This window comes from Microbacter margulisiae (assembly GCF_014192515.1).
Classification (GTDB): domain Bacteria; phylum Bacteroidota; class Bacteroidia; order Bacteroidales; family Paludibacteraceae; genus Microbacter; species Microbacter margulisiae.
The window spans coordinates 1-461,373 of the sequence record NZ_JACHYB010000002.1 but is presented as its reverse complement, the minus strand read 5'-3'; the positions used below and the strand labels follow the sequence as shown (position 1 = coordinate 461,373).

The 461,373-nt window shown below is 40.2% G+C and carries 355 protein-coding genes, 9 tRNA genes, 3 rRNA genes, 2 other RNA genes and 4 pseudogenes (1 of these 373 only partly in view); 233 read left to right on the top strand and 140 right to left on the bottom strand.

Translation table 11 applies throughout. The features are described from left to right. The 70 genes and pseudogenes from FHX64_RS11070 to dnaE all read left to right on the top strand — a co-directional run. On the top strand, positions 1–1,728 hold the 3' portion of the coding sequence (locus FHX64_RS11070; protein WP_183413909.1) for a RagB/SusD family nutrient uptake outer membrane protein. Its footprint begins 147 nt before the window's first position; the window shows 1,728 of its 1,875 coding nt (coding positions 148–1,875); its start codon lies off the left edge, out of view; the stop codon is at positions 1,726–1,728. Positions 1,729–1,761: 33 nt separating this feature from the next. Then, positions 1,762–4,551, top strand: a complete 2,790-nt coding sequence (locus tag FHX64_RS11065) for a SusC/RagA family TonB-linked outer membrane protein (RefSeq protein ID WP_221202202.1) — start codon at positions 1,762–1,764, stop codon at positions 4,549–4,551. 28 nt (positions 4,552–4,579) lie between these two features. Further along, on the top strand, positions 4,580–6,337 hold the full coding sequence (locus FHX64_RS11060) for a RagB/SusD family nutrient uptake outer membrane protein (RefSeq protein WP_183413908.1): 1,758 nt from the start codon (positions 4,580–4,582) through the stop codon (positions 6,335–6,337). A 30-nt stretch (positions 6,338–6,367) separates the two neighbouring features. After that, positions 6,368–7,402 carry a DUF5627 domain-containing protein gene (locus tag FHX64_RS11055; protein WP_183413907.1) on the top strand — a complete coding sequence of 345 codons (1,035 nt, stop codon included), beginning with the start codon at positions 6,368–6,370 and terminating at the stop codon, positions 7,400–7,402. 468 nt (positions 7,403–7,870) lie between these two features. Beyond that, entirely contained in the window at positions 7,871–8,938 is a 1,068-nt protein-coding gene (locus FHX64_RS11050) for an endo-1,4-beta-xylanase (protein ID WP_183413906.1), read from the top strand. A gap of 138 nt (positions 8,939–9,076) precedes the next feature. Continuing rightward, a complete protein-coding gene (locus tag FHX64_RS11045; RefSeq protein ID WP_183413905.1) occupies positions 9,077–13,198 on the top strand; it encodes a hybrid sensor histidine kinase/response regulator transcription factor in 4,122 nt (1,373 codons plus the stop codon). Positions 13,199–13,247: 49 nt separating this feature from the next. Continuing rightward, a complete protein-coding gene (locus tag FHX64_RS11040; RefSeq protein WP_183413904.1) occupies positions 13,248–15,188 on the top strand; it encodes a sialate O-acetylesterase in 1,941 nt (646 codons plus the stop codon). 45 nt (positions 15,189–15,233) lie between these two features. Then, the gene (locus FHX64_RS11035; protein WP_221202201.1) at positions 15,234–17,867 is read left to right on the top strand and encodes a glycoside hydrolase family 3 C-terminal domain-containing protein; all 2,634 of its coding nucleotides are present in this window, start codon (positions 15,234–15,236) and stop codon (positions 17,865–17,867) included. Positions 17,868–18,006: 139 nt separating this feature from the next. Beyond that, positions 18,007–19,575, top strand: a complete 1,569-nt coding sequence (locus FHX64_RS11030) for a GH39 family glycosyl hydrolase (RefSeq protein WP_183413902.1) — start codon at positions 18,007–18,009, stop codon at positions 19,573–19,575. 108 nt (positions 19,576–19,683) lie between these two features. Further along, the gene (locus tag FHX64_RS11025) at positions 19,684–21,600 is read left to right on the top strand and encodes an alpha/beta hydrolase-fold protein (protein ID WP_183413901.1); all 1,917 of its coding nucleotides are present in this window, start codon (positions 19,684–19,686) and stop codon (positions 21,598–21,600) included. Positions 21,601–21,622: 22 nt separating this feature from the next. Continuing rightward, positions 21,623–25,207, top strand: a complete 3,585-nt coding sequence (locus FHX64_RS11020; RefSeq protein ID WP_183413900.1) for a family 43 glycosylhydrolase — start codon at positions 21,623–21,625, stop codon at positions 25,205–25,207. A 192-nt stretch (positions 25,208–25,399) separates the two neighbouring features. Beyond that, positions 25,400–27,808, top strand: coding sequence for a glycoside hydrolase family 127 protein (locus FHX64_RS11015; protein WP_183413899.1), 2,409 nt, complete (start codon positions 25,400–25,402; stop codon positions 27,806–27,808). A gap of 44 nt (positions 27,809–27,852) precedes the next feature. Further along, positions 27,853–28,698, top strand: a complete 846-nt coding sequence (locus FHX64_RS11010) for a sialate O-acetylesterase (protein ID WP_221202200.1) — start codon at positions 27,853–27,855, stop codon at positions 28,696–28,698. A 199-nt stretch (positions 28,699–28,897) separates the two neighbouring features. Then, entirely contained in the window at positions 28,898–29,236 is a 339-nt protein-coding gene (locus tag FHX64_RS11005) for a hypothetical protein (protein WP_183413898.1), read from the top strand. Positions 29,237–29,450: 214 nt separating this feature from the next. Then, positions 29,451–31,115, top strand: a complete 1,665-nt coding sequence (locus FHX64_RS11000) for a peptidylprolyl isomerase (protein ID WP_183413897.1) — start codon at positions 29,451–29,453, stop codon at positions 31,113–31,115. Between the two features lie 99 nt (positions 31,116–31,214). After that, positions 31,215–32,780, top strand: a complete 1,566-nt coding sequence (locus FHX64_RS10995) for a carboxylesterase/lipase family protein (protein ID WP_183413896.1) — start codon at positions 31,215–31,217, stop codon at positions 32,778–32,780. Positions 32,781–32,918: 138 nt separating this feature from the next. Continuing rightward, the gene (locus tag FHX64_RS10990; protein ID WP_183413895.1) at positions 32,919–34,142 is read left to right on the top strand and encodes a glycoside hydrolase family 27 protein; all 1,224 of its coding nucleotides are present in this window, start codon (positions 32,919–32,921) and stop codon (positions 34,140–34,142) included. A gap of 382 nt (positions 34,143–34,524) precedes the next feature. Continuing rightward, positions 34,525–35,076, top strand: a pseudogene (locus FHX64_RS14340) (family 43 glycosylhydrolase); the annotation flags it as partial. 330 nt (positions 35,077–35,406) lie between these two features. Beyond that, positions 35,407–36,255, top strand: a complete 849-nt coding sequence (locus FHX64_RS10985; RefSeq protein WP_425487973.1) for a carbohydrate-binding protein — start codon at positions 35,407–35,409, stop codon at positions 36,253–36,255. A gap of 17 nt (positions 36,256–36,272) precedes the next feature. After that, complete coding sequence (locus FHX64_RS10980; protein WP_183413894.1) at positions 36,273–37,643, top strand: glycoside hydrolase family 43 protein; 1,371 nt, start codon at positions 36,273–36,275, stop codon at positions 37,641–37,643. A gap of 158 nt (positions 37,644–37,801) precedes the next feature. Beyond that, positions 37,802–39,577 carry an alpha-L-fucosidase gene (locus FHX64_RS10975; protein ID WP_183413893.1) on the top strand — a complete coding sequence of 592 codons (1,776 nt, stop codon included), beginning with the start codon at positions 37,802–37,804 and terminating at the stop codon, positions 39,575–39,577. Positions 39,578–39,584: 7 nt separating this feature from the next. After that, a complete protein-coding gene (locus tag FHX64_RS10970) occupies positions 39,585–39,740 on the top strand; it encodes a hypothetical protein (protein WP_183413892.1) in 156 nt (51 codons plus the stop codon). 43 nt (positions 39,741–39,783) lie between these two features. Further along, positions 39,784–42,207 carry a glycoside hydrolase family 31 protein gene (locus FHX64_RS10965; protein WP_183413891.1) on the top strand — a complete coding sequence of 808 codons (2,424 nt, stop codon included), beginning with the start codon at positions 39,784–39,786 and terminating at the stop codon, positions 42,205–42,207. A 4-nt stretch (positions 42,208–42,211) separates the two neighbouring features. Then, positions 42,212–44,920 (top strand): glycoside hydrolase family 31 protein, encoded by a 2,709-nt coding sequence (locus FHX64_RS10960; RefSeq protein ID WP_183413890.1) that lies wholly within the window; start codon positions 42,212–42,214, stop codon positions 44,918–44,920. A 14-nt stretch (positions 44,921–44,934) separates the two neighbouring features. Further along, positions 44,935–46,551: an alpha-L-fucosidase gene (locus tag FHX64_RS10955; RefSeq protein WP_246392451.1), complete on the top strand. Its 1,617-nt coding sequence runs from the start codon at positions 44,935–44,937 to the stop codon at positions 46,549–46,551. 101 nt (positions 46,552–46,652) lie between these two features. Then, entirely contained in the window at positions 46,653–49,436 is a 2,784-nt protein-coding gene (locus FHX64_RS10950) for a glycoside hydrolase family 3 C-terminal domain-containing protein (RefSeq protein WP_183413889.1), read from the top strand. A gap of 163 nt (positions 49,437–49,599) precedes the next feature. Next, positions 49,600–52,032 carry an alpha-L-arabinofuranosidase C-terminal domain-containing protein gene (locus FHX64_RS10945; protein WP_183413888.1) on the top strand — a complete coding sequence of 811 codons (2,433 nt, stop codon included), beginning with the start codon at positions 49,600–49,602 and terminating at the stop codon, positions 52,030–52,032. Positions 52,033–52,076: 44 nt separating this feature from the next. Next, complete coding sequence (locus FHX64_RS10940) at positions 52,077–53,657, top strand: glycoside hydrolase family 43 protein (RefSeq protein WP_183413887.1); 1,581 nt, start codon at positions 52,077–52,079, stop codon at positions 53,655–53,657. A gap of 57 nt (positions 53,658–53,714) precedes the next feature. Further along, positions 53,715–55,295, top strand: a complete 1,581-nt coding sequence (locus tag FHX64_RS10935; protein ID WP_183413886.1) for a glycoside hydrolase family 43 protein — start codon at positions 53,715–53,717, stop codon at positions 55,293–55,295. Between the two features lie 61 nt (positions 55,296–55,356). Continuing rightward, positions 55,357–56,703 (top strand): family 43 glycosylhydrolase, encoded by a 1,347-nt coding sequence (locus tag FHX64_RS10930; protein WP_183413885.1) that lies wholly within the window; start codon positions 55,357–55,359, stop codon positions 56,701–56,703. 39 nt (positions 56,704–56,742) lie between these two features. Further along, positions 56,743–58,815, top strand: coding sequence for an alpha-glucuronidase (locus FHX64_RS10925; RefSeq protein WP_183413884.1), 2,073 nt, complete (start codon positions 56,743–56,745; stop codon positions 58,813–58,815). A gap of 189 nt (positions 58,816–59,004) precedes the next feature. Beyond that, complete coding sequence (locus FHX64_RS10920) at positions 59,005–60,531, top strand: alpha-L-arabinofuranosidase C-terminal domain-containing protein (RefSeq protein WP_183413883.1); 1,527 nt, start codon at positions 59,005–59,007, stop codon at positions 60,529–60,531. A 233-nt stretch (positions 60,532–60,764) separates the two neighbouring features. After that, positions 60,765–61,298 (top strand): DUF4372 domain-containing protein, encoded by a 534-nt coding sequence (locus FHX64_RS14470; RefSeq protein WP_425487968.1) that lies wholly within the window; start codon positions 60,765–60,767, stop codon positions 61,296–61,298. Continuing rightward, a pseudogene (locus FHX64_RS10910) lies at positions 61,298–61,927 on the top strand (IS4 family transposase); the annotation flags it as partial. The gene FHX64_RS14470 and the pseudogene FHX64_RS10910, both read left to right, overlap by 1 nt. 495 nt (positions 61,928–62,422) lie before the next feature. Further along, positions 62,423–64,585 (top strand): hypothetical protein, encoded by a 2,163-nt coding sequence (locus FHX64_RS10905; RefSeq protein WP_183413882.1) that lies wholly within the window; start codon positions 62,423–62,425, stop codon positions 64,583–64,585. 363 nt (positions 64,586–64,948) lie between these two features. Beyond that, positions 64,949–66,142 carry a pyridoxal phosphate-dependent aminotransferase gene (locus FHX64_RS10900; RefSeq protein WP_183413881.1) on the top strand — a complete coding sequence of 398 codons (1,194 nt, stop codon included), beginning with the start codon at positions 64,949–64,951 and terminating at the stop codon, positions 66,140–66,142. Between the two features lie 285 nt (positions 66,143–66,427). Then, a complete protein-coding gene (gene rpsL, locus FHX64_RS10895; protein ID WP_183413880.1) occupies positions 66,428–66,844 on the top strand; it encodes a 30S ribosomal protein S12 in 417 nt (138 codons plus the stop codon). A gap of 138 nt (positions 66,845–66,982) precedes the next feature. Then, positions 66,983–67,459, top strand: coding sequence for a 30S ribosomal protein S7 (gene rpsG, locus FHX64_RS10890; RefSeq protein WP_183413879.1), 477 nt, complete (start codon positions 66,983–66,985; stop codon positions 67,457–67,459). Positions 67,460–67,523: 64 nt separating this feature from the next. Continuing rightward, positions 67,524–69,641 carry an elongation factor G gene (gene fusA / locus FHX64_RS10885; protein WP_183413878.1) on the top strand — a complete coding sequence of 706 codons (2,118 nt, stop codon included), beginning with the start codon at positions 67,524–67,526 and terminating at the stop codon, positions 69,639–69,641. Positions 69,642–69,722: 81 nt separating this feature from the next. After that, positions 69,723–70,028 carry a 30S ribosomal protein S10 gene (gene rpsJ / locus FHX64_RS10880; RefSeq protein WP_183413877.1) on the top strand — a complete coding sequence of 102 codons (306 nt, stop codon included), beginning with the start codon at positions 69,723–69,725 and terminating at the stop codon, positions 70,026–70,028. An 18-nt stretch (positions 70,029–70,046) separates the two neighbouring features. Next, positions 70,047–70,664, top strand: a complete 618-nt coding sequence (gene rplC, locus FHX64_RS10875) for a 50S ribosomal protein L3 (protein ID WP_183413876.1) — start codon at positions 70,047–70,049, stop codon at positions 70,662–70,664. Next, entirely contained in the window at positions 70,664–71,293 is a 630-nt protein-coding gene (rplD, locus tag FHX64_RS10870; RefSeq protein WP_183413875.1) for a 50S ribosomal protein L4, read from the top strand. Before rplC ends, rplD begins: the two co-directional genes overlap by 1 nt. A 12-nt stretch (positions 71,294–71,305) precedes the next feature. Beyond that, positions 71,306–71,596, top strand: coding sequence for a 50S ribosomal protein L23 (rplW, locus tag FHX64_RS10865; RefSeq protein ID WP_183413874.1), 291 nt, complete (start codon positions 71,306–71,308; stop codon positions 71,594–71,596). A gap of 8 nt (positions 71,597–71,604) precedes the next feature. Beyond that, positions 71,605–72,429: a 50S ribosomal protein L2 gene (rplB, locus tag FHX64_RS10860; protein ID WP_183413873.1), complete on the top strand. Its 825-nt coding sequence runs from the start codon at positions 71,605–71,607 to the stop codon at positions 72,427–72,429. Positions 72,430–72,449: 20 nt separating this feature from the next. Next, positions 72,450–72,716: a 30S ribosomal protein S19 gene (gene rpsS, locus FHX64_RS10855; protein ID WP_183413872.1), complete on the top strand. Its 267-nt coding sequence runs from the start codon at positions 72,450–72,452 to the stop codon at positions 72,714–72,716. Positions 72,717–72,760: 44 nt separating this feature from the next. Further along, positions 72,761–73,195: a 50S ribosomal protein L22 gene (gene rplV, locus FHX64_RS10850; protein ID WP_183413871.1), complete on the top strand. Its 435-nt coding sequence runs from the start codon at positions 72,761–72,763 to the stop codon at positions 73,193–73,195. Continuing rightward, positions 73,179–73,928 carry a 30S ribosomal protein S3 gene (gene rpsC, locus FHX64_RS10845; protein ID WP_183413870.1) on the top strand — a complete coding sequence of 250 codons (750 nt, stop codon included), beginning with the start codon at positions 73,179–73,181 and terminating at the stop codon, positions 73,926–73,928. The genes rplV and rpsC overlap by 17 nt, the downstream gene beginning before the upstream one ends. 20 nt (positions 73,929–73,948) lie before the next feature. Beyond that, positions 73,949–74,380, top strand: coding sequence for a 50S ribosomal protein L16 (gene rplP / locus FHX64_RS10840; RefSeq protein ID WP_183413869.1), 432 nt, complete (start codon positions 73,949–73,951; stop codon positions 74,378–74,380). A 6-nt stretch (positions 74,381–74,386) separates the two neighbouring features. Next, the gene (gene rpmC / locus FHX64_RS10835; RefSeq protein ID WP_183413868.1) at positions 74,387–74,584 is read left to right on the top strand and encodes a 50S ribosomal protein L29; all 198 of its coding nucleotides are present in this window, start codon (positions 74,387–74,389) and stop codon (positions 74,582–74,584) included. A gap of 10 nt (positions 74,585–74,594) precedes the next feature. Next, entirely contained in the window at positions 74,595–74,852 is a 258-nt protein-coding gene (gene rpsQ / locus FHX64_RS10830) for a 30S ribosomal protein S17 (RefSeq protein WP_183413867.1), read from the top strand. Between the two features lie 2 nt (positions 74,853–74,854). Then, the gene (rplN, locus tag FHX64_RS10825; protein ID WP_183413866.1) at positions 74,855–75,220 is read left to right on the top strand and encodes a 50S ribosomal protein L14; all 366 of its coding nucleotides are present in this window, start codon (positions 74,855–74,857) and stop codon (positions 75,218–75,220) included. 23 nt (positions 75,221–75,243) lie between these two features. Continuing rightward, the gene (gene rplX, locus FHX64_RS10820) at positions 75,244–75,567 is read left to right on the top strand and encodes a 50S ribosomal protein L24 (protein ID WP_183413865.1); all 324 of its coding nucleotides are present in this window, start codon (positions 75,244–75,246) and stop codon (positions 75,565–75,567) included. Beyond that, on the top strand, positions 75,564–76,112 hold the full coding sequence (rplE, locus tag FHX64_RS10815; RefSeq protein WP_183413864.1) for a 50S ribosomal protein L5: 549 nt from the start codon (positions 75,564–75,566) through the stop codon (positions 76,110–76,112). Before rplX ends, rplE begins: the two co-directional genes overlap by 4 nt. Positions 76,113–76,123: 11 nt before the next feature. Further along, the gene (gene rpsN, locus FHX64_RS10810) at positions 76,124–76,393 is read left to right on the top strand and encodes a 30S ribosomal protein S14 (protein WP_183413863.1); all 270 of its coding nucleotides are present in this window, start codon (positions 76,124–76,126) and stop codon (positions 76,391–76,393) included. A 184-nt stretch (positions 76,394–76,577) separates the two neighbouring features. Beyond that, positions 76,578–76,973, top strand: coding sequence for a 30S ribosomal protein S8 (rpsH, locus tag FHX64_RS10805; protein WP_183413862.1), 396 nt, complete (start codon positions 76,578–76,580; stop codon positions 76,971–76,973). Between the two features lie 19 nt (positions 76,974–76,992). After that, the gene (gene rplF / locus FHX64_RS10800) at positions 76,993–77,547 is read left to right on the top strand and encodes a 50S ribosomal protein L6 (protein WP_183413861.1); all 555 of its coding nucleotides are present in this window, start codon (positions 76,993–76,995) and stop codon (positions 77,545–77,547) included. A 20-nt stretch (positions 77,548–77,567) separates the two neighbouring features. Continuing rightward, complete coding sequence (rplR, locus tag FHX64_RS10795) at positions 77,568–77,912, top strand: 50S ribosomal protein L18 (protein ID WP_183413860.1); 345 nt, start codon at positions 77,568–77,570, stop codon at positions 77,910–77,912. A gap of 5 nt (positions 77,913–77,917) precedes the next feature. After that, complete coding sequence (gene rpsE, locus FHX64_RS10790) at positions 77,918–78,436, top strand: 30S ribosomal protein S5 (RefSeq protein WP_183413859.1); 519 nt, start codon at positions 77,918–77,920, stop codon at positions 78,434–78,436. A gap of 12 nt (positions 78,437–78,448) precedes the next feature. Continuing rightward, a complete protein-coding gene (gene rpmD / locus FHX64_RS10785; RefSeq protein ID WP_183413858.1) occupies positions 78,449–78,625 on the top strand; it encodes a 50S ribosomal protein L30 in 177 nt (58 codons plus the stop codon). 33 nt (positions 78,626–78,658) lie between these two features. Continuing rightward, positions 78,659–79,105, top strand: coding sequence for a 50S ribosomal protein L15 (gene rplO / locus FHX64_RS10780; RefSeq protein WP_183413857.1), 447 nt, complete (start codon positions 78,659–78,661; stop codon positions 79,103–79,105). A gap of 5 nt (positions 79,106–79,110) precedes the next feature. Beyond that, on the top strand, positions 79,111–80,454 hold the full coding sequence (secY, locus tag FHX64_RS10775; protein ID WP_183413856.1) for a preprotein translocase subunit SecY: 1,344 nt from the start codon (positions 79,111–79,113) through the stop codon (positions 80,452–80,454). Positions 80,455–80,470: 16 nt separating this feature from the next. Beyond that, positions 80,471–81,250, top strand: coding sequence for a type I methionyl aminopeptidase (gene map / locus FHX64_RS10770; protein ID WP_183413855.1), 780 nt, complete (start codon positions 80,471–80,473; stop codon positions 81,248–81,250). 43 nt (positions 81,251–81,293) lie between these two features. Then, on the top strand, positions 81,294–81,512 hold the full coding sequence (infA, locus tag FHX64_RS10765; protein WP_183413854.1) for a translation initiation factor IF-1: 219 nt from the start codon (positions 81,294–81,296) through the stop codon (positions 81,510–81,512). A gap of 72 nt (positions 81,513–81,584) precedes the next feature. Continuing rightward, complete coding sequence (gene ykgO, locus FHX64_RS10760) at positions 81,585–81,701, top strand: type B 50S ribosomal protein L36 (RefSeq protein ID WP_183413853.1); 117 nt, start codon at positions 81,585–81,587, stop codon at positions 81,699–81,701. An 18-nt stretch (positions 81,702–81,719) separates the two neighbouring features. After that, positions 81,720–82,100: a 30S ribosomal protein S13 gene (rpsM, locus tag FHX64_RS10755; RefSeq protein ID WP_183413852.1), complete on the top strand. Its 381-nt coding sequence runs from the start codon at positions 81,720–81,722 to the stop codon at positions 82,098–82,100. Between the two features lie 28 nt (positions 82,101–82,128). Further along, a complete protein-coding gene (rpsK, locus tag FHX64_RS10750) occupies positions 82,129–82,518 on the top strand; it encodes a 30S ribosomal protein S11 (RefSeq protein WP_183413851.1) in 390 nt (129 codons plus the stop codon). A gap of 88 nt (positions 82,519–82,606) precedes the next feature. Then, a complete protein-coding gene (rpsD, locus tag FHX64_RS10745; protein WP_183413850.1) occupies positions 82,607–83,212 on the top strand; it encodes a 30S ribosomal protein S4 in 606 nt (201 codons plus the stop codon). 10 nt (positions 83,213–83,222) lie between these two features. After that, on the top strand, positions 83,223–84,215 hold the full coding sequence (locus FHX64_RS10740) for a DNA-directed RNA polymerase subunit alpha (protein ID WP_183413849.1): 993 nt from the start codon (positions 83,223–83,225) through the stop codon (positions 84,213–84,215). 5 nt (positions 84,216–84,220) lie between these two features. Continuing rightward, positions 84,221–84,721, top strand: coding sequence for a 50S ribosomal protein L17 (rplQ, locus tag FHX64_RS10735; RefSeq protein ID WP_183413848.1), 501 nt, complete (start codon positions 84,221–84,223; stop codon positions 84,719–84,721). Positions 84,722–85,058: 337 nt separating this feature from the next. Next, positions 85,059–88,880 (top strand): DNA polymerase III subunit alpha, encoded by a 3,822-nt coding sequence (gene dnaE, locus FHX64_RS10730; RefSeq protein WP_183413847.1) that lies wholly within the window; start codon positions 85,059–85,061, stop codon positions 88,878–88,880. Here dnaE and FHX64_RS10725 read toward each other — a convergent pair. The 6 genes from FHX64_RS10725 to FHX64_RS10700 all read right to left on the bottom strand — a co-directional run bounded on the left by FHX64_RS10725 (position 88,870) and on the right by FHX64_RS10700 (position 94,005). Continuing rightward, entirely contained in the window at positions 88,870–89,646 is a 777-nt protein-coding gene (locus tag FHX64_RS10725) for a Rossmann-like and DUF2520 domain-containing protein (RefSeq protein ID WP_183413846.1), read from the bottom strand. The genes dnaE and FHX64_RS10725 overlap by 11 nt on opposite strands. 8 nt (positions 89,647–89,654) lie before the next feature. Beyond that, positions 89,655–89,978 (bottom strand): LiaF transmembrane domain-containing protein, encoded by a 324-nt coding sequence (locus FHX64_RS10720; RefSeq protein ID WP_183413845.1) that lies wholly within the window; start codon positions 89,976–89,978, stop codon positions 89,655–89,657. 81 nt (positions 89,979–90,059) lie between these two features. Beyond that, positions 90,060–91,022 carry an ROK family protein gene (locus tag FHX64_RS10715; protein ID WP_183413844.1) on the bottom strand — a complete coding sequence of 321 codons (963 nt, stop codon included), beginning with the start codon at positions 91,020–91,022 and terminating at the stop codon, positions 90,060–90,062. A gap of 19 nt (positions 91,023–91,041) precedes the next feature. After that, the gene (locus FHX64_RS10710; RefSeq protein ID WP_183413843.1) at positions 91,042–92,322 is read right to left on the bottom strand and encodes an MFS transporter; all 1,281 of its coding nucleotides are present in this window, start codon (positions 92,320–92,322) and stop codon (positions 91,042–91,044) included. Between the two features lie 114 nt (positions 92,323–92,436). Continuing rightward, complete coding sequence (gene pssA / locus FHX64_RS10705; RefSeq protein ID WP_246392448.1) at positions 92,437–93,150, bottom strand: CDP-diacylglycerol--serine O-phosphatidyltransferase; 714 nt, start codon at positions 93,148–93,150, stop codon at positions 92,437–92,439. 60 nt (positions 93,151–93,210) lie between these two features. Next, the gene (locus FHX64_RS10700) at positions 93,211–94,005 is read right to left on the bottom strand and encodes a thymidylate synthase (protein ID WP_183414505.1); all 795 of its coding nucleotides are present in this window, start codon (positions 94,003–94,005) and stop codon (positions 93,211–93,213) included. Positions 94,006–94,166: 161 nt separating this feature from the next. Between FHX64_RS10700 and FHX64_RS10695 the strand changes: the two genes are divergently transcribed. Together FHX64_RS10695 and FHX64_RS10690 are read left to right on the top strand one after the other, a co-directional pair. Next, positions 94,167–95,357: an ABC transporter substrate-binding protein gene (locus FHX64_RS10695; protein ID WP_183413842.1), complete on the top strand. Its 1,191-nt coding sequence runs from the start codon at positions 94,167–94,169 to the stop codon at positions 95,355–95,357. Continuing rightward, positions 95,358–95,855, top strand: coding sequence for a C-GCAxxG-C-C family protein (locus tag FHX64_RS10690; RefSeq protein ID WP_183413841.1), 498 nt, complete (start codon positions 95,358–95,360; stop codon positions 95,853–95,855). It abuts the gene before it with no gap. Here FHX64_RS10690 and FHX64_RS10685 read toward each other — a convergent pair. The 4 genes from FHX64_RS10685 to kbl all read right to left on the bottom strand — a co-directional run bounded on the left by FHX64_RS10685 (position 95,823) and on the right by kbl (position 101,720). Continuing rightward, positions 95,823–96,602, bottom strand: coding sequence for a DUF4249 domain-containing protein (locus tag FHX64_RS10685; RefSeq protein WP_183413840.1), 780 nt, complete (start codon positions 96,600–96,602; stop codon positions 95,823–95,825). The genes FHX64_RS10690 and FHX64_RS10685 overlap by 33 nt on opposite strands. Positions 96,603–96,606: 4 nt before the next feature. After that, complete coding sequence (locus FHX64_RS10680) at positions 96,607–98,925, bottom strand: TonB-dependent receptor (RefSeq protein WP_183413839.1); 2,319 nt, start codon at positions 98,923–98,925, stop codon at positions 96,607–96,609. A gap of 317 nt (positions 98,926–99,242) precedes the next feature. Then, on the bottom strand, positions 99,243–100,271 hold the full coding sequence (gene tdh / locus FHX64_RS10675; protein WP_183413838.1) for an L-threonine 3-dehydrogenase: 1,029 nt from the start codon (positions 100,269–100,271) through the stop codon (positions 99,243–99,245). A gap of 258 nt (positions 100,272–100,529) precedes the next feature. Further along, on the bottom strand, positions 100,530–101,720 hold the full coding sequence (gene kbl / locus FHX64_RS10670) for a glycine C-acetyltransferase (protein WP_183413837.1): 1,191 nt from the start codon (positions 101,718–101,720) through the stop codon (positions 100,530–100,532). Positions 101,721–102,098: 378 nt separating this feature from the next. Between kbl and FHX64_RS10665 the strand changes: the two genes are divergently transcribed. Genes FHX64_RS10665 through FHX64_RS10650 form a run of 4 tightly spaced genes read left to right on the top strand, consistent with a single transcriptional unit; the run spans position 102,099 to position 106,072 of the window. Then, positions 102,099–102,941 (top strand): prephenate dehydratase, encoded by an 843-nt coding sequence (locus FHX64_RS10665; protein WP_183413836.1) that lies wholly within the window; start codon positions 102,099–102,101, stop codon positions 102,939–102,941. Positions 102,942–102,994: 53 nt separating this feature from the next. Next, positions 102,995–104,182, top strand: coding sequence for a pyridoxal phosphate-dependent aminotransferase (locus FHX64_RS10660; RefSeq protein WP_183413835.1), 1,188 nt, complete (start codon positions 102,995–102,997; stop codon positions 104,180–104,182). 27 nt (positions 104,183–104,209) lie between these two features. Beyond that, positions 104,210–105,277 carry a bifunctional 3-deoxy-7-phosphoheptulonate synthase/chorismate mutase type II gene (locus FHX64_RS10655; RefSeq protein WP_183413834.1) on the top strand — a complete coding sequence of 356 codons (1,068 nt, stop codon included), beginning with the start codon at positions 104,210–104,212 and terminating at the stop codon, positions 105,275–105,277. Positions 105,278–105,298: 21 nt separating this feature from the next. Further along, a complete protein-coding gene (locus FHX64_RS10650) occupies positions 105,299–106,072 on the top strand; it encodes a prephenate dehydrogenase/arogenate dehydrogenase family protein (RefSeq protein WP_183413833.1) in 774 nt (257 codons plus the stop codon). Here FHX64_RS10650 and FHX64_RS10645 read toward each other — a convergent pair. The 6 genes from FHX64_RS10645 to FHX64_RS10620 all read right to left on the bottom strand — a co-directional run bounded on the left by FHX64_RS10645 (position 106,069) and on the right by FHX64_RS10620 (position 111,544). Further along, positions 106,069–107,952: a peptidase U32 family protein gene (locus FHX64_RS10645; protein ID WP_183413832.1), complete on the bottom strand. Its 1,884-nt coding sequence runs from the start codon at positions 107,950–107,952 to the stop codon at positions 106,069–106,071. The genes FHX64_RS10650 and FHX64_RS10645 overlap by 4 nt on opposite strands. Before the next feature lie 64 nt (positions 107,953–108,016). After that, positions 108,017–108,089, bottom strand: a tRNA-Phe gene (locus tag FHX64_RS10640). A 144-nt stretch (positions 108,090–108,233) separates the two neighbouring features. Continuing rightward, positions 108,234–109,295: a glycoside hydrolase family 53 protein gene (locus tag FHX64_RS10635; protein ID WP_183413831.1), complete on the bottom strand. Its 1,062-nt coding sequence runs from the start codon at positions 109,293–109,295 to the stop codon at positions 108,234–108,236. A 195-nt stretch (positions 109,296–109,490) separates the two neighbouring features. After that, positions 109,491–109,564 (bottom strand) — tRNA-Arg (locus FHX64_RS10630). A 99-nt stretch (positions 109,565–109,663) separates the two neighbouring features. Continuing rightward, positions 109,664–110,383 (bottom strand): 4-hydroxy-tetrahydrodipicolinate reductase, encoded by a 720-nt coding sequence (gene dapB / locus FHX64_RS10625; RefSeq protein WP_183413830.1) that lies wholly within the window; start codon positions 110,381–110,383, stop codon positions 109,664–109,666. A gap of 12 nt (positions 110,384–110,395) precedes the next feature. Next, on the bottom strand, positions 110,396–111,544 hold the full coding sequence (locus FHX64_RS10620) for a sensor histidine kinase (protein ID WP_183413829.1): 1,149 nt from the start codon (positions 111,542–111,544) through the stop codon (positions 110,396–110,398). 423 nt (positions 111,545–111,967) lie between these two features. On the opposite strand from FHX64_RS10620, the gene FHX64_RS10615 reads away from it, so the two are divergent. The 6 genes from FHX64_RS10615 to FHX64_RS10590 are packed head-to-tail and all read left to right on the top strand — an operon-like array spanning position 111,968 to position 118,589. Continuing rightward, positions 111,968–113,515, top strand: coding sequence for a sugar transferase (locus FHX64_RS10615; protein ID WP_183413828.1), 1,548 nt, complete (start codon positions 111,968–111,970; stop codon positions 113,513–113,515). A gap of 48 nt (positions 113,516–113,563) precedes the next feature. Next, positions 113,564–115,327, top strand: a complete 1,764-nt coding sequence (locus tag FHX64_RS10610; RefSeq protein WP_183413827.1) for a hypothetical protein — start codon at positions 113,564–113,566, stop codon at positions 115,325–115,327. A 22-nt stretch (positions 115,328–115,349) separates the two neighbouring features. Further along, positions 115,350–116,477, top strand: coding sequence for a DegT/DnrJ/EryC1/StrS family aminotransferase (locus tag FHX64_RS10605; RefSeq protein ID WP_183413826.1), 1,128 nt, complete (start codon positions 115,350–115,352; stop codon positions 116,475–116,477). 11 nt (positions 116,478–116,488) lie between these two features. Then, positions 116,489–117,070, top strand: a complete 582-nt coding sequence (locus FHX64_RS10600; protein WP_183413825.1) for an acyltransferase — start codon at positions 116,489–116,491, stop codon at positions 117,068–117,070. Continuing rightward, entirely contained in the window at positions 117,067–118,104 is a 1,038-nt protein-coding gene (locus FHX64_RS10595) for a Gfo/Idh/MocA family protein (protein ID WP_183413824.1), read from the top strand. The genes FHX64_RS10600 and FHX64_RS10595 overlap by 4 nt, the downstream gene beginning before the upstream one ends. A 20-nt stretch (positions 118,105–118,124) precedes the next feature. Next, a complete protein-coding gene (locus FHX64_RS10590) occupies positions 118,125–118,589 on the top strand; it encodes a DUF4293 domain-containing protein (protein WP_183413823.1) in 465 nt (154 codons plus the stop codon). 85 nt (positions 118,590–118,674) lie between these two features. Here FHX64_RS10590 and FHX64_RS10585 read toward each other — a convergent pair whose 3' ends face one another. The 6 genes from FHX64_RS10585 to FHX64_RS10560 all read right to left on the bottom strand — a co-directional run bounded on the left by FHX64_RS10585 (position 118,675) and on the right by FHX64_RS10560 (position 124,062). Beyond that, positions 118,675–119,928 carry a glutamate-5-semialdehyde dehydrogenase gene (locus FHX64_RS10585; protein WP_183413822.1) on the bottom strand — a complete coding sequence of 418 codons (1,254 nt, stop codon included), beginning with the start codon at positions 119,926–119,928 and terminating at the stop codon, positions 118,675–118,677. Beyond that, positions 119,925–120,140, bottom strand: coding sequence for a YgjV family protein (locus FHX64_RS10580; RefSeq protein WP_183413821.1), 216 nt, complete (start codon positions 120,138–120,140; stop codon positions 119,925–119,927). Before FHX64_RS10580 ends, FHX64_RS10585 begins: the two co-directional genes overlap by 4 nt. Before the next feature lie 94 nt (positions 120,141–120,234). Then, the gene (locus tag FHX64_RS10575) at positions 120,235–120,987 is read right to left on the bottom strand and encodes a hypothetical protein (RefSeq protein WP_183413820.1); all 753 of its coding nucleotides are present in this window, start codon (positions 120,985–120,987) and stop codon (positions 120,235–120,237) included. A gap of 15 nt (positions 120,988–121,002) precedes the next feature. Further along, positions 121,003–122,097 carry a DUF354 domain-containing protein gene (locus tag FHX64_RS10570; protein WP_183413819.1) on the bottom strand — a complete coding sequence of 365 codons (1,095 nt, stop codon included), beginning with the start codon at positions 122,095–122,097 and terminating at the stop codon, positions 121,003–121,005. Positions 122,098–122,113: 16 nt separating this feature from the next. Continuing rightward, entirely contained in the window at positions 122,114–123,142 is a 1,029-nt protein-coding gene (locus FHX64_RS10565) for a lipid II:glycine glycyltransferase FemX (RefSeq protein ID WP_183413818.1), read from the bottom strand. Continuing rightward, positions 123,139–124,062, bottom strand: a complete 924-nt coding sequence (locus FHX64_RS10560) for a glycosyltransferase (protein ID WP_183413817.1) — start codon at positions 124,060–124,062, stop codon at positions 123,139–123,141. Before FHX64_RS10560 ends, FHX64_RS10565 begins: the two co-directional genes overlap by 4 nt. Positions 124,063–125,072: 1,010 nt before the next feature. Between FHX64_RS10560 and gltB the strand changes: the two genes are divergently transcribed. The 8 genes from gltB (at position 125,073) to FHX64_RS10520 (ending at position 140,333) form a co-directional block, all read left to right on the top strand. Beyond that, a complete protein-coding gene (gene gltB / locus FHX64_RS10555) occupies positions 125,073–129,599 on the top strand; it encodes a glutamate synthase large subunit (protein ID WP_183413816.1) in 4,527 nt (1,508 codons plus the stop codon). Positions 129,600–129,672: 73 nt separating this feature from the next. Further along, the gene (locus FHX64_RS10550) at positions 129,673–131,091 is read left to right on the top strand and encodes a glutamate synthase subunit beta (protein ID WP_183413815.1); all 1,419 of its coding nucleotides are present in this window, start codon (positions 129,673–129,675) and stop codon (positions 131,089–131,091) included. A gap of 53 nt (positions 131,092–131,144) precedes the next feature. After that, a complete protein-coding gene (locus FHX64_RS10545; protein WP_183413814.1) occupies positions 131,145–133,409 on the top strand; it encodes an aconitate hydratase in 2,265 nt (754 codons plus the stop codon). A gap of 35 nt (positions 133,410–133,444) precedes the next feature. Continuing rightward, positions 133,445–134,713: an NADP-dependent isocitrate dehydrogenase gene (gene icd, locus FHX64_RS10540; protein WP_183413813.1), complete on the top strand. Its 1,269-nt coding sequence runs from the start codon at positions 133,445–133,447 to the stop codon at positions 134,711–134,713. A gap of 143 nt (positions 134,714–134,856) precedes the next feature. Continuing rightward, positions 134,857–136,212: a citrate synthase gene (locus tag FHX64_RS10535; RefSeq protein WP_183413812.1), complete on the top strand. Its 1,356-nt coding sequence runs from the start codon at positions 134,857–134,859 to the stop codon at positions 136,210–136,212. Between the two features lie 185 nt (positions 136,213–136,397). Beyond that, positions 136,398–138,239, top strand: coding sequence for a 2-oxoacid:acceptor oxidoreductase subunit alpha (locus FHX64_RS10530; protein WP_183413811.1), 1,842 nt, complete (start codon positions 136,398–136,400; stop codon positions 138,237–138,239). A gap of 78 nt (positions 138,240–138,317) precedes the next feature. Beyond that, on the top strand, positions 138,318–139,328 hold the full coding sequence (locus FHX64_RS10525) for a 2-oxoacid:ferredoxin oxidoreductase subunit beta (RefSeq protein WP_183413810.1): 1,011 nt from the start codon (positions 138,318–138,320) through the stop codon (positions 139,326–139,328). A gap of 39 nt (positions 139,329–139,367) precedes the next feature. Further along, positions 139,368–140,333 carry a phosphoribosylaminoimidazolesuccinocarboxamide synthase gene (locus FHX64_RS10520; RefSeq protein WP_183413809.1) on the top strand — a complete coding sequence of 322 codons (966 nt, stop codon included), beginning with the start codon at positions 139,368–139,370 and terminating at the stop codon, positions 140,331–140,333. Here FHX64_RS10520 and FHX64_RS10515 read toward each other — a convergent pair. Both FHX64_RS10515 and FHX64_RS10510 read right to left on the bottom strand, forming a co-directional pair. Next, positions 140,330–141,058, bottom strand: a complete 729-nt coding sequence (locus tag FHX64_RS10515) for a DUF6089 family protein (protein ID WP_183413808.1) — start codon at positions 141,056–141,058, stop codon at positions 140,330–140,332. The two genes, FHX64_RS10520 and FHX64_RS10515, sit on opposite strands and share 4 nt — an antisense overlap. 453 nt (positions 141,059–141,511) lie before the next feature. Further along, a complete protein-coding gene (locus FHX64_RS10510) occupies positions 141,512–141,982 on the bottom strand; it encodes an AsnC family transcriptional regulator (RefSeq protein WP_183413807.1) in 471 nt (156 codons plus the stop codon). A gap of 251 nt (positions 141,983–142,233) precedes the next feature. On the opposite strand from FHX64_RS10510, the gene nfo reads away from it, so the two are divergent. The 6 genes from nfo to ssrA all read left to right on the top strand — a co-directional run bounded on the left by nfo (position 142,234) and on the right by ssrA (position 147,422). Next, the gene (gene nfo / locus FHX64_RS10505; RefSeq protein WP_183413806.1) at positions 142,234–143,079 is read left to right on the top strand and encodes a deoxyribonuclease IV; all 846 of its coding nucleotides are present in this window, start codon (positions 142,234–142,236) and stop codon (positions 143,077–143,079) included. Positions 143,080–143,239: 160 nt separating this feature from the next. Beyond that, positions 143,240–144,553 carry an acetyl-CoA hydrolase/transferase family protein gene (locus FHX64_RS10500; RefSeq protein ID WP_183413805.1) on the top strand — a complete coding sequence of 438 codons (1,314 nt, stop codon included), beginning with the start codon at positions 143,240–143,242 and terminating at the stop codon, positions 144,551–144,553. A 179-nt stretch (positions 144,554–144,732) separates the two neighbouring features. Continuing rightward, the gene (locus FHX64_RS10495; RefSeq protein WP_183413804.1) at positions 144,733–145,026 is read left to right on the top strand and encodes a hypothetical protein; all 294 of its coding nucleotides are present in this window, start codon (positions 144,733–144,735) and stop codon (positions 145,024–145,026) included. Between the two features lie 3 nt (positions 145,027–145,029). Then, positions 145,030–145,320 (top strand): cell division protein ZapA, encoded by a 291-nt coding sequence (locus FHX64_RS10490; protein WP_183413803.1) that lies wholly within the window; start codon positions 145,030–145,032, stop codon positions 145,318–145,320. 103 nt (positions 145,321–145,423) lie between these two features. Beyond that, entirely contained in the window at positions 145,424–146,956 is a 1,533-nt protein-coding gene (gene rny / locus FHX64_RS10485; RefSeq protein ID WP_183413802.1) for a ribonuclease Y, read from the top strand. Between the two features lie 69 nt (positions 146,957–147,025). Continuing rightward, positions 147,026–147,422, top strand: a transfer-messenger RNA (tmRNA) gene (gene ssrA, locus FHX64_RS10480). 56 nt (positions 147,423–147,478) lie between these two features. Here ssrA and era read toward each other — a convergent pair. The 8 genes from era to folP form a co-directional block, all read right to left on the bottom strand. After that, a complete protein-coding gene (era, locus tag FHX64_RS10475) occupies positions 147,479–148,375 on the bottom strand; it encodes a GTPase Era (protein ID WP_183413801.1) in 897 nt (298 codons plus the stop codon). 170 nt (positions 148,376–148,545) lie between these two features. After that, on the bottom strand, positions 148,546–150,174 hold the full coding sequence (locus FHX64_RS10470) for a glycoside hydrolase family 28 protein (RefSeq protein WP_183413800.1): 1,629 nt from the start codon (positions 150,172–150,174) through the stop codon (positions 148,546–148,548). A gap of 270 nt (positions 150,175–150,444) precedes the next feature. Beyond that, on the bottom strand, positions 150,445–151,368 hold the full coding sequence (locus FHX64_RS10465; RefSeq protein WP_183413799.1) for a helix-hairpin-helix domain-containing protein: 924 nt from the start codon (positions 151,366–151,368) through the stop codon (positions 150,445–150,447). A gap of 71 nt (positions 151,369–151,439) precedes the next feature. After that, positions 151,440–152,480 (bottom strand): asparaginase, encoded by a 1,041-nt coding sequence (locus FHX64_RS10460; protein WP_425487971.1) that lies wholly within the window; start codon positions 152,478–152,480, stop codon positions 151,440–151,442. Positions 152,481–152,513: 33 nt separating this feature from the next. Next, entirely contained in the window at positions 152,514–153,371 is an 858-nt protein-coding gene (lipA, locus tag FHX64_RS10455; RefSeq protein ID WP_183413797.1) for a lipoyl synthase, read from the bottom strand. Between the two features lie 15 nt (positions 153,372–153,386). After that, positions 153,387–154,445 carry a Smr/MutS family protein gene (locus FHX64_RS10450; protein ID WP_183413796.1) on the bottom strand — a complete coding sequence of 353 codons (1,059 nt, stop codon included), beginning with the start codon at positions 154,443–154,445 and terminating at the stop codon, positions 153,387–153,389. Positions 154,446–154,490: 45 nt separating this feature from the next. Next, positions 154,491–155,267, bottom strand: coding sequence for a diadenylate cyclase CdaA (gene cdaA / locus FHX64_RS10445; protein ID WP_183413795.1), 777 nt, complete (start codon positions 155,265–155,267; stop codon positions 154,491–154,493). 2 nt (positions 155,268–155,269) lie between these two features. Beyond that, the gene (gene folP, locus FHX64_RS10440) at positions 155,270–156,133 is read right to left on the bottom strand and encodes a dihydropteroate synthase (protein ID WP_183413794.1); all 864 of its coding nucleotides are present in this window, start codon (positions 156,131–156,133) and stop codon (positions 155,270–155,272) included. Between the two features lie 344 nt (positions 156,134–156,477). On the opposite strand from folP, the gene FHX64_RS10435 reads away from it, so the two are divergent. Both FHX64_RS10435 and asnS read left to right on the top strand, forming a co-directional pair. Beyond that, positions 156,478–157,977 carry an SUMF1/EgtB/PvdO family nonheme iron enzyme gene (locus FHX64_RS10435; RefSeq protein WP_183413793.1) on the top strand — a complete coding sequence of 500 codons (1,500 nt, stop codon included), beginning with the start codon at positions 156,478–156,480 and terminating at the stop codon, positions 157,975–157,977. 53 nt (positions 157,978–158,030) lie between these two features. Further along, on the top strand, positions 158,031–159,431 hold the full coding sequence (asnS, locus tag FHX64_RS10430; protein WP_221202198.1) for an asparagine--tRNA ligase: 1,401 nt from the start codon (positions 158,031–158,033) through the stop codon (positions 159,429–159,431). Positions 159,432–159,511: 80 nt separating this feature from the next. On the opposite strand, the gene glgP is transcribed toward asnS, so the two are convergent. From glgP to rpsO, 6 genes are all read right to left on the bottom strand, one after another. Beyond that, complete coding sequence (gene glgP / locus FHX64_RS10425; protein WP_183413792.1) at positions 159,512–162,079, bottom strand: alpha-glucan family phosphorylase; 2,568 nt, start codon at positions 162,077–162,079, stop codon at positions 159,512–159,514. Between the two features lie 58 nt (positions 162,080–162,137). Further along, complete coding sequence (locus FHX64_RS10420; RefSeq protein WP_183413791.1) at positions 162,138–163,775, bottom strand: glycogen/starch synthase; 1,638 nt, start codon at positions 163,773–163,775, stop codon at positions 162,138–162,140. 125 nt (positions 163,776–163,900) lie between these two features. Beyond that, positions 163,901–164,617: a tRNA1(Val) (adenine(37)-N6)-methyltransferase gene (locus tag FHX64_RS10415; protein WP_183413790.1), complete on the bottom strand. Its 717-nt coding sequence runs from the start codon at positions 164,615–164,617 to the stop codon at positions 163,901–163,903. 64 nt (positions 164,618–164,681) lie between these two features. Next, a complete protein-coding gene (locus tag FHX64_RS10410) occupies positions 164,682–166,358 on the bottom strand; it encodes a TonB-dependent receptor (RefSeq protein ID WP_183413789.1) in 1,677 nt (558 codons plus the stop codon). A gap of 57 nt (positions 166,359–166,415) precedes the next feature. Further along, positions 166,416–169,442 (bottom strand): tetratricopeptide repeat protein, encoded by a 3,027-nt coding sequence (locus FHX64_RS10405; protein ID WP_183413788.1) that lies wholly within the window; start codon positions 169,440–169,442, stop codon positions 166,416–166,418. Between the two features lie 177 nt (positions 169,443–169,619). Then, positions 169,620–169,889 carry a 30S ribosomal protein S15 gene (gene rpsO / locus FHX64_RS10400; RefSeq protein ID WP_183413787.1) on the bottom strand — a complete coding sequence of 90 codons (270 nt, stop codon included), beginning with the start codon at positions 169,887–169,889 and terminating at the stop codon, positions 169,620–169,622. Between the two features lie 224 nt (positions 169,890–170,113). Between rpsO and FHX64_RS10395 the strand changes: the two genes are divergently transcribed. Beyond that, entirely contained in the window at positions 170,114–170,656 is a 543-nt protein-coding gene (locus FHX64_RS10395; RefSeq protein WP_183413786.1) for a ferredoxin domain-containing protein, read from the top strand. A gap of 12 nt (positions 170,657–170,668) precedes the next feature. Here FHX64_RS10395 and rpe read toward each other — a convergent pair whose 3' ends face one another. From rpe to FHX64_RS10345, 10 genes are all read right to left on the bottom strand, one after another. Continuing rightward, the gene (gene rpe, locus FHX64_RS10390; RefSeq protein WP_183413785.1) at positions 170,669–171,319 is read right to left on the bottom strand and encodes a ribulose-phosphate 3-epimerase; all 651 of its coding nucleotides are present in this window, start codon (positions 171,317–171,319) and stop codon (positions 170,669–170,671) included. A gap of 465 nt (positions 171,320–171,784) precedes the next feature. Then, complete coding sequence (locus FHX64_RS10385) at positions 171,785–173,026, bottom strand: NRAMP family divalent metal transporter (protein WP_183413784.1); 1,242 nt, start codon at positions 173,024–173,026, stop codon at positions 171,785–171,787. A gap of 16 nt (positions 173,027–173,042) precedes the next feature. Beyond that, entirely contained in the window at positions 173,043–174,317 is a 1,275-nt protein-coding gene (locus FHX64_RS10380; protein WP_183413783.1) for a magnesium transporter MgtE N-terminal domain-containing protein, read from the bottom strand. Between the two features lie 331 nt (positions 174,318–174,648). After that, the gene (locus FHX64_RS10375; RefSeq protein ID WP_183413782.1) at positions 174,649–175,416 is read right to left on the bottom strand and encodes a nitroreductase family protein; all 768 of its coding nucleotides are present in this window, start codon (positions 175,414–175,416) and stop codon (positions 174,649–174,651) included. Positions 175,417–175,517: 101 nt separating this feature from the next. Then, complete coding sequence (locus FHX64_RS10370) at positions 175,518–176,285, bottom strand: zinc ribbon domain-containing protein (protein ID WP_183413781.1); 768 nt, start codon at positions 176,283–176,285, stop codon at positions 175,518–175,520. Positions 176,286–176,379: 94 nt separating this feature from the next. Beyond that, positions 176,380–177,474 (bottom strand): Nif3-like dinuclear metal center hexameric protein, encoded by a 1,095-nt coding sequence (locus tag FHX64_RS10365; RefSeq protein WP_183413780.1) that lies wholly within the window; start codon positions 177,472–177,474, stop codon positions 176,380–176,382. Between the two features lie 62 nt (positions 177,475–177,536). Further along, on the bottom strand, positions 177,537–178,721 hold the full coding sequence (locus FHX64_RS10360; protein WP_183413779.1) for a THUMP domain-containing class I SAM-dependent RNA methyltransferase: 1,185 nt from the start codon (positions 178,719–178,721) through the stop codon (positions 177,537–177,539). Positions 178,722–178,773: 52 nt separating this feature from the next. Further along, on the bottom strand, positions 178,774–180,975 hold the full coding sequence (gene rnr, locus FHX64_RS10355) for a ribonuclease R (protein ID WP_183413778.1): 2,202 nt from the start codon (positions 180,973–180,975) through the stop codon (positions 178,774–178,776). Between the two features lie 184 nt (positions 180,976–181,159). Beyond that, positions 181,160–181,423, bottom strand: coding sequence for a type B 50S ribosomal protein L31 (locus FHX64_RS10350; protein WP_183413777.1), 264 nt, complete (start codon positions 181,421–181,423; stop codon positions 181,160–181,162). 135 nt (positions 181,424–181,558) lie between these two features. Next, positions 181,559–182,674 carry a metallophosphoesterase gene (locus FHX64_RS10345; RefSeq protein ID WP_183413776.1) on the bottom strand — a complete coding sequence of 372 codons (1,116 nt, stop codon included), beginning with the start codon at positions 182,672–182,674 and terminating at the stop codon, positions 181,559–181,561. 367 nt (positions 182,675–183,041) lie between these two features. Between FHX64_RS10345 and FHX64_RS14335 the strand changes: the two genes are divergently transcribed. The 21 genes from FHX64_RS14335 to FHX64_RS10245 all read left to right on the top strand — a co-directional run bounded on the left by FHX64_RS14335 (position 183,042) and on the right by FHX64_RS10245 (position 218,009). Then, positions 183,042–183,467 (top strand): hypothetical protein, encoded by a 426-nt coding sequence (locus tag FHX64_RS14335; RefSeq protein ID WP_246392446.1) that lies wholly within the window; start codon positions 183,042–183,044, stop codon positions 183,465–183,467. Then, on the top strand, positions 183,464–184,336 hold the full coding sequence (locus FHX64_RS10340; RefSeq protein ID WP_183413736.1) for an IS3 family transposase: 873 nt from the start codon (positions 183,464–183,466) through the stop codon (positions 184,334–184,336). The genes FHX64_RS14335 and FHX64_RS10340 overlap by 4 nt, the downstream gene beginning before the upstream one ends. Positions 184,337–184,929: 593 nt before the next feature. Beyond that, positions 184,930–186,454: ribosomal RNA gene (locus FHX64_RS10335) — 16S ribosomal RNA — on the top strand. Positions 186,455–186,607: 153 nt separating this feature from the next. Next, positions 186,608–186,681 (top strand) — tRNA-Ile (locus FHX64_RS10330). 114 nt (positions 186,682–186,795) lie between these two features. Next, a tRNA-Ala gene (locus FHX64_RS10325) sits at positions 186,796–186,869 on the top strand. Between the two features lie 434 nt (positions 186,870–187,303). Then, a 23S ribosomal RNA gene (locus FHX64_RS10320) occupies positions 187,304–190,202 on the top strand. 155 nt (positions 190,203–190,357) lie between these two features. Beyond that, a 5S ribosomal RNA gene (gene rrf, locus FHX64_RS10315) occupies positions 190,358–190,469 on the top strand. The 16S, 23S and 5S rRNA genes sit together here with 2 tRNA genes alongside, the layout of an rRNA operon. Before the next feature lie 333 nt (positions 190,470–190,802). Beyond that, a complete protein-coding gene (locus tag FHX64_RS10310) occupies positions 190,803–191,753 on the top strand; it encodes a pectinesterase family protein (RefSeq protein ID WP_183413775.1) in 951 nt (316 codons plus the stop codon). A 59-nt stretch (positions 191,754–191,812) separates the two neighbouring features. Further along, complete coding sequence (locus tag FHX64_RS10305) at positions 191,813–193,003, top strand: glycoside hydrolase family 88/105 protein (protein ID WP_183413774.1); 1,191 nt, start codon at positions 191,813–191,815, stop codon at positions 193,001–193,003. A gap of 33 nt (positions 193,004–193,036) precedes the next feature. Further along, positions 193,037–194,698 (top strand): rhamnogalacturonan acetylesterase, encoded by a 1,662-nt coding sequence (locus FHX64_RS10300; protein WP_183413773.1) that lies wholly within the window; start codon positions 193,037–193,039, stop codon positions 194,696–194,698. A gap of 241 nt (positions 194,699–194,939) precedes the next feature. After that, positions 194,940–195,923, top strand: coding sequence for an alpha/beta hydrolase (locus FHX64_RS10295; protein ID WP_183413772.1), 984 nt, complete (start codon positions 194,940–194,942; stop codon positions 195,921–195,923). Between the two features lie 631 nt (positions 195,924–196,554). Continuing rightward, positions 196,555–197,049 (top strand): hypothetical protein, encoded by a 495-nt coding sequence (locus FHX64_RS10290; protein WP_183413771.1) that lies wholly within the window; start codon positions 196,555–196,557, stop codon positions 197,047–197,049. A 204-nt stretch (positions 197,050–197,253) separates the two neighbouring features. Continuing rightward, the gene (locus tag FHX64_RS10285; RefSeq protein WP_183413770.1) at positions 197,254–197,478 is read left to right on the top strand and encodes a hypothetical protein; all 225 of its coding nucleotides are present in this window, start codon (positions 197,254–197,256) and stop codon (positions 197,476–197,478) included. Positions 197,479–198,704: 1,226 nt separating this feature from the next. After that, on the top strand, positions 198,705–202,004 hold the full coding sequence (locus FHX64_RS10280; protein WP_183413769.1) for a SusC/RagA family TonB-linked outer membrane protein: 3,300 nt from the start codon (positions 198,705–198,707) through the stop codon (positions 202,002–202,004). A gap of 19 nt (positions 202,005–202,023) precedes the next feature. Next, positions 202,024–204,072 (top strand): RagB/SusD family nutrient uptake outer membrane protein, encoded by a 2,049-nt coding sequence (locus tag FHX64_RS10275; RefSeq protein WP_183413768.1) that lies wholly within the window; start codon positions 202,024–202,026, stop codon positions 204,070–204,072. Between the two features lie 199 nt (positions 204,073–204,271). Then, on the top strand, positions 204,272–205,705 hold the full coding sequence (locus tag FHX64_RS10270) for a glycoside hydrolase family 28 protein (RefSeq protein WP_183413767.1): 1,434 nt from the start codon (positions 204,272–204,274) through the stop codon (positions 205,703–205,705). A 227-nt stretch (positions 205,706–205,932) separates the two neighbouring features. After that, on the top strand, positions 205,933–206,856 hold the full coding sequence (locus FHX64_RS10265) for an alpha/beta hydrolase (RefSeq protein WP_183413766.1): 924 nt from the start codon (positions 205,933–205,935) through the stop codon (positions 206,854–206,856). A gap of 217 nt (positions 206,857–207,073) precedes the next feature. Then, a complete protein-coding gene (locus FHX64_RS10260; RefSeq protein ID WP_183413765.1) occupies positions 207,074–209,740 on the top strand; it encodes a TonB-dependent receptor plug domain-containing protein in 2,667 nt (888 codons plus the stop codon). A 1,433-nt stretch (positions 209,741–211,173) separates the two neighbouring features. Beyond that, positions 211,174–214,407: a SusC/RagA family TonB-linked outer membrane protein gene (locus FHX64_RS10255; RefSeq protein ID WP_183413764.1), complete on the top strand. Its 3,234-nt coding sequence runs from the start codon at positions 211,174–211,176 to the stop codon at positions 214,405–214,407. 12 nt (positions 214,408–214,419) lie between these two features. Further along, positions 214,420–216,276 carry a RagB/SusD family nutrient uptake outer membrane protein gene (locus FHX64_RS10250; RefSeq protein ID WP_183413763.1) on the top strand — a complete coding sequence of 619 codons (1,857 nt, stop codon included), beginning with the start codon at positions 214,420–214,422 and terminating at the stop codon, positions 216,274–216,276. An 86-nt stretch (positions 216,277–216,362) separates the two neighbouring features. Continuing rightward, complete coding sequence (locus FHX64_RS10245) at positions 216,363–218,009, top strand: DUF5123 domain-containing protein (protein ID WP_183413762.1); 1,647 nt, start codon at positions 216,363–216,365, stop codon at positions 218,007–218,009. 143 nt (positions 218,010–218,152) lie between these two features. Here FHX64_RS10245 and FHX64_RS10240 read toward each other — a convergent pair whose 3' ends face one another. Further along, a complete protein-coding gene (locus tag FHX64_RS10240) occupies positions 218,153–218,983 on the bottom strand; it encodes an IS5 family transposase (RefSeq protein ID WP_183411862.1) in 831 nt (276 codons plus the stop codon). A gap of 112 nt (positions 218,984–219,095) precedes the next feature. Here FHX64_RS10240 and FHX64_RS10235 point away from each other — a divergent pair, with 112 nt between their 5' ends. From FHX64_RS10235 to FHX64_RS10215, 5 genes are all read left to right on the top strand, one after another. Next, complete coding sequence (locus FHX64_RS10235; RefSeq protein ID WP_183413761.1) at positions 219,096–220,691, top strand: glycosyl hydrolase family 28 protein; 1,596 nt, start codon at positions 219,096–219,098, stop codon at positions 220,689–220,691. A gap of 72 nt (positions 220,692–220,763) precedes the next feature. Then, positions 220,764–222,404, top strand: a complete 1,641-nt coding sequence (locus FHX64_RS10230; protein ID WP_183413760.1) for a glycoside hydrolase family 28 protein — start codon at positions 220,764–220,766, stop codon at positions 222,402–222,404. Between the two features lie 22 nt (positions 222,405–222,426). Then, a complete protein-coding gene (locus FHX64_RS10225) occupies positions 222,427–223,215 on the top strand; it encodes a rhamnogalacturonan acetylesterase (protein ID WP_183413759.1) in 789 nt (262 codons plus the stop codon). Positions 223,216–223,251: 36 nt separating this feature from the next. Then, positions 223,252–224,901, top strand: a complete 1,650-nt coding sequence (locus FHX64_RS10220; protein ID WP_183414503.1) for a glycoside hydrolase family 43 protein — start codon at positions 223,252–223,254, stop codon at positions 224,899–224,901. Between the two features lie 164 nt (positions 224,902–225,065). After that, on the top strand, positions 225,066–225,614 hold the full coding sequence (locus FHX64_RS10215) for a 3'-5' exonuclease (protein ID WP_183413758.1): 549 nt from the start codon (positions 225,066–225,068) through the stop codon (positions 225,612–225,614). An 18-nt stretch (positions 225,615–225,632) separates the two neighbouring features. Here FHX64_RS10215 and FHX64_RS10210 read toward each other — a convergent pair whose 3' ends face one another. Further along, positions 225,633–227,663 (bottom strand): protein-disulfide reductase DsbD family protein, encoded by a 2,031-nt coding sequence (locus tag FHX64_RS10210; protein WP_183414502.1) that lies wholly within the window; start codon positions 227,661–227,663, stop codon positions 225,633–225,635. Positions 227,664–227,978: 315 nt separating this feature from the next. Here FHX64_RS10210 and FHX64_RS10205 point away from each other — a divergent pair, with 315 nt between their 5' ends. The 7 genes from FHX64_RS10205 (at position 227,979) to FHX64_RS10175 (ending at position 236,454) form a co-directional block, all read left to right on the top strand. Further along, positions 227,979–230,405: a DNA translocase FtsK gene (locus FHX64_RS10205; protein ID WP_183413757.1), complete on the top strand. Its 2,427-nt coding sequence runs from the start codon at positions 227,979–227,981 to the stop codon at positions 230,403–230,405. A 49-nt stretch (positions 230,406–230,454) separates the two neighbouring features. Beyond that, entirely contained in the window at positions 230,455–231,762 is a 1,308-nt protein-coding gene (gene rimO / locus FHX64_RS10200) for a 30S ribosomal protein S12 methylthiotransferase RimO (RefSeq protein ID WP_183413756.1), read from the top strand. A 64-nt stretch (positions 231,763–231,826) separates the two neighbouring features. Further along, positions 231,827–232,117, top strand: a complete 291-nt coding sequence (locus FHX64_RS10195) for an HU family DNA-binding protein (RefSeq protein WP_183413755.1) — start codon at positions 231,827–231,829, stop codon at positions 232,115–232,117. Next, positions 232,110–233,390 (top strand): HU family DNA-binding protein, encoded by a 1,281-nt coding sequence (locus FHX64_RS10190; RefSeq protein WP_183413754.1) that lies wholly within the window; start codon positions 232,110–232,112, stop codon positions 233,388–233,390. The genes FHX64_RS10195 and FHX64_RS10190 overlap by 8 nt, the downstream gene beginning before the upstream one ends. A gap of 246 nt (positions 233,391–233,636) precedes the next feature. Then, positions 233,637–235,541 carry a 1-deoxy-D-xylulose-5-phosphate synthase gene (dxs, locus tag FHX64_RS10185; protein WP_183413753.1) on the top strand — a complete coding sequence of 635 codons (1,905 nt, stop codon included), beginning with the start codon at positions 233,637–233,639 and terminating at the stop codon, positions 235,539–235,541. Next, positions 235,538–236,233 (top strand): DUF554 domain-containing protein, encoded by a 696-nt coding sequence (locus FHX64_RS10180; RefSeq protein WP_183413752.1) that lies wholly within the window; start codon positions 235,538–235,540, stop codon positions 236,231–236,233. The genes dxs and FHX64_RS10180 overlap by 4 nt, the downstream gene beginning before the upstream one ends. 147 nt (positions 236,234–236,380) lie before the next feature. Beyond that, positions 236,381–236,454: transfer RNA gene (locus tag FHX64_RS10175), tRNA-Asp, on the top strand. A 104-nt stretch (positions 236,455–236,558) separates the two neighbouring features. Here the strand turns inward: FHX64_RS10175 and FHX64_RS10170 are convergent. Both FHX64_RS10170 and FHX64_RS10165 read right to left on the bottom strand, forming a co-directional pair. Beyond that, positions 236,559–237,506 (bottom strand): ISAon1 family transposase, encoded by a 948-nt coding sequence (locus FHX64_RS10170; protein ID WP_425487967.1) that lies wholly within the window; start codon positions 237,504–237,506, stop codon positions 236,559–236,561. A 10-nt stretch (positions 237,507–237,516) separates the two neighbouring features. Then, positions 237,517–237,906: an ISAon1 family transposase N-terminal region protein gene (locus FHX64_RS10165; RefSeq protein WP_183411864.1), complete on the bottom strand. Its 390-nt coding sequence runs from the start codon at positions 237,904–237,906 to the stop codon at positions 237,517–237,519. A gap of 549 nt (positions 237,907–238,455) precedes the next feature. Here FHX64_RS10165 and FHX64_RS10160 point away from each other — a divergent pair. Together FHX64_RS10160 and FHX64_RS10155 are read left to right on the top strand one after the other, a co-directional pair. Continuing rightward, the gene (locus FHX64_RS10160) at positions 238,456–239,343 is read left to right on the top strand and encodes a Cbp1 family collagen-binding glycoprotein adhesin (RefSeq protein WP_183413751.1); all 888 of its coding nucleotides are present in this window, start codon (positions 238,456–238,458) and stop codon (positions 239,341–239,343) included. Between the two features lie 96 nt (positions 239,344–239,439). Further along, positions 239,440–240,753, top strand: a complete 1,314-nt coding sequence (locus FHX64_RS10155) for a sigma-54-dependent transcriptional regulator (RefSeq protein ID WP_183413750.1) — start codon at positions 239,440–239,442, stop codon at positions 240,751–240,753. Here the strand turns inward: FHX64_RS10155 and FHX64_RS10150 are convergent. The 5 genes from FHX64_RS10150 to FHX64_RS10130 all read right to left on the bottom strand — a co-directional run bounded on the left by FHX64_RS10150 (position 240,743) and on the right by FHX64_RS10130 (position 246,507). Next, on the bottom strand, positions 240,743–242,926 hold the full coding sequence (locus FHX64_RS10150; protein ID WP_183413749.1) for an ATP-binding response regulator: 2,184 nt from the start codon (positions 242,924–242,926) through the stop codon (positions 240,743–240,745). The two genes, FHX64_RS10155 and FHX64_RS10150, sit on opposite strands and share 11 nt — an antisense overlap. Before the next feature lie 125 nt (positions 242,927–243,051). Continuing rightward, positions 243,052–243,846, bottom strand: coding sequence for a DUF4382 domain-containing protein (locus FHX64_RS10145; RefSeq protein ID WP_183413748.1), 795 nt, complete (start codon positions 243,844–243,846; stop codon positions 243,052–243,054). A 234-nt stretch (positions 243,847–244,080) separates the two neighbouring features. Further along, on the bottom strand, positions 244,081–244,698 hold the full coding sequence (locus FHX64_RS10140; protein ID WP_221202196.1) for a transporter: 618 nt from the start codon (positions 244,696–244,698) through the stop codon (positions 244,081–244,083). Continuing rightward, positions 244,625–245,122, bottom strand: coding sequence for a hypothetical protein (locus FHX64_RS10135; protein ID WP_183413746.1), 498 nt, complete (start codon positions 245,120–245,122; stop codon positions 244,625–244,627). The genes FHX64_RS10140 and FHX64_RS10135 overlap by 74 nt, the downstream gene beginning before the upstream one ends. Before the next feature lie 746 nt (positions 245,123–245,868). After that, positions 245,869–246,507: a cytidylate kinase-like family protein gene (locus FHX64_RS10130; RefSeq protein ID WP_183413745.1), complete on the bottom strand. Its 639-nt coding sequence runs from the start codon at positions 246,505–246,507 to the stop codon at positions 245,869–245,871. A gap of 952 nt (positions 246,508–247,459) precedes the next feature. Here FHX64_RS10130 and FHX64_RS10125 point away from each other — a divergent pair. The 3 genes from FHX64_RS10125 (at position 247,460) to araA (ending at position 250,471) form a co-directional block, all read left to right on the top strand. Then, positions 247,460–248,167, top strand: coding sequence for an NUDIX hydrolase (locus FHX64_RS10125; protein ID WP_183413744.1), 708 nt, complete (start codon positions 247,460–247,462; stop codon positions 248,165–248,167). Positions 248,168–248,190: 23 nt separating this feature from the next. Beyond that, positions 248,191–248,880, top strand: coding sequence for an L-ribulose-5-phosphate 4-epimerase (locus tag FHX64_RS10120; protein WP_183413743.1), 690 nt, complete (start codon positions 248,191–248,193; stop codon positions 248,878–248,880). An 82-nt stretch (positions 248,881–248,962) separates the two neighbouring features. Further along, a complete protein-coding gene (gene araA, locus FHX64_RS10115) occupies positions 248,963–250,471 on the top strand; it encodes an L-arabinose isomerase (protein WP_183413742.1) in 1,509 nt (502 codons plus the stop codon). Positions 250,472–250,688: 217 nt separating this feature from the next. Here araA and FHX64_RS10110 read toward each other — a convergent pair whose 3' ends face one another. The 3 genes from FHX64_RS10110 to rnpB all read right to left on the bottom strand — a co-directional run bounded on the left by FHX64_RS10110 (position 250,689) and on the right by rnpB (position 253,615). Continuing rightward, on the bottom strand, positions 250,689–251,561 hold the full coding sequence (locus FHX64_RS10110) for a serine O-acetyltransferase (protein ID WP_183413741.1): 873 nt from the start codon (positions 251,559–251,561) through the stop codon (positions 250,689–250,691). 49 nt (positions 251,562–251,610) lie between these two features. Then, on the bottom strand, positions 251,611–253,218 hold the full coding sequence (locus tag FHX64_RS10105; protein WP_183413740.1) for a S41 family peptidase: 1,608 nt from the start codon (positions 253,216–253,218) through the stop codon (positions 251,611–251,613). A 46-nt stretch (positions 253,219–253,264) separates the two neighbouring features. Continuing rightward, an RNA gene (rnpB, locus tag FHX64_RS10100) (RNase P RNA component class A) lies at positions 253,265–253,615 on the bottom strand. A gap of 425 nt (positions 253,616–254,040) precedes the next feature. On the opposite strand from rnpB, the gene FHX64_RS10095 reads away from it, so the two are divergent. From FHX64_RS10095 to FHX64_RS10085, 3 genes are all read left to right on the top strand, one after another. Further along, on the top strand, positions 254,041–255,522 hold the full coding sequence (locus tag FHX64_RS10095; protein WP_183413739.1) for a Do family serine endopeptidase: 1,482 nt from the start codon (positions 254,041–254,043) through the stop codon (positions 255,520–255,522). A gap of 263 nt (positions 255,523–255,785) precedes the next feature. After that, a complete protein-coding gene (locus FHX64_RS10090) occupies positions 255,786–258,404 on the top strand; it encodes a valine--tRNA ligase (protein ID WP_183413738.1) in 2,619 nt (872 codons plus the stop codon). 4 nt (positions 258,405–258,408) lie between these two features. Continuing rightward, positions 258,409–259,200: an inositol monophosphatase family protein gene (locus FHX64_RS10085; RefSeq protein WP_183413737.1), complete on the top strand. Its 792-nt coding sequence runs from the start codon at positions 258,409–258,411 to the stop codon at positions 259,198–259,200. 61 nt (positions 259,201–259,261) lie between these two features. On the opposite strand, the gene FHX64_RS10080 is transcribed toward FHX64_RS10085, so the two are convergent. The 5 genes from FHX64_RS10080 to radC all read right to left on the bottom strand — a co-directional run bounded on the left by FHX64_RS10080 (position 259,262) and on the right by radC (position 263,026). After that, on the bottom strand, positions 259,262–260,134 hold the full coding sequence (locus FHX64_RS10080) for an IS3 family transposase (protein WP_183413736.1): 873 nt from the start codon (positions 260,132–260,134) through the stop codon (positions 259,262–259,264). Between the two features lie 7 nt (positions 260,135–260,141). Beyond that, the gene (locus FHX64_RS10075; RefSeq protein WP_183411862.1) at positions 260,142–260,972 is read right to left on the bottom strand and encodes an IS5 family transposase; all 831 of its coding nucleotides are present in this window, start codon (positions 260,970–260,972) and stop codon (positions 260,142–260,144) included. 78 nt (positions 260,973–261,050) lie between these two features. Then, the gene (locus tag FHX64_RS10070; RefSeq protein ID WP_221202195.1) at positions 261,051–261,485 is read right to left on the bottom strand and encodes a hypothetical protein; all 435 of its coding nucleotides are present in this window, start codon (positions 261,483–261,485) and stop codon (positions 261,051–261,053) included. A gap of 122 nt (positions 261,486–261,607) precedes the next feature. Continuing rightward, positions 261,608–262,171, bottom strand: coding sequence for an elongation factor P (gene efp, locus FHX64_RS10065; RefSeq protein ID WP_183413735.1), 564 nt, complete (start codon positions 262,169–262,171; stop codon positions 261,608–261,610). Positions 262,172–262,324: 153 nt separating this feature from the next. Beyond that, on the bottom strand, positions 262,325–263,026 hold the full coding sequence (radC, locus tag FHX64_RS10060) for a RadC family protein (RefSeq protein ID WP_183413734.1): 702 nt from the start codon (positions 263,024–263,026) through the stop codon (positions 262,325–262,327). Positions 263,027–263,259: 233 nt separating this feature from the next. Between radC and FHX64_RS10055 the strand changes: the two genes are divergently transcribed. The 9 genes from FHX64_RS10055 (at position 263,260) to FHX64_RS10015 (ending at position 271,038) form a co-directional block, all read left to right on the top strand. Then, complete coding sequence (locus FHX64_RS10055; protein WP_183413733.1) at positions 263,260–263,844, top strand: RNA polymerase sigma factor; 585 nt, start codon at positions 263,260–263,262, stop codon at positions 263,842–263,844. A gap of 368 nt (positions 263,845–264,212) precedes the next feature. After that, positions 264,213–265,448, top strand: a complete 1,236-nt coding sequence (gene pepT / locus FHX64_RS10050; protein WP_183413732.1) for a peptidase T — start codon at positions 264,213–264,215, stop codon at positions 265,446–265,448. A 45-nt stretch (positions 265,449–265,493) separates the two neighbouring features. After that, positions 265,494–266,591, top strand: coding sequence for a glycine cleavage system aminomethyltransferase GcvT (gene gcvT, locus FHX64_RS10045; protein WP_183413731.1), 1,098 nt, complete (start codon positions 265,494–265,496; stop codon positions 266,589–266,591). 114 nt (positions 266,592–266,705) lie between these two features. Then, positions 266,706–266,873: a DUF362 domain-containing protein gene (locus tag FHX64_RS10040; protein ID WP_183413730.1), complete on the top strand. Its 168-nt coding sequence runs from the start codon at positions 266,706–266,708 to the stop codon at positions 266,871–266,873. Between the two features lie 77 nt (positions 266,874–266,950). Then, the gene (locus FHX64_RS10035) at positions 266,951–267,322 is read left to right on the top strand and encodes a GtrA family protein (protein WP_183413729.1); all 372 of its coding nucleotides are present in this window, start codon (positions 266,951–266,953) and stop codon (positions 267,320–267,322) included. Then, entirely contained in the window at positions 267,323–267,742 is a 420-nt protein-coding gene (locus FHX64_RS10030; protein ID WP_183413728.1) for an RNA-binding S4 domain-containing protein, read from the top strand. It abuts the gene before it with no gap. Between the two features lie 28 nt (positions 267,743–267,770). After that, positions 267,771–268,331, top strand: a complete 561-nt coding sequence (locus tag FHX64_RS10025; RefSeq protein WP_183413727.1) for a DUF4924 family protein — start codon at positions 267,771–267,773, stop codon at positions 268,329–268,331. A 360-nt stretch (positions 268,332–268,691) separates the two neighbouring features. Further along, positions 268,692–269,675, top strand: coding sequence for a hypothetical protein (locus FHX64_RS10020; protein ID WP_183413726.1), 984 nt, complete (start codon positions 268,692–268,694; stop codon positions 269,673–269,675). A 133-nt stretch (positions 269,676–269,808) separates the two neighbouring features. Next, complete coding sequence (locus FHX64_RS10015) at positions 269,809–271,038, top strand: 3-deoxy-D-manno-octulosonic acid transferase (RefSeq protein ID WP_183413725.1); 1,230 nt, start codon at positions 269,809–269,811, stop codon at positions 271,036–271,038. Between the two features lie 83 nt (positions 271,039–271,121). Here FHX64_RS10015 and leuD read toward each other — a convergent pair whose 3' ends face one another. The 8 genes from leuD to FHX64_RS09975 form a co-directional block, all read right to left on the bottom strand. Next, positions 271,122–271,712, bottom strand: a complete 591-nt coding sequence (leuD, locus tag FHX64_RS10010; RefSeq protein ID WP_221202194.1) for a 3-isopropylmalate dehydratase small subunit — start codon at positions 271,710–271,712, stop codon at positions 271,122–271,124. Positions 271,713–271,801: 89 nt separating this feature from the next. Further along, a complete protein-coding gene (gene leuC / locus FHX64_RS10005) occupies positions 271,802–273,196 on the bottom strand; it encodes a 3-isopropylmalate dehydratase large subunit (protein WP_183413724.1) in 1,395 nt (464 codons plus the stop codon). Positions 273,197–273,263: 67 nt separating this feature from the next. Beyond that, on the bottom strand, positions 273,264–274,763 hold the full coding sequence (locus tag FHX64_RS10000; RefSeq protein ID WP_183414498.1) for a 2-isopropylmalate synthase: 1,500 nt from the start codon (positions 274,761–274,763) through the stop codon (positions 273,264–273,266). A gap of 368 nt (positions 274,764–275,131) precedes the next feature. Then, a complete protein-coding gene (locus tag FHX64_RS09995; RefSeq protein WP_183413723.1) occupies positions 275,132–275,515 on the bottom strand; it encodes an SRPBCC domain-containing protein in 384 nt (127 codons plus the stop codon). Between the two features lie 319 nt (positions 275,516–275,834). Continuing rightward, positions 275,835–276,602, bottom strand: coding sequence for a 3'-5' exonuclease (locus tag FHX64_RS09990; protein ID WP_183413722.1), 768 nt, complete (start codon positions 276,600–276,602; stop codon positions 275,835–275,837). 37 nt (positions 276,603–276,639) lie between these two features. Beyond that, positions 276,640–278,235, bottom strand: coding sequence for an OmpA family protein (locus tag FHX64_RS09985; RefSeq protein WP_183413721.1), 1,596 nt, complete (start codon positions 278,233–278,235; stop codon positions 276,640–276,642). Positions 278,236–278,405: 170 nt separating this feature from the next. After that, the gene (locus tag FHX64_RS09980) at positions 278,406–279,134 is read right to left on the bottom strand and encodes a lysophospholipid acyltransferase family protein (RefSeq protein WP_183413720.1); all 729 of its coding nucleotides are present in this window, start codon (positions 279,132–279,134) and stop codon (positions 278,406–278,408) included. 69 nt (positions 279,135–279,203) lie between these two features. Then, complete coding sequence (locus tag FHX64_RS09975; protein WP_183413719.1) at positions 279,204–280,241, bottom strand: alpha/beta hydrolase; 1,038 nt, start codon at positions 280,239–280,241, stop codon at positions 279,204–279,206. A 615-nt stretch (positions 280,242–280,856) separates the two neighbouring features. On the opposite strand from FHX64_RS09975, the gene FHX64_RS09970 reads away from it, so the two are divergent. The 18 genes from FHX64_RS09970 to FHX64_RS09885 all read left to right on the top strand — a co-directional run bounded on the left by FHX64_RS09970 (position 280,857) and on the right by FHX64_RS09885 (position 296,934). Beyond that, the gene (locus FHX64_RS09970; protein WP_183413718.1) at positions 280,857–282,287 is read left to right on the top strand and encodes an ATP-dependent DNA helicase; all 1,431 of its coding nucleotides are present in this window, start codon (positions 280,857–280,859) and stop codon (positions 282,285–282,287) included. A 590-nt stretch (positions 282,288–282,877) separates the two neighbouring features. Next, entirely contained in the window at positions 282,878–283,528 is a 651-nt protein-coding gene (locus FHX64_RS09965; RefSeq protein WP_183413717.1) for a TatD family hydrolase, read from the top strand. A gap of 175 nt (positions 283,529–283,703) precedes the next feature. Beyond that, entirely contained in the window at positions 283,704–284,522 is an 819-nt protein-coding gene (locus FHX64_RS09960; RefSeq protein WP_183413716.1) for a class I SAM-dependent methyltransferase, read from the top strand. A gap of 87 nt (positions 284,523–284,609) precedes the next feature. Continuing rightward, on the top strand, positions 284,610–285,503 hold the full coding sequence (locus FHX64_RS09955; protein WP_183413715.1) for a nitroreductase family protein: 894 nt from the start codon (positions 284,610–284,612) through the stop codon (positions 285,501–285,503). Positions 285,504–285,586: 83 nt separating this feature from the next. Beyond that, positions 285,587–286,462 carry a patatin-like phospholipase family protein gene (locus tag FHX64_RS09950; RefSeq protein WP_183413714.1) on the top strand — a complete coding sequence of 292 codons (876 nt, stop codon included), beginning with the start codon at positions 285,587–285,589 and terminating at the stop codon, positions 286,460–286,462. Between the two features lie 72 nt (positions 286,463–286,534). Further along, positions 286,535–287,110: a Crp/Fnr family transcriptional regulator gene (locus FHX64_RS09945; RefSeq protein ID WP_183413713.1), complete on the top strand. Its 576-nt coding sequence runs from the start codon at positions 286,535–286,537 to the stop codon at positions 287,108–287,110. A 74-nt stretch (positions 287,111–287,184) separates the two neighbouring features. Beyond that, on the top strand, positions 287,185–287,796 hold the full coding sequence (locus tag FHX64_RS09940; protein ID WP_183413712.1) for a hypothetical protein: 612 nt from the start codon (positions 287,185–287,187) through the stop codon (positions 287,794–287,796). 200 nt (positions 287,797–287,996) lie between these two features. Next, a complete protein-coding gene (locus FHX64_RS09935; RefSeq protein WP_183413711.1) occupies positions 287,997–288,407 on the top strand; it encodes an Rrf2 family transcriptional regulator in 411 nt (136 codons plus the stop codon). 58 nt (positions 288,408–288,465) lie between these two features. Further along, positions 288,466–289,116, top strand: coding sequence for an NAD(P)-dependent oxidoreductase (locus tag FHX64_RS09930; protein WP_183413710.1), 651 nt, complete (start codon positions 288,466–288,468; stop codon positions 289,114–289,116). Positions 289,117–289,143: 27 nt separating this feature from the next. Beyond that, positions 289,144–289,773 carry a nitroreductase family protein gene (locus FHX64_RS09925; protein ID WP_183413709.1) on the top strand — a complete coding sequence of 210 codons (630 nt, stop codon included), beginning with the start codon at positions 289,144–289,146 and terminating at the stop codon, positions 289,771–289,773. 335 nt (positions 289,774–290,108) lie between these two features. Continuing rightward, positions 290,109–290,447 (top strand): ArsR/SmtB family transcription factor, encoded by a 339-nt coding sequence (locus tag FHX64_RS09920; protein ID WP_183413708.1) that lies wholly within the window; start codon positions 290,109–290,111, stop codon positions 290,445–290,447. A gap of 69 nt (positions 290,448–290,516) precedes the next feature. Next, positions 290,517–290,939, top strand: coding sequence for an arsenate reductase ArsC (locus tag FHX64_RS09915; RefSeq protein WP_183413707.1), 423 nt, complete (start codon positions 290,517–290,519; stop codon positions 290,937–290,939). A 1-nt stretch (position 290,940) separates the two neighbouring features. Beyond that, positions 290,941–291,990 carry an ACR3 family arsenite efflux transporter gene (gene arsB, locus FHX64_RS09910; protein WP_183413706.1) on the top strand — a complete coding sequence of 350 codons (1,050 nt, stop codon included), beginning with the start codon at positions 290,941–290,943 and terminating at the stop codon, positions 291,988–291,990. 416 nt (positions 291,991–292,406) lie between these two features. Then, the gene (locus FHX64_RS09905; RefSeq protein ID WP_183413705.1) at positions 292,407–292,586 is read left to right on the top strand and encodes a hypothetical protein; all 180 of its coding nucleotides are present in this window, start codon (positions 292,407–292,409) and stop codon (positions 292,584–292,586) included. 125 nt (positions 292,587–292,711) lie between these two features. Beyond that, positions 292,712–293,404, top strand: coding sequence for a DUF2975 domain-containing protein (locus FHX64_RS09900; protein ID WP_183413704.1), 693 nt, complete (start codon positions 292,712–292,714; stop codon positions 293,402–293,404). Positions 293,405–293,410: 6 nt separating this feature from the next. Beyond that, positions 293,411–293,635 carry a helix-turn-helix domain-containing protein gene (locus FHX64_RS09895; protein WP_183413703.1) on the top strand — a complete coding sequence of 75 codons (225 nt, stop codon included), beginning with the start codon at positions 293,411–293,413 and terminating at the stop codon, positions 293,633–293,635. Positions 293,636–293,872: 237 nt separating this feature from the next. After that, the gene (locus FHX64_RS09890; protein WP_183411908.1) at positions 293,873–295,147 is read left to right on the top strand and encodes an IS4 family transposase; all 1,275 of its coding nucleotides are present in this window, start codon (positions 293,873–293,875) and stop codon (positions 295,145–295,147) included. Between the two features lie 164 nt (positions 295,148–295,311). Further along, positions 295,312–296,934: a MutS-related protein gene (locus FHX64_RS09885; protein ID WP_183413702.1), complete on the top strand. Its 1,623-nt coding sequence runs from the start codon at positions 295,312–295,314 to the stop codon at positions 296,932–296,934. Between the two features lie 182 nt (positions 296,935–297,116). Here FHX64_RS09885 and purL read toward each other — a convergent pair whose 3' ends face one another. Beyond that, positions 297,117–300,827, bottom strand: coding sequence for a phosphoribosylformylglycinamidine synthase (gene purL / locus FHX64_RS09880; protein WP_183413701.1), 3,711 nt, complete (start codon positions 300,825–300,827; stop codon positions 297,117–297,119). A 355-nt stretch (positions 300,828–301,182) separates the two neighbouring features. Here purL and surE point away from each other — a divergent pair, with 355 nt between their 5' ends. Then, a complete protein-coding gene (surE, locus tag FHX64_RS09875; protein WP_183413700.1) occupies positions 301,183–301,941 on the top strand; it encodes a 5'/3'-nucleotidase SurE in 759 nt (252 codons plus the stop codon). A gap of 17 nt (positions 301,942–301,958) precedes the next feature. Beyond that, positions 301,959–302,270, top strand: a complete 312-nt coding sequence (locus FHX64_RS09870) for a hypothetical protein (protein WP_183413699.1) — start codon at positions 301,959–301,961, stop codon at positions 302,268–302,270. 3 nt (positions 302,271–302,273) lie between these two features. Here FHX64_RS09870 and FHX64_RS09865 read toward each other — a convergent pair whose 3' ends face one another. The 3 genes from FHX64_RS09865 to FHX64_RS09855 all read right to left on the bottom strand — a co-directional run bounded on the left by FHX64_RS09865 (position 302,274) and on the right by FHX64_RS09855 (position 304,467). After that, complete coding sequence (locus FHX64_RS09865) at positions 302,274–302,585, bottom strand: DUF3467 domain-containing protein (RefSeq protein ID WP_183413698.1); 312 nt, start codon at positions 302,583–302,585, stop codon at positions 302,274–302,276. Positions 302,586–302,662: 77 nt separating this feature from the next. Further along, positions 302,663–304,057: a H(+)/Cl(-) exchange transporter ClcA gene (gene clcA, locus FHX64_RS09860; protein ID WP_183413697.1), complete on the bottom strand. Its 1,395-nt coding sequence runs from the start codon at positions 304,055–304,057 to the stop codon at positions 302,663–302,665. A gap of 338 nt (positions 304,058–304,395) precedes the next feature. Further along, positions 304,396–304,467: transfer RNA gene (locus FHX64_RS09855), tRNA-Arg, on the bottom strand. 295 nt (positions 304,468–304,762) lie between these two features. Here FHX64_RS09855 and FHX64_RS09850 point away from each other — a divergent pair. Continuing rightward, positions 304,763–306,319 carry a cytochrome ubiquinol oxidase subunit I gene (locus tag FHX64_RS09850; protein ID WP_183413696.1) on the top strand — a complete coding sequence of 519 codons (1,557 nt, stop codon included), beginning with the start codon at positions 304,763–304,765 and terminating at the stop codon, positions 306,317–306,319. Between the two features lie 56 nt (positions 306,320–306,375). Then, positions 306,376–307,515 (top strand): cytochrome d ubiquinol oxidase subunit II, encoded by a 1,140-nt coding sequence (cydB, locus tag FHX64_RS09845; RefSeq protein WP_183413695.1) that lies wholly within the window; start codon positions 306,376–306,378, stop codon positions 307,513–307,515. A 203-nt stretch (positions 307,516–307,718) separates the two neighbouring features. Here the strand turns inward: cydB and FHX64_RS09840 are convergent, their stop codons facing one another. Genes FHX64_RS09840 through FHX64_RS09815 form a run of 6 tightly spaced genes read right to left on the bottom strand, consistent with a single transcriptional unit; the run spans position 307,719 to position 314,043 of the window. After that, positions 307,719–308,435: a LytR/AlgR family response regulator transcription factor gene (locus FHX64_RS09840; protein ID WP_183413694.1), complete on the bottom strand. Its 717-nt coding sequence runs from the start codon at positions 308,433–308,435 to the stop codon at positions 307,719–307,721. Between the two features lie 19 nt (positions 308,436–308,454). Beyond that, positions 308,455–309,489 carry a sensor histidine kinase gene (locus tag FHX64_RS09835; protein WP_183413693.1) on the bottom strand — a complete coding sequence of 345 codons (1,035 nt, stop codon included), beginning with the start codon at positions 309,487–309,489 and terminating at the stop codon, positions 308,455–308,457. A 41-nt stretch (positions 309,490–309,530) separates the two neighbouring features. Continuing rightward, entirely contained in the window at positions 309,531–310,766 is a 1,236-nt protein-coding gene (locus FHX64_RS09830; protein WP_183413692.1) for an ABC transporter permease, read from the bottom strand. Further along, on the bottom strand, positions 310,759–311,502 hold the full coding sequence (locus FHX64_RS09825) for an ABC transporter ATP-binding protein (protein ID WP_183413691.1): 744 nt from the start codon (positions 311,500–311,502) through the stop codon (positions 310,759–310,761). Before FHX64_RS09825 ends, FHX64_RS09830 begins: the two co-directional genes overlap by 8 nt. A 2-nt stretch (positions 311,503–311,504) precedes the next feature. Further along, entirely contained in the window at positions 311,505–312,668 is a 1,164-nt protein-coding gene (locus FHX64_RS09820; protein WP_183413690.1) for an efflux RND transporter periplasmic adaptor subunit, read from the bottom strand. Positions 312,669–312,708: 40 nt separating this feature from the next. Further along, on the bottom strand, positions 312,709–314,043 hold the full coding sequence (locus FHX64_RS09815; RefSeq protein ID WP_183413689.1) for a TolC family protein: 1,335 nt from the start codon (positions 314,041–314,043) through the stop codon (positions 312,709–312,711). Between the two features lie 169 nt (positions 314,044–314,212). Between FHX64_RS09815 and mfd the strand changes: the two genes are divergently transcribed. After that, complete coding sequence (gene mfd, locus FHX64_RS09810) at positions 314,213–317,545, top strand: transcription-repair coupling factor (protein ID WP_183413688.1); 3,333 nt, start codon at positions 314,213–314,215, stop codon at positions 317,543–317,545. 214 nt (positions 317,546–317,759) lie between these two features. Here the strand turns inward: mfd and FHX64_RS09805 are convergent, their stop codons facing one another. The 19 genes from FHX64_RS09805 to FHX64_RS09715 all read right to left on the bottom strand — a co-directional run bounded on the left by FHX64_RS09805 (position 317,760) and on the right by FHX64_RS09715 (position 340,458). Beyond that, complete coding sequence (locus FHX64_RS09805; protein WP_183413687.1) at positions 317,760–317,936, bottom strand: hypothetical protein; 177 nt, start codon at positions 317,934–317,936, stop codon at positions 317,760–317,762. A gap of 37 nt (positions 317,937–317,973) precedes the next feature. Further along, on the bottom strand, positions 317,974–318,804 hold the full coding sequence (locus tag FHX64_RS09800; RefSeq protein WP_183411862.1) for an IS5 family transposase: 831 nt from the start codon (positions 318,802–318,804) through the stop codon (positions 317,974–317,976). A 55-nt stretch (positions 318,805–318,859) separates the two neighbouring features. Beyond that, on the bottom strand, positions 318,860–319,087 hold the full coding sequence (locus FHX64_RS09795; protein ID WP_183413686.1) for a hypothetical protein: 228 nt from the start codon (positions 319,085–319,087) through the stop codon (positions 318,860–318,862). 4 nt (positions 319,088–319,091) lie between these two features. Continuing rightward, entirely contained in the window at positions 319,092–320,198 is a 1,107-nt protein-coding gene (locus tag FHX64_RS09790; protein ID WP_183413685.1) for an RHS repeat-associated core domain-containing protein, read from the bottom strand. Between the two features lie 183 nt (positions 320,199–320,381). Next, on the bottom strand, positions 320,382–320,618 hold the full coding sequence (locus FHX64_RS09785) for a hypothetical protein (RefSeq protein ID WP_183413684.1): 237 nt from the start codon (positions 320,616–320,618) through the stop codon (positions 320,382–320,384). Continuing rightward, on the bottom strand, positions 320,608–322,500 hold the full coding sequence (locus tag FHX64_RS09780; RefSeq protein ID WP_183413683.1) for an RHS repeat domain-containing protein: 1,893 nt from the start codon (positions 322,498–322,500) through the stop codon (positions 320,608–320,610). Before FHX64_RS09780 ends, FHX64_RS09785 begins: the two co-directional genes overlap by 11 nt. A 148-nt stretch (positions 322,501–322,648) precedes the next feature. Beyond that, the gene (locus FHX64_RS09775) at positions 322,649–323,323 is read right to left on the bottom strand and encodes an imm11 family protein (RefSeq protein ID WP_183413682.1); all 675 of its coding nucleotides are present in this window, start codon (positions 323,321–323,323) and stop codon (positions 322,649–322,651) included. A gap of 10 nt (positions 323,324–323,333) precedes the next feature. Continuing rightward, positions 323,334–324,227 carry an RHS repeat-associated core domain-containing protein gene (locus FHX64_RS09770; protein WP_183413681.1) on the bottom strand — a complete coding sequence of 298 codons (894 nt, stop codon included), beginning with the start codon at positions 324,225–324,227 and terminating at the stop codon, positions 323,334–323,336. A 23-nt stretch (positions 324,228–324,250) separates the two neighbouring features. Then, positions 324,251–324,850 carry a hypothetical protein gene (locus tag FHX64_RS09765; RefSeq protein ID WP_183413680.1) on the bottom strand — a complete coding sequence of 200 codons (600 nt, stop codon included), beginning with the start codon at positions 324,848–324,850 and terminating at the stop codon, positions 324,251–324,253. After that, the gene (locus tag FHX64_RS09760; protein WP_183413679.1) at positions 324,834–326,063 is read right to left on the bottom strand and encodes an RHS repeat domain-containing protein; all 1,230 of its coding nucleotides are present in this window, start codon (positions 326,061–326,063) and stop codon (positions 324,834–324,836) included. The genes FHX64_RS09765 and FHX64_RS09760 overlap by 17 nt, the downstream gene beginning before the upstream one ends. A gap of 3 nt (positions 326,064–326,066) precedes the next feature. Continuing rightward, positions 326,067–326,507, bottom strand: coding sequence for a hypothetical protein (locus FHX64_RS09755; RefSeq protein WP_183413678.1), 441 nt, complete (start codon positions 326,505–326,507; stop codon positions 326,067–326,069). Then, a complete protein-coding gene (locus FHX64_RS09750) occupies positions 326,504–327,601 on the bottom strand; it encodes an RHS repeat-associated core domain-containing protein (protein ID WP_183413677.1) in 1,098 nt (365 codons plus the stop codon). Before FHX64_RS09750 ends, FHX64_RS09755 begins: the two co-directional genes overlap by 4 nt. A 21-nt stretch (positions 327,602–327,622) precedes the next feature. Then, positions 327,623–327,832, bottom strand: a complete 210-nt coding sequence (locus tag FHX64_RS09745; RefSeq protein WP_183413676.1) for a hypothetical protein — start codon at positions 327,830–327,832, stop codon at positions 327,623–327,625. A 13-nt stretch (positions 327,833–327,845) separates the two neighbouring features. Further along, positions 327,846–331,214: a DUF6443 domain-containing protein gene (locus FHX64_RS09740; protein ID WP_183413675.1), complete on the bottom strand. Its 3,369-nt coding sequence runs from the start codon at positions 331,212–331,214 to the stop codon at positions 327,846–327,848. Between the two features lie 192 nt (positions 331,215–331,406). Further along, complete coding sequence (locus FHX64_RS09735) at positions 331,407–335,243, bottom strand: DUF5977 domain-containing protein (RefSeq protein WP_183413674.1); 3,837 nt, start codon at positions 335,241–335,243, stop codon at positions 331,407–331,409. 209 nt (positions 335,244–335,452) lie between these two features. Then, a complete protein-coding gene (locus tag FHX64_RS09730; RefSeq protein WP_183413673.1) occupies positions 335,453–336,526 on the bottom strand; it encodes a hypothetical protein in 1,074 nt (357 codons plus the stop codon). A 540-nt stretch (positions 336,527–337,066) separates the two neighbouring features. Further along, positions 337,067–337,774 (bottom strand): zinc ribbon domain-containing protein, encoded by a 708-nt coding sequence (locus FHX64_RS09725; protein ID WP_183413672.1) that lies wholly within the window; start codon positions 337,772–337,774, stop codon positions 337,067–337,069. Between the two features lie 237 nt (positions 337,775–338,011). Next, positions 338,012–338,317 (bottom strand): hypothetical protein, encoded by a 306-nt coding sequence (locus tag FHX64_RS09720; protein WP_183413671.1) that lies wholly within the window; start codon positions 338,315–338,317, stop codon positions 338,012–338,014. Positions 338,318–339,204: 887 nt separating this feature from the next. Further along, on the bottom strand, positions 339,205–340,458 hold the full coding sequence (locus FHX64_RS09715; RefSeq protein WP_183413670.1) for a porin family protein: 1,254 nt from the start codon (positions 340,456–340,458) through the stop codon (positions 339,205–339,207). Between the two features lie 307 nt (positions 340,459–340,765). Between FHX64_RS09715 and FHX64_RS09710 the strand changes: the two genes are divergently transcribed. The 9 genes from FHX64_RS09710 (at position 340,766) to FHX64_RS09670 (ending at position 355,336) form a co-directional block, all read left to right on the top strand. Then, positions 340,766–341,980: an IS256 family transposase gene (locus tag FHX64_RS09710; protein WP_183413669.1), complete on the top strand. Its 1,215-nt coding sequence runs from the start codon at positions 340,766–340,768 to the stop codon at positions 341,978–341,980. Between the two features lie 1,148 nt (positions 341,981–343,128). After that, positions 343,129–344,601, top strand: coding sequence for a serine hydrolase domain-containing protein (locus FHX64_RS09705; RefSeq protein WP_183413668.1), 1,473 nt, complete (start codon positions 343,129–343,131; stop codon positions 344,599–344,601). 111 nt (positions 344,602–344,712) lie between these two features. Then, positions 344,713–345,537 (top strand): polysaccharide deacetylase family protein, encoded by an 825-nt coding sequence (locus FHX64_RS09700; protein WP_183413667.1) that lies wholly within the window; start codon positions 344,713–344,715, stop codon positions 345,535–345,537. 21 nt (positions 345,538–345,558) lie between these two features. Further along, positions 345,559–346,572, top strand: coding sequence for a hypothetical protein (locus tag FHX64_RS09695; protein ID WP_183413666.1), 1,014 nt, complete (start codon positions 345,559–345,561; stop codon positions 346,570–346,572). Between the two features lie 572 nt (positions 346,573–347,144). Further along, the gene (locus FHX64_RS09690) at positions 347,145–348,659 is read left to right on the top strand and encodes an NAD(P)H-hydrate dehydratase (protein ID WP_183413665.1); all 1,515 of its coding nucleotides are present in this window, start codon (positions 347,145–347,147) and stop codon (positions 348,657–348,659) included. Positions 348,660–348,873: 214 nt separating this feature from the next. Beyond that, the gene (locus tag FHX64_RS09685) at positions 348,874–349,920 is read left to right on the top strand and encodes a DUF4831 family protein (protein ID WP_183413664.1); all 1,047 of its coding nucleotides are present in this window, start codon (positions 348,874–348,876) and stop codon (positions 349,918–349,920) included. Positions 349,921–350,729: 809 nt separating this feature from the next. Then, positions 350,730–352,739, top strand: coding sequence for a tetratricopeptide repeat-containing sensor histidine kinase (locus FHX64_RS09680; protein WP_183413663.1), 2,010 nt, complete (start codon positions 350,730–350,732; stop codon positions 352,737–352,739). 232 nt (positions 352,740–352,971) lie between these two features. Then, on the top strand, positions 352,972–353,748 hold the full coding sequence (locus tag FHX64_RS09675) for a LytR/AlgR family response regulator transcription factor (RefSeq protein WP_246392443.1): 777 nt from the start codon (positions 352,972–352,974) through the stop codon (positions 353,746–353,748). A gap of 535 nt (positions 353,749–354,283) precedes the next feature. Further along, positions 354,284–355,336 carry a glycosyltransferase family 4 protein gene (locus FHX64_RS09670; protein ID WP_183413662.1) on the top strand — a complete coding sequence of 351 codons (1,053 nt, stop codon included), beginning with the start codon at positions 354,284–354,286 and terminating at the stop codon, positions 355,334–355,336. A 704-nt stretch (positions 355,337–356,040) separates the two neighbouring features. Here the strand turns inward: FHX64_RS09670 and FHX64_RS09665 are convergent. Beyond that, positions 356,041–356,235 (bottom strand): hypothetical protein, encoded by a 195-nt coding sequence (locus FHX64_RS09665; RefSeq protein ID WP_183413661.1) that lies wholly within the window; start codon positions 356,233–356,235, stop codon positions 356,041–356,043. Between the two features lie 616 nt (positions 356,236–356,851). Here FHX64_RS09665 and FHX64_RS09660 point away from each other — a divergent pair. From FHX64_RS09660 to FHX64_RS14395, 6 genes and pseudogenes are all read left to right on the top strand, one after another. After that, the gene (locus FHX64_RS09660) at positions 356,852–357,526 is read left to right on the top strand and encodes a hypothetical protein (RefSeq protein WP_183413660.1); all 675 of its coding nucleotides are present in this window, start codon (positions 356,852–356,854) and stop codon (positions 357,524–357,526) included. A 114-nt stretch (positions 357,527–357,640) separates the two neighbouring features. Then, the gene (locus FHX64_RS09655) at positions 357,641–358,168 is read left to right on the top strand and encodes a glycoside hydrolase family 108 protein (RefSeq protein WP_183413659.1); all 528 of its coding nucleotides are present in this window, start codon (positions 357,641–357,643) and stop codon (positions 358,166–358,168) included. Positions 358,169–358,202: 34 nt separating this feature from the next. Then, positions 358,203–358,685, top strand: a complete 483-nt coding sequence (locus FHX64_RS09650; protein ID WP_183413658.1) for a hypothetical protein — start codon at positions 358,203–358,205, stop codon at positions 358,683–358,685. A gap of 173 nt (positions 358,686–358,858) precedes the next feature. Continuing rightward, entirely contained in the window at positions 358,859–361,663 is a 2,805-nt protein-coding gene (gene uvrA, locus FHX64_RS09645) for an excinuclease ABC subunit UvrA (protein ID WP_183413657.1), read from the top strand. A gap of 705 nt (positions 361,664–362,368) precedes the next feature. Beyond that, the gene (locus tag FHX64_RS09640) at positions 362,369–363,592 is read left to right on the top strand and encodes a glycosyltransferase (RefSeq protein WP_183413656.1); all 1,224 of its coding nucleotides are present in this window, start codon (positions 362,369–362,371) and stop codon (positions 363,590–363,592) included. A 656-nt stretch (positions 363,593–364,248) separates the two neighbouring features. Beyond that, a pseudogene (locus tag FHX64_RS14395) lies at positions 364,249–364,593 on the top strand (transposase); the annotation flags it as partial. An 80-nt stretch (positions 364,594–364,673) separates the two neighbouring features. Here FHX64_RS14395 and FHX64_RS09635 read toward each other — a convergent pair. The 10 genes from FHX64_RS09635 to FHX64_RS09590 all read right to left on the bottom strand — a co-directional run bounded on the left by FHX64_RS09635 (position 364,674) and on the right by FHX64_RS09590 (position 376,583). Further along, positions 364,674–365,504 (bottom strand): IS5 family transposase, encoded by an 831-nt coding sequence (locus FHX64_RS09635; RefSeq protein ID WP_183411862.1) that lies wholly within the window; start codon positions 365,502–365,504, stop codon positions 364,674–364,676. A gap of 530 nt (positions 365,505–366,034) precedes the next feature. Continuing rightward, positions 366,035–367,021: a glycosyltransferase family 2 protein gene (locus tag FHX64_RS09630; protein WP_183413655.1), complete on the bottom strand. Its 987-nt coding sequence runs from the start codon at positions 367,019–367,021 to the stop codon at positions 366,035–366,037. Positions 367,022–367,031: 10 nt separating this feature from the next. After that, the gene (locus FHX64_RS09625) at positions 367,032–368,138 is read right to left on the bottom strand and encodes a glycosyltransferase family protein (RefSeq protein WP_183413654.1); all 1,107 of its coding nucleotides are present in this window, start codon (positions 368,136–368,138) and stop codon (positions 367,032–367,034) included. Between the two features lie 22 nt (positions 368,139–368,160). Next, positions 368,161–369,072, bottom strand: a complete 912-nt coding sequence (locus FHX64_RS09620; protein ID WP_183413653.1) for a glycosyltransferase family 2 protein — start codon at positions 369,070–369,072, stop codon at positions 368,161–368,163. A gap of 8 nt (positions 369,073–369,080) precedes the next feature. Further along, on the bottom strand, positions 369,081–369,932 hold the full coding sequence (locus FHX64_RS09615) for a glycosyltransferase (RefSeq protein WP_183413652.1): 852 nt from the start codon (positions 369,930–369,932) through the stop codon (positions 369,081–369,083). A gap of 39 nt (positions 369,933–369,971) precedes the next feature. Further along, positions 369,972–371,378, bottom strand: coding sequence for an O-unit flippase-like protein (gene wzx, locus FHX64_RS09610; RefSeq protein WP_183413651.1), 1,407 nt, complete (start codon positions 371,376–371,378; stop codon positions 369,972–369,974). A gap of 18 nt (positions 371,379–371,396) precedes the next feature. Then, positions 371,397–372,467 carry a non-hydrolyzing UDP-N-acetylglucosamine 2-epimerase gene (gene wecB, locus FHX64_RS09605; RefSeq protein WP_183413650.1) on the bottom strand — a complete coding sequence of 357 codons (1,071 nt, stop codon included), beginning with the start codon at positions 372,465–372,467 and terminating at the stop codon, positions 371,397–371,399. A 12-nt stretch (positions 372,468–372,479) separates the two neighbouring features. After that, positions 372,480–373,598: a non-hydrolyzing UDP-N-acetylglucosamine 2-epimerase gene (gene wecB / locus FHX64_RS09600; RefSeq protein ID WP_183413649.1), complete on the bottom strand. Its 1,119-nt coding sequence runs from the start codon at positions 373,596–373,598 to the stop codon at positions 372,480–372,482. Between the two features lie 3 nt (positions 373,599–373,601). Next, positions 373,602–374,897 carry a glycosyltransferase family 4 protein gene (locus FHX64_RS09595; RefSeq protein ID WP_183413648.1) on the bottom strand — a complete coding sequence of 432 codons (1,296 nt, stop codon included), beginning with the start codon at positions 374,895–374,897 and terminating at the stop codon, positions 373,602–373,604. A gap of 27 nt (positions 374,898–374,924) precedes the next feature. Further along, the gene (locus FHX64_RS09590; RefSeq protein WP_183413647.1) at positions 374,925–376,583 is read right to left on the bottom strand and encodes a S41 family peptidase; all 1,659 of its coding nucleotides are present in this window, start codon (positions 376,581–376,583) and stop codon (positions 374,925–374,927) included. 234 nt (positions 376,584–376,817) lie between these two features. Here FHX64_RS09590 and FHX64_RS09585 point away from each other — a divergent pair, with 234 nt between their 5' ends. The 7 genes from FHX64_RS09585 (at position 376,818) to FHX64_RS09555 (ending at position 383,822) form a co-directional block, all read left to right on the top strand. Beyond that, positions 376,818–378,383 carry an NAD(P)/FAD-dependent oxidoreductase gene (locus FHX64_RS09585; RefSeq protein WP_183413646.1) on the top strand — a complete coding sequence of 522 codons (1,566 nt, stop codon included), beginning with the start codon at positions 376,818–376,820 and terminating at the stop codon, positions 378,381–378,383. A gap of 69 nt (positions 378,384–378,452) precedes the next feature. Beyond that, positions 378,453–378,644 carry a 4-oxalocrotonate tautomerase DmpI gene (gene dmpI, locus FHX64_RS09580; protein ID WP_183413645.1) on the top strand — a complete coding sequence of 64 codons (192 nt, stop codon included), beginning with the start codon at positions 378,453–378,455 and terminating at the stop codon, positions 378,642–378,644. Between the two features lie 124 nt (positions 378,645–378,768). Further along, positions 378,769–379,347, top strand: a complete 579-nt coding sequence (locus FHX64_RS09575) for a cysteine hydrolase family protein (protein WP_183413644.1) — start codon at positions 378,769–378,771, stop codon at positions 379,345–379,347. Between the two features lie 298 nt (positions 379,348–379,645). Next, the gene (locus FHX64_RS09570; RefSeq protein WP_183413643.1) at positions 379,646–380,155 is read left to right on the top strand and encodes a hypothetical protein; all 510 of its coding nucleotides are present in this window, start codon (positions 379,646–379,648) and stop codon (positions 380,153–380,155) included. A gap of 192 nt (positions 380,156–380,347) precedes the next feature. Beyond that, positions 380,348–380,839 (top strand): NADH-quinone oxidoreductase subunit NuoE, encoded by a 492-nt coding sequence (nuoE, locus tag FHX64_RS09565; protein ID WP_183413642.1) that lies wholly within the window; start codon positions 380,348–380,350, stop codon positions 380,837–380,839. Further along, positions 380,829–382,013 carry an NADH-ubiquinone oxidoreductase-F iron-sulfur binding region domain-containing protein gene (locus FHX64_RS09560; RefSeq protein ID WP_183413641.1) on the top strand — a complete coding sequence of 395 codons (1,185 nt, stop codon included), beginning with the start codon at positions 380,829–380,831 and terminating at the stop codon, positions 382,011–382,013. Before nuoE ends, FHX64_RS09560 begins: the two co-directional genes overlap by 11 nt. A gap of 18 nt (positions 382,014–382,031) precedes the next feature. Next, entirely contained in the window at positions 382,032–383,822 is a 1,791-nt protein-coding gene (locus tag FHX64_RS09555; RefSeq protein ID WP_183413640.1) for an NADH-dependent [FeFe] hydrogenase, group A6, read from the top strand. A gap of 79 nt (positions 383,823–383,901) precedes the next feature. On the opposite strand, the gene FHX64_RS09550 is transcribed toward FHX64_RS09555, so the two are convergent. From FHX64_RS09550 to FHX64_RS09530, 5 genes are all read right to left on the bottom strand, one after another. Then, entirely contained in the window at positions 383,902–384,756 is an 855-nt protein-coding gene (locus tag FHX64_RS09550; RefSeq protein WP_183413639.1) for an SGNH/GDSL hydrolase family protein, read from the bottom strand. A 131-nt stretch (positions 384,757–384,887) separates the two neighbouring features. Further along, entirely contained in the window at positions 384,888–385,994 is a 1,107-nt protein-coding gene (hydE, locus tag FHX64_RS09545; protein ID WP_246392442.1) for a [FeFe] hydrogenase H-cluster radical SAM maturase HydE, read from the bottom strand. Then, the gene (hydF, locus tag FHX64_RS09540; RefSeq protein ID WP_183413638.1) at positions 385,991–387,196 is read right to left on the bottom strand and encodes a [FeFe] hydrogenase H-cluster maturation GTPase HydF; all 1,206 of its coding nucleotides are present in this window, start codon (positions 387,194–387,196) and stop codon (positions 385,991–385,993) included. Before hydF ends, hydE begins: the two co-directional genes overlap by 4 nt. Before the next feature lie 19 nt (positions 387,197–387,215). Beyond that, a complete protein-coding gene (gene hydG, locus FHX64_RS09535; protein WP_183413637.1) occupies positions 387,216–388,643 on the bottom strand; it encodes a [FeFe] hydrogenase H-cluster radical SAM maturase HydG in 1,428 nt (475 codons plus the stop codon). Between the two features lie 154 nt (positions 388,644–388,797). After that, entirely contained in the window at positions 388,798–390,417 is a 1,620-nt protein-coding gene (locus FHX64_RS09530) for an ABC-F family ATP-binding cassette domain-containing protein (protein WP_183413636.1), read from the bottom strand. 777 nt (positions 390,418–391,194) lie between these two features. On the opposite strand from FHX64_RS09530, the gene FHX64_RS09525 reads away from it, so the two are divergent. Next, entirely contained in the window at positions 391,195–392,994 is a 1,800-nt protein-coding gene (locus FHX64_RS09525) for a hypothetical protein (RefSeq protein ID WP_221202192.1), read from the top strand. Between the two features lie 194 nt (positions 392,995–393,188). Here FHX64_RS09525 and cdd read toward each other — a convergent pair whose 3' ends face one another. The 4 genes from cdd to FHX64_RS09505 all read right to left on the bottom strand — a co-directional run bounded on the left by cdd (position 393,189) and on the right by FHX64_RS09505 (position 396,144). Then, positions 393,189–393,671 (bottom strand): cytidine deaminase, encoded by a 483-nt coding sequence (cdd, locus tag FHX64_RS09520; protein WP_183413635.1) that lies wholly within the window; start codon positions 393,669–393,671, stop codon positions 393,189–393,191. Positions 393,672–393,687: 16 nt separating this feature from the next. Beyond that, positions 393,688–394,884: a bifunctional phosphopantothenoylcysteine decarboxylase/phosphopantothenate--cysteine ligase CoaBC gene (coaBC, locus tag FHX64_RS09515; protein WP_183413634.1), complete on the bottom strand. Its 1,197-nt coding sequence runs from the start codon at positions 394,882–394,884 to the stop codon at positions 393,688–393,690. A gap of 119 nt (positions 394,885–395,003) precedes the next feature. Beyond that, the gene (locus FHX64_RS09510; RefSeq protein ID WP_183413633.1) at positions 395,004–395,336 is read right to left on the bottom strand and encodes a DNA-directed RNA polymerase subunit omega; all 333 of its coding nucleotides are present in this window, start codon (positions 395,334–395,336) and stop codon (positions 395,004–395,006) included. A 1-nt stretch (position 395,337) separates the two neighbouring features. After that, positions 395,338–396,144, bottom strand: coding sequence for an outer membrane protein assembly factor BamD (locus FHX64_RS09505; protein ID WP_183413632.1), 807 nt, complete (start codon positions 396,142–396,144; stop codon positions 395,338–395,340). A 1,251-nt stretch (positions 396,145–397,395) separates the two neighbouring features. Here FHX64_RS09505 and FHX64_RS09500 point away from each other — a divergent pair. After that, entirely contained in the window at positions 397,396–397,692 is a 297-nt protein-coding gene (locus FHX64_RS09500) for a helix-turn-helix domain-containing protein (protein WP_183413631.1), read from the top strand. 145 nt (positions 397,693–397,837) lie between these two features. Here FHX64_RS09500 and FHX64_RS09495 read toward each other — a convergent pair. The 5 genes from FHX64_RS09495 to FHX64_RS09475 all read right to left on the bottom strand — a co-directional run bounded on the left by FHX64_RS09495 (position 397,838) and on the right by FHX64_RS09475 (position 400,574). Next, positions 397,838–397,921, bottom strand: a tRNA-Leu gene (locus FHX64_RS09495). Positions 397,922–397,940: 19 nt separating this feature from the next. Further along, positions 397,941–398,024: transfer RNA gene (locus FHX64_RS09490), tRNA-Leu, on the bottom strand. 28 nt (positions 398,025–398,052) lie between these two features. Beyond that, positions 398,053–398,125, bottom strand: a tRNA-Gly gene (locus tag FHX64_RS09485). A 200-nt stretch (positions 398,126–398,325) separates the two neighbouring features. After that, positions 398,326–399,465: a carboxynorspermidine decarboxylase gene (gene nspC, locus FHX64_RS09480; RefSeq protein WP_183414494.1), complete on the bottom strand. Its 1,140-nt coding sequence runs from the start codon at positions 399,463–399,465 to the stop codon at positions 398,326–398,328. Positions 399,466–399,791: 326 nt separating this feature from the next. After that, positions 399,792–400,574, bottom strand: a complete 783-nt coding sequence (locus tag FHX64_RS09475; protein ID WP_183413630.1) for a DUF6261 family protein — start codon at positions 400,572–400,574, stop codon at positions 399,792–399,794. Between the two features lie 1,086 nt (positions 400,575–401,660). Here FHX64_RS09475 and FHX64_RS09470 point away from each other — a divergent pair. From FHX64_RS09470 to FHX64_RS09440, 7 genes and pseudogenes are all read left to right on the top strand, one after another. After that, a pseudogene (locus tag FHX64_RS09470) lies at positions 401,661–403,348 on the top strand (class I SAM-dependent DNA methyltransferase). 1 nt (position 403,349) lies between these two features. Next, positions 403,350–404,552, top strand: coding sequence for a restriction endonuclease subunit S (locus FHX64_RS09465; RefSeq protein ID WP_183413629.1), 1,203 nt, complete (start codon positions 403,350–403,352; stop codon positions 404,550–404,552). Then, on the top strand, positions 404,552–405,262 hold the full coding sequence (locus FHX64_RS09460; protein WP_183413628.1) for a transposase: 711 nt from the start codon (positions 404,552–404,554) through the stop codon (positions 405,260–405,262). The genes FHX64_RS09465 and FHX64_RS09460 overlap by 1 nt, the downstream gene beginning before the upstream one ends. Beyond that, a complete protein-coding gene (locus tag FHX64_RS09455) occupies positions 405,262–408,420 on the top strand; it encodes a type I restriction endonuclease subunit R (protein ID WP_183413627.1) in 3,159 nt (1,052 codons plus the stop codon). The genes FHX64_RS09460 and FHX64_RS09455 overlap by 1 nt, the downstream gene beginning before the upstream one ends. Before the next feature lie 200 nt (positions 408,421–408,620). After that, positions 408,621–409,922, top strand: coding sequence for an AAA family ATPase (locus FHX64_RS09450; protein WP_183413626.1), 1,302 nt, complete (start codon positions 408,621–408,623; stop codon positions 409,920–409,922). Beyond that, the gene (locus FHX64_RS09445; RefSeq protein WP_183413625.1) at positions 409,922–410,722 is read left to right on the top strand and encodes an RloB family protein; all 801 of its coding nucleotides are present in this window, start codon (positions 409,922–409,924) and stop codon (positions 410,720–410,722) included. The genes FHX64_RS09450 and FHX64_RS09445 overlap by 1 nt, the downstream gene beginning before the upstream one ends. Before the next feature lie 359 nt (positions 410,723–411,081). Continuing rightward, the gene (locus FHX64_RS09440; RefSeq protein ID WP_183413624.1) at positions 411,082–411,729 is read left to right on the top strand and encodes a GIY-YIG nuclease family protein; all 648 of its coding nucleotides are present in this window, start codon (positions 411,082–411,084) and stop codon (positions 411,727–411,729) included. A gap of 224 nt (positions 411,730–411,953) precedes the next feature. On the opposite strand, the gene FHX64_RS09435 is transcribed toward FHX64_RS09440, so the two are convergent. Beyond that, positions 411,954–413,156 (bottom strand): saccharopine dehydrogenase family protein, encoded by a 1,203-nt coding sequence (locus FHX64_RS09435; RefSeq protein WP_183413623.1) that lies wholly within the window; start codon positions 413,154–413,156, stop codon positions 411,954–411,956. Positions 413,157–413,189: 33 nt separating this feature from the next. Further along, on the bottom strand, positions 413,190–414,212 hold the full coding sequence (recA, locus tag FHX64_RS09430) for a recombinase RecA (RefSeq protein WP_183414493.1): 1,023 nt from the start codon (positions 414,210–414,212) through the stop codon (positions 413,190–413,192). Positions 414,213–414,429: 217 nt separating this feature from the next. Here recA and FHX64_RS09425 point away from each other — a divergent pair, with 217 nt between their 5' ends. Continuing rightward, positions 414,430–415,179 carry a rhomboid family intramembrane serine protease gene (locus FHX64_RS09425; RefSeq protein WP_183413622.1) on the top strand — a complete coding sequence of 250 codons (750 nt, stop codon included), beginning with the start codon at positions 414,430–414,432 and terminating at the stop codon, positions 415,177–415,179. Then, the gene (locus FHX64_RS09420) at positions 415,176–417,206 is read left to right on the top strand and encodes a ComEC/Rec2 family competence protein (RefSeq protein ID WP_183413621.1); all 2,031 of its coding nucleotides are present in this window, start codon (positions 415,176–415,178) and stop codon (positions 417,204–417,206) included. The genes FHX64_RS09425 and FHX64_RS09420 overlap by 4 nt, the downstream gene beginning before the upstream one ends. A 9-nt stretch (positions 417,207–417,215) precedes the next feature. Here the strand turns inward: FHX64_RS09420 and argH are convergent, their stop codons facing one another. The 3 genes from argH to pyrE are packed head-to-tail and all read right to left on the bottom strand — an operon-like array spanning position 417,216 to position 419,653. Next, positions 417,216–418,562, bottom strand: coding sequence for an argininosuccinate lyase (argH, locus tag FHX64_RS09415; RefSeq protein ID WP_183413620.1), 1,347 nt, complete (start codon positions 418,560–418,562; stop codon positions 417,216–417,218). Positions 418,563–418,579: 17 nt separating this feature from the next. Further along, on the bottom strand, positions 418,580–418,996 hold the full coding sequence (locus FHX64_RS09410) for a hypothetical protein (protein ID WP_183413619.1): 417 nt from the start codon (positions 418,994–418,996) through the stop codon (positions 418,580–418,582). Positions 418,997–419,011: 15 nt separating this feature from the next. Next, positions 419,012–419,653, bottom strand: coding sequence for an orotate phosphoribosyltransferase (gene pyrE, locus FHX64_RS09405; protein WP_183413618.1), 642 nt, complete (start codon positions 419,651–419,653; stop codon positions 419,012–419,014). A gap of 406 nt (positions 419,654–420,059) precedes the next feature. On the opposite strand from pyrE, the gene mnmC2 reads away from it, so the two are divergent. The 11 genes from mnmC2 (at position 420,060) to FHX64_RS09350 (ending at position 432,005) form a co-directional block, all read left to right on the top strand. After that, positions 420,060–420,734: a tRNA (5-methylaminomethyl-2-thiouridine)(34)-methyltransferase MnmC2 gene (gene mnmC2, locus FHX64_RS09400; protein WP_183413617.1), complete on the top strand. Its 675-nt coding sequence runs from the start codon at positions 420,060–420,062 to the stop codon at positions 420,732–420,734. Positions 420,735–420,796: 62 nt separating this feature from the next. Beyond that, positions 420,797–423,628, top strand: coding sequence for an excinuclease ABC subunit UvrA (uvrA, locus tag FHX64_RS09395; protein WP_183413616.1), 2,832 nt, complete (start codon positions 420,797–420,799; stop codon positions 423,626–423,628). Between the two features lie 269 nt (positions 423,629–423,897). Next, entirely contained in the window at positions 423,898–425,403 is a 1,506-nt protein-coding gene (locus FHX64_RS09390; protein WP_183413615.1) for a sensor histidine kinase, read from the top strand. 2 nt (positions 425,404–425,405) lie between these two features. Then, positions 425,406–426,107, top strand: a complete 702-nt coding sequence (rprY, locus tag FHX64_RS09385; RefSeq protein ID WP_183413614.1) for a response regulator transcription factor RprY — start codon at positions 425,406–425,408, stop codon at positions 426,105–426,107. 127 nt (positions 426,108–426,234) lie between these two features. Then, complete coding sequence (locus FHX64_RS09380; protein WP_183413613.1) at positions 426,235–427,437, top strand: metallophosphoesterase; 1,203 nt, start codon at positions 426,235–426,237, stop codon at positions 427,435–427,437. 113 nt (positions 427,438–427,550) lie between these two features. Beyond that, positions 427,551–428,480 (top strand): transcription antitermination factor NusB, encoded by a 930-nt coding sequence (gene nusB, locus FHX64_RS09375; RefSeq protein WP_183413612.1) that lies wholly within the window; start codon positions 427,551–427,553, stop codon positions 428,478–428,480. A gap of 62 nt (positions 428,481–428,542) precedes the next feature. Next, complete coding sequence (gene yajC / locus FHX64_RS09370; RefSeq protein WP_183413611.1) at positions 428,543–428,872, top strand: preprotein translocase subunit YajC; 330 nt, start codon at positions 428,543–428,545, stop codon at positions 428,870–428,872. An 11-nt stretch (positions 428,873–428,883) separates the two neighbouring features. Continuing rightward, entirely contained in the window at positions 428,884–429,879 is a 996-nt protein-coding gene (locus tag FHX64_RS09365; protein WP_183413610.1) for a YbbR-like domain-containing protein, read from the top strand. A gap of 5 nt (positions 429,880–429,884) precedes the next feature. Then, positions 429,885–430,466 carry a dephospho-CoA kinase gene (gene coaE / locus FHX64_RS09360; protein WP_183413609.1) on the top strand — a complete coding sequence of 194 codons (582 nt, stop codon included), beginning with the start codon at positions 429,885–429,887 and terminating at the stop codon, positions 430,464–430,466. Positions 430,467–430,499: 33 nt separating this feature from the next. Beyond that, positions 430,500–431,210, top strand: coding sequence for a YjjG family noncanonical pyrimidine nucleotidase (locus FHX64_RS09355; protein ID WP_183413608.1), 711 nt, complete (start codon positions 430,500–430,502; stop codon positions 431,208–431,210). Between the two features lie 21 nt (positions 431,211–431,231). Further along, a complete protein-coding gene (locus FHX64_RS09350) occupies positions 431,232–432,005 on the top strand; it encodes a C40 family peptidase (RefSeq protein ID WP_183413607.1) in 774 nt (257 codons plus the stop codon). Positions 432,006–432,042: 37 nt separating this feature from the next. Here FHX64_RS09350 and truA read toward each other — a convergent pair whose 3' ends face one another. The 3 genes from truA to FHX64_RS09335 form a co-directional block, all read right to left on the bottom strand. Then, positions 432,043–432,801 (bottom strand): tRNA pseudouridine(38-40) synthase TruA, encoded by a 759-nt coding sequence (gene truA / locus FHX64_RS09345; protein WP_183413606.1) that lies wholly within the window; start codon positions 432,799–432,801, stop codon positions 432,043–432,045. Next, positions 432,801–435,020: a LysM peptidoglycan-binding domain-containing protein gene (locus tag FHX64_RS09340; RefSeq protein ID WP_183413605.1), complete on the bottom strand. Its 2,220-nt coding sequence runs from the start codon at positions 435,018–435,020 to the stop codon at positions 432,801–432,803. The genes truA and FHX64_RS09340 overlap by 1 nt, the downstream gene beginning before the upstream one ends. A gap of 535 nt (positions 435,021–435,555) precedes the next feature. After that, a complete protein-coding gene (locus tag FHX64_RS09335; protein ID WP_183413604.1) occupies positions 435,556–436,158 on the bottom strand; it encodes a thymidine kinase in 603 nt (200 codons plus the stop codon). 82 nt (positions 436,159–436,240) lie between these two features. Here FHX64_RS09335 and FHX64_RS09330 point away from each other — a divergent pair, with 82 nt between their 5' ends. The 9 genes from FHX64_RS09330 (at position 436,241) to argS (ending at position 445,862) form a co-directional block, all read left to right on the top strand. After that, positions 436,241–436,960 carry a hypothetical protein gene (locus FHX64_RS09330; RefSeq protein ID WP_183413603.1) on the top strand — a complete coding sequence of 240 codons (720 nt, stop codon included), beginning with the start codon at positions 436,241–436,243 and terminating at the stop codon, positions 436,958–436,960. Between the two features lie 19 nt (positions 436,961–436,979). Continuing rightward, a complete protein-coding gene (gene rsmI / locus FHX64_RS09325; RefSeq protein ID WP_183413602.1) occupies positions 436,980–437,654 on the top strand; it encodes a 16S rRNA (cytidine(1402)-2'-O)-methyltransferase in 675 nt (224 codons plus the stop codon). 85 nt (positions 437,655–437,739) lie between these two features. Then, a complete protein-coding gene (locus FHX64_RS09320) occupies positions 437,740–438,600 on the top strand; it encodes a Cbp1 family collagen-binding glycoprotein adhesin (protein ID WP_183413601.1) in 861 nt (286 codons plus the stop codon). A 68-nt stretch (positions 438,601–438,668) separates the two neighbouring features. Next, on the top strand, positions 438,669–439,430 hold the full coding sequence (locus FHX64_RS09315) for a DUF6515 family protein (RefSeq protein WP_183413600.1): 762 nt from the start codon (positions 438,669–438,671) through the stop codon (positions 439,428–439,430). Positions 439,431–439,619: 189 nt separating this feature from the next. After that, positions 439,620–440,570, top strand: coding sequence for a DMT family transporter (locus FHX64_RS09310; RefSeq protein ID WP_183413599.1), 951 nt, complete (start codon positions 439,620–439,622; stop codon positions 440,568–440,570). A gap of 49 nt (positions 440,571–440,619) precedes the next feature. After that, on the top strand, positions 440,620–441,888 hold the full coding sequence (gene purD / locus FHX64_RS09305; RefSeq protein ID WP_183413598.1) for a phosphoribosylamine--glycine ligase: 1,269 nt from the start codon (positions 440,620–440,622) through the stop codon (positions 441,886–441,888). 163 nt (positions 441,889–442,051) lie between these two features. Continuing rightward, positions 442,052–443,038: an adenosine kinase gene (locus FHX64_RS09300; protein ID WP_183413597.1), complete on the top strand. Its 987-nt coding sequence runs from the start codon at positions 442,052–442,054 to the stop codon at positions 443,036–443,038. Continuing rightward, positions 443,031–444,014 carry a DMT family transporter gene (locus FHX64_RS09295; protein ID WP_183413596.1) on the top strand — a complete coding sequence of 328 codons (984 nt, stop codon included), beginning with the start codon at positions 443,031–443,033 and terminating at the stop codon, positions 444,012–444,014. The genes FHX64_RS09300 and FHX64_RS09295 overlap by 8 nt, the downstream gene beginning before the upstream one ends. Before the next feature lie 54 nt (positions 444,015–444,068). After that, on the top strand, positions 444,069–445,862 hold the full coding sequence (gene argS, locus FHX64_RS09290; RefSeq protein WP_183413595.1) for an arginine--tRNA ligase: 1,794 nt from the start codon (positions 444,069–444,071) through the stop codon (positions 445,860–445,862). Positions 445,863–446,296: 434 nt separating this feature from the next. Here the strand turns inward: argS and FHX64_RS09285 are convergent, their stop codons facing one another. The 3 genes from FHX64_RS09285 to FHX64_RS09270 all read right to left on the bottom strand — a co-directional run bounded on the left by FHX64_RS09285 (position 446,297) and on the right by FHX64_RS09270 (position 449,504). Further along, a complete protein-coding gene (locus FHX64_RS09285) occupies positions 446,297–447,475 on the bottom strand; it encodes an RCC1 domain-containing protein (protein WP_183413594.1) in 1,179 nt (392 codons plus the stop codon). A gap of 3 nt (positions 447,476–447,478) precedes the next feature. Beyond that, entirely contained in the window at positions 447,479–448,639 is a 1,161-nt protein-coding gene (locus tag FHX64_RS09280) for an RCC1 domain-containing protein (protein ID WP_484502636.1), read from the bottom strand. Between the two features lie 124 nt (positions 448,640–448,763). After that, positions 448,764–449,504, bottom strand: coding sequence for a DUF6261 family protein (locus tag FHX64_RS09270; RefSeq protein ID WP_183413591.1), 741 nt, complete (start codon positions 449,502–449,504; stop codon positions 448,764–448,766). 1,000 nt (positions 449,505–450,504) lie between these two features. On the opposite strand from FHX64_RS09270, the gene FHX64_RS09265 reads away from it, so the two are divergent. Further along, complete coding sequence (locus FHX64_RS09265; protein WP_183413590.1) at positions 450,505–452,955, top strand: sodium-translocating pyrophosphatase; 2,451 nt, start codon at positions 450,505–450,507, stop codon at positions 452,953–452,955. An 82-nt stretch (positions 452,956–453,037) separates the two neighbouring features. Here the strand turns inward: FHX64_RS09265 and FHX64_RS09260 are convergent, their stop codons facing one another. Continuing rightward, a complete protein-coding gene (locus FHX64_RS09260) occupies positions 453,038–453,427 on the bottom strand; it encodes a thioesterase family protein (protein ID WP_343053510.1) in 390 nt (129 codons plus the stop codon). A gap of 13 nt (positions 453,428–453,440) precedes the next feature. Then, positions 453,441–455,015 (bottom strand): peptide chain release factor 3, encoded by a 1,575-nt coding sequence (locus FHX64_RS09255; RefSeq protein WP_183413589.1) that lies wholly within the window; start codon positions 455,013–455,015, stop codon positions 453,441–453,443. Between the two features lie 454 nt (positions 455,016–455,469). Between FHX64_RS09255 and trpB the strand changes: the two genes are divergently transcribed. The 7 genes from trpB to FHX64_RS09220 form a co-directional block, all read left to right on the top strand. Beyond that, positions 455,470–456,660 carry a tryptophan synthase subunit beta gene (gene trpB / locus FHX64_RS09250; protein ID WP_183413588.1) on the top strand — a complete coding sequence of 397 codons (1,191 nt, stop codon included), beginning with the start codon at positions 455,470–455,472 and terminating at the stop codon, positions 456,658–456,660. Between the two features lie 49 nt (positions 456,661–456,709). After that, positions 456,710–458,116 carry an anthranilate synthase component I family protein gene (locus FHX64_RS09245; protein WP_183413587.1) on the top strand — a complete coding sequence of 469 codons (1,407 nt, stop codon included), beginning with the start codon at positions 456,710–456,712 and terminating at the stop codon, positions 458,114–458,116. Between the two features lie 24 nt (positions 458,117–458,140). Next, entirely contained in the window at positions 458,141–458,713 is a 573-nt protein-coding gene (locus FHX64_RS09240) for an anthranilate synthase component II (protein WP_183413586.1), read from the top strand. A 38-nt stretch (positions 458,714–458,751) separates the two neighbouring features. Then, positions 458,752–459,747, top strand: a complete 996-nt coding sequence (trpD, locus tag FHX64_RS09235) for an anthranilate phosphoribosyltransferase (RefSeq protein WP_183413585.1) — start codon at positions 458,752–458,754, stop codon at positions 459,745–459,747. Positions 459,748–459,767: 20 nt separating this feature from the next. Then, entirely contained in the window at positions 459,768–460,538 is a 771-nt protein-coding gene (gene trpC / locus FHX64_RS09230) for an indole-3-glycerol phosphate synthase TrpC (RefSeq protein ID WP_183411794.1), read from the top strand. Positions 460,539–460,548: 10 nt separating this feature from the next. Then, positions 460,549–461,181, top strand: coding sequence for a phosphoribosylanthranilate isomerase (locus FHX64_RS09225; RefSeq protein WP_183411795.1), 633 nt, complete (start codon positions 460,549–460,551; stop codon positions 461,179–461,181). 13 nt (positions 461,182–461,194) lie between these two features. Then, the coding region (locus FHX64_RS09220) for a tryptophan synthase subunit alpha (protein ID WP_183413584.1) at positions 461,195–461,373 on the top strand (179 nt) is incomplete at its 3' end.

The window sequence follows — 461,373 nt, the reverse complement described above, 5'->3', positions numbered from 1 at the left end:
TATGTAGAGCAGATCTATGCTTTAGTCCCCGACTATACCGCTGTCACTTGGGCGGACAACTGGATGATGGGAGATGAAGCTATTAATAGTGTTGGTGGAGCATGGGTAGATGATAAATTTGATGAAGGAGATTATTGGGGCTGGCAGGAAGGATGGATTCCTTCATGGCTGAATGGTGATGGGAATGTTCATACTGCGTCAGCTGGAGGTGCGGAAGGCTTATGGCCAAATGCATGGGCTGGTATTCGTGATGTTAATCTTGGATTGGAAAATCTGGATAAACTGACGGATGCTACGCAAGAACAGAAGGATTTCATTAAAGGTCAGTTACTGTTTTTCCGGGGTTGGTTTTATTTTGAATTGTCCTCTTATTTTGGTGGCTTACCTTATATTACGCATGTACTATCACCTACTGACAATCTGGCTATTCCTCGGTTATCCTATCAGCAAACTGCCGATTCCATAGCGAAAGATCTTAGAGCAGCAGCCGATCTATTGCCTGTTGATTGGGATAGTACGGCTACCGGCGCTGCAACCAAAGGAAATAATACGTTGCGAATTAACAAAATGATGTGTTTAGGCTATTTAGGGAAAGATTATCTGTATGCCGGCAGTCCTTTAATGAATAAGGAATCGACAGGTAGTGCTACCTATAATAAAGGCTATTGCCAGAAAGCGGCGGCTGCCTTTGCAGAGATGTTACAGTATGTGGACAATGGGAAGAGTTGGCTTCATTTGGTTCCCTTCAGCCAATACTCCAACCTTTTCTGGAGTGGGGGTTCTAGTCAAATGCCAGGTTACCAGGAGGATGTGTTTACGTATTCTGCATTTGGTACTTGGTTGGATGGTTGCCCCTGGGGACCTGCATCTATCTTTAGCGCTTCATCAATAGGTGGAGGTTATGTATCACCCAATGCCAATTATGTAGATAACTACGGCATGGCCAATGGATTGCCTATTACAGATCCGAATTCAGGTTATGATCCCAATAATCCATGGGCAAACCGAGACCCGCGTTTCTATCACGACATTGTAATTGACGGCGATCAGCAAATTTATGGTGCTGCCCCGGCTGACAAAGAACATTATCGCGATATAGCGCTTTATACCAGCGGTGAAGATCGAACGTATAATGGAGGCGCTAGTAGTGGCCGTACAGGTTATTTAATAAGAAAGTTTACCCCAATGACCTGTAATAATATTGACAATTATTCCGGTGGAGGCTATATGCATTTGGCTTATATGCGCTTGTCGGATGTCTATCTGATGTATGCCGAAGCGGTATTGCAAGGGTATGGTTCGGCCACCAGCACTGCGCCGGGATATAATTTAACGGCTGAACAGGCAGTGGATAAAATACGTACCCGTGCAGGAGTTGGTCCGGTGGGTTCGGCTTACGTTAGTGACCCTCAGAAATTTATGAGCGAGATTATTCGTGAACGAGCCGTGGAACTTTCGTTTGAAGCGGATATTCGCTTTAACGACCTGCGTCGTTGGATGTTGTGGGATAATAAGCAATACTTGGAAAAGACAGCGATTGATTTTGATCGTGGAACTGTATCTGTACCTGCCTCTGAAATACCGAGTCCCGGAATTCATTATGAGCCGGTAAATATGACGAAAAGGGTAATTCTGACCCGTGTTTTCCATGACTTCAATTATTGGTTACCAATACCAACAAAAGATGTGTACTTGTATGTAACATTCCCACAAAACCCCGGGTATTAAAGGAAATATTTTCTAACCTTAAAAAGACGTAAAATGAAACTTATAAGAATAGGAACGATTTTATGCGGTATGTTCTTTGGCTTGCTTTTTAAAGTTGCAGGACAGACTGCTGATACGAATCAAACAATGATTTCCGGCAACGATTCCTTGGTGCATGTGGCCTACGGGACGGTTGAGAAGAAAGATCTGACCGGCGCTATTTCGGTAGTGAATCCGTCGGATTATCTGGAAAAAGATTATGGCACCTATCCGCTGGAAGGTGTTAATGCCTTTATCGGCGGGAGCAATCTCTGGGGGTTGGGTACGCCGTTGGTGTTGATTGACGGTGTGCCCGGTAATATTACAGATGTTACCACTACGGCAATTTCTCAGATCACCTTTTTGAAAGGAGCGAATGCCGTTGTCCTCTATGGTAGCCGTGCCGCGAACGGTGTGATCTTGATTACAACCAAACAGGGGAAAGTAGGTAAAATCAAGAAAAACATCCGGGTTAACGGAGGCGTTAATGTGCCGATAGAGTATCCAACTTATTTAGGGTCGGCTGACTATATGACCTATTATAATCAGGCCTGTACGAATGACGGATTATCTCCGCTTTATGATGCTGCTACCATCAGTAAGTATGCTTCGCATTCCAATATATATCAGTATCCTGATGTGAATTATTATTCATCGGATTATTTGCGTAAGATGTACACTTCTTATTCTGCTAATGCCGAATTTTCGGGCGGTACGGAGCGTGCGCGGTTTTATGCTTTGGTTGACTATCAGGGGCAAAATTCATTGTTGAAATTTGGAGAAGGCAACAATGAGAACACTTCTCGTTTAAGTATACGCGGAAACATCGAATTGAAGTTAAATGATTTTATAAACGCTTTCGTTCATACCTCGACTGTATTTAATGATAGTCGGTCATCGATGGGTAATTATTGGTCAAATGCGGCAACGTTACGACCGAACTACTTTTCCCCGTTTGTCCCCATCAGTTTGATTTCGAATAGCGCTACCAATGGTCAAACCTATATTAAGAACGCTCATAACATCATCGATGGACTTTATTTGCTGGGCGGGACTCAGCAATATATGACCAATCCGATTTCCGATGTGTATGCCGGCGGATATAAAACCAATACTTCCCGTCTGTTTCAGTATGTAACGGGCGTTAATGCTGATCTCAGCCAAGCGTTGAAAGGGCTATCGTTTCATGGACAGATTAGCATTGATTATTTGGATACGTATACAGATTCTCTTTCTACTAAGTATGCTGTTTATTCACCAACATGGACTGGCGATTCAATTACCGGATTAACAAAATATAATACAGATAATAATAGTCGCGTTCAGAGTATAGGAAATGTATTTGAAGATCAAACCATTGATTTTAACGTGCATATGGATTATGTAAACAGCTTCAACCTAAATAATGTATCGGCAATGTTGGTTGGGTCAGGTACGCTTCAGCGTCAAACCGGAGATTTTCAATACCAAACGAACAGTAACTTAGGGTTGCAATTGGCATATAATTATGATCATCGGTATTATGCTGACTTTAGTGGAGCGGTTGTGAATTCTACCTTGTTGCCCTCCAACGCCCGTGTGGCCTTTTCTCCTACCTTTAGCCTTGGTTGGCTGCTAACCGGGGAGAATTTCTTGAAGCATTCTAAAGTGGTAGATCGTTTGAAGCTGTCGGCATCTGCCGGTATTGTCAATACGGATCTGGATTTGAGTAATAACTTTTATTTGTATGACCCCGTTTATTATTCTTCTTATGGGTATTCATGGCATGATGGTTCTTATTCCAATTCAGCAACTACCGCATTGCATGGTGATAATCAGCATTTATCCTATGCTAAACGAAAAGAGGTTAATCTGGATATAGACGGGTCCTTCTTCAATAACCAATTAGGTGTTCAGGCAACCGCTTTTTTGATTGATAAGACGGGTATCCCTGAACAGCGTTTCACACAATACCCCAGCTATTTTAATACCTATTATCCTACATCATCTTTTGTGCCATATACAAATTATGGGGAAGATCAATATAAAGGATTTGATGTGCAGGTAAACTTCCGTCAAAAAATCGGGGATGTTAACCTTATGGTTGGCGCAGCCGGAACGTATGCTACGTCGAAAGTATTAAAAGTAGATGAGATTTATGCCAATTCATATCAGAATCGTGCCGGGAAACCGATTGATGCCATCTTTGGTTTGGTAAGTCAAGGCTTTTTTGCTGACCAGAACGATATTACCAATCATGCAGTACAGGAATTCGGAACCGTAGCTCCCGGTGATATCAAGTATAAAGATGAAAACGGGGATGGCGTGATCGATCAAAGGGATCAGGTCATGATAGGACGTTGGGGAAGTCCGTTTACATGTGGTGTAAATCTTACGCTACAATGGAAGAATTTTACCTTCTTTGCGTTAGGAACCGGCCAATATGGGGGTACAGGGATAAAGAGCGGCAGTTACTACTGGGTGTATGGGAGTGAAAAATATTCCAACGTTGTCCTGAACAGTTGGACGGATGCCACGAAGAATACGGCAACCTATCCCCGGCTGACCACGCTGAGTAGCAATAATAATTTCCAATACTCCACTTTTTGGGCCTATAGTACCGATCGTTTTGATCTCTCAAAAGTTCAGTTCACATATACCTTACCTAAAAAGTTGTTGATTAACTCTCCTCTGAAGAACATCAACATATATGTTAACGGTAATAACTTGCTCACATTTGCTAAAAACAGAAAGATTATGGAATTGAATGTAGGTACTACGCCACAGACACGTTTATATAATGTCGGTATCAAAGCTGAGTTTTAAGATGTGTAATTAAAACAGAATAAGAACTATGAAAAATAAATTATTGATATTTGTAGCGTTGGCAATGATTTTGTCCGGCTGTTCAGACCTGTTCTCGCCTGCCGATCAAAATAATCGTACGCTGGATGGCGTGTACAGTGATCCTGCGTTTGCGGAAGGGCTTTTACTGAACGCTTATGTTAAATTGCCGTCAGGCTATTCGTATAACGATGTTGCTACTGATAATGCGGTATCCAATGACCCGACGAACAGTTATCGTCTGATGGCTACGGGAAGCTGGTCGTCTTTAAATAATCCGATGGATCAATGGACAAGCGCTTATTCAGCCATCCAATATTTGAATCTGTTTTTGGCTAATACAGATAAGGTAACGTGGGCTACTACCGGAGAATATGTATCCCAGATGTTTAATGACAGGTTTAAAGGGGAAGCCTATGGGATGCGCGCCCTTTTTATGTATTATCTGTTACAGGCGCATGGTGGCTGGTCGGCTGATGGGAAACTTTTGGGGGTGCCTATCCTGTTAACTCCGCAGGATGTTACTTCTAATTTCAAAGTACCACGTAATACATTCGACGAATGTTTAACCCAGATTTATACCGATTTGGATTCGGCGGAGTATTACTTACCGCTTGACTATTCCGATATTAGTTCGACAAGCCAAATACCGGCCAAATATACGGGAAAGACTACTGTGTCAGACTATAATCGCGTATTTGGTGCGTATAATACCCAGCGGATGTCTGCCCGTATCGCTAAAGTCATTAGCGCACAAGTTACTCTATTGGCAGCCAGTCCTGCTTTTAATCAGGGAACCAATGTGTCATGGGCTGCCGCTGCCGACTCTGCCGCTGCCGTGCTTGATCTGAATGGGGGCTTATCGGGATTAGCATCTAATGGCGATTATTGGTATGCGGAACGGAATGCAAATGAAATTAATAATATACAGAATGGACTTAATCCTAAGGAGATTCTTTGGAGAACCAACGTGGGTAGTTCCAATAGTCTGGAATCAGATAATTATCCACCAAGTCTTTATGGTAAGGGCCGTGTTGATCCAACCCAGAATTTGGTAGATGCTTTTCCGATGGCTAACGGTTACCCAATTACAGATCCGAACAGCGGTTATGATCCAACTCATCCGTATGCAAACCGTGATCCTCGTTTAGCCCTCTATATTGTGACCAACGGGAGTACCGAAGGACCGAGTAATACTCCTATTTATACACAGGTAGGAACCGGAAGTACCAATGATGGATTGAATCAAATTTCTACTTCAACACGTACAGGTTATTATATGCGTAAACTATTGCGGGAAGATGTCAATCTGAATCCGACCAACACCAATTCACAGATCCATTACTATGCCCGTATGCGTTATACCGAAATATATCTGGATTATGCTGAAGCAGCCAATGAAGCCTGGGGTCCTGATGGTACAGGCCCATCGGGCTATTCTGCCCGGGATGTGATAGCCGCCATACGTAAGAGGGCAGGCATTACCCAGCCTGATGCCTATCTGGCTTCTATTACTACAAAAGATGCTATGCGGACATTGATTCATAACGAAAGACGATTGGAATTGTGTTTTGAAGGATTTCGTTTTTGGGATTTACGGCGCTGGAAAGCGAATTTGACAGAAGAAGCGAATGGTGTATCCATTTCAAACGGAACTTATACGTTTGTTCCGGTTGAAAAGAGAGCATATCAAGATTATATGGATTACGGACCGATACCTTATAGTGAAGTGTTGAAATTTGGATTGGTGCAAAATCAAGGGTGGTAATATTTTAAATGCAATTAAAATAGTATGAAAATGAAAAATATATTTTTTGTGTTTGTGATAGGAATCTTCGTGTTGGTGTCATGTCAGAACCAACCGATAAGTTTTCCTAACTATAAATATAGTACCGTATATTTTGCATATCAATCTCCGGTAAGGACATTGATACTTGGGACGGATAACCAGTATGATAATTCTCTTGATACGGCCCATCAATGTGAGATATACGCTACTATGGGAGGGGTTTATAGTAATTCGACCGATCGTATATTGGATGTAGTGGTCGATAATACCCTTTGCAATCACCTAACATTTGATGATGCCAATGGTAATCCGGTGCTTCCTATGCCGTCCAGTTATTACAAATTTCTGTCCAACAATATGCAGATTGTTATTCCTAAAGGATCTATCATGGGAGGAATCAAGGTGCAGTTGACTGATGCGTTTTTTGCTGATTCCCTTTCCATACAGAATACGTATGTCATTCCTTTACGGATTACCAAAGTGGCCAATGCAGACTCAATTTTGAGCGGGGAAGCGCTTGAAGGTGTTACTAATCCTAATCCGTTTGTAGCCGGAGATTGGCAAACCTTGCCTAAAAATTATGTTCTCTATTGCATTAAGTACAGAAATCCATGGGATGCTTCTTATTTGCGTAGAGGAATTGAGCAGGGATCAGATACTACGGTTGTATATCATGAACCGTATGTTGAATATGATCAGGTTGTGTCAGAGGGTACTAACGTTGCTACTGTATCTATGCATAAGCTTTTAATCTCCCTTAATGCCATAAAAAAAGGAAATGTGGATGTTCCTTTCCAACTGCTACTGACATTTGATAATAATAACAATTGTACCATAACGAATCCGGCAAATGCTTCCTATACCGTTACAGGTACGGGTCAGTATGTAAAGAATGGAGACGAATGGGGAAATGAGAAGCGTGATGTACTGCACCTTAAATATAGCGTTACATTTGGGGCATTGACTCATACAATGACAGATACACTTGTGATGAGGGACAGGAACGAATCGGCTGAGACCTTTGTTCCATATTACAATCAATAGATTATAGAAAATATTGCTGGACTGGTGAATTGTTTCACTGCTCCAGCAATAGCTATACATCACACTAAGTGAGAGAAAAGTGTTCATATTATTGCGATCATATGTGTGAAGACATAGTGTCGAGTCTATGCTAATTCAAAACGGGCATTTATTCGGAGCCATCAAGATCAAAGAGAATAATTAAGATAATGAATGAAGGGTAAATGTTGCATATCACAGTTGGTAATGACATCAAACGATTTCCGTATCATATGATTGTTATAGGGTCAGAATCGATAAAGCGAATTGTCATAATGATCCATAATTAATAGTTAGAGTTTTGTAGTTTATAGTTTAGAGCAAAGAAAAGGAATGAACGGTATTCCTTGATTAGATTTATGTAAGTTGCCAAATAGGTATTGTTAGACGGAGGCTCTTTCTCCTCAAAAAGAAAGAGCCTCTTTTGATAACTTGTAAAATATAAATGAAATGAAAAGATATATTAGTATATGGGTTTTTGTTTTTTTTACAGTTTTTGCTTTGAACGCTCAGAGTCTTTGCGGTGTTTTTGCAAAGAAATATGCGATCGGAGCTGCTGTAAGTTCCTGGATGCTTAAAAATCCTGCTATTGATTCGTTGTTGCGATTACATTTTTCAAGTTTAACTCCAGATAATGAAATGAAACCTGAGGTAACCGAACCACAGGAAGGAGTATTTCATTGGAAAGGCGCAGATGAAATTGTTGCATTTGCACAACAAAATCATATGAAAGTCCGTGGACATTGTTTGGTATGGCATCAACAGACTCCTGCCTGGTTTTTTGAAGATCATGGGAAAACAGCTTCTAAAAAAGTGCTTTATGAACACATGAAAGAGCATATTTTTGCTGAAGTAGGAAGATATAAAGGCAAAGTATATGCATGGGATGTTGTAAATGAAGCTGTTGCCGATGAGGGTGCTAATATCTATCGGGAATCTCCATGGTACAAGATTGCTGGTAAGGATTATATTGCCCAGGCTTTTCGTTATGCACATGAGGCTGATCCTCATGCCATTCTGTTTTATAATGATTACAATGTATTTATGCCGGCAAAGCGGACAAAAATATATGCCATGTTGAAAGAACTATTAAAGGAAGGTGTCCCTGTTCAGGGCATTGGTATTCAAGGGCATTGGTCTTTTTATCAACCTACTGAAAAAGAATTGAAAGAAACACTCCAGTTGTTTGCTTCGCTGGGTTTGCAAATTCAAATTACGGAAATGGATGTATCTGCATATCACTGGGAAAATAATGAACGTAACATGAAGTCTGGAGAACAGATTGAATGGAATGACTCGATAGCGAATGTGCAGGCAGCACGATATGCTATGTTTTTTCATGTTTTTAATGAATTTTCAAAAGTGATTACAGGAGTTACGTTTTGGGGTGTTACAGACAACACTTCCTGGTTGAATAATTTTCCGGTAAGAGGACGTAAAAACTATCCACTTTTATTTGATGCCCAGTATCGTGAAAAACCGGCTTTTCATGCTGTAATTAACAGTCAACGACAATAGAAATCTGAATTGAATAATTCAAGAAAGACAAAGTGTTGAAATGTGTGCTCTGTGTGGAATGAAAATTGCTTTCTTTTTAGGGTTTGATAAAGCAATAATTGTGTAATTTTACCTTATCATTTAATACTAAATTACACCATGAAAACTTTTTTGCCTCACAATTTATTTCTCGTTGCAGTTTTTCTGATTATGTTCGGATTTAAGCTGCATGGACAGGTTTCACGTTTTTACACATCATCTAATTCGGGTTTAGAAAATAGTCAAATTAATCAGATTTATCAAGATCGTGTGGGCTTTATTTGGGTTGCAACCGAAGACGGACTAAGTAGTTTTGACGGGATGAAATTTACAACGTATACTCATCATGCCGATGATTCTACTTCATTATTGACAAATTATGTGCAATCCATGTATGAGGATACTTCGCATAATTTTTGGATAGGAACTGCAAGTGGACTTCAACGTTACGATCGAATAAAAAATTGTTTTTCTAATTTTATTTTGAGGGATGATATGGGTTATATACTGGATCCATATATCAGTACAATTATTCCTTATGATTCGAATCATGTTTTAGTTGGTACATCTGGCCATGGGTTTTATATCATCAATTTAAAAACGTTTCACTATACAATTAGTAATACGAATCATCTTGTTCCAGCAAGTACCTTTATTCATTCTTTATTGCGGGAATCAAATGGTGACGTGTGGGTGGGTACAGAAAATGATGGTGCTTTTTTATTCCATAGAAATCTTAATGTTCCCATCGAAAACAAGAATGCTTTCTCTTTATTGGGGCATTATTGTCAAGGTCAGCAGATTAATTCATTTGTAGAAGATACACCTCATCATAAAGTGTTTATTGGCAGTTTAAATCAAGGAATTTTTGTGTACGATCAAGCTAGTAAAACACTAAGAGCCGCCCTGTCTGCTGATGCGCAGCATTGTTCCGTTAAATCCATGTTTCGTGATTCACAGGGCCGAGTATGGATTGGTACGAATGACAGAGGATTGATGCTGCTTAATCCTGATAATGAGCAATTGATGATTTCGGATACTGTACGAGAGAATCCATCCAACGGTTATTGGCATGTTAGTTCTATCATGGAAGATTCGCAGGGAAATATTTGGGCAGCTTTGTATGAAAAAGGCATTTATGTAATTCCAAATTTTATAAATAAGTTTCATTATGAAGCTTTTAGTCCAATAAAACTAAGTCAGAATGTCAGTTGTGTCTTAGCGATTTTGGTTGATCGAAATAATGGTTTATGGATAGGTACCGATGGCAGTGGATTATTTTATAAAGCAGCAGGATCATCTAAAATTAAGAATTTTACAAAAGAAAATTCCAGATTACTCTCCAATGCCATTACTGCGCTTTGGCAAGACAAAAATGGAACTATATGGATAGGTACCGCACTTGATGGACTCTTTACAATGAATCAATCTCAGCAGTTAATGCCTTTTCCAAAACAAAATGAACTTTCTGGTCGTAAGATTACAGTAATTAAAGGAGATTCGATGGGCAATATATGGATTGGTACCTATGGAGAAGGTTTAGATTGTATTAATTACCAGACTGGAAAGATCGATATTTACCAGAATCAGCAAGGGACGACAAAGTTTATTAGCAATAACTGGATAAATACTTTATTGCCTGATAGAGAAGGAAATATGATAATGGGGACATTTCAAGGATTAAATGCTATTAATATAAAAACAAGAAAAGCAACTTATTACAACTATATTCCTGAATTACCGTACAATACCAAAGTTTATTCCCTTTGTGAAGACTACCGGGGTATATTGTGGGTTGGAACAAACAGTGGGTTAATTGCTTTTGACCGGAAGATTCAGAAAGCCAGGCTTTATACAACACATGATGGATTACCCAATAATGTAATCAATGCGATAGAAGAAGACAATCAAAAGAACTTGTGGATTAGTACAAACCATGGGTTGGCCAAATTTTCTTTGGTGAATGGTTCTGTTGCCTCTTTTCATGCTTATGATGGATTACAAAGTGATGAATTTCGCAGAGGCGCTGTTTGGAAAACACCTGACGGGCAGCTTTATTTTGGAGGCATAAATGGTATTAATTCATTTTATCCCCAAGATATTAATCATTCACGTAAGGTCCCCAATGTTTATGTAACTGATTTTATGGTTTTTAACAAATCGGTTAATTATGGAGATGGTAAAAACCATAATGTGTTTTTATCGTGCGCAATTCCTTATGCTGATAAAATCATATTGAAGCATAGTGATAATGTTTTTTCCATTCAATTTGATGCCCTGGAATTTACACATCCTCAGAGTATTACTTACCAATACAAAATGGAAGGCTTCGACAAAGGATGGAAAACGACAGATGCCAATAATCGTATTGTTACTTATACAAATTTATCTCCGGGAACTTATACTTTTAAAGTCAAGGCCACCAATACAGATATGGAAGGCTCTGAAAGTATAAAAACTTTGAAGATTATTATTTTGCCCCCCTGGTGGTTGACCTGGTGGGCCAAATTGTTATATGTCCTGATTGTACTTGCGTCCGGCTATGCATTTTATCTTCATCTGCAAAAGAAAATAAAAGACAAGCAAGAACATCTGCAACAATTGCATGAAGAAGAGATTAAAGAATCAAAATTACGGTTCTTTACGAATATATCGCATGAGATACGGACTCCTATAACATTAATAATAAGTCCATTGGAACGAATGCTTGCTTCGGAGCCCGATTCTCAGCGCAAAGAGTTGTATAATTTGATGTATCGGAATGCCTTGCGTATCTTGCGCCTGATCAATCAGTTGATGGATATGCGGAAAATTGATAACAATCAGATGAAACTTCATTTCCAGGAAACGGATCTTGTCTTTTTAATCAAAGACATTATGATGTCGTTTGACTTTCTGGCTAACAACAAAAAGATTGATTTCCAGTTTGAAAGTAAGATGCAATCGTTGAATGCATGGGTTGACCCGAGTAATTTCGATAAGATTTTGTTTAATGTATTGTCCAATGCGTTTAAGTTTACCCCCGAGAATGGACATATCAAGGTAGCTCTTACTGTAGGACACGATGATAATGCTGTTTCTCCTTTAGCTAACTATGTGGAGATAGCTGTGTCAGATAGCGGGATAGGTATCGATCCGGCAACTATTGATAAAATCTACGATCGTTTTGTTCAGGGATCAAGCCAACAAGAGCAATTAGGATCAGGCGTTGGCCTTCATCTTACAAAGCAACTGGTCGAATTGCATCACGGGACTATTTTTGCTGTCAATAATGAAGTCGGATGTACCTTTTATATCCGTATTCCACTTTCCTCTGCTCATCTCACCTCAGATGAATTGCAACCGGGCACAAAGCGTCATGAAATCACTACTCCCGAATCGAAAACCGAAGTCGCTGTTCAATCCGGAGATGATGCTTCTGTCACTGTCCGCAATTCAGTCCGCAATATTCCTACGGTTGTGGTGGTGGATGACGATAAAGATTTGCTCGCTTATTTACGTTTGGAATTAGGCGGAAGCTATCACGTTGAGGCGTTTGATAGTAGTAAAAAAGCGTGGAATGTTATAGCAGGTGGGTTACCCGATGTGGTTATCAGTGATGTAATGATGACAGAGATGAATGGGAATGAACTGTGTGCCAAAATCAAAACGAATTCGAACACCAATCACATTCCGGTCATCTTACTTTCTTCCATGACGAAAGATGACGACGTGATTACCGGATTAGATTGTGGGGCTGATGTGTATCTGACGAAACCATTCAATATAGATATTTTGAAACGGCACATCAACCAGGTGATTCTGAATCGGGATACCTTGAAGAAGAAATTTACGCTGCCTGTGGAAATTGATTACAATGCCCTGAAAGTCAATTCTGCAGATAAGCGTTTGTTGGAAAAAACTATACAGGTGATTAAAGATAATATGGAAGATGCTGAATTTGGTGTCGAGAAATTGAGTACTGGAGTAGGATTAAGCCGTGTTCATCTCAATCGTAAAATGAAAGAACTGATTAATGTATCTCCGAGTGATATGATTCGGTCCATTCGATTGAAACAGGCAGCCTATTTGTTGATTAATAATGAAATAAATATTTCAGAAGTAGCTTATAAAGTCGGCTTTTCCAGTCATTCCTATTTTACAAACAGTTTTCATGATTTTTTTGGAATGAAACCTTCTGAATTTGTTGAAAAATATAAAGATAATCCTGATAATCCGGTATTGAAAGAAATTCTAGGATAGAATCTGCTGATTGTTCCGGTTTCGAAAATGCTTCTTGATATAATTTATTATGTACACTAAGAATCTTTGTGGTTTACTTATTGGAGTTATTTTATGTTGTCTGGCCAATCCGATGTATGCATTGGTAAAATTGCCACGACTGGTTAGTAACGGTATGGTATTGCAGCGTAATACCCCTCTGAAAATATGGGGTTGGGCTGATCCGCAAGAAAAAGTAACGATTCGATTCCATGGATTCAATCGTTCAACTGTCAGCGATGCTAACGGCGATTGGCAGGTTACTCTGCCATCTATGAAAGCAGGTGGACCGTTTACAATGTTGATAAAAGGGCAGAATACGATTGAGTTGTCAAATATTCTTGTGGGTGATGTTTGGCTTTGTGCGGGACAGTCGAATATGGAACATACATTGGGATCATTTTATTGGGTTTATCCGACTGTTATTGCCAATGCTGCCAATCCTAATATCCGGGAGTTTAATGTGCCCGAAACCTATAATTTTATAGGGCCGCAAAAGGATTTTCCATCGGGAAACTGGGAAGAGGCAAATCCAAAGAATGTGTATAATTGGTCTGCAGTAGCTTATTTCTTCGGCAAATATCTTTATGCAAAATACAAAGTACCTGTCGGCTTGATTAATTCGAGTCTCGGAGGGTCTCCTGCCGAAGCGTGGGTCAGTGCAGATGCACTTAAGACCCCATTTCCCAGATATTATGCAGAAGCGCAGGAATTTAAGAATACGGCTCTCATCCGTGAAATTGAACAAAAAGATTTTCAGCGAACAAAAGCTTGGTACACATTATTGCAACAAAAGGATGAAGGATATAAAGGAATTTCATGGTATTCGCCTTCATTAAATACGGCCAACTGGGACACAATGGCTATTCCTGGTTATTGGGCACACACCTCTCTTGGTATGGTTAATGGATCAGTTTGGTTTAGAAGAACAGTTGATATTCCGGCTTCTATGACAGGAAAGCCGGCAAAAATTATTTTAGGCCGGATGGTGGATGCCGATTCCGTATTTATCAACGGGGAATTTGTGGGCACTACCGGTTACCAATATCCCCGGAGACGATATGATATCCCGGCTCATCTTTTGAAAGCAGGCGCAAATGTGATTGTGATTCGGATCATTAGCAATGCCGGCGAAGGTGGTTTTGTACCAGATAAACAATATGCAATTGTTGCAGGTAATACTACTGTTAATCTGGTGGGAGAGTGGCAATATCATCTTGGTGCTGCAATGCCTCCACTGATGGGACAGACATTCATCCGCTGGAAGCCGGTAGGTTTGTTTAATGCGATGATTGCTCCGCTATTGTCCTATCGAATCAAAGGTGCAGTCTGGTATCAGGGAGAATCCAATACCGACAGGCCGGTTGAATATAAAAAACTATTATCTACGCTTATTTCCGATTGGAGAGCAAAATGGGATGAGGGGAACTTTCCTTTTCTACTCGTACAGCTTCCAAATTTTATGCCACCCAAAAAAGAACCGTCAAATAGTGATTGGGCTTTACTGCGAGAATCACAACTTGATGCATTGTCTCTTCCAAATACGGCGATGGCTGTAACCATCGATATTGGCGAATGGAATGATATTCATCCGGTAGATAAAAAAGATGTAGGCAAAAGGCTGGCTCTTGCAGCAGAAAAAATTGCCTATGGCGATCCTGTCATATATTCGGGCCCACTTTATAAATCAATGAAAATTGAAGGGAACAAGGTGGTTATATCATTTAGCCATACAGGGGAAGGTTTGATGGTAAAAGGAAGCAATGAACCCGGATGTTTTGCAGTTGCCGGACAGGATCAACATTTTGTGTGGGCAAAAGCAAAAATTGAAAATGATCATGTAATTGTATGGAATGATACGATTCAGCATCCTGTTGCAGTGCGTTATGCATGGGCGGATGATCCGGTTGGGGCAAAACTATATAACAAAGAAGGGTTACCGGCTTCTCCTTTTCGAACTGATCATTGGTGAAATTCTTGATATTCAATATGATGTACAAGATTTAATAGAATGATTATGACTGTATTAAGCAAATATATAAACAAGAAGAGAATCTTGTTCATAGGGTTTATGCTATTGTCGTTAATGAATATTGCCCAAACGACACCGAATTATAAGAATCCGAATTTACCTTTTGCTGAACGGGCAAAGGATTTGGTATCACGTATGACATTACAGGAGAAAGTATCGCAAATGACATATAACGCGGAAGCTATTCCCCGTTTAAGTATTCCGGCATATAACTGGTGGAATGAATGTTTGCATGGAGTCGCCCGTAGTGGTGTTGCAACTGTTTTTCCTCAAGCAATTGGTATGGCTTCCATGTGGAATGCTTCTTTGATGTATCAGATTGCTACAGCGATTTCCGACGAAGCCAGGGCTAAGCACCAGCGCTATGTTTCGGAAGGGAAACGGGGTATTTACGAAGGATTGACCTTCTGGACTCCGAATATTAATATTTTTCGTGATCCGAGGTGGGGGAGAGGGCAGGAAACCTATGGAGAAGATCCTTTCCTGACCGGGACGTTGGCTGTAAACTTTATTAAAGGCTTGCAGGGAAACGATCCGAAATACTTGAAACTGGTAGCTACGGCAAAACATTTTTCCATGTACAGCGGCCCGGAATCGGCCCGGCACCGGTTTGATGCCATTCCAACCGACCGAGATTTTGTGGAAACCTATACGCCTCAATTTGAAATGGCAGTGAAAGATGCGCATGTTTATTCGGTGATGTGTGCCTATAATAGCTTTGAACATTTCCCTTGTTGCGGCAATCGCAAGTTGAGTGATTTAGTAAGAAACGAATGGGGATTCAAGGGGTATATTGTGTCTGATTGCTGGGCAGTGGCAGATTTTTATAAAAAAGATGCCCATGCTATAGTGCCGAACGTAGAACAAGCTGCTGCAATGTCATTAAAGGCTGGCACCGATTTGAATTGCGGAAATTCTTATCCTTCATTGGTGACAGCCGTTAAATTGGGTCTTGTGTCGGAACAACAAATTGATACATCGGTTACCCGTTTGATGGAGGCTCGTTTGCGTTTGGGAATGTTTGCCCCTCAAGGTGCGGATAAATATAAGGAGATTCCTTACAGTGTGGTTAATTCAAAAGAACATCAGGCTTTGGCATTAAAGGCTGCACGTGAGTCTATGGTTTTATTGAAGAATGAGAATCATACACTGCCTTTCAGTAAAGATGTGAAAGTCGTAGCGGTTATCGGTCCCAATGCTAATGATGCAGAGGTCTTATTGGGAAATTATCATGGCTACCCAAGCGCACCTGTGACTTTGCTCGCAGGCATTAAAGCCATGCTTCCGAATGCTAAAGTGCTTTACACTCCCGGCTGTCACGTAGCCGATGGGTTACCTTTACTACAACTTATGCCGACTTCTGTATTATACACCGACAAGTCGATGAAGGTACATGGGTTAAAGGTTGAATACTTTGATAATAGCGATTTTAAAGGTAGACCTTTAGATAAACATATTGATGCACATGTCGATTTTGTGTGGTGGGCAAAAGCTCCGTATCCTGATTTGAATGCCAGTCATTTTTCAGCAAGATGGACAGGCGTGTTTGTACCCCCGGTTACAGGAAAGTATGCGTTGGGCGGAGAAGCATTTTCTGGCATGAAATTGTATTTGAATGATTCGTTAATCCTTTCACGTCGTGATATTCATGAATCGTTGAGAATATATCATTATTTAACATTGCAGGGAGGTAAGCCATATCGTATTAAATTGGAGTACGTACAGGACAACACGGAGTATGCCAATATGCAGTTACTTTGGGAACAACCTGCCCCGGATATGGAACAGAAAGCGTATGATATAGCCAAGAAAGCTGATATTGTAATTTATGCCATGGGGCTGAGTCCATTGATTGAGGGTGAGGAGATGGATGTCTCCATTCCCGGCTTTTTAGGTGGCGACCGGACTAAACTGTCCTTGCCTGAGGAACAGACAGCCTTGATGCAAAAGATAGAGCAATTACATAAACCGTCTGTGATGGTAATGATGAATGGCGGTGCGGTAGCCTGTAATTGGGAGCAAGAGCATTTACCCGCCATTCTGGAGGCCTGGTATCCTGGTCAAGCCGGTGGAACAGCCATTGCGGATATCCTTTTTGGAGACTATAATCCATCGGGACGTTTACCTGTCACATTCTACAGAAGCGTTAAAGATATTCCTCCTTTTACCGATTATAGCATGGAAGGGCGTACGTATAAATATTTCAAAGGGAATCCACTGTATGAATTTGGTTATGGATTGAGTTATTCCAGTTTTACCTATTCCAATATGCAGGCGCCTCAGACTATATCTGTTAGCGATTCACTGCCGGTATCGGTCGATATAACTAACACTGGAAAAATGGATGGGCATGAAGTAGTGGAAGTATATATCACCCATCTTGGCAATCCGCTAATGCCAATTAGGGCATTGGTAGGATTCACAAGAGTATCGCTGAAAGCCGGAGAAACCAAGCGCGTTACGGTGATGATTCCCAACAGTCAGTTGTATCAACTTACTCCGTCATGCCAGAAAGCAGTTTTGCCGGGTGGGATGATTGTTAGTATCGGAGGGAGACAGCCAGATTCGTTAGCTATTCAAAACCATCAGGCCATATCTCAAAAAGTAGTGATTCAATAAGATGTAAATTATTTATATTCAGTGGTATGGTAATGGGACGTGCAAGCTCCCTATGCCTTATTGCAACAAAATTATTATCGTATCTATCATACTATCATCGCATTCTTGGATTTCTATTTTTACGTAAAGAATAATAAAGATGAATCATAAATTGCCGTATATTATCTGGATACTGGTAGGATTTTTTGCAACAGTATCCGCCCAGCAGGAAAGGCTTATCCGGATAGATTACAACCAGGTAACAGGGGCTTTCAATACCATGTACAAGGAATGCGTGGGCGCAGGCCGTGCCAACGAAGGATTACGGGCTGACTGGCAGGAACAACTGGCAACGGCAAGAAAAGCATGCGGGTTCAAATACATCCGCATGCACGGGCTGTTGGATGACGACATGGGCGTTTACAAAACAGGTAGGAACGGGGAGCCTGAATACAACTATCAATACATCGATGTGTTGTATGACTACCTGTTGAGCATTGGGATGAAACCCTTTGTGGAACTTGGGTTTATGCCTTCAGCCCTGGCCAGTGGCGATAAAACCATATTCTGGTACAGGGGTAATGTGACTCCCCCAAAAGATTATGCAAGATGGGCAGAGCTGATCCGCCACCTGGTACTCCATTTCACCCAGCGCTACGGAGCCGATGAAGTCAAAACATGGTACTTTGAAGTATGGAATGAGCCCAACCTGTACAATGGGTTCTGGACAGGCAGCCAGGCCGACTATTTCAAATTGTATAAATACACGGCAGAAGCCATCAAAAGCGTCAATAAGGATTACCGGGTCGGAGGCCCCGCCACCGCCGGAGCAGCATGGGTACCTGACATGATAGACTATTGCTACAGGGACCAGGTACCGTTGGATTTTATCAGTACCCACAGCTATGGCGTAAACCAGGGCTATTTAGACCAATACGGCAATACAGGCACCGTATTGAGCAAAGACCCCAAGAGCGTGAGCGGAGACATCATCAAGACCCGGCAACAAATAAGCGAGTCACCCATGCCCCATTTACAACTCCACTATACGGAATGGAGTTCCTCCTATACACCCTCCGATCCCATCCATGACAGCTACCATGAGGCTGCTTATATTCTGGAAAAGATTAAACAGACAGGAGATGCAGCTAATAGCATGTCTTATTGGACCTTCACCGATATCTTTGAAGAAGCAGGGCCAAGATTCAGGCCTTTCCATGGGGGATTTGGGCTGATGAATTATGAAGGCATCAAGAAACCGGCATTTTACGCCTATGACTATCTGAACAAGCTTGGAAAGACAGAACTGGCAGATAAGGACAGCTCCTCCTGGGCATGCAGGGATGACAAGGGTGGTATTCAGGTGCTCTTCTGGAATTACACCTACACCTTACCCGATTCCACCAATGACCAGCAGTATTATATCCGCAACCTGCCCTCCAAGCCGGCCGGAAAGGTCAAAGTGGAACTGACAGATGTTCCCGAAGGCACTTATTGCCTTGAACTCTACCAGATCGGTTATCATGTGAACGATGCCTACACCACCTATCTGGAAATGGGGAAACCGAACCAGTTGACAAGGCAGGAAGTGGCGGCGATAAAACAGATTGATAACGGTTCGCCGGTTCGCAAGGAGATTGTCCAGGTTTCAGCAGGCGGAACATTCTTCCGGGAGCTGAACATGCGGCAAAATGATGTCTATCTGGTAACCCTGAAGAAAGTGAATTAAATTCATTACAATGAATTGTACCACAATACGATAAATCATAAAATATAAAATAGTAATTTATTGCGATGTAGTATGTATTGAAATTATTAATAACAAATTAGTATAGCCATGAAACAACGAATCTTTTTTTTAATAGTCATATTCGTAATTAGCTTAAATGCTAATTCACAGACTGTAACGTCAGCGCCATTTGGCTTTGATGTAGTACGTGCTAGTATACCGCACGGAAAAATAGATACTGTTTATTACAAATCGAAAACGGTCGGAACAACACGCCGGGCTCTTGTTTATACTCCACCGGGATATTCAAAGAATAAAAAGTATCCCGTACTTTATCTGTTACATGGTATAGGTGGAGATGAATTTGAGTGGCTAAACAATGGCCATCCGCAGGTGATTCTTGACAATTTGTATGCGGAAAAGAAAATCGTACCTATGATTGTAGTACTTCCTAATGGCAGAGCTATGAAAGATGACCGCCCGGTTGGAAATATTTATAGTGCTGATAAAGTACAGGCATTTGCCGCGTTTGAAAAAGATTTGCTTCACGATTTGATCCCTTTTATTGAAAAAAACTATCCGGTACTGAAGGATCGTGAACATCGTGCCATTGCAGGCTTATCGATGGGCGGTGGACAAGCATTGAATTTTGGATTAGGGAACTTGGATAAGTTTGCATGGGTAGGCGCTTTTTCCCCTGCGCCTAATACAGAACAACCGGAAGAATTAGTCCCTAATCCGGAAAAAGCAAAAGAGCAATTGAAATTGTTATGGATATCGTGTGGAGATAAAGATGGTTTGATTACGTTCAGCAGACGTACACACGATTACCTGAGAGCCAATAATGTTCCCCATATTTATTACATTGATCATGGTTATCATGATTGGAACGTATGGAAGCATAGTTTGTACATGTTCTCGCAATTGTTATTTAAGCCGGTTGATCCTTCCGCTTTTCCAGAGATAAGTGATGCCGGCAGACCAGTTGAAACAGATGTGCGAGGCGCAAGATACCCTCAAATATTACCCGATGGTAGGGCTATATTTCGTATTAAAGCGCCAGAAGCACATAATGTTCAGCTCGATTTAGGGAAAAGATACAACATGACGAAAGACAGCGAAGGCGTTTGGGAAGTCACCACCGATTCGCTAAGCGAAGGGTTCCATTATTACTCGTTGATTATTGATGGCGTAGCTGTGGCGGATCCTGCCAGTGAAACCTTTTATGGGATGGGCCGTATGGCAAGTGGATTTGAAGTTCCTTTTAAAGGTGATGGGTTTTATGAAGTGAGAAATGTTCCGCATGGCGATATTCGTATCAAGCGTTATTATTCGACCGTCACAAATACCTGGCGTGAGATCTATTTGTACACTCCTCCGGGCTATGATGAAAATGTCAGTGAAAAATATCCGGTATTATATATCCTTCATGGAGGAGGTGAAGATGAGCGTGGTTGGGCTATGCAAGGGAAAGCAGATTTAATCCTCGACAACCTGATTGCTGAGAAAAAGGCCGTTCCAATGATTTTAGTCATGGTGGACGGCAATATGCCTTTACCTCCATTCGGAGAAGATATCTTAAAATCTTTTGATGCTGAGTTGAAACAATGTGTCATTCCATTTGTTCAAAAGAATTATCGTGTTAAAACGGATGCTCAGGACCGGGCTCTTGCCGGATTGTCGATGGGAGGCATACAAACTCTTTATGCCGGCATCAACAATACACAGTTGTTTTCTTATTTGGGCGTATTTAGTTCCGGATGGATACTTCCGATGCAAAGCAATATTGCAAATGAACAATACCGGTTCATGGCAAAAAATGCTGGCATGATCAATAATAACCTGAAATTGCTATGGATTGCCGTAGGTGGCAAGGAAGATATTGCGTACAACAATTGCCAGACGATGCTTTCGAAATTTAATAAAATGAATATCCGGTATCAATATTATGAATATCCGGGAGGACATACATGGCCAGTTTGGAGGAATGACCTTTTTCATTTTGCTCAACTCATATTCAAATAAAAGCACACAGTAAAAGCTATTTATGAATAGTTTGAGAATAAATAAGAATATACTAAGAATCATTATCACTTTGTGTGTTCTGCCTCTTGCTTTAAAAGCAAGTGCATGGGTAGGAGAACCTCTTCCAAGGTTGCATGTTGATGGGAGATACCTGAAAGACCCTCATGGCAATATTGTGAACTTACACGGTTTTGCCCAGACATACTCACCGTGGTTCAATGAAGAGGGAAAATATTGGACCAATTATGATGTTACCGGATGCCTGAACTATAACAAAGGTTTAATTGATAAGATTTTAGCTGCCGGTTGGAAGATGAATTTCATACGATTGCACATGGATCCGTATTGGTCGAATACACCAGGCGTATCTGTGAGCGGCGAAAGTGATATATCTGCGTTTGATTTCAATAGATTTAAAACTTATCTGGATGAAGTATTTATCCCTATGGCAGAATATGCCATATCAAAAGGATTGTATGTCATCATGCGCCCACCGGGTGTTTGTCCGGATACAATAGCTGTAGGTGATGCTTATTACAAATACCTTATCAAGGTTTGGGGATATGTAGCGCAACAATCGGCACTGAAGAACAATCCGGATGTTATGTTTGAGCTGGCAAACGAGCCCATAACCATACTTGGAACAGATGGTAATTACAGTTCAACTTCGCAAGCAAGCTTCGATAATTTGAAGAAATATTTTCAGGCTATTGTCGATACTATACGGGCCAGTGCAGATAATATCCTTTGGGTTCCAGGACTGGGATATCAATCACAATATCAGGGATACGCAGTAAATCCTATCGAGGGTGACAATATCGGTTATGCCGTACATATGTATCCGGGTTGGTTCAACAGCGGTAGTGGTTATGCTGCTTTTCAAGCCGGATGGGATGCCCAGGTCAAACCGGTAGCTAATTTTGCACCCATAGTCGTTACCGAAATGGATTGGGCTCCCGCAAAGTACAATTCATCATGGGGAAAAGATATTACCGGCATTGCTGGTGGAGCTGGCTTTGGAGCCAATTTTAAGAAAATCACTGATGCTTCCGGTAATGTGAGTTGGCTTCTTTTTACAACTCCTGATCTGCTTGCTAAATTTGATTCTACCAATGTGGCTAAACCCGGAGACACGACCTTCCTCAACGATCCGGAAGCCTGTCCATGGCCATGTTTCCATTGGTTTGAGGATTATGCAAAGGTAAATTATCCGAGACCTGATTTTCAATATCAATCGCACAGTGATAATGGGGATGGTACCTATACCAATCCGTTGATATTCGGTGATTTTCCTGATCCTGATGTCATCCGGGTCGGCGATACGTATTATATGGTGACGACTACTATGTTCATATTTCCGGGAGCGACTATCCTGAAATCCCATGATTTGGTCAATTGGGAATATTGTTGTAATCCGTTGGAAAAAATAGAAAATACACCCTGTTATAATCTGGATGGGTGCAACCGCTACGGGCATGGGCAATGGGCTAGTAGTCTGAAATATCACAATGGAACTTTCTATGTATTGTTTACAACCCTGGACGAAGGAAGTTACCTGTTAACGGCTACCAATCCGGCAGGGCCATGGGTAAAGAAGAAACTGACGGGTTCTTTTTATGATCCTGGACTCTTTTTTGACGACGATAACAAAGCGTATGTGGTGTATGGTATCGATAAATTACATATAGCTCAACTTGACACTGCGTTCAATGTAGTGAAAGATCAGGCCATAACTTATGGTACCATCGAATCTGGAATAGATAACTCAGGAACAGAAGGGAGCCATCTGTATAAAATTAACGGTTATTACTATATTTATTCTACAACAGGAGGCTATTATGCTACTCAAGTGGCTTACCGGTCAGCTTCTATTTTCGGACCTTACGACGAAAAAGTGGTCTTTAACAGTGATCGCATCCATCAGGGCGCTTTAATTCAGACGCAGACCGGAGAGTGGTGGACGATCCTGTTTGCCGATAAAGGAGCATATGGGCGATTCCCAACTTTACAACCTGTAACCTGGATAGATAACTGGCCGATCGTTGGGGTCAACGGAAGCGCTGTTACTACTTATACGAAACCCAATGTGGGCAATAAAGAATATCTGGTTACCAATCTCCCGACAAATGATAATTTCAGAAATTACCAGTTGGGTATGCAATGGGGATGGAATCATAATCCTGACAACTCGAAATGGTCTCTGACCGAGCGATCAGGATATCTTCGATTGAGAACCGTTAGTGTTGTTGACAGTTTTATGCAGGCAAGAAATACCCTTACACAACGGATTTTCGGATATCCTTCCGATTTATCGCATTCCTACGGAACAATTAAAATGAGTATTGCTAAAATGATGGAAGGGGATGTGGCAGGTTTAGGTGTATTTCAGTCTCCCTATGCTTATATCGGAGTCAAAGTGATTAACGGGGAAAAAACGTTGATTGAGGAAAATAACCATGTTCAAACACTTGGTCCTGTCATTGCCGATTCGGTGATATATCTACGGGCAATAGCGAACTATAATACCAGTCAGGCCAGCTTCTACTATAGCCTTGATAATACAACCTATACCCCATTTGGAACCGATTTGAATATGCAATACAACCTATCCATATTTACCGGTAATAAGTTTTGTATTTTCAATTTTGCTACTGTTCAAACTGGGGGATATGTGGATGTAGACTGGTTTTCTACTGAGAAAAATTTTTCTGAGGATGAATTTTATGATAATTCATTTACAGGATACAGTAAAGACGCACTTACCATGGATTCGCTGGAGATCGAAGGAAGTAATGCTTTGGAATTGCTAACCGGGAGTACGTCAAGCTTAACTGTTAATGCTCTTTATGCGGATGGTCATAAAGAAGATATAAGTGATGGAGCAACCTATTCTAATCCTCATCCTGAGATTGCCAAAATTATTAATGGACAAGTCATTTCCGAAGCCGATGGCGTTGATACGATAACAATAGGTTATCAAGATGCATTGGGAGATCAAAAATATGCTGATTTATACGTCACTTCATCAACTTTTCCCTTAAAAAATGGATTGTTTAATCCTTCTATTTATGCGCAGGGAACCTTTAATGCAGGTACACATACGTTAGTTACCGGACAATACGGTTTTGGAGGATGGAGCTATAGTGCCGGAGTGAATTTGTCAGGATATAAATATTTGATTGCAAAACTGGGAGCTGACAATAATAGCGGTGTGTCATTCCGCTTGTTTGATGAAGATAATTACTGGTCAGATGCAGCGGAATATAATTTCGGAAATAATCGACAGGTAGTCGTCGATATAGCCAATGCACATAAAAGCAATTCTGGTGCAGCACTGGATCCCAGTCATATCTATATTGCCGGATTCTGGTCGTATGGGAATAGTCCCATTGTAATTGATACCGTATTTCTGTCTAACTCAGATTCAGCGGCGCCGATCAGTGTCGTTCCGGATAATAAACCTAACGGCAATGATATTGTGGATGTATATACCATCATGGGAATCAGGATTCGGTCGCAGGTCAAAAGATCACAAGCAACAACAGGTCTTCCTGATGGCTTATATATCGTTGGAAGAAAAAAGGTTTTTGTTATCAATAGAAATTAGATATGTATGGAGGTAGTTTTCATGATTTGGGTATTTTGATCAAATAATATTGATATAATGTGAATTATGATTTTAGAATTAAGCTTTTCAATTTAACATAACATGAAATGAGCCATAAAAACTCATGATAAAGTAAATGCGTGCTTTGGGTGAATTTTATATATTTTTAGTGTGAAAAACGAAAGTAAACATATGAAAATAAAACTATTACTGCTGACTATTGTTCTTACGTTCTTTGTTGGGATATCAGACTTGTTTTCGCAAAATAAACTGTATCCTAATGAATTCCCTTTGAAAGATGTGAAACTATTGGACGGACCGTTTAAACATGCCCGTGACCTCAATATTCAGACGCTATTGCAATATAATGTCGATCGATTGTTGGCTCCTTACCGAAAGGCGGCCGGATTAAAACCCAAAGCTCCAAGCTATCCGAACTGGATTGGGCTTGACGGGCATATTGGTGGGCATTATTTATCAGCGATATCAATGAATTATGCTGCCACCGGCAATATTGAATGTAAAAAACGACTGGAGTATATGATTTCGGAGCTCAAAATCTGCCAGGATTCAAATGCCGTAAAATATCCCGATTGGGGAGTTGGGTATGTAGGAGGTGTTCCGGATGGCAACAAAATTTGGCCGCAAATTAAAGCGGGTCATGTAGAAATGATATGGAAGGGATGGGTTCCCTGGTATAATGTGCATAAGATGTTTGCGGGCTTACGGGATGCATGGCTATATGCTGGTAATAAAGAAGCAAAAACTATGTTTTTGAAATTCTGCGATTGGGCTGTCAATCTTACTGCCGGATTATCTGATGCCCAGATGGAAGATATGTTGCGGGACGAATACGGAGGAATGAATGAGGTTTTGGCCGATGCTTATCAAATGACAGGCAATAAAAAATATTTATATACAGCTAAGAGGTTCTCTCAAAAATTCCTGTTGAACCCATTGGCCGCAGGTCATGATATCCTTGACAACCTGCATGCGAATACCCAGAGCGCTAAAAGTGTTGGTTTTGAGAGAGTAGCTGAGGTAAGCGGTGATTCAACTTACGTAAAAGCAGCCGCTTTCTATTGGTCGACAGTTATTAATCACCGTACGTTAGCTCTGGGAGGAAGTGGGTTGCAGGAATTTTTTCCTTCTGCTCAAAAATGCATTGGCTATATCCACAGTGTTGAAGGTCCCGAGACTTGTAATACATATAATATGCTGAAAATAACGGAGGATCTATTTAGGGATCATCCTTTGGCAAAGTATGCCGATTATTATGAGCGAGCGCTGTATAACAATATCCTGTCTGCGCAAAATCCTGATAATGGAGGGTATGTGTATTTCACTCCTACACGTCCCCGCAGTTATCGGGTTTATTCTGCCCCCAACGAAGCCATGTGGTGTTGTGTTGGTACCGGAATGGAAGACCATAGTAAATACAATGAGTTTATTTATACACATCAGAATGATTCTTTATATCTAAACCTTTTTATTGCATCAGAGCTCAACTGGGAGAAAAAAGGAATTGAAATCAAACAGGAAACTTCTTTCCCCGATGAAGGTAAGACGATGTTAGTAGTTATTAAAGGGACAGCTCATTTTACTCTGATGGTGCGGTATCCGTCGTGGGTGGCTCCCAATTTATTGAGGATTACAGTTAATGGCCGAGATATTCCCTATGTTAACAAGCCATCTTCGTATATTGCAATTGCTCGTAATTGGTCGGCAGGTGATCGCGTGATTGTTACGCTTCCTATGCGTAATACAATTGAACAATTGCCAAATGTGCCTGATTATTTTGCCTTTATGCATGGCCCTATTTTACTTGGGGCAAAAACAGGAACGGAAGATTTAGCGGGATTAATTGCCGGTGATGGTCGCTGGGGACATATTCCGAGTGGAAAAATGTTGCCTTTGAATAAAGCTCCTATAATTGTTACCGACCATCGTTCTGAGATTGCCGATAAATTGATCCCCGTAAAAAATAAACCCTGTTTCTTTACTTTCCGTGGTCTTAAGATTATGAATCCGGTAAAGAATATGGAACTTGAGCCTTTTTATAAGATTCATGATGCCAGGTATATGATGTATTGGATGGTCTTGTCTAAAGCGCAGTATCATCATGTGGTTGACTCCATTTCGTCTGCAGAGGCTAAAATGTTAGCTTTAGCAAAACGTACAGTTGATTTTGTACAGCCAGGTCAGCAACAACCTGAAGTCGACCATGCAATGAAATTCTCAAACTCATCGTCGGGTACATTCCAGAACAGATTTTGGCGTGCTGCAAAAGACGGAGGTTACTTTAGTTATCTTTTGTCAACAAATGGCGATCGTAATTTAGCATTGATAGTAACTTACAGGGGAAACGAATTTGAGAATCAAAATATTGATATTTATATTGATGGCCAGAAATTGGTGTCGAAGGCCGGCACTAAAACGGCATATCAAGAGAAGTTTGTGAAAGTGGTATACCCCATTCCTTATTTGATGATAAAAGGCAAAAGTCACATTCGGGTGAAATTTCAGGCGCCTCCGCAAAGTGCCAGTAATGCTGTTTATGACATCCGTCTGGTTCGGGAGAAAAAGGGAGCAGGCATATAAAGAAAATTAACCAAAGAACAAAATCACCATTTAATTAAAATGATATGAAAATCAAATTATTTGCACTCGTAGGATTATTATTGTTCAGTATGAACGCTTTTTCGCAAGATCCGAATTTTTATATTTTTCTATGTTTTGGACAATCAAACATGGAAGGTCATGCACGGTTTGAACCGCAAGATACTACTGTAAATAGTCGCTTCCAGGTTATGGAAGCTGTCAATTGTCCAGATCTTGGGAGGAAAATGGGGCATTGGTACCCGGCTGTTCCTCCGTTGTGCAGATGCCATACAGGCCTGACGCCTGCAGATTATTTTGGTAGAACAATGGTTGCCAACCTCCCCAAGAATATTAAAGTGGGAGTGATCGATGTCGCTGTTGGGGGGTGTAAAATCGAATTGTTCGACAAAAATAATTACCAGGCTTACGTTAAAACAGCTCCTGACTGGATGGTGTATATGATAAAAAGATATGATGGAGATCCTTATGCCCGCCTTGTTGAAATGGCTAAGATAGCAGAGAAAGACGGAGTGATTAAAGGAATCCTTTTACATCAGGGTGAATCAAATACCGGAGATCAGGAATGGCCATTAAAAGTTAAAGGCGTATATGATAACCTCATAAAAGATCTGAATCTGAATCCCGGTTCTGTTCCCCTGTTAGCCGGAGAGGTTGTTAGTAAAGGTGAGGGTGGTGCCTGCGCCAGCATGAATGCTATTATAGACAAGCTTCCGGAAACGATTCCCAATTCCTATGTCATCTCATCCGATGGTTGTCCTGGTATATCCGACCATCTCCATTTTACAGCAGAAGGGTATCGGATATTTGGAAGACGATATGCTGTGAAGATGCTTTCGCTGTTGGGGTATAAAATCAATAATCGCAAGTAGCGATGTTAATTGAAATATTCTTTATGCATTGAGATATCGATTATAATTATCTCTTTTTCTAAAATAGAGATTTTCTTATTTATGAATTTTTTTTTCGTACATTTTGTTCGATCAGTATTCATGTAGTGAACATGCGAATATAATGAAAAACAAAAGCCAGGCCAATTCCTTATTTATTAACATTTAAATTTGTAAATATATGAAAAAGATAATTCTAACTTGTGCTATTTTGTTTGCTGCTATATCAAGCAGCTTTGCTTATAATAATGCGGCTGGTCTTCCTATGGTTTATGGGCCAGGTAGTAATTCTACGGTGGTAGTTATTAATGCGACAACCACTATACATTTAATCTGTGGCATGACTGGAGATAATGGTAGTATTGGTGAAGGTATTTTTCAAGGTCCTAATGTGTATTGGGATGTACCTCTTTTTGGAAATGATACTGAATATCAAGATTTTACAGGTTCATTTTCTAGTTTAACGATTTCTTTTCAATGTTCTGCAGATTCCTATGGTACTGCTTTGGTGGAATGGTAATTTTGGTATATAGTATTTAATTAGTGACCTGGCTTTTTGTTGTTATTTAAATTCAAAATCATTGTTTATAAAGTTTTGTGGATCAATAAAATAACCAGTTTTAGGGAATTGAACTATAAGTTGTCGAAGTAATACAACAACATGATTCATAGAGTAATTTTTGATAACAAACATGAGGAAGTATTCATTCTATAATATTGATATTTGAATCACTATGAGAAATAAAGCAGTAACAGCATTATTCTTATCAACATTACTGATAATTAGCTGCACCGGAAATAAAACCAACGACATATTACTTCAAGCAGGGAAGTATGCATTTACTGTTGCTGATTACAATATGTTGAAAACAAGGATGAACAGCCGGTTTCTCAGTCCGAAACAGGAAAGTAATTTAATAGATAATGCTTATATAATGGCTTTTGCGTTAGATAACCGATATGATACCATAACACTTCTGTCGAAAAAACTGATGTATGGTATGCGACTCTACTCTTCTGAGGTAAATGGTTATGTTTGGAACAAAAAGGTAAAGCCTAACCTGAAGGTAAGTAATAATGATATAAACGAAGCTTATGCGAAAAGGGCTGTTGAATATACTATCGAATTTATAAACTTCCCGGATAGCGTAGAGATGAATAAGTATTGCAAACGAGGTAGCGATTTTGATACGGAAAAAGGTTTTTATGCGCTAAAGCGGCATGTTTCAGCAATTCCGGATATAACAAGTTCCGTGTTGCAAAGTGTTTATCCTTTTTATCCGTTTGGCGTTTATGCCGATAAAATCTATAATGCACAAAAAGGAGATGTTTTGGGGCCTATTGAGATGTCTAGCGGTTATTTCTTGCTGCATGTTGCTGATATTAGAACAATTCGGCAACCTTCCTATAATAATGAGAAATCTATTATTAAGCAGGAACTCCTGAATGTCATTGCTGAAAAATATATCATGCAAAGCCAAAATGCTATTTTGGGTATGGCCAAGCCGCAAATGCACGACAAAGCTATTCTCTATATGGCATCAAAATTTGACAATAAAACCCGGCAATGGCAAGGGGTAGATGAAAATCGGATATTGATGAATTATCAATTTAAGGGTAAAATGAGATTTTTTACTGCCGGGGATTTAGAGGAATTTATCAATTGTGAGCCGATAAGCATAGGTTCACCTTCCAAAGCAAACGATATAAAGGAGATGATGCAGAACTTTCTTATGGATATTTATTTGTATGAAGAAGCAAAGAATATGAAAGCCGGTGCTGATCCGGAATTTATGGCATTTAAAAGGTATTATCGAAACAAACTTTTTATACAGCACTACTACGATCAGTATATCTATCCTAAAATGAAAATTACTCCGGCAGAAGCTCAACAGTATTACAACCAAAATAAAAACAACCAAAAAGGGTTTGAATCGGCTATGGTTGCGATTTATAAATTTAGAGACCGGAAATCCGCTTTTAATGGCTTAGGAGTAATATACAATTATTGTCGGCAGAATAATCGGAATCCGGCTAGTCCCGGATTGCAGTTGTCCATGCTGCCGGGAATTCTATCGGTAAATAAACAAGTTGTTATTCATGTATCCGATACGACCAACAATGTTGGTTTGATCAATGCTATTTCTGAAGCAAATGCAGGTCAGATGCTTATGCCACTGAAAATAAACAGGGAGTTTTGGGTCGTTTGTGTTTTAAAAAAGATAGGGAATGCAATTCTCCCTTACAAGTATGCAGAGCTTGGGCTCGAACGTATGTTACTTGAAAGGAAAACTCAGGAAGCTTTAGATAAGCAGATATCCATACTTAAGGTAAAGTATCCGTTGGTGATAAACCGTTTAAAGAAGTATATGCAAGATACAGAAAAAAGAGAGAACTAAATAAATGCAATACAGATGTTTGAGAGACGATATGCTGTGAAGATGCTATTTATAATTTATAAGATGAGTGACAATACCATTAATTAATAGACCATTACTATGAAACGTATTATTTTTTTAGTTGCAACCTTTATGTTGCTTATTGTTATACCCAGTAATGCCCAACAACCAGCTCCGGTGAAAGTGGAGGATGGGTTATTGCAAGGGAAGTTCGAAAACGGGTTGACGGTTTATCTGGGTATTCCCTTTGCCGCGCCTCCTGTGGGCAACTTAAGATGGCGGGCACCTCAGCCTGCAGCAAAATGGGCAGGCGTGCGAGAGGCAACCAAGTTCGCTCCTGCTCCTATGCAGGGAGGAAATCCTCAGTCGGGAAAAAGTGAAGATTGTTTGTACCTGAATGTATGGACTCCGGTAAAATCAACCAATGCTAAAATTCCTGTACTCGTTTGGATTTACGGTGGAGGTTTTAGCTTTGGCTCTACCTGCGATCCAATGTACGACGGTGCAAAACTGGCCAAAAAGGGTGTTGTGCTGGTGAGTATTGCTTATCGTGTTGGTCAACTTGGATTTCTGGCTCACCCTGAATTGAGTGCAGAAAGCCCAAATCATGTTTCAGGAAATTATGGTTTACTCGACCAGATTGCCGGGCTAAAATGGGTCAAGAAAAATATTGCTGCATTTGGTGGCGACCCTAACAAAGTGACCATTTTTGGCGAATCTGCCGGTGGAATATCTGTCAGTATGTTATGCGCCTCACCGTTAGCCAAAGGGTTGTTTAAAGGAGCAATTTCTGAAAGCGGGGGCTCATTTGGCCCAACACGACCAACAACTTACCCCGGTGAAAATATGAAAACCCTCAAACAGGCAGAAGCAGATGGGGAAGCTTATATGCATAAGCTTGGAGCCTCGTCCATTGCAGAACTTCGTAAAATAGATGCTGAAAAATTCATTTCTTCAGGCTGGGCAATGGCTGGAGGCTGGCCAATTGTAGATGGATATGTTATTCCAGGCGATCAACACAACTTATACGAAGAAGGGAAGTATAACGATGTTCCTGTACTTATTGGATACAACTCCGACGAAGGCGCCAGTTTTACACATTATAAAACACCGGAAGATTATATTGCCGACGTGAAAAACCGCTATGGCAAATTCGCCGATGAGCTGATCAAAGCTTATCCGTCCGGAACGAGTACTGTTTCCAAAACCGCACGTGACCTGATGCGTGATGCCGCATTCGGATGGCAAACATGGAGTTGGGCAAGACTTCAATCAGAAACAGGAAAATCGAAAGTTTTCTATTACTATTTCGATCAACATCCCACTTTTCCCAAGGACTCGCCTTTCTATGGATACGGTTCTCCCCATGGACAGGAGGTGGCGTATGTATTTGAACATCTTAATACTTCGGATCCCCATGTTACAAAGTCGGATTTGAATATTTCGGAAGACATGGCTACCTATTGGACGAACTTTGCCAAGTATGGTAATCCTAATGGCAAAGGAGTTCCCCATTGGGAAGCATTTAGCAATAAACATCCTGAAGTGATGTATTTCAGTCAGACGCCGCATATGGGATCCGTTCCCAGTGCCAAATCACTTAAGGTACTTGACGCTTATTTTAAATGGAGACGAACTCCAGCCGGGAAAGCTTGGGCTAAGTAATTGTTACGATAATGAAATATTAAAACTGTCATTAAAAAATACCTATCTGCGATTGTTTCTAATTTTAGATGATTCCCTTTTATTGGTCATTTGTAAAACAAGCATTCAACAGAGATTCAGAAAAATCACTTATCAATTATGAAAAAACTCACATTTACATTTTTATTTTTTGCAGTAGTTGCCTCAGCAGCTTTGGCACAGAAATATCCCGGGCTCGCCCTGACGCCGCCCATGGGTTGGAACAGTTGGAATACATTTGCTTGTAACATCAACGAAAAGATGATCAAGGAAATGGCCGATGCCATGGTCTCTTCCGGTATGCGCGATGCAGGATACAAGTATCTGGTACTTGATGATTGCTGGCTCTCTCCAACACGTGATTCACTCCAGAATTTACAGGCAGATCCTAAAAAGTTTCCCGATGGGATGAAAGCCCTCGGCGATTACATCCATTCCAAAGGATTAAAGTTTGGCATTTACAACTGTGCCGGTACAAAAACCTGTGCCGGATATCCGGGAACCCGGGGGCATGAATACCAGGATGCACTTACGTATGCTTCATGGGGAGTAGATTATTTAAAATACGACTGGTGCAACACGGAAGGAATCAATGCCAGGGAAGCCTACACCACGATGAGCAAAGCATTGGCTGCCACACACCGTCCGATTGTATTCAGCATGTGTGAATGGGGAACCAACCAGCCTTGGCTATGGGGAGCTCCCATTGCCGAATTATGGCGCACTACCACCGATATCGGACGTGGCTGGTACATTAAACCCAATCCACATGGATGGGCTCCGCTGGGATTTACACAAATCATCGACAAAGAAGTCAACTTGCGCCAATATGCAGGGCCGGGACATTGGAATGACCCGGACATGCTCGAAGTGGGCAATGGTATGCCGGTTAATGAAGACCGTGCCCATTTTTCCATGTGGGCTATGCTTGCCGCTCCCCTTATCGCAGGAAATGACCTGCGCCACATGAGCGAAGAGACCCGTGATATCTTAACCAACCGGGGTGTCATTGCCGTCGACCAGGATTCATTGGGGATACAGGCATTGCGCTATGAAGTTAAAGACAGCGTGGAAACATGGATGAAACCGTTGGAAGGTGGAGACTGGGCTATCTGTTTCCTGAACCGGGCGGCTGAACCTAAAGCTATCGATTTTGACTGGAAAGCAAATGTAGTAAAAGACACGTTATCCAACCGGGAACTAAATGCCAATACACAACGGTATGCTATTGTGGATTTATGGACCAACAAAGCGATGGGAACAACCCAGAAAGCATTAAAAGGCACGGTTCCTTCCCATGATGTTCTAATGGTATATCTTTCAAAACAAATAAAAAAGAAATGATGGTTCCTTATTTATGTCCAAATATGATGAGTCTTTAGGAAGTTCATGATGACAGAGAGAAACAATTGCCAAGATTGTGGGCCTCTTATGCATAAGAAACAAAGAGAGTTTAGGTTGTGAGTGTGAGCTTTAACAGGTTTCTGTGTGTTGAAAATAGCGGATGTAGAAATAGTATCCAAAGAAAGAAGAAAGGTTTTTGCTTGGCTTTGTTATACATAATGGTGTTTGTGAATTTTGAAAAGAAGAGTAAGCATTGTACGGAAAATACTTCCAATCATTAGGGTATTCCTTCGTAATTGATAGATTTTTAGTAAAATAGAATGATATGATCCTAAATAAATCAATAACAAAGTCTGCAGCTTTTAAATTTATCTTGGGTGTGATGATGATTGCTTCAGTAACTGTAGCGAGTAAGTCGTATGCTGATAATCCGATTATTCAAACAAGATTTACAGCAGACCCGGCTCCGATGGTTTATCATGACACGGTATATTTATATGCGGATCATGATGAGGATAGTTCTACCTGGTTTACAATGATAGATTGGCGCCTATATACGTCAACTGATATGGTTAACTGGACAGATCATGGCAGAGTAGCCTCACTTAAAAGTTTTAGCTGGGCGCCAACAAATGGAGCTTGGGCTCCCCAGTGTATTGAGCGTAATGGAAAGTTCTTTATGTATTGTCCAATACATATGCACGGAATTGGTGTGCTGGTTTCTAATAGTCCCTATGGCCCATTTGTTGATCCTCTTGGAAAACCTCTGATTTTTAGTGGTTTTGGAGATATTGATCCAACCGTATTTATTGACAACGATGGGCAGGCCTACCTATACTGGGGTAATCCAAATCTTTGTTATGTTAAATTGAATAAAGATATGATTTCATATGACCGGAAGGTTGGCATTGTAAAAGTCCCGTTGACCGATAAAAGCTTTAAACTCCGTATTATCAATGCTAAAAAGACTTTCGCCTGGGCAAAATCCATTAATGGACTGGCATCGCAAACTATTAAAAATGATGCTGATAACAAATATTACTGGTATGTCAGCGCGATAGATAAAAATACCAATAATAAAGTTATTGGAGTTGCGGTTGGGAACGACGCCATAGGTCCATTCACTGATTTGGTGGGCAAGCCATTGATCACGCAACACTGTGGTGAAGGCAATATTAATCCTACGGTTGTTACTGATAATACAAAACAGGCCTATCTTACGTGGGGGAATTCTGATCTTTGGTATGTGAAACTTAATAAAGACATGATGTCTTATGATGCAAGTTTTGGCATTCAGCCGATTCCTGCGGATAAAAAAGATGGGTTTGTCTCCGAAATTAAAAAGGCGATTAATAGCACAGGTAAAAGATATACAACGTATGAAGAAGGCCCATGGTTTTATAAACGTAACGGCCTATACTATATGGTATATTCAGCTGGTGGCGTACCCGAACATATCGCCTATTCGACCAGTACTGGTCCGACAGGCCCCTGGATTTATAGAGATACCATTATGTCTGTAATTAAGGCAGGTGGAGCCTTCACCAACCATTCGGGTATCATTAACTTTAAGGGTCACTCTTATTTCTTTTATCACAACGGGGCTCTTTCGGGAGGAGGAGGCTTTGACCGATCGATTTGTGTTGAACCTTTTAACTATAATCCTGATGGAACAATTCCTCGAATTATCCCAACGAAAGCAGGAGTCATCAAGAGTGTAGCCCATTTAAATCCTTATATCCGTCAGGCTGCTTCGACGATTGCGTGGGAGGTAGGCGTTAAAACCTCATCGAACAAAAATACTGGTGTATATGTTACGAATATTCATAATGGAGATTATATCAAAGTTCGTAGTGTTGATTTTGCCAAAGGAGCCAAATCGTTTGATGCTAGCGTCGCATCAGCCTCCGATGGTGGAAACATAGAAATTTATTTAGATAGTCTTTCTGGTACTTTCTTGGGAGTTTGCCCTGTTAAAAATAACAATGGCTGGCAAAATTGGACTATTCAATCCTGTAAAGTCAAAAAAGAAAAAGGAATACATGATCTGTACTTTGTTTTCAAAGGTGGTCAAGGCAGTTTATTCAATTTTAATTGGTGGAAATTCAAATAAATCAAAATAATATGGATATGAAAACATTAACCACACAATTGACTATTAGACTTGTTTTAAATGTCATTATTGTTGCCGTAACAGCGTTAGTGACGAAATGTTATGCTGACAATCCAATCATCCAAACGAGATTCACAGCAGATCCTGCACCGATGGTATATCACGACACTGTCTTTCTTTACACCAGTCATGACGAAGACGATGCCAATGGTTTTAAAATGTTGAATTGGCTGCTTTATACTTCTACAGATATGGTAAATTGGACCGACCATGGAGCTGTCGCATCATTGAGGGATTTCAGGTGGGTAAACCATGATAATGGAGCTTGGGCACCGCAGTGTATTGAGCGAAATGGTAAATTTTATCTTTATTGTCCGATGCATGGGAATGGAATTGGAGTATTGGTTGCAGATAGCCCTTACGGCCCCTTTAGAGATCCTTTAGGCAGGAGGTTGATTGAAACAAATCATCTATGGAATGATATTGATCCAACGGTTTTTATCGATCATGATGGTCAGGCCTATTTATATTGGGGAAACCCGGACTTATATTATGTGAAACTAAACAAGGATATGGTTTCCTATTCAGGCCAGGTTGTCCAGGTGGCTTCCATACCAAAGAATTATCAGGAGGGTCCCTGGTTTTACGGGAGAGATGGGCATTACTATTTGGCATATGCTTCTACATGCTGCCCTGAAGGCATTGGTTATGCTATGAGTAACACTCCTACCGGGCCATGGGAGTACAAAGGTTATATCATGAAACCGACTCCGAAATCGTCTGGCAATCATCCAGGTATTATTGAGTATAAGGGGCATTCCTATGTGTTTGGATTTAATTATTATTTGAATTATCAATTGACTGACAAACATCGAGAACGACGTTCGGTCTGTGTCGAAGAATTCAAATATAAGCCTGATGGCACTATTCCTGAGTTGCCCTGGTGGTCAGCAAAAGGGGTGCAACAACTTGGGTCTCTAAATCCTTTTATTCGTACAGAAGCGGCAACAATTGCGTGGGAATCCGGTATTAAAACCAAAAAGGAAAGCAGAGGAAATATGTATGTAACTGATATTAATAACGGTGACTATATAAAAGTGAAAGGTGTGAATTTTGAGACAAAAAGAGCCAAATGGTTTGAAGCCAATGTTGCGTCGGCTTCCAGAGGTGGAAAAATTGAAATTCATGAGGATAGTATTACCGGTATGTTGTTAGGAGTTTGTCCTGTTAAAAACAGTGGTGGCTGGCAGGATTGGAGAGTCAAGTCTTGTAAGGTGAAAAACGCAAAGGGTATACACGATCTATACTTTGTTTTCAGAGGCGGTCAAGGCAATTTATTCAACTTTAGATGGTGGCAGTTTAATAGCCTGCAAAATCATGAAAGGTGAATATTTCTGCGGATTAAAGATGGTATTGGAATTCTCAACGGTACCTTCAACCCAATAATATTAGCGCATGAAGGAATTGGCTTGCCACTAAATGATAAGCTTGGTAGTGTTGAAATTAAGATATAATTTAAAAAACAAAACTAAATATTGAATCAACGATGAAACGAATATTAATGGCATTGTTTTTGGCAGTAATAATCTCTTTTGAATTAAGCGCCCAAAAAAAGATAGCGCAGACAAAATCGACGGTTGAACCGTATTTGCTTCCCCCGTTTCCTGCGATTCCAGCAAAGAAGCCACTCAACAGCGTCCCGATGGGTGACTGGAAAACGTTTCCTGAAATGAAGCTGAATATTCCTATCACTCCCGGGCCGTTCAAACCGACCTGGGAATCCATAGAGAAGAATTATCCCGGCGTGCCGTCATGGCTTCGCGAAGCGAAGTTCGGTATTTGGGTTCACTTTGGTCCGCAATCGGCGGGTGAAAGCGGCGACTGGTATGCACGGAATATGTATAAACAAGGCACATTGGCATATCAAAATCATCTCAAAATGTACGGACATCCATCTGTGGCGGGCTATATGGAAGTTCTGCATGATTGGAACCCTACCAAGCTTGATCCTGCCAAACTTACGAAGATATATCAGGATGCCGGCGCCCGCTTCCTAATTATCCAGGGTGTGCATCACGATAATTTTGATTTGTGGAACTCTCGTTATCAGCCTTGGAATTCTGTTAATATCGGACCGAAGCTCGATTTGATCGGTGAATGGGCAAAAGCCTGTCGTGTCGATGGTATGCATTTCGGTGTTTCTTTCCATCATGAATACACCTGGTGGTGGTGGCAAACCGCTTTCGGTTCTGATACGGTAGGCCCTAAGAAAGGGATTCCTTACGACGGCAACCTTACACTTGCCGACGGCAAGGGCAAATGGTGGGAAGGATATGATCCCCGTTTACTTTACGGTATAGACCTGCGTGAATACAAGGGGGTGATCAAGGCTGCTTATTCAGGATGGTCACCTCCGCCGGCAGGCATATTTACGAATCACCTGAATTACGCCAGATGGTATGCTACAAGGTGGGCGTTGCGGATTATGGATGTTGTTGAACATTATGATCCCGACTTCATTTATACAGACGGTACGGTTCAAGGACCCTTCACAGGCAATGGTACTGGCACTGGACTTAAAGCTAATGCTATGCAGCTGGTTATGGCCGATTATTATAACCGTACGCTCCAGCGCCGTGGTAAAGTAAATACTTTCAGTATTGTGAAGTTCCGTAAAAAGACCAACGGTACAGTGAATACCGAAGAGTTTGGCATTCCTGCCGACATCAAAACAGATCAGCCGTGGATTGCGGAAGCGCCAGTTGGTGATTGGTTTTATGAACCTGGAATCACTTATGATTCGGGAATGATGATCCGTTATATCATTGAAGCCATAGCTCGAGATGGGAATGCAGCAATATCTATCCCTATACGCCCGGATGGATCATTGGATGAAGACTGTCTAAAGATGTTGAAGAAAGTTGGCGTTTGGATGCGCCGGAATGGAGAGGCGGTTTACGGAAGCCATGCCTGGGTCATTCCTGGCGAAGGGGAGCAGGTCAATGGCAAGTTAAAGATGCTTCCGGGAGGGGCGTTAGGACGTAAGCAAGCAAATTTCAAGTTTGATTCCCGGGATTTTCGTTTTACAGTAGGTGAAAACGGGGCTCTATACGCGTTTTGCATGATTGTACCAACTCCTGGTACACAGTTGAAAATCAAATCACTCGGTACAGATGCCAAATACCTGAGTAAACCGGTCAAAACAGTGAATCTGCTAGGATACAGTGGCAAACTGCAATGGAAACAGGACGCCGACGGTCTTATGATCGTCTGTCCGGCGGAAATGCCTTTCGCGACATCAGTTGTGTTTAAAATCGAATGAGGATTTTATGGAAAAACATGTAGTTATTAAAGTAGTGAATAATTTTAATCCCTATCAACGAACCCAAGCAGAATTCCTAGCATGGAAAAAAGACATTGGGACTGCAATTTATTCAATTATTGCTGGTGGAAATCCAATGCTAAACAATCAAAACCAGCAATAAGAATAAACTATGATATTAGAAATCAATTAAATAATTTAGCAAAATGAACATACACCGTATTTATGCATTGTTGTCCCTTTTTTTTGCGCTTAGCATGATTTGCAAGGGACAACCCTATCAACGGATAAAAAATGGGATCAAGACAGAAGTAAATACTATTGAAGTCGAGATACAATATTATACTCCATCAACAGTAAGGATATTAAAATGGCCATCAGGGAGCACTTTTACAAAGAAAAGCCTTTCAGTCATCGAATCTCCCCAAGAGACTGTATTTACCATACATCAATCAGGAAATGAGCTCGTTTTAAGAAGCAAAGAAGTACAAGTAGCGTTAAACCTAAAAAGTGGGAGTATCTCTTTTTTAACCGCAACAGGAAAATCATTATTAAGGGAAAAAGAGGCAGGCATTTCATTTGCCAGGTTCAACGATGCCGGTGTAAAAACCTATACCGTAGGGCAATCATTTGTGTTAGATAAAGGTGAAGCTATTTACGGGTTGGGGCAACAGCAACAAGGCAAAATGAATCAACGTAATGATATATTACACATGATTCAGGGCAATACCGATGACTATATCCCCTATTTTCTATCGGAAAAAGGCTATGGGTTGTACTGGGATAATTATTCACCAACGCTATTTGTCGATAACCCGGACAGTACAACATTCAAATCGGATGTAGGCAAGTGTATTGATTATTATTTTATGTACGGAGGAAACGCCCACGGCGTGGTGGCACAAATGAGGGATTTAACCGGACAAGTACCCATGTTACCCTTATGGACTTACGGATATTGGCAAAGCAGGGAACGCTATAAGAGCCAGGCTGAAATAGTAGGAGTCGTAAAACGATACCGGGAGCTTGGCGTTCCGTTGGATGGGATCATTCAGGACTGGCAATACTGGGGAGACAATTCACATTGGAATGCAATGGAATTCCTTAATCCCAACTTTCCCCATCCCCAAGAAATGGTAAATGAAATTCATGCCATGCATGCCCATATGATTATTTCCGTGTGGGCATCGTTTGGACCCAAGACAAAACAATATGAGGTTTTAAATAAAAAGGGTATGCTGCTGGATTTTAAAACCTGGCCGTTATCTGCAACTGATGCTTGGCCTCCGGATATGAGCCACCCTTCGGGAGTCAGAGTCTATGATGCATACAATCCGGAAGCACGTAAGATATTTTGGAACTTTCTGAATAAAGACCTCTTCTCATTAGGGATAGACGGATGGTGGTTGGATTCATCAGAGCCCGATCATTTAGACGTTAAACCTTCCGACTTTGATGATCAAACATATCTCGGTTCATTTCGCAAAGTACGCAATGCTTTCCCTTTAATGCATGTAGGAGGTATATTCAAAGGGCAACGTTCGACCTCCTCAGAAAAGAGAGTATTCATTCTAACCCGATCAATGTTTGCAGGACAGCAACGCTATGGCGCCAACACATGGTCAGGAGATGTAACAGCATCATGGAATGCATTGCGGCATCAAATTTCAGCAGGTTTAAATTTGTCATTGTGTGGTATTCCCTACTGGAACAGTGATATCGGAGGATTCTTCCTTACAAGGTTTCCCCGGAAATTGCAAGATGCCAATTATCGTGAACTATACACCCGGTGGATTCAGTTCGGTGCATTTTGTCCCATGATGCGTTCACATGGCACCGATGCACCGCGGGAGATATATCAGTTTGGGAAAAAAGGAGATGTGATATATGATGCCATAGATAAATACATAAACCTGCGTTATAGTCTGTTGCCCTATATTTATTCTACTTCATGGAACGTAACAGCTCATCAGGGGAGTATGATGCGGGCATTGGTCATGGATTTTGCGAAAGACAAAAACGCACTGGATATCAACAATGAATACATGTTTGGAAAAGCATTTCTGGTTTGTCCGGTCACTCAACCGATGTATTCAAAGGAAGAAGTTCAAGGAAACGATACAATAAAAGTTGGTGATTTCAGTCAGATCAAGAGTGCTGAAGTTTACCTGCCCAAGAGCACTAATTGGATAGACTTTTGGACAGGAGAGAACTATAAAGGAGGACAAACGATCCGTAAAGAAACCCCGATTGATATCATGCCATTGTATGTGAGGGGAGGCTCGATAGTTCCGATAGGGCCCAAAGTACAATATGCAACACAAAAGAAATGGGATAATCTCGAAATAAGGGTTTACCCTGGCGCCGATGGCCGGTTTACCCTGTACGAAGATGAAAACGACAATTATGATTATCAGAAAGGCAAGTATTCCACCATAACGTTTACTTGGAACGATGCAAAAAAAGATTTAACCATCGGAAGCAGGCAAGGTGAATTTCCGGGAATGCTTAAAGCGCGCAAGTTCCTTATTGTATTGGTTTCACACAATAAGGGAACGGGCATGAATCCCATTGAAAAGTATGATAAAGTTGTCATGTATACAGGAGGAAGAGTATCAGTAAAACTATAAGTATATGCTTAATTTATCAGATACCAGGAAAAGATTTTTTCTTTTCATAATGTGTATTATTCCGGTCATTGCGTCTGGAGAAGTATATAAAAGCTATACTTTGCAGCATAACCACCTTTCTATCCAACTCAATGACGGTGTATTGGATCTAATACCATTATCCGATAATGCAGTGAGAGTAAGATACTATAAAGGAGCAGAAGCACAGGTCCCAGAACTCATTTTTACACAAAAACAAGAAAAGCCGGCATTTCATATAACCGACTCACCTTTAAGACTTGAATTAAAAGAGGCAAAGATGACTGTTGTATTGGAAAAGCAAGATGGTCAATTATCCTTTGTTAATGCCATGGGGAAAGTATTCCTGCGGGAAATTCCGGGAAGCCGTAAATTAACAGCAGATTCCGTTATGAAGGAACCCTGTTTTGTTGCAGGGCAAAGCTTTGATTCACCCCCGAACGAATACCTTTACGGATTGGGACAATTTCAGGATGGCTATCTGAATTTACGCAATGTCAGCCGGAAGTTGATACAAGTCAATACACAAATTTCCCTCCCCTTTATTTATTCGAGCAGGGGATATGGCCTTCTATGGCATCAATATGGCCTTACCTATTTTAATCCAGCCGATCATTCTATTCCCCTGGTCAAGAAAGAAGCTATTGTTGGAGGAAGCCAGGAAGAAGATGTAACCACCACTTCAGGAACACAAAAAATCTCTAGGCAAGAGTCACTCTATACAGGAACATTTATGATTAAAAAAGGAGGGGAATATTCCCTCATGTTGGATCTTGGAGCCATGGATAGCCGTCAATTTCTGGTGATAGATGATACCATACGCATAGATCAGTCAAATTTATGGTTGCCACCGGCAGTGAGTACCCTTGTCAGGCTTAAAGCAGGAGAGCATAAGGTACAAGTGATATGCAAGTCGACCAATACACCAAAATTAAGATGGAGGCTCACAGATAACGAAACCACCTTTCGTTCCCCAGATGCAAATATGTTGGATTATGTAGTTTTTTACGGTCCATCAGCAGATAAAGTAATATCCACATACCGGAATTTATCAGGCAACGTCCCCCTTCTTCCAGAATGGGCTTATGGTTTCTGGCAATGCAGGGAGCGTTATACCTCCAGTTCTGAACTCGTAAACACAGTAAAGGAATTCCGGGAAAGGAAAATTCCCATGGATGTTATTGTGCAGGATTGGCAATATTGGGGTAATAATGGGTGGGGAGTCCCAAAGTTTGACACAACCCACTATCCCCACCCATCGGTTTTTCTTAAAGCCATACATGACCTGCATGCACATTTCTGTATCTCTATTTGGTCAAATCCGGATAAAAATTCCGCCATAGGAAAAGAGTTCGAGTCAAAAAATCTCTATATCCCCGATAGTAAATGGTTGGATTATTTTAATCCCGAAACAAGGAAAGAGTACTGGAATACTTTAAACAAGAATCTATTTAGCCACGGAGTTGATTCATGGTGGATGGATGCAACAGAACCTGAAAACGACGCGCTACATGGAGCAAAGACCTATCTGGGGTCAGGTGATTTTTACCGGCTTACCTATCCACTGTTTGTCAGCAGGGCAGTATATGAAGGCCAGCGGGCAACGACCAACCAAAAGAGAGTTTGTATTTTAACACGTTCAGCATTCCTGGGACAACAACGATATGGAACGATCAACTGGTCAGGAGATATAGGCGGTACCTGGGACTCCTACCGGAGACAGATTGTAGCAGGCTTAAACTATACCATTACCGGAATGCCCTATTGGACAACAGACATTGGCGGGTTTTTCCGTCCGGGCAATGCACAATACACTGACAAAAAATACCAGGAATTACTCATCCGGTGGTATCAGTGGGGAGCATTTAACCCTATTTTCCGTATTCATGGTTACCAATCTAAAACCGAGCCGTGGAATTACAGTGAGCAGGTTCAGGAAGGCATGCTGAAAATGCTAAAGCTGCGTTACCGGTTACTTCCCTACCTGTATTCTGAAGCATGGCAGGTAACCAGGAACGGTTATACCATCATGCGGCCACTGGTAATGGATTTTTCCAGGGATAGTATCGCTCTACATCAACAATATGAATACATGTTTGGTTCTTCCTTTCTTGTTGCTCCGGTTACCAGGCCCAACGTATCAGCATGGAAAGTCTATTTACCCCAGGCGGTTTTATGGTACAATTTCTGGACAGGCCAACCATTCAAAGGAGGGCAAACCATACACACAGCAGCACCCTTGGATCAGATACCCTTGTTTGTCAGGGCAGGTTCCATTGTCCCCATGGGAAAATATATCCAGTATGCAGGAGAAAAACCGGCAGACACCCTTGAGATACGAATCTATACAGGTGTCAATGGCAGCTTTAAGTTATATGAAGACCAAGGGAATAATTACAATTATGAAAATGGGAGCTATACCATTATACCATTTAGTTGGAATGAAAGGCATAAGATCTTGATAATTGGGAAGAGACATGGAAATTATCCCGGTTGCCTGAAGCGACGCATTTTTAATGTTGTTCTTGTAAATGACTCAGAGGGAACAGGTATAGCCGAGAGTAAAACAAAAAAACAGGTGCTATATACGGGAAAAGAAATTAAAATAAACATGGATAACATACATAATGAATCTGCAACATCTGTCAATGGAAAAAGGATTAGATTTTTGTTACAGAATCATGCACAATCCTAACACTAAAGATTATTATGAATCCGATATCAAATGACAAACATTATCCAAACGCCACCATTAAAACAAGCCACATGAAGATCAATGAAATTTTTCGCATCAGCATTATATGTAGTGCTCTACTGTTATGTTCGTCGCAGATGAGGGCACAAATGGATTATTATCCTCCGGGATTTGATAGCATACCGTACCCCCAGGGGAAATTCAAGCCCACCGACCAGTCGCTCAAGCAGTATCACTATCCGAAATGGTTCCGTGACGCCAAGTTTGGGATATGGGCACATTGGGGGCCACAATCCGTACCAAGACATGGCGACTGGTATGCACGGAACATGTACATTCAAAATGGGACTAGTTGGGAAACTGCTGATTATAAGGATCACCTAAAAAGATACGGCCATCCCTCGAAGTTTGGCTACAAAGATATCATCCCCCTGTGGAAAGCACAGAAATGGGATCCGGCCAAACTGATGGCCCTTTACAAGAAGGTAGGCGCCAAATACTTTGTCAGCATGGGAGTCCACCATGACGATTTCTTTCTGTGGAACTCCAAACTCCACAAGTGGAACGCAGTCAACTACGGGCCACACAAAGACGTAGTAGGCATCTGGGAAAAAGAAGCCAGGAAAGAAGGCCTCCATTTCGGTGTATCGGAACACCTGGGGGCAAGTTACACCTGGTTCCAGAAAGCCCACAGCATGGATACCACAGGCCCGATGAAAGGCGTACCCTATGATGCGAATAACCCGAAATATTTTGATTTATACCATCGCAAGGCAGCCCCGGGAGATAACGGGTGGCTGACGAATAATCCGGAATGGCAGCATGAATGGTATTATAGCATACGGGAGTTAATCGATAAATACCACCCCGATCTCCTGTACTCTGACAGCGCCCTTCCTTTTGGCAATATCGGGCGGAGCCTCATTGCCCATTTTTATAATGACAATATGGCACAACACGATGGGCAACTGGAAGCCGTGTATACCTGCAAGGAACCCTCGCAGGGGCGCTTTGTCCAGGACATGGAACGCGGGGTGATGGACACCATCAGCCAATATCCGTGGCAAACGGACACCTCCATAGGGGATTGGTTTTACCGGACCGGCCAACAATATAAAAGCGCAACAGAGATTATCCAGATGCTGGTGGATATCGTCAGTAAAAACGGGAACCTGTTGATAAATGTTGTCCAGACACCCGAAGGGAACCTGGAACCGGATATGCTGCACATTTTGCATGGCATTGCCCAATGGACGGCGGCCAACGGAGAAGGTATCTATGGATCACGTCCCTGGAAAATATATGGGGAAAACCCGGCCAACGCCAAAGAAGTGAAAAGTGCGATGTTTAACGAAAGCAAGCTGCAATACAGTGCACAGGACATACGCTTTACCACAAAGGGGAAGACTCTCTATGCCTTTTGTCTTGGCCAGCCAACGGGGGCTATCCGTATTGTGTCATTGCGTAAAAACAATCCATACGAAAAAAAGGCCATTGCTTCCATCACAATGCTAGGCAGCAAGGAACATTTGGGATGGCATCAGCAAGACGATGCCTTGGTGATCGACAAACCGGCAGTACTCCCTGCATGGAAAGTGCTTGGATTTAGAATCACGTTCAGAAACAAATAATTTAATTCTTTTGATCATCCTTGATTAACAGTATGAACAAGGATGTTTGATCTAATCAATATTCAAATCATCTTAATTAGTATATTCAAAAAACCACAATCATGAAAAAGCATTTTTTTATTTATGTTAGCATTATTGGGCTGATGATAATAACTTTTTATCCATCCGTTTATGCCCAAAAGACAAAAACAAATTCGACATCGCAGGTAAGCAAAAGCACTCTTCCGCTTTATCTGAATACTTCCTATTCGTTCCGGGAGAGAGCTGCAGATCTGGTTTCCCGCATGACGTTGGGCGAAGAAGTACTGCAACTTCATACCAATTATGCACCGGCTATTCCCCGGTTGGGTGTAAGCCAATATTATTACTGGAGCGAAGGACAACATGGTATCAATGCCATGTTTGGGAACATTCACCATGGGAATTCCAAGAAAGAAGAAGCTTATGGAAGCCCTCATGCGACCAGTTTTCCAGTCAACTTTGCAACAGCCATGAGCTGGGATCCCAAACTTATTTATCGGGAGGCTGAAGCTATTTCGGATGAAGCCCGTGGTTTTGTAGATAAATCTTTATTCAATGTGGGTCAGAATAATTTAGGTGATTCAAAGGACAATTATGGGAATTTGATCTATTGGGCACCCACTATCAATATGGATCGTGATCCTCGTTGGGGACGTACCGATGAAGCATTTGGAGAAGATACGTATCTTGCTTCACGCATGGCAGCAGCGTTTGTGGATGGCTTTCAGGGACAAACCATAAATGGAGAATCAAAGACCGGGTATTTGAAAGCAGCAGCTACCGCTAAACATTATGCATTGAATGACATTGAGAATAATCGGACAGGTATTTCATCTGATGTAAATGATGAGGCTATAAGGGATTACTACACAGCCACATTTCGTTATCTTATAGAAAAAGCGCATGTGGCAGGATTGATGACTTCCTATAATGCCATAAATGGGACTCCTGCTGTAGCAAACACCTATACTGTGAACGAACTTGCCCAGCGAACTTTTGGATTCGACGGCTACATTACATCCGATTGTGGAGCTATAGGCACCACTTATAATACCTTCCCGTTTGGTCATGACTGGGCAGCTCCGGGATGGATGACCGACCACCAGGGGGGAGGTAAATCCATATGGACAAATACCAAAAGTGGCCGCGTTGTGTCAGGAATTTCAGGAGGTTTAGCCTATGCCCTGAGAGCCGGGACCGATCTCAACTGTACAGGTTATGAGAATACTCTTCCTAATATAGAGGAAGCGATAAAGGCAGGTGTTTTGAGTAAAGGAGTAGTTGATATAGCCCTTACCAATGTCTTCACCATCCGAATGAAAACCGGAGAGTTTGATCCTTCCGGTAAAGTTCCTTATACTAAAATCACCAAGAGTGTGATCCAAAGTCCTGATCATCAAAAATTGGCAGAAGAAGTAGCAGAAAATACGTTGGTGCTGCTGAAGAATGATACTGTACCTGGAATGCACAAGTGTTTGTTGCCAATGAATGCTTCCAAATTAAATAAGGTTGTCATTGTCGGCAATTTAGCTAATGAGGTAACATTGGGTGGGTATTCCGGAGATCCATCGCTTAAAGTAAGCGCTGTACAGGGTATCACGTCTGCCATGAAGGAAATTAATCCAAACAGTCAGGTGATTTTTGACAATACCGGTACTTCGACTACTTCGGAAAATCCTGCCTTATTAAGTGAAAAGACAAAGTCCGATATCAAGAGTGCCGATTTGGTAATTGTTTTTGCTGGCACGGATGAAGCAGATAGTCATGAAGGGAAAGACCGTGCGGATTTAGGAATGCCGGGCAATTATGGCTCCATGATTTACCAGGTAGCTGCGCTTGGCAATCCGAATATGGTGATGGTTATTCAATCCGTAGGCCCCGTAAATATAAGTTACACACAACACTATTTCCCCTCCATCCTCTTTAGCAGTTACAATGGAGAGAGCCAGGGAACAGCCCTGGCCAATGTGTTGTTAGGTAAAAAAAATCCAAGTGGACATCTTAACTTTACATGGTATAAAGATGCCACTCAACTCCCTGATAAATCGAATTATTATTTAGCACCGACGGGGGCGATGGGATCCAGAGGATTGGGTCGTACCTATATGTATTTTACAGGAACTCCTTCATATCCCTTTGGTTATGGGTTAAGCTATACACAATTCAAATTTTCGAACATAACCCTGTCGAAATCAGATATAACACCGAACGATAGCGTCATGGTAAGCTTTGATGTCACCAACACAGGAAACACCTCCGGTGAGACGGTAGCCCAACTCTATGTGGCATTTCCCAGGATTAAAGGAGCTCCACTGCCGATCAAAAAGCTGGAAGGCTTTGCAAAGACCGAAGATCTCCAGCCCGGACAAAGCCAACACATTACCCTTACGTTGACAGCTGCAAATTTAGCCCTATGGAACGAAAAGGAGCTGAAGAGTATGGTTTATAACGGGGCTTATCAGATACAGCTCGGATACAACTCGCAGGATATAGCCAGTAGCAATGATGTGAATATACAAGGAGAGCTTACTTCTCAAATAGAGCACGTCACCTTGCAGCCGGAACAGCTCGTATATCCTATTGGAGCCACTGTAAACCTCATGGATAAAAACAAATGGATTGAAAGCGACATCATCAAGGCACGCGAGGAACGCCATGCTGTTGCCGACCGCATTCTTGAAGCCGTAAACAATGACGGTTCATTTGTTGACCTGTCAAAGGTTCACATCCACTATCAATCCAATAATCCGAAAGTTGCCAAAGTAAATGATGCGGGAGTCGTCAAGGCCGTTGGGACAGGAGTAGCTACGATTACCGCTACCATCAATGGTGTTTCCGGATCAATGGTAATGGTGGTAAAATAGGACTTTATCTGAAAAGAGGCCGTTAATGATTTTTGTTGCTGATGGTATGTAACCCCCTTAAGATGATACAGAAGAATGCCCGGAATGCAATCATAGAGAGGAACTTGAACATAACCATGTGCATCCTTGTAGAATTGATAATAAATAATATACAACTAAACTAATGAATAAGCACATTAAACGTCTGATCAAATTGTCTTTATTATTGCTGTTGTTTGCGACGGTTCTTCAGGCAAAGACAGTAAAAAGAGGAGAAACGAGGATCACCGTGGAAGTCAATAAACCAGGGCACAAGATTTCTCCTATGTTATTTGGAATCTTTTTTGAAGATATTAATTTGTCTACCGACGGGGGTATGTATCCGGAATTAGTACGTAATCGCTCTTTTGAGGATGCTGATACGTTGCAATACTGGAAGTTTATTAGTGCCGACGGACAGAGCAAAGCCTCCATTGCCAGTGCGGATGCACAGGTACGGCCTCCGATCCTCCCGCTCAATCCATATAATCGCAAATCTCTTTGCATCAAAGCTAATGGCGCTTTTAATTTAGTGAATGATGGATATTGGGGAATGAATATTATTCAGGGCGATTGTTATACATTCCAGTTAGCTGCGCGGACAACCGATGATTTTAGAGCTCCGTTAACCATTCGTATTGTAAGTTCAACAGGGAAGGAGCTGGCATCGGGAGAAATCAAGGCCTTTGGAACACAATGGCAATATCACTCTCTGGATTTATCTGCATCAGGAAGCGATCCGAAAGCGCATCTGGAAATTTCAGGTACGGGGAAAGGTACATTATATCTTGATATGGTTTCCTTAATGCCGGATAAAACCTGGAAGAACCACGGATTACGGATTGATTTGGCTGATGCATTGGACTCTCTTCATCCCAGATTTATGCGTTTCCCGGGTGGAAGTTTTGTGGAAGGCGTCAATATAGCTGATATGTATAATTGGAAAAATACGATCGGGAATATCGATATGCGTACGCCGTTAAGGAATCTCTGGGGATATAATTCTACCAACGGTATTGGTTTTCAGGAATATTTGCAACTTGCTGAAGACCTTGGTGCTGAACCGCTATTTTGTATAAATGCAGGGATGTCCTATGGTGAAGTGGTTCCTATGGATCGTATGGGGCAATGGGAACAGGATGCCTTGGACGCAATTCAATATGCAAACGGGCCGGTGACTTCGGTCTGGGGGAGTCTTCGCGCAAAAAACGGACATCCCGAGCCATTCCATTTAAAATACATCGAAATAGGGAATGAAAATGGAGGAACTACCTATGATAAGCGCTGGGAGTTAATAGCAAATGCTATTCATGCCAAATATCCGAATATTAAGCTAATTGCAGATGAATGGGAGGGAGGCCATCCCCATGACCCCATGCCGGCTATTATTGATGAGCATTACTACAATAATCCTGATTGGTTTATCTGGAATGCGCATAAATATGATAGCTATGACCGCAAGGGTCCGAAAGTTTTTATTGGAGAATATGCAGTGACGAGCGGCACAGGGAAAGGTGACCTGCGGGGCGCTATCGGCGAAGCAGCATGGATGACCGGCATGGAGCGTAATTCAGATATTGTGGAGATGGGTTCTTATGCTCCGCTTTTTTGTAATGCAAATCATAGAGCCTGGCCGATCAATTTAATTAATTTCGATAGTTATCGCTGGTATGGCATCCCGAGTTATTATGTTCAGGAAATGTTTTCCAATAATCAGGGAACAGTTGAATTGCCTGTTAGTATTGAGCATGCTCCTGTGTTTGAAATTCCTGTTTCGTCCGGCTGTATTGGGTTAGGAACACGCAATAGTAGTGCCGAATTCAAGGATCTCCAGGTGGTTTCATCGAAAGGGAAGATCCTGTTTAACCCGAAATTTTCCCAAATTGATGATCAATGGCGAAAATCACCACGAAGTGAATGGACGGCTCAGAATGGGGTTTTAAAGAATTCGTCAAATACTTTTTGGGGTAGCGCCATTTTTATGGGCGATACGGCGTGGACGAATTATACGATCACATTAAAAGCCCGTAAGATTTCAGGAGAGCATGGGTTTCAGATTTATTTTAGAAACAAGAGTAGAAATAATCATTCGGGCTGGGATATAGGTGAATCGGGGGATACCACTTGTTCAATGACCTATGGGCTATTATCAGATACCAAAAAGATCAATATCGAATCAGGACGTTGGTATGATATAAAGGTCGTAATTCGGGGAAACTCCATAAAAGGATATCTTGACGGCAAGTTGATTCAGGAATTGTCTGATGCTGATGTGAATGTCAAAGATATGAATGCAAGCGCTTCTTATGATGATAAATCAGGCGATATTATTCTGAAAATTGTCAATTCGTCAGCTAAACCTGTAAAAACAGAAATTGACCTTACTGGAGCGGCTAATTTAACAGGGAACGGGAAAGCGATTGTTCTGACTTCTGCCAGTCCCCTTGATGAAAATACGTTGGAAGATCCAACTAAGGTGTCTCCAAAGACGGAAATGATAAATTTTTCCGGTAATACTCTTACGCGGTTATTCCCCGGAAATTCATTAACTGTTTTGCGTTTGACGACAAAGAAATGAGAACTTGGAATATACTTAAAGCTTCTAATTATAAAACGATTTATATGAAAAGAATCTATATCATTTTTATGGCACTTTTCTTTACAATGTGTTTCAATACAGTATTTGCAAAGAAAAGTTATGCTCACAATCCGATCATATATGCCGATGTGCCTGATATGTCGATGATTCGGGTGGGTCACAATTATTATATGAGTAGTACTACAATGCATATGAGCCCCGGCGTACCCATCATGAAGTCAGAAGATTTGGTAAATTGGCATATAGTCAATTATGCGTATGATACGCTTGCCAATATTGATGCCTTGAATCTTGCCGATGGCAAAAGCGCTTATGGGCAAGGATCTTGGGCAAGTAGTCTGAGGTATCACAATGGAATCTACTACGTTTCTACGTTTTCACAAACAACAGGTAAGACCTATGTATATTCTACGAAAAATATAGAAAAAGGCCCTTGGAAAGGATGTTCTTTTAAGCCAGCTTTACATGACAATTCGTTGTTTTTTGATGACGACGGGCGTGTCTATATGATTTATGGTAATGGCCAGCTTCGTATTATAGAACTTAATACTGATGCTTCTGGCATCAAACAAGGTGGAATTAATCAGATTCTCATTAACAATGCGAGTGCTCCGGCAGGTCCTAATGTTGGTCTTGGCGCCGAGGGCTCACAATTATTTAAGGTGAATGGGAAATATTATCTTTTCAATATTACCTGGCCACGGGGTGGAATGCGTACGGTTGTGATTCATAGAGCTGATAAAATAACAGGTCCTTATGAAGGTAGGCTAGGTCTCGAGGATAAAGGAGTTGCACAAGGAGGCTTAATCAGTACTCCTAAGGGGAAATGGTATGCTTATTTGTTTCGTGATTATACTGCTGTTGGTCGTGTCCCCTATCTTGTTCCGGTTCATTGGGAGAATGGATGGCCTGTATTGGGTGTTAATGGTAAGGTTCCCGATGAACTTAAAAATCTTCCCGCAAGTAAAGGTTTGATTCCCGGTATTGTAGCATCCGATGATTTTAGCCGTCATAAGGGAGAATCTGCTTTGCCATTAGTTTGGCAATGGAACCACAATCCGGATAATACATTGTGGTCTGTAACCCAACGAAAAGGTTATTTGCGACTTAGAACCGGACAAATAGTCAATAATTTTTTGATGGCTCGCAACACTTTGACTCAACGCACCATTGGGCCTGTATGTTCAGGTTCCACTTCTATTGATATTTCAAATATGAAAGAAGGAGATTTTGCTGGTCTTGCCCTGTTACAGGCAAAATATGGTTTGGTTGGAGTCAAATATGGCAGAGGTGGTAAAGCAATTGTAATGGTTAATGCCGAATCCGGTAACCCTATCGAAGTTCAAAGTGTTCCATTGAATCAAAAGGAAGTTTATCTGAAAGCCGAATGTGATTTCAGAAACCATACAGATAAAGCCTATTTTTTTTACAGCCTTGATGGTAAATCGTGGAAACAGATTGGTACACAACTTCAGATGCAATACACAATTCCACAATTTATGGGGTATCGATTCGGATTGTTCAATTATGCTACCCAATTATCAGGAGGATATGTTGATTTTGACTATTTCCATATTAATAATCGGATTTCTTTGAGAAAGTAATAGTCATCATTGGTAAATTAGGACTAAAGAATTTAATGCAATCAATCGATTAAAAAAATGAAATACATTACAACATTGCTGGTTGCTTTATTGATATTACCGATAGCAGCAAGGGGCTTAAAAGCCCAGAAATATCACAGTGATAATGGGAACGGAACCTACACGAATCCGGTTATTCCCGCAGATTTTCCAGATCCTGATGTGATCCGGGTAGGAAATACCTTCTATATGGTCAACACCACGATGTTTGTTTTCCCCGGAGTTCCCATACTCAAGTCGAAAGATCTGGTCAACTGGCAATACTGCTCTAATGCCGTTCAGCGGTTTGATTTCAGTCCTTGTTACAACCTTGATGGCGGTAGCAGGTATGGACATGGCCAGTGGGCTACCAGCTTGAGGTACCATAATGGAAAATACTATTTGCTATTTATTACCCTTGACGAAGGAGGTTTCCTGTGTACGGCAGCCAAACCGGAAGGCCCCTGGAAGATCAGGCATTTGCCAAGAGGATTTTATGATGCAAGCCTACTCTTCGATACAGATGGGAAAATTTATGTGGCGCATGGCAACAGTCAGATTTATGTAACCGAACTTGATAAAAACTTTGCGCCTGCCGGAAAGGATTCTTTGGTTTTTACCGGAGATATCCGTCACGGATTAGAAGGGACACATTTTTATAAGATTAATGGCTATTACTATTTGTATAGCACCTATGGCGGTGTTGACGGGATACAGGTGGCACTCCGTTCAAAACATGTTTATGGCCCTTATGAAGAAAAAGTGGTGATGAGGGATACTACCCGGGGTGTAAATTTTGGCATTCATCAGGGAGCGCTCGTCAAAACACAAACCGGAGAGTGGTGGACAATGCTTTTTGTGGATCAGGGGGCATTTGGACGATTCCCTTCTTTACAGCCGGTTAAATGGATAGACGGATGGCCCATGGTTGGCGTTAACGGGCAGGCTGTTGCTACATATAAAAAGCCTGATGTGGGCAAGGAATATCCAATTGCAACATTGCCTACATCAGATGAGTTTAATAGCCCTAAGTTAGGTATGCAGTGGGGATGGAATCACAATCCCGATTCGACGAAATGGTCGTTAACGGAAAGGGCCGGATACCTGAGACTCAAGACAGCTAAGGTTGTATCCGAACTTCCGCAAGCCCGTAATACCCTTACACAACGAATCTTTGCGTATTATTCAAAGCATATTTTATCCACAGCTACTACCAAAATGGATATTCGTCATATGAGGAATGGCGACGTAGCAGGACTTGCTGTTTTTCAGGATCCTTATGCCTTTATTGGTGTCAAAAGAACGCATGGCGCCGACTACATTGTGATGGTGAATAATGGTATTACCATGGATTCTATTTTAACAAAAGCGTCAACGATATATTTTAAGGCATATGCAAATTATGGAACTAATCGGGCAACTTTTGCTTACAGTATGGATAACAAGACATTTACCCATTTTGGAAATGCCCTTTGGATGCGATTTAGCCTTAAAGTCTTTACGGGAAACAAGTTCTGTCTTTTCAACTATGCGACCAGGTCATTAGGCGGATATGTGGATTTCGACTGGTTCAAGACAGCGCCAGAGACCATTATTAATTCTGTATCTGTAGGGAAATGATTATTAAATAACTGATTTTTCACAGGTGAAAAGTATTTTGAAACAATATAGAACTGATGATATGCGAAAATATAGTTTACATGCGCTTTTAGTCGTTATGTGGGTAACATTGGGAACGGGCAATTTGTTTGCTCAAAATCCTATTATCATGGATCAGTTTACGGCTGATCCGTCGGCAAGGGTTTTTGATGGGAAAGTTTACCTTTATCCTTCACATGATATCTTGGCTAAACCGGGGGAAGGAAGACCTGGTTGGTTTTGTATGAAAGACTATCATGTGTTTTCTTCGGGAAATCTTACCGATTGGAAAGATGATGGGGTTATCCTGAGCCAGAATAGAGTCAAATGGGTTGATTCCACATCGTACAGTATGTGGGCGCCTGATTGTGTTTTCAGAAACGGTAAATACTATTTTTACTTCCCGGCTCCGGCAAAGAATTTAGCTTATGGAAGAGGATTCTCAATAGGAGTAGCCATCTCAGCCAAGCCATACGGTCCTTTTGCTCCCCAACCTGAACCTATAAAAGATGTACATGGAATTGATCCTTGTGTTCTGATTACCAAAGGTGAGCAGGCATACTTGTATTGGGCACAGGGTGCAATTTATGTGGCAAAGCTGAAGAAAAACATGCTTGAGCTTGCTACTAAACCTTATGTGATTCAGGGACTCCCTGATAAAGGTCTCATAGAGGGTCCTTTTATCTTTGAACGTAAAGGAATTTATTATTTAACTTATCCCCATGTGCAGGATAAAACCGAAAGGCTCGAATATGCTATGGCAGATAATCCCATGGGGCCTTTTAAGGTTGTAGGAGTCTTAATGGATGCAACACCCGATTGCTGGACGAATCAAAGTTCAGTCGTCAAGTTTCAAGGGCAATGGTATTTGTTTTATCATCATAATGATTTATCTCCTCATTTTGATAAAAACAGATCTGTCAGGATCGATAGCCTGTTTTTCAATCCGGATGGTACCATTAAAAAAGTGATACCTACATTGCGCGGAGTAGGAATAACCGATGCTACCCGGAAGATACAGATTGACAGGTATAGTCGTAAAAGCGAACAAGGCGCATCCATCGCTTTTCTTGATTCCCTGCATCCGTACGAAGGATGGAAAACGATGCTCAATACTTCGAATGCTTGGATACAGTACAATAAAGTTGATTTTGGATATCATAAACTCAGATGGGCTAATGTAAGGGTTTTATCCAAAGCAGGAGGTGTTTTGCAAATAAGGTTGGATCAGAGAAACGGGCCGGTCATTGCACGGATAAAAATACCTGTGACCAATACATGGACTGTCCTCCATTCTTCTTTATTAACTTTCCATTCAGGCATACATAATTTGGTTGTACAGCTTATGGACGATAATAATGTTGCAATAGATTGGGTGAGTTTTCAGTAAATCTGCTTGATGTCAAACCGGTTAAATCATTAATATATTATGAAGAATCAAATTATTAGCCTTTTAGTATTGATATGTGTGCCTTTGCTTTTGCACGCTGAGGATGGTCACAATCTTTGGCTTCGAGGGAAAAGTACGGCGTCAGTTAATGTAGTTTGTTCTAAACATTCAGCTACAATTGATATTGCAGAACAGGAATTGCATCAGGAGTGGCAAGGAAAGGCGAATGCTACGGTCGTTCTGACCATTAAACCAAACAAATTCATTAAAGGAGACGGATACATGCTGAGTGATGATGGTGTCCAGGCAAATACCGATTTAGGTATTCTTTATGGCGTTTTTGCACTTCTTCGTCATCAGCAAACCGGCAATCCTATCCGGGATGTGATCATAAGTAATCCATCCTATGAGCGCCGCATATTGGATCATTGGGATAATTTGGACGGAACTATTGAACGGGGATATGCCGGACGTTCTATATTTTGGCATGATGGGAAAGATTCTTTAGCCGTCACAGAGAAGGACAAAAAATTATGGCAGGCATATGCCCGTGCCAATGCTTCGATTGGAATCAATGGCGCTGTGCTTGATAATGTGAATGCTTCTCCTTTGATTCTGACTACAGCATACTTGAACAGGGTAAAAGCCATTGCTGCCGTTTTACGGCCTTACGGCATCAGAACTTATCTCTCCGTAAATTTTGCATCTCCTATTGTAATTGGTGGATTGAAAACGGCTGATCCCCTGAATCCTGAAGTACAGAAATGGTGGAAAGACAAGGCTAGGGAAATTTATGGTCTGATTCCTGATTTTGGTGGTTTTCTTGTTAAAGCAAATAGCGAGGGACAACCTGGCCCACAAAATTATGGGCGTACCCATGCCGACGGAGCCAATGTGATGGCTGATGCTTTACGCCCATTTGGCGGCATAGTGATGTGGCGTGCTTTTGTTTATAGTGCCAACGATAAAGACCGGGCCAAACAGGCATATTCGGAATTTATGCCTCTGGATGGTAAGTTTCGCGATAATGTAATTATTCAGGTAAAGAATGGACCCATTGACTTTCAGCCTCGCGAACCTTTCAGCCCGTTGTTTGGAGCCATGAAACAAACCTCTGTTATGTCGGAGCTTGAAATAACGCAGGAATATCTCGGACAGGCCATTCATCTGGTGTTTTTAGCCCCCATGTGGAAAGAGTTTTTGAAAAGTGACACCTATCAGGAAGGTAAAGGAAGTACCGTTGCCCGTTGTACGGATGGAACTATTTTTTCACAGAAATATACGGCGATTGCCGGTGTGTCTAATATAGGTTCGGATACCAATTGGTGCGGTCATCCTTTTGCCCAGGCAAACTGGTATGCCTTTGGCCGGCTGGCATGGAATGACCAATTGTCAAGCGATCAGATTGCTGACGAATGGTTGAAACTTACCTTTATGCCTACAGCATCGGAGGATAAAACCAAATCGACTGTCCTTCCCATTGTATGGGATATCAAATTCCTCAAACCGGTAAAACAAATGATGCTGGAAAGCCGGGAGGCGGCAGTGAATTACATGATGCCTCTGGGATTACATTGTCTTTTTGCACCGGAAAATCATTACGGTCCGGGCCCCTGGTGGGCTCCAAAATATGTTAGGAAGGATTGGACTGCACCTTACTATCATCAAGCAGATACTGCGGGTATCGGCTTTGATCGTACGGAAAACGGCAGCGATGCAGTAAGCCAATACCATGAGCCTCTTCGTTCCCTGTTTAACGATGTGAATACCTGTCCTGAAATTTATCTGTTGTGGTTCCATCATCTTCCATGGACGTATAAATTGAAAAGTGGCCGTACGTTATGGGATGCGTTGTGCTACCATTATCAGGAAGGATTGGATCAGGTGCGTGAATTCCAGAAAACATGGGACAGGGTTCAACCTTATGTAGATTCAGAAAGATTTTATGTTGTCCAAAGCAAGCTGCGTCAACAATGCGAGAATGCTCAGGTTTGGAAAGATGCTTGTTTGCTCTATTTCCAGCAGTTCAGCCGGATGCCGATCCCTTATGATATAGAACGACCGGTACATAATCTGAATGATCTGAAAAATGATATGGGAAGGAGTCGATGAACGGTGGCAATCAAATGACTGAATAACAGAATAACTGATTCAATTGACAATGGACAGTTGACAATGGACAATGAGAATCAGCATACAGCAACTAATTTTCAACTTTACACCTTACACTTTCAACCCGTTTTTTGTTATTCGATTTCTCAAATAAAATATCAAATACTTTTAAAATTAAATGACTTACGTATGAAAACTAAATTGTTATTACTTGCTTTTGCTTTGCCATTGGCGATGTCTGCTCAAATGGCACGGATAACGGTTGATACGGCCCGGGTTATCGGCCCGATCGATCCTAATATTTACGGCGTTTTCATGGAACCAATTGGCTTTAGCGGCCATGGAGCGAATGCAAATCAACGCCCAGTGAATACCATGTATGGAACCCTGTATGATCCCGGCTCTTCGTTTGCAAACAAGGATGGTTTTGATACGCGTTATATTGACGCAGCAAAGGAGTTGCAAATAACAAATATGCGTTGGCCGGGAGGGAATTATACGGCTGATTATCATTGGAAAGATGGTATTGGTCCTAAGGATAAACGTCCTGTACTTAAAGAACTTGCCTGGGGATTTAATGATAATAATCAGGTGGGCACTGATGAATGGATCGAATTGAATAAAGCTATTGGCACGGAGAATATCATGTGTATTAACGCCGGGACAGGTACGCTCGATGAAGCAGCGCATTGGGTAGAATATTGTAATTTGGAGCCGGGGAGTTATTATCCTGACCTTCGAGCCAAATACGGGCATCCGAAACCATACGGGGTAAAATATTGGGATCTCGGTAATGAGGTAGATGGTGAGCCGTGGATCATAGGTCATAAAGATGCGGAAGATTATATCAAGTTTGCTACGGAAGCTGCCAAGATTATGAAAGATGTAGATGATAGTTTGTCGTTTATTATTAGCGGATCGGCCTATTATGCTCCTGATGGAAAATGGGTGGATTGGAACCGGAAGGTGATCACGGGATTGAGAAATATTGCCAGTTATGTCTCTATTCATGGTTATTGGGATAATTCTCCCAACTATTATACCTATATGGGACAAGGGGCAATGGATATAGAACGAAAGATAACCACGACAGCTGATATTATCTCGGTTATCCGGTCAAAATATATGATGACAAAGCCGATTTATATTGCTTTCGATGAATGGGCTCCTTTTGGAAAAGGACTACTCCCCACACTTGCAATGGCGCAATACTTCAATTCATTTATCCGGCATGCCGACGTCGTTAAAATGAGCAATTATACGATGTTGACTTCTATTTTAGCACGAAGCGAAAATGGACAACTCTTCAAAACGCCCAGCTTTTATACTTTCAAATTGTTTTCCAATAATTGTAGAGGAACCTCTTTGAATGCTTTGGTAAAGTGTGACACATTCAGTACGGGTGGCTATTACAAGGATATTCCCTATTTGGATGTCACCTGTGTTTATAACAAAAATTCCGGCTCATTGATATTCAATGTCGTGAACCGTCATAAAGAAAAACCAGTCTCAACAGAGCTTGTAAGTCATTCGGGTAATTTTGCGGGCGAAGCCTCTGTGACCGAAATTGACAGTCATGATCTTGAAGCCCCGTATACTTTTGATAAGCGGGATCAATATATTCCGGTTACAAAAAAGTTAAAAACCAAAGGGAACGAGTTTAGTTATACCTTTCCGGCTCACTCGTTTACACAGATAATCGTGAAACTTGACTGAAACTAAAAACTGATCAATAAACAAGCTAAAGAAATTGTTGGATTTAAAATGAGGTTGTCTTATTTCTGTGAGGTAGCCTTGTTTTTTTGCTCTTGTCAATGTTATAAAGTCATTGCTGTTCCATTAAAATCTAAGGAAGTTCTTTGAAATATTTGAAATTTAGTTCATTACTGGGTTTTTTCGATTAAACGGATTTCAGTTTGCACTTTTGCAATACTTAAACAGATTTGCAAATGCATAAGGAAAGATACGTTTTCGCCCAGCTAGCCTCTTTCTTGGATCGGAATAAGTTCAGCTACATTGTTCGCAAGTTCGATGGTGACAAATATGTAAAGCATTTCACATGCTGGAATCAATTACTTGCTCTGATGTTCGGACAACTGTCCAACCGAGAAAGTTTACGAGATTTGATTGTTGCACTTGATGCTCATCACTCCAAATCTTATCATTTGGGTTTTGGCAAAAATGTTTCAAAATCATCTCTGGCAAGAGCCAATCAAGACAGAGATTATCACATTTTTGAAGAGTATGCTTACTACCTGATAACCCAAACCAGAGAGAAACGAGTTTCTGATATCTTCCAACTTGGTGGTAATGTCTACGCTTTCGATTCAACAACGATTGACTTGCGCCTTTCCGTATTCTGGTGGGCGAAGTTTCGCAAGAAAAAAGGCGGAATCAAAGTGCATACATTGTATGATGTAGAAACACAGGTCCAGCTTTCTTTCATATTACCGAGGCGTCGGTACATGACTCAAAGGCAATGAAAGAAATTCCGTATGAATCAGGATCATATTATATATTTGACAGAGCATACAACAGCTTCAAAATGCTGTATAAGATTCATCAGATAGAAGCTTTCTTTGTTGTTAGAGCCAAGAAGAACCTGCAATACAAATCCATCAAATGGAGACGCAGAGTACCGAAAAATGTGCTTTCAGATGTGATGATTGAATTGACGGGATTTTATCCAAGTCAATACTATCCGGGAACTCTTCGTTTGGTCAGATACTGGGATGAAGAACAAGAACGTGAGTTTGTTTTCTTAACCAATGCGATGCATATTTCAGCTCTTCATGTTGCCGAACTTTACAAGAACCGCTGGCAAATCGAGCTGTTCTTCAAATGGTTGAAACAACATCTGAAAATAAAGAAATTCTGGGGTACAACTGAAAACGCAGTTCGGATTCAAATCTACGTGGCTATATGTACTTACTGTCTGGTTGCAATTGTCCAAAAAGACATACAACTTGATAGAAGTACCTATGAGGTCTTGCAGATATTGAGTATGTCATTAACTGATAAAACTCATCTTCGGGACCTCTTCGAGAGAACTAAATTTCAAAATGACAAAGATCGTTTTAGGCTTAATGAGCCAAATTTATTTGATTTTTAATTTCGCCCCAATTTTAATGGGACACTAGTGTGCAATCATTATTGATAATCGGCAATAACTTTTAGCGAAGGATTAAGCTACGCCCAGAATAAGATTCTGAAATGGTTGAATGATCCAAAGTATCAGATATAGAATTCAAGTTTTATACGACAACTTTTAAAGACATAAACGTATGAAACTGAACATTGCTCCCGTTGCTTTCTCACTTTAAGTAAAAAGGTCGTTTATTTCTGAAAGTATTATTGTATCTTTGTCTCGCAACATGTTATTTTGGTTTTTTTGTGCGACATAAAGTTGTTGAAAATCAGTGGCTTGATCAAAATATTATACTGCTTTTTTATTGTATATCAGCAAGTTTTTCTACTTGTGAAATTTTAATTACATAAGAGAAACAATTATCTTGTTGACACGATCTATAAAATAACTCATATTCAAATAGATGATTGTTGTGGCCAGTTCTATCTATCTTTAGTGTAAAAAAAGAAGAATACATATATGAAAGCTTTTTGGATATTAAGTGTTATTTTTCTATTGCAAAGTATGAATCTGATGGCAGTCAATTCGTCTGATATGCCTGTTAATGTGAGTGTTGATGCTTCTTCAGGAGAGTATACTGTGTTTGCTCCGATGCGAAATTGGACATTTCAAGGTACTATCGGTCAACCAATGTCTGATGTAACCTTTTTACAAGGTCAAGATTCTATAGGCCATTATAAAATGGTTAGTTTTAAGTGGAAAAATCAAGTTAATTATATTGGCACAATTCGTTGGTATCCATCTTTACCGATTGTGATGTTTACGCTTACGTTACCTCATGGAGCAAAGCGTCCAATTGTCTCTTTTCCCGACTTTACCTCTTTACCTGATTCATTATATAGCTTTAGTTATAAGAATGATGTTTTTGCTGCTCCCATATTTTCATTGGAACAAACTTCTACTCCGTGGTTGTTTTTTGACGCACAAGATAATGCTTACGTCATTTCTCCCGCTTCTGATTTTATTGTTGCCAAACTTACAGGTGATGGCAGGACAAATATTACCAGTGGATTGAATCCAGAAATTACACAGTTTCCATCCGGTTTTTCCCATTCCACGATTTTGGTCATTGATCGGGGCATAAGACATACATGGAATGTGTGGGGAAAAGCATTAAGAACGATTTATCATAAAAAACGTCCAGCCAATGACCAGGGAGCTTTGTTAAACCGTTTTGGCTATTGGACGGATAATGGCGCTGATTATTACTATCAATATGATCCTCAGAAAGGATATGCTGGTACTTTATTGGCTTTGCAACAACGTTACAAGCAAGAAGGTATTCCGTTGGGATATATGCAGCTGGATAGTTGGTGGTATGAAAAATCAATTTATGACCCGGATGGGCGTCCGGATGCCGATCACAAGAATCCTTCTTTACCTTCTGGAGCGTGGAATCGTTATGGAGGGTTAATGGAATATACAGCCGACCCTTTTTTATTTCCTCATGGATTGAGTGCTTTCCAAAAAGCATTGGGATTGCCATTGGTTACACATAATCGGTGGATTGATCCGCGTAGTCCATATCATTTACATTACACAATTTCGGGATATGCTGCAATTGATCCTCAATACTGGAAAGACAGAATGGGTTATTTGAAACAAGCTGGTGTGATATGTTACGAACAGGATTGGCTGAATTATATTTATGACAAGAGTCCTGAAATGATTTCGACACTTTCTGTGGGAAATAGATTTACTGATAATATGGCTCATGCCGCCCAGAATGATGGCATTACCCTTCAATATTGTATGGCGATGCCCCGTTTTTTTCTGCAAGGCGTGCAATATAATAATCTAACTACGATTCGTACCAGCAATGATCGCTTTGAACCTAAAAAATGGAAATGGTTTATTTTTACTTCGCAATTAGCGTATGAGATGGGCATATGGCCATGGTGCGACGTGTTTAAGAGCCAGGAGACCGATAATATGATTGTGTCGGTTTTATCAGCCGGACCTGTTGGAATTGGAGATGCGATAGGAAAAGAAGATAAAGCAAATATTATGTTGGCCTGTCGTGCTGACGGCGTTTTGGTGAAACCTGATATTCCATTATTGCCTCTTGATTCCGATTATATTCAAATAGCAAGGGGAGAAAAGGCTCCGTTATTGGCCTATACATACACTCAGCATGATAAGATCAGAACAGGATATGTTCTCGCTTTTGCAGATGGCATTATGACCAGTCGGACAATTGCTTTCCGCCCTTCAGAATTGGGCTTTAAGGGGCGCATTGCAGTTTTTGATCCGTCGCGACATGTTGTAGAATTATTGTCATCTGATGATCTCTTCCACTCGATGCTTCCTCCGGCAAATTACACGTACTACATTGTTGCGCCGGTTACCCAATCGGGGATTGCATTCTTTGGCGATGCTGGCAAGATAGCATCCACCGGGAAAAAACGTATTGCTTCGATCTTGTCAATGCACCATCAATTGCAGGTAAAGGTGATTTTTGCCGGCGAACGAACTATTGTGTTACGAGGTTATTCCGAACACCCCTTTAAAGTTAGCCGGGGAATTCTTTCTCTGAACGCTTCTACTCATCTGTTTACACTATCGTTAAATGCTCCGTCTCATGGTGATAGTGTTATTGTCAATTTTCTATCAAACCAATAAATATGGTGCCAAATAGTAAGTGAATTGGAGTTTTTTGTGTGTCAAATGTTTAGAAAAATGAATAATCAATCCCATTAAATGTTCATTTTGTTTCTGGCAACTGTAAAAATCTCTAATTCTATTAGTTGGTCAATTTAGATGTTCGATAGAACTTATTGCTTGGTTTATAATAGTATAACCTTGTCTGTCAGTGATTCTGTTGCGTCTTTTATTTAGGATTCAGCTGTTCAAGACTGAGCCTTAAAATGATTTTCGAATGCTTCATCTGATTTCAACCGGGGAAAAATAATTATCTTTGTACACTGCTAAGCAGGCAATTGAGCCTGTAATTATTCTTCCTGGTTAATTTTAATTGTCACAAATATGAACAACTTGTCAGAACGGCTTGAAGCTTTATCTCCATCCGAAACGTTAGCTATGTCACAACGTAGTGCCGAATTAAAGGCTCAGGGTATTGACGTGATTAATTTAAGTGTCGGTGAACCCGACTTTAATACCCCGGATCACATAAAATTAGCTGCTAAAGAAGCTATTGATCACAATTTTTCTTTTTATTCTCCAGTACCTGGTTTTCTGGGACTGCGCAAAGCAATTGCATCTAAACTGGAGCAAGAGAATCATTTAACATACAAACCGGAGCAAATTCTTTGTTCTACAGGAGCTAAACAATCGATCTGTAACGTGTTGCTCAGTTTGGTTAATGCCGGTGATGAAGTTATTGTACCAGCTCCGTATTGGGTTAGTTATGTCGAGATGGTCAAATTAGCGGAAGGTACAAATGTTGTGGTAAATACTGATATTGAGCATAATTTTAAAATGACACCTCAACAGTTGCAAGATGCCATCACTCTCCGTACTAAGGCGTTGATTTTGTGCTCTCCATCTAATCCTACAGGTAGCGTTTATAATAAAGAAGAACTTGCAGCTTTGGCAGAAGTATTGGCAAAACACCCGAATGTTATCATTATATCAGATGAAATTTATGAGCATATTAATTATGTAGGAAAACATGAAAGCATTGCTCAATTTGAGAACGTACGTGATCGCGTAGTTATTGTAAATGGAGTTTCAAAGGGTTATGCTATGACCGGCTGGCGTATTGGTTGGATTGCTGCTCCTCAGTGGGTGGTTGCTGCTTGTAATAAATTGCAAGGACAATACACCTCAGCTCCTAATTCCATTGCCCAAAAGGCTGCTGAAGCTGCTTACACCGGAGATCAGGCTTGTGTGGAAACCATGCGCATAGCGTTTGAACGTCGTCGCGATCTGATGCTGGATTTATGTAAAGAAATTCCGGACGTGAAGGTCAATAATCCAGAAGGAGCTTTTTATCTTTTTCCAGATGTAAGCGCTTATTTAGGGAAAAGTTTTCAAGGCAAGAAACTTGCTTCGGGTGCTGATTTATCATTTTATTTATTAGAAGAGGCACATGTTGCCTGTGTTGGTGGAAATGCTTTTGGGGCTCCTAATTGTATTCGTCTCTCGTATGCTGCTTCTGATGATTTGTTGATAGAAGCCATGAAACGGATAAAAGATGCTTTGCTGAAACTCAATTGAGCATCATAACTGTCAGCTTTTTTCTTGTTGTTAAATATTTATATAATAAATTGTTATTGCATATATACGCGAAAATCTGCGGGAAGATTTTCGCGTATTTTTCTTTCTAAACAGAATAATTTTTAATGATTGCCTTAATGATCGCGTATGATGCATAAGAAGTGAGACAAGAAAGTTTTAGAAAAAGTCTCAACATCTCATTGTAATATAAAAAATTAGTTCTAACTTTGCAGCCCAATTTGGAATGGATACAACTAACTTTTAAGTAATAAATAATCAGTTAAGATGCCTACAATTCAGCAATTAGTTAGAAAAGGAAGGGCTACGTTGGGTGATAAAAGTAAAGCTCCGGCGTTAGATTCTTGCCCGCAAAGACGTGGCGTTTGTGTACGTGTTTACACGACGACTCCTAAAAAGCCAAATTCTGCCATGCGTAAGGTTGCTCGTGTGCGGTTGACCAATCAAAAAGAGGTGAATGCATATATTCCGGGTGAAGGTCATAATTTACAGGAACACAGCATTGTACTGGTGCGCGGAGGTCGTGTGAAAGATTTACCTGGTGTTCGTTATCACATTGTGAGAGGAACTTTGGATGCTGCCGGTGTGAATGGTCGCCTTCAACGTCGTTCAAAATATGGCGCTAAACGTCCAAAACCTGGGCAAGCTGCAAAAGGAGCTCCTGTAAAAGGAGGCAAAAAATAACAAGAAGCTCGTTCGCGATTGATGTTCTTTTACAATGGCAAAATGAACAATTAGCCATTGAAGGTTGAGTAAATTGTCCGGAGGGACTTTTGAAGTGACAGAACAAACAACCAAAACAAACAAAATTTTGACTTAACAATGAGAAAAGCGAAACCAAAAAAACGGATCATTTTACCGGATCCGATGTTTACAGAAGTGATGGTTACTAAATTTGTGAATCATCTCATGTATGATGGTAAAAAGAGTGTAGCATTCGATATCTTTTACTCCTCTTTAGAGCTGGTAAAAGCAAAACTTCCCAACGAAGAAAAGACTCCGCTTGATATTTGGAAAAAGGCACTAGATAATATTACACCACAGGTTGAAGTAAAATCCCGTCGTGTAGGTGGTGCTACTTTTCAGGTTCCTACCGAAATACGTCCAGAACGTAAGGAGTCTATTTCAATGAAAAATCTTATTTTATATTCCCGCAAGCGTGGCGGAAAATCAATGGCTGAAAAACTAGCTGCTGAAATTGTTGATGCTTACAACAATCAAGGTGGTGCGTTCAAACGTAAAGAAGATATGCACAGAATGGCAGAAGCTAACCGTGCATTTGCGCATTTCAGGTTCTAACCTCTAATACGATACATGAAGATACACCTCAAAACGATGTATTTTTTACGAAAATAACAAACTAATGGCAAAACAAGACTTAAATTATACACGCAATATTGGCATCATGGCTCATATTGATGCCGGTAAAACGACAACGTCTGAGCGAATATTGTACTATACCGGATTGACTCACAAAATTGGTGAAGTGCATGACGGAGCTGCTACAATGGACTGGATGGAGCAAGAACAGGAAAGGGGTATTACCATTACTTCTGCTGCTACAACCACGTTTTGGAATTACCAGAATAATAATTATAAAATTAATCTGATTGACACTCCGGGGCACGTGGATTTTACTGTTGAAGTAGAACGTTCTTTGCGGATACTGGATGGTGCTGTTGCTACATTTTGTGCAGTAGGTGGAGTAGAGCCTCAATCGGAAACTGTTTGGAGACAGGCTGATAAATATAATGTTCCTCGTATCGGATATGTAAATAAAATGGACCGTTCAGGAGCCGATTTTTATGAAGTAGTACGTCAGGTAAAAGATGTTTTAGGCGCAAATCCATGTCCGATTCAGATCCCAATCGGTGCCGAAGAAAAATTCAAAGGTTGTATTGATTTGATTCAGATGAAAGCTATTTATTGGCATGATGAAAGTATGGGGGCAGATTATTCTCTAGAACCTATTCCTGCTGATTTACAAGCTGAGGCTGAAACATGGCGCGATAAAATGCTTGAAAAAATAGCTGAGTGTGATGATCTCGTGATGCAAAAATTCTTTGATGATCCGGCATCTATCTCAGAAGACGAAATCAAGCAAGCTATTCGTAAAGGAACTATTGCTATGCAGATTAATCCTATGATTTGTGGTTCTTCTTTTAAAAATAAAGGAGTACAACCACTCTTGGATGCTGTTTGTGCATATTTGCCAAGCCCATTGGATACTGAGTCAATCGAAGGAACTGATCCGTCTGACCCAGATCATAAAATTATTCGTAAGCCGGACGAAAGCGAACCTCTAACAGCATTAGCATTTAAAATTGCTACTGATCCTTATGTTGGCCGTCTTTGCTTTTTCCGTGTCTATTCAGGTAAATTAGATGCTGGTTCTTATGTTTACAACTCTCGTTCTGACAAAAAGGAGCGCATCTCCCGTTTGTTCCAAATGCATTCCAATAAACAGAATCCTAAGGAGTTTATCAGCGCAGGAGATATTGGCGCAGGCGTAGGATTTAAGGATATTCGGACAGGAGATACACTGTGTGATGAAAGCCATCCCATAGTACTTGAATCTATGGATTTTCCAGAACCGGTGATTGGCATCGCAGTTGAGCCTAAAACTCAAAAAGATATGGATAAACTTGGAATGGGATTATCCAAATTAGCAGAAGAAGATCCAACTTTCCGTGTGAAAACCAACGAAGATACAGGTCAGACTGTTATTGAAGGAATGGGTGAGTTGCATCTTGAAATTATTATCGATCGTTTACGCCGTGAATTTAAAGTAGAATGTAATCAGGGGCGTCCTCAGGTTTCCTATAAAGAAGCTATTACCAAAACTGTTGAGCTTCGTGAAGTTTACAAAAAACAAACCGGTGGTCGTGGAAAATTTGCAGACATTATTGTAAAAGTTGGTCCGATTGATGAAGGATTTGAAGGCAATTTGCAATTTGTTGATGAGGTTAAAGGTGGTAACATTCCTAAAGAATATATTCCGGCTATTCAAAAGGGTTTTGCTGCTGCTATGAAAAATGGTGTTTTGGCAGGATTTCCTCTTGATTCTCTGAAGGTGACAGTTATCGATGGTTCATTCCATCCCGTAGACTCCGATCAGCTATCATTTGAAATTTGTGCACAAATTGCTTATAAAAGTGCATGTGCTAAGGCAAATCCAGTATTGCTCGAGCCTATTATGAAAATCGAAGTGGTTACTCCTGAAGAAAATATGGGTGATGTCATTGGCGATTTGAATAAGCGTCGCGGCCAGGTAGAAGGAATGGAATCAAGCAGAACCGGTGCTCGTATCGTGAAAGCTAAAGTGCCTTTAGCAGAGATGTTCGGCTATGTTACTTCATTGCGTACAATTAGCTCTGGACGGGCAACTTCATCTATGGAGTTTTCTCATTATGCAGAAGTATCCAGTGCTATTGCAAAGACAGTGGTAGCTGAAGCAAAAGGACGAGTAGATTTATTATAAACAACGCAGCAACATTTCGTGAGTGGTTAGCAAATGACTCTTAACAACAATCGAAGGTGCTATTATTAATAATTAAAAACAATGAGTCAGAAGATTAGAATTAAATTAAAATCGTACGATCACAATTTGGTTGATAAATCAGCCGAAAAGATTGTAAAAACTGTTCGTGCGACAGGTGCTGTGGTTAGTGGACCAATTCCATTGCCAACACACAAAAGAGTGTTTACTGTTTTACGTTCTCCCTTTGTCAACAAGAAAGCCCGTGAACAGTTTGAAATGGCTACATACAAGCGTCTTATTGACATTTATAGCTCAACTGCAAAAACAGTTGATGCATTAATGAAGCTTGAGTTGCCAAGTGGTGTGGAAGTAGAAATTAAAGTGTGATAATTAAATTTATTTGAAATGCCAGGATTAATTGGAAAAAAAATCGGAATGACTTCCGTTTTCAGTGCTGATGGAAAAAATGTTCCATGCACTGTTATCGAAGCTGGCCCTTGTGTTGTTACTCAAGTAAAAACTGTTGAATTAGACGGTTATGATGCATTGCAGATAGGTTTTGAGGATAAAAAAGAAAAGCATACTACAAAACCAGAAGCAGGACATTTTAAGAAAGCGGGAGTAACGCCTAAGAGGCACTTGGTTGAGTTCAAAGGATTTGAAGGAGACTACAAATTAGGAGATGCTTTAACTGTTGAATTATTTACAAAAACCCAGTGGGTTGATGTTATCGGTACTTCGAAAGGGAAAGGATTTCAAGGTGTAGTAAAAAGACATGGTTTTGGTGGAGTTGGTCAGTCTACGCATGGTCAACATAATCGTTTACGCCACCCTGGATCAATGGGCGCTTCTTCTTTTCCATCGAAAGTTGTTAAAGGCATGAGGATGGCCGGAAGAATGGGTGGAGATACCAAAACAGTTCAAAACCTAGAAGTATTAAAAGTTATCCCAGAACATAATTTATTGCTTGTCAAAGGTTCTGTTCCAGGGGCAAAAGGTTCAATCGTAATTATCAATAAGTAATGGAACTGAACGTATATAACAAAGAAGGAAAAGAAACCGGGAGTAAGGTTACTTTGAATGATGCCGTTTTTGGAATTAAACCCAATGACCATGCTATTTATTTGGACATAAAGCAATTTATGGCTAATAGAAGACAAGGCACACATAAGGCAAAGCAAAGAAGCGAAATCTCCGGAAGTACACGGAAGCTTATCCGTCAGAAAGGTGGGGGTGGAGCCCGTAGAGGAGATATTAATTCTCCCGTGTTAGTAGGTGGCGGACGTGTTTTTGGCCCAGTTCCAAGAGACTATAGTTTTAAACTCAATAAAAAACTGAAACAATTGGCACGAAAGTCTGCTTTAACTTATAAAGCATTGGAATCTGCAATTGTTGTTGTTAATTCATTGGAATACGAAGCTCCAAAAACTAAGAATATACTTGCTTTAATGGAAAATTTGAAAGTTGCAGGTAAAAAGCCACTTATCATTTTACCAGAAGCAAATAAAAATGTATATTTGTCGGCTCGTAATTTGCAATATGTTAACGTGACAACCATTTCGGAATTAAATACTTACAAAATTCTGAATGCAAAATCGTTGATCATTGTTGAATCTGCGCTGAACGGTTTAGATCAAATATTTAAAGCATAAGGAGGTAAATAGATGGCAATAATAATAAAACCTGTTGTTACCGAGAAAGCAACAGCAATCACAGAAAAGCTTAATCGTTACACCTTACGTGTTGATAAAAATGCCAATAAGGTCGAAATCAAAAAAGCGATTGAAGAAATGTATGGAGTGACAGTTACTTCTGTAAATACGGCGATTATGCCAAGTAAAAAAAGAAGCCGTTTTACTAAAGGTGGAGTTATCAATGGGAAAACATCATCCTATAAGAAAGCGATTGTGACGTTGAAAGAAGGAGATAAAATTGATTTTTATAGCAATATCTAATCATAAAAATGGCGGTACGTAAATTAAACCCGGTAACACCGGGGCAGAGACACAAAATTATCGGCACATTTGATACAATTACTTCAAGTGTACCGGAGAAATCTCTTGTGCAAGGCTATAGTAAGTCTGGAGGCCGAAATAGTGATGGGATCAGAACCATGCGTTATATCGGTGGAGGGCACAAGAGAAAATATAGAGTAATTGATTTTAAGCGTAACAAAGATGGCATTCCAGCTAAGGTTAATTCGATCGAATATGATCCAAACCGTACAGCCAGGATAGCATTATTGTTTTATGCTGATGGTGAAAAAAGATACATTCTTGCGCCAAATGGATTGCAAGTTGGTCAAACCCTATTATCGGGTGCTGAGGCAGCTCCTGAAGTAGGGAATTCTCTTCCGTTACAAAACATTCCGCTCGGGACTATTATTCATAACATCGAGTTACGTCCTGGACAAGGTGCTGCATTGGTTCGTTCTGCAGGTACTTTTGCACAATTGACTTCACGCGAAGACAAATATGCAATCATTAAGTTGCCTTCAGGCGAAACAAGAAAAATATTAGCTTCTTGTAAAGCTACGGTTGGAAGTGTTGGTAATTCAGAACACAATCTTGAAAGTTCAGGGAAGGCCGGTAGATCGCGTTGGTTAGGACGTCGTCCTCGTGTTCGCGGTGTTGCTATGAATCCTGTAGATCACCCAATGGGTGGAGGTGAAGGTCGTGCTTCGGGTGGACATCCACGCTCTCGAAAGGGCTTGTTGGCTAAGGGATATAAGACAAGACATCCTAAAAAGCAATCAAGCAAGTATATTATCGAAAGAAGAAAAAAATAACGCATAACTAGAAATATACTATGAGTCGTTCATTAAAAAAAGGACCTTACATTAATGTAAAGCTTGAAAAGAAGGTGTTGACTATGAATGAATCCGGGAAGAAATCGGTTATCAAAACATGGGCACGCGCTTCGATGATCTCTCCTGATTTTGTAGGTCATACAATTGCAGTACACAACGGGAACAAATTCATACCGGTTTATATTACCGAAAATATGGTGGGGCACAAACTAGGAGAATTTTCTCCTACACGTACTTTCAGAGGCCATAGTGGTAATAGAAAATAACCCGTTCCATTTTATTTACTTGAAATAAATCAATATTAAAAAAGATGGGTTCTAGAAAAAGAAATTCAGCCGAAAGAAGGAAAGAAGCTCTTCGATCACAATATTTTGCCCGACTAAATGATGTTCCTACATCACCCCGAAAAATGCGCTTGGTCGCTGATATGGTTCGCGGAATGGAAGTGAATAAAGCATTGGGCGTATTGAAGTTTTCGACTAAAGAAGCTTCAAACAGATTGGAAAAATTACTGCGTTCTGCAATTTCCAATTGGGAGCAAAAGACAGAACAAAAAGCAGAAAATGCCGATTTGATTGTCAGCGAAATTTTTGTTGATGGTGGTAGAATGTTGAAACGGTTACGTCCAGCCCCACAAGGGAGAGGATACAGAGTCCGTAAACGTTCAAATCACGTGACGCTATATGTTGACACAAAAAAGAGTACTAACGTAACAAAAGAAGTGGCAGATGGGACAAAAAGTTAATCCAATAAGCAATCGTTTAGGAATCATCCGTGGATGGGATTCTAATTGGTATGGTGGTGATGATTATGGTGATACACTGTTAGAAGACAGCAAAATCAGAAAATACCTTCATGCCCGTCTTGCCAAAGCAAGTGTGTCACGTATAGTGATCGAACGTACCCTTAAGCTTATCACCATTACCGTTTGTACCGCACGCCCCGGAATCATTATCGGTAAAGGCGGCCAGGAAGTCGATAAGTTGAAGGAAGAATTGAAGAAAATAACAGATAAGGATGTTCAAATCAATATCTTTGAAATTAAACGTCCTGAATTGGATGCTGTGATTGTTGCAAACAATATTGCACGTCAGATTGAAGGTAAAATTGCATACCGTCGTGCAGTTAAAATGGCTATTGCTTCAACAATGCGTATGGGAGCCGAAGGTATTAAAGTCCAGGTTTCAGGGCGACTCAATGGTGCCGAGATGGCACGTTCTGAAATGTACAAAGAAGGCCGTACTCCTCTGCATACTTTTAGAGCTGATATCGATTATGCACTGGGTGAAGCTTTGACAAAAGTTGGATTGATTGGGGTAAAAGTGTGGATTTGTAGAGGCGAGATTTATGATAAGCCTGATTTGGCTCCACAATTTGTTTCGTCAAAAGAAAACTCAAACAATCGTACTCCTCGTAATGAGCGCAACGAACGTTCCGACCGTCGAGGAGGAGTTCGTAAAAAGAAAAATAATATCTAACGCATTGAATTCTTAAACTTATGTTACAACCGAAAAAAACAAAGTTCAGAAGGCAGCAAAAAGGGCGCATGAAAGGTGTTGCCCAACGAGGAAATCAGCTTGCATTCGGCTCTTTCGGCATAAAATCGTTGCAATCGAAGTGGATTACTGGGCGACAAATAGAAGCTGCACGTATTGCTGTTACCCGTCATATGCAACGTCAAGGTCAGATTTGGATCCGGATTTTCCCAGATAAACCAATTACCAAAAAGCCGGCAGAAGTTCGTATGGGTAAAGGAAAAGGTTCTCCGGAAGGGTTCGTGGCTCCAGTTACACCCGGCCGTATGATTATTGAAGTAGAAGGAGTACCCTTTGAAATTGCAAAAGAAGCTTTACGCTTAGCAGCTCAAAAGTTACCTGTTACTACTAAGTTTGTTGTTAGACGTGATTTTGACTCAACTTTAACAATGTAATCGAATATGAAGACAAGAGAAATAAAGGAATTAACTGTCAAAGAATTAAAAGAAAGAATTGATAATGACAGAGCGATTTTGAATCGTTTAATGTTGAATCATACTATTTCTCCTCTTGACAATCCAGCTCAAATTCGTGATATTCGTAAACGTATTGCGCGTGTTGCAACTGAGTTACGTCTAAGAGAAAATAATCCACAATAATATGAGTCAAATGGAAACGAGAAACTTAAGAAAAGAAAGAGTTGGGGTTGTTACCAGCAATAAAATGGATAAAACCGTTACAGTTGCTGTTAAGTGGAAGGAAAAACATCCCATTTATGGCAAGTTTGTCAATAAGACAAAGAAGTTCCATGCTCATGACGAGAAAAACGAATGCGGTATTGGAGACACCGTTCGCATTATGGAAACCCGTCCACTGAGTAAATTGAAAAGGTGGAGAGTAGTCGAAATAACTGAAAGAGCTAAGTAATTATGATACAACAAGAATCAAGAATAACAGTAGCAGATAATAGCGGAGCTCGTGAAGCTTTGGTTATTCGCGTTTTAGGTGGGACAGGAAAACGTTATGCTACTTTAGGAGACGTTATCGTGGTTGCCGTAAAAAATGTCATTCCATCGAGTGATATGAAAAAAGGAACCGTGTCGAAAGCCGTCATTGTCCGTACCAAAAAAGAAGTAAGACGCCCTGATGGTTCTTATATCCGGTTTGATGACAATGCATGTGTGTTGCTTAACAATGCAGGTGAAATGAGAGGAAGTCGTATTTTCGGACCTGTTGCACGTGAACTTCGTGCTACCAATATGAAAATTATTTCTCTTGCGCCTGAAGTTCTTTAACCCTTTAATATAATACATAAGCAATGAGTAAGTTACATATCAAAAAAGGTGATACCGTTTATGTTAATACTGGTGAAGATAAAGGTAAGACAGGCCGTGTACTTGAAGTCCTAGTAAACAAACAAAGGGCTATTGTGGAAGGTGTAAATCTAGTGTCAAAGCACACCAAACCTAATGCACAAGCACCGCAGGGAGGGATCATCAAAAAAGAAGCAAGCATTCATATTTCAAATCTCAATGTAGTTGATCCTAAAAATCCTACGAAACCTACTCGTGTTGGCCGCAGATTGAATGCTGATGGAAAATTAGTACGTTATGCTAAAAAATCAGGGGAGGAAATTAAATGAATACTGTCGGTTTAAAAAATAATTATAAGGAGAACATTGTTCCTTCTTTAATGAAGGAATTTGGCTATACTTCAATCATGCAAGTAGCACGTTTGGAAAAGATTGTTCTTAACCAAGGCTTAGGGATTGCTGTTGCTGATAAGAAGATTATTGAGACAGCCATTAACGAAATGACTTCTATTACTGGTCAAAAGGCCGTTGCCACAGTTTCAAGAAAAGATATTTCAAACTTTAAAGTTAGGAAACAAATGCCTATTGGTGTTCGTGTTACCTTACGAGGCGATAGAATGTATGAATTTCTTGAAAGATTGATCCGTGTTGCATTGCCGCGAATCCGTGACTTTAAGGGTATTGAAAGTAAATTTGATGGTCGTGGTAATTACACATTAGGCATTCAGGAACAAATTATTTTTCCTGAAATCAATATTGATGCAATTTCTCGCTTGTTAGGTATGAATATTACATTTGTAACTAGTGCCCCAACAGATGAAGAAGGTTTTGCGTTGTTGAAACATTTTGGTTTACCGTTTAAGCAACAAAATTAATTTTTATAGATATGGCAAAAGAATCGATGAAAGCACGCGAGGTGCGCAGAGCTCAATTGTGTACAAAATATGAGGCCAAAAGAGCTGCACTCAAAAAGGAAGGAAATTATGAAGCATTGCAAGCTCTTCCTAAAAATTCATCTCCTGTGCGTCAACATAATCGCTGTAAACTAACAGGACGCCCTAAAGGTTATATGCGTATTTTTGGCATTTCGAGAATTCAATTTCGTGAAATGGCATCAGCAGGTTTGATTCCTGGTGTTAAGAAGGCAAGCTGGTAACATTTAGCAATTTACAAAGTGATTTGCTCAAATAGCATTTCATGACGTTAAATTCAAAAAAAAATACTATTTTTGTCGTGCGGTCAAATTTTTAATGTTTGAGCGGAAGACTTTTTAGCAAAGTATTTAGTATTAGAGTGATAAATATTGTCCGGGAAGGCCGGATTAATTTAAACCCAATTTTATGACAGATCCAATTGCAGACTATTTGACAAGACTGCGGAATGCTATTAAAGCCGGACATCGTGTAGTGGAAGTTCCGGCATCAAATTTGAAAAAGGAAATTACAAAAATTCTTTTTTCCAAAGGATACATCTTAAATTACAAATTTGTAGAAGATGGTCCACAAGGAACAATCAAAATTGCTTTGAAATATGATCCTATTCACAAAGTCAATGCAATTAAACAACTTGAGAGAATTTCGACTCCAGGTCTTCGTCAATATGTAGGACACAAAGAATTACCTAGAGTACTTAATGGCTTAGGTATTGCTATTATCTCTACGTCTAAAGGCGTTATGACAGATAAGGAAGCGCGTGATTTACAAATTGGTGGAGAAGTTTTGTGTTACGTTTATTAATTAAGAGGAGAAATTGCAGATGTCAAGAATAGGAAAATTACCCATACAAATACCTCAGGGGGTTACTGTTACAGTAAAAGATAATGTTGTTACTGCTAAAGGACCTAAGGGAGAGCTTTCTCAATCAATTAATCCTAACATTAACGTAACAGTTGAAAATAATGCTGTTATTGTTTCCCGTCCCAATGACGAAAAGGAGAATCGTGCTATGCATGGCCTCTATCGTGCTTTGATTAATAATATGGTGATCGGTGTATCAGTAGGATATCGGAAAGAAATGGAATTGGTAGGAGTTGGATATCGTGTATCTAACAACGGACAACTTTTAGAGTTTGCTCTTGGTTATACACACAATATTCACATGATGTTACCACCAGAAATAAAGATAGAAACGAAAAGCGAACGAAATCAAAATCCGTTAGTAATATTGGAATGCTCAGATAAGCAATTACTAGGTCAGGTTTGTGCTAAAATTCGTTCTTTCCGTAGGCCTGAACCTTACAAAGGTAAAGGTATCCGGTTTGTAGGAGAAGTTGTTCGTCGTAAAGCCGGTAAATCAGCTGGTGCAAAATAATATTTGAAAAAATAATAGCTATGACACAGAAAAATGATCGTAGAATAAAGATAAAGACACGAATCAGAGGAAAAATTTCGGGGAATTTAGAAAAACCTCGTATGTCCGTGTTTAGAAGTAACGCACAAATTTATGTTCAGATAATAGACGACAATGCTAATAAGACACTTGCTGCAGCATCTTCGTTGTCTATTAAAGATAAAATGACCAAAAAAGAACAAGCTGCAAAAGTCGGAGAAATGATTGCTCAAATTGCGGTTGCAAAAGGTATCTCTACTGTTGTGTTTGACCGTAATGGTTATTTGTATCATGGAAGAGTGAAAGAATTAGCAGATGGAGCACGTAAAGGAGGGCTTAAATTTTAATTACTATGGCAGGAATAAATAATAGAGTAAAATCAACCAACGATTTAGAATTAAAAGACAGATTAGTCGCCATTAATCGTGTTACGAAAGTTACCAAAGGTGGACGTGCTTTCAGCTTTGCTGCAATTGTTGTTGTAGGTAATGAAGATGGTATTGTTGGCTGGGGCTTGGGAAAAGCCAGTGAAGTAACTGCTGCTATAGCAAAGGGCGTTGAGGCCGCTAAGAAAAATCTGATTAAGGTTCCGGTTTTAAAAGGTACAATACCTCATGCTCAAGTTGCTAAATTTGGTGGAGCTGAAGTATATCTTCAACCTGCTTCTCACGGTACTGGTGTTAAAGCTGGTGGTGCTATGCGTGCAGTATTGGAAAGTGTTGGTGTTACAGACGTTTTGGCAAAGTCTAAAGGGTCTTCAAATCCCCATAACTTGGTAAAAGCAACTATTGAGGCGCTGGCAGAACTGCGTGATGCTGCAACAGTTGCTACAAATAGAGGTGTATCATTGGAAAGAGTATTTAAAGGTTAATTATACACGATTATGGCAACGATAAAAATTAAACAAGTAAGAAGTCAAATAAAGTGCCCTAAGAGTCAAAAATTGACCTTGGCCGCTTTAGGATTGAAAAAAATAAATGCCGTTGTTGAACATGAAGATAATCCTGCTATCTTAGGGATGATTGAAAAAGTGAAACATCTGGTTGTTGTAGAAAAATAATGTCATCGTAAACTGAATAATATATTTGAGAATATGGATTTAAGTAGCTTAATGCCGGCTTCCGGCTCCGTCAAAACAAGAAAAAGAATTGGTCGCGGAACGGGTTCCGGTTTAGGTGGTACTTCCACCCGTGGTTTGAATGGTGCACAATCTCGTTCAGGATACAAAAAGAAAATCGGGTTTGAAGGAGGTCAGATGCCTTTACAACGTCGATTGCCTAAATTTGGTTTCAAAAACGCGAATCGCGTTGAATATAAACCTATTAATTTATCAACTTTGCAATCAATTGCTGATGTGCATAAATTAACAAAGATAGGAGTATCAGAATTGATTGAAGCCGGATATATTGGCAAAAAACACTTAGTAAAAATCCTTGCTAATGGTGCGATAACTTCTCCTTTGCAAATTGAAGCTCATGCTTTCTCCAAGACAGCTGAAGCTGCAATTGTTGCGGCAGGTGGAACCATCGTAAAATTATAATTTCCATGAATAGACTCATTGAAACACTCCAAAATATTTGGAAAATTGAAGATTTGCGCAAACGGCTTATCACCACAATCTTATTTGTGTTGGTATACCGCTTTGGCTCTTATATCGTAATGCCGGGAATTAATCCTGCTGATCTTGAAGCTTTGCAAAATCAAACTTCTGGTGGGCTTTTAGGACTACTAGATATGTTTTCCGGAGGCGCTTTCTCTCACGCTTCTGTTTTTGCTTTAGGGATCATGCCGTACATTTCGGCATCAATTGTAGTTCAGCTTTTAGGTATTGCGGTTCCTTATTTCCAAAAAATGCAACGTGAGGGAGAAAGTGGTAGAAATAAATTGAATCAAATTACCCGATATCTGACGGTATTAATTCTTTTGTTTCAATCGCCTGCGTATTTGGTAAATTTAAGTGTTCAATTGGGTAGGGCTGGTGCAGCGATGCCACAAGGATTGTGGTTTCAAGTGTCATCTGTAATTATCTTAACGGCAGGTAGTATGTTTGTTATGTGGTTGGGCGAGCGTATTACTGATAAAGGAATAGGTAACGGAATTTCATTCCTTATTATGATTGGTATTATTGCACGTTTTCCGACTGCTATTGTCCAAGAGTTTGCTTCCCGACTAACGGATGCTGCAGGGGGATTGGTTATGTTTATTGCTGAAATCCTCGCTTTATTGTTCGTTATTGGTTTATCAATCCTATTAGTTCAAGGCACTCGTAAAGTTCCGGTACAATATGCAAAACGTGTTGTTGGAAATAAACAATATGGTGGTGTAAGACAATATATTCCTCTGAAAGTAAATGCAGCAAACGTAATGCCTATTATTTTTGCTCAGGCAATTATGTTTATTCCAATTACGTTAGTGGGTTTTTCTCACTCTGCCACAGCAACCGGGTTTGTTAGCGCCTTTACAGACAATACAGGGTTCTGGTATAATTTTGTTTTTGCAATTTTGATCATTGCTTTTACCTATTTTTATACAGCAATTACCATTAACCCAACGCAAATGGCTGAAGAAATGAAACGCAATAATGGGTTTATTCCTGGTGTTAAACCAGGTAAGAAAACCGCTGAATATCTTGATGAAATTATGTCCCGTATTACTTTACCAGGGTCATTTTTTCTAGCACTTGTTGCGATTCTTCCTGCTTTCGCTCGTATAGCGGGTGTAAGTATGGCATTTGCTCAATTTTTTGGAGGTACATCTCTGTTGATTTTAGTGGGTGTTGTACTGGATACATTACAACAGATTGAGAGTCGTTTATTAATGCGGCATTATGACGGTTTAATGAAAACTGGTCGTATCTTAGGTCGCACGGGAAGTGTTTCTGCATATTAATGCAGATAAATCAGATATGATTTATTTAAAGACAGAAGAACAAATAGAGCTATTACGTGAGAGTAATTTGATAGTTTCAATGGCTTTAGCAGAAGTTGCCAAAGCCATAAAGCCAGGTGTGACGACACTGGAATTAGATAAAATAGCTGAAGAGTGCATTCGTGATCATGGTGCCATGCCTGCTTTTTTAGGTTATTATGGTTATCCCAATACATTGTGTACCTCTTTAAATGATCAGGTTGTTCATGGAATTCCATCCAATGAAGTGTTCTTACAAGAAGGAGATATTTTATCTGTGGATTGTGGTGCAACTAAGAATGGATTTGTGGGTGATTCTGCGTATACATTTGCTGTTGGCACAATAGATGCAAGTGTATTGAAATTACTTAAAACAACAAAAGAGGCTCTTTATTTAGGGATAGCCCAGGCAGTTGATGGAAATCGTTTAGGAGATGTTGGTTACGCGGTTCAATCTCATTGCGAGAATCAAGGATTTGGTGTAGTACGTGATATGGTTGGCCATGGTGTTGGGAAAGACATGCATGAAGATCCTCAGGTTCCAAATACGGGCCGAAGAGGGAATGGAGTTAAACTACGTAGCGGAATGACCATTGCTATTGAACCAATGATTACTATGGGGACTTATCGGCTTATTTATGAAAAGGACGGTTGGACTACCAGAACTGCAGATCGAAAATGGGCTGCACATTTTGAACATTCTATTGCAATTCGGGATGGTAAAGCGGATATTTTATCTACTTTTGACTTTATCGAAAAAGTCGTAGGTGTTTTATAAGAAGAAATTCAGTAAATTAATGTTTTTCAGATCATAATCGTTTATGCCAAAACAATCTGCTATTGAGCAAGATGGAATCATAACAGAAGCATTATCAAATGCTATGTTTCGAGTAGAATTGCAAAACGGCCATGTTATAACGGCTCATATTTCGGGGAAGATGCGGATGCATTATATTAAGATTTTGCCCGGAGATAAAGTAAGAGTTGAGATGTCTCCTTATGATTTGACCAAAGGGAGAATATCATTTCGCTATAAATAAAACTGCAATCGTGTCTGGCACGAGAATCAAGAAACGAAAATTGTTTAGCAATCAATTAAAGATTAAATTAATATGAAAGTAAAAGCATCCATTAAAAAACGTACTCCCGAATGTAAAATTGTACGTCGAAAAGGACGGTTATATGTAATTAACAAGAAAAATCCCAAGTATAAACAACGGCAGGGTTAATATTTTAATAAGTAATATATGGCTATAAGAATTGTTGGAGTAGATCTGCCTCAAAATAAAAGAGGTGAAGTTGGATTGACTTATATCTACGGAATAGGTCGCAGTAGTGCAAAGCAAATCTTGAATGAAGCTGGTGTTGATTTAGACACTAAAGTAAAAGATTGGACTGACGACCAAGCAGCTAAGATCCGTGAAATAATCGGTGCTAAGTTTAAAGTTGAAGGTGATTTGCGTTCCGAAGTTCAATTAAACATCAAACGACTGATGGATATTGGCTGTTATAGAGGAATTCGCCACCGTTTAGGATTGCCTGTAAGAGGTCAAAGCACAAAGAATAATGCTCGTACAAGAAAAGGCAAGAAAAAGACTGTTGCTAATAAGAAGAAAGCAACGAAATAACGTTTAACTTAGCAAACATTGATAGAATATGGCAAAGAAAGCAGTTACCACTAAAAAAAGAGTGGTCAAAGTTGATGGTGTTGGACAGCTGCATGTTCACTCTTCGTTCAACAATATTATAGTAACCCTAACCAACGGAGACGGACAAGTAATTTCTTGGTCGTCAGCTGGAAAGATGGGGTTCCGCGGATCAAAGAAAAATACCCCCTATGCTGCACAAATGGCTGCTCAGGATTGTGCAAAAGTTGCTTTTGATTTGGGTTTGAGGAAAGTAAAGGCTTATGTAAAAGGTCCGGGTAATGGTCGGGAGTCCGCAATTCGTACTGTACATGGAGCTGGTATTGAAGTGACTGAAATTGTTGATGTTACTCCATTACCACATAATGGATGTCGTCCTCCAAAACGCAGAAGAGTATAAAGATTAACCACACTCTCAGTGAGTAACAGTAGGTTAACTTTACCGGAGTGTTGGCACAACTAATAACGAAAAAAAAATACGTAGAACAATGGCAAGATATATTGGTCCAAAATCAAAAATAGCACGTAAATTCGGAGAGCCGATATTTGGCCCTGATAAGGTATTATCAAAGAAGAATTATCCTCCTGGTCAACATGGCAGTGGAAGACACAAAAAATCGTCTGAGTATGGCATTCAGCTGAGAGAAAAGCAAAAAGCAAAATATACCTATGGTGTATTAGAGCGTCAGTTTAGACTTTTGTTTGAAAAAGCTCAGGCTACGAAAGGAATTACTGGTGAAGTATTATTACAATTGCTTGAATCACGTTTAGACAATGTTGTGTTTCGTTTAGGACTTTCTCCTTCTCGAAATGGAGCAAGACAATTGGTCGGTCACCGTCATATTTTGGTTGATGGAGAAGTTGTTAATATTCCCTCTTATCAGGTAAAACCAGGCCAGATCATATCAGTACGCGAAAAGGATAAATCAATGATTATTATTGTTGATGCATTAAACGGTTTTAATCATAGCAAATATCCTTGGATGGAATGGGATAAAAGTGCCATGTCAGGTAAATTCCTCCATCTTCCTGAGCGTGCAGACATTCCTGAAAATATCAAGGAGCAACTGATTGTTGAATTGTATTCTAAATAATTTTTGATCTATGTCTATATTAGCATTTCAAAAACCCGATAAGGTGATTATGCTCGAATCAGAAGAGAAGCGGGGTGTATTTGAATTCCGCCCTCTCGAACCTGGTTTTGGCATCACAATCGGTAATGCATTACGTCGAATCTTGCTTTCTTCTCTTGATGGATATGCGATCACTTCTGTCAAGATCGATGGCGTAGAGCATGAGTTTTCGACGGTGCCTGGCGTTATGGAAGACGTTACGAACATTATTCTTAATTTGAAGAAAGTTCGTTTTAAACAATGTGTAGATGACGTAGAGAATGAAAAAGTCAGTATTTCGGTGTCTGGAAAAGATGTCTTTACTGCTGGTGATATAGGTCGTTATTTGACGGGGTTTGTTGTGTTGAACCCTGATTTGCTCATCTGCAGAATTGATCCGGATTATACACTTCAGATTGAATTAACCATTAATAAAGGGAGAGGTTATGTACCCGCTGAAGAGAATAAATTTGTAGCAGCTGAAGTAGATGTTATTCCTATTGACTCAATTTTTACTCCAATTGTAAATGTCAAATATTCAATTGAGAATTATCGTGTTGAACAAAAAACGGACTACGAAAAACTGATCATTGAAATAATGAGCGACGGATCAATTCATCCGAAAGATGCGTTGAAAGAAGCTGCAAAAATTCTGATACAACACTTCATGTTATTCTCTGATGAAAAGATTGCAGTAGAGACAGTTGAAGAAGTTGTTGATGAAGAATTTGACGAGGAAGCATTGCGTATGCGTCAGTTATTTAAGACAAAAATGGTTGATTTAGACCTGTCTGTGAGAGCATTGAACTGTTTGAAAGCAGCAGATGTTGAAACATTGGGACAGTTGTGCTCGTTCAATAGAAATGATTTGCTGAAGTTTAGAAACTTTGGAAAGAAATCATTGAATGAACTGGATGCCAAATTGGAGTCTTTGCATCTTTCGTTTGGCATGGATTTGACAAAATATAAATTAGATAAAGATTAAAGGAAATGAGACATAATAAAAAATTCAACCATTTAAGCCGCACTTCATCCCATAGAAAGGCGATGTTGGCAAATATGGCTTGTTCTCTTATCAAACACAAACGTATTACCACTACAACTGCAAAAGCAAAGGCTTTGCGCGTTTATATCGAACCTCTGTTGACTAAAGCGAAAGAAGATAGCACGCATTCCCGCAGAACCGTTTTTAGCTATTTGCAGAATAAAGAGGTGGTTACAGAGTTGTTCCGTGACGTAGCTCAAAAAATTGCCAATCGTCCTGGTGGATATACTCGTATTTTGAAAACAGGATTTCGTCTTGGTGACGCTGCAGAAATGTGTATCATTGAGTTAGTAGATTACAATGAAAATATGTTGAAGGAAAAAGCTATTAAGAAAGCTACCCGTACACGTAGAGCAAGTACTAAAAAGGCTGCTACAACTACACCTGTTGCTCCTAAACAGGAACCAGTTACTGAGGCTCAGGCAGAAACCCCGGCAGCTGAATAATAAGGTTCATAAATATAATTCGGAAAGAGTTGCTTCTTTGAGGCAACTCTTTTTGTTTGTATTAACTGGGAGCTTTTAGCAGATTGTCTGGGCTTCTCGGCCCAGAGTTCTGCGACTACTGAAGCAGCAATGATATTCTAAGATGATAGGGTTACATCTGAATTAATGGCCTACTTTCTATACAATTGTATGCTGTCTACTGTTTTGTTGTAAGAAATACTTATCAACAATAGTTCATTTAATATTCTCCTTGATCCTTTTTATATATCTTTGAAGGAATAATTAGGTGCCCCATGTGTACGGTATGCTTAGGGGTATTTACCTTTATCATTTGATTATGGATTCATTTGTTCATTTGCATGTTCACTCTCATTATTCGATTTTGGACGGAATGTCGAAAATCGGAGATTTAGTAAATAAGGCTATTGCAAACCATATGCCTGCTTTGGCTCTGACCGACCATGGGGCTATGTTTGGCATCAAGGAGTTTTATGACTATGTTGCCAAGAAGAATGCCCCGGTCTTTGACGAAATAAAGAAAATTGATCATGAAATCTCTGCATTGAAGGCTGAGAACCAAATGGAGGAGATCAACGGATACCTTGAGAAGAAGGCAGAGCTGCAAACGAAACTTTTTAAGCCTATTCTTGGTTGTGAGACATATGTGGCACGGAGAACGAGGTTTGATAAAAGTGCAAAAGAAGATGGGAGCGGTCACCATTTGATTCTATTGGCGAAAAACAAGACAGGATATCAGAATTTATGTAAATTAATCTCTGCCTCATGGATTGATGGCTTTTATTATCGTCCTCGGATAGATAAAGAATTGCTTGATAAGTACCATGAAGGATTGATCGTTTGTACTGCTTGTTTGGGAGGTGAAATTCCATCCCGAATATTATCCGGAGATATAGATGGAGCTGAAGAGGCTATCTATTGGTTTAAGCAACGGTTTGGGGATGATTTCTATCTGGAATTGCAACGTCACCAAACATTGAATCAGGAGATTGATGGTAATGTCTTCGACAAGCAACAGATCGTTAATAAGGAAATATTACGTTTGGCTCAAAAAACAGGAACTAAAGTGATGGCTTCCAATGATGTCCATTTTGTGGAACAGGAACATGCCGAAGCTCACGATCGCTTGATTTGTTTGAGCACTGGTAAAGATTTTGACGATCCGACTCGAATGCATTATACAAAACAGGAGTGGCTAAAGACTCCTGAGGAAATGAAACGCATATTCTCTGACCTTCCTGAAGTGATGCAAACAACGTTAGAGATTGCGGGGAAAGTTGAGTTTTACAATATTAATTCGGATGCGATCATGCCTCGCTTCCCAATTCCTGAAAGCTTTTCAACAGAGGAACTGTATCGCAAGCAATTTGATGAAGCTATGCTGCGTGAAGAATTCGGTGTCCATTTTGACAAGATGGGAGGTTATGAGAAAGTTATCAGGATTAAGCTGGAAGCTGATTATCTTGAGATGCTTACCAAGAAAGGTGCGTCAGAACGTTATCCAGGTGAGAACATGACTCCTGAGGTTCAGGAACGAATTGATTTCGAATTAGGTGTAATAAAACAAATGGGATTTCCTGGGTATTTTCTCATTGTTCAGGATTTTATACAAGCTGCACGTTTCATGAAAGTTGCGGTTGGCCCAGGACGGGGGTCGGCAGCCGGATCGGTTGTGGCATATTGTTTGAAAATTACCGATATTGACCCTATTCGGTATGATTTGTTGTTTGAACGTTTTTTGAATCCTGATCGTATTTCGATGCCTGATATTGATATCGACTTTGATGACGATGGGCGTGACGATGTGCTTCGCTGGGTAACAGAGAAGTATGGTAAAGAAAGGGTGGCGCACATTATTACATATGGGACAATGGCAACTAAGATGAGTATCAAGGATGTTGCCCGAGTACAGAAATTACCGTTGGAAGAGGCTAATCAGTTAGCTAAATATGTTCCGGATAAATTACCGGAAGCGGACGGGAAAGAGGTCAAAGTGAACCTTTCTAATTGTTTGAAGTATGTCCCTGAATTGAAAGCTGCACGAGAATCTTCCAACCAAAAATTGTCAGATACGCTTAAGTATGCTGAAATGCTTGAAGGGACTGTCAGACAGACTGGCGTTCACGCCTGTGGTGTGATTATTGGCTCTGACGATTTGACTAATTTTGTGCCATTGAGTACGGTTAAAGATAAAGGGAGCAACCATGAGCTTTTAGTAACTCAATATGAAGGTTCAGTGGTGGAGAACGTTGGTCTGATTAAAATGGACTTTCTAGGTCTTAAGACGTTGTCGATTATCAAGGAAGCTTTAGTCAATATTAAGCAGTCTCATGGCATTGATGTGGATATAGATACCATACCATTGGACGATAAAAAGACATATGACCTATTTAGCGACGGCAGGACTACCGGAATATTTCAGTTTGAATCTGCCGGAATGCAAAAATACCTACGCGATCTTCAACCCTCCCAATTTGAAGATTTGATTGCGATGAATGCCTTGTATCGGCCAGGCCCAATTAGTAATATTCCTGAATTTATAGATCGGAAACAGGGCAGAAGCCCCATCACATATGATATTCCGGTCATGGAGCGCTATCTGAAAGAAACGTATGGCATTACGGTGTATCAGGAGCAAGTAATGTTACTTTCGCGTCTTTTGGCTGGATTTACCCGTGGACAAAGTGATGAGTTGCGTAAGGCCATGGGTAAGAAGCTGAAAGATAAAATGGCTTCCCTTAAAGTTAAGTTTATTGATGGCTGCAAGAAGAATGGTCATGATGAAAATATTATCCTGAAGATATGGGATGATTGGGAATCTTTTGCGTCGTATGCGTTCAATAAATCTCATGCTACATGTTATTCATGGGTTGCTTATCAAACGGCTTATTTGAAAGCAAACTATCCTGCCGAATTTATGGCAGCGAACTTAACCCGAAATAAAGATTCTATCACGGAAATAGCAAAATTCATGGATGAATGTCGTTCCATGAAAATTGAAGTATTAGGCCCGGATGTGAATGAAAGCCGCCTACATTTTGTGGTGAACAAGAAAGGAGCTATTCGTTTTGGACTGGGAGGTGTAAAAGGAGTGGGAGAAGGCGCTGTTGATGCCATTGTAAATGAACGTGAGAAGAATGGAGCATATCGGTCGACGTTTGATTTTTTTGAACGGATTAACCTGAATGCCTGTAATCGAAAAGCGATAGAAAGCTTAGTGCTAGCCGGTGGATTTGATGCTTTAGGGGATGTGAGCCGTGAACAGTTTTTCGTACAAAATGATAAAGATGAACAAGCCATTGATTCGCTAATTCGTTATGGCAATAAGGTTCAGAATGATAAAACCAATGCATCAAATTCATTGTTTGGTGGTTTTGAAGAAGTTGCCGTAGCTAAGCCTTCTATTCCGTTTGCTCCGCAATGGGCTTCTCTGGAACGATTGAACAAGGAGCGTGAGTATGTGGGAATATATTTATCTGCTCATCCACTTGATAAGTATGAACTGGAACTGCGCTACGGATGTAATACACAAATGGCAGCCCTTAATGACCTGGAGACTTTAAAGGGGAAGGAAATTATTGCTGGTGGTATTGTGACGGCAACTCAACAGGGAATGACAAAAAATGGACGTCCATTTGGTTCGCTTACCATAGAAGATTATAGCGGGGCTTACCGGATTATGCTTTTCCAAAATGATTTTGTTGAATTCAGTAAATTCATGATTCCCAATTTATTCGTTTTAATCTGGGGAATTGTGCAGGAACGTGGTGCTGATTGGAAGAATAGTCGTCCGCGAGATGCTTCGCAACCAATTATATATGAATTTAAAGTAAAGAGAATTGCATTATTGCCGGCATTCGTTGAAGAGGATACTTTATTGACTTCACTGTGCATTAAGATAGAAATCAATAAACTGACAGAAGATTTAATTGATGATATCAAAGCATTGTCCACAGAAAATGCTACTGGAAAAACCAAACTCTATTTTGTCGTGTACGATGAAGCATCACATACAAAAGTGAAGCTGTTTGCACGACAAATTTTAATTTCTATTTCTAAATCGTTGATTAACTTTCTGGAAGAAAAACAAGGCGAAGAAATCCTGTCATTTTCTATCAATAGAGATAGTGCTACTTGCTAACGGTAGCCTTATTTTTTAAAATATTGTCAGTAAGTAAACGATACAGTGTTTGCAATTGTTTGTCGTTTTCCAGCATTGTCAGATGCATTTCTATGACATCCGTATCTTTACGGGCAGCAGGTCCGGTTTGAGCAGTTTCAGGAGTGAGAATAGCAGCTTTTTCTACAGTTTCACGTATTAAAGGCAATAAAAGATCAAAAGGTAGGTTTGCTCCCTTCAGTAGTTGATCAGCAATAGTAAAAAGATTATTACTAAAATTGCAGGCAAAAACTGCTGCAAGATGTAGTTGTTGACGTTGCTGAAAGGTAGTCAGCAAAATATTATTACTTAAATGCGAAGCCATTTTCTGCAGAAGATGCAGATTGTGTTTGTTATTGGCTTCAATTAGGATTGGAATGTCATGAAAATCAACTTGTTTTTGCTTTGAGAACGTTTGTAAAGGATAAAATACTCCGTAGTTTTCTACATGTTCTGCGAAAATATCCATCGATAAACTGCCTGCCGTATGGCAATGAATTCCTGTTTTAATAGGATTCTGAGCTATAACAGACGATAATTGATGGTCGGGTACTGCATAAAGGTATATATCTGCACCAGGAAAAACTTCCGACATGCTTGTTGTATATGGTGCATTGACCAGTTGTCCCAACTTATGTGCATGATCCATAGTCCTACTTACGACCTGCGATATCGTAAAGTCAGCTTCTGCCAAATGACTTGCCAAATGCCAGCCAACATTTCCTGCCCCTATACATACTATATTCATGGCAATATTTATCTTTTCCTGTGTTTTGCTCCTATAAGAAGCACTACTCCGGCTATTATTAAGAGACTTGGCCAGATATATTCTGAAATATTTTGAGTAAAACGAATGATATCTGATAGTCGGAATAAAATTCCGATAATAAGTAAAATGATGCCGATAGCATGATTTTTATTGGTTAGTAAAAAAATGATTCCTGCATAAAAAGGATAGTTTCGAAAGTCAAACAGAAAATTACGGACAAATGCAGGAAAGATATTTAAATGTTCTCCCAAAAACAATAAACCAAAAAAAATCAGAATAATAGCCCATGATAATCGATTGTCCTGTTTCATTGGTATAAATACAAAGGAATAAACGGAAACAGCCTGTAAGCTTATGTGCTTACAGACTGTTTGATTACTTTATAAACAACATTAGTTTTTTAATTCCCAAGCTAAAGCGCTAGCTCCCAAGATGGCAGCGTCAGCCTCATTTAATGCGGAGAAAAGAAGTTGGATTTTCCCTTTCCAGATTGGCAAGAGATTTTTTTCCATATGTTCACGAATTGGATTCATGATGAGGTCTCCAGCTTTTGACAATCCTCCGAAAATTACAATTGCCTGAGGTGCGCTAAAGGCTACAAAATCAGCAAATGCTTCTCCCAACATACGACCAGTATATTCAAAGATCTCTTTTGCAATAGCATCCTCTTTGATAGCAGCTTCATACACATCTTTTGATGTAATGCTTTCTACCGGAATATTCCGCAAAAGGCTATCTTCTTTTTTGATATCCAGCATTTCACGTGCAGTGCGGGCAACACCTGTTGCCGAAGTATATGTTTCAAGACAACCCGTCTTGCCACATCCGCATTGGCGGCCATTATTACGTACGATAGTTGTATGCCCTAATTCTCCAGCAAAACCATCATGTCCATACACTAATTGCCCATTTACTACAATACCGCTGCCGACGCCGGTTCCTAACGTAATCATGATAAAATCTTTCATGCCACGTGCAGCTCCATAGGTCATTTCTCCAATTGCTGCGGCGTTAGCATCATTTGTTAAGGCTGCAGGAACTCCAAATTTTGCATGTAGCATCCCTGCAAATGGAATAACTCCTTTCCACGGTAGATTAGGGGCAAATTCTACATTGCCAGTATAATAATTGCCGTTTGGAGCACCCATTCCAATGCCCTTGATTTTATCGATGCCTCCTACTTCTTCAATAAGCGGCATTAATGCTTTGTGTAATTCATTTATATATTGATCAGCTTCGGTATACTTTTGCGTTTGTATTGCACCTCTGCGTAAAACTTCTCCGCGAGCATCTACAATACCACATGCAGTGTTTGTACCGCCCATATCAATTCCTATAACATAAGGTTTATCCATGATAAAATGATTTATTGATTTATTCAACTGGTATATCTTTATTTACGTTTTTACTTCCTATCAGTGCAAAGAAAAGAATGTAAGCGACTCCGACAACAATGACCCAATAACTAGAGATATATCCAAATTTATCAGCTATAAATCCTTGTATCATCGGCAAAATACCTCCTCCACATACCATAACCATAAAAATACCGGAAGCCATGGCGGTGTATTTTCCTAATCCTTCCACGGCGAGATTAAAAATGCTTCCCCACATTACAGAAGTACATATTCCTACCAAAATTAAAAACATTACACTGATAGGTACTTCAGCAAGTCCAAATGAGATGTCAGAACGGAATACCGGCATTTTTACCGTTGTTGTGACAGGGCTGAAAATAGCAATTAATAAAAATATGATTGCTAATGAAGCTGCGAATGCAAGCATAGCTCTTGAGGATATCTTTGCGCCCATTGAAGCTCCTGTCAATCGACCAATCAACATTAAGAACCAGTAAGTACCAACAACTGTTCCGGCAATAATAGCACTAATGTTTAAGCCACCATCTCCGGAACTGGTCATAAACAAATTAGTTGTATTGGGAATTCCGACTTCAACTCCAACATACACGAATATAGCGATGATTCCTAAAATAAAATGACGAAATGACAGCGCGCTATGCTGGTTGGGTTGCTTTTTTTCTTTCTTGTTTATCATGTGTGGCTCGGGAATATCAACAAAAAATAATACAAAGAAGGCCAAAGCAAAGATACCCATCGCAATAAATAGTGCTGGATTTGCATCTTTAATGGTAGCTGTAGCAACATTTCCAATTAAATATCCAACAAGAACTGGAACAATAGTCGCTCCAATAGAATTAATGGATCCTCCAAACTGGATTAATTGATTCCCTTTTTTTCCTCCGCCACCAAGCGTATTCAGCATGGGATTAACAACTGTATTCAGCATACACATCGAAAATCCGGAGATGAAAGCACCCATTAGGTAAACGAAGAAACTTCCTATCTGGCCGGATATAAATTGAATGGCAACGCCAGTAAATCCAACAATAATAGCTAATAAAGCGGTTTTTTTGTATCCAACTTTTTCCAATAATATACCTGCTGGGATTCCCATGAAAGCATAAGCGATGAAATTGGCAGCGTTGCCTAACGAAGATAGAAAATTGGATGCACCAAATTGGTGCCGAACTATGACTCCTAGCGGATTAGGAAATCCGGTCACAAACGAAATCATAAAAAAGAGCGCAAACATCATTGCTATTGGCAATGCATAACTTTTTTGTTTTGTGTTCATAGAGATTTTAGTTTATAATTATTGATGAAGAATGTAGCTTGATTGCGGCGTTAAAAGTACAATTTATTTTTAAAAAAACGAAGCCCTATTGAATCGATTTATTACAATAAGGTTTTATTGTTTTTTTCGGTAAAAGGCTACTATTGAGAATGCAATATAGAGGACAATGATAATAGATAAAGCTCCGGCGTTAAAGCGTGAACTAATGAGAATTAGAGAAGCCAGAATGAGATAAATGTATCGAGTGCGGTTATCCTTCCATTTCCAACTTTTCATTTTTAAAGAAAACATGGGAATCTCGGCTAGAAGGAGGTAACAAAATACAGCAATCAGCACCAAAAAAAATTTCCAATGCAAAGAAGTAAATAAGTTGCTTGAAGCTACAACGAAAGATGCCCAGAAAATGGCATTTGCTGGCGTGGGCAATCCTATAAATATACTTCCTTGTCGTTCGTCAAGGTTGAATTTTGCCAACCGTAATGCAGAAAAAACAGCAATAAAGAAAGCTGCAAAGCTGAGAAAATGCCACTGGACCGGAAATGTGTCAGACATTACCGAAAATACCATTGCCGATGGTGCTACTCCGAAACTGACAACATCAGCTAACGAATCGAGTTCTTTACCCATAGGCGAATAAGCATGAAGCATGCGGGCGGCAAAACCGTCAAAAAAATCAAGTATAGCTGCAATGATGATAAACAAAGCAGCAACATCATATTGTCCATCAAATCCGGCGTATGTTGCAATGCATCCTGCAAACAAATTGCCACTTGTGATAGAATTGGGAATTTGCTTTTTTATACCCATCAGAGAAGTAGATATTTTCATATTGAATGTTTTTATTGAAGAATTGATATATTATAGTCTGAAACCTGTCAAAAATAATTTTCAAACTGCAATATCCCCTTTAATATGAGGATGAGGATTGTAATTTTCAATGGTAATGTCTTCAAAAACAAAATCGAACATATTTGTTTTGGCTGAATTTATTTTTAATCTTGGTAAAGGGCGGGGTTCGCGTGTAAGCTGTAATTTGACTTGATCCAGGTGATTTGTGTAAATATGAGCATCTCCTAATGTATGTACAAATTCTCCAGCTTTCAGACCAGTCACCTGTGCCATCATTTCCAGTAATAAAGCGTAGGAAGCTATGTTGAAAGGCACCCCAAGAAAGATGTCAGCGCTTCGTTGATATAGCTGCAAACTTAATTTTCCGTTGGCTACATAAAATTGAAAAAAAGCGTGACAAGGCGGCAAGTGCATCTTAGGTAAATCTGCTACATTCCAAGCGCTTACAATAATACGGCGTGAATCAGGATTATGCTTGATCATCTCAATAGCTTGGCTGATCTGATCGATATGTCCTCCGTCATAATCAGGCCATGAACGCCATTGATATCCATAGATCGGGCCTAACTCACCTTGTTCATCAGCCCATTCGTTCCAAATTTTCACACCATTCTCCTGCAAATAATGCACATTTGTACTTCCCTGTAAAAACCACAGTAGCTCATGTATAATTGACTTTGTATGTAGTTTTTTTGTAGTGAGTAAAGGGAATCCTTCATCTAATCGAAATCTCATTTGATAGCCAAAAACGCTTAACGTGCCTGTCCCTGTACGGTCTTCTTTGTGAACTCCTTCGTTGAGTACATGCTGCAGTAAATCAAGATATTGTTGCATGAGGATGATTATGAATTGATTATTCCACAACTCTTTTATAGGCAATTGATTGCGAATAATAGTTGGTTCATTCATTTTTTTACAAAGGTATGATTTTTTTCAATTATTCGTTGTCTTTTATTGAGGCCTTAAGCTGAATTTTTCTTTCTGTTTGATGAATTATGGCTACTTTTGCATTTACTATGGGAAGGCGATTTGTTGATACTGTTTTGGCTTATTCAAAAGCTCCTGTCTGGCTAGTTTTCATAGCCATTTTATTTATTTCATGTCATTCACATTCTGGTCCATCATCTGCAGAATCCTCTCAATCTGACTCTTCTGCTGTGATTCAATATGCTCACGGTTTTGCTATCGATTATTTTTCAAACTACACCCGGTTGACAGTGTTTAATCCTTGGAGGAAAAGTGAGATTGAGGCTGTATATTATCTTGTATCCCGTCGTGACATTCATACTCCTGATGCCCGATCAACTATTCTTGTTCCTGTGCATTCTTTAGCTGCGACTTCGTGTACACATATAGCTTTTTTGGAAGCTTTACATCAGTTATCTGCTCTTACTGGTATGGCTTCACCGGAGTTGGTGTATAGCTCTGCTTTTCAACAGCTGAGTTTACAAGGGAAAATGATTGATTTGGGTGACCCTTTGCATTTGAATATTGAGAAAATCCTGAAATTGCATCCGCAATTAGTGCTTATGACGAATTATAACCAAGTAAACGTTGCAGCTGATCAACTAATCCAAGCGGGGGTTCCAATTGTTTATGAAAATGAGTGGATGGAATCAACCCCGTTGGGGAGAGCAGAATGGATTAAATTTATAGCTGCATTTTTTCAAAAAGGGCATATGGCAGACTCTATTTTTAATTCATTGACAAAGAATTATATGGCATTGAAGCAATTGGCACATAAAGCACAACACACTCCGACGGTATTGGTGGGAAATAATTTTAAGGGAACGTGGTATGTTCCAAGTGGGACAGGTTATATGGGACAATTTTTGGCTGATGCTAAATGTAATTATTACTTTAGTAATGACACGACGACTGGAAGTATTCCTCTGAATTTTGAGCAAGCGCTGGAGTATTTTAAAGATGCTGATGTATGGTTGAATTGTTCGTCCAACAGTTTAACTACTCTTCAAAATAGCGATCCTCGTTATCAATTATTTAAAGCATTTAGAAATAAGGAAGTATATAGTTTAAACGGCAGAACAACTTCGTTGGGGGGCAACGACTTTTGGGAAAGTGGGGTGATACATCCTGATATATTACTGCGAGATTATATTCGGGTTTTGCATCCGGCTTTATTGCCCCATCAACCGTTGATATATGTATTAAAGTTAAAGGAATAAATGGCAAAAATAGATATTGATGTTGAACAACGAAAACGTCAGGCAGTAGCTAATTTTATCGCAGGTTATAATTGTGCACAAGCTGTGTTTATGACTTATGCCGATGTTTTTGATGTGGATGTGGAATTGACTAAACGCTTATCTGGCTCTTTTGGTGGCGGTATGGGGCGGTTGCGCGAGGTCTGTGGTGCAGTCAGTGGAATATTTATGATTTTAGGATTGCATTATTCTGCAGTTGATCCACATCAAAAAGTTACGAAAACTGCCAATTATGCTGCCGTGCAACGAACTGCAAATGCCTTTAAAGATCAATTTGGTACAATTATTTGTCGTGATTTACTGGCGATCAAACATCATGAATCACATGTGCCTTCTGATCGAACTGCTGATTATTATGCTTCGAGACCTTGTGCCCGTTTTGTGGAAGCAGCTGCTGTAATCGTGGGCAAAGAACTGATGAATGCATCAGGGAACTACGATTCTTTTATTACGGATTGAGCATGCGCTGAAATATCCTAATGCTCCATTGCTGATGTTGGAAACCGGATTGGCGGGTGCAATAATTTGCCTTCCGTTAGAGGCAGCTGCCCGAAAATAATTATACATATTTTCGTCGATAGATTCCAGCCAAATGGTGATGTTTTTTCCTGAGGTTAATCTTTGGTTATCATTCCATATTCGATAAATTATTTTTCCTCCGTCATTCAGTTGATCGCTGGTTACAAAAAAATTGTCTAACTGTCCTTGGTTGACGAATTCGATAATACGATAAAAGTTTTCAATATTAGCTGGATCTGTGAACTCTACTGCAATTTGCTTGTCATTCTCAATTATACTCTTTTCAAAATATACAGAATCGATTGCTACAGGATAGGGCATGGTTGAGGTGGCAGAATAGCGTTTCCCTTTAATTTCTACTTGAAGCGTGTATGTATTTCCCGGAATGCCTTTGATGAATGAAGTAATATATGTGCCCGGGAAAATTTCTTTAAGAGAATCTGTATTGCCGATATTATCATTTATAGTTACGATAGCACCTGACACAGCTGGAAATACATTGGTTGAATCGAAATTTACCGATTGTGAAATGTGTACAGTATCTGGTACAGTAAGATCGTATATATTTCCTTGGATCACTATTTGGGATGATGATGTGTTTAGCTTTAAATCAATTACTTGCTGGCATGAGATCAATATACCGGCTAAAAATAAAAGAAATAAATGGATTATTTTATGGATATTCATTGCTCTAAAATCTAAAGTTATATGATACGGAAGGAACAAACTTAAACAATGTTGTTTGTACGGCATCTGTTTTCGTCGGATCAGTCTTGTCATTTTCGAATCGGATTATATATGGATTATTTCTGCCATAAGCATTGTAAATGGAAAAGGTCCAGCTGGATTGAAATTTATTGGTTTTCTTTGCTATCCATGTTGCCCCTAAATCAAGCCTACTGTACGCAGGCATTCGATTGGCATTGCGATTGGAATAGTAAAACATGGTTGCTGCGTCAATCTGATATTTGCCACTAGGGAATGTCACTGCATTACCTGTCTCATAGATCCATGTGGCCGACAATGTCCATTTTTTGTTGAGATTGTATATTCCTACAATGTTTATGTTATGTGTACGATCCTGTGTTGTTGGGAAATACCGACCATTATTGATTGCATCAAATTTATTCTCACTTCTGGAAAGCGTATAACTTATCCACCCATTGAATTTGCCTGTTCTTTTCTTTAAGAATATTTCCAGTCCATATGCTCTACCTTTTCCATATAAAAGTTGTGATTCAACGTTTTCGTTAAAATTTAATTGAGCTCCATCCCGATAATCGATTTGATTCTGAAGTTTTTTGTAATAGACCTCAGCCGAAAATTCATATTGATTTTGTTGCATATTATGATAATAACCCAATGAAACCTGATCGGAAATTTCGGGTTTTACATTATTACTGCTCGGTATCCATAAATCAATAGGATCACTGGATGTTGAATTGGATAGCAGATGCAGATTCTGGGTATTGCGGGCATACGCTGCCTTCATCGAGCTGCTTTTGCTAATGATATAATTTAATGTCGCGCGTGGTTCAATGTTGAAATAAGATTTTACAATTTGAGCAGAATTGTAACAAATAGTATCAGTTATGTTTCCATTAGTATCGTATGAGTAGAAGTTTCCAGGTCCAAATAAATTGAATACACTTGCTCTAATGCCATATTCTATGGATATATTTTGATTAAAGGTATATTTATGAGAAAAGTACAGTGCACTTTCTAACGCATGTTTGTTTGAAAGATTTTGCATGCAGGATTGTGCCGTTGATGTGATGATGCCCGGAACGATATTATGATATGTAGATTGTATCCCGAATCTTAATGTTGATCTCTCACTAATATAATATTGATAATCTTGTTTGAAATTGTAATCCTGAATTCGTGAAATAATATTGTTATCTTCTCCGTTATCTAAATTAATTTTGTAATCATAGTTGCTGAAAATCAAATCAGTATTTGTAAATATCTTGTCGGAAAATAAATGATTCCATCGTAAAGTGATGGTTTTATTGCCCCAGTTAATGCCAAAGATATTCGCTAACCCTAAAGCATCTCTCCCAAGATATCCAGATAGGTAAATATGATTTTTATCATCGATTGCATAATTTGCTTTAGCGTTAATATCATAAAAGTATAGCCTTGATTGATTTAGAGTTGTGTCTTTCGACAGTTTAAGAAACATATCAGCGTAGGTGCGCCTTGCTGAAATAATGAATGATCCCTTATTTTTTACAATCGGCCCCTGAATTGTGACCCGTGATGATATCAAACCAATGCCACCGCTTATCCGAAAATTTTTATTATCACCATCATCCATCTGCAAATCAACTACTGAGGCTAATCTTCCTCCATATTCTGCCGGTTCATTTCCTTTATAAACCGTTACATTTTTGATAGCATCAGAATTAAATACAGAGAAAAAACCCATTAAGTGAGAAGCGTTGTAAATTGGGGCTTCATCCAATAAAATTAGATTTTGCCCTGGTGATCCCCCTCTTACGTTAAATTGACTACCTCCATCTCCTGTTGCTTCAACTCCTGGTAATAGTTGAATGGTTTTCATGATATCCTGTTCCCCGAACAATACGGGAATAGATCTTGTCTTTTTTGTGTTGATTTTTTGCATACCCATTTGAGGTATAATGATATTTTCATTTGTGCGATGATTAGTAACTATCACTTCTTGCAATGCATTTGATTTTGGGGTCAAGAAAATATTTGCTTTGGTTGAATTTGTTAATCTTATTTGTTGAATATGAGATGCATATCCAATATATTGAACTGTAATTTGATAATTTCCAGCGGGAAGAGTGAGGGAATAAAATCCATATGAATTGGATACAGTACCCATATTTCGCATTTCTTGAACGGTAATAATGGCTCCGATTAAACTTTCTCCGGTTTCGGCATCAGTCACAAATCCGCTAATAGTATAATGTTTTTGAGAATGGGCTTTGGGATGAATGAAAATTATAAAACAAAAAATCCAGAGTACGTATCGTATCATATTTGATATTGGTTCTTTTTTTCAACATGAATAAGAAAGACTCTCCATTTGTTTATAATGAAAGAGTTTGTTTTTGCATAAACCTATCATTCTAAGTTTATAGGATTTAAGACAAATATACATCATTTTGTTGCGGATACGATATCGGCATGCCAAAAATGATATGGAATGAAGAATTGGTACAGTGTGAGTTATGCGGTGTAATGGTGGAATAAAACAATATTGGCCGACACTAACCTTGATTTTCGGAGCTGATAAATCATTTTAGCTGTCGGCCAAGTATCAAAAACAAGAAAAACAAATTGTACTGAATGAGATTACTTTTCCCAATTCAGGATTACTTTCCCGCATTGTCCGCTCTCCATAACATCAAATCCTTTTTGGAAATCATCGATCGGGAAGCGGTGCGTGATTACGGGAGTGAGGTCAATGCCTGAGATAAGCATTTGTTCCATCTGGTACCATGTCTCCCACATTTCGCGCCCGTAAATACCTTTTAATGTCAGTGCTTTGAAAATGACTTTATCCCAGCGGATCAGTGTAGAACCGGGTAAAATCCCCAACAATGAAATTTTCGAACCGTTGTACATGTTTTCGATCATCTCCTCAAAAGCAGCAGGCGATCCGGACATTTCCAGTCCGATATCGAATCCATGCATGTGAAGTTGATGGATTGCCTGTTCAATAGTTTCTCCCTTTTGAGGATTAATCGTGAGGGTTGCTCCCATTTTTTTTGCAATCTCCAGCCGGTAATCATTCAAATCACTGACTACAATGTATCTGGCTCCGGCAAATCGACAAATAGCGGTTGCCATTGTCCCGATCAGACCTGCACCGGTGATGAGCACATCTTCTCCAATGAGAGGAAACGATAAGGCGGCATGGGTTGCATTTCCAAACGGATCCATAATAGCAGCCATCTCATCGGAAATGCGGGAATCGAGATGTACGACATTCTCAGCCGGCAACGAGAGGTATTCGGCAAAAGCGCCATCCCGGTTAACACCTACGCCAACAGAGTTTTCACAAACATGAAGCTTTCCACGACGACAGTTCCTGCAATGTCCGCATGCTATATGTCCTTCTCCTGTCACGCGGTCACCGATATGAATATTTTTTACTCCTTTGCCCATTTCTACCACTTCTCCCACATACTCGTGCCCAATTGTCATGGGCGTTTTAATGGTGTTTTGCGACCATTCGTCCCATTTGTAAATGTGTAAATCAGTACCGCAAATGGCTGTTTTCTTGATTTTAATCAACACATCATTGATGCCTACATGCGGCAGGGGAACATCTTCCATCCAGATCCCTTTTTCGGGACGAAGCTTTACGAGTGCTTTCATATGTTTATAATTTATCTTTATGAGTATTTAGGATATGATTGAACAGTAGTAAGTTAACAAAGATCAGAAGGTGAGGAAGAAATGACTTATAAGATGGCAGGTAACAGAAAATCTAATAATATAATGAATTATATGTTATTCTCTACCACCTGCTGTTTGTTGTCTGCTGAGTCCTTTCCACCTTCAAATCTCCACATCCTGGTTTCATATCACATTATTCTGTTTCATGTATGTCCAAAATCCGATTTTCTCCTGCGTTTATTTTTTTATGATTCCCATTTCCAGTGCTACTTTGGTAAATGCACCAATACATTTATCAAGATGTTCCTTTTCATGAGCAGCGGAAATTTGAACCCGGATGCGTGCCTGTCCCTGGGGTACAACAGGGTAATAAAATCCGGTTACGTAAATTCCTTCGGTTAGCAAACGGGCTGCCACTTCCTGCGACAATCGTGCATCATAAAGCATGATGGCACAAATGGCCGATTCTGTTGGCTTAATATCAAATCCGGCGGCCTTCATTCGAGTAAGGAAATAGTCGGTGTTTTGATGCAGTTTATCTTGTAACTGGTTGGTTTCATCCATCATCTCAAACATTCGGATGCCTGCGGCTACCACCATGGGAGGTAGTGAATTGGAAAAAAGATAAGGACGGGAGCGTTGCCGAAGTATATCGATGATTTCTTTCCGTCCGGTGGTAAATCCCCCGATAGCTCCTCCGAATGCCTTTCCTAATGTGCCGGTGATGAGTTCAATTTTACCGCGAAGGTTAAAACGCTCTGTAATTCCTCTTCCAGTCGTTCCCACAACACCTGCCGAATGGGATTCATCCACCATTACCATGGCTCCATAACGTTCGGCCAGGGCATAGATTTTGTCTAATGGAGCTACATTGCCATCCATAGAGAAGACGCCATCGGTTACGATCAGGCGGAAACGGGCTGATTGTGCTGCCAGTAACTGTTTTTCCAAGTCGTTCATGTCTGCATTGGCATAACGAAACCGCTGCGCTTTGCACAAACGTACACCGTCAATAATGGATGCATGATTCAAAGCATCGGAAATGATAGCGTCTTCTTCCGTAAGCAACGGTTCAAACAGGCCACCGTTGGCGTCGAAACAGGCAGCGTATAAAATGGTGTCTTCCGTTCCGAAAAAAGAAGCGATTTTTTCCTCCAGTTGCTTATGTAAATCTTGTGTTCCGCAGATAAAACGAACGGAAGACATTCCATACCCACGTGTATCCAAGGCATGTTTTGCAGCCTCGATAAGGATAGGGTTGTTGGCTAATCCCAGATAATTGTTGGCACAAAAGTTAAGCACTTTTTGTCCGTTTACTTCTATTTCAGCTCCCTGAGGTGATTCAATGACTCTTTCGTTTTTGTACAACCCGGCAGCTTGAATCCCTGAAAGTTCATGCCGTAGATGTTCTTGAAATTTTGTATACATGGTAATTTGTGTTTTGACTTGGCATGCAAATTTACGATAGAATGGTGTACATTATCCCTTGTTTTTGTAGTTTCTCTCACATTTTCAACCGTTTTTGTTCGCAGGTAAATTGAGCAAAACAAACAAATTTCACGAAATAGGCCCAGAGAAAAAATATTTTCATTTTTTCTTGGTGTTTTTATAATAAACCATTACTTTTGCATCAGAAAAAATAACGATTCAAATTATGGCTCAAACTTTTGCATATTTCTTTTTTTACTTTTACTTTAGCCAGAGTAAAAGCGGGAGTTTGTTGCCTTAACCATAAGTAATCAATTTTAGGTTGTACATAAAAATCCCGCTATTTCAGGCGGGATTTTTTTTTTAATAAGAATAATCATGATAAAAGTAGCCATTCAAGGAATTGTCGGTTCGTTTCACGACATTGCAGCACATTATTATTTTGGAGAAGAAAAAATTGAAATAGTGCCTTGTAATACATTCAAGGAATTGTTTGCTAATCTGGCCAATGATAGTTTGATGGTCGGTATGGTAGCTATTGAAAATACCATTGCAGGCAGTTTGTTGCCAAACTATGGTCTGCTGCGTGAAAGTAACCTGACCATTTTAGGAGAACAAAAGTTACGTATCCAGCATAATTTAGTGGCTTTGCCCGGTCAAACACTGAAAGATATTCATGAGGTGCATTCTCATTATATGGCTTTGATGCAATGTGAAGAATTTTTTCTTCAATATCCATCTATTCAGCTTATTGAGGCTGAAGATACTGCTGCTGAAGGTTTGCGGATTGCAAAACATCATGCTAAACGGCAAGCTGCCATTTGTAGCCGTTATGCTGCTGAACTTTTCGGATTGGAAATCTTAGCGGAAGAAATTGAAACGAATAAACATAATTATACCCGTTTTTTGGTAGTTGGTAATGAACTGATGAGAGATAAGTTAAATGTTGATCTGCCAAGAGACAAGGCTTCGTTGGTTTTTTCTTTGCCACACGAAGAAGGCAGCCTCTCTAAAGTGTTGACTATTTTGTCATTTTACAATATTAATTTGACGAAGATTCAATCACTTCCCGTGGTAGGGCAGGAGTGGGAGTATTTGTTTTATATTGATATTACATATACTGATTATGTGCGTTATCGCCAATCGCTTGATGCTATTTTGCCATTAACCCAAAAATTACGCATCTTGGGTGAATACAAAGAGGGAGTACAAACCGTTTGATGATAGAATGTTGCTCGAGATTTCAATTTTAATAATATCATAACTAAATTATTATGTTTCAAGATATCAAACCGGCAAATCGTCTAAATACTGTCAGCGAATACTATTTCTCGACGAAATTGAGAGAAATTGCTCAAATGAATCGTGAAGGGAAAAATGTTATTAGCCTTGGTATTGGCATGCCTGATTTACCTCCATCCGAGGCTACGATTAAAGCATTGAAGAACGAAGCGGAGAAACCAGACGTGCATGGATACCAAAGTTATAATGGTATTCCCGAATTGAGAGAGTCATTTGCAGAATGGTATAAAACATGGTTTAATGTAATGTTGAATCCTGTCAATGAAATCTTGCCTTTGATGGGATCAAAAGAGGGTATTTTGCATATTTCACTGGCTTTTCTTAATCCCGGCGACGGAGTTTTAGTCCCAAATCCGGGTTATCCGACCTACACTTCTGTCAGTAAATTAGTTGAAGCCAATGTGATTCCCTATGATCTGGATGAGAATAATCATTGGCAACCTGATTTTGATGCTTTGGAAAAGATGGATTTATCCCATGTAAAACTGATGTGGGTAAATTATCCCAATATGCCTACCGGCGCTGGTGCAAACCGTGAATTGTTTGACAAGTTGGTTGCTTTTGGAATGAAACATCACATCGTGATTTGTAATGATAATCCATATAGTTTTATCCTGAACAAAAAACATTTGAGTATTTTATCAAGCGAAGGAGCAAAGGATATCTGCATTGAACTGAATTCCATGAGTAAATCGCATAACATGTCGGGTTGGCGCATCGGCATGGTTGCTGCTAACGCACAATTTATCGACTGGATTTTACGAGTGAAGAGTAATATTGATTCCGGAATGTTTCGTCCGTTGCAAGTGGCTGCTGTGGAAGCATTGCATAATACTCCTGAATGGCATGAGGCAAAAAATTACGATGTCTATGCTAAACGTAGAGTAATTGCAGAAGAAATTATGAAGTCACTTGAATGTACATATGACCCCGAGCAAGTGGGGATGTTTTTATGGGGAAAAATCTCCGGCTGCTATGCAGATGCAGGTGAATTGGCAGATGAAATCCTTTATGGAGCAAATGTCTTTGTAACGCCTGGATTTATCTTTGGCAGCAAAGGGGCTAATTATATTCGCATCTCGCTTTGCAGCCCGGAAGAAAAACTTGCAGAAGCATTGGTACGGATTCAGAATTTGAAACGAAATAAATCTAAATTATAGCTAGTAATCATCTAAAAATATAAGCATATGGAATTGAAACCGATTTTTGAACCTATGACAGAGGAATCCAGGCCTTTGGTAATAGCAGGTCCGTGTAGTGCTGAAACTGAAGAACAGACATTAACTACGGCTCATCAGTTGGCCGATAAAGGAATTCAAATCTTTCGGGCCGGTATTTGGAAACCACGTACAAAACCTGGCGGTTTTGAGGGTGTTGGTAGTGTTGGGCTGCCATGGTTGAAACGTGTGAAACAGGAGACAGGCATGTTGACGGCTATTGAGGTAGCTACGGCAAAACATGTATATGAGGCATTAAAATATGGCATTGATATTTTATGGATTGGCGCTCGTACGACGGCTAATCCTTTTGCAGTTCAGGAAATTGCCGATGTGTTAGAAGGTGTTGATGTTCCGGTCTTAATAAAGAATCCTGTAAATCCTGATGTGGATTTGTGGATTGGTGCTATCGAACGAGTATATAATGCCGGAATTCGTCGTCTTGCTGTCATTCATCGTGGATTTAGTACGTATGATAAATCAGTATATCGCAATATTCCACAATGGCATATTCCTATCGAGTTACGTCGCCGGATGCCTGAAATGCCAATTATTTGTGATCCTAGTCATATCGGAGGGCGTCGCGAATTAATTGCCTCGATTTCACAACAAGCGCTTGATTTGCAATTTGAAGGACTAATTATAGAATCGCATTGCAATCCTGACGAAGCATGGAGTGATAAAAACCAACAAATTACGCCTGATGTGCTGGAACATATCCTTCAACACCTGGTGGTTCGTAAAATGAATCAAACTACCGAAGATTTATCTGTTTTACGCCATCAAATCGATGACCTGGACAATCAGTTATTAGAAGTGTTGGCAAAGCGTTTTCGCGTGTCCCGTGAAATCGGGACTTACAAGAAGGAACATGGCATGCCGGTTTTACAAACTGTACGTTATGATGAGATTTTGCATAATCGGATAAGTCAGGCTCAATCGATTGGTATTAATGGCGAATTTATGAAAAATATTCTCGAGGCAATTCATGAAGAGTCAGTGCGCGTGCAATTGGAATTAATGAACAAGAGTGAATAATCCATATCAAAAATAGAAATTATGCGTATTCTAATTCTTGGAGCGGGCAAAATGGGTTCTTTTTTTGCTGATGTATTAAGTTTTCAGCATGAAGTCGCTCTTTATGATGCAGATCCTAAGCGTTTGCGTTTTGTCTATAACACGATCCGCATGTCTCAACTTGAGGAAGTTAGCTCGTTTGATCCTGAGCTTGTAATCAATGCAGTCACCATCAAACATACGTTAAAAGCTTTCCGGGATGTCATCCCGTTTTTGTCCAAAGAATGTTTGTTGTCTGATATCGCTTCGGTCAAAACAGGACTTCCTGATTTTTATGCCAATAGTGGATTTCGTTTCGTGTCTACTCATCCTATGTTTGGCCCTACATTTGCAAGTTTAAGTGATTTGTCTTCCCAAAGCGCTATTATTATTGCAGAATCAGATCCTCAGGGAAAACTGTTTTTCAGGGAGCTATATGGTTCGTTGAAACTGTCGATTTTTGAATATTCATTTCAGGAGCACGATCAAACTACCGCTTATTCCCTAGCTATTCCATTTGCTTCTACGTTAATTTTTGGAGCCGTTATGAAACATCAGGAGGCTCCGGGGACTACTTTTAAACGCCATTTAAATATTGCACATGGATTGCTCTCCGAAGATGATTATTTATTAACTGAAATTTTGTTTAATCCATATACTCCTCAGCAGCTGGTTAACATCAGAGATCAATTAAGTGAGTTGTTGACAATAATCGAGAAGAAGGATTCGAAAAAGATGCAGGCTTTTTTACAGAAAATCAGGGAGAATATAGCCTAATTACGGGGTTTGCAGTTCTGCTTTTTATTGGCAATGATTATCTGCATTTCGCAGGCTGCACAATTGAAATGAAGTTGCAAACGATCGTGAGCTCCTTGTAAAAATAAAGGTTCTTGTGGGATGGTATCCGGTTGTTGTCTTGGACACCATCCCATTTCATATTTTAAGCAATACTTTGTGGTCATCACCGGACTATCGGATGATAATGTCCCGCCGGATTCCAATGCGGGTTCGATGGATGTCACGCCATGTGATAGATAGAATGTACGTGCTTTGTCATTTGCCACATTTCCTAAATAAGTAAGTCTTGATTGAGGAAATAGAGCGGGATGGAGGTTGTTATTCTTTTTTGTATTATCCGGTTTGAGTAAATGATGTATTGTTTGTTCCAGTTGTTCCACCATAGTACGGCGCCAGACCGTTAATACCGAGGATGGAATAAACCAGGCATTTGATAGTGTAATATCTATCTTTTCTAACGTAAAAACAGAGTCGCCTAACTTGCCTAATTGCTTAATAATGTTTTGTTGAGTTATTTCTATGCCGTTTTTAGACAGTTCTTTATCGTATGAAAAATGAAAAGCGAATGGCTCCATTCTGTCGATGTTCGCATTTATATTAAATCCATCTTCTGTATCGGAAAAAGATAGCCGAAGTGGAATTTTTCTTTCAGCAGATGGTTTGGCAAGCTGATCTTCAAAAGCTTGGTCGAAATTACGGTAAAGTGTTGTCCCCGGTTTTATATCCGGCATTTTAAATGGAAAAATGAGATCATTTTCAATGCGATTAACCCGGAAGCCGGTTAAAGTGCCATCTGAAGAAACAAAGCAAAGTCCATCCCCGTTATGCAAGTCGTATTTTGTGTTAACGGTTAATGTCCCTTTTCCCTGTTTTCTTACTGTGCCTAGTTGTTGTCCTATCGACTTTGGCGTTTGTAGTTGAACCATCTGTGTTTTGCGCTGATGTAAAAAATAATCAGTTGCTCCTCTATAAAACGTGCGTTCGGGGTCTGGGTCAAAGGAAAATTTGACATTCCCCAATGAGCTTTTTACATAACGATCTGATCTCATCAACAATTGATCAAGTTTTTTGCGGTAAAATGCCGTTATATTTTTTACATAACTCATCTCCTTAAGCCTCCCTTCGATTTTGAAAGAAGAAACGCCAACATCCATCATTTCAGCTAAATATGCAGACAGATTGAGATCTTTCAGGGATAGAAAATGTTTTTGGCTACTTAATATTTTTCCGTTCCCATCTTCCAATTGATAGGGTAGGCGACATAATTGAGCACACTCGCCCCGGTTTGCACTTCGACCTCGTAGTGCTTGACTTGCATAGCATTGACCACTGTATGAAACGCACAAGGCTCCATGCACAAAACATTCAATTTTTGCAGATGTTTGCGACGTGATAAGCTTTATTTGTTCCAGTGATAATTCACGCGCTAATACGATTTGAGAGAATCCGGTATTTTCTAAAAATTTGATTTTATCGAGCGATCGATTATCTGTTTGTGTGCTAGCATGCAGTGCAATGGGAGGTAATGAAAGCTCCAGCAATCCCATGTCCTGGACAATTAATGCATCAGCACCAGCTTCGTATAGTTGCCAAATGATGCTTTCTGCAAGCTGTAATTCTGCATTGGTTAAAATCGTATTAAGCGCAATGTATACTTTTGCGCGGAACCTGTGGGCGTAATTGATTAATCTGGTGATATCAGCAATTGAATTCCCGGCAGCAGCACGTGCGCTAAAGTGTGGAGCCCCTATATATACAGCGTCAGCTCCATGATTAATAGCTTCAATGCCTATATCGGCCGTTTTTGCAGGAGAAAGAAGTTCGATTTCACGCTTGGATTGAAAATCAATGAGAGACATGATTGACCATTTTTATATAAAGTAAAAAGCGAAAACATCTTTAGACATTTCCGCTTTTGTGGTGTGGTACCACCAGGAATCGAACCGGGGACACAAGGATTTTCAGTCCTTTGCTCTACCAACTGAGCTATGGTACCATCGTTATTTTGCGGATGCAAAGGTAGAGAAAAATCCCAGATTGCCAAAACAAAAATATTCTTTTTTCAAGTATTGATGGTAAAGATCGTTTCAATAAGCCGTGGCGGTTGTGGCATGATACCCAAAGTAGATATGCAACATGTTTATTTTGAGGATTTATGTTTTACCTTTTCTGGTATGAAAGCATCCAGTGCTTTAGTCGGTTTTCCGTCATTACCCCAGCAACTCAAAGCATATCCACTCCAGTTTTGGGCACCTTCAGGTTCCCAATAAATTACCCCCAGCCCTTTGTGATCAGGCACCTCTTTTACCTTTTTGATAACTGCTTTCAGCATATTGTACGTGTTTTGAACATGATCAGCTTGCCCACCGACCTCAACTACCATAACATCTTTTCCATATCTCTTTACCATATCATCTAAGTTGTTCCCCAAGTCATTAATAGTTGCCGTGTAATCTGTTCCCAACCAAAATGGATAATATGATGCGCCAATGATGTCATAATGCACATTGTATTTTTTTGCGTTATCGAAAAATGTTCTGAAACGCTTATTGTTGTTCCCTTGATCCAGATGAATGATTACTTGTGTGCCAGGATCTGCTTTTTTTGTCGCTTTATATCCTGCATTCAATAATTGAGCTAATTGAGGCCAGTTGTTGGTGCTCCCATCAGGCCACAGCATTCCGTTTGTAATCTCATTTCCAACTTGAACCCATTGCGGAACAATACCAACTGATTTTAAGGTATCTAATACGTGATATGTGAAATGAAATACGTCCTGCACTAATTTTGGAAAAGGATCATGAGTCCATGCCGCAGGTTTATTTTGTTTTTGAGGATCTGCCCATGAGTCGCTATAATGGAAATCAATTAGAATTTGCATCCCCATTTTTTTTGCCCGCAATGCCATTTCTACCACATCTGCTGTACTACAATGTCCTGAACGTGGATCGTTGGATGGATTCACCCAAACCCTGAGCCGGACAGTATTGATGCCATGATTTTTCAAGATTTGCAAGCAATTCTTTTGTATACCATCAGAATCATAGAATTTGTAGCCTGTGGCTTCCATTTGTTGTAGCCAGCCTATGTCTGCTCCTCTGACAAATTGTGCTTTTATGCTATTGAAAACCGGAGATATAAAAATGATAATACCGAATACAACAATGCTTCTCAAAGAAAGCCGGAAAAGTTTTTCTTTCATTTTGATATTGATTAGTTAGCATTAAGACTGCAAGTTCTAATTTGATTTCCGGAGAATTAAACTTGTAAAATAAAAAACAAAGATAATGGGAAATTTTGCTGATAGGTTTGAATGTTTACGTATTTGAAAAATTTTTAGCAGAGGAGAATAACAAGAAAGCTTCAGCGTATTATGAACGTTGAAGCTTTCTTAAAGTGACCCCGACAGGATTCAAACCTGTAACCTTCTGATCCGTAGTCAGATGCTCTATTCAGTTGAGCCACGGGGCCTCGCTTTTGCGACTGCAAAGGTAAGGCAAATGTTCGAATTGTACAAATGTTTAGTATGTATTTTTTGAGATTATCCTACCTTTATAGCAAAACATCTTCTTACAAAAAGGCTAACAGGTCGTTCATCCCCAGAAATCCCTTTTTATTATAGGTAAATTCAGCTGCTAAAACGGCACCTAAGGCAAATCCGCGCCGACTTTTTGCATCGTGTTTAATGCTGATGGTATCCATTTCCGATTCATAAATTATTTCGTGAATGCCAAGCACATTCCCTTCCCGAATTGATGCAATAGCTAATTCGTCGGGTTGTTGTTGAATATCTTTTACCCATTTGCTTTTCCTGTCTAGCTCCTCAATGATCGATTCTGCTAATGTAATTGCTGTCCCGCTTGGGGCATCCAATTTCTGCGTATGATGTACTTCGATCATGCTGATATTATAATCGTTGAATGGATTCATCAGTTTTGCCAGATAACGATTAAGTGCAAAAAACAGATTGACTCCCAAACTAAAGTTTGAAGCCCAGAATAGAGTTCCATTGGTGGTCTCCATTTCTTTCCGTATTGTCGATAATTGATTGGCCCAGCCTGTAGTGCCACAGACTACTGGAACACCTGCTTCAAAACACTTGCGAATGTTGTTTATTGCAGCGTCCGGGCGTGTAAATTCGATTGCTACATTTGCACTACAAAAAGCTGGTGATTCGAAGGTGTCATTGGTTGTTAGATCTATTCTGGCAACAATTTGATGTCCTCTCTGGATAGCTATTTGTTCAATTTCATGCCCCATTTTTCCATACCCGATTAATGCGATATTCATGATTTTTTGTGTTTAGTTTGTTTTTCGTAAGGCAATGCGAAAGACAGTGCCATGATTTATTTCTGATTGTTTTACGTAAATTTTTCCGTTATGATATTCTTCAATAATGCGTTTTGCTAAAGACAATCCTAAGCCCCATCCTCTTTTTTTCGTGGTGAAGCCTGGTGTGAAAATGGTTTTGAAAAGACGTTTAGCCATTCCCTTGCCCGTGTCTTGAACATCTATGAGATAATGGCGATTATTTTCGTTAAGAGTAATGGTTATTTTGCCACTACCGTCCATTGCGTCAATAGCATTTTTGCAAAGGTTTTCAATAACCCATTCAAATAGAGGTATGTTTATGAATGCTTCTGCCGTTTCGGGAATATTTTGTTGTATTTCAATGGTTACTTTATTGGATATTCGATTTCGCATATAAGTGATGGCTCCTCCCAGTGCATCAATGATAGGGACAGCAATCAACTCTGGTCTGGATCCAATCTTTGAAAATCGTTCGGCGATGGTTTTCAACCGTCTGATATCTTTTTCCATTTCAGGTAGTAAAGCATCTTCTGAATATTTGGCTTTCAAAAGTTCTATCCAAGCCATTAAAGAGGAAATGGGGGTTCCGAGTTGATGTGCCGTCTCTTTTGATAATCCCACCCATACCTGATTTTGCTCTGCTTTTTTGGTGCCTGAAAATGCCCAAAAAGAAACAAGTATAAATAAAGCAATAACTCCTAATTGAATATATGGAAAATATGCTAATTCTTTGATTAATAATGAATCATCATAATAGATAAATTGTTTGGTATTAGGGTCAATGTCAATTTCTATCGGTGGATGTTTAAATTTTAGTCGTTGAATGGTTGCTTTACGAAAGGCTTGGATATGTTTTTTAGGCTCGTGGATATTACGAGAAGTGATAAAATTGTCGTGGCTATCAACCATAACAACTGGAATAGTTGTGTTTCCTTCGAGCACATGCATGATAAGGGTTAAGTCCGTTTCTCCTTCAGAGTGAGCGACCAGCCGAGTCGCTTCCGCCCAAATCTCAATTTTCTGGCGTTCTTCATTTGCCAATTGGTTTATTAACCTATTAGTGAAAAAAAGTGATACTAACGCAATGATTGATGCAATAGTAATGAATATAAGCCGAAGATGAAATGGTTTTGTTGACATGTAATTTTTTAGATCTTCTCCTACATTATGCTTTTATGATCCTGAGAATTCAAATAGCAAGATCATTGTGCAGGAGCAGGAAGTGTCTATTCCGAGAACAAATATAGAGAATTTTTGTCAGGTCAGTATTCATTGGTAGTATATTGTAGGGATCTTCTGTTTTTTATATTATAAAAAAAACTATCCACTAAACGATAAATAATAAATAAATTCAAAGCTTGCTCTTTTTTTGTGTTGCACTCATAATAAAATCTTTTATCTTTGTATTGGAGTTTATTCTTTCTGTAAGTCAATAGGAGGATTTAGATATGATTGTTTTTTATTAGTAAAATGTACCTTTCGGTTTTGATAATGCTAGTTGTGAAAGAATAAAATATATATTATTGTACATATCTTGTTGGTAATATGTAAATTATTTTCAATATGAAAATAAAAAAATTAAACAAGGAGAGAGCTGGCTTTAATAATCCTCAGACTATTTATATTCTGGTTAATTTTGGAGTCAATTTTATCGTTTTCTTTTTTGTTATTGGCGTATTCCCTTTTGCAAATTCGAACCCTATAAAGAAATATATTTGGCCATTTTTAATATACCAGATTATCTGGATATTACTGGGAGTCTCTTTTAAAAAATATCTTTCTTTCCGGAAACGATCTATTGGAACATTTGTGGATCAATGTTTTAAGTCTGATTTTTTTGCGTCAACCGTTGGAATTGGATTAGTGTTGTTGTTTCTTGACTTGCACTATTCGGTTAGTTTTTTATTGGTGCTTTCTTGTAGTTGTTTGGGATGCGAATTAATTCTGATTTCTTTGATTTATGCTTTTGGAGAAGCTCAGTTGGTGGAGGTGTCTGTTGTTTTACCAAATACCAACACTCCCGCAATTAATGAATACCCATCACATCCTTTAAATGCTGAATCTATAGAGACATTGGAAATATTGATTAGAAAAGCAGGGGGGACTCGATTACTGGATTTTCTTCGGATAAATATCTGTCCATTTGTTTCTTCAACTCTTTATATTGAAACAGCTTCCCGTTTTAATATTGAGAAAATATATGGAGGCCGTTATTCTTCTATAGTGGATTTTAAGGTCATAAATGAAATTCGTGAAATAAATGCTTTTTTTGCTGCAGTAAATGATAAATTGCCGGTTGGTGGTATTTTTATTGCTTGTTTTGAAACAAAAAGTCAGCGGAAACGGAGAATTTTAGGAGGACATCCTTCGCTGGACAACTATTTACATTATGGGTTTGATTTTCTTTTGAGAAGGATAGGCCCAAAATTAAACCTGACTCGGGAATTTTATTTTTGGATTACGAATGGAACTAATCGTGTTCTGTCAAAGGCCGAAGTTTTTGGCCGATTGTATTATTCTGGATTTGAGGTTATTAGTCAGCGAAAAATAAAAGGACTTACTTATGTAGTTGCGCACAAGAATAAAGTGCCTCAACGAGATGAAGTGCTGAATTATAGTTCTATTATAAAACTAAAGCGTTTAGGGAAGGATGGAAAAATCATTACCGTATACAAATTACGTACGATGCATCCATATTCGGAATATTTACAGGATTACATTTATAAACATCATCAATTGCATGAAAGTGGAAAGTTTAATACAGACATTCGAATTACTACATTAGGACGTTTTTTGCGTCGCTATTGGTTAGATGAGCTTCCCATGATGGCAAATTTTTTGAAGAGAGATTTGAAGTTGGTTGGAGTTCGTCCGTTGAGCGAGCATTATTTCAACCTTTATTCTTCTGATATACAAACGCAGCGGCTGCGTCATCGTCCTGGATTACTACCCCCATACTATGCAGACATGCCAAAAACATTAAATGAGATTCAGGCTTCAGAGAAGCGTTATTTGGATGCGTGTGAAAAACATGGTACCTTTATTACTGACGTGCGTTATTTTTTTAAAATCATTTATCGTATTATTTTTGGGCAGGCAAGAAGTCGGTAGCCTTTATGTCTAAAGCTTTGATTATTCTTTCATGATAAAAATTATTTTATGAAAAGACATTTGTTCTTGTTCTTGTTCTTTGCTGTGACTTTACCTCTTTTTAGTCAATATATTCCGGAAGATATTCGTTATACAACGGTCTATGACTTCTTAGATGAAATGGCAAACAATGGCGTAATTTCGATTAATACAGCAGTTAAGCCTTACAGCAGGCATTTTATTGCTCAAAAATTAGAAGAAATAGAGCGAAAATCATCGCAATTAACTAAGCGTCAGCGTAAAGAAGTGATTTTTTATCTTAATGATTACGCGTTAGAGCGAGATACGTTACCCCAAAATTGGGATATTGTTGAAAATTCCAAAACGGATGTTTCCTTATGGCCTCCCGGAGTATTTTATCGTACTGACTCCATGCGTATCCGTATAACACCGATCATTGGTGACGAGTGGATACATAATAATAGCGCTTCTGTAAGTACGCGTACCATCGGGGCTGATTTTCAGGGAACATTTGGGAAACATCTGACTGTATATGCCAGCTTACGTGATAATTCGCAGATTGGACAATTGTTGTCGAAAGGAGAACAATTATTTGCGAAACAGACAAGCCCTTATACAGGCCGTGACACGTTAATGCGGATTCCTTCTTATTTAACGCTTTTCCCAGGTGCAGCATACAAGTTGCATAATGGAGGCATTAATGCAGGAGCTGATTATAGCGAAATGCGTGGCGGAATATATTATTCGTGGGGATGGGGAAATGTTGGCTTGGCAAAAGATTATATCGAATGGGGAGACAATTACCATGGATCGAATATTTTATCAGGGAATTCTCCTTCATTCCCTTTTATTGCTTTCAATATAAAGCCGGTACCTTGGTTCGAGTTAAACTATTTTCATGGTTGGCTTACTTCTGATGTGTTGGATTCGACTGATTATTACATGTATAACACAGGACAGAAAGAATATCGCTATAAAAATAAATTTATTGCTGCTAATATGATTACTTTCCGTCCAACGCGGGAACTTTATCTTTCTTTTGGTAATTCAATCATTTATTCTGAGCGTTCTATACAACCGGCATACTTAATTCCATTGGCTTTTTATAAATCAATGGATCATTCATTGACAATGGGTTCTGAAAATCAGAATTCGCAGATGTTCTTTAATTTTAGCTCTCGTAATATTCGTCATTTACATCTTTTCTTATCTACGTACATTGATGAATTTTCTGTTGCCAGATTAAGCCCTTCAAATCCGCAAAAAAATCCGATTTCATGGAAAATCGGAGGTGAATTAAGTGATTATCCGTTTAGCGATTTTTCTTTTATTGGCGAATTTACCCGTAACTATGCACTGACATACAAACATTTTATTCCAAGCCTCGATTTTACATCAGGAGGATATACTTTAGGAAGTTATTTGTGGGACAATGCACAGGAAATTTATTTAGCAGCGCAATATAAACCTATTTGTGGATTGCTTTTACAGGGATCATATACGGATGCTGTACATGGTAATGAATATGATTATGTTCATGCGTTAGCAGATGATATTTTGTCTCAGCCTTTTATGAAAGATAAAGTCTGGCAAAACAAAACTCTTTCATTGAGTGCTAATTACGAAATAGCAAATAATGTACTTCTGACTTTTGAAGCTGATTATAGTAATATAACAGGTTATACACCAACTGATCCGATAGGTCCTGGTGAATATCGCACTAATGCACAAGGGTATTTGGATATGTACACTCCGTTGTTCTTGCAAGGTAAAAAATTAACTATTACCTTTGGACTGAAAGTTGGAATATAACTTCATTTTGATGTACAAAAACATGCGTCCAATACAAATGGTTGACTTAAAGAGTCAATACGATAAGATACACGATGAAATCAATGTACAAATGCAACAGGTACTTGATTCAGCAACATTCATCAGAGGCGAAAAAGTTACCATATTTCAGCGCAATTTAGAAAAATATTTGCATGTGAAGCATGTTATTCCAGTTGGAAATGGAACTGATGCATTACAAATTGCACTTATGGCTCTTGGCCTTCAAAAAGGGGATGAGGTGATTACACCAACTTTTACATTTATTGCAACAGTTGAAGTTATTGCTTTATTGGGATTGACACCTGTTTTGGTAGATGTTGATTCTGAGACTTTTTGCATGTCGCCAGAGGCTGTGCGTAAGGCAATAACAAAAAAAACAAAAGCAATTTTACCCGTACATTTATTTGGTCAGCATGCAGATATGGAGGCTTTGAAAAATATTGCAGACGAATTTCAATTGTTTTTAGTGGAAGATGCATGTCAGTCAATGGGCTCAATTTATACATTCACTAATGGACTAAGTTGTTCAACGGGTTGTATGGGAACCGTAGGTTGTACATCGTTTTTCCCTTCTAAAAATCTGGGATGTTTTGGTGATGGAGGTGCTCTTTTTACGAATGACGATGCATTAGCTGATACGATCCGTTCAATTGCAAATCATGGGATGGAGGTTCGATATCATCATGACAGAGTTGGTGTTAACTCTCGTTTGGATAGTTTACAAGCTGCTGTACTAGATGTGAAATTAAAATATCTTGATCTATACATTTTGGCACGGCAGCAGGCTGCCCAGTTTTATGATCAGGCATTAGCTGGTTGTGAAAGGGCCTCTCCGCCTGTTCATCAATTGAAGTCAACGCATGCTTTCCATCAATATACTTTAAAATTACATCATATTGATCGCAATGCAGTGCAAATCGCAATGGCTCAGAAAAATGTGCCAACAATGGTGTATTATCCTATTCCAATTCATTTGCAAAAGGCTTATGCTTATCTGGGATATAAGTCAGGGGATTTTCCGGTGGCAGAACAATTGTCGCAACAGGTACTTTCTTTGCCTATGCATACCGAATTAGATGAGGAACAGTTACAGTATATCATCAATTCACTTAAGTTAGTTTTACAATAAAGCATTATTCAATGTCCTATTTTGCACATGAAACAGTTGTGATTGATTTGCCTTGTACGATTGGCAATGGTACTAAAATCTGGCATTTTACACATATAATGGCACAATGTACAATTGGAGACAATTGCAATATTGGTCAGAATGTGGTAATTTCACCAGATGTGATATTAGGGGACAATGTAAAGGTACAAAACAATGTATCAATCTATTCGGGTGTAATTTGTGAAAATGATGTTTTTTTAGGCCCGTCGATGGTTTTTACCAATGTCTTGAATCCACGAAGTACTGTTAATCGTAAAAATGAGTTTAAAACAACATATGTCCACCGGGGTGCATCGATAGGAGCTAATGCAACAATTGTGTGCGGAATTCATATAGGAGAATATGCCATGATCGGAGCCGGAGCTGTCGTAACAAAAGACGTGAAACCTTATGCATTGGTTGTAGGAAATCCTGCACGTCAAATCGGTTGGATCAGTGCTTATGGCATAAGATTGCATTTTGATGAACAGGGTTTTGCTGCCTGTTCTGCTACCGGTGATAAGTATCAATTACAAGATCAATATGTTACTAAATTAATTATTTCAAAATGAGCTGTAAAATAAAATTTGCCGTAGTGGGTCTGGGGCATATCGGGAAACGACATGCTGAAATGATTCGTCTTAATCCAGATGCAGAATTAATCGCTGTCTGTGATATTTTATCCAAGGATCAGTTAGGATTGGGTAATTTGCAGGAACGTTTTTTTTCTTCTATTGAGGAATTATTTGATGCTCATTTGGATATTGATGTGGTTAATATTTGTACGCCAAACGTGTATCATGCAGAATATGCTATTCAAGCTTTGGAAAACGGATATCACGTTGTTCTTGAAAAGCCTATTGCTTTAACGCGTTCTGATGCTGAACGTATTTTATATACTTCATTGTCAATGTCGAGAGACGTATTTTGTGTGATGCAAAATCGATATTCACCACCTGCAGTATGGTTAAAGGATCTTGTATTCAAGAAGAGTCTTGGTGAAATATTTATGGTGCAAATTAATTGTTACTGGAATAGAGATGAAAATTATTACAAAGCTGGCAATTGGCACGGTGATGAAAAACTAGACGGAGGTACGTTGTTTACTCAATTTTCTCATTTTATTGATATCATGTATTGGCTTTTTGGAGATATAACCAATATTCATGGCAATTTCAAAGATTTCAATCATAGTCAGTTGACTGATTTTGAAGATAGTGGTGTGGTAACTTTTGATTTTGTCAAAGGTGGCATGGGCGTTTTGAACTACTCAACGGCTATTTGGGATAAAAATTATGAAAGCAGCATTACTATCATAGGTTCACAAGGAACTGTTCGGGTTGCTGGTCAATATATGAACGAAGTAACTTATTGTCATGTAAAAGATTATGTAATGCCTGAATTGCCTGCGTCTAATCCACCTAATGATTATGGCTTGTATAAAGGTTCGGCCCAAAATCATCATTATATTATCCAAAATGTGATAGAAAAACTTTCAGGAAGTGGTTCTATTACAACTAATTTACTTGAAGGTATGAAAGTGACTGAAATTATCGAAAGAATCTATCATGTTAGAGATCAGCACTGGAAAAAGAAGAAGAAATAATTTGAAAATCCACAATAAATATGATTCAACGTATTCAAACAGTTTATTTGTTGTTAGTCGCAATATTGTCAGCAGTAACGTTTTTTTTGCCTATTGCCACTATTGTAACGCCGGCTAACGTATTTGATTTGTCGTGTCGAGGTTTTGTAGCAACTCCTCCGATTGATGCTTTACATTCGTCAACATGGGCCTTGTCTTTAGTAAACATTTTAATTCCAGTTATTGCTTTGGGAACTATCTTTTTGTTTAAACGTAGAAGATTACAACTGGTTTTGTCGTATATCAACTTCTTGTTAATGGATGCTTACTATGTTATTGTAATTATTACCTTATGGTTTGCCGATCAACAACTTGCAACCTCTTCTCATTGGATATATCATTATGCATTTATTTTCCAGATTATTAATATGATTCTTACGTTCTTGGCTATCAGAGCGATTAATAAAGACGAAGCTTTAATTCGTTCTCTGAATAGGTTGAGATGATCAAAGAAGCTTGATTGAGAATAAAAAGCATCGCTTTGTTTCATCATCAGACAAAGCGATGTTTTTGTATATATTGGAGAGCAGCTTACTTCGGTCGGGTTTGGCCGTTACCTGAAATCAGCCATTTGTAGGTTGTCATTTCCTGTAACGCCATAGGTCCACGGGCATGCAGTTTTTGCGTACTGATTCCTATTTCAGCTCCCATTCCGAATTGTGCACCATCTGTAAATGCTGTTGAACTATTGGCATATACGCAGGCTGCATCTACCTGTTGTTGAAATAAAGCAATCCGTTCTTCGTTTTCACTAATAATAGCTTCACTGTGCTTGGAACTATAATGATCTATATGCAAAAGTGCTTCATCAATAGAACCGACTGTCTTTATAGCTATTTTGTAATCTAAAAATTCGGTTCCATAAGAAGCCTCTGTAGCTTTTTGTAGTAAATGCTCAGGGTAATTTGCCTGTAACACCTCAAATGCTGGCTCATCCGCATAAATAATTACGTTGGATAATGCTAATGCTGACACAAGTCTTGGAAGATCTGCTAAACGGCTACGGTGAATGATAGCACAGTCCAATGCGTTGCATACACTTACACGACGAGTTTTTGCATTGTTGATGATTGAGGCTCCTTTTGTAACATCTCCATATTCGTCGAAATAGGTATGACAAATACCTGCTCCCGTCTCAATAATGGGTACGCGGGCATTATCGCGAACAAATTCAATTAATCCCTGACTGCCCCGCGGAATAATCAAATCTACTTTTCCTACTGCGTGAAGCAACTCAAGAGTGCTTTCTCTTTCCGGCGACAACAGACTAATAACATGAGGATCAATATTAAAGGTTTCTAAAACGGTTTGTATTAATGTTACTATAGCTGTGTTCGAGTATTGAGCGTCTGAACCACCTTTTAAAAGACACACGTTGCCTGATTTCAAGCATAATGAGAATACGTCAAAGCTGACATTTGGTCTTGCTTCATAAATAATTCCAATGATGCCAAATGGGACACTTATTTTTTTCAATATTAGTCCATTAGATAGCTTTCGCTCTAAAAGAACTTCATTGACAGGGGAAGGTAGCTCAGCAACATTTTGCATGTCCTGAGCAATAGCTTTTATGCGTGCTTCAGTGAGTTTTAACCGATCATATTTGGGATCGCTTTTATCCATCTTGTTTAAATCCTTTTGGTTGGCATCCAAAAGAGCGTTGGTTTGCTTGACAGTTTCAATAGCAACTGACACTAAAACCTGACGGATTGTTCCATCGTCTAGCCTATTCAGACTATGCTTTGCTGTTTTGGCCTGAGCTAAAATCAAGGATAAGGTATTCATGATTTATGATGTTGAAAAAGATGATACATATTGATAATAATAACCGCTCCGTTTGCAATAATCACGGGGATGCTTGGTAATAAAATACCATAAGTCACAAATAACAAACAGCCAATACTATTAATGATTCGGATGCTGTTTACGTTTTTAAGAATAAAAGAAATCACAATGGCTGTAGAAGCCGCATAACCAAGATAATCTATGTAGTTCATAACGGGTATTATTTTTAGAGAAAAAGGATGCGAATTTACTTTTTATTCTCCAAAAACGAAACTAAAAAATTTTTGTTATGCAATAATCTGAATTTTATCTGATCATGCGTTTTTTTATCTGGTTTTTGATAGACTGAAGTACAAGTTCCTGAGTCCATTTTATTCCATTGTCTGTCCAACGTTGCGGATGTGTTGTAATCATTATTTTTTCAGGCAAATAACCTTTTAGAAGTGCTTCTATTAAGTCATTTGTCGTTCTATATTGGAAGTGACGAGAGGTAGCCACTTTGTCTCTTCGGTTACTTTGTAGATCATTCCATTTTCGTCCGGTATCTGTTATGTATGCAACTTCTTGAAAATCAATGTCAAAATAAGGCTCGCCAATGAGATTCCATTCTTTATAATTGTATGAATTCCAAATTTCACGGTTGTCGTAACTTGACATAGGACTACCATGCATACAAATGGTGGTTACCGGATAAAACTGACGAAAATATTCTAAATGTTCTTTGAACAGATCAATAGCTTGTACGGAATCTCCCTTGGCGAGAGTCAGATCTTCATAATGATACCCGATTTCATGTCCCAGAGCAACAATTTGTTTAATAATTTCCGGATGATTACTCTTAGGTACAATACGAAAATAATAGCTTGCCGGAATCTCCAATGAATATTCAATTTTGGCAACCTGCAAAGAATGCTGTGGCCGTGCATCCACATCATGACGTAATATCACAAAGCGATTTGGGTTATTCCCTTGACAGAATGATTCAAAAGTGCGAAAATCATATTCCTTTTCTTTCAAAGAGATCAGCAGCTCCTGGTATTTCTTGTAAGTAAAGTCCATGGCGACAAAAGTAGTTTAACGAAAAGATAGTGGAAATGAAGGATCGTCTAAAACAATTTGTTTGCTTTTGGGATAGTGCTCTATAAACCATACCAGAAAAGCAGTAACATCTATTTTATCAGTAAGATAATACTCTCTTTTTGTGTGCCATTCCTTTTTTAGATTGGAATTATCTAGCAACTGACGAATAGTCTCTGTCATTTGTGTAAAATGATCAGTGGTAAATCCATAGGCGAGATTATAGCGATTTTCCAATTCTTCAATAACAGCTAATTGTCCTACTAATGAATTACATCTGAAGGCCGGCGTTCCTAAAATAGCAGCTTCAGAAGTCATAGTTTGACTGTCGCCTACAAAAAGGGTTGCATAATAAAGCAGATGATGTACCTTGTCAGGTGATATTTTCATCTGATATGGGGCAAGTTCCGGTTCAATATTTCGTTCGGTTGTAATCAGAACTTTGCCGTGGGGAGCAAGAATATTGATCAAATCCAATTTTTGTTCCAGCGTAAGGCCCTGTACATTCCCGTCATGATGCGCTTTAAATGCATTGAAACGCATAACGAAGAAAGGTTCATCCACCTGTAATCCGATGGATTGCATTACTGAAGGATCCGGTCGAAAACGGTTGGGATGTAAATATGCCAACTCATGGCTGCCCTGATAAAAAATGGCTGGCCGTTTTTTTCTGTGGGCTTCCAATGGTTTTGGTGAAAGGATGACGGACGCAAAAGAATGGGCAAAGCGTACGGTTAAAGGCTCTACAAAGTCATCATCATCATCAAAGAAAAGGGATGGAAATCCATTCAACTTGGCTATTTGGGCCACTGTGACAGACGAACCAATACCAATGTCAATATGATACCTTCTGGCTATTCTCGTTAGTAAGTAATTGTATTTTAATTGTATTAACCCTTTGCCAAGTAATGAGTCGCGTTTTGTTCCTTCTAAAGAAAGGTAGTCAATATGTTCCTGCTCTAAAAGCTGTTTGGCAACAGGGATATCTTTAACGGTGACAATCACGTTGTGTCCATCCTGTTGAAGGAGGCGAATGGAATGCTTGAATAAATGAACGTGGCTGGGGTGGCAAATATCAATCAAAATGTTCATACTCCTAGTCAGGTGTTTATCGTAATTTTTGCCAGAATCGGAAAGCGTTTTGCATGAGTGCAAATATAGCGTTATTATGAGCAATTTCATAGCGTCCGAAATTGACTAGCGTGCCACCATAGCGAATTTTGTAATCACGAACGCCATACGGTATATTGGGATTGCCAGCGCCACCAAAATCAAACGTTGTAAAGCCTTCGTCCTTGCATCGCAGAAAAATTTCCCAGGGAAGGAGGTCATTTGGGCGTACAGAATAAAATTTTTGATAACTTCCTGCATACCAGTCGAAAATCTGCGTTTTATAAGCAAACAGGTAACGGGTGCCAATGAGTTGCTGCTGGTAAAAAGCGCCATAAATTTTTAGCATTCCTTTAGGAACCAGTATTTTAAAAGCTTTTTCGAATACTGTTTTTTTTGCCAAAGGAAGCTTTTCCCGTTCATATACTGCTCGCAGTATTTTCCAAGATTCCTCTCTTTCCTGATCCGTTTTTAATTCTCTGACTTCGACTTGCTGTTTCAGGGCTTGCCTGATTTTGTTACGCCGTTGCGGATAAACCTCCTTCCAAAGCGTTTCTTCTGAGTTGGTTAAATCAATGAGAATATTTAGATGCTCTTCAAAACGTGCACTAACCTGTTGGAACGCCTGTTGAAATGGAGACATGTCAAATTGGTTCCGAAACTGCGTATAAACGGCGCGATGTCTTATTTTTTTGCAATAGCTTTTTAATAACAATTCTGCGACATCTGGATGTTGGGCGTCTATAAGTGGTCCCCCGACAACAATGGCGCGTGAAGTAAGATATCCCAACAGGCCATTATAAACCGTTTGGCGGATCGCTACCAATATGCCGACCATTTGTAAATTGCTGTTATATGCCGAAACTACGTATGATTTGTAGCCTTTTATATCCTGATATAGATCTACATAATCAGGTGTATGAAAAAAATTGCCTTGCGGATGAGTGTTTACGAACATTGTCCATTGATCACGATCAATATCATGTATAGAAGTTCGTATGATATAAGAAGAATTGGGATGATTCATTGGGCAAAAAGTTGATATATGGCATTGATTCGGGAAGCAACAGTTGCCAAATCTATTCCTTGGCCCTGAATTTTTAGGCGTCCGTCCGTCCGCTTTCCAGTAGATGAAAAGTCTAGTGCTGCTTTAATGCTATGAACGACAGCCTCTTTATCGAAAGATGTAATGAAGCAACCATCAGTTGTTGAAATGAGATTGTTCACGTCTCCCACGTCAGTTGAAACAATGGGACAGTTGCATGCCATGGCTTCTTTAATAAATTGGGGGGAGCCTTCTGTTATTGATGTCATAAGGGCAACATCGGCAGCGTTCATTAACAAATTTACTTCTTCGCGGCGATAATTAACCAACGGTATTAGATACACATTCTCCAATGTTTCTGTAGCTTGCTGCGCTAAGGTAAAATTTTTGACCTTGTCTTCAGGATTGCCGGCAAAAAGAATATATTTTGCTCTGGTATCCCATCCTAATGCCTGTCTTGCCAGTTGTTTTTCAACGGGATAAAATAGCGAAAGATTAACTCCGCATGGAATTACTAAAAAACAACTTCTATACCTGATCTTTAACGCCAATTGTTCTGATACAAAAATGTTGTATTGGGAAAGACGAATTGCAATTTTGGAAAAGCATTTCACTTTGGGGTTGTTGATGTCGCTTCCGTGGTATGTAGTCACTACTGGTATCCGCCGTTGTAAATTCGCTAACAAACCGGACAAGCCATAATGTGCATGAATGAGTGTTGGCTCCCCTTTTTTGATAGTTTGCTTCAGTGCAAAAAATGCCTGTAAATAGCCTTTGATTCCTTTGTTTTCGATAAAAAAGTAATCAAAAGAAAGGTTGAAAGGCTGTAAGCTCTCGACCTGTTCGGTTATAAAAGGAGCTATTTTCCCATTTGTTTTGCTGCAAACAATAAGTACCTTCATTCTCAACGTGTTTATTGACTTGAAACCTGATAATTTTATATACTTCCAGATAACAGTCGTTTATTGATACTGTGATTTAGGCTGAAAGGCTCCATCTATTCATGCATCTTTTAGAAATATACATTGAGATTCTCTCGTCCCTGGGTTAAGCTTTGAGCAAAGGTAATCATTTAAAGTTATGGTTTTTTACATATCATCGATTTTTTGTTTTACTGAGATACATCCCAAGTAGATATTAAATCTCCCTGTATTTTTTTTGCTTGTTGTTATATCTGCATGAACATTGGCGACATAATTAATACATTAATATTACTTAGATAATACAATCTTATTCCATATTATTTTTATTATAGGATATCTAAGGTATATGTATGGGATATATATGGTATATCTAAGGAATATCATATGTATATAACATAAAACATGATAGTTAAATCGATTCTGTTTTGGCTGCGGAATTACTAAATGGGTATATCTTGAAATTTTATTTTGATAATGAATTGAGCATTCTATGTTTTGGGGGTGAATGTTGTGATGGAACGGTGCAAATAGCTGATTATTTGTATATATATACCAAATGAATTGTTTATATGCATTAACATTTTTGATAAGAAGAAGTATTAGTGTGCTCTTAATCTGATTTAATGTATATTCTTGCATTTTTGTGCGGTGTAATATGTTTATATTAAATATATTGTAATGTGGTGGTACCCCGGATTCTTTCTATTGCAGTATAATGATAGAATATCAGCGTATTGATTATCTTTGTATTTTTATTCTCAACAGATCAAGTCTTTTCATAAAATCGGCTATATTTTGAGCAATAATTTTGTTTTAAGGCAAAAAATGCGGATATTTGTAGCTTCAAAGCTCGAAATAGTAACGATTTGATATTTCTGATATAGAAATCATGTCATTTGATGAGAATGACAGAAAGAAGTGCTCCTGTAAGAATATTTTGAAGTTTGACGAGGAGAGCTATGACAACAGGGATGAATAATGATAATAATATGAAACAAGTAAGTAGAAATTCTTTTGCTTTTCCGCCGGTACAGGGATTGTACGATCCGGACAACGAGCGTGATGGTTGTGGTGTAGGATTGGTGGTTAACATCAAAGGCGGGAAATCTCATGATATTGTCGAAAACGGTTTACAGGTGCTAGAGCACATGATGCACCGCGGAGCAGAAGGTGCAGATAACAAAACCGGAGACGGCGCGGGCATTCTGGTACAGATACCCCATGAGTTTATATTGCTTCAAGGCATTCCTGTGCCAGAAAAAGGTAAATATGGTACAGGGTTATGTTTTATGCCTAAGGAGGAGTTGCAACAACAGATTTTTATCTCGATACTGAAAAAACAGGTTGAAAAAGAGGGATTGTCAATACTTACCATCCGTAATGTCCCTGTTGACAGGGATGTGCTGGGTGATGTCGCTTTGGCAGCTGAGCCTGAGATCAAACAATTGTTTATCGTTGGTTGCGATGATTCGAATCTTTTGGAGCGTAAACTATATATGATTCGTAAGCGTGTTGAGAATGAGGTATTGGGATCCGATTTGAAAGATAAGGATCAATTTTATATTGTCAGCTTATCAACCAAGAAGTTGATTTATAAAGGGATGCTTTCATCGATACAGTTGCGCAGTTATTTCCCTGATTTGACAAGTCCATATTTTACCAGCGCATTAGCATTGGTACATTCCCGTTTTTCAACCAATACGTTCCCTACATGGTCGCTTGCACAGCCTTTCCGTTTGTTGGGACACAATGGTGAAATTAATACTATTAGGGGAAACCGTAGCTGGATGCGTTCACGTAAAAGTGTATTGAATCCCGAACTGTTGTGCTCAATGGACGAACTTGACCCGATTGTGCAACCCGGCATGAGCGACAGTGCTACACTGGATAATGTACTTGAATTTTTCGTTATGAGCGGGATGAGTATTCCTCACGCTTTAGCCATGCTTATTCCTGAAAGTTTTAACGATAAAAACCCGATTTCGGCTGATCTAAAAGCCTTTTATGAATATCACAGTATTTTTATGGAGCCATGGGATGGCCCTGCTACAATCATATTTTCGGATGGTCAGTATGCCGGCGGTATGCTTGACAGGAATGGATTGAGGCCGGCACGTTACCTGATCACTAAAAATGATATGATGGTCATTGCTTCGGAAACCGGAGTATTGCCTATTGACGCTTCCCAGATTAAGGAAAAAGGGAGGTTACGTCCAGGTAAAATGTTAATGGTAGATACCGAAAAGGGTATCCTATATTCTGATGGGGAATTGAAGGAGCAATTAGCTTCAGCCTATCCATACCGAGAATGGTTGGAAAAGAACCGGGTTGTTTTAGGTAGTTTATCGTCAGGTAGACAAGTAAAGCATACTGTTGATAATTATGATACTTTATTGCGTGTATTCGGCTATAATAAAGAGGATATTGAGCGGATTATGATTCCGATGGGCTTGTCGGGAGCAGAGCCTACCAGCTCTATGGGTAACGATATTCCACCAGCTGTGTTGTCCTCTCAACCTCAACGGTTGTTTACCTATTTTCGGCAGCAATTTGCCCAGGTAACCAATCCTGCCATCGATCCGATTCGCGAAGAGTTGGTTATGTCAACCATTAACTACATTGGATCTATTGGTGGAAATATTTTGCATCCGTCACCGGAACACTGCAAGGTAGTTCGCCTGCCGGTACCGGTATTGACGAATACTGAACTTGATATTCTATGTAACCTGAAATATAAAGGGTTTACCACAAAATCCCTTCCTATGTTATTCCCGGTAGCGGAAGGCGCTGCCGGTATGGAAGCCGCGATTGAAGAGCTTTGTAAAAGTGCAGAAAAGGCTGTTGATGAAGGTTATAACTACGTAATATTGACCGATAAGGGTGTTACAGCAGAAAAGGCACCTATTCCTTCATTGCTGGCTTTATCGGCTGTACATAAATATCTGAATGATAAATGTAAACGTGCACAGATTGCATTGATTGTGGAAACGGCTGAAGCATATGAAACTATGCATATTGCTTTGCTGGTAGGCTTCGGTGCGAGTGGAGTCAATCCATACATGGCCTTTGCCGTGCTTAATGATCTGGTTGCACGAAAAGAGATTCAGCTTGATTTTGAGACCGCCGAGAAACATTATCTTAAAGGCATTCATAAGGGGCTACTAAAGATTATGTCGAAGATGGGGATCTCTACCATAAAGAGTTATAATGGAGCTAAAATTTTTGAAGCACTTGGCTTATCCAATGCGTTCCTGCAGAAATATTTCAGAGGAATGCATTCAAAGATTGAAGGTGCTGATCTAAGTGATATTACAGAGGAAATACTTAAAGCACACAGCAAGGGCTTTGAACTAGACCCGAATGATAAAATTCTGGAAGGCTATGGAAATTATGCATTCCGAGTGAATGGTGAGGTACATGCCTGGAATCCGGAAACGATTTCAAAGCTTCAGTTAGCTACCCGGCTGGGCAGCTATAAGAAATTCAAAGAATATACCCAATTGGTTGATGGAAAAGCTTCTCCAATCTTTTTGCGTGACCTAATGAGTTATAAGCGCAATCCAATTGATATTTCTCTGGTTGAGCCGGCTTCAGAGATTACGAAACGGTTTGTAACCGGCGCTATGTCGTTCGGATCAATCAGCAGGGAAGCACACGAAGCTTTGGCTCTTGCTATGAATACGATCGGAGGAAAGAGTAATACGGGAGAAGGAGGAGAAGATCCTGTCCGTTTTATTCCGCGTCCTGACGGGACTTCGGCACGAAGCGCCATTAAACAGGTTGCTTCGGGGCGCTTTGGTGTAACGACGCATTATTTGATCAATGCTGATGAGATCCAGATTAAAATTGCTCAGGGAGCTAAACCGGGAGAAGGAGGTCAGTTGCCTGGTTTCAAGGTAGATGAGATGATTGCTAAAACACGACACTCCATTCCTGGCATTTCGTTGATTTCACCGCCACCGCATCATGATATTTATTCTATTGAGGATTTAGCTCAATTGATTTTCGATTTGAAAAATGTAAATCCGAAAGCCCGCATCAGCGTTAAGCTGGTAGCTGAGTCAGGTGTCGGGACGATTGCTGCCGGAGTTGTGAAAGCAAAAGCAGATATGATCCTGATCAGTGGTTGTGAAGGAGGAACCGGAGCAAGTCCGATGAGTTCTATCCGTCATGCTGGGTTACCGGCAGAGCTTGGGCTTGCTGAAACCCAACAAACTTTGGTGTTAAATAACTTACGGGGAAATATACGCTTGCAAACAGATGGTCAAATCAAGACCGGACGTGATATTGTGATGATGGCTTTGTTAGGTGCCGAAGAATTTGGTTTTGCTACCAGTGCCCTGATTGTATTAGGTTGCGTATTGATGCGTAAATGTCATTTGAATACCTGTCCAATGGGAGTAGCTACTCAGGATGAAAAGCTGCGTCAACACTTCGTAGGCCGCTATGAATATCTGGTTAATTTCTTCAATTTCCTTGCTGAAGAGGTACGGGAACATTTGGCCCAAATGGGTTTCACAAAACTGGATGATATCATTGGCCGTTCTGATCTTATTGAAGCAAAATCATATCCCAAAGATACAAAGATTGGGAAAGTGGATTTATCTCAAATCCTTTACCGTCCGGCTGAGGCTGATCGTTATGCAGTAAGAAAGGTAGTGGATCAAAAGCATAAGATTACTGACGTGTTGGATCTGCAACTGATTAAAGCCACTAAAACTGCACTTGAATCAGCAATGCCCGTTCTATTGAAATATCCGATTCATAACACCGATCGTGCCGTAGGGGCAATGTTATCCGGTAAGATTGCGGAGCATACCGGTGAAGCCGGATTACCTGAAGGAACAATCAATATGAATTTCACCGGATCTGCCGGACAAAGCTTTGGCGCATTCCTGGTTAAAGGGCTAACGTTCCGTCTTGAAGGAGATGCGAATGACTATTTAGGAAAAGGATTGTCGGGAGGCCGTGTTATTGTGGTGCCGCCGGTAGGGACAACCTTTAAGTCGAACGAGAATATTATTGCTGGTAATACATTGCTTTATGGGGCTACCAGTGGTGAGGTTTATATCAGTGGTAGGGTAGGAGAACGTTTTTGTGTCCGCAATAGTGGAGCCGTAGCTGTTGTAGAAGGAGCAGGTGACCATTGCTGCGAATATATGACAGGTGGCCGTACGGTTGTTTTAGGCTCTGTAGGCCGCAATTTTGCTGCAGGGATGAGCGGAGGTATGGCCTATGTATGGGATCCAGATAATACATTTGATTATTTCTGCAACATGGAAATGGTAGAATTATCGTTGGTTGAAGATGTGCTGGATATAAAAGAGCTGACCGAACTGATCGAAAACCATGTTCGCTACACTGACAGCGCCATAGGTAAAGAACTGTTGACAGACTGGGAACATTCGGTTACTCAATTCATTAAAGTTATGCCGATTGAATATAAGAAAGTTTTGCATGCTCAACGCCTGGCTGCTTTAGAAGCAAAAATTGCCAATGTTGAACGTGATTATTAATTAGGGCCCTGATTATGTTACAGAAGGCAAACACCAGGGAATTTGAAACTTCAAAAATAAGGAAATAAAAGATATGGGAAATCCAAAAGCATTTATGACCATCATGCGTAAAGAAGCAGGTTACCGTCCTGTAGATGAACGTGTGTATGATTTCTCTGAAGTAGAGCAGACGCTTAATATAGAGGATCGTAAACTGCAAGCTTCGCGTTGTATGGATTGTGGCATACCATTTTGTCACTGGGCTTGTCCGCTAAATAATAAGATGCCTGAATGGCAAGATTTAGCTTACAAAGGGAAATGGTTTGATGCCTATAAGATATTGTCAACCACAAATGATTTTCCGGAATTTACAGGTCGTATTTGCCCTGCTCCCTGCGAAAAGTCATGTGTGTTGAAGTTGCATGAAGAACCGGTAACGATTCGTGAAAATGAAGCTGCCGTTGCTGAACAAGCATTTTTACAAGGATTTATTAAACCTGTAATGCCATCCGTGCGTACGGGAAAGAAAGTTGCCGTTATTGGCTCAGGCCCTGCAGGCTTAGCTTGTGCAAACCGTTTGAATCATAAGGGTCATTCGGTGACTGTGTTTGAAAAGGACGAAGCAATAGGAGGTTTGTTGCGGTTTGGTATTCCTGATTTTAAGTTGCATAAACAAGTGATAGATCGTCGACTAGATCTGATGCAAGCCGAGGGAGTTGCGTTCAGGACTTCGGTTAATGTTGGTATTGATATTTCTGCTAAAGATCTTTTGAAGGAATATGATGCAGTATGTATTGCTATCGGGTCGGGAGTTCCGCGTAATTTGAATGTGCCTGGACGTGAATTGAAAGGAGTTTATTTTGCTTTAGAATTTTTACAAATGCAAAACCGGATTATTGCCGGAGAGACAATTGCCGAGTCAGCTATGATTTCCGCTAAAGGGAAAAATGTACTGGTGATTGGTGGTGGAGATACCGGATCCGATTGTGTAGGAACTTCTATTCGTCAGAAAGCTTCCAGTGTTACTCAAATTGAAATATTACCAAAGCCGCCGGCAAATAAAAATCCAGATACACCATGGCCACTTTATCCAATGGTTCTTAAGACCTCTTCATCTCATGAGGAGGGTTGCGTTCGTCGCTGGAATTTGGATACGGTTAAATTTATCGGAGAAGACGGAAAAGTAACCGGCGCTGAAATAGAAGAGGTAGAATGGGCAAAAGACGCCGAAGGGCGCATGACCATGACACGGACAGGGAAAAAAGAAGTGATTAAAGCGGAATTGGTATTACTCTCGATGGGATTTGTTAACCCTGTTTACGAAGGCTTATTGCAAGAACTTGGTGTAGAATTGACGCAACGAAAGAATGTTGCTATTGATAACGCCTACCACACCAGTGTGGATAAGGTCTTTGCTGTAGGGGATGCAGCTATGGGGGCTTCTTTAGTAGTTCGCGCCATAGCATCAGGCCGTGATGCTGCAATTGATATTGATCGTTTTCTTAGGAAATGATGATGCATAACGCCTTTGAAATCTTTATTTGTCAGGTCTTTAAGTGAAATGGAATGAAAATAGATAATTTCGATCTTTTTTATCAACAGTTCAAGCAACGTCTGGAAAAAGTACGTACTGAAGTACAGCGTCCCTTGACGTTGGCGGAAAAGGTTTTATATGTGCATCTCAGCGCGGAAGGAGCTCCGTTGTTTCGGCGGGGCATCGATTATGCAACTTTTTTGCCTGACCGTGTCGCTATGCAAGATGCTACGGCACAAATGGCTTTGTTGCAATTTATGAATGCCGGGAAACGACGCACAGCTGTTCCTTCATCAGTGCATTGCGATCATTTGATTACGGCAAAAGCGGGAGCATCAGTAGATTTGCCGCAAGCATTAAGCAGCAACGATGAGGTGTATCATTTTCTTTTACAGGTTTGTCAAAAATATGGCATTGATTTTTGGCAGCCGGGAGCAGGGATTATTCATCAGGTGGTACTGGAAAATTATGCCATGCCAGGAGCTATGATGGTGGGAACGGATTCGCATACCCCTAACGCAGGCGGGTTGGGAATGATTGCTATTGGCGTTGGGGGCGCGGATGCCGTTGATGTGATGGTTGGGATGCCGTGGGAGTTGAAAATGCCACAAATTATCGGCGTAAAGCTGACCGGGAAATTAAACGGGTGGGTTTCTCCCAAAGATGTAATTTTGAAATTAGCGGGTATTCTGACAGTAAAAGGTGCTACCAATGCAATTTTGGAATATTTTGGAGACGGTGTTGCCTCGCTGTCAACAACAGGAAGAGCTACCATTTGTAATATGGGGGCAGAAGTAGGAGCGACTACTTCTATATTCCCATTTGATGAAAAAACGGCGGATTTTCTGAAAGCTACCCAACGTCAAGGTATTGCTGAAGCTGCTAAAGCTATTGCTTCCGAATTGAAAGCTGATGATGCTGTTTTGCACTCACCCGAGCAATTTTATGATCAGGTGATAGAAATTGACTTAAATCAATTAGAACCCTATATTAACGGACCCTTTACTCCGGATGCCGCACATCCTATTTCTGAATTTGTACGTATTGTAAAGGAGAAAGGTTATCCGGAAGAGGTCGAGGTAGGATTGATAGGTTCGTGTACCAATTCATCCTATGAAGATCTGTCACGGGCAGCTTCAGTGGCACGACAGGCTATGCAAGCCAATCTTAAGACCGCTGCTCAATTTATTGTTTCGCCGGGTTCTGAGCAAGTACGGGCTACGGCTGAACGTGATGGTTTGTTGGCTCCTTTTGAACAATTTGGAGGTGTAATTATGGCTAATGCCTGTGGCCCTTGTATCGGACAGTGGAAACGCCAGACCAATGAACCTGAGAAGAAGAATTCTATCGTTTCATCGTTTAATCGTAATTTTGCAAAACGTGCCGATGGAAACCCCAATACATATCATTTTGTCACTTCACCTGTGCTGGTGACTGCTTTAACATTGGCTGGCCGTTTGACGTTCAATCCAATGACAGATTCGCTGAAAGATCAGAATGGTAATTCGATGCGTTTGGTAGAACCTATTGGCAGCGAATTGCCGGAAAACGGTTTTCAGCAGGTAGATAAAGGATGCTTACTGCCTTCTGATGAGGGAGATGCTGTCTCGGTTGAAATTCATCCGGATTCTCAACGCCTGCAAATATTGCAACCATTTGATTCATGGGATGGCAATGACTTGCTTGGGTTACGTTTGTTGATTAAAACGCAAGGGAAGTGCACTACCGATCACATTTCGATGGCAGGAGAATGGTTACGATTCAGAGGTCATTTGGCCAATATTTCCAAGAATCTGTTGATGGGAGCTGTCAATTCTTTTAATGGGAAAACCAATCATGTATTGAATCCATTAAATGGTGAATATGATCATGTTTCTTCAGTAGCAGGCGCATTGAAAATCAAAGACTTATCGTCAATTGTGGTGGCAGAAGATAATTATGGAGAAGGTTCTTCACGAGAACATGCTGCGATGGAGCCCCGTTATCTGGGCGTAAAAGTCATTCTGGCTAAATCGTTTGCCCGTATTCATGAGACAAATCTAAAGAAACAAGGTGTGCTGGCGATTACGTTTGCTAATGCTACCGACTATGATAAAGTACAAGAAAACGACACAATAGATGTTTTGGGGCTGTCTGAATTTACTCCAACGCAGACTTTGTATGTTCGTTTGCATCATAAAGACGGAACATCAGATAAGTTTCGTGCTGTTCATACATACAATCAGGAACAGATTGATTGGTTCAAGGCGGGCAGTGCTTTGAACAAGTTAAAATCAGAAACTGCTACTGAAGCTTAAGTGGATATTTTTTGTTATACAACATGCTGTAGTCGATGGAAATTACTTTTACCAATCACCAAATACAAACCCCGGATAATCCTACCATTCCCTATATTGAGGGAGATGGCATTGGGCCTGAGATATGGACAGCTGCAAAGCAAGTGATGGATGCTGCTGTACGAAAGGCATATAACGGTAAGCGTCATATAGAATGGAAAGAAGTTCTGGCTGGAGAGAAGGCATTTAATCAAACCGGGACATGGCTGCCAAATGATACTTTAAAGGCTTTCCAGACCTATCGCATTGGTATTAAAGGGCCTTTAACCACTCCTATTGGAGGAGGTATACGTTCATTGAACGTAGCTTTACGTCAAACTCTTGATCTGTTTGTTTGTCTGCGTCCGGTACGCTGGTTCAAAGGAGTGCCTGCTCCGGTAAAGCATCCTGAAAATGTAAAGATGGTGATTTTTCGAGAAAATACTGAAGATATTTATGCCGGTATTGAATTTGAGCTTGGAAAACCAGAAACAGATATTTTCCGCCATTTTTTGACTGATGAAATGGGCATTTCGAAAGTTCGGTTTCCAGAGAGCAGTGCATTTGGAGTAAAGCCGATATCAAAAGATGGTTCTGAACGATTGGTACGTTCTGCAATACATTATGCGATAACCAATCATTTGCCTTCCGTTACTTTGGTGCATAAGGGAAACATTATGAAATATACGGAAGGTGCATTTAAAAACTGGGGTTATCAAATTGCTGCGAATGAATTTGGAGATGCCGTTTTTTGCTGGCCTACTTATTTGGAAATCAAAAAGAGAGATGGGAAAAGGGCAGCGGATGAGGCTTTTGAAAACGCTAAAACTCAGGGCAAAATAATTATTAAGGACGTAATTACAGACGCATTTTTGCAGGAATCACTACTTCATCCTGAAGATCATTCGGTTATAGCAACTATGAATTTGAACGGTGATTATATTTCCGATCAACTGGCAGCCTGTGTTGGAGGTATTGGAATTGCCCCCGGAGCCAATATTAATTATGATAGTGGGCATGCCATTTTTGAAGCAACTCATGGAACTGCTCCTGACATTGCAGGAACAGGAAAAGCAAATCCTTCGTCGTTATTGCTTTCTGGTGTTATGATGTTGGATTATCTTGGATGGACCGAGGCAGGCAAATTAATTGAAAATGCTTTGGAAGCTTTGATGGCGGAAGGTAAAATGACGGCAGATTTATATTCGCAAACTGAACATGCTACATTACTTACAACCCCTGCATATGCAGATGCCATGCTAGCAAAAATAGAGTCGGCATTTTGAACCAGTCTGTTGATACAGGACTAAGAGAACACTGCAACATGTTTTTGCTTTGATGAAATTGTTTAGAAAACAGCAAGTTATAATCCATTAATGAGTTGCACAGAACATTGTGTTATACCTCATTTGGGCAATTTTATACGATTATGAACACAGATGAATTAATTCAGAAATTGACGGAATCAATTAAGGTAACCAGCCACATTGATACGGAGTTGTTTACAAAATACAATGTAAAAAGAGGGTTGCGCAACGAGGATCATTCCGGGGTGTTGGTTGGATTAACAACAATCGGAGATGTTGTTGGATATGAACGGCAGGAAGGTGCTGCCCTAAAAGCTATTCCGGGTAAATTGATTTATCGTGGTATCGATGTTGAGGAAATTGCAACGTCCATTGATCAGGAAAAACGTTTCGGATTTGAAGAAACTGTTTTTTTGCTGCTTGCAGGGTATTTACCATCTCCAGATGAACTAAAAACATTCAATACTCTAATATCGGAACAACGTTCCATTGAAGAGTTATCCAAGTTCAGTATTTTGCAGCTGCAGGGTCATGATATTATGAATATCCTGGCACGTTCTGTAATGATTATGTACACATTTGACGACAATGCTGATGATATTTCTCCAGAAAACCTGATGAAGCAAGCAGTCTCTTTAATTGCTAAGTTTCCGACTATCATAGCATATGCGTATCACAGTATGCGGCATAATTATCACGGGCAAACGTTAGCTATTCGCCACCCCAAAGATAATTTATCGATTGCCGAAAATTTCCTTTATATGCTGAAAGGGCAGGATCATTATACTGAATTGGATGCCAGAGTACTGGATATGGCTTTGGTATTGCATGCAGAACATGGTGGTGGAAATAACTCAACATTCACCATTCGAGTTACCAGTTCATCAGGTACAGATACTTATTCGTCCGTAGCAGCTGCTATCGGCTCTTTGAAAGGGCCTTTGCATGGGGGAGCTAATCTTCAGGTGATGGATATGTTTAATCATTTAAAAGGTGCTATTCATAATTGGTCTGATGAGCAGGAGATTAAATCCTATTTATTGAAAATATTAAAGAAAGAGGTATATAACAGAAAAGGCTTGATTTATGGAATAGGGCATGCTGTATATACGATATCCGATCCCCGTGCTGTAATTTTGCGCGATATGGCCCGTGATTTAGCTCATGAGAAAGGAAGAGACCAAGAGTTTGAGTTTCTTGAGCTATTGGAGAAATTAGCCATTGAAACTTTTATGGAATTCAAAGGGTTGAATGTTAATAAGCAAGTTTGTGCCAATGTCGACTTTTATTCCGGATTTGTTTACGAAATGATCGGTTTACCTCGTGAAGTGTTTACTCCAATTTTTGCAATGGCACGCATTGCTGGCTGGATGGCCCATCGTATTGAAGAACTCAATTTTGAAAGTAAGCGGATTATCCGACCGGCATATAAAAATGTAAGCGATCGAAAGCAGTATTTACCTTTGAATAAAAGATGATTTGATTTAAGATACAAAAAACTGATTGAGAGGCTGATTTCAATCAGTTTTTTTTTGAGAATAAATTAGCCAGAGTCTGTTTTTTGCAAAAAAAATGTAACTTTGCACCTCGGATATTTGTGCTAAAAAAACAATTAAAATTCTGTTTGTAAGTTATTTACGCTTTATAATAAGGTTTTTTACTTATGACAAAGTCAAATAAAATAATCGAATTGGAGCATGTTGTCATCCGATTTTCAGGAGATTCTGGAGATGGAATGCAACTAACAGGAACCCTGTTTTCTAATCTTTCTGCTATATTGGGAAATGAAATCTCAACCTTCCCTGATTATCCGGCCGAGATTCGGGCTCCACAAGGTACACTAGGCGGCGTTTCTGGTTTTCAGGTTCACTTAGGGTCAGAAAAGGTGATGACTCCCGGGGACAAAGTTGATGTTCTTGTGTCAATGAACCCCGCAGCACTTAAAATGAATGCCAAGGAAGTTAAACCTGGAGGCGTTATCATATATGATGAAAACGCTTTTACAGCTTCCGGTTTACAGAAGGCAGCTTTTAAAACCGACAATCCATTTTCAGAGCTAGAACTTCTAGATATTCAATTACTTGGAATCCCTTTGACTGACATGACCAAACGAAGTATGGAGGGCATTGCGGTAGATAATAAACTAGGATTGCGCTCTAAAAATATGTTTGCTTTGGGATTGATTTGCTGGCTCTTTAATCGTCCAATTGAAAAAGCGCAGGAATTTTTGATGAAGAAATTTTCCAAAAAGCCGGAGGTCTTACGTGCTAATATAAAAGCGTTGGTGGATGGCTTTAACTACGGCAATAATCTTCATGTGGCTGTATCTACCTATCGAATCGTTAAATCACATATTGAAAAAGGTCGTTATACCAGCATTAATGGAAATAAAGCTGTGGCTTATGGCTTGATGGCTGCTGCACAAAAAGCAGGTTTACAATTGTTTTTGGGAAGCTATCCTATAACGCCAGCATCGGATATTATGCATGAACTGACTGCTCGTAAGGATCTTGGCGTACGGGTGATTCAGTCAGAAGATGAGATTGCAGGTATTTCAACGGCTATTGGAGCAAGTTTTGCAGGGAATTTAGCTGTGACTTCCACGTCAGGACCAGGTTTAGCATTGAAAAGCGAAGCCATAGGATTAGCTGTTATGGCTGAATTGCCTTTAGTTATTGTAGATGTACAGCGAGGCGGTCCGTCGACCGGATTGCCAACAAAAACGGAACAGGCAGATTTATTACAGGCGCTTTATGGACGTAATGGAGAAAGTCCTCTTGTTGTGATGGCTGCCAGCACACCCGATAATTGTTTCAATTATGCGTACATGGCTGCCAAGATTGCTGTTGAGCATGTAACGCCTGTTATTCTTTTAACGGATGGTTTTATTGCCAATGGGACAGCTTTGTGGAAATTACCTTCGTTGAGTAATTTTCCTGAAATTGTGGCACCCAGGGCTCCGATGTCGGCAGATGAATGGAGTCCATATATGCGTGATTCAGAAAAACTTAACAGATACTGGATGGTTCCCGGTACAGAAGGATTCATGCATCGTATCGGAGGGTTAGAAAAAAATGATGTATCCGGTGAAATTTCGACCGACCCGATGAACCATCAGAAAATGGTGGATTTACGTCGTGCGAAAATAGAAAAAATAGCCGATTATATTCCTGATCTTTCTATTTATGGAGATCAAAATGCAGATGTTTTATTGGTAGGTTGGGGGAGTACTTATGGGCATCTTAGTACTGCAGTAGATGAATTGATTGATGCAGGAAAACGAGTTGCTTTGGCTCATTTTAATTACATTATGCCCTTGCCAAAGAATACGTATGACGTTTTATCCCATTATTCAAAGATTATTGTGTGTGAGTTGAATGGTGGTCAGTTTGCATCTTATTTACGCTCACAATTAGAAGGTCTAACATTTCAACAATATAACAAGGTACAAGGACAACCGTTTGAAGTAGATGAATTGATGGCGTTTGTATCCGGGTTATGTTAAAATAAAAAATTGCTTTTATAAGGATTGAATCGTTTAGATCAGATAGATTATCAGATTTTAATTTAAGTCTTTGTCATCATGCCAAATCCAACTTATATCCCGCAAGATTTTAAAAGTGACCAATATGTACGTTGGTGTCCAGGTTGCGGAAATTTTGCTATTCTGAATGCCATCTATAAGGCATTGGCTGAAGTAGGGGTTAGTCCGGCAAACACCGCGGTTATCTCCGGTATCGGGTGTTCATCCCGGTTGTCATATTATATGAATACCTATGGTTTTCATACCATTCACGGGCGGGCTACTGCCATTGCTACAGGAGTGAAGGTAGCCAATCCAGCTCTGTCAGTGTGGCAATTTACTGGTGATGGAGATTGTCTGGCTATAGGTGGGAATCATTTTATTCATGCTTTGCGGAGAAACATTGATATCAATATTGTTTTACACAATAATGAAATATACGGATTAACTAAAGGACAATTTTCTCCTACATCCCCTAAGGGAATGATTACCAAATCATCGCCTTATGGAACGATCGAACGCCCATTTAAGCCAGCAGAGCTGATTTTTGGTGCAGGAGGAACCTTTTTTGCGCGTACTGTAGATGTAGATATTCCGACTTCTGTTGAAACTATGGTTGCTGCTGCCAAACATCATGGAACTTCAGTCGTAGAAGTGTTGCAAAACTGTGTGATTTTTAATGATGGTGCTTATAAAATGATTAGCACAAAAGAACTCCGGGCTGAAAATGTTATCTTTTTAAAGCATGGAGAGCCAATGTTGTTTGGAAAAAACAAGGAAAAAGGCTTAACTTTGGAGGGTTTTAATCTCAAAGCTGTGTCATTAGGCGGCCGTGGAGTGTCTGCAAAAGATGTTTTAATCCATGATGCAACCACGCAGGATTTTGTATTGCATCAGAAACTGGCAGCTATGAGTGCGCCGGACCTCCCAATTGCAATGGGAGTTATTCGTAATGTTGAAGAATCGACTTACGATGATGCTTTGGTGAATCAAATACATGAGGTGCAGTCTAAATCGAGAATCAAAACATTTGAAGATTTGTTAGATAGCATCGATTCATGGGAAATTTAGTAGTATGTTGTTATTTATAAACCTATAATTTAGATTGTTATGCAACAACCTGTAGTTTCAACCGATTTTGCTTTTCCTGATTTAACACATGTTTATCATGGGAAAGTCCGTGATGTATACACTATTAGCCAAGACTTATTGGTGATGGTCGCAACTGATCGTATTTCGGCGTTTGACGTTATTTTACCGAAAGGAATACCATATAAAGGGCAGATATTGAATCAGATAGCTGCAGATTTTTTGGATGCTACTTCTGATATCTGTCCGAATTGGAAAATGGCTACTCCAGATCCGATGGTGACAGTGGGACTTCGTTGTGATGCCTATCCTGTCGAAATGATTGTACGTGGATATCTATGTGGGAGCGCCTGGAGAGCCTATAAGAATGGAGCGCGCGCTATTTGTGGCGTTGCATTGCCTGAAGGACTACGAGAAAATGAACAATTGCCACATCCCATTATTACCCCGACAACAAAAGCTGAACAAGGGAATCATGATGAAGATATTTCTAAAGAAGAAATATTGCGTTTAGGATTAGTTGCCCCGGATGAATATGCTTTACTTGAAAAATATGCTTTAGATTTATTTGCCAGAGGAAGCGGGATTGCAGCTAAACGTGGTTTGATTTTAGTAGATACCAAGTATGAGTTTGGTAAACATGAAGATAAAATATACTTAATTGATGAAGTCCATACTCCGGATTCATCACGTTATTTCTATTCAGAAGGATATCATGAACGATTTGAAAAAGGATTACCTCAGAAACAGCTATCTAAAGAATTTGTACGTGAATGGCTTATGGATAATGGCTTTCACGGCAAAACAGGAGAAACTGTCCCTGAAATGACGGAATCTGTGATTTCTCAAATTAGTGATCGTTACATTGAATTATACGAACATATCATTGGAATATCTTTCATAAAGGAAGAATCAACAAGCATTGTGCAACGTATCAAAGGCAATATTGATCAATTCTTGTTATCACATCCTTTGAAGAAGAACTAATCGTATCGTTCATTTTGATATTTGAATAGCTGATAGCTGATTTTTACAAGGCCAACTACAAAGAAGTCATTATTTTTTGAGCTTTTAGGATGAAATCCATCCAAATAGTCCGTGGTAGTTGGATGTAGCGTTAATTCTAAGCGACCAGTTAAAGATGGGGAGATGGGAAATTTTAATCCCACTCCTCCTATCATAGATAAACCTAAGATGCTATGTTTTAGGTGATCTGTTCCATCAGGACGATTTGTGTCTTTTGCGAAACTCCATGATGGAACGTACGCTCCAACGATTCCTGCTCCTAAGATAAAATACGGATCTAGTAACATACTTTCTTTTTCGATAAAAGAAAGGGGGCCAAATTGAATTTTTGCAGACAACTCTCCTAAATGAGATTCGAAAGCATATCCTCGATAAGATAAATGTGATTGATTTTCATTCCCTTTAAAATGCGAATATAGAAGGGATATGTCATAAGATAGTCCTGGAGTCCAGTATTTTGTGTAGTCAAGGCTGATGGAAAGCCCAATGTTGACTGGAGCAAAATCCGTCAGTGTATGATCTGTCGATGATACGTTTTGTGCTGCAGCATCTCCATACAGATATCCGGGTCCAATTCCTAGTGAAAAATAAGCTTCATTTGCATTATATGGTATATAAAATTGTGCTTTTATAGCACTTTGTGCCCCCACTAAAAGCATAAAAATTAAAAAGCATATTTTTTTCATGTACTTTTGTTAATTGTGACGGTACACTAAAAGAAATGGAAATTAAAGTCCATGAGAATTACATTTGTAGATAATAGTATTATCTTTCTCGGTATTCCTCAGAATTCATATATTGTGTATGATCATGTAAGAAAAATGCGAAGCAATGTTATTTGTGATATTTTTATACCATAATCATACAAAACAAAGATAGTGTTTGATGATTAATTTGTCCAGTATCTTATGTTTTTTTAGATTATGGTTTTGTGGGTTTACGAAAATATCATTTCAAATGCTTGCTTATGTGTGACTACATTATGATCTGGATGTAATTCCCAATGTGATAGTAACTTAATATTTAATTTGATCTGTATCCTATTTTGTACATCCAAACCATACAGAACAGATTTTATATAAAAATTAGATGAGGGACATTTTTAGTATTGCCACCACACCAACCAAGAAAAAATTTGTTTATTCTTCTGCAGAAGGCTGAACGGGAATTTGCCTGAGGATACGTTGATCAAGGGCCGTTAATGTCTCAGTGGCTACGATACCGCTAATTTCCTGAATTTTATTATTCAACAACTGAAATAGATGCTCAGTGTTTTTAGCATATATTTTAATTAACACAGAGTATGGTCCTAAGGTATAGGTGCATTCTACAATTTCAGCAATCTTTTCTAGTTCTAGAACAACTTCCTTATACATAGAGCCTTTTTCCAGTGTGATACCAATATAAGCACAAATTTGGTATCCCAAAGCTCGTGGATCAACGTAATAGCCTGAACCAGTAATAATTTTCAACTCTATTAGGCGTTGAACACGTTGATGAATCGCAGCCCTTGAAACGCCGCATTCTTCAGCTACGTCTTTAAATGGCGTACGCGCATTTTGAGTAATGATTCCTAATATTTTCCGATCAAGTTCGTCAATCTTTTCCATAACTGTTTTCAAAAAGTGTACAAAGGTACGCAAAAAGAAAATATATCTTATACATTCCAATGTTTTTTTTTTAGAAAGTACCTATTTTTGAAATTTTACTTTTGTGCCATTTATTCTAATGCAGCAAACTTTGGGTTTTTGTATACTCCTAGTGTATCTTTGTAAAATAAGAAATTGAATTATTTCAAAGCAGATGTAGGTTCACTGCTACAGTGGATAGACAGCTTTGATAAACTTAAAAAATTGCATGTATGAAATTTATAGGAGCGCACGTTAGTGCATCAGGCGGAGTTGAAAATGCGCCTATTAATGCAGCCAGCATTGGTGCAAATGCATTTGCTTTGTTTACGAAAAACCAACGCCAATGGGCTGCGTCCCCATTGACAGAACAAAGTATTAGCAAGTTTAGGGAACAATGCATTCAAAATAATTTTTCTTTGGATAAGATTCTGCCTCATGATAGTTATTTGATTAATCTGGGACATCCAGAGCATGATGCATTACTAAAATCAAGAGCTGCTTTTTTAGATGAAATGCAACGTTGTGAATTACTTGGATTGCAGCTTCTTAATTTCCATCCTGGTTCACATTTAAATCAGATTCCAGTGGCACAATGCTTGTCGTTGGTTGCAGAGTCAATTAACGAGACTTTGTCTAAGACGAAGGGAGTCATTGCTGTTATTGAAAATACAGCTGGACAAGGCAGTAATATTGGATTTGACTTTCAACACCTCGCGGATATTATTGCCCAAGTTGAAGATAAATCTCGTGTAGGAGTATGTATAGATACTTGCCACGCATTTACTGCCGGATATGATCTTCGTGAAGAAAAAAGATATGAACAGGTCTGGGAATCTTTTGACCACATTGTCGGATTTTCTTATCTGAAAAGTATCCATTTAAATGATTCAAAAAAAGAATTGGGTACGCATGTTGATCGTCATGCTAATATAGGAGATGGATTTTTAGGTATGAATTTTTTTAGCCATTTTATGAAAGATCCTCGCTTTGATAATATTCCTATTATTTTGGAAACTCCTGATGAATCCCGTTGGGCAGAAGAAATTAGCTTGTTGAAGAGATTAGCCCAAGGCTGAAATAGAGAAAAAAATATGCAAAAAAACGTTGTCAGAAAGGGATATTTATACGTAACTTGCTGAAAGAATCGTACCTTTGCACTCGCAAACTTTAATCTAAACTTAAGTTCTGCTGAGTGATAAATGCCTTATTTCCAAACACAAACAAAAAGTTACATTCATGTCGATCAAAACCTATCATGCAGTTACGCCTGAAGAGGCTGTCAAAGTAATCAAATCAGGAGATCATGTTCATTTGAGTAGTGTTGCAAGTGTACCGCAATGTTTAGTACATGCTATGTGTGCACGTGGTGACGCGGGAGAATTACATGATGTACATATTCATCATTTACATACTGAGGGTCCGGCTCCATATACTGATACTAAATATGAAGGCGTTTTTCAACATGATGCTTTTTTTGTAGGTAGCAATGTGCGTCCTGCTGTTCAAAGTGGATTTGCAGATTATATTCCTATTTTTTTAAGTGAAACACAACGATTATATCGTGACGGCTACATTAAATGTAACGTGGCAATGATTCAGGTTTGTCCCCCTGATGAACACGGTTTTGTATCACTGGGGACATCAGTAGATGCCACCTTAGCAGCTGTTGAAACAGCAGATTATGTGATTGCAGTAGTGAACAAGAATGTTCCTCGTGCATTCGGACAGGCCATGATTTCCATGAGTTTGATTGATATTTTTGTAGAAGATGATACCCCTCTTGTGAAAAGTCATTTTAGCATCCCCAATGAAATAGAAACTGCTATTGGAATGCATTGCGCAGAACTTATCGAAGATGGTGCATGCTTACAAATGGGAATAGGTTCTATTCCGAATGCAGTATTAGCTCAATTAGGTAATCACAAAAATCTGGGTATTCACACAGAAATGTTTGCTGATGGTGTGCTTCCTTTAGTTGAGCAAGGTGTTATCAATGGGGCCAACAAAGGAGTAGATAAAGGGAAGATGGTTTCCACTTTTCTTATGGGGTCTCAAGAGGTGTATGATTTTATCCATAATAATCCTCAAGTACTGATGATGGATGTAGGCTACACGAATGATCCATTTATCATTTCTCAAAACCCTAAAACTACGGCAATTAATTCTGCTTTACAAGTTGATTTAACAGGACAGGTCTGCGCAGATTCATTAGGAACTAAGTTCTTTTCAGGCGTTGGGGGGCAAATTGATTTTGTTTATGGCGCTTCGCGTTCAAAAGGAGGGAAAGCTATTATTGCAATGCCATCCGTAACAAATAAAGGAGTGAGCAAAATTGCACCAACATTAGCCGCAGGAGCAGGTGTAGTCACTACGCGTAATCATATTCATTGGTTTGTAACAGAATATGGTGCAGTGAATTTATATGGAAAAACTTTACAAGAACGAGCAAAATTGGTTATAAGTGTAGCACATCCAGATCATAGAGAATCTTTGGAAAAAGCTGCTTTTGAACGATTCGGATCACATTTTCGTTTCGTAACAAAATATTAAAATTCGATTTTTCTAATAATACAAAGCAAGAATTATATCTGTTATACAGGTAGATTCTTGCTTTTTGTTATGCTAAGATGTTTAATCTCGACCCGAAGGAGTCATTTTGCTAAAAAATGAGGCACAAATATTGCGCATTGATAATTTCATGCTATCTTTGACAATGTTTTTTTATCAAGATGACAAATAGACATCAACTTCTGATAGATGGCTTTGAAAAAAAGTTGCAGACTTTGTTGCAATTGTATACACAAGAAAAAGATAGAAATCGTAAACTTGAAGAGGAATTGCAACAAAGACAAGAAGAGGTGATGCAGGCGCACAAAACTATTTTAGAACTTCGTACTGACTACGAAGATCTTAAAATGGTTCAAATACTTTCTGGAAATTCGGCTGACCGCGAAGCTGCTCATCGTCGAATTTCCCATTTGGTAAGAGAAATAGATAAATGTCTTGATTTGCTGAATCAATAATTAATGGAAGAGGCAACTTTTCAAATAACGGTCCAGGTTGCGGGATATCGATTCCCCCTTAATATCAAAAGGGATGAAGAAATCTTATATCGGGATGCTGCCAAGGCCTTAAAAGAGAAACTGGATTTCTATCAACATCGGCATCCAGGTTTACCTTATGAAACTATTTTGATTTTGGCAGCGTATCATTTTGCGGTAACAAGCGAACGTGAAAAATATCAAGAAGATGTAGATCCTATAGTTGAAAAATTGAAGCTATTGGATAAAGCTTTAGAGCAAGCTCTAAAGGTTTGATTATTAATCTTTATTCTTACCAGAAACGTATATTTCCTGCATTATCCTTTGTCATCCTTGACAATGGAGTAATGCTTTTTTTAATTAATATAGTCAAAATCATATGAGTACAATATTGATCATAATTCTTTGTATAATTGGCACAGCCGCTGTTACTTGGTTCGTGATGCATAATCTGCTAAATAGCAGAACAAAAAAAATGCTCCAAGAAGCAGAAGCAGAGGCGGAAGTAATAAAGAAAAATAAACTACTTGAGGCCAAAGAACAATTTGTTAATCTCCGCGCTGAATACGAAAAAGAAGTCGCAGCACGTAATGCAAAACTACAACAAAATGAAACGCGATTACAGCAAAGGGAGTTGAATATCAATCAGAAACAAAATGAATTACAACGCAAAAATGCAGAGCTTGATTCATCAAAAGAAAATCTAGATGCACAAGTTGAGTTGATCGAACATAAAAAGAAAGAATTGGAAGCTCTGCATCGAAAAGAATTACAACAATTAGAAGCTATCTCTGCATTATCAGCAGAACAAGCTAAAGAAAAGTTGATTGAATCGCTAAAAGATGAAGCTAAAACAGAAGCCATGTCTTATATCAATGAGATCATGGAAGAAGCAAAAATGAATGCTAACAAGGAAGCTAAGCGTATTATTATTCAAACCATACAACGCGTTGCGACAGAAACAGCTATTGAAAATGCAGTTACTGTATTTAATATAGAATCTGATGAAATCAAAGGACGCATTATTGGGAGAGAAGGAAGGAACATCAGAGCATTAGAGGCAGCTACTGGAGTGGAAATTATTGTGGATGATACTCCTGAGGCTATTGTTTTGTCAGCATTTGATCCTGTTCGCAGAGAAATTGCACGATTAGCTTTACATCAATTAGTGGCCGATGGACGTATCCACCCGGCACGGATTGAGGAAGTGGTAGCCAAAGTTAAAAAGCAGGTTGAAGAAGAAATTATTGAAACTGGCAAGCGGACAACAATTGATTTAGGAATTCATGGATTACATCCTGAGCTAATCAGAATGGTTGGTAAAATGAAATATCGTTCCTCGTATGGACAAAATCTTTTGCAACATTCGAGAGAAACAGCAAACCTGTGTGCGGTTATGGCAGCTGAATTAGGGTTAAATCCCAAAAAAGCAAAACGGGCAGGATTATTGCATGATATTGGAAAAGTTCCAGACGAAGAACCAGAACTTCCACACGCTTTGCTTGGAATGAAGCTAGCGGAGCAATATAAAGAAAAGACAGATATTTGCAATGCTATTGGTTCTCACCATGAAGAAGTTGAAATGACAACGCTTTTAGCTCCAATTGTACAAGTTTGTGATGCTATATCCGGAGCGCGGCCTGGGGCTCGACGCGAGATTGTAGAAGCTTATATCAAACGATTGAATGATCTTGAAAATTTGGCTCTTTCATATCCAGGCGTTCAAAAGACATACGCTATTCAAGCTGGACGTGAATTGCGGGTTATTGTTGGTGCAGATAAAGTAGATGACAAAGCAGTTGAAACACTGTCATTTGACATTGCAAAAAAGATTCAGGACGAAATGACTTATCCTGGACAAGTAAAAATTACAGTTATCAGAGAAACCCGATCCGTGAGTTATGCCAAATAGTCAGCAAAACTGATTCTTGAGCTTGGCATACTTTTTGATAAAGCGATATATGAATAAAGATCTTTGAAAGGGGTCGTCTGGTTTTGACAGCGGGTAGAAGAGGTAAGTAAGCATGTCGAGCGCTGTGTAATCTGCTCGTAAATATCGATACTCAAACTATATCTGGCGAAAATAATTACGCTCTTGCTGCTTGATTGAAGAATAGTAGATCATAGCTTAATCCCCTCAAGATGAGGGGACGAGACATCTCTCAAATGCCGTAGTCTCGAGGCTATTTGATAAAGAGGTGCAGTTAAATCGAGAATAGTTTGGTACAGCCTTGTGTACTAAATGAAGCAAAAAAGGATAAGGTATACGTTGGTAGTTTCGGCCTTACTAATACTCGAAAATTTAAGCGAAAATAAACATGTAGAAAGCTTATTGCTTCCTCGTTTGGACGCGGGTTCGACTCCCGCCGGCTCCACATAAAAGCAGGTAATCATTTGATTACCTGCTTTTATAATTATAAAGATATGAAATTGCTTAATCTAAAGAAGGAGGTGTGTATCCAAAATTACGAAGTGAATGAGCCCGATTACGCCAATCCTTTTCTACCTTGATAAATAATTCGATAAAGACTTGCTTGTCAAAAAAAGCTTCTAATTCTTGGCGGGCTTCTATTCCTATCTTTTTCAAAGCCTTTCCCTGATGCCCAATTATAATCCCTTTCTGAGATTCACGTTCTACGTAAATTACAGCATTAATCCGGATTAATTTTGTCTCTTCTTTGAAAGCTTCTACGACAACCTCAACAGAATAAGGGATTTCCTTTTCGTAATTCAATAAGATTTTTTCTCGGACAATTTCTGTAACAAAAAATCGTTCTGGTTTATCCGTTAATGCATCTTTTTCAAAGAAAGGAGGAGATTCTGGCAACAACTCTTTAATTCGCTTAAGTAATAGGTCTAAATTGAATTGTTGAATTGCAGAAATAGGAATAATTTCTGCTTGCGGAATGATGCTATGCCAATGTTCTACCAATCTGATCAGCTCGGATTCATTAATTAAATCAATCTTGTTTATTGCCAAAACTATTTTATAGTTATTAGCTTGCTTCTTGACCAACTCAATAAAGTCAATGTTTTTCTCACTGGAATCCATCACATCCGTCACATACAAGACAATGTCTGCATCCGAAAGTGCAGATTGAGAAAATTGCAACATAGATTGTTGCAACTTGTAATGTGGTTTTAAAACGCCTGGAGTATCTGAGTAAACAATTTGGAAATCATCTCCATTGACAATTCCCATAATACGATGGCGTGTAGTTTGGGCTTTCGACGTAATAATGGAAATTCGTTCTCCAACCAAAGCATTCATGAGCGTTGATTTTCCTACATTTGGATTACCAACAATATTAACAAATCCGGCTTTATGCATGCTGATTTAACTTGGCTATAAATGTATTATTTCTAACACTTCTTGCAAAGATACGCATATTGCAGCAATACGCAAAAAGCTTCGACATCCGTTACGCGGGAAGCGACATAAAAAAGAAGCTCATATGCAATGGAATTACATGTAGGTTTCCTGAAAAATAACATTGTTACTTATTGGGTAATAGATACGATGTCTGATTTTGCACCATCTCCATATTCAATCTCGCTTGGTTGAATGAGAGTATTATGCAGCATAATTTTTGTGGTAGCCGGGCTGACCAGACGCATCACAATCCCTTTCCCTTGATGAAATGAACAATGATTCAAAGTCCAATTCTGAGAGTGATCTAGTATCATCGAAGGCTTTTTCTTGACAAAAAACTTACAATGATCCAATGTAATATCGTTAGAGAGAGTTGAGATGATTCCTTTGTCAGTCAGGAATATTGAGTTCGAGATTGTAATCTGATGCACCATTGATATACCGGACCCATTGATCAAAAAAGCGGTTTTGGCACCATCACATATAACATGGTTGATATTGATGTTAGTAAAATCTGGGACAAACCCTTGTTCAGCAATAGCTCCTTTGTTTTTAACTGCTGCATTATCGTCATATTTGAGATCAAAGATTATAGCTTCGTTCGCAATATCTTTCATGAAAATTGAATCAATATAAATATGATCGACTTCTCCCCCCCGTCCAATGTTACTTTTGAAACGTAGCCCTGTATCAGTGCCTGTATACGAACAGTTATTGACGTAAATATTACGCATATTCCCATCTGTATTACTGCCAATTACAAAGCCACCGTGAGCATGAAACACAGAACAATCTTTTATAACAATGTTTTCTAAGCCATAGTCTCCATTTTTTGTTCGGCTTGATTTCATACAAATACCATCATCTCCTGAATTAACAAAACAATCAAACATTAATACGTTTTTGCAGTTTCCTAAATCTAACCCATCTCCATTTTGCATCCACCAATCATCCATGACTTTAACGTCATGAATCACTAATCCATTAATTGAACGCATAATCATATTAAAATTAGGTGGATTTTTTAATGTAACACCCTCTATTAGAACATTTGTACAATGTTCTAAGCTAAGCATTTTTGGTCTTAAAAATCCTTTTACTTTTTGATAATCAGCTTCTGTTAACTCATTTTTCTTCTTACTTGACAAATAAGATTGCCCTTCAGCTGCTTGTTGGTTAGGAAACCACGTTATTCCTTTTGCATCTACTACACCTCCACTTTTAACTAGACGATTCCATTGATCAAGAGTCATTTTTTCTTTTTTGACCGGACGCCAGTATTGACCATTTCCATCAATGGATCCACGTCCAGTAATAGCAACATTATGCAGTTTTGTTCCATAAATCAAAGGATTGATTCCATACCCGGATCCATTCCTCACTAATGGATAATCATTTATATTGGGGCTAAAAACAATCATTGCTCCAGTATTCAGATGCAAATTCACATTGCTCTGCATGATTATTTGGCTAGTCATGTAAACTCCACTTGGAATAATAACTATGCCACCTCCTTTTTCTGAACATATTTCAATAGCTTCATTAATAGCTTTTGTGCAATCGGTCAAAGCATCCCCTATAGCACCAAAATCGGTAACCTTATATTGTTTGTTGGGAAATGTCGGAACATGAACAGAGAATGAGGCGAAAGGCAGATTTTGCAACTTAGCATTAACTTCTTCTTGCGTTGTTTGTGCTACTGTTGTTCTACTAATCACAAGCAGCATAATAAGGACAGCCAATTTCACACATTTCATAGACTGATTTTTTGAGGTTTTATAAATGAGAATTATACATCGCCAAGTCGAGATATTTATTTCTAAATATAATGCAACAAAAATAACAAAATCTCTCCAAAACTACACCTAAGATGCATGTTTTTTATAATATTTATCTAACTGATTGTTAGATAAATAAACCATTCGTTTCCGAACACGAAACTAAACTGAGAGAAAATCGTAATAGAGAAGTCATATGGATCTCTTCAAATTGAAATAAAAATTTGGATGACGGATGAAAGAATTGGGTCAATCAAACGACAGATAAGGGGAAATTTTGGTTAATGTCGCAGGATCAAGTTCCGAAATATTTTTTAGGTCTTCAATATTGTTGATGTGGCTTATATTCCTTCTGAAATCATAGATGGCTTTGGCCTTTGTAAAGTTTAAATAAGGATGATACATTAATCGTTCGACAGATGCTTTGTTAATCCTAATTTTATTGATTAATAGAGTATTAACTGTAAAGTGAGGAAATATTTGAGCATACGTCTCTGAAGTCATTCCCCATATTTCATGTAATTGAGTTACGCTAACATATCCACCAAGACGTTTTCGATATGCTACAATACGTTTTGCATACCCTTTTCCAACGCCCCAGATCTGTTGTAATTGTGCTGTGTCTGCACTGTTTAGATCTAAGATAATATCCTTTTTCTTAATACTAGCATATGCTTCATTTGTTTGTTGGGATGCTACCACTTCTACTGGAATCTGGATGTATGGCAATAATTCTGTGAATTTGTCCTCTGTGACTCCCCAAATTTTTGCAAAATCGTTTGGTTTGTGAAATCTTCCTCCCATCAATCTGTATTTTATGATATTGGAGGCTACGTACGGCTTTAATCCTAATTTAACAAATCCTATTGAATCTAATGTATTGGGATTAAATTGAAACAGAATAGGGGAAGGCAAGTATTCTTTGCTGTGCAATAAAGCTTTATCATCTGATTTAGCATAACCAATATTTGAGTAATGATTTGTTTTTGATTCCACCTGCAAGGAGTCTAAAAACATTTTAGCTTGTTGGTTGAATAAATCTGTCTCTTGAGGGTGCTTTGGGAAGAGAGAAGGTAAGATAGCATCGACTATCATTACACATATAATAATGGATATCAATGTGATAATGCCAATTCTTTGCCCTTTTGTAAAGTAAAACCACTCTTTCCACATAGCCTAAAAGTTAATGTGTTAGTTTTATTATTCCAATATCTGACACTGATTATTACTTAATTCACAGCATTTTAAATGCACGTCATTTCCCCCACCACCGGTTGTTGCATTTTTGTTTTAATGACTTCAATCGGAAGATTTTCACCTAACAAAAACATTAATTTGGTCAGAGCTGCTTCTGTCGTTAAATCAAAGCCGCTGATGACTCCCGCTTTTTGTAAATTTAGGCTGGTTTCATAAAGCCCCATTTGCACTGATCCAACATTACATTGCGTGATGTTGACAATGATAATATCTCGATTTACAGCTTCTGTGAGGCAGTCATAAAACCATTGTTGACGTGAAGCATTCCCTGCACCATAACTTTCTAAAACGACGGCTTGTAATCCATCTGCGTTAAGTATGGCATGAACTGTTTGGGCAGTGATGCCTGGAAAAAGTTTTAAAATGGCAATATTGGGATTTAATTGCTTATGTACCTTAAGTGGTTTATGTTGTATATTTTGGTGGATATGAGTGTTTGAAAAATTAAAATGAACTCCAACTTTTACTAATGGTGGATAATTGTAGGATGCAAAAGCATTAAATAATTCTGCATTCTTTTTGGTTGTTCTATTCCCTCTGAAAAGCGAATCTTCAAAATAGATGCATACTTCATGAATTGTTGCTATGCCATTTTTATCACTATTTGCTGCTATTTCAATGGATGTCAGCAGGTTTTCTTTAGCATCGGTACGCAGCATACCAATAGGAAGCTGCGCACCGGTGAATATAATTGGTTTAGACAGATTTTCTAACATAAAACTTAAAGCTGATGCTGAATAAGCCATTGTATCTGTCCCGTGAAGAATTACAAAACCGTCGTAATCTTCGTATTTATCTTCAATAATTTCTGCTATCTTAATCCAGTGATGAGGCTGAACGTCAGAAGAATCAATGAGTGGATTGAATGCAACTGAATCGATCTGAATCTCTAACAATTTCAGTTCAGGAATAAATTCACGTACTCGATTAAAATCCAAAGGCTTCAAAGCTCCTGTTTGTGGGTCTTCAGCCATACTGATTGTTCCTCCCGTGAAAATAAGCAAAACTGATTTTTGAATCGGCATAATTATTGAAGATAGCTAAGTTGAATATAGAGCAAGTTATTTATTATTTTTGAAAATATGCTTCTCGGCATGATAAGATGAACGAACCAAGGGGGCGCTTTCTACTTCACGAAATCCTTTTTGCAATCCAACAAGACGATATTCCTCAAATTGTTCCGGGGTAATATATGCAGTTACTTCCATGTTTTTACGAGAAGGTTGCAGATATTGTCCAATTGTTAGAATGGAACATCCAACTTTCATTAGATCATCCATGGTTTCGAAGACTTCTTCCCTGGTTTCTCCTAATCCAACCATAATTCCCGATTTGGCAATCAATCCACTTTCAGCTATTTGATGAAGTACAGAAAGACTAATATCATATTTTGCTGCGCTACGTACCTTCGGAGTAAGTCGCCTAACGGTTTCCATATTATGCGAGATAATTTCGGGTTTTGCCGCAATTATTTGAGCAATTAATTCTTTTTTTCCTTGAAAATCAGGGATTAATGTCTCAAGTGTCGTATTGGGATTTTCTTCTTTTATGGCTTTTATAGTATCTACCCAATGTGCAGCGCCAAGATCAGGTAAATCGTCACGATCAACAGAGGTAATGACTGCATGCTGCAGTTTCATTAGTTTGATCGAGGTAGCAACATGCTGTGGTTCGTCTTTGGATGGCGCTAATGGCCTGCCTGTTAATGTGTTGCAAAATTTGCAACTTCGTGTGCAAATTTCTCCTAGGATCATAAACGTGGCAGTGCCTCGTGACCAGCAATCTGATATATTTGGACATCTGCCTGAAGTACATATTGTATGTAAATGATGGTTGTCGACAATTTGTTTTACCGTTGAATATTCGCCAGTTGCTGCAAATTGTATTTTCAACCAGTCTGGTTTTTTTAATCGTTCCATATAATGTTCTGTTTATTAATGTATAGTAATCAACGTTGCACCGAATCCATATTCACGAAACGATGCATCTTGATAGCGGTAACCCTTATAATGGGTTTTAAGTTCTTGAATAATTGCCTTACGCAGAACACCTTCCCCTTTCCCGTGGATGACAACTATTTTCTGTCCTCTTTTGTCTTTATATTGATTCAATGTGTTTTGTAATATCTCTAATTGATACTGAAGAATGGCTGTATTGTCCATTCCTGTCGTATTATCTAGTAATTGGTTGATATGCAAATCTAATTCTATCAGATCTCCATGTGGTTTTTTTTGTCCCTTTACAGTTGGTTTGGGAGAGTGAATTTTCTCTTTTTCTTTTATTGCTTGTTCTATTGTTGATGCTTCTACTGTAAGAAACGCTGCCGGAATATCTTTTTCGATAAGAGGAATAATCATAGCAGATTCTTCAAAAAAATCGTTCTCTTTGAAAAAATGTAGCTTACTAAAATCCGACAGTGATAATGCAAAGGTAGTATCGAATGGAGCTTTCAGAACAAATGTTTTTGCTGTTTTAAAAGCAATGCATTGCAAAATAATATCATGTATGTTCTGTAGTTGTTCTTTGTCGAATGAATCAATGAACATTTTAGTATTCGATGTAATTGTGCCTTTTTCAATGCATCTTAGCTCATTCTCATTTCTTAATAAAATGAAAAACAGTAAGTTATAGTTACTGTCATTAATCAAATGGAAATCAAACGCCGAAATGGACAACTGTTTAAGATTTGTAGGGACAAAGGCGAAATAGATGTTCAGTTGTTCTCCATACATTGTGTCTGGCTCGGATTCATAATCGAATGTGTTTTTTGTACTATTTTGTTCTGTGGATTTTTGTGCATTGAAATCCGACTTGAGTTCTACATTTGTTACAGAAGCTTTTGGCGTTTCAATGACTACGCATTCACGTTGTAGCACGGGAATCTCAAAACCTTCTTCATCCAGTACAGAAACTAAGTTTTTGTCAATAATCTTTGTTACAATTCCGCCACCTACTTCATTCAAAAAACGTATGCGATCGCCAATTTTGATCATATTTTATGAGTAATTATTTTAATACAACAATATAAAAAACAATGATTAAATATAACCCTGAGAGAGTATTTTTTGTAGCTCATCAGGCGAAATGTTAATTTGTAATTCACCATGCATTGCTAATGAAATTGAGCCTCGCTCTTCAGAAACGACTATTGCTGCTGCATCTGTCTGTTCTGTAATTCCTGCTGCCGCGCGATGCCTCAGTCCCAAATGCTTGGGAATAGCATGATTTTGGGAAAGCGGCAGGATTGAAGCAACAAAAGTAATTTTTTTATTTTCGATGATCATTGCACCATCATGCAATGGACTGTTCTTGAAAAAGATGTTTTCAATTAGTCTGGTGTTAATTGTTGCATCAATAGGTTCTCCAACTTGTATTTGATGTTCTAAATGAGTTTTTCCTGCGACTACAATTAGGGCTCCGGTGTGGCTTTTGGCTAAATGCCTGCATGCCATAACTACTTGTGCAACGGCCATTGAGTCACTACTGTCTTCGGTTTTAGTCCCGAATTTAGTAATGATGCGTTTAAGAAATTTCCATCGTTGATGTGAGCCTAGCATGGAAAAAAAACGTCGTATTTCTACTTGAAAAATAATAATTAGGGCAATAATGCCAACGCTCATTACTTTGTTGAGAATAGCTCCTAATAATTCAAGCTGAAAAACATAAACTACAAGAAACCAGACAACAACCAACACTAAAATGCCTATGAAGATGTTGTTGACACCAGTCCCCTTAAACAGTTTATAAAGCTGATAAAAAAGGATTGCTACCAGTGTTATGTCTATGATGTCTTTTATGCCAAATTCCAGATTCATTGCTATTGGTCTGTTATGGTTGGATTTGCGAAGGTGTTCTCATAGGTTTTGATTGTTTGAACAGCTTCTTTTACATCGTGCACTCGCAAAATGGATGCCCCACTCATTAAAGCAATTGTATTGGCGGCAATAGTTGCCGGCAGGCTATGGGATGGATCTGTATTTAGTGTTTTAAATAGCATCGATTTACGGGATAATCCAACTAAAATTGGTTTTTCAAATAAAGTAAATTGCGATAAATGTCGCAAGAGATCAAAATTCTGTTTTGTTGTTTTTGCAAAACCAAACCCCGGATCGATAATGATATCATTGACTCCTAATTCAGATAACTCTTGAATTCGTTTTGTAAAAAACAATGATACTTCATGAAACAAGTTTTTGTAATTAGTGAATTGCTGCATTGTTTGTGGAGTCCCTTTCATATGCATTAAAATGTAAGGAACCTGATGAAACGCAATCACTTCATCCATATGTCGGTCTAAAGTCCCTCCTGACACATCATTAATGATATCTACTTCAAAATTTCTAATAACGTAATCTGCAATGTTTGCGCGATAAGTATCCACAGAAATAATTGCGTCGGGGAAGCGTTCTCTAATAATAGCAAGAGCGAGCGATAATCGATCAAGTTCTTCCTTTTCACATACTTCCATTGCAAATGGGCGTGTCGAATATCCTCCAATATCAATAATTGTACCTCCTTCTTCTAAAATCGTTTGGGCCCTGTTTATGATTGCGTCTGTCGTGTCTGTTCTGCTTTCTGCATAGAAAGAATCAGGTGTGACATTGAGAATCCCCATGACAAGAGGAGAAGACAGCTGGAGTAGTCGATTTTTTATTCGGATAGAAATACTATTTGATTGCATGTTTACGTTATACAAAAACTTACTACAAATGTAGGAAATATCTTTGGAGTTCCGTTTTTTTAGCCGTTGAAGTAAGAGAAAAAGGCATTAATGGAATATTTCGGTATTGAGTGGCTGCTTCTCAATGATATAACTTACTATTGAGTTCTGTTATCTATTAAAAAACAGAGATTTGTTCTTAAATAAAAAAATTATATTCTGATAGATCGATAGATAAAAAAAACTATATTTGCACACGGAAAAATGGTCTGTTTTAGTGATATAAAATGGATATTTTTATAGACAATGAAATAAAGGCATATACATAACCATTTGACAATACGAAAAATAAAATTTATTTTCTCATGAAAATTTGTAATAAACTGGTTACTTTCGTTTTGACTGGATTAATCACCACCATGATTTCTTGTAAGAGCTCATCAACATCGGGAAAAATACCTACAACATATTCGAATACTACGGGATGGGCTTATAATAGCAAAAATGGAGGGTTGAGAATCAATAATGGATATCGAGAGAAAACGCCTCCAAACATGGTGTTAATACAAGGTGGAACATTTACGATGGGCAGAAATTCAGAACAATTAGCTCAAACAGCTAATAGTTTTCAGCGCCGGGTTACTGTGAATTCTTTTTATATGGATCAATATGATATTACTAATGCAAACTGGTTGGAATATTTAGATTGGACCAAAGCTGTTTTTCATAATAGTCCGGAGATTATAGAGCGTGCAAAGCCAGATGTATCTGTATGGAGAGAAGATCTTGCTTATAATGAACCGTACGTTGAAAATTATTTTGAAAACGTTGCGTACAGAAATTATCCGGTAGTAGGCGTAACTTGGGAACAAGCCATGGATTATTGTGAATGGCGTACTGACCGTGTCAATGAAAAGATTTTGATTGACATGAAAAAAATTAAACCTACGCAATGGGATGCTATTCGTAAATCCAACAATCCGGAAGAAATTGCAACAAAGTATGTATTTAGTACAAACAAATATTTTTATACCAGTTTCAATGAGCCTGTTGGAAATAGGAGAGATACATCAAAAGTGACTATGTCTGACGGAATTTTATTCCCGTATTTTCGTCTTCCTACTGAAGCTGAGTGGGAATATGCAGCTTATGGCTATTCTGCAAACAAGACAGGTGAAGTAGCCCATGGACGTCTTTATCCTTGGAATTCTTCACAGTTGCGTAATCCCGATAAAAGACATCTTGGTGAATTTATGGCAAACTTTTCTCGTGGAAGAGGTGATTTGATGGGGGTAGGACGTAATTCAGACGGCGGTATTATACCCATGCCAGTGAATTCTTTTTTCCCCAATGATTATGGTTTGTATTGTATGGCTGGCAATGTGAATCAATGGGTTTTGGATGTGTATCGTCCATTAAATGAAATGGAAGTTAAAGGATATAATCCATATCGGGGTAATGTATTTGAGCCTGTTCGTTTTAACCGGGTAGGAGCGCAAAATGCTACTGATTATAAAGTTGATTCGTTAGGAAGGTTACGTTATGTGGGCAAAAATATTGATGATGTTCGGAACTATGGAGATGGTTCTTTGGCTTCTTCTTCAAATAGTGATTTGTGGAAAGATACCATTCCTACAGGGAATGCAGCTACAGCATTAATGTATAGCCCCAAGGGAGATGTATTGGATGCTTTGGCTCCTGCTATTTCGAATTATTCACGTGTGTATAAGGGAGGATCCTGGAAAGATAAGCCTTATTGGTTGAATCCTTCAACGCGCCGTTATTTAGATCAAAATAAGTGTAGAGATGATATTGGATTCCGCTGCGCGATGACGCGATTAGGATCTCCTTTAAAATCAAAATAAACAGATAACAACAAGCACTTATGTATTAAGTGCTTTGTTTTTTAAGAAAGAACATGGAAAAATTGAAACGAACAAAAATTTTAGATCTTATTGCGTCTGAATCTTATGTATTCCAACAGGTTAACGTGAGTGGTTGGGTAAGAACACGTCGAGGAAACAAGCATATTAGTTTTATTGCATTAAACGATGGCTCAACGATTAAGAATTTACAGATAGTAGTTGATACAGCAACTTTTGGTGAGGAGTTTTTGAAGCCTATTACCACAGGGGCTTGTATCAATGTTACGGGACAATTGGTCGTATCTGAAGGAAAAGGTCAGACAGTTGAACTTCAGGCCTCTGAAATTGAAATTTATGGTAGTGCTGATGTCGAAGCTTATCCGTTACAGAAGAAAGGTCATTCTCTTGAATTCTTGCGTGAAATTGCACACCTGAGACCTAGAACAAATACATTCAGTGCGGTCTTGCGCATACGTCATGCCATGGCATTTGCTATCCATAATTATTTTAATGAAAAAGGGTTTTTCTATCTGCATACTCCGATTATTACAGGATCTGATGCTGAAGGTGCCGGTGCCATGTTTCAGGTAACTACATTAGATTTGAATAATGTTCCGAAAACTGTGGACGGTAAAGTAGACTATGAAAATGATTTCTTTGGCAAGTCTACAAATCTGACTGTTTCCGGACAGCTGGAAGGTGAACTGGGTGCTTTGGCTTTAGGAAGTATTTATACTTTTGGACCTACATTTAGAGCCGAAAATTCTAATACACCAAGACATTTAGCTGAGTTTTGGATGATTGAACCGGAGGTTGCCTTTTCTGATATTCAGGATAATATGGATTTGGCAGAAGATTTTTTGAAATCATTGATACGTTATGCTCTTGAACATTGTGCTGATGATTTGGAATTTCTGAATACGATGTGGGACAAAGAATTACTAGATCGATTAAAATTTGTGGTCGAGAATGATTTTGTTCGGCTGCCTTATTCTGAAGGTATCGACATTTTGATGAAAAGTAATGAGAAGTTTGACTTTCCGGTTTCATGGGGAGTAGATTTGCAGTCAGAACATGAAAGATATTTGGTTGAAAAACATTTCAAAAAACCAGTGATCTTGACGGATTATCCTAAAGATATCAAGGCATTTTATATGAAGCAGAATGATGATGGGAAAACTGTCCGGGCTATGGATGTTTTGTTCCCTCGAATAGGCGAAATTATTGGCGGTTCTCAACGCGAGGAAAACTATGATAAACTATTACAACGTATTACTGAACTAAATATTCCCATGAAGGATTTATGGTGGTATCTGGAAACGAGAAAATTTGGAACTGCACCTCATGCCGGCTTTGGATTAGGTTTTGAAAGATTGTTGCTGTTTGTGACAGGAATGGGCAATATCCGTGATGTTATTCCTTTCCCCAGGACTCCTAAAAACGCTGAATTTTGAGATTACTTCAGTTGTTGAAGTAAATAAAAACCATTGACTTTTTCAGCCAATGGTTTTTTTATTGATGAAGTTCGGTATGTTTAGAGCCAACGAACAAAATTAAAATCTTGACGATGAGGTAATTCTTCGTTTTTGGGAAACATGCGGAATCCATATCGGAAAGCACCTGCCTTTGTCAGACGATATTCCAACTGGAATGTTAATTGCGTTCCATCAACCTTAACCAGGTCAAATTCTGCGGTATCTAAAATATGATCTTCATTTTTCTGATCATCATGATATGTGACTACTAATTCTATGCCAATATTTTTACAATCAGCTGTTTTTACATCAAGAACAGTGTTAATCAGATGTTTGCTGTTTACCGTAGAATCAGTATAAAGGGACTCGGGAATATTTAATTCACGTAATTCAATATTATCCCAAGAAGCCGCCATTTTTTCTTTCCACGCGACTAGTTCTTTGGCTTTCTTGAAATTATCTGCTATCATACGCTCATGCCGAGTACTTAATTTGAAATAAAAACGATCTAAATAGTCGTCAAGCATTCGTTTGGTTGTAAAGCGCGGAGCAATTTTTGCAATTGAATTTTTGATGTATTCAATCCATTCCGGAGAATAGCCTTTGCTATTTTTTGCAAAATATAGAGGGATAATTTCGTTTTCCAGAAGCGAATAAATAGTTGCGGCATCCAATTGATCCTGATATGCCTCATTGTTGTATGTTTGTTTTTCCGTAAGTGCCCATCCTGCACCTTGGATGTATCCTTCAAGCCACCAGCCGTCCAGAACTGAAAAATTCAATACTCCGTTCATTTCAGCCTTTTGTCCTGATGTTCCAGAGGCTTCCAATGGTCTGGTTGGGGTGTTTAACCAAATATCAACTCCGGAAATGAGTCGTTTGGCAACTTGCATATCATAATTTTCTAAGAATATGATTTTACCCTGAAATTCCGGCATCCGTGATATTTGGATGATTTTGCGAATCAAATCCTGGCCTGCTAAATCAGCTGGGTGTGCTTTGCCAGTGTAAATAAACTGGACTGGATATAACGGATTGTTGACAATTTTAGATAGCCGATCAAGATCAGTAAATAACAAATGAGCACGTTTGTATGTTGCAAATCGGCGTCCAAAACCAATCATCAAAGCATTTGGGTTGATTTTTTCCAACATAGCAACAATCATGCCAGGATCGCCTTGATTTTTGAGCCATGTTTCGTTGATCTGGCTTTTAATGTAACTAATCAATTTATTCTTAAGCGTTGTGCGTGTTTTCCATATTTCCTCATCACTTACACTGTAAATGCCTTCCCAGATTTTGAGATTTGATTGATTTTTTCTGAAATCAGAAGAAAAAGTTTTGTCGTAAAGACGTTGCCATTCCGAAGCTGTCCACGTTGATAAATGAACTCCGTTAGTTACATAGCTAACATGAAGTTCCTCAGGTAGATATCCTTTCCAAAGATTTTGAAACATTTCCTGTGAAACTTTTCCGTGCAACCAGCTCACTCCGTTAACCTCCTGGCACATACGGCATGCAAAATTACTCATGCTGAATTTTTCATTATGGTCTCCCAGATTTTCACGTCCCAAATCCATAAATTCATCCCAGCTAATACCTAGTTTAGCAGGATAACTTCCCATATATTTACCGAAAAGACCTTCGTCAAAACTGTCGTGCCCTGCAGGTACAGGGGTATGGACTGTGTAGAGAGCAGAGGAACGAACCACTTCCATAGCTTGATTAAATGTTAGCCCTTGTTCAGAAATCAAATCAACCAAGCGTTGCAGATTGATAAGAGCAGCATGTCCTTCATTAATATGATAAACTTGTTTGGTAATACCTAATTTTTTGAGAGTTAACATACCTCCGATGCCTAGCATGATCTCCTGTTTGAGACGGTTTTCCCAATCACCACCATAAAGTTGATGAGTTATAGGGCGATCAAATTCACTATTTTTATCATTGTCTGTGTCTAATAAATATAGTGAAACCCGACCGACAGCAACTTTCCATACATTGGCATAAATAATCCGGTTAGGATAAGGCACTTCAATTTGAAGTTGATTCCCATGTTCGTCTTTGACTTGTTCTAAAGGTAGATTTCCAAAGTTTTGTGGTTCGTAAAGCGCAAGTTGTTGTCCTTCCATTGACAGGCTTTGGGTAAAATAGCCAAATCGATATAAAAAACCGACTGCAGTCATGTCTACATTACAATCACTAGCTTCTTTTAAGTAATCTCCGGCTAACATTCCTAATCCGCCTGAGTAAATTTTTAATATATTACAGAGCCCATATTCCATACTGAAATATGCGATGGAAGGCTTGGTTCTGTCAACAGGAGTGTTGACATACGTTTGGAAGTCATTGTATACCTTGTCAAGACGTTGTAGAAAAGCCTGGTCAGCTTCGAGTTCTTCAAATTTTTCATAACTAAGATGTTCTCTCATTACGATAGGGTTTCCTTTTGTTGCCTCCCAAAGTTTAGGATCAATATCTGTAAAAAGTTCAAAGGCCTCTGGATTCCAAACCCACCAAAGGTTGTGCGCCAATTCTTTTAGTTTAATCAATCGATCAGGAAGATGAGAAGAAACAACAATTTCTTTCCAGTTAGATTGATTGACGTGTGATGTTTGTAGTTTCATTGTTTATTTGAATTGTTGAGTAATGACGATGTGTTTTTTATCAATTAGCTATTTGATATTAAGCATGCTTTTTTGATAGAGCAATTTCGTATGCCTGGTAATAAAACGGAATGAAAAATTCCCAATGTGCTTTTTGAGAAAGAGATTGTGCGTTGGTGCGAACTTCAGTGATTTCCGAATGATTCATGTTCGCAAATGTTATTAATTGATATGCTGCATCTGCAGCAGCATTTGCATAATTTGAGTCTTTACGTTCAATAATTGCAACTCCTTTGTCTATTGGTTGTGGGTGTTCGTTGATCCACTGCCCAAAGCCCGAAAGAGTTGTAGTAATGGTTGGAACCGAAAATGCAATACTTTCTAACGGGGTGTATCCCCATGGCTCATAGTAAGATAAAAACATTGTGAGGTCCATCCCTATAAGTAAATCATAATATGATTTATTAAAGATGCCATCATTCCCATTTAGGTAACTTGGGACAAAAACCAGTTTAATTTTAGAGTCGGAATGATTGGTGAAGTTTAACCAACTGATATTAGATAATATAGGGTCTTTCCAAGGTTCCACCATTTCATGTGTAACGAATGGATTCTCTTTAAAAGCAGAAGTAATATTATTTAGTAGTTTGTTTTGCAAAGCAAATTTTGGCCCAGAGATATAGGCCGGAACCATAATAAATGCAACAATGGTATGTTGCAATGATTTGTCATTTTCAACTGAATGGAGAGTATCCAGAAACAAATTTAATCCTTTGTTTATATATTCGTAACGTCCTGAAGTGGCTACAAAAAGAGTATCCGATGGTAATTTGTATCCTACTAATGTTTCGGAAACTTTCTTTAAGATATCTCTCGCTTCTGCCCGCTTTATAGGGAACAGGTCATGATCAGGAACGAAATTATCTTCAAACCCATTAGGCGTTATGATATCTGGTTTTTTTTCAAGGATTCGTGTGCATTCTTTAGCTGTAATTTTACTGACAGTAGTAAAACAATCAGCAAGATGCGCTGCATGTTTTTCTACCGAATGTTTTGATTCTACATTGAGTTCCTTAGACATCTGATCACCATGATATCCTGGTAAATAATCGTAAAGAGGCTTGTTGTTGCCAGCTATTGATCTGCCTACTGTTGTCGCGTGAGTGGTAAAGATAGTTCCCACAGGAGGCAGAAAACGTTTGAGGTAGAAAAGTCCAAACGCAGTATTCCACTCATTGAAGTGAGCAATTACATGTTGGTTGTCAAGTCTGTAGAAATGATAAAAATTTTCAATGATGGTACCAACAGAATATCCGAAAAGTGATGCATCATCATAGTCGCCGAAGCCGTATAAAGAATTTATACCAAACCATTCCCACATCCGGCTATAAATTTCATTCTTATGGGCAAAAAAAGGCCTATAATCAACAAGAATGACAATTGGCTGAGAAGGAATATTCCATCTTCCAATCCTTATTTTTAAATGGTTACGTTTTTCTGCAGATTCTTTCCAATCTTGAAATATCGTATTTGACTCGATAAAATCATGTTGAATTCCCAACCCTAAATCAGGGCCAATAAAAATCAGATTATCCCCTAAAGTTTGTTTTAATGTACGGGCTTTAGTTGATAAAACAGTGTATATGCCGCCTATTTTGTTACAAACTTCCCAGCTTGTTTCAAAAATATAGTCCGGTTTGGCGAATTCTTGGGTCATTTTTTTCATTTTACGTCAACTGCAAAGTTACTTGTTTTTCCCTCAGGGGGGGGTATTAACTGTTAATATATATCTTGATCATAGGTTCAAACGATTGCAAAGCAAAGTTAGAACTGAATGTGACTTTAGAAATTTAAGTAGAAATCTTTCGTTATTTGTTTGTATTCATCAGTAAATATATGTCTTACTGATGTTTCGATGGTCAATTCATTTTGTTTATAAGGAAGCAGTATATTAGAGAAACATAATAAACAGCGCTTATAATGAGCATTTTGCGTAGGTCTCACAAACGTTTGATGACAACAACCTAGCCCAATGGACATAGCTATATGAATGACTGAATCACTGTCCTGCACCGGTAGAATGATATTGATTCGACCATTAGTTTTCAATAGATTATAGGCCGTTTTTAGTAAAGTATATATATCTAAATGGTTATCATGTCTTGCAATAGTGCGCTGTTGATTCGGCGATTTTAATGCCCTTTGAAAATATGGCGGATTGGATATAATGACATCGTATTTTTTATTTGTCTCAATTGCATATTTCTGAAGAGATTTGTGATAGACAGTAATCCTATTTTCCCATCTTGATTGGGATATATTCTCTTGAGCTTGTACCACCGCAGCAGCATCAATCTCAATAGCATCAATTATTGCTTGGGGAGCTTTTTGAGCTGCCATTAAAGCAAGGATGCCAGTTCCTGTGCCAATATCTAATATGTTAGTTGCATTAGAAAAATCTGTCCAAGCACCTAGCAATACGCTATCTGTTCCGACTTTCATAGCACATTGATCATGCCATATGGTAAATTGTTTAAATTGAAAATAAGAGTTTGCCATGTTAATCATTTATGATATAACAGACAGTATATATTGATGTATGCTTGTACCTTACCCTTGTACATTAAAATGAAAATGCAGCTCCGATTTGAAAATTACATCCTACAGCATCATAACCGTACCATGTTTGATAACGGAAAGAGGGGGATAATCCTAATATGTTGTTAACACGTATAAATGCTGTTAGCCAATCACTGTATGAATACGATGCTCCCAGATTAACGTCATTGATATTTTTCATCATGACAGAAGATCCATTGAGTTGCATGGCATAGCGTCCACCTGCAAAATAATAATTAGCGTTAAGGAATATGTGTTGTGATACTTTTTTATCTATGCCAGTCGAAAATTCAAAAGATGGTTGCATCCAAGCATGAGCTAAAGTCTGAGTATGCCAATAATGATATTTTGCTTCTAAAAAGATCACCTGCTCATCTTTCCAGTTATAGTGCCCGCTTAAATCCACGGTTGCTTCCTGTGCATTATCATAAATCACGTTAAACATAGGTACATCCATGTAGTTTGTTGTAAATGGATGCAATGATGTTGAGTCAACGGTATTTACATAGAAATATTGTTTATCGGAATGTTTATAATCGATAGATCCGTTTAGGAGCAACCCTGCAAAAGGTGTGCTTTTGATTCCTAAGAAAACGTCAATTGGGGTATAACTGTCTGTCACACGTAAGTCTGGGACTAAATAACGATTGTTGTTCATCATATTTTCCATTGAATTAACGTGGTAATCGCCTGTAATGCCTCCATAAATCATAACGGATGGAATTAGGTTAATGTTGGCGGTTATATCAGGCATAAAATTGATTCTCTTGTTGTTACCAGCAGTTGCTACGTCATCTTTCAATCCTATATGTACCTTCCAGATATCACCCAGAATATTGAAATAAGGATTGACCCCAATAACGGAATAATTGGCATAGCCTGTTCCTGCCAAATGGTTGTTGTAAGAGAAGTTTGCTAAATTAACAGAAACGCCTAATTGATTGGTGTTAATTGGGATTTCAATGTTGCCAAATCCATTGATTTGTTGCTCATGTAATCCGAAGCCTGGAACAAAACTATTGTATTTAATTGAAGCCGAATAATTAACCTTTGAAGAGTTTGGATTGGATTGAATTTGAGCTAGAATACCGCCATTTACAAAATGATTGATGCTATCTTTAAAGGTCTTTGTGGCAGTTACGATACCATCAGTTCCATAATAATTAAATTCTTCTCTACGAAAATAAGCTCCAATATGGAGGTTAAATGGATGGAAATAGTACGTATAATTGAGGCCGAAATTAGTTACTAAGTGTTGTTGTTTATCTCCAAATAACGAATTTACGTGAGTGTTAAAAGTTAATTTCTGAGCAGGATCGTTGACAATTGGAAGTAATAAGTCGCCTAAAATATTTCCATAATATCCGCCTCCAATTAATGCATATCCATTATGGAAGCGGTCCTGATTGATTTGTACCACAGCTGCTTGCCATTTATGCAGATCAAAGGAAGGACTGAGGGGGGAGATTTGATCTGAGAAAGTAACTGGAGATGTCTTTATTTCTGGTTCAGTAACTATAGGATTGGCTTCTATGCGGTGTACTTCAGGTGCCGTTGGTGTATAATCGCGTTCAATGATAACGTTACGCTTTGCGATGGTGTCATTTTTTGCTACTTGAGCAGTTATGATTTGTGTGCCGATTACACCGAACAGTAAAAGTAAATAAATTGAATATTTCATTGTTTCTGGAAATTGAAAAACCGTTTGGAAAACAATTAAGTAATTAGCAATCAACTTTTATTGTTGACCTGACTGCTGGTTTTGGTGTTCTTTAATTGCTTGTAAGCGTTGTTGAATGAGTGTTTGAATTTCATCATTTGCATGATAATTGTCGCGCAAACTCAACAAATATTGGTTTGCCTGAAAATAATCTCCTCGTTTAACATAGATATCAGAAAGTAATAAAAAGCTTTTTGCTAACCAAAATCTATAAGGGGTTCCTTTATTAATGAAATCTAGAATCTCATTCTCTGATTTGGCTAAATCGTTAGTTTCAAAATAATATTTTGCAATGTCATATTTTGCTTCTGCTCCATATAAGGTGTGCAGATCCTGTGCCAATAAATTCCAATCAGCAAAGGAGCTATCAGGTTGATTGATTAGTTGATATGCGGCTGCACGATCGAATCTGGCTTCTGCTTTCATATCCGGTGTTGCTTGATTGTCATTAAGTATCGTTTTGGCCGCAGCAATGGTAGTCGTGTCATTTTTAGTGAGATAACTACTCCTTAAAACGCCTAACAGAGCAGCTTGTTTATATGTACTATTGGATGTTAGGTGAAGCAATGATTGAAAATAATTCAATGCTGCATTATACTGTTTTTGGTCATATGTTATTGAGGCACACTGAGTCAAAGCTTCCTCCTGATATGGATTTCCATTGATAGTCGCTAATTTTTGATAGTCAACCAGAGCACTGTCCATTTGGTGTAATTGTCTATAGCTATCTGCCAAATAATAAGTTGCTTTGATGCAATAGTTGCCTTGTGGGCAAAATTGTGCCAAGTATTGGCGTAATTGGGAAGCGGCTTGTTCGGGCTGCCCACTAATATAAAGTTTTTCCGCAGTGACAAATGTCAGGGAATCTTGGGCATTGAATGAAAGCTCATTATTTTTTCCAAGGGAACGGCGATAAGCAAGATAGTCGTTGACGTTAGCTAATTCCACATATACATTTTCAAGATTTTGCATCGCCTCATTTGCTTCTGTGCTACCTGGGTAATTTGCTACGACGGTTTTGTAAGCGGCAATAGCTTGTTGTTTTTCATTATTGTTATAGTAGGCCATACCGATTTCGAGAGCCGCTTTGCGGGCTAAGGCGCCATTAGGGAACTTTGTCAATAATGTTTGATATGCAGCTATTGCTTTATTATATTGATTGAGGGATATATAGGAGCGCCCAATTTCATAATATGCTTGTTCTGTATATTCTGAAGTTGGATAGTTTGTTACCAATTTGTTGAGTTCGTCGATTTTAATTGAATAATGTCTTTGAAGTCCGTCGATAAAAGCTGTCTGATATAGCGCATAAGCACTAGCCGGAACGTTTTTAGAGATAACCTGAGTGTAAAACAGTCTTGCATCCAAAAAATTCCTTAATTGGAAATGACAATCAGCTATGCGCAATAAAGCGTCGTTATAAGTAGCCGAAAGGGGATCATGAGCGCTTCCAGCAAAACGCAGAAAATAGAGTTGGCTTCGCTTGAAATCATTTAAATGAAAATAAGCATATCCCAAATTGTAATTTGATTCATTATAATTTGCGTCACTTGCGCTTTGGGGGCTGCTTTGATAAGCTGTCCAATTTTGAATGGCTGATTGGTATTCTTTTTGCCGATAGTAACTTTCACCTCTCCAAAAATAGATCTGAGCCATAGGGGATGCGAAAGTTTCTGAGGCAATAGATTGATTGAAATAATCGATGGCTGGCTGGTAATGATGAAGGTTGAACTGTTCAATTCCAAGATGAAATAAAATATTTTCCTTGGCAGCTGCAATTTCTGGCGAGTTGGTTTGTAATTTTTGAATAGCTTGTAATGCGGCTGGGTAATCGCGCGATGCCAGTAAAGCAGTTGCTAAATCTTTTTTTATGGTTTCTCCATGTGTTGAATTTGGGAACCGACTCAGAAATTGATCGAACACTTTGATGGATTCTCCGAATGGAGAAGCATTGGTGTAAATAGTCATAGCATAGTTGTACATGGCTTCTTCCTGTACTTTTTTATCGAAACTCATTTTACTGGCACTTTCATAGGCTAACTTAGCCTTTAAAGGTTCTTTTAAATGCATATAGCTATTACCCAACCAAAAAAATGAATTCTGACCTAAACTGTCAGAAACAGCAGCAACTTTTGATAAAGGCATCACTGCATCAATAAATTTATTTGATAGATAGTAAGATAATCCCCACATATATAATGAACTCCGTGGAAGTTCATTGCCTGATCCAGCTTTTTCAAATTGGGCAATGGCTTGCGTATAATTCCTTTCCCGATAATTACATTCTCCCAATAAACGGTAAACTTCATTGTTTTTAGGATTATGGGGTTGAGTTGCTAAAATGTTATTTCCATAACTTTTTACTTTATCATAATCATGTAATTTGGCGTAAATTTGAATCACATAATATGGAGCTAAAGAAGCAAATGCTTGATCCTGATCTATTTTCTGAAAATAAGGAAGTGCTGCAGAATATTGGTCTAGAGCATATTTGCAGTATCCACAATAGTAGGTGGCGACTGCATCATATTTTTCACTACCCAATAGTGGTTGAAATGCAGTCAAGGCATCAGAAAATTTACTGATAGCCATGTATGAATAGCCTGTTGCAAAATAGCAAAGTTGTTGTTCTGAAGGATCAAGATCTTTAGCGCTTACTTGAGCTAATTGATTCGTGGCTTTAATGTAATGTTTTGCCTCAAAATTCAGAATTCCAGCCATGTAATGCAATTGAGAAATTTGAGGAGAATTAGAGTATTTGTCTATTTGAGTTGCAATTAAATTCATTGCATCCGATTGCCTGAGCGCAAAGGCACAGGAGGCTATATAATAATCAGCTTCTTCTTTGTTCACTTTGTCAAGCGTGTTTGCCTGATGTAAAAAAGCCCTGAATTGTTGTTGTGCTGCGCTATATTGTTTCTGCAGATAAAGAGCTACTCCATCCCGAAAAGCATGGGCGGGTTGCGTAAAAGCATACGACTCTTGTCCGTGAGCGGTTATGTTTAATAGTAGCAAAACTGCAAGCAGTGATATCAATTTCTTCATGGGAGGATATTTAGTTAAAGCAAAAATAGGCAATTTATCCTGATTGTGACAAATCACAGGATGTTAAACTATGTCAACCTACATGATGGTTTGATAGTTGTAAAGATAAGAATAATAATAGTTTAAAAACAAAAAAGCTATCCGTATGGATAGCTTTTTTGTTAGATGGCGAAGAGCTTATTTCCGGATGTTCAACTCTTTGATGATGTGACGATATCGTTCGATATCTTTAGCTTTCAAATAATCGAGTAAACGGCGACGTTTGCCAACCAACATGACCAAAGCTCTTTCTGTGCTATAATCTTTCGCGTGTAACTTGAGGTGTTCAGTTAACGAGCTGATACGGTAAGAAAATAATGCTATCTGAGATTCAGCTGACCCAGTATCAGTATTCGACTTCCCGTATTTGCCGAAGATTTCTTGTTTCTTTTCTGCAGTTAAATACATTACGAATAAAATTTGGATATAAATTAATTGGGTGCAAAGTTAGTATTTCCTTTTGAAAAGAGCAAACTATCAGCTAGTTTTCTTGAAAAGAAATTGATGTACTTTTTGATTTAGGTGTGATTCTCTTAGTTTTTTGTATTTTTGTCTACCACATTGCTAGATAATGTCTTTTCTATGTTGTGGTGTTGTTATTTTATTGATTATAAAGTAAATATATTGTACATATGATTATAGATGAACGGGAAACCCGATCCAAACGTATTGTTGAGATTGCCGAGTTGATTATGACCGCAGCACGAACAGCTCCCAAAGGGAAAGGTATTGATGTTATCGAAATTGCCACTGTCATGGGAGATGATATTCAAAAACTGTCTGATGTTACTTATGCAAAAGGAGAAGAATGTGGATTGAAGTTTTTGTTTCGCGATGCTGAAAATATTCTTTTGGCAGATGCAGTGGTATTGATTGGTACCAAAACAAAAGTACAAGGTCTCAATTGTGGTTATTGCGGCGCGTCAACCTGTGAAGAGAAACTGAAAAATGATGCTATGCCTTGTGCCATCAATATGATCGATTTAGGAATTGCACTTGGCTCTGCAGTGTCCACTGCCGCTGATTTGAGGGTAGATACGCGAGTAATGTTTTCCGTGGGTTTTGCTGTAAAGGCTTTAAATATTATGACAGAATGTCATTCTGTTTATGCGATTCCCATTAGTATTTCATCGAAAAATCCATTTTTCGATCGTCGTCCGCGTGAACAGAAGTAAAAAAGTACTTATTCAAAGATGTTTGAGCTGATAAATGGTTTCTTCCGGGCTTTCCGACCCAAAAACAAATTGTCCGGCAACCAGAACGTCGGCACCATACGCAATTAATTTGGCTCCCGTTTCCAGATTGACTCCGCCATCTACTTCAATCAGCGTAGGAGCTTGTTTTTTTAAAATCAATTCTTTGAGCTCGGATATCTTTTCACAACTTTGTTCTATGAATGTTTGTCCACCGAATCCCGGATTTACACTCATAATCAATACAGTATCCAATTCTTTTATAACATCCTGAAGCAAAAATACCGGCGTGTGTGGATTAAGGGCAACTCCAGCTTTCATGCCTTCGTGTTGAATTTGTTGAATAGTACGATGTAAATGAGTACATGCTTCATAATGTACAGTTAATCGATTTATTCCGGCATTTTTGAATCGTTCGATATAGTTGTCTGCATGGATAATCATCAAATGTGCATCCATCGGTTTTTTGCATAAAGATTGAATCGAATCAATAACAGAAAATCCAAAAGAAATGTTGGGAACGAACACCCCATCCATAATGTCTAAATGGAACCAATCGGCTTCACTGCGATTGATCATCTCAATGTCTTTTTGCAAGTTGGCAAAATTTGCTGCCAATAATGAAGGTGCAATTAGTGTAGCCATATATTTGAACATTTTTAGGGTTTCGTTTTCTTACAGACAAAATCAAAGCGTGTGGGAGGAATTAGAAATATTAGAATCCGATGATTTCTCTTACTTCGCGTTTGGTTTTCGTTGCGCTGCATGCGCTTTTGCTCTTCCTATTTTGGCAAATTGATGTAGATATGGTTCGTGTGTTTTGATTTCATTGATGCTTTCGCACAATGGGCTTGTGAATCACATCATATTGTTATCTATTTCTTTTTTAGATATTTATGCCCAATTTTGTATGCAGCGTGTTTTTCATCAAGATCACTTACTGTGTTTTGTTCCTGCTTTTTAAATTACAAAGATACAATGAAAATAGGTATGATCAATTAAGATTTCATAGGTAATCGATTCGCACCTATTTTGAAGCAATAACTCCAACAACTATACAAAATAAATTTTCAGTTATTGGAGCTGTTGTATGATGAACAAGGTTTTTTATTATAAAAACGGAGTGACTAATAATATTAAAGACATTGAAACTAAAACAACGACTGTTATCCATCCAATGACGTTCACTATTGGTTTGTTGGTGTATTCGCCCATAAGTTTAGATTTATTGACCAACAGAATCATACTTACCAAGATAACAGGCAACAAAATTGCATTTATAACCTGAGTCCAAAGCGAGATACCGATGAGCGGGGCATTAGGCATTAGAATTATAATGATGGCCAGAATTAATATGCCAGTATAAAGCACATAAAATTCAGGAGCTTCATCCCATTTTTTATCAATTCCGGCTTCAAACCCGAAAGCTTCGGAAACATAAAAAGCAGTTGCTAAAGGAAGGATTACTGCAGAAAAAACGGATGCAATAAACAATCCGAAGGCAAATACCTGTGAAGCAAACTCTCCAGCAAGAGGTTTGAGTGCCAGTGCTGCATCTTTTGCATCATTAATTGTGATATGTTGCTCATGCAATGTTGACGCACAAGCTATCATGATGAAAAATGCTACTGTTACCGTAGCAATACACCCAACCAGGATATCAACGAGAACATAATTGTACTGTGATATTTTGAGCTTTTTCTCTATGACAGAAGATTGCATGTAAAATTGCATCCACGGAGCAATTGTTGTTCCTACGATTCCCAGAATCATAGTTAATGATTTTCCGTTAAGCTCATTTTGTGGCTTAATTATTGCATGTCCGATGGTTCTCCAGTCCGGATGACCCATTATTGCAGATACAATGTAAACAAGTAGTGATGCGCTGAAAATTAAAAATATACGTTCAGCAAGCGTGTAGTTTCCTTTTACGACTAAAATCCAAACGACTAGACCTACTAAAGGGACAGCAATGTATTTACTGATTCCAAAAACTTCCAAACTTCCTGCAACTCCTGCAAATTCTGTGGTAGTATTGCCAATATCAGCAATCAAAAGTCCCATGAAAATAAAAAATGTTACTTTGACCCCTGCATTCTCCCGAATTAATGTAGCAAGTCCTTTCCCAGTGACGATGCCCATCCGTGCATTCATTTCTTGTACGATAAAGAGCACTATAAAAGAAGGAATCAATGTCCATATCAATTGATTTCCATATAACGCACCGGCTACAGAATATGTTGTAATACCTCCCGCATCGTTATCTACGCTGCCAGTAATAATTCCCGGACCAAGAATAGCAAGAAAAATAGCAATGCTCTTCCAAAATGATTTGCGATTAGTTTTTGACATTGGTTATTCTCGTTATTTACATGGTTCTACGTTTTCCTAATAAATCATCAACAACATCATCGATAATGACCATACCTTCCAATTCTTCGTTTTCATTGGTTACCGGTACACCTAAAAGATTATATTTTGAAATGATTTCTGACAGTGAATCAAGACGCTCATAATCATGTATTTGATGTGGATTGTCAATCATGATGTCTTTGAGTGGTTTGTTAAGAGATGATACCAACAAGTCGCGCATGGTAAATGTCCCTACTAATCGGTTTTGTTCATCTACTACAAAAAGAGTATAAAGTTCTGCCATTTCAGGTTGTTGTTGTTGAATATAAGCAATAACATCAGCAATGGTTTGTGTTTCTTTGAAGGTCAGAATGTCTGTTGTCATTAAGCTTCCCACCAATGAATTTGGATATTCAAGCAAATCTCTGACTTCCTCGGAGGCCTCGGGTTCCATTTCTTTCAGCAGTTGCTGGGCTCTTTCTTCTTCCAAATTTTCCATCAAATCAGCAGCTTCATCAGCAGGCATTTTTTCAAGCACATCTGCTGCCTTTTCAATAGAAAGGCTTTCAATGATTTGTACCTGTTCTTTTGCCTCAAGTTCTTCGAGTACATCTGCTGCAGTTTCTTCATCTAACGAAGAAAAAACAGATGTTTTGGAATCCTTTCCCAATTCTTCTATGATATCTGCCAAGTCTGAAGGATGCAGAGTGTTGAGTTTTGTAAACGGGGTATTCAATTTGATGTTAAGAGATGAAAAATCAATTGCTTCAACATCGTCCCATAAAATAAATTTAGAAGGAATTTTGGCTCCAAAAAGATGTAGGGCAGTTCGAAGAAATTTATAAATTCCAATCCTTCTGACTAATCCTTCCAGTCCAACATCAGCAGCAACTACAAATGCTCCTGATGAGAGCGCCACCATTCTTACGTCATTTACACGAACTAGTTTTCGACCGTTAATATCGACAATTTGCTTGTCGAGTATGGTTTCTTTCAGAAGAAAGGTATGATTAAGTAATTCAGCAGGCAGCTCAGTCATTGCCTGGCATTGTACTTTATACCGCGTGTTGAATTTTACAATTTGTACATTGGTCAAGGTTACATTCAGCTGTTTGTTTCCCTGTTTGATGTAAAAAGCAACAATTTTTGGTCGCTGAGCTTTGTTAATGTCTGTGTTGCTCATCGGAAGTTGAACATACACATCAAGAATAATGCCTAACACGTTTTCGCGGGCATCAAATAACTTGCAACCGATTAGTCTGCTTAAATAAAAGGTAGTGAGAGAAGTCATAACGCCTCCTTCTTTTAGGGGTTTAGAAGGAAGCAAATGCGATGCGGCTTCCTTGCTAAACGCAAGTTAATACTAAGTTGTTCGCCGGGCCATCGTCCATTTTGAATATCATTTAAAATTTCGTTGCAAAGGTAATGCTATTTTTTAGCCCATATTGCAGCTTAAGAATTTTAGTGTGTTAAATAACCGTTAAATAAAATCATCATTATATGAGATTGTTTTAATAAAGAATAGAATGAATCTATGTTTATGGGATAGGATAAAAATAAATCAGCCGCATTGGAATATATTCAATGTGGCTGATTTAAGCATGAAATTTTAGTTTAGCTTTTTAGTGTTTTTCAGAAGCGCTGAATAAGTGAAATCCCTGTTGATCAAAATATTCTTCCAGATTATAACCTAATGCTTTTTGATAATAATCAAGGATATGGGTTCCCCAGTCATTATGAGTTTTATCTCCTGTACGAACCTCATTAAAATGCTGTATTTGATTATTATATGCCATCAGATCTTTAACAATCTGGCTATCATCACTTCGGTAATGATTGTGATGGATGAGCAATGAAAGTGGTTGCTTGGGTTTTAAGTCAGGATGTTCTGACGGATAGCCGATAGAAAGTCCACAAACCACGGCAACTCCTTCAGGCAACTGAAGAATGTCAGCCAATTGAGCGGGAGCTGCGGTGCGTGTGTAGCCTATGCAGCAACTGCCTAAATCCAAAGATTCTGCAGCAATTACCGCATTCTGCATTGCTAACGCTGCATCAATGACGCCTACAAGCAAACCGTCAAGAGTGTCTTGAAAACGAGGAAACTCAATGGCTAGTGTATCTGCAAATTTTTTGATTTTGTTGAAATCAATACAGAAAATCAAAAAGATAGCACAGGTTTTAATTTGTTTTTGACCGGTTATGGAATAAAGTTGTTCTTTCAGTGTTTGGTCGCTTACGGCAATGACCGAAAGTTGTTGTCCGTTATAACTGGTGGGCGTGTTTTGAATGGCTTTGTATATAAATTCTAGTTTTTCAGGTTCAATAGTTTTTCGTTCATAGCGACGTACAGATGTTCTTGTTTGAAATATTTCTTCGATAGTTTTCATTGTTGATGTGAGTTGAGAAAATGTAAAATAAAAAACCTTGCTGATCAATCGCATATCTAATCGCGCTGAACAAGCAAGGTCATACAATTATTTGTTAATCTTTATTCTATAGTTGAAGGTGTTTCTATATCCGGATCTACTAAAATACGGCCACAATATTCACACACAATTACTTTTTTGCGTAAACGAATTTCCATTTGGCGTTGTGGTGGAATTTTATTAAAACAACCACCGCAAGCATCTCGTTGAATTGTCACCACAGAAAGTCCGTTACGAACGCTTTTTCGAATACGTTTGAAGGCAGTGAGCAAACGGGGTTCAATTAAAGTCTCAATTTCTTTGGCACGCTCACGAAGACGTTCCTCTTCTTGTTTGGTTTCTGCAACGATTTCATCCAATTCGCTCTTTTTTTGTTCAAGATCCTTTTTGCGTTCGCTTAGCAATGTCTTGGCATTAGATATTTCTTCTGTCTTGAATGCTATTGCTGTTTGCGTTTCTTGAATTCGTTTTTCGCTTAGTTCAATTTGAAGAGATTCAAACTCAATTTCTTTTGTCAGAAAATCGTATTCACGATTATTGCGAACATTGTCCTGTTGCTCCTGATATTTCGCAATTTTTGCTTTCGAATCCTCAATCTCAAGCTTACGCCCTGAGATTTCACGTTCCTGCTCTTTAAGTTCTTCCGTATAATGCAAAATGCGTGTTTCCAACCCTTCGATTTCGGCTTCCAAGTCTTCTACTTCGAGAGGTAATTCACCACGCAGCGTTTTTATTTTGTCAATTTCGGTAGAAACAGTTTGAAGCTGATATAAAGCTTTTAATTTTTCTTCTACGGTGATCTCTTTTTCGGTTTTTGCTTCAGTTGGCATAACGGCAGTGAATTTACTATTGAACGCTGTTTGAATATTTTTTTTGTTACATTTGTCTGAATGAATATCTGTTGTATTGCTCCGGGATTGATCGCTAGAAATATTGTACCGGATTTGTTAGGGTGGTTGACAAATGGAGTGCAAATGTAGGCATTTTTTTCTGTATTTGTTCCTTTAGCAGCTCTTTTGTAAATTGTTCCGATTCGTAATGCCCGACGTCGGCGATCAAGAGACGGTTGTCTGCATTGAAAAATTCATGATACTTGAAATCAGCACTGATATAAACATCAGCTTTCGCTGCAATGGCTGCTGGCAAAAGAAATGATCCAGAACCACCACAAAGAGCTACTTTATGAATTGGTTTCCCTAATAAAGCTGTATGTCGAATCAACGGAGTCTGGAACGTGTCCTTGACTTGTTGTAAAAACTCAATTTCAGATACAGGGCTGGATAAAGTACCAAGCATGCCGGTTCCGGTGGCTGCCGATTGATTTTGTAAAACAATCCAATCGAAAGCCGGCTCTTCATATGGATGTACCTTTAGTAATTCTTTTTCAATTTGTGCTCGTTGATGCACAAAAGCTATTACTTCGATGCGAATCTCTTTCTCGTGATGCCATTCATGCAGGTCACCGACAAAAGGATGTGTGCCTTCGTTAGCACGAAAGGTTCCAATTCCTTCGCTATTGAAGCTACATGCGTCATAATTTCCTATTGATCCGGCTCCTGCAGCAAAAAGAGCGTCTCTTACTATATCTGCATGGGTAATTGGCACGAAAGTGATAAGTTTCAGAAGTTGATTTGTTTGTGGAGCAAGAATATGGCAATTCTGTAGTGAGAGTTTTTCAGCGATTTTGCGGTTTACTCCAATATTAATATTATCCAGATTGGTATGCGCCGCATATATGGCAATGTTATGTTGAATCGCGGAAATGACACATCGTTCGGTATAATTATTGCCCGTAATTTGTTTCAATCCTTTGAACAGCAATGGATGGTGAGCAATAATGAAATTGCAATGTTTTGCAATTGCTTCTTCTATTATTTTTTCTGTGACATCTAATGTAAGTAACACTCCTGTTATTTCACGGGATCTGTCTCCAATCTGCAATCCTGCATTATCGTACTCTTCTTGTAGTGATAAAGGGGCTATTTCTTCAATCCATTGGCATACTTGATTGATTGTCATAGAGAAAGTGTTTGTTGATTTGCTAAATTGTTGAAAAATAAGGGTTAATCAAATTAGCGTATTTACTCTGGATTTTCAGAACTCTGGTGTGTCTTAGCTAAAAAATGGCTTCTTTTACCTGCAAAGAGTTCATAGTGTCTAAATTCGCATGATAAAGCTCCATTCATTAATTTGATACGTTGATTAGGCCGAAGACCCATATGATCCAAACATTCAAGATTAGAACTTATGATCCAGGCATTGTTTCCGGCAAAAGTGTGTTTTAGTGTTTTGCCAATCATATTGTAAAGACCCAGCAGATCTTTTGTAAGTAATCGTTCACCATAAGGTGGATTACAAACAATCATAGCTTGTTCTGAAGGAGGTTGCCATGTTTCCATTGTTTTGGTTTCTACATGAATGTAGTTTGTTAATCCAGCACTTTTTATATTGTTTTCGGCAATGTGTATAGCTCGGAAAGATTGGTCTCCTCCATAAATATGATGATAAAAGGGACGTTCCTGACTGTCATCGTTGTATATTTCATTAAATAATTCCTCGTCAAAATCGAGCCAGCGCTCGAATCCAAATTGATGCCGATAAACTCCCGGGGCTATATTTAAGGCAATTAAGGCAGCCTCAATTAATAAAGTGCCCGATCCACACATCGGATCAATAAAATCGCTTTCGCCATGCCATCCTGACAAAAGAATCATTCCGGCTGCTAGTGCTTCATTTAGCGGTGCTTCGGTTTGTTCGCTTCTATAACCACGTTTATGAAGTGACTCTCCAGAGCTATCCAAAGACAACGTGCAAGTTTGTTGCGCAATATGGATATTCAGATACAAACCTGGTTCCTTGATATCCACCGATGGCCGCTGATGATAGCGTTCTTGAAAATAATCTACGATGGCATCCTTTACCCGATGGGAGACGAACTGGGAATGATGAAAATGATCGGAATAAACTGTAGAATCGATTGCAAAAGTAGTTTCTAATGTCATGTATTCATTCCACGGAATGGCTTTGACAGCATCGTAAATTTGATTGTGATTCTCAGCTTTAAAGGTGGCGATAGGAACTAAAATACGAGATGCTGTTCGTAGCCAGAAGTTTGCTTTATACAACAATGATTTATTGACAGAGCATCGTACAGCACGCCGTTGAATTTCAATATTGTTGGCTCCTAAATTGGTTAGCTCGCGGGCCAGTACTTCTTCGAGTCCCTGAAATGTTTTTACGATAATGTCAAATTGTTTAGGTAGCATTCAGTATAATTTATGATACAGATGATTGAGTTGTTTGTAACGACTTTATTTTTTATTTTTTATTTTTTATCTGTTTTCTTCTGGTTTTCGAGGTTGAATTTGAATTTGGCATTGAGTTCTGAGCCAGAGTAAAGTCAAGTTGCTTCTTTTCTAAATTGGCCCTGGCAACTTCTACCGTAATAGGATCTCCAAGTTGGAATTTCTTATTGTAATGATGACCTACAAGGCAATAGTTTTTTTCGTCAAAGATATAATAATCATCAGCTAAATCCCGAATCGGGATCATTCCTTCGCATTTGTTTTCATTGAGTTCCACATAAATTCCCCATTCACTCACTCCAGATATAACACCTTCGAAAGATTGACCTAATTTTTCACTCATAAATTCTACCTGTTTGTATTTAATGGATGCCCTTTCCGCATTAGCAGCGAGTTGCTCCATGTCAGAACTGTGTTTACAACGGTCTTCCCATTCGGTTTTATTCACCGAAATGCCGTTAGCAGCATATCGCGTTAATAAGCGATGCACCATCATGTCTGGATAACGACGAATAGGGGAGGTGAAATGAGTGTAATAATCAAATGCTAAGCCGTAATGACCAATATTTTCTGTGCTATAAATCGCTTTTGCCATTGAACGGACAGCAAGGGTTTCAATTAGATTCTGTTCCTTTTTTCCTTGAACTTCATCTAATAAATGATTGATACATGAGGATACCTCGTTTTTTTTACCCGTAGTTTTTAATTTATATCCAAAACGACGGATAAACTGAGAAAAATTATTGAGTTTTTCAGGATTCGGCACATCGTGAATCCGGTATACAAAAGTTTTGGCCTTTTTCCCTTTTCCAGGTTTGCCAATGTGCGCTGCAACTGTTTTGTTTGCCAGAAGCATAAATTCTTCTACCAGCTTGTTTGAGTCTTTGGCTTCTTTAAAAAATACACTTAAGGGCTTACCTTTTCCATCAATTTCAAAACGCACTTCAACTCGGTCAAAAGCAATGGCTCCTGCTTGGAAACGTCTTTCACGTAATTTTTTCGCTAATTCATTGAGCGTTTGTAGTTCGTCTTTGAAATTTCCTTCTCCTGTTTCAAGGATTGTCTGAGCTTCTTCATATGTAAAACGACGATCCGACCGAATCACCGTACGGGCAATTGTATATTCTTTAACATTGGCATTATCATCCATTTGGACCAACACTGAATAGCAAAGTTTTTCTTCATTGGGACGTAGTGAGCACAACTCGTTCGACAATCTTTCTGGGAGCATTGGAATAGTTCTGTCTACCAGGTAGATGGATGTTGCACGATTCTCGGCTTCCTTATCGATTAAGGTCTGAGGCTTGACGTAATGGGTAACGTCTGCAATGTGTATGCCGACTTCCCACAGTTCATTTGGTAATTTTCGTAAAGAAAGAGCATCGTCAAAATCTTTTGCATCTTTTGGGTCAATGGTGAATGTAGTGATATCACGACAGTCAATCCGGCGGGCAATTTCTTCCGGTGTTATTTCTGCTTCAATTTTTTCTGCCTCCTTTTCAACTGCTTCTGGATAACGATAAGGCAATCCAAATTCTGCTAAAATGGAATTCATTTCAGTGTTAGTTTCGCCTGTATTGCCTAAAATGTCCACTACTTCTCCTACAGGGTTTTTGTCTTTTGGATCCCAATGTAATAATTTAACAACGGCTTTCTGTCCATCTTTTCCTCCTTTAAGTTTGTCCGCCGGAATAAAAATATCATTCGAAAGGTATTTTTTATCGACTATTAAAAAAGCGTAAGGCCCATTCAAATCAAGCTTTCCTACAAAAATTTCTTTAGCCCGTTTTAAGATACCAGTGACTTCAGCTTCCGGCTGACGTCCTTTCCGCCCTGCATAAAGAAATGCTTGAACATAATCTTTATCCATTGCCCGGTTAAGATTACGCTCGGCAATAAAAATAGGAGCTCCTCCGTCATCGGGAATTAAATAAGTTTTGCGAGAAGTACGATCTATGGTTCCGGTAATATTCCCACTACGCACATTAAGACGAAATTTCCCCCTCTCAATTTCAATCAAAACACCATTTTCAGTTAACTCTGACAACAACTCCGATGCCAACAATTTTAATGGATTTGTTTTAAGTCCTAGAATATGAGATACTTGTTTGTAATTGAAACTACGATTGGGGTCTTGATTGAACAAATGAGAGATAGCACGTTTGATATCCGCTTTTCTGATGCGTCCTTCTGTGTCAAGTGGTTGTTTTTTCATTTAAGAATAAAATTAGGTTGCCTATAGTCGAATAACGCAAGCACGTTTCTTTTTCAAAGATACAGCTTATTTGGTCGATTTTCTACAACAATTTCAAATCTTTTGGGCTGATCATTCCTAATGGCAATAAAAAAGCCACTCTTGTTGAGGAGCGGCTTTGGGTATTTTTAGTTGACAAAGAAACTTATTTCTTTTTGTTTTCCAAATGTTTTTGGTAGCGGTTCATGAATTTGTCCACGCGCCCTGCAGTATCCACCAGTTTTTGTTTCCCTGTGTAGAATGGGTGTGATGAACTTGAAATTTCAAGTTTTACCAAAGGATAAGTTACCCCGTCAATTTCAACGGTTTCTTTCGTAGCAATAGTTGAACGGGTAATAAATGTATCACCATTCGACAGATCTCTGAATGCTACGGGTCGATAGCTTGTTGGATGAATGCCTTCTTTCATTGTGATCGTTATAATTAAAAGATTATTTCTCGATTTGACTTGCAAAGATACATATTCATTTTGAAATGGGAAAATTATTATTAAAATGTTGTTGAATAGAGATTGACTCTAAGACAACTTACTGGTATGTGTTATCTAATAAGATAGGTTTATAACGACCATTTCAGATTGAGTTCCTATTCTGTATTGTGGGCCCCAGATGCCTAATCCTGACGAAACATAATAATGTGTACTGCCTATTTTTTTATATCCGTATTGTACTTCGAACATTTTTTTGACAAAAAGGTTTCCCGGGAAAAACTGGCCTTCATGAGTGTGTCCTGATATTTGTAAGTCAATTCCATTGCGTTGGGCATTTTTTAGGTTGTAGGGTTGATGATCTAACAAAATTTTTGGAAAATCAGGATTCAGTCCTTTTACTAAAGTGGACAAAGCTTTCCGGTGCCTATTCATCCTGTCATCTCGACCAATTAAATAAAAAGCATCGTTAATTAATACTGTAGAGTCAATAAGCATTTGGATACCGGCTTTTTGCAAATATTCGGACGTGGCTTTTGTCGTTTCTGCATAATGTTCATGATTCCCATTAATAGCGTAAATGCCTAAAGGTGCCTTTAGTTGCTTTAATTCTTCTTCCATGTTTTGCCGGATGATCGGTTTTATGGAGCGATCTGAGACGTCGCCTGCCATTAAGATTATATCTGGTTCTTCTGCATTAATCATATCTACATAACGTTGTAGTTTCTTCTTCCTGATAGAAAAACCAAGATGGATATCACTGACAGCAACAATTTTTAGATCTTTGTATTGCTTCGACTTGTCAGTCTCCAGATTTAATCTTACTATTTTAGGATGATTAAAACGATAATTACCAATAAGCAGGAGAACTGCAATTAATGCAAAACTGAATATCAGCCATTCATATCGATATGGAAGGAGTCCGTGAGGAGCAAAGTGAATTATGTCGTTGAACAAGCGAATAATATCCGCAAAAAGGAATGAACAGAACAAGTATATGGCAATAATGAGATAGGTATTGCCTATGAAAGAAATAGCTGATGCTAATCTAATAGGTATTTTATGCCCGATAAACAGCGATAATAAGAAAAAACTGAAAAATAAGATGTTTGTTCCTATGTATATATATTGGAATAAATGCTTTTCAGGCAACACTTGAGAGCCTCTCCAGATAATATATGCAATGATAGATAGGAAAACTATCGGGAAAATAGTAGTGATTCTACGCTTCATTTGTTTTTAGTTTATTGATTCAATTCGCATTGAATATGTCTGTTTTATATATCTTGATGCATGAGATGTTTGCATTATGATTCAACATCATGTCCTCAATTAAGAAACAAAAGTACGCTTTTTCATTAACTGTTCGATTTTGAAAGGTAATCAATTTTTGATTGTTACTACTTTATTCAATCTCTTAAGATTTTATGATTTATGAATATTGAATAGAAAGGGTTTGTTTTAACGTATATTTTTTGCAGGCTTTCCGTAAAGATTTTAGCGAAAAGGGGGGAAAAAGGGAATGCTGAGGACAAGACATTGGTTTTTTTTCTATTTTTTGTCTCGTCCTGAAATAGCGTTACACAAAAAGCGTAAAATAATGGAAGAAATTAAGAATCAGTATGTAAAGCACACTCAAAAGGATTATAGCATGTCCTTAAAATTATCGATTATTTCAGAGATAGAACGAGGAGATATCTCAGTCACATCAGCTACGAAGAAATATGGTATACAGGGAAGATCCACAGTTGTTGGTTGGCTCAGAAAATATGGTACCTTTGATTGGGAAAATCAAACGCCGAGTAATATGCCAAAAAGTAAAGATCAAAAGATCCTTGAATTAGAACAAAAGATCAAGGTTTTAGAAAAGCAAAAGGCATTTCTAGAAAAACAGGCAGAGCAATCTGATATGAAAGCAGCTTTCTTTGACATGATGGTTGATATGGCAGAAAAAGAGTACAATATCTCTATCCGAAAAAACTCTTTACCCGAACAGTCGACCGATTCAGCCAAGAAAACAAAGTGAGCAAAACCTCCACCTGTGGATTGCTCGGGGTAAGTAGACAGGTTTATTATCGTTATTGTAGGTCAAAACAGAAGAAACAGGACAAGGCAGAGCAAGTATTAACAATGGTTCGTCCCATACGGAAAAATATGCCCCGAATAGGATTCAGGAAGTTATATTATCTTCTTTATGAACCATTAATAGAATTACATGTTGGCCGTGACAAGTTTCTATCTATACTAAAGGCTAATCAGATGTTGATTAAACCAAAGAGAAATTATCGTATAACCACAGACTCCCACCATCGTTTTAGAAAGCACAAGAATTTGGTGGCAGATATAGAACTGACCCATCCCGAACAGGTTTGGGTATCGGATATAACTTATATCGGGGGCAGGGACAGGAACTGTTATCTGGCATTAGTTACAGATGCATATTCCAAAAAGATCATGGGTTATGATGTTTCTAATAGTTTGTCCACTGAAGGTTCTTTGAGAGCATTAAACATGGCCATTAAACAAAAAAAATATAAAAACAAACTGATCCATCATTCGGATAGAGGATTACAGTATTGCAGTAACGATTATCAAAATGTATTGAAAAAGAAAAAGATTATACCAAGTATGACTGAGCATTATGACCCTTATGCCAATGCGATAGCTGAGAGGGTAAATGGGATATTAAAACAGGAGTTTTTTCTGGAGGATTATCTGGTAGATATCAAAACAATGAAATTATTGGTAGAAGATGCTGTTCATATTTACAATACACAAAGGCCACACTGGTCGTGTTACATGAAAACACCTGAACAGATGCACTGCCAAAAAGAAATAAAAATTAGAAATTATAAAAAGCAAAACCTTATCAAGGCTAGCCTTGATAAGGTTTGATAAAAAGAGTATTTTTGTTCAATAAACCTGTAACGGTTTTTTAGGACTAGTCATTTTGAGAGAGGAATTTGATTATTCAGGATGGATAATCATGATATGGGAGGGTATTTTGGATGTATTTTGGCCTTATTTTTTCATTTAGGGCAGAGTCCGGTGGATAAATGGGGGAAAAATATATTCTTATATTTCAGTTTGTTGTATGTTTTTTGAGGGAAAATAGGATAAAAAAGGGGGATAAATTTGGAATGGGAATAAAAAAGGGCTTATCTTTGCAGCCGCTTTGCCAGGGGACATGAGAGTTCCTGATCAGGGGGGCGGAAAAAAAGAGCACAAGATATTTTGCAGACCGAAAAAAAGCAGTATCTTTGCAGTCCGTTTCGCCAGGGCAGGCGGGCGAGCGATCTTTGGAAGAATGAACAACAAATGTAGTATACAAGGAAAGGTTAGAAAAGAGCTAACCGTCAAGAGCCAAAACAGGGGGTTTGTATTTCGGTTAGAGACCGGGGTACAGGCAAAATAAAAAGGAGACATCCTGAGCAGAACAAGTTTTTTCAGCGCGAGCAGAAAAGACAGAAAGAACAAAAGAGATTAATACAATGAAGAGTTTGATCCTGGCTCAGGATGAACGCTAGCGACAGGCTTAACACATGCAAGTCGAGGGGCAGCACAGGTAGCAATACTGGGTGGCGACCGGCGCACGGGTGCGTAACGCGTATGCAACCTGCCTATAAGAGGGGGATAGCCTTCTGAAAGGAAGATTAACACCGCATAAGACAAAGAAACCGCATGGTTTTTTTGTTAAATATTCATAGCTTATAGATGGGCATGCGTCTGATTAGATAGTTGGGAGGGTAACGGCCTACCAAGTCAACGATCAGTAGGGGTTCTGAGAGGAAGGTCCCCCACACCGGAACTGAGACACGGTCCGGACTCCTACGGGAGGCAGCAGTGAGGAATATTGGTCAATGGGTGAGAACCTGAACCAGCCAAGTCGCGTGAAGGAAGAATGTCTTATGGATTGTAAACTTCTTTTGCAGGAGAATAAAGTGGGATACGAGTTATCCCTTTGTAGGTATCCTGCGAATAAGGATCGGCTAACTCCGTGCCAGCAGCCGCGGTAATACGGAGGATCCGAGCGTTATCCGGATTTATTGGGTTTAAAGGGTGCGTAGGCGGTTTGTTAAGTCAGTGGTGAAAGGTTTGCGCTTAACGTAGACATTGCCATTGAAACTGGCAGACTTGAGTACAAATGAGGTAGGCGGAATGTGTTGTGTAGCGGTGAAATGCATAGATATGACACAGAACACCAATTGCGAAGGCAGCTTACTGGGATGTAACTGACGCTGATGCACGAAAGCGTGGGGATCAAACAGGATTAGATACCCTGGTAGTCCACGCAGTAAACGATGATTACTAGCTGTTAGCGATAGAATGTTAGTGGCTAAGCGAAAGCGATAAGTAATCCACCTGGGGAGTACGACCGCAAGGTTGAAACTCAAAGGAATTGACGGGGGCCCGCACAAGCGGAGGAACATGTGGTTTAATTCGATGATACGCGAGGAACCTTACCCGGGCTTGAAATGTACCCGAATAGACTGGAAACAGTTTAGCCAGCAATGGCGGGTATGTAGGTGCTGCATGGTTGTCGTCAGCTCGTGCCGTGAGGTGTCGGCTTAAGTGCCATAACGAGCGCAACCCTTATTGATAGTTACTAGCAGGTAAAGCTGAGGACTCTATTGAGACTGCCACCGTAAGGTGCGAGGAAGGTGGGGATGACGTCAAATCAGCACGGCCCTTACGTCCGGGGCGACACACGTGTTACAATGGATGGTACAGAGGGGAGCTACTTAGTGATAAGATGCCAATCTCAAAAACCATTCGTAGTTCGGATCGGAGTCTGCAACTCGACTCCGTGAAGCTGGATTCGCTAGTAATCGCGCATCAGCCATGGCGCGGTGAATACGTTCCCGGGCCTTGTACACACCGCCCGTCAAGCCATGGGAGTTGGGGGTGCCTAAAGATTGTGACCGCAAGGAACGATTAAGGGCAAAACCAGTGACTGGGGCTAAGTCGTAACAAGGTAGCCGTACCGGAAGGTGTGGCTGGAACACCTCCTTTCTGGAGAGATGTCTCTGAAACCCTTGAAAGAGGCACAAGACAAAGGTTAGGTCAAGACAGCCTGACTTGTGTACTGCAAAAGTTGTTTTTCATGATAAAAGCTGCGGAAAGAGAAAAGATGCAGCACGGATCCTCAAGGCAGGGGGAAAGAACAGTCCTATAGCTCAGTTGGTTAGAGCGCTACACTGATAATGTAGAGGTCGGCAGTTCAACTCTGCCTGGGACTACAAAAAAACAATTGGCAATGGACAGTGACAATTGGCGAAGGACGAGTCAAATAGTCAGGAGCATAAACAGTCAGGTATAATTGTCAATTATCAATTATGAATTGTATAGCATAAGGGGGATTAGCTCAGCTGGCTAGAGCATCTGCCTTGCACGCAGAGGGTCAACGGTTCGAATCCGTTATTCTCCACAAAAAGGGGACAACCAGGGGAGGTTGTTTGGCATGGGCAGGGAGCAATGCAAAGCCAGTATGGCAGGCACAGGATTGATGAGCAATTAAGAAAAAGCAGGAGCATGCTGGAATCCTCCCGGTAAAGAGCAAGCAACCCGAGCGCGGGAAGCGGAAGAGACAAGGGACAAAAGATGAAAGAAGGAGTAACATGACCACAAGGGGTCTGCACGGTAATAAACCCAGAGCGGGTTTGAGCAGTGCGCACGGTTCGAATCCGTATCACTCCACGCAAGGCGTAGAGCCAGAAGGCAACGCCGTAAGGTCTTTGACATATTGAAAAACAAGAGAGAAACGAGTAAAGTAAGGCGAAGGGTGAAAGTAGTGATACTGAGCTTAACGCAAAAGAAACAAATGAGATGTATTTTTCTGGCAACAGGGAGATACGTTTTAGACAAAAAGTAAGCAAGAGCGCAGGGTGGATGCCTTGGCTCTCGGAGGCGAAGAAGGACGTGATAAGCTGCGAAAAGCTGCGGGGAGGTGCAAATAACCGGTGATCCGCAGATGTCCGAATGGGGCAACCCATCCCGTTGAAGGCGGGATACTCGGCGAAAAGCCGGGGGCGAACGCAGGGAACTGAAACATCTTAGTACCTGTAGGAGGAGAAAACAAAAGTGATTGCGCAAGTAGTGGCGAGCGAACGCGCAGGAGCCCAAACCAAGAGTGTTTTGGCATTTTTGGGGTAATAGGACCTCGATATATAATTATAAACAGAATCAGAACCGTAATGGAAAATTGGACCAGAGGGGGTGAAAGTCCCGTATGAGTAAAGTTTATAAGAGTTAGGGGTATCCTGAGTAGCGCGGGACACGAGAAATCCTGTGTGAATTAGGCGGGACCATCCGCTAAGGCTAAATACTCCCGAGAGACCGATAGCGAACAAGTACTGTGAAGGAAAGGTGAAAAGCACCTCGAATAGAGGAGTGAAAAAGAACCTGAAACCGTGCGCTTACAAGCGGTCGGAGCATATATAATATGTGACGGCGTGCCTATTGCATAATGAACCTACGAGTTACTTTCACCGGCAAGGTTAACCCCGTCACGGGGGGAGCCGAAGCGAAAGCGAGTCTGAAAAGGGCGTTAAGTCGGTGGGAGTAGACGCGAAACCAAGTGATCTACCCTTGAGCAGGTTGAAGTCCCGGTAACACGAGATGGAGGACCGCACCGGTGAGCGTTGAAAAGCTTTCGGATGACTTGAGGGTAGGGGTGAAAGGCTAATCAAACTTGGAGATAGCTCGTACTCCCCGAAATGCATTTAGGTGCAGCCTTGAGAAAGTTTATAAGAGGTAGAGCGACTGATTGGATGCGAGGGTTTCACCGCCTATCAAGTCCAGATAAACTCCGAATGCTTATAAATGATTTTCAGGAGTGAGGGTGTGGGTGCTAAGGTCCACATCCGAGAGGAGAAGAATCCGGACCAACCGCTAAGGTCCCCAAATAGATGCTAAGTTGAACTAACGAAGTCAGACCGCAGAGACAGCTAGGATGTTGGCTTGGAAGCAGCCATTCATTTAAAGAGTGCGTAACAGCTCACTAGTCGAGCGGTCAGGCATGGATAATAATCGGGCATAAAGCATCTTACCGAAGCGATGGTCTCATATGGTAAACATATGAGAGGTAGGGGAGCATTCCTGGACAGCGTTGAAGATATTCCGTAAGGGGTGTTGGAGCGCCAGGAAAAGCAGATGTAGGTATAAGTAACGATAAAGAGAGTGAGAAACTCTCTCGCCGAAAGACTGAGGGTTCCTGAACAACGTTAATCGGATCAGGGTCAGTCGGGGCCTAAGGTGTACCTTTTTAAGAGGGGAGCCGATGGAAGAACCGGTTAATATTCCGGTACTACCTTATAGAGAGAAGTGGGGACGGAGAAGTGACAATCCGGCGTCCTGACGGAATAGGGCGTTAAAGGGGGTAGATGTTGAGAATGGCAGGCAAATCCGTCATTTGAGTCGAACCTGACAGTACAGAGAGCCTTCGGGTGATCTGAAAAGGATGTAAACAGGCTTCCAAGAAAAGCCGCTATCGTTAATTTATAAGGTACCCGTACTCTAAACGGACACACGTGGTCAAGTAGAGCATACTGAGGCGCTCGAGTGAATCACAGCTAAGGAACTAGGCAAAATAGTCCCGTAACTTCGGGAAAAGGGACGCCATCTGAATAAGGTGGCCGCAGAGAAATGGCCCAGGCGACTGTTTAACAAAAACAAAGGGCTTTGCAAAATCGAGAGATGAAGTATAAGGCCTGACACCTGCCCGGTGCTGGAAGGTTAAGAGGAGAAGTCAACCGCAAGGCGAAGCTTTGAATTGAAGCCCCAGTAAACGGCGGCCGTAACTATAACGGTCCTAAGGTAGCGAAATTCCTTGTCGGGTAAGTTCCGACCTGCACGAATGGTGTAACGATCTGGGTACTGTCTCAGCTGTGAGCTCGGTGAAATTGTAGTATCGGTGAAGATGCCGATTACCCGCAACGGGACGGAAAGACCCCGTGAACCTTTACTGCAACTTTACATTGAATTTGGGTAATTAATGTGTAGGATAGGCCGGAGACTGTGAGTCAGGCACGCTAGTGTTTGAGGAGTCGACGTTGAAATACGGCCCTTTGATTATTTGAGTTCTAATTCCCTGTTAAGGGGAGACAGTGTATGGTGGGTAGTTTGACTGGGGTGGTCGCCTCCAAAAGCGTAACGGAGGCTTCCAAAGGTGCGCTCAGTCCGATTGGTAACCGGACGAAGAGTGTAATGGCACAAGCGCGCTTGACTGAGAGACCGACAAGTCGACCAGGTAGGAAACTAGGGCATAGTGATCCGGTGGTTCCGTATGGAAGGGCCATCGCTCAAAGGATAAAAGGTACTCCGGGGATAACAGGCTGATCATTCCCAAGAGCTCAAATCGACGGAATGGTTTGGCACCTCGATGTCGGCTCGTCACATCCCGGGGCTGGAGAAGGTCCCAAGGGTTGGGCTGTTCGCCCATTAAAGTGGCACGCGAGCTGGGTTCAGAACGTCGTGAGACAGTTCGGTCCCTATCTGTTGTGGGCGTAGGAGATTTGCGAGGATCCGGCACTAGTACGAGAGGACCGTGTTGGACGAACCTACGGTTTACCGGTTGTTCCGCCAGGGGCACTGCCGGGTATCCGCGTTCGGGCAGGATAAGCGCTGAAAGCATCTAAGCGCGAAACCAACCTCAAGATAAGATCTCCATGAGGGCCGTTGAAGACGACGACGTAGATAGGCTGCAGGTGTAAAGGCAGTAATGTCAAAGCCAAGCAGTACTAATTGCCCGAAACTTTTTGTAAGTTTGTAGCTACCCAGTCAGGTAGCAAGGTGTAAGGTTCAGTAGTGCTATTGGAGCCGTTGCCAACTTTAGGGTATTTTCTTTCTTGTTTTTTGGTAAGTCATACAAAATATATTGGCAGCCTCAGGTAAAGATAAGCCGGAGGGCCAGAAGATTTAGGTGGCTATAGCGCTGGGGATCCACCTCTTCCCATTCCGAACAGAGAAGTTAAGCCCAACCACGCCGATGGTACTGCCCACAAGGTGGGAGAGTAGGTAGCCGCCACTTTTTAAGAGAGCTTCATTTGATCACAAATGAGGCTCTCTTTTTTTTTCCATAACAACCTCACTCCCCTGTTCAAAATGCTGACGCTAATTTATGAAACTGAATAATTATTTTTTTTTAGAATATCAATGGGGAAATGATTTCTCTAATGTCATACTTAAAGTGTATTTTTGTTTAGTTTATTATGACGTTTGACCTTTTATTCGAGAATAATGTAACTCTTTCATTTTCTCAGTATTTGAAATTTTTGATATTGTTCTTGAATTATTTTTCGTGTACGAACCCGGATTGAATTTGTGTTGATAATTGAATATTTTCTATTTTAAAATTGAAATCATGATTAAGAAGTTATTGCTAGGAGTGATGTTGGTGTTTTCGTTCCAGATTATGTTTGGACAGAATCAACATGTGGATATTGTTGTTGCTACCGATGGAAGTGGCCAGTTTGCCACTATACAAGCCGCCATTAATTCTGTTAGAGATTACAAGGCGAAACGAACCGTTATTTTGATTAAAAACGGCGTCTATCATGAAAAACTTATTATTCCTACCTGGAAGACTAATATAACCCTTTTAGGCGAATCGGAAGACAGTACTATTATCACTTATGGGGATTATGCATCCTTGAATAATATGGGAACCTTTAGAACATATACCTGCTTGGTTCAAGGGAACGGATTTCATGCCCAAAACCTGACCTTTGAAAATAGTGCAGGGCGAGTGGGACAAGCTGTGGCGTTGCATGTGGAAGCAGATTGCACAGAAATCATCCATTGTAAATTACTAGGGAATCAGGATACTTTATTCACCGGAAACCAAAATAGTCGACAATTTTATAAGGATTGTTATATAGAAGGAACAACTGACTTTATATTTGGTCCAGCTACCGCATGGTTTCAGAATTGTGTTATTTGTAGTAAAATGAATTCCTATGTGACTGCTGCATCAACTCCTGAAAATAAACGGTATGGGTATGTTTTTGATCATTGTAATCTGGTTGCCAAGAAGGGTGTGACAAAAGTTTTTTTAGGAAGGCCATGGAGACCTTATGCCTCTGTAATTTATATGAATTGTTATCTGGGAGCGCAAATACGACCGGATGGATGGAATAATTGGAGTAATATTGAAAACGAAAAAACAGCACGTTTTGCTGAATATCATAATAATGGTCCAGGAGCAGATTTGCAGTACCGTGTGCCGTGGAGCCACCAACTATCTAAAATACAAGCTAATAAAGTAATAATAAAAAGTGTATTTGCTGGTACTTCAGTTTGGATTCCAGAATAAATAGAGGTTGTAGTTCAATTATTATAAACAAAATTCATTCAGCAATCATAGTATTAATTATGAAAAGATTACTTTCCTTATTGTTGGGTTTGGGAACTGTTTTTGTGTTTCTTGCAGCTAAACCACTTCCTAAGAATTACCTAGGTTGGGCTGTGCATGTTGCTCAATCTGATATGAAGCGGAATCCTGAATTGTGGATGGTTGATTTTAATAGAGTGCCCAAATGGGATTATTGTCAAGGTTTAATGTCCTCAGCTTTATTGAAATTATATAATCAAACGTATGACACATTGTTTTATAACTATGTCAAACGATTTGCAGACCTTATGATAGATTCCACAGGAGTTATTCGTTCGTATAAAATAACTGATTTTAGCCTGGATAGGGTCAATGGAGGCAAGTTTCTTATAACTCTGTATCAGCGAACGCATGACCCTAAATATCTAAAAGCTATTAAGACGCTTCATTCACAGCTACTTTGCCAACCAAGAACTCTGGATGGAGGATTCTGGCATAAAGCTATTTATCCGCATCAAATGTGGCTTGATGGATCGTATATGGCTTCTCCTTTTTTAGCGCAGTATGGAAGTGTTTTCCTTGATATAACGGCTACTTCCGATGCCATTCATCAATTGTTAGTTATGGCAAAGCATACGTATGATCCCAAAACAGGTCTATATTATCATGCTTGGGATGAAAGCCATCAGCAACTTTGGGCTAATAAGACGACTGGGCAATCTCCTAACTTTTGGAGTAGAAGTATGGGCTGGTATATGATGGCTTTAGTTGATGTTCTTGACTATGTTCCTGCTAATAATCCTAACCGCAAGGACTTGATTGCTATTTTTCAAAATCTATCAAAGACTTTACTGAAATATCAAGATCCCCAAACTGGACTTTGGTACCAGGTGACTGATAGCATAGGAACGAAAGGAAATTATTTAGAAAGTTCCTCTACTGCGATGTTTATGTATGCGATCACTAAAGGTGTTAATAAGGGCTATTTAAGTAGGCATTATCTGTCGATATCTCGAACGACATTTGATCGATTTATACATAGCGCTGTTGTCATTGATGCCAATGGTTCTTATAATATTACAAAAGCGTGTGCTGTTGCTGGACTAGGAGGACACCCTTATAGGGATGGGTCATACTCCTATTATATTCATACTCCACAACGGAACAATGACCCAAAAGTTATTGGTCCTTTTATGATGTGGTGTTGCGAATTGTCTAAAGCAAATCAATAGTTTATGGCCTTATTAATCTAATTATTTCATTCGATGAAAAAGAATATTCTCCCTTTTTTGTTTGCTTTTTTTGTGTTATTACCGATGTTGGCAGCAAAAAAGACCAGGCTGCATACACTGGGTGATTCTACTATGGAACAACAAAACCCTAATGTAAAGGACCAGCGCGGTTGGGTACAAATGCTTCAGAGTTTTTTTACTGACGATTTAACAGTAATTGATCCAGCCAAATCGGGAACAAGTTCTAAGTCTTATTATGAAGGAGGCTTTTGGAGTAGGGCTAAAAAGAATATTCGTCCGGGAGATTATGTATTAATACAATTTGCACATAATGACGAGAAGGATAATGGCAAAGAAAGTGAAATAGGAACTGCACCAACTGACTCGTTCCGTATTTATCTTACCCGTTATGTTAAAGAAGTTCAAAAGCTTGGAGCAATTCCGGTTCTTTGTACTCCTATTGTAAGAAACATGTTTGGTAAAGACGGAAGGTTAAGTCGTAGAGGGAAACATGATTTAGGTGAAATATATAAGCAAGAAGTAGATCCTTTATTTGATTCAAATGACACATTTACGTATAATTATCCAGCAAATATGAAATTGATTGCCCGAGAATTAAGATGTCCATTAATTGATATGACAGCTTTAACAGCCAAATTAATTAATTCTTTAGGATATTCCAAAGCCCACAAACTTATTTATACCGTTGGTGATAATACCCATTTAGGAGCAAATGGAGCTCTGTTATTTTCTAAACTCTTTATCAATGCATTGCAACATCAACATATACTTTTTGAATATTTGCGTCCTGAAAAAAGGTTAATTACTGATCCTCCATCAATCGATATGAACGATTTATTTATAGGAACCGAAAGTAAGCAAATTTTTGATGTGGGTTATGTAGGGAAAACAGCTAAAAATAAAGTAAAAATTATTGTCAGTGTGTCCAAAGGGTTTAAATTGTCAATATTACCAGACAGCCTTTACTCTGATACTCTAGTTTTGGACTGCCATGCTTCAGCTTTGAGCAATATGTTTAAAGTATACCTAATGACTATTCCTCAAAAAGTTGGCAACTTAAATGGACAAATCAAAATCACTTCCTCAGATGGTGAGACCAATGTTATTCCAGTTACAGCTAATGTTATGAATGTTTTTAATAACCAACCATTTGAGGTGATGTATAAACTTTCCGGAAGTTTCAAGGCTGACGCCAAAGGTCCGGTTTCAGCATTCGATGAACAATGGGAAGGGTTAGAGATGCAGAATTATGCTATTCCAGCTAATGCCGATGAAGTTTATATGCATGCTAAAGTGCAAAAAAATAATATAACAGGAGGAGTATGGCCTGATAATGAGATTGATGTTGTTTATTCCAGGTATATACAGTTTGGATTTAAAGCTTCTGGAGATGCATCTGCTTATGCAAAGTCTATCGAATTGAATATAGGAGGAGGCGTAAATTTCAGAATAGTGGGTTCGCAGGCAAAAGATTTTAGTAATCCCTTTACGATTGGAGAAGTAGCAAATGTACAGTCAGTCGCGATGAATAAATATCATTTTCCTCTTAATCAATTGGTAAATTCAGGAAAAACTCTATATGTCCGTATTTACCCATGGGGGAATAAGCATATTAAAAATCAAAATCTTTCTCTGTATAATATTGCAATAAGAGGTATTTGCCAGAAAGAATAAGAATCTGATTGTATAGCATGGTTGCATATAATATTCTAAGTTAAGAAATGAAGAGGTGATTGATTTTAATTTGTGAAAATTATTGATATCAGTTCGTATTTGTGGTTTATCTTTTTTTTAATATAGGATCATACATAATAAGAAAAACCTCCCAGATGCTTTTTGATTTTTAAATATCGAAAGGTTTTGCTGTTCTATAAAAACGTGTCTTTTATGTAATTTCCTAAATAAAAAAATCAAAATGAGATATTTAAGTATTGCCGTAATCGGATGTATTTTTATTTTGTGCAGACAAGTTTTGGATGCGCAACAACCAATTCCTCAAGATACCACATTTAATGTATGCCGGGTTTACAGACAAATAAAAAAAGAGTTTCCATTTGCTGTTCCGTCAAAAGATATTGTCCCTAAGAATGTAAAAGCTGTTCGAAATATTATTTACGCTACCTTGCCAAATACTCCCTTTGGGAAACGGTACCTACATCTTGATGTATTTTACCCTAAGAAATCAGGAAAATATCCTGCCCTTATCATGGTACATGGAGGAGGATGGAGGTCGGGGACTAGATCTTTACAGGTTCCAATGGCCGAGATGATTGCAAAAAAAGGTTTTGTCACCGTGTCTGTGGAGTATCAGCTTTCGTTGGAGGCTAAGTATCCTGCAGCCGTTTACAATATCAAAGCGGCGATTCGTTGGATGCGAGCACATGCAAAAGAATATCATATTGATCCGACTCGGATTGCTATCTCTGGCTGTTCGTCTGGCGGACAACTTGCGATGTTGGTTGGAATGACCAATGGCGAGAGAAAATTTGAAGGAAATATGGGAAATCCTCAATACTCAAGTTCAGTTCAAGCGATTATAGATGTCGACGGTGTAGTTGATTTTTTAGCTCCTGGTTCATTAAACCTGAAAAGGGAGCCTGACTCACCAGATGTTTTTTGGCTTGGAGGTTCTTTTGATCAAAAACCGGAGATTTGGAAAGATGCCTCTTCTGTTTTCTGGACTAATAAAAATTCAGTCCCGGTTTTATTTTTAAATAGCGGTTTTCCAAGATTTCATGCAGGACAGGATGAATTAATCGGTATGATGCAAAGATGGAGAATTTATACCGAAGTACATCGGTTTAATGTACATATGCATCCCTTTTGGCTTTTCTATCCATGGGTTGATCCAACAGTGAATTATATGGCTAAGTTTTTAGACAAGATATTAAAAAGATGAGATTGTAATTCTACAAAATCTATTGTTTGTCAATGATATATAATCAATTATAGTGCAGGGGACACAGATTATTATACGTTTTGCATTACGCTTAACATAATGAATCTGTCCATTTATGTGTTTTTTGACATGAACTTTTGTAAGATAAAAATTTTAATCATTAATCTACTTACTATTATGTATCAAGTATATAAACGTTTTACTATATATTGCGTTGAGCTTTTTGATGTTGAGTTCAATGATAGCGATTTATTCACAGAAAAAAGGGATTGAATCCTGTGAAATTTTGAACATCCTTACTCAGAATCAAATAACCATTGGAAGACCAGTTACATTACAACAAAAGGCATCAAAAAGACTTACAAGACATGAAGATTGATGGCATTCACTGTGCTACTATCTTTAATGTATACTGGATATTGGTAAGGTAGCTTATCCGGTTGATACATTCAGAATCTATGGGTGATATGAAATGTTTAAGTATGCCTTACAGAAAGCTAAAAAATTAGATATGACTATCGGAGGGTGCTAATTGTGCTGACCGGAGTGAAAGTGGTGCTCCGTGGATTAAGCCCTAAAATTCTATGAAACTGTTTGTTTGAAACAAAACATAATTAAAGAACAATTGAGAATGAGATATTGGTTATATATTCTGATTTTTACATTAATGGCTACTGTTTCTTTTGTTTATGCACAAACGAATGTAACTGCAACTGTGGATACGGTCAATCGAACAACTAGTATGTCGAATGGAATCTTATCCATAACGATTAATAATAAAGGACAGGTCAATGCTTTGATATATAAAGGGAAGGATTTGGTGAATGCATCCAAAGGGGGACGTTTTTATCTTAGCTATAATGATCAAAATGGTTATCATGAACTCAGCCCGGATAAAGTTCATATACAAAAGCAAACCGATAATTATGCGGAAGTAGTTTATACCAAATCAAATGGAAATCTTATTCTTTCGCAGGGTTTCATTATGCTAAAGAATGTGAGCGGTCTGTATGGATATGTCATCGTAAAAGGCACTGTAACACCTGTTAATTTACAAGAAATGAGGATTGTTTATCGGGTTGATCCTAATAGTTTTGACTATAGTTATGTTACAAATCGCAGGTAGGGCTATCTACCTTCTGTAGCTGTAATGCAAGCAGTGAATAGTAGTCCCGTTATGAATACTACATACAAATTACTGGATGGAAGCATTTATACGAAGTATAATTGGGCTAATTATATTGTGCGTGATAGTGTTCATGGTCTTATGACAGATTCCGTGGGAATCTGAGCTATTCCAGCTAGTGGTGAATATATGAATGGCGGCCAGATGAAGCAAGAATTGACCGTTCATACTACTAATACGACTCCTCTTGTTTTACAAATGTTACAGAGACAATACTTTGAGTCATCAGCTCAAACCTATGAATCAGGTGATGAAAAAATATACGGTCCATTTTTTATTTATGTAAATTCAGGTTCAAGTTATGATGCCATGATTACTGATGCCAAAAAGCAGGTATCAATCCAGAAAGCACAATGGCCATTCCAATAGTTTCAAAATAGTTTATACCCACTAAGCAGAACGACAGTAAGTGGAAGTATCCAGCTTCCTTATGTTTTGTCTCCCAAAGGTATTCAGGTTGTCCTTGCTCAACTCGGTTCTGACATTTATAGTCAGGAAAAAGGATACATGTTTTGGCGTTTGACGGATCAAAATGGTAATTTCGAGATTTAAAACGTTCGTCAGGGAAATTATACGTTGTATGCTTATGCTACTCAGGGAGAAATTACGGATGAGTTTTCAAAAACTGATGTTTCGGTTTAAGATTCGGAAACCAACGTGGGCGGTCTTTCAAGAACCTTCTAAAAATATGGACAACAGCTTTGGATGATTAGAGAAAACGGCCGGGTTACTACTGTTTTGCGATATAGTGATACGTTGCGCGTTTATGGGTTGTGGGAGTTGCCTCCAGTCAACTTGATTTATGTTAGAGATGAGTTCTCCTGATAAAGATTGGTGGTATGCTTAACATAAAAATGGAACGTGGATAATTACTTTAATAATAAAAAGAGGACTTAATAGGTAAATGTTATTTTAGTAGCTTTGATTGACTGAAGAGCCCAATAATCCAACTGTCAATGTTTACGTGCACGGATTTGAAGTGGGGGAACATAGTTATTCGACAACGATGCAAGTATTTATGGAAGTGCAGTTTTAAACGGCGACATACTGTCGAAACGGTTACTTTCCTGCAATCAATACTTGTTCAGGGTCAAAACACAACATACAGCTAACTATGTTTACCAGGAAAAATGATTCTGATGAGTGAGAATAAATAATACAGAATTGATTAGATCGAAGTCCTTTCGGATTAATGACTAATGGTCGAATTTTTTAATTTCATATTTTGTTTATTTTATATTTTCATTGTTCTTGTGTTTGTGGTTGTGTAGATAATCTTCTCTTTATTAATGATTATGACGATATTTTGTCCTGCCATCTCCTCTTTGTAGATTGCTTGTTGTGAATATTTAACTTTTCTGTGTTGAAAAATTATCTTGAAAGTCTTGTTTAATACTAATGTATGTCTAACTTTGCAGCCATTGTCGTGCTCGAACACGGGTGTTGTGATGCATTTTGAAATTCTTGAGCGTAAGAATTTTTTCACAGAATTTAGATTGATATATAACGATTGTACTATTGAGAAATGTTAGCGGTGATTAGTTATTAACCTTTTATTTTTTGTTATTATGAGAAAAAAGTATCAGAGTTCGTTTATGCGAATCTTAGTGTTGATGGGTTTTTGTATGTGGGCAGGAATGCTATGGAGTCAAACACGCTCCATCCATGGAATCGTAAAAGATGAACATGGCACTACGGTTATCGGCGCGAGTGTTGTTGTGAAAGGAACTACGATTGGAACTGCTACTGATGTAAATGGTATGTTTTCTTTAAATGTACCTGTTTCAGCTAAAACATTGACAGTTTCGTTTATTGGGATGATAACCAAGGAGGTTCCAATCTCTGGTGATCATTTGGTTGTTGTATTGCAAGAAAATTCAGTGGCTTTGAATGAAGTGGTGGCCATTGGATATGGGACTGTCAGTAAAAAAGATTTAACCGGTTCGGTTGCTGCTGTTACTGGGAAATCTATTGCGTCTATTCCTGTTTCAAATTTAGCACAGGCTATGCAGGGAAAATTACCGGGAGTAAATATTATTTCTCAGGATGGGCGACCTGATGCTTCGGTTTCTATTCTTGTGCGTGGAGGGACTTCTATCTCGCAAAGTAATCAGCCTTTAGTTTTGATTGATGGAGTGCCTGGTTCTTTAAGTGATATTCCGACTGACCAGGTAAAGAGCATTTTTGTGCTGAAAGATGCTTCGTCTACAGCAATTTATGGGGCACGTGGTGCTAATGGTGTAATTCTTGTTACAACCAAACAAGCCGAAACAGGAAAAGCAACTGTTTCATATGATGGTTATGTGGAATTTAATACGCCGACAAAGTATTTGGCTACTTTAAATCCTTACGATTACTTGAAATATGTCTGGGCTAACGCTGCAGCTAACGGAACTGCTTATGAAACTCCATTTGAGCAGTTGTTCGGGTTAGGCTCATATACCACTAATAATTCGGGAGGAATTGAGAGCTACCGGAATATGGCAACAGATGATATTCAACGAAAAGTGTATAACAGTTCGGTTTCCATGAACCATGATATAACCATTTCCGGTGGAACTGATAAAACAAAAATACTGTTTTTTACCAATTATGTTGACAATGAGGGAATGAAGGTAAATTCCTACGATAAACATGCTACTGTATCTCTCAAAATTAATCAAAAACTATTTGATAATGTCAACGTGAGTTTAGATACACGATATACGAATAGTACGGTAGTTGATGATGAGGGAACAACAAGTGGAGAAGGTTCTACACTATCTTCGGCTTATCGTTTCCGACCTATTGCGACTTCTCATATTTTAGGTGATTTGAATGCTTTAACGGTGGGAAATGTTGAACAGTATGGAAAAAATAGTTTATGGGATACCTACAGCCCATTGGCCCGTGCGCTGGATGAAGATCCTCGTTCACTTCAACAAGGAATTGTAAGTACACTTTCTATGGACTGGAATATTATCAAAGGATTGACCTACCACTCGGATTTCACAATGAATAGTGGATGGAATCAAACGAAAGACTGGACAGGCGCTATCTATAATAATTATATTGATGATGCAACGGGGGAGAAATTATACGCAGGTGCTGTTGATTATCAAAAATCAGACAGTTGGGGTTCCCGCTGGTCAAATACACTGAACTATAAATTTAATGTTGCCAAGATTCATAAATTTGATCTTTTATTGGGTTACGAGCTTACCAATTCAGGCGGAACCGGCATGAGAATAACTGCAAACCATTTCCCTGCAAACTTTAGTGAAGCGAATGCTTTTGCTATGATTAACCAGTATGATCAGACGGCTGGAACGAGTTCTTTTTCATCATCAGTAAGTGTTCCTGAACGTATCATCTCTTACTTTGGAAGAGCAAATTATAATTTACTGGATCGCTATTTGTTGACTGTGACATTACGGGCTGACGGTTCCTCAAAATTTTCACCGATTCATCGTTGGGGCTATTTTCCTGCGGCTGCTTTTGCCTGGATCATGTCCGAAGAGTCTTTTATGAAAAATATTAACTGGTTGGATAATCTAAAACTCCGGCTTTCATACGGATCAGTAGGTAATGATGATATTAATTCCAATTTATGGTCTCAGTTATGGGCATCTGAAACAGACAGAAGATGGCAGTATGCTCTTAACCAGCAGTATCAAGAGTCTTATACCTACGCTAACTCAGCTATGGCAAACGAAAACTTGAAATGGGAGACCACTATTACGCGTGATTTTGGGGTTGACTTTGATATTCTTAAAAGTATATTATCAGGTACTGTTGATATTTATTGGAATACGACCAAAGATTTATTGATGCAGACAACTATTCCCGGTATTACCGGATTTACTTCAACGTATGCCAATATCGGTCAAACCAGTAATAAAGGGATCGAAATTTCATTGTCGAGTACAATTTTCAAAAATAAAGATTGGGACATAACTGCAAGCGGTAATATTAATTTTAATAGGAATAATGTAGACAAACTGGCTTCTAATGTAACAGGACTTTATGGAACGAATTGGGCTAGCAGCGCTACTGAACCTGTTGATGATTATATGTTAAAAGTAGGAAGTCCCGTAGGATTGGTCAGAGGATATGTGTATGACGGGTTTTATACTACCAACGATTTTACCTACGCTAATGGCGTTTATACGTTAAAACCAGGCATTCCTGATTTGAATAGCACTTTAATTAGTGTTGTGCATGGAATTCCCTCTAGTGCGCGTCCAAGTGGTCAGATTGCATACCCAGGTCTTCCTAAATTTAAAGATTTGAATCATGATGGAAAAATTGACGAAACTGATTGTACCGTTATCGGTAATATGAATCCAATTCATACAGGAGGTTTCAATATTAATGTAACGTACAAGAATATTGATTTTGGAACATATTTCAACTGGAGTTATGGCAATCAGATTTATAATGTAAATAAATTAGCAAGTTTATATGGTCCAAAAGAAGCAGGTGTTTATGAGAATAAGCTTTCTATCTTGAATAATTCATATAAGATTTATGATGTTGAGAATGGTCAATTGGTAAGTCTTACTACACCGGCTCAATTGGATGCTGCAAATGCGAATGCTAGCTTGCCATTGGCTTATGAAGAAACCGGTGTAACATCAACATTAGGAATAGAAAACGGTTCTTATCTTCGCTTAAATACATTAACAATAGGGTATTCATTCCCTAAGGCTATGATGAAAAAGGCAGGGATGGATCATCTCCGTATTTATGGTAGCATTTATAACCTACTCACCATAACAGGTTATTCGGGACTTGATCCTGAAGTAAATGCCAATATAGCTCAAAATCATAATGTTTATCCAACTCCTGGGCTGGATTGGGGTACTTATCCTCGTGCACGCTCCTTTGTTGTCGGCATGAATCTTAGTTTTTAACCATTAAAGCGAAATAATCATGAAAAAATTGATAAGTTATATTGTTGTCATTGTAGCGTGCGCTTCTTTTACACAATGCACAAGTAGTTATTTGAATACGTCATCTCCCTCCAATACAGATGATAATTTTGTAACTTCAACCCCTTCGGAAACTTTTAAAGCATTGTCTTGGTGCTATGCTAATTATCGACAAAATTGTATAATGGGAATTTATCGGTGGAATGATCCTATCGGATCCGATGCAGAAACATACCCGGAAGCCAATTCCTCGAATAATGTTAACGCTACATTGCATCCTGAAAATATGACAATTGATGCTGTAAGCGGTGGATTTAATAATCTGTATGTTACATTGGCCAGTGCAACTAAAATAGCTAATATTATCGCAGGGAAAGCGGCTTATCAAGCTGACGTTGCGGCTGGGACAACCAGCGATTGGACCCAGTTGTATGGAGAAGCAATAACCATGAGAGCCTTTTGTTATTTCAATTTGACAAAGCATTTTGGTGATGTTCCGTACGGTTATGAAAATACCTATGTAACTAACTATACCTTGACTTCCCGTTTTGCCATTTACGATAGTTTGATTAACTCTCTTGAAAAGGTAGAACCTCTTATGTACAAAATAGGAGATAATGGCATGACAGCCGAGCGCATGACGCGGACATTTTGCGATGCATTAATTGGTGAGATTGCATTTTACGCAGGCGGGTATCAGACTATCCGTACTGATGTGTCGGGTTTATATGGAAATGTGCAGTTTACAAAAAAGGGAAATATAGCTAATGGCTGTGAGTATGCACGGCGTTCTGATTATCTCAATTATTACAAGATTGCAGCAAAATACTTACAAGCAGCCATAACCAATGAAGGTACCTGTCATTTAATTACTTCGGATACCAGGTCTTATACAAACAATCCGTTCCAACTGAATTTTCAATATTTTGAAAATTTACAGATAAGTCCCGAATCCTTATTTCAATTGGGAAATATACAAGGAGGACAGAGCGGTCAAACAACCAATAGTGAATATCCTTATGCTTTTGGTCGCCCTTCAAATGGAGGGAGTAAAAATGCTGCACCATGTAAAACCTTTGGCGCTTTGCGTATTATTCCAACTGTTTATTATGGTGATTTTCAAAAAGGAGATAAACGGAGAGATGTCAGCGTGGCTGTAACAGGCAGTACCGGCGATGGCAATGAAGCAATGCTTTCTTTTGTGCCCGGGAATAAACTGAGCGGAGGAATCGCTATCAATAAGTGGGACGAAAATCGTTTTAATCCTCCATATACCACTGCACAAAGAGAATCGGGCATGGATTGGCCTGTGTTGAGAATGGCGGATGTCATGCTGATGTTGGCGGAAGTTGATGCACAACTGGGAGGAGAAGATCAGGCGGCGATGGATCTGGTGAATCAAATCCGCGAAAGAGCTTTTGGAGATTCCAATCATAATATAAGTGGACTAACCGGTCAGGCTCTGGAAGATACTATTTTAGAAGAACGTAAACTGGAGCTTTTAGGCGAAGGGACGCGTCGTTGGGATATGATACTTTCGGGAGAATTTTCAGAAAGAGCTATTGATGTTCAGAACGCAATGAAGAGCATGATTGCAGGCCTACAGGCTAATGGATATTATCGATTCCCCAATGGCAATATAATCTCTGATTATATTTGGGTAAAAAAGGTATATTTAAGTAATCCATTAACGTACGATTGTACAGATACAACAAATGCAGCTCTTTACCCTGGATGGAGAGGACAATATAATTATAGCTCAATAGCAGGACTTAAGATCGGCGGCACGAACCATAACCTGGCAATTCAGGGACTGTTCAGTTACATTGACCCCAATGGTCCGGTAGCAGCTTCTCTTGTGACTGCTGGATATACTAAAACCAATTGGGGAATAGATATTGTCAACAATGCCTCAATTTACTATAGTAATATTTTGTCAGGGATAACGTCGGTCGATGATCCTCCAAGATACTACTGGCCTATACCATCCGAAACCATTAGTCAATCAAATGGTAAAATAACAAACGGTTATGGATTACCCAGTAATTAATTATATGGCAAAATAATTAATAGTTATGGATTGCTACCGCAATAACATGAATATTTTATAAGCTGTTTATTGTTAGTACAATATCCTTGCCTCACAGATTTGTGTAGTTTTTAACCTATTTACAACATTCATTCCTATTAGTATGGGAATGAATGTTGTTTGTTGATAATGATCATTATATCCCTTAATTGTTTTTCATATGAAACGTTTCCCTTTTTTTGTTATTTCCGTTGGATTGTTGATCCTTTCCCTTTCAAGTGCCAGCGCATCTCCTTGGGATGATATGACACAGTTGGCCAACAGCATTAAACACACGTCCTTCCCTAATAAGACATTTAATATTGTAAAGTTTGGTGCACGGGAGAATAATCCCAGTATTAAAAACACAAAAGCAATAAATGCTGCAATTGTTGCTTGCAACAAAAAAGGAGGAGGTATTGTTTTGATTCCTAAGGGAATTTTTCAGACAGGCCCTATTACGTTATTGAGCAATGTTAATTTGCATTTAGAGAAAGGTGCCGTCTTGCTCTTTTCAACAAATCCTGAAGAGTATTTGCCAACGGTAATTACCCGCTGGGAAGGATCAGATTGCATGAATTATCATCCGCTGATTTATGCGTACAAAGCCAATAATATTGCCATTACCGGTCAAGGTGAAATAAATGGACAAGCTTCCTTTGCTAATTGGTGGGCTTGGAATGCCAAGTGTAGTGTGGGGTATAAGAAGGGAACTTCTGACGGACATTTGATAGGGAGGGCAAGACTGCTTAAATTGAATGAAGATAATGTGCCAATAACTCAACGGCAAATGGGGTCAGGTAATTATTTGCGCCCTCAATTGATCAATTTAATATTGTGTAATGCCGTTTTAATTGATAGCGTAAAATTGCGGAATTCGCCATTCTGGGTTATTCATCCATTACTTTCGAATGATATTATTGTCAGCAATGTTAATATTGAAAGTTTAGGCCCAAACGGTGATGGTTGCGATCCCGAATCCTGTAAGAATGTATTAATTCAAAATTGTTCATTTAATGAAGGAGATGATTGTATTGCCATTAAATCAGGACGGAATAACGACGGTCGCCATTGGAATATTCCCAGTGAGAATATCATTGTGCGCGATTGTCAAATGAAGGCCGGGCATGGCGGTATTTCTGTCGGTAGTGAAATTTCCGGAGGTTTTAAAAATCTTTATGTTGACCATTGCGAGATGAGTAGTCCGGATTTAGGAACTATCATTCGTCTCAAATCCAATACATGTCGGGGTGGATTAATTGAAAATGTATTTGTGCGCGATGTTAAAGTGGGACAATGCAAGGAAGACGTGCTAAAAATAAATTTGCGATACGATCCGGCTGAACCATCTCCAAGAGGTTTTATTCCAATGGTTCGCAATGTTAATCTGAAAAATGTTTCCTGCAAACGAAGTGATTATGGTGTAAGCATTGACGGCCTGGACGATGCATCCCGGGTTTCTTCCATTCATTTACAAAATTGTGATTTTACAGGTGTTAAATTCAATGGGAATGATATTCAAGGGGCAAATGACGTTACCTTGAATAATATCCGAATTAATAACATCATTATCACAAATGAACAAATAAGTACCGATTACGATCCTCATCCATAGTATAAAGAGCAGACACAGGATTCAATGGACAATTGACAGTTGACAATAAAAATAAGGAAGTTAAAGAAGTTACGGGAAGTTCAGAAGATAAAGAAGAATTATTGAACCGAAGAATCGGCCATTCGGTTAATCCAAAATTCCCATAACAGATTGACTTTCGACCTTCGACTTTAAACTAATTATCTCATCAATATATCAATCTTTTAGGCATTTAAATCTATTTCCCGATGAAAATTATTTTTTATTTACTATTGATTATGAGTAGTTTGGCATTTCCAGCCATGGGACAAACAAAGTTTGAGTTACCGGTTTGGCCAAATGGGCCGGCGGAGAGTAATGGCATTACAGCAAAAGAATTTATCCAGAATCATCATAGTGTATTTAATATATCGAAAGCTGTTATTACGGTGCAGCTTCCGGAGGCAGACAAAGCCAATGGGGCTGCCGTGTTGATTTGTCCGGGAGGAGGTTATATTGAAGAAGCTATTTATCACGAAGGCTATGAATTTGCCGATTGGCTGAATGAACATGGTATTGCCGGGATTGTATTAAAATACCGGTTACCCAACGGCCATTGTACCATACCATTGTCTGATGCCAAGGAAGCCATGCGTATTATCCGGGCGCATGCTACCGAATGGCATATCGACCCGAACAGAGTGGCAGTAGCCGGTTTCTCGGCAGGAGGACATCTGGCTTCGACGTTAGGGACACACTTTGATTTGGGAGATTCAACAGCGACGAATCCGTTAATGCGCTATTCAACGCGTCCTGATTTAATGCTGTTGTTTTATCCGGTCATCACGATGAAATTGGGAGAAACGCACCTGGGTTCCCGTGAAAACCTTTTAGGCAAGCATCCTACAGAGCAATTGGTAGAAAAATATTCAAACGAGTTGCATGTAACAAAGAATACCCCGCCGGCAGTATTGATGCTGAGCGATGATGATCATACCGTTCCGCAAAGCAACAGTATTCATTTTTATGAAGCGCTGCATGCCAATCATGTTCCGGCTTCCCTTTATATTTTTCCGTCAGGAGGGCATGGATGGGGGATGAACATTACGATCTCCTTTTGGAAAGATTGGAGAGCATTATTGCTGAATTGGCTGGAGGAAAGGCATTTTATTCCTGGCAATACTCAAAAGTAAAAACTGAGCAGTAATGAGTTTTGAAGTATTCAACGAATAAAAATTATCAATGATTGGTTCTGTTAAGACAGTTGATTGGAAATATTGATATTATCTTTTTGAATAACAAAATCGTCTGAATTCCATTGAATTAAATTCTGTAAAAGATGAAGTTGAAATAACTTCATTAAAGACAAATAAGAAGACTCTGCATCTCAAACGTTACACTCTTATTTTTATGAGAAATTTTCTTCTAATCATTGGCCTCCTTTTCGGGTCATCTCCTCTATTTTCACAAACGATAAATAATGAATCTTTTATAGATAATGTTATTCATCAGTTTCAACGTTTAGATCAATTGCCTGTTGAAAAGCTCTATCTTCAGACAGACAAGCCTTATTATAATGCTGGTGAAAATATTTGGTATTCTGCTTATCTGGTAAATGGAATGAATTTGCATCCGGATGCCTTCAGCAAATTTGTTTATGTAGAATTAATCAATAAAAGCGATTCTGTCTGTTACAGACAAAAATTAAAACAAGATTCTCTCGGGTTTTATGGTAATATGCTATTACCGGCAAGTTTATCTGCAGGGGAATATATCTTACGCGCCTATACTTGGTGGATGCAAAATGCAGGTCCTGCATATTTTTTTCAAAGAAAAATCAAGATAGGAAACTCTATTGATAACGAAATAACCTCAACCATTCGTTATGAAAATGACAACGGGATGTTATTAGCTAATATTAGTTTTACAACTAATCCATCCATATCATTGCATAATCTCAAAGTAGATTATGAACTGTATGAAGGCAACAAGAGGGTACGATCTAAATCTCTTCCTATAGATGAAACCAATCATTTGCAATTTGGTTTTGAAGAAGACACCTCCAGTAATGTGCCATACCATATTGTCATTAATTTTGAAAACCCAAAATATTCTTATTCTCATGTTTTTTTTGTACCTCAGAAACAGACAACATTTAGCTTGCAGTTTTTTCCTGAAGGGGGGAACTGGCTGAATAATGGATATAGAACTTTAGCTTTTAAGGCAATTGGACAAAATGGGCTTTCAGTAAATGTGTCAGGAACTATCTATAACGATATGGGTGATAGTATTACCTCTTTTGATACAATGCATAAAGGGATGGGGATTACTACCTTTTATGTATCAGATTCTAGTTCCGTTCATTATTATGCACTTGCCACTATTAATGGCACACATACATCAAAACGATTTAATTTACCTCCTGTATTGCATCATGGTGTAGGACTATCTATGTCTTTATTTCATCAGCAATGGCGATATCAGATCATCTCTACCGACCCAAGATTTATTCCTCAACATTTGTATTTATTGGCACAAAACAGCGGAAAGCTTTTATTTATTCAGCCGGTTGATTCTCTTCATTTAGAAGGAGAGATCTCTACGGAAACATTACCCAACGGAATTATCCATTTTGTATTATTAAATGCACAGGGGCAAGCCTTAAGCCAACGTTTGGTTTTTGTGAATAACCCCATTCGTGATACTCTATCTGTTACAACTGATAAACCGTATTATTATCCAAGACAAAAAGTTCAATTGGCTTTTTTGAACCACATTGTCAATTCATTAGCCAAAGCTCATATTTCAGTTGCAGTTACCGATAATCGCACGGTGAAACTTGATTCTTTAGCTAACAATATTTATACAGATTTGTTGCTTACATCCGATCTGAAAGGATATGTGGAAGATCCTGGGTATTATTTCGTATCTAATTCGCGCCAAAGAACACGAGCTTTAGACATGCTTATGTTGACACAAGGATGGACGCGATTCAACATTCCTGACATTTTGGATGAAAAATTTTCGGCAACTCCTTATTATATGGAGGAAGGACAAAGTTTAAGCGGTAGCGTAACAAATATAATTGGGAAACCTGCCAAAGATGCCCAAATTATTGCTTTGGAAATAGGGAAAAAACTCGTGATTACTGCCAATGCTGATCAAACGGGTCACTTTATTCTCAACAATCTATCTTTCCCTGATAGTTCACTATTTCTGGTTCAGGCTCGTACTAAGCATGGTTATGCTACAGTTGATATTCATATCGATAAAGAGAATTTTCCCTCTGTAGAATTTTCACATCCATTCGGGAGTCCTCATATTCTCCCGGATAATTATTTGCAACAAACAGATCAGCAATATTATATGAATGGAGGTGAAAAAATTTATCACCTGAAAGAGATTACCGTTACTGCATCTATGCATCAATCATTAGATGACAATGAAATATACGCAGGATTAGGAAATCCTATACAAGGAAAAGATCTTGAAAAATATTTTTCTTCCGGACAGACAGTACTTGATGTCTTGCAAACACTTCCAGGCATACGAATAACAGGAGATGTCATACAGTACCGAGGCAGCAAAGGTAATCCATTACTTGTCGTTGATGATATTGAATATCAGAATATGGGAGACGACGAATTAGACATGTTACGATCATTAAATATTGCCCAGGTTGCGTATATCAATTTTTTACATGGCACTGATGCTTCAATCTACGGAGGACTTGGAGGGAATGGTGTTATTATCGTAAAATTAAAATCAGGAGGCGATCTGTTTGCATCCACACCCGCAAATCCAGGTCTGGCTATTGTACGATATTTAGGGTATAAACGACCTGCTCAGTTTTATTCTCCTGTGTACAAAACAGAAGCAGAAAAGACTAGTGCAGTACCAGATCTTCGTACCACCATTTATTGGAATCCGGCCATCGTATTGCCTGCTTCAAAACCAATAAAATGTAGTTTTTATACTGCAGACAAACCGGGAATTTATACAGCTACCATTGAAGGTATTACTGATAAGGGTGTTCCTTTGCATGTGCAGATGCCGATTATTGTAAAAGCGCGCTAATTTTAATCAACCTCAAAATAACAAATAACTATCAATTCCTTTTTTTCAAAGAAATCATCCCTAATATCGCAGTCAATTGATTTGACGGAGAAATGTCTATGACATTTTCTTCAAAAAGCTGCGGACAAACCGGAAACTTCAGACATACCACAATTGGTAACAAAATGGGATGCTCTCTGAAAAACAAGGAAACAATACTTACACAAATTCGTCCTTTGAAATAATATCTACTACAATGATTATAGAAGCTGGCGGAGTAAAAATAAGTCTGCTTACTAAGTAAATTAATTTTTGAAATCGGCAGATATATTTTCAATGTTCCTTCATCTTTTTTGGGAAAAAAAACATTTCCATGACGTGGTCAGGATAAAAATTACCTATTGAGATACAGCCCGATGATTAAATTTTGACTTGAAGTTGTGATGTTACAACACACAATAAAACTGCATTGACTTCTATCATAAATCATGTCTCCATTTATTGAATTTGGAGCGCTTGAACAATGTACTTGATATATTATGTTCTGGTTAGTTATAAAATTCTAAAAGATTGACTAATCAAATTATTGTGTGTGTTTGATATTTAGATAAATAGGACGTTTACTGAGCTATGTCGGATAGAATACATCAAGAAAATCCTTAATGTATAATATAGGTTGTCTTTCTTTGATTGATCGAAAGGATGAAAAATTTGTTGTTGAAACTTTTGTCACTTCTTATATGTTTCATTTTTGTTTTCTGATTTATCGAACGAAGTAAATCCTAGATCTAATAGAATATGAATATTTTATTTAAAAGTCATATAATCAGGTTGTAATGTATATCCGTGTAGGTATATTATTATGTAAAACATATATATAATAAAATATATATAAAGATAAAAAAATACAATAAAAACTCGAAATGGTTCCTTTGAGGTTAAAAAATAATATTGTTATTTGTCTTGTTATTGTATTTGTGTATTATGTAATGCAAGTTTAAATAACAGTTAAACAATGATATACGTATATTTATGCTGTATGATATATAATTCTGTCTTTTTGTTTAATTCTTATACTGTGTACGAACACGAATATATTTTAGAAAATTCATATTATCTTTGAAGAGTAATTTTGGTAGAAAAGTTGTTTCTATCCGAGTGATATTTATTGTCTAACTTCTAATACATGGTATGAAAACATAATGTAATTCTTCTCTTAGTTTGTGCCATTTTTTTATGTGGCATAGTGAATCCAAAAAAAATTAGTCTGTTTTTGTTGTTTTTGGAAGTTTATTGCTGAACTTCTAGTCTATGTTGTTGTTTAAATACTTTTAAACTTGAAAATGAAAATCTAATGAAAGCATTATGGAATGAACCTGTAGATTGTTTATATTCAATGATATAATCATGTTATTAGGTAAGTCCCATACGACCATTAAAAAAGTAATTATTGTATGAAAAAAAAGAGAACGTTTATTTTTTTGTTAGCCTTACTGTCTTTTACTTGTACGGTTATGGCTCAACAGCGTATGATTACCGGAACGGTAAAAGATGCTTCAGGTGAGCCCGTTATCGGAGCGACTGTTGTAGTTAAAAATCTTCCTTCTATTGGAACGGCAACGGATGTGAACGGAAGGTTTACATTGAAAGTACCACAAAATGCGAAATTAGTAGCAATATCATTTATTGGAATGGAATCGCAAGTGGTTCCAATTACAGGGAAACCGATAGATGTTGTATTAAAAGACAATGCAGTATCATTAAAAGAAGTTGTTGCGATTGGTTACGGAACTGTACAGAAACGTGATTTGACAGGGGCTGTAGCCACAGTATCTAGCAAAACATTACAAGAAATTCCTGTTACTTCTGCTGCTCAGGCTATTACTGGTCGGTTAGCTGGAGTGCAAGTGACTACTACCGAGGGATCCCCTGATGCTCAAGTTATGATTAGAGTTCGTGGTGGCGGATCAATTACACAGGATAACTCTCCGCTTTATATTGTAGATGGATTTCCTGTCAATAGTATTTCTGATATTTCTCCTTCTGATATTCAATCAATTGATGTTTTAAAAGATGCTTCATCTACAGCAATTTATGGTTCACGTGGAGCGAATGGAGTAATTATTATTACTACTAAAAGTGGTATAGCAGGCAAAGTGTCTGTTAGTATTAATGCTTATGCTGGGGTTAACAACTTGGCAAAGAAACTAAAAATGATGAGCCCTTATGAATATACTATGTGGCAATATGAGTTAGATCAATCAAGCACATTTACAGGGTATTATGGCGCATACGATGATTTAGATATTTATAAATCAAAAGCTCCGATTGATTGGGAAGATCAGGTATTTGGGCGTACTGGCGTTCAACAATATTATAATGTTGATATTAACGGAGGATCCAAGACTGATAAATATAATCTGGGAATTACACGTTCTGGAGAAAAAGGCATCATGATAGGATCGGATTATGGGCGGACTAACGTTGATTTTAAATTCAATACAAAAATCAATGATCATCTAAATGTCGATTTTAATACACGCTATGCAAGAACTGTTATTGATGGGGCTGGAACATCTTCAGGTTCAGGATCAAATACATTTTTGCGTAATGCAATGAAATATGCTCCAGTTCATAGTTTGATCTCTCAAAGTAGCTATGTCAATGACCAATTGGCGGTTGATCCTACTCAATTGAGTTTGTTATTTAATCCTGTGGATCTTGCTAATGATACATATCAGCGTCAAACGAATCAAGTATTAAATTTAAATGGTGCATTAAATTGGAACATTGTAAAACCGCTTACTTTTAGGAGTGAGTTTGGTTATGAATTTGATAATAACCGTAAGGATAATGTCTGGGGCCCTTCGACTCCTTTATCTAAGAATAACGGTGGCCTACCAATAGGAGAAATTACTACCTTAGGAGGCGTTACTTGGAGAATCGCAAATACGCTGACATTCAATCAAAATAATATATTCCCGGGGCAGAATCTTAATGTATTGTTAGGGCAAGAGGCTTCTTCATATTCATATCGTCAGGTAGTAAATGAATCGATGCAATTTCCTTCAGGTATGGACGCTGCATCCATTTTAGCTATGATGAATTTAGGAACAGCTCAACCAACTATTACTACCGAGAGTCAACCTTATAATATGTCTTCGTTTTTTGGTCGTGCCAACTATTCTATCAATGATAAATATTTAGCCTCATTAACTTTTAGAGCTGATGGAACTTCAAAATTTGCTCCAGGTCATCAATGGGGCTATTTCCCTTCTGCAGCGGTTGCTTGGCGATTATCAGAAGAGAATTTTCTGAAAGGAAAAATAAGTTGGTTAGATAATCTAAAGCTACGTTTAAGTATGGGTACGGCAGGAAATAGTCGAATTTCAGATGGTTTGTGGCAATTAACTTATGGTACTACTGATAGCAAAGGTTATTATATTAATGAAAATCTAACAAGTGTGTTGGTGCCTGGAACTACCCTTTCGAATCCTAATCTGAAATGGGAAACAACATTAACCCGGAATGTGGGATGGGATATTGGAGTGTTGAATTCTCGCTTAAACGCTACTATTGATGCATATTGGAATACTACATTCAATTTATTGTTACAACAACCGATTCCTGCGAATACTGGTTATACGACTCAGATGCAAAATTTTGGCCGTACGTCTAATCGTGGATTGGAAGTAACGCTGGATGCTCATATTATTGAAACACCTAAATTTTCGCTAAACGCTACCTTTAATATTGCATTTAATAAAAACCGTGTAGATGAATTCCGATACGGTGATGCAACGTACAAAACCTATTCGTCAGGTTGGAATGGTACTTCTCAACCATTAGATGATTATATTATCCAACAAGGACAACCCGTAGGACAAATGTATGGTTATGTTTATGACGGTATGTATACGTTTAATGATTTCCATTTTGACAGTTCGAAGCAAAAATGGATTCTTAATGGAGATGCTACAGGAGCTACAACTGCTGCTATTGCTGGGCTTTTCGGTTATGGCAACTATTTTGGACCGGGTAGTATGAAAGTGAAAGATATTAATAAAGATGGGACGATTGATGCAAATGACAAAACCGTCATTGGTGATGCAAACCCTATTCATACCGGTGGATTTACCTTAAATGCCCGTTACATAAATTTTGATCTGTCTGCATTCTTCAACTGGTCGTATGGAAACAAAATTTATAACGCTAATAAGATTGATTATACATCTGATTTGTTATCACGCAAATATCAGAATTTGTTGGATATTATGAGTTTGGCCAATGGTCGGTTTACTACTATTGATCCAACAACCGGACAAAATATTTTCTATGGACAATATGCAAACCCAGCCCGTTTGCAACAAATCAATCAAAAAGCAACCATGTGGACTCCATTTATGACAATTCCTCCACTGACTTCATTTGATGTTGAAGACGGCTCTTTTTTACGTTTAAGTACACTAACACTGGGTTATTCTTTACCTAAGAAACTGACAAGTAAGCTAATGATGACTTCATTCCGTATTTACATTACGGCTTACAATGTATTTTGTTTGACAAAATATTCAGGATTTGATCCTGAAGTAAGCACCCGAAATAGTCCGCCTGTTACACCGGGTGTTGATTATTCTGCTTATCCTAAAAGCCGTTCATTTATTGGCGGAGTTAACATCAACTTTTAAAGATAGTTTTCTATGAAAAAAATAATAATTTCCCTTTTGGGGATTGCATTGATTGCCTTGACTGGTTGTACCAATTTTTTGACAACGGAATCATTGTCAACATATACGCCGGATGTTGTATTTTCAACTCCTACTTATACAAAAGATGCTGTGATGGGTATTTATGATTTGCTATGTACTGATTATACATATTCATCCCGTCTGCCATTAAGCTATTCTACTAATTCAGATATTGAATTTGTTGGCGCTGATGAAGGCTCTTACAATCAGAATAATAATCGTGGTACGTCTAATTATTTTGCGTCTCCGGACAATTCCGATATTACTAAAGTTTGGCAAACATTATACCAGATCATTGAGCGTTCAAATCAATGTATTGCAAATATTCCCAGCAGTCCTGCAACAAAAGATCCTTCTACGAAAGCTCAGATGATGGGATATTATGGTGAGGCATTGACATTGAGAGCAATTGCATATTTTGAATTAGTTCGTACATTTGGGGATGTGCCTTTTACTACAAAACCGGCATCTCCTGATGGTTCAAATTTTTTGCTGCCTGCTACTGATCGAGATACTATTTACGATCATATTATTGCAGATTTACAAGAAGCTGAACAATATGTACCATGGGTAGGAACAGGAGAATATACTAGTGCCGAGCGTATTACCAAAGGTTTTATTAAAGGGATGGTGGCACGTATTTGTTTGTTTAGAGGGGGATATTCTCTGCGAAACAAACCAGGTTATCCCATGGAAAGAGGAAGCAATTGGCAAAAATATTATCAGATTGCAGATGACGAATGTAAATCTATTATTGAAAATGGTACGCATCAGTTAAATCCTTCTTATATTAATATTTGGAAAAACCTAAATCAGCTGGTAGTTGACAATACTTATCATGAGACAATGTTTGAGGTTGCTCTTGGCTTGGAACATACAGGAGAAATGGGTTATTCTATAGGCGTACGTTTCTATACAAACCCTGAATATGGATATGGAAACAATGCGAATGTAGTGAATACCAGCGCATACTATTTTTATATGTTTGATCCCAAAGATTTACGCAGAGATGTTACGGTTGCATTGGCTACATTTAGTAATAGTAGTGGGGCGACTCAAGAATTCTTACAAACTAACCCTATTTCCTATAATATTGCCAAATGGGATCAACGTTGGATGAGTTCTGCATTCTTGGCTGGAAATCTAAATGCCCAAGGGAAAGTAGGATATGGTATTAACTGGGTGATGATGCGCTATTCAGATATTTTATTGATGTATGCTGAAGTGGAAAATGAATTGAATAATGGGCCTACTCCGGCGGCTATTGATGCCTTGAAACAAGTCAGAAGAAGAGCTTTTAATTCTGTTGATTGGCCTCAAGAAGTAGATGCCTACGTGGATAAGTTGACAGATCATGACTCTTTCTTTAATGCTATTGTAAAAGAACGGGCTCTTGAATTTGGAGGTGAAGCTATTCGCAAATGGGACTTGATTAGATGGAATTTATTATCCACTAAAATTCAGGAGCAACGTGATGCAATTGCTGCAATGTTTAGCCGTACTGCTCCATATGACACGCTGCCCCAAACTATTTTTTATAAATATTTACCTGATAACCAAACGATAGACAGATCAAGTATGAATTTTTATCAAGATTTAGGGTCAACCCCGCCTGATCCATCCTATTCTTCAGCAGCTTGGCTCTCTGGATTGTCAGCTTCTAATCAGGCTCTTTATTTGTTGAGAATTAATTTGTTTAGCAGTGGGCTTAACTCAGAAGCAGGAGTACAGAATCGCTATCTGTATCCCATTCCAACAACGGTTATTAGTAGTTCAAATGGATTATTGAAAAATAGTTATGGTTACTAAAGCGCAAATGAGGGAAGGCAACTAAGTTGTGTGCCTTTCCCAATTTGCGAATATTCTTATTATCTAATTGCAAATTCTTATATCGCATGAAGACTTTTCAGAAATTTACAAAAATAGGTTTTTGGTTTATGATGGGTTTTATTGCCCTTCAATTCCAAGCTTGTAATAATACTAGTTCGATTATTGATGAAGCATTTAATAGACTGTTTCATCCTACGACTTTTACTGTTACCAATATTCAATCCACTTCATTTGTTTTACAATGGAATCAGATGCCTGGGGTAGATCATTATGTAATTGAACTTAGTCAGGATAGTTTATTATTTAATCCAGTCGATTCAACTTTCACTGTGAGCGGAACAGCTACTTCTGCTAATTCGTATACATCTGGAACAACCGTGATGTTTACTGATACAATAACTAATTTACACGCAGGGATTCGTTATTCTGTACGTTTACAAGGTATTAGTGCTACCACTGGAGTGGGAAATTCTCATTATGTCTCAGCTACGTTTGTCACACCTACTGAACAACTTTTAGAACAGGTAGGGTCAGGGGATAAAACCAATACAACTGCAATCATTCGTTGGCCGACAGGTACAACTGCGACGCAGCTTGTTTATTATCCTCAAGCAGATCCTCAGAATATACAAACAATTAATTTAACTAGTACTCAACTTGCAGCTGGAACAGTAAAATTAACAGGATTAACAGGCAATACTGTATATGTAGTGCAGTTGATGAATGGTATTTATATTAGAGGTAATATCACATTTGCCACTTATCCAGATGTGCCTTCCGCACAACGTGTTATTTTCTTGCAAGCAACAGACTCTATTCATAATGTCTTGGATACATGTACTGCCCAAACTATTACTTTAGTGCTTCCTGCAGGTTCATCCTATGCAGAACCATCTACATTAAATATTCCAAATAATGCATCAGTAACTTTTTATGGAATGCCTGGCGCTACCTTACCACAACTATTACTAGTTAAAGTCCAATTGCCAAGTGTTGCAGGTACAATTCAGTTTCAAAATCTTGAATTGATGGGGTATAATAGTGATGGAGGATCAAATTATGTGATTAATCAAGGTACCGCAACAAATACAGATGCAATAATTTTTGAAAATTGCTGGATCCACCACTTCCGTTCGCCATCTCGTATTCAAAGTTCAAATTCTATTTTGGTTAGTCAGTTGAAATATGATAATTGTATCACATATGATAATGGATATGGAGGCTATCAGTTGGTGACAACCAGTAATGCGTCGGCAGGTAAATTTGATAATATTATTATTACTAATACAACTGTAATTGGGATAGATGGTACAGATGTCGGTTTGATTTTATGTAATTTAGTGCCTCCCACTTCAATTGATGTGGAAAATTGTACATTCTATGACATGGTGAAAGCCAGTAAATATTTTATTGATTTGAATACTAATTCTACCGATGGAACGATTAAGAATTGTATTTTTGGAAAATCGAATTCGCAGTTGACTACGAGTGGAGCAAAAGGTATTCGTACAGGTTCTTCAGGTTCTATGTTGATTATGAATTCTTACGCTACCAGCGATTGGATTACAACGGCTAATAACATTACAGATTTAATCCAATATAGTGGTACTTCTACGGATTTATTTAAAGATCCAACAAATAATAATTTTACAATTATCGATCAAAATTTCACTGGAGCCAATACCGCAGGGGATCCGCGTTGGAGGCCATAATATATAATTGAATTTTGATACAAAATAAGAAGAGAATCCAATTGTTAGTTACTCGGTTTCTCTTCTTATTTATTTAGTAAAAAACCTTTATATTTGTTGTGAGTTAGAAAATAATTCATCTGTTATTATTTTACTTATTGAAGTCATCTTGACTTTTTCTGTTTAGTAATTTTCTTAAGTAGTATCACGATAAAAGCGATAAGGTTAAAGCTTTGCCAACTGGAGCAAGTAACATCAAATCTGTTCAATAGAGATCTGAAACTATCCATCCATGCATTGGTTCTTTCTATGCAATAGCGTTGCTGATAGAGCAATTCATCGAAGAATATATCATCCGTATGTGCTGCGTTACGCCAGTTAATAGCGATGTTGGGTATTATTTCATGGGAAGAACAGAATTCTCTGAACTCCGCAGAGTCAAAACCTGCATCGGCATTAAGAAAAAGACCATCAACTCTTATATCGGAGTTATTCAGCGAATCAATAATGTCGGTAAAACGTTCTTTAATTTGATGTAAATCATTGTGATTCCCTTCTATCGGGTCTGATATGGCCAATGGGATACCTTGTCTGTCTGTAAGATAAAGAGCATTGGTAGTCTTCCTTTTCTTCCGACCCTGATAAGCAACCTGTTCTCCTCCACGTAATGCGGGGGTATGGCTGCCATCCAAATCAACACTGGACATGTCCAATGAGGCTCTGTATTTATTCAATAAACCAAACCAGATTTGTTGTAACACTCCTGATTTACACCATGTACGAAAATAACCGAAAACAGTCTTATAATGCAATACGACATTAGAAAATAAACTTTTAACGGGCAACATATGCCATTGACAACCTGTTTTTAATTTGTACAATATGCAGTTAACAATCTCGGCGATATCACACTTTGTCCTGAACCCTCTCTTGGGTACAGGGATGAATGGCACTATTTCTTTATTTATTGTATCTTTGTCGAGTACTAAGTACATGGGGAAGAGTGGTGTTTTATAGTTTTGCTTTTCATAAAACGGCTCTTCCCTTTTTTTAGTATTTAAAGCTTGTAAAAGTCAAGACGAATTCATTATATTATTCTTTCATCTTATGACTTCTTCGAAAAATAAACTACTTTTACTATGTGGTTGCTTGCTGTTTGAGATGTTCTCCTATCGGTTGAAAGCATCTGATATTCCATTGCCTACTATCCCGAGGACACAATTTTTAATTACCAATTATGGAGCCAGTATTACCAATGCGAATAATGCAGCTTACATCAATGCTGCAATTAATGCTGCTAATGCAGCAGGAGGTGGTACTGTGGTATTTCCCAAAGGAACATTCTTAAGTGGTCCGATAACAATGAAGAGTAATGTGAATTTATACTTGGCGGATCAGGATACTTTAGAAATTCTTCCTTATGGCAGTGGTAATGGTCTTTTGCCTAATACCTATCCTAATAACGGATCAATAGATCAATATAATCCCTTTATTTTTGGTCAGAATTTAAACAATATCGAAGTAAGTGGCAGTGGAGTAATCGAAGGAAATGGCAGTGCCTGGTGGACTGCCTATGCTTCGAATAGTTCTATGAAAAGGCCTTGTCTTATTCGATTTAAGGCATGCAATACGGTGCTAATCACAGGTATTACTTTGGAAAATTCCCCCGGCGTACATGTAACATTGGGTCAAAGTAGTTCCATGGGATCTAACGGTACTATTTCATATATTACAGTAAAGGCCCCCTCTACATCCCCAAATACTGATGCCATTGATACATGGTATTGGAATGGTATTTATATCCATCATTGCAATCTTTCAGAAGGAGATGATAATGTGGCTATGGATAGTTATAGTCAAAACGTTACCATAAAAGATTGTACCTTGGGCTATGGACATGGGATATCTGTAGGAAGCTATGCTACAGCAGTTCATAACATAACGGTTGATAGTTGTATTTTTACAAATACAACCAACGGACTTCGATTGAAATCACAACGGGATCGTGGTGGTAGTGGAGCTAATGCGGTGTACAATCTTTCATATTCAAATATAACAATGACTAATGTGAAATGGCCATTTTATATTACAAGCTATTATTATACTTCAAGCCCGTCTATCTCTGATCCGGCGCAAGCTATTACTAGCACCACCCCTACTTGGAGAGATATTTACTTTAAAAACATAACTGTAAATAACTCGACTTATGCCGGATTCATATGGGGATTGCCAGAGCAATATGTTGAGAATGTCGTTTTCGATAATGTGAAAATCAATGCCACTTCCAGAGGAATGCAAACCTGTTTTGTCGATACTTTGATTTTTAAAAATTGCTCATCTATTACAATTCCTTCTGGTAAAGGTAATGCTATCTACAATCCTTACGATACGATTAATTTTAGTGGTTTAAATCCAATTACAGGTGCTTCAACATCCTGTTCGTCTACAGGTATTAATGAAGTTATTGCTAACGGTTTGCATTGCTATCCAAATCCGGTGAAAGGGAATGTCATTAATTTGAGTGCCGACAATACTATTGTACAAGTTCAATTATATTCGTTATTAGGATTAAAACTGAAAGAAGAACATGTTAATGCTATGCAGTTTTCAATGGACATATCCTCTTTAAGTTCAGGATACTATATTCTTAATGTCTTTTTTGAGAACGGAACTGTTGCATCTCAGAAATTAATTAAAGAATAATGGGAACGTTCGATGAACAGTAGAACGGAATTTCCATGGAGCTTTTCTGATGATTAATATAAAGTTTATCGTATGAAAAAACAATTTTTTGCAGTATTATTTACTGCGTTTACTTTTGTGGCAACTGCTCAGACGGCACCTGCGCTGCCTGCAGATCTTTACGTGAATCTACCTTTTGTAATGCCACAGGTTACAAAACCGGTTTTCCCTGCCAATGTGGTTTCGATCACTACTTTTGGCGGGAAAGGAGATGGTAAATTTGATAATACTACTGCTTTTGCGGAAGCAATTAATGCTATAGTTGCAAAAGGTGGTGGTACAGTAGAAATTCCACAGGGGACATGGCTTACGGGGCCTATTGTGTTGAAAAGTAATGTTTGTTTGCATACAGAGAAAGGAACAACCGTCTTGTTTTCTGCTGATTTAAATCATTATCCTTTGATTTTTGGAAATTTTGAAGGTGTGAATACATATCGGTGCCAATCTCCAATATCTGCTTATCATGCTCATAATATTGCTATTACAGGTAGCGGAGTTTTTGATGGTTCCGGACAAGCTTGGCGCCCATTGAAAAAGAGTAAAGCACCTCTTTCTTTTTGGGAGCAACAGGTTGCTTCGGGCGGCGTAGTGGATAAATCAACAAAAACATGGTGGCCAAGTGAAGGTGCTTTAAAAGGAAGCCGTCTTTCTACGGATCAAAATGTTCCGGATGTTTCTGATATGAAGACCTGGAAGGCAATTAAAGATTACCTGCGTCCGGTTATGATTGAATTTGATTCGTGTCAAAACGTTTTTTTAGAGGGAATTACCATACAAAATTCTCCAGCTTGGACTATTCATCCTCTGATGTGCCAAAATGTACTATTGAATGGATTAACGGTGCGAAATCCTGAATATGGACAAAATACAGATGGTATCGATATTGAGTCGTCTAAGAATGTAGTATTGGTAAATAGTTCATTCAGCGTTGGTGACGATGGGATTTGTGTAAAATCAGGAAAAAACGAATCGGGGCGTAAGCGTGGAATGCCTACAGAGAATCTTTTGGTAGAAAATTGCATTGTGTATCATGCTCATGGTGGTTTTGTTATCGGAAGCGAGATGTCAGGAGGTGTTCTCAATGTAAAGGTGAGCCATTGTAATTTTATCGGAACCGATGCCGGACTACGCTTCAAAAGTACCCGTGGACGCGGAGGAGTGGTGAAAAATATCTACATATCCGATATCAACATGTCGGATATTAAAACCGACGCTATTCTTTTCAATATGTTTTATGGCGGTAAAACAAACGATAAAGTGGTGAAAGCGGATATTACTACGCCTGTTTTTCATAGCATCTTCATGAAAGATATTGTTTGCAATGGTGCGAAGAGAGCTTTGTTTCTCAATGGACTGCCTGAGATGTATTTGAGAGATATTACTTTAACAAATGCTCAATTGACGGCTGATGAAGGTGGCAGCATACGCGAGTCCAGTAATATTACGTTGACGAATGTTTCGATTACAACCTCTTCGAAACCCTCTTTGGAGTTAGAAAACACGCAGTTTGTCACATTTGATCATTTGCTATTCCCTGACGATAATCATCCTGTTGTTGCTTTAAAAGGATCTGATTGTCAATATGTTTTAATAAAAAATTCTCCCGAACTATCCTACTCGAATATAACATGGAGTGATCATGCGACTAAAGACGCGATAGAAGTAAGGCCATAAATGCAGATTAAAATAATTGAGAATGAAAAAAATCGCCAGTTATTTGATTTTTATTTGTTTTGCAGGGTTATTTATTGCCGCTACGCAAAAACCAGTACGTATTTTATTGGCCGGAGATTCTACTCTGGCTGATAAACCCATTCCTGATAATCCCGAAAGAGGATGGGGTATGGTACTTCCATCTTATTTTAATAGCAATGTAGTAATTCGGAATTATGCCCGCAACGGGCGCAGTACGCGTTCTTTTATTGATGAAGGCCGTTGGGCGAATCTGGTTGCCCATATTCAGAAAGGAGATTATGTGATTATCCAGTTTGGGCATAATGATGAGAAAATCAATACGCCCCGATATGCTTCACCTGCGACTTATGCTGCCAATTTGAGTCGATTTGTGATCGATGTCCGTGCCAAAGGGGGAATTCCGATATTATGTACTCCGGTAATGCGTCGCAGGTTTGATGCTCAAGGACACTTTGTAGATACCCACGGCGCTTATCCTGATTCAGCACGTGCTGTTGCCCGGCGTATGCATGTCCCTTTATTTGATCTATCCAAACAAACGGAAGATTTGTTGATTTCGTTAGGAGTAGAAAGTTCCAGGAAGTTGTTCTTGCATATCGCTCCGGGGCAATATAAATCATTGCCAAATGGACGTAATGATGATACTCATTCTTCTGAATTAGGAGCCATGCAAAATGCCCGCTTTGTAGTTGATGATATAAGATCTTGGCATCTTGAACCTTTGGTTAGAAATTTGCGTCCTGAAAATAAAATTATGGTGACTTATACCACCCCAACGTTACCTAAATAATTATTTGTTATGAGTCTAAAAAGCGATTATTCATTCATGCGAAATAAGTTGTTTTTTATTGTCTTAATTGGGCTATTCCCTTTTACTCTTTTGGCGGAGCAATCGACCGTGTCAAAAGTATGGGTGCCTGATTTGGGTAACGGATATTATAAAAATCCTATTATTTATGCAGATTATTCTGATCCTGACGTTTGTCGTGTCGGAGATGATTATTATCTGGTCTCTTCCAGTTTTGATGCTGTTCCAGGCTTACCTGTCTTACATTCAAAAGACTTGGTGAACTGGACTATCATTGGCCATGCCCTGCAACAACAGCCTCCATATGATCATTTTTCAAAAACGCAGCATGGTGGAGGAGTGTGGGCGCCTGCAATCCGGTATCATGATGGTATGTTCTATATTTATTATCCCGATCCTGATTATGGTATTTATATGGTAAAGGCTAAAAACCCTGCCGGCCCCTGGTCGACTCCGGCGCTTGTTCAGGGAGGAAAAGGTTTGGAAGATCCTTGCCCTTTATGGGATACTGATGGGAAAGTTTATCTTGTTCATGCGTATGCAGGCAGTAGAGCCGGCATTCGGGATATCTTGGTGATGAATCAAATGAACCAGAAGGGAACAAAATTTATAAATGAAGGAGTGATCGTTTACGATGGGCATGGTGTAGATGAGGATGTTGAAGGCCCGAAGCTGTATAAGCGCGATGGTTATTATTACATCCTGGCTCCGGCTGGCGGATTTGATCAGGGATGGGAAATAGCCCTTCGGTCAAAAAATATTTATGGCCCTTATGAACGCCATGTTGTAATGAATCAGGGTAAATCTGATATTGTATCTCCCCATCAGGGTGGTTGGGTTGAGACAAAAACAGGCCAGTCCTGGTTTTTACATTTTGCACAACCTACTACCTATGGACGTCTGGTGTATCTGGAACCTATGAAATGGGTAAACGGATGGCCTATTATTGGGAAAGATCAGGGAAATGGGATCGGAGAGCCTGTGGATCAGTATCAGATGCCAAATGTTGGCAAAAAATATCCGGTTGCAACACCTCAAACGTCCGATGATTTTAGTAGTGGAACACTTGGCTTGCAATGGCAATGGCAGGCAAATCCACAGGCTACATGGGTATTCCCATTCAAGAGCAAAGGAGTCCTTCGCCTTTATGGGCAACTTCTGCCGAAGGAATTTAAAAATTATTGGGATGTGCCTAATATACTCATGCAGAAATTTCCTGCTCCCGAATTTACCGCTACTACCAAAGTTACCTTTAACCCTTCCATGGAGGGAGATAGGGCCGGTTTGATTGTGATGGGAATGGATTATGCTGATTTGACGATTGAAAATGGAGCGAAAGGCTTGATCTTGACGCAAAATAGTTGCCTGAAAGCCGATAAAGGATCTGCTGAGATGGTTCATTCATCTCTTCCACTTACAACTTCAACCCTATGGTTAAGAGTACATGTGTCAGATTTCAGCCAAATAACATCTCAGGACAAAACGCTTAAAGTAACGTGCCGATTCAGCTATAGCCTTGACGGGAAGAATTTTTCCGCTTTCGGCAATCCATTTGTTGCAACAGAAGGGAAATGGATCGGTGCAAAAGTTGGCTTATTCTGTACCAGGCAACAATGGAGTCATGATGCAGGATATCTTGATGTACACAATTTTTTAATTGATAAATAATGAATGATTGGAAGAGTGAATGTAGAGTAGAGAAGCGTGTTTTGTGTTCATGGAAGTCGCTTTAAAGACTTGTTCTTTACGGCGGCTTTCTTTATTGCTTTGGAATTTCACGTGCACTCCGTATCTTTATCAACTGATTTGTTGTTTGAAAATTTTTCTTTTGCATGACATTTACGGCCATTGATTTTGAAACTGCTTATGCGAAATTTCCTTGTGAAATAGGAATTTGCGTAGTAGAAAACGATGAAATTCAATCTGCTAATTCATGGCTTATCAAACCTGCTTGTTTTCCCTATATGAATTACTGGTGTTATAAAACCCACGGTATCAGTTCCGATATGGTACAGGATGAACCTTCATTTGCAGATTTATGGAGCACTTTGCAGCCGCTTCTGGACGACACACTTCTGATCGCTCACAATGCTCCTTTTGACATGGGAGTTTTACGTGCTTCGCTACAATACTATGATTTGGCTATGCCTCACAGCGATTATGTCTGTAGTGTGTCTCTTTCCAGACGTGTTTGGAAAGGGCTTGAATCGTATAGCTTACATAATTTGTGTGCTCTTCATGATATTCATTTTCATCATCACCGGGCAGGTGCAGATGCAGAAGCATGTGCAAAATTAGTCCTGAAAATGGCAGAATCTTCCGGGTTATCCTCTGTGGAAGAATTAGTTGCCCATACAGGACTTCAACTTCAAAAAGTTTGATTGATTCCTACGTGATTGTCAGTGAGATCCCTTTCTTAAAGCGCCTTCCAAAAATGCAGCAAACCTGGCAGGATTTTCAGTAAACGAAAATGATCCGGTTAAAGGAATCCCTTTGGCATCCACAATAACATAAAAAGGTTGAGCATTTGCGCCGAATTTCGATCGTTGTAAATAACTCCATTTATCACCTATCGTTGATAAAAGAGATGTGTGTCCGTTTTCAGTAACTTCCATAGGTTGCTTCAGTGTGGTTTTATCGTCAACATAGAGCGAGGCAACAATGAATTGTTCGCTCATTAATTGTTTCACTTTGGGATCTGTCCAAACGGCAGCTTCCATTTTCCGGCAATTGACGCACCCATAGCCTGTAAAATCGATTAGCAAAGGTTTATGTTGTGTGGCAGCAGCTTCCAGTGCCTGATCATAATCGTTGTAAACGGTGTGTTGTGATTGTGGATTCAGATTAAAATCCTGTGTGTAGAGTGGTGGAGCAAAAGCACTGATGGCTTTTAAGGGTGCTCCCCATAAGCCTGGAATCATGTATAAAGCAAACGCAAAAGTGATGATGGATAGCAATAGGCGAACCACAGAAACATGTTTCAGGTCGCTGTCGTGTGCAAATTTAATTTTGCCAAGAAGATAAAATCCCAATAAAGCAAATATAACGATCCAGAGCACCAGAAAGACCTCCCTGTCAAGCAGTCTCCATCCATAAGCTAAGTCGGCTACGGAAAAAAATTTCAAAGACAACGCCAATTCCAGAAAGCCCAAAACTACTTTGACTGAATTTAGCCAGCCGCCAGATTTTGGCATTGATTTAAGCCACATTGGAAACATGGCAAAAAGCATAAATGGGACAGCCAGTGCCAATGCAAAACCAAACATACCAATGGCAGGCCCCAGATATGAACCATTGACAGCAACATCGACAAGAAGCGTCCCAATGATCGGTCCGGTGCAGGAGAACGAAACCAGCGCCAGAGTAAAAGCCATGAGTAAAATACTGACGAAGCCTGATGTAGACTCTGCTTTGTTGTCCAGCTTTGTTGTCCAGGATGCTGGCAGTGTCAGTTCAAATGCTCCCAGGAAAGAAGCTGCAAACAATACTAATAAGGCAAAGAAAAACAGGTTGAAGTATGCGTTGGTCGAAAGGCTATTCAATGCGCTTGCTCCAAAGATTAAAGTGATTAAAATGCCAAGAATCAGGTAAATGGCAATAATGGAGAAACCGTATAAACCAGCATCGCGTTTAGCTTTTGTTTTGTTATCCGAACGTTTTAGAAAAAAACTGACAGTCAAAGGTATAATAGGCCATACGCAAGGCGTAAAAAGTGCAATTAACCCACCTAGCAGGCCTTTCAAAAAGATCAACCAAAGAGGATCGTGCGTATCTTCATTATTTTTGGAATTACTAAATGCATCAAGTTGAGTGATGACTGGCGCCCATGTGCTTTGAGCTGATTCAGTTACTGCTGTGGTCTTTGATGTGTGTACGGAATCTGTTTTTACCGGTTGAATAGTTTGAACTATTGCCGGTGCCACTTCATGGATTGGTGTTGATATAGATTTTACTTTAGCTGGCTCTGTAATGGGAGAAGATTCTTTTCCAAAGGAAAAAGGAATTTTTGCAGGAGGCAAACAGTTCTCGTCATTACATCCCATGAACTCAACATATCCCGAAACAAAGAATTTCTGCGGATCGGTCACAATCACTTTTTGGTTAAAAACAGCTTGATGGACATACCATGTCAGTGTCATAGAAAATGATTGGTCATATTGTCTGATGATCGGTGATACAGACGTTACATCCCCTGACAAATGGGCGCCGGTTATTTTGTCAAAATGAAATGATGTTGCAACCGGTCCTCCGGAAGGTAAATTTTGCCCATAAACATGCCATCCATCGTCAATGGAAGCTTTGAATTGAAGATTAATGATGTTCCCTTCTTTCTTTTGTTGAGAAAAACTCCAGGTGATGGGTTGTAAAATTTGACCGATGGATAAAAAGCTAACACTGATGAATGCCAGCAAAAGACCTATTTTTTTCATATTCTGTGTCATAATCTAAAATTTCGTCCAAATCAGTATGAATCGTTGACCGAGACTTAAAGACAAAGTTAATCAAAATCTCATGATTGCTGCAAGCGCTGTGAAAATGTATTGCAAAAGGTGCAAGCTGGGTATTTTAAAAAGTAATTTATAATAATAATATATTGATTATTTGATGGATATATGAGAAGTAACATTGTTCTTGATTTTTGAACTTGACATTATGTTTTTTCATCTTCGGCTTTGAAAAAAGTAGAAATGTAACCCAAAAATAAAGCGAATTCATTACCTTTGCATATTCAAAAGGCAATGTATATGGCAAAAAAAGAACAGCAACCCATAAAAAAAACAAAAAAAGAGAAATCGTCTTCATCTGGTCAGCCCAAATGGATGCGCTTATTTAAGGATGAACGGACTCATTTTATTATTGGATTGCTACTTTTAATGGCTGTCAGCTACGTTGCTTTGGCATTTACTTCTTTTTTCTACACAGGAGCAGCCGATCAAAGTAAACTGCAAGGTACTTGGTTCCATCTTTCCAATGATGAACCCGGAATTCAGAATTGGACGGGTGCGGTCGGAGCTCATATTGCTGAAGTCCTAATCAACCAAGGGTTTGGCGTTGCCGCGTATGCTTGGCTTGTATTTCCTCTTATTTTGGGATTGCGTCTTATGTCCATTCGAACGATTCCATTGTGGAAATCCTTTTTATATCCCATGCTAATAATGATTTGGCTCTCCTTGTTTCTTGGAGCCACATTGTCAACGATCTATAAAGATTCGTTCTTGTTTTTGGGTGGGGAGAATGGTTATTATGCCGGAGAATGGATGCATGGTAAATTCGGCTGGACAGGTACTTTACTGGTACTTTTGGTGGCGGGTTTTGCTTTAAGTATTCTTTTATTTAAAGGATTGATTCCTTTCTTAAAAAGAATTTTCACACAGTCACCCCGTAAAACGGAGAAAGAACCAGTGGTTTTATCTCCGGCAAAGCAATCTTCTGGAAATACGCTTACAATGAACATTGACGATGAGGAAGAGTCGGAAGATGTCAGTTCCTTGTATACAACTAAGGATGAAGAACCAAGTTTTTCGACAGACTTTGAAATTACTGCACCTCAGCCCGAAGTATATGATCCGGGATTATCAATTGCCGAACAACAAAAAATAATGCATCTCAACGAATTGGGCAACAATGGAGATGAGGACGATTATGATGCCTCGATGTTGGGAGAATATGATCCAACTTTGGATTTGTCAAACTATCGTTTCCCTGTATTGGACCTGCTCAAAGAGTACAATAACGGGCAGGCATCCGTTGATATGGATGAACAGAACAACAACAAAAATAGAATTATCAACACACTACGGAATTATGGTATTGAAATAGATAGCATTAAAGCTACAGTCGGGCCGACAATTACATTGTATGAAATCGTTCCTAAACCAGGCGTGCGTATCTCGAAAATTAAAAATCTGGAAGATGATATAGCACTGAGTTTGGCTGCTTTGGGCATTCGGATTATCGCTCCGATCCCTGGAAAAGGTACCATTGGAATTGAAGTTCCGAACCGCGATCCACAGATTGTTTCCATGCGCTCGGTGATTAGCTCGAAGAAATTTCAGGATTCTAAATTCGATCTGCCTGTCGCCTTTGGAAGTACCATTACAAATGAAATCTTCATGCTCGATTTATGCAAAATGCCACACTTACTGGTGGCAGGAGCGACCGGACAAGGAAAATCGGTTGGGTTAAATGCCATTATCACCTCGCTGTTATACAAGAAGCATCCATCGACGCTCAAATTTGTATTGGTTGACCCTAAGAAGGTAGAGTTTAATATTTATTCTGATATAGAAAAGCATTATCTGGCAAAACTTCCGGATGGGGAAGAATCGATTATAACGGATGTCTCCAAGGTAGTGCAGACACTTCAGTCCCTGACCATCGAAATGGACAATCGCTATGACTTGCTCAAAAAAGCGCATGTAAGAAATATCAAGGAATATAATTCCAAGTTTATTTCGCGTCATTTGAATCCGGAAAAAGGACATCGATTCCTGCCTTACATCGTTGTGATCATTGATGAATTTGGAGACTTGATTATGCAAGCCGGGAAAGAAGTCGAGATGCCGATTGCCCGTATTGCCCAGTTGGCTCGAGCGGTTGGCATCCACATGGTAATTGCAACCCAGCGTCCTTCGACTAATATCATTACAGGCGTTATTAAAGCGAATTTCCCTGCGCGTGTAGCATTCCGGGTAATGGCTATGGTGGATTCACGAACCATTCTGGATACTCCCGGAGCGAACCAGTTAATTGGTCGGGGTGATATGTTATTCTCCCAGGGTGGCGATCTGATTCGTGTTCAATGTGCTTTCGTCGACACACCGGAAGTGGAAAAGATTGTAAAATACATCGCTCAACAAACTTCCTTCCCGACGGCTTATTATCTGCCTGAGTATGTCGGCGGTGACGGTGAAGGTAATGAATTTTCTGATATGGATATGAGTAAACGTGATCCCTTATTTGAAGAAGCAGCTCGTTTAATCATTTTAAATCAACAGGGGTCCACATCCCTTATTCAACGTAAATTTTCGATTGGTTATAACCGAGCAGGCCGCATTGTTGACCAATTGGAAGCTTTTGGAATTCTCGGGCCTCCCGATGGAAGCAAACCTCGCCAAGTACTTGTTACAGATGAATATGAGCTTGAAAAACGTTTGAAAAGCTTCCTGTAGCATATTCTTTAATGCTATTTTTATATAATTTTAATCAGACATTATTTCTATGACTATTGATAAATCCAACTTAGTGGATTTTATTACGTTGGGCTGTTCTAAAAATCTGGTTGATTCTGAACATCTTATGCGTCAGCTTGCAGTAAGTGGTTACCAAGTACATCACGATCCTGAAAAACCGGAAGGCCGGATTGTAATCATCAATACGTGCGGCTTTATCGGCGATGCACAAGAAGAATCCATCAATACGATTCTTCAATTTGCAGAACTACGGAAACAGAAAAAGATTGATAAACTTTTTGTGATGGGATGCCTTTCGCAGCGCTATCTAAAAGAACTGGAGGAGGAGATTCCCGAGGTAGATCATTATTATGGAAAGTTCAATTTCAATGAAATTCTGGGCGACTTAAGCAAAACCTATAACCCTAATTTTGCCCTTGAACGGTCGTTTACAACGCCGTCACACTATGCATATGTGAAGATTTCGGAAGGGTGTGACCGTACCTGTTCTTATTGTGCAATTCCTATTATAACGGGGAAACATAAATCCAGATCCCAGGAAGATATCATTCAGGAAGTACAATGGCTTGTTTCGCAGGGAGTCAAAGAAGTTCAACTCATTGCTCAGGATTTATCATATTATGGCTATGATATTAACGGTAAACCTTTATTGCCGGATCTGGTGAATCGAATTGCCGATATTCAGGATTTGAAATGGATCCGGTTGCATTATGCCTATCCTGCGAATTTTCCATATAAATTGTTGGATGTTATGCGGGAGCGGGATAATGTTTGCAAATATCTTGACCTGGCTTTGCAACATAGCAGCGATGATATGTTGAAACGAATGCGTCGAAACATCACATTGGACCAAACACGAACCCTATTGCAGGCTATTCGGGAAGGAGTTCCCGGTATTCACTTACGCACTACAATGCTTGTAGGACATCCGGGAGAAACTGATCTTGATTTTCAGGCATTAAAAGCCTTTGTTGCTGAACAGCGTTTTGAACGGTTAGGTGTTTTTGCCTATTCGCATGAAAACGGTACGTATGCCTACAACCATTATGTGGATGATGTGCCCAAAACGGTTAAGTCAGACCGTGTGTCCGAAATTATGGAATTGCAACGTACGATTTCGTCTGAACTGAATCAGCAAAAAGTCGGTAAAACATTTAAAGTTATCATTGACAAAACAGAAGGAGATTTTTATGTAGGGCGAACGGAATTTGATTCGCCGGAAGTGGATCCTGAGGTATTAATTGCCAAAACAAATAAACTGTCTATAGGCTCGTTTTATTCGGCAAAAATTATTAATTTTGACGATTATGATTTGTTCGGTGAAGTTGTGTTTTAACACATGGCAAAGATCGAACAATATATAGTCATAGCCATTCATCAATCTTTTAATACGCTGAATTATGACACACAAAGAATTGATTGCTGATTTATCGGACAAACTCTCTTTGTCGGAAAAGGAAGTTTCTGATATGCTTGAATTGACCTTTAAGCAAATGGCTGGAGAAATGAGTCAAGGAAATGCCATTCATCTGCAAGGATTTGGAACGTTTGAAGCCCATCGAAAAGAAGAGCGGGTGTCTGTTAATCCTCGCACAAAAGTCCGCACCTTAATTCCTCCGAAACAGGTATGTGTATTCAAACCGAGTCAAATCTTAAAAGAAAAGGCAAAGGAGGTGCCAGATCATGAGTAACGAAAAAAAAATGGCTTCCGACATTGCTACTTTACTAGCCCAACAACAAGGAATTACCAAAAAAGCAGCTACAGCTTTTGTGCAACAGTTGTTTTCGGTCATTTATGAAGCACTGTTACGTGACAAGGAAGTCAAGGTCAAAGGGCTGGGTGTGTTTAAGATTGAGTGGCACCAAAGTAGAATGAGTGTCAATGTGCAAACCGGTGAAAAATATGAAATAGCTGGTCATAACAAAATTACTTTTGTCCCCGATAAAGCGATTCGTGACGTTGTCAACCAACCGTTTGAACATCTTGATCCGGTTGTTCTTGATCAAGAAGAAGGCGTTGGAAGTGATACGTGGATGGAAGACGAGGAACTACGGATGAAACGCTTTTCGGACCAGGCTGAAGAAATTATGAGTATTATATGTGACTTACAGCAGATTAGCCCTCATGAAGCGCCTGTGATAGAAAGAGAAACTGAACTGGAACAGCCAGCGGAAATTTTGGTTTCTGAAATTCAGGAATCAGAAATAACATCAGCGGAAGAACCCGAAGAAACCCTAAAAGAGGATTCAAAAGGAATATCAGAAGAAGAATTAAAGGAAACAGAAGAACCGTCGATAGTTTCAGCATTAGCATCAACACCAGAGCCGGAGACAGCAGCAGCACCTGAAATTATGGTGAAAGAACATAAACAACATGCTTTTTTCCCCGAAGAAGAGCCTATTGTTCTGGAACGTATGCGAAAGGAAACTCCTCGCAACGTAAGACGTTGGATTGTATTTTCCGTTGTATTGGCCTTTTTAGTCGTAGTTTGCGTGCCGATCTATTATGTTTTCTTTATTATGAATCGTGCCAATAAGGTTCCTTTAAAGACATCATCAGTTCAAAGTGTTCAACCTGTGAATTCAACAAATACATTAGCAAAAAATTCTTTTCAAGTGGCTTCAAACCCGAAGATTGAGAATATTTCCCCAAAATCTTCCAATGCTCATCAGATAAAGAAATCAGGCATGTATAATGATACACTGACTGTGGTGACATTTACTGAAGGTTCACGGCTTACGCTTCTGGCATTGAAATATTATGGGAGCAAACTTTTTTGGGTTTATATCTACGCAGCCAATAAGCAAAAAATTGCAAATCCTGACCATATCGGAGCAGGTATGCATATCCTAATTCCCAAACTCAGTCCCAAACTTATTGATGTACACAATCCTCAGTGTCTGATTCGTGCCAGCGCGTTACAGACCAAATACAAAGAAGAATTTTTAAAGCCGAAACCATAATGATTTGTATATCCGTTCGCAGTAATATGCATTTTGTGCCCGGTGACGGATTTTAGATAAATCATATAGCCTTCAGAAGAGGCATTGCTTCTGTTATTCCCTTCATCCAGAGAAACAATTACGTAATGAGGCTTTGCTAAAAATCACATCATAAGAGTACTTTTGTTGGCAAAGAGCAAATTTCAAACTATCTTCGCTGAAAAATTACGAACACGATTCGTTATACTGTAAAAAGCTGAAGTAAATATGTCAATATATTCATATCCATTACTTAACTCGATTAATTCTCCTGACGATCTAAAAAAACACACCCTGGAAGAAATGCCTGTTATTTGTGATGAATTACGATGTTTTATCATTGATTCCCTTTCGAAAAATCCGGGCCATTTTGCTGCCAGTTTAGGGGTGGTTGAGCTTACCGTGGCGCTTCATTATGTATTTCAGACTCCCTACGATCGTATTGTATGGGATGTCGGGCACCAGGCTTACGTCCATAAAATATTGACGGGTCGCCGGGATGTGTTTCATACCAATCGCCAATTTCAGGGAATCAGTGGATTTCCTAAACGAAGTGAGAGTCCTTACGATGCTTTTGGAGTAGGGCATGCATCCACTTCGATATCTGCCGGATTGGGCATGTCGGTAGCATCATCATTGAAACATGAATCCAATCGTCATGTTGTCGCTGTTATCGGCGATGGATCGCTTACCGGAGGTCTTGCTTTCGAAGGATTGAACAATGCTTCGATCAATCCGAATAACTTGCTCATTATTCTCAATGATAATCAAATAGCGATTGATCCCGTAAAAGGAGGAATCAGTCAATATCTGGTGAATTTCACTACATCGCGCACGTATAATAAAATCCGTTTTAAAGCAGCTGCGTTTCTGGAGCAAAGGAATATTCTAAATACGAAGAAAAAACACAAAATTACCAGTATTGGTAATCAGATTAAATTACTTCTTGCCCGTCAGAATAATATTTTTGAAGGAATGCATATTCGTTATTTTGGACCTATCGATGGACATGATGTAATTAACCTGATTCGTATTTTGAGCGAAATCAAAGATTTCAACGGGCCGAAGGTTCTACATATTGTCACTAAAAAAGGGAAAGGATATAAGCCTGCCGAGAATGCTGCTACAGAATGGCATGCTCCGGGTAAATTCAATATTGAAACAGGCGAACGTATCCGGCATAATGGAGATAAAGAGCCTCCTTTGTTTCAGGATGTTTTTGGAAAAACTGTACTTGAGCTTGCCGAAATGAATGATCGTATTGTCGCTGTGACACCTGCTATGATCAGTGGTTCATCCCTGCATTTTATGATTGAGAAAATGCCGCATCGTGTTTTTGATGTAGGAATTGCCGAAGGACATGCTGTTACATTTTCTGCAGGATTGGCTACTGAAGGTCTCCAACCTTTCTGCAATATCTATTCCACATTTATGCAACGGGCTTATGATAATGTGATTCACGATGTCGCCTTGCAAAATCTTCCCGTTGTTTTTTGTGTTGACAGGGCAGGTCTGGTAGGTGCTGACGGAGCTACCCATCATGGTGTATTCGATTTGGCTTATTTCAGGTGCGTCCCAAATTTAACCATATCTTCACCGTTGAATGAAACTGAATTGCGTAACCTCATGTATACTGCACAGCTTCCCGAAAACAGCACCTTTGTGATTCGGTATCCACGTGGGAATGGCGTTCTGGTGGATTGGCAGAAACCTTTTGAAGAAATTGCCATCGGCAAAGGCCGTTGGTTGAAGGAAGGGAAAGATATGGCTATTCTATCCCTGGGGCCAATCGGGAATGTGGTTGCCGGAGCGATTACTGAAATTGAGAAACAGCATAAGGTTGCTATTGCTCATGCCGATATGCGTTTTTTGAAGCCGATAGATGAAGAAATTCTACATTATGTAGGGAAAAACTTCAAAAAAGTGGTTACTGTTGAGGATGGCGTTCTCTCCGGTGGCTTTGGGAGTGCGGTTGTCGAATTTATGAGTGACCATGGCTATTCTCTCATCATCAAACGGATTGGAATTCCCGATCAGTTTATTGAACAAGGACAACCTGCCGAGCTTTATCACTCCATTCATATGGATCACGAGGGAATTAAACAGATTTTGCTAAACGTCCTGACACAATGATTGGAACCTGGGTAAACGCAGCAACTGTGATTGTTGGCGGCATCCTTGGGTTGTTGCTCAAGCGGCATATTTCGCATCGTCTGTCAACTGTTTTCTTTCAGGCTATTGGTTTATTTACCTTGATGTTAGGTGTGAAAATGGCTTTGCAAAGCGAACATGTTATTGTGTTGATTCTTTCGTTAATTGTTGGGGCGCTGGTGGGAGAGTCTATGCATCTCGATGAAAAGGTGGCACAACTGGGGCACTATGTCAGAATACACCTGAAAGTTGGGAACGATAAATTCGCAGAAGGGCTGATAACTGCTTTTTTGTTGTACTGTATCGGATCGATGACCGTGATTGGTTCTATTCAGGAAGGATTGGGGCAGGGGCATGATTTACTCTTCACCAAATCCATCATGGATGGATTTTCTTCCATTCTTTTAGCAGCAGGATTTGGAGTCAGCATTCCTTTGACTGCAATTCCACTAGTTATTTTTCAGGGTAGCCTTACATTTCTTGCCTATTTCTTCGGTGCTCATTTTTCCATGCTCATCATTAACGAACTTACTGCAACCGGTGGAATTTTGCTCATTGGGTTAGCAATTAATATTTTAGAAATAAAGAAACTGAGAGTGATGAATATGCTTCCGTCCTTGATTTTTGTTTGTTGCTTTATGTGGATTGCTCTCCATGTCCATGTTGCTTTTTGAAAAAGAGATAGTCTAAAAACAGTCTCATTCAAAACCAGTTAGTCATCGCGCCGGGACAATGTGTGAAAATTTTATGTTGAGGCTTTGGAGATATCGAAAATAGCTGTATCTTTGCACGGCAATTGAGAGCAATTGCAGATTAAACATGGTGTGGTAGTTCAGCTGGTTAGAATACCTGCCTGTCACGCAGGGGGTCGCGGGTTCGAGTCCCGTCCATACCGCAAAATATTTTAAGAGAGGTCTGATAAGACCTCTCTTTTTTGTCTTCGTTTCATGCCTTCCTCCATTCTTTCTGGATCAATCGGGAAAGTTGTGTTTTTGTTGATTAAGCATAAATTTTTGTTAGTCTGAAAAGGAAAAAATTCACATCTCTCACGCCTCTGAAAGATGCCCTAAAAGCTTTGATTTTGGCATTGAATGATTCTGCAGAAGCATTTGTACTTCTGTGATTAAAATAATTCAGGATTGTCAAATAATGTGATTGAATGGTTCTGGTGATGCTTCCAAATGACAAAATACCTGAGTTATCAACCCTATCATACCACTGTGCCAGTTTAGCAAAAGCTACTCCTTTGTCTTTTGTTTGATGGTAAATAGCCCCCAATTGCAAGGAAAAATGATATGCTTTCTTTAGGTCAGGATACAGTTCAAAAAGAATTTCAGCTCTTGTTTTCTGAGAATATGTCCATGCTGTGGGTTTCTTAAACAACAAATATCTGCTACGCGCCAGTAGTTGCTTGAGAGTGTCTCCGTTTGCCAGAACCGGTGGATTGTATTTCCTTCCGCAGGCTTTCGCTAATGCCATATCGATCGTTTCCCTGTCCAGTGCATTCCAACGATGTTTAATTCTGAGTTCCTGAACGGCATCATAAGCCAACTGTTGAACATGAAACCTGTCGGTCACTCTACCGGCTTGGGGAAAGCAAATTTTGATCACGTATTCCATATTGGCTGCCATATCCATGGTAACTTCCCGGACTTTCCACCTGACACGCTTTGGCAGCTTGTTGAGAACCGCGACAATATCCTCTGCCTTAGTTCCCCGAACCATAGCAACAATGGTTCCTTTACCTCCTTTTGCCGCTTTGTTGGTGACAATAGTATATAGTTCTCCGTTAGACAAGCTGGTTTCATCTATACTTAAGAAACGGCCTACATTATCCGGATAAAGCAGCCATTGGTGAGCATGAGATTTTTGATCCCACTGATGATAATCACTCAGATAGTCCTTGTATTGCTCTTGCAACTGCTTGCCATCCAGATAATAATCCACTGCAAGGGATTTAGCACTTATGGGATGAGTATCCAGGTAATTCTTTTAAAAAAGCCGCGAATTCCTGTGTAAATCGCGTTCCTTTTGCCGTAAGTTCCCAATTTCGGCTAACCACTTGGTTTGTATTGGCATTCAACCACCTTCGACACTTAATCTTCAAATCAAATACCTTTCCTCGTATTGGAAAATCATGTATGGTTTGTTCCTGATGAAAGCCATGACAACGAAGAGGTTCTCCTGCATACTCTGAAGGAATATCAGGCTTTTCTTCAAGATAAACCGCATAACCTATCCCAATGTTCCTAACTGATTTTATTTCAAAATACTCCAGAATCCCTTCTGGCAATATTAACTCCAACAACTGATGTTCCGCTGACTTTAATTCTGTCTCTTTTTCCATGAAACAAAATTATCATTTTTTATCCTCTAACACAACTTTCCCGATTGATCCTTCTTTCTTGTATATTATAAATTTGTTTGTTCGTTTTTGGTTATGACGTTGATTGGGCAAAATTAGTCTAATGCTTGGCTTACTCGCTGTCGCAAATAAAAACATTTCTTGCACCTGAATGGATTACGTTATCTTGTTTTTCTCATTCAAATTCTACTTTTTTAATGTGTTTCAACTTGTAAGGGCCACTTTCTACATGTTTTCCCCAGAGTCTCTACAGTTTTCTACAGTATGTAAAAATATTAACTATTTGTTTTGTAGATGAATATGTGTAATGGCATAATTTTTGTAATATGTGTAATAAGAAATTGGCATTTCTCCTGATTTAGTATTCAGTCCAGATTACTACGTATTTTTACAAGATAATAAGTTATCCTACCAGAAACGTCAAGGGAGTTAACGTGTCAGAAAAACTGAGTGTGAATGTTGAATTAACAGGCGTTGATGCAAAATGATTGCGGCGTTTGAGCTATATTACAAACCATTAAATTCATGAAAATGAGAACAATTAGATTTTATGTAGTTATTACCGTTCTTGCACTAATAACGGTATCATGTGTCGAGCATTCGGCAAAATATAAAGCTATGGTTGCACAACGGGATTCATTACAGAATTCATTGAATTTGCAGACCCAGTACTCTGATTCATCCTACAATCAAACACTTGGATTTCTGAATGATATTGAAACAGGATTTGCCAGAATCAATAAGAATGAAAGTGAGATGAAGGTGAACCTCAAAGGTGTGGAAGGTTCCAGGAGCAGAAAAGAACAGGTTGCGGCTCAGATGATGGAGATCAAAAAAGACATGGAACAAACCAACGCAAAAATTGAAGCTCTTAAACGTCTTGCTGCTAAAAGAGGGAAAGCTAATGCTGCATTGGAAGAAACAATTAATCGCCTGCAAAGCGAAATGACCGAAAAAAATGCTCAGATTCAATCCTTACAAGCAGAGCTTGCCCAGAAAAATATTAAAATCAGTGAGCTAAATACTACTGTAGCAGACCAGGGCAAGAATATTGCTGAACAACACAATATGATTGAACAACAAACTTCAACCATCAAAGGGCAGGACGCTGATTTACATACCGTATGGTATTGTGTGTCTACATTAAAACAACTTAAAGAGGAGAAAATAGTAACAGGTGGCGGACTTTTCCAGTCAAAGAAATTATCGGCTAATGCATTCGAGGCAAAATACTTTACTCAGGCTGATTTAAGGAGTATCTCATCTATACCGACCAATAGCCAGAAGGTAAAAATACTGACACTGCATCCAAGCGATAGTTATAAACTGGTAAGAAGTGCCAATAAGAAGATTACAATTGAGATCACTAATCCTGCAAAATTCTGGAGTGCTTCCAAGTATCTGGTTGTTCAAATATAGTTTCTTGCACAATAGATTGATGTTATTTGATTAATAAACGATTCTGTTTTCGGGAGAATAAAAATATCCGTGAAATTGTTTATTTTTGTTCCCTGTATGAAGCAGACAATTCTTATAATTGAAGATGATACCACCTTTGGAACTATGTTACAGAGGTGGTGTCTTCGTATTGGATTCGAAGCGGAATTATGTTCCGATATTTCATCGGCAGAAGTTACACTGAGTCATAAAAAGGTTCATTTGGTGCTGAGCGATCTACGCCTTCCCGATGGAGATGGGATTATGCTGTTGCATTGGATGCGTGACCGGAAGATGAATATCCCGGTTATTGTGATGACTAGTTATGCGGAAATCCAAAGTGCGGTCGCAGCGATAAAGCTTGGTGCGGAAGATTTTCTGGAGAAACCGATGAATCCTTCTATACTGAAAGATAAAATAGAACAGGCTCTCTCGGTGAAGCCTGCTTCTACAAAGATTTCCGGGCCTATTGTCAATAATATGATCTTGGGCAAAAGCCCGGAAGCCCAGCAAATGTATGATCATATTCTGAAGGTTGCTCCTACGCGGATGTCGGTGTTGATTGTAGGCGAAAGCGGTACGGGTAAAGAATATGCGGCACGCATGATTCACGAAAATAGTCCACGCCGGAACAAACCCTTTATTGCTGTCGATTGCGGCAGTTTATCCCGTGAATTGGCCCCGAGCGAATTATTCGGGCATCTGAAAGGTTCATTTACTTCTGCAATAGAAGACAAATCCGGTGTTTTTGTGCAAGCCGACCAAGGAACCGTCTTTTTGGACGAGGTGGGCAATCTTTCGTATGATGTACAGGTACAATTGTTACGTACGCTACAGGAACAAAAGGTGCGTCCTGTAGGATCCGTGAAAGATATTAAAGTAGATGTACGCATTCTTGCTGCTACAAATGAAGACTTGGGTACCGCTATTGCCGAAGGTCGTTTTCGTGAGGATTTGTATCATCGACTGAATGAGTTTTCTCTCTTTATTCCTCCTATCCGTGACCGCAAGGGAGATATTCCCATTTTTGCAAACGAATTCCTACGCCAGGCCAATGAGGAGTTGGAAAAATCGGTAAAAGGATTTTTACCTGATGCGATGGCTTTGCTCGAAAGGCATCATTGGAGTGGAAATCTTCGCGAATTGCGTAATACAGTAAGGCGACTGGTTTTGTTTGCTTCGAATGATATGATTGCGCCTTCGGATATTCCTGCTTTTGCTCCGTCGTCGTCAGTAAGTGAAAATTTGGCTTTGCAACCTGACAATGAACGTGAGCAGATAGAGAATGCGTTGCGTAAAGCCAGAGGAAATAAAACATTGGCTGCCACGTTGTTGAAAATCGATCGCAAAACGCTCTATAACAAAATGCATCTTTACGACATTAAATTTTGATTGTCAGAATCGTTTCCACGTCCTTTTCCCATCCTTCGTAAGCATTTCCGCGTCGGGCATCCATGCGGCGTAGAGCATCTACCGGATAGCCAAGCAAAACGAACATCGGTAACATTTTGTGACAGGTTGCCTGAGCCTTGTTGAAGTCGGCATCGGCAAGAGCCTGCCTCAGGATCGCATAATTTTCGGCTGTAGAAGTTCGAAATAATCCTCTAATCTCATCTTCATCTTCTTCCAGGAAACCATCGTTACCCTTTTCTCCTTCCCCAAAAATCTCCCGTAATGACTCCATGGTAAAAGGTTTTTGAAGGAAGCCGGCAAATCCAAGCTGAAGGGCTTTTTCAATTGTGAAATCGCTATGCCCTGTCATCACAATGACCGGAATATTTCCTGCCGAAGCCAGAATGTCGTTTCCTGAAAGTTCACCCATTTCCATGTCGGTCAAAATCACATCATAATCTTTTTCTATTACGACATGTCCAAGACGAGAAAGCATCTCGCCTGCCATTTTCACAATAACAGGATCGTCATCAAACACCGCAATTCTTTTTGATCCTTGTTTGATAATGCTTTCAGCTTTAACACAAGGGATCGTAACTGTCACTGAAGTGCCCTTTCCAACGGTAGAGATGAGTTGGATGCTTCCTGTCAGCAATTCAATCAAACCTTTCACTACATACATTCCCAGACCAGTACCGTGTGCTAACGTGTTATTGCTTTCCACCCGTGAGAACGGTTCATATATTTCCTCCAGCTTGTCTTCAGGAATTCCTGCACCAGTGTCTTTTACTTCAATACGAAGTTGCTGATTGACATATGTCGTTGCCAGTTTTATTTCGCCGATGCGCGTATATTTAATAGCATTCGACACGAGGTTGATTATGATTTGCTTTATTTTCATCTGATCGGAGATGATGCGAATCTTATCCGATGAAAATGTAAATGAGATATGCTTGGCCTCAGCCAGTGGCAAAAACATCTGCCCGATTTCGTCACTCAGCTCTTCGAGTGAAAAGGTGGTTGAAGTAAGTTGCAAAGAACCCTGTTCGAGACTGGAATATTCCAACAGATTTTCCAACAAAGCCAAAATATGTCGGGCGGAGTTTTGCATCGATTTGACGTCTTCTCCCTGCTGACGGTGAAGTTCAAGGTAACCGAGAATCGATCCCAATGGGCTTTTAATATCGTGAGAAACGGACAATAGCAACTTGTGTCGGCTTTCCATCACCTGCCGGAGTTTTTCGCGGGCTTCCTTCCCTTTGTTTACATCGTAGATGATGAGCAGTATAAATAACAGAATAAGCCCTAATGCAATGATTCCGCCGATTACCGAAAGTGTGTAGTTTCGATTGATTGACTGTTCGTTACGCTCAATGGTATCAAGCATTGAGTTTAGTGTTTGTTTGTGAAGTTCCAGAAGAAGGCCTGCTATTTGAGCTGAAATTTCTCTGTCAGACATGATCTGATTTGCTACTTGTTGTTCGATAGCTCTGATATTTTGATCATAGCGTTTACTGGCAGAAAACGCTAAACTCCTCACTTCTGAAAGGAAAGGCGACGGAGTGGAATTTCCAACTTTAATGGTGTCAACACGTATATTGGAAACGACCATTGTGGTATTTTTTCCAGGGCTAAATACATCCTTCAGTCTCCTGAAAAAGTTTTTTTTCTCTTTTGATGGTTTATAAACCGTGTCATGTCGAATGGTGACAACGTGAGAGGTGGCGTTTTGTTGCGGTTTATATTGCTGGATGCGTTCGCTGATCGGAGTAAGCGGGTTTTCATCATCTAACAGCCGATTCAACTCCGAGACATTGGAAGTTTGTCGGGCGAGAAGAACCTTGATTTGTTGCAAATTTTCTTTTTCTAAGGGTTCAATGACCGAAAGGGTATCGATTAGGGAGTTGATGTATATAAGTTTGACTTGAAAATCTTTTATGTATTTTTCGTTTCGGGTAGAAACAAAAAAACTTACCGATGCTTGGGCCTGACCTACAGCATAAATCAAGTCATTCGTAAAAATGAGAACACGATGTTGCTTTTCTGCTTCTATACGCTGACTATTGATATTACTTCTTACATTATAAAGAAATATTACCATCGCCACAGCAGAAATTCCTGCGATCAAGTACAATCCTGCCGCTTTGAACCGAATTTTATTTTCGATATTCATTATACAAAGTTAGGTAGAAATTTACCGATACATCAAAATCAAGGGTATTTCAGCTATAAAAAAGCTGCTCACAATAAAAATTGCAAGCAGCCATTATTATGTATTGAAACTAATATTGCTTTGTGTTATTTTACAACTACCGTGCCCAAATTTGTATCGCTTCCAAATGATACATCGGCTGTGGCTGTTTTTGTAACCACTGTCGTATCCATCGGCATGAATTGTACCGTGTAACTGCCTGCTGTAAATCCGGAAAGTTGGAAATAATTATTTTTGGTTGTGTCAGAAATAGTTGATATAGTGTCTGTTCCGTTGATGACGAACACTTTTGTCGGTAAATCAGAAGGCGAAATATTTCCTTTAATATTAGAAGTGGCTTCTACTACAAAGGCCCGCAGAACAGGTTTTAACAGGTATACTCCATTCCCATTTTGAAATATGGATCGTCCAATGTTAAAGTCAATCATAATGGAATAATCGCCTGAAGAGGGAACTGTAGAATCCACATTAATCTTAATCCCCGATTGTTGTCCGCTTGGAATAGTTAATGCATGCGTAGTGCCATCGGCCAGTGTAACGGTGTTATCACTTCCTAAGACTAATCGCACCTGCTTAATCGCTGTATTATTGGGTAATATGATTTGTGACAATAGAGTGCTATCACCATTCATTAAGGATTTCAAATCATAAATCCCAGGGACAAACGAAGTTACTTTTGTAATAGACGAATCAGCGGTTACATAGTCAATTTCGGTAATTTGAACATTTACCTTCGTAAAGTTTAACTGAAATCCCTGCAGAGCCGGAGCATCTGTCAGCAGAAATGATACCGATTGTGGTGAACTTGGAGTTTTCGTAGTGTTACATGCGAACAAAGTCACTACTCCAATCAATATAATAAAAAATTTTACTGTTTTCATACGCTAATGATTTGATTTTAATGATACATGAAATTTATATTGGAATAATATTCTGGATATAAATAGCTTAATAATTTGTTTTGGAATTATTTCTAAGTAATACAGCAAGGCTATTTTTTAATTTAGCAAGTTGCTACATTTATTTCCTGTCAATTTTTTAATGAGCACCTCCTTTCGATTATCGGAATTTTTGAATCGTTATATTAAATAACCGAGTTGGATAAAAGAGCGCAATCACAATTGCACTGTCAAACCAAATTTTCCATCAGCAAATGTATTCTCACCACCAAATTCCAGATTAAGTGCTACACGTTTTGAAATAAAATATCGACCTCCAATTTGTGCACCCAGTCCTAATCCAGAAGAATGGGATCCTCCATAGGTATCCGGAGAATTCCAAATGTAAAAGCCAATATTTAGTCCGGCATATACATCCCAGTTTTGAGGAATTGATAATAAATTGTTAAAATGATAATTGAAATTCCCTGAAACTCCCTCAATCGAGTGATCATAATAGGTATTATTCACGTCTTCGTGATATGAACGATAGGATAATTCACTTCCTAAGGTAATATCACTACTGACGGCATAATCAAATCCAAAATAGACTGGAACTCCCCAATCGGATAGACCTAATCCAAAGTTCAACTGAGTTTTACCCATTGCTAACGAATTCTGACCAAATGAAATCACAGAAACAAAAGCAAAGATTACAAATATAAGACTCTTTTTCATCGTAGTTATTCGGTTGTTAATAGTTAATATATAGTTTCTCTTTTTAATGCCATTCGTGATCGTGTTCCTGATGGTCTCGTCCATGTTCCCTATAACCACGATAATTATTATGTCCATGAAAATCATCTCCATAATAATTTTGTACATTATCCCTTCTGTCCCAACCCCGATGTCTGCCGTTATCCCTTTTGAAACCCCATCGATCTGCTTGATAGTGATTATCTTGATCATGTCGATATTGCTCTGCATAATAGCTATTACGTAAATACGGAGTAGGAGCATTTATAATTACTTTATCTGTTGAATACAGGTCATAATGTCGGTATCTTTCAGGCAATTCTCTGGTAAATAACCATCTATTGCCATCTGGATAAATAAATGTGTGATTTGGTACATAATAATAAACTCCTAGTTCTGGTAGAAAATAATATTCAACATTATTATACGATGCGGGTTGCCACTGGGGAAATAAATTGAAATTTACTTTTACCCGTACTTGTCCCTTAACTGTCGCTAAATATGCAACACTAAGGATACTCATTAAAAAGATAATTTTAATAGTTTTCATTTCAAGAGTAATTAAATAGTTTAATACCTAAGTGACTAATAATGAATAGTGATGTTATTAAAACTACAGGCAATCTGTTTTGCCGGTGTGATTGTACTTGTTTTTCCAGTGATTATAACGTCATATGATTAAAGGTGCTTTTATCATGGGTGCAGGTATTTCTTTATCTATTTTAATTTGATATTTGATACATCACAGCTTTCAACTGTGTACTAACAATTAATAGTCAAGAACTGTACCATTATCATTAATTCATTAATAATTAGTTTCTTGGCGTAAATAAAATCTGTGGAAAATTGTAGAAATCTGTAGAGGAAAAAATACAAACAGAGGAGTGAATCTGTTTTTTTGAAATATGCAGTTATGCAGAGTTATAATTGCTCCTTTTCTGGAAAATAGGTTACTGTGCTTCATCCTGAGATTATGACAGGATGTATCAAGTTCAAAAGATAAACTTGTGTAATATCCTATATGATATGCTGATAGCCGATCATGCAAATCTTTCTTTTAAGCAGGGGAGATCCTCATCCGGCAAAACACAATACCAAATAGATTTATGAGATGATATGAATTACAGCTTGAAAAGATACTCTTGTATCTTTTCCGCCAAAATCATCCTGAAGTTTGTAGTAATCTTTATCTCTGGATAATCATTTTTATTAATCCGATGTGAAACAAGAGATTATCACTTGCACTGTTTCTTTATGAACAGCTTGCGGTTATAGCTCTTTTTTCGCCAGTGTCGTTTCTATAAAATTTATAATTTCCTTGGCACTGGTCTCCAGTCCGAGAATATCCGTTCTGAATGTAAGATTATATTGGGTGGCATCCGTCCAGTTCAGTCCGGTGAACTGGTGTATGTAGGCTCCTCTGTCTTTATCATATTCGGCGATTGTTTTTTGTGCTCTGATTTCCGACATGTTGTGTACTTCGCAAAGATGTTTTATCCGAAAAACGTTGCTTGCATGTAAGAAAATGCTGATATGATTCGGGTGTTGGCGAAGGATATACGAACCACACCGACCCATGATTACGGCCGAACGTTCGGTTGCTAATCGTTCAATTACTTCGCTTTCGGCTTTAAATAGCTCTTTGTCTGTTGGAGGAAACGGACTGAACTCAATACGGTCAGGGTTACGTGTAATAGCTTGCATAAATGCTTCCCATGCAGAAATAATTTTTTCATCACGATGTGCAATTTCTTTGGGATGAATTGAAAACCGTTGTGCTGTTTCGGATATAATTTCGCGATCGGCATACAGGATGTCAAAGTACCTTGCAATCTGTTGTCCGATATACGCCCCACCAGAACCTATCTGTCGGCTGATGGTAATGATTAAAGGCTGATTTGGTTTCATAAGGTGTCCCTCCATGTTTCATCTGAAAGTAACAAAGTGCATACAAAATTTATTGTGCAAAAGTTACGCACAAAAAACAGGCATTTGCAATTTTTTCATGTTAAAAATGCAATGGCACGCAAAACCTATTTCTTTGAGCATCTACAGCAATAGTGGCTGATAAGAATTAGCAAAAACAGATTTCTTTAATGTGAGATCCTAACCACAATAAAGCAAAGCCTAAACACCAAATTGAATCGAATGAAGAGCAAACTCATAAAGAACTTGATTCAGCTTATTGAATAGACCCGTTTTAGCGCCCGCTAAAAGAAAAGTTACCGGGGTAACAGAAGGCGTTACCCTGGTAAAAGGAATAATTACCAAGGTAAAGAGAAAAGATACCGGGGACAATAAAAGTTTCAGGTCTAAGATAATCAATATCTTGAATGTGTTATAAACAATAATTCTGATTGTATTTTGTTATATGGTTAAATATAAGAAATATACGGTTTGTGTGTCTTTTAATCTGTAAGCGGTAAATGTTTATATATATTATTTTGTCTGTTGGAGAGTGTTGGAGAAATCTAAACTGAAAAATACAGTATCGGGGTTAAAATGTATTTTATACATAGGTATGGGCTCGTGGTTGATGTGACATTAGTCCTTATACTTGATAATTTTCACAATATGATTAATGACAGATTCCTGCTGTTGTTTTTTTCTTTGGGTTCCTTTCTTTTGATGATGTAAAATTTATGTTGACCGTAAGAACGAAATGAATTATTTACTTTTATGTTGCATAACATATAATTAGTTTGACATTGGTGTGAAATAAGTGTTATTTTTACACCCATTAATTCAGGCATCCGGACAGACGATTTATTTCATCCCAATAGTAACATTTAATACTTTACATACAAGTAGTTTGTGTAACTTTGGTTTAAAATAAAGTTTACGTGGTAAATTGTATGTTATGGTTGAAAACGAAGGAGTAAGAAATTATTACGAAAATAAGGATCGCTTTTATGTGGCGGTCGACTGTATCATTTTTGGATTTCACGAAGACGAGTTAAAGCTATTATTGATCAGACGGCGGTTTGATCCATGCATAGGCGAGCTTTCATTGATGGGTGGCTTTCTCAATAAGGGAGAAAGTATTGATGCTGCCGCCGAGCGCGTGTTGCAGGAGTTGACGGGTTTAGAAAATGTTTTTATGGAGCAGATTGGGATCTTCGGAGAAGTAGATCGTGATCCCGGTGAAAGGGTACTTTCTGCCGCATATTATGCACTTATCAACAGTGATGACTATAATAAGGAATTAGCAGATAGTCATAACGCGGTTTGGGTTCCAATGAACGATATCCCGGCATTGATTTTCGATCATAATATCATGGTGATGATGGCATGGAAGCAACTAAAACGCAAGGCTGCCGTAGAACCGATCGGATTCAACCTGTTGCCGCAATATTTTACATTGCCGCAATTACAATCTCTCTATGAAGCCATTTTGGGCGAAACGCTTGACAAGCGAAATTTCCGGAAAAAAGTGCTGGCAATGGATATTTTTGAGAAAACGGAGGAAAAAGACAAGAGCAATTCCAAGCGAGGTGCCTTTTACTACCGTTTTGATTATGACAAATATAACGCGTTAGTGCAGAATGGCTCCCATTTTGCATTGTAACAAACACCGATTATTAAAGAATTATGACGCGGAATGAATTAAAAGAAATTGTATGCCAGGCCAACCTCGATTTGGTGAAACATGGTCTGGTGATTTTTACCTGGGGGAATGTGAGCGCTATTGATCGCAACGAAGGTATTGTCGCCATCAAGCCGTCTGGTGTTTCCTATGACAATTTGAAACCCGAAGATATGGTGTTGCTGGATATGGAAGGCAATGTTGTGGAAGGGAAATGGAAACCTTCGTCTGATACGCAGACACACATGGCATTGTATCGTGCTTTTGAGAGTATCGGTGGGGTAGTGCACACACATTCTACATATGCTACTGCCTGGGCACAGGCAGGGCGTGACATTCCGAACATCGGGACAACCCACGCGGACTACTTCAGTCGCGAGATTCCATGTACGCGCGATATGACAGAAACAGAGGTAAAAGGAGAATATGAACTGGAAACAGGCAACGTGATCATTGAACGTTTCAACCAGATCAATCCCGTACATGTGCCCGGTGTGTTGGTAAAAAACCATGGTCCTTTTTCGTGGGGAAAAGATGCGCATGACGCAGTGCATAATGCCGTAGTGATGGAGCAAGTGGCCAAGATGGCGTTTATTGCTTACAATATTAACCCGCAATTGGATATGAATCCATTGCTTATCGAGAAGCATTTTATGCGGAAACACGGACCGAATGCCTATTACGGACAGAAATAAGTTACTTACTATAAATAATCATCTTTGCAGAGGAGAACTTTCCTGAAAAAACGAGAGTTTCTGAAGCACAAAAATTAATATTATGGAATTCAATTATCAAAACCTCGAAGTTTGGTTTGTTACAGGAGCTCAGCTATTGTACGGTGGAGATGCTGTGGTCAACGTGGATGCTCATTCGAACGAAATGGTAAAAGGGTTAAATGATTCGGGTCATTTACCAGTAAAAGTAGTTTATAAAGGAACAGCCAACTCTTCGGCAGAAGTTTCCGAAGTTTTCCGTGCAGCCAATGCCGATACGAAGTGTATTGGAGTCATTACATGGATGCATACCTTTTCTCCGGCAAAAATGTGGATTCACGGTTTGATGGATTACAAGAAACCGTTGTTGCACCTTCATACGCAATACAACGAACAAATTCCATGGGATGAAATAGACATGGATTTTATGAATCTTAACCAGTCTGCACATGGCGATCGTGAGTTTGGTTTCATCACCAGCCGCTTACGCAAACCACGTAAGGTTGTTGTAGGTTACTGGAAGGATAAAAGCACCCATGAAAAAATTGCAACATGGATGCGTGTTGCCGCTGCTTGGGCAGATGCACAGGATATGCGTATCATCCGGTTTGGTGACAACATGAACAATGTTGCTGTGACCGATGGCGACAAGGTTGAAGCTGAAATCCGTTTGGGTTATCATGTAGATAATGCTCCTATTGCTAAGTTGGTTCCTTATGTAAATGCTGTCAAAGAAGAAGAAATAGATGCGTTGGTAGCTGAATACGAAAAACAGTATGATTTTGCCGACGATTGCAAAAAAGGTACAGAAAAACATCAATATGTTCGCGATGCTGCCGCTCAGGAAATCGGGTTACGCCACTTTTTGCAGGACAAAGGAGCCAAAGCTTTCACTACCAGTTTTGATGAGCTGGAAGGAATGAAACAATTAATGGGATTTGCCTCACAACGGTTAATGGCTGAAGGATATGGTTTCGGAGCTGAAGGCGATTGGAAAACCGCAGCGCTTGTTCGTACAATGTGGGTGATGGGGCAGGGTTTATCCGGTGGACAATCGTTCCTTGAGGATTATACGTTGAACTTCGACGGGGCTAAAAGTTCAATTCTCCAAGCACATATGTTAGAAATTAATCCGGAAATCACAGCGAAAAAACCTCGCGTGGAAGTGCATTATCTGGGTATCGGCGATTCCGGAACATGTGCCCGTCTCGTGTTTCAGGCTCACGAAGGAAATGGCATTGCCTGTACCATTGTTGATATGGGGAACCGCTTCCGCATGATTGTCAATGCCGTTGAAGTGATTAAACCCAAAGCGTTGCCGAAATTACCTGTTGCGTGTGCTTTATGGATTCCCCAGCCCAATTTTGAAATTGGAGCTGGTGCTTGGATTGTAGCAGGAGGAACTCACCATTCAAGTTTTTCATTTGCCTTGACAACAGAATTTATGGAAGATTACGCAGAAATTGCTGATATGGAAATGTTGCTCATTGACAAGGATACTACAATGCGTAATTTCAAACAGGATCTCCGCAACAATGAGGTCTATTATATGCTGAACAAAGCATTAAAATAACATTGAAAGCGTTAGTAAATTAATAGATAACAAACATCATTCATCTGACATAGGATCATGAAAATACGCAAAGCCTTTGTATGTCGTTCATACAGGCTGAGCGTATTCAGTGAGAAGTGTTTTGATTTTGTGTTCTAATTCATAGGTTGGGTCCCGGTTCTCGTGATGAGAATCGGGACTCGTTTTGTATCAAATGAAGAGTAATGAGTAGCGCAATCTATTTTTTCCCTGAAGCCTGAATTATTTTGGCTCCGGGTTCAATGTCTGTGTCAATCCAGATATTTCCTCCGATTATAGCTCCTTTCCCAACGGTAACTCTTCCCAGAATGGTCGAGTTTGAATAGATGATGACGTCGTCCTCAATGACTGGATGTCTTGGAATTCCTTTAATCGGATTTCCTTTTTCGTCAAGCGGAAAGCTCTTTGCCCCAAGGGTTACGCCCTGATAAAGCTTCACATGATTCCCAATAATAGTGGTTTCTCCAATAACAACACCTGTTCCATGGTCAATTGTAAATGAATTGCCAATTACTGCTCCCGGATGAATATCAATGCCAGTTTCGGAGTGAGCCAGTTCACTGATGATGCGAGGAATCAACGGAACGCCTAAAACAAGCAGTTCGTGCGCGATTCGATAATTGGAAATTGCCCGCAAAGCGGGATAACAGAAAATTACCTCGCCATAACTTTTAGAAGCAGGATCGCCAAGATAGGTTGCAATGACATCATCAGCCAACATTTGGCGTAGTTGAGGTAGCCGTTCGATAAAAGTTGCTGCAATGGATGAGGCATGTGATTGGGGAGGGGGCTCAGAACAGGAGAAACACAAACCTGCCATGATTTGTTCGGAAAGAAGCTGGTACAAACGTTCCACTTCCATACCGATATGGTATTTTATAGTGGCTCTGTCAACGGCAGCATTCCCAAAATATCCCGGAAAAATAATGGAACGGGATAAATGAACGATCTCTTCCAATGTAGCCAATGAGGGCATTGGAGTTCCTTCGTGCTGTTGATGGCACAGAACCTTGAAACTCTTGTAGTCGGCAAGTTTGCGAATCGATTCTGTGATAATTTCAGAATAAAGCATGGCGTTTGTTTTTATCAATTTTGGGCTTATGTCCGTATGTCCTTTGAATTTAATACCGGTCTTTTACATCTATCAGATGTGTGTATGCCCCCGGTGTTTCCAAAATGCTGACAGCTTTTCGGACAATTTCGTTATCGCTGTTCATAATGCGGTAATAATCTGTCCGCCCCCACAAATCATTAGCGATAAGAGCCTTTAGCTGGGTTTTAAGTAAGGATTTTGAAAGTCCGTACTGCTTTGCATTGAAGGTAATTTTCTGATCTGTTGCTGACTGGATGATTTGTTTGAATACAGTATCGGGAATAGAATAGTGTTCATTAAAGCTTTTGAATGTGGCGTATTCTTTTGACAAAGTCTTTCGGTTCTGATCGATATATTGCATGATCACTTTGTTGACGATACCTTTCGCAATGATATCGCGCAGATAATTGGTGAATGTGATAGTGTCTAACGGAACAAATATATCAGGCATAATACCTCCGCCGCCGTACACCGTACGACCTAAACGCAATGTTTTGTATTTTAAAGAATCAGCGAAATGGATGCTGTCTGCGTGTTCAAATTCACCTCGTTTATAGCGTAACATAATATCTTCGTCGTATTTTACAAAACCATCCTTGTAAGGTTTTTGAATACATCGACCCGAAGGGGTATAATAATGAGCCGTAGTTAAACGCAGCATAGAACCATCTGGTAATATCACAGGGCGTTGTACCAGCCCTTTCCCAAAAGAGCGCCTTCCAACAACTAAGGCACGGTCCCAATCCTGCATGGCTCCGGTGAAAATTTCACTTGCAGAAGCAGTATATTCATCAATTAAAACAATCAGCTTCCCTGTTTGGAAATCACCACTCCCAGTGGCATAATAGTTCGTTCGGGGTTGGTGCACTCCCTGAGTGTGGACAATTTCATTCCCTTTTTGTAAAAACTCGTTAGCTAAATCAATGGCGGCATTCAGATATCCTCCACCGTTACCCTGCAGGTCAATGACAAGGTCTTTCATCCCTTCAGTTTTCAATTTATTGAAAGCTTCCATAAATTCTTTGAAGGTAGTGGCGCCGAAACTGTTGATTTTGATATAGCCGGTTTGAGGGTCGAGCATGTAGGATGCATCAACACTGTAAAGAGGTATCTTATCACGTGTAATACTAAAGTCAATAAGAGAAGGGACGCCGCGACGCAAGACCTTTACATTTACGATGGAGCCACGTGGACCACGTAAACGCCGCATGATGTCTGAATTCTGCATTTTGACACCAGCCACCAGCGTATCTTGGATATAAATGATGCGATCGCCCGGAAGAATGCCAACTTTGGCAGCAGGACATCCAGATATGGTCTGAACAACATAAAGTGTGTCTTCTAACATCTGAAATTGAATTCCGACGCCATCAAATGAGCCTTCTAACGGTTCGTTCATACGTTCCACTTCGTCTTTGGGAATATATACCGAGTGGGGATCTAGATCGTTTAGCATACCGACAATGGCGCTGGACACTAATTTATCGTCATTTACTTTCGTTACATACAATGCATTGATAGCATTGAGCGTATAAACAAACTTTGCGCTGCTCGGATTGAGTGAGAATTGTGACTGTGCTTGGATTGCCGTGAAACAGGATAATAGAAAAGCGACCGATAACAGATAATGTTTCATTTTGATACGGATAAATAATGTTTGTGATGCATAGAAAATTAGTTATATAAAAAGCAGGTCTATAAGCCGGGTTCTGTCTTCTGCTATGCAGAATGCCTGTCATTTATCTAGGATTGTTGTTGCCAACAATCTCAAGCGGCCTACCCTCCAACATTGGACGAGCAATCCTCAATCGTTGGTTTACATGGCCTTGCAACTCATAAGACGTACGGCCACTCATGTTGCCATGAATGCCGGTGAGCTCTTACCTCGCCTTTTCACCCTTATCCCGCTTAGGGACGGTTGTTTTCTGTTACGTTACTCTGCTTTTGCAAACAGCTTCCTGTTAGGAAATATGATGCTCTGTGTTGCCCGGACTTTCCTCTTCGCATTACGAAGCGACAAGCCGACCTGCTTTCTACGGACAAAGATAGCTTATTTCGTGCGAATATAAGTGTTTTGGCTGTGATGATTTCCGTTCTTCAGAATATTCCAAAGCGAAAAAGAATTTTATAAGACGACTGTTTTTACTTAAATTGGTGGAACTTGCATGAATGGATATGCAAAAGGCGATGATGCAGAGTATAGCGAACGTTTTTTGTTTAGATGATATATTCTTGCTTTTACTAACCGGTTCGTTATGTGATCGTTTTCTTTGATTTTAACATTTCGCTTCCGAGGTTTGCATTAACCTCTAAATCTCAAAATCGAAATGTTAAATGACACGAAAGGCAACAATATTTAGCATCGGGATAGTGACATATTCTCTTTTTTATGTTGATATTTGCCTTCGATTTTAAGTTAAATCCAAAGATATTTATTCACTCAAAAACAAGTAAACATATGAAAATGAAAGTTGTAAGTGTGATGCTTTTATTTATTGGTTTGACTGCAGCATCTGCTGAGGGCCATTCTAAGTATGCTAAGGAAATCGTGGCAACCGGAGGGTTTATCCAGACACCTATTTCGGATGCAGATTATGTAACTTCTGGTCATGATAATGCCGGTGGGCCTGACTTTACCGTTGCGGCAGCTCACACGGTTGATGCGGTTGTGCACGTTATGACAAAAATTATGCCTTCGTCTCAGGACATGAGTAATGGCATGCAACAAGATCCGTTTTTTAATTTCTTCTTTGGGATGCCTGATAATCCCCGCCGTATGGAGCCTCAAATGGCAAGTGGATCTGGCGTTATTATCTCAACGGATGGTTACATTGTTACCAATAATCACGTAGTAGCAGGTTCAAATAATATAGAAGTAGTGCTCAATGATAAACGTAAGTTTGATGCTACGGTTGTCGGTACAGATCCTAATACCGATCTGGCTTTGCTGAAGATTAATGCAAAGAACCTTCCAACGATCGTTTTCGGCAATTCGGATGATTTGAAAGTAGGACAATGGGTGTTGGCTGTAGGCAATCCTTTTAATTTAACATCGACAGTTACAGCAGGAATTGTAAGTGCGAAAGGAAGAAATATAAACATCATCTCCTCTAAAATGCCTATCGAATCATTTATTCAAACCGATGCTGCGATTAATCCCGGAAATAGCGGAGGTGCCTTGGTAAATACAAAAGGAGAACTGGTAGGTATCAATACGGCTATTGCGTCTGAAACAGGAACCTATGATGGTTATGGTTTTGCTATTCCGGTAAACATTGTAAAGAAAGTTGTAGCTGATTTGAAAAAATATGGTGTGGTACAACGGGCTGTCTTAGGTGTCACCATTCAGGATATTAATGCAGATCTTGCAAAGAAAAAAGATCTGAAGACGCTTAATGGAGCTTATGTGGCTGGGGTCGAAGACGGAAGCGCAGCAAAAGACGCAGGTATACTGGAAGGAGATGTTATTACCAAGATTAATGATATTACGGTCAATTCGGTTGCAGATCTGCAAGGGCAAATCAGCCAGTTTCATCCCGGAGATAAAATTTCCGTTACCATTAACCGTGCAGGTAAGGTTAAAACCATTGAAGCTACACTTCATAATGCATCAGGAGGAACCAAGTTAGTTCAGAATAAAGGACTTGAAGCATTAGGGGCTTCATTTGAAGAAATCAACAATACTCTTAAGCAACAATTGAATATATCGGGCGGCGTTCAGGTTGTCAGCCTGCAGGAAAAGAGCGTTCTGGCTCAGGCTGGCGTGAAAAAAGGTTTGGTGATTGTCAAAATTGACAATGAGCCAGTTTACTCGATTTCTCAGCTTCAGGCCATTGTAAATCATATTAATAATGCGTCAGCCCGTGATCACGGGTTATTTATCACTGGAATCTATCCCAATGGGGAAGTTGCTTATTATGCTATTGATTTGTCGAAATAGGTGTATGGTTTCTTACTAAAAAAGATTGTCTAGTTGATCTCCCGGCTTGTTAAAGTCGGGAGATTCTTTTATCTTTCAATTAGTGAGAAAGATAAAAGCACCTGAGAAAAACCACCATAGCATATAGTGTTTATAGCGGTTTTCGTTGGAGAATGATTTCCATATACTGTAAATGAAGATTCTGCGACGGGTTCGAATATTTTCGCTAATTTTGTGATTCAAATTGATCAATGACCTCTGTGTCATCTAACTTATAATGTTTCATGGAATTAGATAGCAAGTATAACCCTTCGGAAGTAGAATCGAAATGGTATCAATATTGGTTGGATCGCGGTTTTTTTCATTCAACGCCTGATGAACGTGAACCCTATGCAGTGGTTATTCCGCCGCCAAATGTGACCGGAGTATTGCATATGGGCCATATGCTGAATAATACTATTCAGGATATCTTAGTCAGACGTGCACGCATGCAGGGAAAAAATGCCTGTTGGGTGCCAGGAACCGATCATGCTTCGATTGCTACGGAGGCAAAAGTGGTGGCTAAACTTGCTTCGGAAGGAATCAACAAAAAAGATTTGTCACGGGAAGAATTCCTTGGACATGCATGGGAATGGACACACAAACATGGCGGTATTATTCTGGAACAATTGAAAAAGCTTGGAGCTTCATGCGATTGGAACCGTACCTGTTTTACAATGGATGAACCCCGTTCTGAAAGTGTCAATAAAGTTTTTGTGGATCTCTATAACAAAGGATTAATTTATCGCGGTGTGCGTATGGTTAACTGGGATCCGAAGGCATTAACTGCACTCTCCGACGAAGAAGTGATTTATAAGGAACAACAGGGAAAACTCTATTACTTACGCTATAAACTGGCTTGCGAAGATGGATATGCTGTCGTGGCTACCACCCGTCCCGAAACGATTCTTGGGGATACGGCAATGTGCATTAATCCGAATGATCCGAAAAATGCTCATCTGAAAGGCAAAAAAGTAATTGTCCCGCTCATTAACAGGGAAATTCCTGTCATTGAAGATGACTATGTGGATATTGAGTTCGGAACAGGCTGTCTGAAAGTGACACCGGCCCATGATGTTAACGACTATATGCTGGGCGAGAAATATAATTTGCCTTCCATTGATATTTTCAACGACAATGGCACGCTAAACGAACATGGAGCAATGTATGCCGGGATGGATCGATTTGCGGTACGGGAACAAATTGAGAAAGATCTGGAAGCTGTTGGTCTGCTTGAGAAAGTGGAAAATTATACTAACAAAGTAGGCTTCTCGGAACGTACCAATGTGGTGATAGAACCAAAGCTTTCGATGCAATGGTTCTTGAAGATGGAAGAATTGGCAAAGCCTGCTTTGGAAGCGGTGATGGATGATGAAATTAAACTCGTTCCTCCGAAATTCAAAAATACCTACCGGCACTGGATGGAAAACGTGAAAGACTGGTGCATCTCCCGTCAGTTGTGGTGGGGACATCGTATCCCGGCTTATTATCTGCCGCATGGAGGGCATGTTGTGGCGTTGACCAAAGAGGAAGCTTATACAAAAGCGTTGGCAATGACGCCCTATCCTTTGTCTATAGATGATTTGCGACAGGACGAAGATGTGCTCGATACCTGGTTTTCTTCATGGCTATGGCCGATTTCTGTTTTTGATGGCATTAATCATCCCGATAACCCAGATGTTAATTATTACTATCCTACGGCTGACTTGATTACAGCTCCCGACATTTTGTTTTTTTGGGTAGCACGTATGATTATTTCCGGTTATGAATATCGACAAAAACCTTGTTTTCATCATGTGTATCTTACTGGAATCGTACGGGATAAGCTGGGACGAAAAATGTCGAAATCGTTAGGAAATTCTCCTGAACCGTTGGCTTTGATCGAAAAATATGGAGCCGACGGAGTTCGCATGGGAATGATGTTGTCAGCGCCTGCCGGTAACGATATTTTATTTGATGAAGCTTTATGTGAGCAAGGACGCAACTTCAATAATAAGATATGGAATGCATTGCGATTGATAAAAGGATGGGATATTGCAGATATCGAACAACCTGAATCTTCTCAGATAGCGATCCGTTGGTTTGATTCCAAATTGAATCAGACTATTGAAGAGATAGATGATTTATTTGGGAAATATCGCATCAGTGAGGCATTGATGTCCGTATACAAACTTTTCTGGGATGAATTCTCTGCCTGGTATCTGGAATTAATCAAACCGGCATATCAGAAGCCAATTGACAGTAAGACATTGGAAGCTACCATTGCTTTCTTTGAGAAGTTGCTTAAATTGTTGCATCCGTTTATGCCTTTTATTACGGAAGAACTTTATCATGCATTGAAAGAAAGGAGTGCAGGAGATAGCATTATGATAAGCCTTTTGCCTCAGTCCGGAGTAATTGATACAACCTTGTTGGCTACATTTGATAATGCAAAAGAGATTGTTGCTGCCATCCGGACAATTCGGTTACAAAAAAATATTCCTAACAAAGAGCTACTTGTGTTACAGATCATGAATGGTTCATTACCTGAATTATCGGCTGTAATGCTCAAAATGGCTAATCTGCGCAAGATCGAAATAATCAGTGAAAAGGCGACTGGTATTGCTCCCTTCATGGTAGGCACTACGGAATATGCTATCCCATTGGAAGCTTTGATCGACGTGCAAACAGAACTAAAGAAATTGCAGGATGAGCTATACTATCAGGAAGGGTTTTTGGCATCGGTCAATAAGAAACTTGGAAATGAGAAATTTGTAGCCAATGCCAAACCCGAAGTAGTAGACATGGAAAGGAAAAAGCTGGCTGATGCCGAAAGTAAAATCATGTCACTAAAAGAGGCCATTGCCGCTTTGAAAACAACATAAGAAAATGGATTATCAGGAACTGTGTTTATTGGTTTGTATACAAGCCCGTGCTGCAGGTAAATTTATAGCAAACGAACGTGCCCATTTCGATCTGAGTAAGGTGGAAAGTAAAGGATTGCACGATTTAGTGAGTTATGTGGATAAAACATCCGAACAACAATTGGTAGAGGCATTACAACCTCTTGTGCCTGATGCGGGGTTTATCGTGGAGGAAGGTACTTCTACCAAACGGGGAGAGCATTTTAACTGGGTGATTGATCCATTGGACGGTACTACAAATTTTATCAGCGGTATTCCTCTTTATGCGGTAAGTATCGGATTACTGGAAGATAATGAATTGGTGTTGGGTGTTGTCTATGAGATTGGACACGATGAATGTTTTTATGCCTGGAAAGGGAGCAAAGCCTACCTGAACGGGAAGGAGGTTCATGTATCAGGTACAGATAATATTACTAACGCATTGTTAGCAACAGGATTTCCGTATTCTAATTTTGACCAACTGGATAATTACATAGCGTTGATGAAGTGGGGGATGATAGAAGCACGGGGCGTTCGTCGACTTGGATCGGCAGCGACTGATTTGGTTTATGTGGCATGCGGCCGTTTTGATTCGTTTTTTGAATACGATTTAAAACCCTGGGATGTTGCTGCTGGAGCCTTTATTGTAAAACAAGCAGGAGGGACGGTAATTGATTTTTCAGGAGGTGATCAATATCTCTTTTCCGGTGAAATTGTAGCTTCAAATCAGGCTTTATCTGCGGTGATGCAGGAAAAAGTGTCTGCTTTTATGCGCTAATTTGCTATTGACTAGTCCTAAAAAACCGTTACAGGTTTATTGAACAAAAATACTCTTTTTATCAAACCTTATCAAGGCTAGCCTTGATAAGGTTTTGCTTTTTATAATTTCTAATTTTTATTTCTTTTTGGCAGTGCATCTGTTCAGGTGTTTTCATGTAACACGACCAGTGTGGCCTTTGTGTATTGTAAATATGAACAGCATCTTCTACCAATAATTTCATTGTTTTGATATCTACCAGATAATCCTCCAGAAAAAACTCCTGTTTTAATATCCCATTTACCCTCTCAGCTATCGCATTGGCATAAGGGTCATAATGCTCAGTCATACTTGGTATAATCTTTTTCTTTTTCAATACATTTTGATAATCGTTACTGCAATACTGTAATCCTCTATCCGAATGATGGATCAGTTTGTTTTTATATTTTTTTTGTTTAATGGCCATGTTTAATGCTCTCAAAGAACCTTCAGTGGACAAACTATTAGAAACATCATAACCCATGATCTTTTTGGAATATGCATCTGTAACTAATGCCAGATAACAGTTCCTGTCCCTGCCCCCGATATAAGTTATATCCGATACCCAAACCTGTTCGGGATGGGTCAGTTCTATATCTGCCACCAAATTCTTGTGCTTTCTAAAACGATGGTGGGAGTCTGTGGTTATACGATAATTTCTCTTTGGTTTAATCAACATCTGATTAGCCTTTAGTATAGATAGAAACTTGTCACGGCCAACATGTAATTCTATTAATGGTTCATAAAGAAGATAATATAACTTCCTGAATCCTATTCGGGGCATATTTTTCCGTATGGGACGAACCATTGTTAATACTTGCTCTGCCTTGTCCTGTTTCTTCTGTTTTGACCTACAATAACGATAATAAACCTGTCTACTTACCCCGAGCAATCCACAGGTGGAGGTTTTGCTCACTTTGAAGTCATCTTGACTTTTTCTGTTTAGTAATTTTCTTAAGTAGTATCACGATAAAAGCGATAAGGTTAAAGCTTTGCCAACTGGAGCAAGTAACATCAAATCTGTTCAATAGAGATCTGAAACTATCCATCCATGCATTGGTTCTTTCTATGCAATAGCGTTGCTGATAGAGCAATTCATCGAAGAATATATCATCCGTATGTGCTGCGTTACGCCAGTTAATAGCGATGTTGGGTATTATTTCATGGGAAGAACAGAATTCTCTGAACTCCGCAGAGTCAAAACCTGCATCGGCATTAAGAAAAAGACCATCAACTCTTATATCGGAGTTATTCAGCGAATCAATAATGTCGGTAAAACGTTCTTTAATTTGATGTAAATCATTGTGATTCCCTTCTATCGGGTCTGATATGGCCAATGGGATACCTTGTCTGTCTGTAAGATAAAGAGCATTGGTAGTCTTCCTTTTCTTCCGACCCTGATAAGCAACCTGTTCTCCTCCACGTAATGCGGGGGTATGGCTGCCATCCAAATCAACACTGGACATGTCCAATGAGGCTCTGTATTTATTCAATAAACCAAACCAGATTTGTTGTAACACTCCTGATTTACACCATGTACGAAAATAACCGAAAACAGTCTTATAATGCAATACGACATTAGAAAATAAACTTTTAACGGGCAACATATGCCATTGACAACCTGTTTTTAATTTGTACAATATGCAGTTAACAATCTCGGCGATATCACACTTTGTCCTGAACCCTCTCTTGGGTACAGGGATGAATGGCACTATTTCTTTATTTATTGTATCTTTGTCGAGTACTAAGTACATGGGGAAGAGTGGTGTTTTATAGTTTTGCTTTTCATAAAACGGCTCTTCCCTTTTTTTAGTATTTAAAGCTTGTAAAAGTCAAGACGAATTCTTTGTTTTCTTGGCTGAATCGGTCGACTGTTCGGGTAAAGAGTTTTTTCGGATAGAGATATTGTACTCTTTTTCTGCCATATCAACCATCATGTCAAAGAAAGCTGCTTTCATATCAGATTGCTCTGCCTGTTTTTCTAGAAATGCCTTTTGCTTTTCTAAAACCTTGATCTTTTGTTCTAATTCAAGGATCTTTTGATCTTTACTTTTTGGCATATTACTCGGCGTTTGATTTTCCCAATCAAAGGTACCATATTTTCTGAGCCAACCAACAACTGTGGATCTTCCCTGTATACCATATTTCTTCGTAGCTGATGTGACTGAGATATCTCCTCGTTCTATCTCTGAAATAATCGATAATTTAAAGGACATGCTATAATCCTTTTGAGTGTGCTTTACATACTGATTCTTAATTTCTTCCATTATTTTACGCTTTTTGTGTAACGCTATTTCAGGACGAGACATATTTATAATAAAAAAAGAGGTCGTAAGCTGTTGTGCTTGATGCGACCTCTTTTTTGTTTATGGATAAGATAATGTTACGTTTATTTTGCTCTTTCAACATACGAACCGTCTCTCGTATCTACCTTTATTTTTTCTCCGGCTTCAATAAATAAAGGAACTCGAACTGTTGCGCCGGTTTCAACAGTAGCCGGTTTTAATGTGTTGGTTGCTGTGTCACCTTTTAATCCCGGTTCGGTATAAGTAACCTGAAGTACGACGTGCGTAGCAACATCAGCATACAGAACAGTTTCTGAATCAGCGTGTGTAACTACTTCTACTGATTCTCCATCTTTCAGAAAATCAACGCCATTGATGTTTTCTTTTGGAATTGAAATTTGTTCGAAGGTTTCGTTATTCATAAAATGATATCCCATATCGTCGTGATACAGAAATTGATAAGGACGACGTTCGATACGGACTTCTTCAACGCGAACTCCAGAGTTAAAAGTTTTGTCGATGACACGACCGGTTTGTACATTTTTTAGTTTGGTGCGTACGAAAGCCGGACCTTTCCCTGGTTTTACATGAAGAAATTCAACAATAAAGAAAAATTGTCCATCAATATCGAGGCACATTCCATTTCTAAAATCAGCTGTAGTTGCCATAATAACAGATCAAATATGTTAAGGGTTTAGCGAAAAAATCGCATTATGATTATTCAGATTATTTGGATACGGTGTTCATTTTCAAAAAATAGGCGCCTATCCAAAGGGGGTACAAAGATAATGCAATATGCTTAAATTACCAAGAAATGACCTTCAACGTGATGGTATTCTGCCATTATCGGCAAAACTATAATATTGATGATGAGCGATTATTAGATGATCTAGCAACGATATGCTCATGATTTTGCATGCCTCAGCAAGCTTTGTGGTAATCTGCATGTCTTGCGTACTGGGTTCTGTATTGCCGGACGGGTGATTATGACATACTATAATTCCCGTGGCCAGTTTGTCAATGGCAAATTTCAGAATTTGCGGAATTTCAACAACAGTTTGACCAGTTCCTCCTTGTGATAGTCTCGTTTGCCCGATGATTTTATTCGCACGGTTGAGCAGCAATACCCAAAATTCTTCGTGTGGAATATCGGATAACAGTGGCTCAAATACATGAAAAACATCCTGACTTTCAGAAATTTTTGTTCGCTCGGTAGCTTCGGAAAGTTTTCTTCTTCGTCCTAACTCAAGTGCTGCAAGAATTGTAATGGCTTTCGCTTCTCCAATACCTTTGAAAGATTTTGTCAAAAAAGGAATATCCACTTTCCCTAAGTCATCCAGACTGTTATTGAGTTGGTGTAAAATACGCCGGGATAATTCCACTGCGCTTTCTTCTTTATTTCCCGATCCGATTAAAATAGCTAATAGTTCTGCATCAGACAATGCTCTGCTACCTTTATCAATCAATTTCTCCCGGGGACGATCCTCTTCTTTCCAATCTTTGATACTGAGTCTTTTTTCCATAACCCTTATTTTTGTTCACAAAGATATATAAAAGAAGGCTCTTATTCTTGAAGCATGATTAAAAGCAGGATTCAAACAGATCAAATATAGGGACAATAAAAAAATGCGTTTTTGTATTTGATTTCACAAACAAAGTGTAACTTTGCTTCTCATAAACACCTATTGTTAGGACTTCTTAAAATTTCATTTGCCTATGTAGAACAGTTACTTTTCAACCTTAAGTCGAAAATGTAATGAAAATATTATTCGCAAATTTGCCTGATGATGAATTGGTCAAATACTATCAAGCCGGCAATCAGGAAGCATTCAGAGAATTGTTGTCCAGGCATCAGGAACGAGTGTTCAAATATATTTATCTGATTGTCAGAAATGAATCTTTGGCAAATGATCTTTTTCAAGATACATTTGTAAAAGTTGTCACATTTATCAAACAATATCGTTATATTGAAAATGGACATTTTTTATCGTGGGTTATTCGCATAGCGCACAACCTGATAATGGATTATTATCGGAAAAATCAACCTGAAGTCTCTATTCATCAGCCAGATCATCCTTATGATTTATTGAATAACATTCGTCTTTCTGATCCTTCGGCAGAAGATGATTTAATTCAGCGCCAACTGGTAAATAATATCCGGGAGTTAATAAAGTATCTCCCTGATTTACAGCAGGAAGTCGTGCATTTGCGTTATTATGAAGATCTGAGTTTTCGAGAAATTGCCGATAAAACAGGTGTCAGCATCAATACTGCTTTAGGTCGTATGAGGTATGCACTTATTAATTTGCGTAAATTAGCGGATGAGTCGCTTTCAATTTGAAAGCATTAACACTTGAGATGCAATATAAAGTTGTATCTTTACGTTTAAAGATACAACTTCCAATATTTAATGTTTGCCTATGAAGAATCATTACTCATTCCCTCCTTTTTCACATCGAGATGAGGCTCAAAATTCTGCCCATATATTGCTGCCTAAGAAGTCAACCATTCAATTCATTATGTCGTATTCGGCAGCTTACTGGACCGTAGCGTCGCAAGATAAATGTTTCTCTGTAACAGAGCAGATTATGAACTAAATAAATCAAATTCATTGATCATTGAAACACAATCTATGTATTCTGTTATCTGATTGGAAAATCAAATAACGAATTATAGATTATGCCTCTTGGTTTTTTAATACAAAACTTTATGAATACAGAACTTGTAGATCGTTTTTTACATTATGTTTCTTTTGAAACTACTTCTGACGAAAATAGCGGTGTCACTCCGAGTACCCCTACCCAAATGATGTTTGCCAAGGTTTTGGCAGAAGAGATGAAGCAACTTGGACTGATAGATATTTCGATCAGCGAATATGGATATGTGATGGGGACTGTTCCCTCAAATGTTGCCCAGACCATTCCTACAATTGGTTTTATTGCACACATGGATACAAGTCCCGATATGACGGGGAAAAATGCTTATCCACGTGTAGAAAAAAATTATAACGGAGGAGATATCATATTGAATAAAGAGGCAAACATTATTCTTTCTCCACGTGATTTCCCCGAATTGCTACAGTATAAAGGACATGATATTGTTGTAACGGATGGCAATACTCTGTTAGGTGCTGATGATAAAGCCGGAATTGCTGAAATCATGACGGCAATGAGTTATTTGATTCAACATCCTGAAATCAAACACGGTACTATACGTGTTGCTTTTAATCCGGATGAGGAAATCGGATTGGGCGCCAGTAAGTTTGATGTCGCTAACTTCAATGCGGAGTGGGCTTATACACTTGATGGTGGTGAAATAGGAGAGTTGGAGTTTGAAAATTTCAATGCAGCCGGGGCAACCATTACTTTTAAAGGACGAAATGTCCACCCGGGTTATGCAAAAAATAAAATGATAAATTCATTGTTGATTGCCAACCAGTTTGTGAATATGTTACCTAAACAGGAAACTCCCCAGCATACTGAAAATTATGAAGGCTTCTATCACCTGACATCCATGAATGGAACGGTGGAGAAAACAACTATATCGTATATTATTCGAGACCATGATCGTGCAAAGTTTGAAAGCCGAAAAAAAGAGATGCAACAATGGGTTGCAAAAATCAATATGGAATATCCCAATTGTGCTACGTTGACTTTGAGAGATCAGTATTTCAATATGAGGGAGCAAATTCTACCGGTAATGCATGTGGTAGATATTGTGGAAGAATCAATGAGAGAGATTGGAATAGCCCCTAAAATTAAGGCGATTCGTGGGGGTACAGACGGAGCTCAGCTTTCTTTCAAAGGATTACCCTGTCCAAATATCTTTACCGGTGGGCATAATTTCCACGGACGATATGAGTATATTCCTGTTCAATCGATGGAAAAAGCAACTGAACTGGTTTTGAAGATTGTTCAAAAAATAACCCAGAAATATGCTCAGTGATTAAACATAAACAGTAATAAAATTGATTTATAATCTTATTTTCAAATGAAAACGACCCCATTTACGGAGTTACACATGGCTCTTGGAGCAAAAATGCATGAATTTGCAGGATATAATATGCCGATTGAGTATAGCGGCATTTTGGATGAACATTTTGTTGTTCGTTCAAAAGTAGGTGTTTTTGATGTTTCGCATATGGGCGAATTTTGGGTAAAAGGTAAAAGCGCATTACCTTTTTTGCAAAAAATTACCACCAATGATGTCTCCTCTCTTCCAATAGGGAAAGCTCAATATACCTGCTTCCCCAATGGCCATGGCGGCATTGTGGATGATTTATTGATTTATCACTACGAAGAGAATAAATATTTGTTAGTTGTAAATGCTGCAAATATTGAGAAAGATTGGCACTGGTGTGTTTCTAACAACACGGAAGGCGCCGAGTTGGAAAATAGTTCCGATCGTATGGCACAATTGGCAGTGCAGGGACCTAAAGCTACAAAAGTTTTGCAGCAGCTTACGGATGTCGACTTATCGTCAATTCCTTATTATAGTTTCAAAGTAGGTGAATTTGCTGGCGTTCCGGAAGTAATCCTTTCAAATACAGGTTATACAGGAGCCGGTGGGTTTGAACTTTATTTCTATCCTGAAGATGGGATGAAAATCTGGAATGCTATTTTTGAGAAAGGTAAATCTGAAGGGATTCAACCTATTGGACTTGGCGCCCGCGATACGCTTCGTCTGGAGATGGGCTTTGCATTGTATGGAAACGATATTGATGATTCTACTTCTCCTATTGAGGCAGGACTAGGCTGGATTACAAAATTTGTTCCCGAAAAAACATTTATGGATAGAATTTTATTAGAACAACAAAAAAAAGAAGGGGTTTCCCGTCGTTTGGTAGGATTCCGGTTGACAGCAAAGGGAATTCCAAGGCATGGATACGATATCGCCGATAATCAAGGAAATATAATTGGCAAAGTGACTTCAGGAACTATATCTCCTGTCCTTAAAGTTGGAATCGGAATGGGTTATGTGTCTACAACATTTGCTTCGCCGGGAAGTGAGATATTTATTTCTATACGGGAAAAACTAATTCCTGCACAAGTTGTGAAAATGCCTTTTTGTAAGGGAGTTATTGAATAATAGGAAAAATGCATTTGTGTTTTTTTGCAAAAAAATAGACGTTTGAGTTGCACTCTCTCAATTTATTTCCTACTTTTGTCCCAATTATGAATCTTAATTTAATCCTTTAAAGAAATGGCTTACGTAATTACAGAAGATTGCATTGCATGTGGAACTTGTATTTCAGAATGTCCCGTAGGGGCTATAAGTGAAGGTGATATTTATGTAATTGATCCTGATGTTTGCACAGATTGTGGCACATGCGCCGATGTTTGTCCTTCAGAAGCAATTCATCCGGCATAACTAAATGACAAACAAATTCTTCAAAACCATCTCCTGGTGAGATGGTTTTTTTGTGTCACTTCTTTCTCTGAGGTTTCATGCTGATACAATTTGTTCGTTTTTGTGTGGTTGGCGCATCCGGGACAATTATTGATTTCGGATTGACTTATCTCTTGAAAGAGAAGTTACGCTTGAACCCCTATGTGGCTAATTCTACGGGATTTGCAACAGCGGCTTCATCCAACTACCTTTTGAACAGGATATGGGCATTTCATAATCACAATCCGCAAATAGGGGAACAATATGCGTTGTTTATGTTGATAGCAGTAATAGGTCTGCTGATCAACAACGCTACGATTTACTTTTTGGTCAAGAAATGGCATATGAATTTTTATGTTTCCAAAGTAGTTGCAACAATCGTTGTGACGTTGTGGAATTTCGGAATGAATTATTTATTTACATTTCGATAGATGGGTAACGAAATTCGTATTGATAAATGGTTATGGACCATGCGCCTCTTTAAAACGCGATCGTTAGCGGCGGATTATTGTAAAAAGGGGAGGGTCATGATGCATGGGATATCTATGAAACCTTCTCACATGGTTAAAGAAGGAGATATTATTCAACTTCGTCGTCCTCCCGTGATGTTTTCTTTCAGGATTATTGCCATTTCTCCTAATCGATTGAGTGCCAAATTTGTGTCAAATTTTATGGAAAACGTAACACCACTAGATCAATTTGAGCTGTTAGAAGTTTCTCATATAAGTGGATTTGTTGATCGTGACAGAGGGTTGGGAAGACCAACCAAGAAAGAAAGGCGAGATCTGGATTTCTTTACAGACCAGAACTATGCTGACTTTCTATCTTTTGATGATGAGGATGAAGAATAATTTAGATCTGTTCATTTGATTGGATATTATGTTTGTTGCTAAAGAAAAAAAAGAGGAAAATATTGCGGAGTATATTCTCTATATGTGGCAAATTGAAGATTTAATCCGTGCCAATCAATTAGACCTTGATGCAATTCAACAAAATATCATTGCTTCATCTTCCCTTTCTCCTGATAAGAAAAAACAGCTTTTAGAGTGGTATTCAGATCTTATTGAAATGATGCGTGCTGAAAATATTCAACAAACCGGTCATTTACAGTTTGTTTCGAATGCTTTGGATGATCTGATAGATTTGCATTATGCGTTGGTCAAATCACAAAAACATGCTGATTATACTGCGCAACTTTATAAAGCATTACCCTATATGGCGGATTTTATACGTAGGTCAGAGGTGGCTTCACATGCAAAAGATGAAGTTGAAGGTTGCTTTGTCTTTCTATATGGCGTTTTTCTGTTGAGATTGCAACGCAAACCCTTAACCCAAGAAACCGAGCAGGCATTCGCACAAATATCAAAGCTTATTGCTCTTCTCTCTCTAAAATATAAACAGTTTCAGTTGGGAGCTTTAGATCCTGAATCACTAAGCTAACTCTGATTTTTATTTTGTGTAACGTCCTTCTCGCATTGAAAATATGAGAGAAGGACGTTTTTTTATCTGCTGCTTACTGTTGATTCTATAGTATTAGTCGTATATTTCAAATATGTTATATGTAATTAACTATATCGTAATGTAGATAAATTGTGGTTTATTCAAAATTGATTACTTTTGTAAGATTAAAATTTCACATGAATAGTAAACGCCGATGTTTAATAAGATTACGCTGATACTGTATGGTTGGTTATGCTATATGGTGATAGGGAAAAATCCAACAATAAATCTGATGACACAAATGATGTAATATGTAACAAACATATTGCAATTTCTTTTTTAATCTATAAATTATAAACTATGATTACCACACCATTCTCTAAGATTCTCTCTTCATTTTGTTGCGGTTTAACCGTTATTTTTTCTTTGTTTATATTTTCAGTAACAGTTCATGCCCAGGCACTTATTGATGTAAGTACATCATATGTGCAAGATTTTGATGCTATTGGAACTTCAAATACAGCTACTCTTCCGAATGGATGGGCTGCTGATAACACCGAAGGTGTAAGGGCAGTCGGGAGTTATGCAAATGCAGGTAATACAACGACAAGAAATGGTGGTGATAATATGAGTGGAACCGCTCATAATGGAATTTATAATTTTGGAGCTGGAGATCCTGATAAAGCTACGGAACGGGCATTAGGAGGATTGGCAAGTACAGATAATTCAAAGAGTGTCAATCTTTATCTACAACTTCAAAATACAGGAGCAGATCCCATCGGTTCTTTCAAGATTAGTTATGACGTAGAGAAATATCGAAATGGAAGTAATTCGTCGGGTTTTTCTGTGTCTCTTTATTATTCTACAGATGGTGAACATTGGACAGTTGCAGGCGATAAATTTATGACTGTTTTCCCCGCTGATGCGGATAATAGTGGATTTTCACCTACTCCGGGAAGTATCAGTTCTGTTTCAAATGAAGTTTTGTCATTACCTTCTGCATTGGCAAGTAATCAAAGTATTTTTTTGGCATGGAATTATTCGGTGTCATCGAAAAGTGTGACAACAAATGCCCAGGCGCTTGGTATTGATAATGTTGCTATTCAGGCATTGCAAGCCGTGGCTACAGATCTGAAAACTGCCAAGCAGTCAACAATATCTGTAGTCTCCACAAAAGGGAGAATCAGGGTAACTGGAGCTATTGAACCTGTTGAAATATATAGTGTTTCCGGATTGAAAATGACTACCATTAACAATGTTGCTTCTACTGTGGATATTCCGATTGCTTCCGGCTTTTATGTTGTCAAATCAGGAGATGATGTTTGTAAAGTCTTGGTTCAGTAGAGAGTTTTCGTTTTAATAATTTGTAAAAGAGACTGTTGTATAAGCACGGTCTCTTTTTTTATGCGCTACAATGTGTTGTTTTGATTGCAACAAAAAAGGTAACTTTGTACTTTCAAAAACACAACATTCAATTATGCGTCTATTATACACCTTGTCAATCCTTTCCTATCAATGTCTGGTGCGAATTGCTGCACTCTTCAATAGTAAAGCACGCCTTATGATACAAGGACAAAAGAATACCTTTGCTTTGCTTGATGCTAAGTTACAGAAAAATCAATATACCGTTTGGTTTCATGCTGCCTCGCTCGGCGAGTTTGAACAGGGGCGCCCTTTGATGGAAGATTTGAAACAACGAATGCCTGAAGCACAAATTGTATTGACCTTTTTCTCTCCGTCCGGGTATGAAGTCAGAAAGAAGTATGACTTGGCGGATGTGGTGTGTTACCTGCCATTTGATACGCCACATCAGGTTCATTCGTTTTTAGATAGGGTGCAGCCTCAAAAAGCGGTATTCATCAAATATGAATTTTGGGCAAATTATTTATATGCTTTACACAGACGTAACGTACCTATTTATCTGGTTTCTGCCATATTTCGTCCTAACCAGTTGTTTTTCAAAAAATACGGATTCTTCTACAGAAATCTTCTTTCATTATATGAACATTTATTTGTGCAGGATAAAACCTCCAGTGATTTGCTTGCGGCAATTGGCGTGCAGCATGTGACGGTGGCTGGCGATACCCGTTTCGATAGAGTAGCAACTATTGCCGGGCAGGCAAAACAATTGCCTGTTGTCGAAGCTTTCGCAACTGGAAATCATGTTTTGGTTGCTGGCAGCTCCTGGCCTGCAGACGAATCATTGCTTGTCTCTTTTTTTAATATACATCCTGAATTAAAACTTATCCTAGCCCCGCATGTAACCAGCGAATCGCATGTGGAAGCTATTTGTGCATCGTTGAAGCGACCATTTATTCGTTATTCACAAGCTACCATTGAAAATGTGGCGGCTGCGGATTGTCTGGTGATTGATAGTATTGGTTTGCTTTCGTCTATCTATCGTTATGGAGAGATGGCCTATATCGGAGGTGGTTTTGGTGTTGGCATTCATAACGTTCTGGAAGCTGCGGTGTACCACATTCCGGTTATTTTTGGACCTAACTATCATAAGTTTCGAGAGGCGCGTGATTTAATTGCTGAGGGTGGGGGATTTTCCATTGCATCCGGTGATGAGTTGAATGCATTGTTGCTTAGGTTTTTACAAGACGATCAATTCTTGGCTCAGGCAGGAGAAGCATCCGGCTTGTATGTGCAGAAAAACAAAGGAGCTTCGGACATTATTATGCAATATCTTCTAAAGAAGTAATTGTCCCTCTTATTTATCTGATAATAAAAAAGTGCATGCATAGGTTTTCAATGCATGCACTTTAATGTTCTCAGTTTAATGAGTTATGCTTCGTGTGCTTTTTCCCATGCTTCAATAGCTCCTTTTTTGCTTAGCAAATAGTCGATATCATCGAGACCATTCAGCAGGCATTCTTTTTTATAAGCATTGATTTCAAAACTTTCGGACACCCCACTTGCATTATTACGAATAGTTTGTTCTTCGAGGTTCACCGTAATCGTTGTTTTTGCGTTACTTTGAATATCTGCGAAAAGCTTTGCCAAAAAATTATCTGATACAACAACCGGTAGTACCCCGTTATTCAGTGCATTTCCCTTAAATATATCTGCAAAGAAACAGGATACGACTACTTTGAATCCATAGCCTGCGATTGCCCATGCAGCATGTTCACGGCTTGAACCGCTTCCGAAATTTTTTCCAGCGACCAGCATTTGACCGGAATAAGTGGAATTATTTAAAACGAAACTACTGATTGGTGCTCCTGATTTGTCATAACGCCAATCGGCAAACAGATTGGCACCAAATCCTTCGCGTGTGGTTGCTTTCAGAAAACGAGCAGGAATGATCTGGTCAGTGTCCACATTCTCAATGGGAAGGGGGACACAGGTTGATGTGATGGTTTGAAATTTTTCCATTATGTTATGAATTAATTTGTCTATGAAAATTAAGTGTTGGATGATTCATGTGATTATTGTACAGTATCATAACGAATCGTCGCTTTTGATTACAGCGTTCTTGGATCGGTGATTTGTCCTGTAATCGCTGCTGCTGCTGCAACCAACGGACCTGCAAGCAAAGTACGCGAACCAGGGCCTTGTCTCCCTTCGAAATTCCGGTTGGACGTTGAGACGGCATATTTACCTGCCGGAACTTTATCTTCGTTCATTGCCAGACATGCCGAACAACCGGGTTGACGAAGTTCAAATCCTGCATCTTCCAATATTTTATCCAATCCTTCGGCGCGAATTTGTTTTTCAACAGCCCAGGAACCCGGAACCAGCCAGACTATCACATTGTCAGCTTTTTTCTTGCCTTTTACAATGGATGCAAAAGCTCTAAAGTCCTCAATCCGGCCATTGGTGCAACTGCCAAGAAAGACATAATCAATGGCTTTCCCTTCCATTTGTTCGCCCGGAGCAAAACCCATGTACTTCAATGATTTTTCGAATGAAATTTGTCCGGCAGGATCAATCTGGTTGATGGACGGAATAGAAGCGTGGATTGAAATTCCCATGCCCGGATTGGTGCCGTATGTAATCATCGGTTCAATTTGTGAGGCATCAAAAGTCACTTCACGATCGAAAACAGCCCCCTCTTCCGTAGGTAATGTTTGCCAGTATGCCAATGCTTTACTCCAAGCTTCGCCTTTAGGCGCGAATTCGCGCCCTTTGACGTATGTAAAAGTGGTTTCATCGGGAGCAATCATGCCGCCACGGGCACCCATTTCGATACTCAGGTTGCAAACCGTCATCCGTTCTTCCATTGACAGTGAACGGATTGCTTCGCCGGCATATTCAACAAAATATCCGGTAGCGCCACCTGTTGTCAGTTGTGAAATGGTATACAAAGCAATATCTTTTGCTGTGACTCCTTGTTGTAATTTCCCGTTATAGGTGATACGCATGGTTTTGGGACGAGGCTGGAGGATGCATTGTGAAGCCAGTACCATTTCTACTTCGCTGGTTCCAATGCCGAAAGCGATGGAACCAAAAGCTCCGTGAGTGGATGTGTGACTGTCGCCGCAAACGATCGTCATTCCGGGCAGTGTCAATCCGTTTTCTGGGCCAATGACATGGATAATGCCATTTTTAGCATGTCCCAGTCCATACATGGTTAACCCGAATTCTTGTGCGTTACGGGTTAATGTATCCACCTGGTTTTTAGAAATAGGATCTTTGATTGGTTGGTCCTGAAACAAAGTCGGTATGTTGTGGTCGGGAGACAGAGTGGTTTTTTCAGGTCTGAAAACTTGTAACCCTCTTTTGCGTAATCCGTCGAAAGCTTGCGGACTGGTTACCTCATGACAGTAATGCCTGTCTATATAAAGTTGTGTCGGTCCGTTTTTAACGGCGGTAACTACGTGTGCATCCCAGATTTTATCAAATAATGTGCTTGGCATAACTAATGGTGTAATTGAAATTGCGTTATATATTTATTGTGAATATTTATTTTGGTATGAATTTTTGCTACCTGACGAATTTATTGATAGCATCAATATACGCTTCAACGGAAGCTGCTATAATATCCGTATTACCTGCAAATCCATAATAGACGTTACCCTCATATTCTACCTGCATGTGGACTTTTCCTACATCGTCACTACCCTTGGTGATAGCCTGGATAAGAAAATCATTCAAAGTTGTCTTTCGGTTGATAATCCGCTTGACGGCGTTGATACCTGCATCCACTGGCCCATTTCCTGTGGCAGCCGCTTCAAACTGTTCTCCGGCAATGTTCAGCCCGACACTGGCTACTGATCGAATGCCGACTCCTGAAGTGACTTGCAGGTATTCCAGTTTAATCCGTTGGTTTGCTGCTCTTTCTTTGCCTGCCAGCAACAGCAGATCGTTGTCGTTGATATCTTTTTTTCGGTCCGCTAATTTAAGGAATTCCTCATAAATCTCATCAAGTCGTTTGCTATCTTTAAGTTCTACACCCAGCATTTGAAGCCGATGCTTCAATGCTGCCCGTCCACTCCTGGCTGTCAGTACAATGGAGTTTTCATCAATCCCGACATCTTTCGGATCGATGATCTCATAGCTCTCGCGATTCTTCAAAACGCCATCCTGATGGATACCTGAAGAGTGGGCAAACGCATTGCGCCCTACGATGGCTTTGTTAGGTTGTACCGGCATATTCATCAGGCTTGACACCATGCGGCTTATGGAAGTGATTTTTCGGGTATTGATGTTGGTTTGAACATTTAGTTCTTTGTGGCTATTGAGGATCATGACAATTTCTTCGAGGGCGGTGTTGCCGGCTCGTTCACCGATGCCGTTGATGGTGACTTCCACCTGGCGGGCGCCGTTCATTACACCTGCCAATGTGTTGGCAGTAGCCATTCCTAAATCATTATGGCAATGGGTAGATATAATAGCATTTTGAATCCCGTTGACATGTTCGTACAGGTATTTTATTTTTGTTGCATAATCGGTTGGGAGGCAATAGCCGGTTGTGTCAGGGATGTTTACCACTGTTGCTCCGGCTTTGATAACGGCTTCTACTACCCGTGCCAAATATTCGTTATCGGTGCGACCTGCATCTTCGGCGTAGAATTCAACATCTTCCACATATTTCTTTGCATATTTAACGGCTGCTATAGCACGTTGCAAAATCTCTTCCTGAGTTGAATTGAATTTATATAAGATATGGTAGTCGGATGTGCCAATGCCGGTATGAATACGTTTTTTCTTGGCATATTGGAGTGCCTGGGCGGCAACATCAATATCTTTTTCTACACTTCTCGTCAAGGCGCAAATGGTAGGCCAAGTGACGGCTTTTGAGATTTCGACCACTGAATTAAAATCTCCTGGGCTTGAAATGGGAAATCCCGCTTCGATAATATCGACACCTAATGCTTCGAGCGATTTGGCAACTTCAATTTTTTCCACGGTGTTCAGCTGACAACCCGGAACTTGTTCTCCATCGCGTAATGTTGTGTCGAAGATATACAATTTGTCCATGATGTATGAGAGTTAAAAGTGTTTGTCTGTTATCATTAAAAAAAGCCTCCTCACATTGAAGTGAGAAAGGCTTTTGTGTTTTTGAGTATTAAAAAAATAACGTCATGCCCTTTCACTTCTGTACTTGTGTGCACAAAAGTCGTAGGCCTAGCAATATGAAAGATGAAGAATTCATTTGTGTCAATTTTCACGCTGCAAATATACGTCATTATTTTGAAAAACCAAAAGATTGAAACAAAATTGCCAGAAAAAACATGAAACAGTAATTATTTTGAGTTAAAATCAATAAATCATTTATGTTTTTGCTGTTTGAGTGTCATTGTTTTTATGGGTGTTGTCCCCTGATTGATAATAAGACTCGCCATTGATATCTAATCTTCCAGTAAATCCCGCAACGGGGTTACAATGGCATCTTTCCATCCTTCCGTGATATTTTCGCAGGCTTCATCAGGGATATTGGTCTGCATAATCTCCAGACTTGTTCCCTGTCTATCGGGATGCAATTTTAATGTCACGATAGAAGCCGCTTCCTCATCTTCTCCAAAATACCATTGCTGAACAATCTTCGTATTGGGTTCAAATTCAAGGTTCAATCCACAGATATCTCCATTCCACCATGAAAATTCGGTATTGGGAATGGCCTCCATTACAGCCTCTTCACCTGTCCAGATAGAGATGATATGGGCGTTTGTCAAGGCAGCATATACGTCCTGAGGGGGTGCTTTGATGATGAATTGTTTTTTATAGTCTTTCATAAATAGTTGTTGTATTATGAGTTAGAAATAAGTTAATTAAGCTCTGAAAATGAGAAGTTTAAGAAGAGATGAATAATCGAGAAATCGGAAAACCCAACTAACGGTATGATGTTCAAAAAGACCAGAGTTTTTCTTCTTCAAATCTTCACTGTCAATGATTCGCTGTTTATTTCAGAGATTGAAGGCAAACAACAAGTCTAAAGACAAAAAACAGAAGACAACCGAAGGCCTTCTTTCCTGGTTCCCAATTCTTCCTTAACTTCAGATTCTCTGATTTCTACTACACTACCGTCCTACCACCTACTATCTACCGGCTTTGTTATTTATTGAAACTTCTCAGCTTGACGTTGGTGACAACTTTTTTTGTATGCAATGTGAAATCACCTTGCATGATCCATCCGTAATATCCTGGATCTTTTTTCAATACATCGGCTACTTTTTGTCCTTTGTATTTGCCAAAATTAAACACCTCTTCCTCATTGTCGTCAAATACGATACGTCCGGCAAAGTCAGCGTTACGTGTGAATGCGGAATATTTTGACAGGAAACTGACATCATTTTTAATGTCCTCATATCGATCTAATTGTGCTTTCAGTACCTCATAAGTAGCCCGTGTATCGGCCTCGGCGCTATGAGCATTTTCCAAATCACCTTCGCAATAGAATTTATATGCAGCTGACAGTGTGCGTGGCTCTTTCTTGTAGAAGATGGTCTGTACATCAATAAACTTTCTTTTCATCAGATCAATATCGACATCGGCGCGCAAAAACTCTTCTGCCAGCAATGGGATGTCAAACCGGTTTGAATTGTATCCGGCCAGATCGCATCCCTCGAAATCTTTAGCAAGGTTTTTGGCAATCGATCCAAAGGTCGGCGCGGATGCCACATCTTCATCTTTAATGCCATGAATAGCGGTTGTCTCGGGCGGGATAGGCATCCCCGGATTTACCCGAAGCGTTTTCCCTTCTTCTTTGCCGTTCGGATATATTTTAAGATAAGAGAGCTCAATGATGCGGTCCGTAGCGATGTTCATTCCTGTTGTTTCAAGGTCAAAAATGATAAGCGGATTTTTTAGATTCAGTTGCATGTCTGTTATTGTTAATGGTTAGAATTAGATGTGTCTTTTATTCGTGTATGACAATGGCTTCCGTTCGCCTGTTGAGGGCACGTCCCTGTGCTGTTTCATTATTGCCCACTGCATATGTGCTTCCATATCCTTTGGTTTGCAGCCGGTCAGAAGAAATACCGTGCGAAACCAGATAACTGACCACCGCTTCGGCTCGTTGCAAAGATAGTTGAATATTATAACTTTTGCTGCCGATACTATCGGTATATCCTGCAATTAACAGGTGCATGGAGGGATTGTTTTCCAGCAGCATGCCAAGTTGGTTTAGTTCGGCTGTTGATGCGGGTTGTAAGTTAGCAGAATTAAACTCAAAATAGATATTCTGTAGGGCAACCTTTTCTCCAACAGCTATTTTAGCTAATGGGATGTTGGCTGTTGGAACTGAGTCATTCAGGAGAGAAAAATGGAACAGGTAGCCCTCTTTGACAATAGATAGCGCATATCTTCCCGTATCGGGATAACATATAGTAAAGTTTCCGGTATATCTGTCGGCAAGGGTGTTGAAAACGACTCGGTCTGTTTTCAGGTTAATTACCTGCACAACATTGGGAGTAGGGATAGCAAGTGCCGAAGGAAGTATATTCCCTTGCGTGCATTTCATTGGTGCTGGCCGATCGGTCACCGGTAATTTTACCTGATAAATTTGTTGTCTGGAGAATGTCGAATCAGATTCGAAAGCATTCGAAGAGTAGTATCCCATTATGCCCTGTGCATCGGTGGTGAACCCTTCATCATCACCGGGAGAATTGATGGGATATCCTATATTTCGGGGTTCTGTCCATTTCCCTGACTGACTTCTGTGAGTGAGAAAAATATCTTCGCCTCCCAGTCCCGGATGCCCGTCGGATGAAAAATAAAGCGTCCGGTTATCGGGATGAATAAAAGGAGAAAATTCATTTTGCGGAGTGTTGACCGGTCTGCCGAGATTCTTAGCATCATAAAATAGTAACGTTCCATCGGCTTGCGGTTGCACGCGGCACGACCAGATATCCATTCCTCCGATTCCACCTGGACGGTTGGAGCAGAAGTAGAGCATTCGTCCGTCGCTTGACAGGGAAGGGTTGCTTTCCCAGAAACGTGTATTCAAAGGAGATTCAGGATGCATAGGAAATGACCAGCCGTTACCATGCCGGATCAGGTAGTAGATGTCGCAACTACCCAATCCGTCGCTTCTGTCGGAAGCCACGAAAAAGAGATACCTTCCATCTACGGAAAAACATACAGAGCCTTCGTTGGCCGGAGTATTGATAAACTTTTCCGGAAGCATGTCCCGAATCCAGTTGCCGGTGCTCTTTTTTTTAAAGAAGCGTACATCCTCTTCGGAGCCTGCCTCGTCAGTGGTACCTCGATGGCTATCGGTAACGGCCAGCAACGTTCCGTCGGGTGAAATAGCAGGCCAATAGGTGTCTTCCTGTGTGTCGTTTATTGCCATTACGTCAGGATGGCAGAGGATCGGGTGTTGTACCAGTTGCAGGGCTGTGTCAATCTTTTGTTTCCAGATGTTCCATAAAGGTTGCCGTGAATCAATAGTCAACAGTAAAGAGTCTGCCTGCTGGTATTTTCCATGCGTGAAAAGCAGAGCGACACTTTCCATCGGGGTTGTTTTGTGGTATGTTTTTGGATGAGCAGAGAGAAACCCTTTCCCGGCAAGAGCTCCGATGATGAACACCCAAAAACAACGTCTCCCGAATGAAACAATGCGTTGAGATATGTGTTGGTGATAAGACAAAAATATTCAGAATTTTAGAATAAGGACAATTATTGCTATAATCCTTGTTCAATGATATCATGCACCTGATTGATCAGCACCTGTTGGTTATCTTCAAACAACTCCTTGGAATAGGGGATCGGGTCATGGATAATCAGGGTCAGTTTGCCGGAATGGATGTTGTAACTGTTCTTGGGCATCACCTCAAAGGTGCCTTTAATGGTTAACGGCACAATAGGAAGCCCGATTGAACCGGCAATAGTAAATGCTCCACGTTTGAATTTTCCCATTTTTCCTGTTGCGGAACGGGTTCCTTCGGGGAAGACGGTGATAGAAGCGCCATTTTGCAGTTTCCGTTGTGCAGTTTCGATGCTTTTTAGCGCCGATACCGTACTGCTTCGATCAATGAAGATATGGCCTGCCGACTCGCAGGCAGCGCCTACCAGTGGGATTTTACGCAGCTCTTTCTTCATGATCCATTTGAAACGGTTGTTTAGCCATCCATAGATGAGGAAAATATCGTATGCGCTCTGGTGGTTGGCGGCAAAAACATAGGATTGCGAAGAATCAATTTTTTCTCGTCCGATGATTTCTGTTTTGATACACATCCCCTTGCATGCAAACCGCGACCATTTGCGCGCCGGCCAGTACGTGATATCGCTGTCCTTGAAAATAGGTGCCAGAATGATTGTGGATATAGCCGTCATAATGGTGCTTATCGTAAAAAGCGGAACAAAAATGCACCACTGATAGATGAATGTAAAGAAATGGAACTTGCGTTTCATTGTGCTTGTCTTTAATAACCTATAGTTCTTATGCCTGCAACTTCAGTTCAATATGCCAGACATTGACAACTATTTTGCCTGCATTGAATTTTTAGGTGCAATGGTTGACAGATAATTGAACAGGTCTTTATACACCACGTCGCGTACTGGCTTTGGCGAGAGTACCAGGTCGTGCATGCCGTCGTGGATCTGAATGATCTGCACATTGGTGGCAATGTTTGCCGCATATTTCTTTATTGAATTAACATTGAGTACAGCATCGGCTTTGAAGAGATCATTTGTCCATGTCTTTGGATGGATGGATCGGTCGGAGATCATCACCAGCACCGGTTTCTGGATATGCAGTCCGTCTTGTACCCTTTGAATGGCGTTGTACATGGCGCTTATCCATCCGTAGGTCATGACTGGTACCTGCAACATTTTCCATTCGAGGTTGTAATTCCATTCACCTTTGAAGTTCTTATTTAGGCTCTCGCCGTAGAGTGAATAATCAGGCCCCTTACGCGTTTTTTCCGGATGTCTTGAACCTTCGTCAGCAGCAATTGGCAGAATGGTAGCCCTGACCACAGGACTGACATTCCAGTCGAAGAAAGGACTGTCGAGGAACAAAGCATCGAACTTTTCTTTTCCGATACGGTCTTCGGCATATACTGAAGCCACCAGGCCGCCCATCGAGTGCCCGCTTAGCAATACCCAGTGGTTCTTCTCCTGATGAATGATTTGCAATGCCTCGTCGATTTCGCCGTAATATTCAACAACATTGCGTACGTCGAATTTAATTTGTCCGGGCAGTATAGAGCGTCCGCATTTGCGTAAATCCAGTGCGTAGAAGTTATATCCGTGTTTGATATATTCGTTCGCCATATCTTTCTGGAAGAAATAGTCATCATAACCGTGAATATAGAGCACTGCTTTATGTACCGTTGTGTCAGGGTTTAATTTCCGTATCAGGGTGGCAACAACGGGTCCGCTGTAATCAACGCCCATGTCGAGCGTGGTTTTCTGGAATCCATCTCCCAAAATATCAGGGACGTATGTGCATTTAACCTGCGAAAACACGGAGAGCGTAATGAATGCGAACAAAATAAAAGCGGCTAGTCGTTTCATACGATAATAAATTTGTTTTTAAAGAACCAATAAACCCCGCATGTTAATTCAATTCTTTTCTGTTGAATGGTATATGCTTGTTTTATATGGTATACTGAATTAGAAATGAAACAATTGTTTGGTGGATTATGTTTGACCGGAGTCTTCAATGTGTTTATATCCGGCTTTTACATAACCGACGTTCAAAGATAGCTCAAAAGAATAGAAAGTGAAAGGTAAAAATTGTTGACATTTGTTGAAGAAGTACACGCAATCAGCAGGTTATTTATGTCTGGCTTGCGAAAGTTATATTTGCTGGTTTGTATAATAGGCTTGTTTTTATTTATCTGGTATGATTTTTGTTTTAAAAGATTTATTGTTAATGATTTATGATTGCTGTTCGGGACTATTGTGTCTGACTTGAGTTGATTGTTTTCTCTACTGACGCATCTATGTCGGTTGTCTCTGTCAGTTAATCCTATTCGCAAAGGCAGCATAACTATTGAATAAACCTCGTAGAGTTAGTATTATGGGAAATGCGAAACTTTATTGGATGATGATTTCTTATAATCTTCCAAATTCGTTTCGTACCTTTGTTAACACGTAACTGCTCCCGCAATAAGTTTATTTATCGGTATGCTCGATCAATTCCTCCAAACAAAAATTTTGAATAGCTTTTCTTTCACCCCAACGGAAGAACAGCAGGTGTTGATCCGTCGATTGGCTGCGTTCCTGACTTCACGCCAGCGCGAAAGTGTGTTTCTGCTTAAAGGATATGCCGGTACGGGGAAGACATCGGTGGTGAGCGCTTTGGTGAAAACGCTGATTGAAATGGAGCAAAAGATTGTGTTACTTGCCCCGACAGGACGTGCGGCAAAGGTGTTGACGCATTATTCCGGGCAACCGGCACAAACAATTCATAAACATATTTACAGGCAAAAGTCGGCGGTGGAGATGACATTCGTACTGGATAATAACCTGCAGCCGCATACGCTTTTTATTGTGGACGAAGCCTCGATGATTGCCAATTATACAGGCGACGGCATGCTGTTCGGCACCGGGCAGTTGCTTGACGATCTGCTTCATTTTGTCTTCAGTGCCGAAGGATGTAGCCTGATCCTATTGGGCGATACTGCGCAGCTCCCTCCCGTGATGCAGCCGGTCAGTCCTGCACTGGATGAGGGAATATTGCAAAGTTTTGGTTTGAATGTATCAACATTCACTTTGACTCAGGTGGTGAGACAAGCCGTTGAGAGTGGTATCTTGTACAACGCCACGTTGTTGCGCCAGAAAGTTGATGCTGGCGTATGGCCTGCTACACCCCGGTTTCGGCTTGCTTTTCCTGATGTGAAACGGCTCCCTGGTGATGAGCTCATCGACACCATTCAATCTGCTTATTCCCACTCTGGGCTGGAGGAGTCCATCGTCATAACGCGTTCCAATAAGCGGGCAAATCTTTATAATAACGGCATCCGAAACCGTGTACTGATGAAAGAGGAGGAGCTTGCTACAGGTGATCTGCTGATGGTGGTTAAGAATAACTATTTCTGGAGTAAAACATATGCTGAAATGGATTTTATAGCCAATGGTGATATTGTGGAGATCAGAAGGATTCTGCGGCACCATGAGCTCTACGGCTTCCGTTTTGCCGATGTACTGGTGCGTTTTCTCGACTACGATTGTGAAATGGAGGCGCGTGTTTTGTTGGATGTTTTACAGGCCGATTCTCCCGCACGGATGGATGAGATGAGCCGTAAATTGTTTCAGGCGGTAAGCGAAGATTATGTCACGATCGGTAACCGGCGGGAACGGGCCAAACAGATGCAGAAAGATCCATTCCTTAATGCTTTGCAGGTGAAATTTGCCTATGCTGTCACCTGCCATAAAGCTCAGGGCGGGCAGTGGCAGATCGTCTTTGTTGACCAGGGGATGGTGGCCGATGACCAATTGAATGCTGATTATTACCGCTGGCTTTACACTGCTTTCACCCGTGCCACCGGAATGATTTACCTGGTGAATTTTCCAGATCATTTCTTTGCTAAAGAGAATGATGCAATGGAGAGTTGAAAAATGGACAATAGAGATTTGACGTTGCGATGTCCGGAAGATCAGAAGATCCCCCCGTATAGCCAGCATCATTGATATATCAGTTTTGATGCCCTGCCAAAACCTGAATGGTGTCGGGAGATTTAATACAGTATAGCGGATGGTAGGCTTATGTCCACTATTTTACTTTTTGGATTTCTCAAATCTTAACTTCTGATCTTCCCGTAACTTCTTTAACTTCAGGTTGTCAATGTCAATTGCATCTCACTTCTTTAATTTCCTGCTTTTCGGGTCTATTCAATAAAGTGTGTCAGGAAAGGTTTTATGTTATAGTGGATCTTTCATCAAACATAAATGACAAGAAAGAGTGGTTAGGCCCAATCTAAGCACTTAAATTATCAGGTAAAGCACCTCCTGCGCTGCTTCTCTTACCAGCCTAAAAGGTCGGTATAAGACCATAAAGTAGGAAATATTTAGAAGAAGTAGCAAATACTCGTAATTAGATGATGGTTTTGATGTGAGATTGAAATTAATGTTTATATTTGTGCGTGATTTATGGAAAGCGGAGAATGTTTATTTACCGATAACTGCTACACAAAAAGTATATCTCCATGAATAATAATAATCTCCGGATCGTTCAGCTGTTGCCTGAGGAATTGGAAAAGTATCTTATTCCTGATCACAACCGCTTGTACTCAATAGGAATCCATCCATGCCAGATCGAGCGTAACTATCGGCAGGAAATGGAAATACTGCGGAGATATGCTACTTCTCCTCTGGTGGCGGCAATCGGCGAAGCAGGACTTGACAAGACTTGCCGCACGGGGTTTGTTTTGCAGCAGGAATTGTTTTACGAAGAGGCATTACTTGCTGCATATGTCAGGAAACCTCTAATCATCCATTGCGTGAAAGCCTGGCAAGAGATTATTGCTTTACATAAAACATTACGTCCTTCTATCCCCTGGATTATTCATGGTTTCAGGGGAAAGCCGGAACTGGCGCACTCATTGCTACGAGAAGGATTTTATCTTTCGTTCGGGGAGAAATTCAATCCTGCGTCTGTGGTATTAACTCCATCCAACCGTCTTTGTATCGAAACCGACGAGAGCGATCTATCCATTGATGCCATTTACCGGCATATTGCTTTTGTAAGGCAGGTTCTGGTAACACAGTTGCTCGAAAAGACGAGCCATCCATTCCGTGTTTTGTGTCCTGATTCTGCGACTCTCTATATTGATACGCATACACATTCAAATAACTGAATAATAGAAAGTTAATAGGCTGGAGGGTTAATTCAAAATTTCTCCAACAGATTGACATTAGACTTTCGACCTGTTGTTGTACTTACACCTTGACTTTTTATCCTTTTGACCGTTGTGTGCCTTTGGCTGTCGTTTTCTTTAAACTTGTTATTGACCTTCGATTACTACTTACATTATGAATGCCCAGGATCACATTGATTTAGGAAGTGTACAGGAAACATTGTTGCTTCCGTTGTGGGGCAGGGCGGTGGAGACAAAGAAAGAAAAACCGCTCCTGGTGGATAATACAGCGGTTGCCATCATCGAAAGTATTCCATACGATTTCAGGGTGATTGCACACAATGTCAGCCCGTTGAGCCGGGTATCGTGGATTGCGCGAAGTCTCTATTTTGATGAGCAGATAAAGGCGTTCATTGCTCAGTACCCCAATGCAACAGTTGTCAATGTCGGTTGCGGCTTGGACACTACCTTCGACCGGGTGGATAACGGAAAGTTGCAGTGGATCGATTTGGATTTACCCGACACTATTGCGTTACGGAAACAGTATATCCCTGAAAATGAACGGATAAAATGTATCTCCTGTTCGGTATTCGACACCTGTTGGTATCAAAACATCAAGCCTGAAGAGCATGTAATGCTGTTGATTGCCGGAGTGCTCTACTATTTCGAAGAAGCGGATATTAAGCGCCTGTGGAGTGATGTTTATACTTTTATTCCCGGAACCGAAATTATTTTTGACTACAGTTCAACCTATGGAACTAAGATGGCCAACAAGCAGGTGATTGACAAAGCGGGAATGAATCAGTCGGCCTATCTCAAATGGGGCATTGATAATATTCTGGAACTGGAACAATGGGATCCTCATATTAAAGTGATACACCATATGCCCATGTTCCAGGAGTACCGCCAGTATTATCCTATGAGAAAACGGATTGGTATGATGATTGCTGATCGCTTAAAGGTGATGTCGCTGGCGCACATTAAAATAGAATGACCTAAATATATGGATCATTCTTTAGAACGTTGACCTCCTGTGAGTTGTTTCCCTGTTTTTTACGATAACCTAAACCTGGAGGAATTTATGAAAACGATTATCTTCATTAACCGATCGACCTGTACAAAATGTATGTTGTGTACCGAGGTCTGCCCTAACAAAATTTTGCTGAAAAATGAATCGAATATAATTACATTCGATCCTGAAAAAGTCAGCCTGTGTTTTATCTGTGGACAATGCATGGCCGTTTGTCCGGCAAAATCCATTCTTGTTGATGGCTTGTCCTACGAGAAAGATTTCTTTGAGCTGCCGGCTTATGAACCCGGTGGACTTGAAAGTCCTTTTTTTGATTTAATCCGTACGCGGAGGGCGATTCGTAACTTTCAGGATAAACCTGTACCGCAGGAATTACTCAAAAAGATTGTCGAATCGATCATGCTGGCTCCACCGGGCTTCCCTCCCGTGAAAACAAGGATTATTGTTGTGCAAAACAGCGCAGTTATCCGCCAGTCGTTGCCTTATATGATAAGGTTATATCAAAAGTTGCTGCGCAGGTTGAAAAATCCTTTTATCCACTATTTTATCCGGCAGAAGGTTGGCGTCAGGCGATTCAGAACCATGCGGGAACATCTGGTCCCGTTGCTGAAAAGCAGACTTCCTGCCTTAAAAGCGGGGACAGAAGATACGCTTACCCGTAATGCCCCGGCGATGATTTTGTTTCTTGCTGACCGAAACGGCGAAGATATCAGCCAGGATATCTCCATTGCAGCCACATATGGTATGCTGGCTTCGCATGCCCTCGGTTTGGGAGGGTCGATTATGGATATTATTCCTCCGGCAATCAATAAAGACAAAAACCTGCGGCGTATGTTCGAAATTCCACATAGTCAGGAAGTCATATCATCGCTGATTATAGGTTTTCCTAAATATAAATACCAGCGGGGAATCAGGCGGAGCCTCAGAAGCGTTCGCTGGCTCTGATTATTCCTATCTTTGTGCATTCGCTCCTGTTTTTAGAGGTTTGCTGAAAACTGGGAGTGAGCCATTCATTCCAACCAAAAGCTATGAGAAAAAATGTTACATTGGTATTATCGGGTGGAGGTGCCAGAGGGATTGCCCATATCGGGGTAATAGAAGAATTCGTCAGTCGGGGATATACCATCAATTCGATTGCAGGAACCTCTATGGGCGCGCTGGTTGGCGGAGTTTATGCTGTGGGCAGGCTAAATGAATTCAAAGAGTGGGCATATACCATGGATAAACAAAATGCTTTGAAACTGATTGATTTGTCGTTCGGCGGCCAGGGATTGGTAAAAGGGAATAAAGTGTTGAAAGCCATGAAAACCTTCATCCCTGATGTGAACATTGAGAATCTGGGAATTAAATATACGGCTACCGCTTTTGATTTGGCTCACAACAATGAGGTTGTGTTCGACCGGGGAAGCTTGTATGATGCCATCAGGGCATCCATTGCCATTCCCACAGTATTCACTCCGGTCATCTCCGGCAGTCAGGTACTTGTGGATGGAGGAGTGTCAAATAATATCCCGATAAACAATGCCATCCGGACAAGGAGGGATTTACTCGTCGCTGTGTATGTGAATGCTGACATTCCCCTTTATAAACCCTACCTTCCTAAAGCAGAAAGGGAACGGCAGCACAGTGTGTATGTCCAAAAGATTGCTGAGCTTAAACAATCATTGTTTAAGACCGACAGGCGGGATCAAATCAGGAAATACAATTATTTTAATCTCATCAACAGCGCTTTTGTCTCTATGTCGAATCACTTGGCTACCAACATTATAAAGAATAATCCTCCTGATCTCCTGATCGAAATATCACGCAAATCATGCGGCTTATTTGATTTTTATAAAGCCGAAGAGCTGGTAGAGATCGGACGATACGCCACCAAAAGAACATTGGATTCATCAAAGCATTGAGCAAGCCTCCTTACAGTAGATACCGAATGAAGCTTGTATAATCTCACTATTTTGAAAATGAAATTTGAAGATATGCATTATTTAAGGCAATCATTGAAGGCTTTGGCTGACTTTTCGGATGCTGAATGGGAACTGGTGGTATCTTGTCTGCAGATCAAAACCTTTGAGAAAGGAGAACTGCTTTTGAAGGCAGGCGATGTTTGCCGCAGTCTCCTGTTTCTTCTTTCGGGAACGATTGTCTATTATTATCTCAACGATAAGGGAGACGAGATTACTACAGACTTTGCTTTCGACGGCAACTGGGTGACTGACAACAGGAGCCGTTTGAACGCAACACCTTCTCATTTGAATATTAAAGCCATTGAAAAGGTGAAAGCAGTCTCCCTGAGTCAGACGAATCTGGATGGCCTTTACAGCAGGGTTCCTCAAATGGAACATGCAGGACGGATCTTGCTTGAACAAGCTTATGTGAGACTGGTTCAACTGAGTCTCGATTTACAGATTTTATCGGCAGAAGAACGCTATCTGAAATTATGTAGAGAGCATCCACAAGCATTACAGCGTCTACCGCTTTATCATATTGCCAATTACCTGGGTATTGCTCCGAAATCGCTTAGCCGGATCAGAAATAAAAAATCATTTGCATGATTTGGTAACAATTGCGGAGAATATTTTCTTTTTCATGAGGGAACTTTGCATCATTCAATTCAAAGTTTACGATTATGAAAAAGCGATTTTTTTTGTTTGTGTGTCTGTTCTTGGCGTCAGTTAGCCTGTTTGCCCAGCGTGATTCGTTATTGGTAAAACCGGTTGCAGAATCGACTCCGAAAACATACGAAGTGAAGTCGGCTATAGAGGTCGAGAGTCTGGTGCCGATGTTTCTTACCGGTGGATTCCATTTTTGCATCGGTTATCGCTTCTATCGCTTTAGAATCCGACTGAGCGTGATCAATGGAGGACATTATGATGCAGAACCAGCAGGTATAAAAAACTCCTCCAATGACTTTAAACGGTTTTACAAAACTTCACCGGGCGTGTTTTTCGGATATAACATCTGGCGAAATCTCGAACTGTACACTTACCTTGAGTTGCATACTTTTCAGATTGAACAAGAGAGCACGGGCATCTGCAAGGATCTTCATAGTACGGATACAGGATTAGGTATTAGTTATCAATTTTTTATCGGGAAGATTTTTTATGTTCAACCGGGATTTCATCTGTATTTGAGAGCAGATAAACGTTTGGATTTTGGACCTGTCATATATTCTATACCCAACGTCGATTTTTCGCCGGTGCTTCGTCTTGGTGTCCGTTTGTGGAGTAAATCAAAATAGTATGCAGATGAAATCTTTCAGAATATTTGTAGATAGGATGATGCCGATTCTTTTTCTTTGCCTGTTGCGAGCGTACGTCAGGTAGTATAGATGTCTTTGGCCTATGATATTTTCGATCTGAAAAATATAAAAAACATTAAGCTTCTTGCAAGGCGCTGTTTCTTATCATACATTTGTACTGTAATATATAAAATTACAGTATGAGTAACAAACGATTTGCAACATCCATTCATATCCTAGCGCTTCTTGCAAAATCAGAGGATGAATTGTTGTGTTCCGATTATATTGCGGGAAGTATTAATATCAATCCTGTGACAGTGCGGAAAGAATTATCAAATCTCCAAAGGAACGGATTAATCACATCGAAAGAAGGCAAAAACGGAGGGGCGTCGCTTGCAAAATCTCCAGATACTATTCTTCTTTCGGATGTGTATATGAGTGTGCGTTCGAATGCTATTTTAGGGAATGCTCCTAATGATCCGAACCCAAAATGTCCTGTCGGCAGGCAGATCAACCGGGAGCTGGAGAAAATTTTTCTGATAGCCGAAGATGCACTTCTTTCCCGCTTGAAAACAATCACTCTTGCTGATTTTGTGAGCAATTTTGATTAGTTTTTTGTGGCCTATACTGTAGTTATTGAAGTTACAAATATATTTAAATAATACAACAATGAAGATTGCTTTGATTGGAGCTACCGGATTTGTAGGCTCCCATATTTTAGAAGAATTGATCTCCCGAAAGCATTACATAACGGCTGTTGTTCGTAATTCGGGAAAGGTGACGATAAAAAGTGAATTCCTGACCTTGGCTGAAGCAGATGTTTTTGATGCCAAAGCTTTGGTAGAGGCATTAACGGGAAATGAGTTGGTAATCAGTGCATACAATCCAGGATGGACCAATCCGAATATATATCATGATTTTCTGAAAGGTTCGCAAGCTATTCAGGCTGCCGTAAAACTGGCGGGGATACACCGCTATCTGGTAATCGGAGGTGCTGGTAGTCTTGAAATTGCTGGCAAACAGTTGGTTGACGGGCCTGATTTTCCGGCTGCGATAAAACCCGGTGCAATGGCAGCACGCGATTATCTCCAAATCCTTCGAACAGAAAAAGAACTTGAATGGACATTCTTTAGTCCGGCTATTGAGATGCATCAGGGAATTACTACCGGTCGAACCGGGAAATACCGCTTAGGAAAGGACCATCCTGTGTTTGATGAAAATGGGCGTTGCGTGCTTTCGGTGGAAGATCTGGCTGTGGCGATTGCAGATGAGGCGGAAAACCATCAGTTCCCATATCAGCGTTTTACAGCAGCATATTAATTTTAATTTTAATTTTATAAATAGAAAATGAGTGTATTAGAAAACCTGGAATGGCGTTATGCCACCAAAAGAATGAATGGAACTCCGGTTCCGCAAGCAAAGTTAGATACTATTTTAGAGGCAATCCGTATGGCTCCTACCTCGCTGGGTTTACAACCGTTTAAAGTAATTGTGGTGGAAGATGCCGCTTTGCGTGAGAAAATTTACAACGAAGCCTGTCAACAACCCCAGGTCAAAGAAGGGTCTCATTTGTTGATTTTTGCAGCTTATACTAAAATTACGCCCCAAGATGTGGACGAATACATGGACTTGATTGCAAAAACACGCGAAGTGCCGGTTGAGGCACTCAGCGATTTCAAATCAATGATCACTTCATCCCTTTTCAACGGGGAAGTTCAGCATTATGCGTGGACAGCGCGTCAGGCCTATATTGCTTTTGGAATAGGCATTGTGGCTGCCGCCGAAGAAAAAGTGGATGCCACACCGATGGAAGGTTTCAGTGTGGAGGCTTTGGATCGAGTTCTGGACTTGACCGAAAAAAATCTTAGTGCGGTGACTATTCTGGCTTTGGGCTACAGAGACCCCGAAACGGATTATTTGGCAAACGCTAAAAAAGTGAGGAAACGTGGTGCAGATTTATTTATTCATCTACCGTGACTTAGCACTCAATATGATTGAATATAGATGAGAATGACAACCCTTACAAATGGTTTATTTGTAAGGGTTGTCTCTTTTGTGGGTTCTGCTGTGAACATTTTGAGGGTGATAAAAGACAGAGCGCAGCTGTGTTTTTTTTACGTTTACGCTACAGCCAACCCAGCTAGAAGATCGCATGTTGCTTAATCAAAAATGTCCTTTGTAAGGAGTAACTAAATATATATAAGTTATTTAGGCAATATGGAATAGAGGGTGGTATAAGAAAATATGCTTGTTTTCTTGCTTTTGCTAAAATTATGTCGTATATTTGCGACATAAAACATAACAATAAGGACATGATTAAAGCAGATGTGTTTGATATAAAATTGCAGGAACTTTCGGAGTTTGCCAAAGTAATCTCCCATCCGGCGAGGTTAGCCATATTGCAATTTCTTGCCGAAACAAAGACCTGTATTTCGGGTGATATATCCGATTATTTACCTTTAAGCCGCAGTACTGTGTCTCAACATTTGAAAGAACTTCGCGATCTTGGCCTGATTCATGGCGAGATTGACGGGTTGAAGATCAATTATTGCTTATGCAGTTCTAACATCAACAAATATAAGCTGTTATTCAATATCTTTTTCGAAAATATAGACTCCGAAGGAATAGGATGTGACACTGACTGTGAATAGCGGGATAATCCAAAAACAGCGGTCATGTATTTGCTTTTCTCCATAGTCAGTTTTTAATTCAACAATATAATGAAAATATTAATTCTTTGCACAGGAAACAGTTGCCGTAGCCAAATGGCTCACGGTTTTCTTCAGTCGTTTGATGATTCCATTATTGTTTGTTCGGCAGGTACCCAGGCTACCGGCAAGCTCAATCAGCAGGCGGTTGCTGCGATGAAAGAGATAGGAATAGACATTAGCCACCATACCTCCGATCCGGTAGAAAAATATCTGGACGAAGAGTGGGATTATGTGATTACTGTTTGTGGGGGAGCCAACGAGGCATGTCCTGCATTTCTCGGTAAGGTAAAACACCGCCTGCATATCGGGTTCGATGATCCTTCCTATGCTACAGGATCCGATGCTTTTGTCCGGAGTGAATTCCGCCGGGTCCGGGATGAGATAAAAGAAAGATTCTATCAGTTCTATATTGAGAACATCAAAAACAGGTAGTATGTCGTCGCAGAAACACCTGAAATTTTTAGACCGCTACTTGACGTTATGGATTTTTCTTGCCATGTTTGCCGGGGTGTTTGCCGGCTGGCTAAATCCAGGCATTGCCCGATTCTGGGATAGCCTCTCTTCCGGTACAACAAACATTCCTATTGCCATTGGGTTGATTGTGATGATGTATCCACCATTGGCAAAGGTGAAATATGAAGAATTGCCTGACGTGTTCCGGAATATGAAGGTATTGGTTTTGTCATTGATACAAAACTGGATTATTGGGCCTCTCCTGATGTTTGTGCTGGCTGTCGTGTTGCTTCGTTTTAACATCGACTATATGTATGGGCTTATTCTGATCGGTCTTGCCCGCTGCATAGCCATGGTGATTGTATGGAATGATCTTGCAGGAGGTGATGCTCAGTATGCTGCCGGATTAGTGGCCTTTAATTCGATCTTTCAGGTGCTGTTTTTCTCACTTTATGCCTATTTTTTTATTGCTATCCTACCCGGTTGTTTCGGATTGCCTGTAAATGATGCTGTATCGCAAATCACTATCGGAACGATTGCCAAAAGTGTATTTATCTATCTGGGAATACCGTTTGTTGCCGGGTTCCTGACCCGTTTTGTGCTGATCAGGATAAAAAACAAAGAGTGGTATCATACGAAATTTATACCACGGATAAGCCCCCTGACTTTGATTGCATTGCTGTTTACTATTGTCGTGATGTTTTCGCTTAAAGGTGGATATATAGTAAAAATCCCTTTGGATGTTATCCGGATCGCCATTCCCTTGGTTATTTATTTTGTAATTATGTTTTTTGCATCGTTCTTTATGAGCCAGAAAGCCGGAGCAAATTACGAGCAGTCCGCTACCTTGTCGTTTACTGCGGCGAGCAACAATTTTGAATTGGCTATTGCAGTAGCTATTGCGGTTTTTGGTATTAATTCAGGCGAAGCCTTTGCCGCAGTTATAGGTCCGCTGGTGGAAGTGCCGGTGATGATCGGACTGGTCAATGTAGCTCTCTGGTTTCAGAAATCGTTCAGGACAAACAAATAATCCACTATCCTCATTTCTCTATATATTCTCCTAAGGATTTATATTCTTTAGCAAAATAGAGAATAGCCTGTGCCTAGAATCAATCTGATTGAATATTCAGACTTGCAATCCATAAAGCAGTTCATTCTGCTGTGTGATGCAAAAAATATCCCCCTTTACATCAATTTCTTCTTTTTGTATTGTCAAGATTTGTTCAACACAAATTTTGTTACTTGTTTTCTCAACGCTATATGCCTTACAGAGAAAGATTGATTCCATGATGATATTCGTTATGGCAACGTTGTTTGGATGAAACTATAAATAATATTAAATTATTGATTATCGATAAATAGTTTTCGTTTTTCGATAATATCATATATCTTTGCATATCGATAAACAATAAATGAGCACTTCCTTTATACATAAATTATAGCTATATGAAAAATAAGAAGACCCTCCGCATTGTGCTTTTCTTTGTAGTAGTTGTTGCAATTTTGGCTACAGCTAACATTGCAAATCCTAATCATAGGAATACGGCTTCATATGAGAAAGGATATACAGCCGGTTCGATGATACGGCATTATCTTATGGTTTTAGCTAGTGTTGGATTCAAGTAAACATTCACAAATCAGCTTTACTGTCAACTACTTACGGACAAAATAAATTAAAACTTCACAGGCAGAGTAGTGTATCAAACGGATAATATAATACGAATTCCATGCAACTTTAACCATAAAACAGTATGAAAAAACCAGATGGGAAACGACGATTGGCTTTATTAGCCATTTTAGTAGGGATCGTTTATTTGTTCTTGATAGGAATGAATGTCCTTGATGTTTTTAATAAGTCGCGCCAAAGCATTAGATATTTATCAAGCCAAGACCAATGTAGTAAATCCTCGCATGACGGTAAGTCTACTTCGGATTACTTTATCTCTGTCATGCCAACATATAATACACAATTTCAGGATTCTATCATCAACTTAAAGAGTGAGCGGAAAATTGCAGTAGCTTTCTTTCCAATACATACGATTTGGCTTAGAGCCTCTAATGATAAACCAATGCCTCTGTTGGTTAAAGTCTTCAATATTATCGGAGGACTATCATTATTGATCGCTATTGTCTTGTTAATTTATATCCCTATTTTATTCTATAAGCTGCTGTATGCCATCGTTAAAGGAAATATTTTTGCCAAAGGAATTGTTCAACAAATTAGGAAACTGGCTTTATTATTGCTTGTTATGTATGCCTTAGGGTTGCTATGGCGTTTGTCCTTATTTGAAATCAATACCATACTATTTCAATTTGCCAACTATCGGATCGTATTCGCAAATCCAAATATGATTTGGCTTTTACTGGGTGTCTTAGCCCTACTAATTGCAGAAGTCATTGCCAGAGGTGCAGACTTGGAAGAGGAACAAGAACTAACTATATAACAGGATATGCCAATCATAGTAAATTTGGATTTGATGATGGCCAAACGAAAGATATCACTCAACGAACTTTCGGAAAGAGTTGAAATTACGCCGGCCAACCTTTCAATATTGAAAACCGGAAAGGCTAAAGCAATTCGCTTCAGTACACTCGAAGCGATCTGCAAGGAACTGCAATGCCAGCCTGGTGACATTTTGGAATGGACTGATGAAGCTAACGTTACATCTCCTTGAATTTTTTCTAAGAATAAAATGATTTGTATTGAATAAATAATTACAAATCAGTATTCAATGTCGTTTAATTAAGAATACCCATCTTAGAGTCTGACAGGAAATGAATTACCTCAAAGAAAAAGTTGTTTGTATTTTGTAGTGTGAGAATTTCTTCGTATTTTTAAACCATATATTAATGGGGGTAACCCAAGTACTAATCAAAAAGCGGATTACCGTGGAAATGTATCTAAAAACATAGTGTATGAACTTGATAACGAAGAGTTTAGGGGACGCTCACGAGGTGTCCTTAAAAAAGTATTTACACGAGATAGAGTACTGACATTCAAAAATTTAATTGTATTGATCATAACATTTAAGTCATCCATACAACGAGAATTAGACGGTTTTTTCAAAGCGGTTAATCAATCGGATTTTAATATTCGAGCCGTAACAAAAGGTGCTTTTTCGACAGCTCGTTCCAAATTGGATCCATGGGCTTTTGAACGACTGAATGAAGTTGCTGTGAATACTTTTTATGATGAAGCGCCCTATTATTTATGGGAAGAGCATCGGGTGTTAGCTGTCGATGGAACGCGTTTGGTGCTGCCGAATCACCCAAGTGTGGTAGAGGAATTTGGGGTGCATGAATTTGGTCCCAAAGCAGATAGCCCACGTTCATTGGCTTTGGGATCGGTGCTGTATGATGTTTTGAACAAGGTTACTATTGAAGGGCAATTAGCACCTTATTCAAGCAGCGAAAACAGTTTATTAATGAAGCATTTATCCAAAGTCAAAAAAGGAGATTTATTGCTACTTGATCGGGGCTATCCAAGTTTCTGGTTGTTGTTTTTACTTCAGGCCGAGGGGATTGAATTTTGTGTTCGCTTGAAAGAGGATTGGTGGTTAAAGGTAAAAGATTTTACCGAAAGTGAAGAAAAAGAAAGGATCGTAACTTTTACCTTGCCAAAAAAAGACAGAAAGAAGTTGGCTGAATATCCCCACATGCAAGATACAACGATCACCTGCCGTTTAGTAAAAATAGGTTTGCCGGATGGAAGCAAAGAGATATTGTGTACCTCTTTGATAGATGCAGAAAAATATAAATACGAAGATTTTGATGAATTGTATCATCTTCGCTGGGGAGTAGAAGAAGCATATAAGTTGCTAAAAAGCAGAATAGAATTAGAAGATTTCTCAGGTAAAACAGCCATAGCGGTAAGGCAAGATTTTCATGCAAAAATCTTTTTAATGAGTCTTTGTGCTATTTACGCGCATCCCATTGACGAAAAAGTAAGAGAAGAATACAAGGCTGATGAACAAAGAAAATACAATCAACAGATTAATCAAACAAATGCTTTATCAATGACTCAAAATATTCTGATACCACTACTGCTTAAACAACAATTTGAAAAAGCAATGCAGGCATTCGATTCAGTGGTTGAAAAAACCAGAGAAGTCATCCGTCCGGGACGTAGTAACGAACGAAAGAAAAAGCCCAAAAAACTTTACTCCATGAATTACAAAAGATTATAGCTTCACCTTAATTAAACGACATTGAATCAGTATTCCGATTAATAAAATGTGGATGAGATGGAGAAAATTCTGTGTAAACTAATCAAATGATGAATAATATGTTTATAAGCAGGAGGCATTTTCCAAGCAGACTCAAATAGAGACCAAAAACAAATAGATAAAATATGAACTGGCTGAATTTGATCTATTTCGGGCGTGAGAAACTAAGGAGAAAACGGAAGATTGAAACTCCGTTTGGAAGCCTGAAACTGGACGAGGCTGATATGAGCCATATCTCCGGCTATTTTGCAAACCGTCCACACACACTGGGGCAACAGGTGGTAGCAGATAAAGTGTGGAATGACCTGAACGGCGATGATCTGTTCCGCTTTGTCGATCGTACCAACTCCGGCATTGGGCAACAGGTACTATATGACACGTTACGCACTATTCCTTCTTCCGGTTTTGTCCGTACACATGAAGCCATAATCGATACCTTTACCACAGATGAAACATGGAGGGAGCCCATTCGAAAAGAGTTGAAGCGACTGTCCCACCGCGATGCTTACGATGTGGTTCAATTGTTTCAGCACAACCATAAACTGCCTGATGAAAGATTGCGCCTGGCTTTTCGTATTTGCCGTTTCCTGCCTGCCGGACTCTTGGGATTGTTGCTGATCTTCCAAACAACAACACTCCTTTATCTGTTTATCCTCTCGATGTTGATCAATATCGTATTGCATTATTGGAATAAACGCACCTTGTGGAGTTACCTGCATTCGATTCCTCAATTTTTAATTTTGCTGCGAGTGGCTGGGAGATTGGCAAAAGACGAACGATTGAGGCCTGTACAGAATATGATTGACCAATCTCTCTCCATGCTTCATCCTTTACGAAACAAACTGGCCTTGTTCCGTTTTGATGTCAAGCTGGATGCCGACCTATCCGTTGTGTTTTTTATTATCAGCGAATTGATCCGCTGTTTTTTCCTGCTTGAGCCAAATACGTTGCTGGATGTGATGAAACTTTTCAACCGGCAACACCGTGAAATAGAACAGGTATACCGGTTTGTCGGAGATGTTGACATGCTCTGTTCCATTGCCTCTTTGCGGGCAGGATTGCCCTATTATTGCCATCCGTCACCGGCAGAACCCAAATGCATTGAAGCCGTCGATATGTACCATCCGTTGATCGAAGCGTGCATCTCCAACAATTTTTCCAACCGGAGAAAGTCCGTTATCCTTACCGGCTCGAACATGTCGGGAAAAACGGCTTTTATCCGGACGGTAGCCATCAATGTACTGACGGCACAAACCATTCATACCTGTTTTGCTAAAAACTTTCATCTGACACCCATGCAGATCTTTTCCTCTATTCAAATCAGCGACGACCTGATGAATGCCCGGAGCTACTATCTGCAGGAGGTGTTGACTGTGAAAGAAATGATCGAAGCAACCGAAAAACTTGCCTCATCTCTTTTCCTGCTGGACGAACTATTTAAGGGAACCAATACAACGGAACGGATTGCGGCAGGTAAAGCTGTGCTTTCTGCGCTGAATACAGGGAACAACCTGGTATTGATTGCAACGCATGACCTTGAACTGGCAGAGCTGCTGCAAAATGAATATGATCTTTATCATTTTAGCGAGCAAATCAACGGGGCAGAGCTTGCATTCGATTATAAACTGAAAAAAGGCGTTATGACCCAACGAAACGCCATTCGTATCCTGGAGCTCTACCATTATCCGCCCGAAACTGTTGCCGAGGCTTATGAAACAACTACTATCCTTACCCAGATTTCAAAATAAACACACCACGAACTCATATTGGCAAGTGTCAAAGGTTGCAAAAAACTCATTTATAATAGTGGTTTTAGATATTCTTTCAAATAAAAATTGAGGGAGAACGAGATTGTCATATCTGACTGTCTTTCTCCCTCAATGATATTATGTCGTATGGAGCGGAATCTTTCGTTTAGGGGATATTGCGTTTACCGTTTTTTTTCGATCCACTGTCTGGCGTTGACAAATGCCTCGATCCATGGGGTAACCTCGTCATTATCATGTCTGTCCACTGGATATTGTGCCCATTGCCATGGGAAAATGGCTCGTTCGAGGTGTGGCATCATGGCCAGATGGCGCCCGTCGGCAGAGCAGATACCTGCTGTGTCGAAGTCTGATCCGTTCGGATTGGCCGGATAGCTTGAATAACTATATTTGGCCACGATGTTGTAGTGGTTTTCCGTGTAGGGGAATTGGAATTTTCCTTCCCCATGCGCTACCCAGATGCCCAGCCGGCTGCCGGACAGCGAACGGAACAGTACCGACTCGTTTTGCGGAATGGTGACGTTGACAAATCCAGACTCAAATTTGTGGGAGTTATTATGCGTCATTGTAGGTTGTTTCTCGTGTTCGGGATATACCAAATTCATTTCCACCATCAACTGGCAACCATTGCAGATACCCAGACTGAGTGTATCCTGACGTGCATAGAAACGGTCGAGCGTCTCTTTCGCCGTCGGATTGAAGAGCAGCCCGCCTGCCCATCCTTTGGCTGATCCCAACACGTCGGAGTTGGAAAATCCACCGCAGAATACAATGAACTGTACGTCGTCCAGTGTTTCACGTCCGGAAGCCAGGTCGGTAGCGTGGACATCCTTCACGTCGAAGCCTGCCAGATAGAGGGCATATGCCATTTCGCGTTCCCCGTTTGTCCCTTTTTCCCGCATAATAGCGGCTTTAATGCCAGATGGTTTTCGGTCATAGCTGAGCGAGAACTGGTCGAGGCTTCCGTTGAAGCCCGGATTGAAACGGAAGGACAACGGTATTTGTTTATAGTTTTGATAACGTTGCAAAGCCAACGTTTCGCCACTTTGCCTGCGGTCGAGCAGGTAAGAGGGTTTATACCAGAGATCGCGCAGGTAGTCGATATCAAATACAAGGTTTTCTTCATTGCCTATAATTAGGGTGCGTTGTGCTTCGGGTGTTGCGATGGTTGCAAAGCGTACGCCATATTGTTGCAGCAAGGCTTCGACCTTTGCCTTGTCTTCTACCTGAATTACTGCCGCCGGATTCTCAGCAAACAGCAGGGTAACCAGTGATGCTTCCATTGATTCTTTAGGGCAAAGTATAGTTTGAAGCTCTTTCAGGTTGACGGACAATCCTCCTTTTGTGTTGGCGAAGCACATCTCGAGTAGGGTAGTCAACAGACCGCCACCCGACACATCGTGTCCTGCCAGAATCAAACCGTTTTGAATCAGCGATTGTACCGCTGTGAAGGCGCTGCGGAAATAAACAGCGTCCGAAACGGTTGGAGCCTCGCTACCGATATGGTTAAGCGTTTGTGCCAATGCCGAGCCTCCCAGTCGCAACGGGCTATTGGAAAAGTCAATATAGTAAAGCGTTGTATTTTTATTGTTCACCAAAACAGGGGAAATGATGCTCCGAATGTCTTTTACCTCGGCTGCTGCTGAGATAATGACGGTTCCCGGATCGAACACCTTCTGTCCGTCATAATTTTGTGTCATTGAGAGGCTGTCTTTCCCTGTGGGGATGTTAACTCCCAGTTCGCATGCAAAATTGCTGCATGCTTCTACGGCACGATAGAGCCTTACGTCTTCTCCTTCGTTTTTGCAGGGCCACATCCAGTTGGCGCTGAGCGATACGCTGATGAGTCCGTCGGCAAGAGGCGCCCATACGATGTTGGTTAAAGCTTCGGCAATCGAGAGTACCGATCCAGCTTCAGGACTGATTAATGCCGCAGCCGGCGCATGCCCAATGGAAGTGGCGATACCTGTTTTTCCACGGTAATCCAATGCCATTACGCCAACATCATTCAGCGGAAGTTGCAGTTCGCCTGCGGTTTGTTGCCGGGCTACCTTCCCGGTGACGGAACGGTCAACTTTGTTTGTCAGCCAGTCTTTGCAGGCCACGTTTTCCAGTTGCAGTACGTTGGCAATGTATTGTTGAATCAGGTTGGCATCTGTTTTTACAGTTTCATACGTTTCTTTCACGCTGTGGTCGGTGATCACGGTACGCGGTGGTTTGCCGAACATGTCATCAAGACGGAGGTCGATGGGGCGTTGCCCGTCTTTTTGTTCGAAAACAAAATGCATATCGCCTGTCGTTTCGCCTACTACGTAGAGTGGAGCACGTTCGCGTTTTGAAATAGTATCGATTTGTTTAATAGCCTTTTCGTCAACCAGTAATCCCATACGTTCCTGGCTTTCATTGCCGATAATCTCTTTGGCCGATAAGGTAGGATCGCCTACCGGTAATTGTTCCATATCGATTTTACCACCCGTCGATTCAATTAGTTCCGACAGGCAGTTGAGGTGACCGCCGGCTCCGTGGTCATGGATGGAAACCACCGGGTTATGATCCATCTCGGCGAGGGCGCGGATAACATTAGCAACCCGTTTCTGCATTTCGGGGTTAGCCCGTTGCACGGCATTCAGTTCGATAGCATTGGCATATTGACCGGTATTGACTGATGATACTGCCCCGCCTCCCATGCCAATTCGGTAGTTGTCGCCGCCCATTACGATGACTTTCTGTCCCGGCTTCGGAGTCTCTTTCAGACTATCCTGTTTCTTGGCGAACCCGATGCCGCCTGCCAGCATGATTACTTTATCGTAACCGAATGTTTTTTTGTGTTCGATATGTTCGAATGTCAGTACTGATCCGCAAATCAAGGGTTGTCCGAACTTGTTGCCGAAATCGCTTGCTCCGTTTGAGGCCTTGATCAGGATCTGCTCCGGAGTGTGGTAAAGCCACTTGCGTGCCGGGATAGCTTTTTCCCATTCCCGGGCAACATCATTACGGGCATATGATGTCATGTAAACGGCTGTACCTGCAAGGGGAAGACTGGCTTTGCCGCCGGCAAGACGGTCACGGATTTCGCCGCCACTGCCTGTGGCTGCGCCGTTGAAAGGTTCTACGGTGGTAGGGAAGTTATGGGTTTCCGCTTTCAGGGAAATGACCGAATCGAAGGATTTTACTTCGAAAAAGTCGGGTTTGTCGTTGGATGCTGGAGCGAACTGTTCGATATGCGGTCCAACGTTGAAAGCAACATTATCGTGATAGGCGGATAATAAGTGATTCGGATTGGTTTGGGATGTCTTTTTGATCAGTTGGAAGAGGGAAGATTCCTTTTCTTGTCCATCAAGAATAAATTTTCCGTTGAAAATTTTATGACGGCAATGTTCGGAATTCACTTGCGAGAAACCAAACACTTCGCTGTCTGTCAGGGATCGTCCAATCTTTTTACTAATAGCGTTGAGGTAAGCAATCTCATCGTCGTTCAGTGCCAATCCTTCACTTTTGTTATAAGACTCGATATCGTCAATATAGCGGATAGGATCTGGCGATTTCAGGATAGTGTACAACTCCTGGTCAAGTTTGTCGTATTCGTGCTGTAACATCGGGTCAAAAGCAGCTCCTTCCCGGACAACAGCAAATTCTTCTATACGAAAAATGCCGTCAATACCCATGTTTTGAGTGATTTCGACGGCATTAGTACTCCAAGGGGTGATCATTTCCCGGCGTGGACCGACGAAATGGCCGGTAATCTCTTGTTGATCGAGTAAAACGGCATTGTCAAACAACCATTTTAGTTTTTGAATGGCTTCCGCATCCAACGGTCGGGAAGCGCCAACGGCATAAAGCGGATGAAAATCATCCTTTTGAAAAAAAAGAATCATGGGCTTTTATGAGGAATATTTTAAGTTACAAAGGTAAGAATTTTCACTGTCTGGCGCAAATCGTCCTCAATTTGATTTTGTTATTCAGGAAGATTACATTTGGTCGTGGGGGTACATATGACAACACAAGCATGTAAGAAATGATGATTGCATAATTGAAACGCGTTCCCATTGAATTGAAACAGAAAAGCCATATATCTATGAAAGTATTGTTGTATCTTTGTGTCGAAGCATATTTTTGAATTTTATGTTTACAATATAAAGTTGTTGTAAATTAGATTTTTATGTTGTGTTGCGTGGTGTTTTTTTTCTTATAGTCAGTGAGTTAGTTTGTCTGCAAAACTTGAATTAATATATGCGACCCTCAATATTGATTACCAATGATGACGGCCTGATGGCTAAAGGCCTTCAGGAGCTTATCGAAGCTATGAAACCACTCGGGGATCTTGTCGTGGTGGCGCCTGATAGTCCTCGTTCGGGCATGTCGAGTGCCATTACCGTGAATATTCCTACTCGCCTTCATAAAATCAGCGAAGAGAAAGGAGTGGTTAGATACCGTTGTTCCGGCACACCGGTAGATTGTGTCAAGCTGGGACTTCACATTTTATTTCCCAATAAAGCTCCTGATCTGCTGGTTACTGGTATTAATCACGGAACCAACTCTTCTATTAGCGTTGTCTATTCAGGGACGATGGGCGCCGCTATTGAAGGATGTATAAACGAAGTACCTTCCATCGGTTTCTCATTATGCAACCATCAACCCGATGCTGACTTTTCGAAGGTGCTTCCTTCTGTGAGTAGTATTGCACGTAATGTGTTGGAGCATGGTCTGCCGGAAGGAGTGTGTCTTAATGTCAATATGCCTGATGTTGAGCCTCAGGGCGTAAAGGTATGCCGTCAGACAAGCGGTCGCTGGACGGAAGAATTTGTACGCCATGTTGACCCTCACGGTCATCCTTACTTCTGGCTGACAGGTAATTTTTCGAATGACGAACCGCATGCTATGGATACGGATGAATGGGCTTTGGCAAATAACTACATTGCCATTGTGCCGACCAAGATCGACATGACTGCATATGACGCAATGGATGCGATTAAAAGTTGGCAATTTTAATAAAACAAGGCGCTTCGATGAACCTTAAACTAAGTTTCAAATGGCTGGATAGCTTCTGGGTAGGGCTGATCAGCGGGTTGATCATGCCTGTTGTGTTCGGACTGGTTTTCTATCATCAGGCCTATCGCGGGGATTTATCCATGTGGGAAGCCCTGAAGTTGAACATACAATGGAAACTTCCCCTGTTCGGAAAATTGATTCTGGTCAGCATTGTTCCCGATTTAGGGACTTTATTTTTGTTCTACCAGGCCGAATATTGGAAATCATCCCGCGGTATGATCGTGTCGACAGCGCTATTCTTTATCCTTTCATTCTACTTTCTGACCTGACGGTTATGCATTGCCTCCGTTGAAATTGATAGGTGGCATCATCGGGTTGTTGCTCCCTTCGGCCACCTTGATTTTTCCAAAAATGGATTCATATTTGGCTATGTTGTCCTGCAAAGCCATCAACAGACGCTTGGCGTGTTCGGGAGTAAGAATGATACGAGATTTCACATTGGCTTTCGGCGTACCGGGCATAATGCGAATGAAATCGACGACAAATTCGGACGAAGAATGCGAGATAATGGCCAGATTGGAATAAATGCCTTCGGCCACTTCCTCGGATAAAGCAATATTAAATTGGTTATCTTGGGTTTCCATAGCGATGATTTTTATGGGATGTTATTTCAACAAAAGTAATGATTATGTCTTGAACTGCCTAACCGAACGAAATAAAATCACTTGTGTTGCTGGGCAGCGTTTTCGAGGGTACGTTTCAACAACGTGGTATAAATTGGTTTATTGCCAAACATGGTGGTGAAGATCGAAGCAGTAATGGAAGTCACCAATAATGGCAGGATGAGTTCGAAGTTTGCCGTCATTTCAATAGCCAGTACAAGGCCGGTTAGTGGAGCTCTAACGGTGGATGCAAAGATGCCGGCCATTCCAGCGACGGCAAAAATGCCAGGAGAAAGAATCTGGGCGGGGAATACGCTTTGCATCATATTTCCGAATAGCATACCGAACACAACCCCCATCGCCAGCAACGGGGCGAAAATACCTCCCGAAACTCCGGTGCTGTAGCCCAGGATGGTCAGGATAAGCCGACTTAGGAACAGGATAAGCAAAAATACAAATGTAAAAGAGTGGTCGAGAACAAAACGAATGGTCTGATAACCTCCTCCAATAAGATTAAAATTGAAAATTCCGACAATGGCAACGACGATACCGACAGTTCCGGCATAGATATAAGCATTACGTTTCGATAATTTGCGGGTACGGTTCAGAGTTTTGATCAGATATGCATTAAAAAGATACCCTACGAGACTTAAAAAGAGCCCGAACACAAAAAACATCCAGATAGATTGTAACGGTGGATGATTGAAGATAGTCATGTGAACCACGGGGTCAACGCCGATCAAAGCCCTTACCACAAAATCGGCAGTACTCGAGGCTATCATGATGCCGGCAAGAGAGAAAAATTTATAATGAAAATGGCCGTGCAGCTCTTCGATCACGAAAACGATTCCTGATAAAGGAGCGTTGAAAGCGGTTGCCAGTCCTGCAGCGGCTCCTGCCGAAACAAGAGGATTTACTTCATCGTCAGGGCGGCGGAATGTGTCTGTAAACATTTTTCCGATATTAGCGCCTATTTGGATGGTCGGTCCTTCACGTCCGAGAAGCAAACCGCTGCCTAATGAGAAAAGAGAACTGACGAATTTAACGGGTAATACTCGTTTCCATCGCAACGGTCTTGCCTGATCCAGCGCCCCTTCCACTTCCTGAACACCGCTTCCGGATGCTTCCGGAGCAAGATTCTTAACCAAGGCATATGAAATTAAAACGCTGATGGTTGATAAAATAATCAATATAAAGTAATTAATTAGCTTGCCATTTGAATTGTAAGCGTATAATTCCGTGCTGAGCTTGTTTATGTAATCTAACGTAAGACGGAAGACCGAACCTACCAATCCAACGCTCAATCCGATAGAAAAGGCAAAAAAAAGCAATTCAAAATTTCTCTTCTCTGCATCAATAAAACGTTGCGTCGTTTTCCAGGAACCCGATACAAATCCGATGGGTTTTTGCGATTTGTGAAGGAATTTTCGAATTGTAGTAACGTTTAGCTTCATGGATGCTTTTTTTATCTCCATTCTTTTCAACGTGTGATGGGTTTCGCTCAGGTTGTTTCGTCATATCAAGCCTGATGAAAGCGATATTTTTAGGTATAAAGGTTTCTTTTGACTGCCCAAAGATACAATATGGAATCTCTTTTTCAAACATCCAAGGACAAAAAAGAAAGAATTATTTCTGTAATTATTTTTGAAATATCATTATTCCCAAATGAGATTTTTTAATGAAGAATATGTGCCCCCTTTTGTGGGAAGGATTTACATTAAGTGAAATGTGCTTGCATCGATCGGAAGCTTTTAGTGATCGGAACGCAAGCGCAACCTTACAAAAGAAGAAGTAGTCCCACCGGGAATCGAACCCGGATTTGAAGTTTAGGAAACTTCCGTTCTATCCATTGAACTATAAGACCGTTGATTTCGTTAACAAAGATAATGGTTTTGCTGCAAAGTATCAAATACTTTATTGCTTCAAACCAACGGTAGAAAAATCAGTCCATTTTTTCGGATGACAATGTGTGGGATGCGTGTTTATTTTTATTAAGCGTATAATAAAAGGCTGTGAAATTAAAAAGTAATAGAATATTTTGTTTTTTCAGAATGACCGATTATCTTTGTCCGGCACTTTAATCAAATCAAGGAGAAAGTATTCATTTTTACGCCTTAATTACAGAAAATTATAGTTATTCATTTTAATCCTTTTGAAACATGGGAACACTGGATTTGTCCATCGTTGATTGGTCACGCGTTCAATTTGCGGTGACTGCGTGTTATCATTGGCTTTCGGTTCCGCTTACGCTGAGTCTGGGCTTTATCATGGCAGTAATGGAGACGCTCTATTACCGCACGGGAAAAGAAGAATGGAAACGGATGACCAAGTTTTGGATGCATTTGTTTACCGCCAACTTTGTGCTGGGTATTGCCGGGGGTATTATCCTGGAATTTCAGTTTGGTACAAATTGGTCAAATTATAGCTGGCTGGTGGGCGATATTTTTGGTGCACCATTAGCTATTGAAGGCATAATGGCTTTCTTTCTGGAGTCGACTTTCTTTGTCGTCATGGTGTTTGGCTGGAATAAAACGAGCAAAGGCTTCCACCTGGCTTCTACGTGGCTAACGTGGGTTGGGGCAACACTTTCTGCCTTATGGATTCTGGTCGCGAATGCCTGGATGCAATATCCGACAGGAACGTTTTTCAACATCGATACGGTTCGAAATGAGATGACCAGCTTTTCTGCCGTTGTTTTTTCACCGGTAGCTATGTCCAAATTTTTCCACACGGTCACTTCATCATGGATTATAGGGGCTGCTTTTGTTATTGGGGTTAGCTCCTGGTATTTATTGAAAAAACGAAACATCGAGTTTGCCCATAAGAGCATTATGATTGCTTCTATTTTTGGATTGGCGGGCATTTTGCTGGCTGTTTTCACGGGCGATTCATCCGCTTATCAGGTGGCTCAAAAGCAACCGATGAAACTGGCGGCTATGGAAGGATTGTACAATGGACAGAATGGAACAAACCTTGTTGCATTTGGCGTGTTGAATCCAGAAAAGAAAGTTTATAATGATTCTATTTCTCCATATCTTTTCAAAATCACTATTCCCCATGGTCTTTCTTTGCTGGCATATCGTCATTGGAATGCTTTTGTTCCTGGTATTCAGGATTTACTGGATAAAAGTTACTTGTTGACGCTGAAAAACGGAGAACAGGTGAAACCATTGACGACGGATGAAAAACTGACATTCGGACGAATGGCGCATCAGGCTATGATTGATTATCGCCTGGCCAAGAAGGCGAAAAACGACTCACTGATGGCAGTAAATCGTGCCATTTTCGATGCCACATCTCCTTATTTTGGGTATGGTTACGTTACATCCAAAGCGCAACTGGTACCTGATGTACCGCTTACTTTCTATGCATTCCATTTTATGGTGATTTTGGGCGTTTTCTTCTTGCTCTTTTTCTTATATGTCTTGTACGTTGGCCGTAAAATTGAAAAGATGACCTGGCTTTTGTGGCTATCAATCTTCTCTATTCCACTGGCGTATCTAACTTCATTTTCCGGATGGATTGTAGCTGAAGTGGGACGTCAACCATGGGCTATTCAGGATCTGTTGCCTACGTTTGCGGCGGCTTCCTATGTTCCCGTGGCTTCCATTAAACTGACATTGACCATTTTTGTTGTGATCTATACGGTATTTGCCGTGGCTATTGTCGGAGTGATGGCTCATGAAATCCGGAAAGGCCCGGAAAGCATCAAATAGTTTTTGATGCAGTTGGTTTAGTTTGTTCAAAAATTAATATGTAAAAACTTAATACAATGGATTACGCATTTTTTCAAGCCTATTGGTGGCTTTTAGTCTCTTTGTTGGGCGCGTTGCTGGTATTCTTGTTTTTTGTTCAGGGAGGACAGACGTTGCTTTACACAATTGGTAAAACCGAAATGGAACGTACATTGCTGGTAAATTCATTGGGACGAAAATGGGATTTGACATTCACCACGCTGGTAACGTTCGGCGGGGCGGCTTTTGCTTCTTTTCCCCTCTTTTATGCTACTAGTTTTGGTGGTGCTTACTGGCCTTGGATGTTATTGCTGGTATGCTTTGTGGTGCAGGCGGTGTCGTACGAATGGAGAACAAAGGGCGGCAATATCTTTGGGCATAAAACCTTTGAGGCGTTTCTTTTGGTCAATGGGTTCGGAGGTCTGATATTATTCGGCATTGCCGTAGGAACCTTCTTTACGGGGAGCGAATTCTCAGTCAACAAAGGTGATTTGACTCAGCTTGCCATGCCGGTCATTTCTACCTGGCATACCCCATGGCATGGATTAGAGGCTGTCCTGAATATACGCAACCTGTTGCTTGGGTTTTCTATTTTCTTCCTTGCACGCGTGTTGGGGAGCCTTTACTTTATTAATAATATTGACGATGAAGCGGTGTTAAGACGTTCCCGTAGACAAGTGTTGTACGATGCTATTGCGTTTTTAGTCATGTTCCTTCCGTTCCTGATCTGGACTTTGTTCAGCCAGGGATTTGCTGTAGATCCGAGCGGAACGGTTTATCTGGAGAAAGGCAAATATTTTCTTAACTTTATCCAGATGCCTCTTGTGGGGATACTCTTTCTGATAGGGGTAGTCGCTTTGTTATATGGGATTTATCTGGGCACTTTTTCGAAAAGTACGAAAGGGATCTGGTTTGCCGGTGTTGGAACCGTTCTGGCGGTTTTGATGTTACTGCTGAATATCGGCTACAACCATACTTCTTTTTATCCTTCGGTATATGATTTACAAAGTTCATTGACGATTTACAACAGCTCTTCCAGCTTCTTTACCCTGAAGGTGATGAGTGTTGTGTCGTTGCTGATTCCTTTTGTCCTGGCCTACATTGTTTATGCATGGCGTGTGATGGATAAGAAGAAAATTGACCAAAAGGAGATGAACGAGGAGAGTGTGAAATATTAACTTCATGCTACAAGTTTCCTACCCAATAATTTGCTACTAAAATTGTCATTAGTGACTAACAAGGAGCGTTCAAAGCTATTAGTTTTGGACGCTTCCCAATTTAAATACCCGGATAATAAATAAAGAAAAAGGAGAATTTTACTTCTTTATGCCAAAAGAGTGAAGCAGCAGACAATTACCATGATAAGTGATACAATCTAGGATCATTTTAGCAGCGAACGATTGTGCAAAAGATTGTAAAATGAAGTTTTGTAGGAATCGGAAATTGGAACACGGATTTTTCCAAATACAATCCGATGATGTTCGATAACCTGTATTTTATCTACCTGGACAATAAATGAACGGTGTACTCTGACGAACCGATCGGAGGGAAGGCGATCTTCAAGCATTTTCATACTTAATTGTGCCATGAGTGGTTGTGTCATGCCTTCGAGGTGAAATTTTACATAATCGTTCCATCCTTCAATGAATAGGATGTCTGACGTTTTGACCTGCACCAGTTTGCTTTCACTTTTCACGATGAGGGTATCTTCTGCTACATGATTTACTGCTTGTTGGGCGATATTCTCAAACCAGCGCAGTGCTTTGTTGGCGGCTTGCAGGAACTCCTGATAACTAATCGGTTTTAACAAATAGTCAAGCGCATCGACACGAAAGCCTTCAAGAGCATATTGCTGAAAGGCAGTCGTAAATATAACTTTTGAATGATTACCCACCATTTTGGAGAAATCTAACCCGTTTAATTCCGGCATTTGAATATCCAAAAAATAGAGATCAATATCCTGGATATGAGCTGATTCCATTGCGATCAGGGCATTGTTGTATTTTCCCGCAAGCTGCAGGAAAGGAGTCTTATTGACGTAAGTCTCCAGCAGGTCAAGAGCTAAAGGTTCATCATCTACAATGGCGCATCGAATCATATCTTTTCAAATAAACAGGTTATATGTAGATTGTCAATTGTGCAAAATAGGTTGATTCCCTTTGCTCAAACAACAGCGTATGACGGTTTGGATACAATAATGCTATTCTTTTATGAAGATTGTCCTGTCCGATACCTGAACCGCTATGATCGCTGTCTGATTTTGGGAAATAACTGTTTTCGACGATACAGGTTACCTGCTTCGATGGAATCAGTTGAATATCGATGTGAATAAAAGAGGGATGAAGTGGGCTGATACCATGTTTGAATGCATTTTCGATTAACGAGATAAAAAGCATGGGAGCAATAATGTCATTGCCCGGATCATCGGGAATATTGCAAATGACTTCAATTTCTTTTGGGAGCCTTAACGACATCAGTTCGACATAGTTTTTCAAAAACCGGAACTCCTGCTGGATAGGGACATAAGTTTCCGTGTCTTCATACAGGACATAACGCAGCAAATGGCTGAGACGGTGCACTGTCTCTTGCGCCTGCTCTGCATGTATTGGAATCAGTGAATAAATATTGTTCAGGGTATTGAAAAGAAAATGGGGGTTTAATTGCGTTTTCAGGCTTTTGAGTTCTGTTTCAAACCGGTCTTTCTCCATTTCTTTGCGGGCTGCTTCCACCTTATACCACTGACTGGTCATCCGGATGGCTACACTTAGTCCTGCCGATAGTATCAAGGATGTTGCGTCTCGAAAGATAAAAATGTAGGCAGGCGGAGGCGGGGGGAAATGAGCTGTGAATGCCGCATGGAACGACGATACCATTTCCAAATGCAATAATCCGGCGCCGATAGATACCAGTAAAAGATTGGAAAGGATAAATTGCATCATCTTCCTGTTAAACAGATAGCGGGTAATCAGGAAGAAATAGTTGACGTAGAATACGATGAAGAACCAAAGCGTATTGGCAAAATATCCACCATATTTATGCAGGTCGGGATCACCTCTTTCCCAAATAAAAATAAACGGGAAGCCAAACAAGACACACCATGCCAGTATGTGAATAATCACTTCAATCTTAGGATTTTTCTTGATATGATTCATGGAGAGCAGTGTTTGATGAGCAAAGGTAACTATAAATTAGGCTATTCATACCGTATTGCCGCAATCGGGTCGAGGTTGGCCGCTTTACGTGCTGGATACCATCCGAAAAATATCCCGGTGGCCGTACATACTGCAAATGACAAAAATACTGTGTACCATTGGATAAAGATAGGCCATGAGGCAATATTATGTACCATTAAAGAAGCTCCAACGCCTACTAAGACACCAATAACACCTCCGGTTACGCTCAACAAAATGGCTTCGATCAGGAATTGTAGCATGATATCAATATTTCTGGCACCAATGGACATACGTAATCCAATCTCCCGGGTTCGTTCGGTTACTGATACATACATAATGTTCATAATGCCGATACCACCAACCAGAAGAGAAATGCCGGCAATGGCTGATAACAGAATGGTCATTAAGTTGCTGGTAGAACTTAACATGGAGATGAGTTCGTTTTGTGAACGGATAGAGAAATCGTCATCCTGATCGCTTCTCAGATGATGGTTTTGCCGCAAAATAGTTTCAATTTGTTGTGAGGCGCTATCAGCCACTGCCTCGTTGGTTGCCGAAACCATAATGCTATTGAGGTAATTAATAGCCAGAATACGTTTCTGAACAGTTGTATAAGGAGCTAGTATTAAATTGTCCTGATCTTGCCCCATTGGACCGGATCCTTTGGTTGCTAAAAGTCCGATGACACGGAATGGAATTTTGTTGAAACGGATTACTTTTCCAATTGGATTTTCCCCATTAGAGAACAAAATGGAATCGACGGTATGACCAATCACACATACTTTAGCAAGATCACGAATATCCTGATCGGTAAACATATTACCATTGGCAAGTTGGTATTTTCGGATCGACAGAAAAGAAGGATTGACCCCGGTGAGAGATGTCGGTTCATTATTAACTCCATAAATGACCTGTCCACTTGCATTGAATATAGGAGTGGCAGCTGAAATGTATTTACACTGATTAACTATGGATTCGTAATCCCTGAATTTCAAGGTTTGCATACTGCTTGCATCCAATCGTACACCTCCCATCATACCCATGCCCGGATCGATGGAAAGCATATTCGAACCCATGCCGGAAATTTGATTTTGAATGCTGCGTTTGGACCCTTGTCCAATGGCAAGCATAGTGATTACCGACGCTACGCCGATAATGATACCCAACATAGTCAGAAAACTTCTGAATTTGTTGTTGTTCAATGCCCGGAGTGCTATTTTGAACAAATTGCCAAAGTTGACGGATAGTTTAATCATCTTGTTTTGGAAATTTTTGAAGGATTTCTTTTGCCGATGCAATCGATGGATTCTCTGTTATCTGAGTGATTTTGCCATCCTTCAGCATAATGTTACGGCTACTGAAAGAAGCCAGTTCGGGATTATGGGTAATAAACACAATTGTACGGCCTTGTTCTTGATGTAATTCCTGAAAAAGCGACAATATTTCATACGAAGTTTTTGAGTCAAGGTTTCCTGTTGCTTCATCCGTCAGGATGATTGCCGGCTCATTGATCAATGCTCTGGCAATGGCGACCCGTTGTTGTTGTCCTCCCGAGAGCTGATTTGTTGTGTGATGCAAACGGTCGCCGAGACCTACGCTTTGCAAGGCTGCAATCGCTTTTTCTTTTCGTTCGTGGCTCGAAAATGCTGGATTATAAACAAGAGGTAATTCTACGTTTTCGATTGCAGATGTCTTTGGTAAAAGATTGTAAGCTTGGAAAACAAAGCCTATTTTCTTGTTGCGCAACACAGCCCGCTGATCTTTGCTCATTTTTTTTACGGAGATTCCATCCAGAAGATAGTCCCCTGAAGTGGCTGTATCCAGACATCCCAGCAGATTCAGCAGGGTGGTTTTCCCCGAGCCACTGGCTCCCATGATGGTTACGAATTCACCTTTCTCAATGGAGAAAGAGACTCCTCGTAATGCATGTACGACTTCGGTTCCTACAAGGAAATCGCGCTTTAGATCTTTTACTTCAATTAAACTACTCATAGTTAATTGGGTTTTCTTTTGTCGTTAGGACGTTTTGGCATAAAAGGACTTGCCCCTGCATCATCGGATGAAACTGTCTTTTTGCTTGAAAGTGTTTTTATATCTGTTACTACTTCGTCGCCTGCATGAAGCCCTTGTAAAACTTCCGTATGAATATCATCCGTTACGCCAACTTTTATTTGAACAGGTTTCATTGCTTGTCCATTCATCACCCAAATGGTTTTCATACTGTCATTCGATATGCCTGCCGGTTTTCCCGTCGGATGAAAATTCAGCGCTTTGTTCGGAATCAGCAAAATATGATTTTTCTGAATAATGTAAATGGTGACATTAGCAGTTAGTCCCGGCAACAATTTTAATTGCGGATTAGGCGCATTAATGACAACGGTATATGTCACCACGTTTGACGTTGTTGTTGGCTCAAGACGAACCTGGGTTACTACTCCCTGGAAAGTGTCATTAGGATAGGCATCTACAGTAAATGTCACAGTTTGTCCGTCTTTAACCTGTCCGATATCTGCTTCATCGACATTAGCCAAAACCTGCATTTGATGAAGGTTATTTGTAATCGAGAAAAGGGTCGGTGTACTGAAACTTGCAGCAACCGTCTGTCCTGCGTCCACATCCTTTGACAGAATAACCCCATCGATTGGAGAATAGATGGTGGCGTAGCCGAGATTTGTTTCGGCTACTTTTTTTGCATAACTTGCTTTTTGATAGTTTAGTTTTGCTGTTTCATAGTTATAGGTAGCTGTTTCCATATCTGTGGCGCTGATAGCCTTTTTTGCATAAAGCACTTTATCCCGGTTGTAGGTACTTTTCTGATAATCCATTTGTGTTTTTGCATTATTCAGGTCTGTTGTAGCTGAGGCCAGTTGCGAATTCAGCACCGTTTTATCCAGTTCGGCTAAAACCTGTCCTTTTTTTACCACTGAATTATAATCTACATAAACCTTTGAAATAATACCTGAAACTTGAGTTCCAACCGTAATGGTCTTGATGGGCTCCACCGTTCCGGTAGCAGTTACTGTGGTGGAGATGTCTCCTACGGTTACTTTGGCTGTAACTGGCATTTGTTTGATGTCGTCACTTTTTCTAAGTAAAGTGAACCCTGCTATGATAAGCAGAAGTGCAATGACTGCCCAAACTATCGTTTTTGTTTTCATCCGTGTATGTTTTTATGTTTAATCTTAAAATGCAATCCTGTTATTCTGCGAGCGTGATAGGAATATTTTGATAGAAGTTTAGTAATTTCAGGTTGAGAATAGCAGAATATTTTGCCTGCAGCATTTGTTGTTGCGCTGATAGATAAGTGTTTTTAGCTGTTAACAAGGCTACTGTATTTTGCATCCCCAGATTGAACTGATCTTCAACCAGCGAATAGCTTATTTGTGCCGATTTCTCCTGTTGTTGCGCTGCGAGATATTTCTGTTGCGCTGAAATCGTGTTTTGATAAAGCGTTTCGATGGTTTTCATTAAATCTTTCTTTGCGGCTTCAAGATTCAATTGGGCATTTTGAATATCCAATTGGGCTTTTTCTACTGCCGATTTGGTTTCACGATTATTGAATATGGGGATGCTAAGCGTTAACCCAATACTTTTTGAAAGGTTATTATTCAATTGCGTGCCGAATTTTGTATTCATGTTATTGTATTGATTTCCTGTTCCGATATCTCCACTTAAGGATAATGTGGGCCAATAAGCACCTTTACTTTTTTGATAGGTCAAAGTAGCTATTTTGACGCTAAGCTGACTGCTTTTGATTTCTGGACGGGAAGTCACTGCATTGTTATATAGTGTGTTAAGGTCTGAAATCGGTTGCAATATTTCATTATTTGATAAAGACGGAAAGTAAGGCTCGAACGAATCGTTAATTCCTAATTCCAGTAACTGTTTCAATGTCAGAATATCCTGTTGCAACGTGCTTTTTGCAACGGCTAAATTGTATTGATCAGTGCTCAGTTGTGTTTCAACCTGAGCATAATCATTCATGGCAATGGAGCCGGCATCGAGCATCTCTTTTGATTGTTTCAGTTCGGCCTCCGAGGTGGCAACTGTTTGTTGATCGGTTTTTACTGTTTCATTGTCATATAAAACCTGAAGGTAATCCTGGGTAATAGAGACTATGATGGAGTTTTTCGTTTGTTCGACAGTGAGTTCATTCGAAGAAACCTGAAGCCGTTGTATCTGTACATTTTTTTCTGTCTGATTCCCGTTAAATAGTGTCATGTTGGCGTTCAGAGAATATCTTCCGCCGATATCACTCTCGTTCACATACTGGTTGTTGACAAGGCTGGCAACTTTGCCATTAGAAAAGGTTTGTGAAAGTGACCCGCTTAACGAAGGAAGAAAAGCCGCTTTAGCAGTCAGTAAATCGATCTTGGATGATTTTACTCCGATATCTGCTTGTTTTACCTGGATGTTATGCGCTAAAGCATAATCGATACACTTGTTCAATGTCCATGTCGAATCGGCTGTTTGGGCATGTATCGTTAGAGGGGCTGTCAGAATAAAAAATATTAAAATTCGTAATTGTTGCATGGCAGTAAATCAATGAATTATGTTGCAAAAGTCTATTATAAATAAAGTGATGAAAAATAAATTCGGTAGAATGGTGAATAATGCCGGTAGAAATGACCTTTTTACCGGTCAATGACACGTTAAAAACCGGCGCAATTCTTGACGTGTTTTTTGTACCTTTGCATCACTTATGGAACTTTCGGAGTTATTATCGTTTTACTCTTCGCATCCACAAATTGTTGCTGTTGAAAAATGGATTGGATCAACAGAACAACATCTGCATATTAACGGACTTCTTGGCTCTTCGCGGGCATTGATGTGTGCTGCTTTGTTTTCAAACTTACACAACACCTGGTTGGTTATTTTGGATGATGCAGAAGAGGCTGGTTATTTTTATCATGACCTGACTCAGCTGTTGGACAAAGAATCCGTCTATTTTTTCCCTTCTTCTTATAAACGGTCGGTTACGCAGGAGAAAACAGATGCTGCCAACGAAATACTTCGTACGGAAGTACTGCAAACAGTGACTCGTCGTGAACCGGTGATTCTGGTAACCTATCCCGATGCATTGCTCGAAAAAGTTCTTGATTCAACAGGGTTGAACGATTGTACGCTGACATTGCATGTTGGAGAGCAGGTGGATACCGATTTTGTCATTGATCTACTGCTGGATTATGGTTTCATCCGGGTCGATTTTGTGTACGAGCCAGGGCAATTCTCTGTCAGAGGCAGCATCCTGGACGTTTTCTCATTTTCGAGCGAATTACCCTACCGAATTGATTTTTTCGGTAAAGAAGTGGAAACGATCCGGACATTTGATATTGAAACACAGCTCTCTAAGACGCCACAAGCCCGTGTGTCGATTGTTTCGGATCTTAAGCAACAGAAGCACGAAAATAAGATCTCTTTTTTTGAACTTTTAGCCCCGGAGACTTTGTGCCTGTTTTCCGACTACAGGTATGCCCGCCAGCGCATAAACAGCCTGTATGATGAGGTGTTGATTAAAACCAACGAGACGAAGAAACCGGTTCCGGATCTGTCTTCCCTGTTTATGAGCGGAGCGGAGATGGACGACAAGATAGCCCCATTCAGAACCATTGAGATTGGCAATCAGATATCCATGTCCGTTACTGCAAAAATTGAGTTCAATACCTCTTTACAGCCGCCATTTCATAAAAATTTTGATCTTGTAAGCCAACATTTTTTGCATAAACAAGAGGAGGGTTATCGCATTTTTGTGTGCAGTGACAGCAAAAAACAGCATGATCGTCTGGCGGCGATTTTTCACGATCGTGGTGACCATATTGTCTTTACAAATGTGCTAAAAACATTGCATGAAGGCTTTGATGATCACGATATGTCGGTTTGTGTCTATACGGATCATCAGCTTTTCGACCGTTTCCACCGTTATTCGTTGCGATCGGACAATGCGCGTACCGGGAAAATGATGATGACGCTTAAAGAGCTGAATCAACTGAATATAGGCGATTATGTGGTTCATGTGGACCATGGCATCGGTCGTTTTGGTGGACTGATGACTACAAATGTTGACGGAAAACGACAGGAAGTCATCAAGTTGCTGTATAAAGATGATGACATGATTTTTGTCAGCATCCATTCTTTACATCGCATTTCGAAATATAAGGGGAAAGATGGAGAAGCCCCTCATGTCAATAAATTGGGGAGTGGAGCCTGGGAACGACTGAAAGAGCGGACGAAGAAAAAGGTTAAGGATATTGCGCGGGAACTGATACAACTCTATGCACGGCGTCGTGCAGAACAGGGCTTTCGCTTTACTCCGGATAGTTATTTACAACAGGAGCTTGAGGCCTCATTTATTTATGAGGATACTCCCGATCAAATGAAAGCAACGGCTGACGTTAAACAGGATATGGAATCGGATTTGCCGATGGATCGTCTGGTGTGCGGAGATGTTGGCTTTGGTAAAACGGAAGTGGCTATTCGGGCTGCTTTTAAAGCGGCTACCGATGGTAAGCAGATTGCAGTTTTAGTACCAACTACCGTGTTGGCAGCACAACATTACCGTACGTTCAGTGAACGTTTAAAAGATTTTCCCTGTGTGGTCGATTATATGAGCAGGGCACGTTCGGCGGCAGCTATGAAAGAGTTGTTGCAACGACTGAAAGAAGGTAAAATTGACATTGTGATCGGGACCCATAAGCTGATTGGAAAGAATGTTCATTTCAAGGATCTGGGATTATTGATTATCGACGAAGAACAAAAATTTGGTGTTTCGGTAAAAGAACGACTGCGACAGATGAAGGTAAATGTGGATACTCTTACACTGACTGCAACGCCAATACCTCGTACATTACAGTTTTCGTTGATGGGTGCCCGTGATTTGTCAATTATCAACACGCCACCTCCGAATCGTTATCCGATTCAAACAGAATGGCATTCCTTTGATGAAGTAATCATTCGTGACGCGATCCGCTTTGAGATGGAACGTAATGGGCAAGTCTTTTTTGTGCACAACCGCATTCATTCCATCTATGAAATGGAAGCTTTGATACAGCGGCTGATCCCTGGGGTGCGGATTGCTGTAGGTCATGGGCAAATGTCTCCGGACAAGCTGGAGGAGGTGATCCTCGATTTTATCGATTACGAGTATGATGTGTTGATCGCAACTGCTATTATTGAATCCGGCATTGACATGCCTAACGTGAATACCATCATTATCAACCAGGCACAACAGTTTGGCCTGAGCGATTTACATCAGTTACGCGGTAGAGTGGGGCGTAGTAACCGGAAGGCGTTCTGCTATTTGTTTACTCCACCCGAAAACCTGTTGACTCCTGAAGCACGGCGCCGGTTGCAGGCTATAGAGAATTTTGCTGATCTGGGAAGCGGCTTCAATATTGCCATGCAGGATTTGGATATCCGTGGTGCCGGAAATATGTTGGGTGCCGAACAAAGCGGTTTTATTGCCGAATTGGGTTATGAAACATATCAAAAAATCTTGAACGAAGCCGTGCAGGAGCTCAAAGATGAAGAGTTTTCCGATCTCTACAGGGAGATTGCCGAGCAGCAGGAGTCGCAGGTTGATTATGTAATTGACTGTCAAATAGAATCGGATTTTGAAATGATGTTCCCGACAGATTATATTGAAAGTGTTTCGGAACGGATGAATTTATACCGTCAGTTGGATAACATCAACAATGAAAATGAATTGGCGTCATTTGAACGCGAGTTGATCGATCGCTTCGGCCCGATTCCCGAACAGGGAAAGGAACTGATCCAGGTGGTACGGTTACGTTGGTTGGCTAAGAGTTTCGGCTTTGAGAAAATGATTCTCAAAAATGAAAAATGGATTGCATATCTGGTGTCTAATCCTCAATCGCCTTATTATCAATCCGAAATATTTGGAAAGTTGTTGACTTATCTTTCCCATCATCCACATCGGTGTCAACTCAGGGAAGTGAAAGGAAAACGCTCCGTAGTCATTTCTTCCATTCGTAGCATCAGCGAATCATATGCCATTTTGCAAACCATCAAAGGGTAATCCTGATTTATTATTCTGCAGAGGTATGACTTATCCTTTTTTTTAATAAGCCATAAAATGATTCATGCTCACTAGATGCTTATTTTGTGAGGTTCTCACACCTTTAGTGTCAAAAATAAACACAGGAATCCAAAATTTATACAGCTAAATGATAGCAAGATTTATTTCCACCATCCCCTGCTTAATTGATTTAATCTATTGCTTAACAGTCTATTTACTGTGAATCATATTTTACCGGTATCTCTTTCCATCCATCCGGTGGTGCTGTTTTGATACTATCAGGAACAGGTTTGTCTTGAAGTAAACTAGAGATAAATGGTTTTTTAGTATCATACTTTACAAAATACCGGCCTCCTAATGCTTTCGTGCTATCTTTATAATTGTCTGACATGACATTCTTTTTGTTATTAACAAAATATACATAGAAGTCATCTTGACTTTTTCTGTTTAGTAATTTTCTTAAGTAGTATCACGATAAAAGCGATAAGGTTAAAGCTTTGCCAACTGGAGCAAGTAACATCAAATCTGTTCAATAGAGATCTGAAACTATCCATCCATGCATTGGTTCTTTCTATGCAATAGCGTTGCTGATAGAGCAATTCATCGAAGAATATATCATCCGTATGTGCTGCGTTACGCCAGTTAATAGCGATGTTGGGTATTATTTCATGGGAAGAACAGAATTCTCTGAACTCCGCAGAGTCAAAACCTGCATCGGCATTAAGAAAAAGACCATCAACTCTTATATCGGAGTTATTCAGCGAATCAATAATGTCGGTAAAACGTTCTTTAATTTGATGTAAATCATTGTGATTCCCTTCTATCGGGTCTGATATGGCCAATGGGATACCTTGTCTGTCTGTAAGATAAAGAGCATTGGTAGTCTTCCTTTTCTTCCGACCCTGATAAGCAACCTGTTCTCCTCCACGTAATGCGGGGGTATGGCTGCCATCCAAATCAACACTGGACATGTCCAATGAGGCTCTGTATTTATTCAATAAACCAAACCAGATTTGTTGTAACACTCCTGATTTACACCATGTACGAAAATAACCGAAAACAGTCTTATAATGCAATACGACATTAGAAAATAAACTTTTAACGGGCAACATATGCCATTGACAACCTGTTTTTAATTTGTACAATATGCAGTTAACAATCTCGGCGATATCACACTTTGTCCTGAACCCTCTCTTGGGTACAGGGATGAATGGCACTATTTCTTTATTTATTGTATCTTTGTCGAGTACTAAGTACATGGGGAAGAGTGGTGTTTTATAGTTTTGCTTTTCATAAAACGGCTCTTCCCTTTTTTTAGTATTTAAAGCTTGTAAAAGTCAAGACGAATTCATATTCTACTTTTTCTCCTGCCCTTAATGTCCAATAGGTTCCGGTTGTTGTTCCGATCGTATATCTTCCATGAGTTCTGAATTCATATTGCCATATTTGGCCAAATATAATCCAAAAAATAAATCCGCCAAAAACTATAATAAACGGAATGAGTTGCTGATAAATCCATTTCTTTTTTTCTTGTGTTATCATAATCTTATTTGTTTTCTAAAGATGATTCTCCAGCAGCAGATGCAGCAGTTGGGGCTGCAATTAAAGAATTCGTTACTCCAGTTCCAATACTCGGATTTATACTTCCCGCCGTACGCATATATATTCCTATTGTAAAAGTTTTAAATGCTGCAGTATTTGTCATAAATTCTGTTCCATATCCAAAAGAAAGCCCGATGGCAAGATTGGTGAAATATGCAGAATTTGATTTATCGCCAGTGAATGTAGATTGAAAACCTGTATTTGGGTTATAACTTAAAGCACCAGATAATAAAGCGGTATTGAAAGGATTTACTCCTAGTCCCGTTAGTACGCTCCCCAAAAGGTTTACATCGTTCAAAGCTTCCTTAGCATTTCTTTTTGCTATATATGCTCCTCCAAATTGTCCAAAGGCATCTGCAATAGCTTTAAATGCCATCCAGCCTATTTTCGATGTGGCAAATTCTGTGGCAAACCCTTCTATTGTTCCAGCTCCTCCAAGTATAGTTAACCCTGCACGCATTTCCATATTAGCACCTCTGTTTAATTCTTGCGGAGTATAGATGTGGGGATTAATCCGATTATCCAGGTATCTTCTATTGCCAAAGGCCAATTCTCCAAATACAAAATACATCAATGTTTGCTTATAAAGTGCTGGTGCAGTAACCTCCACTTCTTGCATAGTTCCCCGAGTCGTACTGGTATATGTATTATCTTTTGAATTGTATGTGCAAGAATCCATTCCTAAAGGATCGATGGCATTTATCAGATTATCTCCCACATACGCATATGGACTCATATTATAATACTTCTCACAAAGTGGATCCATCGTAGTAAATTCCGGCACATTGACCGATCTCATCCGTGCTTCGTTATCTATCCAGTTCAAGCCATGCATGCCCTGCATCTCCATCCCTGTATGCCGGTAGGGCTGCACGTTGCCTCCGTTTACTACGCTTTCGCCAAAGCGCATCCCGCTGGGATAGTAATCACTGTATTCTACCACTTGTCTTGTCTGGTTCAGCACTTCCCGGTTGCTTCCCAAATGGTCTTTCAGGTAGTAGTAATAGACACCGTTCTGCCAATAGCCTTCCGGGGTGAGTATTTCTTTCAAAGAGCTGTTCTGATAGATCGCATCGCCGCAATAGTCCGTCGTCAGGGTAGTCGAGGAGGTCAGGCGGGTGATCGTATCCTGTTGTAATAACTATATAATGGGGGTATTCCTCTCTTTTTTGCTTTTTGTTTTCTTGAGCTATTGTTTATGTTTTGACTATTGTTTGTTATCTAGTGAATAATATTAAATATTCCATTTCCTTTTTTCTTTCAGATACCATATTAATACAGTAAATACTATTGATATTATTGAAATAGATGGAATTTCTTTCACCATTTCTTTCCAAGTATATGCTGCAGTTGGAAATATTGCTGATCCAAATATGGGATTATTGCCTGCTATTTTTCTAGAAATAAATTGAATGCAAAACAGAAGCATAAAGATGCCAATATAGAACAATATTTTTTTTCTATTTTTCATGTGATGTTTTGTTAATTTCGTTATGGATGTCATTAGCCCCCAAAATTACTTGTATTAATTGTTGATAAAAATCGAAAGTTGGATTCATGCTTGGTTGTGGCGAATCAGCAGATAATGAAGCATGCAATGCATTGCCCAGAAAATATTGCGCATAGCCAGCTGCTAACCCGCCAATTCTGGCCGTAGCTTTCGGATACTCCATTGCATAGAGGATACTCTTCAAAAGGAATTGTTCTGTAGCACTATATCCCATTTTGACAAGTGTGGATGCTGCAATTCCTACCACATCGGTTGGCAAAAACAATAAGCCTATTTCCATTTCCGCATCTACCTCTCTTCTGATCTCTTCGGGTGACGGGATATACCGATTAATTCGGCTGTCTAATTCCCTGTTGCCATCTAAGTCGCCAATAAAAGGATAAAGCCAGCTATGGCCCTGATCAGAGGTATTTGAATGCTGATTATAGGATTTTGGAGCTTGACCTATGACAGTGACTTCATTTTCTGTTGTTGGCAGATTAGTCCCGTTTTCTCCATTCCCATACCCTTGAGCTGCAGCATTACATGCTTTCAACATATTCTCCATACTGCCTGTACCGTTATTAATATCTTGCAAATAGCCCCAATATGCATAGATATCATCTCCTTTTATAGTATAACTATTACTTTTACTATCATAAACTACTGTCATTCCATCCGGATCCACATAATAAATTGGATTATCTGCACAATAACCATACGGACTTATGCCATAATACATTTCTGCCAACGGATCGATGGTCGTAAATTCCGGCACATTGACCGATCTCATCCGAGCTTCGTTATCTATCCAGTTCAAGCCATGCATGCCCTGCATCTCCATCCCCGTATGCCGGTAAGGCTGCACGTTGCCTCCGTTGACCACGCTTTCGCCAAAACGCATGCCGCTGGGATAGTAATCACTGTATTCTACCACCTGTCTTGTCTGGCTCAACACTTCCCGGTTGCTCCCCAAATGGTCTTTCAGGTAATAGTAACAGGTGTTTCCCTGCCAATAGCCTGTCGGCAGCAGTATGCGCAGCAGGGTATCGTTCCGGTAAACGGCATTGCCCAGGTAGTCGGTGGTGATGGTGGATAATACCGTAGGGTTGGTCAGTACGGTGTCCAGGTTGGTCACGGGAATGGTGACTCCGCCGGGGCATGTCTTGTCTGTTACTTCCTGTTTTGTGCCTGTAGCTGAATAGTGGTAGAGGATTTGGTGTCCCTGGTAGAACTGGATGGTATCGGGCAGGTTCAGCAGGTTGTAGCGTATTCCCCAGATATCGCTGTTCGTATCGTACAGGGTATTGCCATTGGCGTCATAGGCCCGGCAGTTCCCGCTATTGGCCGTGTTGACCTGGTACTCTTCATCTCCATAATAGAGCCCGTCGCTGCCATTGTCCGTGACTTTGGTCAACTGGTTCCCGTTATGGGCCAGGGTCAGGTTGTCTATCATCCCGTAACTCATGGCTGGTGTGTTTGATTGTAATCCGTACCGCACAAAGTTAGTGATATTTCCCATTTTATCATAACTGTAGGTTTCGGTGTATTGCCCGCTGGTTCCTGCTGCCACGCTGCCGCTCCAGCCGCAGTAGGTACCGTCGGTCAGGCGGTTCAGGCCATCGTAGCCGAAGGTGTAGGCACGGTTGTACTTCAGGTTCTCAGCAGGGATGCTCCACTGTATGCCGGCTATATCGCCGTTGTATGCATTCGAGAAATCAGGCAGGCTGGCGGAGTTGGTCTCGTAGTAGAGATTTTCCGTGAAATGGCTGCTAGCGATGCTTGTCAGCCAACTGCGGACATTGTAGCTATAGCTGGTGGTATCGACCGTGCCTCCCATGACTTTGGCCTGTAATCTACCCAAGGGGTCGTAGGTGTTGGTGGTATATAGTACGGGAATGGAGGAACAACTCCCACTATCTCGCTATGTTATATTCTGAAAATTACATTTGACATTACAATTGCATATCAATTACTATTATGCCATCGCTACTTTGGATAAATTATTCATGTTAGCTAAATTCTATATTGTTAGCCGGAATCAAATTACAACCAGTCAAATTATTTTTTATAATCTCACTATATAAGCGACTACTAACATAAATATTCCCATCTATAAGCGAAACTATAAACAAATCTAACCTTTTTTCAAAGTTTGATTGCATAACAATTTTATCTCCCCAAATAGTCCAAAAGTTTTCAGTATCTTTGATTTTTAGCTCTTCCCGCTTCTTTAATAAATCTTCTTTGGATTCTACAAGCACACTCCCCTTTTTATTAAATAAATCATATTCAACAAATGTCGATTTCTTGTAATCAACATAATCAGAATAATCAGAAATAATATGCAGCCAATAATAATCATATTCTCTTCCCTTTTTTCCGTGCAAGGAACATGGATAAAAACGATGCGGGCATAAATTAAAATCTTCCAAAAGTAATTTAGTTTTCAAACTTACAATGATAGTATTAAATGAATTGCTTATAAAGTCTGTTAGTTTAGCATATCCAGCAAGTTTCAAACCACTCAGATTAGGAACAAAATTAGGAAATTCAAATCGATATTTATATAATTCAAAAATGGCTTTTTCCCCATTTGGATCATATTCTTTAGTAAATTTGAAAACTTGAGGAAATCCATTGCCAATTATTTTTGGATCAGTAGAATCTTTTAAAATATAATGCATTGCGTTTTTGTTAATTATAATTAGGAACATAACTTGGCACATATTTCTGAGCTTTAATCATGGTATGATCAATTGGGGCGACATCATTCATTAAATGCAGGTCGTTTATTTTTACATTTGGATTATTTTGAATAACCTGTCTAACATTACGAACAATAGTTCTTACTGCTTTAGTAGCATTATCTCCTTGGGCATTTTGAAAATCAGAAAGCTTATTGTTAATTTGTTCTGTATAATTTGGATGGTTCCCATGTTGTCCTTCTCCTGTTTGTCTAACAAACTTTTCAACAGGCATTTTATTCTCTTTCCCTTCAAACTTAAACCCATTATTACGTGCCTCTCTTATTACTGGATTATTTTTTAATGAACGCGGTAAAATGTGATGGTCTTCAATCTTCGAAAACTTATCTGAACCTTCTTGTCCAATTTTACTGGCTGTTTCAATGATAGGCTTTTCTGTAGTTATTATAGGTTCATCTGATCCCATTAATAAAGGATCTGAAATTCCCAAAAGAGGAGATACAAATATTTGTTTCCCATCCGGATCCACATTCTTTACCGGATCATCCGAACAATAGGCATACGGACTCACACTGTAATACTTTTCACAAAGCGGATCCACCGATGTCCACACGGGGATACCGGTCTCCCTTCTTCGTGCTCCGTAGTCGTACTGGTTCAGCCCGTTCATGGATTCCAGTTCTTTCCCGTTGTAGCGGTAGGGCAAGGCGGCGCTGTTGCTTGTGCTTTCTTCAAAGCGCATCCCGTCCGGGTAGTAGTCGCTGTATTCTATTACTGCCTTACTCTGGTTCAGCAATTCGGTGTTGTTGCCCTGGTGGTCTTTCAGATAGTAGTAATAGACGCCGTTCTGCCAATAGCCTTCCGGGGGGAGTATTTCTTTCAAAGAGCTGTCCTAGTTTCCTACTTTCAATATTCATTCAGTTTGATTTTCATGCATGGACACACACATGTATCTTGTCTAATTATTTTATAATTATTATCAAGGCTTTTTTCTATACATTTCCCATTCCTCATATACTCATATTCTACATAAGGAGGGTCTTCGTCAGTATTTGGATTGTATTTTAGAGGACTACCTTGTTTGTCTATATATGTTTTCTTAATAATTCTTCCTTGTCTATCATAAAAGAATTCTATGGCCCAATAACCCATAAAACCATTCTCCACTCTTCGTTTATTCTTATCATAGAGCTTCTTATACTTTAGTTTATTGTTCGAGTATTCATAAGTAGTTATTGCATTATTATAGACCCCATCATAAAGATGTCCTTTTTTGTCATAAAGACAAACTTTTTTCAGATAGTTGTTATTGTATTCAAATTTCTCGAAAAAATTCTTTTTTGTTTCAGAAACAGATGCATTCTTCTTTGCCAGTTCAAAGCCACTATCAGTTTCTCTTAGTATGGTATATTTTATTACTATATTCTGGCAATAAAGGCTTCCTGCATGTAAACCAAAGATTGCTATTATTAATCCAATTAAATCGAATCTAATTCCCGTTTTCATATTCTTCTTGATTTCTAACAATAATAACATTACCCTTATTGTCTACTTTATTATAAATGGGTCCAAAGATAGGAGCAACCACACATCCTTCGCTACCTTTGGTTAAAGTTCCATTTTTCCCACTCATAATTTGAACTTGCCAGCTTACTCTGCCAGCATGAAGGGCTACCCCAGTAGCTTCTCTTTCTCCAGAATGCCTATAGTTTTTGTATATTGTGCTAACTCTTCCCGCTCCTTTGCCTTGGTCTAATAATAAAGCAGGTATTTTATAAGCATTTCCATTCTCGTCTTTCGCATTAATAAAAGATTTCTCGTATTTAAATCTACCCTCTACAACAGTAGCGTTGCCAGATTTATCATTATCTGATTTTGTTGGGTTATCAGGAAGAGATGAGCCTTGACGCGCAAATTCCGGCTTCCCGTATTTTTGCTCTAATGCATTTGCTGTCATGTTTCTCAGAGTTTCCATACTTACATTATTAAAGGTGCCAGTCGGATATATTAGCCAAAGAGATTCCGCATTTGTTAGTCTATCATCTTTGTTCTGTTTAACTAAGATATCTTCTTTTCCATCGGGATCAATTTTGTTGATTGGATCATCTTCTACATACGCATACGGACTCACACTGTAATACTTTTCACACAGCGGATCCACCGTTGTCCACACCGGGATGCCGGTCTCCCTTCTTCGTGCTCCGTAGTCATACTGGTTCAGCCCGTTCATAGATTCCAGTTCTTTCCCGTTGTAGCGGTAGGGCAAGGCGGTGCTGTTGCTTGTGCTTTCTTCAAAGCGCATCCCGTCCGGGTAATAGTCGCTGTATTCCATTACTGTCTTACTCTGGTTCAGCACTTCAGTGTTGTTGCCCTGGTGGTCTTTCAGGTAGTAGTAATAGACGCCGTTCTGCCAATAGCCTTCCGGTGTGAGTATTTCTTTCAAAGAGCTGTCCTGATAGATCGCATCGCCGCAATAGTCCGTTGTCAGGGTAGTCGAGGAGGTCAGGCGGGTGATCGTATCCTGCGGCAAATTTAATATATTTCTGGAGGTTATGTTCTGTACTTCCAGTTTTTTGCCGCTGGCATCGTAGGTATAGTAATTTTGGTGCCCTGCCACAAACTGGATGGTATCGGGCAGGTTTAAGACATTATAGCGGATCGTGCTGATGTCTGTATTGCCATCGTAAATGCTTAATGCGCATACAAAATTTACTGCCAAATCTTATTTAAACTGTAAGACGATAGTTGCAGTATATCTCCTTTTATCTACATTTTTGTCAGTCTTTATTATTTTGACAGATTTGATACAATCTTCAAAAAAAGGCAAATAATCTTTTATTTTAGGAGGGTATGTATGTGGTAATTTATTTTGCCACCCATAATAATTAAAGATAGTATCCTTATTCAATGTAAATAAAAATAGCCTGGTTATTTGAATATTGTCAAGTTTAAGAGAATCATTAATAATTCCATTGAGAAGAGCAAAACCTTTATACGCATGTCCTCCTAAGCTATCAGGTAAAATAACATTAGAATTATATTCGAATCTAAAAGTCGAAGCACTTAAAATTGGATCAATTATTTCTTCTTTATGATTTTGAGAGTATGTCTTACAACTTATAATCAACAGAGTACATAAGAATATAAAAATAAATGTTTTCATGGGAGTAGGGGAAAAAATGTTTTAATTAATGGATTCGTAAGAGTTGGATCTGTCTTAAAATGATTTGTTGTATAGATTCCCATGCCAGGAATATTTGTTGTACTTACATTTACTGCACTTCCTTGTAAAAAGCTGTTTATTGCAGCTTGATACTGAGTTAAGTTGAAATTTCGAGATCCAATAAGAGCATCCATAGCATCCTCATAATTTTTCCCAAGTTCAGTACCATTCCCCCAAGGCATATTAGCATATCCTTCTCCTCTTATTATTTTATAAGAATAATACACAGCCCTTCCAAACAAATAAGCACCAACTTCATTATTTACAGTAGCCATGCTACCACCCATAGTTTGCCCCATTTCGTATTGATATCCATGGAACGATTCATGAGCAGCAGATACAAGCTTTTCTCCTTCATCTATATTGGTCATTAACGCACCAGCATGTATTTCGCCTCCTCCATTTTTTGATTTTTCAAAAGAAAGTACATTTTTCATATCATTACCGTGCCTATCTTTTGCAAAAGTATTCGTGAAATCAAATTTATTTTTTGACCCGACTAACGTGCCTAAAACCAGTTCTCCGTTTTTAGTGCTATTCATTTGATTTAATACATTAATTGAAGCTGAAACGAAAGCATTATCCCCTGTGTATTTCATACCTTGTGTATATTGTATTTTTTGCAAATTGTTATCTGCATCATGATAATAAATCCATATCTCTTCTCCATTCGGATCGACATTATTTATTGGATTGTTAACACAATACGCATAGGGACTCACGCCGTAATACTTTTCACAAAGCGGATCCACGGTTGTCCACACCGGGATGCCGGTCTCCCTTCTTCGTGCTCCGTAGTCGTACTGGTTCAGCCCGTTCATGGATTCCAGCTCTTTCCCGTTGTAGCGGTAGGGCAAGGCGGCGCTGTTGCTCGTGCTTTCTTCAAAGCGCATCCCGTCCGGGTAGTAGTCGCTGTATTCCATTACCTGCTTTGCCTGGTTCAGCACTTCGGTGTTGTTGCCCTGGTGGTCTTTCAGGTAGTAGTAATAGACACCGTTCTGCCAATAGCCTTCCGGGGTGAGTATTTCTTTCAAAGAGCTGTTCTGAATTTATCTTTATGAAATAACATGGCATTGAAGAAGTATTATTATTATTGCAATGGAGACAAAACTCACAATTAGACCAATAATAAAATTTTCATTGTTATAAGAAGTACCCCATGTTGCAGGGAGTTTTCCATGAATTTCGTATTCTAATTTTGTTTTACAACCCTTTAATAACCAGCGAATAAAACCACCAATCATTTTTAGAAATATATAAGGCATATTATTATAAGAATTATTTGGAAAAAGATTCTTTTGCCGTATTAGCTCCGTTCATAATTAAATATGAATCACTAAAATTATCCACTGCCATTTTATTTATAGAGTTTATTTTAAATATTTGACTTGCTTCTATCTGCCATCCTTTACCTGTAAAATTACCTTTATTTGCTTTCATAAAGGTATTAAAACCATGTAATCCATCAGCAGCCTCAACAATTGGTAATAGCTTGGTAATGCTTGCACTTAACCCCCACGTTGCCATATCTACAAGAGGTAAAATACGATCGTTTGGAGAATCGACATAAGCTCCGCCCCAAGTCCTTCCCGTAAGAGTTATAGCTGGAGAATTTACAACTGTATATGCCATAGAAAGTAGTCCTCTTGCAAGTTTACCCCAAATATTATCTGTTTTTTCATTCAGCCAAAATTCAAAATTTGTAATTGGAGGAGAAGGAGTAATGGTTCCTAGAGATCCTTGAGGGAATCCTATTACTGAAATCTCATCCATGGTTGTAGGCAGATTAGTCCCGTTTTCTCCATTCCCATTTCCTTGAGCTGCAGCATTACATGCTTTCAACATATTCTCCATGCTGCCTGTACCGTTATTAATATCTTGCAAATAGCCCCAATATGCATAGATATCATCTCCTTTTATAGTATAACTATTACTTTTACTATCATAAACTACTGTCATTCCATCCGGATCCACATAATAAATTGGATTATCTGCACAATAACCATACGGACTTATGCCATAATACATTTCTGCCAACGGATCGATGGTCGTAAATTCCGGCACATTGACCGATCTCATCCGAGCTTCGTTATCTATCCAGTTCAAGCCATGCATGCCCTGCATCTCCATCCCCGTATGCCGGTAAGGCTGCACGTTGCCTCCGTTTACCACGCTCTCCCCAAAGCGCATCCCGCTGGGATAGTAATCACTGTATTCTACCACTTGTCTTGTCTGGCTCAACACTTCCCGGTTGCTTCCCAAATGGTCTTTCAGGTAATAGTAATAGGTGTTTCCCTGCCAATAGCCTGTCGGCAGCAGTATGCGCAGCAGGGTATCATTTCGGTAAACGGCATTGCCCAGGTAGTCGGTGGTGATGGTGGATAATACCGTAGGGTTGGTCAGTACGGTGTCCAGGTTTGTCACGGGGATGGTGACTCCTCCGGGGGATGTCTTGTCTGTTACTTCCTGTTTTGTGCCTACGGCTGAATAGTGGTAGAGGATCTGGTGTCCCTGGTAGAACTGGATGGTATCGGGCAGGTTCAGCAGGTTGTAGCGTATTCCCCAGATATCGCTGTTCGTATCGTACAGGGTATTGCCATTGGCGTCATAGGCCCGGCAGTTCCCGCTATTGGCCGTGTTGACCTGGTACTCTTCATCACCGTAATAGAGCCCGTCGCTGCCATTGTCCGTGACTTTGGTCAACTGGTTCCCGTTATGGGCCAGGGTCAGGTTGTCTATCATCCCGTAACTCATGGCTGGTGTGTTTGTTTGTAATCCGTACCGCACAAAGTTAGTGATATTTCCCATTTTATCATAACTGTAGGTTTCGGTGTATTGCCCGCTGGTTCCTGCTGCCATGCTGCCGCTCCAGCCGCAGTAGGTGCCGTCGGTCAGGCGGTTGAGGCCGTCGTAGCCGAAGGTGTAGACTCGGTTGTACTTCAGGTTCTCGGCGGGGAGGCTCCACTGCATGCCGGCTATGTTGCCGTTGTATGCATTCGAGAAGTCAGGCAGGTTGGCGGAGTTGGTCTCGTAGTAGAGGTTCTCCGTGAAATGGCTGCTGCTGATGGCTGTCAGCCAACTGCGGACGTTGTAGGCATAGCTGGTGGTATCGACCGTGCCGCCCATGACTTTGGCCTGTAACCTTCCCAGTTTGTCATAGGTGTTGGTGACCAGGGGAACGGTGCCACTGTTGTTGATGTTGCTGGTAATGGTGAGCAGGCGTTGGGCTTTGTCGTAGGTATAGTTTAAAAGTTCGGACGCACTTACCGTGGTGCCGTTTATGCTATGGGTGGTGTAGGTGGCGGTGGGCTTTCCTGTGAAGTCAACCAGGTTGCAGGTGATGTCATAGCCTCCCATATGGTTGGTGGCACGGGTCTGTACCGTTCGTCCGTATTTGTCGTAGTAGATGGCCGTTGTTTCATACTTTGCCGGATTATCCAGATGATATATCCGGGTGCCGGTAAGCAGCGTCTTCACATGCAGGGTGTCGGGATAGGTGTAGCCGCTTTGGTTCACGGGGTTGAGCTGTCCCTGGGTGGGGGCATCCAGCAGCTTCAGGTAGCCATAGTTGTCATAGTAGTTGACGGTGAGCAACCGCGAGGGAGTAAGCCCCGTGCAGGTGTAACCGCATTCCGGGCCGCTGCCGCTGTAGGTTTCGGTAATAATACTTCCCGAGTAGGTGCTGTCCATGGCACCACGGGTTCTGCTGTCACTTAAAAGCCCGCTATAAAGTAAACGTCCAAACACATCATATTTATTGACTATCCATTGAGATTTTAAACGTTGATTACCGTCCTGTGAAAGAATCAACCTGTCAGCATTATCGTAAACCAGGCAGATGGAGTCACAACCGGGTAATCGTTTCATGGCAACTCGGTTTTTCCAGTCATAACGGTAAATATATGCATATTGTTTTAATATGATATTGTCATTATTCCACGAACCGGTACCGGAAAATTGGTCGGAAGCCAACGGTGGCAATACGTAACGGAGATTGTCCAGATCATCATACACGTAGTACGTATCGGCATTGCCGTTGGCACGGCTCAGGATCTTCCGTCCCTGTTTGTCGGTGAAGATTTCCAGGGTATGTCCGTCTTCGTCAGTGTTTTTTTGACCGTAGAGGGTGCCTGCAGTATAAAAACCGCTACATGTTAATTGTGCCCCGCTAGCTGTAAACAGTTTCACATCTCCGCTGTTAGTCGTATAGGCAATTGTCTCCTTTTTCCCATTATTGTACCAATCAGTACCCGGGCCGTATTGTCCGGTCACGCGGTTTAGGGGCGAGGCTTCGTAGTCGGTACGGCTGTAGGGGTTGGCGTCACCACCGTTGGTGGTTTGGGCTAACGATGTGTAACCAGATACGTAGGCGCCGTTATTCCCTGATAAGGCTCCCGGCAGCCATCTTTGCGCTTCGCGTCCAAAATTGTCATATACCACAGCGGCTATCAGATCAGCTCCCGAGGGAGTAATGGCTTCCTGGACGGTCTCTGAAAGACGCCCCAGCCCGTCAAAATACTGGATGGTGGTGTTAGAGTTTGCATCAGACAAGGAACTGGTAGCGCTTACGGCCTGATATGGAACAGTAGTAACAATATAATTTTGTGTAGAAGTTTGAGTAAATGCTATTTCATTTATTGTCATCATCAGTATTAACAATACAAATTGGCGCCATCGATAAGCTCTTGAGAATATACAATCTGCTATTTTTGAAAAGCAAATATCAGTGGATAGATTTAGAATGAATAAACGGCTCATATCTTTATTGATTTAAATATTTTTATTTGCTTCTGTGATTCTCTGTTATTCGTATTTTTCCGTTTTATACCATTTCATATATCATGGGCAGGAAAAAGTCAACCCGGTAGGGACTCCACTACCATTAAGGACATATATAAGGTTGTTGGGATTATTGCTGTAAGGAAAAATAAGGGTTTCCTTGACCGGTTGTGTTTTTTCGCTGTCATAATAGTAGGTATAGTTTGCCAGATAAACTGTTTTAGTATAACTGCAACCATGCGTACAGAAATTAGCCGGAGGTGTAGATGCAGTTGTCAGATTGGCCGACATTGATTGTACAGTGTAAAAACTAAAAGTAATACCTGAGGTAACCATCAATGAAAATTGTGTGCCACATGTAGATACCGGAATAGGAGTACTATTTGGTGTCATCACAAAAGAACTTGTCGGGCCACAAGGGAACTTAAATGTATGGGTGCCTGTTGGAATGGATGTTACTAATGAATTTGACACTCCGTTCGCAGGAAAATCATAAAGTACCCCATCAATATACATGGGGAAAATATACCCATTGTATCCTGAATTGTTTGTCAAATAAATATTATTCATATTGGGAGAACATGACCCATTGGCATTTGCATATGCCTGTCCATTGCTGTTTATATCATTCAACGCCTGCTGGTCGGCATCAGCCTGGGAAATGACAGAAGTATACTTTGCAGCAGGCACTGTGTAAGTAACCTGGGTTGGAGTATATCCTGCAGAACATCCACTTTTGGTAAATACAGCGCTTTGTTCGCTATTATAATATTTTTGGGGAGCTGATTGACTGTAATAATGATAAGCGTAATTATCAGTTATTTGCAAATCGTGATTTTTTACTTGTATTAAACGCCCTAAAGCGTCATAGAGAAAGCTTTCTGATATACCTTTTTGATTTGTGATTGAATTAATTTCATCCTGATTGTTATACGTATAATTGTTTATTTGTGAGTTAGGAAATTGACTTCTTAGCTGATTAAATAAACTGTTTCTCGTATCATCTGATGTAGTACTCTGTTGTAGGGTTTGAATAGTGCCAGATGGAAGGCTATTGTATTGAATATTCTTGGCCAATCCTATTGGAACGGTTGTGTTATAGCCCCATATAACGGAATATGTCAATCCTTTTGCCGTGTACTGAAGTAAGTTACCATACGGATCATATTGATCAAATGTGATATCAACATTAAGATTTGGAGCATTACCAAACCTTGAAACTATTTGATAAGGGACAACCTGATTATTATTGAGCTGATATACAGTTTGAGTATATTTTGTTTGAATAAGATTTTTGGATACGCTTGTCTGATTGGGTTGGGCTACTCGGAATGCTGTAATTAAATTGGAGGTATAAGGCAATGCCGTATTGTCCATAGGATACTGGTACGTTTCTGTTAAAGTTTTATTATCAGATGTTGTTGTGGTTTTTGACCCCAATAACCGGACATTGGCTTGTCTATTTGTGGAACACTGAATTACATAATCCTTCATGCCAAAATTTATTTGAGTCGTATTTGCAACTCCGTTTAAATAATCCGTTTGTGTTTGTTGCTGGATATCATACTTTGGATAATACATTTTATAAATGACTCCCGTCTGATATAAAATTCCTGTGGTGGGAATATTATATATCATATAATTTGCGGCAAGAACATATTGGGAAGCAAAATTATCTGTACGGTAAGTATTTGTAATTTGTTGAACGAGATTCCCTGCTTGATCATATTTTTTTTGAGAAAGCAATTTTCCTCTCATAAATCCACGATCACCACATTTCGTATATGGACTATTATACACAGTAAATGGTTGATTAGCTGGATCATCACAAGCCTGCGTGTCATAATTGCTGAAATTATAGACTGTATATCCATTTCCTGGTTCTTCTTCTATTACTTTTGTGTAAGTAACTGGAGCCTCAAAATTATTAGATAATGGAACAATGGATTGAATATTAAAAATATTTGTGGTGTGAGAGCCGCTTTCATTATAGGTTGGTATCACTTGATTTCTCCAGTAATATTGGGGTGATCTTGCTAAAATACCGCTACTTTGTATGGAATTTTTATTTGTTTCATAATCAGATACGTATTTAAATATTCTTGTTGAAACATTACTTCCATCAAAGTCAGTGATAGATTTCACTCGTAATCCACCTCCGGTATAAACATATTTATCCCATGAGTTATAATTATTGACAGACGCCGGAGCCATCGTGCGAGTCCCATTATATTGACTAGTTTCAGACCATCTTGATTGAGGAACAACTACACTGAAAGTATTAGGTTCGTATTCGAAAGTAGTGCGGCCTCCGGTTGGGTAAGAAATAGATGTAAGAATACCATATTGCATATATGAAGGATTGGGAGATCGTTGCCGGAAATAATTTGCAAACCCGCTTGTGTCGGTTGGTTCCGTATAGGGTGATCCGTTATAATATCCCCAATGATCTATAGCTTTAGACATCTGAAATGGCAAAGCTGCATAGTTATTGTAAGTAAAATCATACGATCCTTGTAAAGGAGTTCCTCCATTAGAAGATGTTGTGTTATACAAGCTTAATTTAGTTAGAAACATATGTTGCTGCGGATTATTGTTGTAAGTAAAGGAATAGTATTTTGATAATCCGATGTTGTTGATAGAAATATAGTCTAATTTTTTCCACATTAATCCTGCAAGTGGATTGTCGCTGATATAATCCAAATTATTCGGATTATATGTATAACCCGTGGTGTTTTTCTGAGTATAATAAAATAGAGGATAAGTACCCATGCCGTTATTTCCAATTGCATTTTGGTAAACATTCCACAAATCACCGGCTTGAACAGCAAAATTATTTGCCATGTAAATATTCCATGAATTACTTCTTCCGAACGTAACTGTTGTTCCGTCTATTGAATTAATTGAAGTAAGATACACAGGAGAAATCAAATTTCCTCCCATACTACCGGTCGGATTGAATGACGTTGATCCACTTGATACTTTTATATTAAAAAATGAAGAATAAACATTTTGAACATTTTGCATAGTATATGAATAATAGAAATCTGCAATAAAATAATCGCGTTGGTAATTGAATGTATAAATTACCCTACCATACTTGTTGGTTACTTTTGTTAAATACCAAGCATTGGCAATCCATTGGGCTGGATGTATATGGTCTGTCAATGCAGGAAGTTGTTTAAAAAAATCCAATGAATATTCTATTGCATTGGTATTGTAGCCAAATTCATAAATATTGCCTTCGTCATCCCTGATACGAAATCCGTAAATTGTTGGTGAAAATATTCTATTAAAGGAAGACCATTCAGGAATATAACCAAAAGGTGGTATTGCTCCATTAGTAGAATCTGATATATCAAAAATAATATCCAGATTAGAATCACTGAATACCTTCCATTGTCCATCATTTCCCAAAAAAAATCGACCTGTCTTACCCATAAAATTGAATGAAAAAATATCGGGTTCCAGGTCATATCCCAATAAAGATGACAAATTGCTTCCATCTGCTGATAACTGATTATACGAGTTAAAATACCCCCATTTGAACCCTGAGATCGAGCATTCATCAACATCCCATTGTACACTGCGGGTTATTACTCCTCCTGCATTTAATGACCAATTTTGTCCTACCCAACTTGCATGAGAATTCACTCTAACTCCTGAAGCATCATATTGAAGATAGATTGGTAGGGAAATACCCTCTGTGTTTAACGTATGTATTGGAATTGTAATATTTGGTGTTCCTGTATAATATGAAACAGGAATGATTCCGTATTTACCCAAACCTGCGGCATTGGGACTTTGTATGTTGATTGGAGTTGTCATCATCTGTGCAAAGGTTTGCCAAGCTATAATTTGCAATAATATCATAGCCAAAAATCTAAATTTATTCATAGTTAATCTGTTATTTATTTTTCTTCATTGGTGCTTTTATGTAAACAATTATATGTTCTTTGAAACAAATGTCATGTTGTTGTATTTATATTTACCATTTGCCGCTAACCGCTGTATGTGGATTTCCATTGTCAATTGTCAACTGAATACATCTTCTTTTAATTTCAGATTTTCAGATTCCTACTATCTACTACCTACCACCTACTAGACTACTTCTTCATCACCTGCAGTTGTTTCACCATGTTGTCCACGGTGACATAGAGGGGATAGATGCCCATGTGCAGGCCTCCCATCTGTACCACTTCCGTGTATTGCCCGGCGGTCTCCTGTTTGGGCCGGGTGACGATCTGGGCGATACCCATCTGGTCGTGTATAGAGAAGGAGATGGTGGCGTCGCGTGTCAGGGTGTACTCAATCCGCAGTTCCGTTTCTACCGGGTTGGGCAGGAGCCGGCACCGGGTGAAGACCGCGTCGATGGGATTGGGCGTTGCAGCAGGATTGGGTTGTTCCCAGTCGGTGGTGTCCCGTTCGCTTTGGGCCTGTTCTTCGGGTGGGAAGAAAAAGGAAGCTACGTGGTGTTCTGTTTGGGCTGCCCCGCTCTTCTGACTGGTGGTCTCTATGGTTTCGAAGATGGGGTAGCGGTTGCCCCATACGTACCAGGAGTAGGTCACCAGTTGCATCTGCACACTGTCCACACCTGTCTGTGTGTAGTTGCGGAGGCTCTTTATGCGCAGGGCGTTTTTGAATTGGAGTCCCAGGGGGGTGTAGAGGGTGCCTGTCCCGTCGGCTGTCACGGTGGTGGTGCCTTCCACGTGCAGCGGGATGCGGTGGCAGTATTCTCCGGTGCCGGTGAAGTGGAAACTGATGGTGTCGCCATAGCGGAAGGGATAACGCATGGCAAGTTCGGGCCGGGTATAGGTCATCTCTGTGGTGGCATTCTCATAGCCGGTTTGCCAGAGGGAGTCACCCGTCACTTGATAGCGGTAGAGGGTGCGGTGTTCGATGGCGCCTATCCGGGTGGTATCGGTGGAGAGGGCGCGGTAGCGTACGTTGTAGCTGTCGTTCACGGCTTTCGCGGTGCGGAAGTCCCAGGTGATGTTTTGTCCCGCTGCCCCGGGGTCGATCCAGGCTTCCTGTTGCTTGATGAGGGAGTCGCCTGCCTGGGGCAGGTTTCGGTGCTTGTAAAGTACGGTGACAGGGGTCTGTTGGGCTTTAACGCCGGCGACCGTCAGCAGCATACATATAAATAAGGGGAAAAAGAAGGAAGCGTAACTATTTTTCATAGGCAGTGTGTTAATTATTTGTTGACGAAATTATGATTAACATATTTATTTTTGACAATAAAAATAGGATAAATGGTAGATATGACCATAAATAACAATAAATATTGCATGGAAAACTGTAAAATTAGCTTTATACAAACAACTAAATCACAATACATTAACTAATAGGTGAAAATATTTCACATGGAAAGGCACGTTTTATGGCTTTTCTGGCCTAAAAATCAGCTAAAAAAAATCATTATTTGTTCGGTTGGATGTATAATCTGTCAATAACCACAGATATCGGGATTCCCAATTGGATAGACTCAGTGTATTCAATAGGCCGAACCCTGAAGAAGCTTCAAGGCGCCTTGAAGAAGCTTCAAACAGGGATATCCGGAGGAAGAAAAGAGAAAAAAAGCCTTAATACGGCCTCAGGATACGCGAGGGAGTTTTCCCCGTGAAATCATTGAAGGCCCTGGCATGTGGTTGTATGGTAGTTTAAATGAAACAGTGTCAGCGAAAATTTCATCAAATTTCAGGCAGGTATTGATTCCCCGTTTATAGAATCAGCTCATCTTTTAATTTACTCCAGGGGCCTGACAGGTTGGGACGTTTGGTGTTGTACCAACGGAAATAGATGTAGAGTGTTTTTCCCCGGCTACCTCCCGGCAGGGCCAGCCGGAAACAGGCTTTGGTGCTCAGTCCGGTAATGAGGGTTGCCTCTCCGGCAGAAGCAGGTGGAGTGTCGCCTGTCATGTAGAGGTATTGCACAGAGTCGGCTGCAGGGTTTATGCAAGGCCTTTTATGCAAACCGGAATAGCACTTCATGGCAAACATTCCCCCACCCAGTGGTTTCAACACTACATCCACCAATTCTTTGACTGATGTTTGCGGCACGGTATGGGTGCTCTTCTGCAGTGGCCCCCTTTTAATGCGGAATGTTTCCAGGTCGCCAATCGTCATGTTGGGCGAAGCGGCGATACGCTCCAGAATGGAATAGGTTTGATTGAAGGTTACCGCTTGCTGAATTATGGCCCGCATCTTGTTTATGACCACTGTGGTGCGGCTTATTTGCTTATTTATATACAAGGCATGCAGAGCGCACCATTGCGTACAGTAATCGTTCCATTGCTCCACCTCCCCTTCCGTGATTCCCAGACGTACCGCATGGGTAGCAGGACTCCCTTTTTCGAAATAAGCAGATGTTATCCTGATGTATATGTCAAATCCTTCTATTGTACGTGGAATGCGTGATCCGTCCGGCATAGTTGTTTTATTTAAAGATGAATAGTGTATGACTCTGTTGCTCACAGCAGACCTGATGCTTTGAATGCAAGGGGCAAGAATGCTTGCTTTCCTAATGGGATGATGCATCGGCAGGCTATTGGAGCTCATTGCGTGAGCAAAAATAATCATTATAACAACAAACAAGTTAGGCGTTTTTGCTTTTATTTCATCCGGCCGGATAAAAAGGGGATCGCAGCACGGCACAATACGAAGCGCTCACGTAACACATGGTTTTGTTGCCTGCCGCATAGGAACTAACGATTTAACGGCTGAACCGGGTAGCCTTACAGTGTTTACTCTAATAGCTACAGTGAATACTTTAGTAATTACAGTTAATACTTTAGCAAATACAGTTAATACTTTAGAAGCTACAGTGAATACTTTAGTAGTTACAGTGAATACTTTAGAAGCTACAGTGAATACTTTAGTAACTACAGTTAATACTTTAGAAGCTACAGTGAATACTTTAGAAACTACAGTTAATACTTTAGCAGCTACAGTGTACACTAAAGGTACTTGCATGTGTATGTTCGTTAGGTTGCTATAAATCACAGTGACTGCAGTATAGCTTCTTGTTGGGTTATGTCGCATCCTTTATTGGAGAGATTAACCCACAGGGGAAAAGAGGTGACTGCCATGTGTTAGCGTATGCTTTGAACTGATGTCGCTATGGCATCATGGGGGACGCATTCAATCGGATGGCCTATACCCGGACAGTACAATTGCCCCCAATGGCACCCTTTGGATGATCATGCAAGAAGCCATCATCCATTGTTCATTGCCCCTGTCAATTGAACGGGTTATAGAAAAATGAGAAGTTACGGGAAGATCTAACCCATCCCCCAATCAAATGATAGAATGACAGAATGACTGGGTGACTGATAAAACAGCAGAATTAATCTGCCAGACAAGCACAGGCTACCATGGTTGCCAAAACATGATGTCCTGGTGCTGTCCCCTTTGGTGAAAGGGGACGAGCAGAGCGGGCGGGGTTGGAGAATTAAATAACTGAATGACAAAGTAACAGAATGACTGATAAGACAGCACGAGATTAAAGAAGAACGCTACCTGCCTGGTTGTATTCATCTTCAAATTTTCAAATCCTTAAATCTCCACATCTTTTGCTTGTCGTCCTTAGGCTCAATGACAATGGAAGGCCAGATTTGAAAGGCTTTCCCACTACTGCTCATTCTTTTCTGATAATTCGAAAGGCACATATACGACACTAAACAAAATATGCGAAAGTACAAATAGTCCATTCAACTCAAAGAAATATTTTAATGAAATGTATATCAGTATAATATATGCATATACTACAAGTTAATGCAACAGTAGGGATTGTCCATTGTCAATTGAATATGCCTTTTTTAACTTCGTGTTGTTCTGTTATTCGATTCCTATCAGACTTATCATTTCGATCCTTTTGAACTCAAATTAAATAGCTTGTAACCAATGTTTAATGTGAATGTACTGAAACTAGTCGTCCATAATCCCCCATTAGGCATAATATTCTGATTTGTATATTTACGTATTTCCAGATAAAGACGTTTATATTCAGCTCCAATACCAATAGCCAGATTGGGTACATTTTTAACTTCATAATTAACGCTCGACGAATAGTTATATGTTCCTGATGTATATAAGAGTTGACTGCTATAATGTGAATCAAAATTATCCGATAAAACTGAATGAACCTGACCACTTATGAAAAGTTTCCATTTATCAGTAAGAAAAAAATAACGCTTTATACCAAACGATAGATTTAAGGATTTATAGTCTATGTGATTAATATAGACTGTCCGAACATCAGATGTAAACTGATCATATTCAGGCTCCATAAAAAGACTCCATTGATTTTTATCAAACGGTAAAACATATTCTATGTTTATCCCCGCATGAAGATTCAGCTTATTTTTAAAATCCCCATTTAAATAATTTGCCTCGCTGTTTGTTATTGTCAGAGAAGAATAATTAATCCCGCCAAACAAGCTGACATGAAGGATATCCCTTTGATATGTTATATGCTTTACTTTAAAGGATGGATCGACGCACTGGTTGTACCGTATAAAATAATTAACCAGGTCTTTTTTATAATACTCCGGAAATTCTCCTGTACTTACCCCACAACTTTCGCACCTGACATGATCATTGAGCTGAAGCTTAAATGTATTATTGACAGCTACTGTGTTATCGCGCAAATATTCTTTATAAACCAATTGCTTGATATTCATGCTGTCACACTTGAAAAAGAATCGGTTATCAAGCGTTCTTGATCTGTACATATATAAACTCGCTTTCCCGTCTACCAACACTTTTAGGAATAGGATTCTTTTTTCCCAAATCGGATTTCTAAACTTAGTTAGTTCACCCAGTTGTGATGGTGATACATCCACATTGACATCTGCCCTTACGTATTTTGCATAATCATTAATAGCAAACTCCGTGATATCGGCTATTTTGCCGATCTGCACTTTAGCCTTTGCCAAGAGCTTGTACTTAAATTCAGTCGGGTTGTTGTACCAGTCTTCGTTCTTGATCAGGCAATTGGTTTTTGTGCCGTCATTGGATATAAAATAACCGGGTTCGAAATGAACCTGTCCGAAAACATGGATGGAAAAAAACATCAACAAAACAATTACAATACATTTGGACGTTGTTTTCATGGTAGATAGGGTAAAATAAATGCCTGTTACATTTGATATAAAGGGATAGATCTTATTGAAAATTAATTCTAGCAATAGTCGAGCATTCGGTTATTATATATGGAGTTGTCTTGATCCTTTTTTAGATAATGATATTTTATCTAAAATAGTACTGACCTACTTATCGGAAATCAATCTTGTGTAATGCACATGCACAAAAAAACAAAACAGAAGATAGAAGAAGTTGTAAAAGTTATCGAGACTGTAAATTAAACTGTGTCAGTAAAGAATAAAATAATTTTATAACTTTACAATACAGTTTATTTTTATGGAAGAATTTGATTACAAGGCTTTTCAAGCCAAAGTTTTAGAACAGATAAAATCTGGCAAACCCCTTTTAGGCAAAGATGGTGCCTTTGCGCCCTTGTTAGAAAATATTCTAAATGCAGCTTTAGAGGGAGAAATGGATGCTCATTTAGATGAAGATGAGCGTAGTTTAGGCAATCGGCGCAATGGACGTATGTCCAAACAAGTTCAAACCCAATTGGGTGAAGTCACCGTTCATACACCCCGTGACCGCCATTCCAGTTTTGAACCTGAGTTTATAAAGAAACGTGAAACAATACTTGCAGAAGGTGTTGCAGACCGTATAATTGGTCTTTATGCCTTGGGGAACAGTACTCGGGAAATAAGCCATTGGATGGAGGAAAACCTTGGAAACAGGGTTTCTGCTGACACAATCAGTTCCATAACAGACCGGGTTCTGCCAGAGATTCAGTCCTGGCGTAGCAGGTCATTGGATAGTGTTTATCCAATTGTTTGGATGGATGCCATTCACTACAAAGTGATGGACGAAAAGAATCGTCCTGTAACACGAGCCATATACAACGTATTGGGTGTTGACCGTAACGGTTACAAAGATTTGCTTGGCATGTATATTTCCAAAAGCGAAGGAGCTAACTTTTGGTTATCGGTGCTCACCGATCTTCAATCAAGAGGAGTAAATGACATTCTAATAGCCTCTACGGACAATCTTAGTGGCTTTTCAGATGCTATAAAAAGCGTATTTCCACACACAGTAGTTCAAACTTGTGTGGTGCATCAAATCCGCAATTCAATTAAATATGTTGCAAGTAAAAATCAGAAAACGTTCATGAAAGATTTGAAGCTTGTTTATCAAGCAGTAAGCAAAGAGCAGGCAGCAATCGAACTCGATAATCTTGATTCAAAGTGGGGAAAGGATTATCCAATTGTCATTAAATCATGGCGTGATAATTGGGAAAAACTAACCGCTTATTTTGAGTTTTCTGATGCTATCCGAAGAATCATATATACCACCAATACCGTAGAAGGCTATCACCGTCAGATAAGGAAAGTTACCAAAAACAAAGGTGTTTTTACCAATGATACAGCATTGGAAAAATTGGTGTATTTGGCCTATCGCAATATCCGGAAAAAATGGACTATGCCTCTGTCAAACTGGGGATTAACTGCACAACAACTGGCGATTAAATTTCCTGAAAGGTTTAATTTATTTGAATAAAATCACAACATCAAACAAATATCCAGGCATTTTTCTTAGTTTTGCTTCCACCCAACAAAACGATGGTGAAACTTTGTGCCATTGTAATAAAAAACGATTAGGGGGTCGACCCCTAACCGTTTTTGCCCAACAAAACTCAGGATCTTCATTATCCATTATAAAAAATCGGATTAATTGAGTATCTGAAATTTGATAAGAATTGAAACTGACACAGTTTATTTTACGCTACCAAGTTATCAATAACTATAGTCCCCAAGTCTTATGTCCATCAGTTCTACAATTCTTGAGAGCAGGCATTAAAACAGATATTTATCTATCTTGAAATCTTGTAGTTATGCTAAATCGAAAGACTGGAGTGTCTTTCACTCCAATCTTTTTATACTACACAAATCCAACAATGAACTAATCAGTTCTCTTTTTGCCATAAATATAGATATGATCAATGTTTCTTTTGATCTATCAGTGCTAATCATAATCATTAAACTATATTTATTAATTCATGGTTTTCAAGGCGAAAGTATATATGAGTTTTCTTTTTTGCTTTAGAAATAAGATATTTAGTTTGTGATTTTAGACATACGATGATACTTATCATAAAATACAGATTTTTTTTTCTACCATCTACGACTAAACTACCTTGCAGTTGACATCTTCTCATCTCCCCTGTAACTTCTCTAACTTCTAACCTTCATTGTCCATTGTCCATTGAATCTGTTATTCTGTCATTCAGTTATTTGATTTCTACTGTATGCTAATTTTCAATAAGCATTTTAGGCTTATATTTTATTGACAATCAATATATATTGGGGAAATTTCTTTTTTTGTGTTCTCGTTGCAAATTAATTGTCCTATATATTACAGACATGAAAAATAATTTTACCTTTGCACAAGGATTGAGCTAAGCGAAGGTGCTTTTAGAACGAAGGTTAGAGCGTTGAAGCATATGCTCACTTTATTGTTTTCATCTGTCGTATGTCGAAAGATAATATATTCTTTTTGTGCTGGAAAGTGGGATATATTTCGTTTGATAAAGGCATGTTTTTATTCGTGTTCATCCATACATTGTTGAAATACTCTCATAAGACCGGGAATCGGATTTTGAAACGAGCGTAGGACGATGATATCCAAATTAATGTGCAATTCAAGTTATGAAGTTATTTCCGGTCATATTCCTTACCATATTTTTCATAGGACAGACGGGTAATTCCTGTTTTGCCCGTAACACAGGGAAAGAAACTCTTCCTGAAATAGAAAAAGCAACCTTCAATCCTGATGCACCACCTATTCGTTCGCTTCATAGTGTCGGGATGAGTGCTACCATATTGGCGCGTATTTCAGCTATTGCACGGACCGGCATACGGGCTCACGCTTATCCCGGTTGCCAGATTCTGGTTGTGAAAGATGGGAAAATGGTTTATGAAAAATGTTTTGGGTACTATACGTATGCTGCAAAGAAAAAAGTGACTCCTTCTACTATGTACGATTTGGCATCATTGTCGAAAACTACCGGTACTTTATTGGCTATCATGAAACTTTATGACAAGGGAAAGCTTAAGCTAACAGATAGGGCATCAAAGTATTTATCGTTTCTCCGGGGCACAGATAAAACAGACATAACGATTGAGGAGCTCCTGTTTCACGAATCCGGGTTACCGGCATCCATCCCGCTGTATAACCTGGCCATAGCCGGAAGATACAGACCCTCTTTGATAGAGATGTCAGAAGAAAAAACAAAAGATGATAGCATCGTTTTTAGCCATGAGTTTCAATTTAAAGAAGGTTTTGCTTCATCCATACCTTCTCCTGAGTTCTCGTTGCAAGTAGGAAAAGATTTTTATGTGAACAAACAATTTCACGATGCAGCTATGAAAATGATTGCCGATACACCCTTGAAAAGCAAAGTTTATCGATATAGTGATCTGAATTTTATACTGTTGGAGGAAATCGCCGAAAAGATCAGCGGTAAACCTATGGATGTGTTTCTAAACCGGGAATTCTATGATCCAATGGGATTGAACAACATCGACTATCTTCCTTTGCGTACACATAGTAAAAGCGCAATAGCACCTACCTTAAAACGAGATTTCTTGCGCAACGGGATTTTACAGGGATATGTAAACGATCCCAATGCTGCTATCCTGGGGGGAGTTGCAGGAAATGCAGGCTTGTTTGCAACGGCGCGGGATGTTGCGGCTGTATATCAGATGTTACTCAATCAGGGAGAATTAAACGGGAAAAGATACCTTAGTGAACGTACATGTCGCATTTTTACCACCACAACTTCTGCAAGCGGAAGGCGTGGATTAGGGTATGACAAACCGGTGCCGAACCGCCCCGGGCATAGTCCGTGTTGTGTGTCAGCTCCTAGAGAGGTATATGGTCATACGGGTTATACCGGGACCTGTTGCTGGGTAGATCCGGTAAACGATATGATATATATATTCTTAAGCAACCGGACTTATCCCCTCGACGGAATCAATAAGCTGATGAGAATGGGCATACGTTCTAAAATTCAGGAGATCCTTTATCAATCTATTGATGAATATGCAGAATTGCATCACCAAAAGGAAGAAAATTTAAGTTCCAATGTCAATAAAGCCATCATGGAAAAAATGAAATAAATTACCTCTGATATTAATAGTATGACACAACCTGTACTATTCATACGCAATGGTATGATAATGTTGTCATGCGGGTTTCATGTGGTCTTTAAAAATAAACCGGTTATTATTATGAATAAGATTATTCTTTTTATTTCTGCCATACTTCTGACGTTTGTTGTCACAAGTTGTAATCACGCGGCTCAACATCGAAGCACTAAGAGTCCGGCTAACGACAGTAGCTTATCTTCCGGTGAGCCACGTAACACTCCGGCACAGATTTGTGCAAAACCGGATGTGCCAGTGCTTTGTTTTCATCATATTGCGGATAATATCAAAAGCGTCTATGCGGTGACTCCGGCTACTTTCGAAGCCGATATGAAGATGTTGGCAGATAGTGGTTATCATTCTGTCTCTCCTGATCAATTATATGATTATCTGGTGTATAATAAACCATTACCGGCTAAACCAGTGATGATTACTTTTGATGATGCCCGTGCAGAGCAGGCAACGGTTGCGGAACCCATATTAAAGAAATATGGATTTAGAGGAGTCTTTTTTATTATGACGATTACGTACAACAAGAAGAATTACATGACAACGGAGCAGATTGCGCAATTGGCTAAAGATGGCAATACGATCGGACTCCATAGTTGGGATCATCAGATGGTAACCAAATACAAAGATGCTGCGGACTGGCAAAAAGAGGTGGTAGCGCCAAAAGCAAAACTTGAAAAGATTGTTGGAATGCCGGTGAAATATTGGGCCTATCCTGATGGTATATACAATCACACCAGCACGGTTGAGCTCAGCAAATACTTTAAGCTCTCCTTTTCGCTCGGTACAAAAAAAGACACACTCGAACCTCTGCAAACGGTTCCCCGAATGATTGTGCCGGGATGGACACCACGTGGATTGCTGAATGCTATGCACCGGACTTTTGAGAAAAGAAACTAACTATACGTAATTTATTATCACATGCACTATAAATATTATATTGTCCTGATCCTGATGTTCGGGGTTATATTTGGCTCGTGTACCCAAAAAAGTAAAGAAAATTCTGATAAAAAAGTTGTATCCGTGGCGCAATATGAAAAAACAACTCCACGGGTAGATACCATTGCTTATAAGAAAAAATTACGGGCTCTTGCCAATGGAGATACTTCCGGTTTATGGCCTGTCAAATCGCGTGTCTATCCTTTGAAAGGAGCGCTCCTCCCTTTTAAAAGAATAGTGGCTTATTATGGTAATCTTTATTCAAAACGAATGGGAGTCCTGGGGCAATATCCACCAAAAGAGTTATGGGAAAAGTTAGACTCAGAAGTGCATGCCTGGGAAAAGGCTGATCCTTCGACGCCGGTACAACCTGCTATTCAGTATATTGTTGATGTAGCACAAGGTACTCCCCTTAAAGATGGCACCTATTGTATGAGAATGCCTGCTCAACAGATTGATTCTGCTTTGACTATTGCAAGAATGGGTAATGCTATTGTGTTTCTTGACGTACAGGTTGCCCGAAGCGATTTGCAAAGAGAGGTCCCCCGTTTGGAAAAATACCTCAAAATGCCTCAGGTTAATTTGGCGATTGATCCTGAGTTTTCGATGAAAGATGGGAGTGTTCCCGGCCACAAAATTGGATATATGGATGCAAGCGACATTAATTTTTGTTCGAAGTACCTGGCGAAACTGGTCATAGCATATCACTTACCTCCTAAGATTCTGGTCGTGCACCGCTTTACCCAGGGAATGGTGAAGCATTACAAAGACATTATACTGCGCCCTGAGGTTCAGATTGTCATGAACATGGACGGTTGGGGTGGTCCCGCGTTGAAATACAGTACTTACAAGCGTTATATTTACAGGGAGCCGGTGCAATTTACAGGATTCAAACTATTCTATGTCAACGACCTGAAGAAACCTCCTCATCGTATGTTGACACCGCCCGAACTGATGAAATTAAGACCACAACCTATTTATATTCAATATCAATAGTAAAAAAGATTTGGATAATTGAATGCAATAATGAATGTACAGATATTGTTTGTGAGACGTGATTTTCGCATTATTTCCGAATTTTTATCATAACAGGAATATCAGATTGATCAGTGAAATGGTATATTTGTAAACCAAAATTTTTTATTCATTCACCTAAAGACAAGTGCCCTGCCTTGAAAACAGGGTATATTGTCGGGGTTTAAAGCGTCGGGATGATGCATTTCTGCCTTATTGAACAGTCGCGTTTGTGTAAAAACAGCGTGGCTGTTTTTTTGTTATGATGGTTTTCATAATCAAGCGTCTGAATAATAAAACAGCAGGGAAGGTAAAGGATGACACATTCAATGGTCAATGAAAAGCTGAAGTTAAAGAAGCTGGAAAGCTAATTCAAAATTCCCATGACAGATTGACATTGGCCCTTCGACAATAGACCTGTTGTTGACTTCTGTCGTTTGATCCTTCTAACTTCCTGACTTCTTACTTATCTTTGTGAAACGAATCTGTAACTTTTCCCTTTCTCATTAACAGTTGTTCCTGTTGCAGAACGTTCATCGTAATACCTAATCTGTATGAAAATTTTGTCTGCTAATGCTATTCGTAAGGTGGATGCTTATACTATTGAGCACGAGCCTGTTTCTGATTATGGTTTAATGCAACGTGCTGCCGGTGCATTGACGGAGTGGCTGTTGGAGCGGATACCTTCCGGCACACATGTGGTGGTTTTGGCCGGAAGCGGAAATAATGGCGGCGATGCGCTGGTAGCGGCAAGGCTGCTGATGTTGTCGGGGTTTTCTGTCTCTACCTATTGTTGCCATCATCAGGTTACCGTATCGCCGACATGTATTATAGCCAAAGATGCCCTGCTTGCTATACCGGATGCTGACTGTAAGGAAGTGGCAGGTCGCGATTTCTTTCCCCGGATTGAATCGACAGACTGGGTCATTGACGGATTATTCGGCTCAGGATTGAACCGGCCTTTACAGGGATTAGCGGTGGATTGCGTGCAACTGGTAAATCGTTCAGGAGCTACGGTGGTCGCTATTGATGTTCCTTCCGGTTTGCCAACCGACGGTGATTTTGTGGTGGATCCGGAGCTATGTATCCATGCTACCTACACACTTACATTTCAGTTGCCGAAGCTATCATTCCTGTTTGCTGAACATGAATTGCTGACCGGAGAATGGTCTGTCCTGGATATTGGATTAAACCGGAATGCCATCGAAAATGCCGAGACCTCTTTTCATATGATAACACATGACGATGCAGCTGCTTTGTTGCATCAGCGGGCAAAATTTGCCCACAAAGGCCATTTTGGGCATGCCTTAATGATTGGCGGGAGTCGTGGCAAAATAGGTGCGGTAGTTTTGGCTTCCAGAGCATGCCTGCATAGCGGGGTGGGGTTGCTATCCGTACATCTTCCCCAGGGAGGCGAGTTGGTATTGCATACAGCGGTGCCCGAGGCTATGGTGGAAGCAGATCAGAATGAGAAATATGTGACGCATGTGGAAATCAGCGGGAAGCATAATGCTGTAGGTATTGGGTGTGGGCTCGGAACTCATCCTCAGACGGCAAAAGCGCTGGAAGATATCCTTACACGTGCCATTTGCCCAATGGTGATAGATGCAGATGCACTGAACCTTATCGCTACTCATCCTGAATTGAAGTCGCTTTTATCTGCCAACACAATCGTAACACCCCATCCGGTTGAATTTGACCGTTTGGCCGGTAAATCCTCTTCGGGTGCTGAGCGTCTGGAAAATGCACGCCAATGGGCTGTCGATCATCAATGCGTGGTTGTGTTGAAAGGAGCTTATACAGCGGTTATTAATGCACTTGGAGAGGTTTGGTTTAATTCCACAGGTAATCCCGGGATGGCTACCGCTGGCAGTGGAGATGTACTGACCGGTATTCTGCTGGCATTACTGGCTCAGGATTATGATCCGTTTGATGCAGCGCGTCTGGGAGTGTATTTGCATGGTCTGGCAGGAGATTTAGCTTCAAACGCTACATCACAGGAATTTCTTACGGCAGGTGTCTTAATCGACTTTTTGGGAAGTGCATTTAAAAAGATGCAAAAAGAATAGCCTTGTTCCCTATTATTTATCTATTTTTGTCGTCATAAACTGATGATTGTGCATCCAATTGGCCGGAGGCCTTTCAGTCACCCGGAGAGCGCTATAAATACAAATTATTATCACATGAAACGGACATGGCAAAACTCTTCAACTTTGACACACAGAGGAATGATTAAATTTTTGTCATGAAGTCCCACGTGACTTTTAAATTAATTATAAACACATGAAATCCTTTTTGTTAAGTGCATTGCTTTGCAGCGCCTTTTTAGTCTCGACTCAGGCCCAGGTGGTGAACAGTCGTGAAAGAGTTCCGTTTTCAAACGGTATTACCTATAGTTTGCCGAAAACCGTTATTGTTGTACAGGTGCAGGCAGTAAAAACCATTAAATTGGTCGGCCCTTATTTCCAATATACGGAACGTTATTTGGGAACCCGCGATGTGATTACGAAAAACAGCATCACGTGGTCTGTGCAAAATGTGAAGGTTTCGACTAAAGCTGTGCCTGATGCTCAGAATACGTATGTCATAAAACCTGATCCTGCTTCATCGTTATCCTACGTTTCATTAACGCCGAGTGGCCTTTTATGCGGATTGAACGTTCCACCTGTAACAGAAACATCGCAACCGGAGATGGTTCAGCCAAAGCCGGAAACTCCGAATCTTGAATTCAATAACCTGATCCTGACCGAAGATCTGTTACAAGCCAATTCGATTGCTCGTATGGCTGAAGTGGCTGCAAAGCAAATTTATAACATACGCGATAGCCGTATCAACCTGATCACAGGGAATATGGATAAAATGCCTGATGGTCGTGCGGTGAACCTTATGCTGCAAAAAATGGATAAATCAGAGAATGACCTGATGGAGCTGTTTGTCGGTAAAACGGTAACAGTACCTACAACAGTGACTTTTGAAATTATTCCTTCGCAGGAAGTGCAAAATGAAGTCCTGTTCCGCCTTTCGACCGAGGACGGTATCGTAGGACGAAATGATTTGAGCGGTCAGCCCTATTATTTAACTGTAAAAGATGCAACTACCAAGAGCAATGCCGGAATGGACCGCGGAGGAGATAATGGTTTGTATTACCGTTTGCCGGGACAAGCTGTCGTTACGCTGTCCGATCCTACCGGAAATGTAATTAGCCGCCAGACAATTATCCTGGCTCAGTTTGGAACCATAGAGTCATTGCCTGCTAATCTTTTTAATAAAAACGCTCTGAAAATCCGCATCGATCCTTCCACAGGTGCTTTGCTGTCTATTGAGAAGTAACCCCGGTAAATTCTGATAAAAATATTCAACGGCGCTTCCTGTCTGCAGGAAGATGCCGTTTTTTTTGTCTCTCCTGAATCTGCACATATGATTTTGCCGACCTACGCTCCTTTAGATTGAAGGTATAACTTCCCTAACTTCCTGTTTCTTCTTTAATTTTGTGCTGTTTTATCAGTCATTCTAGCATTCAGTTATTCACTTTCCAACCCCACCCGCTCCGCTCGTCCCCTATCTCCAAAGGGGACAGCCCTTGAACATAATGTTTTGGCAACCATTGTGCCTTTGCTTGTTTGATAGATTACTTCCTGCTGTTTTGTCAGTCTCAATCATTCAGGTAAGATGTCAGGGCTAACGCTCCTTTAGATTGAAGGACTAATGAATTGAGGGTTAGATCCCACTCGTCACGCCGGATTTGTAAATCCGACGGGTCAGAAATAACGCATTATTATACAAATATTATAAGCTTTGGCTTAAATGTGATTTGTTATTTGAAATATTGCTTTTGGTTACAATTCACCCTGATAATTCATAATTTATTTGTACATTTGTTGGGTGTTTGTAAATATATGTTCCTGTGAAAAATGGAATAAACAGAATGTTTGGGTTAAGCTTCTTTCTTGTTTGTAATGATGTAGAAAAGAGTTTTTTATGAAACAGGTATACATATCCGTGCATTTGAGATACCGTATGATCAATACTTATATGAACAAAATTCCTATCGCTATAACGGGTCATAAAAAACCTGTGCCAGAGCAGAGAATTGCTTTGGTGGATACATACAGCCTTAATGTAAAAATAAAAATAAGCGCATGAAATTTTTGTATATTGGTCTTCTGATCCTTGTTTTTGAAGTTTTTTCCTGTACACACCCTATTCGTCGTGAAACAACAGATTATAGCCATATTGATTCGCTGGTCACACAAACCACTGATTCACTGGATAGCAATCCGTCGTTTGTTGCTGCCAGGCTGCGTATGGCACTTCATAATACACAAGATAGTGCCAGTTTCTACAAACTCTATGTCGTTTATATTGATTACTATTTACGGGTTTTTTCCCTTGATACGGCCAGTATGATGGCTAAACGTCTCCTTCGTTATGCCAATGAAAAACCACTCTCTTTTGCCAGGCTCGAATACAAAAGCGAAGCGTATAATGCCCTGGGCAATTGTCAGAGTATCAATGCTAATTTAGACTCTGCACTGGTTTGTTACCGCCTTGCTTATAAGTATGCCATGCTGGATTCTTCGAAAGTAAAAGTGCCTGATATTGCTGTCAATTTAGGAGATATGTACACCCGTAAGGGCAATTTTGTGGAAGGTATCTCTTTTTATCGGAGGGCTTTGTATGTCAGCGATTCCCTCCATATGCTCGACAGAATGGGCTTCCCGATTTATTTCGGACTGGCTCAGGCATATTTCTCCGGACTGAGGAATTTTACGCTTGCCGATACTTATTTTAATCTGGCCCGGAAGTATTACGACAATCGAACATTATTCGAAAAATTTGTCTTTTGCAACAACCGGGGCAATTTCTGTTATTACAGGCAACAATACCGGAAAGCGTTACCCTGGTTTCTGAAAGCGAAGGCTTTGGTAGAACCGGATCATATACTGTTTGATCTTAACCTGTGCAATGCTAACCTTGGCGATATTTATCTGAAATTGAGTAAGCTGGATTCCGCCTCTTACTATGAAAATAAAGCCTACGCTTATTTTCGTCCCCTTAACAACATAACCCTCCTGTATTATATTGCTACCGTGCAGGCAGGAATTGCATTAAAGCGAGGTCATGCCGCCGAAGCATCCCAATGGCTAAAACAGTATCCGGCTCCTCAGTCAACAGAACCTGATTTGTTGTCGTTACGCAATAAATGTTGGGAAGATTATTATGTCATGATTGGCAACTACAAGCAGGCTTTTGCTTACCAGACACAAAATATGCTGTTGAATGATTCTGTCAGAGCCCAGGAGGTAAACTCCCGTATTGCGGAAATTGAGTTGCGCTTCCGGCAGGATTCGGCTATCTTGCAGCGGGAGTATTACATTCATTCCCAAAAAGAGCAGATCAAAGCATTACGGCTAACAAATTATATCTGGATACTATTAAGCATTATTATCGTGGCGGTGGCTGCACTATTTTATTTCTACACGAAAAAGAAAAAGGATCTGCAACGGATCAGGCATCAGGAACAAATCACCCGGCTTCGTTTGCAAAATATTCGCAACCGTGTGTCGCCTCATTTTACTTTTAATGTGCTCAATCGTGAAATCAGTACGGAAGAGGACAAACAAAAGCATCAAAGTTTGTTTTCCCTGGTGAGTTTATTACGCCAGAGCCTGGCAATGACCGAGCAAGTATCCGTAAGTCTGGCGGAAGAGATTGGTTTTGTAAAAGCTTACATAGCATTGGAAAAACACCGACTGGGGGAGGACTTTGCTACAACATGGCATATTGACGACCAACTGGATATGGATCAATTGCGCCTTCCTTCCATGATGGTACAAATTCCTGTAGAAAATGCCATAAAGCATGCACTCACTCCCAAACCAGGCAAAAAACTTTTGTCAATTTCCATTACACGGCATAAGGAAGGTGCCTTAATTGTTATTCAGGATAATGGTGCAGGGTATTATCCAGGGCAACAGCGGACTAATGATAGCACGGGGACCGGGTTGAAGGTTTTGTATCAGACCATACAATTATTAAATGCAAAGAACCGGGAGAAAATCGTTTTTTCTGTGATGAACATTCCTGCTGATGCAGGTACCGGTACTAAAGTTGAAATCTATATTCCGGAACATTATGTATTTGAGTAAATCGGCTAACAGAATGACTGAATAATATGAAGTTAAAGAAGATACGGAAATATCTAACCCTTGCCCCTGTGGGTACTTCCCTTCATCAGAAGGGCAGAACAATTTGCAAAGCAAGCTAAGGCTAATATGGTTACCGGAAGATAGTGCTCAAGTGTTGTCCTCTGCTGCCTTTACACCTTAAACTTTCAACCGTGGTTCTCTTTAGACTATTCCAATATCAAATATTTTTTTCATGATGACACATTCAAAAACGGCTTATACGTCAGTTATTATTGATGACGAAGCCTTATGTATTGATAACCTGAAAAAATCCTTACAACGCTATTCTCAAATTACATTGGCTGGCACTGCCTGCAATGTTTCTGACGGACGCGCCCTGGTGTTGCAGCAAACTCCCGATCTGTTGTTCCTTGATGTGGAGCTTGGAGATATGAGTGGATTGGAATTTTTACACACCTTACGTGATGAGGTATATTGGCCGATGCAGGTTGTTTTTTATACTGCATATGAGAAATATTTGCTGGAGGCTTTGCGGGAATCCGCTTTTGACTTTTTGCTCAAACCTTTCACACCAGAAGATTTTAATTTGGTGATCAACCGTTTCCTGTCACATGTGTCAAAAATACAGGCCGGCCATACATTCCATGACAGGATATCACGCGTGCTGCCCGAAAACAAAGTGTTGATGATTGCAACCGTAACCGGTTTCCAATTATTGCAAAAAGAAAAGATAGGCTACTTTGAATATAGTAAAGAACAAAAACAATGGCAGGCAGTGGTTATTGATGGACAACGCCTTCCACTGAAACGCAGTACCACTGCTGAAGATATTTTACATTATGCTACCTCTTTTGTTCGAATTAATCAACAACAAATTGTTAATATTGATTATCTCTGTATGATCAAAGCTAAGGAATGTGTGTTGCAACCTCCATTTCAAAATGAAACACCGTTTCTTATTTCGCGTACCTGTTTTAAAGCGCTTCAGGAAAAATTTGAGATGATTTAAATGCAGTCTACCCATGATTTTTTACCGGATAGTCATTGTTTTTCACCGGCTAACCTGATTGTTTGTTTTATGGATAAAAATGATTTATTATTATCATCGAAATTTTTTACCTTTGATGATCTATATGTGTTTTTGAAAAAAGTTATAAACCAGATATTTAAATGCTTGTTAGGAATAATTTATTATCTACGGCGTCTGTTGCTGCATCTAAATAGCCCGGTTTTGCATCTAATACATATCTGCTGTTTATAATAGCACAAAATATTTTCATATGCCAACTCTATCTTACTTCCGTGTACACAATCCCAACGATTCCTTCTTATTATTTGCCATATCTTTTTATACCCTCCGACAGCAAAGAGAGCGTATGTTCCACAATTAGAAAACAATGTGTCCAAAAGCTCCTTTGCAACCTTACATGACACTTTGATATTGATTCTGGGTTGAAAAACCTATGGAAAGGCGTCAATCAGGCAAATGTATAATTTATTTTTTTAGGTATTAATTTTTCTGGCTTATGCAATCCATTATTCAAATGATAATCGCATTTCTTGTAAGCGGTTACTTGGTTTATATTTCTATTCCGGTTATTGTTCACATCTCAAAAGCAAAAAAGTTACTTGATTATCCCAACTATCGGAAAGTCAACACAGAACCTATCCCCAATCTTGGTGGCATCGCTTTGTTTATAGGAATCTCTGTTTCATCTTTGATCTCGATGTATTCACTGCCCTTAGGCGACATCCGTTACATGATTGTTGCCATGTTAATCATGTTTTTTATTGGCATCAAGGACGATATCCTGGTACTGTCCCACCGGCGCAAATTTATTATACAGATTGGCAGCGCACTGATTTTAATCGTACTGGGAAATATCCGGATTACAAACCTGCATGGAATTATGGGAATATATGGAATAGACTACATAAGCAGTGTGGTCCTTTCATTATTAGCTATTGTTGCATTGGTGAATGCCATCAACCTGATTGATGGCATTGATGGCCTGGCCGGAGGTTTAAGTTTGCTCATCGCTCTCTTTTTTTGTTTTTCGTTTTGGTCGTTGGGCCAATATCAGTATGCCATCCTCTCTTTTGCAATAGCAGGGTCACTCGTCACATTTTTGTTTTTCAATGTTTTCGGCAAAACAAACAAAATCTTTATGGGCGATACCGGTTCTTTGGTGCTGGGTATTTTGTTTGCTTCGCTGATGATTAAATACAACGAGTTGGCAGTTGCATCCGACGCCTCTGTCAAATATTCTTCCCTGGCACTTTCGCTTGCGGCATTTTTTGTTCCGTTGTTTGATATGACGCGGGTGTTTTGTGGCAGGATCCTGAAAGGAAAATCACCTTTTCTGCCTGATAAAAGCCATATCCATCACAAATTTCTTGACCTGGGTTTTTCCCATCTTAAGTCAAGCCTCATTATAACGGTTATTAATTTGCTGGTGGTAGTGTTGATCTACTGTTTACGCGACCAGGATGTTAATACACTCATTGCTGTCTTATTAGTTGCCGGATGCCTGCTCCCATACTTCCCGTTGATATACAAAATCCACATAATCAATAAGATGATTAAAGCTAATTAGGTGGCTTCGAAGTAAAAGATTGAGAACAGGAGTCGAAAGCCGAAAGGAACTACGGTTGAAAGTGTAAAGGCAACAGGGCGAAAGTCTAAAGTCAATCTGTTATGGAAATTTTGACGTAGAGAGACCTCAAAGGTTTTTAAAACCTTTGAGGTCTGCAACATATAAATTTAAAAGCAGGAGGCAAATTAAACAAGGTTTTAGGTTCCAACTTCCTTAACTTCTTCTTCAATCATTTGGCGTTTAAAGTCCCTTTAGGGATTTAGGATAAATTTCCGATTCTCAGATTCCTACTATCTACTATCTACCAACTACTGTCTACTTTGCAGTTTTTATCTTCTCAACTTCCCGTAACTTCTTTAACTTCTGATCTTCAGATTTTCATTGTCAACTGTCCATTGTCATAAGAGATTGAAGGATTGAGAGAATGAGGGTTATAACTTCTCATCTTCACTTAACTTCTTGTTGTTCAATCATTCAGTTATTCACTTTCCAACCCCTCCGCTCGTCCCCTTTCACCAAAGGGGACTGCACTTGAACATTATTCTCCGGTAACCATATTAGCCTTAGCTTGCTCTTGCAGATTGTTCTGCCCTTCTGATGAAGGGAAATACCCGGAACTGGGGTAGGGTTAGACATTGAAAGGACTGAAAGAGTGAGAGACAGAAGGATTGAAGGCATAGCTTCTTTACCTTCCTGCTGTCTTGTCATTCAGCCATTGAATGGGTATAAGCGGTTTTCTCTGTTTTTGTATGGTTAAAATAGATAAAAAACAACCTGTTTTGCTCCTTTTCCATCAAATGTGGAATAAATTCAGTCACGAATTTTAACCGGATAGTCACTGTTTTTGACCACTTATACACGATTTTAACACAAAACCATCCTTTTTGCAAATTACGCATTTGTTTGTTATTTTTTATCCATCTAATTTTGAACTGTAAATGAATGGGGCGGAGGCCTCTGTAAGTAAGTTTGAATGGTTTTCCATGTCCATTTTATTTTGACACTGTTTTTTGGTTTTTGCCTTCTTCACAACAATGGGAGTATTCCTCTTTTAATTCTCTTTTCATCATCAGGAGCATTTTTAGAGACTCCCCCTGTTGTGAGGGGCAATGCAAAATGATGCTTTTCGGAAAAAACTCAAAGCGGGACAACCTGATAGAGATACCTAAGCAAACAGTACAGATCGGTAACCAAACAGTACAGATCGGTAACCAAACAGTACAGATTGATGACTGAACAGTACAGATTGATGACTGAACAGTACAGATCGGTAACCAAACAGTACAGATTGGTAACCAAACAGTACAGATTGATGACTGAATAGTACAGATCGGTAACCAAACAGTACAGATTGATGACCAAACAGTACAGATCGGTGATCAAACAGTACAGATCGGTGATCAAACCGTTTCATTCGATAATCATCATAAAGGTATAATTTAGGTTTATAAAATATATAATATCAATATGTTAGATAGGAAATAACTATAGTATTCACTTTTCAAATTTAATGCCATGAGCAAAGAAACTTACACCATGCCCAGAGTACAAAATGTCCGTTACGATTTTGCCAACAATGTGGTTAAGCTATGTACCGAAAATGCTACTGCATGGGATATTCCTGCGGAGACCATAACGTCCATTACAGCACAGCTAGCGGATTATAAGCAAAAATACGATGTAACCAGCAATAGAAGCATCCGTAATCCTGCTGCAACTGCTGCCCGGGAAGCATCCTGGGGCAAATTGGAGATAAGTTTGATCGATTTGTATAACTATTATTTGCTGTATAATGATGCAATAACGGCTGCCGATAAAGAGGCATTGCATATCCATCAGGCAAATTCCGGAGGTTATAGTCCCTCGCCGGCTCCCATAACAACACCGGTGATAACGATTAACACAGAGGAAATATCGATGCTCAGGTTTGTCTATTCCGACTCATCGGCTTCGGGGACACACTATAAACCCAGGAATGTCTCTTTTTGTGAGGTATGGTATAAAGTAGATACCCCAGCTCCCGCCATTCCTGATGATTGCCCGAATAGCTGCAATATCTCTCGGTCGCATAATGCCATCCTGTTTTCTACCCAGGAACGCGGTAAGACCGTTTACGGCTTTGCCCGCTGGGTCAACCGCAATGGCAAGGTAGGTCCATGGAGTGGCATGTTTGCCGCAATCGTGCCATAAGGAAAGAGTTATATAGCCACATATTCCTCACTCCCGGTTACAAAGCAGTGAGCCGGGAGTAGGGAAACGGCAATAGGAGCAATAGCACAGAACATTATTAAACCGAATAACATCATGGCTTTATTTCTTCCGGCACTGCAAAAAGTGCTCGACCGTGAAGGGAGATACGTGAATGATCCCGATGATCCGGGTGGCGAAACCTACAAGGGCATTGCCCGCCGTATCAACAGTAAATGGGAGGGCTGGGTGAGCGTAGATATGGCCAAGACCAGAAACGAATTTCCTGGCAATATGGAGAAGGATGCCGGTCTGCAACAGCAGGTAGAAGCGTTTTACCAGGTAAACTATTGGGACGCGCTTTCCGGCGATAAGATAGAAAACCAATTGGTGGCCGATTCTATCTTCGATTTTGCCGTGAATGCCGGGTTGAAAACCTCTGCATCACTGGCTCAAATGGTGGTAGAATCCAATGCCGATGGCGTTATTGGGCCGGAGTCGCTGGGAAAAATAAACGCTTTTGACCCTGACCATTTTCTTGCGTCATTTGCCTTGGCAAAAATTGCCCGTTACATTACGATTGTACGCAAACGCCCCGAAAGCCGGAAATATTTATACGGTTGGGTTTGCCGGGCACTGGAATGATGTGAAGATGAAAACTAGTAATTATTAATTTGTTATGAGTTTCTTAACCGATTTATTCAGTGGAGGCGCGGGCAAACTGGTGGACAGCGTAGGCAACGTGCTGGACAAAGTGATCACCACTAAACAGGAAGTGATGCAGCAGGAGTTGGAACTGAAAAAAGCCGAGATGCAGTACCGGCTCGATGAACGCCGGCTCGACATCGAGGAGCAGAAAACCCGGCTTGCCGATATTGACAGCGCCCGTACCCGCAGTTCCAATATTGAGACCAGCGCCAATGCTACGTTGCTCTCTAAAAATATCACCTCCTTTCTTGCCATTGGCAGTACAGTGCTCACCTTCGCGCTTTTCTATATTATCATCTTCCGCAATGAAGTGATTAAAGCCGAAGTAAAAGATGTGGTACTCTATGTGTTGGGAGTGCTCAGCGCCATTATCACCCAGGTGTTCAGTTTCTACTTCGGCTCTTCTCAAGGCAGTGTAGATAAGAATAAAATTATTGAGGGGATAAAGAAATAAGGGAACAAACGAACGGATGAAGAATGAGAATTCCATTGAATGTGTTTTCCCGTAGCTTTATTGACTTCTTATTTTCTTTTTTTCGTCATACATCCGGCAATTGATAAACGCCAACTTATCTGTACCTTTGTGGATGGAATAAATGGCCGCCCGGTCATTTTTAGTTTGATAGTATGGCTTCACAAGAAAATATTACAGTACAGGGCGCTCGCGTCAACAACTTAAAAAATATTTCAGTAGAGATTCCACGCAATTCCCTGGTGGTTATCACTGGATTGTCGGGTTCCGGCAAATCTTCCCTTGCATTTGATACCTTATACGCAGAGGGGCAGCGCCGCTATGTGGAGAGCCTTTCGGCCTACGCCCGGCAGTTTCTGGGTCGTATGAGCAAGCCGGAGGTGGATTTCATTAAAGGACTTCCGCCTGCCATTGCCATCCAGCAAAAGGTAAATACTCATAATCCCCGTTCCACTGTCGGCACCTCAACCGAGATTTATGAATACATCAAGCTTTTGTTTGCCAGGATCGGTAAGACGGTGTCTCCTGTTTCGGGGGTGGAGGTGAAAAAGCATACGGTGGAGGATGTGGTGTCGTTTGCCACTACCTTGCCTTTGCACAGTATGCTGATTGTGTTGTCGCCCATTGATTTGGAAAATGGACGCACTTTGCATCAGCAATTGGAATTACTGAAGACGCAGGGTTTCTCCAGGGTAAAGTATGGAGGGCAATATGCGCGAATCAATGATTTGTTGAAGGAAAATTTATCTGAATCTCATGCTGAGGTGATGCTGGTGATTGACCGGTTGGAGGTGACTGAAGATGCAGAGATGAAAAACCGCCTTGCCGATTCGGTTGAAACAGCTTTTTTTGAAGGGAAAAACAGTTGTATTGTCGAAGTGCAAACAGGAGATGAAGTGCAATCTTATCTTTTCTCGAAAGCTTTTGAAGCTGATGGAATGACATTTGAAGAACCTTCTGAACAGCTTTTTAGCTTCAATAACCCCTTGGGCGCCTGTCCGGTTTGCGAAGGCTTCGGACGTGTCATCGGGATTGACGAAAACCTGGTTATCCCTAACAGGCAGTTATCGGTCTATGAAGACACGGTTGCCTGCTGGCGGGGTGAGGTGGTGGGCGAGTGGAAGCAAGAGGTGATTCGTGGCGCTTCTGCCGTAGGGTTTCCTATCCATCGTCCCTATTTTCAACTTACAAAAGAGGAGAAAGCTTTATTGTGGGATGGCTGTTCCGCTTTTCATGGCATTCGCGATTTCTTCCAGTTGTTGGAAGGAAATCAATATAAGATTCAGTACCGGGTCATGTTGGCACGGTATCGCGGAAAGACCGTTTGCCCCGAGTGCAACGGTACGCGGCTCCGGAAACAGGCACAATGGGTGAAGGTAGGTGGAAATTCCATCACGGAACTGGTTGATCTGCCGATCCGGAAACTGAAGGAATTTTTTACTGCACTGGAACTGGAGGAACATGAGCAAGTCATCACCAAACGGTTGATGGTGGAAATCATGAACCGGCTGCAGTTTTTGTTGGATGTGGGATTAGGTTATCTGACGCTTAACCGGCTGTCGAATACTTTATCCGGTGGTGAAAGCCAGCGTATCAATCTGGCGACATCGCTGGGAAGCAGCCTGGTGGGGTCGCTGTATATTCTGGATGAACCGAGTATCGGGTTGCATGCCCGCGATACCGGTTTATTGATTAAGGTGCTTCTTCAACTCAGGGATTTAGGCAACACGGTAGTTGTTGTGGAGCATGATAAAGCTATTATGGAGGCGGCAGATTATATCATCGACATGGGCCCCGGTGCCGGCAGGTTGGGCGGCGAAGTAGTGCTGTCGTCACCGATGCCTCTCCCGGAACAGACGGCAGAGAGTTCATCGCGTTCGTTTACGTTTCGCTATTTGACCGGGCAGGAAGCAATTCCGGTTCCCCAACATCGGCGTAAGTGGAATAATTACATTGAAATAGAAGGAGCTGCCGAGAACAATCTGAAATATATTACCGTCCGTTTTCCATTGAATATCTTTACCGTGGTAACAGGAGTCAGCGGCAGCGGAAAATCTTCACTGGTTCGGGGTATCTTTTATCCTGTCATGAAGAAGGAATTGGGAGGAGTTGCCCCAGAGCGTCCCGGGAATTATGGGAGTGTAAGCGGGAGTTTACATCTTGTGTCCGATATTGAATTTGTCGATCAAAACCCGATCGGGAAATCTTCGCGATCCAATCCGGTGACCTATCTCAAAGCGTATGATGAGATTCGACGTCTGTTTTCCGAACAGCAACTGGCGAAACAAATGGGTTTTACTCCTTCTACCTTTTCATTTAATGTGGAAGGCGGACGATGTGAGACATGCCAGGGTGAAGGAGTTATTACGGTAGAGATGCAGTTTATGGCAGACATAACACTGACTTGTGATGAGTGCCATGGGAAACGGTTTAAATCGGATGTGTTGGAGGTAAAATATCATGGATCGTCTATTTTTGATGTGTTGGAGATGACCGTTAATCAGTCGATCGAATTTTTTTCATCATCCAAAGGTGTAACGGAAAAGCGGATTGTGAAACGGTTGAAGCCGCTGCAAGATGTAGGGCTGGGTTATGTCAAACTAGGGCAATCATCGAGCACACTTTCCGGAGGAGAAAGCCAGCGCGTTAAGTTAGCCTCGTTTTTGGCTGAAGAGAAAAGCTCGCCTATGTTGTTCGTGTTTGACGAACCGACCACCGGCCTGCATTTTCACGATATAAAGACGTTACTGAAAGCTTTTGATGCGCTGATTGAGCGTGGACATACTGTTGTGGTCATTGAACATAATCCCGAGGTGATTAAATGTGCCGATCATGTGATCGATCTTGGCCCGGATAGCGGCGAGGATGGAGGCGAAATAGTTTTCGAAGGTACGCCTGAAGCATTGATGCAATGCGAACGGTCGGTTACCGGTCGTTACCTGAAAGAAGAATTGGCATAAAAGAAGATGAAAACCTCAAAGTAGATGGTAGTGTAGTAGAAATTTGAGAATCTGAAGTTAAGTAAGTTACAGGAAGATCTAACCCTACCCCCTGCGGGTACTTCCCTTCATCAGAAGGGCAGAACAATCTGCATGAGCAAGCTAAGGCTAATATGGTTACCGGAGAATAATGTTCAAGTGCTGTCTCCTTTGGTTAAAGGGGACGAGTGGAGCCGAGGGGTTGGAGAATCAAATAATTGAATGACCGAATTACAGAATAGCAGGAAGTTAAAGAAGTCGTATTCAATTGACAATGGACAGTTGACAATGAAAATCTGAAGATGAGAAGTTAAAGAAGTTACGGGAAGTTGAGAAGATAAAAACTGCAAAATAGACAGTAGTTGGTAGATAGTAGGAATCTGAGAATCGGAAATTTACCCTAAATCCCTAAAGGGACTTTAAACGCCAAATGATTGAAGAAGAAGTTAAGGAAGTTGGAACCTTCAATCACTCAATCCTTCAATCTCTTATTGGCAATCGGGTTAATCCAAAATTTCCATAACAGATTGTCTTTAGACCTTAGACTTTCGACCGCTGTTTGTTGTTTCTCTAAAAACTTTACACCTTACACTTTCAACCGTAGTTCTCTTTCGGCTTTCGACTAATTATCTCATCATCACATTATCTTCTAACTTTCATGCTTTATCAAATAAATTATAAATACACATGAATACACGCCTGATCTTGTTGACCGACAGTTTCCCATTTGGAAACAAAGAGACTTTTCTGGAAACTGAAATCGGGTTTTTGAGTGACGCCTTCGCATCGGTACATCTCTTCCCATTGCATGGAGAAGGTGATGTTCGTCCGCAGGCAGGCAATGTGGTAGTGCATGCTCCGTTTCTTCCTTTTGATCCTAAGAATCAAAAACGTCTTTTTATTGCAGGGTTATGCAATACCGGTCCGCTCGGTTTTGCGCTGAAAGAACTGATAACGAAATCCATTTATACCAATCCGGTGCATCTGCGGGTTTGGTCGGCTGCTTTGCTTGTGTTACGGGCTGCGCATGCCAACCGTTCACGGATGAAAGAGTTGCAGGCGTTGATTGATGCCGAAACGGTGGTGTATTCTTATTGGGGCGATAAACTGGCATTATTGATGCCTTTTCTGAAAGCTGGGCATCAGGATTTGCAGCGTGTTGCACGGTTTCACCGGACAGATCTTTATGAAGAGTTTAAGGGTGGTTATATTCCGTTCCGGCAGTTATTGTTGCCGACGCTGTCGCATTGTGTGTTTATTTCCGAAGATGGGCAGGAATATATGACCAGGCGGTATGCACAATGGATTCGTCATGCACATTTGTTTCGTCTGGGAGTTGTGGACAACGGCTTAAATACTGCGGATGCATCGTCGGTATTCCATCTTGTCAGTTGTTCCTACATGGTACCGGTAAAAAGGATTTCTTTGTTGATTGAAGCCTTGCAGCTCATCCATGTCTCTTTGAAATGGACGCATATCGGCACAGGCCCATTGTATGAGACGATCTCCAACAGGTCGAAACAATTGCCTGATTGTGTTACTGTTGAACTGGCAGGAAGCAAAACGAACCGCGAAGTGTTGAACTATTACGCGACTACTCCTATTGACCTGTTTATCAATGTCAGTGAAAACGAAGGCGTCCCTGTTTCCATTATGGAGGCGTTGTCGTTTGGAATTCCTGTGATTGCCACTGACGCGGGAGGTACAAGAGAGATAGTGGATGAGGCAGTGGGTAAGCTTCTACCGGTTGACATATCGGCTGATGGGGTTGCACAGGCTATTGTATCGTATATGCGGCAAGAGAATAAAGCTACCATTCGTAAAAACGCACGGGAAAGATGGCAGGAGCGGTGTGATGCTACCAGAAACTACAGTGAATTTGCCCGGTTTCTGCAAGGAGTTACGGATTAAGTAGTGGAAATAAGTAGGGTTGTCATTCTTATTTCGGATAAGGAATTAACCTTAGCAGGCGTGCAATAATGGAATAAGGTTAATTCCCAGGGCGGTTATTGTTTCCCTACTAAGGGGTTAAGCTACACCTGAAATAAGGTTCCGAAATGGTTATCTGATCCAGGTTGTTGCAAATGAGATTGGGAAAAGAAGCAGTACATTAACCCTCTCCCGTCCTACAGACACTCTCTCCTATAAAAGAGAGGGGAATTTGAAAACAGGGTTTATGTCACAAAAGAAAATACCCGATAATATGATTTAAAACCTTATTTCGGATAAGGAATTAACCTTAGCAGGCGTGCAATAATGGAATAAGGTTAATTCCCAGGGCGGTTATTGTTTCCCTACTAAGGGGTTAAGCTACACCTGAAATAAGGTTCCGAAATGGTTATCTGATCCAGGTTGTTGCAAATGAGATTGGGAAAAGAAGCAGTACATTAACCCTCTCCCGTCCTACAGACACTCTCTCCTATAAAAGAGAGGGGAATTTGAAAACAGGGTTTATGTCACAAAAGAAAATACCCGATAATATGATTTAAAACCTTATTTCGGATAAGATATTCTCCCTTAGTAGAAAAGATAACACATAAATAGACTTAACCTTATTCCCTTATTATATGAAAATTGAATATAACAATTTATATACACATTTTGTTTTTACCACGTTACACCGTTTGCCATTAATTCAGGAAATCCATAGGCAGCGCATTGAAAAATATATAACCGGCATTGTCAATAACCATGGATGCCATATGTATGCTATTTATGCCAATCCGGAACATGCGCATTTCCTTGTCTCCCGCTCTCCTGACATATCGGAAGAGCAACTGGCAGACGTTGTTGCATCAGCATCTGATCGTTTTATTAATGAGAATAAACTGTGCACAGGAGCCTTTGAGTGGCAAATGAGCTGTTCCGCTTTTTCTGTCTCTAAAGGCGATGTTGATAGAGTCTGTAAATACATATTGAATCAAAAGGAACATCATTGGAAGCATACTTTTGCAGAAGAGTATGATGCCTTTCTGAAATTTTATCAACGAAGTCATCTTGACTTTTTCTGTTTAGTAATTTTCTTAAGTAGTATCACGATAAAAGCGATAAGGTTAAAGCTTTGCCAACTGGAGCAAGTAACATCAAATCTGTTCAATAGAGATCTGAAACTATCCATCCATGCATTGGTTCTTTCTATGCAATAGCGTTGCTGATAGAGCAATTCATCGAAGAATATATCATCCGTATGTGCTGCGTTACGCCAGTTAATAGCGATGTTGGGTATTATTTCATGGGAAGAACAGAATTCTCTGAACTCCGCAGAGTCAAAACCTGCATCGGCATTAAGAAAAAGACCATCAACTCTTATATCGGAGTTATTCAGCGAATCAATAATGTCGGTAAAACGTTCTTTAATTTGATGTAAATCATTGTGATTCCCTTCTATCGGGTCTGATATGGCCAATGGGATACCTTGTCTGTCTGTAAGATAAAGAGCATTGGTAGTCTTCCTTTTCTTCCGACCCTGATAAGCAACCTGTTCTCCTCCACGTAATGCGGGGGTATGGCTGCCATCCAAATCAACACTGGACATGTCCAATGAGGCTCTGTATTTATTCAATAAACCAAACCAGATTTGTTGTAACACTCCTGATTTACACCATGTACGAAAATAACCGAAAACAGTCTTATAATGCAATACGACATTAGAAAATAAACTTTTAACGGGCAACATATGCCATTGACAACCTGTTTTTAATTTGTACAATATGCAGTTAACAATCTCGGCGATATCACACTTTGTCCTGAACCCTCTCTTGGGTACAGGGATGAATGGCACTATTTCTTTATTTATTGTATCTTTGTCGAGTACTAAGTACATGGGGAAGAGTGGTGTTTTATAGTTTTGCTTTTCATAAAACGGCTCTTCCCTTTTTTTAGTATTTAAAGCTTGTAAAAGTCAAGACGAATTCAACATACTTTGAGCGCTATAAAATAAGGGAATAAGGTTAATTCCCAGAGCGGTTATTGTTTCCCTACTAAGGGGTTAAGCTACACCTGAAATAAGGTTCCGAAATGGTTATCTGATCCAGGTTGTTGCAAATGAGATTGGGAAAAGAAGCAGTACATTAACCCTCTCCCGTCCTACAGACACTCTCTCCTATAAAAGAGAGGGGAATTTGAAAACAGGGTTTATGTCACAAAAGAAAATACCCGATAATATGATTTAAAACCTTTTGAATCAAAAGGAATATCATCGGAAGCATACTTTTGTAGAAGAGTATGATGCCTTTCTGAAATTTTATCAACATACTTTGAGCGCTATAAAATAAGGATACAGGATAAACAAAATACGCTGAACAGGCTTGGTATATACTACTGATTATTGTTAGTCAAAGTGCCGGCAGATTATTATCCCAGAAATCGTTTCTTCAATGCAATGGTGTTCGTGTAGAGCGCAATAAAAACATTCAGGCAACAGTGATTTTTTGTTGATGCCAGACGCAGGATTATTTTCTCATGCAGCTTTAATGGCATATCGACCTTTCCGGTATCAGAAAACTGACGGATTATCTGATCGCGTAAGCGGGGAGGAAAGGTCATGAGCAGATTGATCTTCGATTTTAGTTTTATTTTTTGTAGGGGAACGATAAATTTCCCAGCATCCGGACGGCTATTGAAGAATGTTTCGACAATAGTCAGTGATTGGAGAATATTATCGAGTTTCTTTTCATTCCATGATTTTGTAGCTGCAGAGGCGTTGTAAAGCACGTAATGGTACAACGGTTTATCAATTTTGGCAATTGATGAGGCGAAATAAGCCAACCGGGTTACCGTATGATAATCTTCCAGAATGTTAACTCCTTCCGTGCAGGCAATATCATGTTGTGAATAGAGATTGGAACGAATCAGCTTGGCGCAACAATAAGCCGGCGTATCTGCGGCAATCAGTTGTTGAGTGTATGCCAAAGGATCGGCCTCATAGGGGAGGCGTTGTATTTTTACGCTTTTCCCCCATTCGCGGGCAATATCGCACACCACAATATCGGCGCGTTTCTGTATTGCTTCCTTGTAAAGCAATTCAACCGCATCTTTATCAATGTAGTCGTCGCTATCTACAAAACATAGATATTCTGCTGAAGCCAAGGATACCAATGTGTTGCGTGTGGCGGCAACGCCCTTGTTTTTCTCATGCCGGTTTACTATCACGTTGGGTTGTCTTTCGGGATATTGGACAATAATCTGGTTTAAGATGTCCAAGCTATTATCCCGCGAACCGTCATCTACAAACACGAATTCGAGTTCCTTGAATGTTTGTTCAAAAAGGGAGCGAACACACTTTTCAAGAAAAAGGGCGGTATTGTAAACCGGGACTAATATGGAGACCTTAGGTGTCATGGTGTATGAATCATTTCCCGAATAATGCCTGGAATACTTTGTCAAAGCGTTTTGTCCATGTATGTTCCGATTCTGCCCGTTTCCGGGCGTTCTCTTTCATTTCAAGCCGTAGGCGTGCATTTTCGGGTTTCAGATAGAAGGTTGCCTTATCGATAAACTCTTCGTTATTTTGACATAGGACGATTTCTTTTCCATCTTCAAAATAACCGGACAGCTCTTCCGTAAACGGGGTGATCTGTAGTCCACCGCACATGGGTATTTCGAAAGTGCGCAAGTGCAGTTTATGCACCGGATGTTTGAGTACAAAGGTATTTCGTAACTCTGATATTCCCAAGGCAAGGGCATGGTTGGAGTAGGTTTCGCTCATTTGACTGAAGGGAACCGAGTGTTTAAGTTCGAGAAAATCATTGTTTACCAAATGATTCTTTGCCGGGAACAGTTTGTTTTTTATGGTTCCATAAGCCACCCTTCTGCCAATGCCGAATTTTGATAATCGCCACAGGAGCAAAGCGGTTTCCTGATACGTCAATGCCTTTGGGGCAGTGTGATTGCCATCGGAGAAGAAGCTATCGGAATAGAGTGTGCAGGGTATTTTGTTGCTGGTTAACTGATTAATCCGGTTTACACGGTCATCATAAAGCCTTCCGATAAAGCCTATCGAATTGATTTCATGGGTATGGTTGGGAATAAAAGCATAAGGATTGGCAGCGTAAGGTTGAAAAATCGTTTTGCAATGCCATTTCTCAAAAAGTGGTTGCGTTTCCCATGACGTAAGCCAGACCAAATCAAAATAGGGAGCCATGTCCCGGTGAATAAAAGGTGCGTGCAAATTATCAAAGCAGATGAGCAATGAAGGGATTCCTATCTTTTGTACCTCTTTCATGGTTTCCTTATACAGAAACTTTTCAGGCGCTGCATTCATGAATAGATCAATGGATGCAGCCTGCTGCCGTAGTGTTTTGGGCAATTGTTCGTTTGCTTCGTCAATGGTATTGAATGATAATGGGTTGTAAACAGTGATCGTATGTCCGTTTCGTTCTAATTCGTCAAAAATATGGATTCGTTGCCATTGCAGCATATACGAAGGCGTTTCGGGGAAAAAGTAGAAAATGTTCATAGCTAAAGAGTAGAATACAGATTCAATGGGCTGTTTGCTTCCAGTTCCGATAACGTTGAAACTGGTTGCGGATGATGTCATTCTTTTTGTGCCAATAGGATTGTTTTGCCTGGTTGCCAATGACTTTGAAAAGAGTAGAGGCCATTACTCCTTTGGTTTGATGAATCAAAAAAACACAACGGGCGCAACCGGATGTTTTATCTGCATACAGGAAGCGGCTATACCACATTTCGGAAAATGTCCATTTATCTACTTTTTTAGCTTCAGGTTCGCCGGATTGTTCTCCGAAATGGATGATTTCAGCCGTAGGAATAAACCAAACGGAATACCCTGCTTTTTTTGAGCGATATGTTAATTCTGTTTCTTCGAAGTATAGGAAGAAATCGGGATCAAAGCCTTGTAACTGATCAAACAGACTTTTACGAATCATCAGGTCGGCGCCGGATACGAATCCAGCTTTTACGGGGTTGCTATAGACCGGTTGCTTTTTGGATAATAAAAAAGGAGCAAAGCAAACTTTCCATTCAGCCATTAAGGAGGGAAGTCTTTGGAACGAAGTTGCCAGGGACAAATCCTGATTAAGCAATTGCGCGCCACAGATGCCGGCTCTAGGGTTGCTTTCGAGAAAATCAACCAATGTCTTAATGGCGTTATTGCGAATGAGCGTATCGGAATTAAGCAAAAAGAGATATTTCCCTTTTGCTATTTTAGCTCCGATGTTGTTAGCCCGGCCAAAACCCCAGTTGGTATTTTCAGCCAAAAGTGTCACAGCAGGGAATTTCTCTTGGATCATTTCAACGCTTCCGTCGGCTGACGCATTGTCAACTACAATAATTTCATAATGAACGTCACGCGTTTGTTCCATAACCGATTGCAGGCAGTTATGAAGAAGCGCTTTCGTGTTGTAGTTCACAATGATGATAGAGACGTCCATGTTTGTTATTAGATGAAATGGTCGTATTTGCCCAATTTATTTTTATGCGCATGCCATACAGCAGCAAGGATAGCCTGAAACTTTTTAAGCGGATATTTTTCTAGTTCTATTTTCAAAGTACGATGGATAATGTTGTATCGGATAAAACTTTTCTGTTCCCGTTTGGTAAAAGCTTCCGGGTAATGTTTAAATATCCAAAGCGTATTCCGGAGGTAATAGTAAGTGCGTTGTGCAGAATAATGATTAATAATCAACCCTGTCCAATGTTTTTCTTTATCTCCTAGTCTATGTATCAGATTAATATGATTCAGTTGAAAGGTTTTATATCCTTTTGTTCCTGTCCGCAGGCCATATTCAATATCCACTGTGTCAATCACCAGTCCTTGATTGAATAATGAAACTTGTAGCAGGCTATTAATGGGATAAATAGCTCCTGATGTTATGACATAGGGAACTTCCTGAATGTTTTCGTCGGCATAACCGGGCAGGTTCAACCCCGGTCCGTAAGCAGCGATGTGATCGTTTTCAATTTGTTGTATAGCTTGTAAATAGTTTTCGAAATGACCCGGTGCAAAGCAGCTATCCTGATCCATCGTCAACAGATGCGTATATCCCTGTTGGTCAGCCCAACGCGTTATTTCATTAAAAGGATATGCCAGATATTCGTTTTTGCCGGTGGTGCGCACTTCCACTTTATCACTGTTTAATTGCTCTACGACTTGTGTAATAATGCTTTGTTCGTGTGGCGTGTTATCCCAGATAATCAGCCTGTCAATCCAGGGAAGGTAGGAATTTATATTTGTTTCCAGATCATCAGGCTGGGGGTAATATGCAGTGACAATGCCGATTATTTTCAACATACAAACTATTGTGTTAAGCTATTGAACAAAGGTACAAAGTTATTTTTTAACGGTCTCCTTTATCCCTTGCAAAAATGTCCGGAAGGCTTGAAAATAATCTCCTAACGTGAGTTTCAAATCCTGAATGACGGATAGCGGCCATTTCCAGTTTTGATAGGTTGCCTGTGCCAGTCCCGGTGCTAATAACATGCTCCAGATACCTAACGATGTAACTTTTAGTCCCAACAAAAGAAGGATGATGGTTCCCGTTCCTGACAAAAGTGATGCTTTCACGAAAGGTACTTCGTTTTTGGTAAGCAGCAGTGCTCCCGAAATGCCATGATTCGTCTCCAAGAATCCAATTATCAGACAAACAAATATCATTACATCAGGCAGGAGATGGGTTTTACTATGAATAAATTGAAGGACGGGAGGCCCAGCTATAATGAGCCCGGTTCCCATAACGATAAAAGATCCGATCAGGAAAATTTTACTCTTGGTGTATAGCCGCTTTACGCCATCAATTTCATTATTAACCCGATATAAAGTCATTTTCGGATAATAAGTAGTGAACCAAATGCTTCCGATAGATGCAATTAAGTCAATAAATTGTTTCGTCGTTCCATAAGAGGCTATATCCGTTAACGATAAATAAAGGGGCGCAATAAGTATAACCGCTTTATTGATCAGGAATCCGCCTACCGAGGTGAGGCCGATTTTGATAGCATTGGGTGTCATGATTTTCATGATCGCCCGTACAGGCATGGCAGTGCTGTGTTTGATCTGATATTTTATCTCTTTGTCGTAAAATGCCAGATAGGATAATGTGCGGTTAATGATATCACTGATAAACATTCCGACCACCAGAGACATCAATCCGAGGCCGTTCAGAAGAAAAATAGCCGTAATGATGATACGGGCGCTTTGTGCTGCAACAATAATCTGCATATTTTTCTTTACAAATCCCCTCCCGGTCAGTAAAGCGCCATAATAGAAAGTATATAACTGGTATGCAACAAGTGTTCCGTATGTAAACCAGGCGACCCAAACTACATGAGTATTTCCGTTGTATTTTTCAAGCACAGAACGCAAATAGAAAGGACTGGCTAAGATAAACAACAGCAGAAAAGCGCCTGCCAGAATGCCGTAATATCTTCGCATGGCATTGATGACACTACGTAAAAGTCCATAGTCTATGGATGAATCATTTTGGTCAACAGCGACATATCCTTCCGCTTTGAGCTCTTTGACTCCACTGAAGATGTAGGTAATATTACGGGCGAATGCATTGGAAAAACCGAAATCGAGCAAGATAGCAATGGATCCGATAGTCAGGAAAATATTCCATAATCCTACTTCCTGGCTGGGCAGAAGGCGTAATACCAATGGCAACACAATCAGCCCTGAGGCGATGCGCATAAAGGTAGCCGCAAAATTCCATGCCACATCTTTTCGTCCGATTTGCATGTGTGGTATTTTTGTTGATTATAGTTCTTTGATTGTTAATGCTATCTGTTCAGCAGCTGTTCCATTGCCATACAGATTGAGCGAAAAGTCGGATTGTTTTTGCTTCATGGTGTGATAAGCGGCAAATAACAGGTTTTCGTCAGCGCCTACCAATGTGTTGAATCCATTTTCCACCAGCTCAACCCATTCCGTTTCTTCACGCAATGTGATGCAATGTTTACCGAAGAAAAAGGCTTCCTTTTGAACTCCTCCACTGTCGGTTATGACCAATTGGCAGGATTTCAGGAGTCTAATCATATCAAAATATCCAACGGGTTTAATAATGATACATTTTGAACGGATATGACATTGGCTTAAAATGTGTTCTGTGCGTGGATGTAATGGAAGAACAACCGGTATTTCATGATTAATGGCATTCAATCCATCAATCAAATGATGAAGCTTTTGAATATCATCCGTATTTTCTTGCCTGTGAATGGTTGCCAGTACAAAATGGTGTAATCCTAATTGTTCGATAATGGTCGATTTTAATGCTGCTTTCTGCGCATAATAGTAGGCGGCATCCTGCATTACATCTCCATTTTTGATTATTTTGACAGGAAAAAGATCAAACCCTTCACGTTTAAGATTTTGTATGGCATTTTCCGTCGGGCAGAAAAGGATGTCGGATATGCGGTCAGTTATGATTCGGTTGATTTCTTCCGGCATTTTCATATTGAAAGATCGCAGGCCGGCTTCGACGTGAATTACCGGAATATTAATTTTTTTTGCTGCCAATGCCCCTGCCAGTGTAGAGTTCGTATCACCGAAAACCATTACGGCATCAGGTTGTTCTTGCAACAAAAGTTTCTCAATCCCTTCAAGCATACGCCCGGTCATTGCTCCGTGCGTCAAACCGTTAATATTCAAATTATGGTCTGGTTTGGGGATTTCCATTTCCTCAAAAAACACGTCCGACATGTTGGCATCAAAATGTTGTCCTGTATGCACCAACACTTCGTCAATGCCATGTTTTTTGAGCATTCGGCTAACGGCAGCAGCTTTCACAAACTGAGGCCGTGCCCCAACAATAGTGAAAATACGCTTCATAGGTTTATGATTTTAAATCGTTTCCAGAATCGCTACAATCCGTTGTGCAGTTTTTCCATCCCAATATTTTGGGTTTGTTCCTTTCTTTCCGTTTCCCTGAAGAATTAAGTTGATTTCTTGTTCTATATCATTCAGCTGAATCAATTTGTTACTCCCTTCCCATACTGTCACAGGGCGCTCTGTATTCGGGCGAACTGTCAGGCAAGGAATATTGAGATGAGTAGTCTCTTCCTGAATGCCACCGGAGTCGGTCAAGGCAAAAGTGGCGTTGCTCACCAAATGAATAAATTCAAGATAACCTAACGGTTCAATCAACAAAAGATGTTCATATTGATTGATCTTGTCAAGCAATCCGAATTGTTGAATGTTTTTATAGGTACGGGGATGAATGGGAAATACCAGGGGAATCTTTTCGGAGATAGCACCCCAAATTGAAACCAGTTGCGTCAATATTTCTTTATTATCTACATTGGACGGACGATGAAACGTCATGACCCCATATCCAGCTTTTGCAATATCTGCAATGTTGATATGTTCTCCTTTATTCAACAAGGGGAAAATTTGCGTACTGCTTTGGGCTTTGGATAAGTTAGCTTCCAGTGTGTCAATCATCAGGTTTCCGACCATAAAAATCTGATCTGCTGAAACGCCTTCTTTGAGTAAATTGTCATCGGCATCGACACTTGTGGTAAAAAAATAATCGCTTATGGCATCGGTCACAAGTCGATTTATTTCTTCGGGCATAGAGCGGTCACGGCTGCGTAATCCGGCCTCATAATGGATGGATTTGATGTTAAGTTTTGCAGCAACTAACGTGCAGGCTGCCGTACTGTTTACATCGCCAACCACCAGAACAAAATCGGGTTTTTCGTCCAAACAAACCTGTTCAAAACCCATCATGATACGTGCTGTCTGTTGGGCATGTGATGCAGAACCTACTTCAAGATTGATATGTGGAGCTGGAATGCCTAATTCTTCAAAAAAACGGCCTGACATCTGGTTGTCGTAATGCTGTCCGGTATGTACCAAAATAGCTTCAAGATGAGGATTATCCTGAAGCGCATGCATCAACGGAGCTATTTTCATAAAATTTGGACGTGCTCCAACTACCAATAATATTTTTTTCTTCATGGATTAATGTTTTGTAATATCATCAAGAAGGCCGGCAAATACACCACATTGCGCTTTCCGTGAATATTTTTCGTAGCCTGTGGTGGTGGAATGAAGTGTGCCTTGTTGATACTGTTCAAAGTAATGTAGTAATGTGTTTTTCATTCCTTTGAGATCGTCAAAATCGACGATGATGCCTGCTTTTGTTTCGTCCAAAAGTTTGGCTATATCGCTACTACTGGGTCCAATGGCTAAAACAGGCCGTTGCGATGCCATGTATTCATAAAGCTTGCCCGTTAAAATGCCATTGGCATTAGGAGTATTGTTAATAAGCAACAGCAAGATCTGCGCATTTTGTTGAAACCGGATGGCTTCATGATGTGGCAGATACCCTATGTTTTCTACATAATCTTTTAGTTGAAAACGGGATATGTCATCCGAAACGGATGGGTCTGTGTTGCCTACAAGTTTAATCTTTAAATTCTTCTGAAGTCCCGGATTATTTGGAAGTAACTCACTTAAAGCTTGCCAGAGAAGTGTTGGATTTCGTGCCTCATTAATGCTACCGATATGAACAATGGTAAAATTTTTGTCTGGTTTTGCTTCCTCTTGAGGAAGGTCGGCTTCGTCATATCCATTGTGAACCAAAGCAGTTCTTTGGGGATGTTTGGCTTCAAACTCGGCACACCATGTTGGCGTGACGCTTACTACGCAATTGGCTTCGGCAATAACTTGCTGTTCTTTCCGTTTATGGATCCTGTCGGCACACCAAGTCAAATTGAGATCTTTGTAAAAATCAATGTTTGTCCACGGATCTCGAAAATCAGCAATCCATGGAATATGTAATTTGTGATGCAATTTCAGTCCGATCATATGCATAGAGTGGGGTGGTCCTGTAGTCACCATAGCATCGACCGGATGGTCTTTTAAATATTTCGTCAGAAATTGCACGGATGGATGTATCCAAAAGCAACGTGGATCAGGAATCAGCAAATTACCCCGCAAAGTCATTCCGATTGTATGTACTGTACCTCCTTTTTGCTGTCCAATGACTACGGTTTCTTTACTCCTTTTCTTCCCCGTTAAGCGGTTGAAGAGCTGGTATGGCTCCCAAATAGGTGTCTTTAGAACCGTCGTATTCGGGGACACATCTTTTAGAAGTGATTCATCTTTTAACTGAAAATCAGGATTCTCAGGTGTATAAATAACAGGTTCCCATCCGAATTGTGGCAAATATTTAGCAAACTTCAACCAACGTTGAACTCCTGAACCGCCTGACGGTGGCCAATAATAGGTAATGATGAGAACCTTTTTCTGCATGAAACAAATAAACTGGTTTACAGAAACTTATTTTCCAAGTAATTTGTTGTATTCTGCGTTGTTGTCGAGCACTTCAATTGCCTTATCCACTGTTTTGTCATGTTGTATGGAGTAGCGGACGGCGCCTTCTTCGTAATAATAACGTTTTACAATTTCACCATTAATCAGTTTTTCAATGTCAGGTTTAAACCGCATTAAATCCTGATCAATATTAGGCACCAGAATCGATTGGAGTGATTTGAAATCTGTAGCCGCAAGATCTCCGTATCCTTCCATTTTTGCAGTAGCAATGAGCTTATTTAGTAATGTCGCGCTTTGCAGTGTATAGTGAAAATGCTGTGATTTTACAAAGTTGATGAAGTTCTGATAATCTGCATCGGTTATGCCGAACTGTTCCGGAGCTGCTATCGAAAGATGTTTTAAGGCATATTGTGTGGCAAAATCGAAGATAATGTTTTGTGTATATAAATAGTAGGTGATATTTACAGGAGTACTGTCTTTGACTTCAACATCTGGACGTATGCCACCTCCATCGCGAACTAATCTTCCATCCATAGTTTTGAAAACATGCGTCAGGCTGTCGGGAACCCGCATTGGACTGCCATCAGCATTGCGTTCAGCATAATTGATGGCCTGAATGCACCTGCCACTTGGAATATAATATTTAGCCGTGGTGACTTTTAAGTGTCCATCGTAAGGCAATGGTTTGATTGATTGTACTAATCCTTTCCCAAATGTACGTGTGCCAACAATTACAGCTCTATCCAGATCTTGTAGTGAACCGGATAAAATTTCAGCAGCGGAAGCTGTATTGCCATCTACCAAAACAGTCATGGGTAAGCTAGGTACAATTGGTTCGTTTTGTGTTCGATACACTTTATCCCAAGCCTTTACTTTGCCTCGGGTCGACACTACTTCGGTACCCTTAGGAACAAAAAATCCAACCATTTTTACCGCTTCATCGATGATCCCTCCCGGATTATTGCGAAGATCAATCATTAATGAAGTAATATGTTTGCTAAGAAGATATTGCAAAGCAGTTTGCATTTCATCAGCAGCATTTTCGGTAAAACCGCTTAGCATGACGTATCCGATATTGTTTTTCAGAACGCCGTAATACACTACCGGATTAATAGTGATTTTCTCACGCGTTACATTGAAATACAATGGCTTGTCGATCCCTGGTCGTTGTATTTTTAATTTTACCACCGTTTGCGGTTGTCCTTTTAGCAAGTTACTGACTTGCTCAGTGGTTTTTCCTTTCAATGCAACTCCATCCAGAGAGAGTAGGATATCTCCTGCTTTCAACCCGGCTTTTTGAGCTGGCTTCCCATAGAAAGGCTCATTGATGTAAACATATCCATTTTTTTGTCCTATTTCAGCTCCGACACCGGCATACTCTCCTGTAGTTAGTTCTTTGAGAAAGTCGGTTTGATCTTCAGGTATATAAATCGTATAGGGATCAAGATCGGAGAGCATGTCGTTGATACCTGATGTAATGAGTTTTTGATAATTAACTGTATCTACGTAAAACGCATCCAGATCTCTGAATAAGGCATTGAAAATATCCAGGTTTTTCGACAATTCGAAATGTTTATCACCTGTATTGGTATTTGCGCTCCATGCGCCGCTGGTAGCCAGCACCAACAAGAGTGCAGCTAACGATAATCTTTTAAGTATCGACATACGGATATTTGCTTTAAGTTTTTGCAAAAATACAGAATATTTCCCGTTTAGGAATCGAGTTATGACAAATAGGGAAAAATTAGGCTCTTATAATGCAAAACGTGCTTTTCTATTTCTTAGCCTGACTATTTAAAATCAATATATTCGCCGATGAAAGGGTTGTTTAATTTTGATGACTTGTATCTGTGATTGCGGAATCGTATATTTGCAAGACAAGTTTATTCTTTTTTGCCAATGGCTATATTTCATCTACAGCTTATAGTTTCCCCGGAAGAGGCTGCTATGTCCGATCTTTTGCAACGTCGTATTGCAAGAGAACTTCATCTTGAATCAAAAGAAGTAACAAATTTTCGAAAAATCAGGCAATCAATTGATTCCCGCGGTCATTTTCCTAAAGTAAATCTTAAGGTTGATGTGGCAACGGCATCAGACCGTCTTTCTGATGAGATGATCCCGCTGCATTATGACGACGTACATGCTGGCGAAGAGGTGATTGTTATTGGTGCTGGTCCGGCAGGTTTATTTGCTGCGTTGCGGTTGATTGAGCTTGGGCTGAAGCCTGTGGTTCTGGAACGGGGCAAAGAAGTTAGTGAACGCAAAAAAGATATTGCTCTGTTGATGCGTAATCAAGGTGTCAATCCCGAATCAAATTATTGTTTTGGAGAAGGAGGAGCCGGTACTTTTTCGGATGGTAAGTTATATACGCGCTCAAACAAAAAAGGAGATATTCAGCGTATTTTGTCTATTTTCCGCTATCATGGGGCTAAAGAAGAGATCATGTATGGAGCTCATCCTCATTTAGGAACAGATCAATTACCAATCATTGTGCGGAATATACGCAATACGATTCTAAATGCAGGTGGGGAAATTCATTTTTCAGCAAAAGTGGTGGATCTTTTGATTAAAAATCATTCAGTTGAAGGTGTGAAATTGGCGGATGGAACGACTCGTAATGCACGGGCCGTTATTTTGGCTACAGGACACTCTGCGCGTGATGTCTATGATATGCTTTTACACAATGACCTTTTGCTTGAAGCTAAAGGTTTTGCTATGGGAGTGCGGATAGAACATCCGCAGGCGTTGATCGATTCCATTCAGTATCATCAGCGCGTGCGAAACCAATATTTGCCTGCTGCTTCGTATAACGTGGTCGATCAGGTGGAAGACAGGGGAGTTTACTCTTTTTGTATGTGCCCCGGCGGACATATCGTTTCGGCATCTACAGGGACAAAAGAAGTGGTAGTCAATGGAATGTCAGCATCTCAGCGAAATTCGCCGTTTGCCAACTCAGGACTGGTTGTCGAAATCAGACCAGAGGATGTCCCGGATTATGAAACCCTGAGGGCATTTGCCGGCGTGCGTTTTCAGGAAAGTCTGGAATCCCTTGCATATATTAATAATGGAGGACTTGGACAAAAAGCTCCGGCTCAAAGGGTAGCTGATTTTGTCAAAGGTAAACTTTCGGGGTCGTTACCTGATTGTTCTTATTTGCCCGGAACGCTTTCATCGCCGCTTCATTTTTGGTTACCGTCAATGATTTCAACTCGTTTACGGGAAGGAATCAAACATATTGATCGTAAGATGCATGGATTTCTGACAAATGAGGCGTTATTACTCGGTGTTGAGTCGCGAACTTCTTCTCCGGTACGTATTCCACGCAATCTTGAGACCATGCAACATGTACAAGTTGCAGGCCTTTTCCCTTGTGGCGAAGGCGCCGGTTATGCCGGAGGAATTACATCATCAGCCATGGATGGCGAAAATTGTGCTCACGCCGTGAAAAAGTTTCTTAATCAATAATCATATCAGGCTGGAATTAATTTCAGATCCTATATCAATACATCAAAATACAAATAAGGAGGAGAAAACATGCCGGTAATTTCAGTAGAAGGGTCAAAATTGACCAAAGAACAAAAGAGTGAATTGATTGCATCACTTACCGAAGTGGCAAGTAAAATTATGAATGTCAGAAAAGAGGCTTATATTGTTCTTATTAAAGAGAATGATATGGATAATATTGGCGTCGGCGGCATTGCCTTGTCGGGAAAGCTTGCAAAATAATCTGCTATACAGGTGGGGAGAAATGCTATTTTTTGCTATTCCCATAAAGTTATGGATTAAAATCGTTGGCCAGTGAGGGTATGTTATGTCAGTTTACAAATGAATCAATAAAAATTTAATACGTATGGCACAGGATGAAATATTGAAAACAATTGTCGCTCCCGATAAAACTATGGTATTGATTTGGGATGTTCAAAACATGCTGGTGGATAAAATTTACAATAAAACGGAATTTTTGGTTCATAATAACGAAGTGTTGAGCAAGGCGAGGGAAAAACAGATACCTGTCTCATTTTCGAAAATTACGCCGCTACCGCAACAGTTTGAATCGCCAGCCCGGAAATATTTTGGGGCCAAGCGGATGGCAGCTTTAAAGTCGACGCCAGAAGGCTTTGATTTGGCAATTGAGCCAAAGGCGGGCGAGATAGTGATCCCCAAAAATACGGCAAGTATTTTTATTGGGACAAATTTTGAACTTCTGATGCGGAATGCAGGGTTGACTACTATTGTCTTCACCGGTATAGCTACTGAAATAGGTGTGGAATCGAGCGCCAGGGATGCCTTAAATAGAGGTTTTTTTCCTGTTATTGTGACTGATGCAGTCTCATCTTATGATCAGGAAGCGCACAATCGTTCGCTTACAAATATGAAAAACATGATGATCCTCTTAACAACCCAGGAATTACTGGATCTTTGGCAATGAGTAGTAGGCCTTGTTTAGCATGGTTGGCAGTTGTATTGCCAAGAACAGCGGCAATAAGTTGTTGAATAACATAAAAATGCCATTGCTATAACAGGATATTCTGCAAAGAAATTAGCTACATTTGTCAGCAAATAAAACTTTATTTTTGTCGAATATTTATATCCGGTGAAAAGAGAACATGATGGCTGTTGGATGCTATGCAAATAATATAAAGCCGGAAGATAGGTAACGTTTAGATTCTTTTATGGGGAGAATTGGTTATTCTTTCTTCCGGCAGTTGTAAGCTAACTAATCTAATATGACGAAAAAAAGCATTCTATGTATATTTGTAACTATACAACTTTTGTTGTTAAATGGTGTTTCTGCTCAAAATCTAAGTGATTCATTAGGCGGTATCAAAACTCATTTTCAACTCTATTCCGACACCATTAATCTACAGCCTGGCGAACAGTTTATGCTTTTACGGGCTGAAAAGAAATATACCGCAGATCCTACTTTTGGCTATGGATGGGGCTATGGGTATCGCTCCTACCATTTGGAATTTACTACAAATAAAAATATTGTTGTAGAGACATTTAAGTACCATGTCGGCTATAATAATGACCCCAAACTGGTATTATCCTTTTATGATGTATCTGGTCTGTTATTGTCATCCCTGACTTTTCCTTTTGACCGAGTTTCGGTATGCCATAATTTCTCATCGACAGGAAGTCCCTTTTTTTATTCCATAGATTTGATCGAGATTCCAATCTCCCTTTTAGATCATACTGCAAAAATTGGTATAATAAAACTTGAAGCGCGTAAATAACGATTCAATTCGGTTTGATGGATATTTAGCTACTCATTTAAAATAAAGATAATCAGATCAATAAATACAACGCTCAATTTAACACAGATAATCATTCGGAAGCTTGCATAAAACTGGACATAACTCTTTTCACAGGGACAAAAACAGTTTGAACATCATACACTCAATTTATTCATATATAAATAAAATGGTATGGAGACAGTTTCAGAGCTTATCAAAACCCTCGCCGACCAGCATGGTCGCAACAGACAGAACTTGTTGCCTATTTTGCAGGGAGTTGTAGAACAGGAAAAGTATTTGTCTGAATCTTCAATGATTGAAATTGCACGGGAACTCGATATTCCCGCTTCCGAAGTGTACGGAACCGCTACTTTTTATTCTTTTTTGAGCTACAAGAAAATGGGGCGCTACATCATTCGTGTCTGCAAGACCATTACCTGTTCCATGAAAGGTAAAAACCAAGTCCTTTTAGCCATTCAGGATATGCTGAAAATTGGCATTGGTGAAACCACTCCCGATGGAGTTTTTTCGTTGTTGCAAACCAACTGCCTTGGCTTTTGCCATAAAGCACCAACAATGCTGATTAATAGTGATGTATACACTGAGTTAACCCCTGAAAAAGTCAGGGAAATTTTAAGCGGTTATCTTGCCAAAGCAAAGGAAGGAGGGGATTATGAGCAATAGTGATCAACTGAAACGAGCCGATTTCATTTTCAAAAATGAGAATGATTGGGAAGATATTCTAAAAAAGAATATCAAACGTTCGCAGCAAGAACTGATTAATGAACTAATCAGCTCCGAATTAAAAGGGCGGGGTGGTGCTGGTTTTCCGACAGGACTGAAATGGAAGCTTTCTGCTGAGGCAGAAAGTGATGCCAAGTACGTGATCTGTAATGCTGACGAAGGTGAACCCGGAACATTCAAAGATAGGGAAATCTTATCTTTGGTGCCTTTCAAGGTATTAACAGCGATGGCTATCTGCGGGCATGTGATAGGAGCAAAAGAAGGATTTATCTATCTGCGAGGTGAATATTTTTTCCTTAAACCACGGCTTAATGAGGCTATTCATGAATTTGAAACTTATTGTAAAACCATTCATGTTGATTTTAGTATCCGTATTTTCATGGGGAGTGGAGCCTACATTTGTGGTGAAGAAACAGCCCTTTTCGAGTCGATGGAAGGCAAACGGGGTGAACCACGCAATAAACCGCCTTACCCTGCCTTGTCGGGATATATGAACAAACCTACGGTGATCAATAATGTTGAGACACTGGCTCATACATATACGATTTTTAAATATGGAGCTAAACGGTTTTATGACCTTGGTGTACAGTTTTCCCGAGGAACGAAGCTTTTTTCAGTTTCGGGAGATACTCCGAAGCCTGGGATATACGAGCTTGAATTGGGTATGAGCTTGGCGGATTTTGTAAATGATTTTGGTGATGGCGATACCAAAGCTGTACAAGTGGGTGGCGCTTCGGGATTTCTGGTTCCCCGCAAACGGTTTACCGAAACCAATATTGGATTTCAGGGAAAGCTGACCGGTATCTCCCTACCCACGGGTGGTTCAATGATGCTTTTCAACAGTTCAAGGTCTATGTTTAATGTGTTGGATAATTATTTGGAATTTTTCCGTGAAGAATCGTGTGGTCAATGTACTCCATGCCGTGTTGGTTGCCAGCAGTTGTGGCGGGGCATCAAAGCCGTGAAAAGCGGTGATAAAAACGCGCAGTATCTGGATAAACTCTTACGACTGGCTGAGACTATGCAACTGACTTCAAAATGTGGGTTAGGACAATCGGTAGCAAACTCGTTTTCATCCATCGTCGAAAATTTTAGAGAAGAAATGATTTACTAACGCATAACAGACTACACAATGGATAACAACATTAAGATTTCAATCAATGGACAGGGTGTTGAAGTAAAAAAAGATACTTCCATTCTTGATGCCGCCCGTCAGATTGGCGTCAACATACCGACGCTTTGTTATCATAAGGATTTGTGCATCGCCGGTAATTGCAGGGTTTGCGTGGTTGAGGTTGCAGGACAGAAACGCTTGTCACCCGCCTGTGCAACACCATGTGAGGAAGGTATGGAAATTCTTACTAATTCTGTGAAAGTGAGGAATTCCCGAAAGCATATCATAGAACTGTTGCTTTCTGAACATAATGCTGACTGTACACGCTGTTACAAAAACGGAAATTGTGAATTACAGAAACTTGCCTCGGATTACAAAATTATGACTTCCGACTTCATCCCGCTGGTACCATTTAAGCACTATACCATTGATATGTTTTCGCCTTCCATCATAAAGGATGACAGTAAATGCATCCGGTGTCAGCGTTGCGTTCGCACTTGTGCCGAATTGCAGGGTGTGAGTGCATTGAGTGTTGCATACAAAGGAGATATGATGAAGATTACAACTTTCTTTGAAAAAGCGATGAACGAAGTCAATTGTACCAATTGTGGACAGTGTGTCATTCACTGTCCGACGGGAGCTTTGACGGAACGAAACTATATCGAAGAGGTTTGGGAAGCTATTACCGATCCATCAAAATTTGTAGTGGTACAAACAGCTCCGGCTGTGCGGGTAGCTTTGGGTGAAGAATTAGGATTCGAAGTAGGAACAAGAATCACAGGTAAGATGGTGGCTGCTTTGAAACGTTTGGGATTTGATGCTGTCATGGATACTGATTTTACGGCCGATCTTACTATCATGGAAGAAGGCACTGAATTGCTCACACGCCTGAAAGGTGTTTTGCTTGATCATGATCAGAATGTCAAACTACCGATGGCTACGTCATGCTCTCCCGGATGGATCAAATACATCGAGCATATGTATCCCGAATATTTGGGAAATTTGTCAACATGTAAATCCCCTCAACAGATGTTTGGTGCATTGGCAAAAACCTATTATGCAAGGGCCCGGCGTCTGGAGCCTGAGAATATCGTGTCGGTTTCGGTCATGCCCTGCACTGCAAAAAAATTTGAAGCTAATCGTCCGGAAATGCATGATAGTGGCTATCGTGATGTCGATTACGTACTCACAACCCGTGAATTGGCTATTATGATCAAACAGGCAGGTATTGATTTTATGAGTTTAGAGGATATGTCATATGATCGCCTGATGGGAGAATCAACCGGAGCCGGAGTCATCTTTGGTGCCACAGGCGGCGTAATGGAAGCTGCATTGCGTACTGCCTACGAATTGGTTACCGGACGTGAAGTCCCGTTTCAGAACTTGAACATTCTTCCGGTCAGGGGCATGGAAGGTGTGCGTGAGGCTACCATTCGCATTGATAACCCATTAAAAGAATGGGCATTTTTAGATGGAGTGGAATTGAAATGCGCTATTGCGCATGGGCTTGTCAATGCCAAAAAGGTTATGGATGCTGTTCGTTCGGGTGAGGCCAATTATCATTTTATCGAGGTAATGGCTTGTCCGGGTGGTTGTTTGGGTGGTGGCGGGCAACCTATTCCCACGAGTCCTGAAATAAGGGCAAAGCGGGCGGCGGCTATTTATACTGAAGATGAGAATATGCCTATCCGGAAGTCGCACAAGAATCCTGAGGTTATAAAAATCTACGAAGATTTTCTGGGAAAACCACTTGGAGAAAAGTCACACCATTTGCTGCATACTTCTTATACGGTACGGAAAAGATATTGATCTGCCAAAACAAAAGGTGGCACAGAGAATGCTCTTCAGGCCACCTTTTTATATGCAAACGGTTTGGATGTGTTATCTTTTACTTTAATACAAAAGTCGAAGGTAGCGTCAGGAGTTGGTATTGAATGGTTTTTGCCAATCGGTAATCACCCAGCGCATTCGGATGTAAACGATCCATTTCAGGGCTATGAAAGTATTGCAATTGGGATTCTGCCATTGGGAAGAGTCCACTGATGGAATGGAGATCTATCAATGGAACAGCCCAATAGGAGGCTGCTTCTTTCAGGGCACTGACATATGCGTCAAGATACAAGCCCTGTCCATTGCTATAATTCTCGTCGGGTTGAATGTTTTTTGGTCCAAACTTGGCAAAAGAACGATGAATCGGTGTCATTAGAATGATCTGTTGTTGCGGAAAATTGTTTTTCAGATATGACATCACTTTATTGATACGTCCGCAGAAAGTTGAATCGTCCATAACAGGAGTACGGTATTTGCGCGTCACCATATCTCCATTAAAGTTAGTTTGCTTTGTCGTTTCGCTGAAGAATTTCCCCAACGGAAGTCCATGATTATAATCATTGGTTCCTGCAAAAATCAATATAGCATCGATATTTGTCCCGTGTTCTTTGTGAAGTTTCAATGCCTGTTTATAGATGCCATCCCACTGGGCTCCGTTAACACCGTATACAAAAGGCTTTATTCCCAACAATTCACTAAGGTATTCCCAATAAATGCAGGTGGTGCCTACACGATGCGGATCAGTCATTGAATCACCCAGAAAAGCTACGCTTTTACCTTGCCATTGCGAATGTGGCGTTTTCTCACTTGCTGTTACTATTACTTTAGGAGCTGCTTTTTCCATTGATTGTGTTTGTCCATTCATACCTATTGCCATCAAAAGGGCACAGGTAACTACAATTGTTTTTTTCATGTGTGTTACTGTTTTCCGTGTACGTACAAAAGTAGTCTTTTATTCGATACGATCGTCTGTGATTGATGTTGTTTTGCACTTTTTTGGAAGCGAGTAATCCCGGAACATCTTAAGATATCTTCCTGTTATTTTCAGTTGTTGTCACAACTGATGCAGTCATGGCTATTTCTTTTGGTGAAGTGGATGGAATCGCCATAGTTATTGTATTCAATTTTCTCTCCGATTTGTTGTAGTTTGCTGTCAAACTCATCGGAAAGTTCTTCTTCCTTGCTACCGGGTTTATTATCATACAACAGGTAGTTGTCACGATAGGTTATTGGCGTCAGGTTGGGCATCAGAACGTTTGCGCCGGCTAATAGGCCTGATTCTCTGCCTGTAGGATCAATTGTCTGCAATGCCGTGGTGGCTACGATGTTAATATCGGGCATTATGATGCGTAGTAAGGCTATCATGCGAAGCGATAATCGGAATCTTTCGCCGGAAGGAAGCAATGAAGCGCTGAAACGGGCAAATGGAGTGTCTGAATGCACCAGATAAGGCCCCATCCCAATCATGTCCATATTTCTATTTTTGAAAAACAACAAGTCGTCAGCCAAATCATTTATCGTCTGAAAAGGCAGTCCGATCATGACGCCCGTACCAGTTTGAAATCCGATTTTTTGGAGATTTTCGAGACATTGTAATCGGTTCTGAAAGGAATGTACTGCATTGTCAGGATGTATTTTGTGATATAAACTTTCATTGGCAGTTTCAATTCTTAGTAAATATCGCTCGGCTCCGGCGTTAAACCATTCCTGATAAGTCTCATATGATTGCTCTCCGACTGACAACGTGATACGCAGGGGAGGATTAGCCATTTTCTTGATATGGGCGATCAGTGAGGCGAGTTGTTTTGTGAATGCAGGGCTGTTTTGTTCTCCCGATTGCAGTACAATACCTGTAAAACGCTGTTGGATAGCATATGCTGTGATGCGGTAAATTTCATCTTCACTAAGCGAATACCGATTGATTTTATGATTATCATTTCGTATGCCACAGTAAAAACAGTTCTTCCTGCAAAGATTGGAAAACTCGATTAATCCGCGTAAATATACCTTTTGACCGACTGTTTTTGTTTTGACAGAGTAGGCTTTACGAATCAGCGCTTTTTGTTCATGGTCATCACTGATGGAGAGCAACCGGATCATATCTGCCCGCGATAGCTCTGGTTGATCGAGTATTTCGTCTACAGTCATCATAAAGTATTTGCAAACGGGGCGATAGCGCGTTCAAAGATACCATTCATGTAAGCAATGGTTAAGCCGTAATTGCTAACCGGGACACCCGCTTCGATGGCATCGAATAAACGGCTGAAGATTTGTTTGCGTGTGACCATGCATCCGCCACACTGAATGACCAACGCATAGTCGGTGATTGGTGTTTTGATTTCGTTGAGGCCTGCAACAATATCAAATTCCAGTTGTTTCTTTGTATAAGCCTTCAACCATCTTGGAATTTTGAATCGTCCGATATCTTCGCAACTAACTTGGTGTGTACATGATTCCAGGATAAGGATTTTATCACCGTCTTTTAACTGGGATATTTTTCTTGTTCCTTGTACATACTCATTGAAAGGGCCCCGCATGCGGGCGTATGCAATACTGAACCCGGTTAACGGGATTTCGTCCGGAATAATTTTACTGACAAATCCAAATGCCTGGCTGTCTGTCATCACCAATCTGGGCTTGATATCTGTTTTTTGTAGAAAGAGCTCCGCTTCCGTTTCTTTCACCACGACATTGATTGCATCATTATCCAGTACGTCGCGGATAGCCATGACCTGCGGTAGAATCATTCTGCCGTCCGGGGCTTCGGAATCGACAGGAGTGATCAGCATGACGATATCGCCGCGATTGATCAGGCCTTTCAGTAACGAAGGATTTTGATAGGATGTTTCTGGAATTGTTCCTTTCAGTGCTTCGATCAGGCCATCGAGATTAGCACGCGTAACCGAGCTGAATTCAACGATGGAAGCGGTGGTTTTTTGTTGTATCTTCCGGATGGTGTTGTTTTGCAACGGTTCCATATCGGTTTTGTTGTTCACGATCAGGTAGGAAACTTTGTGTCTGTCGAATTTTTGAATCAGCGATTCTTCATATTCATCGAAAGTATTGTTTGCGATAACCAGGATGGCACAGTCGATTTGTTTAATAACATCCAGTGTTTTGGCTATGCGTTTCTCTCCCAAATCTCCCTGGTCGTCAATGCCTGCGGTGTCAATCAGGATGGCAGGTCCGATGCCGAATATTTCCATCGATTTTTTTACCGGGTCTGTTGTCGTTCCTGCAATGTCCGAAACAATTGCGACATCCAGTCCAGTGAGGGCATTGATCAATGAGCTTTTTCCAAAGTTTCGTCGTCCGAAGATTCCGATGTGTGGTTTTAAATCTTTGCCTTTCATCTCGTCAGCTTTTACAACGTTAGAAATAGAGATCCCGTTTCCCTTCCTTTATTTTCTCGATACGTTCCCGGACGGCTGTTTGCATCGGTTCATTATCCATTTTTTCGATGGTGTCGTCAATAACTTGCCATCCTTTTCGGGCAGTATTTTCCGGTGCGTAATCTGTCAGATACTCCGCTAAGGTTAATATAGCGTTCGGAGTGCAATATCGTTTTATAAATCCCGGGACTGAAAATTCCATGAAGTGTTCACCTGTTCTGCCCAGTCGGTAACAGGCCGTGCAAAACGAAGGGAGCAGTCCTTGTTCCAGTAGTTCGTCAATGATATCATTCAACGGTCTTCCATCGTTTATCTGAAACTGACCTTTATCGAGATGAGCCCCGGTTTCGGTTTTCTCAGAATAGCTGCCTAATTCAATTTTTGTGCCTCCGTCGATTTGGGAAACACCAAATTGAAAAATTTCATTACGGAGCTGTGCCGGTTCCCTTGCTGTTAGTATCATACCGGTGTAAGGTACTGCTAGTCGGAGTATCGCAACGAGTTTGGCAAAATTGTTATCGCTGACAAAATAGTCCTGATTGATGTTGAGCATGGAAGCATCTTTCACCCTGGGGAACGAAATAGTATGTGGCCCTACGTTATAGCACGCTTCAAGATGATTGGCGTGCCGTACCAGCCCCAGCACTTCAAACCGCCAGTCATATAAACCAAACAGGGCACCGATGCCTACATCGTCTATTCCGGCTTCCTGTGCCCGGTCCAGAGCTGTAAGCCGATAGGCGTAATCCGTTTTTCGTCCCGAGAGGTGATATGTCTTGTAGGCTTCAGGATGGTATGTTTCCTGAAATATCTGATAAGTGCCGATACCAGCTGTTTTAACGGTTCTGAATCCGTCAATGTCGAGAGGAGCGGCATTAATGTTGACTCTCCTGATTTCACCATTCCCTTTTTTTACACTGTATGCCAGTTTCACCGTATGTGCTATGAATTCGGGACTATATTGCGGGTATTCCCCATAGACGAGTATCAAACGTTTTTGCCCGTCATCTTCCAAAGCAGTTACCTCGCTTATAATTTCGTCATCGGTTAGGGTTTTTCGTATTGCTTTGCTGTTCGAGGTCCTGAATCCACAGTAGATGCAGTTGTTAGAGCAGTAGTTGCCAATGTAGAGAGGAGCAAAGAGCACAATACGGTTGCCATAAATGGTTCGTTTCAAGGTACGGGCGCCTTCCTTGATTTCTTCGATTAGTTCGGGGTTATTGGTATTGACCAGCACGGCGACTTCTTCCAGATTCAGCCGTTGCTTGGCAAGTGATTTTGCGATGACTTCGTGAACTCTTTCGGATGAAGAAACCGTGTGGTTGATGTAATTCCATATCTCTTCTGCATCGATAAAAGGCTTCATCGGTTCATCGGGAATTACATATGTTTCGGGCGTGAATTTCATGAACGTGTAGTTAATAAATACCTGTTAGTTGGGTCCCTTGTGCACACTTAGGTCGGCAGGGCAAATATACACATAATCCTGTTTTTCTGTCCTTCAGGATAATTATTACATGAAATAAGCCAATGTATTTGAAGAATGATAATAGAAGAGAACCCTATGATTGTCTGTATTTTTTTTCGCGCAATGCTTTAATGTCTTCATTGGTGATATACTCGTCGAAATCCATTTGACGATCAATTATGCCGTTAGGGGTCACCTCAATGATGCGGTTGCAAACAGTTTGAAGGAATTGATGGTCATGTGAGGCTAACAATAAATTGCTTTTGAATGTTTTCAACGTGTTATTGAATGCCTGTATGGATTCCATATCCAAATGGTTCGTCGGAGAATCAAGGACGAGCACGTTGGGATTTTGCAACATCATACGCGCAATCATGCAGCGCATCTTTTCTCCTCCTGAAAGTACGCGTACTTTTTTTTGAGCATCTTCTCCGGAGAAGAGCATTTTGCCCAGATAGCTTTTTAAGTACACTTCATTGGTATCTTCTGAAAATTGGGCCAGCCAGTCAATGATAGATAAGTCGGTGTTGAAAAAAGCACTGTTGTCTAAAGGTAAGTATGCCGGAGTGATGGTAACTCCCCAGGAAAAATTACCGCTGTCGGGTTTTGTTTTCCCTTCGATGACTTCAAAAAGAGCCGTCATGGCACGTGGATCATGCGAGAAAAAAGCTACTTTGTCATTCTTTTCAATCATGAAGCTGACGTCGCTGAATAATAGGTCACCTTCAATGGACTTGGACAGATCATGTACTTCGAGAATGACATTTCCAGGATCGCGTGAAGGAGTGAACACAATACCCGGATAACGACGTGACGACGGTTTAATCTCTTCTATGTTGATTTTTTCCAGCATTTTTTTGCGGCTGGTAGCTTGTTTTGACTTGGAAGCATTAGCACTGAAACGCGCGATAAAGTCAAGCAATTCAGCGCGTTTTTCTTCTGCTTTCTTGTTTTGTTGATTTTGTTGGCGAAGCGCTAACTGGCTCGATTCATACCAAAAACTGTAGTTCCCCGAAAAGATTTCAATTTTACCATAATCAATATCGACAACGTGGGTACATACTGCATCCAAAAAATGCCGGTCGTGCGAAACCACCAGTACAGTGTTATCGTAACTGGACAGGTATTCTTCGAGCCACATGATGGTTTCTATATCTAAGTCATTCGTTGGTTCATCCAAAAGCAGGTTGTCAGGGTTCCCGAAGAGTGCACGTGCCAGAAGCACACGCACTTTTTGTTTCCCGCTCAGATCTTTCATTTTCAATGCATGAAAAGACTCTTTGATGCCCAGATTGCTAAGAAGCATGGCGGCATTACTTTCGGCATTCCATCCTTCCATTTCGGCAAATTGTTCTTCCAATTCGGAAGCACGTATCCCGTCTGCATCTGTAAAATTTTCTTTGGCATAAAGGGCCTCTTTTTCTTGTTTCACTTTAAACAGTAGTTCGTGCCCTTCGATAACGGTATCCAATGTAGTCAACTCATCAAAAGCGTAGTGATCTTGGCTTAGCACCGAAAGCCGCTCGCCGCTTGGGAGAATAATAGTGCCTTTACTGGGAGAGATTTCACCGCTGATAGCACGTAAAAAAGTGGATTTCCCTGCACCGTTGGCACCAATGATACCATAGCAGTTGCCCGGGGTAAACTTCAGATTCACATCTTGAAAAAGCACTTGTTTGCCAAATTGAATGGCTAAATTGGAAACTGTAATCATATTGAATAATCAATGAAATAGTATGGAACAAAACCATTCGGTATTGAATGTTTTGAACCTGTTTATATTATGTTGTTTGTGTTTCATTCCAAGGATGTTTGCCCCCGAAAGTGTGGAGTGTCGCATGCATGGATAGTAGAGAAGGTTGGCTTATGCTGGAAACTTTCTGTTTGACAGGAAGGAATCCTCTTTTGTATACCAGAAGACAGAAAACTTCTTTCTAATATGATATTAATTCAATTTTTTTGATTGAAAACCAATGATTTATTGGTGTGTGTATAGGTTAATTATAAAAATGCAAAGGTAGTATTATTTCCCGATAATTTCTGAAGGATATTAGCATGGTTTTTTACTGGTTCAAACTGGAATTGTTATTCGATTTTGCTGATTGTTAGTCTTAAACGCGTGTTAAATACCATTGTAGACTCTAAGTTTTCGTAACGAATATATGGCATTAATGGATTTTGCAGGATTGCTATACATTGCTCTTTTGTATGCTTATTTGTCCAACATTTTTATTTCCAACCTATTGTGTTTCAAATGTCATCCATTAGGATTGAAAAAGTTGATGCTTTTTGTTGTGTTTTTTTATGCAGTTTTTCTTGGCAAAGGCAGTTAGATTATAATATTGATTCGTATCTTTATTCCTTCATTCACTGAAATGTGTCGAAACCGGCAATTGCAATCCGCAACACGTAACACTCTTTTCTGCCAAATAATGTAGATTGTTCTTTTTCTCTCTCTTTCTGCCATTTCCTATTTATTTTTTAATTTATTATGTTCAGAACAGATTTACACACGTTCCATATTCCTGTTATGGGGATTGGATATACCATTGATACGCCGATAAAAGTAGCTCCATGGGGTATTTCATCCGTTATTTCGTTAGTTGATGATTTGCTGATGGAGAAGATGAGGGCATGGTACAGCAAGAAATGGGACCTCCCTTTTCATCCTATCACAGACAAAACAGAGGACTCACGTGCAAAGCGTATAACCGCATATTTAGATATGGTGGATGAATTGGTCTCGAAAAAGGTTGACGAAATAAAGCAATCCTCTTTGCAAATCGGGGGAGCTTGTGCTCGTTACATGGAGCTGTTGCCTGATACTTCATTAGTGAAGCAATCGTATTTTCAGCTGTTTCAGCATAGTAATGCGCTTGAAATAAAGATGTGGGTTGATAAACACATTGAAGCCGGAAGTATAGATGTCAATATTATGACTAAGCTGGATAAAGAGAATTATAAGAACGGGGAAAAATTGCCTGCTGCTTTCAATGATGGACATGCCGCCTTGCGGGGGTTTGCTCAAAGTACTTTGCGAGGTGCTATTGTGTTATCGGCGGGCATGAACCCTCGTCTATACAGTTATTTGGACCAATTTCCTGATTTTTTCCCTGATGCCGATGGCCGTTTAAAAAAGAAGATTATTCTGAAAGTGAGTGATTTTCGTTCTGCGTTGATTCAAGGAAAATTTTTAGCTAAAAAGGGATTATGGGTCTCGGAATATCGAATTGAATCCGGTTTGAATTGTGGTGGCCATGCTTTTGCGTCACAAGGTGAATTAATGGGCCCTATTTTGGAACTATTCAAAACCAATCGTCAGCAACTTCATAAAGAGGTGCATGCCATATTTGTTGATGCTCTAATGTCAAAGAACTTAATGATTCCATCCAGTATGCTTCCTTTTAAAATCACAGTGCAAGGTGGAGTCGGAACAGCTGAAGAACATCAGTTTTTGTTGGAGAATTACGATTTGAACAGCATTGGATGGGGAACTCCGTTTTTGTTGGTACCCGAAGCTACAAATGTTGATAAAGATACGCTTGATTTGTTGTGCAAGTCCACTGAAAAAGATCTTTATTTAAGTACGATTTCTCCTTTCGGCGTTCCTTTCAATAGTCTTCGATCAAATACAAAAGATCTTGAAAAAGAGCAAAACATTTTATTGGGGAGTCCCGGTGCTCATTGTACTAAAAAATTTGCCCAACTGAATAAAGAATTTACCGAACGAGCCATTTGTACTGCTTCAAAACAATATCAAAAATTGAAGATTACAGAGTTAAAGACGAAAAATCTTACTGACACTGAATATCAGAAAGCTTATCGTCGTATTGTCGAAAAATCGTGCATTTGTGTAGGATTAGGAACGTCTGCATTGCTTAATCATCACTTGGATACAACATCCGAGGGTTCCGGTGTCTCGGTTTGTCCCGGGCCGAATATGGCCTATTTTTCCAAACCTGTTTCGTTGAAAACAATGGTAGATCACATTTATGGTCGTACGAATATTATTGAACGTTCTGATCGTAAGAATATATTTATAAATGAATTGAAAATAAATATCGATTATTTACAACAACAGATGGATGACGCTCCACAACCCTGGGATGCGAAACAGAAGGAAAATTTTACGGTCTATTCCAATCAGTTGTTGGAGGGAATAGATTATTACAAACATTTGTTCCCTAATACAAAGGATAATATGGCAATTTTCAGAAATACCTTTTTAGACGAACTTGGTGTTTTAGAGCGTCGGTTAACAGCATTACAGACAGTAGGAGCAATCGGATAGCGTAAATTATTAATCATTTGCATCCAATTCCGGATTACATCAAATAAAACTTTTCTATTTCAGCTATTCCAATCCTATCTTAAAAAGAGAGATTGCAGAGATACAAGAGCGGTAAAATGGAAGACAATACGCATATTTTGTCAATGAAGATCCTTTCAACTAATCGATCTCATGTACTTCGGTAATTTTTCAAATTATTTTTTCATGCTGGCCTCCGTAAAAGAAAGCGGAAGGATGTCGGTTACCCGATCAAAAACGTAAATTTCATTTTTACCATATAACAGCAAAGAAATCGGTTTGGCAAACCGTGTTTCGGTTTCGAGCATCACCTGACGGCAGGCACCGCATGGCGATATGGGATTTTCTACAAACTCACCGTTGGTTTTTGCTGCTATAGCCAAAGCTCTTACAGGGATTTCAGGGCGTTGTGCATTAGCATAAAACAGGGCTACCCGTTCGGCGCAAAGTCCCGATGGATAGGCTGCGTTTTCCTGGTTATTGCCTGCAAAGATCTCTCCGTTTTCAAGTAATACGGCTGCTCCAACAGAAAAATGGGAGTAGGGGACGTAGGCATTTGCCGTTTGTTCTTTTGCTTTCACAAGCAGTTGCTGGTAGTTTTCGGGAAGTTCAGAAAAGGTATATACCGAAAATTCAGTGTTGATTTGTTGTTTCTTCATACGATAAATGCCACGGTTAGTGTGTTGCTTCAATGGTGCTGATGATATCCTGTGCCACTTCGCGTTTGTTTTTCAGGGGGAATTCAATGATTGTTCCGTGCTTGTCGATAATCGAAATCTGGTTTGTATCATATCCGAATCCGGCCTGTGGATGGCGCAATGAATTGAGCACGATGAAATCAAGATGTTTCCGTTGCAGCTTTGAGAGTGCATTCTGAGTTTCGTGTTCTGTTTCCAGCGCAAAACCTACCAGTATCTGATGCCCTTGTTTCATTGCTCCCAAAGTTGCAGCTATATCCTGTGTTGGTTGGAGATGGAGTGTCAGGCCATCGCCTTCCCTTTTCAACTTTTGCTCGGCTCTGGTTTCGGGAGTGAAATCAGCGACAGCCGCCGATAAAATGGCTATGTCCTGTTCTGGAAATAATTTTATAGTTGCCTCATACATTTCGGCAGCGCTTTCCACGTTGATGCGGTGAATGCTGGAATGTGGAGTTGGCAGGCTGACGGGACCTGTTATGAGCGTTACTTCGGCACCGCGCAAAGCGCACTCTTCTGCTAAGGCAAAGCCCATTTTGCCTGAAGAGTAGTTGCCGATGAAACGTACCGGGTCAAGCTTTTCGTATGTCGGGCCTGCTGTGATAATCACTTTCTTCCCCTTTAATGTATCCTGGGTGACAAAGAAATCATGCAAGGTTTTTGTTATCAACTCAGGCTCAGCCATGCGCCCTTTCCCTTCCAGTCCGCTTGCCAGTTCCCCGGTTGAAGGGTCAATAACCCGTACACCGATAGATTGCAGTTGTTGCAGGTTCCGTTGCGTGGCCGGATGCAGCCACATGTCCAGATCCATTGCCGGCGCTACAAATGCGGGGCATTTAGCTGATAGATAGCTTGTCAGCAGCAGGTTGTCGGCTATGCCGTTTGCCATTTTGGCGAGGGTGTTTGCTGTTGCAGGTGCAATGACATAAACGTCAGCCCAGAGGCCCAGATCGACATGGCTATTCCAATTCCCATTGGTCGGGTCGAAGAAATCAATCAGAATGGGATGTTTCGATAGTGTTGCCATCGTGAGCGGGGTGATAAACTCCTTGGCCAGCGGAGTCATGATAACCCGCACTTCTGCTCCTCCTTTTATCCATTGACGGACTAGGTAGGCCGATTTGTAAGCGGCTATGCTACCTGTGATTCCCAGTAAAATGTGTTTCCCTTTTAACATGGTGGAAAGTATTAGGATAAAGTGTGATTAAATGCTGTTTAGGCCCTGTTTAAAGACACTTTTTGCCGATCGGGGGTCGCCGACCGGCAAAAAACAGTAGTGTGGTATGCCCCGTTGATTTACTTTGATAATTTTTCCTTGGCAGGGAGACGGACAAATAATTTGTTTTCGATCAGTTCCTGAGTGGCGATCAATGTCGGTTTGGGCAGTTTTTCGTAGAAACGGGATACTTCGATTTGTTCCCGGTTTTCGAAAACTTCTTCCAGATTGTCAGCAACTGTGTTGAACTCTTCCATCTTCTGGCTGATATCGTCGCGAATCATCAAGCTGATTTGGTTAGCCCGCTTACCGATGATCTTTACTGTTTCATACACATTACCGGTTGATTCGCACAAACTGTTCATATCGCGTGTAACAGTTGTCAAAGGGGCCTTTGTTTTTCTGAAATCCATATTATTTCTCTTTTACGTATTTTTGAGCCTGATTAAACATGGCAAGGGCTGTTTTAGCGTCTTTGCCTTTAGGATATTCATTGATAAAGTTGTAATATTCGTCAATGACATCGCGGTATCGTTGATCCTTCAGGTCGGGAACGCTGTACTCAGCTTCCATGTATTTTGCTTGCAATACAATAAACATCAGATCTTCACGATATTTTGTGTCGGGATATTTTTTGAGGGCGTTATTTGCTACAATGACAGATGACAGGTAATTGTTGCCCATATAGGTTCCCAGATTATAATAGAGCCGTGCATTGAGTAATTCCTTGTAAGCCAGTTTGTCTTTCATCTGGGCCAGATAAGTATATGCTTGTTTGGCTTTGTCGCTCATCGGATAGGTCTGCACAAAGTTGGAAAAAGCATCGATGGCTGCATAGGTAGCCGTTTGATCCAGTCGCGGATCAGGAGAATTCAGATAGGCGCAATAACCGATCATATAATAACTATCTTCTGCGTATTGACCTTTTGGATAACTTTTTATATAAGCTTTGAACTCATCGCTTGCCGAATCATAATCTTTTTGGTGCATATAGCATTCGGCCAGCATGTACATAATGTCTTCATCCTTGTCCGTATGCCTGTAGTAGCCCGAAACATCTTCAAAAAGCTGCGAAGCACGGTTGTAATCCTTGTTTTGGAAGTATGCTTTGGCTTCATTGAATTTCAAATTGTTATCGGTACTTTTTAACAATTTCTGATACTGTGTACATGATGTAAGTATGAATGCGCCAAAGAGTAAATAAATGGTTAATCGTTTCATTTGTAGCCAGTTTGTTGATTCGTGTGGATGCGCTTTGTGTTTGCATCACGACTTAGTTTCAGTCTTTGCCTAAAAAGAGATGCAAAGGTAGTAATTTTGTGATAAAGAGAGAAATTGCGGCGTCATATTATGCTTTTTTTGTGATCGCAAACCTCCTTCTCTCCCATTTCTGAAATATCGTCGGACTGGTTTTTTCTTCTGTTACCGGGTTACTTTTGTTTTTTGTCTCCCTTTGTGCCGGATATGTTTTTGCTTCATTGGGTGTTTATGTGTGGAAAAAGCTCCCGGCAATCATCTGCACAAGAGCTTTTATTCATGTTTTCAGTTGGTGGCCATATTCTGGTCAACTTTGGTGACTTTTGACCTCTTTTTTTACTTTTTTTTCTGCCCGTTTTTCTTTCAGGCTTTTTGCCGCAGGTTTTTTCTGGGCTTTCTCTACAACTTTCTCTTTTGACATAACTGCGAATGTTTTAATGTTAAACGAATCATATTATTTTTCAGGAGATTGTCTACTGGCTATCTCCTGTCTCATGACACTACAAACGGTATAAAACAATGCCCTGATCAGGTGCCAAAGATACTTGCTTTTTATCCGGATTATTCACTGTCGGAAAGGAATTTTTTTCCGGAAAAATACAGAAAAATTATTCGGTAAGGAAGAGGATAAATCATTGTACCAAAAGTAGTAAAATGCTTTTGTTGCATCGTCATGCAAAAAATGCATGCAATGAGGAAATGCGCTGAACCGTAGTAGTCTAAAGATAAAAGCGGGCCGAGGTAAAAGCTTGAACAACAAATAAAATCGGGCTAAAGAGAACTGCGGTTGAAAGCTTAAGGTGTAAAGTTGAAAAGAGCGCTGTAAATGATTGAAAATATCATTTCATTAGATTGTGTAGATGCTATATTTTCATGTGCTTAGATACTAAGCGTATTTTTTTAGGCGAAAATTGATAAATAGAACATCTCCAGATGAAATTATATCCTTTATTTGTTTGAAACATGTAATTAATTAGTTGCATTTGCAACATGAATAGCGACGATACTAATACGGGAGCGGTTCGCATAGTTTTTTATACTGGCGAGTTCAAAGGATTTTACAATTGAATATCGTACGTTTTTATTTGCTATTGACCATGAAAATATTATTGAAGCTACTCAAATAATTATCCTGAACGGTTTTTTGAAAAAATCAAATAAGGATTACGGCAAACAAATAAAAAAGGCAACCAACATACTAAATAGTTTGGAACAATGAAAAAGATAAATACTGCACTATTGAACAACGCAGCCGATCTTTTAGATGAAAGACACGGAAAGGAGGGCACGACCACCCGTGAAGCGTTCAACAAAGAGGCAGTTGCTTTCTATTACGGAGAAATACTGAAAGAGAAGCGGAAAGAATTGCATCTTACACAGGATTATATTGCCGGCAAAACGGGGCTTAAAAGAAGCTATATCGCAAAGATAGAAAAAGGAGAAACAGATATGCAAATGTCAAGTTTTGTAAGAATTGCAAAGGCTCTGGGATTGAAATTATTATTGTCGTAATAAGCGCCCGTTAAAGGATAAAATTCCCCGTCCTGTACCAGTCAACGTGCAGGACTTTTTTTGCTATGTGTTCAACTTTGATTACTTGTAAAAAGAAAAACGCTTATAATTATTTCATTATAAGCGTTCTAATAACGATTGTTTGTACCCAGGATGAGACTCGAACTCACACGAGGTTGCCCCCACTACCCCCTCAAAGTAGCGTGTCTACCAATTCCACCACCTGGGTAAATGCCATAATCAATACGTGCCCGGAACAGGACTCGAACCTGCACAGCCTTACGACCACTAGTCCCTGAAACTAGCGCGTCTACCAATTCCGCCATCCGGGCTGATTACTACAGCGAAATACGCCTTTCGAGCGGAAAACGGGACTCGAACCCGCGACCCCGACCTTGGCAAGGTCGTGCTCTACCAACTGAGCTATTTCCGCGATTGCGAAGGGTTATTACATCAAAGAACCTCTTTCGTTTTTTGTGGATGCAAAGATAGCTTTTTTTTTATATCGGACAAACTGTTGGCCCCTTTTTGCTGGTATACGGACGAAAAGCTTCGCTATATACTGTGAACAACCCTGTTCATGCTTTTCGGTTGCCAGTGTATATCCGGTTGAGTGCTCAATTTTGCCTTGTTTTATGACAGCCTGTTCTTATAGTCTTCATAACCGAATTCGCGGACTAACTGAAACCGGTTGTCGGGTCTCCAGATGCCTATTGAAGGATGGGTGACACCGTTGAAATAGGTTGTTTTCACCATCGTGTAGTGCATCATATCCATGAACACGATTCGATCGCCGGGTTGCAGTGGTTTGTCAAATGACCAGTCGCCTACATAATCGCCTGAAAGGCAACTGTTGCCTCCCATACGGTAAACAGGTTTGCCTGGGACAGGCTCTCCGGCTCCCAGAATCTTTGGTTTGTAGGGCATTTCGAGGCAGTCGGGCATATGGCAGGCAAAGGATACGTCGAGCATGGCAGTTTTGATGCCGTGATTGTCCACCACATCCAGCACGGTGGACACCAACTCGCCGGTTTCCCAGGCAAAGGCACTTCCCGGTTCGAGAATAAGTTGCAGATGGGGGTATTTTGCCTGAAATGTTTTCAGAATGTGGATCAGTTGTTCCACATCATAACCTTTGCGTGTCATCAGGTGGCCGCCGCCCATATTGAGCCATTGGATGCGATTGAACAAGTGTCCGAACTTGGCTTCGACTGCTGCTAATGTCTGCTCCAGATCTTCGGCCTGCGATTCGCACAGGGTATGGAAATGGAGCCCGTCAATGCCTGCTGGCAGGCTGTCTTCCAGTTGACCGGCAGTGACTCCCAGCCGCGACCCGGGCGAGCATGGATTGTAAAGGTCGGTGCTGACGCTCGAATATTCGGGGTTAATGCGTAGTCCGCACGAGACGGGATGTTCTGCTTGTTGTGTTTGTGGATAGAAATGCTCAAACTGCGACAGAGAGTTAAAGGTCACGTGGCTGCTGTAACGAAGTATGGACGGGAATTCCCTGTCGGAATAGACCGGGGCATAGGTGTGCGCCTGGTTGCCCATCTCCTCAAATGCCAGTTGTGCTTCGGCTACTGAGCTGGCCGTGGAGTAACGGATATATTCGCGGATAACCGGAAAGACGCTCCACATGGCAAAAGCTTTGAATGCCAGTATGATTTCTACTTGGGCATGCTCTTTCACGGAGCGAATTAGGGTTAAATTTTCGCGTAACCGTTTTTCGTCAAGTACGAAACAGGGAGAAGGTATTTGTGTGTAATCTATCATTGTTTTTTTGTCCGGATGGTTTTCACGTACAAAAATAAGCCTTTTCTTCGATATCGGGAGAACCCTCTCTTGCCGGTTTATTCCGTTGCAGGGCAAGACAATAAAAGAGGCAATTTGTTGCCATATCGTTATTTTCGCGCTGAGGCTGCAATAATTGATCTGTCATTGCCCGTTTGGCTTCTTTGCTATTTTTAGCAAAAAGAGAGATACAATTATCCCTGCGATAGACTACATTTGCAAACTATATTGATTAATACTTTATGGAAGATAAATCATCCCGTAAACAGGAGAAACCGGGTGATTTATCAAATTTGAAAAATGTAAACTTATGATGCAGCCGTGCTTGTCGTTGATGATACGCCGGCTGTTTTTGTATTTAAAGCACTGGTTTTGCTGCGGGTCATCCTGCTTCGAATCAACGCCTGGTAAGGTTCGAAAAACTCATTCAATTCGTTGATCAATGCAGTATAGGCCAGCTCCGGATGTTCCACTGCCGCCAGTTCAATGGCGGAAAGCATCTGACGGAACGCTTCGGTAACAGATGTTTTCACAACCTGTTTGTCGATGCTCCGGTCAGGATACCAGTCCCCACGACGTGTCGTTACATTGCTTTCTATGCTTTGCTGCAACAAGTTCAACTCATCCACGAACGGTGTGACACCAAGCGTTTGAGCGTTTTGGCTCAGGGGCGCGTCGTTTTTGAGCTTAGCCAGAAAATCACTTACCGACTGGTAAATCACTTTTTGGTTCATGCGCGAGTAATCGGCAAAGAAAGAACGTACAACAGGCTCAAATGAGGCAACAGCTGCTGATACTGCGGTATCACCCGAACGTTTACCCGCCCGCACCTGAAGAAAAACCGCTTCTATCAGCTGCTTCCTTCTTGAGCGTTGGGTATCTAATACCTGAGTCAGCGGATGCGCCATAACTCTTTTGTTTAGTAAGGGTAATTGAGCCTGTAAGGTAACCAGACGGTTATATGGTCCACTAATCAACAGGGTATCGGGATCATGCGCTTCCACAATCCGGATCATTCCGTTGATAACTTCAGGGAATTCCTGTACCCTGATTCTGCGTAAATAGCTAAAGCTTAAAATATTATTTATCATATTTCTAATTTTAAGATGAAACATAATAGAAGAAATCAGGCCTTGCATTCCATAAAATACTGAATTACCTCCTGTTTGTTAGCATTTCAAAGAACGTAAAGACAGATTGCCTTCCCAATTTTACTAACACCTTTGTGTTAACATAAAATCGATATACAAATATATGGTGATTCTTATATTGAGTATAACAAAATATTTCAACAAAATACTAACAGCGTTTTGTCATCTTTCTTTTCGTGTTAATATTTTAACAGTGCCAAAAACGGAAATGAAAACATAAGTTAATGTATTTGCTTTTATCCAATAAAACAGATGATTATATGATTTATGCTGTGTGACAAAACCATTTCTGCAATGTGCAGAACAGCTTTTGTCACGTTGCAAAGTGACTTCAGTCTTTTGCAGAGTAGCTTTTGTCACATGAAAAACACTATTTTTATGTTGCATAACATATTTTGTTTTGTGGGAAATCTCCTCTGTTAAACACATTCCACATAGATTGCTTTTGATATGTTACTAATGTATAACAAAAACGCCCTTTTTCATGTGACAAAGTGGACTCTGCACACGACAGAGTAGGTTTTGTCACGTGAATGAAGGAGGTCTGCACACGGCAGAGTAGGCTTTTTAAAGTGACAAAAACAGTAATGTAAAAGGCAGACCTTCTTTTGTAAGGTTACCTAAGTCGTTATTTTCATCGCAGAGTGACCTTGTGAATGTTACAAAGGCAGTAATGTAAATGGCAGAGTAGGTTCTGTAACATTAAAATGGAGGTAATGCAGAGGTAATTTCTGTCTGTCCAGGTTATCGTTGCTGCAAAATACAATCAGGGTTAAAATAAAGGATATAATCATTGGAACTTACAAAAATATTTATGACCTTTGAGGAAATTTTATAATGAAATTTCCGAAAAGCCTTGTTGTAGCAAATTCGTTGCATGATACACCAAGTTCCGGAATCTCCTTTCGGAATCCATTTTTAATAAACATTTTTAGTGTCTTCATGATTTGTACGTATTGATTTTGACATGATCATTTTAGTAGAATTCTGGAGCACAAAATGAGGCGTTTTTGACGATTTTTTATCATGATTTATAATACAATGAACCCATCCGAACAACAATTTCTCAACGATTTAGACAAGAAGCTCTGGACGGCAGCCGACAAACTACGCTCTACACTCTCGGCAGCAGAATACAAACATGCGGTGCTGGGGCTTATCTTTTTAAAATATATCAGCGATGCTTTCGAGGTACGACGCAAAGAACTGGACATTGCCCTGCGCAATTCGGAACACGATTACTTTCTCAACCCCGCAGATTTTGACAGCCCGGAAGAGTACGAAGCCGAGATAAAAACAGAACTGGAAGTTCGGGATTATTACACCGAGAAAAATGTGTTTTGGGTGCCGGAGCGTTCCCGCTGGAATGTGCTGAAAGACATTTGTAAAACGCCTGTAGGTAATCCCCTACCGTGGCTGAAGAAAAACAGAGAAGGTGCGATGGAGCCCGAAAAGATGAAGGGCGTGGCTTTTCTGATTGACGATGCGCTGGATGCTGTGGAAAAAGATAACCCCAAGCTGAAAGGCATTCTGAACAAAACCTATACCCGCCTGAATGTGGACGACTCCAAACTGGGCGAACTGATAGACCTGATCAGTACCATTCCGTTCGAAACCGGAACGCTCAACTCCAAAGATATTCTGGGGCATGTGTACGAGTATTTTCTCGGACAGTTTGCCAGTGCCGAAGGCAAAAAAGGCGGTCAATTCTATACCCCAAAGGCTATTGTAACATTGATTGTGGAAATGCTGCAACCTTACAAAGGCCGTGTGTACGACCCCGCCATGGGTTCGGGTGGGTTCTTTGTGCAAAGCGAAAACTTTATCAAGCAACATGCCGGAAAGATTGATGATATTTCGGTTTACGGACAGGAATACAACCATACTACCTGGCAGCTGGCGGCCATGAATATGGCTATCCGGGGCATCGACTTTAATTTTGGAGGACAACCGGCCGACACACTCAACAACGACCTGCACCCGACCTGCGTGCCGATTATATTATGGCCAACCCGCCTTTTAATATGAAAGAATGGGGAGCCGACAAACTGGCGAACGATGTGCGCTGGAAATATGGCACACCGCCCGAGGGCAATGCCAACTTTGCGTGGTTGCAACACATGATACACCACCTGAGCCCGCTGGGTTCGATGGCCTTGTTGCTGGCCAATGGCTCGATGAGTAGCAATACCAACAGCGAAGGCGAAATACGCCGCGCCATACTGGAAGCCGATCTGGTGGAATGTATGGTAGCCCTGCCCGGACAGCTCTTTACCAATACCCAAATACCCGCCTGTATCTGGTTTCTGACCAAGGATAAATCGGGCCGCAACGGCAAACGCAAACGCCATGGCGAAGTGCTGTTTATCGATGCCCGCGAAAAGGGTTATATGAAAGACCGCGTATTGCGCGACTTTACCCTTGATGATATTAAAGATATTGCCGACACCTTCCACCAATGGCAGGGATTGGCAGAAGGCTATGAAGATATTGCCGGATTTTGCAAAGCAACCGACCTGGAAGATATAGCCACCAAAGACTTTGTACTTACGCCCGGACGCTATGTAGGCACCACCGAACAGGAGGAAGACAGCGAACCTTTTGCCGAAAAAATGACTCGCTTAACTGCCGAGCTTAAAGGCTATCTGGAAGAAAGCGCCAAACTGGAAATGGAAATCAAAAAACAGTTGGGAGGGTTGGGGTATGTCATTTAAAATGTTTGATATTTCAATTGGCGAATTTTGTCCATTTGTATACGGAAAAGCATTGAAAGCTGAAGATCGTAAAAATGGTAAAATACCAGTTTACGGGAGTAATGGGATAGTGGGTTATCACAATGAATATTTAGTGAATGGACCAGGAATTATTATCGGAAGAAAAGGATCAGTAGGTGAATTGCATTTATCAGAAAGTCCATTTTGGGTAATTGATACAGCATTCTATATCTCTGGGTTTTCTATCAACGAACTTAGATACATATATTATCAATTAAAAACGCTGAATCTCGATAAAATGAATTCTGACTCAGCTGTACCAGGTTTAAATAGAGAAAATGCCCATAATAGAGTTCTGTCAATTCCAGAAGATTCGAATGTAAGAGAGAAAATTGGGGGCGAAATAGCTAAATATGATAACAAACTTAAATGCAACAACCGCATCAACCAAACCCTCGAAACCATAGCGCAAACCCTTTTTAAATCGTGGTTTGTAGATTTCGATCCGGTAAAGGCAAAAATAGCCGCCAAAGAACAGGGCGAAGACCCGCAACTGGCAGCTATGATGACCATCAGTGGAAAAACTGCCGATGAGATACGACAAATGCCTGCCGATAAACGAAAGGAATTAGCAGATACCGCAGACCTGTTCCCGGATGAAATGCTGGAAAGTGAATTGGGGTGGATTCCGAAGGGGTGGAAAGTGCAGTCGTTGAAAGAGTTGGTAAATATAAAATATGGCAAAGATCACAAGAAACTACTTGAGGGCAAAATACCTGTCTTTGGATCTGGAGGAATAATGAGGTATGCAGATCAGTTTCTTTATGCTAATGAATCAGTGCTTATACCAAGAAAAGGTTCATTAAATAACGTGATGTATGTTGACGAACCTTTTTGGACAGTTGATACGATGTTTTATACTGTAATGAAGAGGCCAAGTATCGCTAAATTCGTTTATCAATTTGTAAAAACACTTGATTTGTCATCGATGAATGTTGGATCTGTCGTTCCAAGTATGACAGTAGAGATATTGAATGCGATTCCAATTGTTATTCCTTCAGAGAAATCAATTAAAGATTTTGATCAAATTATATCATCTCTCTATAATACGAAAAAAGTATATGAATGTCAGAATAAAGTGCTTTCATCTCTGCGTGATTCCCTTTTGCCCCAATTATTATCCGGTGAAATAGCTATCAACTAATGACCTACGAACCAATCAACCACCATCGTCGTAGTATCCGCCTGAAAGGCTACGATTATTCGCAGCAGGGATTGTATTTTATCACCCTGTGCGTGCAAAACCGCGTGTGTTTGTTTGGCGAAATCATAAACGGACAAATGGCGTTGAACACCTACGGTCAAATTGCCCACAACGAATGGTTGAATACCGCCACCATCCGCAAAAATGTGACATTACACCAATTTGTGGTTATGCCCAACCATTTCCACGCCATCATCGAAATCAATGGTAATGACGACGGCGGCGGTAGGGGCGAATTGTATTCGCCCAAAATGCACATGTCCCAAATGTATTCCCCACAATTGCATAACAATCAATTGGATTCGGGCACAAACAATACAACAAATAGGGGCGAATTGCATACGCCCCCAATGGATACGCCCGAACAATGTAAGGGCGAATCGAATTCGCCCAAATCCACGACCGAATACAATTCGGATAATAGGGGCGAAAGCATTTCGCCCCTACGTGGACCATCGGGAACGGTGGGGGCAATGGTGCGGGGGTATAAATCGGCGGTGACCAAACAATCGAAATTGTTGCATTTTGATGGGACGCTATGGCAACGCAATTATTGGGAACACATTATACGCACCTCGGATGAATATGAACGAATTGCAACCTATATAGAAAATAATCCCATGAACTGGCATAACGATACACTGAAATAATGATCACAGAAAACCAACTCGAACAATTGGCTATCTCCTGGTTTCAGGGTAGCGGATATGATTACCTGAACGGAGCAAATATAGCCCCGGAGAGTAGTAATCCTTATCGTACGGATTATCGGGAGGTACTCCTGAAACAGGAATGTCTGGAAGCCTGGCAAGCCATTAATCCCGAAATCCCCAAAGACAAGCTGGAGGAAGCATTTTATCTGCTTAAAAATGCACAGGGAGCCAATACTGAGTTTCGGAACAAAGCTGTTCATCAGATATTGATCGATGGCATTCGGGTGGAAGTTGATCGGAACGGGCAAAAAGAGCCGGAACTGGTCATACCCATTGATTTCAGACATGCAGCTAACAATCGTTTTCTAGTGGTGAATCAGTTCAGCATAGTGGGGGCAAAGCAAACCCGCCGTCCGGATATACTGTTATTTGTGAATGGCTTACCGTTGGCTATTATAGAGTTGAAAAATCCTGCCGACAAGGAAACCGATGTGTGGGACGCCTACAATCAGCTCCAAACCTACAAACAGGATATAGAGGATTTGTTTCTGTGTAACGAAGCCTTGGTGGTGTCCGATGGCATTACCGCCCGCGTGGGTTCGCTTACTGCCAATAAAGAGCGTTTTATGCCGTGGCGCACCATCAGCAACGAGAACGACCGCCCCTTGGTGGAATTCGAACTGGAAAAAGTAGTCAAAGGGTTCTTTCAACCCGAACTGTTTCTGGATTATATCCGTTACTTTGTATTGTACGAACAGGATGGGGAAAAACTGATCAAAAAGATAGCCGCTTACCATCAGTTTCACGCGGTACGTGAAGCTGTAAAAGCTACTGTGATTGCGGCTAATGTGCCGGAAAGTTCTGTGGTTGCACACCCTAAAGCATCTTATGGAAAACAGGTAGTAGTAGGAAGTAAAAAAGCAGGAGTTATCTGGCATACACAGGGTTCGGGTAAAAGTATCTCGATGGTGTGTTATGCCGCCAAGTTGCTGCAACAACCCGAAATGCAAAACCCAACTATTGTGGTCGTTACTGACCGTGCCGATTTGGACGGCCAATTGTTTGGTACCTTTTCGCAGTCTGCCGACCTGTTGAAGCAAACCCCGATACAAGCCAATAGTCGCGAAGAGTTACGGGATATACTGGAATCGCGGCAATCGGGAGGTATCGTGTTTACCACCATCCAGAAGTTTTCGCTCTATGCCGGCGAAACCAAACACCCACAATTATCGCAACGGCACAATATCGTTGTAATCAGCGATGAAGCGCATCGTAGTCAGTACGGCCACCGGGCAGTACTCGATACCAAAACAGGAGCTTATAAATACGGTTTTTCGCAACATATGCGCGATGCCCTTCACAATGCTACTTTTATAGGATTTACGGGTACACCTATCGCCAATGGCGATAAAGATACGCGGGAGGTATTTGGCGATTATGTCAGTATCTACGATATTCAGGATGCGGTGGATGATGGAGCTACCGTACCCATTTTCTACGAAAGCCGCCTGGCCAAACTGGATGTGGATAGAGACGAGATTGAAGCTTTGAGTCAGGAAGTAGAAGAAGTGATGGAAGATGAAGAAGACCTAACCCTGCGCGAAAATACCAAAAGCAAATGGACAGCCCTGGAAAAGCTGGTAGGTTCTGCACCACGGTTGAAGCAGGTGGCTGTTGATTTGGTGAATCACTACGAACAACGTACAGCTTCCATTGAAGGAAAGGCTATGATTGTATGTATGAGTCGCGACATTTGTGCACATCTGTACAATGAAATTGTGGCCCTCCGCCCAGACTGGCACGATAAGGATGTGGAAAAAGGAGCCATTAAAATAGTGATGACTGGCTCGGCAGCCGATAAGGAATTGTTGCGTCCGCATATTTACACCAAAACGCAAAAGAAGCGATTGGAAACCCGATTTAAAGACCCGGATGATGCATTGAAACTGGTCATCGTACGGGATATGTGGCTCACAGGTTTTGATGCACCTGTATGTCATACGATGTATATCGATAAACCTATGCAGGGACATAACCTGATGCAGGCCATAGCCCGTGTAAACAGGGTATTTAAAAATAAACCCGGTGGTCTGGTGGTCGATTACATTGGCATTGCCAATGAACTGAAAGCGGCTCTCAAAACCTATGCGGATTCCGAAGGGAAAGGATCTCCGACCAACCGTACACAGGAAGCTTATGTGGTATTGCTGAAAAACATGGATGCTGTTCGGGGAATGTTTCATGGCTTTGATTATTCTAAATACAAAACCAAAGCACTGCAATTGCTTGTGCCTGCTACCAATCATGTATTGCAGGAGCCGGAAAACGGCAAAAAACGCTTTCTGGATTTGATGCTGGCGGTAAACAAATCGTTCTCTCTATGTGCCACGATGGACGAAGTGAAAGAACTGCGCTTGGAAATTGCCTTCTTTAATGCCATCAAAGCTACAATACTGAAGTTTACGAGCGTCGATAGCAAGCGTCTGGCCGAAGAAAAAAACAGTGCCCTGAAACAAATCATCGACAATGCCATCGTGGCCGACGGTGTGGCCGATATCTTCGAACTAGCAGGCTTACAAAAACCGAATATCGGTTTATTGTCGCCTGAATTTATGGAAGATGTGCGCAATATGAAATCGAAAAACCTGGCCGTGGAATTGCTGGAGAAACTGCTGAAAGACGAAATCAAATCGCATTCGCGCGGTAATCTGGTGCAGGAAAAGAAATTTGGCGACCGCCTGTTGGAAACACTCCGCAAATACCATAACCGCGCTATCGAAACGGCTCAGGTGATTGAAGAGCTGATTCAGATGGCCAAAGATTTCCACGAAGCTATTAAACGGGACGAAGATTTAGGCCTTAACCCTGACGAAATCCGTTTTTACGATGCGTTGCTTGAAAACAACACCGGCGACGAAGCCCTGAAAAACGAAGATATTAAATTTCTGGCTCAGGAACTTACGGAGAAGCTAAAAGGCAGCATCACGGTAGATTGGGAAGTACGCGATAGCGTACGCGCCAAAATCCGAAATATCATCCGTAGAATGCTTAGAAAGTACGGATACCCTCCTATCCGCTCACAAGAGGCTATTGATTTGGTGATCCGGCAGGCGGAAGTGTTGGCGAAGGATTGGGAGAAGAATAGTAATGAGTAAAAAATAGATATGAATTTTTGGTAAGCCAACTCAAAAAAAACATCAACTGACGTGAGATTAGCACATTTGACCAGCAAAAATAGACTTATTATGTCCTATTTTCAATTATAATGAAAAAATGTTACGTTTTATCCGTGAATTACTCACGGATAACAAAAAGATATTCTATCTTTGTCGTTCAATCTTAAAACAACACTGTCATGTTATTGCGATTAAAAATAAAGAATTTCCTCTCATTTTTTGAAGAAACGACTTTTGACATGTTTCCCAATCCGAAGCGGACTTCATTTCCAAATCATATTTATGATGAAATGACAGTTCCTTTGCTGAAACAAGCTGCCATATATGGGGCAAATGGTTCGGGGAAGTCAAACTTTATAAAAGCTATTAGCTTCATAAAATCATTTGTTACAAACGAAGATTTTCTGAAAAATGTAGATCTGGAGGATTATATCTTTCAACTGACTTCAGCCAAAGAAACAGTAATTTACTTTGAAATTGAATTCTTTATCAAGAAAAAATACTTTGTTTATGAACTGGAAATTGAGAAACAAGCTATTCGGGAGACTTTAAGTCATTCCGGATTAGGAAAAACTCCCGATAAGATTCTATTTAAACGCAACGGCGCTGCAATAACATCCGCATACGTAGGTAATGAGAGTTCGGCAAAGCAGTTGCTGTCGATGAATCCACTTGCATCGTTATTCCCATTAAATCAAAAATTTCCGGTACTTACCCATGAAGATGTAAAGTTAGCCTTTGATTGGTTTGCAGGGAAGCTTGAAATTGTGACTATTAATAGCACAATTCCTACTATGATTGAATTGATGTCGAACCAAACGGCTTTACTTCGCTTGACAAATGAGATTTTTGAGAATATTGGAGTGGGCATTGACGCTGTAAAAATTGCCGAAACGCCATTTGATCAATGGATGACACATCACAGCAATGCAAATGAATTGCATCAAATGATGGAAACTGATCCTTTGAAACCCAATACAGGTATAACCAAAATAGAAAATAACCGTAATGTCTTTTCGGTTTTACTCAAAAATGGAGTAAAAACGGTGCAAGAGCTTATATTTGAGCAATTGGGTCAGTCCGGTTTCAAAAAAGAGATGAAAATTAGTGCACAATCAGATGGAACTGTCCGATTACTCGTTTTAATACCGGCTATCTATGAAGCTATAAACCAGCAGAAGGTCATTTTTGTTGACGAAATAGATAACAGTATTCATCCTAATTTGATGTTTTCGTTGCTTCAGTTTTACGGTGCCCATGCTTCAAAAGGTCAATTAATTTATACAACGCATACCACCCGGTTAATCAATCAACAGGAATTGCTTCGCCCTGATGAAATATGGCTAACAGAAAAAGAAAATGGAAATTCGAAAATGTATTCCATTAATAATTTCAAGATACATAATACCATTAATCTCGAGAACGGGTACTTAGATGGGCGATATGGCGCAGTACCTCAAATAGGTGAATTTCAATCTTAATGACTGGTACATTACGTACATATAGCAAAGGAAATCTTGAAAAAGAGCTTCTGCCTCAACAGAAAAGAAAAACTGTTGAAACAGAAGCTCAGGTTACATCTGTAGTAGAAGCTCAACCATCAGCCTATCAGAAGCCTGATTTGGAGGAGATGCCCAAAGCTTTTTTTGTACTTATTTCGGGAGGTGAGGACAGGGAAAAAGATTACTTTAAAATCATTTCCAGTCATGACAAATTTAAACGGATTAAACTGGAGTTTATTGTTGACCCGCAAAAACTATCGCCCGACGGTATGTTTGAAATTGCCGAATATAAAAAAGCCCGTTATAACAGCAGTAAAAATAGAGACGAAGAACCTGATAAAATTTACCTGATTTCGGATGTTGATCATTTTATTACTGAATTGCTTCGTATAAAACCAAAATGTTTGAAAGAGGGTTTTAGTCTGATCATTAGTAACTCTTGTTTCGAAGTATGGCTATATTATGCATATTGTGACTCATTGCCAAATTTCACAATACCATCAGATTCTCTCAAAATTAGCAGTAAGTTTAAAGGTTGGTTACCATCGGCAATTCGGGGTGGTGTAAAAACCACAAGAGCCATTCTGAATGTTTACCAAAATATTGAGCATGCCAAGAAAAACTATAAAGAAGATGCTAATGGTATACCTGAGCTTTTTTCTACAAATATGTTTGAATTGGCTGAGCATTTACTACCATTGATTGAACCTGAGTTGACTGATTTTATAGAAGAAAATAAGAGAGTAGAGGCTGAATTTAGGAACAGAGTTAAGAAGTAGCCTCGCTTAAACTTAACAAATAAATACATAGTGCAATGAATATGTTTGTCGAAAAAAAATCACAAACATTTACAGGCATCATAAATGATATCAGGCAGATAAGTGTGTATGTACGTGATCAGAAGATTTTTCAACGTCTAAAAGGAGCGGATTAGAACAATGATTTCGTTCCGCATTGTCTAATTATTTATCCGGAAAAAAATGAAAGATTGGTTGACTCAGAAGATGAAGAAGAAGATAAAGAGATGAAGGGGTTTGATGGGGTTGATTTGATTAAAGATACTATAAAGATAAAGGCATTTAATCGGTTTTATAAACTAAGTGTCTTGTTGCCAGTGATAAATAAATAGAAAAAAGATATGTCCCAAAAAACAATTAATTACGGAATAGTATATGTACTCACCAACCCAGCCATGCCGGGTTTGGTAAAGATAGGAATGACCAACAGGGAGAGTGTGGATGCCCGCCTGAAGGAGCTGTTTAATACCAGCGTTCCGGTGCCTTTCGAGTGCGAGTATGCTTGTAAGGTAGAAAACTCAGAAAAGGTAGAGAAGGCATTGCATTTGGCATTTCACCCGTACCGTATTCATGCACAGCGAGAGTTCTTTAAAATAAATCCCGAACAGGCCATAGCTATCCTTCAGTTACTGGATAAAAGCAAGGATATTACAACTGAGATACAGGAAGAAATAAATAACGACCTGACGGATATAGACAAAGCAGCAGGCGAAAAAATGAAGATTGTACGCAGACCTCCATTGAATTATCTGGAGATGGGTATACCGGTAGGTTCGAAATTATTGTTTGTGAAAGATGATATAGAACAGGATGCGATTGTATCCGGAGATAGAAAAATAATGGTAAACGGTGTGGAAACTTCACTTACTGCTGCTACTCGTGAACTATTGCATTTGAAGCATGATATTCAACCTACGCCTTATTGGACATATAATGGTCGAAATCTAATGGATATTTATAATGATACCTATGTGACGAATGAAGAGTGAGGAGGATTGTTGCTGGGGTATGTTCGGCAGTTAAATCTGAAATAAGTTCGTTCTTCCTTTTACTGCAATTAAAACAGAATAACACGCCGCAAAGATTAAATTTTATCGTGATATGATTTCCCGATGTTTATTTCTGGCAACTCAGTTATAAAATGTTCTTTGAAGGCAGCTACAAAAAAAGCCGCTTATAACAAAGCGGCCTTTTTATGCATAGAGCATTGACGTTATACTTCTAAATCACCATCTACAACCTCATTCCAGGGTAATCCCTGCTGGCTTAGCTGGGCAAGGAACGGATCGGGATTAAACTCTTCCACATTGTACACGCCGGGTTTACGCCATTCGCCTGTCATAAACATCATGGCGCCGATGGCTGCCGGTACTCCTGTGGTGTAGCTTACAGCTTGTGTACCGGTCTCCTGGTAGGCGGCTTCGTGGCTGCAATTGTTATAGATGTAATATGTCTTGGGTTTCCCGTCTTTCGTGCCGGAGATGCGGCAACCGATGGAAGTCCAGCCTGTGTAGTTTTCACCTAAATCGCCCGGATTTGGTAAAACGGCTTTCAGAAATTGAATAGGCACAATTTTTTGTCCGTTGTATTCCACTTCGTCGATGCGCGCCATGCCGATGTTTTGAATGACCCGCAGGTGAGTCAGGTATTCCTGTCCGAATGTCATCCAGAAGCGGGCGCGTTTCAGCGTGGGGAAGTTTTTCACCAGCGATTCGAGCTCTTCGTGGTAGATGAGGTAGGATTCCTTCGCCCCGATTTCGGGATAGTTGAGTGGTTGATGTATCTCGTGCGGTTCTGTCCATACCCATTGCCCGTTTTCCCAGTATTTTCCCTTTTGGGTTACTTCGCGGATATTGATTTCGGGGTTGAAGTTGGTGGCAAATGCTTTGCCGTGGTCGCCGGCATTACAATCGACAATGTCGAGATAATGTATTTCGTCAAAATGGTGTTTGGCGGCATAAGCGGTGAATATGCTGGTGACACCCGGATCGAATCCACAACCCAGAATGGCAGTGAGGCCGGCAGCTTTGAAGCGTTCCTGGTAAGCCCATTGCCAGCTATACTCGAACTTAGCTTCCTCTTTCGGCTCGTAATTGGCTGTATCCATATAGTTAACGCCAGCAGCCAGGCAGGCATCCATAATGGTCAGATCCTGATAGGGCAGGGCTACGTTGACCACCAGTTCCGGGTTAAAAGAGCGGAACAGTGCAATGAGCTCGTTTACATTGTCGGCATCAACCTGTGCGGTTTTGATCTCCACGCCGGTGCGTTTCTTGACGTCATTGGCAATGGCATCGCATTTCGATTTTGTTCTGCTTGCTAACAAAATATCAGTGAACACGGTTTTGTTTTGTGCTATTTTGTGGGCAACGACAGTTCCAACACCGCCTGCGCCAATAATAATCACTTTTCCCATAGTTAATCGGTTAGTTTGTTTTTACAGGAATTGTTACTTGTTGCTTTTCGGACTTTTAAGCGCCTCTGCGAGTTTTGTCTGCAATTCGGCTGCCAGTTCGGGGTTGTCACGTAACACGTTCTTTGCTCCGTCGCGTCCCTGTGCAAGGCGGGTATCGCCGTAGCTGTACCATGATCCGCTTTTCTTGATAATATTGTTTTCAACACCCAGGTCGATCAATTCTCCGGTAAGTGAGATCCCTTCGCCGAACATAATATCGAATTCAGCTTTGCGGAAAGGAGGAGCCACTTTATTTTTTACCACCTTGACGCGAGTTTGGTTTCCGATCACTTCTTCACCTTCCTTGATCTGACCGATGCGTCGAATGTCGAGTCGGATGGATGCGTAAAATTTAAGCGCATTACCCCCGGTGGTGGTTTCTGGATTTCCGAACATCACACCGATCTTATCGCGCAACTGGTTGATGAAAATGCAGCAGGTATTTGTTTTGCTGATGTTGGCTGTCAGTTTCCGAAGCGCCTGAGACATCAGTCGTGCCTGAAGTCCCATTTTTGAGTCACCCATATCGCCTTCCAGCTCAGCTTTGGGTGTCAGGGCAGCTACGGAGTCAATCACTACGAGATCGACTGCAGAGGAGCGGATCAGTTGATCGGCTACTTCGAGGGCCTGTTCGCCATTGTCAGGTTGTGATATCAGCAGGTTGGCAATATCAACACCCAGTTTTTCGGCATAAAACCGGTCGAAAGCATGCTCCGCATCGATGATAGCGGCAATCCCACCTGTTTTTTGAGCTTCGGCAATGGCATGAATAGCCAGTGTGGTTTTACCGGATGATTCAGGTCCGAAAATTTCGATAACTCTTCCGCGTGGATAGCCGCCGACACCCAATGCAGCGTTCAACCCGACAGAGCCGGTGGAAATGACAGGCACTTCTTCAACACGGTTATCGCCCATTTTCATGATGGTGCCTTTCCCGTGATCTTTATCTATTTTTTCCATGGCCAGTTGCAGGGCTTTCAGTTTCTCGACGGAAGGTTGTTTTGCTTCTTCTGACATAATTGTTCTTGTTTTAATGCGTTTAATGTTTTTGTTGTATAGCCCGGAAGGCTTTCCTACGCGGATAGACAAAATGTTGGCCTGTAGCCTGCAGTTATCCGTAAGTTGGTCAAAGGTACGTTTTTTTTCCTTATATTTTATGCACACTGCACTTTTAAATGAGGCGAAGAAAGTTTGTTTTGTTTAAAAGTATTTATATTTGTGGAAAAAATCAAGCATGTTGTTTTCTTCTGCAATGTCGGAAGATCGCCGCCGGTTTCTTCATGCGCTGGTGGTGCCGTCGTTGCTTTCGCTGGTCATTTTTCTGGTTTTTGTACTGGGACTTGGTATGGGATGGGATCTCGACCGGTTTGGCGTTTATCCGCGCACACTTCAGGGAGTGCCGGGTATTTTACTGCATCCGTTTGTGCATGCAGGATGGGGGCATCTGGGAGATAATTTGCCTACATTTTTTATCCTCTCTACGGCGCTTTACTATTTCTATCATACACAGGCTAACCGCATCCTGTTGTTGATTTGGGTGCTTACGGGCATTTTTCTGTGGTGTATCGGGCGTGAAAGTTATCATATTGGCGCCAGTAGCATCATTTACGGACTGGCCTTCTTTTTGTTCTGGGGAGGAGCGATCACCCCTTCGATTTCATTAACTGCACTCTCGCTGGTGGTGGTTTTCTGGTATGGTAGCATGGTGTGGAATATGTTTCCTTTGATGCCCCACGAAATGATATCGTGGGAGGGACATCTTTCGGGTGCACTTGCTGGTTCGATTACGGCTTTTGTATTTCGTAAAAGCATAGTTGCTCAGGTTGGCGATAAGAAAAATTCCCTGCCGGATGACGATGATGACGAGCTGACCCGTTTGGCGATGAAATATAACCTGGAACAGGATGAGATGAGAGAGGAAGAAGAGGAACACAATAATGACAATCCAGACGATAGCAGGGATAATCAGGAGGTAAAAGAATGAATCAATTTTTTCATCAAACCCCTTTCTTCAGGATAACGCTGGCTTTGACCGGCGGCATTTTTCTTGCGGATTATTTTTCGCCTTCTGTTTTGTTGCTGGTTGTATTGGTCATGCTTTGTCTCGGAGGTGTTGCTGTGAGCATGTTTTTTCCTGACAGTTTCCGGTTTCGCTGGTTGTTTGGTGTCAGCGTAGCGGGATTGATGGTGTTACTAGGTATGGTGCGCATGCAGGAGTCCCGTCAGCAGACGGCTTTCCCCCGGGAAGGAATGAAGGGCGTATTTCTGGTGGAAGTGACCGATGCTCCTGTTGTCAAAGCAAAATCGGTGTTGTATCAGGTACGGCTACTGTCAAGATATGAATCAGGACACTCCATTTCGGTGGAGAAAATGGCGTATCTGTATGTGTCAAAAGATTCGATTGCACAGCTATTCGATCTTGGTGATCGTTTCCTGGCATCGGCAACATTTGCCCCGGTTCGTGCAACAGGTAATCCGGGGGCATTTGATTTCAATAGGTTTTTGCAAAACCATGGCATTGCAGCTACCGGTTATGCGATACGCCGGGACATAAAATTTACGGGTAAAGATCATGGATTCTCTTTTTATGCAGCTGCGTTGCATCTCCGTTCAAAACTGTTGGAAGTTTACCACCGTTATCATATCGACGGCGATCCGTTTGCTGTTGTAGCTGCGTTGACACTGGGATACAACGAAGCGTTATCACGTGAGTTGCGTGATAGCTACAGTGTGTCGGGAACCATGCACGTACTGTCAGTGTCGGGATTACATGTGGGAATAATTTACGGGGTGCTCTATTTCCTGTTGGGTTTTATGCGTCGTAAAAGAAGGACACTTGTTATACAGCAGGGTTTGATTATTGTTTGCTTGTGGGGTTTTGCTTTTCTGACGGGGTTAGCACCTGCTGTGGTACGTGCCACACTGATGTTTTCGCTGGTGGCAGCGGGCCGCATGCTGATACGCAAGCCACAGATCATGAATACGGTCTTTTTTTCTGCTTTTGTGATGTTGCTTCTTCGACCGACCTATATGTACGACGTCGGCTTTCAACTGAGTTATATCGCGGTGATCAGCATTGTCTATTTTACCCCCAGACTGGAATCTTTATTATATACGCGCAATCGGGTGCTGATATGGTTGTGGCGGTTGCTGTGTGTGTCGATGGCAGCCCAGATCGGGACATCAGCTTTGGGAATCTTTTATTTCCACCGTTTTGCTACTTTTTTCTGGATGGGAAACCTGTTTGTGGTTCCTGCTGCTGCTTTTGTCATTTATCTGGCTATAGGATTACTGATTCTTTCTCCATTCCCGGTTGTTGCGTCTTTTATCGCTGTTCTCCTGAAATGGTTGCTGAATATGATGAACGGTGTTATCCGTTGGATAGAGTCATTGCCTTGTGCAGCCTACAATTGCTGGATAGATGCTTTTCAGCTTTTTATCTCTTTTGGGGCAATTATTGCGCTGGGAGCCTATTGTTCGTCAAAGCGTTTTGCCTTTCTGGCAGCAGGATTAAGCTGTGTGTTCCTCTTTTTTGCGGATTCATTGTGGCGCACTTACGCGGGATTGGCACACCATCAGGCAATTATTCTTGCAGATAGCCGACATACCCATGTCGATTTTCTACTGGGTAATGAGCATTATGCGATTACGGCGGACAGTGGTGTGCTACAGGAACTGGAAAAAGCTTATTACTTGCAGCAACGGACAAAGGCTCCAACATTGTGGAATAAGGCTTATGTTTCGGTGGAAGGGAAACATTTTTTAGTAACAAACGATTCGTTGTTCAGGAACAAAACAACGGCTCAGCCGCTTCCTGTGGATTACCTGATTCTTGGCAATCGGACAAGGATAACTTTCGATAAGTTGTACCGGATGGTTAAACCCCGGTATGTTATTATTGATCAGACTATTTCTCCATGGTATAGTCGTAATGTCCGGCAAGCATGCGATTCGCTCGGGATTGCCTGCACAGATATGAAACAGACGGGTGCTGTCAGGATTGCTTTGTGATGATAGAAATTACTCTGCCGAATCAAGTAGTTGTTGTTCAGCAGTATGTTGCTTTTCGAAATGGAACGAAGCGACGATTTCGTCTTTCATAGCTCTGATTTCGTTGTTGCATAAGTTGCCAATACTTCCTTCGTGGGTGTGATGAATCGTTTTCTCAGGCTGATAATTTCCTGCGGCAATGGTATCTCCAACATGCTTGTACGAATCCCTGAAGGGTATTCCTTTTTTTACCAGTTCATTAACTGTTTCTACGCTGAACATCAGGTCATATCGAGGATCATCCAGAATAGATGTGTTGACCGTGATTTGTGGAATAATCATGGCAGTCATTTTCAGGCAGTCGTCCAATTCATCGAATGTTGGGATAAAACATTCTTTGGTGATCTGCATATCACGGAAATATCCCGAAGGAAGATTGTTGATGATGAGCGATATTTGTTGTGGAGCGGCCTGTAGTTTATTGCATTTTGCCCGGGTTAGTTCAAAAACATCAGGGTTTTTCTTGTGTGGCATGATGCTCGATCCGGTAGTAAAAGCATCGGGCAACTTGATAAATCCGAAATTCTGGTTTGAAAACAGGCAGGCGTCGTAGGCTAGTTTGGAAACGGTAGCGGCTATGCCAGCCAGGGCTGTCGTGACAGTTCGTTCCATTTTGCCGCGTCCCATTTGGGCATACACTACATTATAGTTCATGGAATCAAAGCCCAGCAGATCGGTTGTCATTTGCCGGTTGAGCGGGAAGGACGATCCGTATCCTGCTGCAGAGCCCAGTGGATTACGATTGGCAATCCGATAAGCGGCAAGCAAAAGCTGCAGATCATCTGTCAGACCCTCCGCATATGCACCAAACCACAGCCCAAACGATGAAGGCATGGCTACCTGAAGATGAGTGTATCCTGGCATCAGCACGTCTTTGTAACGTTCGCTTTGCTCCAGCAATGTTTCGATGAGCTGTGCCACTAATCCTACGGTTCTCTCAATCCGGTATCTGGCAAAAAGTTTCAGGTCGAGCAGCGCCTGGTCGTTGCGTGATCGCCCGCTATGGATTTTCTTCCCCAGATCGCCTAAAGCGCGTGTGAGCAGAAGCTCAACCTGTGAATGAACATCTTCGACTTCGGGTTCAATCATGAATTCCCCTTGCTCAATTTGGGTGTAAATTGCGGTAAGGGCTTTCAATAAAGGTTGCAACTCGTTTTTTTCTAACAACCCGATGCTTTCGAGCATGGTGATGTGAGCCATCGATCCCAACACATCAAATGGCGCCAGAAAGGCATCCATTTCCTGATCGTGACCAATCGTGAAACGTTCAATTTCTTTATCGGTTGCAATGCCCTTATCCCATAATTTTTTTGCCATAACGAAAGAGAGAGGTGTTATGCGTAATGAATTTGCCCTATTGCTGTGGCAAACTGATTGACGAATTGTTGAATTTTACCGTTGAACATCATTTTTACCATTTGAGGCAGATCGGCATGTACTTCTACTTGTAATTGTGTTTTTCTGCCTTCGTCCATTGGTTCGATATTGATGATCAGATGAAAATCGATAGGAGCATTGTCGGAATTAAAACGGATGGCTGTTGCCGGAATCTTTTCCTGGATATAGAGTTCAATCTTGCCCAGCGGAGGAATTGAAAACAGGCATTTGTCCTCGTGAAATTCCACATCCTGAATTGAGTTCTCGGGAATTAAATGACGTGAGTTTTCCAAATTCCGTAAATCGGATAATGTGTCAAAAACTAATTGAGGAGTAGAATCGACGAGTTGTATATCACTTTTATATAAAGTCATGGAGTTGTTTTGTTGTTATTTTACAGATGGCTGCCATTTAGATGGATTGTGTCGCCATTCCTGTAGGGTTTTTAATTCGCTTTCTGCAATGTAATCGGTTTCCAACGCCACATTGAGTATTGCATCGTAATTGCTTAGTGTAACGCATTCTACTTTGGCGTCGCGCATTTGTTTTTCTGCAACGGCAAATCCATAGGAGAAAATAGCCAACATACCAATCACATCACTTCCGTCGTTACGAATGGCTTCTACGGCTTTCAGGCTGCTCCCCCCAGTCGAAATCAGATCTTCGATTACAAGCACCTTACTTCTTGGCGGCAGATCGCCTTCGATCAGATTTTCCAGTCCGTGGTCTTTGGGTTTGGACCGTACATAGATAAAGGGAAGTCCCAATTCTTCGGCAACCATTGCACCCTGGGCGATAGCTCCGGTGGCAACTCCGGCAATGACGGTTGCTTCGTCGAATTTTTCACGGACGATACGAGCCAGTTCAATCTTAATGAAATTACGAATTTCCGGGTATGATAATGTTTTTCGGTTATCGCAGTAAATTGGTGATTTCCAACCTGATGCCCAGGTAAACGGATTGTTTGGTTGAAGTTTGATAGCTTTCACCTTGAGCAACTTCTCAGCAATCAGATATTCTAATTGTTTCATATGATAAAAAATTTAGTTCAAATGTGATATATGCTATGTGCGGTCAAATCAATGTTTTACTATTCATCGTCTACAGAACATATGCAATGGCATGCAAGGCTGTTTCGTTTACAGAAGTTGGGGGTGTTTTATCTTTTCATGTATCACAAAGCGTCCCTGAATCTTGTACCGTCTTCCGAGTATTTATCCCTAAAATATTTATTTATAACAGATTTGAGGACAAAAAACCATCCATACTGCATGCACTATTATACTTTGCAAAGATAGCTAATTCAAACCCTTCTTCATGTTGTCTTTCTAAAAAAAAAGTTGTTTTACCGTATCTTGACCATAATTGTTTGTGATGATATTGCAGAATCATCCTATTTAATGGTTACTTTTGTCTTTTTAAAATGAATCGTTTGTTATGCATTCTTTCCTTTTGCAAATAACTGAAGATGGGTCACATACACTTTTTGTTCCTGAAATGGACGAGCATTACCATTCTACGCACGGAGCTATTCAGGAGTCAAATCATGTCTTTTTAAATGCCGGTTTGCTGGCATCACCATTGCAGGATTGGGATGTGTTTGAGGTAGGGTTTGGTACCGGACTGAATGCTTTGCTGACGGGATTGATGGCTACGAAACAAAAACGGCATTGTCATTATACTTCGATTGAGCTCTATCCGCTTCCTGAAGATGCCGTTTCGCATTTGAACTATTCGCAGATACTTGTCGACGATTCTGATTTATTTCGAAAGCTTCATGCTGCTCCCTGGAATGAAGAAATCCGGATAAATGAATATTTTTCCCTGCATAAGATTCAGGCTGATTTTACGCACCCTGAACTTCCCGAAAATCAGTTTTCAATTATTTATTTTGATGCTTTTGCTCCGACAAAGCAGGAGGAGATGTGGCAACCAGAACTTTTTACTGCCTTGTATCATAGTTTGAAAGAAGAAGGTATTCTGGTGACTTACAGTGCAAAAGGGAGCGTCCGCAGAATGATGCAGCAAGCTGGCTTCCGGGTGGAGCGATTACAAGGCCCTCCCGGGAAACATGAAATGTTGCGTGGCCGGAAGTCCGCTGAAAATGTATAAATGAATCATGAAGTGAAGTGTTTTGACTTAAAATCGCTTCCAGATAAGGATAAATAATAGATATGCAACAAGATATAGTTGAAAAGGAACAAATTGAGGTATATGGTGCCCGTGTGCACAATCTGAAAAATATTGATATCGTCATTCCACGTAATCAACTGGTGGTAGTCACCGGATTGAGCGGGAGTGGTAAGTCGTCACTGGCGTTTGATACGATTTTTGCAGAAGGCCAGCGTCGTTATATAGAGACATTTTCAGCTTATGCCCGAAACTTTTTGGGCAACCTGGAACGTCCGGATGTGGATATAATTACCGGATTGAGTCCTGTGATTTCCATTGAACAAAAGACCACCAACAAGAATCCGCGTTCGACAGTGGGAACAACAACGGAAATCTACGATTTTCTCCGGTTGCTGTTTGCGCGTGCCGGAGAAGCTCATTCCTATGTGACGGGTGAAAAAATGATCAAGTTTACTGATGAAGAGATTCTTGATCGCATTCAACATGAATACCAGGGGAAGAAGATTTATTTGCTGGCACCACTTGTTCGTAACCGAAAAGGTCATTATAAGGAGTTGTTTGAGCAGATTCGTAAAAAAGGATATCTGCATGTGCGGGTCGATGGTGAAATACGGGAATTGACTCCCATGATGCGCCTTGACAGATATAAGAATCATAGCATAGAACTGGTTATTGACAAACTGGTGGTGTCAGAGGGAGACGATCATCGGCTGAAGGCTTCCATTGCTACCGGGATGCAACAGGGGAATAATGATATCATGCTTTGGGATTATGCTTCCAATGAGATACGGCATTTCAGTAAGCATCTGATGTGTCCCACATCAGGCATTTCGTACAGTGAACCAGCTCCACATAATTTTTCGTTTAATTCTCCCCAGGGAGCGTGCCCGAAATGTAAAGGATTAGGCTTTGTCAACCAGATTGATATTGACAAAATTATCCCCGACAGATCTTTGAGTATTGCGCAAGGAGGCATTGTCCCGTTGGGAAAACATAAACATTCGTTGATCTTCTGGCAAATTGAGGCAATAGGTGAAAAATATGGGTTTCAGTCGAAAACTCCTATATCGGAAATTCCGGATGAAGCGCTGGATGAAATATTAAATGGGAGCAGCGATCCCTTAACGATTAAAAATGCAGCGCTGGGAACATCCAATTATTTTGCAACTTTCGAGGGAGTCATTAAATATATCGAGATGCAACGCGATAGCGATGCTTCACCAACTGAACAGAAATGGGCATCTCAGTTTGTGAAAACAATAATTTGTCCCGAATGTAACGGCACACGACTTAATATAGAAGCACGACATTATAAGATAGGGGATAAAACTATCTCCCAGTTGTCCGAGATGGATATTGTTGATCTATATAAATGGACTACAAATATTGAATCTGAATTATCGGAAAGGCAAAAGAAAATAGCAGCTGAAATTTTGAAGGAAATTCGTTCGCGATTGCAGTTTCTACTGGATGTGGGGCTGGGCTATCTTTCGCTCAATCGTAGCTCAATGTCTCTTTCAGGAGGAGAAAGCCAGCGTATCCGGCTCGCTACTCAAATTGGTTCGCAGCTAGTGAATGTGCTGTATATTCTGGACGAACCAAGTATCGGGTTGCACCAGCGCGATAACGACAGGCTAATTCATTCGTTGAAGCAATTGCGTGATAACGGAAACTCCATCATTGTAGTGGAACATGACCGGGATATGATGCTTGCTGCAGATTATGTTATTGATTTGGGCCCTCATGCCGGTCGTTTAGGAGGAGAGTTAGTATTTGCCGGAACCCCGGATCAGATGAAGCATATTTCAACGTTGACTGCCGACTATATCAACGGGAAAAAGAGTATCCGGATTCCGAAGCAACGACGACCGGGTAGTGGAAAAACTCTTGTACTGAAAGGCGCCGCAGGGAACAATCTGAAACAAGTGAATGTAACCTTCCCGCTGGGAATGTTGATTTGTGTGACCGGAGTTTCCGGAAGCGGCAAATCTTCCCTTATTAACGATACGTTACATCCTATTTTAAGCCAGTCATTTTATCATTCTTTGCAAGATCCTTTGCCATACGAATCAATCGAAGGAATGGAATACATTGATAAAGTGATTGAAGTTGATCAATCGCCTATTGGTCGTACTCCGCGTTCGAATCCGGCCACCTATACGGGAATATTTTCAGATATCCGTTCCCTTTTTGTTTCCCTTCCGGAGGCTAAAATACGCGGCTACAAACCCGGTCGATTTTCGTTTAATGTACCAGGTGGACGGTGTGATGTCTGTAGAGGCAACGGTTATAAAACAATTGAAATGAATTTTCTTCCTGATGTACTTGTGATGTGTGAAGCTTGCCACGGGAAACGGTATAATCGGGAAACCCTCGAAGTAAGGTTTAAGGGAAAATCGATTGCAGATGTGCTTGATCTGACTATTGATCAGGCTTTGGAGTTCTTTGACGCATTCCCTGTTATTTTACAAAAACTAAACGTCTTGCATGATGTGGGGTTGGGTTATATTCAGCTCGGACAGCCTTCATCCACTTTGTCGGGAGGTGAAAGCCAGCGTATTAAACTGGCGACTGAACTGGCAAAGAAAGATACTGGCAACACACTTTACATTTTGGATGAACCGACAACCGGCTTACACTTCGAGGATATCAAAGTGCTACTGCACGTCATCAATCGACTTGTAGACAAAGGAAATTCGGTGATTGTGATTGAGCACAATCCGGATGTTATTAAATCCGCTGATTATATTATTGACATGGGACCTGAAGGAGGGAAGGAAGGCGGATTTGTGATAGCATATGGCACGCCTGAGGAAATTGTGAAGAATGGAGTCGGGCCGACAGCAGAATTTTTGCGTCATGAATTAACTTAAGAAAAAATCTGCCTTTTTGTTGCCTTTTATCCGGTAAATCGAATTTAGCTGTAACTTGAAATGTTAAATCAATGGCTGCGATTTAACACAGAATCCCCGTTTTAACATTAAACCCCGTTAAAACGTTAATTCCAATCCCCCTAAAATCGAGTTGTTAAATCCGATCGCGGTTAAATCTTGTTAAGTAAAAACCAATCGTGAAAATTGACATTATTTTTGTTGATGAAAATAAATCACGCAGTAAAACAATCGATCGGGTACAATAATTTATGAAAAAAACGATTATTTGGGTGTTGTTGGCTATTATGAGTTTGACTTTTATAGGCATTGTCATCATCCAATTTCGTTATATTTCACAGATGTCTCAATTGATGGAGCGGCAGTTTGATACAAATGTGCAAAGAAGTTTATATCAGGTAGCTCGTGATGTAGAGGAGGCAGAGGCCACCAAATATCTTAAGCAGGAAATGGGGTCAGGTGAGCTGGCAAATGTTATGAGATCTCCATTGGCTGCGTTGAGCGATTCCATCGAAACTGTTGAGGATACACTTGATACCACATCATTGCAGACAGAGCCGAGAGTGTCGATCTCCGGATCGGGAGCCTCATCTTCTATCCAGGCCACGTCTCAAATGTATCAAAAACGTTTTGCGGACGCTTTTCTTCATGCAAAAAAAGTCGTTGATGTTGTTGCGTGGCGATGGATGCGGGATGCAATCACTGAAGAAATAACGCAGCGAATCAACATGGATCAGTTGTCTGCAATGCTTCAGGAAGAGTTTGCGAATAATTCTGTTTCTTTGCCATATTTTTACAAGATAACGGATCGCAAGGGAAGGGTTATTTATGAAAGCTCCGATAGTATCAGTGGTGTAAGCAATCAAGAAGGATATACCCAACGATTGTTCCCCAATGATCCAGAGAATGCTCACGAAGCTTTTTTGTCAGTTTATTTTCCAACCAAGAAAAGTATGCTGATTCACTCGATGTCATTGCTTTTGCCATGGGCCGTACTTTCGGTAATACTGCTGATTTCATGCTTGTTATCTATTATATTGATTTTTAGACAAAGAAGACTTAATGAAATTAAGAATGATTTTGTGAGCAATATGACCCATGAGCTTAAGACGCCGGTTTCAACCATTTCGTTGGCAGCTCAGATGCTGGGTGATCCAGCTGTCTCCAAAACTGCTGAAACACTTAAATATTACACACGCGTTATTGTTGACGAAACGAAACGGCTTAGTTTTCATATTGAAAAGGTTTTGCAGATGTCCACGTTTGAACGTGGAAATGGCAACCTGAAATTGACGGAAACCGATGTAAATGAACTTTTAAATATGATATTAGATAATTTCTGGGTAAAGGTTCATGCAAAACATGGCCAATTGCGAACAGAAATTCAGGCTACAGATCCTTTTGTGCTGGTTGATGAAACTCATTTTACCAATGTTTTGTACAATCTGATGGATAATGCCGTAAAATATACACCTACTAATCTCGTTTTAACCGTAAAAACGTGGAACGAAAAGGGAAATCTCTGTATTTCAATTCAGGATAATGGTGTAGGTATAAAGAAAGAATATCAAAAACGTATTTTTGATAAGTTTTTCCGGGTTCCTACCGGGAATGTCCATAATGTAAAAGGTTTTGGACTGGGACTTGCATACGTAAAACAAATAGTTGATGCGCATCATGGAACCATTAAGGTTGAAAGCGAAGTGAACATAGGCACCAAGTTTATTATTACATTACCAACTCTAAAAAACAATTAATCATGGAAGAAAAAACGAAAATTCTGTTGTGCGAAGATGATGAAAATCTGAGCATGTTATTGCGGGAGTATTTACAGGCTAAAGGGTATCATATTGACTTAGCTCCCGATGGTGAGGCCGGATATAAGGCATTTACAAAAGAAAAATATGATATCTGCGTTTTAGATGTCATGATGCCTAAAAAAGATGGTATCGAATTAGCTAAAGATATTCGGAATTTGCAATCAGACTGCCCAATCATCTTCTTAACTGCAAAAACAATGAAAGAAGATATTTTGGAAGGATTCAAAGCCGGTGCTGACGATTATATTTCCAAACCTTTTAGCATGGAGGAATTGATTTTCCGTATTGAAGCAATCATGCGTCGTACAAAAGGTAAGAAAGTCAAAGAAAAAGATACCTATTACCTTGGTAGATATACGTTTGACACACAGCGTCAGATTTTATCAATTGGGGACAGCCAAATTAAACTGACAACCAAAGAAACCGAATTGTTGACTTTGTTGGCAGCTAATATTAACGAAATGGTAGAACGTAATTTTGCTTTGCGTACTATCTGGATTGATGATAACTATTTCAATGCAAGAAGCATGGATGTTTACATCACTAAATTGAGAAAATTATTGAAAGACGATCCAGATGTTGGCATTATCAATATCCACGGTAAAGGATACAAATTGATTGCTCCAAAAGCAGAAGAATAATTTTTAGCATTCTTTTTTCAAAAAAGCTGTCTCTCCCTGAGATGGCTTTTTTTATTTACCTTTGTCTCATAAGGATTAGGAACATTGCATTTCTGTTGTAATTATCTATTTGTTAACTTCATTGCGTATGCGGACTTCATTGTTACTTACGGCCGTTTTGTTGCTTATTATTTTTTTTCCAGATTGGGTAATTTATAAGACGATAAAAAACCATGTGCAGAAGCGATGGCTGATTATTGTACACTGGCTGAGCACGTTTGTTTTCTTGTTAGGAATTTTGTTGTTGTTTTTTTTCGTCAGATCCTCGCATGACGAAGACCAGTTGCAGCTTTTCATGTGGTTTAATTGGTTGTTGTTACTTGTTTATATCCCAAAGCTTATTTTGTCTGTTTTTATACTGCTTAATAATATCATCCACAAAATCTTTCCTTTTGTTCGCCATACACTAGCTTATATTGGTTTGTTTTTAGCCGCTGTGTTTTTTGTCGGATTTATTTATGGTGCTATGCGTGGCCGGTTTGATGTGGTGACAACCCATGTTAAGATTTCATTTCCTTCATTGCCACCAGCATTTGATCATTTGAAGATTGTACAAATTTCAGATTTGCATCTGGGAAATTTTGGGCATGAGCCGCGTTTCTGGGATAATATAGTGCGTAAAATCAATGCAGAGAAGCCGGATATTATTGTCATGACAGGGGATATGATGAATAATTTTGCAAATGAGGTTACTCCCTATGATATAGAGCGCTTTAGCCATCTAAATGCGCCTTATGGTAAGTTTGCTATTTTAGGGAATCATGATTATGGAGATTATACACATTGGTCTTCTTCAGCAGCAAAAAGGGCGAATCTGGATAGTTTAGAACAACGGGAACGCAGGATGGGATTCCGGTTATTGCTGGATGAACATGTATTTGTGAAGAAAGGAGATGATAGCATAGCCGTAGCTGGTGTGCAAAACTGGAGTAAGCCACCGTTTCACTGCTACGGGAATCTGGCAAAAGCGATGCAGGACATTATCCATTTCCCTTTTGTGTTGTTGTTGACTCATGATCCAAATCACTGGATGGCACAAGTCGTTGATTATCCAACGATTTTTTTGACATTATCGGGTCATACTCATGGCATGCAATTTGGCATTAACAGGTTTGGATTGCATTGGTCGCCGGCGGAATGGATGTTTAAACAGTGGGATGGTTTGTATTGTTATCATCAGACAAAATATCTTTATGTCAATCGTGGGTTAGGTTATGTAGGCGTTCCAATGCGTCTTGGCATGCCTCCTGAGATTTCGGTCATAACATTGAATTGCGCTGATAAACAATGATTTTCTGTTGAGCTTTTTGTTTTGTAGTTGGCTTCATATAAGCTGTTTTTCATTTGGTACTCTTCTTTTAATATATTATCTTTGTCAAAGAAATTAGCAGAAGCGCTACCGACATGATTAATAGGATTTTGATCCGTATAAAAATTGTGCAGCTTGTATTTGCCTACTACAAAAGCGGTGAAAAAGATTACAAGTCTGCTGAAAAAGAGTTATTTCACAGTATTGAAAAAACCTATGAGTTGTATTTTTACCTGTTGTTGCTGGCAGTAGAAATTACCCGTTATGCCCGTTTGCGAATGGACAATGCCTTGCATAAATTTCGTCCATCCGACCGGGATCTTGCTCCTAATCGCCGTTTCGTTGATAATTTGTTTATTGCACAATTAGAGCAGAATGAGCATTTCAACAGCTTTATTGGAACTCAGAAACTGGCTTGGACAGACCACGCCGAGGTCGTCAAATCTCTTCATGAGTCCATGATTAATTCCTCATTATATGAGGAATATATGGAAGGCTCTGGTAATAATTATGAAGAAGATAAAGATTTGTGGCGTAGGTTTTTCCGTCATGAAGTACTGAATAGCGAGCTGCTGGAGTCGACACTGGAAGAACAAAACATCTATTGGTGCACTGAGTTAGACTTTGTGATCAGTTTTATTTTGAAAACCATCAAACGTTTTGATCAAAGCAAGGGGTCTTCCCAACCATTGTTGGCAATGTATAATCATGAGGATGACAGAGACTTTGCCAAACAACTTTTTTACGATACCATAACAAAAGGAGACGAAAATCGTAAGCTGATTGATGAGTTTACTAAAAACTGGGAACTTGATCGTATTGCGTACATGGATGTGATCATTATGATGGTAGCACTTGGTGAATTGAGAGGTTTTCCAACGATCCCTGTTAACGTTACGCTCAACGAATATATAGAACTGGCAAAACAGTACAGTACCGATAAAAGTGCTACTTTTGTCAATGGTGTTCTGGATAAAATTGTAGAACACTTGAGACAGGAAGGTCAATTGATCAAAGTAAACTAATTTTCTGTTTCTGAGCAAGATATATAGCATGTGTAAATTTATAATCCATTAATTTTTTATTTATGAATACTTTAGCTCTAATTTTACAAGCTGCACCAGCAGGAAATGCTGGTGGAATGGGTAATTTCTCCGGCATCATCATGATCGTACTACTGTTTGTAGTGTTTTATTTTTTCATGATTCGTCCACAATCGAAACGTCAAAAGGAGATTAAGAACTTTCGCGCTTCTATGAAAGTTGGCGATAAAGTGATCACTTCAGGTGGTATTTATGGCCGAATTAAAGAGATTAATGACGACTCAGTTTTACTTGAAATAGATGAGAATGTACGTGTCAGAGTAGATAAAAATTCAGTTTTTGCAACTGCTTCGGATACGCAAAGTCCTAAATAAGTTTTTATCGTATGTCTGCTAGCCATTTTAAAAAGCAGATCATTCGCTTAAGCAAAAAAGCAAAGACTTCTTTCAAAACTAAAGAGGTTCTTGTTTTTTTGCTTTTTTATATCCTTTCTACGTTACTGTGGTTCCTATACAAAACCAGTCAGTTGCAGGAGGTTCATTTGGATGTACCTATAGTTTATCAAGGAATTCCATCCAATGTCGAAATTGATGGTTCCTTACCGTCGCATTTGGTTGCTGTTTTCAAAGATAAAGGATCTTCTCTTTTCTTCTACCTGCTTGGAGAAAAATTACCTCCTGTAACTATCGATGTCTCTAATAGGTTTGTGGCATCCAATGAGAAGATAGCTATATTGACGCGTTATTATGAAAAGGAAGTTTCGTCTCATTTGCGTTCTTCAGCAGGATCTTTGTTCTTAATGCCGGATACGCTGGTTATTTCTTACACAAAATTATATGCAAAGCGATTGCCTGTTCGTTTTTCGGGAAATATCCAATTAGCACGCCAATATATTTTATCTGATTCATTACGTATGATGCCGGACGAAGTGGCAGCGTTCGGGCCAAAGAAAATACTCGACACGATGCAGGCTATTTATACCAAGCCGATATCATTGCTAAACGTCCAGGATTCCACGGATGTAAAATGTCAATTATTTATTCCTCCTTTAGTACATGTGGATCCGCCTATGGCTGTTTTGCATCTTTGTGTAGAACCTTTCACCGAAAAGATTCTGGAGATTCCCATTCAAGGCATTAATATGCCCCAGAATTTAATTCTCAGAACTTTTCCTGCTACAGTCAAAGTAGTATGCCTGGTTGGTATTTCACATTTTAATGATTTGATGGCAAAAGATTTTAAGGCTATAGTTGATTACAATAGCCTAGATACCAAAACATCACGCAAGGCAACCGTTATATTGACGGGGCCTGCTTCCTTTATAAGCAATTGTCATATCGTTCCTGAGTCGGTTGATTATTTACTGGAACCCAAACAATAATAAGTATGCTGAAGATTGGTCTGACAGGTGGGATGGGGAGTGGAAAATCTATTGTGGCGCAATATTTTCATGCCTTAGGATATCCTGTATATGATACCGATTGGCATGCAAAATATTTAATGCAACATGACAATAGTCTGCATGAACAATTAATAGCAACATTTGGCATTGCTGTTTTTGTAGATAATAAACTGAATAAAAAACACTTAGCATCTTTGGTGTTTAATTCTCCTGAAAAACTTGCGATACTGAATCAGTTAGTACATCCATGTGTTAAAGCTGATTTTTTGCGGTGGGTAGGCTCCCAATCATCGCCTATGATGTTTTTAGAGTCTGCCATTTTGTTTGAAAGTAATTTTTCGTCCATTGTCGATCATACCATTGTAGTGACTGCCCCTGAGCCTTTACGTATGGCTCGTGTTATGCTACGTGATGGCATGTCGAAAGAAGCAATTAATGAGCGTTTAAAATATCAATGGGCTGAAAATGACAAAATAATGATGGCAGATTATGTCATTATCAACGACGATCGGCATTCCATCATTGACCAGTGTAATGGCATTCTTTCTAAATTGACGGAGTCTTAAACAAATTGATCACCAAGCGATAATTGAATTTGCATGTCACGATATAAATATCTTTTATTTGATTTAGATGATACTTTGTGGAATTTCAGAGAAAATTCCAAGGCAGCTTTACAAAATATATTTGACGAATATGATCTAAAACGCTATTATGCATCGTTTGGCGATTATTTTGATCGTTATGAAGAGCATAATAGAATGTTATGGCGATTATATGGCAATCAGCAGATTACAAAGACATTTCTAAATATAGAAAGATTTTTGGCCCCTTTGCGTCCTTTTGGTATCCTCGATACAGCATTGGCTGGAGAAATGGGAACGGCTTATCTGGATCGCTGTGCTGAAAAAACATTGAAGATGCCTCATGCAATTGAAACGCTGGAACATTTAAAATCGCAGTATGATTTATCTATTATCTCTAATGGTTTTAGTGAAGTTCAGTTTAAAAAAATGAATCGTTCAGGCTTGTCTTCTTTTTTCTCACATGTGTTTCTTTCAGAAACTATTGGCCATCATAAGCCTGATCCTGCGTTTTTTTCGAAGGTATTACAGACATTGAGAGCTGCAAAAAGCGAATGTTTGGTGATAGGAGATAATTATACGGTCGATATTGAAGGAGCCATGAACTCAGGATTGGATCAGGCATATTATGTTCCCGAAGATCAAGCCTTGAATGACTCTGAATTGCCGATTAAGCCTACTTATATTATTCGTGATTTGGCTGAACTAATCACGTTGTTGGCATAATTTATATCATATCTTAAAACTATGTATGGCATTAATTTAATGGGTATTCTTCCTCTCAGAAGTGAAGCTTCGGAAGAAAGTGAACAATTGACTCAAATACTTTTTGGAGAGTATTTCCGTGTTGATGAATGGTTGGAAAAATGGGTTCATATTGAGAACATGCGTGATGGGGAACGAGGTTGGATTGATCGTAAAATGATGACTTCGATTGATGAAGATGTCTTTAGTAGACTGTGTGACACTTCGCAATTGGTTTCATCCGTTCCATTTGCCTATGCCATGACAGATAAAAATGAAAGAATCCCGTTAACTGGCGGATCGGTGCTTCCTTTTTATGATGTAGAGAAAGAATCTATGTCAATTGGAGGAAGAAATATCATGTTTTCTCGTACAAATGTAGCAATTGACACGGCCAATATCGATTTTGTGTCTGCTGCTCTTGCTTTTTTGCATTCTCCTTATTTGTGGGGTGGAAAAAATGTGATGGGGATTGATTGTTCCGCTTTGGTGCAGGTGGCGGCTTCTATGTGTGGCGTATTGTTACCCCGAAATTCCCGTCAACAGGTTATGATCGGGCAACAGATTAATTTTTTATCGGAAGCCCAACGGGGTGATTTAGTGTTTTTTGATCATGAAGACGGCAAAATCAGCCATGTGGGTATCCTGTTGAATAACCATGAGGTTTTGCATGCGTCAGGTGAAGTACACATTGCTCCAATTGACCACTATGGCATCCGGTCAGTTTTCACTGGTAACTATTCCCATGCTTTACGGGCAATACGGCGTATTATATAGTCTTAGAGAAATGAAAATGTTATTAATCTGCTTTCTTTTAGTTCAGTGCGAAGAGCTCTTGTGGATATGTAACGTGAATCAGGTATAGTCCGTCTGGATTAACGGAAGCTCCTGCTTTATTCCGGTTTTTTGCCTCAATAATATCTCTGAAATTTTCTTCATCGATATTTCCACGTCCAATCTGAAGCAAGGTTCCTACAATAGCGCGTACCATATTGCGTAAAAAACGATTAGCTGTAATAGTAAATACCCATAAATCACCTCGTTGTTTCCAGAAAGCCTCTTGAATAATACAGTCATTGGTTTTTACATCAGTGTGCAGTTTGCTGAAACTTGTAAAATCCGTATATTTCAATAACATAGATGCTGCTCGATTCATTGCTTCGAAATCTAAAGGAGCGTATACCGCAGTAGCAGCGTGGAGATAAAATGGATTTTTTTTCGTTATAATCCAATATTCATAAGTACGACTGCTAGCATCAAAACGGGCATGAGCATCAGGACGTACGGGTCTGATTTGATCAATAGCAATAGATTGTGGTAAAATACCATTTAATTGTTTTTTTATGAGGTCAATATTATCAAGCAGGGGTAAATCAACATGTGCAACCATTTCTAGGGCATGTACACCGGTATCTGTCCGACCTGCTCCTACAATTTCTATTGGCTTTTTAAATAAGATTGTGAGTGCATCTTCTATGGTTGCCTGAATGGATTTAGCATTGGGCTGAATTTGCCATCCATGATATTCATTACCGTTGTAGGCAATCCACAGAAAATAACGTTGCGTTGCCATTATTTCTCAGTATCAACCAGAATTTTCAGACTTTGGCCTATGTTTAATTCGTTTTTGGAAAGATGATTTATCCTTTTTATTTCGGCAACAGTGGTATGATATGCCTTAGCAACAGATAAAAGTGTGTCCCCTGGTTTTACTACATATTCTTGAGTTGTTGTCGTAGTTTTTTGGGTAGCTATACTGTCTGCAGGAGTTAATCTTAAAATTTGATTCTCTCTGAGTTTTTCCTTTGCTCTTAAATGATTGAAAGCCCTGAGCTGATCAACCGAAATATGATGTTGTGTGGCAATAGAGTAGATTGTTTCTCCTTTTTTTACAATGTGTTGTGTCGCTGTTTGATCCTGAGGGGAAACTGTTTTAGTTGCAGAATCAGGCTTTGATTCTGTTTTTTTTGAATGCAGGGGTTTGGAAACGACAACAAAAGCTGTTTTATTAACCTGAATCAGCAGCGTCTTACCAGGATCGATTGTTTTCTGACGGTATGAAATACCATTCCATCCTTTCAGATCTCTGACAGAAATATGATATTTATCTGCGATTGATGAGAATGTTTCTCCTTCTTTTACAATATGTTTTTCGACAGCCTGATACGTTGTTCGTAGTGTGTCAAGAACGACATTATGTGGTGTGTTTTCATTAGGCTCTTTTAATTGCAAAGTAAACCCTTTGGCGCTTTTTGTAGCTGAGGTTTCATGTTCTATTTCTGTAGAATCGTTTGTTTGCTTATTGTTTACCGTCGTTGTTTCTTGTGCCCTTGGCGCAGGAGCAGGGGCGTTTATTGTTTCTTCAGGCTGATTTGCCTTTGGTTGAGTACTAACAATTGTTTTTTTTTTCTTTCCTACAATTAAGACTTTGCCCGGCTGTAGCATAGACTCATGCATATGATTTAATCTTTTTAGTGCAGCTACATTAGTATGATATTCTCTTGCAATAGTATAAAGCGATTCTCCTGAACGAACACGGTGTGTTTTGTTAACAGTAATGACACGCGTTGTCTCGGATGGTTGTTGAATGTTAGAATCTTCTGCGTTGGAATTAGAAGTTGTTTCTGGCTCTTGGGCAATACTTGTATTTATCTCTTTTTGCTTAATAATGAGCCGCATTCCCTTTCTAAGATGGTTGGATGACAAGTGATTCCATTCTTTCAATGCTTTTGTGGTCACATGATATTTGTGAGCAATTGACAATAATGTTTCACCCGTATGTACGCGATGAATTGTTTCTTTTGTTACTGGTGGTTCATCCGAATTGTTGCTAGCCGTTGTTTCTTTTGTATTTGTGATTTTTTTTGAATTAGAAGATTCTGCTATCACCTTCTTATCAATGATGAGTTTTTGTCCGGGTTTTATTTCATTAGATGACAGATTGTTCCATTCCTTGAGTTTCTCCTCGTTTACATGATATCTCCGGGCAATAGTGTAAAGCGATTCTCCTTTTCTTACACGATGAATGATTTTGTGAAAGGATGTACTCTCTTCACTTTGGGATGTTACATTGTCAGAAGAAGATGTGTTGATGATGAGTTTTTGTCCAGGTTTGATTTTATTGTTTGACAAATGATTCCATTCCTTGATTTGTTTCTCTGTTACATGGTACCTGTGGGCAATAACATACAACGATTCTCCTTTTTGTACGCGATGATCCACAACATCAGCGAGCGATACAGGATCGGCACTGCTACTGGCTGACGCAAATTCATCAGTTGAAAAGGGCATATCATTTGCTGTGTATTGGGTTGCAGCGCTAGATTGAAAGACAGAACGGCTGGTTACGTATCGTTTAGCATAATATGCTTCCTGTGTGTTGTCGATGCGGACTCCGCCATCAAGCGCAGCGTGAATGAAATTGACTCCGCCATCGGAATTCTTTCCTATTACAATGCCAACATGCCCGATGCGATCCCTCCTGCTATTGCTCCCTTTGAAAAAGATCAGATCTCCTTTCTTCAAATCATCAATGGCTACTTTGATGCCATCGAACACCTGCTCTCTGGATGATTCACCGAGCAAGAATCCAAAACGCTGAAAAACATAATGGGTAAAGCCAGAACAATCAAAACCGTTTGGACCTTTATCTCCCAAATGATAAGGTTTATGGAGCAATGTTTTAGCATATTCAACAATAGCATCACGTAGTTCTGTATTCTGTTTAAATGATTGGGCCGAAATTGCCATCACATTTACCCAAAGTAGTACGGAAAGAAGGTAGTGGCGCATTGTGTAGATGTTTTTGGTTATTAATCAGAAAAGCACAGTAATAAGCTATTTTGTTATTAGCCAGTTTTCATTCAAAGTTTACAAAGTACACAGATTTCAAAACACAGAAGAAAAGCCGTTGATTTTATCATGGTCGATTTTTCAGGTTTTATAATCTTGCTTTGTGTGGAACAAATATAGGGGAAATATTTTGGAAAGAAGAAAGCTTAAGGCTCCTTTTTCTGTGGTTTAAATAATTTTTGGTTGATCATATTCTTTCGGTAGTATTTTGGTTAAAATATAAGCGATAGCAAAGATCCTTTTATGAAAGTATTGTTTTATAACGATTTAATGAGACGGTTTATTGTTATTTGTTTAACATGAAATAAGGAGCACCAGCCGTTACTTTCCTTTTCTGCATGACTTCTTGCACTCTTTATTCGTATTTTTTGATAAGTATAGATGGCAATATTGCGATTTTTTATGCTTTATGCATACGCATTCAACGTAGAGTGTTTTTAATAGAAGACAGACATGTTTAGTGGGCTGTTGGTTCTTAGAAAAGAGAGCCTTTACTTTGTTTTTGTTTCTCAGCTTCAAAACAATGTCGGCAAATAGGTTCATATTCATCCTTTTCTCCTAAAAGTACTTGTTTGTTGTCCGCTACCAATCGGTGAGAAACATAGGCCGGACTGCCGCAACGAACACAAATTGCATGTTCCTTTGTGACATCATCTGCTATTGCCATAAGAGCAGGCATAGGACCGAATGGCACTCCCCGGAAATCCATGTCAAGTCCTGCAACAATAACGCGGAACCCCATCGTTGCTAATTTATTACAAACATCAACAATGCCATCATCAAAAAACTGCGCTTCGTCTATACCGATGACATCGACATCTCCTGCCAGCAGAAGAATGTTTTGTGACGAGTCAACCGGTGTTGACAAAATGGAATGATGATCATGAGATACAACTTCATCTTCCGAAAACCGGTTATCAATAGCAGGCTTGAATATTTCAACTCTTTGTTTGGCAAATTCTGCTCTTCGCAAACGACGAATCAGTTCTTCCGTTTTCCCTGAGAACATTGAACCACAAATTACTTCTAAACTGCCTTTTTTCCCGGTGGAATTAAAATTCGATTCAAAATAGATCATAGCATTGTTTTTTGTACCTTTACACGTGATTTGCAAAGATAAATGTTGTGTTTTATTTTGTTACCTGCCAATGGAAAAACTTATGAACAAAACTATTTTATTTACCTTAATTGAAAAGGAAATCAGCGAATTGGAAGTTCTTGTAAAAGGGATGAAAGAGATCAATACCCTTTCTCCAACTCTTCTTTCGCTTACAAAAAGTAAAGTCAATGCTATCTTAGAGGATCTGGATCAAATTTCTCATTTGCCTGTACCGGAAACTCATAAATCAGTTGAAAAAATTGATTTCGAAGAAGCAATAGAAGTACAACAACCCATTACAACAGTAATAGCTGAACCTGCACAAAAGATTACCAGTGATGAATCTGTTCCAATTCAGCCTGCCGCAATGAATGATCCGCATATTGAAGTTGTTATCCCAGAACTCCCGGTTATGGAAAACGTGTCAGATATAAAAGAACCCATTCATGTAAAGGGAACAAGTACTTCTTTGGCAGAAATATTAAACAGCAACAAACAATCGCTGAATGACACCATTGCTCTACAGGCAGAAGCTTCTCTGGCTGAGACTTTGCAAAAAAGTAAAGTGGAAGATTTGCGTCAGGCCATTACCTTGGCTGATCGGTTCCGTTTTCAACGTGAGTTATTTGGGGGAAATGGAGAAAAATTCAATACAACACTTACCCAGCTTAATGCTGCTACCACCAAAGAAGAGGCTATGTCGTTGTTACATACGTTTGGATGGGACGAAAATAATACACATGTCATTGCGTTTTTAAATCTGGTGATGCGTAAATTTTAGAAGTTAGAGAGCTTTACTTATGGGCAAATTATATCTCGTACCAACTCCGATAGGCAATTTGGAAGATATGACCTTTCGGGCACTGCGAATTCTTAAGGAGGTCGATCTGATTTTAGCAGAAGATACCCGTACAACCGGTTTTTTATTGCACCATTTTCAGATAGAAACCCGCATGACATCGCATCATAAATTCAACGAACATCAGACAGTCGCTGCTTTGGCTGATCGGATTGCACAAGGAGAAACAATGGCATTGGTTTCGGATGCAGGTACGCCGGCCATTTCCGATCCTGGATTTCTTTTGGTTCGCACATGTGTTGAACGGGATCTTGAAGTAGAATGTTTGCCTGGTGCAACTGCATTTGTGCCCGCTTTGGTAAATTCCGGGTTACCAAATGACCGCTTCTGCTTTGAAGGTTTCTTGCCGCAAAAAAAAGGAAGGCAGACCCGTTTGAAAGAATTGTCGGAGGAAACGCACACCATGATTTTTTATGAATCTCCCTTCCGTCTGATCAAGACTTTACAGCAGTTAGGAGAGGTTTTAGGTGCTGAACGTAAAGCCTCTGTTTCCCGTGAATTGACAAAAATATATGAAGAGACTGTACGCGGCACGCTACCCGAACTGGTAACTCATTTTGAAGCTCATCCACCTAAAGGAGAAATTGTGCTAATTGTTGCTGGCAAAGAGAGTTAATCCACTTTTTTTTGTATTACCTTTGCCACATAATTTTTATCAGCGGGAAGAAATACTAATCTACTCATTTTCAATATTCACAGCTATGAAACAACTCCTTTTTATCCTCAGTGTGGCACTTGTTGCATCGTGTAGTCACCCAACATCTGATGTAAAAAAATTGCAACAGGAAAATGATTCTTTGTTGCACGCCAAAGCACAACTAGAAAGTGAAACAAATGATTATCTCACATCGATGAATGAGATTGAAGATAACTTCAGCAAAATCAAAGAAATGGAGAATTATATCCAAACAAATAAATCGAATGAGAACGCTCCTGATATCCGCACCCAGATAAACGATGATGTGATCCAGATCAGTGAGATACTGAAAGCTAATCAGGAAAAACTGGCTGTGTTGAATCACAAACTTAGCAGAAGTAATTTGCGCATAGCTGCCTTGGAGCAAACTGTTGCACGGCTCAATGCAACCTTAAACGAAAAGATTCAGACCATTCAGGCTCTTTCAGACCAGTTGAAAATTAAGGATGCTACCATCACTGAATTAAGTAGAAACGTAGATACCCTGCATCAAACTGTAAACACGTTAAATGCTCAAAAACAGGCACAACAACAGGAGATTGCTTCACAAGATACAAAACTGAATACTGCATGGTATGTGTTCGGTACGGCTAAAGAATTGAAAGCGCAGAAGATTATCAGTGGCGGTGGTTTGTTTTCTCAGGAAAAAATACTTCAGAAAGATTTCAACAGACAATATTTCGTAAAGATTGATATTCGTCAGGTAAAAAGCATTCCTCTTTATTCCAAAAGAGTCAAAATATTGACGACGCATCCTCAGGGATCCTATTCGCTTGATAAGAAAGATGGCAATTATGTGCTTAATATCAAAGATTATAAGGAATTCTGGAGCGTTTCTCGCTATCTTGTTATACAAGTCGATTAAACTTTTTAGTAAGATAATGGTCAAAGGTGTAGAAAGAGCTTCCAAATTCACTTCTAAAACACAGCTTTATGAAAACGATTGAATTATTGCGATTTAAATCATGGAATCCATATTCGTTCCAATCACGGTTCATCTACACCGTTATGATAACTCTTATTTTTCTTTTTTCAATAACAATGCCAGTTGCAGCACGTGGAGAAGGAGAACATCACGAGCGAGGAGGCAGGATGCATGAAGGGAAAGGCGAACGGAAAGAAATGAAACTTGAACGGCGCGAAAATCGGATGATGAAAGAACGTCCGTATAATCGTCCAAATATCACTCCAGAAGGGCGTATGCCGGGAAATGTCTATTCTTCGAACAATGTGACAATCAATAACCGCATTGTTAGCGTTAACAGACCGGAACATAATTGGCCGGCACGTGGTGCAGCTATTGATGCTTTGCCTTCCGGAAGTATTGTTAGAGTGCATGCAGGCATACGTTTTGCCTTCAATAATGGCATCTTTTACCGTCCTTACAGTGGTCATTATGTGGTTTGTGCCCCTCCGGTTGGTTTTAGAATCAGATTTTTGCCAATGGGATTCATTACTTTCTCCCTGATGAATATTCCTTACTATTATTATGCTGGAGCCTATTATCAACGTGTTGGTCCTGAGTATGTTGTTGTTGAGCCTCCTCTGGGCGCTTTGGTGCAAAGCATTCCACAGGGTGGGCAACAACTGATTATTGACGGAAATACTTACTATATTGTAGATGGCGTTCAATATCAGGCGGTCATTTACAATGATCAGATTTGGTACAAAGTCATTAAAGTTGATGCTAATTAATCTGCATTAAACCAGTAAGCCTATAGAAGCAGGAAAGAGGATCCATCTTTTCCTGCTTTTTTGTTGTATTTTTGCGTCATTCAATTAATTTGCTTGAAAACATATCTACAGACTGCTGGAAGGATTTCAAGGAATGTGATTGCATTGAAGAATATTCTTAACAAACAGCTTGTTATATTTCATTACATAATGAATCAGGAAAAGTTCAAAGGGCATATAGCTATGGTTGTTGCTTCCATCATTTTTGGTGCCAACGTTCCGTTTTCGAAGATGTTGTTGCCAAACTGGATGTCAGCTGAAGCAATGAGCTACTCCCGGTTTTTGTTTGGTGCAATTGCGTTTTGGGTCACATCTTTGTTTGTGCATTCGGAGCGTGTCCCGTTGAAGGATTTGGGCATCTTGATGTTGGGTGCTATTTTGGGTATTGTTTTTAACCAGGGATTCTTTATTGAAGGTTTGCTACGCACCACTTCATCTGAAGCCTCGATTGTATCAACTATTACTCCTCTTCTGGTCATGATTATTTCCTTCATTTTTTTGAAGGAACCCATTACCATGAAAAAAACCGGAGGCGTATTTTTAGGATTAATAGGTGTTTTAGCTATCATTTTTACGACTGAGGTCGAAGGAAACAATCATAATTCGTCTGTGTTCGGAGATGTTCTTTGTATGGGTAGCAGTTTGTCCTATGCTTTTTTTCTGATCGTTACACGGGACATTTCAAAGCGTTATCAGCCATTGACGATTATGAAATGGATGTTTCTGTTTGCTGCTATTTTTACTTCACCGTTTGAGATTAAGGGACTTGTCAATTCTAACATCTTTCATCATGCTCCTTTGTTTGCATGGAATAGTTTTTTATACATGCTCATCGGGGCGACATTTATTACGTATCTTCTGATTCCGTTTTCCCAAAAGCGCATCCGGCCAACAACCATCGGCATGTATAATTATCTGCAACCGTTAGTAGCGTCGTTGATTTCTATTTTAATGGGTAAAGAGGCTTTTACCTGGATTAAACCGGTTGCTGCTTTCTTGATTTTCGCGGGAGTATATCTGGTGACAACCAGCAAATCGAAAGAAGATGTGGAACGTGCGTTGGTAACTGAACCTGTCACGGAGCCCGTAAGAAGCCATTAGATACTTTATAAACAACATACAATCTGTCAACTATTCAACTCCAACAGTCATGAACATTCTTTTATTAGGTAGTGGTGGTCGCGAACATGCTTTGGCTTGGAAACTTAGTCAAAGTCCTCTTTTGTCTCATTTGTATATTGCTCCGGGCAATGCGGGAACGGCTGCAATAGGTACCAATCTTCATCTTGCTGTGAATGATTTTGAAGGGATAAAAAAGACAGTCTTGGATCATGGTATTGGTGTAGTCATTGTGGGCCCGGAAGATCCGTTGGTGCATGGTATTGTCGATTTTTTTGCTGCCGATGAACAGTTGCGTGACATTCCGGTGATTGGCCCAAACCGTGAAGCTGCCCAATTGGAAGGGAGCAAAGATTTTTCGAAACAATTCATGATGCGTCATTCAATTCCGACGGCGCGTTACAAGAGCTTTACCTCTGAAACATTGGCAGACGGTATCGCTTTTCTGCAATCCATGAAAGCTCCCTATGTGCTTAAAGCTGACGGATTGGCTGCCGGTAAAGGGGTATTGATTCTGCACGATCCGGATGAAGCTGCCAGCGAGCTGGAGCAAATGCTTGGCGGAAAATTCGGAGCTGCCGGGAACACGGTTGTCATTGAAGAATTTTTGTCGGGCATCGAATGTTCTGTGTTTGTCATGACCGACGGGACGCATTATGTGCTTTTGCCTGAAGCTAAGGATTACAAACGCATTGGCGAAGGCGATCAGGGTTTGAATACAGGTGGAATGGGAGCAGTTTCCCCTGTCTCATTTGTAGATGAATCATTTCGTCAAAAAATTATTACCCGGGTCATTGAACCGACCATTAACGGGCTGAAAGAGGAGGGCATTGTTTACAAAGGCTTTATTTTCTTTGGCCTCATCAATGTGAACAACGATCCGTATGTGATTGAATACAACGCCAGAATGGGCGACCCTGAAACTGAAGCTGTCATGTTGCGATTAAAAAGCGATTTGGTGGATCTGCTGCAGGGCATTATTGATGAGAATCTGGATACGAAAAAGGTGGAATTCGATCCTCGCTATGCTGTTACGGTCATGTTGGTAGCCGGAGGTTATCCGGGCGCTTATGAGAAAGGAAAAGTGATGAGCGGATTCGAACGGATCAAAGACAGTTATCTTTTCCATGCCGGGACTAAATTGGCAGAAGGGAATGTGGTGACCAACGGAGGCCGTGTAATTGCCATCAGTTCTTATGGCGCTACGAAAGATGAAGCTTGCCGGCAATCGCTTGAGAATGCCAAACTGATTGATTTCGAAGGAAAATATTATCGCAGGGATATTGGATTTGATCTGTAAATCCAGCCTCTAAATTTTGATGGCGCTTTGGACAAATGCATGGTTTGTTTTTGTGGATTGCCAGGTAATGGCTTTCTGGTCAGTCCATGCTAAAATGAGTGTGGAAAAATTGCTACCTTTGTGCCGCTTTTTTTAATTGCAATATTTACTTAATCAGCAGAAAATGTCAAATAAAATTCTGGGCATGGGAAATGCCCTTGTTGACGTGTTAACAGTGTTGGAGTCTGATGAAATGCTTCATCGCCTGAACCTTCCGAAAGGTAGCATGCAGTTGATAGATAACGCCATGTTGAAGCTGTTACAAAAGGAGACTTCACATTATACCGCACATTATGTTGCCGGTGGATCGGCATCCAACACCTTGAGCATTCTTGCACGCCTCGGTGTTATCACAGAATTTATCGGGAAGATCGGGAAGGATGAAATCGGAAATTTCTTCCGTCAGGAAACGACCAACAACGGGGTAGTTCCCTCTTTCTTCTATTCACAACAACCTTCAGGACGTTGTACTGTACTTATTTCGGCAGATGGAGAACGTACCATGTGTACCTATCTTGGTGCCAGCGCTGATATGTCGGCGGAAGATTTACGCCACGAACAGTTTGAAGGATTCCGTTTGTTCCATATTGAAGGGTATTTGGTACAAAACTATGATTTGATACGAAACGCTATCAATTATGCGAAAAATCACGGGGTAACTGTTTCTCTTGATTTGTCAAGTTTCAACGTAGTGGAAGAGCATCTTGATTTTCTGCAACAGATCATTGCCGAAAAAGTGGATATTGTTTTTGCAAATGAAGATGAGGTCAAAGCGCTTACAGGAAAAGAATTGGAACCGGCAGTCGCAGAATTGGCTTCCATGTGTTCCATTGCTGTGGTGAAGATTGGGGCCAGGGGGTCCATCATCCGGCATGGTGACGACCAGTTGCATGTTCCTGTTTACGAAGCCAAAAGAGTAGATACGACCGGCGCCGGTGATGCTTATGCAGCAGGGTTTTTATATGGTTGGATTCATTCATTGCCATTGGAAATGTCGGGGCAGATCGGTTCGTTCCTTGCTGCCAATGTCATTGAAGAGATCGGTCCCAAGATTGTTTCCGATCGGTGGGACACAATTCATCAGTGGATGAAGGAACTTACATATGTTTAGTACAATTCGACAGCACAAGCTTTTTCAACCCATTACCACATATGCAGCCATCATTATTGCTATGATCTTTTTTGGGATTTCGTACGTCTGGACAAACATTGCCATGCGTACTTTCCCTGTTTTAACCCTGCTTGAGCTGCGTTTGTCCATATCGGCTGTCCTGTTGTTTGCTTTCGGGTATCTGTCCCGTTACATGCAGACGCCCCGGCGCGAAGATATCAAGTGGTTTCTGCTGATGGCGCTGTTTGAACCGTTTTTGTATTTTATTGGCGAGACATATGGCCTGACCCGTGTAAGTCCGACAACAGCTTCGGTTGTCATTTCAACAATCCCGTTGTTTGCCCCGGTTGTGGCTTACTTTCTACTGAAGGAACGCGTCACTTGGGCAAATATTGCCGGCATTGTGTTATCGGTTGGCGGTGTGATTGCTATTGTCACGGGACACCAGTCGCAATCTGGCGCCGAAACGGATAGTATAGGGTTGTTGTTACTTGCTTTGGCAGTGGTGTCTGCCATCTTTTATTCGGTTGTGTTGAAACGCCTTTCGGCGCATTATAACGGTATCACCATTGTTGGTTACCAGAATCTGATCGGCATATTTTTCTTCATGCCTTTCTTTATCCATTTCGACGGGCCGAAGCTTTCTCATTTGGTGTTGCGTGCCGATTCGGTGGAGAGTGTGCTGATGCTGGCCGTGTTTGCATCGTTCATTGCGTTTGTGTTGTTTGCTGAGGCTGTACGCCGCATCGGTGTGACACGGAGTAATGTGTTTTGCAATCTGATGCCTGCTATCACGGCTGTGTTTGCCGCCTTAATTTTGCATGAAGTGCTGGCATTTCAGCAAATGGTTGGCATTGCCATTGTGATCGGGGGCCTTTTTGTCAGCCAGATGCAATTAAGAAAGCGTACGCGGACAGCGGTATGCAAATCGGGTAATTGCCAGACGGCTGTTATTGAGAATAAAAAAATTGAATGAAATCATCCATAGAAAAAAGAGCCGGCTCTCTTTTCCATAAAAAACGAATCAGTTATGAGCATTGAAACTACAATCCGGAAAGCGGTATGCGAAGCTGTCGATAATGTCTATCACGTTGTTGTTGACGGGCAGGCGCTGCAAGTGCAGAAAACCAAGAAAGAGTTTGAGGGGGATGTGACGATTGTGATTTTTCCTTTGGCAAAACAGTTGCGCCAGTCGCCCGCTGCTATTGCCCAATCGATTGGCGAATACCTGCAACAAAACAATCCGGTGATCGCAAAGTTCAATGTTATCCAGGGTTTTCTTAACCTTACGATCGCACAAAGTTACTGGATTGAGACACTTCGCGCTATCGACGCACAACCTGCTTTCGGCGTCAAAGCTGCTGCTTCGGATGCGCCGCTGGTGATGATCGAATATTCATCGCCTAATACCAACAAGCCGCTGCACCTGGGACATATCCGCAACAACCTGTTGGGGTACAGCCTTGGCGAGATTGTCAAAGCAAACGGCAACCGCCTGGTGAAAACCAATATAGTGAACGACCGCGGTATCCATATCTGTAAGTCGATGCTGGCCTGGCAGAAATTCGGGAACGGCGCTACGCCTGAATCAACAGGCATGAAAGGTGACCATCTGGTGGGCGATTACTATGTGAAATTCGACAAAGCATATAAGCAGCAGGTTCAGGAGCTGATGGGGAAGGGAATTGACGAAGAGCAGGCCAAGAAAGAGGCTCCGCTGATGCTTGAAGCACAGGAGATGCTTCGCAAATGGGAAGCCGGCGATCCGGAAGTCCGCTCGCTGTGGGAAATGATGAACCACTGGGTTTATGCCGGGTTTGATGCTACGTACAAAGCGCTGGGCGTTGATTTCGACAAGATTTATTATGAGTCGGAGACTTACCTGACCGGAAAGCAAAAGGTTGAGGAGGGAGTTGCCAAAGGCATCTTCTATCAACGTTCCGATAATTCCGTGTGGGCTGACCTGACAGCCGACGGCCTTGACGAAAAACTGTTGCTTCGTGCTGACGGTACCTCGGTTTACATGACGCAGGACATTGGCACGGCGAAGCTTCGTTATGACGATTATCCTATCAACAAGATGATCTATGTGGTGGGGAATGAACAAAACTACCATTTTCAGGTGCTCTCCATCCTGCTGGACAAGTTGGGTTTTGCCTGGGGCAAAGATCTGGTGCATTTCTCCTACGGTATGGTTGAACTGCCGGAAGGCAAGATGAAATCGCGCGAAGGCACGGTAGTTGATGCCGATGACCTGATTGACGAAATGACGGCTACTGCCCGTCAGATGTCGGAGGAGCTGGGCAAGCTCGACCAATGCACGACGGAGGAGGCGAATGAAATTGTGCGCAAAGTCGGTCTGGGCGCTCTGAAATATTTTATTCTGAAGGTTGACCCGCGCAAAAACATGACTTTCAATCCCAAGGAGTCGGTTGATTTTAACGGGAATACCGGCCCGTTTATCCAATACACCTATGCCCGTATCCGTTCCGTGATGCGTAAGGCCGAAGAGGCTTCGCTGCAAGTCAGCGGGGTGATAAACATCTCGGAACCGCTTTCGGAAAAGGAGATCAGTCTGGTGCAGTTGCTCAACGAATTTCCTTCGGTGGTGGAAGAAGCAGGGACGGAATATTCGCCGGCAGTGGTGGCCAATTATGCCTACGAGCTGGCCAAGGAGTACAACCAGTTCTATCATGACTATCCCATTCTGAAGGAAGGTAACGAGGCATTGCGTACATTCCGCCTGATGCTTTCGTCGAATACCGCGAAAGTGCTCTTCACGGCCATGTCATTGCTGGGCATCGAGATGCCGGACAGAATGTAATAGGAGAGGGAATATAATACATAGTCTCTTCTTTTTTTAAGATACATGGATACTATGTTTCCTTTGTGATTCATATAGCTTTTGTCCTCAAACCGGACGGGCTTTTACTTTTTTCTACAGCAAAAAAAGTAAACAAAAATGCCACCGCTCTGCCTATTGTTGCTAAAAAATCATTCCGCTACGCTAAAACAAAAAAACTCGCTTCGCTCAAACAGTTTTTGTTTTTACGCTATGCTTCATGATTTTTCTTGACGCACAACAGACAATGCGGATAAAACGGACACATTGGCTGCACACAGAAAGTTAAAGAAGTCGTATTCAATTGACAATGGACAATGAAAATCTGAAGATAGCAACTGCAATGATATAATAAAGGAGGATATCCATTGTATATGGATATCCTCCTTTATGTTTTTTTGGACGAAATATAAGAATTACGGAGTAATATTGATTTGTATAGGTGTGGCAACAGGAGTTGTTGTTCCGTTACCGAGCTCTCCATGTTCGTTGTCCCCCCAACCCCAAAGAGACCCTTCTGTGTCAATTGCAAGAACGCTATAGTCTCCATCTGCTACATATTGAAATGTTTTACCGGGCATAATCTGAATAGGTACAAGAACCAATAGTTTGCCTAATAGATAATTGTCAAAACTGGTTCCCCATCCCCAAAGTAATCCGGATTCATCAATACCGAAAACAAAGTCTGAAACTGAAGAAATCATCTGATATCTTTTTTCTGTTTGCACTTTTTGGGGAATAGAAGAACTGAGTTGTGTGCTATCCCCATATTGTCCCCATGAATTTTGTCCCCATGCCCAAAGTTGACCTGAGACATCAATCGCTAATCCAGTAACATCCCCCATTATTGCATACTTAAATTTCACGCCGTCGGATATCATTTCTGGTGTTGTTCTATTTATTCGCGTACCATCGCCTAATTGGGAAAATTCATTATTACCCCAAGTCCACAAGTTACCTGAAATATCCAGCGCTACTACACTGTAACCGCGACATGAAACCTGTTGAAATCGAATGCCTGGTTTAAACTGGGTAGGGCTTACTATGATATTATTGATTGTATCTCCCAGAACTCCATATGAATTGTCCCCCCATCCCCATAGATTTCCTGCAGCATCAATAGCAAATGAGTTATACCCTCCGGATGCTATAAATACGAATTTTGTTCCGGCCATGATTTGTTTGGGAACAAGAGAGGAATTTCTTGTCCCATCCCCCAATTGTCCGTAGGTATTATTGCCCCATACCCACAGGTTTCCTGAATTATCAATAGCTAAGCCATGACTTATCCCGGATGCAACAGAAACAAAATGGTTGTCCGTGTTTAGTTTGGCAGGAGTTGTTAATCCTGTCGTATTTCCATTTCCTAATCCTCCAAATTGATTATTTCCCCAAGTCCAAATGTTTCCCGATGCATCCAGATATATGCCAACATAGTCGCCTAATGCACATTTTGCGTTTTGTGTTGTGATTCTAACATCTTCGTTTTTTGAGCATGATATGCATGCCAATATGCTAAGAATTGCTATTCCCAATATGTAGATATTCTTTCTCATCATTTTATCTTTTGATGGTTTTGTGCTGTATTCATCCATGGACTACTTATTTCCATCTTCCAAATAAATGCGTTCAGGCGTAGCTCTGCTGACAGTAGTTCCATCGCCTAGTTGCCCATATTGATTATCTCCCCAGGCCCACAAACTGCCATCTTCGCCAAAAGCCAAAACAGAATTTGAGCATGAAGCTGCTACAAACGGTGTGCTTGATTGTAATCTTAAGGGATAAGAAGATGAAGAGTATGTTCCATCTCCTATTTGTCCGTTATAATTGCTTCCCCAGCTCCATAAATGGCCTGAGTCATCAATGGCTATTGCCGTAGTTGAGGTTGATATAACGGTAAACTGTGTTCCGGATTGAATCTGATAAGGTTTTGCTTTTTGCAGGTACAGTGGAGTTTCCATACCTACTTCGCCCCATATCCATAGGTTACCTGATTCGTCTATTGCTAAGGCATCAAGCCATTCGGCTGCAATGGCTGTAAATTTTTGATTGGAATTTATTTTGTGTGGTGGACAATAGATTACTCCTGCTGCTAATGTATCAATTCCTAATGGCATGTTACTATTTAAGCCCCATGACCAGATATTGCCTGAGTTGTCAATAGCTAATGCAAATTCCGATCCTGCTGAAATGACTTTGAAAGAAACTGATGGTTCTATTTCCTGTGGCGTCGTAACATTGCCTCCGGGACTACTTCCTAATTCTCCGTAACTATTATCTCCCCAACCCCATAAATGTCCTTGGTCATCTATTGCTAAAGAGAAAATGCCTCCGCTCGATGCAGAAATAAATTTTGTTCCTGCCATAACTTGTACTGGGATATCACTGTTTGTCGTGGTCCCGTTCCCTAATTGTCCGTAGCTGTTGTTACCCCATGCCCAAAGATTACTGTCTGCATCGATAGCTAACATGCCTTTCCATGATGCAGAAACTTCTTTAAACTTGGTTCCGGCAATGATATGAACAGGGGTGGTTTTGCTTATTGTGGTACCATCGCCAAGTTGTCCATCATCATTATTTCCCCAGGTCCATAAATTCATGGAGGTATCAATAACAGCCGAACAGGTGGTTCCGGATGAACAACAACATATTATTTTTTTTGTTTTGGAAGATATTGCAGGGTATTGTTTGAGGCAGCTTTGCAATAATACCGCATTGACCGCAATGCCTACCAATAATAGAACGTTCCTTTTTATCATGCTTTTTGCCTACTCGTAAGCTTTTCGGCTTCTGCTCTTTGTCCTTTATATAATGTTTTGCTTGACATTCATGCCCCCTATCCGGCGATTTAGGATGGCCGGATAAGAGGTATGTGCTAATTTATTATGCTTCCGGTGTAGCGGTAGCAGCTTTTGCAGCGGCTTTGTTCCTGCCTTTGCGCAGGGCAAGCAGGTTGGCATAATGGTCGATGCGCAGGTTGAGCTTGGTAACAAAATCGGCATAGGCTGCTTCGCCTTCTATAACCATCAGCGCGTTGATCCGTTCTGTGAATTTGTTGTAGGCATCATCTATTTGTACCCGGATATCTTTCATCTGCAGGGCTGATTTCGCAGCCTGTTCGTCATAACGGCTGGTGAACAGATCGTCAAACTCCTTGTTTTTTGCCTCCAGTTCGGTCACCCAGCTTGTTAGCCCTATTGCAGCAACATCGGCTGCCAGAGAGCCTTTCAACAGTTCGAGCAACTTGATGATGGCTGCCGATTCCTTGTCATAGGCATAATGAGTTATGCCTGCGAAGCTGTCGAGGACAATTTTCACCCGCGATGCCGCTTCACTGACGGCAGGGTCGAAATGATGGAGCATGGCATTATCCATTTTGACGATTCCTTGTATCACATTGTCGCGGGCAATGTCGGCTGCGTCAATTTTTTCCGTTGTGGAGCTCTTGCTTATTTTGTCCATTGCTTCCAGTTCATTGGACAAAAGGGCTTTGTAGGGAGGATAGAGTAGGGGAATTTTCAAAACCTCCGGGGTTGCTTCTGTGATTAACCCGTCTACATCGGTGTGAAACTTGAAGTGTTCTTCATTATGCAAAGGTCGCAGAGAAAAATTATGTATTGACATAACGATAAAGATTAAGTGAAAAAATAAAATATTTGCTCTCTAAAGCCATTTTTCTTCGGTTTTTATAGAGTATGCCGGTCAACAATGGTGAGCCGGCTTTGTTATTTGGTGTTATTTCCTGTCGCATCGCTGCGGGAAGCAATAACATTAACGTTCTTTCACCGCTCAGAAATGAGGAAGCAATAATGTTGATGTTATTTAACGGCTCAGAAATGAGGAAGCAATAATGTTAACGTTATTTGTCCAAACACTGCTGCGGGAAGCAATTTTCCATGCGTTCTGGCTTGCCGCAGGAGTGCGCCACACTTTTTTTGTGTCAGGATGTGCTGCTTTAAACCTGCGGCAGGTCATTTTTTGCAAAAAATGGTTGAACCCGTTGTTGCCGGATCGTTTATTTTGCTAAATATTAAAGATCATCCTTTGAATCATCATTGTTTGCGTAACAAAACACAAAGACCGTTGCTTTTTGCCTGAATTTCTTGCCGGAAACGATTTCAAAAATCAATATCTGCAAATTTATTAAATGTTCCTGAGGTAGCAAATATCAACAAAAAAATCAGACTATGTTCAAAAACATATTTTTCAGTCATTGCATCATCCTGAACCTTCATGACCGTTTAACAAGCCCGGGAATCAACGCTGGAAATGAAATCAACAGGGCAAAAAGCAGAGCCTTTATTTGCGTGCAAAGTATCACTCTTTTTTTAATATACCAGCTATTTTTAGTGAATAAGGTTCGATTTGGAGGGGTAGGGTAGTTGAAACTACATTTTGCAAGTAAAATTCCCCTCAAAAAAGATATTTATAATAATTTGGGCATAAACGCCGGCTATTTACTATTTAGTAACGTGTGATGTTGGACATTTTTTATATTTTAGCGGCTTCAAATGAAAGTAGTGCCAGACGAAACGCATCTCCTGAACAGAAATAACGCACACAATCACACGGTTGTGATTGTCAACTATATTTGAGATACTCTAACCTTTAATTAATCGTCTTTATGAAAAAACTGTCGTTATTATTAGCAGGGCTTTCGCTGCCGATGTTGACATGGGCAAGTGAAGCAAATCTTAAAATTCCTACTTTATCTGCAGATCAGAACCATCTTCTCATCTGGGGTTTTGTTATCTGCGCATTAGGCCTTCTGTTCGGCCTTTATCAATTCTTGAAAGTGAAAGCCATCAGGGCGCATCAATCAATGCTCGATGTGTCGAACGTTATTTTTGCTACCTGTAAGACCTATTTACTCCAACAGGGTAAATTTCTGATCTGGTTGTTCCTTTTCATCGCAGCGTGTGTTACGTTCTATTTTGGGTTCCTCGAAAGCAACAGTGCCTGGGGTGTATTGCTGATCTTAGGATGGACCGTGTTGGGTATTCTGGGTTCATACAGTGTGGCATGGTTCGGTATTCGTATGAATACACTGGCCAATAGCCGTATGGCTTTTGCTTCGCTGGAACGCAAACCGCTCAAGTTGCTGAATATTCCTTTGAATGCAGGCATGAGCATCGGTGTTATGCTTGTCAGCATCGAACTGATCATGATGTTGATCATCCTCGTATTGATGCCGCGCGACGTAGCCGGAGCATGCTTCGTGGGATTTGCCATTGGTGAATCTCTGGGTGCTGCTGCACTGCGTATTGCAGGGGGTATCTTCACCAAGATTGCCGATATCGGCTCTGACTTAATGAAAGTTGTTTTCAAAATTGACGAAGACGATCCACGTAACCCCGGCGTTATAGCCGACTGTACCGGTGACAACGCTGGCGACAGTGTTGGTCCAACCGCTGATGGTTTCGAAACATACGGGGTTACCGGTGTAGCTCTTATCTCATTTATCGTACTTGCCGTTGGTACCATCACCAACAATAAATTCATTGCTAATCCCGAATGGCAGGCAAGCTTCCTGACATGGATCTTTGTAATGCGTATCCTGATGATCATCACTTCAGTGGTTGCTTTTTGGATTAATGGCGCTTTGAGCAAAAAACTATACAGCAATAGTGATGATTTGGATTTTGAACGCCCATTGACCAATCTGGTTTGGATCACATCGCTGCTGAGTATTGTCGTTACTTTCTTTGCAAGTTATTTCATGGTAGGTCCCGACACATTATTAGGTCAGGTTAATCCGCATCTGTGGATTATTCTATCTGTCATCATAAGTTGCGGAACACTTGGCGGAGCGCTTATCCCTGAATTTACAAAGCTCTTTACCAGCCCTAAATCGGCACACGTACAGGAAGTAGTTGGCGCCAGCAAGGAAGGCGGGGCTTCATTGAATATTTTGTCCGGTTTTGTTGCCGGTAACTTCTCTGCTTTCTGGATGGGAGCCGTGTTTGTTGTCCTGATGTTGATCGCCTATTTGGCCAGTACCTTCGGACTGGAACAATTCATGTCCTATTCTTCCATTTTTGCCTTTGGTTTGGTTGCTTTCGGTTTGCTGGGCATGGGACCTGTTACGATTGCCGTTGACAGCTATGGGCCTGTAACCGATAATGCTCAATCTGTATATGAACTCTCATTGATTGAAGATGTACCTAATGTTGCTGCTGAAATTGAAAAAGAGTTTGGGTTCAAACCTGACTTCGAAAAAGCAAAACATTACCTCGAAGCCAATGATGGTGCTGGCAATACCTTCAAAGCAACTGCGAAACCGGTACTGATCGGTACGGCTGTTGTAGGTGCCACAACGATGATTTTCTCTATCATTCTGGTGATTCAGAATGTTCTTGGCGTGGCTCCTGAAACCATCCTTAACGTATTGAATCCATGGACGATTCTCGGATTCCTTTGTGGTGGAGCTGTCATTTACTGGTTTACCGGTGCTTCGATGCAGGCTGTAACTACCGGCGCTTACCGTGCTGTGGAATACATCAAACGCAACATCAACCTTGATCCGGACGCTGAAAAGAAAGCTTCGATGGAGAAATCAAAAGAAGTGGTGAAGATTTGTACCCAATATGCTCAGCACGGGATGTGGAATATTTTCCCTGCTATCTTTAGCTTTGCTTTGGCATTTGCATTCATCTCCGGGACTGAAGTTACAGGGGTTGTTTCTCCGGCAGTTCAGTTTGCGGCAGCTTCTTTCTTTGTTAGCTATCTGATCGCGATTGCCATATTCGGTTTGTTCCAGGCTATCTTTATGGCAAATGCAGGTGGTTGCTGGGACAATAGCAAGAAGGTGGTTGAAGTTGACCTGAAAATGAAGGGTACCGAATTGCATGATGCTACCATCGTTGGTGACACCGTAGGCGACCCGTTCAAAGATACTTCTTCTGTTGCCATGAATCCGATCATCAAGTTTACAACCTTGTTCGGCCTTTTGGCAATGGAAATTGCAATCTCAGCCAATTTCCGTCCGGTTGCTCCTTACATCGGAGGTGCATTCCTGATCATTGCATTCTATTTTGTATGGCGTTCGTTCTACAAGATGAAGATTAAGAAATAACCGTCTTTGCAACACATAACAAAAGAGGCAGTTCCCCAATGGGAACTGCTTCTTTTATTTTAGAATAAAGCCGATAATAAATTTACGATAGTTTTGCCATAAATCGTTCGCGATCGACGACAAACCGTTCGTGTGTTCCTTCGCCGATAAGATGCTGATCTGCATCATATGCATTTACTTCAAAACGGATACGTCTGCCATCCACTTCTGTAATCATCGCATGGCAGGTAATGGTTGCATTCAGCGGCGATGCTTTGAGGTGGGTAATGGCAATTGAAATGCCTACGGTTGTTTCGGCAGAAGTAAGAAATGGAGCGACTGCCTGCATAGCGGTGTTTTCCATCCATGCAATCAAAGCCGGGGTTGCCAGCACAGGCAATAAGCCCGATCCGACTTTATCGGCCAGTTGCATTGTTTCTACGACATATGTTTGCTGTAGTGTCGTTCCGGTAGTAATATCTGTTAATGCCATCTTGAATTGTATTTTAAAATTCTGATGAAAAATGGAACCGAATATTCTTGAAATCCTGTTGTGCCATTTGTAGGATATAGCCAGAATCTGCTAAAAAGACATCGCGCCCTTCCTTATCGACTGCCATGTATTGAAACTTACGGCGTTTGAAGTTTTCTAATTCATCCTTGTCGTCACTTTCAATCCAACAAGCCTTATATAAAGAAAGAGGTTCCCATTTTGATTGAGCTCCGTATTCATGAAGCAATCGGTATTGAATCACCTCAAACTGAAGTTGACCTACTGTTCCAATAATTTTTCGTCCGTTATTTTGGTGGATAAATAGCTGCGCAACACCTTCATCCATCAGTTGATCAATGCCTTTGTTCAGTTGTTTCGCTTTCATCGGATCTGCATTCTCGATGTATTTGAACATCTCGGGAGAGAAGCTTGGCAGACCTTTGAAGTGAATCTCCTCTCCGGAAGTGAGGCTATCGCCGATTTTGAAATTGCCGGTATCGGGAAGCCCCACGATATCGCCGGGATAAGCCTCGTCCACCACCTCCTTCTTTTGTGCCATGAAGGCTGTCGGGCTTGAGAAACGGAGCATTTTGTTTTGGCGCACATGTTTGTAGTTGACGTTCCGTTCGAATTTCCCGGAACATACTTTGACGAAAGCAATACAACTCCGATGGTTAGGATCCATGTTGGCATGTATTTTGAAAATGAAGCCGGAAAAGGCTTCTTCTTCAGGATGTATGACACGTTCCATCGCCTGTGTCGGAAGGGGGCAGGGCGCAATTTGTACGAAACAGTCCAATAGCTCTTTTACTCCGAAATTATTCAAAGCGCTTCCGAAAAATACAGGAGCCAAGTGGCCTTCCAGATATGGTTTTGTGTCAAAGAGAGGATAAACACCTTCGATGATTTCCATGTCTTCACGTAATTTTGCGGTGTGATTGCCAATGTATTTTTCCAAATCGGGATGATGAATATCATCAAACTTAATGGATTCTGTGATTGTTTGCTTGCTGGGAGTGTATAGGTCGAGTTTGTGTTCAAAAATATTATAAACCCCTTTGAAAGTTTGTCCGCCACCGATCGGCCAACTGAGTGGGCGCACATGAATGGACAACTCAGCCTCGATTTCGTCCAACAAATCAAAAGGATCTTTGCCTTCGCGGTCCATTTTGTTGATGAAAACAATGACTGGCGTATTGCGCATACGACATACTTCCATCAGTTTCCGCGTTTGCGCCTCGACTCCTTTGGCGGCGTCAATCACGATGATGACACTGTCGACGGCAGTTAAGGTGCGGAATGTATCTTCGGCAAAATCCTGGTGGCCGGGCGTATCGAGGATATTGATTTTATACCCATTGTAGTCGAAACCCATCACGGATGTGGCTACTGAAATTCCCCGTTGCTTTTCAATCTCCATCCAGTCGGATGTAGCTGTTTTCTTTATTTTGTTTGATTTTACAGCGCCGGCAACATGAATGGCGCCTCCAAAGAGCAATAATTTTTCAGTTAGTGTGGTTTTCCCTGCGTCAGGATGGCTTATGATGGCAAAAGTGCGGCGGCGTTTAATCTCGTCTTGAAAATTCATGCGTGTCGTTATGTGATTTTAGAATGCAAAATTACTTCAAGACGCTCAAAATGACAAATGATGCACGGTGGCAATTCAGGAATATCGCTATTATGGATCAATTCGGGGTTTCTGAGTGGCATTGTGGTATCGAAATGTCGTTTTATTACTGCAATTGCTTTCTTTCGAACGGTTATTTTGCAGAATAATGAACTTTTTTTCGTGACATATTTGTTTTTGAAAAAAATAGTCTATCTTTGTGCCATTCAAACAGACAAAAAAATGACAATGCAACAGATCAATAAATTTTGGTGGTGGCGCTTACAACTTTCCGAAAGTCGTGAGTAGCACTGCTGTGTATCTGTATAAGTCAATTTCCCTATAAAGATCAAAGCCCGTCGCATCACGACGGGCTTTTTTTGTATAAAACGATTTTAGAACTGGATCAAAACGAATCAATCAAATACATACCGACATGAACTATCAAGTAAATGAAAATGGTTACTACGGCCAATTTGGAGGAGCATACATTCCGGAGATTTTGTATGCTAATATAGAGGAACTGAAAAATAATTACCTCTCTATTATCAATGATCCGGCGTTTCAGAAAGAATATGCCGATCTTTTGCGTGATTATGTGGGACGTCCCTCGCCGCTCTTTTTGGCGCAACGCCTTTCGGAAAAGTACAGGACTACTATTTATTTGAAACGCGAAGACCTGAACCACACGGGAGCGCATAAAATCAATAACTCCATAGGACAGGTGCTTTTGGCACGCCGGATGGGGAAGACCCGTATCATTGCGGAAACCGGAGCCGGTCAGCACGGAGTTGCTACAGCCACAGTCTGCGCCTTACTCAATATGCCGTGTTTTGTCTATATGGGTGCGACTGATGTGGAGCGACAACATCTGAATGTTCAAAAAATGGAGATGCTTGGGGCAACGGTGGTTCCGGTGCATAGTGGAAACAAAACGCTTAAGGACGCTACGAATGAAGCTATCCGCGACTGGTGTAGTCATCCGGTGGATACCCACTATGTTATAGGATCGACAATAGGGCCGCATCCTTATCCGGATCTGGTTGCCCGTTTTCAATCGATTATCAGTCAAGAAATGATGCAACAGCTTGAAGAAAAAACGGGGCGCAACTATCCGGACTATGTCGTTGCGTGTGTAGGCGGAGGAAGTAATGCAGCAGGAGCTTTCTATCATTATCTGGATAACGAGAAAGTGCGCTTTATAGCCGCTGAAGCCGCGGGAAAAGGCGTTGATACCCCTTATTCAGCTGCGACCATTCACTTAGGCAAAGAAGGCATTATTCACGGTTGCCGCACGTTGATCATGCAGAGTGAAGATGGGCAAATTGAAGAACCTTACTCCATCTCGGCAGGACTGGATTATCCAGGTATAGGACCTTTGCATGCCTATCTGGCAAAGGTTCATCGCTCGCAGGTATTGGCCATTACGGATGACGAAGCCATGGAAGCCGCTTTTGAACTGACCCGTATGGAAGGAATTATCCCAGCCCTGGAATCGGCACATGCATTAGCTGTTCTCAACAAAATCTCCTTTAAACCTGACGATGTTGTTGTTGTAAATTTGTCGGGGAGAGGGGATAAAGATATGGAGACTTATGTAAAAGCGATGAACGATAAAAAAGCTTAGCAACAGAATGATGAATGGTGATTTTGCTACCACATAAAAACATAATCAGATGAAAACAAAACTTAGAACGATATCAAAAAAACTATTGGCAGATTTGCATACGCCGGTTTCCATTTATCTAAAGATTCGCGACATTTACCCGGAATCGGTGTTGCTTGAAAGTTCCGATTATCACGGAAGTGACAACAGTTACTCTTTTATTGGGTTGCAGGCTGCCGCTAAATTTATTGCTTCGGACGATACGGTGACCGAGCAATATCCTAATGGAGAAATATTGAACTATGCGATTAATAGTTATAACTCGCTTCCGGAACAATTACAGCGTTTTACCAATTCGTTTGAAATCGTTGATAATAAAAATGAATTGCCATTCAACGGATTCTTTGGATATACTGCTTACGATGCCGTACGATATTTTGAAAAAGTACCCATTCAACCCCAGAAGAGTTCAACGCAGGTGCCTGATATGTATTACATTCTTTATAAATACATTCTGGTCATCGACCATTTCAAAAACGAATTGTTTATTGTCGAAAACCTGTTTAACGCCGAACAAAGCCGGATGGACGAGGTTATTTCACATTTGGAAAACCGGAACTATGCTTCGTATAATTTTGCACCGAAAGGAGAAGAATTATGCAATATGTCCGATGAGCATTATAAGGAGACAGTGAAGCAAGGTATCCAACATTGCAAACGTGGAGATACGTTCCAGATCGTGATCTCACGCCGCTTCGGACAGCCTTTTACCGGAGATGATTTTAAGGTTTACAGGGCTTTACGCTCTATCAATCCGTCACCTTATCTTTTTTATTTTGATTTTGGTTCGTTCCGTATTTTTGGTTCTTCTCCCGAAACACATGTTCAGGTGAAAAAAGGCAAAGCATATATTGATCCTATTGCCGGCACTTTTCGCCGTACCGGTGATGATGAAAAAGACCTTCAATTGGCCGAAGCGTTACTAAAAGATCCGAAAGAAAATGCCGAACATGTGATGTTAGTCGATTTGGCTCGAAATGATTTGAGCCGTAATGCATCTGATGTACAACTTGATATTTATAAAGAAGTGCAGTTTTATTCTCATGTTATTCATCTGGTATCAAGGGTGAGCGGTAAGTTATTCCCTGATGTTCATCCGGTGCGTTTGTTTGCCGATACATTCCCTGCCGGAACGCTTTCAGGCGCTCCCAAAGTGCGTGCCATGCAACTTATCAATGAGATTGAACCCGATACAAGAGGCATTTATGGAGGGTGCATCGGTTATATCGGGCTAAACGGTGATATAAATCAGGCTATTACTATCCGTACGTTCTTAAGTATAAAAAATACGCTTTATTATCAGGCAGGAGCAGGTATTGTGGCAAAATCAGATCCTGAGAGTGAGCTTCAGGAAGTTAATAACAAATTAGGGGCATTGAAGAAAGCTATTGATTTAGCAGCAACGCTCAAAAATTAAATCATCATTTCAATAGATATATATATGAAATCCAATCTATTAATCTTCGATAACTACGATTCTTTTACCTATAATTTGGTACATGCTGTTCGCAAATTGGGATATAATCAGGTAGAAGTGATTCGTAATGATCAGATTGCTGTGGAAGAAGTTGAGCATTTTGATAAAATAATTCTTTCACCTGGGCCTGGCATTCCTTCTGAAGCAGGCATTTTGTTGCCTTTGATCCAGCGTTATGCCCCTACGAAAAGTATACTGGGAGTCTGTCTTGGACATCAGGCTATTGCAGAAAGCTTTGGCGCTACGCTTGAAAATACGGAAGAAGTATATCATGGCATCAGTAGCCCTGTGCATGTGATCGAGAGTGATCCATTGTTTACTAATATTCCGAATACTTTCGAAGCTGGTCGCTATCATTCCTGGATTGTCAGTAACCAGGCATTACCTAAATGTTTGCGTGTAACGGCTGTTTCCGATGAAGGCATTATCATGGCATTACGCCATAAAGAGTATGATGTCTGGGGTGTGCAATTTCATCCTGAGTCCGTATTAACTCCAATGGGGGAACAAATTATCCTAAACTGGCTGAAATTATAATCTATAATTTTCTACGACCTAAACAAAATTATTTTCGTATGAAAGAACTTTTATATCGATTATTCGAACATCAATATCTTGATCGGGAAGAGGCCCGGATGGTTTTGACCAATATGGCCGAAGGAAGATACAACGATGCTCAGATTGCCGCTTTTGTGACGGTATATCTTATGCGAAGCATCACTGTGGATGAGTTGATAGGATTTCGCGAAGCTTTGCTTCAGATGCGTGTTCCCGTGTCGTTAAGTGAATATAATCCTATAGATATCGTTGGCACTGGCGGTGACAACCACAACACATTTAATATTTCAACACTAAGTTGTTTTGTGGTTGCCGGAGCGGGATACAAGGTAGCCAAGCATGGCAATTATGGAGCAACCTCCGTGAGTGGTGCTTCAAATGTGATGGAGCAGCATGGAGTGAAGTTTACCCGCGACAACGATCTTTTACGCCGTTCCATTGAAGAGACGAATATGGCATATTTGCATGCACCATTCTTTAATCTGGCGCTTAAAACTGTTGCTCCTGTGCGAAAAGCGTTGCAGGTACGTAGCTTCTTCAATGTCTTGGGCCCTTTGGTGAATCCTATCCAACCAAAGCGTAATATGCTGGGGGTTTTTAATCTGAAAATGGCTCGTTTGTACTACTATATGTATCAGCAGGAAAATGTTGATTTTTCCATCGTGCATAGCCTGGATGGTTATGATGAGATTTCACTTACGAGTGATTTTAAGGTAATTGATAAAAATGGAGAGAAGATGTATACTCCTGAATTATTACATTTTGAACGTGTTTCTCAAGCTGCTTTGGACGGAGGGAAAACTCCTGAAGATGCAGCCAGGATATTCGATAATGTGTTGCAGAACAAGGCAACTCTTGCACAAAAAAATGTGGTTGTCATTAATGCTGCTTTTGCCATTCGGACAATTAATCCTGAGTTGTCTTTGGAAGAATGCATTGATCAGGCAAAAAACTCTATAGAAAGTGGTGCCGCATTAAACACGTTGAAAAAATTTATAGCGTTGAATAGTTAACCTTCTCAATTTATATTTTTATGAATATTCTTGATACCATTATTGCACGAAAGAAAATTGAAGTAGCGGAACAGAAAAACGCAGGATTATTATCTGCCATCCAACAACAAACTCATCCGTTATACTCTTTGAAAGATGCTTTGCGTTCCTCGTCTACGGGAATTATTGCAGAGTTTAAACGTAAATCGCCTTCAAAGGGGTGGATTTTCCCTGATGCTGATGTGTCAACAATTCCCGCAGGATATGCAAGCGAAGGTGCGACTGGACTTTCTATTTTGACGGACGAATATTTTTTTGGAGGTTCCCTCAATGATTTGCAGCAGGCAAGAGCTTTAGTTAAACTCCCTGTGTTACGTAAGGATTTTATAATCGATCCGTATCAAATTCAAATAGCAAAAGCTGCTGGAGCTGATGTTGTTTTGTTGATTGCAGCGGCTTTGTCTATCAGTGAATGTAAGATGTTAGCCAGCGAAGCTCATGCATTAGGACTGGAAGTGTTGCTCGAAATTCACGAAAAATCTGAATTCGACTATATTCATTCCAATGTTGATATTGTGGGTGTTAATAACCGGAATCTGAAAACTTTTGTGACGGATGTAGAAACTTCTTTTCGCTTAGGCGCTGCTATACCTGAAGAGTATATCAAAATTTCCGAAAGCGGCATTAGCGATCCACATACGGTTAAGGAGCTTCGCCAGGCTGGATTTCGGGGCTTTTTGATGGGAGAAACGTTTATGAAAGAGGTTAATCCTGATCTGGCTTTGGCCCGCTTCATTCATTCTTTAAAATAAATCGGATAAGATGAAGAGTACTTTAAAAATAAAAATTTGTGGGATGAAGCACCCTGAAAATATTTTTTCTGTTGCTGCCTTAAAGCCTGACTTTATGGGTTTTATATTTTATTCAAAATCCTCTCGTTTTATAGGAAAACTTGATCCGGAATATATTGCAAATCTTCCGGCGTCTGTTTGTCCTGTAGGTGTCTTTGTCGATGAAGATCAGGAAACTGTACTTACAATGGCATTAAAATATCATCTAAAGGCGGTACAATTACATGGTAATGAGTCGCCGGTAATGTGTCATTTTTTGCAGGATAAAGGACTGCAAGTTATAAAGGCATTAAGCATTGCTAAAAAGAATGATATACAAACGGCTAAGGCTTATGATACTCATTGCAATTATCTGCTTTTCGATTCAAAGACACCTCTTTATGGTGGATCGGGACTTCAATATGATTGGCATATTCTGCATGAATATGATGGGGCAACGCCTTTCTTTTTAAGTGGTGGTATAGGCCTGGATGATATACTTCGCATACAGTCTTTTAGACATCCGGAATTATATGGCATTGATGTTAATAGCCGGTTTGAAATATTTCCTGGTTTGAAAAATATAGATGCATTAACTGTTTTTATGAATGAACTTAACTTTTGAAAATGAGAATAATATGAATCGCCTTCACAATCTTTTTCAGCAAAAAAATGCAAGGATTCTTTCTGTGTATTTTACAGCAGGGTTTCCTCAGTTAAATGACACTCGCGAAATTTTACGGCAGCTTCAGGCTCATCATGTAGATATGGTTGAAATAGGAATCCCCTTTTCTGATCCTATGGCTGATGGTGTAGT

What these genes read in the sequence shown, in the direction of transcription:
- FHX64_RS11065 (WP_221202202.1), top strand. Translation starts at nt 1,762, where the DNA reads ATGAAACTTATAAGAATAGGAACGATTTTATGCGGTATGTTCTTTGGC.
- FHX64_RS11060 (WP_183413908.1), top strand. Translation starts at nt 4,580, where the DNA reads ATGAAAAATAAATTATTGATATTTGTAGCGTTGGCAATGATTTTGTCC.
- FHX64_RS11055 (WP_183413907.1), top strand. Translation starts at nt 6,368, where the DNA reads ATGAAAAATATATTTTTTGTGTTTGTGATAGGAATCTTCGTGTTGGTG.
- FHX64_RS11050 (WP_183413906.1), top strand. Translation starts at nt 7,871, where the DNA reads ATGAAAAGATATATTAGTATATGGGTTTTTGTTTTTTTTACAGTTTTT.
- FHX64_RS11045 (WP_183413905.1), top strand. Translation starts at nt 9,077, where the DNA reads ATGAAAACTTTTTTGCCTCACAATTTATTTCTCGTTGCAGTTTTTCTG.
- FHX64_RS11040 (WP_183413904.1), top strand. Translation starts at nt 13,248, where the DNA reads ATGTACACTAAGAATCTTTGTGGTTTACTTATTGGAGTTATTTTATGT.
- FHX64_RS11035 (WP_221202201.1), top strand. Translation starts at nt 15,234, where the DNA reads ATGACTGTATTAAGCAAATATATAAACAAGAAGAGAATCTTGTTCATA.
- FHX64_RS11030 (WP_183413902.1), top strand. Translation starts at nt 18,007, where the DNA reads ATGAATCATAAATTGCCGTATATTATCTGGATACTGGTAGGATTTTTT.
- FHX64_RS11025 (WP_183413901.1), top strand. Translation starts at nt 19,684, where the DNA reads ATGAAACAACGAATCTTTTTTTTAATAGTCATATTCGTAATTAGCTTA.
- FHX64_RS11020 (WP_183413900.1), top strand. Translation starts at nt 21,623, where the DNA reads ATGAATAGTTTGAGAATAAATAAGAATATACTAAGAATCATTATCACT.
- FHX64_RS11015 (WP_183413899.1), top strand. Translation starts at nt 25,400, where the DNA reads ATGAAAATAAAACTATTACTGCTGACTATTGTTCTTACGTTCTTTGTT.
- FHX64_RS11010 (WP_221202200.1), top strand. Translation starts at nt 27,853, where the DNA reads ATGAAAATCAAATTATTTGCACTCGTAGGATTATTATTGTTCAGTATG.
- FHX64_RS11005 (WP_183413898.1), top strand. Translation starts at nt 28,898, where the DNA reads ATGAAAAAGATAATTCTAACTTGTGCTATTTTGTTTGCTGCTATATCA.
- FHX64_RS11000 (WP_183413897.1), top strand. Translation starts at nt 29,451, where the DNA reads ATGAGAAATAAAGCAGTAACAGCATTATTCTTATCAACATTACTGATA.
- FHX64_RS10995 (WP_183413896.1), top strand. Translation starts at nt 31,215, where the DNA reads ATGAAACGTATTATTTTTTTAGTTGCAACCTTTATGTTGCTTATTGTT.
- FHX64_RS10990 (WP_183413895.1), top strand. Translation starts at nt 32,919, where the DNA reads ATGAAAAAACTCACATTTACATTTTTATTTTTTGCAGTAGTTGCCTCA.
- FHX64_RS10985 (WP_425487973.1), top strand. Translation starts at nt 35,407, where the DNA reads ATGATGTCTTATGATGCAAGTTTTGGCATTCAGCCGATTCCTGCGGAT.
- FHX64_RS10980 (WP_183413894.1), top strand. Translation starts at nt 36,273, where the DNA reads ATGAAAACATTAACCACACAATTGACTATTAGACTTGTTTTAAATGTC.
- FHX64_RS10975 (WP_183413893.1), top strand. Translation starts at nt 37,802, where the DNA reads ATGAAACGAATATTAATGGCATTGTTTTTGGCAGTAATAATCTCTTTT.
- FHX64_RS10970 (WP_183413892.1), top strand. Translation starts at nt 39,585, where the DNA reads ATGGAAAAACATGTAGTTATTAAAGTAGTGAATAATTTTAATCCCTAT.
- FHX64_RS10965 (WP_183413891.1), top strand. Translation starts at nt 39,784, where the DNA reads ATGAACATACACCGTATTTATGCATTGTTGTCCCTTTTTTTTGCGCTT.
- FHX64_RS10960 (WP_183413890.1), top strand. Translation starts at nt 42,212, where the DNA reads ATGCTTAATTTATCAGATACCAGGAAAAGATTTTTTCTTTTCATAATG.
- FHX64_RS10955 (WP_246392451.1), top strand. Translation starts at nt 44,935, where the DNA reads ATGAATCCGATATCAAATGACAAACATTATCCAAACGCCACCATTAAA.
- FHX64_RS10950 (WP_183413889.1), top strand. Translation starts at nt 46,653, where the DNA reads ATGAAAAAGCATTTTTTTATTTATGTTAGCATTATTGGGCTGATGATA.
- FHX64_RS10945 (WP_183413888.1), top strand. Translation starts at nt 49,600, where the DNA reads ATGAATAAGCACATTAAACGTCTGATCAAATTGTCTTTATTATTGCTG.
- FHX64_RS10940 (WP_183413887.1), top strand. Translation starts at nt 52,077, where the DNA reads ATGAAAAGAATCTATATCATTTTTATGGCACTTTTCTTTACAATGTGT.
- FHX64_RS10935 (WP_183413886.1), top strand. Translation starts at nt 53,715, where the DNA reads ATGAAATACATTACAACATTGCTGGTTGCTTTATTGATATTACCGATA.
- FHX64_RS10930 (WP_183413885.1), top strand. Translation starts at nt 55,357, where the DNA reads ATGCGAAAATATAGTTTACATGCGCTTTTAGTCGTTATGTGGGTAACA.
- FHX64_RS10925 (WP_183413884.1), top strand. Translation starts at nt 56,743, where the DNA reads ATGAAGAATCAAATTATTAGCCTTTTAGTATTGATATGTGTGCCTTTG.
- FHX64_RS10920 (WP_183413883.1), top strand. Translation starts at nt 59,005, where the DNA reads ATGAAAACTAAATTGTTATTACTTGCTTTTGCTTTGCCATTGGCGATG.
- FHX64_RS14470 (WP_425487968.1), top strand. Translation starts at nt 60,765, where the DNA reads ATGCATAAGGAAAGATACGTTTTCGCCCAGCTAGCCTCTTTCTTGGAT.
- FHX64_RS10905 (WP_183413882.1), top strand. Translation starts at nt 62,423, where the DNA reads ATGAAAGCTTTTTGGATATTAAGTGTTATTTTTCTATTGCAAAGTATG.
- FHX64_RS10900 (WP_183413881.1), top strand. Translation starts at nt 64,949, where the DNA reads ATGAACAACTTGTCAGAACGGCTTGAAGCTTTATCTCCATCCGAAACG.
- rpsL (WP_183413880.1), top strand. Translation starts at nt 66,428, where the DNA reads ATGCCTACAATTCAGCAATTAGTTAGAAAAGGAAGGGCTACGTTGGGT.
- rpsG (WP_183413879.1), top strand. Translation starts at nt 66,983, where the DNA reads ATGAGAAAAGCGAAACCAAAAAAACGGATCATTTTACCGGATCCGATG.
- fusA (WP_183413878.1), top strand. Translation starts at nt 67,524, where the DNA reads ATGGCAAAACAAGACTTAAATTATACACGCAATATTGGCATCATGGCT.
- rpsJ (WP_183413877.1), top strand. Translation starts at nt 69,723, where the DNA reads ATGAGTCAGAAGATTAGAATTAAATTAAAATCGTACGATCACAATTTG.
- rplC (WP_183413876.1), top strand. Translation starts at nt 70,047, where the DNA reads ATGCCAGGATTAATTGGAAAAAAAATCGGAATGACTTCCGTTTTCAGT.
- rplD (WP_183413875.1), top strand. Translation starts at nt 70,664, where the DNA reads ATGGAACTGAACGTATATAACAAAGAAGGAAAAGAAACCGGGAGTAAG.
- rplW (WP_183413874.1), top strand. Translation starts at nt 71,306, where the DNA reads ATGGCAATAATAATAAAACCTGTTGTTACCGAGAAAGCAACAGCAATC.
- rplB (WP_183413873.1), top strand. Translation starts at nt 71,605, where the DNA reads ATGGCGGTACGTAAATTAAACCCGGTAACACCGGGGCAGAGACACAAA.
- rpsS (WP_183413872.1), top strand. Translation starts at nt 72,450, where the DNA reads ATGAGTCGTTCATTAAAAAAAGGACCTTACATTAATGTAAAGCTTGAA.
- rplV (WP_183413871.1), top strand. Translation starts at nt 72,761, where the DNA reads ATGGGTTCTAGAAAAAGAAATTCAGCCGAAAGAAGGAAAGAAGCTCTT.
- rpsC (WP_183413870.1), top strand. Translation starts at nt 73,179, where the DNA reads ATGGGACAAAAAGTTAATCCAATAAGCAATCGTTTAGGAATCATCCGT.
- rplP (WP_183413869.1), top strand. Translation starts at nt 73,949, where the DNA reads ATGTTACAACCGAAAAAAACAAAGTTCAGAAGGCAGCAAAAAGGGCGC.
- rpmC (WP_183413868.1), top strand. Translation starts at nt 74,387, where the DNA reads ATGAAGACAAGAGAAATAAAGGAATTAACTGTCAAAGAATTAAAAGAA.
- rpsQ (WP_183413867.1), top strand. Translation starts at nt 74,595, where the DNA reads ATGGAAACGAGAAACTTAAGAAAAGAAAGAGTTGGGGTTGTTACCAGC.
- rplN (WP_183413866.1), top strand. Translation starts at nt 74,855, where the DNA reads ATGATACAACAAGAATCAAGAATAACAGTAGCAGATAATAGCGGAGCT.
- rplX (WP_183413865.1), top strand. Translation starts at nt 75,244, where the DNA reads ATGAGTAAGTTACATATCAAAAAAGGTGATACCGTTTATGTTAATACT.
- rplE (WP_183413864.1), top strand. Translation starts at nt 75,564, where the DNA reads ATGAATACTGTCGGTTTAAAAAATAATTATAAGGAGAACATTGTTCCT.
- rpsN (WP_183413863.1), top strand. Translation starts at nt 76,124, where the DNA reads ATGGCAAAAGAATCGATGAAAGCACGCGAGGTGCGCAGAGCTCAATTG.
- rpsH (WP_183413862.1), top strand. Translation starts at nt 76,578, where the DNA reads ATGACAGATCCAATTGCAGACTATTTGACAAGACTGCGGAATGCTATT.
- rplF (WP_183413861.1), top strand. Translation starts at nt 76,993, where the DNA reads ATGTCAAGAATAGGAAAATTACCCATACAAATACCTCAGGGGGTTACT.
- rplR (WP_183413860.1), top strand. Translation starts at nt 77,568, where the DNA reads ATGACACAGAAAAATGATCGTAGAATAAAGATAAAGACACGAATCAGA.
- rpsE (WP_183413859.1), top strand. Translation starts at nt 77,918, where the DNA reads ATGGCAGGAATAAATAATAGAGTAAAATCAACCAACGATTTAGAATTA.
- rpmD (WP_183413858.1), top strand. Translation starts at nt 78,449, where the DNA reads ATGGCAACGATAAAAATTAAACAAGTAAGAAGTCAAATAAAGTGCCCT.
- rplO (WP_183413857.1), top strand. Translation starts at nt 78,659, where the DNA reads ATGGATTTAAGTAGCTTAATGCCGGCTTCCGGCTCCGTCAAAACAAGA.
- secY (WP_183413856.1), top strand. Translation starts at nt 79,111, where the DNA reads ATGAATAGACTCATTGAAACACTCCAAAATATTTGGAAAATTGAAGAT.
- map (WP_183413855.1), top strand. Translation starts at nt 80,471, where the DNA reads ATGATTTATTTAAAGACAGAAGAACAAATAGAGCTATTACGTGAGAGT.
- infA (WP_183413854.1), top strand. Translation starts at nt 81,294, where the DNA reads ATGCCAAAACAATCTGCTATTGAGCAAGATGGAATCATAACAGAAGCA.
- ykgO (WP_183413853.1), top strand. Translation starts at nt 81,585, where the DNA reads ATGAAAGTAAAAGCATCCATTAAAAAACGTACTCCCGAATGTAAAATT.
- rpsM (WP_183413852.1), top strand. Translation starts at nt 81,720, where the DNA reads ATGGCTATAAGAATTGTTGGAGTAGATCTGCCTCAAAATAAAAGAGGT.
- rpsK (WP_183413851.1), top strand. Translation starts at nt 82,129, where the DNA reads ATGGCAAAGAAAGCAGTTACCACTAAAAAAAGAGTGGTCAAAGTTGAT.
- rpsD (WP_183413850.1), top strand. Translation starts at nt 82,607, where the DNA reads ATGGCAAGATATATTGGTCCAAAATCAAAAATAGCACGTAAATTCGGA.
- FHX64_RS10740 (WP_183413849.1), top strand. Translation starts at nt 83,223, where the DNA reads ATGTCTATATTAGCATTTCAAAAACCCGATAAGGTGATTATGCTCGAA.
- rplQ (WP_183413848.1), top strand. Translation starts at nt 84,221, where the DNA reads ATGAGACATAATAAAAAATTCAACCATTTAAGCCGCACTTCATCCCAT.
- dnaE (WP_183413847.1), top strand. Translation starts at nt 85,059, where the DNA reads ATGGATTCATTTGTTCATTTGCATGTTCACTCTCATTATTCGATTTTG.
- FHX64_RS10725 (WP_183413846.1), bottom strand. Translation starts at nt 89,646, where the DNA reads ATGAATATAGTATGTATAGGGGCAGGAAATGTTGGCTGGCATTTGGCA.
- FHX64_RS10720 (WP_183413845.1), bottom strand. Translation starts at nt 89,978, where the DNA reads ATGAAACAGGACAATCGATTATCATGGGCTATTATTCTGATTTTTTTT.
- FHX64_RS10715 (WP_183413844.1), bottom strand. Translation starts at nt 91,022, where the DNA reads ATGGATAAACCTTATGTTATAGGAATTGATATGGGCGGTACAAACACT.
- FHX64_RS10710 (WP_183413843.1), bottom strand. Translation starts at nt 92,322, where the DNA reads ATGAACACAAAACAAAAAAGTTATGCATTGCCAATAGCAATGATGTTT.
- pssA (WP_246392448.1), bottom strand. Translation starts at nt 93,150, where the DNA reads ATGAAAATATCTACTTCTCTGATGGGTATAAAAAAGCAAATTCCCAAT.
- FHX64_RS10700 (WP_183414505.1), bottom strand. Translation starts at nt 94,005, where the DNA reads ATGCAACAATATCTTGATTTACTGCAGCATGTACTCAACGAAGGAGTT.
- FHX64_RS10695 (WP_183413842.1), top strand. Translation starts at nt 94,167, where the DNA reads ATGGCTACTTTTGCATTTACTATGGGAAGGCGATTTGTTGATACTGTT.
- FHX64_RS10690 (WP_183413841.1), top strand. Translation starts at nt 95,358, where the DNA reads ATGGCAAAAATAGATATTGATGTTGAACAACGAAAACGTCAGGCAGTA.
- FHX64_RS10685 (WP_183413840.1), bottom strand. Translation starts at nt 96,602, where the DNA reads ATGAATATCCATAAAATAATCCATTTATTTCTTTTATTTTTAGCCGGT.
- FHX64_RS10680 (WP_183413839.1), bottom strand. Translation starts at nt 98,925, where the DNA reads ATGATACGATACGTACTCTGGATTTTTTGTTTTATAATTTTCATTCAT.
- tdh (WP_183413838.1), bottom strand. Translation starts at nt 100,271, where the DNA reads ATGAAAGCACTCGTAAAGCTTCGTCCCGAAAAAGGGATCTGGATGGAA.
- kbl (WP_183413837.1), bottom strand. Translation starts at nt 101,720, where the DNA reads ATGTATACAAAATTTCAAGAACATCTACGGCATGAACTTTCAGGGATT.
- FHX64_RS10665 (WP_183413836.1), top strand. Translation starts at nt 102,099, where the DNA reads ATGATAAAAGTAGCCATTCAAGGAATTGTCGGTTCGTTTCACGACATT.
- FHX64_RS10660 (WP_183413835.1), top strand. Translation starts at nt 102,995, where the DNA reads ATGTTTCAAGATATCAAACCGGCAAATCGTCTAAATACTGTCAGCGAA.
- FHX64_RS10655 (WP_183413834.1), top strand. Translation starts at nt 104,210, where the DNA reads ATGGAATTGAAACCGATTTTTGAACCTATGACAGAGGAATCCAGGCCT.
- FHX64_RS10650 (WP_183413833.1), top strand. Translation starts at nt 105,299, where the DNA reads ATGCGTATTCTAATTCTTGGAGCGGGCAAAATGGGTTCTTTTTTTGCT.
- FHX64_RS10645 (WP_183413832.1), bottom strand. Translation starts at nt 107,952, where the DNA reads ATGTCTCTCATTGATTTTCAATCCAAGCGTGAAATCGAACTTCTTTCT.
- FHX64_RS10635 (WP_183413831.1), bottom strand. Translation starts at nt 109,295, where the DNA reads ATGAAAGAAAAACTTTTCCGGCTTTCTTTGAGAAGCATTGTTGTATTC.
- dapB (WP_183413830.1), bottom strand. Translation starts at nt 110,383, where the DNA reads ATGAATATCGCATTAATCGGGTATGGAAAAATGGGGCATGAAATTGAA.
- FHX64_RS10620 (WP_183413829.1), bottom strand. Translation starts at nt 111,544, where the DNA reads ATGTCAACAAAACCATTTCATCTTCGGCTTATATTCATTACTATTGCA.
- FHX64_RS10615 (WP_183413828.1), top strand. Translation starts at nt 111,968, where the DNA reads ATGAAAATAAAAAAATTAAACAAGGAGAGAGCTGGCTTTAATAATCCT.
- FHX64_RS10610 (WP_183413827.1), top strand. Translation starts at nt 113,564, where the DNA reads ATGAAAAGACATTTGTTCTTGTTCTTGTTCTTTGCTGTGACTTTACCT.
- FHX64_RS10605 (WP_183413826.1), top strand. Translation starts at nt 115,350, where the DNA reads ATGCGTCCAATACAAATGGTTGACTTAAAGAGTCAATACGATAAGATA.
- FHX64_RS10600 (WP_183413825.1), top strand. Translation starts at nt 116,489, where the DNA reads ATGTCCTATTTTGCACATGAAACAGTTGTGATTGATTTGCCTTGTACG.
- FHX64_RS10595 (WP_183413824.1), top strand. Translation starts at nt 117,067, where the DNA reads ATGAGCTGTAAAATAAAATTTGCCGTAGTGGGTCTGGGGCATATCGGG.
- FHX64_RS10590 (WP_183413823.1), top strand. Translation starts at nt 118,125, where the DNA reads ATGATTCAACGTATTCAAACAGTTTATTTGTTGTTAGTCGCAATATTG.
- FHX64_RS10585 (WP_183413822.1), bottom strand. Translation starts at nt 119,928, where the DNA reads ATGAATACCTTATCCTTGATTTTAGCTCAGGCCAAAACAGCAAAGCAT.
- FHX64_RS10580 (WP_183413821.1), bottom strand. Translation starts at nt 120,140, where the DNA reads ATGAACTACATAGATTATCTTGGTTATGCGGCTTCTACAGCCATTGTG.
- FHX64_RS10575 (WP_183413820.1), bottom strand. Translation starts at nt 120,987, where the DNA reads ATGGACTTTACTTACAAGAAATACCAGGAGCTGCTGATCTCTTTGAAA.
- FHX64_RS10570 (WP_183413819.1), bottom strand. Translation starts at nt 122,097, where the DNA reads ATGAACATTTTGATTGATATTTGCCACCCCAGCCACGTTCATTTATTC.
- FHX64_RS10565 (WP_183413818.1), bottom strand. Translation starts at nt 123,142, where the DNA reads ATGAATCATCCCAATTCTTCTTATATCATACGAACTTCTATACATGAT.
- FHX64_RS10560 (WP_183413817.1), bottom strand. Translation starts at nt 124,062, where the DNA reads ATGAAGGTACTTATTGTTTGCAGCAAAACAAATGGGAAAATAGCTCCT.
- gltB (WP_183413816.1), top strand. Translation starts at nt 125,073, where the DNA reads ATGAAACAAGTAAGTAGAAATTCTTTTGCTTTTCCGCCGGTACAGGGA.
- FHX64_RS10550 (WP_183413815.1), top strand. Translation starts at nt 129,673, where the DNA reads ATGGGAAATCCAAAAGCATTTATGACCATCATGCGTAAAGAAGCAGGT.
- FHX64_RS10545 (WP_183413814.1), top strand. Translation starts at nt 131,145, where the DNA reads ATGAAAATAGATAATTTCGATCTTTTTTATCAACAGTTCAAGCAACGT.
- icd (WP_183413813.1), top strand. Translation starts at nt 133,445, where the DNA reads ATGGAAATTACTTTTACCAATCACCAAATACAAACCCCGGATAATCCT.
- FHX64_RS10535 (WP_183413812.1), top strand. Translation starts at nt 134,857, where the DNA reads ATGAACACAGATGAATTAATTCAGAAATTGACGGAATCAATTAAGGTA.
- FHX64_RS10530 (WP_183413811.1), top strand. Translation starts at nt 136,398, where the DNA reads ATGACAAAGTCAAATAAAATAATCGAATTGGAGCATGTTGTCATCCGA.
- FHX64_RS10525 (WP_183413810.1), top strand. Translation starts at nt 138,318, where the DNA reads ATGCCAAATCCAACTTATATCCCGCAAGATTTTAAAAGTGACCAATAT.
- FHX64_RS10520 (WP_183413809.1), top strand. Translation starts at nt 139,368, where the DNA reads ATGCAACAACCTGTAGTTTCAACCGATTTTGCTTTTCCTGATTTAACA.
- FHX64_RS10515 (WP_183413808.1), bottom strand. Translation starts at nt 141,058, where the DNA reads ATGAAAAAAATATGCTTTTTAATTTTTATGCTTTTAGTGGGGGCACAA.
- FHX64_RS10510 (WP_183413807.1), bottom strand. Translation starts at nt 141,982, where the DNA reads ATGGAAAAGATTGACGAACTTGATCGGAAAATATTAGGAATCATTACT.
- nfo (WP_183413806.1), top strand. Translation starts at nt 142,234, where the DNA reads ATGAAATTTATAGGAGCGCACGTTAGTGCATCAGGCGGAGTTGAAAAT.
- FHX64_RS10500 (WP_183413805.1), top strand. Translation starts at nt 143,240, where the DNA reads ATGTCGATCAAAACCTATCATGCAGTTACGCCTGAAGAGGCTGTCAAA.
- FHX64_RS10495 (WP_183413804.1), top strand. Translation starts at nt 144,733, where the DNA reads ATGACAAATAGACATCAACTTCTGATAGATGGCTTTGAAAAAAAGTTG.
- FHX64_RS10490 (WP_183413803.1), top strand. Translation starts at nt 145,030, where the DNA reads ATGGAAGAGGCAACTTTTCAAATAACGGTCCAGGTTGCGGGATATCGA.
- rny (WP_183413802.1), top strand. Translation starts at nt 145,424, where the DNA reads ATGAGTACAATATTGATCATAATTCTTTGTATAATTGGCACAGCCGCT.
- era (WP_183413801.1), bottom strand. Translation starts at nt 148,375, where the DNA reads ATGCATAAAGCCGGATTTGTTAATATTGTTGGTAATCCAAATGTAGGA.
- FHX64_RS10470 (WP_183413800.1), bottom strand. Translation starts at nt 150,174, where the DNA reads ATGAAATGTGTGAAATTGGCTGTCCTTATTATGCTGCTTGTGATTAGT.
- FHX64_RS10465 (WP_183413799.1), bottom strand. Translation starts at nt 151,368, where the DNA reads ATGTGGAAAGAGTGGTTTTACTTTACAAAAGGGCAAAGAATTGGCATT.
- lipA (WP_183413797.1), bottom strand. Translation starts at nt 153,371, where the DNA reads ATGGAACGATTAAAAAAACCAGACTGGTTGAAAATACAATTTGCAGCA.
- FHX64_RS10450 (WP_183413796.1), bottom strand. Translation starts at nt 154,445, where the DNA reads ATGATCAAAATTGGCGATCGCATACGTTTTTTGAATGAAGTAGGTGGC.
- cdaA (WP_183413795.1), bottom strand. Translation starts at nt 155,267, where the DNA reads ATGAATCTGGAATTTGGCATAAAAGACATCATAGACATAACACTGGTA.
- folP (WP_183413794.1), bottom strand. Translation starts at nt 156,133, where the DNA reads ATGCAATCAAATAGTATTTCTATCCGAATAAAAAATCGACTACTCCAG.
- FHX64_RS10435 (WP_183413793.1), top strand. Translation starts at nt 156,478, where the DNA reads ATGAAAATTTGTAATAAACTGGTTACTTTCGTTTTGACTGGATTAATC.
- asnS (WP_221202198.1), top strand. Translation starts at nt 158,031, where the DNA reads ATGGAAAAATTGAAACGAACAAAAATTTTAGATCTTATTGCGTCTGAA.
- glgP (WP_183413792.1), bottom strand. Translation starts at nt 162,079, where the DNA reads ATGAAACTACAAACATCACACGTCAATCAATCTAACTGGAAAGAAATT.
- FHX64_RS10420 (WP_183413791.1), bottom strand. Translation starts at nt 163,775, where the DNA reads ATGACCCAAGAATTCGCCAAACCGGACTATATTTTTGAAACAAGCTGG.
- FHX64_RS10415 (WP_183413790.1), bottom strand. Translation starts at nt 164,617, where the DNA reads ATGGCAAACTCTTATTTTCAATTTAAACAATTTACCATATGGCATGAT.
- FHX64_RS10410 (WP_183413789.1), bottom strand. Translation starts at nt 166,358, where the DNA reads ATGAAATATTCAATTTATTTACTTTTACTGTTCGGTGTAATCGGCACA.
- FHX64_RS10405 (WP_183413788.1), bottom strand. Translation starts at nt 169,442, where the DNA reads ATGAAGAAATTGATATCACTGCTTGCAGTTTTGCTACTATTAAACATA.
- rpsO (WP_183413787.1), bottom strand. Translation starts at nt 169,889, where the DNA reads ATGTATTTAACTGCAGAAAAGAAACAAGAAATCTTCGGCAAATACGGG.
- FHX64_RS10395 (WP_183413786.1), top strand. Translation starts at nt 170,114, where the DNA reads ATGATTATAGATGAACGGGAAACCCGATCCAAACGTATTGTTGAGATT.
- rpe (WP_183413785.1), bottom strand. Translation starts at nt 171,319, where the DNA reads ATGGCTACACTAATTGCACCTTCATTATTGGCAGCAAATTTTGCCAAC.
- FHX64_RS10385 (WP_183413784.1), bottom strand. Translation starts at nt 173,026, where the DNA reads ATGTCAAAAACTAATCGCAAATCATTTTGGAAGAGCATTGCTATTTTT.
- FHX64_RS10380 (WP_183413783.1), bottom strand. Translation starts at nt 174,317, where the DNA reads ATGACTTCTCTCACTACCTTTTATTTAAGCAGACTAATCGGTTGCAAG.
- FHX64_RS10375 (WP_183413782.1), bottom strand. Translation starts at nt 175,416, where the DNA reads ATGAAAACTATCGAAGAAATATTTCAAACAAGAACATCTGTACGTCGC.
- FHX64_RS10370 (WP_183413781.1), bottom strand. Translation starts at nt 176,285, where the DNA reads ATGCCAACTGAAGCAAAAACCGAAAAAGAGATCACCGTAGAAGAAAAA.
- FHX64_RS10365 (WP_183413780.1), bottom strand. Translation starts at nt 177,474, where the DNA reads ATGACAATCAATCAAGTATGCCAATGGATTGAAGAAATAGCCCCTTTA.
- FHX64_RS10360 (WP_183413779.1), bottom strand. Translation starts at nt 178,721, where the DNA reads ATGCTACCTAAACAATTTGACATTATCGTAAAAACATTTCAGGGACTC.
- rnr (WP_183413778.1), bottom strand. Translation starts at nt 180,975, where the DNA reads ATGAAAAAACAACCACTTGACACAGAAGGACGCATCAGAAAAGCGGAT.
- FHX64_RS10350 (WP_183413777.1), bottom strand. Translation starts at nt 181,423, where the DNA reads ATGAAAGAAGGCATTCATCCAACAAGCTATCGACCCGTAGCATTCAGA.
- FHX64_RS10345 (WP_183413776.1), bottom strand. Translation starts at nt 182,674, where the DNA reads ATGAAGCGTAGAATCACTACTATTTTCCCGATAGTTTTCCTATCTATC.
- FHX64_RS14335 (WP_246392446.1), top strand. Translation starts at nt 183,042, where the DNA reads ATGGAAGAAATTAAGAATCAGTATGTAAAGCACACTCAAAAGGATTAT.
- FHX64_RS10310 (WP_183413775.1), top strand. Translation starts at nt 190,803, where the DNA reads ATGATTAAGAAGTTATTGCTAGGAGTGATGTTGGTGTTTTCGTTCCAG.
- FHX64_RS10305 (WP_183413774.1), top strand. Translation starts at nt 191,813, where the DNA reads ATGAAAAGATTACTTTCCTTATTGTTGGGTTTGGGAACTGTTTTTGTG.
- FHX64_RS10300 (WP_183413773.1), top strand. Translation starts at nt 193,037, where the DNA reads ATGAAAAAGAATATTCTCCCTTTTTTGTTTGCTTTTTTTGTGTTATTA.
- FHX64_RS10295 (WP_183413772.1), top strand. Translation starts at nt 194,940, where the DNA reads ATGAGATATTTAAGTATTGCCGTAATCGGATGTATTTTTATTTTGTGC.
- FHX64_RS10290 (WP_183413771.1), top strand. Translation starts at nt 196,555, where the DNA reads ATGAGATATTGGTTATATATTCTGATTTTTACATTAATGGCTACTGTT.
- FHX64_RS10285 (WP_183413770.1), top strand. Translation starts at nt 197,254, where the DNA reads ATGAAGCAAGAATTGACCGTTCATACTACTAATACGACTCCTCTTGTT.
- FHX64_RS10280 (WP_183413769.1), top strand. Translation starts at nt 198,705, where the DNA reads ATGCGAATCTTAGTGTTGATGGGTTTTTGTATGTGGGCAGGAATGCTA.
- FHX64_RS10275 (WP_183413768.1), top strand. Translation starts at nt 202,024, where the DNA reads ATGAAAAAATTGATAAGTTATATTGTTGTCATTGTAGCGTGCGCTTCT.
- FHX64_RS10270 (WP_183413767.1), top strand. Translation starts at nt 204,272, where the DNA reads ATGAAACGTTTCCCTTTTTTTGTTATTTCCGTTGGATTGTTGATCCTT.
- FHX64_RS10265 (WP_183413766.1), top strand. Translation starts at nt 205,933, where the DNA reads ATGAAAATTATTTTTTATTTACTATTGATTATGAGTAGTTTGGCATTT.
- FHX64_RS10260 (WP_183413765.1), top strand. Translation starts at nt 207,074, where the DNA reads ATGAGAAATTTTCTTCTAATCATTGGCCTCCTTTTCGGGTCATCTCCT.
- FHX64_RS10255 (WP_183413764.1), top strand. Translation starts at nt 211,174, where the DNA reads ATGAAAAAAAAGAGAACGTTTATTTTTTTGTTAGCCTTACTGTCTTTT.
- FHX64_RS10250 (WP_183413763.1), top strand. Translation starts at nt 214,420, where the DNA reads ATGAAAAAAATAATAATTTCCCTTTTGGGGATTGCATTGATTGCCTTG.
- FHX64_RS10245 (WP_183413762.1), top strand. Translation starts at nt 216,363, where the DNA reads ATGAAGACTTTTCAGAAATTTACAAAAATAGGTTTTTGGTTTATGATG.
- FHX64_RS10240 (WP_183411862.1), bottom strand. Translation starts at nt 218,983, where the DNA reads ATGTACTTAGTACTCGACAAAGATACAATAAATAAAGAAATAGTGCCA.
- FHX64_RS10235 (WP_183413761.1), top strand. Translation starts at nt 219,096, where the DNA reads ATGACTTCTTCGAAAAATAAACTACTTTTACTATGTGGTTGCTTGCTG.
- FHX64_RS10230 (WP_183413760.1), top strand. Translation starts at nt 220,764, where the DNA reads ATGAAAAAACAATTTTTTGCAGTATTATTTACTGCGTTTACTTTTGTG.
- FHX64_RS10225 (WP_183413759.1), top strand. Translation starts at nt 222,427, where the DNA reads ATGAAAAAAATCGCCAGTTATTTGATTTTTATTTGTTTTGCAGGGTTA.
- FHX64_RS10220 (WP_183414503.1), top strand. Translation starts at nt 223,252, where the DNA reads ATGCGAAATAAGTTGTTTTTTATTGTCTTAATTGGGCTATTCCCTTTT.
- FHX64_RS10215 (WP_183413758.1), top strand. Translation starts at nt 225,066, where the DNA reads ATGACATTTACGGCCATTGATTTTGAAACTGCTTATGCGAAATTTCCT.
- FHX64_RS10210 (WP_183414502.1), bottom strand. Translation starts at nt 227,663, where the DNA reads ATGAAAAAAATAGGTCTTTTGCTGGCATTCATCAGTGTTAGCTTTTTA.
- FHX64_RS10205 (WP_183413757.1), top strand. Translation starts at nt 227,979, where the DNA reads ATGGCAAAAAAAGAACAGCAACCCATAAAAAAAACAAAAAAAGAGAAA.
- rimO (WP_183413756.1), top strand. Translation starts at nt 230,455, where the DNA reads ATGACTATTGATAAATCCAACTTAGTGGATTTTATTACGTTGGGCTGT.
- FHX64_RS10195 (WP_183413755.1), top strand. Translation starts at nt 231,827, where the DNA reads ATGACACACAAAGAATTGATTGCTGATTTATCGGACAAACTCTCTTTG.
- FHX64_RS10190 (WP_183413754.1), top strand. Translation starts at nt 232,110, where the DNA reads ATGAGTAACGAAAAAAAAATGGCTTCCGACATTGCTACTTTACTAGCC.
- dxs (WP_183413753.1), top strand. Translation starts at nt 233,637, where the DNA reads ATGTCAATATATTCATATCCATTACTTAACTCGATTAATTCTCCTGAC.
- FHX64_RS10180 (WP_183413752.1), top strand. Translation starts at nt 235,538, where the DNA reads ATGATTGGAACCTGGGTAAACGCAGCAACTGTGATTGTTGGCGGCATC.
- FHX64_RS10165 (WP_183411864.1), bottom strand. Translation starts at nt 237,906, where the DNA reads ATGGAAAAAGAGACAGAATTAAAGTCAGCGGAACATCAGTTGTTGGAG.
- FHX64_RS10160 (WP_183413751.1), top strand. Translation starts at nt 238,456, where the DNA reads ATGAGAACAATTAGATTTTATGTAGTTATTACCGTTCTTGCACTAATA.
- FHX64_RS10155 (WP_183413750.1), top strand. Translation starts at nt 239,440, where the DNA reads ATGAAGCAGACAATTCTTATAATTGAAGATGATACCACCTTTGGAACT.
- FHX64_RS10150 (WP_183413749.1), bottom strand. Translation starts at nt 242,926, where the DNA reads ATGAATATCGAAAATAAAATTCGGTTCAAAGCGGCAGGATTGTACTTG.
- FHX64_RS10145 (WP_183413748.1), bottom strand. Translation starts at nt 243,846, where the DNA reads ATGAAAACAGTAAAATTTTTTATTATATTGATTGGAGTAGTGACTTTG.
- FHX64_RS10140 (WP_221202196.1), bottom strand. Translation starts at nt 244,698, where the DNA reads ATGGACATAATAATTATCGTGGTTATAGGGAACATGGACGAGACCATC.
- FHX64_RS10135 (WP_183413746.1), bottom strand. Translation starts at nt 245,122, where the DNA reads ATGAGTATCCTTAGTGTTGCATATTTAGCGACAGTTAAGGGACAAGTA.
- FHX64_RS10130 (WP_183413745.1), bottom strand. Translation starts at nt 246,507, where the DNA reads ATGAAACCAAATCAGCCTTTAATCATTACCATCAGCCGACAGATAGGT.
- FHX64_RS10125 (WP_183413744.1), top strand. Translation starts at nt 247,460, where the DNA reads ATGGTTGAAAACGAAGGAGTAAGAAATTATTACGAAAATAAGGATCGC.
- FHX64_RS10120 (WP_183413743.1), top strand. Translation starts at nt 248,191, where the DNA reads ATGACGCGGAATGAATTAAAAGAAATTGTATGCCAGGCCAACCTCGAT.
- araA (WP_183413742.1), top strand. Translation starts at nt 248,963, where the DNA reads ATGGAATTCAATTATCAAAACCTCGAAGTTTGGTTTGTTACAGGAGCT.
- FHX64_RS10110 (WP_183413741.1), bottom strand. Translation starts at nt 251,561, where the DNA reads ATGCTTTATTCTGAAATTATCACAGAATCGATTCGCAAACTTGCCGAC.
- FHX64_RS10105 (WP_183413740.1), bottom strand. Translation starts at nt 253,218, where the DNA reads ATGAAACATTATCTGTTATCGGTCGCTTTTCTATTATCCTGTTTCACG.
- FHX64_RS10095 (WP_183413739.1), top strand. Translation starts at nt 254,041, where the DNA reads ATGAAAATGAAAGTTGTAAGTGTGATGCTTTTATTTATTGGTTTGACT.
- FHX64_RS10090 (WP_183413738.1), top strand. Translation starts at nt 255,786, where the DNA reads ATGGAATTAGATAGCAAGTATAACCCTTCGGAAGTAGAATCGAAATGG.
- FHX64_RS10085 (WP_183413737.1), top strand. Translation starts at nt 258,409, where the DNA reads ATGGATTATCAGGAACTGTGTTTATTGGTTTGTATACAAGCCCGTGCT.
- FHX64_RS10075 (WP_183411862.1), bottom strand. Translation starts at nt 260,972, where the DNA reads ATGTACTTAGTACTCGACAAAGATACAATAAATAAAGAAATAGTGCCA.
- FHX64_RS10070 (WP_221202195.1), bottom strand. Translation starts at nt 261,485, where the DNA reads ATGGAAGAAATTAAGAATCAGTATGTAAAGCACACTCAAAAGGATTAT.
- efp (WP_183413735.1), bottom strand. Translation starts at nt 262,171, where the DNA reads ATGGCAACTACAGCTGATTTTAGAAATGGAATGTGCCTCGATATTGAT.
- radC (WP_183413734.1), bottom strand. Translation starts at nt 263,026, where the DNA reads ATGGAAAAAAGACTCAGTATCAAAGATTGGAAAGAAGAGGATCGTCCC.
- FHX64_RS10055 (WP_183413733.1), top strand. Translation starts at nt 263,260, where the DNA reads ATGAAAATATTATTCGCAAATTTGCCTGATGATGAATTGGTCAAATAC.
- pepT (WP_183413732.1), top strand. Translation starts at nt 264,213, where the DNA reads ATGAATACAGAACTTGTAGATCGTTTTTTACATTATGTTTCTTTTGAA.
- gcvT (WP_183413731.1), top strand. Translation starts at nt 265,494, where the DNA reads ATGAAAACGACCCCATTTACGGAGTTACACATGGCTCTTGGAGCAAAA.
- FHX64_RS10040 (WP_183413730.1), top strand. Translation starts at nt 266,706, where the DNA reads ATGGCTTACGTAATTACAGAAGATTGCATTGCATGTGGAACTTGTATT.
- FHX64_RS10035 (WP_183413729.1), top strand. Translation starts at nt 266,951, where the DNA reads ATGCTGATACAATTTGTTCGTTTTTGTGTGGTTGGCGCATCCGGGACA.
- FHX64_RS10030 (WP_183413728.1), top strand. Translation starts at nt 267,323, where the DNA reads ATGGGTAACGAAATTCGTATTGATAAATGGTTATGGACCATGCGCCTC.
- FHX64_RS10025 (WP_183413727.1), top strand. Translation starts at nt 267,771, where the DNA reads ATGTTTGTTGCTAAAGAAAAAAAAGAGGAAAATATTGCGGAGTATATT.
- FHX64_RS10020 (WP_183413726.1), top strand. Translation starts at nt 268,692, where the DNA reads ATGATTACCACACCATTCTCTAAGATTCTCTCTTCATTTTGTTGCGGT.
- FHX64_RS10015 (WP_183413725.1), top strand. Translation starts at nt 269,809, where the DNA reads ATGCGTCTATTATACACCTTGTCAATCCTTTCCTATCAATGTCTGGTG.
- leuD (WP_221202194.1), bottom strand. Translation starts at nt 271,712, where the DNA reads ATGGAAAAATTTCAAACCATCACATCAACCTGTGTCCCCCTTCCCATT.
- leuC (WP_183413724.1), bottom strand. Translation starts at nt 273,196, where the DNA reads ATGCCAAGCACATTATTTGATAAAATCTGGGATGCACACGTAGTTACC.
- FHX64_RS09995 (WP_183413723.1), bottom strand. Translation starts at nt 275,515, where the DNA reads ATGAAAGACTATAAAAAACAATTCATCATCAAAGCACCCCCTCAGGAC.
- FHX64_RS09990 (WP_183413722.1), bottom strand. Translation starts at nt 276,602, where the DNA reads ATGCAACTGAATCTAAAAAATCCGCTTATCATTTTTGACCTTGAAACA.
- FHX64_RS09985 (WP_183413721.1), bottom strand. Translation starts at nt 278,235, where the DNA reads ATGGAAAGTGTCGCTCTGCTTTTCACGCATGGAAAATACCAGCAGGCA.
- FHX64_RS09980 (WP_183413720.1), bottom strand. Translation starts at nt 279,134, where the DNA reads ATGAAACGCAAGTTCCATTTCTTTACATTCATCTATCAGTGGTGCATT.
- FHX64_RS09975 (WP_183413719.1), bottom strand. Translation starts at nt 280,241, where the DNA reads ATGAAACGACTAGCCGCTTTTATTTTGTTCGCATTCATTACGCTCTCC.
- FHX64_RS09970 (WP_183413718.1), top strand. Translation starts at nt 280,857, where the DNA reads ATGCTCGATCAATTCCTCCAAACAAAAATTTTGAATAGCTTTTCTTTC.
- FHX64_RS09965 (WP_183413717.1), top strand. Translation starts at nt 282,878, where the DNA reads ATGAATAATAATAATCTCCGGATCGTTCAGCTGTTGCCTGAGGAATTG.
- FHX64_RS09960 (WP_183413716.1), top strand. Translation starts at nt 283,704, where the DNA reads ATGAATGCCCAGGATCACATTGATTTAGGAAGTGTACAGGAAACATTG.
- FHX64_RS09955 (WP_183413715.1), top strand. Translation starts at nt 284,610, where the DNA reads ATGAAAACGATTATCTTCATTAACCGATCGACCTGTACAAAATGTATG.
- FHX64_RS09950 (WP_183413714.1), top strand. Translation starts at nt 285,587, where the DNA reads ATGAGAAAAAATGTTACATTGGTATTATCGGGTGGAGGTGCCAGAGGG.
- FHX64_RS09945 (WP_183413713.1), top strand. Translation starts at nt 286,535, where the DNA reads ATGCATTATTTAAGGCAATCATTGAAGGCTTTGGCTGACTTTTCGGAT.
- FHX64_RS09940 (WP_183413712.1), top strand. Translation starts at nt 287,185, where the DNA reads ATGAAAAAGCGATTTTTTTTGTTTGTGTGTCTGTTCTTGGCGTCAGTT.
- FHX64_RS09935 (WP_183413711.1), top strand. Translation starts at nt 287,997, where the DNA reads ATGAGTAACAAACGATTTGCAACATCCATTCATATCCTAGCGCTTCTT.
- FHX64_RS09930 (WP_183413710.1), top strand. Translation starts at nt 288,466, where the DNA reads ATGAAGATTGCTTTGATTGGAGCTACCGGATTTGTAGGCTCCCATATT.
- FHX64_RS09925 (WP_183413709.1), top strand. Translation starts at nt 289,144, where the DNA reads ATGAGTGTATTAGAAAACCTGGAATGGCGTTATGCCACCAAAAGAATG.
- FHX64_RS09920 (WP_183413708.1), top strand. Translation starts at nt 290,109, where the DNA reads ATGATTAAAGCAGATGTGTTTGATATAAAATTGCAGGAACTTTCGGAG.
- FHX64_RS09915 (WP_183413707.1), top strand. Translation starts at nt 290,517, where the DNA reads ATGAAAATATTAATTCTTTGCACAGGAAACAGTTGCCGTAGCCAAATG.
- arsB (WP_183413706.1), top strand. Translation starts at nt 290,941, where the DNA reads ATGTCGTCGCAGAAACACCTGAAATTTTTAGACCGCTACTTGACGTTA.
- FHX64_RS09905 (WP_183413705.1), top strand. Translation starts at nt 292,407, where the DNA reads ATGAAAAATAAGAAGACCCTCCGCATTGTGCTTTTCTTTGTAGTAGTT.
- FHX64_RS09900 (WP_183413704.1), top strand. Translation starts at nt 292,712, where the DNA reads ATGAAAAAACCAGATGGGAAACGACGATTGGCTTTATTAGCCATTTTA.
- FHX64_RS09895 (WP_183413703.1), top strand. Translation starts at nt 293,411, where the DNA reads ATGCCAATCATAGTAAATTTGGATTTGATGATGGCCAAACGAAAGATA.
- FHX64_RS09885 (WP_183413702.1), top strand. Translation starts at nt 295,312, where the DNA reads ATGAACTGGCTGAATTTGATCTATTTCGGGCGTGAGAAACTAAGGAGA.
- purL (WP_183413701.1), bottom strand. Translation starts at nt 300,827, where the DNA reads ATGATTCTTTTTTTTCAAAAGGATGATTTTCATCCGCTTTATGCCGTT.
- surE (WP_183413700.1), top strand. Translation starts at nt 301,183, where the DNA reads ATGCGACCCTCAATATTGATTACCAATGATGACGGCCTGATGGCTAAA.
- FHX64_RS09870 (WP_183413699.1), top strand. Translation starts at nt 301,959, where the DNA reads ATGAACCTTAAACTAAGTTTCAAATGGCTGGATAGCTTCTGGGTAGGG.
- FHX64_RS09865 (WP_183413698.1), bottom strand. Translation starts at nt 302,585, where the DNA reads ATGGAAACCCAAGATAACCAATTTAATATTGCTTTATCCGAGGAAGTG.
- clcA (WP_183413697.1), bottom strand. Translation starts at nt 304,057, where the DNA reads ATGAAGCTAAACGTTACTACAATTCGAAAATTCCTTCACAAATCGCAA.
- FHX64_RS09850 (WP_183413696.1), top strand. Translation starts at nt 304,763, where the DNA reads ATGGGAACACTGGATTTGTCCATCGTTGATTGGTCACGCGTTCAATTT.
- cydB (WP_183413695.1), top strand. Translation starts at nt 306,376, where the DNA reads ATGGATTACGCATTTTTTCAAGCCTATTGGTGGCTTTTAGTCTCTTTG.
- FHX64_RS09840 (WP_183413694.1), bottom strand. Translation starts at nt 308,435, where the DNA reads ATGATTCGATGCGCCATTGTAGATGATGAACCTTTAGCTCTTGACCTG.
- FHX64_RS09835 (WP_183413693.1), bottom strand. Translation starts at nt 309,489, where the DNA reads ATGAATCATATCAAGAAAAATCCTAAGATTGAAGTGATTATTCACATA.
- FHX64_RS09830 (WP_183413692.1), bottom strand. Translation starts at nt 310,766, where the DNA reads ATGATTAAACTATCCGTCAACTTTGGCAATTTGTTCAAAATAGCACTC.
- FHX64_RS09825 (WP_183413691.1), bottom strand. Translation starts at nt 311,502, where the DNA reads ATGAGTAGTTTAATTGAAGTAAAAGATCTAAAGCGCGATTTCCTTGTA.
- FHX64_RS09820 (WP_183413690.1), bottom strand. Translation starts at nt 312,668, where the DNA reads ATGAAAACAAAAACGATAGTTTGGGCAGTCATTGCACTTCTGCTTATC.
- FHX64_RS09815 (WP_183413689.1), bottom strand. Translation starts at nt 314,043, where the DNA reads ATGCAACAATTACGAATTTTAATATTTTTTATTCTGACAGCCCCTCTA.
- mfd (WP_183413688.1), top strand. Translation starts at nt 314,213, where the DNA reads ATGGAACTTTCGGAGTTATTATCGTTTTACTCTTCGCATCCACAAATT.
- FHX64_RS09805 (WP_183413687.1), bottom strand. Translation starts at nt 317,936, where the DNA reads ATGTCAGACAATTATAAAGATAGCACGAAAGCATTAGGAGGCCGGTAT.
- FHX64_RS09800 (WP_183411862.1), bottom strand. Translation starts at nt 318,804, where the DNA reads ATGTACTTAGTACTCGACAAAGATACAATAAATAAAGAAATAGTGCCA.
- FHX64_RS09795 (WP_183413686.1), bottom strand. Translation starts at nt 319,087, where the DNA reads ATGATAACACAAGAAAAAAAGAAATGGATTTATCAGCAACTCATTCCG.
- FHX64_RS09785 (WP_183413684.1), bottom strand. Translation starts at nt 320,618, where the DNA reads ATGAAAAATAGAAAAAAAATATTGTTCTATATTGGCATCTTTATGCTT.
- FHX64_RS09775 (WP_183413682.1), bottom strand. Translation starts at nt 323,323, where the DNA reads ATGCATTATATTTTAAAAGATTCTACTGATCCAAAAATAATTGGCAAT.
- FHX64_RS09765 (WP_183413680.1), bottom strand. Translation starts at nt 324,850, where the DNA reads ATGAAAACGGGAATTAGATTCGATTTAATTGGATTAATAATAGCAATC.
- FHX64_RS09755 (WP_183413678.1), bottom strand. Translation starts at nt 326,507, where the DNA reads ATGAAAACATTTATTTTTATATTCTTATGTACTCTGTTGATTATAAGT.
- FHX64_RS09745 (WP_183413676.1), bottom strand. Translation starts at nt 327,832, where the DNA reads ATGCCTTATATATTTCTAAAAATGATTGGTGGTTTTATTCGCTGGTTA.
- FHX64_RS09740 (WP_183413675.1), bottom strand. Translation starts at nt 331,214, where the DNA reads ATGATGACAATAAATGAAATAGCATTTACTCAAACTTCTACACAAAAT.
- FHX64_RS09735 (WP_183413674.1), bottom strand. Translation starts at nt 335,243, where the DNA reads ATGAATAAATTTAGATTTTTGGCTATGATATTATTGCAAATTATAGCT.
- FHX64_RS09730 (WP_183413673.1), bottom strand. Translation starts at nt 336,526, where the DNA reads ATGAAAAATAGTTACGCTTCCTTCTTTTTCCCCTTATTTATATGTATG.
- FHX64_RS09725 (WP_183413672.1), bottom strand. Translation starts at nt 337,774, where the DNA reads ATGCCGGACGGATCACGCATTCCACGTACAATAGAAGGATTTGACATA.
- FHX64_RS09720 (WP_183413671.1), bottom strand. Translation starts at nt 338,317, where the DNA reads ATGCAAGTACCTTTAGTGTACACTGTAGCTGCTAAAGTATTAACTGTA.
- FHX64_RS09715 (WP_183413670.1), bottom strand. Translation starts at nt 340,458, where the DNA reads ATGAAAACAACGTCCAAATGTATTGTAATTGTTTTGTTGATGTTTTTT.
- FHX64_RS09710 (WP_183413669.1), top strand. Translation starts at nt 340,766, where the DNA reads ATGGAAGAATTTGATTACAAGGCTTTTCAAGCCAAAGTTTTAGAACAG.
- FHX64_RS09705 (WP_183413668.1), top strand. Translation starts at nt 343,129, where the DNA reads ATGAAGTTATTTCCGGTCATATTCCTTACCATATTTTTCATAGGACAG.
- FHX64_RS09700 (WP_183413667.1), top strand. Translation starts at nt 344,713, where the DNA reads ATGAATAAGATTATTCTTTTTATTTCTGCCATACTTCTGACGTTTGTT.
- FHX64_RS09695 (WP_183413666.1), top strand. Translation starts at nt 345,559, where the DNA reads ATGCACTATAAATATTATATTGTCCTGATCCTGATGTTCGGGGTTATA.
- FHX64_RS09690 (WP_183413665.1), top strand. Translation starts at nt 347,145, where the DNA reads ATGAAAATTTTGTCTGCTAATGCTATTCGTAAGGTGGATGCTTATACT.
- FHX64_RS09685 (WP_183413664.1), top strand. Translation starts at nt 348,874, where the DNA reads ATGAAATCCTTTTTGTTAAGTGCATTGCTTTGCAGCGCCTTTTTAGTC.
- FHX64_RS09680 (WP_183413663.1), top strand. Translation starts at nt 350,730, where the DNA reads ATGAAATTTTTGTATATTGGTCTTCTGATCCTTGTTTTTGAAGTTTTT.
- FHX64_RS09675 (WP_246392443.1), top strand. Translation starts at nt 352,972, where the DNA reads ATGATGACACATTCAAAAACGGCTTATACGTCAGTTATTATTGATGAC.
- FHX64_RS09670 (WP_183413662.1), top strand. Translation starts at nt 354,284, where the DNA reads ATGATAATCGCATTTCTTGTAAGCGGTTACTTGGTTTATATTTCTATT.
- FHX64_RS09665 (WP_183413661.1), bottom strand. Translation starts at nt 356,235, where the DNA reads ATGCGTAATTTGCAAAAAGGATGGTTTTGTGTTAAAATCGTGTATAAG.
- FHX64_RS09660 (WP_183413660.1), top strand. Translation starts at nt 356,852, where the DNA reads ATGAGCAAAGAAACTTACACCATGCCCAGAGTACAAAATGTCCGTTAC.
- FHX64_RS09655 (WP_183413659.1), top strand. Translation starts at nt 357,641, where the DNA reads ATGGCTTTATTTCTTCCGGCACTGCAAAAAGTGCTCGACCGTGAAGGG.
- FHX64_RS09650 (WP_183413658.1), top strand. Translation starts at nt 358,203, where the DNA reads ATGAGTTTCTTAACCGATTTATTCAGTGGAGGCGCGGGCAAACTGGTG.
- uvrA (WP_183413657.1), top strand. Translation starts at nt 358,859, where the DNA reads ATGGCTTCACAAGAAAATATTACAGTACAGGGCGCTCGCGTCAACAAC.
- FHX64_RS09640 (WP_183413656.1), top strand. Translation starts at nt 362,369, where the DNA reads ATGAATACACGCCTGATCTTGTTGACCGACAGTTTCCCATTTGGAAAC.
- FHX64_RS09635 (WP_183411862.1), bottom strand. Translation starts at nt 365,504, where the DNA reads ATGTACTTAGTACTCGACAAAGATACAATAAATAAAGAAATAGTGCCA.
- FHX64_RS09630 (WP_183413655.1), bottom strand. Translation starts at nt 367,021, where the DNA reads ATGACACCTAAGGTCTCCATATTAGTCCCGGTTTACAATACCGCCCTT.
- FHX64_RS09625 (WP_183413654.1), bottom strand. Translation starts at nt 368,138, where the DNA reads ATGAACATTTTCTACTTTTTCCCCGAAACGCCTTCGTATATGCTGCAA.
- FHX64_RS09620 (WP_183413653.1), bottom strand. Translation starts at nt 369,072, where the DNA reads ATGGACGTCTCTATCATCATTGTGAACTACAACACGAAAGCGCTTCTT.
- FHX64_RS09615 (WP_183413652.1), bottom strand. Translation starts at nt 369,932, where the DNA reads ATGTTGAAAATAATCGGCATTGTCACTGCATATTACCCCCAGCCTGAT.
- wzx (WP_183413651.1), bottom strand. Translation starts at nt 371,378, where the DNA reads ATGCAAATCGGACGAAAAGATGTGGCATGGAATTTTGCGGCTACCTTT.
- wecB (WP_183413650.1), bottom strand. Translation starts at nt 372,467, where the DNA reads ATGAAGCGTATTTTCACTATTGTTGGGGCACGGCCTCAGTTTGTGAAA.
- wecB (WP_183413649.1), bottom strand. Translation starts at nt 373,598, where the DNA reads ATGAAGAAAAAAATATTATTGGTAGTTGGAGCACGTCCAAATTTTATG.
- FHX64_RS09595 (WP_183413648.1), bottom strand. Translation starts at nt 374,897, where the DNA reads ATGCAGAAAAAGGTTCTCATCATTACCTATTATTGGCCACCGTCAGGC.
- FHX64_RS09590 (WP_183413647.1), bottom strand. Translation starts at nt 376,583, where the DNA reads ATGTCGATACTTAAAAGATTATCGTTAGCTGCACTCTTGTTGGTGCTG.
- FHX64_RS09585 (WP_183413646.1), top strand. Translation starts at nt 376,818, where the DNA reads ATGGCTATATTTCATCTACAGCTTATAGTTTCCCCGGAAGAGGCTGCT.
- dmpI (WP_183413645.1), top strand. Translation starts at nt 378,453, where the DNA reads ATGCCGGTAATTTCAGTAGAAGGGTCAAAATTGACCAAAGAACAAAAG.
- FHX64_RS09575 (WP_183413644.1), top strand. Translation starts at nt 378,769, where the DNA reads ATGGCACAGGATGAAATATTGAAAACAATTGTCGCTCCCGATAAAACT.
- FHX64_RS09570 (WP_183413643.1), top strand. Translation starts at nt 379,646, where the DNA reads ATGACGAAAAAAAGCATTCTATGTATATTTGTAACTATACAACTTTTG.
- nuoE (WP_183413642.1), top strand. Translation starts at nt 380,348, where the DNA reads ATGGAGACAGTTTCAGAGCTTATCAAAACCCTCGCCGACCAGCATGGT.
- FHX64_RS09560 (WP_183413641.1), top strand. Translation starts at nt 380,829, where the DNA reads ATGAGCAATAGTGATCAACTGAAACGAGCCGATTTCATTTTCAAAAAT.
- FHX64_RS09555 (WP_183413640.1), top strand. Translation starts at nt 382,032, where the DNA reads ATGGATAACAACATTAAGATTTCAATCAATGGACAGGGTGTTGAAGTA.
- FHX64_RS09550 (WP_183413639.1), bottom strand. Translation starts at nt 384,756, where the DNA reads ATGAAAAAAACAATTGTAGTTACCTGTGCCCTTTTGATGGCAATAGGT.
- hydE (WP_246392442.1), bottom strand. Translation starts at nt 385,994, where the DNA reads ATGATGACTGTAGACGAAATACTCGATCAACCAGAGCTATCGCGGGCA.
- hydF (WP_183413638.1), bottom strand. Translation starts at nt 387,196, where the DNA reads ATGAAAGGCAAAGATTTAAAACCACACATCGGAATCTTCGGACGACGA.
- hydG (WP_183413637.1), bottom strand. Translation starts at nt 388,643, where the DNA reads ATGAAATTCACGCCCGAAACATATGTAATTCCCGATGAACCGATGAAG.
- FHX64_RS09530 (WP_183413636.1), bottom strand. Translation starts at nt 390,417, where the DNA reads ATGATTACAGTTTCCAATTTAGCCATTCAATTTGGCAAACAAGTGCTT.
- FHX64_RS09525 (WP_221202192.1), top strand. Translation starts at nt 391,195, where the DNA reads ATGTTCAGAACAGATTTACACACGTTCCATATTCCTGTTATGGGGATT.
- cdd (WP_183413635.1), bottom strand. Translation starts at nt 393,671, where the DNA reads ATGAAGAAACAACAAATCAACACTGAATTTTCGGTATATACCTTTTCT.
- coaBC (WP_183413634.1), bottom strand. Translation starts at nt 394,884, where the DNA reads ATGTTAAAAGGGAAACACATTTTACTGGGAATCACAGGTAGCATAGCC.
- FHX64_RS09510 (WP_183413633.1), bottom strand. Translation starts at nt 395,336, where the DNA reads ATGGATTTCAGAAAAACAAAGGCCCCTTTGACAACTGTTACACGCGAT.
- FHX64_RS09505 (WP_183413632.1), bottom strand. Translation starts at nt 396,144, where the DNA reads ATGAAACGATTAACCATTTATTTACTCTTTGGCGCATTCATACTTACA.
- FHX64_RS09500 (WP_183413631.1), top strand. Translation starts at nt 397,396, where the DNA reads ATGAAAAAGATAAATACTGCACTATTGAACAACGCAGCCGATCTTTTA.
- nspC (WP_183414494.1), bottom strand. Translation starts at nt 399,465, where the DNA reads ATGATAGATTACACACAAATACCTTCTCCCTGTTTCGTACTTGACGAA.
- FHX64_RS09475 (WP_183413630.1), bottom strand. Translation starts at nt 400,574, where the DNA reads ATGATAAATAATATTTTAAGCTTTAGCTATTTACGCAGAATCAGGGTA.
- FHX64_RS09465 (WP_183413629.1), top strand. Translation starts at nt 403,350, where the DNA reads ATGTTTGATATTTCAATTGGCGAATTTTGTCCATTTGTATACGGAAAA.
- FHX64_RS09460 (WP_183413628.1), top strand. Translation starts at nt 404,552, where the DNA reads ATGACCTACGAACCAATCAACCACCATCGTCGTAGTATCCGCCTGAAA.
- FHX64_RS09455 (WP_183413627.1), top strand. Translation starts at nt 405,262, where the DNA reads ATGATCACAGAAAACCAACTCGAACAATTGGCTATCTCCTGGTTTCAG.
- FHX64_RS09450 (WP_183413626.1), top strand. Translation starts at nt 408,621, where the DNA reads ATGTTATTGCGATTAAAAATAAAGAATTTCCTCTCATTTTTTGAAGAA.
- FHX64_RS09445 (WP_183413625.1), top strand. Translation starts at nt 409,922, where the DNA reads ATGACTGGTACATTACGTACATATAGCAAAGGAAATCTTGAAAAAGAG.
- FHX64_RS09440 (WP_183413624.1), top strand. Translation starts at nt 411,082, where the DNA reads ATGTCCCAAAAAACAATTAATTACGGAATAGTATATGTACTCACCAAC.
- FHX64_RS09435 (WP_183413623.1), bottom strand. Translation starts at nt 413,156, where the DNA reads ATGGGAAAAGTGATTATTATTGGCGCAGGCGGTGTTGGAACTGTCGTT.
- recA (WP_183414493.1), bottom strand. Translation starts at nt 414,212, where the DNA reads ATGTCAGAAGAAGCAAAACAACCTTCCGTCGAGAAACTGAAAGCCCTG.
- FHX64_RS09425 (WP_183413622.1), top strand. Translation starts at nt 414,430, where the DNA reads ATGTTGTTTTCTTCTGCAATGTCGGAAGATCGCCGCCGGTTTCTTCAT.
- FHX64_RS09420 (WP_183413621.1), top strand. Translation starts at nt 415,176, where the DNA reads ATGAATCAATTTTTTCATCAAACCCCTTTCTTCAGGATAACGCTGGCT.
- argH (WP_183413620.1), bottom strand. Translation starts at nt 418,562, where the DNA reads ATGGCAAAAAAATTATGGGATAAGGGCATTGCAACCGATAAAGAAATT.
- FHX64_RS09410 (WP_183413619.1), bottom strand. Translation starts at nt 418,996, where the DNA reads ATGACTTTATATAAAAGTGATATACAACTCGTCGATTCTACTCCTCAA.
- pyrE (WP_183413618.1), bottom strand. Translation starts at nt 419,653, where the DNA reads ATGAAACAATTAGAATATCTGATTGCTGAGAAGTTGCTCAAGGTGAAA.
- mnmC2 (WP_183413617.1), top strand. Translation starts at nt 420,060, where the DNA reads ATGCATTCTTTCCTTTTGCAAATAACTGAAGATGGGTCACATACACTT.
- uvrA (WP_183413616.1), top strand. Translation starts at nt 420,797, where the DNA reads ATGCAACAAGATATAGTTGAAAAGGAACAAATTGAGGTATATGGTGCC.
- FHX64_RS09390 (WP_183413615.1), top strand. Translation starts at nt 423,898, where the DNA reads ATGAAAAAAACGATTATTTGGGTGTTGTTGGCTATTATGAGTTTGACT.
- rprY (WP_183413614.1), top strand. Translation starts at nt 425,406, where the DNA reads ATGGAAGAAAAAACGAAAATTCTGTTGTGCGAAGATGATGAAAATCTG.
- FHX64_RS09380 (WP_183413613.1), top strand. Translation starts at nt 426,235, where the DNA reads ATGCGGACTTCATTGTTACTTACGGCCGTTTTGTTGCTTATTATTTTT.
- nusB (WP_183413612.1), top strand. Translation starts at nt 427,551, where the DNA reads ATGATTAATAGGATTTTGATCCGTATAAAAATTGTGCAGCTTGTATTT.
- yajC (WP_183413611.1), top strand. Translation starts at nt 428,543, where the DNA reads ATGAATACTTTAGCTCTAATTTTACAAGCTGCACCAGCAGGAAATGCT.
- FHX64_RS09365 (WP_183413610.1), top strand. Translation starts at nt 428,884, where the DNA reads ATGTCTGCTAGCCATTTTAAAAAGCAGATCATTCGCTTAAGCAAAAAA.
- coaE (WP_183413609.1), top strand. Translation starts at nt 429,885, where the DNA reads ATGCTGAAGATTGGTCTGACAGGTGGGATGGGGAGTGGAAAATCTATT.
- FHX64_RS09355 (WP_183413608.1), top strand. Translation starts at nt 430,500, where the DNA reads ATGTCACGATATAAATATCTTTTATTTGATTTAGATGATACTTTGTGG.
- FHX64_RS09350 (WP_183413607.1), top strand. Translation starts at nt 431,232, where the DNA reads ATGTATGGCATTAATTTAATGGGTATTCTTCCTCTCAGAAGTGAAGCT.
- truA (WP_183413606.1), bottom strand. Translation starts at nt 432,801, where the DNA reads ATGGCAACGCAACGTTATTTTCTGTGGATTGCCTACAACGGTAATGAA.
- FHX64_RS09340 (WP_183413605.1), bottom strand. Translation starts at nt 435,020, where the DNA reads ATGCGCCACTACCTTCTTTCCGTACTACTTTGGGTAAATGTGATGGCA.
- FHX64_RS09335 (WP_183413604.1), bottom strand. Translation starts at nt 436,158, where the DNA reads ATGATCTATTTTGAATCGAATTTTAATTCCACCGGGAAAAAAGGCAGT.
- FHX64_RS09330 (WP_183413603.1), top strand. Translation starts at nt 436,241, where the DNA reads ATGAACAAAACTATTTTATTTACCTTAATTGAAAAGGAAATCAGCGAA.
- rsmI (WP_183413602.1), top strand. Translation starts at nt 436,980, where the DNA reads ATGGGCAAATTATATCTCGTACCAACTCCGATAGGCAATTTGGAAGAT.
- FHX64_RS09320 (WP_183413601.1), top strand. Translation starts at nt 437,740, where the DNA reads ATGAAACAACTCCTTTTTATCCTCAGTGTGGCACTTGTTGCATCGTGT.
- FHX64_RS09315 (WP_183413600.1), top strand. Translation starts at nt 438,669, where the DNA reads ATGAAAACGATTGAATTATTGCGATTTAAATCATGGAATCCATATTCG.
- FHX64_RS09310 (WP_183413599.1), top strand. Translation starts at nt 439,620, where the DNA reads ATGAATCAGGAAAAGTTCAAAGGGCATATAGCTATGGTTGTTGCTTCC.
- purD (WP_183413598.1), top strand. Translation starts at nt 440,620, where the DNA reads ATGAACATTCTTTTATTAGGTAGTGGTGGTCGCGAACATGCTTTGGCT.
- FHX64_RS09300 (WP_183413597.1), top strand. Translation starts at nt 442,052, where the DNA reads ATGTCAAATAAAATTCTGGGCATGGGAAATGCCCTTGTTGACGTGTTA.
- FHX64_RS09295 (WP_183413596.1), top strand. Translation starts at nt 443,031, where the DNA reads ATGTTTAGTACAATTCGACAGCACAAGCTTTTTCAACCCATTACCACA.
- argS (WP_183413595.1), top strand. Translation starts at nt 444,069, where the DNA reads ATGAGCATTGAAACTACAATCCGGAAAGCGGTATGCGAAGCTGTCGAT.
- FHX64_RS09285 (WP_183413594.1), bottom strand. Translation starts at nt 447,475, where the DNA reads ATGGATGAATACAGCACAAAACCATCAAAAGATAAAATGATGAGAAAG.
- FHX64_RS09280 (WP_484502636.1), bottom strand. Translation starts at nt 448,639, where the DNA reads ATGATAAAAAGGAACGTTCTATTATTGGTAGGCATTGCGGTCAATGCG.
- FHX64_RS09270 (WP_183413591.1), bottom strand. Translation starts at nt 449,504, where the DNA reads ATGTCAATACATAATTTTTCTCTGCGACCTTTGCATAATGAAGAACAC.
- FHX64_RS09265 (WP_183413590.1), top strand. Translation starts at nt 450,505, where the DNA reads ATGAAAAAACTGTCGTTATTATTAGCAGGGCTTTCGCTGCCGATGTTG.
- FHX64_RS09260 (WP_343053510.1), bottom strand. Translation starts at nt 453,427, where the DNA reads ATGGCATTAACAGATATTACTACCGGAACGACACTACAGCAAACATAT.
- FHX64_RS09255 (WP_183413589.1), bottom strand. Translation starts at nt 455,015, where the DNA reads ATGAATTTTCAAGACGAGATTAAACGCCGCCGCACTTTTGCCATCATA.
- trpB (WP_183413588.1), top strand. Translation starts at nt 455,470, where the DNA reads ATGAACTATCAAGTAAATGAAAATGGTTACTACGGCCAATTTGGAGGA.
- FHX64_RS09245 (WP_183413587.1), top strand. Translation starts at nt 456,710, where the DNA reads ATGAAAACAAAACTTAGAACGATATCAAAAAAACTATTGGCAGATTTG.
- FHX64_RS09240 (WP_183413586.1), top strand. Translation starts at nt 458,141, where the DNA reads ATGAAATCCAATCTATTAATCTTCGATAACTACGATTCTTTTACCTAT.
- trpD (WP_183413585.1), top strand. Translation starts at nt 458,752, where the DNA reads ATGAAAGAACTTTTATATCGATTATTCGAACATCAATATCTTGATCGG.
- trpC (WP_183411794.1), top strand. Translation starts at nt 459,768, where the DNA reads ATGAATATTCTTGATACCATTATTGCACGAAAGAAAATTGAAGTAGCG.
- FHX64_RS09225 (WP_183411795.1), top strand. Translation starts at nt 460,549, where the DNA reads ATGAAGAGTACTTTAAAAATAAAAATTTGTGGGATGAAGCACCCTGAA.